This window comes from Bacteroides bouchesdurhonensis, assembly GCF_900155865.1.
In the GTDB taxonomy this organism is placed as follows: Bacteria; Bacteroidota; Bacteroidia; order Bacteroidales; family Bacteroidaceae; genus Bacteroides; species Bacteroides bouchesdurhonensis.
Window position 1 is genome coordinate 4505450 of the sequence record NZ_LT707006.1, and the last position, 461373, is coordinate 4966822.

Here is a 461373-nt window from a genome sequence, read left to right on the forward strand (position 1 = left end):
CGTACATAATCCCATCGACCCACGTACGTGATCCTTTGGGTTCACGTACATCATCCGAATGGCTCACGTACGTGAAACGAGAACGTGCACCTTACAAAAAACATTAGTCGAGCCTTGTCAGTGCATTAAGGTTACTAGTATTTGTTCTACTACACGTAGTATCAGTTGAATAACAATTCTATTAACTAACAAAAAAAACAAGTAATGCAATGGCAGCAGATTATGATTTTCGAAGAAAACCAAATGAGAATGGAGACGGGGAAATCCAACCTTTATATCCCCGAATTGTATCGAAAGGGACGGTAGACAGCAAACAATTGTTTCGTGAGATAGCAGAAGCTTCTTCTTTTACGGAAGGGGATTTGGCTGGTATCATGGTATCTCTCCAAGAGAAAGTTTCTTATTATCTGAGTGAAGGTTATCACGTTAAACTGGGAGAATTCGGATATTTCTCGGTAAGCCTGAAAGCACGTCCGGTAATGGATAAAAAAGAGATTCGCTCAGTATCCATTTCTTTCGATAATGTGAATTTCAGAGCTACAAAATGGTTTCGCAGACGTAGTTCAGGAACGGTATCCCGTTCCAAGTCCGGTTTCCAACAATCGTCGAATATACCGGAAGAAACAAGGCACTCCCGGTTACAAGCGTTTTTAACCAAGAATCATTTCATCACCCGCAGAGAATATACTCAAATAACGGGTTTATTGAAAGGGAAAGCATTGCGGGAACTCAATAATCTAGTGGATAAAGGGATTCTTACCACTCGGGGGACCGGCAATAGAATTGTCTACCTAATGGCTGACAATCAAATATTTAAATAACCAAATTGCTAAATAGTAGTGACAATAGAAATTCTATAAATGTCTATTGTCACTCTATTGTCACCGTTCTATTGTCACCAATTTACCGTTGATTATCTGAGACTTAATTCCCAAAAGTGACGAATGACAATAAATAGTAGCATAATATTCCTTAGAGATACAGCAGATCATACATGAATCTAGTCACACCTAACTATTACACAAAGAACATTATGTTAGTATTAGTTTCTTTTTAATTGATAAGAGTTTCCAAAGCTTAGTTTCATCTTCATTTTCATCTCCTTAGACATTCCCTATCCTTCCTATAGCAATAACTTCCTTTATCCTTCCTTACCTATTATTGCTTACTAAGAATCATTAACAGTTATAAACTGGTTAGTTAAACGATGTCAATATACTAACTTTATTATTGTTTTATAGAATATAGTTAGTATATTTGTATCGTTAAACACTTCCTTATTATAAATAGAGGAAATAATATTTGCTAAATGCAAACATTTATATAGTTTTTGCGGCTAATTTTACTAACATTTAATTCATATTTCACAGAAAGGAGACATCATTATGAACATCCTATACAATATTTTTCATAAAGCAAGCAGAGGATCGAGCATTGAAGCCCTTTTGTGAAACTAAAAAGTAATATACCAATGAACAAATTAAATCTCGATATAACATCGGATGTTTCCGCTCTGAGAGACAATGCAGAACGGCTACAATCAACCAACCATTCCGGCAAGACTGGACCTGAGGTGCCGCAAGTTCAAGATATGTCGGTAAACGGGAAAGCTCCACTGCATACCGGCGAGTTTTCCAATGGACGCGAACCTTACCCGCACCCTTGTCATTCGCCGCCGCAGGCAATGGGGCATTCCAATGGCTAGCAATTATCAGCTAACTTATTAATAATCAATCTGATCGTAGTAAACACCCTTACTATGAAGGGGAATCGTACGCCCTATCTGGAGGCTCGGAACATATCCGTGTCCGAAGTGAAAGAGCAAATCCAGAGCAAATTCAGAGTTGATCGACGACCGGTTGAACATTAATAGTAAACCAACTGACAGTGATTGAAAGCCACTTTCAGGAGCATTATAAACCGATTCAAACTATTTAAAGACCCGGAAAGGAGGTGGGAAAATGATGGCAATGAAGAAACCAGCCTGGGATATCATCCTCAAAGCGATTATCGCCGTGGCTTCAGCAGTGCTCGGCGCACTGGGAGGCAATGCAATGAACCTGTAGAATTTGTAGGCAGCTTTCGTCAATGAATGCTCCAAACAGGTTCGGTACACAAACACCGGTACAATCCCCTGTGGATAAGAGCCTGGTTCTGCCAGGGGGATTGTTTACCTGAATTTTATTTATAAATAAACTACTTAATCCATTTAAATCAAGATAATAATGACTATTTTTAATACAATCCATTCTAAAAGCAGAATAAAGCGGATAAGCGGAAAGTTATCCCGAGTTCTTTTGCTGGCCTGTTTCCCGCTATTAGGACTACACGCGCAACAACCCCATGAGATCAGCCTGGACGTTCCCCGCATCGTCCCCGTATCGCCGGAGGCGGCAGCGATGGAGAAATACCGGTCGTACCCGGTAGACTATTGTACGGGAATCCCCAATATAACAATCCCCCTGTATGAAATCGTAGCGGGAGACATCACCCTTCCGATCTCCCTGTCCTACCATGCCTCGGGGCTGAAACCGAAAGAACGCAGCGGGCTTGCCGGCACCGGTTGGACACTGAACCTGGAACCATCCATCATGCGGGAGGTCAAAGGCATCGTGGACAGCGACACGTACGGCTGGTTCAACACCCGCAACAGCCCGGTCCCGACAGACAAGGTGGAGCGGTTGAGGTATTATAACGCCCAGGTGGACAACCAATATGACACGCAACCGGACAAGTTTGTCTACAAGCTTCCCCATGGTGGCGGAAGCGGGTATTTCCTGGAGCCGTTCAGCCCCATGCGTTGTATCCCCCTGACCAATGATGACGTCCGCTACCACGGAACACGCATGGATATCACAGACGGCAACGGCGTGAAATACGAGTTTGACGGCGTGAACGAGAAAGCGGACGATATGATCACCCGCTGGATGTGCACGGCTATCCGTTCTCCGCGTCAAACTGGTCATCCGGTCACCTTTGAATATACCACGGCCCGAACGCGGCTGCATGCGGGCGCATATTTTAACATGGACAGCCGGATCGTCATTAATGACATCCAGAATGGTTCCCCCAAGATCGTATTCTCCAAGATGGTGCCCGGAAAGCCCAACGGACACTACCGCATCGACGCTGAGGGCTACACTTCGCCTTATAACGCCAAGCTCACTCCCCTTTCGGAGGCGCAGGCAGGCGTGCATTATCCTACGAGCGGTTCTTTCCTGGGCGGGCGTGGCGAGGAGGCGCGTCTGGGCAAGATCAATTATTTCGGCAATGCCCTTACTGTCTCTTATAAGACGGTAGGCTCCGATGTGACCGCTACGGACGTTTACGACCGTATGGATGTGACCGATGCCCGGGGTGAAACGGTCCGTTCCATCGAGTTCTTTATCAGCCTTTACAACAGTTCCACTTCCTTGACCAAACTCGACTCGGTGCGTGTCTCGGCTCCCGGGGTGGAGACAAAGGTGTATGCGTTCCATTATAATAATATTTATAGTGTCCCTTCCATCTATACCGTGGCGGTAGACCATTGGGGGTTCTGCAACGGTGCCAACACCACCACCGAAGACGAAAGGAATATTCCCAGTTTCCGCAGAAAAGTGTATGTGCCCAACGGAATAGGCAAAACACTGGAAACCATTCTTGAGCATTCGGGCAGGAACCGGGAAGCGGATGCCGGGTGGGCTGCAGCCGGTATTCTCAGCCGTATCACCGACCCGCAAGGGATACAGACGACTTTCGAGTATGAAGGGAATTACGGCGGGGTCCGCGACCCCAGCCGCTCGGCCGATTACCGTAATTATCTCCATCCGGTCGGCGGGCTGCGTGTAAAGAGCATTGTTACCAGGGATCCGCATACCGGCCGCCGTACGGTTAAATCGTACCGGTATGGGCTGACCCAGGTGAATAATGCCGGTTATGAACCGGTCTGGGGTGGCGGTGCCATCAAGCATATTGTCAGCGAGCGGGATTATTGCTCGGGCATGGGTAATTTTGTAGAAGGTTCCATTAGCAACTTTACCTGGTTTGAATACCTGACTACGTATCGTTCCATGCCCCACTCCAACATTACGTTCAATAACGGAAGTGCCGTGATGTATAATATTGTCAGTGAAGAAATCAGCGGGGACGGAATGGAATCCATTCATACGGATTACTATTACAATGTGAAGCTGCACAATTACGAGGGAGTGCTGAGTTGGTATGACGGACAGACCGATATGGTTAAGCAGTTTCTGGAAAGCAAGCCGGAGAAAGAACTGCGCAAACTGTTCCGTCCTTTCCCCGCCCATCCGCAAGACCCCTCGGATGATCTGGCGAGACACCCTTCGGACAGTTATCAGATTTACGGGCGTTTGATCCGTAAGAATTGTTTCAAGAAGGATGAATTGGTTTCACGTACGGATTATGAAAATACCAGGGTCTCTTCCAACGGGAGCGTTTTTGTCGATCTTCCGGTACGGCTGATTTCGATTGGTGCCGACAGTTATAGCAAATACATGAATGCAAGCACGCTCAGCGGCAAGGAGTTTTTTGTCTCCGGCAATTATTATACGCCTGGTGATGAGAATGCAAAGGTGCAGACTGAGTTTTTCCTGGATGTGACCAACTACTGTGTGCTCAGCAAGGAAAAAACAACCGAATATTATTCGGCCAACGGACGTCGTGACAGCCTTGTGACGACGAAAGACTATTCGTACAACATCAATTTCTCTAATCCGGGAGCTTCGTTGGAGCCCAAGAAGGTGGAGGTGGCCAACAGTAACAGTACCGCCGTTACCGATGAGTATGAGTTCTTGGATGGTTTTCCTGCTGTCCTTTCGTACCACAAGCATAGCGAAGGCGGGCATTCACGTGAAAATCGCATTTTGTTCAAGGATGGCACCTGCTTCCCGGAACGTATCCGCAGCAAGACGGACCAGACGTCCGACTTCCGCGATGAAGTGGTCTATACGGCTTATGACGGCCATCATAATGTGGCGGAAATTAAAGGCAAGGATGGCACTCCCGTCACTTTCCTGTGGGGGTATCTCAACCGTTTCCCGATAGCTAAGATTGAGAATGCTACCCGTAATGAGGTGTTGGGCGGAATGGGCTACTCGGCGACAGATACGAATGTGTTGGATGCCTGGTCGGGCTTTGCGGGACCCTCGGATGATATCCTGAATAAGATCGGGTCCCTGCGCGAGGCACTGCCGGGTGCCAGGGTGACGCTCTACGATTACGACCCGGTGAAGGGGCTTACCGGAGTGACGGACCCGAACGGTGTGGTGACCCGTTTTGAGTATGACCATTATAACCGATTAACGGACAGTTATTACGTGGATCCCGATTTGCAGAAGGTGATGTTGCAACAGTATATCTACCGTTTGGGGAAATAACACAAGAAATGAAATACAATAACAGAATTAAAAAAAAAGAAGAAACGTATGAAAAAATATATTTGCATCTTATTGTTTGGCCTGTTCTCGGCGGTGATGTCCGGGCAACCGGCTTACCAGCACCGTATGGACACAGCCATTGACATCGGCACGCATGACAGCCCTTTTACATTTACCGACAGCCGGTATACGGGGGATTTCGGGGATGATTTTTACTGGGATGTGGATTATCCTCCTTACCTTGGCGTCAAGGAGGTCTTTTACCGGATTACGCTGACTAATTCAATGACCGTAAGGTTTAAGATAACCCGTCCTGACCGTTGCTGGACCAATGTCGCATTGTTGGATGACGCCGGTAAGAGGTGGGAATACAAGTTACACTCCAATATTGCTTTCGGATTGACTCCGGGTGTCTATTACTTTGTAGTGGAGGGGCAGCAGTCGGGTAACCTGAATGACCCTGTACCTGATGTGACGATTGACGTGCAGGTGGAGGGAAGCGGGCGTACCACGGGAGAGGATTTCCTGTGCCCCTTTGAGCTGGGGAGTTTTAGCGATAACTTCAACCTGGCTCCCGGTGTGGAGGATTTCGACCAGTTTAGAAATGACTACCGCTCGGCCAAGGATATGAGGGTGGATGAATACACGCACGATGTTGTTTACCGTTTCACGCTGGATAATCCGATGAAGGTGAGTTTAAGGCAGGGAGGTGTCCGGGATGAATATGATTATTCGCAGTCCAGCCTGATGAATGCCGCCGGGGATACTATCTGTGTATCCAATAGCGGGGACAGCAATGCCCGGCAGGTGGAGCTTTCTGCGGGGGAGTATTATATCTACGGATGGGGAAGGAGCTTTCGAAGTTCCGGGTTCAGCTTCAACCTTAGCGGCACTCTCCCTCCTGTGGGCAGTGACTTCTCCTATCCGGTAGAGGTGGGCAGCCGTTTTTCCGACTTTACCTATACCGATACGCGGAGCACTTCCAACTTCTCGGGTAGCAAACAGCCGGAAAAGGCGGGCAAGGAGGTGTACTACCGTTTTACCATTACCCAGCCGATGGGGATAGGTATAACTACCTGCGGTTCTGCGGTAGCGGACACGTACCTGAAGGTGTTCTCTTCCGACAGGCAACGGGTGTTGTACTTCAATGATGACTATTCGGGCAGTGGCGCTTGCAGCAATACGAAAAGTGCTTGTATCCATATTCCATTGCTCATGCCGGGAACATATTATGTGGTTACGGATGGGGCAAGTAATGGGAGCCTTACTACTGCCCTTACGGGGACGGTGGTTAATACTCCGGGGGATTCTTTTGAGATGGCCATTGATCTGGGACCGCATAACAAGGGCTTTTCTTTCTCCGATATCCGTAATACGGCTTCGGGGTATACGAACCGGTATCAGGGGAAGACGGCCAATGACGTGTATTATAAGTTCACGATGGAGAAGGTGCTGGCTGTTACGATAGACCATGCTGGGTCTTCGCTTGCGGATACGTATATGAGCCTGCTGGATAAGGACGGGAAGCTGCTGCGTAACAGTGGCAACACGAAGGGGCATGCGCAGTTGGAGTTACAGGAGCTGGCGGTGGGTACTTACTATGTGGTATCGGAGGGTATCAGCCTTAACGGTTCCATCACCACCAATATCCGAATCCGTGGTGCCGGTGGGGATATTGTGACGACAAAGGGGCAGCCCCATGTCATTAGCCTGACGCCTTTGAAGAAGGCTTCCTCCACTTCTTCTTTAAAAGAGGATGAGCAGCTTCTTGAGATACAGTATTTCGACCATTTGGGCCAGGCGACGGAGAGGATTCTGCGGGGGATTACTCCGGGGGGTAATAATCTGATCACGTTACAGGAGTATGACGGTATGGGGCGTGAGCTTCGGCAGTGGCTGCCTGCGCCGGTTGCAGATGATCTTGGGGCTTATGTCCATCCGTCGGTGGTGAAACGGGCTGCCCAGGCTACTGAACTTTACGGGAATGACGGGCGTCCTTACAGTGAGACGTCGTATGACGGGTCGGAGCTTGGCAGGGTTGTCAGGCAGGCCGGTGTGGGTAATGACTGGCATGCTGCCGGGAAGGCTGTCACGACGGATTATGTGACGAATGCGGGTGATGTTGCTCAACTGTCAGTGCGTATGTACGGGTATTCGGGGAATGGCCTGAAGAGTACGGGGTATTATGCCGATGGTTCACTTTACGGTGTCAAGGTTACGGAGGAGGATGGTAATGTCAGTTACGAGTTTAAGGATAAGCTGGGCCGGGTGGTACTGAGCCGTCAGATGGACGGGAGCCTGGCGCATGATACTTATTATGTGTATGATGATTATGGTAATGTACGTTTTGTGTTGCCTCCGCTTGCGGCGGACAATCTGAACAGTGCCGCTTCCTGGACAGAGAGTAATGAGATACTTAAGAAGTATGTGTATGTTTACCGTTATGACAAGCTGAACCGTTGTATCTATAAGAAGCTACCGGGTTGTGAACCGGTGTATACGGTTTATGACGCTGCGGACCGACCTATCTTTACCCAGGATGGGGAGCAGCGCACTAAAGGGGAATGGTCGTTCAGTATACCGGACGCTTTTAACCGTATTGTGCTGACGGGAACCTGTAAGAACAATCCCGATTATACGGCTGACCCGTTGAGGGATATTGTGGTGAAAGGTACTTGGGAACAGGCAGCAGGTGCGGTGAAAGGTTACAGTATTTCGGGTATCACCCTGAATGCTCCTACGGTTCTCTCTGCTGTTTATTACGACAGTTATGATTTTCTGGGTAAAAGTAACAGTATTCCCAATGATGCTACTACTTCTTATACGGAGGTTCCGGGTTACGGGAAACGTTACAAGGGTGGCTGCCGGGGGCAGCAGACGGGATCATATGTAGCTAAGCTCTCGAAGACAGGTGCGGTTACGGGGTATCTTTATTCTGTGATGTATTATGATGAACGTTACCGGATGGTTCAGCAGAGGGGTAACAATGGGTTGGGTGGAACGGACCTGACCTGCACCCTATACAGTTTTACCGGCAAACCGGCACAGGTCAAACAAGTACGCACTGTCCCTGGAAAAGAAACGGTTACGGAAACAAGAACCCATACGTATGACCATGCGGACCGTTTGCTCAGGACGACTTATCAGTTGAATGACGATGCTCCGGTTACGCTGGTGGATCATGTGTATGATGAGGTGGGTCGTCTGAAGTCTGACCGCAGGAATGGGAACGGTAAGCTGAGGAGTGATTACACGTATAATGTCCGTTCGTGGACGAAGAGTGTCAGTGGACCGTTGTTCAGCCAGACGCTCAATTATCAGGAGAAGATGACCGGGAATACTCCTTGTTACAATGGTAACATCAGCAGCATGTCCTGGAAGGCGGGAACTGAAACTGCAGACAGGGGGTATCGTTTTACGTATGACGGTCTTTCCAGGTTGAAGGATGCGAATTACGGGGAAGGTAATAATCTTACGATTAATCCGAACCGTTTTAATGAACAGATAACCGGTTATGACAAGATGGGTAATATCCTGAAATTGAAACGTTACGGACAGATTTCTGCAACGGCTTACGGATTGGTTGATGACTTGGCTTTGACTTATAGTGGTAATCAGTTGCTGGCTGTGAAGGACAACGTAACGAATTCAGTTTACGGTAATGGTACGGAGTTTAAAGACGGAGCTAATCAGACAACAGAGTATACTTACGATAAAAATGGCAATCTGATTAAAGATTTAAACAAGAATATTAGTAGTATTGGATATAATTGTTTAAATTTGCCTGATCAGGTGATCTTTGGTAATGGTAATAGTGTTGAGTATGAGTACACCACCGACGGAGTAAAGTCGCGTACTGTACATAAGACGGGTTCTACTACCTTGACTACGGATTACTGTGGGAATGCGGTCTATGAGAATGGTGTGCTGAAGATGCTGCTCAATGAAGCGGGGTATGTGAGTTTTCCGGATAGGAAGTTTCATTTTTATCTGAAAGATCATCAGGGAAATATTCGTGTAGTGGCGGATAAGGATGGGATTGTGGAGGAAACTAACAGTTACTATCCGTTTGGTGGTATGTTTACTTCTACAGTGAATGTTCAGCCTTATAAGTATAATGGTAAGGAGTTGGATCAGAAGAATGGACTCAATTGGTATGATTATGGATTTAATTAACATTTACGCAGCAATTGCTGCAAATTTCACTCCCTCTTCCCATAGTCTTCGATTTATTTCCTCGTTAGGATTAATCCCTAACACGGAAATAAATCGTTGCATAAGAAAAAGATTGTGGCACAGCACCTTTACAGATGCCATTGATAGAACAGTTCCCTTCTCCAAGGCTTTCACTTTTGCCAGATTTACACTGGTCAATGAAGCGTTAAAGTGGAAATGCAGTTTGTCCAAGTCGCGACTTTGGCAGTCGGTCAGCCCTGTGAATTGCTTGCTATCCCGGTAGCAAAATTCAATTTGAAAACGAGTCCTGTAATAATCCAGTATATCCATCGCTTTCATCTGCGTGTCCGTAGAGAAATATAACTTACGCACCTTCTTGTCATCACTTTCCCAAATACACAATCGAATATTTCTCCCTAAGGAACGGGAGTGGACGATTGCTGAAAGTATTCGTCCCTCTCCCTTTTCCAACTGAATAATTTCAAAACGTTCCTCTTCCAAGTGTTTCATATCAATTTTACCATCATACAATTTAGGTCGGCCCTTTTTACCCGTAGGTTGTTCCATCGTCAGATACCGGAAATAAGCGTCATCCCGAAAACGACTGATGACATGGAATCCTATATCCAGGGCACCATCCACAAAAGTGGATTTAGAGAAATAAGCATCGGCAACTACATACTTGGTCAGCTGCTGAAGAGTTCCCTTACGGGTACGAAGTACATGCAAATACCAATCTATCAATGTCCATTTAGCTTGTTCCAAGGTTTTCACAGGCGGCGTTTGAACGGCCTCCAAATGGAAGCAGGTATGAAGATCCATATCAATAATACCTATACCGGAGATTTCAAGACCATGCTTAGCCATTTTTGCACAACCGGACCAAAAACGGCCCAGATAGGGAGTGCATTTCCCTGACTTGCTGATATAACTCGGATCGAAAGCGATAGCAACACGGCTACTTATCTGAGATTCAGCCAAAGTCGCATTGAAGCAGAGCCAGTCAAACTTGCGACCAAACTGCTGACGATAGCGTTGTTCGCAAAAGCGACCATAACGACCCAGTTGAAGGAAATTAATCCTACCGGGGATAATCAGATATAAAAGTAGTACTTCAAGCATAAATTTCTCACGCCATTTGTTTATCTTTGCAGCTGACTGACTCAGCAAATTATTTATTATCTCAAGATATTGGTCAAGTTCGTTCAGATTCATTTTTTTCAGGATGTAGGAACCCTTAATATAATGAATTGGTAGGACTTGACCTACTTTTTAGTTGTTAATTCAAAACTTAACGAACTATTGTTACCCTGATATAGGTTGTTTAATTATAGATAATTTATATCAGGGTAATTTCTATCATCATGAAAAATGAATCGCTACAGAAAGAAAACTACGCTAGACGAGTTCATAACATCCATAAAAAGAACACAATATTAGTATATAATTTGAAGAAAATAGATCTTGCATATGAATTAAGAATAGGAATATTGCAATCATAAACGTTAAACACTCTATTTTTAATGTGAATTATTACTAATATAGTTTTATATCTATATTTATAGTTATATATTTGCCTCATCACAATCAGGTTGTATCCCAAAGACTTGAGCGAAGAGATATGCAATTAAAAAAAGTAGAAATGAACGAACAGAAAGAATTAACAAAAGCTGAGCTTCAAATTATGCAGGTACTTTGGCAAAAAGGGAGTGCTTTTGTAAATGAAATCTTGCAAGATTTGGAGGAACCTCGTCCTGCGTATAATACGGTTTCAACCGTGCTTCGTGTACTACAAAACAAAGGTTTTGTAGCATATAATAGTTATGGAAAGACTTATCAGTATTATCCATTAGTGACAAAAGAGAGTTACACCAATCGATTCATGGATCGTGTGGTTGATAACTTTTTTAGTGGTTCAGTCAAAGCAATGGTTTCTTTTTTTACAAAGAAAGAGAAAATGTCAGTACAAGAGATTGACGAACTCATTAAGTTGCTGGAAGAAAACAAAAAGAATTAAAAAGTATGATTGAATTTGACTGGAGCGGATGGACGATCCTTCGTTTTGTTGGAGCCTCGTTTATTTTGTGGTTATGTTATTATTTACTGTATGATCGTAAAGCAGCTTTCAATCAATGCCGCAAGTTTTTACTATTTTCGGTATTGCTAGCTATTGTGGTAGCAGTGGTACGCATTCCTGTTTATCCAAAGGAAGTAACACCAATAAATGATCAGCAGTCAATATTACACGAGACACAGGCTAACGAGATTTCGGAAACGAAAATTGAAGTACCTGGGATACAATCTGATATACCGGAGACGGTAGTATCAGAAGGTGGTAATGAGCCGATGACACCGGTAGAAGAACCTCCTTTTTATGCTTCATGGGATTATGTGCAAATAGCCTGGTCAATTTATGGGATTGGTGTACTTATACTGTTGTTATATTTATCAACAGAGGTCATACGCATTAAACGTTTACAACGTTGGGGAAGCTGTACGACGGATACTGATGGAATTCATATTGTACGTAACAATAATGTCTCCTCTCCTTTTTCTTTCTATCGAACAATTTTTATTCATCGAAAACTAGAAGGAGAAGTGTTACAAGTGGTACTACTTCATGAAAAAGCACACATCTTTTTCCATCATTATCGGGATACTTTTTTCATTGAATGTATGTCCGTCTTATTCTGGTTCAATCCTTTTATCTGGTTGATTAAACGTGAATTGCGTGCACTACACGAGTTTCAGGTAGACAATAGATTGCTTTCCAGTAAGATTGAATTATTTAATTATCAACGCATTTTATTCGAAGAGCTAATGGGATACAGCCCGAAAATTGCGAATGGTTTTCATAATTCATTAATTAAAAAAAGATTTATCATGATGAAATATCAATATAAGGAACGTTTCTCCGGATTACGTAAAATAGCCTTATTTCCATTGTGTATCGGTTTGTTGGCATTGTTTTCTTTTACAGAAAGACCGACTAGTAGCAATCTGACAGCAGATGATATGACAGTATCGATTGTGCCGAAAGAGACTTCGAATATGAAATCTGAAATAATACCCACTCCTGAAAATAGTGTTAAGGAAGAAGAATTGATAACAGATAGTTTTTCACAATCGATATTAGAACCATTTGTTGCCAATGAAAGTACAAAGTCGGATGAAACACAGAAGACAGATTCTAACAAATCGGAAACAGAGCCGATAGATATTACTTTTGAAAAAGCCATTCGCGCCAATATAGAAAGGCCAAAAACAGAGCCCCAAAGTATTACTTGGGAAAAAGCTATTCACACCAAGGAAAAAGAATCCGAACCAGAGCCACAATCTGACAATATCAATAATGAGATCGGAGTAGATTTGCGCAGTGACCAATTGGTGGTTTCACGCCTTTCCAGAAGAAATCAAGGAGAATCATTCGTACGTTTTATAGAATGTACTCCCCAAGATACTCGTGTGACAATAGCCCTCCCTGTCCTCTACAACAGGCATTGGATACAATTTGAAAAAGGGTTGTCTATTGTAGATGAAAACACACAAGACATCTATCGTATACGCTCACTAACTCGTGGAATGCAGCTTAACCAGACTTATTGGATTGAGGGACAAAGAGATAGATTAGTAGAATTTACAATGGTTTTTCCCCCCTTAGGTAAGAAAGTAAAGAAGATAAGTATCCGAGATTGTTTTCCTGAAGAGAATGGAATAACACCCCCTAACGGCGCGGGATGGAACCTGAATAATTTATGGGTAAATGAATTTGCTCCCACTGTCGCCCGTTTAGCTGAATACGACAAAGAAGGACGCCCGCTACGTTCGGACCAGGTAGAAGAAGTCAATATTCCTGTCAGTCAATTGACTATTGCTCCTACAAATAGTGGTTCAACTGAGATATATAAAATTGAAACCACGAATGATCATACGGAAGTGACACTAAGCATTCCTATATATTTTGATCGCCATTGGATATGTATAGGTAGAGATTTGGGCATAGTAGACGAGGCAACAGGCGAAGTATATCAACTGGAAGGAATAGCTAAAGGACTTGAAGCAAATAAACTGTTATGGATAGAAGGATGTGCAGGACATTCCATTCTAGTGACATTGCTATTCCCTAAATTAGATAAGAAAGTGAAAAAGATAAGTTTATATGATGTTTATCCCGATGCAGGCTGTATTTCTCCTACCAATGGTTCCCCATGGAATTGGAGAAGAATAAAAATCAAAGATTATCAACGAGAACAAAAGGGTCGTATTATATTGTAGCATACCTTTAAATGAAGATTCACGCAAACTTACGCAATGATTAAATCAAATCTGCATAAATTTGCGTGAACCGTATTTATCAACTACTTTTCACAACCACCAAAGGACTGATCTACCAACAAGTGGCTGATTTACCAACAAGAGTCTATGGTATTCGAATCCAAAGCGTTAGAATTCTCTGCTATAAACATTTTTAGTTGTTCGCTAATCTGTGACATTCCTTTTATTGTAGGATGTCCGTTCTTCTTATCAATGTTTTGCAGTTCAACACATGCGATACCGTAATGCTGACAGATATTTTTAACAGAATCATTGATTTCTTTCTTCAAATCTGTATTCAGAATAAAGTAGATCTCAACATTCTGATAATTATGAATCACATGATCGAGCATATAAGCCATTGCCGGACGGAATTTAAATAAATCATCTTTAGTCCATCCACCATACTTAAAATCCCCAAGAGGAGAATCAGCCCAACTGTCATTAGTGCCACCAAATATTAATATAATATCCGGGAATCCCAGTCCGGGCATACGAGTTATAAAAGAACGGTCGCTAAAATCAGCTTTATCATATCCAGTATTACAAATAGTCGATCCGGAAAACGAGTTATTTATGCAAAGCTGATACCCATTTTCTTCGATAAATTTATTCCACCAAGTTTGTTTCACAGAAGTTACATCCGTTTCAGGCTTTGGAGTTGTAGAATACCATGAACTATTTGTTTTCGGCTGCATAAATCCTTCAAATGTTGAATATGAATCACCCAAAATAGATACAGATTTACGACTCTGAGCCAAACCGACGTTACAAGATATTACAATCAGTATAAATAAATAATAAAACTTTCTCATATCAAATCCTATTTTAGATTTTGCTACTATCGATTTTATTTGTAAATAACAACTGCAAATATAATAATTACGCTTCTAATTTGCAATAGAATTGCCATAAAGAGAGAACTACTCATAAATTACATATCTTTGCGAACTAAATAATCTGCTCAATATAAAATTGCCAACGTATGACAAAACATCTGGTTATCCGGGGATTTCTGTATACAATATTCACAGTGAATGCAATAGCGAGTTTATATGCCCAAAATGAAGGTAAACAAAGCCTGAAATTTTCCGGCATTGACAGAACTGTGAGAGTTTCTGACCTGAGGCAAGTTCCATTCTTTCTAGCAGGCAAAAGCTTATATGAAATAGGATTTATGAATGGCTCTTTTCCTGCACAAGGTAACGAGACAGAAGAACGGGGTGTTTGGTCTCATCCTATTAAATTATTAAATGGATTTGGCTTTGTTTTATCTGAAAATAATCAATACGTCTGGGCACTTACAGATGCGACAGACTTTGAGTCTGACTTTTATAGCGCAAGATTCTCATTTTCACAACACCATCTTTCTGTTACAAGGGAGGATTTTGTAGCCGAGAATGATAAAGCACTATTTGTTAAACTGAAAATAAACAATGATTCACCTACTGACAGAACCCTAAAACTGGAATTTTCCGGTATAGTAGATATCCGACCTTCATGGAGGACTGAGACTCTTCGAAACGAAAAAGATTCTATTTATTATAAGAATGGACAGATATATGCATTCGACTCTTCAGGACTCTTAACAATGGGAAGTCCGATAAATCCGTCAGCCTATTTTATCCGGCAAGATACAGCTGCATTGATTTACGATCTTTGTTTACCAGCCGAAAGCAGCATAGAAATTCCTTTTTTAGTAACAGGTGAATATAGTACCATATCGAAATCGGTTACAACTCTTCAAGAACGTTACAATAGACTAATAAACTGCTATAATCCAGAAAAAGAGAAAAAACAGAAGGAATATACGCATTCTATAAACGAAGGTGTTCGTTTGGACTGTTCCCGAAAAGAGATAGTGGACGCATTTTATTGTGCTAAGGCTAATATACTAATGAATATAAAAGACGAAAGACCTTTTTATCCGGATTTGTTCCTTGGAGCAGGAGTACCAGTCTATCCTCGTTTATTTGGAACAGATTTTTGTTTTTCAATAGCAGGATGTCTGTCCGGTGGATTTAAGGATATTTCCAAACGGACATTGAACAATTTACTATACTATACAGAGAAAAATTTGCGGGCTCCTCATGAAATATCGAGCGATGGAATTCTTTTAGGATGGGATCATATTCAAGTTTCTCCTCAATTAGTAAATGCGGTATGGGAATATTTCTCGTGGACACAAGACTCTACATTTTTAGCAGAAGCGTATCCTTTGTGCAAACGAATGATACAAGATATCATTAAAGATATAGATGCAGAAAAAGGCTTATATATCCCGGGACATGGGCTTATGGAAGAAGCCGAGTTTAAAAACAATTGGGTAGAATTAACTACGGCAGCATATACATTTCCCGCTCTTAATTGTATGTCCCAAATGGCGACTGTCATAGGAGAAGTAGCAGAGTCCGGATTATACTCGTCGCTTGCTTCAGCATATAAAAAACGGTTTAATGCTGATTGGTGGAATGATTCTCATGCTATATGGCCTAGTGCTTTATCCGGGAATGGAGAAAAAATATATAGCCATTTCTGGAATGTGGTATTTCCACAGAAAACTAAACTAGCTCAGGATAAAAACGGTCAAATAGCTTTTAAAAGTATTCAAAAACATTGGGTTAATGATCTTTGGGGAATGGTAGGCAAATATAATGAAGGAGCAGATCTTTCACATGATGGAGTTGGATTAGTACATAATAATATCTGCGCTACAGCTGCTTTTGAGTATGGACAAACTGATTTAGGATGGAAATTGATTCAGCTTTCAGCTCAGGCTCCGTTGTCACTTCAAGAATCTCCATTAGGATTATTTCCAGAATGCCAACCTCATGGTTGCTCCAATATTTCTCAATTATGGTCGTATGCTACATTTATTGAAAGTCTTGTCAAAGGACTGGCTGGTATTCAGCCCGGTATTCCAGGTTCTCCGATTGAAATGTATCTGCAAATTCCTGATGACTTGGATTATCTTACTATTGACGGAATTGAAATTGGAAATGATTCTTTCTCAGTAAGTTGGAAAAAGACTATAGATAAACGTCTGCTAATTCAGATAGATGGTGGCGTTACAAATAAAGTGAAAGAAGTTATAGTTAGAATTAACTCATCTCTTCCATACAAAGTATTATTAAACGGAAAGAAGAAAAAACGTTGGAAAAAAGAAGATTTTTATGGCATTGATACCGAAATGAAAGTATTATGTTTGCCATAAACAGTTATAATAGTAATTTCAAGCACTCATAAAGACTAATATTGATATATTTTTTAGGTAATATAAAAGATTAACGCGCAAAATGTTTGGAATTAATTCAAATATATACTATGTTTGTGATAATTTCAAGTAAGTTGACTTCTCTATTATTATTGTAAGTATAGAGAATAGTTACAAAATGAAACTTGATTAGGCTATTTTATATTTCAATCTAATACATACAAAAAAATGAAAAAGGAATTCTTATTTTTAGCGATGAGTGCATTTGTTGCATTCTCTTGTAGTGACGACGATGATCCAAGTTCAGTTGAAGTAACCGGTATCTCTGTTACCCCATCTACGGCAACAATCTATCAGGAGCAAACTACGCTACCAACTTTAAGTGCTGCCATTACTCCGGAAAATGCAGATGATCCAACAATCACTTGGTCATCCAATAATACAGCCTATCTGACAGTAAACAATAAAGGCGTACTGAGTTTGGTGAAGGACATAGATGCAGATGCTACAGTTACTATTACCGCTAAAGCTGCTAATGGCAAAACCGGTACTTGCACTATTCAACTTAAAGCTTGCCTTGAAGGTGGATATAAAGTAATTGATGCTACTGATGAGGTTGGATTATTGATCCTTGACCGTAACATTGGTGCTACAGAGCCATACAATAACAATTATGCTAATCCCAATGCAGCATCCATTGGTAACTTCTACCAGTTCGGAAATAATACACCAGTTGCTACAAATGGAGATGCAAGTGTTAATTCAAATTTCAACAAAACTTGGAATGCAGAGGGGGCAGACTATAAAGACTGGACCGTTGCAGAAAACACTCCTTGCCCTAAAGGTTGGAGAGTACCGACTCAAACAGAAACCAAAAAGATTGTTAATGCTTCTTATTGGGAAGATTGGCTCATTGATGAGGGTTTTATGACCGAAGAAGAAGTTGAAGCAGCACAAGCTTTTCAAGACAAAATATTAATTGCACGTGGTGGACTATGGAAATTAAATAATGGCTCAGTTGAAAAATATCTACCTAAAGCTGCTTATTTCTGGAGCTCTGAAATCAATACTAGCGAGACAGCTGAGGCGAAAGTAGCTTACGCCTATGCAGATAACAATATGGCAGTATTCGATAAAAAACAACCGGTGGTTAATGCTCTGCCTATACGTTGTGTGAAATCTAAATAAGTTGCCGCTTCTATCTAAAAGCACTACTCTACTACATCTTTTAGATATGTTTTATATAACCAACCGAATGGGGGCATTTCTTCCCTTGTTCGGTTGTTGTTTCTTTTTTATCTTTCTAAAGAATATGTTCAGCATTGAATAAAAAATATTTTATGATTCATCATCTACGGGTTATCCCCTTATTAATCATTATTTTTCTTTTATCCACTCCCAGCAGCTACGCACAAAAAACGAAGAAAGTCAATTATAAGGGACAAATATTGGATATAAGAACAAAAGAGGCATTACCTGGAGCAGTTGTCAGCTTGCCTCAATATAGCATATTCGCCACTACCGATCTCGATGGTTTCTTCCTCCTTCGTGATGTACCCGTAGGAAAGACAACTATAAATATTCGTTATGTGGGTATGCTACCTATTACGGAAGAGCTTGTTGTGGAGGACCAGCACGACAAAGTAAAAAAGTATGAGATGTACGAAGAAAACTTCTCATTGAAAGAAGTTACCGTAGTTGCTACCAATAATAAAACAGGAGCCTCTACTTCTTCCTCCATTTCACGTTCGGCTATCGATCACTTACAAGCTACTAGCCTAAGTGATATATTGGAGCTGCTACCCGGTCATCTGTCTTCCAATCCTACACTGAACTCACCGTCGCGTGCTACACTCAGACAAATCCAAAGTGATGCGTTGAATAGTATGGGTACTTCCATTGTATTTAATGGAGCTCCTATCTCAAACAACGCTAATCTCCAGATAGGAAATACTGCCAAAGAAGGTTCACTGAATACCGGCTTCGCCTCTTCTGCAGGTTCCGGACTGGATTTACGTGAGATATCAGTGGATAACATAGAATCTGTGGACGTGATCCGAGGAATTCCTTCTGTGGAATATGGAGATATGACCTCAGGAGTGATCATCATCAATCCGAAAGCCGGTGTGTATCCTTTTCAGGTTAAGATGAAAATTAATCCTACGCTGACACAAGCTTCCATTGGTAAAGGTTTCCAAATAGGCAAAAAAGGAGGTAACCTAAGTGTCGATTTCGACTATGCCAAATCATTAAGTGACGAACGCCGACCTTATCAAGGTTTTCAGCGATTCACTTCCAACATATTATATAGTAAAACCATTGGTGAAAATCTTTTTACCACTACCGGATTTGGCTTCTATTCTGATTTGGATGCAACCAAACTAGACCCTTCGGATGCTCAATATCAACGTGAACGTCGTGCCGAGAACCTGGGCTTCAAGTTTAATACTAATATCGTCTGGAATCAGACCGGCGACTTCTTTAAATTCATCAAATTGAATGTATCTGTCAACTATGCCCGACAGAAAGGTTACAATCAAGAAATTAAAGGGAATTTCGGTTATATGGTAACGTCAGCTATGCAAGACGGTACTATAACTTCCAACCGAAAAGAAGATATTTTTGACTCAACGGGGCAGCAAATCACCAATGCCAGCAAGCTGGACCCTACAGCACTAACTAATATATTACCCTATGAGTTCTTAACCAAAATGAGCACTTATGGCAATCCGCTAAATGTTTTCACAAAATTATCCGCCAACTTCTTTAAAGAAATAAGTGGTGTTAAGAACCGCATTGTTGCAGGTATCGACTGGAAAACGGATGTCAATTTTGGTAAAGGTAAAGTATTCGACCCTCTGATGCCTCCGTCAAGTGGATTAAGGATGAGACCTTACAGTGATATCCCAGCATTAAACCAACTATCAGCTTATGCGGAAGATAACATAACTACAGAAATTGCGAACCGTGAATTCATGTTGCAACTAGGTGTAAGAGCAGATGCGATTCAACCAGGGCGTAAAGAAAACCGTACTGTCATCTCTCCCCGATTCAACATTTCATATGAAGTAATTCCAAAAATTATGACTTTGAAAGGTGGTTGGGGTATTACAGCCAAAGCTCCTCCTTTGATGTTTCTATATCCGGACAAAGCCTACTTCGATTACGTGAATTACGATAATTTAGGTGCAACCGGAGTGATGGATGATCAGAAACTTAGCATCATAACGACTAAAGTGTATGATACAGTCAGTCAGAAACTAAAGATAGCAAAGAATACAAAAAGTGAAATCGGAGCAGATTTCCGGTTCGGACAGACTAGCCTTTCAGTTACCGGTTATAATGAGATACTGAAAAACGGATATACCTTTGGACGGAACTTTGATACCTTCCATCAATTTGAATTAGTAAAATATAAAACACTGAACAACCGTCCGGGAACCTATCCAGAACTAGCTGTCGATAAGACCTCTAATGTCATTCTAGGATATAACACTCCGATGAATGACAAGGTAAATAAGAATCAGGGAATCGAGTTTGATTTCAGTTCCGGACAGATAGCTCCTATTCGTACCCAGTTTGTGTTTAACGGAGCCTGGATGCGTAGCCGTAGCTATTCCACCGCCTATTCTTTCTATCAAAAGAATCCGGATTCGGACGGAAATTATAAGGATATAGGTATTTACGAAGCCGGTGATGGTACTGAATACAAACGCTTCTCTACCAATCTGCGCATTATTCACAACATACCTAAAATCAGTTTCCTGATATCCTTGTCCATACAAACTATCTGGCACGATTCGCAAAGCTATTTAGGAATAGAGAACAAGACACCTATCGGATATATATCAGCAAAAGATCTTTCGATGCATATGCTTCAACCGGGTGATGCAATCAATCCGGATTGGCAGAAACAGATTTTGGAAAATCGTGAGATAGTTGATAGATATTCACCCCTATGGCTTTTCAATTTACGCCTGACTAAAGAGTTGAAACGTTTTGGAGGGTTTGCATTTTTCGTCAATAACCTATTTATGTATACTCCTTTGGAAGAAAGTAAACGATCTCCGGGTACCTATAAAACCCGTAATCCGGAACAATTCTTCGGTGCGGAAGTTTGGTTGAAATTTTAATCATATAATGCTAATTAATAGATGTCAAATATGAAAGAATATATAAACAGGATTCTCCTTCTCTGTCTGGCAACAATAGTATGTACTGCTTGCAAGGAAGATACAGCAGGCGAATCTCCTTATGTGAAGACTTTTGAGATTCATTTATCTTATGGCATTTTCGGTACAGAGACTCCTTATTCACAACCTCTTGTCATAACATTAACCAATAATAGCGAACAGATCAGTTACACCAAACAAACCGATAAATGGGGGAAACTGACATTAGAAAAGCTATTACCCGGAGAATATACAATCAACGCAACCGGTGCTTTATCTGCAGATGAGGTAGCACAAATAACCGGTGAGGAAGATGCGAAAGCGGCTAATCTGGTAGCTTTCTTATCGAACGTGAATCTCAGAATAAATGAAGAGCCTAAACTCAATGACCTGAAGTTAGTCTCTTCTCTGTCAAGTACATTGATATTTAAAGAATTGTATTATAGCGGTTCACGTACCCCATCGTCAGGAACTTACCGAAATGATGGTTTTTACTCTGTCTATAATAATTCTACCCAGCCGGTACTTCTGAACAATCTTTATATTGGTAATGTGGAGCACTATGGATCCATGAACTCTCCGGGGCCATTATGGCCTAATGAAGAACAAGGAAATTATAAAAATGTATATATCCGTACACTTTGGAAAGTCGTAGCAGGTGATGAAGCTGTAATGCTAAATGGTGGTGAAAGTATTGTCATTGCAGTGATGGCTGCACCTCACAATAAAGACGGGCAATTCAATCTGAATTCTCCTGTAGATTTATCTAAAGCTGACTATGAAGCTTATAGCAATGATCCTGCCAATAACTATACCGACTATGATGCACCCAATATGCGTCTGGTATTCTGGCCGGACTATGGTTATCTATGGCGTATCAGCGTATTTGGTCAAGGTATGGTACTCATTTCTGCTTCTACTGAAGAAGTAGAAAGTTTTGAGACGGTAACCTTACCGGAAACTTTCCAGGATCCTTTTGAGGATGAAGAATACTGGTTATGCAAAAAAGTTCCATTGAAGTATGTAATTGATGCGGTAGACTTGATTCAAAATGCTACATCAACGAATACCAAACGTTTTCCACCGGCATTAGACAGCGGATTTGCTACTACGGATGGTATTTATATGGGACGCAGTGTAATCAGAAAAGTAAAGAGTACAGAGAATGGAGTCACCATCTATCAGGATACTAATAATTCAACAGATGATTTTGAAATCAATGAAGTTCCTTTATCCAAATAAATGTGCTATGAAGAAAATAAAATATAATCTATTAATAGGTCTACTGTTGCTGGAAAGTTCTATTGGTCTTTCGGCACAAACGGAAGACAATAATGAGGGAAGTGTAGCTCAATTGGACTTATACCGACAAGAAGCGTTTACTTTCGACCGTTCAGATGCTTCAGCTTTAGCATTGGGACAATGGAAAAGTTATTCCAACATCTATGTGGGTATCAATTACAAAGACGGGACTTTTCATCGTCCGCAGCAATCCTCCTCGGCTAGCGATTACCTGTTCTCTGCTGAAGGAGCACTTAAAATGGGGGAATACAGAATAGCCGGTGGGTTCTCTCTTGAACAAAGTTATAACAAGAATGTCCGGTTCAATTCCATTATCGATCCTTATAGAGGTACTCCTTATATATTAGCTGACAGTACAGGTGGAAACTGGCAAAAACAATCCTATGCACTATGGGCAAAAGGAGCTTCGCCATTCTTTCATAATCTTGTTTCTGTAGGACTGGATTTACAATTGAACGTAGATCGCGGGTCAAAAAAGATCGACCCAAGACCTCAATCCAATGTAAATAGCATTTCAGTGGCTCCCTCTGTCACATTGAAACAGAATGATTTCTCTTTGGGGGCTTATATACGTTACCGCAGATTCCGGGAGAATTCAAACTTAATACTGTACGACACCAACGAACCTCAGAAAATCTACATGTTGAAAGGAATGGGACAATATGTATATGACATATTCAGCAATAATGAACGCGAGCGTCAGTATCAAGGTGACGGACTGGGATATGGTTTGACCTTCGGGGTGAATAATGAACATATCTCTATGGATGTTTATGCAGATTATGCCAACTACACGGAAGATGCAATGGATATAGAAAGCAATAAGCCACGTAAACGAGGATGTCTTTATGAAACACACTATACAGGTGGGACACATATAAATATCTACAGTGAAAGGGCCAAACATTTAATTACGGCGTCCTATTTTTGGCAAGAAAGATCGGGACGTGAAATCATCCAGATATTTAATTCTTCTCCTACAGTAAATGCCTGGCAGACAGACTCCGAAGCTCCGCGTCGTTCAGTTAATAAGCAAACAGTTGCCAAAGGTTCTTATTCATTATTCTTATTGGGTAATAATCGACAGAAAGAGAAAGATGATTATCTATGGAAGTTTGATTTGGAAGCAAGATATGAAACTTATTCAGATACCTATAAAGTGATGGATTCCTATTTGGAATATGCCGCTTGTCATGTAGAAGCCGGGGCAACACGCAATATTGCCTTGAAAGGGAATAATTCACTTCTTATACATGTGAATGGCGGTTACCATTCACCTTCGGACAAATCTTTCAGCTATACAGAACGGGAAACCGATGATCCGACCATTGCCCAAGGACTGATATATCCGGATCGGGATATCTTGTGGAGTAGTTATTATACAGTAGGTGGAGATGTAACATTCAGCCATCAGCTTACCAAGTCCGGTACACTTTACCTGAGGGCAGGATATCAATCATTACAAGCTCAACACAATTTACAAAGGAATACCGTATGGGCACGTTTTGGCTATATTTTCTAAATACAACAAGAGTTATGAACATAAAAATACCAATGCTTTTATTAGGGTTAATGTTGATTTATCCAGCATTCGTCACCGGACAAGAAAGTAAAACTTTTCTTTATCGCCCGTCACAAAAACTGCCTATAGACGAGAAAGTAAAAGTAGGCAAGCTAGATAATGGAATGACTTATTATATTCGTCACAATGCAGTGCCAGCCCAAAAAGCAGAATTGAGGTTAGTATTTAATGCCGGCTCTATCCTTGAAACGGATGAAGAGCAAGGACTTAGTCACTTTCTGGAACATATGTCGTTTACCGGAACGAGTTCTTTTCCGGGCACTGAACTGGTAAATAAACTGGAAGGAATCGGTGTACATTTGGGACGTGAACTCAATGCAGCTACTTTTTTTGAAGAAACAATATATTACTTGCCAATCCCAGTAGAACATATTGACTTAGGACTTCATATCTTGCAAGAATGGGCTATGAATCTGGCTTTGACAGAGAAAGCGATTGATCGCGAACGTGGAGTCATCATTGAAGAGCTACGTTTAGGAAAAGGAGCACCTACCCGTATAAGAGAGCAATATCTGCCCATTCTGTTTAAAGGCTCGGATTACCCCAAACGTTTACCAATAGGTAAAGAAGAGGTCATTGCAAATTTCCCCTATGATGTGCTTCGAAACTTTTATAAGAAATGGCACAGACCAGATCTGACTGCTATTATTGTAGTTGGGGACATTGATCCCGAAGCAATAGAAAAATCTATCAAAGAGAAATTTGCAGCCTATGCCATGCCCTCAAAGGTAGAAAAACGCACACATCATTATGTGCCTGACCACAAAGACTTGCGTGTAGCAGTTGCCACTGATAAAGAGACAAGTGGATGTTCTGTAGAAATTTCCTACAAACATAAGCCGGAGCAGATAGTAACACAGAAGGATTATCTAAAAAATATTTGTCACAGTTTATACTCTTCAATGGTGGATGCTCGTCTATCCGAAGCCACAGAACAAGGTACGGTTCCTTTTTCAGAAGCAGAAATAGGATACTCCAATTACTTTAGAGATGTAGATACTTACTCATGTTACGCCCGTTGCGCACCGGATAAAGTAACTGCAACACTTACAGCTCTGGCAGATGAGAACGAACGAATCAAACGATATGGATTTAGTGCTACAGAATTAGAGAGAGCTAAAAAGAAGCTGTTGGCAAAATATTACAGATGGTATGAGGAACGTGATAAAACAGCCTCTGACCTATATGCGGATGAGTGTCAAGTAAATTACCTGACTGGAAATCCGATGCCGGGAATTAGTTTTGAATATCATTTCTTATTAAACATACTTCCTACAGTAAGCGTAGATATGATAAATGAATTAGCTACGAAGTATATGACTAAGAAAAATAGAACGATCATCATTACCGGTCCGCAGGACAGAAGCTACTATCCTACCGATGATGAGCTACGAGCTATCCTGGAGGAAGCCCCGCGTAGAGACATCAAGCCTTATGATGAAGGGGAAATAGTGAATGAATTAATGAACTTCACTCCTGAAGCAGGAACAATCGCATCAGAAAAATATTTTTCCGATACCAATATAACGGAATGGACTTTGTCGAATGGTGTAAAGGTGGTGATTAAACCAACTGATTTTAAGAATAATCAAATTCTTTTCCGCGCCACATCTGATGGAGGATATAGTATGTTTGACGCAGACGATGACATGTCCGCCCTATATGCTACACGCATACAAGATGAAAGTGGAGTGAATGGCATCAATAACATTCAACTAAGAAGGTTAATGGTCGGCAAAGATATTTCGATCACTCAATCACTAGTTCTTTATAATGAGTCAATGTCCGGCAAATTTGGTTCTCAAGACATGAAAGAGTTCTTTCAATTGGTGTATTTATACCATACAGCTCCATATTTTGATAAAGCGGCCTTTGAACGCGTGATGCAAAAAGAACGTGCAGAATATGCTCATTTACTGGATAGCCCCGATCAATTCTTCGGATATGAGATAGACAAAATCATGAGTAACGGAAATAGCCGACATCTTCTTTGGCCTACTCCCGACAGACTAGATGAAGCAAATTTTGAAAAAGCTGTGGAAATATATAAAAATCGATTTGGCAATGCAGCAGGCTTCACTTATGTATTTGTAGGAAATGTTGATTTAGAAACATTGAAACCTTTTGTGTTAACTTACCTAGGAGGACTTCCTACGAATGCTTCAACCAAACGTTCGTTTGTAGAACAGAATTTTATTACCCCTACTGGTCCGAAAGAATATGTATTCCATAAAGGGAAAGATAATAAAGTAAATGTCAATCTCCGATTCTCAAAGAAAGTACCCTGGGATAAGGATACAGAGTTTTGCTACAATGCTTTTATAGATATACTCAACAGCCGTTTATACGAAAGTATGCGCATTGAGATGAGTGGTGTTTATGGTGTCCGTGTTTCAGGATCACTGAAAAAATTACATGAAGATTATGCCAAACTGAATCTTGCATTTGGTACAAATACAGAAGCTTATGAGAAATTATGCGACAGAGCAATACTTGAAATAAATAAGCTAATATCGGAGGGACCTACTCAGGAAGAAGTGGAACGTGTGAAACAGAAAAAAAGAGTAGCACTTGAGTCTGACTTGAAGTTAAACGGTATATGGTTATTGAATATATTCTATGCATACCGAAACCAAGAGAAAGTAGATTCTGAATCTAACCAAAGAGAACAGGTAGAGGCTTTGACTCCGGACAAGATTCAACGGGCCGGAGCAAAATGTATTGATACTTCTACGGTAATGAAGTTCGTGCTCTTACCCGAGAAACAATGACACAAAGCAAACACTCTACATAAACAAGAAGGAGAAGGTATCGAAGTCAGATATTACTATCATATTACTGTACCATCATTCGCTACCAACGACCTATCTTGATTTATACAAATATATCAACTATTTAAACAGAATTAAAAAAATCACACACTTATGAAACTACAGCCGGGTAGTCTCCTACAAGGAGGCAAATATAAGATTGAAAAGGTGTTGGGCCAAGGTGGCTTTGGTATTACTTATTTTGGAGTTCAGGTAGGCTTGAATCGTCGAGTAGCTATCAAGGAATTTTTTATAAAAGAATATTGTAATCGAGACACAAATACCTTACATATTAGTATTGGTTCGGAAGGCGGCCGCGAACTAGTGGAACGTTTTCGTCGAAAGTTCTTGAAAGAAGCAGAGATGATTGCTCATTTGAAAAATTCTCACATCATCAGTATTTACGACATATTTGAAGAAAATAATACAGCATATTATGTGATGGAATATATTGATGGAGGTTCTCTGAAAGATCGAGTAGAGAATAAAGGTGTATTGTCCGAAGCAGAAGCACTGTTTTATATCCGCCAGATAGCGGATGCTTTAAATTATATCCATCAGAATAAGATTCTCCATCTGGACGTGAAGCCCGCCAATGTGTTGCTAGAAGACGGACAAATCGCTATTCTAATCGATTTTGGCATTTCTAAACATTACGACAAATTGGATGGTCAGACTAGTACCACTCCTGTGGGAATCAGTAAAGGGTATGCTCCGCTTGAACAGTATCAACAAGGTGGAGTGCAAAACTTTGCTCCTTATACGGACATTTATTCGTTAGGGGCTACTTTATATTATTTACTGACCGGGAAGCAACCTCCTGAAGCTAATAACGTGTTCAATAACGGTATTCCCGCACTACCTCCATCAATTTCCGTTTCCACTGTGATGGCCATAGAGAAAGCTATGCAACCTCGTTGGAAAGACCGTCCGCAAAGCATCGTAGACTTTTTGGCTTTGCTGAATTCAAACGAAACGATAGTAGAAAACAAAATGGATAATGATGATGATACATTTGTTTCGGAAACGGAAAGAAAAGATACTTTATTCAAAAAAACAGTAAAAACGACGACAAATAAGAAACAAACAAACGCCGACAGAAAAATGAATCATAAATGGATTATCGGCATTGCTGTATTAATTGTTTCAGTTATTATTGGTTTTTGGGCTTCCGGAATAGAAGAAAAGACGGATGATATACTATTAGCCGCAGAAACGGACAGTATAATAATAGCTAACGATAGCATTGTTCCTGTTGTGGAGCCAACCACAAAAGACACAACTACCTCCTTGCCTCAAAACGAGGAAGATAAAGCGGAGCTTATTAAGGCTCAAAAACTTGCGGAAGAACAGAAACAACTCGAAGAACAGAAACGCCAAGCAGAACGTCTTGCCAAGGAACAACGGATCCGGGAACAAGAACAACTTGAAAAACAACGCCAAGCAGAGGAAGCACGCCTTGCTGCGCAACGACGTGCGGAAGAGCAGAAACTCCAAGAAGAAAAAGCAAAACAAAACATAACTGGAAAAGGAACTAAAACATTCTATGATTGCCGTTATGAAGGAGACTTAGTAGAAGGGAAACGGCATGGATCAGGTACAGCCTATTATAACAGTGGAGACGTATATGTAGGAGAATGGAAAGATGATAAGATGTGTGGACAGGGCTCATATAAAGATAAAGATGGGAATAAATATTCAGGAAGTTTTGCAAATGATATGATATATGGAAGAGGAAGATATGAATTTACTGATGGTACAATTTATACAGGAAACTTTAATAAAGGACAAATAGATGGAAAAGGAACTATGACCTTTCCTGACGGCTCAAAATACATTGGAAATTTCAATAATGGAATAAGAGAAGATACCGAAGCTACATATATTGATCCGGACGGAAATATATATACGGGAAATGTATCAAATGATGAAATGAATGGGAAAGGAACATTGACTTTTACTAATAAAAGCAAATATGTTGGAAACTTTAAGAATGGAATGATGCATGGATATGGAGTATATTATAATGCCGACGGATCAGTTGCTTACAGAGGAGAATGGGTTAATAATGAACCTGTTCAATAATAGGACATAATTTCCATTTATGTAGGAGCAAGAGGAAGGTAGTTTTTTATAGAAGAAAGATAAACACTTACATACTAGAGTATTATAATCTTTTGAAGAAGTTCGACTTACCTTCCTTTAATTGCTCCAATGCCTGTACAAGTGTAGCACGTGGGCAAGCAATATTCAATCGCATAAACCCCTCTCCTTCTTTACCGAATGTGGTTCCTGTATTCAATGCCAGATGTGCATCTTCTACAAATAGTTGGTTCAAATCATTCGGTGTTAGTCCTAATTCACGACAATCCAAGAAAATCAGATAAGAGGCCTGCGGACGAATCATTTTAATAGCAGGAATATTTTCTTTCAAGTAGCTTTCGGTGAAATCAATATTCCCTTTTATATATGCAATCACTTGATCCAGCCATTCAGTTCCATGACTATAAGCTGCTGCCACACTAAGATAAGCAAACAGATGTCCTTCATTAAATTCACTAGCCTCCATAAAGGTCCGGAAACGGTGAAGGATTTCTTCATTTTCAATAATCACATACGAACTAGCCAAACCAGGCATATTAAAGGCTTTACTTGGCGACATGAAAACAAGTGAATTCATCCGTGCCTTTTCTGAAATCAAAGCAAAAGTAAAATGCCTAAATGGCGGTAAAGTCAAGTCTGCATGAATCTCGTCAGAAATGACCAAAGTACCGCTATCATAGCAAATATCAGCAATCTGCGACAATTCTTCTTTTGTCCATACACGTCCTCCGGGATTGTGAGGATTACTCAAAATAAGTAACTTACAGCCCTGTACATCTTTCCTGAATCTATCAAAATCAATATGATACCGCCCGTCTCTTAAAATCAACGGACTATATACAACCTCACGCTCGTTCTTCTGCGACACTAGAAAGAAAGGGTGATAAACGGGAGGCATTACCATCACTTTATCTCCTTTTTCTGTGAAACATTGGATAGCAAATGCCAATCCACGAACAATGCCAGGGGTAAAGGTTAGCATTTCTTCCCGTATTGTCCATCCATGACGTTCTTTTAACCAATTAATAATAGACTCTGCCCATTCTTTACAAGCAAAAGTATAACCCAAAACTTCATGTTCCAAGCGTTTCCTCAAAGCCTCGACAACAAAAGGTGGTGTGCGAAAATCCATGTCGGCTACCCACATTGGAATCAGGTCATTGCGTCCCCAACGATCTTCTACAGCATCCCATTTTACAGAATTTGTACCCTTACGGTCTATTATTTCATCAAAATTATAGTTCATACGACGTTATACTTTTTTGTTAGATTCAACAAAAGTAACACAAATTTCTAAATTTATGGCATCTTATACTTATGATTGGCAAAAGTAAAAAACAAGTCTCATACTTTCAAGTTTATCAACAGTAAATTATGTATTAAAGGTAAGAATCTATTTTTAAAACTTTTAATTATAAGTATTTCTATCTCTAAATTATATCCGTATTCACATATAATTCTTTTCGTTTTCACATGTAGAGATGAAAAAGATACAATGTAAATACGAAAGATATTACATGTGGATACGAATATTTTTTTTAAAAAGATGATTGTTCTCCGAAGTTGAAGAACCTTATGAAACGATTCTCTTTTTAAAAGGCAAATGAAAAAGAATTGCTTTCCCACCGGGATTTAATTACCGGCAGTAAAGCAATTCTTTTAATATAAGCTTATTAAAATACAAGTATATTTATAGGAAATATTGTCCTTCTTCCTTCAGTCTCTTACGTAAGAATTTAACATCAATCGTGTGGACATCATTTTTTGTTTGTTTGATAGCATGCACAGCAGCCATTCCCGCAGCTTCACCAGTCACCAGACATGGTGGCATTACCCGTAAGCTACCAAAAGCTTCCTCGTCGGTGGATATGCAACGTCCTGCCGTCAAGACATTTTTCAAACCCTTAGGAGTCAGACAACGATAAGGTATACCATGAGATTCTCCTTTATTGTAACGTGTAGCTTTATGACCGGGTTTATGAACATCGATATAATAACTATTACGTCCAATCTCGTCCTCAAATGTCTTACGGTCCATCCAGTCTTGAACAGTAAAGATATAATCACCCTCAATTCGGCGACTATCTCTAACTCCCAACAAGGAAGCTGTTTTTACGACAAAAGAACTACCAAAAGTTTGCGGTTGAAATTCCTTCATTGCTCCCAAATATTGTCCGGCTATCTGTCTACCCTTAATCATAGCTTGGGTAGTAGCCCAAGGATCTGTCGAGTCCACATTCACAAGATGTCCCGCATTAAACTGCACGACACTCGGGCTTATCAGATTACTACACAAATGGCTATCTATCAAAGGATATTTGCCAGATGCAATAGCCGCATAGACCGGACTGTTTTTATTACTTGTATGCAGTGAGGGACCTGTCATATAACGATAGCTATCTACATTTGCCAATGAGAAACATAACGTAGAACTTTGTACATTCCCTTCATCATCTCCTCTTTTGAATGAAGCACCAGCCCAAGCCGCTAGATCTCCATCACCCGTTGCATCGATAAACACCTTTGCCTTAAAAGCAACAAGTCCGGACTTATTTGCCACAATAATGGCATCTACTTTATCATTAGCGTCCATTTCTACAGCCGCTACACGTGAGAAGAAAAGTACTTGTGCTCCTGATTCTGTAACCATCCGGTCATAAACCGTCATCAAATGTTCCGGATTTATATTGACCCAATTCAAATTTTGTTTTTTCTCATGTGGTACGCCGGCTTTTGAAGCATTAAATATCTTCTCTGCCAAACCTCTATAAATGATCTTTTCGCCATCAGAAAATGGACACCATGCGGGCACCATTCCAGCTGTTCCCATTCCGCCAAGTTGCCCCATAGCTTCAATAAGTAAGGTTTTAGCCCCTTCTCTTGCGGCCGAAATCGCTGCAGTACAACCTCCCGGTCCTCCACCAACTACAATAACATCCCATCGGTCATCTACTGCAACCTTAGCATTCTTCAAATTCATTTTGCGTTGTGGTGTTTCTTCTCCTTGTACATTGAGAGCTGGAGTAGCGAAAGCTGCCGTAATGAGTCCGGCTCTTTTTAAAAAGTCTCTTCTTGAAGTCATAACAATCTGTTTTTCATTATATTTATAGTATCTATATGTAACTTATTAATAGTGGATATACTTTAATTATAGACCGTAAGTTCTCCTTTATCTATCAAGCTGCTAATGTAATTTTTTTATTTTTAATATCAATCATATTTTTCGATACTTTTGCAATTCAGGGCAGTAAGTTCTTGTCAAAATGTTTGTTATAGCAGGTTAATGCTAATAAATAGTCTACAATGAAGCCCTAAAATCACTTTATGCACTAGGTTTATAGTGGTAAAACAATTATCTTTGCTACATGTTTATTAGGAATGTATACTCATTTCAAAAAGAATTTTATGACAAAAGCTTTATTTTTTGATATAGACGGAACGTTAGTCAGTTTTGAGACTCATCGTATCCCGACATCTACCATTAAGGCATTGGAAGAAGCCCATGCTAAAGGTAATAAGATTTTTATTGCTACCGGACGTTCCAAAGCTATCATTAATAATCTTTCCGAATTACAGGATCGTAATTTGATTGATGGATATATAACGATGAACGGTGCTTATTGCTTTGTCGGTAATGAAGTTATTTATAAAAGCATCATTCCGCATGATGAAGTAGAAGCAATGGCGACATTCTGCGAAAAGAAAGGTGTTCCCTGCATTTTTGTAGAAGAACATCATATTTCAGTCTGCCAACCTAATGAATTGGTAAAGCAAATTTTCTATGATTTCCTACATGTAAATACGATCCCGACTGTTTCTTTTGAAGAGGCAACCAGCAAAGAAATCATCCAAATGACCCCTTTTATCACTGAAGAAGAAGAGAAGGAAGTGCGTCCCTATATTCCAACTTGCGAAGTAGGGCGTTGGTATCATGCCTTTGCCGATATTACAGCCAAAGGTGTTACCAAACAAAAGGGTATTGACGAAATAATCCGCTTCTTTGGGATAAAATTGAAAGATACGATGGCTTTCGGAGACGGGGGTAACGATATCAGTATGCTACGCCATGCAGCTATCGGAGTAGCTATGGGACAAGCAAAGGAAGATGTGAAAGCCGCAGCAGATTATATCACGACTCCTGTTGATGAAGATGGAATCAGTAACGCAATGAAACATTTTGGAATTATTGATTAATCGGAGTTGTAGCACAAAAAAATGAGCATAGATACCAGTAATGCAGCTTTTCAGGATGCTCTCAACCTGATCCGATATACTCGCCAATCGGTTTTTCTTACCGGGAAAGCGGGTACCGGAAAATCAACATTCCTGCGTCATATCTGCGAACAGACCAAAAAGAAACACGTGGTTCTAGCACCGACTGGTATTGCCGCGATCAATGCCGGAGGGAGTACTATGCACAGTTTTTTCAAACTGCCATTCTATCCTTTATTACCGGATGATCCGAATTTAAGTTTGCAACGTGGACGTATCCACGAATTTTTCAAATATACCAAGCCACACCGCAAACTGTTGGAACAGATCGAACTTGTGATTATCGACGAGATTTCAATGGTACGGGCGGATATCATTGATGCGATTGATCGTATTCTACGTGTATATTCTCACAATTTACGCGAACCTTTCGGGGGAAAACAAATCTTGTTGGTAGGAGACGTATTCCAATTGGAACCTGTCGTAAAGAATGACGAACGAGAAATACTGAATCGTTCCTACCCTACTCCTTATTTTTTCTCTGCACGCGTATTCAACCAGATCGATCTTGTATCCATTGAACTTCAAAAGGTGTATCGTCAGACTGACCAAGTGTTTGTCAATGTCCTCAATCATATTCGTACTAATACTGCCGGAGCTGCCGACTTGCAACTATTAAATACTCGTTACGGAACCCGGATTGAAGAATCGGAAGCTGATATGTATATTACCCTGGCTACCCGAAGGGATACGGTCGATTCTATTAACGACAAGAAGTTAGCCGAACTTCCGGGAGAACCGATCACTTTTGAAGGAAGTATTGAAGGGGATTTTCCTGAAAGTAGTCTTCCGACCTCACAAGAACTCGTATTAAAACCCGGAGCGCAGGTCATTTTTATCAAGAATGATTTCGACCGCCGATGGGTAAATGGTACTATTGGAGTCATTGCCGGTCTTGACGAAGAAGAAGAAACGATTTATGTCATAACCGATGATGGCAAAGAATGTGATGTGAAGAGGGAGTCATGGCGAAATATTCGTTATCGTTACAACGAGAAAACCAAGGAGATAGAAGAAGAAGTATTGGGTAGTTTCACACAATACCCTATTCGTCTGGCATGGGCTATTACTGTCCATAAAAGCCAGGGATTAACTTTTAGCCGGGTAGTTATAGATTTTACAGGGGGCGTGTTTGCAGGAGGCCAAGCTTATGTAGCTCTCAGCCGTTGCACCTCGTTAGATGGTATTCAATTGAAAAAGCCCATTAATCGGGCAGATATCTTTGTCCGACCGGAAATAGTAAATTTTGCCGGACGCTTCAATGACCGACAAGCAATTGATAAAGCTTTGAAACAGGCACAAGCTGATATGCAATATGCTGCTGCCGGACATGCTTTCGATAAGGGAGACATGGAAGAATGTCTGGAACAATTCTTTCTTGCTATTCATTCGCGGTATGATATTGAGAAACCCGTTGTCCGCCGTTTGATCCGCCGTAAACTTGGTATTATCAATACCTTAAAAGAGCAAAATAAAAATCTTAAAGAACAAATGAGAAAACAACAGGAACAATTGCGTGAATATGCTCATGAATATGTATTGATGGGAAATGAATGTATCACCCAGGCACATGATGCACGAGCCGCTCTTGCCAACTACGACAAGGCTCTTAGTCTCGATCCCAATTATCTGGATGCATGGATTAGAAAAGGGATTACCCTTTTCAACCAAAAGCAATACTTCGATGCTGAAAATTGTTTTAATACGGCTGTCAGTCTGAGACCGACTGAATTTAAAGCTGTTTATAATCGGGGAAAACTCCGACTAAAACTTGACAACACAGAAGGTGCTATTGCCGATCTGGACAAAGCAACTTCACTGAAACCGGAACATGCAGGTGCTCATGAACTCTTTGGTGATGCCCTGCTGAAAGTTGGAAAAGAAGAGGAAGCTGCCTTACAATGGCGCATTGCTGAAGAAATCAGAAAGAAGAAACCATAAAATCATTTGGTTTTTACAATTGAAAACGTAACTTTGTGCAACTCTTCGTTGTTTAATAGCTGATTAGATAGATTTAATACTTGTTATATGAAGAAATTTATTTTATTGTTTCTTTCCATCTGCTGGCTGACCGCTTGTAGTGACGAAACAGATTTCAATATCTCCTCTGAAGAGGAAATTGTAATAGATAACACGACACCTGATTTTTCAGAAGATGATGTTGTGAAAGGTCTAATGAGAATCAAACTAAAAGAAGAACCGAAAGAACAGGTAACTGTCAGAAGTATCAACGGAAAGGTTTCCACAGGAATACAAGCTTTAGATGGTTCTGCTTCTATCCTTAAGGTTACCCGAATGGAACGTACTTTCCCTTACTCTGAGAAATATGAAGAACGTACACGCAGAGAAGGATTACATCTTTGGTATGACGTATGGTACTCAGAAGAAGTAGCAACGACTCGTGCTGTAAATGATATCAAAATATTGGATGGAGTAGAGATTGCTTGTCCTGTCCATAAAGTTTCAACCAGAGCTGCTGTACTTCCTTGGGATGATCCGTATATTGACAAGCAATGGAACTTCTATAATCCGGGAACTGAAGATTGGCAAGTAGCCGGTGCAGATATCCGGTTAGCAGATGTATGGGAACAATACAACGGAAATCCCAATATCATCGTAGCAGTAATAGACGAAGGTGTAGATGTTACTCACCCGGATTTATATGATAATTTATGGATAAATCCGAATGAAATCCCTGGAAATGGTATAGATGATGATGGGAATGGATATATAGATGATGTACATGGTTACAATTTTGCAGCTAATAGTCCTCATATAAGCCCATACAGTCATGCTACACATGTAGCAGGAATTATTGGTGCCGTTAACAATAACGGGGAAGGAGTATCTGGAATTGCAGGCGGAAACGGTACTCCAAACAGTGGAGTAAAAATCATGTGTTGCCAAATGCTTGATGGCTTTCGTGATTCAAAAGGTGCTTCTGCCATCAAATACGCAGCAGACAACGGAGCAATTATTTGCCAAAACAGTTGGGGATATGACAATAACAGTTCATTAGATCCTGTTGATAAAGAAGCCATTGACTATTTTATTAAATATGCCGGTTGTGATAATGATGGGAATCAATTACCTGACAGCCCTATGAAGGGAGGTATTGTTCTTTTTGCTACGAATAACAACAATAGTTCCAATCCTAAAAACGCAACTCCGGCAGACTATGAGAAAGTAATAGGAGTGGCAGCGATAGGTGCTGATTATAAAAAAGGTTCTTACTCGAATTACGGTGAGTATATAGATATCTGTGCTCCGGGCGGAGAAAACAAAAAGTTAAATCCTAACAATGTTGTACCTGATAAAGAAATATATAGTACATTCTCATATGGTGCATACGGCTATCTATATGGAGCTTCTATGGCATGTCCCCATGTTTCCGGCGTGGCTGCTCTTGTTATTGAAAAGTACGGAGTTGGGAAAAAGGGCTTTACAGCAGAACAGCTAAAAGAAATTCTGTTAAGCACTGCTTATGATGTTGATTCTTACAACCCCAATTATATCGGTCAATTAGGTAATGGATGTGTAAATGCAAAGGCAGCTCTACAAGCAGAACTTCCCAATATTGAAACTAACAGCAAAAACTTTCTTTTAAAGTCAAACCCGGTTACTAATGGAATATTATTATTTCGTGTAAATTATGAATTGGGAGGAAATGCAACTGTTACAATTTATAATAATCTGGGCAACAAAGTATTCCGTAAAAGTATTACTGCTAAACAATATATGACGACTTCGCTGGATATAAGCAAATTAGCGGGAGGATATTATACGATGGAATACGAATGTAATGGTAAAAACATTAAAGAAAGGTTCATTAAATATTAATTTAAACCGAATATATACATATGAAAAAAATAGTGCTCAGTATCCTTATCCTTACTTTCGCATGGAATGTAAAAGCACAGGATGATTTAGCTCCTATCAATACCGGAGCAGTCAACTTCCTTACTATTACCCCTGATGCACGTAGCGCAGGAATGGGAGGTGCAAGTGTTGCACTACCCGGCAACAATAATGCTGTTTTTTATAACGGAGCAACATCGGTTATCAGCCCTGAAAATGGAGGTGTCACTTATACTTTTGCACCTATCATGCGCGACTATGATTCCGGACATTCTTTAAACAGCCTTGGTGGTTTTTATAAAATCAATCAACGCAATGTCATTTTGGGTGGATTTCGTTATTACAATTATCCCTCTTTGGATGTATTTAATAGTAATAATGAAAAATACGAAAGCATAAGTCCTAAAGAATGGGTGATTGATTTGGGATATGCACGCGAAATAATTCCTAACTTAGCTGTATCGGCAACAGCCAAGCTGATCCATTCTGATATGGGTAGTTTTGGAGGTGCCAAAAGTGCAAATGCCTTTGCTGTCGATTTTGGTGCTATTTATCGAAGAAGTTTCAAACTTCTGAATGATGCAAGTTGGACAGCCGGAGTTCAATTCAGTAATCTTGGTTCAAAAGTCAAGTATCTGAATACTAAAGAAAGTCTGCCTGCTTTTGTTAAAGCCGGCGGTTCGGTCGATTTATCTTTTAATCAGATCCACCGATTGATAGTGGCTGCCGATTTAGGTTACAGAATGTTTCCTTCTGACGTACGGTCGCTCGGAGTCAGTGCAGGAGCTGAATATACTTTAGTGAAACATTTCAAATTCCGAGGAGGATATCATTATGGAGACAAAAAGAAAGGAGATGCAAGTTATGCTACAGCAGGCTTAGGAGTACATTATCTTGGGGGACAAGTAGACTTTTCATGGTTGTTTGCGGAAAAGAATATTCCTATGAGAAACTCCTACTGGTTATCTTTCGGTTACGCTTTCTAACAGAATTTATTATTTACTCAACAATAAAAAGTCGTTTTATGAAAAAAGGTTTGAAAATCGCAGCTATCACAGTAGGAGTCATTATTATACTTATGCTCCTCATCCCCTTTGCCTTCCAAGGTAAAATAGCAGGGATTGTAAAAACAGAAGGCAATAAAATGCTTAATGCACAATTTGATTTTAAAGACCTAAGTATTAGCTTATTCCGAGATTTTCCACAAGCTTCTGTCATACTAGAAGATTTCTGGTTGAAAGGAACAGGTGAATTTGCTAATGATACTCTTGTACAAGCAGGAAAAGTAACAGCTGCTATCAATCTGTTTTCTCTCTTTGGAGATAACGGATACGATATTTCAAAAATTTCTATTGAAGATACTCGTCTACATGCTATTGTTCTTCCCGACGGACGTGCCAATTGGGATATTATGAAACCCGATTCAACGGAAAACTTAAATACGTCTGAGGAAAATACAGAAGAATCCTCCCCTTTCAAAGTCAAATTACAACGTTTTGTAATCAAGGATATGGACTTGATTTATGATGACCAACAAGGCAAAATGTATGCAGATATCCGCAAGTTCAATGCTCTATGTGCCGGAGATTTAAGTAGTGACCACACCACTCTGAAGTTGGAAGCTGCCACTGAAGCACTAACTTATCAAATGAATGGCATTCCTTTTCTTGCTAATGCAAAGATTTCTACAAAAATGGACGTAGACGCCGATCTGGCCAACAATAAATATACATTAAAGGATAATACCTTCCAACTTAATGCAATTAAAGCAGGAATCGATGGATGGGTTGCTTTAGAAGACCCGGCAATCGACATGGATTTGAAACTTAATACCAATGATATAGGGTTTAAAGAGATTCTGTCACTCATTCCTGCCATCTATGCAACCGAATTTTCCAGCTTAAAGACGGATGGAACTGCCACTCTTACTGCATCAGCCAAAGGTATTTTACAAGGAGACACTGTTCCTTCATTCAATATCGATATGCAAGTCAAAAACGCCATGTTCCGTTATCCTGCTTTACCGGCAGGTGTAGACCAAATCAATATTAGTGCCAATGTACAGAATCCAGGAGGTAACATTGACCTAACTACTATCAACATCAACCCTTTCAGTTTCAACCTAGCAGGTAATCCGTTTAAACTGATAGCTGACGTAAAGACTCCGATCAGTGATCCGGACTTCAAAGCAGAAGCCAAAGGTATACTCAACTTGGGAATGATCAAACAGGTTTATCCAATGGATGACATGGCTCTGAACGGAACAATTAATGCCGATATGCAAATGTCCGGACGGCTTTCATATATAGAAAAGGAACAATATGATGATTTCAAAGCATCCGGTACGATTAATCTGACGGATATGAAACTCAAAATGAAAGATATGCCGGATGTGGAAATAAAGAAATCACTCTTTACTTTTACCCCTCAATATCTCCAACTAAGCGAAACTACCGTCAATATGGGTAAGAATGACATTACAGCCGATAGTCGTTTCGAGAACTATATAGGGTATGCATTGAAAGGTACGACTTTAAAAGGCAATCTTAATATTCATTCGAATTATTTTAATCTGAACGATTTTATGACTGCTTCGACTGATAGTACAGCCACTGCCTCAACTTCGGGTGAAGCCAGTGCAACTGATTCTATTCCAGTAACAGGTGTTTTCGAAGTTCCCAGTAATCTTGATCTTCAAATGGATGCAAACTTAAAGCAAGTATTGCTTGACAAAATGGCATTCAACAATATGAACGGCAAACTTATCATTAAGGATGGCAAAGTAGATATGAAGAATCTCTCCATGAACACAATGGGAGGCAATGCAGTTATGAATGGCTACTACTCTACTGCCAACGCGAAGAAACCGGAAGTAAAAGCTGGGTTCAAACTCACAGATATCAGTTTTTCGCAAGCATACAAAGAGCTGGATATGATACAGAAACTCGCTCCAATTTTTGAGAATCTGAAAGGTAATTTCTCCGGTGGTATCAACATACTGACAGATTTGGATGCAACTATGAGTCCGGTATTAAATACCCTACAAGGAGATGGCAGCTTATCTGTACGTGATCTTAGCCTCAGTGGAGTAAAATCCATTGACCAGATTGCCGATGCCATCAAACAACCAAGCCTTAAAGACATGAAGGTGAAAGATATGAAAATAGATTTCACGATTAAGGATGGTAGGGTCAATACCCAACCTTTCGATATTAAAATGGGAGATTATACATTGAATCTTTCCGGTAGCACCGGCCTGGATCAGACGATTGATTATACAGGTAAGATCAAACTTCCCGCTTCTGCCAATTTTGCTAAAATATCGACGGTAGATCTGAAAATCGACGGTTCATTTAGTTCTCCCAAAGTCAATGTCGATATGAAGAGTATGGCGAATCAAGCTATTGAATCTGCAGCCGAAGAAGCAATCGGTCAATTGGGTAAAAAGCTAGGTCTGGACGGTGGATCTAATGCGAATAAAGATTCTGTCAAACAAAAAGCGACAGAGAAAGCTTTAGATCTCTTGAAGAAATTGAAATAGATAAAAAGTAAACTTATGCTTTTAAAACTATATGATAAAAATAATAACCAGCAAGATTTGCAACGGGTTATTGACATCTTAAATGATGGCGGACTTATCATTTATCCTACAGATACGACGTATGCCATTGGTTGCCACGGACTGAAAGAACGTGCTATCGAACGCATCTGCCGAATCAAAGACATCGATCCACGCAAAAACAATTTATCTATCATCTGTTATGATTTAAGCAGTATCAGTGAATACGCCAAAGTGGACAATAGCGTTTTCAAACTGATGAAACATAATCTTCCCGGTCCGTTCACTTTTATTCTGAATGGAACAAACCGTCTGCCCAAAATCTTCCGTAACCGGAAAGAAGTAGGTATTCGTATGCCTAACAACCATATTATACGTGAAATAGCTCGCCTATTGGATGCTCCCATTATGACTACTACTCTCCCTTACAAGGAGCATGAGGAACTGGAATATATGACTGATCCGGAATTAATAAATGAAAAATTCGGAGATATCGTAGATCTGGTAATCGATGGAGGTATCGGAGGAATAGAACCATCAACAGTGGTAAAATGTACAGATGTTGAACCGGAAATAGTCCGGCAAGGTAAAGGCTGGTTGGAAGAAATCTAAGAGACTTGATATAAAATGGGCTACCATCACTTCAAACGTGAGGCAGCCCATTTCTTATTTCAATTAAGAATTACCGATTACTTAATTAATGATTCCGGATCCAAATGTCCGGCTTCAATATCTTTAAAATAACGGTAAGTACCCACTCGCAGTTCTTCAGTCGCAGCATCATCACAAACAATGATTCCTTTTTCATGCATCTGCAAAGCACTAATAGTCCACATTTGAGTGATTGGTCCCTCTACTGCTTGATACAATGCACGAGCCTTATTATGGCCATTAACGATAATCATCACTTCCTTAGCAGAAAGTACAGTACCTACACCCACAGTCAAAGCTGTTTTAGGAACCTTATTAATATCATTATCAAAGAAACGGGAGTTGGCAATAATCGTATCTGTAGTCAGCGTTTTCTGACGGGTACGTGAAGTTAAAGAGGATCCCGGTTCATTGAAAGCAATATGTCCGTCAGGACCGATCCCCCCCATGAAAAGGTCGATACCACCATAAGACTTAATTTTTTCTTCATAACGTGCACATTCTGCATCCAAATCAGGAGCATTACCGTTCAGAATGTTAGTATTCTCCGGTTTGATATCAATGTGGCCAAAGAAATTGTTCCACATAAATGAATAGTAACTCTCCGGATGTTCTTTCGGTAATCCTACATATTCATCCATGTTGAATGTTACAACATTCTGGAAAGAAACGATTCCTTTTTTATTCAGATCAATCAAAGCTTTATACATACCCAAAGGAGAAGATCCGGTAGGGCAACCCAATACAAATGGTTCATCAGGAGTTGGATTGGCAGATTTTATTTTAGCAGCAACATAATGTGCAGCCCACAGAGATACGGACTGATAGTCCGGCTGAATAATAAGTCTCATAAGTCGATTATTTTATAGGTTAGTCAAATATTTTTCTATCACTATTAACGGTCTTTCTTCAAACGGTCCGCCATGGCACGAGCCAGATTCTCACATTGAGTATAGGTAATGTCCTGCATTGCCTGTTTCATTTCCACCGGATTGCCTACCAACTCAAATTTACTTTTTTCTGCAAATTCAGCCATACGCTTCACAGCAGCACCTGCCCATGTGAAAGATCCAAACAATCCCAAATAACGTCCTTTAAGCTCACGCACTAAAATCTTAGATAATAGAGATTCCACCTCCGGGAAAATATGATTGCTATAAGTAGGAGAACCAATAATTAATCCCTTATACCGGAAAATATCCGCTATAATATAAGATGGGTGACTCTTAGCCACATTGTGCATGACAATATTTTTAATACCTTGTGCAGAAAGTTCTGCGGCAATTGCTTCAGCCATTTGTTCCGTGTTTCCGTACATGCTGCCATAAGCTATCACTACACCTTCGTCAGCATCATAACGACTCAAACGGTCATAAATGCCAATCACTTTCGCTATATTCTCCGTCCAGACAGGTCCGTGAGTAGAACAAATGGTAGATATAGGAAGCCCTCCCAATTTCTGCAAAGCTTTTTGAACGGGGCTACCATATTTCCCTACGATATTTGAATAATAACGAACCATCTCTCCCCAATATTTATCCAGATTCATACGGGTATCCAGGAAACCGCCATCCAGCGTACCGAAACAACCGAATCCATCACCAGAAAAAAGAACACCGTCCGTTTCATCAAATGTCATCATCGTTTCCGGCCAATGCACCATAGGGGTCATATAAAAACGAAGTTTATGACGACCTAAAGCAAGGAAATCTCCGTCTTTTACCAAATATTGTTCACCAGTCACTCCATAGAAACCTTCAATCATACCGAATGTTTGTTTATTACCTACGATAATAATATTCGGATAATGTTGCTTAATCAATCGGATAGATCCTGAATGATCCGGTTCCATATGGTTTATAATCAGATAATCGATAGGACGTTCGCCAATCACTTGTTTGATTTTACGCAGATATACCTCAAAATAACAGATATCAACTGTGTCAATCAAAGCAATCATTTCATCATCAATCAGATAAGAGTTATACGAAACTCCGTAGGGTAACGGCCACATCGATTCAAAACGATGTTTACTACGGTCATTCACTCCCACATAGTGGATATTTCCTTTAATTCTTGTTTTCTGTTCCATTCTTCAACTTTAATTAATTTCTCCTCACCACCTTATATCTTTTTTAAAGTCCGATATCTATTCAATGGTGAACTTATCATCTGCAAAAATAACTCTTTTTTCTGAATCCTTATACCTCTTCCCCTGATAAGCCCCCCTTTCTTTCATTCTTTTTTGCAAACGAGTTACAAATTCATAATTTTTTAATCCCCAATCCGGAGCAATCAACAACTCTTTAGGAGATTGAGAGATAAAACGCTCTACTACCAAATCAGGACGTAAATGTTCCACATAATCAATTACCAGATCAATATATTCATCAACTTCCATAAATAAATGAAAGTCAGATGGATTATCCATATACTCCTTCGCCATACGAGTTCCACGTATCAACTGTAGTTGATGAATTTTTAGAGTTGAGATCGGCAACTCTGAAAGGATTTCGGCCTGCATCACCATAGTATCATGAGATTCTCCGGGAAGTCCCAGAATTATATGCCCTCCGGTTAAGATGCCACAATCGGCAGTACGCCGAACTGCTTCAACTGTATCCTTATAAGTATGTCCCCTGTTAATGCGCTGCAAAGTCTCATCCAAAGTACTTTCCATTCCATATTCTACCATTAAAAAAGTATTTCGGTTCAATTCTTCCAAATAACGAAGTAAATCTTCCGGCATACAATCCGGTCGCGTACCAATAACCAGACCGACTACTCCTTCAACTTCCAAAGCCTCTTCATATTTTCTTTTTAATCCCTCCAATTCCGCATATGTATTCGTATAAGCTTGAAAATATGCCAGATATTTCATTTCCGGATATTTATGGGCAAAGAAGCACTTTCCTTCTTCCAACTGAACAGCAATTGGCTTTTCCGTCCGACAATAGTCCGGATTGAATGTCTGATTATTGCAGTAAGTACATCCTCCCCATCCTTTTGTACCATCACGATTGGGACATGTGAAACCTGCATTCAATGATATTTTTTGTACCTTATAAGAAAAATACTTTTTTAGAAAAGTGGGGAAGTCATTATATAAAAAATTCTCATTCATATACTTCTGGATTACTTCTTAGTTGAATTGACAAAGGTAGTAAAAATCAATGAATCCTAAAAGTCATCCCAAAATATATTCAATATATCAAAATATTCATAAAGTTTATAAGATATTTTAATATATGTAGCTGATTATAAAAATTATTAATTAATTTTGCCTAGATTTTAGGCAATGACGAGAGGACACTTGTGAAAGTATTGTGCAATTTATTCCCCAATTATGATTTCATCTCACCATACCCCATGCAACTCTCGTCAAGAAAATTTCCTCTTTATATCCAAAATAAGGACGTAAAGAGGATTTTTTTAAAGCTTTTTATTAAAACTCATTATGAAATATAAATAATCAACTGTCAATAAAGAGCATACACTTTATTAGATATAAAAATACAGATAAAAAACTTTTTTTACTCAATTTTCTATTTAAACTTTTAATTCCGCATTGTTTTTCTTATTTTTGCTTAAACATTAAAACAATTACTATGAAACGACTAATAATTTTGTACCTTCCACCAATTTCTGAACAGCTCGTCGCTAACCGGAAATTCTATTAGGAAAATTATTTTTTATCAGTAACATCACTCTAAAGGGATCACTAATAGTAAAATGATGGATAAGTACTCTTTTCCTGATATTTAAGGAGAATTGAATTTGTTAAACAAAGTCCAAAACTATAAAGTAATGATAAGACAGTGGATAATAGCATGCTTTGCAGTAACCTGCACATTCCAAACACAGGCGCAGAACAATGCCCCAGAACAGTATCCTTATCAGGATATCTCACTCTCAGCCGAACAACGGGCAGATGACTTACTCCAACGACTAACGTTGGAAGAAAAAGTATCTTTAATGCAAAATGCCTCACCAGCCATTCCACGTCTCGGCATTAAGCCATACGAATGGTGGAGCGAAGCTCTTCATGGCATAGCACGTGCGGGACGGGCTACTGTTTTTCCTCAATCTATCGGTATGGCCGCCTCTTTCGATGATGCTTTGCTTTATGAGGTATTCAATGCTGTATCAGATGAAGCACGTGCCAAAAATCGCAATTTCAATGAAAAAGGGCAATATGACCGTTATAAAGGTCTTACAGTATGGACTCCTAATATCAATATCTTTCGTGACCCGCGTTGGGGACGTGGACAAGAAACCTATGGAGAAGATCCTTACCTGACAGGTCGGATGGGTATGGCCGTAGTCAGAGGTTTACAAGGACCGGAAGATGCCAAATATAATAAACTTCATGCCTGCGCCAAACACTATGCCGTACATTCCGGTCCGGAATGGAATCGCCATAATTTCAATGCTGAAAATATAGATCCCAGAGATTTATGGGAAACTTATCTTCCGGCATTTAAAGATTTGGTACAAAAAGCTGGAGTAAAAGAAGTGATGTGTGCTTACAACCGTTTTGAAGGTGACCCATGTTGTGGTAGCAAACGTCTACTCACGCAGATTCTCCGTAACGAATGGGGATACAAAGGAATTGTTGTTTCCGATTGCGGAGCTATTGGAGATTTCTTCCAACCTCACCATCACAATACTCATCCGGATGCGGCCCACGCTTCTGCAGATGCAGTTCTGAGCGGTACTGATCTTGAGTGTGGAGATAACTACAAGAGTATTACAGAAGCCGCAAAGCAAGGATTAATTTCAGAAGAAAAAATCAACACTTCCGTCAGAAGATTATTAAAAGCACGTTTTGAACTGGGAGAGATGAATCCAACCCATCCTTGGGCGGAAATACCTTATTCAGTTGTTGATTGCCCTAAACATAAAGAATTGGCACTAAAAATAGCACATGAAAGTCTAGTGCTGTTACAAAACAAAAATAACCTACTCCCTTTAAACCGTCAGATGAAAGTCGCTGTGATCGGTCCAAATGCTAATGATTCTGTCATGCAATGGGGTAATTACAATGGTTTCCCGTCACATACCGTCACTTTATTGGAAGGAATCAGAGCGAAACTACCTCAGGCACAAATTATTTATGAACCTATATGTGGACTCACAGATGCTATCCATTCAAAAGATAATAATGTACAGAAATCTGTTCTGAATGAACAAGTACTTATGGACAAAGTGAAAGATGCGGACGTTATCATTTTTGCCGGAGGTATCTCGCCACAATTGGAAGGAGAAGAAATGGATGTATCAGTTACCGGATTCAAAGATGGTGACCGCACAGACATCGAATTACCGGCTATTCAACGTGAAGTTCTTTCTCTTCTAAAGAATAATGGAAAGAAAGTCGTATTCATTAATTTCTCAGGTTCGGCAATGGCAATTGTTCCCGAGAGTGAGAACTGTAACGCTATTCTGCAAGCTTGGTATCCCGGTCAAGCAGGTGGATCAGCTATTGCAGACGTACTTTTTGGAGATTACAATCCATCCGGACGTCTACCTATTACATTCTATAAAAGTTTGGAACAATTACCGGATTATGAAAACTATTCGATGAAAGGACGTACTTATCGCTACATGACTGAAGAACCGCTATTTCCTTTCGGCTATGGATTGAGTTATACACGCTTTTCTTACGGAAAGGCTAAGTTGAATCAATCAAAACTGCATAAAGGAGAAAAGGTTATTCTCACTATTCCAGTGAGGAATGTCGGACAACAGGATGGAGCAGATGTTGTACAAGTGTATATTAGTCGCCCGGACGATAAGGAAGGACCACAAAAGACTCTTCGGGCTTTCCAGAGAGTGAATATAGTTAAAGGTGAAAAACAGAATGTAAATATTGAGCTTCCTTATGATTCATTCGAATGGTTTGATTCAACGACCAATACTATGCATCCCATTGATGGAACATATAAAATATATTATGGGAGCAGTTCGAAGGCGGAAGATTTACGATCCATTAATATTCAGATTCAATAAACAGGTAGCCTAAATTCAAAAAAGAAGTGCCCAAATTAAATTCAGGCTAGTTTACCTGTTTTCGAATCAAAATAGGATTAGTAGAATCTATATTTACAGTTTAAAATAAAGAACATAGTTCAAAATAGGGAAGTAAATCGTAATTTTATTTATCTATCAAACAATGAAACAGTATGTCTACAATCCTACAAGACACCAATAAGATAAAACAAAGCTTATTGACCGAGTTGAATATATATTAACTTAATTCTGCCAATAGGAAATTAATACATAGATTATATGGAAAAAAAATTATTCTTTATCAGCATGATTATGCTATTCACCATTTCTTCATTCTTGAAAGCTCAAAAAATTGATGTTTATTCGGAAAAAGGGAAATATGGTCTTATTGTCAATCAAAAAAAGGTAACCGAACCCATTTATGACGTGATTTATAAGTTTAAAAATAATATAGCAAAAGTAGCTCAACACGGTACATGGAGAAAAACAGAAAGTGACAATAACTCTCTGATTTTTCCTTTGATTAATTTGGAACATAAAAAAGAACAATATGAGGGTGGGAAATATGGAGCAATAGATATTAATGGTAAAATTGTCATTCCTCTAGAGTATTCTTATATCGGAAATTTTGAGAACAATCGTGCCCGGGCATATAAAGACGGGAAATTAGGAATTATCAATTCTGAAGGAGAGGTTATTATTCCGATTGAATATACTAATATCGGAAACTTTGAGAATAACCGTGCTCGGGCTTATAAAGACGGGAAACTAGGAATTATCAATTCTGAAGGAGAGGTTATTATTCCGATTGAATATACTAATATCGGGAACTTTGAAAACAACCGTGCTCGGGCTTATAAAGACGGGAAACTGGGAATTATCAATTCTGAAGGAGAGGTTATTATTCCGATTGAATATACTAATATCGGGAACTTTGAAAACAACCGTGCTCGGGCATATAAAAACGGGAAATTAGGAATTATCAATTCTGAAGGAGAGGTTATTGTTCCAGTTGAATATACTAATATCGGGAACTTTGAGAATAATCGTGCTCGGGCTTATAAAGACGGGAAACTGGGAATTATCAATTCTGAAGGAAAGGTTATTATTCCGATTGAATATACTAATATCGGGAACTTTGAGAATAATCGTGCTCGGGTTTATAAAGACGGGAAACTAGGAATTATCAATTCTGAAGGAGAGGTTATTATTCCGATTGAATATACTAATATCGGGAACTTTGAAAACAACCGTGCTCGGGCATATAAAAACGGGAAATTAGGAATTATCAATTCTGAAGGAGAGGTTATTGTTCCAGTTGAATATAACTATATCGGAAAATTTCATAATGGACGTGCCAAAGCACAAAGAAATAATAAAATGGTATTTATTGATGAGAAGGGTAATGAAGTTAAATAATTCACTCAATGAATAATGATCAATGGGAGATACAGAAAATGTACTCCCATTGTAATATTATTATCAGAGTTGAAGAAAGACAAGATTAAGCGTTTACACATATGACTTAAGAAGGCAATATACCTATACTTTAATAATGTACTCGAAAAAATAAAGTTTCAAAATAGAATGAGCAATCTCTGCACTTAAAACTATAATCCCAATCGTTCTTTCAACAATCTATATCCCGAAAGACTCACCCGAAGTTTTACTCCATTTTTCAACAACAATTGATACGTCTCTTTTCCAAAAAGTTCCACTCGTGAAATCTGTGTCACATTGACAATCGTTGAACGGTGAACACGAACAAATATTTCTTGTGGCAAATGAGTCTCAAAATATTTCATCGTTTGTTCCTTCACATATTCTCCAGAAGAAGTGATCAACATTACGTAGTCTCCACAAGCTTGGATATAAATTAATTCATCAGTCGTGATCAGGTGAATACGAGAACCATCTTTGACTGTAATACGATCTATCAACTCAACTTTAGGTGGCTCAAGTTCTTCTTTCAATCGTGAAACAATAGTCTCCTTTGTCATTTCCTGATTTTGAACTTCTTCATTTGCCACTATTAAACGATACCAAAGAAGAATTGCCACCCAGGTAGGAATACCAAATAATAAACGAAAAGGGATTGTCGGTGCAAAAGGGATATAAGTAATACCTATAATACGTTCCATCACATCGCAAACCATGAAACTGCCAGCCAACCAAATCAGAATACCTGTAACTAACACAATCACCTCAGCCTGCAACACAGAAACAAATCCCACGACAAACCATGCCAGATAACCTAATGCCATCAACCAACCGATTGTTACGATACCATCTACTACTGCAGGTACATAATCGGCTCCGGCATATCCGGACATCATAACCACTTGAATAATTACAAGAATCAGTCCCAATGCCAATATAGGAATCCAGCGGTAAGGATAATCTATAATCGGATGTACTTTCATATTTTAGTCTTTAACCTCAATGCCTCCGAAAGAAAGTGTTCCCCGAATCACCAATATACATTCTTTATTTATTTTCCCGTCCTGCCAACGTTTATCATCACATCCTCCAAAGAAAGTGTTGCATTTGAATACAACCTTCCAATCAGAAGGAACATAAATTTCAACTCCTCCCCAACTACAGTCCAAGTCAATGTAAGTTTCTCCCGGTGCAAGACGCGTATGCCGTAAATCAATCGTTGTCCCCCCAAAAGAAGTATGTACTGTCGCTCCTTTGAAAAGTTCATCAAGTACAACATGACGTGCTGCCCCCCAAACATTCTCGGAACGGAGGTAACCATCAACCGATTCACTTTGCTGTTGATTCTCTGTAAAATTCATACCCGGCCTTCCCCTATGTCTCATCCATTCTCTGCGATGATGTGCCATAGGTCCATGTCCCCAAGGTCCCATGCGACGAGATTTGAAAAGAAAAAGAATACCTGCTATAATCAATGCCACAGGCCATACCATCGCCTGAGCATTTTCCGGTAGGCACGAAAGTCCTCCAAGCAGAAAGTAAACTCCTATTAGCAATAAAATTAATCCGCTAATGATATGGCGACGAAACATCGAATAAATACCCAGGATAATAAATAAGGAGTACCAGGATACAATAATATCGAATAAATCAGTAGTGATCCATCCAACATTACGAGCAAACAACAATATTCCCGAAAGAATAAAAAGGGAAGCTATCAGAATTTTACCGGAAAAGCCTGTAGCAGAAGATTTTCTTTGCATTGGTTCCATCTTTTCTATGTTTATTGATTGATGGTTCAAAGATACATCATTTCTCTATGCTTCTACAGGCTTTTCTGTTGATTTACGGTCAATAAACCGATGAATGCCGGATAAAGATCGGCAAATAAAGAATGCAACTATCTGATATAAAAGGAACTGTTATTTTTAAACGTAATATATGCAATTCCTTTTTTTATTTCTTTTATTGCTATAAAATCTGTTTTCTCATTATATTCGTTTTTTGATATAATTTCAGAAACTTCAGGAGGAAATTGCTTTTCGTCTAAACAATATACGATAGGTGTTTTCTTACTTACCCCTTTATTCTTTAACATTTCGGCAACCTTCTTGCCAACAGTCATTCCTTTCATCTCCTTTAGGGATTTAAGCTTAATCAAGATAACTCCATTTTGACCTTTCTCACCATAGAGATCCATAGCCTCTTCTCCTCTCAGGACTTTAAAATCTTTAATGTTTTCAATATTTATATAATCTATCCTGAAATCAGAGCCAACATCCACATTATCAATGATCAGCAATGCTCTTTCACCTGATCCGCCTCCTGTTCTTTCATCTTTTTTGTTCCTTTCCAGTTTCTCCAGTTTCAAACTACTTTTGAGAACGGTAAAAACAGGGACTGACATGCGTACTCTAACCTTCTTTCCTTTTTGTTCACCAGGAATCCATGCAGGCATATCCTCCACTAATTTCAATGCAGCTTCATCTATCGAAGAGTCCACTGAACGTACAATCTTAGCATTGGTTATCTTTCCTTCTTTCTCTACAATAAACTGGATAATAGGATGTTGCTGCACTCCACCTGCTATAGACGTTGCTTCTGAAACAGGAATTCTTAAATATTGCATCATTTTGGAATTTCCACCAGGGAATAAAGGCATAACTTCCGCAGAATCAAGAACCTGTTCATCCATTTTTTGAGCAAATGTACAAGTCACAGTAAACATAAAAAGCAGCAAAAACAACCACTTTGAACTATTGAAAATCTGTTTATTCATAGTCTTCCTTTTATTATTTATACAATAATACGAAAAACTTTAAAGATAACAGCATTTGCCACCAATATTTTGTTATATAATAATATCCTGTACCAAATTCATATATATTTCCATCATATTGACTTCACGCAATAATAAAGAAAAACGATTAATAATAGATGAAGAGTTTGCTACCAACTTATAGATACAATAATTATTATTGTTTGAAATCATATAAATCAATACTTGAGATTCTAGGTAGCAATACATAAAAGAAGGAACCTATTTAACATCTATTATATTCTTCATTCATCTGCTTTACGATATTGGAATTTACTGAAGATAGTGACAATAGCAATGATAATAGAGTCAATAATTTTGATCCGATTGAAAAACTCTCAGAAGTCTATGAACGTCTATTAAAAGAAAAAGATGAAAAATACGCTGCCTTAGATAAACGATTGCAAGAAATAGAGCAGCGTTTGCAGAAATAAAAGTACTCAAAAAGAAAACTGCACAGATCTCATTTTATTTAGTCACATCTTTCATATAAGTCTATCCCCCAATAAAAAGGAAATTTAATGTGAAAGATGTGACTATTTTTATCCTTCATATCATCTTTATATTTAGTCATGTAGAAAACATCTCTTAAATGTCACTTGACAACAATTAGATTTATTTCTCCAACTACCACCTCACCGTACTCATTTAACCCCTATCTTAACATTCACAGTATCTGTAGTTTTTTTAACTGAATAGGAAACAAAATCTACTTCTTTCAATGAAATAATTGCTTAATTGAATTATTTTATTCTAAAAACATTATCTTTGCTGCGTGAAGATTTTCTAATTATCCCCAAACGGGCATAAAGCGAAATGAAAAAGGGAATACCGTGTAAATCGGTAGCAGTTTCCGCTGCTGTAAGTTCTCCGTTACCTCAAACAGGTAAACAGGTTTTGACAATCTTTGCCACTGGTATAAATAAACCGGGAAGGCGTCAAAACTAGAACAAGCCAGAAGACCTATCTCCACACTTCGAACAATTTTGCACTTGCGGAAAACGAGAGCAAATTACAGAATAGGCTAACTCATTGTAAAACCTGTATTGTCATTCAATTTATCCAATCCTGAAGAGGAATAGGTAGCGTGCAGATTGTTCCGAACAACCACGTGGTAAAATTAGATCTTTACCATGTTGTAAAAGTCATAGTATTAATTATTTAATATAGATGTATGAGAAAACTATTACTTTTATTCGGAATTATGGCAATTGTGGCCTCTTGTGGCAACGACCATGACGAAAATTGGGATTCACAAATGGCTCCCAAAATTATACTCGACAACGGAACCGGCATCTACACCGTAAAAAATGGACGTGAGCTAACCATCAGTCCAAGTTATGAACATGCAAATGAAGCTCTATTCGTTTGGAGTATTGACGGCAAGATTGTTAGTCGAGAATCTCATCTGACTTATAAGGCAGAAAACACAGGGGAAGTTTTTGTTCTTTTGAGCGTATCCAACCACAATGGTACAACAGAAGAAGAACTACGTATTGATGTGGTCGATAAAGAAATTCCTACAATTTCTCTGGCAGGAGTGGAAAGCGGATATAAGATTCTAATCGGGAAAGAATTGGTTTTCAATCCGATTGTCACTCAGACATCAATTCCCACCACTTATAAATGGACTGTGAACGGAGAAGTAGTATCTACCGAAAAAGATTATACTTTTAAATCACAGGAAAAAGGTACTTTCAATCTTAAATTCGCAACTGAGAATGAAGATGGCAGTGATAATATCGAATTTACTGTTGAAAATTGTACGGCAGATGAACTTCCTTTTAGCTGGACCTTCGACCAAACTGAATATAACATGTCCATTGGACGCTCACTTCATTTAATGCCTTTAGATATCACGAACGCAATTGATGTTATTTATAAATGGACCATGGAAAGCCAAGAAGCTGCTTTGCAGGAAGGCAGTGATCCGGTTCTTATCTTTACTCCAACAAAAACGGGAACTTATAAACTTACGATCACTGCGAAAAGCCAATATATCGGGGAACTATCACAAACAATGACCATAAATGTATGTCCGGCCGAAGGAAGTTATTATCATGCGGCTAACGGATCAAGTAAAGCAGATTTTTCAAAGGTATACGAGATAGTAGTCGCACCCGGACAATTCGTCGGGCAAATTACAAGTGGTACTACTATGGAAACAGCTTGTTCGGCAGCAGAAACGACTTTAAGAAACAACGGTTATGTTTCTTTAGGAGGATTTGGTGGATATATAATTGTCGGTTTCGACCATAGTATAGATAATAAAGGTAACTACGATTTTGCAATACGGGGTAATTCTTTCTCAAATTCTTCAGAACCGGGGATTGTTTGGGTTATGCAAGACGAAAATGGGGATGGACTACCTAATGACACTTGGTATGAACTCAAAGGTTCGGAATATGGAAAAGCGGAAACAATTCAGGACTATGCTGTGACTTATTATCGTCCAAAGAGTCTTGGTATGCCTATTGCATGGAAAGATAACCAAGGAAAGAAAGGAAACCTCAATCTCAATCCTCAATATCCAACTTGGGTAACAGGAGATAGCTATACATTACGTGGAAGCTGTCTTCAAGCTCGTAATGAAGATACTTCAGGAAGCGGAACTTATTGGGAGAACCGAAATTATGACTGGGGATATGCTGATAATTACAGCAAGATTGACATGATAACTAATGACGGTAATAACTATTTCAAAATCTCAGACGCAGTCACCTACGATGGAAAACCTGCCAATCTAAAATATATCGATTTTATTAAAGTACAAGTAGGTGTTAATGCTCAAAGCGGATGGCTCGGTGAAATCTCAACCGAAGTTCTTGGATTCACTGATTATAATCTGACTAAAAAATAAACATAAGATACAGAACAATGAAAAATATATTCAAATTAGGAACTCTCCTATTCCTTTTCACCCTTTGCGGATGCGACGATGATTCGAAAGAAATTTTCGAAGGAGTTGATAATCATATCAATTCTTTCACATTAACTTCTACCGGTGGTACCAGATATGAAGCAGCAATTATTGGTAACCAAATTGTTATGACTATACCACAAAACGAATCTCTACAAGATGCCAAAGTTGAATATTCAGTTTGCGAGCAAACAGATTTATTCCCTTCACCGGCAAACATCAAAGATTGGAATAACGAACATGTATTTCGGGTTGTATCACATAATCAGACACTCAGAGATTATACATATACAGTAAAACGTAAAGACGTGAATAGCGAAGGTACCATAGAATTACTTACACAAGCAGATGTGAATGCTTTCGCCCAAACAGGTATTAATACGATCGAAGGTAGCCTCATACTCGGCTCTATTAATGGGACAACGGATGATCCTATCAAAGACCTATCGCCATTATCCGGTTTAACAAATGTTCGATATAACATTGTTATTAATAACTCATTTGCAGGTTCTTCTCTTGCCGGATTAGAAAATATTGTCTCAGCAGGAGGCCTGACGATTGGTTCGGCAACTACTCCGACCACACCTAAAGAAGGAATTGCAGTTGTTTTATCATCTCTAGAGTCTTTAGGAAAACTACAAATCAACTCATCACAGGTTACAGCACTTATCCTTCCTAAACTGAAAACTGTGGGTGATACTTATATTGATGCCAATATGCTCGCCATGGCAGATTTTTCTTCTTTGGAAACTTGTGATGAGAACTTCATTATGAAAGCCTCTTCCGGCAATACTTATCTCACCACTTTGGCTTTACCTGCATTCAATCATGTACGGTGTAATATGCAAATTGAGAAATATACAAAGATCGAAACCCTGTCATTACCTAAATTAGAAAAAGTTGGTGGAAATGTAACTCTGTCTACCTTAGGCTCCATTACAGAACTTTCACTTCCCGAATTTGCACAATGTGGAGGAAGTTTCTCTAGTGCTAATTTAAATAAAGCAACTAAAATCAGTCTTCCTAAACTAGTTTCCGTACCCACCCTTTCATTGACAGGAAATACATCTAATTCTTCTACTGAAGAAATAGAATTACCTTTATTAGAAAATGTAAGCAATGATTTAACGATCAAAATGGGAGCATTAAGTATTGAAACTCTTTCTCTTCCGGCACTAAAGAACGTAGGTGGAAAATTAGATATCGAATATTTAAAGTCCTTAACTTCTTTGGAAATCCCCTCTCTTTCATCGGTCGGTACTTCGATTTATCTATATTATCTCGTTGTATTATCAGCCCTTGATATTAACAAAGTAGAAAACCTGCCTTCATTAGAGATTGTTGCTTGCTACCAGCTTGCAGACATTAAAGCAAATGCCGAATTATCGAACGTGAAATTTAATGCAGGTTCACAAGTGGGAGCTGTTGTCCCCACATTCGTTGTTCCAACTAAAATTAACGGCAAACTAGAAGTATCCAATTACAGATATTCATCAGAAGATGACTGGGTACTGAAAAATGTCACCTATATCGGAACATTCACTTATTCGGGTAGCGGAACTGCGGGAACAGTAAATGCGCTCTTTGAAGATCTGGAGGAAATCGGGACATTTGATGTATCAAATGGTAATTACTTTAAATCAATCTCATTTCCTAAATTGAAAGAAGTCAAGGAAAAGTTCACCCTGAATTATACTCAGAACATAAACAATGGAGGGATAAACATACCAGTATTGAAAAAAATCAAAAGCTTGACTTTTAATGGTTCTTCTTATGCAAGTGGAGCTAGTTCTTTTAAACTCCGTACAAATCTGGAAGATTTCAGCAATGTGGAAGAGATAGGTGATATAACGATTAAATGGTGGGGAGCTATCAGCGATTTCTCCGGTTTGAAAAAGGCGGTTCCGTCTCTTACTTCCACCACTTGGAATGTTTTAGAAAATTTGGTTTATAACCCAACCTACCAAGATATGGTAGATGGAAAATATACAAAAGAATAAATTTCGGGATTTCTTTATTTATCCTCATTTAAGCGGAAACACTTAAATGTAAAAACGGAAGTGTTTCAATAATATATTAACTCATATTTTAAAAAGGGGTAATTTGCATAAAGCAGATACCCCTTTTCCTATTTACGACCAACAGATTGTACTCAACAGCCACTTGCCACATCCACCATAAATTAATGTTTACCATCCACTTCAATATTTCAAAAATAACTGAAATAAAGTATGATCATACAATTCATTATTTTAAGGTTTATTCATACAGATCCTCCTACTATATAAATAATACATTCCCTCAAAATCAAAGAAGTTTTTCAGTTTAACAACTGTATTTTCATTTTTCGTGCACGAAAACAATCATTTTTGTGCGCGCAAACGTCAAAATACAGTTTTTTTGATGCAACAACGTATAAATTAAGAGTTTCGTCTTGGAAGGAATCAGAAAAGGTCGTATTTTTGGCACGGTCTACAAGTAACACCCTGTAGGGGAACACAGAAATTTATCATTAAGAACAGAGAAAAAATAAAACATAATGGAAGAAGTTTTTAAATACATTATCGGTTTGGGAGCGGCAGTGATGATGCCGGTCATTTTCACAATCTTAGGAGTATGTATTCGTATTAAATTCGCTAAAGCACTTAAAAGCGGTTTATTGGTAGGAGTCGGTTTCGTTGGATTATCTGTAGTAACAGCTTTATTGACGAGTAGTCTTGGTCCTGCATTAACTAAAATGGTTGAAATATACAGGTTAGAATTAGGTATCTTCGATATGGGATGGCCTTCTGCTGCTGCCGTTGCCTACAATACTTCTGTTGGTGCACTAATCATTCCAGTCTGCTTGGGAGTTAATCTATTAATGTTACTTACTAAAACAACCCGTACTATAAATATTGACCTTTGGAACTATTGGCATTTTGCATTTATCGGTGCAATCGTTTATTTTGCTTCCGATAGTATTCTTTGGGGATTTTTCGCAGCTATCATCTGTTATATCATCACACTTGTCATGGCAGATATGACTGCACCTGCATTCCAGAAGTTTTATGATAAGATGGACGGCATCTCAATTCCACAACCTTTTTGTCAGAGCTTTGTTCCGTTTGCTATCGTCATCAATAAGTTATTAGATATGATTCCGGGATTTGACAAACTGAATATTGACTCGGAAGGAATGAAGAAAAAATTCGGTTTGATGGGCGAACCATTATTTTTGGGTATAGTAATTGGTTGCGGTATCGGTGCATTAGGATGCAGTAGCTGGGAAGAAATGGTAGACAATATTCCAAGCATATTAGGATTAGGAATCAAAATGGGTGCAGTAATGGAGCTGATCCCACGCATCACCAGTCTGTTTATTGAAGGTTTAAAACCTATTTCCGATGCTACACGTGAGTTAATCGCTAAAAAATATAAGAATAGCACTGGACTTAGTATCGGTATGAGTCCCGCATTGGTAATTGGCCATCCGGCAACTTTAGTCGTCTCTCTCTTGCTGATTCCCGTTACTATCTTCCTTGCAGTGATTCTGCCTGGCAATCGGTTCTTGCCTTTAGCATCTCTGGCAGGTATGTTCTATTTGTTTCCGATGATTCTTCCTATCACAAAAGGTAATGTAGTAAAATCATTCATTATCGGATTGGTCGCACTAATTGTCGGGCTATATTTTGTAACAGAGCTGGCAGGATATTTCACTTTAGCCGCCAAAGACGTATACGCGGCTACCGGAGATCCGACTGTGAACATTCCGGAAGGTTTCCAGGGAGGTGCTCTCGACTTTGCTTCCAGCCTCTTTTGCTGGGGCATTTTCCATCTGACTTACAGTATTAAGATCATCGGTCCGGCAATCCTTGTTGTTATTGCACTTGGAATGGCAATTTATAACCGCATCCGTATGACTAAGAAAGACGCTTTAATGAATAAAAACAACTAAATTATATAATTCATTTAAATTTCGAAATATGAAAAAATTAGCAATTGCAATGATGTTGGGTATCGCAGCTATCTCAGCTTCCGCCCAGGTAAATTACAAGATGCAAGTAGCTTGCAACCCGCAAGATGTGAAAACGTATGATACCAACCGTTTGCGTAGTAGCTTCCTGATGGAGAAAGTAATGGTTCCAAATGAAATCAACGTTACTTATTCCATGTACGACCGTTTTATCTTTGGTGGTGCAGTTCCTACAACTAAAGAGCTGATACTGGAAACAATCGATCCTTTGAAAGCTAAATATTTCCTTGAACGCCGCGAATTAGGTGTTATTAATGTAGGTGGTGAAGGTATCGTAACTGTGGACGGCAAAGAATATGTCCTGAATTTCAAAGATGCCTTATATATAGGTAGAGGCAAGCAACAAGTTACATTCAAGAGCAAAGATTCAAATAAACCTGCTAAATTCTATATCAACTCAGCTCCTGCTCATAAAGATTACAAAACTCAGTTAATTACCATCGACGGTCGTAAAGGCTCATTAAAAGCCAATTCATTTCCGGCAGGAAAAATGGAAGAAAGCAATGACCGCGTTATCAATCAGTTAATCGTCAATAATGTATTGGAAGAAGGTCCTTGCCAATTACAAATGGGATTAACAGAATTGAAACCGGGTAGTGTATGGAATACGATGCCGGCACACACACATAGCCGCCGTATTGAGGCTTATTTCTATTTCAATGTACCGGAAAACAACGCTATCTGTCATTTTATGGGAGAACCGCAGGAAGAACGGATTGTCTGGATGCAGAATGAACAAGCTATTATGTCACCGGAATGGTCGATTCACGCAGCAGCCGGAACCAGCAACTATATGTTTATCTGGGGAATGGCCGGTGAAAACCTTGACTATGGAGACATGGATAAGATCAAATATAATGAAATGCGATAATATCGTGCAAATCATATTATCACATATTAATTAACTCCCAAACTTCACTCCCTTTTCTGAGCGGAAAAAGGAGTAAAGTTTTTCGAGTTTATTAGTTTTCTTTCCCAAGAAACACAACTTATATAGATATGGTGCATAATATCATGAAATTTCTAGTAAATACAACTATATATTCATATTTTTGACCAAATATTCCATTATAAAAACAGGTGAAACACCGACCTTTGTAAACGTACTAAAAACTATTTAAATCCATTATCATGAACGCATTTCAAAAACCAAGTGAAAAGATGACAAACTACAGATGGACAATATGTGCCATGTTGTTCTTCGCCACCACAGTCAATTATCTCGATCGCCAAGTTCTATCACTTACTTGGGACGAGTTTATCAAACCCGAATTCCATTGGGACGAATCACACTATGGTGCTATCACTTCCATATTCTCTATTGTATATGCTATCTGTATGCTTTTCGCCGGTCGATTTGTAGATTGGCTGGGTACTAAGAAAGGATATCTATGGGCAATTGGAGTATGGTCCGCAGGTGCCTGTTTACACGCATTTTGCGGTGTTATAACTGAGCATTTCGTAGGTTTGCACAGTGCAGCCGAACTGATGGGAGCCACAGGAGATGTCATTGTAACAATTGCAACTATCAGTATGTATTGTTTTCTGGCAGCCCGTTGCGTATTGGCAATAGGTGAAGCCGGCAACTTCCCGGCAGCTATTAAAGTAACTGCTGAGTATTTCCCCAAAAAAGACCGTGCTTATGCAACTTCTATATTCAATGCCGGTGCTTCTATCGGTGCATTGGTAGCCCCACTTAGTATCCCTTTATTGGCAAAAGCCTGGGGATGGGAAATGGCATTTATCGTTATCGGTGCTCTTGGATTTATTTGGATGGGATTCTGGGTATTCATGTATACAGCTCCCTCCAAAAGCAAACACGTAAACAAAGCGGAGCTTGAATATATTGAGCAAGACAATGAAAAAGATGGCATTATAGTTACTACAGACGAGAAAGAAGAGAAGAAAATGGGATTCTGGCAATGCTTCACATACAGGCAAACCTGGGCTTTTGTTGTCGGCAAATTCATGACTGACGGAGTATGGTGGTTCTTCCTTTTCTGGACTCCTTCTTATCTGAACACCCAATTCGGAATTAAGACTTCCGAAGGACTGGGAATCGCGTTGATCTTTACTTTATATGCCATCACGATGTTATCCATTTATGGAGGTAAATTACCAACAATTTTCATCAATCGTACAGGCATGAATCCCTATGCCGCACGTATGAAGGCAATGCTTATTTTCGCATTCTTCCCATTGCTAGTTCTACTGGCACAGCCATTAGGAACCTTCTCTCCATGGTTCCCGGTTATCTTGATTGGTATTGGTGGTGCTGCTCATCAATCATGGTCGGCTAACATATTCTCTACAGTGGGTGATATGTTCCCCAAATCTGCTATCGCAAGTATCACAGGAATAGGTGGTATGGCAGGCGGGGTAAGTTCTATGATCCTCCAGTATTGTGCCGGAATCTTGTTTGTATTCGCAGCAGGACAAGGAGAAATGCCTGTCATCAACAAGGCTTTACTTGATAAAGATTATCAAATTACTATTGCCAAAACAGATCAAGCTGTTCTAAATGGAAAAATAGTAGCTAAAGGGCATGAGGGAGCAGAAGACATCCCGGTCGGTTGGGCCTTATATAAAGGTGAAGCTATGCCTTTACAAAAAGCAGTAGAGAAGGCTGGTCTCAGCCAGATTCCGATGATCGTAGAAACACTTGAATTACCTACAGCCGAAAAAGAAGCTGAGATGATGCTGAACAATAAGATTATCACTCAAAAAGATATTACTATTATTCAAGAACCAATGACCTTCTTAGGTTTTGTTGGTAAACCAGCCGGATACTTTATTATTTTCTGTATCTGTTCGGTTGCATACCTTCTCGGTTGGATCATGATGAAGTTATTAGTTCCAAAATATAAACCAATCGTATTAGAATAATAATCTGATAAATATTAGAAAGAGGAGAATAGTTCGAAAATGAACTTTTCTCCTCTTTTTTCTTTCTACCAATTATCCAAAAGTACTTAAAATAAAAAGCCTCTTCTCCCGAAGATGGCTTTTTGGGTTTACTTATTCTGCATGTCCATTCTGTACTCAACAAAAAACGATACATTCAGAAAATGAAGAATAGCAAACGTTAAGAAGAAAAAAAGGGAAGTCTCACGACTTCCACATTTCTTCTAACCTTAAATCTAAATCTCTATGAAAAAAACGTGTTGCAAATATAGGCGTTTGTTCAATATTTAGGTGTTAATGAATTGCATAAAGAGAGAATAAAGACTAACATCTGCAAAAATATTCCAATAGTTCAAGAACGTTTTATTAAATTTAGTAAACTTTCATAAAGAGGGTTACGTTCCAAAAGAGTGGGTACCCCCGTTATCATCATTTGTTTTCGCGCCCGCGTCAAAGCCACATTGAGTTTGCGATCAATCAAAATGCCATCTTCTTCTGTCAGGTTTGATAAGAACTTCAACTGATATGGATAGTTAATACAAAACGAATAAATAATCACATCTCTTTCACTTCCTTGAAAACGTTCTACCGTATCAATCAAAATACGATTCAGTACCGGAACATCTAATGCCTCAATATATTTTTTGATCAATGCAATCTGGCTCCGATAAGGAGTTATAATTCCTAACGTACGGGCTTCATCAAAATCATCCGTATGCTCCTTATATATCTGTGCAACCAAATCGGTAACAATACGAGCTTCCGAATGGTTAATTTTTGCAGATGTGCCGGCTTTCTCCGGTAAAGAAGGATAAAAAGCAAGCCGGCAAACTTTTTCAGAACTTTCTATTTGGTGGGGAAGCCCTACAGGAAGCAAACGGCCTCCATAAAAAGCATGGTTGGCAAACAAAGCCACATCAGGATGCATACGCCCTTGACGGCAAAGCATATCATATGAACGATGTACTGACGAATTACGTGCATTATGATAAAGACGTTCAAACAGGGAATCTTTCAAGTTGGTCAAACCTATTGCTTTCAACGTTTCATCATAAATAGCCGACTGATCGGTATTCTGTAACACAACAGCAGGCAACTGTTTATGATCTCCGATTAGAATAAATTTATCAATAGCATTCCTCCCATCCTCCCCTCGTGCACAGAGAATGCCCAGTAGCTGAGGTTCTAGTATTTGTGTGGATTCATCAATGATCGCTACTTCAAAATGTTTCAAACGGAAAAGTTCCGGCTTACCGGATATAGACGCGACCGTTCCTACAAAAATACGGCAATCCCTGATACGTTCATACACTTCCGAACGGCGAATACAAGCAGACAGTTCGTTCTCAATTAAATGCGTACGATAAGCCTCGTCACAAGATAGTTCACTTCCTACACGAATGAAATCAACTTCCGGATGAATGCTACTGATTGCTTTACAGATTTCATCCACAGCTCGATTTGTATAGGAGAGTAACAGAATTTGAGTATCCTTTTCTGCATGGAAAGTTTCAACCATCTTTTTCAGTGCACAAGAGGTTTTACCTGTTCCGGGAGGCCCAACTAAAAGAAAATAATCCCGGGCTGCTTTTGCCTTCAATGCAATGCGAGTAAAATCATTGGTTGATTGAGAAATCAAATAATCCAAAGATTCGTCAAATTCCGGTAATCGTTGTGATAACAGCAAATCACGACGACTTTGTGTTGCGGATAAATAGGTATAAAGTCCTTGATACATAAAACGGAAAGTGGTATCCATTGTATCATGTTCAATGGCATAAAGGCTATCCTCCGGAAGTACAGAAGTATTTTGTTGGGTAGCCCGAAGACGAATACCAATCTCGTGTTCTGTCAGATATTCAATATTTCCCTTGAATACCATCTTGTTAGTTACATTATCCGCCTCATTATTCCGTTCGTAGAAAATAATAGCGTCACCCTGACGAAAATTCGGTAAGAAGTCTCCTTCCACCATGGCCGACTGGGAGAGGATGAGATGAGCCTTATGTTCATTTGCTGCATGATTTTCTTTAATACGGAGATCATAAATTATTTCACCCGACTCACATTTCTCCATCCATGTAGAAAGCCATAGAGAAGCTGCCCCTGTACGTCCCTCGTAATCCACATCACCTGATTTGGACGTATAGAGTTCCTTCGTTATGAAATTATACAACGCATAAAAATAGTTTTTTTCCAATAGAGAGAGAGTTTTCAGTTTCGACTGAAAATTATCAATGGAAGGACGCAAATATGTTTCCCAAAAATGTCCGGACAGTTTGCGTTCATTCAGGTTAGAAGAATTTATCTCTGCCAGCTTTTGTGCAGTGTATTCCAAGCTATTCCGCAATTGAACACCATACTCATCGGCAACAATCTGGTTACGCAAATCAATCACTCTGCGAACCATTGCCCAGGATGGACGGGAAGGATAAAGAAGCGGATAACGGGTATATAGCAAATAGGCTCTTACCTTCCGGTGATCCATCCCCATAGAATATTGTAAAACAGCTTGATATAGCAACATTTGTACCTTATTATTCTCTTTCGGTTCTACCTTGCCACGAATGGCATATTCATCAGCTTTACCCGATTTCATTTCTATGAACGAAGACATATCCCGTTGCATATAGTCAAGACGTCCTTGCAAACCAAGCGCTTCACAGATATAAGAAGGTTCCAACACTGCATCTTTCTTTTCCAATTCATAACCCGGTGCACGAAATGTATCCTTTACCGTTTCGCGTATATGTTCAAAATGAAGTTTACAGTCATCAAAAAATTGCCGTTCTTTCTCACGATCACGTAAATCCGAGCAAGCAGCCAACTCAATAGGATAACGACGAAAAGCCTTTTGCATACAAATGCGATAGTCTATCTCCTCTTCCTGAGCATGAATCCATTCATCCAAAAAAAGATTGGCTATATTTCCTAATAATAAAGGACGAGCATTTTCAATCGGCTGCAGGCGGGATAGAAAATAGTTTGCCGGATGATGACCGTATTCGCGGAAACATTCTGCCAATGCACTAATATCAATCAAATAATCCGGTTCGAGAACAATAAATGAAGGGGTAAGTATCCCCGCTTCATCAATAGCCACATCTAATAAGTTAATTTGTGCATGTCTCCAAAGCAGTCGGCAAGTTTCCGTAAATTCTTCGTTTATCTGAGGAATATTGTAGCGAACCAGATACGGTTTTTCGGAGATTTCCTCCAATGGTGTTACATACAAATACTGTTCATCGGCATACTGAAAACAAACCCGCATCCGTTGTACCCGTTTACAAGCCGGAGGTGCTACCAGATAAGTAGCATCTACACGTGGCAACAACCGATAGAGTTCCTGGGGTATATCTTCACCGGAAAGTTTTCGAACCAGAAAAGATAATGTCTTAGCGTCTCTCAATAAATGATCGCGGACAGGTTCAATACGCCGGTTCAATATTTGATTAGAAGTTAGCCGAAAGGTATGCAAACGATTCTGCTCTGCTACAGACAGACCGAATTTAGCAGCTACGAAACTGATACGTGCCGATAGATCCGTCATTTGCAGACTTACATTTTGCATTTGCATACGACAAATTCGTTCCAGTAAGTCACGCATCTGTTTGTATCCGACCGCAAGCAGTTCATCTTCTGTCTTACACACTGCCAAAAGTAATTCGTATGATTCTCTTCCTTCCTTCTTATCCATATTGCAAAGGTAGTGGTAAAACAAGAATGCGCCAAAAGAGACAGCAAAATCTGATGTTCTCTTTTGGCGCATATAACAAGAAAAAGGTTTTCACAGCCTCTTCTTGTATTTCTTGTTATGAGGTTACTTATTCAATCTCTTCTTTCATCTCTTCCTCTGATTCATCTCCAGACTCATCTTCCTCCTCTTCCTCCTTCTTCTTATCTTTTATCATCAGAATACTCATTTCATACAACAGATAAAGTGGAATAGCTACCACACTCAATGTAAATGGATCGCCTGTCGGAGTAATGATGGCAGACGCTATCACAATGATAACAACTGCATGGCGACGATATCTTCGCAGGAACGACTTATTAACCAATCCAAGCAATGATAGCAACCATGTCACCAACGGAAGCTCAAAAGCCAATCCCATACATAGTACCAACATCATAAAGTTGTCGATATATGAATTAAGAGACAGTACATTCTCAATTTGCGAACTCAACTCATAAGTAGAAAGAAAACGAAGTGCCAATGGATAAACCATGAAATACCCCAACAGAACGCCAATAAAAAACATCACCGTTCCTAAAACCAAGGCTTTTAACACTCCTCTCCGTTCTTTGGGATAAAGGGCGGGACTGATAAAACGCCAGATCTCGAAAAAGAGATAAGGCATCGCAGTCACTACCGACATCCAAAAGGCAGTAGACATATGAATGAAAAAGGGAGCCGCCAGATTAATATTAATCATCTTTACTTCAAAATGTTGAGTAAAGAATTCATCATTCAGGTTTAAGCTCTCTCCAATGTGCCGTAATAAATCATAGAATACGAAATCATTATGGGTAGGCCCAAGTATTACATTATCGAATATATAAGGCATAGCGATAAAATAACCTACCGCTAAAACAAGCCAAAGCCCTATAACCCGAAAAAGTACCCAGCGCAATTCCTCCAAATGATCCCAAAAGGTCATTTCCGCCATTGTACTCTTCTTTACTTAGCTGAGTCTGTCTTGTCTAGTTCGTCTTTTGCTTTATTCAGTTCGTCTTTTGCGTCGTTTACACCGTCCTTGAAGCTCTTAACGCCTTTACCTAAACCGCGCATCAATTCGGGGATTTTCTTTCCGCCAAAAAGAAGAAGAATAACTAAAGCAATAATAATCCATTCGGAACCGCTAGGCAAAAAGCCTAATAATAATAAGTTTGTCATAGGTGTTATTTAATTAATTAAGAAGTTTTATTTCTCTTTGTCCGCGCAAAGATAAGTATTTAAATGGATAATGGACGATGGATAATTGATAATTTGTGTTATGAACAACCGCGTAAACGCATTATCTACCGTCCACTTTCCGTTTTCTATTCTATCTAATCTTGATAATAGACTCGTTTTACCCGGGTTGAAATACTGGTCAGCACTTCATAAGGTATGGTATCCAACTTATCTGATAATACGGTGATTGGCAGATCGTCTCCAAAGATAATAGCTTGGTCGCCTTCCCGACAATCGATATCAGTGACATCAATCATACAGACATCCATACAGATATTGCCTACATAGGGGGCTTTCTTTCCATTCACTAAACAGTAAGCATTGCCACGCCCTAAATGCCGGTTCAGTCCGTCGGCGTAACCAATAGGAATGGCCGCTATACGCGATGGGCGATTCAAATGTCCCATACGACTATAGCCTACTGTATCTTCTTCGGGCACGTCCCGTATCTGCAAAATAGTTGTTTTAAGTGTACTTACATTATATATAATAGAATTGTCTATCGGGCTCACTCCATAAAGTCCGATACCTAAGCGTACCATATCAAATTGTGCGCCCGGGAAACGCTCGATACCTGCCGTATTGCAAATATGACGTAGAATCTTATGTGAAAAAGCAGCCTGCAATTCCTGCGAACCTTTCTCAAACAGTTCAATCTGCCGACGAGTGAAAGTATCAAATTGAGGCGAATCACTCCCCACAAAATGAGAAAAGACAGAACGGGGAATAACCGCATTCTGATTCTTCAACCGACGTATTAATAACGGTATTTCATCGATTTCAAATCCTAGGCGGTGCATACCCGTATCAAGTTTCACATGAATCGGGAAATTAGTAATTCCTTCCTTTTCCGCTGCTTTGATCAGTGCATCCAACAGATGAAAGTTATATACTTCCGGCTCTAATTTATGATCGAACATCGTTTTAAATGCAGTAAGTTCAGGATCCATTATAATAATGGAAGAAGTAATTCCAGCCTTCCGGAGCTCAGATCCTTCATCCGCCACAGCTACCGCCAAATAATCGACATGATGTTCTTGCAATGTCTTTGCTATTTCATAGGATCCTGCTCCATAAGCGGAAGCTTTCACCATACAAACCACTTTAGTTTCCGGATGGCGAAGCATGGAACGATAATAATTTAAATTAGCAACCATCGCCCCAAGATTTACTTCCAGAATCGTTTCATGAACTTTCAACTCCAATTCATCCGATACCTGATCAAAATTAAAGATACGGGAACCTTTCACCAGAATTACTTCCGAATGAAGAGATTTTAAAATATCCGATCCCAGCAATGCCTTTGTATTCGGAAAGAAATAACATTCCGGCGTACCATCCAAGCGGGCGGCACAAGAAGATATCTCAGGCCCTACTCCAATCAATTTATTAATCTTACGGCTTTGCACCAATTGTGCCACACGACGATAAAGTGTTGCAGTGCTTTGCCCTGTTTCCAGGATATCCGATAAGATAAGTGTTCGCTTCAATCCTTTCTTTTCCGAACGACGTACCAGAAAATCAAGTGCAATATCTAACGAGGCTAAATCTGAATTGTAACTATCATTGATTAATACACATCCATTCTTTCCTTCTTTTACTTCCAACCGCATTGCTACCGGTTCCAAACGTGCCATACGTTCCGTAATTTGGTCGGCCGGTGTCATCAAATAAAGGCAAGCAGCCAAACAATTCAATGCATTTTCGATAGAAGCATCATCAATGAAGGGGATACAGAACGTATTATCCATATCCAGATAACGGTATGAAACAACTGTATGGTCTTCTTTCTTGATAATCCGGTTGATATATAAAGGACGTTCGATATCTTTACGGCTCCAGGCAATCTCACGTGCTGTCAGCATAGATTTTGCCACGCAATTGCTGATAAGTTCATTATCTCCATCGTAAATCACTACATCGCAATCTTTGAAGAGCGTCAGCTTTTCCATACACTTTTCCTGCAAAGAGAAAAAGTTTTCCTGATGGGCACCCCCAATATTAGTTAGAATGCCAATGGTAGGCTGTATAATCTTTTTCAAAGCTCCCATCTCTCCCATCTCAGATATTCCAGCTTCAAAGATACCTAGTTCGGCCTCATCACTCAATTGCCAGACAGACAGAGGAACACCAATTTGAGAATTATAACTACGCGGAGAACGTACAATGCAACGATCCGGACTCAGCAGTTGATGAAGCCACTCCTTTACAATCGTTTTTCCATTACTGCCTGTGATACCAATCACAGGTATTTTAAAATTTTCCCGATGTATCTCAGCTAACTTTTGCAGTGCTTTCAGAGGATTGGCTACAATTAAATAATTGACAGGGGATGATTGCATATCGTCCGGTATCCATTCTTCCTGAACTATCGTCTCATAGTCCTCTTTGGAAACTACAAAATTGCGCACTCCCCGATCATACAATTCAGGGATATAACGAGAACCATTACTGCGTTTCGTTGTTAAAGCAAAGAAGAGAGTTTCTTCGGGGAAACTCAAAGAGCGGCTATCTGTTAGCAGCCAATCAATAGTAGTTTCATGTTTTCCCACACGACGGGCACCGATATATTCGGCTATGGATTCAATCGTATACGGCATAGTTCTTTTTCTTTTTGAAAATCTAAGTACGGGTATTTTCTGTTAAGTCGTTCTATTTTTAACACTATTTGTCCTAAAAAGCGTTGATACGCTTCCGAACGCGGATGGAAAGGCTTATGTGCCAAATCCTGGCAGATGTCTTTTACAGCCATTATTATTTGTTTTGTTTCCATAGAGAAGAAAACTTCCGAGAAGCGTTCCCACAAATAACGGACTGTCAATGAAGACGGATGCAGCATATCATCAGCATAAAAACGGTAGTCACGCAGTTCGTCCAACACGATCTCGTAAGAAGGGAAGTAGAAAACATGCTCCGGGAATTGTTGCTGCAAACGTGCGATAGCTAACAATAAGGTAGCTTTGCTCAACTGGTTCGCATGCAACCCATCACGTATATGCCGGATAGGACTCACTGTAAACAGTATCTTCAAATTCGAATTACGTGCTGTCATACTGGCAATAAGTGAAACATATTCACCCACTATTTCATCTACCGAAAGTAGTCTGCGAGTAAAATAGCTTTCCGGTTGCTTATGGCAGTTAGACACGACTTTCCCTGTACCCTTCTGTTCATAAACGTAAGCAGTACCGAAAGTCAATATCAACCAATCGAGTTCGTGAATAGACTGATGGGCTTGTTGCAAACGGGCATTTATATTCCGAAGAGTCTCTTCCTGTGTAGAGGCAGAAAAAGAACCATGATGCATCGGGCTATGCCAATAGTCCTTATATACAAAAAGATCATCCTGCTGATATTCCTTCCCTTTCAATACTTCAATCAAAGCAGCCAAAACGGAAAGAGGATTATAAAGGATGCCGAAAGGATTTACATCTATCTTAAATTTGTTTTCCATCAGTTGCAAACCTATATTCTCAGCGAAACAAGATCCCATTAAGAGTATTTGTCCGGCATGAGTGACAGGAGGCATACCTGTGGGAAGTTCAACCTTCGTTTGGAAATCCATCTTATTTTTCTCTTTTAATTTCTTTATCGTAGGACAAAAGTATAATAAAGATGCGACTTTACCTACATTGGATACAACTAAAATAAGAAAAACTTATAGGCGTATTATTGATGTCATATAGAAGATTACTTGTTTATTTCCGAGAAAAAGTGTATCTTATAGGTTGCAAAGCTTTAACCGCAAGTTCCGGTTTTAAAACCGGAACCTTCGATTATGTAACCGAAGCTTGCGGTTATAAAGCCGAAGCTTACGGTTACAGTTTGGTATTCATGAAAACATAGTTTTCTATTAAGGAAGAATAAGTTTTCTATTAAGAGACAGCAAGTTTTCTATTAAGGGACAACAACACCTTTACTAATAGCCCACACACACCTCAAGCCTGAAGCAGAACCAGACAATAGAAGAATTTGTTGAAAAGTAGGCACTATCCGTTTTCTTTTTGTATTTTTGCACTAAATTTTCTCGAATCATGAAGAATGAACCTACATATAACTTGCTAAACTCTATCAACACCCCTGATGACCTACGGCAGCTGAACGTAGAGCAACTGCCGGAAGTATGTGATGAACTGAGGCAAGACATTATAAAAGAACTCTCGTGTAATCCGGGACACTTTGCCGCCAGCCTAGGGACTGTTGAGCTTACAGTTGCCTTACACTACATTTATAATACACCCTATGACCGTATTGTGTGGGATGTCGGTCATCAGGCATATGGACATAAGATTCTGACAGGAAGACGGGAAGCTTTCTTTACCAACCGTAAATTAGGAGGTATCCGCCCTTTCCCTTCACCGGAAGAAAGCGAATATGATACTTTCACTTGCGGACATGCATCCAATTCGATATCTGCTGCGTTGGGTATGGCTGTTGCTGCATCCCAAAAAGGGGAAAAGGACCGTCATGTTGTAGCAATCCTTGGTGATGGCTCCATGAGCGGCGGATTAGCCTTTGAAGGGTTGAACAATACTTCTACTACTTCAAACAACCTGCTCATTATCCTGAATGATAATGATATGGCTATCGACCGCAGCGTGGGCGGGATGAAGCAATATTTGTTCAACCTGACAACCTCGAACCGTTATAATCAATTACGTTTCAAAGCTTCCCGTTTATTGTTCAAGCTCGGTATTCTGAATGATGAACGTCGTAAAGCTCTTATCCGCTTCGGAAATAGCCTGAAATCAATGGCAGCCCAACAGCAGAATATTTTTGAGGGAATGAATATCCGTTACTTCGGTCCTATCGACGGACACGATGTGAAAAATCTGACAAGAGTATTGCGTGATATAAAAGACCTGCAAGGTCCCAAAATACTGCATCTGCATACTGTGAAAGGAAAAGGATTCGCACCGGCGGAAAAACATGCTACCGAGTGGCATGCTCCGGGTAAGTTCGATCCTGTAACGGGAGAACGTTTTATTGCCAATACAGTAGGAATTCCTCCCCTCTATCAGGATGTATTCGGTAACACATTGGTTGAACTGGCAGAAGCCAATTCCAAGATTTTCGGTGTCACTCCGGCTATGCCTTCGGGATGTTCGATGAACATTCTTATGTCTAAAATGCCCGGACGGGCTTTCGATGTTGGAATTGCCGAAGGACATGCTGTAACTTTCTCCGGAGGTATGGCAAAAGATGGTTTGCTGCCATTCTGCAACATTTATTCATCGTTCATGCAACGGGCATACGATAATATTATTCATGACGTAGCGATCCAAAATCTTTCTGTCGTATTCTGTCTGGATCGTGCCGGATTGGTTGGCGAAGATGGTCCTACACATCATGGAGCATTTGATATGGCATATCTACGTCCGATACCTAATCTGACGATCGCTTCCCCCATGGATGAACATGAACTGAGAAGATTAATGTATACCGCACAACTTCCGGATAAGGGACCGTTTGTGTTGCGCTATCCGCGTGGAAGGGGTGTATTGGTCGATTGGATGTGTCCGTTTGAAGAGATTCCGGTTGGCAAAGGAAGGAAATTGAAAGATGGTAATGATCTTGCCGTTATCAGCATCGGACCTATTGGCAATAAGGTAGCTTCGGCCATCAGTCATGCTGAAGCTGAATCCGGAAGAGATATCGCTCATTACGACCTGCGATTCCTTAAACCGCTGGATGAAGAGCTACTTCACGAAGTAGGTCGCAATTTTAGCCGCGTCATCACTGTAGAAGATGGAGTGATTCAGGGAGGTATGGGAAGTGCCGTACTTGAATTTATGTCGGATCATGGATATACTCCGGCAATCAAGCGTATCGGACTCCCAGACAGGTTTGTACAACATGGTACGGTAACGGAACTCTACCAGCTTTGTGGAATGGATGAAAATAGCATAACCAAAGAGCTATTGAATCAATGTGCTCTTTTACCTGTTACAAGCAAAATAAAAGAACTAACGAACTAGAAATGAAGATCATTATCGCAGGTGCCGGCAACGTAGGCACTCATCTGGCTAAATTGTTGTCGCGTGAGAAGCAGGATATTATCCTGATGGACGATGACGAAGAGAAACTAAGTACTATTAGTTCCAATTTCGACTTGCTAACGGTCACAGCTTCCCCTTCCTCTATCTCCGGTCTAAAAGAGGTAGGTGTGAAAGAAGCAGATCTATTTATTGCTGTTACTCCCGACGAAAGCCGGAACATGACTGCGTGTATGCTAGCCACCAACCTGGGAGCTAAAAAGACGGTTGCCCGCATTGATAACTACGAATATCTTCTACCAAAGAATAAAGAGTTCTTCAAAAAACTGGGTGTTCATTCGTTGATCTATCCGGAGATGTTGGCTGCTAAAGAAATTGTATCGTCCATGCGCATGAGCTGGGTACGTCAATGGTGGGAGTTTTGCGGGGGGGCTTTATTGCTTATCGGTACCAAGATGCGGGAAAAAGCAGAAATCCTGAATATCCCACTGCATCAATTAGGAGGACCGAATATCCCTTATCACGTTGTAGCTATCAAGCGTGGAACGGAGACAATTATCCCGCGTGGAGACGATGTGATCAAACTGCATGACATCGTATACTTTACTACTACCCGTAAATACCTCCCTTACATTCGGAAAATAGCCGGTAAAGAAGATTTTGCCGATGTGCGCAACGTTATGATAATGGGGGGAAGCCGTATCGCTGTCCGCACTGCACAATATGTACCGGACTATATGCAGGTTAAAATAGTAGATAATAATATAACCCGTTGTAACCGCCTGACGGAGATATTAGATGACAAAACAATGATCATTAATGGAGATGGGCGTGATATGGACTTACTCATTGAAGAAGGATTGAAAAATACCGAAGCTTTTGTTGCCCTTACCGGAAATTCGGAAACGAATATTCTTGCTTGTCTTGCAGCAAAACGAATGGGAGTTGAAAAGACAGTCGCCGAAGTGGAGAATATCGACTATATCAGTATGGCGGAAAGTCTTGACATCGGTACGGTTATCAATAAAAAGATGATTGCGGCTAGTCATATCTACCAGATGATGTTGGATGCAGATGTTTCCAATGTGAAATGCCTGACTTTTGCGAATGCGGATGTGGCAGAGTTTACTGTGCCGGAAGGAGCTAAAATAACAAAGCACTTGATTAAGGATCTTGGACTGCCGAAAGGTACTACTATCGGTGGTATGATACGTAACGGTGAAGGTGTGCTGGTTACCGGTGATACACTGATTCGTCCCGGTGACCACGTCGTAGTATTCTGTCTGAGTATGATGATAAAAAAGATTGAAAAGTTCTTTAATTAATAATAGGCCAATGTGCTAATATACTCAATTAATTGCGTTTTATAGGTACGACAATTAGTATATTAGCCAATATATTGGAGGATTACTTATATGATCAATTCCAAAATGATATTGCGGATTCTGGGCTTCCTGCTCTTGATAGAAACAGCCATGTTAATGTGTTGTGGAGGAGTTTCCTTATTCTATAAAGAGAATGACCTGAATAGCTTCCTTCTTTCGTCAGCCATCACTTGTTGTGTTGGAATGCTATTACTTGCTATCGGAAAGAATGCAGTAAGATCGTTAAACCGGCGCGATGGATACGTCATTGTAAGCATATCCTGGGTCGCCTTTTCAATTTTCGGGATGTTACCTTATTATATAGGTGGATACATTCCTAAAATAACAGATGCTTTCTTTGAAACGATGTCCGGTTTCAGTAGTACAGGAGCTACTATTATGGATAATATAGAATCCATGCCTCATGGAATTCTTTTCTGGAGAGCTATGACACAATGGATTGGTGGTTTAGGTATTGTATTCTTCACCATTGCCGTTCTTCCGATTTTCGGTATGGGGGGTATTCAGGTGTTTGCAGCAGAAGCTAGCGGACCTACCCATGATAAAGTTCATCCGCGTATTGGGGTCACCGCTAAATGGATCTGGGGTATTTACGCCGGTATGACGGGTACTTTAATTCTTTTGTTAGTATTTGGTGGTATGGGTATATTTGATAGTATCTGCCATGCTTTTGCAACTACCGGTACAGGAGGATTCTCTACCAAACAGGCAAGTATTGAGCATTACCAATCACCTTATATAGAATATGTAATTTCCATCTTTATGTTCCTTTCAGGAGTCAATTTCACTTTGCTTTTATTACTTGTAAATGGCAAAATTAAGAAATTCATCCATGATGCAGAACTAAAATGGTATTTCATGTCGGTGGTATTCTTTACTGCCTTTATAGCAGTCTGGCTTTATGAGACAAGCCCAATCAGTATCGAAGAGGCATTTCGGAAATCATTATTCCAAGTGATTTCACTTCACACGTCTACAGGGTTTGCTACGACAGATTATATGTTATGGCCTTCTATCTTATGGGGATGTCTTATTATTGTCATGGTGGTAGGAGCCTGTGCAGGAAGTACTACAGGAGGTATCAAATGTATCCGAATGGTGATTCTAAGCAAAATTTCCAAAAATGAATTCAAGCATATCATACATCCGAATGCTGTGCTTCCTGTTCGGGTAAATAAACAGGTGATTTCTCCATCCATACAATCTACAGTATTGGCATTCACTTTCCTCTATGTAGTGATTGTCATTATCAGTACGCTTATCATGATGGGATTAGGAGTAGGATTCCTCGAATCATTGGGTACTGTTATTTCCAGTATGGGTAACATGGGTCCGGGTCTTGGACTTTTCGGTCCTGCTTATTCGTGGAGTGCACTTCCTGATATATCCAAATGGTTACTTTCTTTCCTTATGTTACTTGGACGGTTGGAGTTATTCACTGTGTTGTTGCTTTTTAGTTCTGATTTCTGGAAAAGAAACTAACTCTCTAATTGAGTTTTTACGCTTTTCTATGATTTAATAGTTTCTACGTTATACAATAAAAAAATGGTGCCGACCACTGTCTGCACCATTTCCTGCTTTACAATCCTTTTCAAAAGAAAAGATCAAATCTTCCTTAAAACGACCTTTCTTGTAATCGGTTTATTAATCTCATATATTTTAGATACCAACACATCCATCTCTTGTTGGCGTGCATCCCGTACAGATTCGTAAATCATCTTCGAATACATATCACGACGTCCTTTCAACCACATATTCTTATCTACATTTTCGTCCATGACTTCGATCGCTTTTCTATTATTAGCAAAAAGCAATCCTTGCTGTTGGAAGAATCCAAACTGACACCATGCATATTCGCGGAAAGTTCTTTCAAGTTCCCAACGATACTCATTGAGGTGCATAATAGCCAATGCTTGTTGATATTGAGGGGTCTTTGATTCAGCCGCCAAGTTGATACCTTTCTCCAGATCAGCAGCATTCCAAATACCTATTTCTTCGTCATCAATCAACAATCTATACTGTCCTTTCAGCCCGGTTACCTTCAGGATCTCACTATTCATTTCTTCCATAAAAGGAACAACCTTGACAACATCTGCCTGGCTTTTCTTTGATCCCCATCCACGAGCAATCGTATCCAGAGGATAAGGCAAAGACTCTGCCAGATAATCAAAGCTAATATCTTTACCAATCTTCTTTATATTCGAAATGGTACAGTTCTCTGATTTAATCGCCTCTTTTTTATTAGCGTTAATTTCTACATCCGCTACATTCTTACCACTAAATCCTTGTGCTTTCAAAAATAAATAAGCCATTACCATGTGTCCATCGTTATCCGGATGAATTCTATCGTTTCCACAAAGAGTAAAAGTAGAGTCTTTTTGCTGAAACTGCTGATTTAGTGCAACCATCGGTGCATTCAAATCGGTAAATTCCCAACCATTCTTCGCAGCCGATTCTTTCTGATATTCAACGATTCTTTTAATCGTCTCATTCTTTTTCTTGAATACGGTATTATCTTTTATTTTTGCTGTTTCATCATAAGGAGAAGTTCCTAGCATTACCATACGCGTACTCGGCAGTTCTTTGAAACGTTTCTCCATTTGCTGGAAATTTTTAATACTCTCCTGATACTTCTGTTCACCAAATTCTTTGGCATTATCACCGTTGTATTCAAAATAACCGGAATCATTCATTCCAAAGGTGACCATCAACACAGTAGGGTTCATACTAAAGATATCCCCATCCAAACGTTTGTTCATGTCATAAGCCGTATCACCTCCAATACCACCATTGAACACCCGGATATGCATATCCGGAAAACGTGTCATGTAATACAACCAAATAAACGAATGATAATGTCCTCCATCCGTTATACTATTTCCTAAGAAAACAGCTCTATCTCCTTCTTTGAAGGGTTTTACAGTCTGAGCAAATGCAGAAGTCGCCAAACAAATGGACGCTACTGCCATCAATAAAATCTTTCTCATTTATTTTTTACTTGTGTTTTAAAATATTCAAATTCAGCCGGTTCATTTACATCACCTATATGTATCAATCCCGGACGTGATACTCTGTCCCAACGAACTAAATCTTGTCCTTGAAAATACGTATCCTGCACCGAAGTCCACTCTTTTCCATCTTTACTTTGGTAGAAGTTGAGAAGACTTCCTTTTTCAACTGTGATTTTCAAATAAACTTCTTTGTTGTTACAAACAGATTCGTACAGAGTAGATTCTTCATTATCTTTAATTCTTTTCAGGAAGAGTTTATTGCCGGAAACTCCCCATATAACCAAATTTTTGTCATCTCCGTACATTGTCAGCCCTTTCACACTTTTATTTGTATTCACCAACTTTGTTTCATAAGAGTAATCCGGTGTTTCTGCACGCAAACATAAAGCTGTGCCATGAAGATTTCCTTTCTTAGGGTGCCCTGCTAACAACAGCTTTCCCTTTTTGAAAGTAGTTACGACATCAGAATAAGGATAATTCCAGTTCCATTCTACTTTCAGGCTCTTTCCACCAAAGGAATCTTCAAAGTCTTCCGACTCTTTCTGGAACGTACCGGGGAATGGCACAGGTTGTTTAGCCTGTGCCACATTTCCAGTTTTGAAATGTACCCATTGGTCATCACCTACAAACATTTCCTGGAGAATCGGTTGTCTTCCGGTGTAAAATCCGTCTCCCTTTAAATAAGCATGGCATAAATAAAACATTCGTCCATCAGGAGTTGTCACAGCAGTACCATGACCACAAGATTTATAATCACCGCTTCCACCATGCAGAATAGGATTTCCTTCATATTTCTCATAAGGTCCTTTATAATTCTTGGAACGGGCTACATATACATCGTAATCACTAGACGGGCCGCAACATCCATGGGCAGCATATACGATATAGTAATACTCACCTTGTTTGAAATGATATTGTCCTTCCATTCCAATGTATTCATCATCGACTAACAGAGTAAATGGTTCACCTTCCAGCTTCAATCCATCAGCAGATAATTTACTGCCTAATATTTCGATTGGGCGTTTATCCAATCCGTATGCTTTCCAACTAATGTACAACTGTCCATTGTCGTCATATACAAAAGCATCAATAGCTTCCGTACCATATTCAATGATAGGACCATGATCAGTAAACTCATGTAAAGGAGAATCCGAAGTGGCAACCCCGATATATGAGATTCCGGTACTTTTCTGACGAGCAGTGTAATAACAATAAACCTTATTATTATGATAAAACAACTCTGGTGCCCAGAAAGAATTAACCGTCCAATCCGGCTGTTTTTTAAAAACGTGCCCTACTTGTTTCCAATTGATTAAATCCTTAGAAGTAAACATCGGATAAAAAGGAGCCCACTCCGAAGAGGTTCCGGCTGCATAATAAGTATCTTTAATCTTAATAACTGATGGATCAGGCATATCTCCCCGAATTACTGGGTTGTGGAAATAGACCTCTTGACCTACTGCATTCAGAGAACAAATCATTCCGAGAAGGAAAAAAGCTAATTTATTCATTTATTACCTCCATTGGCTTTAGTAGGATCATATACGGCTACTGCCACACGTGAATCTGCACAACCATAATACAAATACCACTTGTCTTTATAATATACCAATCCCTCAATAAATACTGTACCTGCCGGATATTGGCCACTCTTTTCAAAATCTGACTCAGGGACATAGAACGGTTTATCCAGACGATCAACCAGTTTAGTCGGATCATTTGTATCAAACAAAGCCTGTCCGGCACAATAAGAGTTGGCTGTATAAAGTGTATCACCTTCTACACCAGCTTTATTCTTTCCGTTATACATGAGAAGAATTCCCTTATCTGTCATGATTGCCGGAGGTCCGCATTCGGTTAAATCACTGTCAAATTTACCTTCACGAGTAGTCATCACTTTCAGGAAGTCTCCATTTTCGTCCAACATTGGCTCCCAATTTACCAAGTCTGTAGAAGTTGCCACATTCACGAACTTCTCTCCCCAGTACATCCAATATTTTCCATCAATCTTTGCAATGACTTGTTTGCCGTCTACCAATTTCGTTATGATAGAAGCTGATTTCGAAAATTCATCGAAGAAACGTCCGTCATAAGCTTTTGCAAAAGCAGGACCATATTTCTCCCATGTCTGCAAATCACGAGATGTAGCCACTGCCAAACGTGCCTTCTTACGATTCCATTGAGTGTAAAGCATTACATACAATCCATCTTCAGTCATTGCAACCCGAGGATCTTCGCAACCTCCGGGGCATTCTAACTCTTTCTGGCTATCATCACCCGGATAAAATACAGGAGCGGACATACGTTTGAAGTTCAATCCATCTTCCGAGTAAGCATATCCCAAGCGGGAAGTACGGCTACCAATACCTACAGCCGAATTATCTTCTGCCCGGTAAAGAACAACTACTTTACCATCATAAATCGTAGCTGCCGGATTAAAGGTGTCGCTTGCCTCCCACGCAACTGAGTCTTGTCGCATCGGACAATAGAAGAAGGTAGTAGTGTCCGGAGAAATAACCGGGTTCACTCCTGCCGGACGTTGAAAGTCGGCCCATGCCCAATCCGGAAATTCCTGAGATACTTGTTTTTTCTCACCACACGATGAAATAAAAGCTGCTGCCATCAATATACAGGCAATATTCAAAAAGTTTCTTTTCATATTTATACCATTTAGAATTAAACCTTAATTAAGGAAAAGAAGGAGGAAGAATTTTTGTTCCCCATTTTGTATCCGGTTTACTTGAAGTACCATAATCAATCGTAGCTCCATTGGAAAGCTCATCCCAATCGATCCAAGTACTATCGTATGGTTTACCATTCAGTCTCATGGAATGTATATAGATATTCTTTTCCGAACCACCTTTAATTACTATATCTCCTTTCTTCAAATGTATTTTCACTGACGAAAATATGGGTGTATTTACAGTGAAACCTCCTACACCCGGAATTTCAGGATATAATCCGATACAGGCAAATACATACCAAGCTCCCATAGTACCTAAATCGTCATTGCCCGGCAAACCGTCTATCTTACTGGAATATTGTTCATTCAATACTCGGTTGATAACTTCCTGAGCTTTATACGGACGACCAATCCAATTGTATACCCAAGGAATATGGAAACTCGGTTCATTACCAGAAGCAAACCAGGCATCATTATATCCTGCGTCCAATCGATTAAAAAATTCATCTAGACGTTTTTCGGCTTCCGCCTTACCACCAATAATGTCTACCAAACCAGCAATATTATAAGGAACCATCCAGAAATAGTTCTTATAGGTAGATTCACGAAAGTCCTCTCCTAACGATTTCCAGGAACCGTCCGGATGACGTGACTGTAACCAACCTGTCTCTGGGTTATAGAGGTTCTTCCAGGAACGGGCAAAGTGGAAATAACGCCAACTGGCAAATTCATCACCAACGGCATGTAAAGCAAATTGTCCGATTGCAAAATCTGCTGACGTATATTCTAACTGAATAGAAGCATTGTAGTAACCTTTCTCAAGATATTGTTTCAGTCCCGGACGAGTTTCCTCATTCTGTGACTTAGCTCCAGGTTCTTCCGCTCCTTTTCGCATGATCTTGAAAAGTGGCTTCGGGTCATAATTGCGGGCACCAAAGGCATAAGCATTGGATACCAAAATAGAACTAGGATCACCTTGCATAACACCTGTTTCTATATTTGCCATTACCCAGCGTGGGAAAGAACCTCCGGATTGCTCGGCAAATAACTGATGAGAAATCACGATATCGGAGGTTACTTCAGGATCCAACATTGCTAACAACTGTATCTGTGTGCGGTAAGTATCCCAATTACTAAATGAAGTATAATGTTTCGAACGGGATTTATGAACTCTGAAATCTGCACCCATATATTCTCCATTCACATCACTGCATACATTCGGATGAACAAAAGAGCGATACAGATGTGTATAGAATTGTGTAGTACGGTCCGGATTTGTACCTTCTACTTCAATCATTCCCAAATAATGATTCCACTTCGTTTCAGCCTGGTTTTGTATCTGTGCAAAATTCCATCCTGAATTTTCAGCTTTTAGATTTTCCTTTGCATTCTCAACAGAAACATACGACACACCGATTTTATATTGTATATTCTTCTTTTTATTTACATCAAATGTGAAATAAACTCCGGAATATTCTCCTTCTGCAAAAGTGGTATTTGGCTTCAGTTCATCTCTTTTCCAAATTCCGAATTCCAAAGCATCCGTATCAAATTCAGCAGCAAAATACACTTTATAAGGAGTATTAAGTCCGCAGAAATTACCTCCTTCGGCATATCCCTCACATCTATTTGGAGCAGTAATGACTATAGCAGCCTGTTCTATTGGAGTAGCTGAAATTCCTCCTCCGATAATGACAGTACCAAACTGTTGATCTTCCGGGTACTCATAATGCGCCATCCCTGTTCTTTCCGTTACCGTCAGCCGGGCTTTGATACTCTCTTGCACTGTTGCCTCATAATAACCCGCATGTCCCTTTTCTTCTGTTACATTGATCCGATAGTCCAATATATTGTTAGGAGACATCTTCAATTTTCCTTTGACAGGAAAAGTCGGAAAGTTTCCCATATGTTCGCATCCTGCACCACTTAATTGGTTAATCACAAATCCCGACCGTTTGGAAAAGTAAGACGGTGTGAATTGCACCATACCAAAAGGATAAGTCGCTCCTGGATAAAGATATCCCGAAGCTAACCCTACTCCTTTCGTACCAATCAGCGTATTTACCTGATGGGCGTAATCGGTTGCCGCAACCTGAGCTTTGGCAACCTTTCCACTCATCAAAACAGACGCAAACAATAACACACAAAAAAACTTATATTTCATTATGGATTTTCATTCATTAAACGAATTCTTATTCTTTAGACAAAGAGAAAGGAGCAGCATACTTGGAAGTACATCTTTCTTTGTTTGGTTGGCTTCCCATTTCAAATTTCAACACTCCACCATCGAAAATATCGTCATAACGAATGTAATTCTTATCCAGATCTCTTCCGTTCAAAGTGGCCGACTGTATATACAGATTCTCTTTACTATTATTATCTGCTTCAATCACAAATTTATTTCCATTCTCCATTGTAATGGTAGCTTTCTTAAATAACGGACTACCAATTACATATTCATCCGTACCCGGACAAACTGAATAAATACCTAATGAACTCAATATATACCATGAAGACATACCACCTTGGTCTTCATCACCCGGATATCCTTTTTCTGTAGAATTGTACAATCTTTCAACAATCTGACGTACCCAATATTGAGTTTTCCAAGGTTGTCCGGCATAGCAATACAAATATGGCATATGTTGAATCGGTTGGTTACCATGAGCATATTGTCCCATATTAGCTAGTTCCATTTCTTTCATTTCATGGATCACACCACCATAAGTTCCTGGTTTGATAACATTAGGAAGAGTAAACACTGAATCTATTTTAGTCGTAAACTTCTCGTCACTTCCAAACAAATCGATCAATCCTTGTACATCATGGAATACTGACCATGTATAATGCCATGCGTTACCTTCACAGAAAGGTCCGCCCCATTCTAACGGATCGAATGGTTCTTGCCATTTACCATCTACACCTTTACCGCGCATAAACCCGATAGACTTGTCGAACACATTTTTATAATTATACATTTGTCTGGAAAAGACATCCTGGTAGTGCTTATTTCCAACCATTTTAGCCAATTGGTAACCGCAGAAATCATCATAAGCATATTCCATAGTCTGCGCACTTGATCCCATAGATTCAGGATAAGGAACGTAACCTAATTCAAAATATTCTTTCCAGAAGCCACGACCGTTAGCACCTCCCCAAGGACCTTTATTCATCGCTTCGTTAGCATATGCTTTGAGTGCTTTTTCCGGATCAAAAGAACGAACGCCTTTTGCCCATGCATCAGCCAAAAGTGAGATGGAGTGATTACCTAACATACCTCCTGTTTCACCTGGAGAAGACCAGGAAGGCAACCAGCCACATTGTTCTTGTGCAGCAAGCAACGCATTCATATAACGTCCCTGCATAGTCGGATGAAGAATATTTGTCAATGGGAATTGTGAACGGAAAGTATCCCAGAATCCGTTATCAGTATACATATATCCATCATATATTTTACCATTATAGGGGCTATAGTAGTAAGGTTCTCCATTCTCCTTACGTTCATAGAACTTACGAGAGAATAGATTTGCGCGGAACAGACAAGAATAAAAAGTCCTAATTTGTTCTTCTGTACCACCTTCAACAACAATTCTGTTCAGCAACTCATTCCATGTCTTTTGACCACGTGCTTTTGTTACTTCCAGATTTTTATCTTTACCTAGCTCCTGATTTAAAGTTACCAATGCTTGTTCCGGGCTAATATAAGAAGAAGCCGCTTTGGCCTGTACTTTAGAGCCTTTTTTAAACTTAACATAAGCTCCATATCCTTTTCCTGATCCTTCATTCTTTTTCGGGAATATCTCATCCTTTTGATTTTCCCATATTCCATAGTCCTCAAAAGGTTTGTCAAATTGAACAACAAAATAGTTATGAAACGACTTTGAATCATTTACAAAACGTTGATTATTTACCCAACCTGAAATTTGTCTCTTTTCCGGATCAATCTTAATATCGCTCATATCTGTATATCCGTCAATCACCAGATATGCATCATCGGTAGAAGGATATGAGAAGCGTAAATGTACACCACGCGTAGTAGGAGCCATTTCAGTTGTAATACCATTATCAAATGTCACCTTATAATAATGAGGTTTAGCTATCTCATTATCATGACTGAATTTTGAAGCACGATTATCTTGATTAACCACCAATTCACCTACCATTGGCATAAATGAATAAACAGCATAGTCACTTACCCAAGGGCTACATTGATGTGACTGACTAAAGGCACGTATCTTATCAGAAGCATAAAGATATTTAAAACCATCCCCATTCTTACCTGTTTGTGCAGACCACATATGCATACCATAAGGCATACCTGTTGTAGGATACGTATTTCCGTAGCTCAAACCAAAATTAGAATCAGTACCTTGCAGTGTATTCACATACTGTACCAAGTCTTTTTGTTGAGCATTTATCATTGTCGAATACAAAAAGAAGATTAATAAATAAACTAGTTTCTTCATGGTTTATTAAATGTATTAATTAAATAAATGTCTATTGCTTATCAACATTAGTAATTCCTTTCCAATCATCTGTACGGAATGGAGACATTGGAAGATCTGCACCGTTATACATATTACATACAGGATAATCAGCCCAAGCATAACGCACCGCAACCGGAAAAGGTACTTCGGGTGAAGATACAACTATTGAGTTTCCTTCAATGACGGCATCTGCCCAATGGAATTTATGATCCAATCCGGCAATGGTAAATCCTTTCGGTTTCTCACCATTTTTCGTTTTCAGTCCACCGTTTACATGACTAAAGTTAATTCGGATTTTATTGCCTTCAATCTTGTAGTTTCTGTACATGGGCCCTGAATACGGTATTTTTTCTCCATAAGTCTGTGCGCGGGCTGCTAAAGCCAGTCGGCGTCCTACTTCTTGTTTGTTCTTTGGATGAATGTCAGCCTCTTCACCTATATCAATGGCTACAGCCATACCGGTATTTGCCAAATGCAGCGTCCGAGTCTGAGCCTCTCTCAATTCTGCCCAAGTAGATTCAACCGGTTCTTTTTGTTGAGCTGTAAAGCTAGCTAACTGTACCATATAGAAAGGGAAATCATATCCCCAACGGTTTCTCCAGTCTGTTATCATCAATGGCATCAACTCACGGTATTGATAAGCTTCTCCCGCATTTGATTCTCCTTGATACCAAATCGCCCCTTTGATAGCATAAGGAATTAGCGGATTAAGCATCGCATTAAACAATAGAGTCGGATAATTCGGATTCCATGACATATCAACAGGCATTGGATCAATCTCTCTCAAATCCAAAGAAACCTTATATTTCCAGTCACCTGCCATTTGTATTGATTCTGAGTCAGAAAGACGAAGCGATATACTCTCCGGATTTCCGTTGATACCACCATTACCACCAGTATCGAGCACTCGTACTGCAATCACAGCCTTTCCCCCTTTCACCAAGGATCTCGGAATTTTATAACTCCTGCCTGCCATCCATCCTTCCGTATGTCCAACTTCTACACCATTGAAATAAGTAAAATCATTATCATCAATAGTACCCACATTTAAGGTCAATTCTTTTCCCGCCCAACCAGCAGGAATATCTATAGTCTTTCTAAACCAAACAAGACCATTAAATCCCGGTAATCCATTTTCCTGCATCCAACCGGGAATCTTCATTGTCTTCCACGCGTTATCATCAAAATTAGGAGCTGCCCATATAGCCTCGCCATTGACGCACCCTTTATCAATCTTTTCAATATTCACTTTCCAAGCCTCAACATCAGCCTCATACTTCTTCTTGCGTCCTTCTTGTGTCACTGGCTGCCCTTCCAATGCTTTCAATCTTTTCTGCATACTTGGCATAGTAGCCAATGCTTCATGACTCGTCCATGTTTCTATAATTGTACCACCCCAGGAAGTGTCAATCAGCCCAATCGGCACATTACGATATTTATTCAGATCACGTCCGAAAAAATATCCGGCAGCAGAAAAATTTGCTACACTTTTCGAAGAACAAACCTGCCAACCATTTTCCGCAGCTTCAATTTTATCAATAGGTTTAGGACTTATGGCATTTTTCACCAACAAAAAACGAATATTCGGATAATTATTGGCTTCTTGTTTTTCCTGCTCATAATTATTTACCTTACCCCAACCTTCTACCTGCATCTCCATATTAGATTGTCCCGAACAAACCCACACTTCACCAATCATCACATTATTGAGTTTTACAGGCTTTCCATCAGAGATAGTCATCGTATAAGGTCCACCAGCTACCGGAGTTTCTACCTTAGTTTTCCATTTACCTTGAGCATCTGCCTGTACAGTATACTTTTTCTTGTCCCAAGAAGTAGTAATTTCCACCGTTTTATTCGGTTGAGTTTCTCCCCAAACCGGTGCTTGTGTTTTCTGCTGTAACACCATATTATCAGAAAATATGGGTAGTAGCTTTACTTGTGCTGATAACGCAGCACTCCCAAACAAAAATAGCAAAGAGATTGCGAAATTTTTATTCATACCTATGATTCTTATTTATAGTAGTCAATATTACATTTTATTATATGACGAACAAAGATACAATAACCACTAAATATATATCACAAAAAGCGAAAGAGAATAATGCTTTTCAATAAAAACATTATTCTCTTTTTACTATCAACTAATAATCTTTTTAGAATGACAATTGAACTCCTAAGTTTACAACACGTTGATTCATGTAAGCATCACCAGCAGTATTTGAACTAATTTCTGGATCTTGCTGATACTTATGGTAGCTTGTCCAAGTCACCAAGTTATAAGCACTCACGTAAAAACGAACATTATCTATGAATTTTGGCAAAACTTTCTTTGGAAGCTGATAACCTAAATCAATTGTTTTCAGACGAATATACCATGCATTGATCAACCAGAAGTCCGACATATAATTAGTAGCACTATTTATGGTACCTTCTTGCATAGTCAAACGTGGAAACTCAATAGTTTCACCAGCTTCATAACGTTCTTGTGACCAACGTTTTTGATGAATCGGCTGAAATTGGCTCTTACCGGATTCGATACCCGTTCCATTAATAGCAAAACTATAGTCAAATGAACCTTGGAATAAAACATTGAAGCTAAATCCTTTCCAATATCCGCCTATGGACCACCCCAAAGTAGTAGTTGGTAGATTTGGCTTGCCTATCGCTTGTTTGTCAAAGTCATTAATAGCACCATCACCATTCAAATCAGCATATTTCAGATCACCCGCTTGCACTGGAACACTTGGAGTTGCAGGCGCATCTGATGCACCAGAATTAATCTTTGTAATATCGTCTGGTGTATAATAGCCGATCCAGTGATATCCCATTGGCTGATTGATCGGCTTACCAGTTTCTCGCAACCATTCATACTTCTGCTGAGCCTCAGCTTTATAATCTACTTTATTTTTACTATATAAATATGTCAAGTTGGTATTAAAATCAAACTCTCCAAAACGATCTTGATAGCCAATTTGCCCGTCAAATCCCTTATTAGTAGTTCTTGCCACATTCTCAGGAGAGAAACCTATACCCAAAATATCCGGAATATCATTTCTAGTAACCAACTGATCATAACGTTTTTCCAGAAAATAATCGAAAGTAAACGAAATTCTATTAAATAGATTCATTTCAACAGCTACATCAAACTTTTTCGCTTTTTCCCATGACACATTCAAGTTAGCCAAATTACCTTCCTTAATTCCTTCATATTTTATACTATTATTTTCACCAAAATTATAGGCATCTCCCTTCTCGTATACCTGCCGATATAAATAACGACCACCTGCTGCTACATCGGACCCCACAAGACCATAAGACGCTCTAATTTTAAACAATTGCACATTCTTCTCCAACCAATCTACGTCCTTGAAGAAATTTTCTTCCGAAATGACATAACCAGCACTCACAGCCGGAAAGAACCCGAAACGGTTATCCTTTCCAAACCGGTCAGTTCCATTGTATCCTATATTAGCATCAAATAAATATTTACTTTTATACTTATAGCCCAACTTCAGGGAATATCCTTCGAAATTGTTAGGCACAGCAGCGTCCTTTTCATTAGTAGTACTCTGACGATTATAAAGAAACATACCACTTACATCGTGTATCTCATTAAAAACACGCGCGTAATCTAAAGAAGCTTGTATATTCAAATCCTTAGTTGCCGAATTGGTACCGTTCCAGGGGAAATAATGTTCATAGTCATAATATGCATTCGGATTAATATTATATAATTCCCTAGTAGAATCATAATGATAAGTCGGATATCGATTACGGTTCAATGCACGCCAATTTTCATCCATACTGGAATACGCCAAACGAAAGTTAGCAGAAAGTCCTTTTGTCAAGAAATCCATCTTCCATGTAGCACCGTACAAAATATTATTATCATTACGACGTACACGTTTATATCCTTCATTCGCCAATCGTGCATTTAAAGTAGGTTTTCTATCCTGTGTATCAAACAGATAAGCAAAAGTTCCATTCGGATTCAGTAACGGTGCCGAATAAGGATGCATTTTAGAAAAGTCATAAAGCTCACCTGTTACATTCATGTTGTATGGTTCATTAATATTCATAAAACGTGCAGATACATCCAAACGCATATTAAAATTATCTGTTACATCAAAATCTATGTTTGTACGGTAGTTGAAACGACGATAAAAGTAATTAGAATTAATCCCATCTTCGTTTTTGGCACCAAAATCTTTCACCAAACCGTTCTGAGTAAAGTATCCTGCAGAAACGAAATATCTCAGTTTTTTGGAACCACCAGAAATATCTACATTAACATTTTCTTGGAAAGCCATCTTTTTAAATATTTCATTATACCAGTTCACATCCGGATGTCCATAAGGATCAGTGTGATCTCTAAAAGCAATCATATCATCATCTGTATAAGAGAAGTCAGATAAAGTACCATCATTCTTATAAGCCTCTCTCACCAACTGTAACGATTCGTAGGAATTCAGGTATTTAGGAGTACGGACCGGAGTCTGCATACCCGATTCCAAACGCAAATTAATCTTCGGTTTTCCTTCTTGTCCACGACGTGTTTTCACAACCAATACACCATTAGCACCCTTGATTCCATAAATAGCTGTTGTAGAAGCATCCTTTAATATGGAGATACTCTCAATCTCATTTACATTGATTTGTGACAACTGTTCATAAGTATATTGCATATCGTCCACAATGATCAACGGCTTGTTACCGTCATTATTCAGTGAACTGACACCACGGATAAAAAAATCGGAAGCGTCTTTTCCCGGTTGCCCAGATCTCTGCTGGCTAATGAATCCCGGAAGTCTTCCGGTTAACGCATTTTGCAAATTACTAGTCGGTACATTACGAATTTCACGTGCCTGTATAGCACTAACAGCTCCTGTCAATGTGATACGTTTCGCTTTACCATATCCAACTACCACAACTTCGTCCAAACCAGTTTGATCGGGTGACAATTCCACACTCAATGTTTCCTGATTATTCACTTTAACAACCTGTTTTTTGAAGCCAACATAAGAAAGCTCCAACACTGCACCTTTATTCACTTGCAATTCAAATTTACCATCAAGGTCAGTAATCGTACCGGTTGATGTACCTTGCACTTTTATGTTTACTCCCGGCAATAACTCTCCATCGGTAGAGGAAACTATTCCTTTCAAAACAAACGATTGAGCAAATGCCGACGCAACAAGGCTTATAGATATTAATATAAATAATAATCTTTTCATAATATTACCAATTCGGATTTTGAACCATGTTTTCATTCTCTACTACTTCATCATACGGGATCGGATAGAAATAACGTTTCATATCAAACGTAGTTTCTAATACATCCACTTCAGTAAAGGTTGTAACCCCCGCAGAACTTTTAATTTCCAATCCCTTCAAAGGTTCCTTGAAAATTTCTTCAGCAATTCTCCATCTACGGATATCCCAATAACGCTGTTCCTCAAAAGCCATCTCAATACGGCGTTCATTTCGGATCACCTCACGCATTTTGGCTTGTGTCATATTATCCTCTAATCCATATTTCTGATTATCACCGGGTTCAATGCCCGCACGTTTTCTCAATGCAATAATTGCATTGTACACCTCTTGAGAAGGAGTAGACAGATATTCATTTTCAGCTTCAGCAAAATTTAACAATACTTCAGCATACCGATACATTATCCATAAATGCATCTTGTCACTATACTCTGATTCTGTGGCATACTTACCCATGAATTTACACATATAATAACTTGTTTTAGAATATTCAGCAGAGCCGGATGGGTTATTGGTTCCTCCCTGTGTCAGGTCAAGAGTTGTATTCAACCATGCAGAGTTATGATGTAATACAGTATAATCCAAACGAGGGTCACGATTCTCGTAAGGGTCGTTCTGATTTATAGAATATTTACTATATTCACTACTACCCGTTTTACCATCCTTACTAGGAAATTTACCATCTTTCATAGGGAAAGCATCTACAAGATTTTGTGTTGGAAGTGTACGCCCTCTACCCAAACTATTACCGGAAAATCCTAAAGGACCATTATTAGTTTCTATCGATTTGTTATTTCCACCGGGACGATAAAAAATAACTTCCGGATTCTTATCCTTATTATAGAAACCTAGAAATACATCCCGAAAATCCCCTGTTGATTCCGTCAAACCATAACTTCCGTTTCCTTCCGGACCATATTCATCGATAAACTCTTTAGCTGCCTTAGCTGCATCATTCCAACGTTCTTTATCATAAGAAGCATATCCAATTAATTCATTACCAGGTTCAATGGGATTTTCATTAAATAAAGGGCTTGCTGCATACAAAAGTACTCTAGCCTTCATTGCTATACATGCCTCACGCGTAGGAGTATGAGCATATAGATCGAAATCCGGCATCGGATTCGTACGTAAATCATCTTTAATAGCATCCAGCTCATCAACAATATAATCGATGCAGTCCGCAAATGAATTCCGGGGAATCTCCATGTCATCACCCAAAAGATGTACCTCATCACCCATCAAAGGCACGCCACCATAACGTTTTACTAATTCAAAATAGAAACAAGCTCTTAAAAAACGTGCCTCTGCCTTCATAGTAGCGTTTAAAGGCTTGGTCTCTCCTTTTGAATTTTGATAAGTTAACATAAAAGGAACAACATCAATATTATTGACGAAGATATTCGCTTTACGTATTCCATTGTAATACTCACTCCATCTCATATCCGAACCGATACGAGTACTCGCAGAATATCGTCCCATTACCAATTTATATACATCCGGATCTGCAGCATTAATAGAAATCGCATCATCAGAAGCAGCATCCAAGTAATCACTTCCCACCCGATTGTGACCATTCTCTAATCCTGCATAGATGTTATTCAAAAATGCGACAGCATTTCTACCGAGAGAGTCTGTTTTGGAAAATACCATATCAAGTGATATAAACTCTACCGGTCTTACTTCATAACTATCGGAACAAGATACTGCGGTAAACAGTAATCCCGCTCCAATCAGTGCTAAATATTTATTTCGTATCATAGACATAGTACATTAGAATTTAATATTAATACCTGTGCTAATGCAACGTTGCAAGGGGTAATTTGAAAAACTTACCTCCGGATCAATCAGATCACATCCGGATACTGTAAGTAGATTCTGCCCGGTTACAAAGACTTTTACTCGTACTCCACCCAAATAGTTACGACAGAATGAATCAGGCAGATTATATCCCAAATTGATATTTTTCAAACGAAGGAAATTTCCGGAGCGTAACCAGAAAGAGGATCCCCAGCCATTACCACGGTTATAATTACTACCTCCGGCAGATAATCTTGGGAAAGTAGCAGTTTCAGCAGTTTCCGGCGTCCAACGCCCTAACATATTTTCATATGCCTGCCCATACATCTGTCCTTCTGTTTGGAAACCTTCTAATAATTTCCAATCACTCATCAATATATCCCGATTGTAAACTCCTTGCCATAACATCGAGAACTCCAGTCCACGCCATTCAAATCCAAGATCAATACCGAAATAAGAAAGTGGTTTTTCACCACCGATGACTGTTTTATCAAATTCATTGATCACCTTATCACCATTCATATCTTTATACTTGATATCACCCGGTTGAATATTATTAAATCCTTCGATCACCGGACTGCTTTTAATCTCTTCCTGAGAAGTGAAGAAGCCTTCAGCTACCAATCCAAAAATGGCTCCAACCGGTCTACCTGTCGCACGAAGATAATCATGAGGTACTTTTTGTTCATCCTTGAACAATAACTTACTTTGTTCACAGCTCCAATTACCTGTGACATAATAATTGAAACTGCCCACATGGTCCTGATAAGTTAAAGATAATTCTCCACCGAACCAGCGTGCTTTACCAATATTTTCATCCGGATAACTCTGCCCGATTAAATCAATACTCTTACCACGCTTTTGTATCAGATCATAATAATTATCATTAAAATAATCAGCCGTGATTCTTAATTTGTTATTAAACAATGCCATATCAATGCCAACATTCAACTTATGAGCTTTTTCCCATGTTATGAAAGGATTAGCCAATGGGGTTTTTTCTGCATATCCAGAACCTGAAAATTTTGTACCCGCACCATATCCATCACTCTCTGAGTAAGTCTGATAATAATTGTAATAACCGGCGTTATCCATTCCATTACCAGTTTTACCATATACACCACGTATCTTCAATTGATTCAGCCAGTCAAGATCTTCCATGAAATTTTCTTTACTAATATCCCATCCCAAACCGAAAGCATAGAAAGTCCCCCATCTTCTACCCGGGGCATAACGATTATAGAAACTCTCACTCATAGCTGCCTGTGCGAAATATTTGCCGGCATAATCGTAAGAAGCATCCAAGATAACGTTAGACGGATATTCAGGAAGGTCCCAGTTAGTAAGAACATTTTTAGTATCTCCCATCAAAGTGGCTTTTACTCCATGTTTACCGAAACGACGTTCATAATCGATTGCAAACTGACCATACATTTGTTGATAGTTAGACACGGCACTAAAAGAATTTGTTTGCGGGTCTGGTTTCCCATAACGAGTATAAACTTCATTGCCTGTATCATCTATTTTATAACTAAACACTTCTGATTGCATGGTACGTTTGATTGTAGAACGGTTCTGAGAAGTTACACTACCCACTATACGAGCAGACAGGCCCTCTACTAATTTACTGAAGTCATAACGCAAATTTATGCTACCCAATACATCTCTAGCCCCATCTGTAATGTAACCGGAATTAATCACTTGTGATAACAGATTATTAGTATATGACTGGTTTCCTCCCCATGTTCCATCCGGATTTCTCACAGGGTATGCATTATTTGAAGTCGAATAAATAGAGTTCAGAATATCTCCATAACCGTTGCCTTTACCACCAGGTTGGGTCCCTTCTTCCACACGTCCCATCAATGTTACTTTAGCCGTAAAATCATCAGTTATATTAATATTCACTTTAGAATTAATCATGTAACGATCAAATGTCAGATTCGTATCGTGAACGTTACCACTGGAATTTTTGAATAATCCATTCTCACCTACATACCCCACACTAATAAAATATTGCGCGTATTTGTTACCTCCGGTGGCATTTAAATTATATGACTGAATCGTCGAATTGTTATTCATCAATTCATCATACCAATTCACATCAGGATGTGTATAGGGACTGGAATGATCACGAAACTTAGTAAAATCATCGTACGAATAGAAAGGATTTTTACCATCATTCAATAAAGCTTCATTCAGCAGATAAGCATATTGTGAAGAAGATAATGGTTTAGGGGTCTTCACCGAACTTTGTACACCAAAACGTCCGGTAAAGGATAACTGAAATCCTTGCTTGATCGGATCTTTGGTTGTGACCACTAATGCCCCACGAGAACTATGCATTCCTAAAAACATAGATGACAAAGCATCCTTTTGTAAAGATACCGATTCGATAGCTTCAGGATCAATAGAATAAAAATCCCTCTGCACACCGTCAACTACTACTATTGGAGAAAAATGACGTGATTTAATGTCGAACTCTGTATTATCAGCATAAGCTCCTTTACCTATGACATCTGTTACCGGAACACCACCAAACATACCTGAAGAAGAATTAGCAGTAATCTGATGCTGTCGTGCTCCACGAGTCTGAATGATATTCAAACCCGGCAAACGTCCTTGCAATGAAGGAATAATAGTGGTGGAAAGCGATGAAGTCAACTGATCTGTATAAACAGTAGCAGCCGAGCCTAAATAACTAGCTTTATTCTTCGTATCATACGGTCCGCTGATAGTCTCTGGAAATTTAACAAATGCTTCCGACACCGTTACTTTAAATATACGTTCCGACTTTCTTAATTTATTGACTTTAACCTCTTTATATAAAAGTCCGGGATGAGAAAAACGAAGCACATCTCCCTTTTTATACTGAAATTCAAATGTTCCATCTGCACCAGTAACAGCTTTATAATCGGAGTTTTTCATGGTGATTACGACGTCCGATACTGGATTACCATATTGGTCGATTACCTTACCGATAATATTATCAGTCGTTCCTTCGGTTCCTTGAGCCATTGCATTCAAATGTCCCAAGCCCAGCAACATCCACATTACAACCAATGCGAAGCAGTACCGACTCTTTATTGTATTCAATATATTACGCATATAATTTATTTTTAGATTAATTATTATTCACATTGAAGCTCAAATTCAAAAGGCTCTTTCGATCCTTCCTCTACTTCTTCACCACTATTGTCCCTATCATCTTCCGTCTTAGAGATGTATACCGTTCCGTCTTCATTTGTGAAAAAATACTCTATACGGGTAATCGTCTCACCTTCCGGAATATTAAAGAAACCTCCAGGCCAAATTGTCAGACTGTGTCTCGGGAGTTTCTTATCCTTTTTCATCAAAGTCTTTTCACTCTTTTCATCAATTTTATATTTATTCCCTTCTATAGTATAAGCAGTAGCTTCCCAATATACTTTATCAAATTTCTTTAAATCGTTCTCATAAATATCACCTTGGAAAGTAAATGTCACAAAGTCATCTTGCAAAGAATTTATAGGTTCAATCTGGAAATAGTGTACCGAACAAAAATCAGTCACTGCTCCTTTACCCCCTACTACTTCGAAACATTCTGCATCAGCTATGGCAAAACGTTCTTTATCTGAACCAAGACCATTAGTAGAATGATTAATAAAGAAAGCCGGTTTGAATCTTAAATTACTGGTTCCCGCATTACATTTAAAAGTTACTACAAAGTTTATCGTCCCACTTACATCAGCATAAGGTTCAGACTTAAACGCTATCCATTCCATATCGTTCAATACATTGTATCTGACACCATATACTTTCTTTAATGCAGCTGTCCAAGTCATTCCTGGATAACTTGCAGGTGATTCGTTATTCGGAATAACAGTCATCGGATGTTCTATCTCCGGCTCATATTTGTCTTCCGTATAAGTCACTACTGCATTTCGACTTGCATTCCAGCTTCTGGGCACTAATACAGCTACAATGAACGCTTCATTAGTTCCATTCATACCTTCAAGATAACCATCAAACTTAAAAGTTGCCACTTCACCAGCCTTGACGTAAGCTACCATTTCCCCTTCTTCGTTCTCTTGTTCAATATAAATATTATTAATCACAAAAGCACATCCGAGCAGAATCAGAGGTAACACTAATAGTGCTAATAATCCTAATTTGTGTTTTCTTGTACTATTATATTTCATAGTTTTTTTTTTAATCATTAATCTACCTTCTCAAATGAATAAACATAAGAGTTATTCATGCATCCCGGACTAATTGTAAGGGTTATATGACGTTTCCCCTCTATAATCGGATAAGTTATCTCCGTTTTTATTCCTTCTGTAGCTCCATCTTCTTGAAAGGTTAAGAAGAAAGGAAACATCACATCATCTACCTGCCATGTACCTTTTTTCTTAACGATAAACGGTAGATAATTTTCCAGCTCATACGAATTGTCATCTTTCAAAATCAATCGGAATTGTTTAAAATCCATCGCATCCGATATATCGGTCCCGTTACGTGTAACAGTGCTTAATTGCCATGTTCCATCCACTTGTTTCGGTACTTCCACAAAAGGTCCGGAAGTAATCTCGTCTTTAAAGGTATCGCAAGCACTCATAAAACCTATTAAAACGAAAAGTAAAGCCGCAGTTTGTATTTTCAATTTCATACTTTTTTCTTTTTAATGAAACAACCGTTATTATTCGTAATATGGATTTTGCAACAACTTTGGTGATTTCACCGTCTCTTTATAAGGTATCGGATAGAAATACATTGCCTTACGGAATACATGTTGTCGCGCGTCAATCACTCTTAAAGATAGATCTCCATCCTCTTTTCTGGTAACCTCAAGACCATGCATCATCCGATTATCCGTATTTTCAGCGATCATCCAGCGACGTACATCGAAGAAACGATGTCCCTCAAATGCCAGATCCAATCGACGTTCCAAACGAATAGCCTCGGCCATTTCTTCCGGCGTCATATTATCTTTGATGCCATACGCATTTGGTCCATCCTCTCCCCCTTCACCAGGTTGTATGCCAGCACACTTGCGTATCTCCCGCAATACAATATACGGACTGATTTTCCCACGTTCTCCAAAGTCATCAACATGATTTGGACCGTAATATTCATTAACCGCCTCTGCGTAATTCAATAAAATCTCAGTATAACGGATCAATGGACGAGCTTGTGAACAAGAACCCGCTACCATATGGTTGGCATGTGAAGGGAAAGTTTGAAATTTACGTGTATAATATCCGGTCGGAGTTCCACGATAAATAGCATCTTGCTGTGTTCCTACAGAAATATTGATTTCAGTATCTTGCTGATTACTCTTCATAGAACATCCATGATAAGCTACAATAAATGTAAAACGAGGATCTCTATTTTCTGCAGGTTTTGTAGGAATATAATTAGAAGTATATTCACCATTTACCACTGTCGGTGTACCATCTGCCATCGGATATAATTCGGCTAAATCATGATATATATATCCTCCGGTTCCACTTCCTCCGGTACTAGGTGGAGCAAATGCTACCTGAGTTGCTATACCACCATCAGCTTTTTTTTCAAAAATAGTACCACTATAAACATCAGCTCCTACTTTATCATAAAAATCAGAAGGCAACAATGCTGCATAATATCCCCATCCAGGATAATCATTTCCATTTTCATCCTTATCTCGGATATACAACTTATATCTACCTGACTTAATAACATCGAGTGCAGCATCAACTGCCAATTTCCAACGTTCCTGATCAGCTTCAGGATATCCTACCAACTCTTTTGGGTAGTCAGCAGGAGCAAAATCACTACCATTAAACAATTTGCTGGCAGCATACAAACGTACGCGTGAAATCAAGGCTTTGCAAGCACCCGAAGTGATACGCCCAAATTTATTACCACTTCTTGTAGGAGGCAGATCCTCAGCAGCTTTGTTAGCCTCATCCACAATATACTCTACACAATCAGCATACGAGTTACGTTCTTTCTGTGCTTCTGCTACTGACTCATAGATATCGTCATATACCAAAGGTACACCTCCATAGTGTCTCAGCAACATTGCATAATACCATGCCCGTAAAAAACGAGCTTCAGCCTTATACTCCGTTTTAGCACTCTCATACATGCGGCAGCCATCCACATATTTAAAAAACACATTTACTCGGCGAATATTCTGATAAGCTTTTCGCCATACATCATCTTCGGCAACCGTTACCGGATTTACCGACCCCGTAGCAAACATGATATCCGTCGCAAGTCCGGTATTAGCCTTGTAAGCTGCTTCATCACTACTAGTCTGTAATCCTCCGTGACCACTATAACGATCATACTTAACATCATATCCAATATCTACATAAATTTGATTTAGGAATTGAGAGGTATAAGTACTATCGGCAAAAACTGTCGCCTGGTCCAAGTTTGTGGTCTCTGTCTCGCCAAGAAAATCATCCGCGCAAGAGGAGTACATCCACACACTTACAATAGATAAGAAAAAATAAAATAAGCCTTTCATATACAATAGAAATAGCGGTTAATAAAATGTTTATAAACTCTTAAATCGGTAAAATTCATTATTATTAGTTATTTTTATAACGAGCCTACAGTTTGCGTATTTGTTCTAAGAACGATTATAAAATATTATACCACTAAAAATATTTAATTATTTTTTTGAATATCACTCCTTATTTAAAAATTGTCTTTTGAAATACTCGCAAAAAACTATATACCTATACTCAAGAAGAAGGTCACCTCTTCCTAGCTTAAAGAGATGACCTTCGAAACAAACATTACCGAATAAGTTGATTAATAACCACTATTCTTACTCGTCATATAAACTTTCCCAATTGAAAACACGATAGTAATAAGGACGATAAAAATCGGCACTACCAGGAAAATTGAAATTATCCCCTGAATTAACCATTCATAACAAGAACTATTTATTTAGAAAGATAGTCATGATCATAATACTATTGGAAAAACAGTATAATATGCCCCCCAAAAAAGTGATTCTGCCCCCTTGTGCTAAAATAAACATACCCCTTGATACCAACATAAAAATGTCCCTGCCAAACACGAGCAACAGCATTATATCCTTGACCCAATAAAACTCTCTTCTTATTTAACTCGTGTGTGTTCTCTAAATTAATAGTCCGTTAAAAATAACAATAGTTCGTTCAACTTATGATTAACCTTTATACCTCAATCGCTACAAATTCAATACCCTTTTCCCCGTTTTTTGATTTATTTCCGAATCCGATTGAACCCCTGACACAGAAATGAATCGTTGCATAAAGAAAATATGGCAGCATTGTCTGCCTCCTCCTAACAAAAAACATCATTTTCTCTATCAACCTATCACCAACCTTCGGAAACTCCTTGTTGATCGTGCTTTGGAGTGGTGATAGGTTGTTATTTTATCTATCACCTCATCTATCACCTATCACCAATCACTTTTGCCGATATACTCTTCGTTTTAAGGAGGACAGATAACTTTTAAGCTCCTTATTAATAGTAAACATCCGTTTCATTAATAACAAACTTCCTGTTCCTTAATACCTAACTTCTTTTCCTCTGATAGATAAATTACTCTTTATTGGGACTAAACTATAAACAAAAGTTGCATTTTTATAAATGAAGCTTACGTTTATATAAATGAAACTTGCGTTTTTATAAATGGAACTTGCATTTATAGATTTTGATTAATATAGAATAACTTTACCATTAAATGACAGAAAGTTTATCCTAGGAACAGAAGAACTAATCTATTAATGCTTCTGTTCGTCACTTATAATATAGTGAGACTATGGATATGGGAAATTGAGTTTGGAAGCGAATCAAAAACTGTATACATATTCCAGATTCAGCTCTCAAAGAACGGATTTTAAGAACCCAATTAAAGAACCGATTCAAAGAACAAGATCATGATAACTCTTACCTTAATATTTATGAGACTTCGGTTTATCGTGTTCTTAAACCAATATTAGAGAAATTGTATTTCCACTAAAGAACTACAAGAAGAAAAAAACAAGAAAAAAGTTCAGCATTAGATTAGCTATATATTAAATTAAAAATTATTTTTGCAACGTTTTTTTAATTTTATTCTAATATTATGTACAAGATTTTTCATGGTTTCCATCTAGTAGAAGCTTATCAGGACTTAAAGAAAGCTAAACGATTAGCAAAAAATCAGACAGTAGCCCGATGTGTAAAGTTAACCATAGCTATTACCCTTTCCCTTATTTTATGGTTACTCCCTATTAATACATTGGGGATAGAAGGCTTGACTGTTATAGAACAAAGACTTATTTCAATTTTTATTTTTGCTACTCTCATGTGGGTATTCGAGGCTGTCCCAGCATGGACAACTTCCGTACTAATAGTCGTATTACTATTGCTTACCGTTTCCGATAGTAGTTTATGGTTCTTAACCCAGAACATTCCTGCAGAAGAATTGGGACAAACTGTGAAATATAAATCTATTATGCACTGTTTTGCCGATCCTATCATCATGCTGTTTATAGGTGGATTCATTCTTGCTATCGCAGCAACCAAAAGTGGATTGGACGTATTGTTGGCACGAGTCATGTTGAGACCCTTTGGAACACAATCACGATATGTACTATTGGGATTCATCCTCGTTACAGCTGTATTCTCGATGTTTCTTAGTAATACTGCTACAGCTGCCATGATGCTTACTTTTTTGACTCCCGTATTAAAAGCACTTCCGGCAGATGGAAAGGGAAAAATAGGATTGGCTATGGCCATTCCTGTAGCTGCCAATGTAGGCGGTATGGGAACCCCTATCGGCACACCACCTAATGCCATTGCTTTAAAATACTTGAATGATCCGGAAGGATTAAACTTAAATATCGGTTTTGGAGAGTGGATGAGTTTTATGTTGCCTTATACTCTAATAGTATTATTTATCGCTTGGTTTATACTCTTACGACTGTTCCCATTCAAACAAAAGAGCATCGAACTGCAAATTGAAGGTGAAGCAAAGAAAGACTGGCGTTCCATTGTTGTTTATATCACCTTTGCTATAACGGTTCTATTGTGGATGTTCGACAAGTTTACAGGAGTAAACTCCAATGTAGTAGCGATGATTCCGGTAGCTGTATTTTGTATAACAGGTGTTATTACCAAACGTGATTTGGAAGAGATCAGCTGGAGTGTACTTTGGATGGTAGCTGGTGGCTTTGCATTGGGCGTAGCTTTGCAAGAGACTGGACTGGCTAAGCATATGATTGAAGCTATTCCATTCAGTACATGGCCTCCTGTACTAATGATTGTCGGTTCCGGACTGATCTGCTACGCCATGGCAAACTTTATTTCCCACACTGCTACTGCAGCTTTACTTGTTCCTATTCTCGCTATTGCCGGAATCAGTATGCGTGAAAACCTGTCATCATTAGGGGGCGTAGAGACTTTATTAATTGGAGTGGCAATCGGATCATCACTAGCAATGATATTACCAATTAGTACGCCACCTAATGCTCTAGCACATGCCACAGGAATGATCAAACAAAAAGATATGGAAAAAGTAGGTATAATCATGGGAATAATCGGACTGATATTAGGATATACCATGTTAATTATACTTGGTTCCAACAAATTACTATAAATAACTTCCTATCATATAACAGGCTCTGTGAGAAATAAACATTCTTACAGAGCCTGTTAAAGTAAAGGTATCAACCTTTTGTAATCAATTAGGGATATTCGTAAAATAATAAAATTTAAGGCAACTAATTCATTGCGAGTTAGTTGCCTTTTTTGTATCTTTAAGCATTCCCCCCAAAAAACGGTTTGACGGCCAAAACGGGGGTAATCTAAACTAAAAAGACATGGTAAAGATACAAAAAATATCCGAAATCGAACCTTGTTTAGGTTTTACCGAGTTCGATATGCTAAAAAAATATCGTCAAAGTTTTGCAACGAGCGAATTAGGTCGCCTCCATGCTCTGTTTCCTTTCTCGGAACTGGCCCGGCAAATGCATTTGAAGTCCTCTGCTTTGGGTCGTAAAAGTTATTTTTCTCCCGAAGGTAAAATAGCCTTGATGGTCCTGAAGTCCTATACCAACTTTTCCGATGCACAACTGATTGAGCATTTAAACGGTAATATTCATTACCAGTTATTTTGTGGTGTTCAGATTGATCCTCTTCATCCACTGACCAATCCTAAAATCGTCAGTGCGATTCGTCAGGAAGTAGCGGACCGCCTTGATATTGAGTCCCTCCAGCTTATTCTGGCTGAGCATTGGAAACCTTATCTTGAGAACCTTCATGTCTGTATGACCGATGCCACCTGTTATGAAAGTCATTTGCGCTTTCCTACTGATGTCAAACTCTTATGGGAAGGTATTGTATGGCTTCATCGCCATCTGTGCAAACATTGCCGTACATTGCACATACAACGTCCCCGTAACAAGTATCTTGATGTAAGCCGTGCCTACCTTGCTTACAGTAAACTGCGTAAACGCAGGAAATCACAGACCCGTATGATTAAACGCAGGCTACTTCAGTTATTGGAAAAGCTACTGGACCAGCTGGAGCAGCTTCATTCATCCTACAGGCACAGGCTTACACTATCCTCTGATTACCAAAGGCGTTTCTCGGTCATACAGACGGTCCTTGAGCAAGGGAAGAATTTATTTGCAGGCAAAAAAGTGTCCAACCGTATCGTGAGTATCGACCGGCATTACCTTCGCCCCATTGTCAGGGGCAAGGAAACCAAATCCGTTGAGTTCGGAGCCAAGGTCAACAATATACAGATAGATGGAATCTCCTTCATAGAACATATCTCCTTTAAGGCTTTTAACGAAGGAGTACGTTTGAAAGACTGTATTCATTTGCAACAACAACTGACCAAGGTCAGGGTTAAGGCGCTTGCAGCGGATTCAATCTATGCTAATAATGCCAACCGGAAATTTTGTACTAAATATCATATAAGTACTTCCTTTAAGCGTAAGGGAAGAGCTGCCAAAGATGAGCCACTTCGGAAAATCTTACGGTCGGAACTCAGCCGTGAAAGGGCTACCCGCCTGGAAGGAAGTTTTGGAACGCAGAAACAACATTACTCACTGGCCAGAATAAAAGCCAGAAACAGGAAAACGGAAATACTTTGGATTTTCTTTGGAATACATACGGCCAATGCGGTATCTATGATAGAAAAGGTCGAAAAGAAAAAAAGAACGGCTGCATAATCAGACTAAAAGAAGAAGAAGAAAAGAGGAGAGGTTTTTAACTTCCCCTAAAAAGACATATACATAATGTACCGTTGGGAAGAAAGAATAAGAATATGTAAATAATATTCTATTAAAAAGATACAAGACTTGAGACTTTACACAAAAAAATTAAGAGAAAAGCTCACGTAAAGTAAAACTGTTCTCTTAATTTATAAGAAAGAGGGACATTTACTGAATATCCCCAATTAACAACCAACAAGGGTGTTCCCGTTCAGATACTTCTTTTGAAAAGCTACTATGAGAGATCAAATACAATATTAAATTTCCCACCTTCAACCATAAATGTTTTATTTTTCACATTCACTTTTCTCCCGTCTATCCTACAAGAAACGGCACTATCAGGCATACAAACCGTAGCTGTAGTCCCAGGAGGAATGGTAAGACGAAGATTTAATTGGTTACCTTGTAGTTTCCAATCGACAGCAATAGTACCATAAGGAGATTCTTTGATAACCTTTGCCCAAGTCAGCCCAGTTGGTATTTGAGGATCGATATAGAAGTGACGATAACCAGGCTTAGTCTCATCCGGGCGGATTCCTCCTACAGCTTGATAAAACCAAGTACCGATGCCATTGTAACAGTTATGTATCCGGCTACGTTCACCACTCCAGTATTCCCAAGTAGTGGTAGCCCCCTTATCTATCATATAGAGATAGCCGGGATAATCCCGTTTTTTCATCATTTGATAAAAAAAGTCAGCTTCTTTATTCCGGATCGCCCATTCCGTCAAGATAGGGACTCCAACTAGACCGACAGCAATATGCCCATTATGTTTCTGTTCTGTAGCAGCTATCATATTCTTTTTTACCTGAGTGTATAAAGAATCGGGCACAACACCTACCAACATCGGATAACACATATCCAATTGTGAACCGGTGGCATAAATGCCTTCATCCGCACGATAGAAGGTTTGGTGTATAAGCTGATTAAGTCTCTCCTTGCGATTGGCAAATTCTTGAGCTTCTTCCGCTTTTCCCAATGTTAAAGCTATCTTATTCATTGTGTCCAAGCATTCGCTAATAAAACAGTTACTCACCAAATCTACGGAAGATTGTGCACCGGCATCCACTCCTGCCGGAGCCAACCAGTCGCCAAGATACCAGTTTCGATATTGTGTATCCGGCCAACGTTTCAACAAACCGCCTACAGTATACTTGTCCACATACTTAAACCATTCTTTCATTTGAGAATAATATTTCTCAATCAATCTCGGGTCATTATAATTGATATAAGTTCTCCATGGAGCCCGCACTATAAATCCACACCAATAAGGACCACCACCATCAGCACCGTGATTAGGTCCCACATGAGGCAGACTTCCCCCTTCTTGCATAGAATCTCCCCATCCCTGCAACCAGTTTACAAAAGTTGGCGCTACATCATACATTGTTTGCAGGCTCATCGTAGAAGAGTTTCCATCTCCGCCATATCCTGCACGTTCCAAATGTGGACAGTCCACCATATATCCGCTGAATGTCAAACATTTCATCGTATACTGAATCATATCGTGAATGGCATTCAAATCAGCGTCAGAACATTCAAAAGTAGCAGTTTGCGGATAATCCCCATAGATCTGCAAAGACTTTATCCACCCGATTTCAGGCTTCACTGGAAGGTTGGAGATACGTATATACCGAAATGCGTGATGATTGAAACGATTTCTGAAGCATTCTTCTTGACGACCGCCGGAAATATAGATATCGCTCTCGCCTTGTTTATCAAATTCTCCTTCTTTGTTCAGATTATCACTGTATTCCATACAGACTTCATGTCCTGAAGGTAACACAGGCATCTTCATCTCAAACCATCCGGTCTGATTTTCTCCCATATCCACCAACCAAGTACCCTCGCCTAACTGTTTTATAGAGACAGGTTGTAATACCCGGTGAATCTTATTAGCCTCACACATCTGAGGAGAAACAAGATGGTCAGGAACATCCACGATTACCACAGGAGCCCATTTTCTTTGATCAAGAGACTGGGATGAAAGGTCTACCGGCAAAATTCTCCCATCTACTTTTTCACCCCCAAACTGAAGCGCACACCAGTTACCCGTATCCGAATAGCCACTCTCACACCCGTTCCACGAACGATCCGTTTGAGTCAGCACTTTCCATCTACCATTTCTCAAGACATCCAGTTCCGCTTTCACCAGCGGTCCGTCATAAGCTGCGCCATAAGTAGTTTTCTTATACCATCCTTGGCCAAGCCAAATCAATAGATCATTTGCCCCTTCTTTCAGATAAGAAGTAATATCATAGGTAAGAATAAGTGAACGTTTCCCCAATTGCGATACAGCAGGAACAAGCACATTCTCACTTACTTTCCTTCCATTAACATAGATTTCATGATAACCCAATGAATTCACGTGCAGGAATGCAGTATCCGCTTGATTCATTCTCACTTTCTTACGAAGTAAAGGAGCGCAGACCTGTCCTCCCTCTGGAGACGATCCGATATAGTCACCATGAAATTGACTTTTATCCAGAAGACCGACAGAAAAACGCGCTACGGAACTCCACGCAGAAACTTTCTTCTTCTTCTGGTCCCAGACACGTACTCTCCAATAGCATAATGAACGGGAAGTCAAAGGTGAGCCGCGGTAAGGTACCATTACTGAAGCGTCAGACTTCAATTTCCCCGATTTCCATAAATCCGCTTCATCCCGAATGATTAAAAGACTGTCTGTCGCTACCTGAATTTCATAATAGGCTTGCCCTCCTTTCCATCCGTCACCTTTCAGTTTCCAACTAAAATGAGGGGTAGTATTGTCAATTCCCAAAGGATTTATCAAGTTCTCGCACTTTAATTCGTCCAAAGTAAAGGAACCACTTGTACCTTTACCTTTTCCATATATTACTGCCGAGATATTACAAAAGCAGTATATAAATCCTATGCCTAACAAAATTCTTATGTCCTTCATAATAAAGATCTTTACGAATGTCTCAAATGTGAGCCTTTACAGGCAATCTGGCATTTATAATCGTTTACATTTCATTCAACTTTATCAGTTTCACCTTATGAGTAGCCGGCTTATTTATTTTATAAATTTTATCAACGATTGTGTCCATATACTTCGTCCACACTTCTCGTACTTCTGGGTACATAGCCTTAGTAAACCAACCATAGCTAGCCCTGAGAAAACCATCTTTCGGCAGATACTCTCTGAGTTTATCAATCGCTTCCTGATTATCAGAGAATAATAAGCCTTCTTTTTTCAGGAATGAATATTCAGTCCACAGATATTCCCTAAACCGCTTTTCCACTTCAAAGCGTTCTTCATTCAGATACATGATTTTCATCGCTTGCTGATATTGCGGGGTAATCGGATAATCAGCCAAATTAATCCCGTTCTCCAATTGCCCGGATGAAATATCATCAATGAATTGTCCGTCTATAGTCAATCGATACAGTCCCTTCTCCAAATTGGTTACTTGAAAACGTTCCTGATTAAATTCTTTCATAAACGGAACTAACGCCATCGCATCACGTTGTGACTTTATATTTCCCCAACCTTGCCTTGGAATAGAATCCAACGGATAAGGAAGCGCGTAAGCCAAATAATTAAAGCTCACATCATTTCCGTCTTTCTTCAATTTTGAAATCTTACAATTCTTTTGAGATATCACCTTTGAGTACTCTGCGTCAATAGAAACATCGGCAACTTCCTTTCCTGCCAATCCTTGTGCTTTCAAAAATAAATAAGCCATTACCATTTGGCCGTCATTATCAGGATGAATCCTATCTACCCTACAAAAAGTAAAGGTAGAATCTTTTCTCTGTTCTTCCAAATTTATTTTTCTCATCGGTTCGTTGAAATCGACAAAGCCCCAGTTATTTTTTTTCGCCGAGGAGCGTTGAACGTCGATTATCTTCAAGATAGCCTGATTCTTGTTAGGCAGATTGAAAAAATTCAATTTAGTTGTTTCATCATAAGGCGAGCCACCTATCAACACTTTGGTAACTTTCTCCTCCGCCAGCAAACGCTTCTCTATTTCCCGATAACTCTCCAATGACTTTTCTACCTGCTGTTCGGATAATTCTTTCGCATTGTCTTTCCAGTATATATCATAGCCGGTATCGTTCATACCGAAAGTAAGGGTCACATAAGTGGGTTTCCTGTTAAAGACATCATAATCTAAACGGTCTTTAATGTCCCATGCACTTTCTCCACCGATTCCCGCATTTATAACAGTAATCGGTTTGCTCGGGAAACGTGTCATATAATACAGCCAGATGAAAGAATGGTAATGTCCGCCATGAGTAATGCTGTTTCCTACAAATACTACCCGTTCTCCTTTTTTAAATGGAGGAAGGGATGATTGTGCTTGTAAACTTCCATAGCTAATACAAACTAGTAACAATAGAAGAAATACCTTAATATTTATTTTATAGTTCATTGCTATATAAACTTTATATGACACATCCGAAACATAATCCATGAATTAAAAAACTTTACTTAAAATAAGAATGCATCATCATTAATTGCTAATACGCCAAAAGTCCCTGTTTTCCGAAATGTCATTCTCCCCCGATATTATTTTTAATATTGTATAAACGATCTCGATACAAATTCCATTACTTCCGGCAGTTCCATCCTCCAATAACTCCAAGAATGTCCACCGTCTTTCACCCGATATTCGTGACCGATCTGATTCTGTCTCAATTGAATGTGTAAAAGGCTATTATCTATTGTCAAAAAATCATCATCTCCACAGCTGATGTACCAACGCACCCATTTAATAGCGTTCACCTTATCTTCTGAAGATTTCAGGATATCTTCTATGCTAAACTGTTTAAAATAGGATTCCGCCTTTTCCGCTGGGACTTTTGACATATCCGACATACTCCTCATCTGCTCAATAATCCATTTACCGGAAACGGCACTAAGAGGAGCAGCCGCAGCAAACATTTCCGGATAGTGGAGCGCGTAAAACAATGTTCCTCCTCCTCCCATTGAAAGTCCGGCTACTGCACGATAACGCTTTTCAGCACGTACTCTGTATGTTTTTTCGATATGAGGAATCAATTCTTTAAAAAAGAAATCTTCATAATTATAACTTCCATCCGGGAGGTTAAAATATCCTTTATGTACCGAGTCAGCATCAGGCATCACAATGATCATTGGGGTTGCCTTTCCTTCGGCTATTGCTTTATCGGCAATGCGTTGCACTTGCCCAAATTGTACCCAGCCGGTATGATTGTCCCCATGTCCATGTAAAAGATATAACACTGGATAACTACAATCATTTTCATTATAACCGGCCGGCAAATAAACAGAATAATGGCGTTCCATCCCCAATATCTTACTTTTTACTGTATGAGTTTCATATACTCTGCTACCTTGAGCATATACTGTAGTAGCAATACTAATAAACGCTAGTGCAAATAGTAAAATCTTTTTCATTGTTTTTATTATAATTTAGTTTGCAGAATATCACAATACCACTTGATTAAAGAACAATTCAATCCTATCAAACTACAAAATTAAATTATTATTTTATTTTCTAAATAATACAATACCTTCATTTTAAATTTCTGTGAGTAGATTTTATATAAAAATCCGGAGACATAATGACTAATTATCAAATTACTATCTCCAGATTTTCAAATATAAGAAAAAATATATTTTCTCTTGTTGCTAGTATCTCATCATATATCTAATTTATTCTGCTCCGTTTTTCCATACTGCTTCACCAGCACGCTTACGCCCCCTTTCAGCATATCAGGGTCGGCTTCTACACTGATCACTTTCTCCTCGCCCGGCATCAAAGTTACATAGTTATCGGACATAATTAGCGGTAGCACACGCTCCTGAGTTGCTTTATTGATCAGTCTCACACGATTGGCAAAAGCTACAGTGTCTGAGTTATTCTTCAGTTCGATCTTCATCTTTCCATTAGACATTGACTTATCTACCAACCTACATGACAGTTGTGCTTCCGGCAACGTATTCAACAAAGTGTAATTGAGATCATCCCCTCCATTTCTCCAATAGAAGTTTTCTGATAGTAAATTACCCCCTACATCCATCAATTCTAATTTTATAAAATGAAGCGGGGTCAGCCCATCCATCTTTTTGGTCTTCTCATCATATATCTCAAATTCAAACAATGAATATCCGAACTGTGTAGCACGTTTAATGCCTGCCAGCTTCACATAACGTGCAGTAACAGGTTCTAATTCTATTTCCTCTGTACCTCCTTTTCCCTCTTTATTCGTATAAACCGTTTTCCATTCTTTTGTATCGTTTGATACTTGCAAATCATACTCTTTGGCAAAGGCAGCTTCCCATTTCAAGACAACATTATCGATCTTTTCCTCTTTACCAAGATCAATATAAATCCACTGATGATCACTATATTCACTTTCCCAACGACTTCCGGTCCCTCCATCGGCAACCATTGAAGCACTTTTGGAAGCACCTGTTGTCGAAGAAGCCACTACATTTTTTCCAAAAGCCAGATTAAACGGGTTAAAGTTCAATGTAAAAGCTTCTGCAATATTACTGGCAGCTACGTCAATCTGTTTCGTTTGTCCATATGCCGGGATTTCTTTTCCATTCAGATCGTAAATTGTAGCTTTAGCAACTGCACCTTTAAGGTCTTCAGCAGTAGTATTTACTGCTTTTATACTATTGTTGGAAGCATTCCACTGAATATGCAAATGTTCACAGGCTTTCTTCGCTCCCCAATAAGCACCTGTAGGATCATAATAATAGTCATAAGTCTGCCATACAAACGAAGGATAGGCCGGATGACTCATCCAGATCAAAATACCTGCGGCATCATTCCACATCTTATCGTTCCATGCTTCATACATGCCTTTCATAACTTCCATATTCAACAACTGAGCCTTTTCGCAAAACTCTTCCAGACCGGACGACTCTCCGTATTGGGTATTCACAGAATTCTTATAATTGATCGGATTAGCATTTGAAGCCTCTTTCCCGAAAAAATGCTTGTTCCAGACATTATCATCATCGTTCTTCAATTGATCGTCAGTAGGCAAAGGCCACCATGATTCTTGCGGAATAAACAACTTCACACTTTCGAAAGTCGGAAAAGTAGCTGTACCTATCTCCGTACGCATGCCATATCCATGGTCAATACCGTAAGGATAGGCCGGTGTATTAAACGCCAGATTACTGCCTGAAGTTTCAAAATGATGTCTTGGAGGTTGATTTCCCCACCAACCGCTTCCGGACAAACCATCCTGATTAGAGCAGGACTTATACATACGATCGTTATTATCTTCTTTGGCAACAACTTCACGAAGATAATTGTCCAGTTCCGGTTTAGGATGCGTTTCATTCGCCCCACACCAGATTGCAATGGAAGGATGGTTTCTAAGGCGTTTGACTTTATCAAGAGCATTCGCCTTAAAAGCTTCCGGCTCGGCTACATCATTATAGGCAACGTACAACCAGAAATCATTCCATACCATAATACCATACTGATCACAATAATCATAAAATGCATCGTCCGTCACACATCCTGTCCACAGACGAATCATATTATAATTCATTTCTTTGTGAAGCCTGATTTTCGTCTCATACTCTTTACCCTGACAACGAAGCAAGTATTCACTCATCCCCCAGTTTCCTCCTTTTACAAATACTTTCTGTCCATTGACAAAAAATGTCAGAACAGGATAACCGACTAGATTATCGACCATCTTATACTCATATTTCTTGATACCAAATGAGACTTCTTTTTCATCCGATACCTCACCGTCTACGGAACAAGTCAGTTTACAAGTATACAGATTTGGTTCACCGTAACCATTCGGCCACCATAGTTTCGGATTATCAATAACCAGCTGTGTAAATTCGTCCTTATTGATAGAAACTTTAGAAGTAGCTTCCCCCTCTATCTGAAAATCTTTAGAGAAAGATATATCTCCCGGCTGGATAACTCCGGAAACTACTACCCTCTTTGGAGAAGAAGAAGTGTTTTTGATATCTGTTGAAATAGAGATTTCCGCTTTTTGCAGGGTTGGCAAATCCGAACGCACCCAAGGATCCTCCATTATTACATCTCCCGTAATGGTAAGATACGTATTACCTGTAATACCTGCCAAACGTCCCGGAATATAAGGTATCCAATCCCAACCGGCACCCGCCAGATAACTGGGGCTACATGCCACTCCATACGGGTCTGTGGCTTTCCTTGTCTTTTTCTGGTCAGGATCAGTAATCAAAACGGCAACCGCATTCTTACCTGATTTCTTGATCAGATCGGTCACATCAAATTTTGAACGTATCATGTGACCACTTACATCCTTGGTAGAAGTCTTCGTACCGGATATTTTCTCCCCATTAAAATAGAAATCTGCATAACGGTTCGTATTGTCGAAATGAAGCCAGACACGTCTGCCTTTTGAGTACGAAGCCGGAAGTTCAAATTCGGTCCGATACCAGAAAGAACGATTATAATAGGTCTCATCTACTCTATAGATATTATCGGAGTAATCCGGATCAGGAACAATTCCCGCTTCAACGTAAGCGGTAAATACAGCTCCCGGAACTATACCTTTAACAGATTCGGTCATTTCATAGCCAGGTGTAGATATCTGCTCTCCGGTAGCATTTCCCAAATCTGCCTGTGGTTTCACCTGCCAAACGATTTGAGGGTTTGAACTATTTAATGACATCGTTGAGGTTTGTTTCACACATCCCGAATGGGTAAAAACAACTACCCCCAACAATAAAAGAAGCCTAGACTTATTTATCATGTTGGTAAAAATTTAAATTACTACTTGTTATGCTAATTATTGGGCAATCAAATTCCCCAATTCATATTAGGTTGGTCGCCCATATATAATTCCAGAGTTCCTCCGGATACAATATCTGTGAAATCCAGATAACATTTATTATATTCTTTACCGTTTAACAGAGCTTTTTGTATATAAATATTATTTGCACTATTATTATGAGCAATGACTGTAAATGTCTTTCCAGAATAATAATTAGGATCAAGCCGAAACTCTATCTTACTGAACACCGGGCTCGTAATTTCCATCCGCGTATTACCCGGACAGGAAGGATGAATGCCGGAAGCCGCCAAAATATACCAAGCAGACATCTGACCAACATCTTCATTGCCTACAATACCTTCTACCTTATTGGCATAAGCCTTCTCACAAGTATAACGAGTCCACTTTTGTGTATACCAAGGTACATCAAGCTGATTGAAAAGGAAAGGAACAAAATGTACCGGTTCATTCGCATGGTTAAAATATTCGTTCCATAGCATATTGGAAGGAGTTTTATTGAAGAAATTGGTCAGATCGGCAATTACTTTATCTCTTCCTCCCATCAATTCTACCATTCCCGGAACATCATGCGGAACAAACCAACCTTGCTGATATGCATTCGCCTCCATACAACCGTACCATTCTTTAGTACGTGCATCTTCTGACCACGCTACCCATGTACCGTCCGCATTGCGTGGACGGAACCATTCTTTTTCTTTATCAAATACATTATGATAAGCTTGTCCTTTTTCATAGAAGCTTTTAGCATCTTCTTCTTTGCCCAAAGCTTTTGCCAGTTGAGCAACACACCAATCTGTATAAGCATATTCCAAAGTATGTGAAATACTTAATGGTTCAGGAGAGTAACCTAACGTGTCATTTCCAAATTTATGTGAGGTATTGACTGCATACTGATAAGCTTTTTCTACATCATAAGTTCGGATTCCTTTCAAATAAGCGTCCGCTAATACAGATAATGCAGGATTTCCCAACATACACCCGGAATAGGAATTCAGAAATTCCCAGCGTTCATAATATTCACGTCCACTCTGAGCAGCCATCGTTATCAATGAGTTCAGTTCGTCACTCACTAAACGCGGATTGACAATGGTCTGTAAGGGGAACTGACTCCGGAATACATCCCAGCCGCTAAATATAGTACGCTTAATAAATTTACCATCACTCTCATGCACTTTCTTATCTCCTCCTACATATCGCCCATCTACATCTGTATAAATACGAGGATCAATCATGGTATGATATAAGGCTGTATAAAAAACTGTTTTCTCATCTTCTGTCCCTCCGGATATCCGTATCCGGCTAAGCTCCTTATTCCACAAAGCATTTGCCTCCTGCTGCACTTGCTCAAAACTTTTAGAAGCAATTTCCTGCTTAAAGTTATTGGCAGCACCTTCCATATCAACAAAGGAAATCCCTACTTTTAATTCTACATCATCCCCTTCTTTAGTGGGAAATTCTGTAAAAAAGCCAAGATGCTTACCTGCCAATTCCTTTTTATCACGAATCACAGGAGCTTCGGATACGCGAGTGAGATAAGGAACACTGACTACTTCGTCGCGTTTACGTACCCAATCATCGGGGATATCAGCACTCCAAAATCCATAATTGTTTAAAGGTTTATTGAATTGGGCATAAAAGTAAACCGTATAATCTGCTTTTCCTTCCCCATTTCCCCAGCCACCACCATCAGGTGTACACTTCATCCAGCCTTGAATGGTATATTCATCTATTACTTTAATATATTGAGAAGTAGATGTCCCGCCTACCCTACGTGCCAGATCGACCTGAACACGTGATTGTTCATTGGATGGGAAAGTAAACCGCAGAATTCCGCAATGCGGAGTGGCACTACTTTCCACTTTTATATTATAGTCAGTCAGCTTGACAGAATAATATCCAGCTTTAGCAATCTCTGTTACTTTATCGTAAGAAGAGCGATATCCTTGGATGCTATTATCTTCTTTACCTGCTATCTTGTGTAAGTCACCGGTTGTTGGCATCACAAGAAAATTACCTAAATCACCAAACCAACCCACTCCACTCATCTGGGTAAAGGCAAATCCTTCAATCGTTTTATGTTCATCACTATATCCAGATCCGTTATCACCACCAGTTATTGTGTTGGGACTCACCTGCACCATCCCATAAGGAGTGGTAGCTCCCGGAAAAGTCTTGCCTAATCCATGATAAACACCCGCAGCTCCAACACTAGTACTGGCACCAATAAATGGATTTACATAGTCAGTAGGAGTAAAATCAGCATTCACTTTATTAACAGACGAACATGACATCATCCCTAGAAAAGTGCAAGCGACCAGAAGATTTGTAGTAATTTTACACATACACACAGTTACGATTTTCTATATTTAAATATTCAATTAATGTTCAAAAAGAAAGTCTTAACACCAAAACGGGGCATTGAAACATTGATTCCGGATTTCCCATTGCGTGTACTTATCTTCTTTTTTTCAATACACTTCCCATTCAAATCAACTTCTTCTACATCGGATAATGGCATAGTGAAAGTAACCTTCTGAGGAGTATTATCACCTTCCGCATTAAATAAACGTACCATAACCTTTCCATCCTGTAAGTTAACAGCACTTAACTGATAACCGGTATTCTGTAAGTCAATGAAAGATTTTGATTCCAAATCTACGGAAGAATGAAAAGAAGATAGTAACGGCTCATTCCAACAATCGCTATTTGTAGAAATAGAAGCTTCATCCCATTTTCCACGGTGAGGGATGATAGCATATTTCATCTTCATAGGACCTGTAATTTTATAGTCAGGTCCCCAAAGTCCTCCACCAGAATATTGAGCTGTCAATCCTAACGGATAATCTTCTCCATGAGAATATGAAGTAGTATGATCTGACAATAATGCCAGCGCATAGTCACCTTTCCGCTCTGCCAAATCTACCCAATTAAGAATGACATTATGTTTGATCTGATCCCAAGTATTAAAGAAGGTATTATCCAACTTACTCTCACAAACATCAAACGGAGCATTCTTATAAATACGAGGAGAACGAAGATCTACCGGAAATAAAACGCTCAGTTTAAACCGATCATCACAATAAGCTCTGCGGTTATCACGCCAATTCTTTTCTTCGTACTCTCCAATGCCTACATTATTTTTCCAGTTAACAGTAAGATCAAAGTCGATTCGTTTTTGTCCACTAACAAGAGTTATGACTTGTGTAAACGGATGCGTAGCTATTTCACCCTCCACTTGTATCCTGGTTTCGTACTCATTATTACTCATTATAGTCATCCGGACAGGAGCTTCCGTAGAAGAATGAAATTTACCTTCTTCATAAAAATACCCTCTCATTTCTCCTAATGAATATTCGCCATTATTTCTAGCGAATTCTTTATTGCCCTCTTTTTTAGCAATCAGACTTTTTATAATTCCTCCCTTCGATAAATCAAAAACGATTTTATACATATCATTTTCGAATACATATTCCCGTCCGCTTACCTTTTTATGTTCTTTATCTCCTGAAAACGCCTTTTTACTTGATTTAGTCTTACGGACAAGGTATGTAGAGTAACCGAAGGGAGGAACATCTGCCATAAATAACAATCTCACTTTACCGTCTTCTCTTTCTAAGGAATAAGCTATCGATTGCTTTTTCCAATTACAAACTTCCAAATCTGAACCTATATAATCACTAGGTAAGATGACACTTACCATTTCTCTTCTTTTCGTGCCAAGAGTGTTATAAACGCGTATATATCTTTCACTGAGAGCCATATTGGTGTTATAAGCTTGCCCCTCTTCATAACTCTGCATAGCGGCATCTGTTATTTCATCTGCAATTTTATTGGTACAACCAGTCCAATGTTTAATTGCATCTGCCCATGTTCCGCTTTTGTCCAATCGATTATACGGCACAATCCATGAATCATGATGTTGTGACAGCATTAAAGTACGCCATGCTTCATCCAGTTCCGCTTGCTTATAACTATATTCATTTTCCCAATGAGCCATCGCGGACATTTTTTCAGCCATCACAATTTTGTTCTCTGATGTACGAACCTCTTGAGCGATTTTTTGTAGTACCTGACTTCCCCACATCAAATTTACATGCATATCTTCTTGCGAAAAATACCAGTTATCATCAGTCTTGCCAATGGAGATATTCTCAATATAATCTCTCCATCTCACATATATAGAATTGTTTTTTGTGTTGTCGCCACTCCCCAACCATGGACCATTTTTCCAACCGGCATCTTGATAGCACATACCTACCGGATGTTTGATTCCTGCATTTCTACATTCTTGCAAATATGCTGTTTCATTGCACCAAGCAGTCGTCTGCCAAGTAGAGTTCTTTTCCAGTTGCTCACAGGCATAACGAGGAACGGTCAGTATGGAAGTTCCATCCTGACCTACCCAATTCACAAGTTCTCCTCCATAGGCACCAGTGTACCCTCCCCAACAAGTATTCGGACACTTTAATACTGCATACTTAAAACCAAACTGCGTAAGAATCTGAGGTAAACAGCTTGTAAAACAAGGTTCTTCCACCGAATAAGTGATAAAATCTACTTCTGGAAAATGTTTATTTATCTTGTTAATACCATATTGAAACTGTCGTATAATACTTTCCCCTGATATATTGTAACAATAAGGCTGTGCATAAGTGGGATTAGTGAACTCTATTTGTTCACCTGTAACCATTCCTTTTAAACGAGCGTATGCTTCAGGAGTCCTCACCCGCACAGTATCCCAGGTTTCAGGTTCTATTTCTAAGCCAATCCTCCATTCCGGATGACAGGATAACTGATCAACTATGAACTGAGTCTTCCATTCTACCGGATAATGACCATAAATACCGCCATGATATCCATCCACAAAATAAACTTGTTGTGAATGCACACATGTACAAATAAAACTTATTAATAATATGATATATATCTTATTCATAGTATTTTAATCAGCCTATGTATTTTTACGCTCCCCTAGGTTACGCATAAATTCCGTTAATTTTCGCTGAGCTAGTTCCTTGTCACCCTCTAAAAGTATCCAATCTAAAAGCGATACCATATTCTGATTTTTAAGAAACTCTTCTCGCAATTCTTCCTTTTTATTTATCTCTGATAACATTTCTTGCCTCTCTTCAGAAGTAAGCTCATCCGTAAAATATTTAGTTAGATCAATTCCCATTCTCTTATCTTTTTATCAAAGAACGATTATCAAGGGAAATACCCCTAAAAACATCTAATAATTTTCCAAAAATCTTATGCAGCAAGACATATACTCAATTTTCCTCTTAACTTTTTCAGTGCAATACTCATTTGACATTCAACCGTATTTACCGATATCCCCAGACGTTCGGAGATTTCCTTATATTTTAGACCATCCATACGACTTAATATAAATATATCGCGACATCGTTTCGGCAAACTATTTATTGCCTTACGAATCAAAGCTTCCGTCTCATTCCCTTCAGATATATTATATATATCAAAACGATCTAAAGATTGCAATTTCAAACTAAGTTCTATTTCAAAAGAAGACTGTACATGTTCTATATACTTCTGTTCAAAAGCTTTGTGCTTCAGGTAATCTAAACATCTGTTTCTTACAAGTCGGAAAAGATAAGCACCCATGTTTTCAATATAGTCTATTGAATCTCGTTTCTCCCACATGTCAGTAAAGACATCTTGAGTTATATTTTCAGCATCTTCTTCCAAGATCACATATTCTCTTGCCAACCGAACCAGTTTAGAATAATAAGTAATATACAATTCTGAAAATTCCATATTTGTTTTTCATTTAGATTAAGTACTCAATTATTAAAAATCTTATACTGCAAATATAGAAATGGAAAATGTATATTTCTTATGTGTGGTAGGCTTTAAAGTAGATGATTTTAAAACCAAAAACCACACAAACACCTATAATCCAACAAATTAACAACCTACCCTTAAAATAGTTTGGTAAACCAAATAGAATTATTTTTGAGACAAAGAACCAAGTTTTTTGACCTCTTCTTCGAAATGATTCCCTTCAAGAATAGACATTCTCTTCACTTTACTTTTATAATTATATATCGTCTGAACAGAATAATGCAAAAAGACAGCAATCTGTCCAACATCTACAATTCCTAAACGCATCAAAGCAAATATACGCAATTCAGTATTCAAACGTTCTTTTTCCGGTTGATATTGTTCCTCCGGTTTCAAGAGTGCATTGAACTCTTCTACAAAATTCGGATATAACTTCAGAAATGCCTTATCAAAATTAAGATATAACTCTTCCAGCTCTTTTTCAAAAGGACGGGAAGATGTTTTATGCAATTCGTCAATCTGCCCTGCTTTTATTTTCCGATTAACATTCCTCCTATATTCATCAAGCTTATTTATATAGACAGCACATTGATTCATAAAGTATCCAATATACTTTTCTTTAATCAGATTAGCCTCATCAAGGTTTTTATTCAATGCTACCAATTCTTCATTCATTACCTTGAGATTCTTTCTAGCTCTTGAAACTGCCTTTGTCTGTTTATACGTAAAATATAGAGTAATGGCAAGGGCTATCGCAAACAAACTGACCAACAATATATAAAAACGAAGATTCTGTTTCTGTTGTTCCAACCGATATAGATAAGTATTTTCTATAATAGGATGAATACGGGCAATCACAGTGTTTTTAAAACGGGAATTATAGAAAATAGCATCATCCAACGCTACTTTTATATAATTATAAGCCCTATTTATATCCCCCTTATGGTAAAGTTTTACCGCCAAACTCAACAATGCTTCATTCTCTTTTACAGCCAGCTTCGTATCTGTTATCGCCGCCAAAATCAAATATTTCTCTTCAACATCAAGATTGCCAACCAATCGGTTAGCTCTCGAAAGTCCCATAGACATCATCGCATATCCATGAGTTTCCGGTTTCTCTTTACTATATATTTTAGTTAATATTGGAATAGCCTCTCTTACACGACCACTCTCCTGAAGTTTAATAGCTTTTTCCTTTAAATACTCATCAGATTTTTCCGGTAAAATGCTCATCACTGTATCACGATACGCTTCCTTCTTCACTATATATTCACTTGAAAACCTTTCATCATCAGTATATTTAATCAGATTTTCATAATATCGAATATTATTCCAGCAATATATAGCTTTCAAATAATCAGGCAAACTACGACATTGAATGGATTTATAAATATCATTAGCCTGGACAAATAGTCCGGACAAAGAATAAACAAAAGCTAATTGAAGTCTACTTTCCAACAAATGCTCTTTATCATTAAGACTTTTAGCTATTTCTATATTTTCTTGTATATATTGTTCTGCAGAATCACAAACAAAAGTACCATATTGCTGAATAATCTCAGCATTCAAACGAAACAAATCCTCCAAAGTCTTTTGCTGCACTTTCTTCAATTTCAAGTCTTTTATGACAGCTTTTTTCTTATCTGTATATACCTGACGTTCAGATATTACTTTGTCTAAAACAGTCAATAATGAATCATTCTCATTACCAGCATAGAGGCGGAAAAAAGAAGTTGTTAAAAACATTACAAACCAAAGTGTGCGTTTCATATCTTATAATCTTAATCTTGCAAAAAAATATATTTTTTACGGGTATTCCATCAAAAAGTGCATAAATCATTACTATTATTACATTTTTTAACTATACATAAAGATAACATAGTACAATAAAAATAGATGTTTGCAATAACTTTCATATGGAGGAAAGAAGATTTCATCACGAGCCACGTTAAAAAATGCTTTTTTGTAATATCGAGTTTGCAAAAAGTATGAATATTAATTCTATATTTGCGGTCATTAAAAGAGAAAGATGAAACAAAGTTTAAAATATGGATTACTCTTGGCATTAGCTTTGCTAATTCACTCTGTCACCAATGAGACAGTGGAAAATATTTGCAAAGCTTCCTACCCGACTTATAGTCAGGAGCAGTGTTCTTTGTCTCAAGAGTCACCTGTACATAATGCACTTGAAAGGCTTTATCATTTTTACTCTACTCAATCTTGCGATATGAGTCATGTGGATGTGGTGCATATTCCGGCAGATAAAAGTATGTTATTACCCATCGCTTATCTCCGCGAACATAAAAAGAGAATAACTCCATCCTATTCTCATTTACCCCACGTTCCAAATTATTTCTATGATCCTATAACCCATTATATTTATGGTCTGAGGAAAATTGTTATTTAACGAACAATTCAATACTAATTCGATTTAACGTTCAGTTTACTTCTTAATCCGGTGGGAATAAGGAGTTTATTGCTTATCTCTTATATAATATTCAATCTAAATAGCTATTGAAATTATGAATTTTACATTGTTAGTTGTTGTTTTACTGACGGCACTTGCTTTTGTTGGTGTAGTTATAGCTCTTTCACGAGCTATCTCACCCCGTTCGTATAACATACAAAAGTTTGAAGCTTATGAATGTGGTATACCAACACGTGGTAAGTCATGGATGCAATTTCGTGTAGGTTACTACCTCTTTGCCATCCTGTTCCTAATGTTCGACGTTGAAACAGCCTTCTTGTTTCCATGGGCAGTAGTCATGCGAGATTTGGGACCACAAGGACTTGTCAGTATTCTTTTCTTCTTTATTATTTTAGTTCTGGGACTTGCTTATGCCTGGAGGAAAGGAGCTTTGGAATGGAAATAACTAAAAAACCAAAAATAAAATCAATTCCTTATGAGGAGTTTATTGACAATGAATCATTGGAAAAATTGGTTCAAGAACTCAATGCAGGAGGAACTAACGTTGCTCTCGGAGTTTTGGATGATTTTATCAACTGGGGACGCAGTAATTCACTGTGGCCACTTACATTTGCCACGAGTTGTTGTGGTATCGAATTTATGGCATTGGGTGCCGCTCGTTACGATATGGCCCGCTTCGGGTTTGAAGTAGCACGTGCCAGTCCACGACAGGCAGATATGATCATGGTTTGCGGAACGATCACCAATAAAATGGCTCCGGTACTGAAACGTTTGTACGATCAGATGCCTGACCCGAAATACGTGATTGCTGTAGGAGGCTGTGCCGTAAGTGGAGGACCTTTCAAGAAATCTTATCATGTAGTAAATGGGATAGATAAAATTCTACCTGTGGACGTATTCATACCAGGATGTCCGCCACGTCCTGAAGCTTTCTACTATGGAATGATGCAGCTACAACGTAAAGTGAAGATAGAGAAATTCTTTGGCGGAACAAACAGAAAAGAAAAGAAACCGGATTACTTAAAAAATGAAGAGTAAGAAATGAAGAATGATGGATGAATTGCGATTTCTAAAACTGTATAGAAGTTCTTCATTCTTAATTCTACATTCTTAATTAAATAGATTTATGCAAGAAATACAATTTATAAAACCAGCAGCACTACACGATGAAATGCTGCGCTTGCGGAAAGAAAAGCAGATGGACTTCCTCGAAAGTCTTACCGGTATGGATTGGGGAATAGCAGACGAAAAAGACACACCGGAAACTTTTCGTGGTCTAGGAGTAGTCTATCATCTCGAATCGACTTCAACCGGCGAACGGATTTCTATTAAAACAGCAACTCTAAACCGAGAAACGCCAGAAATTCCATCGGTCAGCGATATCTGGAAAATAGCTGATTTTTATGAGCGTGAAGTATTTGACTATTATGGAATCGCCTTCATCGGTCATCCTGATATGCGTCGTCTATATCTACGTAACGATTGGGTAGGTTATCCAATGCGTAAAGACAATGACCCGGAAAAAGATAATCCACTCCGTATGGATAATGAAGAGACTTATGATACTACCCAGGAAATAAAACTCAATCCGGATGGTAGTATCAAAAATAAAGAAACAGTATTGTTCGGAGATGAAGAATATGTCGTTAATATTGGGCCTCAGCACCCTGCGACTCATGGTGTGATGCGTTTCCGGGTTTCTTTGGAAGGTGAAATTATTCGCAAAATTGATGCAAACTGTGGTTACATCCACCGGGGCATTGAAAAGATGAATGAAAGTCTTACATATCCGCAAACACTGGCATTAACCGATCGTCTGGATTATTTAGGAGCTCATCAAAATCGCCATGCGCTTTGTATGTGTATCGAGAAAGCAATGGGTATTGAAGTAAGTGAACGTGTACAATACATCCGTACTATTATGGATGAGTTACAACGTATCGATTCTCATTTATTGTTCTACTCCTGTCTGGCTATGGACCTGGGAGCATTGACAGCCTTTTTCTATGGCTTCCGTGATCGTGAAAAGATTCTGGATATCTTCGAAGAGACTACAGGAGGACGACTCATTCAGAATTATAATACTATCGGTGGTGTACAAGCAGATATTCATCCCAACTTTGTAAAGCGGATAAAAGAATTTATTCCTTATCTAAGAGGAATCATCCATGAATACCATGATATTTTCACAGGAAATGTGATTGCACAAAGCCGTCTGAAAGGAGTTGGTGTATTGAGTCGTGAAGATGCCATTTCATTCGGCTGTACCGGAGGTACAGGTCGTGCTTCAGGATGGGCTTGCGATGTACGTAAACGAATCCCGTATGGAGTATATGATAAAGTAGATTTCAAAGAAATCATTTATACTGAAGGAGACTCATTTGCCCGTTACCTGGTACGTATGGATGAAATCATGGAAAGTTTGAACATCATTGAACAACTGATTGATAATATTCCAGAAGGAGCTTATCAAGAAAAGATGAAACCTATTATTCGTGTTCCTGAAGGTAGCTATTATGCAGCTGTAGAAGGAAGTCGTGGAGAATTCGGTGTATTTCTTGAAAGTCATGGAAATAAGATGCCTTACCGTCTACATTACCGTTCCACCGGATTACCACTAGTTGCAGCTATCGACACGATCTGTCGAGGAGCCAAGATCGCTGACCTCATTGCTATTGGAGGAACAATTGACTATGTAGTCCCGGATATTGACAGATGATAATAAACAAAATTCTTAATTTAAGAAATATGTTCGACTTTAGTATAGTAACAAACTGGATACACGAGCTACTCACTTCCGTTATGCCGGAAGGATTGGCTGTTTTTATAGAATGCGTAGTCATCGGCGTATGTATCATTGTGATGTATGCCATCCTCGCTATTATATTGATTTACATGGAACGCAAAGTCTGCGGTTTCTTCCAATGTCGTCTCGGTCCGAACCGTGTCGGTAAATGGGGATCTATCCAAGTACTATGTGACGTTCTGAAAATGCTAACCAAAGAAATCTTCACTCCGAAGGATGCCGATCGCTTCCTTTATAATCTTGCTCCATTCATGGTTATCATTGCCTCCTTCCTGACTTTCGCTTGTCTTCCTTTTAATAAAGGAGCGGAAATATTGAATTTTAATGTGGGAGTATTTTTCCTGTTGGCAGCCTCCAGTATTGGAGTAGTAGGTATTTTGCTAGCCGGCTGGGGCAGTAACAACAAGTTCTCTCTTATCGGAGCCATGCGAAGTGGTGCACAAATCATCAGCTATGAGCTTTCTGTTGGAATGAGTATCATGACAATGGTTGTATTAATGGGAACCATGCAATTCTCCGAAATTGTAGAGAATCAAGCAGATGGTTGGTTCATATTTAAAGGACATATTCCTGCCATCATAGCTTTCATCATTTATCTCATTGCAGGAAATGCGGAATGTAATCGTGGACCGTTCGACCTTCCCGAAGCTGAAAGTGAATTGACGGCGGGATATCATACAGAATATTCCGGTATGCATTTCGGTTTCTTCTATCTTGCCGAGTATTTGAACCTCTTTATAGTTGCCGGTGTGGCAACCACTATTTTTCTTGGGGGATGGATGCCTTTACACATTGTCGGTTTAGATGGATTTAATGCAATAATGGATTATATTCCCGGTTTTATCTGGTTCTTCGGTAAAGCATTCTTTGTTGTATTCCTTTTAATGTGGATCAAGTGGACCTTCCCACGTTTGCGTATCGACCAGATTTTGAATCTGGAATGGAAATATTTGGTTCCCATTTCTATGGTAAACCTATTATTAATGGCATGCTGTGTAGCCTTCGGCTTTCATTTCTAAATGACAAGATGTTATACAGAATCCCCATTCGGAATAATTAATGTAAAACGAGAATTATGGAATATAAAGATCAAAAATATACGTACTTAGGAGGTCTAATGCATGGCATTCATACCCTAGCGACGGGTATGAAGACCAGTATTAAAGTTTACTTCCGTAAAAAAGTAACCGAGCAATATCCCGAGAACCGGAAAGAGCTGAAAATGTTCGACCGTTTTCGTGGTACACTGAACATGCCCCACAATGAAAACAACGAGCATCACTGTATTGCCTGCGGATTATGCCAATCAGCATGTCCAAACGACACTATCAAGATAACAAGTGAAATGATAGAAACGGAAGATGGCAAAAAAAAGAAAATCCTGTCGAAATATGAATACGACTTGGGATCATGTATCTTTTGCCAACTGTGTGTCAATGCCTGTCCACACGACGCTATCACATTCGACCAGAACTTCGAACACGCAGTGTTCGACCGGACAAAACTTGTCCTGCAACTCAACCATAAAGGTAGTAAAGTTATAGAAAAGAAAAAAGAAGTTTAGATATGGGATCAACACTTGAAATAGTAGTATTCTACTTTTTGGCAGTATTTATTATTGCAATGTCCATTATGACAGTGACTACCCAACGTATCGTACGCTCGGCTACCTACCTGCTTTTTACCCTCTTCGGAACAGCAGGAATCTATTTTCTGCTAGGTTACACATTCCTGGGATCTGTTCAGATCATGGTTTACGCCGGTGGTATTGTCGTACTTTATGTATTCTCCATCTTATTAACCAGTGGAGAAGGTGATCGTACAGAGAAAATCAAACGAAGCCGATTTCTGGCAGGACTCTTTACAATGATTGCCGGTGCAGCTATTATTTTGTTTATCACTCTGAAGCACAAATTCCTGCAAACGAATAATTTAGCTCCGCAAGAGATAAATATTCATGCCATCGGTAATGCTTTGTTAAGTAGTGACAAATATGGCTATATATTACCTTTTGAGGCTATCAGTATTTTGTTGCTGGCTTGTATCATCGGAGGTATCATGATTGCACGTAAAAGATAAAACAAGTATTAACTATCAAATAGTAAATTTGAATATGATACACATGGAATATTATCTGGTAGTATCAACTATCATGATGTTTGCAGGAATCTATGGATTCTTTACTCGCCGGAACACACTGGCTATCCTGATTTCTGTCGAGTTAATGCTGAACGCAACAGATATCAATTTTGCTGTGTTCAATCGCTTTCTTTTTCCCGGTGGAACAGAAGGCTATTTCTTTGCATTATTCTCCATTGCCATTTCAGCCGCAGAGACTGCTATCGCAATTGCAATCATGATTAATATTTACCGGAACCTGCGAAGCATCCAAGTACGCAACCTGGATGACTTGAAATGGTAAGGATGAACTCATTAACAATAATAATACTAAGTAATTAAAATAATTTGTATGGAACTAACAATTCTAATACTCCTTCTTCCCTTTCTCTCCTTCCTATTAGTAGGAATCGGAGGTAAATGGATGTCTCACCGGACAGCAGGCATTATAGGTACGCTGGTATTGGGAGCAGTAACTGTACTATCGTACGTCACAGCTTTTCAATATTTCTCCGCACCACGTCTGGAAGATGGAACGTTCGCCACTTTAATACCTTACAATTTTACGTGGCTTCCTTTCACTGAGACTTTACATTTTGATTTGGGCATTTTGCTCGATCCTATATCTGTAATGATGCTGATTGTCATCTCCACCGTATCGCTGATGGTACACATTTACTCTTTCGGCTATATGAAAGGAGAGACCGGATTCCAACGCTATTACGCTTTCCTGTCTTTGTTCACCATGTCAATGCTTGGACTAGTGGTGGCAACCAATATTTTCCAGATGTATTTGTTCTGGGAATTGGTAGGGGTCAGCTCATATTTATTAATCGGTTTCTATTACACCAAACCAGCAGCTATTTCCGCTTCCAAAAAGGCCTTTATCGTAACGCGGTTTGCCGATCTAGGGTTCCTCATCGGTATTCTGATTTACGGATACTATGGAGGTACATTCGGTTTCACTCCGGACACGGTATCAATCATTAGCGGTGGGGCTTCTATGTTGCCTTTGGCATTAGGATTAATGTTTGTAGGTGGTGCGGGAAAAAGTGCAATGTTCCCATTACACATCTGGTTGCCGGATGCAATGGAAGGTCCAACCCCTGTGAGTGCATTGATCCATGCAGCAACAATGGTTGTAGCGGGCGTCTATCTGGTAGCACGTATGTTTCCACTGTTCATTGCTTATGCACCCGACACATTGCACATGGTTGCCTGGGTAGGAGCTTTCACTGCTTTCTATGCAGCAAGTGTAGCTTGCGTACAATCAGACATTAAACGTGTACTTGCCTTTTCTACCATCTCACAAATCGGTTTCATGATGGTAGCATTGGGAGTTTGTACTTCTATGGACCCGCATCACGGAGGATTGGGATACATGGCTTCCATGTTCCATTTGTTTACACACGCCATGTTTAAAGCATTGCTCTTTTTGGGTGCAGGTAGCATTATTCATGCAGTACATTCTAATGAGATGTCTGCTATGGGAGGACTTCGTAAATATATGCCAATCACTCATTGGACATTCCTGATTGCCTGCCTTGCTATTGCCGGCATTCCTCCTTTCTCCGGCTTCTTTTCTAAAGACGAAATCTTAGCCGCCTGTTTTCAATATCATCCTGTGATGGGTTGGGTGATGACTGTTATTGCAGCAATGACAGCTTTTTATATGTTCCGCTTGTATTATGGTATTTTCTGGGGCAAAGAAAACAAAGAAGCACATGCTGCACATACTCCCCACGAAAGTCCATTAGCTATGACTTTCCCACTCATGTTCCTGGCAGTTGTCACTTGTGGGGCAGGCTTCATTCCTTTCGGGCATTTTATCAGTTCGAATGGTGAATCTTACTCCATACATCTGGACCCATCTGTTGCCATTACCAGTGTAGTCATTGCAATCATTTCCATTGCCATAGCCACCTGGATGTATAAGAATGCCAAACAACCGGTTGCAGATACGTTGGCACGCCATTTCAAGAAATTACACAAAGCTGCTTATAACCGTTTTTACATAGACGCTATATACCAGTTTGTCACTCATAAGATCATTTTCCGCTGCATTTCTACTCCTATCGCATGGTGGGATCGTCATGTAGTAGATGGATTCTTTGATTTCCTGGCATGGGCAACTAATACAACAAGCGACGAGATCCGTGGTTTACAGAGTGGTCAGGTACAACAATATGCTTATGTGTTCCTTTGTGGAGCATTGGCACTAATCCTGATACTGGTTCTCTAATCCATAATTAATAATCTATAATTCATAATTATACAAATGAATTTCTTATCAATCTTCGTACTTATTCCTTTATTGATGCTAGCCGGACTATGGGCTGCACGAGGAATTAAAACGATTCGGGGAGTCATGGTCACCGGAGCCTCAGCACTCCTGATTGCTTCTGTGGTACTAACCTTCCTGTATCTGGGAGAACGTAGTGCCGGAAACACGTCAGAGATGTTATTCCGTGCTGACACTGTCTGGTATGCACCCCTTCACATTGCCTACTCTGTGGGGGTCGATGGGATCTCAGTAGCTATGCTATTATTATCTGCTGTGATTGTTTTCACTGGTACATTTGCTTCCTGGCGTTTGCAACCTCTGACTAAAGAATATTTCCTGTGGTTCACACTCTTATCCATGGGAGTTTTCGGATTCTTCATATCCATTGACTTATTCACAATGTTTATGTTTTACGAAATAGCACTTATTCCTATGTACCTTTTAATCGGTGTGTGGGGATCAGGTCGCAAAGAGTATGCTGCCATGAAACTGACGTTGATGTTAATGGGTGGCTCAGCCTTCTTGTTAATTGGTATCCTCGGTATCTATTTTGGTTCAGGGGCAACCACTATGAATATATTGGAAATAGCACAATTGCATAACATACCTTTTGCTCAACAATGTATCTGGTTCCCTCTTACTTTCCTTGGTTTTGGAGTATTGGGAGCACTTTTTCCATTCCATACATGGAGCCCCGACGGTCATGCTTCCGCACCGACTGCGGTATCCATGTTGCATGCGGGAGTATTGATGAAATTAGGAGGTTACGGATGTTTCCGTATTGCTATGTATCTGATGCCGGAAGCAGCTAACGAACTTTCCTGGATCTTCCTTATATTAACAGGTATCTCTGTTGTATATGGTGCATTCTCGGCTTGCGTTCAGACAGACTTGAAATACATCAATGCTTATTCATCCGTATCACACTGCGGTCTAGTACTTTTTGCTATTTTGATGTTGAACCAAACAGCAGCAACCGGAGCTATTCTTCAAATGCTTTCCCATGGTTTGATGACGGCCTTGTTCTTCGCCCTTATCGGTATGATTTACGGACGTACCCATACACGTGATGTCCGGGAACTTTCGGGATTGATGAAAATCATGCCATTCCTTAGTGTATGTTACGTAATTGCAGGTCTTGCCAATCTAGGTTTACCGGGATTAAGCGGATTTATTGCAGAAATGACCATCTTCGTCGGTTCCTTCCAGAATCCGGATATATTCCACCGCACTCTGACTATTATCGCTTGTTCGTCCATCGTCATAACAGCAGTTTATATCCTCCGCCTGGTTGGTAAGATTTTATATGGTACCTGTACAAACAAACACCATCTTGAACTAACAGATGCAACATGGGACGAGCGTGTTGCTGTTATCTGCCTGATTGTTTGTGTAGCCGGATTAGGTATGGCTCCTTTCTGGGTTAGCCATATGATTGGTGAAAGTGTATTACCTGTTATTTCTCAACTGGTACCTTAATTCATAATTCTTAATTCATAAATCAGACAAAATGGATTATTCACAATTTCTACATATGCGAGAAGAGTTGTCACTCATAGCCGTATTACTTATTTTATTTCTGGCTGACCTCTTCATGAGTCCGGACGCACATAAAAAAGACGGTAAAGCACAATTAAATACGATGCTCCCTGTTATATTGATGGCTATTCACACGGTTATCAACTTTGTTCCGGGCACTACTGCCGATATCTTCGGTGGTATGTATCATTATGTTCCAATGCACACAGTCATCAAATCAATTCTGAATGTTGGTACACTGATTGTATTTCTGATGGCACACGAATGGATGAAGCGTGAGGATACTTCTTTCAAACAAGGTGAGTTTTATGTACTTACACTTTCTACCCTGTTTGGTATGTATCTCATGATCTCTGCCGGACACTTCCTGATGTTCTTCATCGGATTAGAGACAGCTTCTATCCCTATGGCCGCGTTGATCGCCTTTGACAAATACCGCCACAACTCAGCAGAAGCCGGAGCTAAGTATATTCTAACTGCTCTTTTCTCTAGTGCTCTGCTACTATTTGGTCTTTCTATGATCTACGGTTCGGCAGGAACACTTTATTTTGATGATCTCCCTGCTCATATCAACGGCAATGCACTGCAAATAATGGCTTTTGTTTTCTTCTTCACCGGTATGGCATTCAAACTCTCATTGGTTCCATTCCATCTTTGGACAGCTGATGTATACGAAGGAGCACCAAGTACCGTAACCGCTTACTTAAGCGTTATTTCAAAAGGATCAGCTGCATTTGTATTACTGACTGTCCTTATCAAAGTATTTGCTCCAATGATTAATGACTGGCAGGAAGTACTTTATTGGGTCATCATTGCAACCATAACCATTGCTAACATTTTCGCTGTTCGCCAGCAGAATCTGAAACGCTTGATGGCTTTCTCCAGTATATCACAAGCTGGATATATCATGTTAGATGTGATTGGGGGTACGGCACAAGGAATGACTGCTTTAGTTTATTATGTATTAGTTTATGCTGCTGCCAACCTTGGTGTATTTGCAGTAATTACTATTATAGCATTACGCAGCGAAAAGTTCACACTGGAGGATTACCAAGGATTATACAAAACAAACCCAAAGATTGCTTTCCTGATGACTATATCTCTGTTTTCTTTAGCTGGTATTCCGCCATTTGCAGGATTCTTTTCTAAATTCTTCATATTTATGGCTGCTTTCGATGCAGGATTCCATCTGCTAGTATTCATAGCACTAATTAATACAGTCATTTCATTATACTATTACTTATTAATCATTAAAGCAATGTATATTACTCCTTCCGATAATCCTATTCCCACTTTCCATAGTGACCGTTGCACTAAATGGGGATTAGCCCTTTGCACTTTAGGTATCATTGGTTTGGGCATTGCAAGTATTGTATACCAATCAATTGATAAACTATCGTTCGGAATATGATAATAGCCATCATTTCTTAAAAAAACGGGCCCGGTTAATCCAACCAAGCCCGTTTTTTTATAAGAAGTATCAAATAATTCTATTCCATTTCTGAATCTGCCGGATAAGGATGAGTAAACCAGAAACGAGAACCTTTACCTAGTTCGGAATCTACCCCAATTCGCCCACCCAATTGTTCCACGATACTCTGACAGATAGAAAGTCCAAGCCCAGTACCATGCACAAAAGAATCAAGTTTCACAAAACGTTCGAAGACAGCCCTTAGATGTTCTTTATCAATACCTACTCCTGTATCTTGCACATAGAATTCTAGTTCGTCTCCTTTCAATTCATAACCGACACAAATACTTCCCTTTGAAGTAAATTTTATGGCATTATTAACAAAGTTAGAAATTACTTGGTGTAAGCGGTTTCGGTCACTAGTTATATGATAATGGGGAAGATTCGAATCAAAAATCAGTTTTACACCCTCTTTGACTTTCATTTGCATGGAAAGCACAATGTCTTCGCACATCATATTCACGTCCACGTCACCATTGGTAAACTCAAAAGTACCTGCCTCAATCTTCGACAGATCTAGTATGTCAGTAATTAGCTGTAGAAGCAAATCATTATTTTCACGTACTATCTTTACATACTCTTTTCTTTCATCCAAATCCTCCGCATCAACCAACAAATCGGAGAAACCGACAATGGCATTCAAAGGAGTACGGATCTCATGGCTCATATTAGCAAGGAAAGCACTCTTAAGACGATCCATCGTTTCAGCTTTATCACGTGCCTGAATGAGCTCCTTTTCCGTTTCCTTCAACTCTGTAATATCATAGTTGATACCTATAATCTCTATTTCATTCTCTTCTGGTTTATAAGTAGTCACCACCACATGCATCCTCACCCAATTCCATTGATCTCTCGTACCGGGACGACGAACCCGCATTTCCGCTTTAAAATTCTTTGCTGTTCCTTTTTTAACATCCTCATAAAAGCTAAGAATACACTTCCGGTCTTCCGGATGCATCTTGCTATATACACCCACGACATCACTTAAAGGTATCTCTTCATCTTCCCCCATATTCTTATACCACTGCTTGATGGCATAACCTTTCCGGTCAATAAGATTCAATTTGGCATAGCCTACCTTAGCATAATCCGAAATCAACAAAAAGAAATTCTCAAAATCACGAATACGCTTCATCGCATCCATGCGTTCTGTATTATCAATACTAATCAGAATATATCCGTTAAAGTTCCCTTCACTATCATATATCTTACTAACTTTCGTATATAAATCTATGACATTAAAGCGTTTTGTATGATAATAATCGCCAACTTGATCGAAAGAGTAGTTCAAACGAAACTCTACCAAATCTTCATTTCTCACTCGTTCACGAATATCCTGAGGGACATTGGGATTATTAAAAAAGTTCACGCCCAAAGCATCTGACTTTTCATTTAGCCCAAATATTTCCAAATCTTTATTATTCATGTCGAGCAAGACTCCATCTTTGTCATAAATTTCCACACCCGCCGGAATGTTGGCAAAAATATTCTTGAAAAGTTTCTCACTACGGTCTAATGCCCGGTTAGCTTTCACAGCCTCTGTAGAATCAAGAAATAGTCCTACCACCTCGTCTTTTTCAGGGGAATAAACTATCCAATGCGTATAAATTCCGGTTCTCGGAAAGTATTCATCAAATTCATTAAACGTTTTTAATTCCAGAATCTTCAATAAGTCCGCCAATTTACGACTATGCTGAGTATGTATCTCTGAAGCTCTTAATCCTATATATTTCTCACTGGGAATACCAAATATTCTAGAACTGATTTCATTAGCATCCGTTACCCGGTAGTCACACGGGACATCATTTTCGTCACAGACAATAGATAGCCTTACATATCCCATCGGCATATATGAGAACAAATTACGCAAAAAAGATTGTTCACGCGTAATATTATCTTTTGCTTTACGCAATTCCATACAGATACTGACGATATTAGCCAAGGATGCGAACCATTGATAATCTTCATTGCTCCATTCTCTGTAAGAGCCCACTAAATCTATTCCCATAAATCCCCAAACATGATCACCTGCTATTAAAGGAGTAACCATCAATGAACAAATATCCTGTTTCGAAAGAATATTATATTCATCTGCAGCCTCTTCCGGCAATTGACGTAAAGAGTCTAAGATAATCGGTTTATAGGATAACATTTGTTTTGTCCACCATCTAGCTTTACTACAAGGAATTGATTTTAAATAATCTTTTTCCTCAGTTATACCTTTTGATACAACTTCATATGTACAACTATGACAACTATACTTTTCATTATATTCAAATATATATACACGTCCACCTTCATAAAGCTCCAACACATCCTTTAGAATCTCCATTACACATTCTTCAGTTTCTTCATCTTGAAGAAATCGCAACAAAGACCGAGAAATAGAATTCTGCTGCCGTATCAAATTATTAACACGAAGTAACGCTTTTTTATTATCTATATTTTCCGGTGATTCTACCCGTTGAATCACCCCAAAAGATTTATCTCCTCCGTCTGCACCAGTACCTTTCTCACGTTCTGCCAGACGCGTGTGCAACCAAACTTCACCATATTTAGAATAAATGGGAAATGTTTGCTCATAGAAATTCTTATGAATAGACTTATTCGCTTGAAATTCACGAACTACTTGTTCACGGTAATCCTCACGAATCATTTTCTGGAAATCCTGAAAAGAGATAGTATCTCCATCTAAATCCAAAAGATCACAGAGAAAATCAGAACACAAATAATGCCCTGCTGCAAAATCTGCTTCCCACCATCCAATCTGGGCCAAGGAAGACATTTTGCGATATCGTTCATAGTTTGTTTGCATGCCTTTATTTAATTAACCAGAAACTTAGCAAATGTACATAAAATATTTCGATCGTAATGCTATTCTTTTAGAAAACAAAGGTTTCTCTTTTTTTAATAAAAAATGGCAGAAGCTATATAAACGACTTCTGCCATTCCATTCTAGACTATTCCTATAGCCTGATATATTCCTAATGATTTTAAGATCAATGAACTAAAATTGGAAAAGTATAGTTTGTCCAGTCAAACACAGAAATAGCGGCACCCGTACAAGAATTATTTGCAGCTACATTAGCAGTTCCATTAAGTACTTTATCGTGAACCGTAAAAGTTGAAGCAAGAGTATAAGTGATAGATGATGTCACATTTCCATCCCCTTTACTATCGGTCATATCAATCAAATCTTGTGTTCCTCCTGTACCGGCAATCAATACATTTGAAATAGTAGCTTTTGCACCACGCCGAATTTTGATAACATCTACCATACGATCTACTTTATTTTGCGTATCAGCAGCATTATTTACGATTGTCATATTCTCAACTATAAAATTCGCTTGTCTCAAATGGTCTTCTCCATCACCATCCAGGTTACCATCAGCTTCAATTCCACGCGGATCATCTTCCGTACTGGTATACCGGTTCTCCCAAATTCCATAACAATTGCTCAACTTACCACTATATCCTTGTGTAAAGTCAAACATATCATCATCAGGATTCACAGCTAAGAGGTTAGTGATATCTACTGTACCACCGAAAAATTCGACAGCATCATCCGCACTTTCCAGAATATAAATATTATCAATCTTTGTTCCGTTACCGACACCATTCAAGGTCAGTCCATTATGCTCGATATTCTCAGTAGAACGTGCACCGGCATAGCAAATCTTCACATAGGTCAATGAACCGGAATTGTCATTGGTAATACTACCACCATACTGATAGTCATTATTAATCTCAGTTAATCCCAAGTCACTTGCATTCTGGCTGATACCGGAAATCGGTGCTTTACCATTAATAATTACTCCTCCCCAATAACCGGAAGATGGCTGAACAGCATCTGCGGTAAAAGTGATTGGCTTTTCCTTTGTACCATTTGCGTAGATTCTACCACCTTGTGTAACCAATAGATAATTGCCAAAACCTTGTTTGGCTTTAATTGTCGTACCTGCCGGAATGGTTAATACTCCTCCATCTGCAATAATCAAAGATCCGTCTAGATAATACTCTTTCGCCTCCAAGATTTCATTCTCTGTCAATGTTCCTCTTAATGTATTACCATTGACAACAATTGAAGTTTCCGGTTTATCACCATTGTTATCATCACTCCCACAAGAAGTCAATACTAATGTCGTTGCTGCAACAGCAACTACCATAAAATTTAAAAACAGTCTTTTCATTTCCTTTAATATTAGTTATTATTGATACTGCTTAGAAGATATACGAAACTCCTAAGCTAATATTTATTCCTTTTTTGTAGTTACCTAATACAACCTTATCTCCGCCTTCATTTGCCTTACGAACTAATTTATGAGCAGGATTCAATAAGTTTCGGGCTTTTAGATTAAGTGAGACATGTTTATTCAGTCTTGCCTGCGATACAAAATCAAGTGTAACTAAGCTATTCTCCATAATATCCTGAAAACCTTGAGTACCTATAGTATATACTTTCTCGCCAATATAATTTAGGATCAATGTATTTACAAGACTAAAATCACCCTTTGCATAATTATAAGATAAATCGAAATTAGCAATCCAAGGAGCAGCACCTTCTAACTGAGAACCAGTTGTAACTGTTGCCAAAGGCATTTTAGCATTCGTATATATATAGGAAGTATTTAGTCCAAGAGAAAGGCGATTTGCTCCATCACCATTCACCCCAATCGAATGCGTAAAGATATTCTTACGTACCTCTATTTCTGCTCCTGCTACAGTTGCGTGATCTGCAATATTTTCATACGAAAGGTATCCACCGGCACTTGCCACCTCAATTCTGGAAATAGGATTCTTAATGTATTTATAAAAAGCAGTTAATGAAATTAGTTCCGTCGGTGTAGGATTAAAATCCCATTTCAAATCTACATTGTAATTATCCGAAGGCTTTAGTTTCGTATTTCCCTGACTACTAAAATTAACTCCTACATAACGATAAGGTGAAATTTCTTTAGATTGTGGTAAAGTATATGTCTTACTTGCTCCCAGACGCAAAGAGTTCTTTGCATTCAGGTTATATTTCAAATTCAAGCTTGGTAGGAAGTAGTTCTTCTCAATCTTATTGGAACCTTTCGAACCACCTTTATTCACATCATAATCTACCTGTATATCAATATTATCATATTTCACTCCTACATTAGCAATCCAACGAGAAGAAAATTGATAAGTAAACTCTGTATATAGTGAATGAATATACTTCTTCACATCATATATATCAATATTCTTCTGTAATCCAAACCTTCCATTCAAAAGATTCTCCTGTGTATAATAATCATCCAATACTATTTCTGTCAACGAGCTGAAATGACCAGAGGAATATGTTGGCATATTATATTCTGTCGATTCAAAATTATCATCTACTATTCGCCCAATATATCCTAAACGGATACTAGAGATTTCTTCAATATTATCTCTCAAACGATATACAAAACCTGTTTTTATATTTAGATCCCCTTCATTCAAGGAAGAAAAATATCGTTGTTGTGAATTTCCACGAAGTAATGAGTAACCATCTGACGACTTAGTTATATTGTTGATTCGACGATCTGGTTCATTGCCGTTTACGAGGTTATAAGAAATGCCTGCATCAAGACTTAATTCTTTTGTCACCCCCCAGTTAGTCATCAATTGATTGACAAGTAACCAATTATCATTTGTTTGTTGGCGACGGGTAAAGCCGACATTACCTTGATCATCGTCAAATATCGAGTTTTTACCGTCATAATCACCAACGGATTGCGTATTAGCATGTATCATCATAAAATTATAACCCAAATGATGACGATTTCGTATATCATAATCCACATTAGCTAATGCTAACTGATTAATATTTTCAACATACTTTTTACCAACCATATCTTTATAAATAGTACCGCTAGTGGTCGTATTACGTATACTTTCTTCTTTAAACTGGTAATCAATGGTATGTCCGGCAGTCACAAAAAAGGAAAGAGGGTTCTTATCTTTTCCTATATAAAAACGTTTTCCACCTGAAACACTATAACTTCGGTTTATCTGAAGGTTTTGTTTTGAAGGATCCAGCTTGTTCTTAAACTCCCAACTAGTTTCATTAGCTGGCTGTTTATCGTCAGCTAATCCCATAAAATTAACTCCATTGAGTTTAAGAAAATCGGCTGATACTGTTTGTGTATTTATACCGCCTGAAATACCTACACCTATATTCTTATTACCAATCAATTCTTTGGATACGATATCAATGGTTGCTCCACTGACATCACTGCTGCCTCCAGCACTAAAAACTTTATTGACACCTACAGACTGAATGATATCCGTACCAAAGAAATCAAGAGAAATGTTCTTATATTCGGGGTCTTCGGATGGGACTGCAAATCCATTGAAAGTAGTCGAATTATAACGATCACCCAACCCACGCACGAAAACATTCTTCACTCCTTCTTGTTTGGATATTCCCGAAACTTTTGTTACGGCTCCTTCCGCATCTGAAACTCCTTTACGTGAAAGTTCTTTTACTCCGACAGACTGTACGGCAATAACAGCTTTTTGTTGTTCAAGTAACAACATATTTTCATTTTCACGATTTTTTTTAGCAACGACCACAACATCAGAGAGTTCAAGTGCATCTGTTTCCAATTCTAAATTCAGGATTACTAATTTCCCATTCTCCACATGTACCTTGCGACATATTTCAGTTTTGTATCCCACATATTTGATTTCAACATCATACATACCTTCCAGAACTCCCATTCCATTCAGTTCAAAATTACCTTCTAGGTCGGTAACTGTACCTGCATGAGTACCTACTAAGCGTATGGTCGCTCCAATCAGAGGCTCTTTAGAAAGTTTGTCTTTTACGACACCTTTAATTTTGATATTTGCAGCCAAAGCAGGAAGTGCACATAATATGCAAAAGAAGGCTACAACGGAAAGTCTAATAAGAAATAGTTTTTTCATCGAACTTTGCTATACGTTTTAATTACGGCAGCAAAGATATAGGGGCAGCATTACAAAAATAATACAAACCAAATACAATAAATTGAAATAGCAGTTTCAAGTCTGTTGCATATTTGCAATAAGACCAAAAACTGCTATTATATTATACATTAACTATAATACGAATATAAAATTGAAGTTTCTTTATTTCTAATTCTTTACTCTTAATTCCCGTAAATCTTCTCCGGAAGGATTCTGGAAGACGCGTAATCCAAATTCCGGAATAATAGCCAATACATGATCGAACACATCAGCTTGTACTTCCTCATAAGGAACCCAGTCTTTAATGGCAGAAAAGAAATAAAGTTCCAACGGAATTCCAGTTTCAGTGGGTTGCAATTGACGAACCATGCAAGTCAGTTCCTGATTAATAGTAGGCAAACTTTTCAGATAACTATTCAAGTAAGCACGAAATACGCCCAGATTTGTTTGACGACGGCCATTTACCAATATAGAATTATCGATGTGATGTTCCTTATTATATAGCTCAACCACTTTTTCTGTTTTGTCAATATAATCTTTCAATAGTTGAATTTTCCGATATTTAGCCAACATCTCCGGCGTACAAAAGCGTACACTACTCATATCTATATTAATAGATCGTTTCACACGTCGTCCACCGGATTCACGCATTCCTTGCCAGTTTTGGAAAGAATCACTCACTAACAAATAAGGAGGAATTGTTGTAATGGTATTATCCCAGTTGCGGACTTTCACAGTATTCAATGTGACCTCAATCACCGTACCATCCGCACCATATTTCGGCATAGAAATCCAATCTCCTACCTTCAGCATATTGTTGGCAGAAAGTTGGATACCTGAAACAAATCCCAAAATCGTATCTCTAAAGACTAACATCAGGATAGCAGCAGATGCTCCCAGACCAGTCAGTAGCACTGTCGGACTTTTATTAATAAGCGTGCTTACAATAACAATCCCCCCAATAAAAAAGATAGTTACCTGAGCCGTCTGTAATAATCCCTTCAAAGGTCGGTCCTTAAACTGTTCTCGTTCACTATATACATGATAAACAGCTGACAGAAAGACACTAATGAAACGAAGAAAAACGGCTATGATATAGATCAGACAAATACGCCTCATAAAATCTAGCACTCCTGATTCTGCATGTTCGGGGAATGCTAAAGGAATTGCTAAATAAATGAATATTGGTGCCACCATACGGCTGATATGTATCATTACCTTATGGTCAAAGACAACATCATCCCAAGTTGCCTTAGTTCGTTGCACCAACTTGGCCACTGCTCGCAAAATGATATGACGGCAAATCACGTTAGCCAATAGAGCTACGCTGATAATAAGCAATAATACAATCCAATTATCCACTTTATTCGCCCAATTGACATCTACTCCCATAGATACCAGACTATGATTCACTTCCTGCATCACTGCATTGGTGGTCTCCTGCACTCCTCCGGCCTTTGTAACTACAGTCAATGTATCTACTATCACTTCTTTCATATATTACTGACACCTTCTTTTGATAAATAATCCTGAATATCCTGCCTCAACCATTTATAATGGAGAAGTCTCTTATATGCAACGTTCTTTTTCAACATGATCTCTACGCTGATCTGACTGTTCTGATAACAGGTCAGTTCATTTCTGAATTGTTCATTATGCTCTGCCAAACGTTTGATTTCCTGTTCCCGTTCCCGGCGTAACACAGTGCAAACAGGAATCAACAATTTCATTACCACATTGTCCATCACATGATGTCCTTGCATATATAAATAGGTTGTTTCCGGAAGTAGTCCTAAATCTTTCAGTTCAGTCCGCAACCCGTTCACATCATTGATATAATAAGGAAAACGTTTTTTCAACTCAAAAAGTTTCTGATCTACCCTACGTTGCAAGGCATCCAAGCTATGTTCAGGATGCTTAAGGCTAATTTCATGCAAAGCTGTACAAGAGTGAAAGTCATACATTGGAAATGTATACGTATCCCGCTGACGGTAGAACCATACATTCCACAAGAAAAGCGGATACACTATTTCGGAATAACGTTTCAGATAAGCATTAAAATCCAAAATAAACCGATCGTTCAATGTTGATTGTACACATACTTCATGGAGACTTTCTGCAAAGCAATGATAGTTCTCAATAGCATATGTATATGTTTGAAAAATATATTTGTTCCGATTGATTTTGCGAGAGATGTTGGTTGCTCCTTGCAACAAGAAATCATAATCACTATCTACACAGGCAATCAGACTTTTTCCCAGTTCTGCTGTGTTCAGCGTATTCATAAGCACCATTTTCTTACCTTTTGCCAATGAGGTCGCTGATGGTAGCATTACCTGAAAATAATGTTCGTCATCTTCAAACTCCTCCAAAAGAGTACGCCAGAAAGCAATATCATCATAACTTTCGACATAGGCAATAATACGGCGGCGAGCCTTTTTCGAATAAAGTTTGTGTGCGGCACTGAAATAAGAAGAAGTCAGAGAATCTACAAGCCGGGCAGGACGTGCCGGTTTGTTTCCCTCCGTTCTCACTCCTTCTTTCCGGAAAGGAGGCGATGCGGAATCATATTTACGGTTCGTGTTACTTTTTACAGTCTTGTCATTCATAATCTATACGTGTTCTATTCAGAAAAGATTATTTTATCCCTTTTCCTTATGTGAAGGTGACATCGGAGCTGACAGTTCAGCGATGTCACTTACTTCCGTTACAGCATCCAACCATCCTTCCATCACAACGGCAGGTGAATGGGTTGTCAGAATAATCTGCACATTAGGATTCAGTTCACGAATCATTGAAATTAATTTTTGTTGCCACTCAATATGTAACGAGGCTTCCGGTTCATCCATAAACAATACACAGTGACTACCATTTTGCACAAGTACTGTCAATAAGATCACCAACATCTGCTTTTCTCCAGAAGAGAGTTTATAAGGAAATAATAATTCTCCATCCTGATAAAAAGCAATATCATTCCGTTTACGATCTATCTTTTTACGGGTGTAACTGAAAAGATCATCAATCATATCCTGGAAACGGCGTTTTGCAACAGATAAAGTGGCTGCCTTCCGGCGTTGTTCTTCATTTTCACTGGAGAGGAGTTCAATCATTTTATTACCTATATTGACTTGGTAATCAAGATAACGACGCTGTAATAAATAAAGTTGCCAATCCAATTCGGATTTCACATTCTTATCTGCCATCCGTGCAGTAAAATCTCCCATTATGAGCGGGCGGTCGTAACTGCGGATTACATCATAAGGGATATATGTTGCTTCAGGATTATCAAAAAACAGATGTACTCCGTTCTTTCCGTCACTTTTTATCTCTCCGGAAAGCTGATCCAGATAATCTACTGAACGATTGAGAATCGTCGTCTTCCCTACTCCGTTGATACCGGAGAGGATGTTCACATCGGGTCGCAGATCCCAGGCTATATCAAATCTATCCCAAAGACCTTGTATTTCTATACGACGGATATAATTGGCTTGTTGTTCCATAATATTCCACTTTAATCAAGGCAAATATAAACAAATCAAACGATAAATTGGTTACCTTTGTAATAGTTTTCAATAAAGGTAACAATTAGAAGTCATGATCAATAGCAAGAACCTGCAAGGACACCTTTTCGCACTCACGGCAAACGTTATGTGGGGATTGATGTCTCCTATTGGTAAATCAGCTCTTCAGGAGTTTTCGCCCATTTCTGTAACTACTTTCCGCATGGTTGGTGCAGCAGTTGCATTCTGGATACTTTCTATATTTTGTAAGCAAGAACACGTGAGCCATCGTGACATGCTGAAAATATTCTTTGCTTCTTTATTCGCTTTGGTGTTCAATCAGGGAGTATTTATTTTCGGGCTTTCGCTAACATCACCTATCGACGCTTCTATTGTTACTACTACTTTGCCAATCGTTACTATGATTGTAGCTGCTATTTATCTAAAAGAACCGATCACCAATAAGAAAGTTCTGGGAATTTTCGTGGGAGCAATGGGAGCACTTATTCTTATAATGAGCAGTCAGGCTGCAAGTAATGGTGGAGGAAGTATTATTGGTGATTTACTTTGCTTGGTTGCACAGATCAGTTTCTCTATTTATCTGACTGTATTTAAAGGATTGAGTCAGCAGTATTCGGCTGTGACAATTAACAAATGGATGTTCATCTATGCTTCTATATGTTACATTCCTTTTTCATATTATGATATTTCTACGATCCAATGGACTACTATTTCTACTATTGCCATCCTGCAAGTGCTCTATGTGGTATTGGGGGGTAGTTTCCTTGCTTATCTCTGCATTATGACTGCTCAAAAGTTACTTCGTCCTACAGTAGTGAGTATGTATAATTATATGCAACCGATTGTGGCCACTATCGCTGCAATTATTATGGGAATTGGAAGTTTCGGATGGCAGAAAGGGATTGCAATAGCACTTGTGTTCTTAGGAGTATATATTGTAACACAGAGCAAGTCAAGGGCAGATTTCGAAAAAGCAGGAAAAGAATTGTAAAGTTTACAATTCTCAGCTCTCTCTATAAGTTTTTTCCATAAAAAATCCGTCACCATCACTAATTCGATCTTAACTATCTAAATATTAATGATTAGCAACGTGACGGAAAGTGTGACGGAAAAAATATCCATCACACTCTGTATTGTCAATCTATATAGCTAAAATCTGTTTCATAGAGTGAAACTATTCGTTTCTCGGTGTGAAACTTTTAGTTTCATATAGTGAAACAAAGTGTTCTAAATAGAGAAACCAATGGTTTCAAACGCATGAAACACTTTTTTATTCTTTATCTTTGGTTATACTATCAATACGATACTCTTGTCCTTTCTTAATCACTTTAATTTTTAAGGTTTTATTCTCCGCAAAACTTACTTGATAGGTATCTTCATTTATTGGAGTAATCTTAATAGAAGGACGTGACAAATTATCAAAATCGAAATCAAGAATCAATAAATCATATCCATGCCCATTATCTTCCAGAAACTCTTTCTTCTCAACCTCATCAAACTGTTTCAAAGCATTTGGTGTAAGGTATTCAGTACGTAAAGATGCAAGTTGGCTTGCCAATCCCTCCGGCATACTACAATATTTCAATGTGTAGGCATCATAAAAAGTTTTCAGGAATGAGAGAGGCTCAGATGTATTAATTGCCGGTATCACCGGATTGTCACATAACAAACTGTCTCCATAAAGACTACCATTCCATATCGGAGTGATATAATCAATCATATATTGTCCATCAATTTTAGCCACTCTCAAAGGAATATTTTGCGTGCTTTCAAATTCACTGCCTTTCCCCCACGTATAGCTAACCATATACCAATTACCATTCAAATGTTTTACGGTTAACGTCTCAAGGACATCGTCACTAACATCTTGCGCACGTATAATTGGATCACAACCTGTTGCTGTCCTTACCCTATCAAGTTTCTCAATAAGTCCTTTGGTCAATTTAATATTAACTGATTCCAATGATCTGGAAGGATGTTCAGCCAGACACACCTTGTAAAATTCCTTAATTAAATTAATTGCATCCTTTTCAACAATAGTATCTGTCGGCACCATGCTTATCCACACTGTATCTTCCTGATTATCCGCAGATCTCGTAGATATATTCTTTTTCTGATTACCACAAGAAAAGAAAAGAATGGTACATAGTACTAATGCCAGATTGACAAATTTTAATTTCATAATCATAGTATTAAGAGTTAATGATTACTTTCTCTGAAAATATCTCGATCGCTTTTTATTTCTTCAATTCTGCGAAATATGTATCCAACAAACTTTTAGCTGCTACAAATGAAGTCAAACTACCGCCTAGCACTTGTTGTTCTCTTTCCTGAAGCATCGTTTCAATCTTCGAATTATGATAGAAACTGTCACGTAGTTGTTCATTGATGCTTTCATACATCCAATACTTGCTCTGTTCATTACGGCGATATTCAAAATAACCATTGTCTTTTACAAAGGCGATGTATTGATCAATCATGTCCCAGATTTCCTTTATACCTATATTATAGAATCCAGAATAAGTCATTACTTGTGGAGTCCATCCGGAATCAGGAGCAGGGAAAAGATGTAAGGCATTACGGAATTGAGTGGCAGCCAATTTTGCCCTTTCAAGGTTATCACCATCCGCCTTATTAATGACAATACCATCCGCCATCTCCATTATACCGCGTTTGATACCTTGTAGTTCATCTCCTGTACCAGCCAACTGGATCAACAAAAAGAAATCCACCATTGAGTGAACAGCTGTTTCACTTTGTCCCACTCCAACTGTTTCTACGAAAATCTTATCAAATCCGGCAGCTTCGCAAAGAATAATCGTCTCACGAGTTTTACGTGCAACTCCTCCCAAAGAACCAGCCGACGGACTAGGACGAATAAAAGATTTAGGATGCACAGAAAGTTGTTCCATACGAGTCTTATCTCCCAGAATACTACCTTTACTACGCTCACTACTCGGGTCGATAGCCAAAACAGCTAGCTTTCCTCCTTTTTCTAATACATGTAGTCCGAATACATCAATCGAAGTACTTTTACCTGCTCCAGGAACTCCACTGATACCTATACGAATAGAATTTCCAGAATAAGGTAAACACTTTTCAATTACTTCCTGTGCAACCGCCTGATGTTCAGGCTTCACACTTTCTACCAATGTCACAGCCTGACTCAGAATAGTGACATCGCCTTTTACGATTCCTTCTACAAACTCTGCTACCGAAAGCTGGCGTTTTTTCGGTTTACGTTTCAAATAGGGATTCACAGATGAAGGTTGCTCGATACCTTTATTGACAACCAATCCTTTATATTCTTCACTATTTTCCGGATGTTCCATAGCAGTGATTATTAACGTTTGATATTTATTTCAACTTTCGGGCGTAATGGATCATTTGTTATCATCAGGATACGCAAATGATGCTTCTTATTACCCACATCCCGTTTATGAATGGTTACTTTCAACTTGGTTGTCGCCCCCGGTTGAATAACCGTCTTTTTCAGGCTTACTCCTACAGAAGAATTGAATACTTGCAATTTGCTGATGACTAACGGAGTTTTTCCGGTATTAGTGATTACAATATTGCGACTTACCTTCTTCTTTTTTAATAACGCTTCACTGAGATCAATGTTCGTCTCAGAAAGATGAATAACAGGAGCATTTAATGAATCCTGAGCAGTCATATTAGAAAAGTTAGGGAGTAAAACTGCTGAAACAGGAATTTCATTGTCTTCACTGACTTTATCACCCGCAAAACGAGAAAGATATACAGAAGATTGTGTGAGCCCAAAGTCTTGCAGAAGCTCTGTATCCAGTGTTAATTTAATTACACCTTTCTTACCCTTCAATAAGACGTTAGGTTCCTTCTCCATTTTCAGATAAGGTGGTAAGTGCATTAATATCGGCTCATAAGGACGATCCGATAAATTAACAACTCCTATGGTGAGTGTCGGTTTTTCTCCACGATATAAATCTGAGAAAGCTATTTCATCTTTATCAATGCGAATATCCCCGATCTTAAAAGGATGAGTCTTAGTAAAGTCTTTTACTTCTTTTACTACTTCACCTGCAAATTTCAAATAGACCAGATGAGGTTCGGCATTACTATAAATTCCTACCGACTTTTCAAAATGTCCCAATGCCTTTGCATCAAAAGAAGCTTTTACTGTTCCTTTTGCTCCGGGTGCAATGGGTTCTTTTGTCCAATCGGCAACCGAACAAGCGCAAGAGGTAGTGACATTAGTCAATACCAAAGGCTCATTGCCTGTATTAGTGATGATATATTCTACTGTTACCGGACTCTTCCATTCAATCTGTCCAAAGTTATGAATCTCTTTATTAGAAGAGATACGGGGTTGGGCGATAGCCGCCAATGCAATAGTAAACAGAGAAAATATAGATAGTAAACGACGTTTCATATAATACTTTTTATTTTGATGCACAAATGTAGGGGTTTTAGATGAGATAATGAACGGATTGAAAGGAATATTAACGAGATCATTTGTCCCTTTCAAAGGAGATAATAGGCACATTCTATTCTTGTTTTCCCATAAAACATAAATAAACACAGATATCTGCAAAGTTTTTTGCAGATATCTGTGTTTATTTATGCTTCATCTTTCAAAAAGAATTATCTCAAATCGTTTGTTGTTCTTTAGGATAATTTTATTCCACAGTCACCTGCATCGAAACAGAATGTGAAGCATACTCCGGTGCATACGCACATTGCAAAGTAGCCAATCCTGTTTCATACGTTCCTTCACGACTCACACGGTAACTGTATTCCAAAGTATAACTTCCTTTTACTAAACGATCAAAGAAAAAGTTGGTGGAAGCATCTTTGATATCGATATAGTAACCAAGTCCGTTATTCCAATGATAGCCGGAGAGATTACCAATAGGTTCGAAGCAGACACCACGTTGATCTTTCAACTGTACAAAATCCATCGGGCGGTCTACACGAATACTCAGACGCGAAACAACCTTGTCGCCTACCCGAAGAACTGTCTTTTCAGTGATAGGTTCCAATTGAACCGTATTAGTTGCCGCCATACGTTCCACATACAACTGTTTCTTTACTTTTAGTTCTTTGCCTTGTTGTTTCACGTCACGAATCGGGGAATCATATTCAGCATAAACTGCTCCCCAAGCTATTCCCGGATCTTTCTTCTGCACTTCAATAGTACGTGAATCAAGTATATTCTGCTGAGTAAATGTACGTTTGATATACCCTAATTCCGGAATAGTAGTCTTGTCTGGAGAGGTAGTTTGTAATGTTTCATCAGCTATTGAGATTCGTACATTCTCTTGATGATCGAGAAGATTTGTACCTTTCATCAACAAAGCATAAATGGCGTCCACACTGGCTAAAGGAGAGTGCCACTGTTGGGTTTGTTTTTGTTTCAACAACCAAAGTTTCATGTCTTCCACGATTGCATCATTACCACCAACCAAACTTAACGCTTCCATTACTGTTACATGTGTACGAAGTTTCATGCCGCTCCAAGTATATGGATTGTTGTTAAAGTCAAAGAACATACCTAGTTCGTCTGTCTTCGTCAGATGTTCTTTCAGAGAAGCAATAAACTTTTGCGCTTCTTTTATCTTTCCGGCTTTAGCCAATACAATGGCGGCAAAAGCTTTCGCATCCTCAGAAGAAGAGGAAAGCAGTTCGCTGACTTTGGACAAGTAATAAGTATAAGCCTCTTGGTTGGCAGCAGGAACTTTCTCTCCTGATATAGCAATCAGATATAAATAGTTTAAAATACTTCCTGAAATACCAGTAGATTTCTTTCCCTTTTTCCGGACTTCAAGAGTCTCTCTGTATTCCTTCAAAGCGGATCTATGGAGATAGTTAAAAGCAGCTTCCTGCATCGCCGAAACCTCATCGGTCGGTGTTTCATGGGTCAGCATAATCAATCGGGCATTCATTCCTACAATAAAGGCAGTAACGTAGGGGCTGCTGTCCATTCCCATATACCATGACCAGCCACCGTCAGAATTCTGTAAGCCTTTTAACATCATCAGAGCAGAAGAATTTTTATTATGTATAGTATTCAAATCGAATAAAGTCATAATCCGTTCTTTCTGCTGTGTTTCCGTTTGAGATTCGAGTACCCAAGGCGATTCGGAAAGAATAATATTCTTAATCTCCTGATTCTTTTGCAGGTTACTTACAAAAGTATCCTTCGTTCCACCTTGCAGTTTCCAACTGTCAAATACACTCTTTATACGGGGCTGATTGTTTATGATGTAAGTGGCCAATGTATTTGCATAATAAGCAGTAGCCCAAGAAAATGCATCAGCATTGGTTGGAAGTGCCAGTGAAGGCAATGCCTGGACAGCATACCAAGATGGATTGCCGGCAAACTCAACGGTTAGTTTACGACTAGTAGCTGTTGTGCTGTGACGATTAAACAGAGTATCAAGTGAGAAAGTGCGTGTCTCTTCTCCACGAATTGGCATCGGAAGAGTTTCAATCAGATGTTCTTTATTACTTAATACCGCAAGTAAGTGCTGTTCACCGTCGCTAAATATTTCGCTATCGGCTACCAAGCGGCAACCTAAAATCTCATATTCATCAGTGACAGTAAACAGGAAGTTCACACCGATTGTTTTACCAGCTTCTACAGCAAAGTCCTGTTTTTGTGTACTGATCACTTTATCCGTCATCGGATCAAAAAGAATCATACATGCAGTTCCCGATTGTATTTTGCCTGTCATATTGGAAATGGAAGCAGCAATAGAAGTCTTGTCTCCCACACGTACAAAACGAGGAAGATTCGGAGTTAACATAAACTCCTTGCTTGTGGTAGCTTCACCGTCCAACGTACCCAGCATCATGTTTTTCGTATGTGAATACCCACGAAAGTTCCAACGTGTCAGGTTTTCGGGCACAGTGAAAGAGAAAGAGACTTCTCCTTGTTTGTTGGTACGAAGTTGCGGATAGAAGAACGCTGTTTCGAGAAGATTGGTTCGGACACCGGCAGCTACTGCAAGATATGGTTTCTCCGGCAATATTACATTACCAGTAAGGGTATTCGAATTCGCTGGTGTCCGCGCGTTAAGTTGTTTGAACAGATTTTCAGTGCTTATCTTTTTTCCGGCAATTCCTATGACCTTTTCATTTGTTGTAAAACCCTCTTCCAATTTTATATCATTATCTGGTGATGATTGCTTTGCAAACCTATCATACTCCAATGAAGGGGTCTTCAGATAGTCAATATTCCAATAATTAAACTCGTATCTCAGGATTCCATTAGTAGTCCAACGAATGATTGGAAGCATTCTCCGTCTTTGGGGCAAAAAATACATAGGTGGGTCAAGATATAACTTATCCAATGATGCGTCGTACATCATTGCTAACATTTCCGCATCGGCAGCCTGCCCTTGCGGGGCCTTAATCGTCAATTTCCATTCTTCTTTCTGACCGGGATACAACTTATTACGAAATACCTCCCATTTCATTGACAACTTATCTTCAGGAACTCGTTTTTCCAGACGTAATTCATCCTGATACCACTTACCATTCTTTGCCATACAGAGATTAACAGTTATGCCATCTCCATAAGTTTCCCGATAAGGATATTCAAAACGGACAATCGAATCGGATAAGATCAAGACTTTACTCTCTACCAACTCTGTCTGATTGAATACATTCACCATTACATACGCATCTTTCTCTGAAGTACCGTAATAGAATACGGCCGGATGTGTTGCATCAAACTGAAGATTATCTTTATAGAACCAGACCGGAGTTTCAACAGGCGGACGTGTCTCGTTGATAGAAAAGAGAGCAACATCGGTAAGAGCTTCCACTTCTTTATCTTGATTATCTTTAACCGACATCTTTAGCATATACACACCCGAAGGTATATTTTTCCAATCAAACTTCATGTCTTTATTAGCAATAAATGTACCGGTAACAGTTGGCACTTCTTCCAGTTCTTTCATCTGTTTATCTTTGGCACGGAACAAACGATAAGTACCTTCCATCTCCATCGGTTGCATATTCAGATTCTGTACTTTGAACATTACCGATGCAGAATCTTCCTTATTTATCTTCCTTTCACAAACCACTTGTAAATTCAGTGAATGTTTACCGGCAGTGACAACATCGCCAGACGTTTGTGTTTCACCCGCAGCATTTGTAACAGTAGCCTGTATTTGATAGTGATAGTATATCTTATCATCATTCATATAACGTGGATCCTCTTCCAGATATACCGGTATTGAAAATTCCCCTTTACCATCTACCGTTACCTCACCGGAAGAAATATGAACTTCCTCCATATTATGCCTATATCTATAAGTTAAACGTTTTATCGTATATTTAGCAGAAAGATTCTGCAACAGCACACCGTTATAAGATTGCACTTTGCCTTTTACCTGTACTTCGTCTCCCAATTGATAACTCCCCTGTTGTTTTTCAAAAGTAATATCAAAAGTAGGGCGTTTATAATCTTCCACCAGGATACTGCATGCTCCATACGGAGTTTCCAGCTTGAACTTACCATTGAGGCAAATAGAAGGTAAAGTAAAGTCTGTTGTAAATGAACCGAAATCATTGGTACGCAACGTTTTATTTCCTACTTCCTGCTTATTTGCATCCATCAAAGCAAGTGTATATTCTTCATCCGGAATCACATAAGTCGAATCTTTCTCCATCTTATAGGCTATTCCTTTCACATATACAGTTTGTCCGGGGCGATATAAGGCTTTGTCCGTCAGTAATATTACTCTCTCTAACACCCTATTATCATCAAAACGTCCGACTCCTCCTCTATTATAGAATTGTTTCAACATAGCCGTATCGTCATCTTTCGTAGCCACCAAATATTGGTAACTAAACCGGTGAATGTCAATTCTTCCATCTTCTCCTGTGTCGGTAAACTGTTTGAATCCATTGTCTTCATAGAAGGTAACCCGTGTATTCGGAATAGGATGTCCTGTTTGCGCATCTAATGTGAAAATGGCTAATTGGTCCTGTGGCAAAGGACAAGTCAGTACCTTAATACGAGTCACAGCAAATTCTTTCTCGATAACCTCCTTTTCAGTTGGATTATCAGGTACGACACGCATGACATATGCTCCTAGCTCTTGCGGGGCATTGAATGTAAAAACAGTATCTTGCAATTGATATTCTTCCGAACGAGTCAATGAATAATGTTGCTCCGATATCAGGTTCTTTGACTGATAAAGTTGAATAGTAAATCCGTCCAGATTTTTGTGATTTGCTTTAAAATCAATCTTCTCGCCCGGATATGCAGTAGAAGATATATCTACTGATAAAGAAGTACATAAAATATTCTTCCGAATATTCTTCAAGATATTAATCCTGTAATAGTCGGGATATAGACGAATGGCCTCATCACATAGTTGCAATGCTGTCACCCACTGTTCTCTCCCAAAAGCATAATATGCTTTTGCCCGGTACACTTCAGCACATACTTCCAAAGATTTATAGTTAGCAATCAATTCATTCAAGCCAGCTATATAGAAGTTCTTGGGTAAGCCAATCCCTGCTTGTTTCCCTTTTACAGGTGACGGTTTTTCAACATATCTCGTAATATTCAGCCATCTGAGGTAATCTAAAGAAGCCAATAGAATTCCTTCCTTATCTTCTTTCTTCCGATAAGCGGAAATCATATTTTTATAAAGTGTAGCAATTTCCTGCTTCACATCTTTACTCTGGCTCAACTCCAATTCATCTATTTCCGTTAAAGCTTCAATGCTACGGGAAGCCAGCAGATGATACATATCATGATGGTAATACTCACTTGCTTCGCCCAATTCGACAAACGGTATATAGGTACGAGAAGAAGTTTTCAGTAACAGCACGGAATCTTTCACAGCTTCGCGGGCGTGCATCCCAATCTTCTCTATAAACATATTGCCAGTCCATTCTTTTATATCACCAGGGATTTTACCTGCTATTTCCTTCTGACGCCGAAGTGCCCATCTATTTTGCTGAGCATAGTCCGCATAAATTCCGGCAATCAACGAATGTAAAATAGCACGGTCCATAGACACTTTTGTTTGTTGCACCCATTGCTCCAACCCTTGCAGATTAATATAAAAACTATCGGGAGCAATCGTTTCACGATATTTCATCCGCCACATATAAGCTTTCAGCATTTGAGGAGAGTCCTTTTTCTTCTCTGCTTTCCGGTAGATTTTATCCGTTAGGTCTACCAAGGTTCGGGGCAAGTTGTTCTTTTCCGCTTGCTCTACTTGTTTCCACAATTCGTCAAAAGATTGTGCTTGCATCCCCGGAATACTTACCAGACACAACAGCATGAATACTCCAACCAACTTTATGTTCATCACTTCTTCTATTTAAGTTCAACAATCACTTTCTCATATATTACAAATAAAACAAAAAATATCAAAATGGCAATACTATTCAGTCTAAAAGATTGATTAAATATTATCCTCTCCGGATATAATAAGTCCTAACTTTTATCAGGTTACTATTTACTCGAAGCTACTTTCACTGTTGTCGAAGCGGAATGTGATGCATATTCCGGTGCATATGCACACTGCATAGTAGCCAAACCTGTTTCATAGGTTCCTTCACGAGAGACATAATAACGATACTCCAACATATAGGTTCCTTTACCCAGATGATCGAAGAAGAAGTTGGTAGAAGCATCTTTAACATCGACATAATAACCAAACCCACTATTCCAACGATAGCCGGAAATATTAGCAATCGGTTCGAAGCAAGCACCACGCTGATCTTTCAACTGTACAAAATCTATCGGACGGTCTATACGAATACTCAGACGCGAAACAACCTTATCGCCTACCCTAAGAACTGTCTCCTCAGTGATAGGCTGTAACTGAGCTACATTATTGACCATACGTTCCACATACAATAGTTTCTGTACATTCAATGCTCCCCCCTGCTGTTTTACATCACGAACCGGTGATTCATATTCAGCATAAACGGCTCCCCAAGCTATACCCGGATTTTTCTTTTCTACTTTAATGGAACGAGCATCAACTACATCCTTCTGAGTAAACGAACGTTTCATATATCCCAATCCGGGAACAGTCGTTTTACTCGGAGAGGTTGTTTCCAAAGTTTCGTTAGCTATTGTAACTCGTACATCTCCTTGATTATCGAGAAGATTACTTCCTCTCATCAATAAAGCATAAATAGCATCGGCACTGGCTAAAGGAGAATTCCATTGCTGGGTTTGTTTTTGTTTCAACAGCCAGAATTTCATCTCTTCCACGATTGCATCGTTACCACCAACAAGTTCCAATGCTTCCATCACATCGATATGTGCCTGCAATTTCATGCTACCCCAAGTGTAAGGATTCTCATGGAAAGCAAAGAACATTCCCTGTTCATCTGTCTTGGTCAGATGTTCTTTTAGAGAAGCTATAAATTTTTGAGCTTCTTCCGCTCGGGCGGCTTTGGTCAATATGATGGCAGCAATAGCCTTAGCATCCATAGAAGAAGATGAAAGCATTTCACCGACCTTAGACATATAATAATCATAAGCGGCCTTATTGTCAGCAGGAACTTCTTCTCCCGTAATAGCAATCAAATACAAATAGTCTAAGATACTTCCTGAAACACCTGTAGATTTCATTTCCTCTTTTTGAGCCTTGAGATGTTGCTTATACTCTTCCAAAATAGACTGATGGAGATAATTGAAAGCAGTCCGTTGCATTTTCAAAGCAATACCGGCAGGTTTCTCGCCAGTCAACATAGCTAAACGAGCATTCAATCCTAATATAAAGGTAGTAACGAAACGACTAGCACTCATTCCCTTATACCATGGCCAAGCACCATTGGAGTCTTGCAATTTCTGTAACCTTGTCAAAGCAGCAGAGTTATTACTAAGAATATTATTTAAATCGAACAAAGTCGCTATCCGCTCTTTTTGTTGTTCTTCTGTCTGAGCTTCGAGTACCCAGGGAGATTCAGAAAGAAGAATGTTTTTCACTTCCTGATTCTTTTGCAAGTTACTTAAGAAGGTTTCTTTGGTCCCTCTCTGCTGTTTCCAACTATCAAATACTGCTTTTATGCGAGGCTGGTTCTTCATGATGTATGCAGCCAATGTATTCGCATAGTATGCAATAGACCAAGAAATAGCATTATCATCCGTTGGAAGTGCCAGTGACGGTAATGCTTGAACTGCATACCAAGACGGATTACCGGTAAATTCAATCGTCAATCTTCGATCGGTAACTGTTTCACTTTGATGGTTAAATAAACTATCCAGTGAGAAAGTACGTGTTTCTTCACCACGAACGGGCATTGGAAGAGTCTCAACCAAATGTTCTCTGTCGGTTAATATCGGAAGCAACTGTTGTTCGCCATCGCTGAATGTTCCGCTATCGGCCACTATACGACAACCTATTACTTCATACTCATCACTTACAGTAAACAAGAAATTTACACCAATTGTCTTTCCTGCCTCTATAGCAAAGTCCTGTTTCTGAGTATTTATCACTTTATCTGTCACCGGATCAAAAAGAATCATACTTACAGTTCCCGATTGCTTCTTACCTGTCATGTTAGAGAGAGAAGCAGCGATGGAAGTCTTGTCTCCCACACGTACAAAACGAGGAAGATTAGGAATCAGCATAAACTCTTTGCTCGTAGTAGCTTCTCCATCCAGTGTACCCAACATCATATTCTTAGTATGAGAATAACCCCGGAAATTCCAACGCGTCAAGCTTTCGGGCATTGTGAATGAGAAAGAAACTTCTCCCCGTTCGTTAGTACGAAGCTGTGGATAGAAGAATGCTGTTTCGGAAAGGTTGGTACGAACACCGGTCGTGGGTTCAATATATGTTTCTATCATTCCCGGGGAAACGTCAAGGGCATCACTTAAAGCTAATGATTTGAGTTGAGCAACATTTACACTTGTTACCGCCCCGGTTACAGTTATTTTCTTCCGTGCTGCAGTTCCTCTAATTTTAAATTCTGTCGAGGCTCCTTCAAATAATTCCTCCACAGGAGCAGATGGTTGGACCATAAAATAATCATATTTCAACTTAGGAGTCGTGAAAAAACGATTAGACCAATAATTAAATCTGTTATTCAGAATTTCCCCTCCTCTCCAGTTGATAGATGGAATCCTCCGCATATAAGGCAAAATATACATAGGTTGATTGCTCCATATCTTATCCAAAGAGGCGTCGTACATGGTTGCCAACATCTCAGCATCAGCAGGTTGTCCTTGCGGAGTCTTAATCGTCAATTTCCACTCTTCTTTCTGACCGGGACACAATTTATCACGAAATACGTCCCATTTCATTGACAACTTCTTCTGAGGTATCCGCTTCTCCAGCCGCACTTGTTCCTGATATATTTTCCCATCCTTTACCATACAGATATTTACAGTAATACCCTCTCCATAACTCTTTTGATAAGGATATTCGAAACGAGCAATCGAATCGGACAAATTCAGAATTCGGCTCTCTAATGACTCTGTTTGGTTGAATACATTCACCATAACATGAGCATTTTTTTCCGATGTACCGAAATAGAATACTGCCGGATGCATTGTATCAAACTCAACATTGCTCTTGTAGAACCAAGAAGAAGTCTCAATAGGCGGCCGTCTATCATCCGTAGAAAAGAGAATAACACCTGTATCTGCGGTTACTTCTTTATCTTGACTATCTTTACCCGACATTTTCAACACATACGATCCCGAAGGGAGATTTCTCCAATCAAATTTCATGGCTCGATTGGAAATAAATGTTCCAGTAACAGCCGGCACTTCATCCAACTCTTTCATTAATTTATCTTTAGTTCGGAACAAACGATAGGTACCTTCCATCTCTATTGGCTGCATATTCAGATTTTGTACCCTGAACATTACCTCCACAGAATCGTCCTTACAGATTCGATCTTCACATACTGCCTGTAAGTTCAGTGAACGATTTCCGGCAGCTATAATATGAGTAGACATTTGTGTTTCACCCGCAGTATTTGTAACAGTAGTCTCTATTTTATAGTGATAATATCTTTTATCATCATTTTCATAACGTTTATTCTCTTCCAAACGTACCGGTATAGTAAATTCTCCCTTATCATTTGCTACTACTTCACCGGAAGCTATCGGTACAATGTCCGTAAAACGCCAAAGATTATAATCCAACCGCGTTACTTTATATTTAACAGGAAGATCCTGCAACAGAATACCGCTAAAAGCTTGTACCTTTCCTTTCACCAACACCTCATCTCCCAATTGATAACTTCCTTGTTGTTTTTCAAAAGTAATATCAAATGTAGGACGTTTATAATCCTCTACCTGAATATCTACATTTCCATTAGGCACTTTTAGTATGAACCTGCCATTCAAACAAACAGAAGGTAGTGTAAAAGAGGTAGTAAACGAGCCAAACTCATTGGTACGTAGTGTTTTCTTCCCCACTTCCTGAGCATTTGCACCGGTTAAAGTAATTGTATATTCTTTATTCGGAATCACATGAGCCGAATCCAACACCTGTTTATAAGCTATTCCTTTCACATATACCGTTTGTCCGGGACGATACAAAGCTCTGTCTGTTAGTAGAATCACATTTTCTTTTGCTTCTTCATCAGTAAAACGACCGATTCCTCCTGCGGGAATAAACTGCCTCGGCATAGCTTTATCATCACCTTTCACAGCTATCAGTTCCCTATAGGCAGACCTCCAAGGGATTACAAGTTTTCCATCTTCCCCAGTGTTGAAAGTCTGTACCTGATTATTACTTGAAAAAAATGCAACTCGTGCATTCGAAATAGGATGTCCTGTTTGAGCATCCAAGGTCAGAACTCCTAATTGGTGTTGCGGCAAAGGACAAGTCAGCACTTTGAAACGAGTTACAGCAAACTCCTTTTCTCTGATTTTTTCTATAGAATCATTAGGAACGATTCGCATGATATATGCCCCTACTTTTTCCGGAGCATTATAGGTAAGAACAGTATCTTTCGACTCATATTCTTTTGAACGGATCAATGAACAGTGTTGTTCCGACACCAAATTCTTTGACTGATAAAGTTGAATAGTAAATCCATCCAAATTATTGTGATTTACTCTTATCTCCATCTTTTCACTAGGAAATGCAGAACGACCAATGTCCACTGTTAATGTGGGGGTTAGAATATTTCTCCGAATATTCTTTAAAACATTGATTCTAAAATAATCGGGATACAGGCGAATAGCATCATCACAAATTTGTAAGGCTGCAACTCGTTGCCCATTCGAAAGAGCATGCTCAGCTTTTGCCCGATACACTTCTGCACATATTTCCAAAGATTTATATTTTTCCAACAGTTTATCCAACTCTGTTACATAAAAATTCTGAGGGAGACTGATCAACGAATCCTTGTCAGACTTTATTTCATCCTGCCACTTTAAACAATTTAAAGAAGCTAATACATAACCTTCCTTATCATCTTTCCTTTGATAAGTAGAAAGCATATTATTATAAAGTTCAGCAATATCCGGCTTTACATTTCTACTTCGATCGAAATTGGAATCATTCATTTTCCTTAAGGCTTCAATACTACGGGAAACCAGTAAATGATACATATCATGATGATAATACTCACTCGTTTCGCCCAATTCTACAAAAGGAAGATACGTACGGGAAGATGTTTTTAGTAATAATACAGAATCAGCCACCGCTTCACAGGCATGCATCCGAACTTTATCTACAAATATATTTTCTGTCCATTCCTGAATATCATCAGGAACTTCCTCTAGAATTTCACTGCGTTTCCAAAGTGCCCAACTGTTTTTAACTGCATAGTTTGCATAAATTTCGGCAAGCAATGAATGTAAGATGGCACGGTCTATAGCTACCTCTGTTTGTTTCACCCATTGTTCCAATCCCTTCAGGTTTACATAAAAACTATCTGGAGTTATTGTTTCGCGATACTTCATCCGCCACATATAAGCTTTCAGCATTTGGGGAGAGTTCTTTTCCTTCACTCCTTTCCGGTAGATCTCGTCTGTTAGCTTTACCACAGTTTCAGGCAAACTGTTCTTTTCGGCTTGATCCACCTGTTTCCATAATTTATTGAAAGATTGCGCTTGTATACCCAGAATACTTGCCAGACATAACAGCATGATTACACCCATCTGTTTTATATTCATAACTTCTTCATTTTTAATCCAATAATCACTTTACTACAAATAATTATATTCAAAGACTTATACTTTTCAGTCTAAATCATAAATAGTGTGTTATCCTCCCTGAATCTCATAATTCTGTCCATCATTATGAGATTCGCATTTCCTCAAAAAGGCAATTAACATAGACTGTAAATCTATAATTGCTTTGGATGATCTTATTTTCATGGCTTCTATATCTATTTTATTAATATCACTTTTCTATTAGTGTTATTATATAGATGCAGAATTCACACTAATTCCATAAACAGTTTCTACTTTTTTTATTTTTTATTTTGCTAAGCTCCCTTCTATAAACGAAAGTTCTCAAGTCAGCAGTAAAATAATGCGTTTATATTTGCCGTTATGGTTCATCCAAACTAAAGAAGTTACGATGTATTTCAGTCGCCCTATTATTAAAAACAGCAATTCCAAATGTTAAAATCATACAGTTTGAATAGAATTTGCAGTATTTCATTACGCCTTACTTTGTCAAAGAGGAAGATACTTCCACTATTGTCGAAGCAGAACGAGATACATATTCCGGTGCATAAGCACACTGTATGATAGCTAAACCCGTTTCATATATACCTTCACGACTCACACGATAACTATGCTCGAGTACATAAACTCCTTTTACTAAATGATCGAAGAAGAAGTTGGTGGAAGCGTCTTTGATATCAATATAATAACCAAATCCATTACTCCAATTATAGCAGGAAATATTGTCAATCGGTTCAAAACATGCACCACGCTGATCTTTCAACTGAATAAAATCCATCGAACGACTAACATGAATACTCAAACGAGAAACGACTCTGTCACCCACTTGAAGAATCGTATTCTTAGTGATTAGCTGTAACTGAGTCGTATCATTTACGATACGCTCTACATACAGCTGTTTACGTACATTTAATTCTCCACCTTGTTGTTTTACATCACGAATAGGTGATTCATATTCGGCGTAAACAGCTCCCCAGGCTATACCTGCGTTTTTCTTTTCCACCTTAATGTTACGAGCATCAACTACATTCTTTTGAGTAAACGAATGCTTGATATATCCTAGTCCTGGAACAGTGGTCTTATTGGGAAAATTTGTTTCCAAAACTTTATTAGCTATTGTAATCCGCGTATCTCCCTGATTATCGAGTAAATTAGTCCCCTTCATCAGCAAAGCATAAACAGCGTCAGCACTTGCTATTGAAGAATCCCATTGCCGAATTTGTTTCTGTTTCAACAGCCAGAGTTTCATTTCTTCCACAATTGCATCGTTACCACCAGCCAATGACAAGGCTTCCATTACATCAACATGTGCCTGAACTTTCACACTACTCCAAGCATACGAACTTTCATTGAAAGCAAAGAACATACCCTGTTCATCCGTTCTTGTGAGATGTTCTTTCAGTGAAGCAATAAACTCCTGCGCTTCCTTCATTCTTCCTTCCTTAATCAATATGATTGCGGCAATAGCTTTAGTATCCATCGAAGAAGATGAAAGCAGTTCACCTACTCGTGACAAATAATGAGCATACGCTGCTCTATTGGCAACTGGAACTTCCTCTCCTGAGATAGCGATCAGATACAGATAATCCAGAATATCTCTTGAAAGACCTGTATACTTCACTCCGTTTTTCCAATTCTTAAGAAGGCTTTTATATTCTTCCAGAACAGATTGATGGAGATAGTGGAAAGCTCTTTGTTGCATTTGCAATGCAGTATCAGGCAGTTTCTCACCAGTCAGCATAGCCAGACGAGAATTTAATTTTATTATATAAGTAGAGATATAACGACTACCTTCCATACCCTTATACCACGACCAATAGCCATATTTTTGCAAACCCTTTAATCTCGACAAAGCTACACTATTATTACTACGAATATTATTCAAATCAAACAAAGTAGCTATCCGTTCTTTCTGTTGCTCTTCCGTTTGAGCTTCGAACATCCAGGGAGATTCAGAGAGAAGAATGTTTTTTACCTCCTGATTCTTTTGCAAGTTACTCAGGAAGGTTTCTTTAGTTCCACCTTGCAGTTTCCAACTATCGAATATAGCCTTTATACGTGGCTGACTATTCACAATATAGGCAGCCAATGTATTCGAGTAGTAAGCAGTAGCCCAGGAAATAGCGTTATCATCTGTAGGAAGTGCCAGTGAAGGTAATGCTTGAACAGCATACCAAGACGGATTACCTGTAAATTCAATCGTTAGTCTACGATCAGTAGCTGAGGCACAATGATGATTAAACAGACTATCAAGTGAGAAAGTACGTGTTTCTTCTCCACGAATAGGCATTGGAAGAGCCTCAACCAAATGTTCTTTATTGCTTAATACCGGAAGTAATTGTTGTTCGCCATCACTAAAGGTTCCACTATCAGCTATCATTCGACACCCTAAGACTTCGTACTTATCACTTACATTAAATAAGAAGTTCACACCGACTATCTTTCCTGCTTCTATAGTAAACTTCTGCTTCTGCGTATATATTACCTTATCCGTCATCGGATCAAAAAGAATCATGCTTACTGTTCCCGATTGAACCTTACCCGTCATATTAGAGATAGAAGCAGCAATGGAAGTCCTGTCTCCCACACGTACAAAACGCGGGAGATTCGGAATCAGCATAAACTCTTTACTCGTTGTAGCCACACTATCCAATGTGCCCAGTATCATCTCTTTGGTATGAGAATAACCCCGGAAATTCCAACGCGTCAAGCTTTCAGGCATTGTGAATGAGAAAGAAACTTCTCCCCGTTCGTTGGTACGAAGCTGTGGATAGAAAAATGCGGTTTCGGAAAGGTTGGTACGAATATTTGCTGTTGTTTCAGGTAGCATTCCTGCCTCCTCTACGGAAACATTACTATCATTCTTTGATTGTGCCGACATGAGCTTAGCAATATCTATGGTTGATGTCGCCCCTGTCATAGATATCATCTTCCGTTTTTCATAGGGTGCATAATTTATCTCATATATCATACATTCTTCAAAAGGTTCCTCCAAAGAATAAGATGACGACTGGTCTGCAAAATGATCATAAGCTATCGCCGGAACTTTAAGATAATTAGTTTTTCCTATATACTGAAACAAATTATCCTGAAAAGCATAGTGATCCCAATAAGCACTTGGTAAATTCCTTCCATAATACAAACCAAAGTTCATTCCCCTACTCCATATTTTATCTAACGAAGCATCATACATAGTTGCTAACATTTCTGCATTAGCAGCTTTACCCTGTGGAGTTTTGACTGTTAATTTCCATTCTTCTTTTTGTCCGGGACACAACCTATCACGAAATACATCCCATTTCATTGTCAGCTTTTCATTTGGTTTTCGCTTTACTAGTTTTACACTTCCTTGATGTACTTTTCCATCCTCCACCACACAAAGATTTACAACAATACCATCGCCATAATTTGACTGATAAGGATACTCAAAACGGACTATAGAATCAGATAAATTTAACTTCCTACTCTCCAGCAATCCCGTATTAGCGAACACATCCATTAGTACATAAGCATCTCTATTCGACGAACCTACATAGAATACAGCCGGATGTGTTTCATCAAACTTCGTTTCATGTTCATAAATCCATATCGGAATTTGAATCGGCGGATGTTTATCATCTTTAGAGAAAAGAACCGTATTCGCTTCAGCAGTCATTTCTTTACCTCGATTGTCTATGACAGACATTTTCAACTTATAGGCCCCAGAAGGAACGTTTTTCCAGTCTACCATCATTTCTCTGTTGGAAATGAATGTTCCTGTTATTACCGGAGTTTGCTCTAATTCATTTTTAAATTGATCCTTTACGCGATATAAACGATAGGTTCCCTCGACTTCTATTAACTGTCCATTCAAATTTTGTGTTTCAAGCACGAGTTTCACCGAATCATCCTTACAGTTCTTTTCAGCCAAAGCAACTTCTAGATTCATCGAACGACTTCCTGCTGACACTGTATAGGTAGCCGTTTGAGTCTCACCGGCTGCATTACTAACTTTTACTTTTATATCATAGCAATAGTATACCTTTTCATCTTTCTCATAATATTTGTTCCCGTCCAATCGTACCGGAATACTAAATCTACCATTCTTGTCTGTAATCACTTCACCGAAAACTATATTTCTATGATCGACAACTGTCCAAGTCTCATAAGTTGAATAACTTATACTATAGGAAACAGTAGCATTCCGTAACAAAACGCCATTATAAGTTTGTACTTTTCCTTGTACTTGAACTTCATCTCCTAATCGATAGCTATTTGGCTGCTTTTCAAAAGTAATGTCAAATGTAGGACGTTTATATTCTTCCACCCGAATGATTCGGCTTCCTGCCGGTGTAACTAACTTGAAATCACCATTCCGACAAACAGAAGGAATTATAAATTCTGTAGTAAATGAACCAAACTCATTGGTTTGCAGTATCTTCTTCCCCACTTCCTGATGATTGGCATCCTTTAAAGATACTGTATATTCTTTATTCGGAACCACATGAGCCGAATCCATCTTTTGGTTGTAAACAATTCCTTTCACATATACAGTTTGCCCGGGACGATATAAGGAACGATCAGTCAGTAATACGATATTTTCTCTTATTTTATTATCTGTATTACTCCCAAAACCTCTACCCTTGTAAATTTCTTGTTTAGGCATAGCCATATCATCGTCTTTGGTTGCTATCAGATACTTATATTCTGATTTCCAAGGAAACACGACCTCTCCTTGCAACCCGGTAGTGAATTGCTGCAAAGTTTTATCATCTTTGTCATAAAGCGTAATGCACGCATTGGGAATAGGTTGCCCCGTCTTTATATCAAGTACCACAACCTCCAATTGTTTTTCCGATATACTACGAGTCAATACCTTAAGCCTTGTCACTATCAATTCTTTCTCAACGTCTTCCACTTCAGAGTTGTCAGGAACAATACACATCCTGTACTTACCCACTTGTTCAGGAACCTTGAGTGTAAAAACAGTATCTTGGGAAAGATAATTTTCCGGACGAACGACTGAATAATGTTGCTCCGACATCAACTTCTCTGCCAGATAAAGCCGGACAGTAAAGCCATCTATATTTTTATGAGAAGCCCTGATTTTTGTCTCTCCTCCCGGAAAAGCAGCCTGTAATGCCCACACTGCCAAAGAAGGAAGTAGAATCGATTTACGAAGATTCTTCAAGTCATTCACTCTACGATATTTGGGATACAGCTGAATGGCTTCATCGCAAAGTTGCATAGCCATTGCCAATTGATTCTTTTCTATTAAATATTCGACTTCTGTCACATATATTTCGGCACAAACATCGAATGATTTATAATCCTCAATCAGTTTATTTAGTTTTGCAAGATATGGGTGCTGAACCAACCCTGCCAGTCCCTCCTTCTCATTGATAGTCAGAGAATCAATTCCATATTCATTCATGGGACGTTGGCGTTTCAAATAACTTAAGTAGGTTAATATATAACCTTCTTTATCATCCTCTCTTTGATAAACAGAAAACATGTTTTCATAAAGCCTCAGAATATTCAGTTTTATCTTTTCTTCCTCTCTAGAAAATCTCATGATTTTACTTAAAGCATCAATACTACGAAAGGCCAACAGGTGATACATATTATGATGATAATATTCACTTGTCTCACCTAATTCTACAAAAGGAGTATAACCGTAGGAAGGAGTTTTCAGCAACAATACCGAATCCTCCATCGACTTGCGAGTATGTAATTTGACGCTTTCTATGAACATTCTTTCTGTCCATTCGCGCATATCTGCCGGAACTTCTCCAACAATATCTTCCCGATCACGAAGTTGTCTCTGATTTTTTTCTACATAATCCGCATAGATTCCTGCAATCAAAGAATGTAAAATGGCGCGGTCCATGGGTATATCTGTCTGTTGAGCCCACTGCTCCAGACCTTGCAAACCAACATAAAAGCTATCAGGAACAATTATATCACGATATTTCATCCGCCACATATAGGCTTTTAGCATTTGCGGAGAATTCTTTTCTTTCTCTCCCTTCCGATAGATTACATCCGTCAGCTTTACCACAGTTTCGGGCAAACTTTTCTCTTCTGCTTGCTCCACCTGTTTCCACAATTTTTTGTAAGTCTGTGCTTGTACGCATGGGATACTTATCAGACATAGCAGTATTCCCATGCCAATCTGTCTTAGCTTCATAAATTGTGTTTTCATTGTTTTAATAAATGTCTTACTCTAGATTAACAAAGAAAAGAAATTAAATTCAGAAAATTAAGCTTTTTAGTTAAAATAATCATTGAAGTGAGAATCTCCTAGAGTTTATTTTGATTCTTCACTATGTTTAATAGGTTGTTGGTTGTCACATATTAAGAGAAAAGTTATTCTTGCCCTATTATAAACTTCCTTTTGATTAAGAGTAAACTTTCTTTTGATTAAGAGAAATCTATAATTGCAAGTTCTGTTTTTACAAATGCAACTTGCGTTTGTGTAAATGCAAGTTGCGTTTGTAAAAACAAAACTTGCGTTTATAGTTTGATTCCGATCTAAAGAAAGATTAGTATTAGAGAACAGGAAGTTTATCACTAATAGACAGTAACTTGTTTATTAATGAACATTCTTTAAAGATATAGTCATTATAGTGACAAGAGACTACACATACTATGATATATAAAAAGTGAGGATAACACTCATAAGCATTATCCTCACTTAAATAGTTTATTAATTCACTTTACAGGTTTGAAAACCTATAGCAACTCTATTTCTCAGCAGAAGAAGACACTACCACCTCCGTTGAAGCCGAATGTGAAGCATACTCCGGTGCATAAGCGCATTGTATGGTAGCCAAGCCTGTTTCATAAGTACCTTCGCGAGTGACATAATAGCTATACTCCAATACATAAGCTCCTTTTCCCAAATGATCGAAAAAGAAATTGGTAGAAGCATCTTTGATATCGACATAATAACCGATACTATTATCCCAGCGATAACCGGAAATATTGCCAACCGGTTCGAAACATGCACCACGTTGATCTTTCAACTGTACGAAGTCCATCGGACGATCAACACGAATACTCAAACGGGAAACCACTTTATCGCCTACCTGAAGGTTGGTCTTTTCTGTGACAGGCTGTAGCTGGGGTACATTATTTACGATACGCTCTACATATAATCGTTTCTCTACATTCAACGCTCCGCCCTGCTGCTTCACGTCACGAATCGGTGATTCATACTCGGCATAAGCTGCTCCCCATGCAATACCCTGATCTCGCTTTTGTACCTTAATAGTACGGGCATTGACCACGTTCTTTTGAGTAAACGAACGCTTAATGTATCCCAATCCAGGAACAGTTGTTTTACTCGGAGAAATAGTTTCCAACACTTCGTTAGCTATTGTTATCCGGACATCGCCCTGATTATCGAGAAGGTTCATTCCTTTCATCAGCAATGCATAAATCGCATCCACACTGGCTACGGGAGATTTCCATTGTTGAGTTTGCTTCTGTGCCAGTAACCAAAGTTTCATTTCTTCTACAATTGCTTCATTACCTCCAATGAGTTCCAGTGCCTCCATCACATCCACATGAGTTTGAATCTTCATGCTACCCCAATCAAACGGATTTTCATTGAAAGCAAAAGACATACCTTGTCCATCTGTCTTTGTCAAATGCTCTTTCAAGGAAGCAATGAACTCTTGTGCTTCTTTCTTACGTCCTGCCTTATCAAGCACGACAGCTGCAAGAGCTTTCATCTTCATTGAAGAAGATGGGAGCAATCCCCCCACTCTGGACAGGAAATAATCATAAGCAGCCTTGTTGGCGTCAGGAACTTTTTCGCCTGAAATCGCAATCAGATACAGATAGTCCAACATATTACCTGGAAGGCCTGTCATTTTCATCCCTGCTTTCTGCGCTTCGAGAGTAGCTTGGTATTCTTCTAAAGCTAATTTATGAAGATAGATGAAAGCATCTTGCTGCATCGCTAAAGCTAATTCGGTCGGTTTATCTCCTGTTAGCATAAACAAGCGGGCATATAATTCCATGATATAGGTAGTGACATACAAACTTCCGTTCATGCCTTTATACCACGACCATGCTCCATCACCGTTTTGCAAATTTTGCAACCTCCTCAAAGCAGCAGAGTTATTGCTGAGAATATTATTCAGATCGAACAGGGTAGCGATACGTTCTTTCTGTTGTTCTTCCGTTTGCGCTTCAAGTATCCAAGGTGATTCGGAAAGAAGGATATTCTTCACTTCCTGGTTCTTTTGCAGATTACTAAGGAACGTTTCTTTCGTCCCCCCCTGCAATTTCCAGCTATCGAATACAGCTTTGATACGAGGCTGACTATTCATGATGTAAGCAGCCAATGTATTTGCATAGTATGCATTCGCCCAGGAAATAGCATTATCATTGGTCGGAAGACTCAATGAAGGTAATGCCTGAATAGCATACCAAGACGGATTACCTGTAAATTCAATCGTCAGCTTACGGTCTGTAGCCGTTGCACTATGGTGATTGAAAAGACTATCGAGTGAGAAAGTACGAGTCTCTTCTCCGCGTATAGGCATAGGAAGAGTTTCAATCAAATGTTCTTTATTACTAAGTACGGGAATCAATTGCTGTTCACCATCACTAAACGTTCCGGTATCAGCTATCATGCGGCAACCTAAGATACTATATTGATCGTCTACAGTGAACTGGAAGTTTACACCGATTGTCGCTCCCGCCTCGACTTTAAATTCCTGTTTCTGGGTACTTACTATCTTATCCGTCATCGGATCAAAGAGAATCATGCTGACCGTTCCCGATTGCACCTTTCCTGTCATATTAGAAATAGAAGCAGCAACAGAAGTTTGATCTCCTACACGCACAAAACGCGGAAGATTGGGAACAAGCATAAATTCTTTGCTGGTTACAGTTTCTCCATCCAATGTCCCCAACATCATATTCTTTGTATGAGAATATCCGCGGAAGTTCCAACGAGTCAGACTCTCGGGCATCGTAAATGAGAAAGAAACTTCTCCTTGCTCATTGGTACGGAGTTGAGGATAGAAGAAGGCTGTTTCGGCAAGGTTGGTACGGATATCATCAGTTACCGGAGAGATGGTTTCTCCCTCTGCCTGCAATATTCCTGGAACATTTCCTGCGAGATCATCCTTTAAACTGCTGCTTCGAGTAGTTACAACCGATTCTTCGAGCACTGATCCTGTCATTTTCTTTGAAAATTTAGCTCTGTTCTGTTGTGATGGAGATGCGATTCCTCTTATCCAGAATTCCCCAACACCTTGCCCCGGCGCCGCTGGAATTGATGAGGATGGTACTATCACAAAATGATCATATTCGAATGAAGGTACTTTGAACAGTTTTTTATCCCACTCATATTCAAACCAAATAGAGGAAGTAAAATTATCCATCCAACTTATATATGGAAGATTCCGGTAATGGAACACATTGAACGTTTGCCCTTGTTTCCATATCTTGTCCAAAGAAGCGTCATACATTGTGGCAAGCATTTCTGCATCCGCACCTTTTCCTTGAGGATTCTTAATTGTCAGTTTCCATTCCTCTTTCTGCCCGGGACGTAACTTATCACGGAATACCTCCCATTTCATATCCAGTTTTTCATCCAATGAACGTTTCGACAACCCAACTCTTTCCTGATAGACTTGTCCATCCCTTACCATATATATATTTACAGCAATTCCATCACCATAACTTGCCTGATAAGGAAACTCAAATCGAGCAATGGAATCAGACAAATGCAACACCTTGCTTTCCAGCAATGCCTCGTTGCTGAATACATCCACCATCACACAAACATCTTTCTCTGATGTACCGAAATAGAATACAGCCGGATGGGTAGCGTCAAACTCAGTGTTAGTCTTAAAATACCAGTCCGGAGTCTGAATAGGCGGCCGTTTATCATGGACAGAATAAAGAATAGTACTAGTTTCCGCACTTCCTTTTCTACCCAGACTGTCTTCTGCCGATATCTTCAACACATAGGGTCCGGAAGGAATATCCTCCCAATCGAGGAATATTTCTTTATTAGAAGCAGCGGCTCCGGTGATAACCGGGGTATCTTCTAATTGCTTCATCGACTTATCTTTGGCACGATACAAACGATAGGTAACTTTTACATCAGCAAGCTGACCTTGGTTAGAAGCATAAAAATTGAGTTTGATTGGATCATCCTTACATGTTTTCGGCATTAAATATGTTCTCAAATACAAGAAAGTATCTCCTGCAGAAATGACCTTCGTAGATGTCTGTGTCTCACCTGCGGCATTTGTAACGGTTACTTCTATCAAATAACTAAAGTAATTTCCCTTACCATTATTGTATAGCGTATCACCTTCCAATTGTACCGGTATTGTAAATACTCCATCAGCACCTGTTGTCACTTCACCGGATGCTATCTGGTCATTCATTCTTAACTGCCAGAAACTGTAAGCTGAACGTTTGATGGTATATTTCACCGGAAGATCTCGTAAAAGGACACCACTATAAGATTGAACCTTCCCTTTTATCTCTGCTTTGTTTCCCAATTGATAATCTCCTTCCTGTTTCTCAAAAGTAATATCAAATGTCGGACGCTTATACTCTTCCACACGAATACTGGTTTCTCCGACTGGAGTTATTAGTCGGAAGTATCCATTCAAGCAAGCCAAAGGCAAGGTAAAGCTTGTTGTGAACGAACCGAACTCATTGGTACGCAAAGTCCGCTTACCCACTTCCTGGTTATTGTTATCTTGCAAAGAGACTGTATATTCTTTATCAGAAAGTACATGAGCAGTACCTAATTTAGATGCATACGCAATGCCTTTCACATAGACAGTTTGCCCGGGACGATATAGAGAACGATCGGTTAATAGAATAACCTTCTCCATCGTATCATTCATAACAGGAGATCTGAGAAATCCGTTTCTGATATTTTTCTTCTCCATAAAAGTATCATCCCCTTTAGTAGCTTTCAGATAGCTATACTCAGACTTCCAGGGGAATATAACTTTCCCTTCTTCATTTGTCGTAAACACCTGCAAAGCTACATCTTTATTACTGTAAAGAGTAACCTGCGCATTTGAAATAGGGTGTCCTGTTTGTGCATCCAACGTTATGACTTCGTATTGTTCTTTGGGTAATTCACTAGTCAAAACATAAAAATGAGTAACATTAAACTCTTTCTCAATTTCTTTTTTAGCACGAACATCGGGAACAACACGCATTACATACTTCCCTACTCCAGGAGCTTTGAAAGTGAAAGTTGTATCCTGCGACTGATAATTCTCTGGGCGTATCACTGAATAATGTTGTTCGGATACGAACTTCTTTTCCCGATAAATACGAATAGTAAAACCATCCAGGTTTTTATGCGAAACTTTGATCTTCATCTCTTGATTCGGGAAAGCAGTCTCCACTGTACTGACAGATAAGAAAGGAGCCAGAATTTCTTCCCGCAGATTCTTCAATGCATTGATTCTACGATAATCAGGATACAAGCGGATAGCTTCTTCACAGGTCTGCAATGCCGCAAGTGGTTGTTGCCTTTCAAGGATTAAATTAGCTTTTGCCAACAACACTTCGGCACAAATATCCAATGTTTTATAATCAGTGACCAAATTATTTAATTCTATAATATATGGATCTTCTGCCAGAACATAAGGAGCCGCTTTATCCATCAAAGGCTGGAATGAATAATTAGATTCGTATTTCCATTTCAGAAAGTTCAAAGAGGTCAGCACATACCCCTCCTTATCCCCCTTCTCCCGATAGGCAGAAAGCATATTATCATAAAGTCCGGAAATATGTTTTTTTACATTTTTCTGCTTATCCAGATACTGCACTCTCAACAAAGCTTCAATGCTACGGGAAGCCAACAAATGATACATATCATGATGATAATATTCACTCGTTTCGCCCAATTCTATAAAAGGGATGTAGGTACGTGAGGAGGTTTTAAGCAATAATACCGAATCGGACATTGCTTTCCGGATATGAGTTTGTATTGTATCAACAAATATATTCGCTGTCCAATTAAGCATATCGGCAGGAACCACTCCTACAATATCTGTTTGCTGTCGAAGGGACCATTGATTTCTTGCTGCATAATCCGCATAAATTCCGGCAAGTAGTGAATGTAGAATAGCACGATCCATGGGTTTATCTGTATGTTTTACCCATTCTTCAAGCCCTTTAAGACTAATATAAAAACTATCTGGAGTAATTCTCTCCCGGTACTTCATGCGCCACATATAGGCTTTCAGCATTTGTGGAGAGTTCTTCTCCATTTCACCTTTCCGATAGATTTTATCTGTCAGCTTTATCACAGTCTCCGGCAGGCTTTTCTTCTCAGCCTGTTCCACTTGCTTCCACAATTTGTCGAAAGTCTGCGCATGTATGCCTGAAATATATCCCAAACATAGCAACATGATCATACCAATCCGGCCTATTCTCATAATCTTTTCCTTTTTAATTCAATAGATAACCAACCTATAAATAAACAAAGTAAGGAAATAAAGTTTAATGTTTTATACTTTTTATCCTAAAAAATGAGGATAACGTCCGCAAAACGTATCCTCACTCAAAGATTACTTAGTGCACCTTATCTCACTTTTCAATTATATATCCCCATTGAAATAATTCATTACGACCAATTTCGGTGATGATTTTTATAAATAAAGAACTCATTTTCTCTGCCATAATCTTTAAACCTTATAAAATTACTAATTCCTAAAAAGCAAAAGACTGAATCTCTGAACAAGAAAGTCTTGAAAATAACTTATCCCCTAAAAATTACATCATCAACACGAGAAGCAGAGCCTTTGTTTATACCTTGAACATCAAAATGAGACATGTTTATATTTTATAGCACATTTCTTGATTTGTATCAACCGGATTAGTAATCAAGAGGTTGAATTGAATTACAACAAAGCTGATAATAGTACATATACGATAAAAGACGCAGAAAGTATATTATCTGCGCCTTTTTATCTTCTATACCTATTTATATAAATAGGATAATATAATAAAGAATTATTTGATCGGTGTCTGCTCCAAAGTAGCTACAAGAAAATCATAGAACTTTTGCACAGTCGGAATATAAGCTCTCTCGTCCGGTGAGTGCGGTGATCGCAAGGTAGGTCCAAAAGAAATCATATCCAATCCCGGAATAATAGCACCAATGATGCCACATTCCAAGCCGGCATGGATTACTTTCACAGCAGGCTCTACACCAAACTGTTGCTTATAAGAAGTTTTCATGGCATGAAGTATCGGTGAATTAATATCTGGTTGCCAACCGGAATATCCTCCCGTCATTTCAACCTTCATTCCTGCCATAGAAAAACAAGATTCGAGACTTGTAGTCAAATACTCTTTCATACTATCACTGGAACTACGGGCAAGAATCTTAATCTCAGCCTTCCCTCCACCAATGGTAATAATAGCCAGATTGGAAGAAGTTTCCACTGTGTCAGGCACGGTTGGAATCATACGTGTTACCCCATTCTGACAAGCAAAAATAGCGTCAATCAGATTATCCTGGATTTCTTCAGGTACTTCACCACCGGGAAGCTCTACCCGTTCAGCCTTAAAGCTGATAGGTGTTTCAATTGCAGAATATTCTTCATTGAAAAGATCCTCACAATATTTCACCAAGCCAAGAAGTTCTTCTTCATTCTCTGCGGGAATTGTAATAACTGCATGCGCTTCACGAGGAATGGCATTGCGCATATTACCGCCTTCCCAACTTGCCAGACGGGCTTCATAAGAAGCCACGGCTTCACGTAAGAAACGAACCAGTAGTTTGTTTGCATTCGCACGACCTTGATTAATTTCCAATCCGGAATGTCCGCCACGCAAGCCTTTCAAGGTTACTTGTATAGCAATATCTCCTTCTTCAGGAGCTACTTCTTTATATTCTAAAGCAGCAGTAACATCCATGCCGCCTGCACAACCAATATACAATTCTCCCTCATCTTCAGAATCAAGATTCAATAGAATTTCTCCGTTCAATGTTCCCGGCTTCAATCCGAAAGCACCGTACATACCAGTTTCTTCATCTTTGGTAATCAAAGCTTCCAACGGACCATGTTTCAAATCGTTCGATTCCAATACAGCCATAATAGCTGCTACCCCAAGTCCGTCGTCAGCACCCAAAGTCGTGCCTTTCGCTTTCACCCAGTCACCGTCAATATAAGTTTCAATAGGATCTTTTTCAAAGTCGTGTATTGTATCATTATTCTTTTGTGGAACCATATCCATATGCGCCTGTAGAATCACACCCTTCCGGTTTTCCATTCCCGGAGTTGCCGGTTTACGAATGATTACGTTTCCAGCTTCATCTACAAAGGATTCTAATCCCAAACCTTTCCCAAAGTTGATTAAAAATTCAGTGATCTTTTCCATGTGTCCCGATGGACGGGGAATCTGAGTCAATGAATAAAAATGCTTCCACACATTCTGCGGAGCTAAAGAAAGAATTGTACTCATAACAAATAATTTATTAAGTGATTACTTTCGCAGTCTATTGGTAAGCGGTAAGGCTACCAAACCATATATGCCCAACAAAACTACTAAAAAGGTTTGAATCCCGTGCACAATCAGGGCAAATATTCCCGCATCTGTTACATTTACTCCATAAAGCATCATCATCGAAATGATAGCAAAATGCCATGGTCCTGCCCCGTTAGGAGTAGGAACAATTACAGCAAACGTACCACCGACAAACATGACCAAGGCCGCCATGATCCCCAAATGAGCAGTAAATGAGAAACAGTAGAATGTGAAGTAGAAATGAAGAAAGTAGCACACCCAAATGGCTAATGTATAAAATATAAAAAGAGGAATATTACGCACTCCTTTTAAAGACATCACACCTTCCCAAATATTCAGAACAAAACCTTTTACCCGTTCATAAAAAAAGAGAGTTTTTCGTAACGCATAAAAAAGCACTGCCACCCCAATAAAACAAAAGAGAACAATATAGAACCATACAGAAGTGAGAAGATGAAGTAAAGAAGGGATCTTTGTTCCTGTATCATGTAGAAATGTAACAAATATAGGCATTTGCAACAAAACAGTAATTCCCGTAATCAAAAGAATTGTCAGAGTATCGACAAGTCTTTCCGTAACAACTGTACCCAATGATTTAGCAAAGGAAACATTATCATACTTTGCCAATACCCCGCAACGACTCACTTCTCCTATTCGAGGAATGACCAGACTAGCCGCATAGGATATAAAAACAGCATTTACACAATCACTCTTTTTAGGAAAAGCATCCAAAGGCTCCAAAGTCTGTCTCCATCGCCAACCCCGAAATATCTGTGCAAATACACCAAACACTAAGGAAAAGAGCATCCACCACCAGTCCGTTCCATGCAACAAGACCTCTTTAGCCTCTGCAAAATCAAAGTCTCGATAGACCCAATATAGAATAAAGCCACCTAAAACAATAGGCAATACTAGTTCCAGTGTCTTTTTTAATAGTTTCTTCATCCTTAATTCTTTATTCTTCATTTAAAAGAATTACCTTTGTCAGCTGCAAAAGTAATTATTTAGTTGGTAAATGAAATTAGTAAAGCCTAAAAAGTTTCTCGGACAGCACTTTCTAAAGGATCTGAAAGTTGCCCAGGATATTGCCGATACGGTTGATACTTTCCCCGAATTACCGATTCTGGAAGTAGGACCGGGTATGGGAGTATTGACACAGTTTCTGGTGAAGAAAGACCGTCCACTAAAAGTAGTGGAAGTAGACTATGAATCGGTGGCTTACCTTCGTGAGGCTTATCCGTCATTAGAAGATCATATCATTGAAGACGATTTCCTAAAAATGAATTTGCATCGACTGTTTGATGGGCAGCCTTTTGTGCTGACAGGTAATTACCCTTACAACATTTCCAGCCAGATATTTTTTAAGATGCTGGACAACAAAGATATCATTCCCTGTTGTACAGGAATGATTCAAAAAGAAGTAGCAGAACGAATTGCTGCGGGACCGGGCAGTAAAACATACGGTATCCTAAGCGTATTGATACAGGCTTGGTATAAAGTAGAATATTTATTTACTGTAAGTGAACATGTATTCAATCCACCTCCTAAGGTGAAAAGTGCAGTCATCCGCATGACTCGCAACGAAACAAAAGAGTTGGGATGCAATGAGAAACTATTCAAGCAAGTAGTGAAAACAACTTTCAATCAGCGACGTAAGACATTACGTAATTCCATCAAACCGATTCTTGGCAAAGATTGTCCTTTGACGGAAGATGTAGTATTCAACAAACGTCCTGAACAACTATCAGTAGAAGAATTCATCAAGCTGACCAATCGGGTGGAAGCTGCTTTAATAGCATCAAACACTCCGGAGGCAAATTCTTAATTCTCCATTTTTAATTCTTGATTGATATGAATGAGGAATATATAGATAATGTAAAACATCTTATTGAGCAAAAGGACGCCGACAAGGTAAAAGAACTCTTAATCGATCTTCACCCTGCCGACATCGCTGAATTATGTAACGACCTGAATCCGGAAGAGGCGCGATTTATTTATCGTTTATTAGATAATGAAACCGCTGCCGATGTACTTGTTGAAATGGATGAGGATGTTCGTAAAGAGTTCCTCGAAATTCTTCCTTCCGAAACGATCGCCAAACGATTCGTAGACTATATGGATACGGATGATGCCGTAGACCTGATGCGCGAACTTGATGAAGACAAGCAGGAAGAAGTACTTTCACACATCGAAGACATTGAACAGGCTGGGGACATTGTCGATCTTCTGAAATACGATGAAAATACAGCCGGTGGTTTGATGGGTACGGAAATGGTGCTGGTCAATGAGAACTGGAGTATGCCCGAATGTCTGAAAGAGATGCGACAACAGGCAGAAGAACTGGACGAAATATATTATGTATATGTTATTGATGATGATGAACGGCTGAGAGGTATTTTCCCGCTAAAAAAAATGATCACTTCTCCTTCTGTATCAAAAGTAAAACACGTGATGCAGAAAGACCCTATATCAGTACATGTGGATACTCCCATTGATGAAGTGGTACAAGCTATTGAAAAGTATGACTTGGTAGCTATTCCCGTCATTGATAGTATAGGCCGTCTGGTTGGACAAATTACGGTTGATGATGTCATGGATGAAGTTCGTGAACAATCGGAACGTGATTACCAATTAGCATCCGGTCTTTCACAGGACGTAGAAACAGATGATAATGTACTTCGCCAGACAACGGCACGTCTGCCATGGTTACTAATCGGTATGCTGGGTGGCATCGGTAACTCTATGATATTGGGAAACTTCGATTCCACATTTGCAGCACATCCGGAAATGGCATTATATATTCCACTTATTGGTGGTACGGGAGGAAATGTGGGTACCCAATCTTCCGCTATCATCGTACAAGGTTTGGCTAACAGTTCTCTGGATGCTAAAAATACATTCAAACAAATTACTAAGGAATCAGTGGTAGCACTTATCAATGCAACCATCATTTCCCTATTGGTATATACTTATAATTTTATCCGTTTCGGAGCAACAGCCACAGTCACCTATTCTGTATCAATCAGTTTATTTGCTGTAGTAATGTTTGCTTCAATTTTTGGAACTTTGGTCCCAATGACGCTTGAGAAATTCAAAATAGATCCGGCCATTGCGACAGGACCGTTTATAGCCATCACAAATGACATCATCGGAATGATGCTTTACATGGGAATTACGGTTTTATTATCATAAAAACAAGATAAATAAAAAAAAACAAGCAAAATAGTATGAAGTAATCGTTTTATTTCATTAATTTGTGACCCAAAACTAATATACAATGATGGACGCTCATGACACTAATCTACCTTTGAATCAAGGGGAATTAGAAGAAGAAAAGAAAACAGTCGAGGTTTCTGAAGAAATTACGGAAACTCCGGTTGAGGATTTTACTACCGAAACTCAACCTGAAACAACATCGAAATTCTCCACCAAGGAAGAGATATTGAAACGGTTGAAAGAGCTTGCTCAGAATGCAGACATTGCCAATAAGCAAGAAATCGATAATCTGAAACAATCATTCTACAAGTTACATAATGCCGAATTGGAAGCTGCCAGAAAACAGTTTGTTGATAATGGCGGTACTCTAGAAGATTTCGTTCCTCAAGAAGACCCGGAAGAAAATGAATTCAAGCGACTGATGGGAGTTATCAAGGAGAAACGAAGCATGCAAGCTGCTGAACTGGAACGTCAGAAAGAAGAGAATCTGCAGGTTAAGCTTTCTATTATTGAAGAGCTGAAAGAATTGGTAGAATCAGGAGATGATGCCAATAAGTCATACACAGAATTCAAAAAGCTGCAACAGCAATGGAACGAGACCAAACTGGTGCCACAAGGAAAAGTTAATGAATTATGGAAGAATTACCAGTTATATGTAGAGAAGTTCTACGACCTACTGAAACTGAATAACGAATTCCGTGAATATGATTTCAAGAAGAATCTGGAAATCAAAACTCATCTTTGCGAAGCAGCTGAAAAGTTAGCCGATGAAGAAGATGTAATTTCTGCTTTCCACCAACTTCAGAAGTTGCACCAAGAATTCCGTGATACGGGTCCTGTAGCCAAAGAACTGAGAGACGAAATCTGGAACCGATTCAAAGCTGCCTCTACAGCCGTAAATCGCCGTCATCAACAACATTTCGAGTCATTGAAAGAAGCTGAGCAACATAATCTGGATCAAAAGACTGTAATCTGTGAGATTGTTGAAGCAATCGAATACGATGAACTGAAAACATTCTCCGCTTGGGAAAACAAGACTCAGGAGGTAATCGCTTTACAAAACAAATGGAAAACCATCGGTTTTGCACCGCAAAAGATGAATGTGAAGATCTTCGAACGTTTCCGCCATGCTTGCGACGACTTCTTCAAAAAGAAAGGAGATTTTTTCAAGAGCTTGAAAGAAGGCATGAACGAGAATCTTGAAAAGAAGAAAGCACTTTGTGAAAAAGCTGAAGCTTTGAAAGATAGTACCAATTGGAAAGATACAGCAGATGCTTTGACCAAACTTCAGAAAGAATGGAAGACCATCGGACCGGTAGCCAAGAAATATTCGGATGCTATTTGGAAGCGTTTTATCTCTGCTTGTGACTATTTCTTTGAACAAAAGAATAAAGCTACTTCTTCACAACGTACCGTCGAAATAGAGAACATGGAAAAAAAGAAAGCACTAATTGAAAAGCTTTCTTCCATTGACGAAAATATGGAGATGAACGAAGCCAGCACTTTAGTACGTGAACTGATGAAAGAATGGAATACGATCGGACATGTTCCATTCAAAGAAAAAGATAAGTTGTACAAGCAATATCATGGATTGATTGACCAACTATTCGATCGCTTCAATATCAGTGCATCAAACAAGAAGTTAAGCAATTTCCGTTCAAATATTAATAATATCCAAGAAAATGGTCCACAATCTCTCTATAGAGAACGTGAAAGACTTACACGTACTTATGAGAACATGAAAAATGAGCTCCAAACTTATGAGAATAACTTGGGATTCTTAACTTCTACTTCAAAGAAAGGTAGTAGCTTATTAACAGAGCTCAACCGTAAAGTAGATAAGTTAAAAGCTGACTTAGAACTGGTTTTGCAAAAGATTAAAGTTATTGACGAGTCACTAAAAGAGTGATTATAATCCTTTTATAAGATAAAAATAAAAACACTGACAGGTTTGATTGCCCCAAAAACAATCAAACCTGTTTTATTTATCTCCCATATCAAAGAATAATATTAAAAAATTGATTTGAAGTTTACTGTATTCATTAAAAACAACTTGAAAAGATATCTCCTCCTAACGACTAAGATTTCTTATTATACACCAGCAACTCTATCTTATAAGATTCAAGACCAAAGCGTGAAGTGAGGTAGAGAAAATAAAAACCTACTAAAAGACTTTTAGCAGGTTTCAATTTTAAAATATATTTTATCTGTTGGGCTACCAAGATTCGAACTTGGAATGACAGGACCAGAATCTGTAGTGTTACCATTACACCATAGCCCAATATTTCTATTTTTCGGGTGCAAAGATACAAAGTTTTCGTGAACTTCAAACAATTCCAATATTTTTTTTGCAAAAAAACTTCAAATTATCATTCTAAACAGAAGATACTACACTAAAAAACACAAAAATTATGTCATAACTTTCTTGTATCCAATAAATCAGCGTATATTTGTCAAAGATATCACGTTTATAAACTGAAACAAAGGGGAAGCCTATGTTGTTATAAACCCAAAGAGAACATGAATTATTAATTTCAATTTAAGAATGAACGAGACAAAGATATTAATTGAAAAAATAAAAGAGGGAATTCAAGAAAAGAAAGGTAAAAATATTATTATTGCCGATTTAACTAATATAGAAGATACTATCTGTAAATACTTCGTTATTTGTCAGGGAAACTCCCCAAGCCAAGTAACTGCCATCGTAGATTCAGTTAAAGAATTTGCACATAAAGGTGCAAACAGCAAACCTTATGCTGTTGATGGTCTACGTAATGCAGAATGGGTGGCTATGGATTATGCAGATGTATTAGTACATGTATTTCTACCCGAGACCAGAGCTTTTTACAATCTTGAACATCTCTGGGCTGATGCCAAACTTACCCAAATTCCCGATCTTGACTAATTTACAATTATGGATAATAACAACGCTAATAATAACAAACCTAATAATAAGGTTAATATGCCCAAGTTCAATTTGAACTGGATGTATATGTTTATTGCTCTTATGCTTCTTGGACTCTATTGGAGTAGTAACTATCAAAGTAATGGTAGCAAAGCCGTTCCCTATAGCGAGTTTGAAAAGTATGTAAGAAGTGGATATATTGGAAAAGTCATAGGTAATGATGACAGGACGATCGAAGCTTATATTAAATCCGATGCAGTAGGTGCTGTATTCGGAGCAGACTCCAGCAAAATTGGAAAAAATCCAATAATAACCACTAATGGTCCGTCCAACGATGAGTTAAATCAGTTTCTAAAAAAAGAACAAGAGGCTGGAAACTTTGACGGAACATTCGATTATCCGACAAAATCAGATCTGTTTCCTACTATTTTGACCAGTATACTGCCACTTGTATTATTAGTCGCTTTGTGGATATTCTTCATGCGTCGTATGAGTGGTGCTGGTAGTGGTGGTGCCGGTGGTGTATTCAATGTAGGGAAATCAAAAGCACAGCTCTTTGAAAAAGGAAGTTCCATAAAGATTACATTCAAAGATGTAGCAGGTCTAGCAGAAGCCAAACAAGAAGTTGAGGAAATAGTTGAATTCTTGAAAGAGCCTCAGAAATATACAGATTTGGGAGGTAAAATTCCTAAAGGTGCTTTACTTGTAGGCCCTCCGGGAACAGGTAAGACATTGCTTGCCAAGGCTGTTGCCGGTGAGGCAAATGTACCTTTCTTTTCCCTTGCAGGTTCCGATTTTGTAGAAATGTTTGTAGGTGTAGGTGCTTCTCGTGTACGTGACCTTTTCAAACAGGCAAAAGAAAAGGCTCCTTGTATTGTCTTTATTGATGAGATCGATGCAGTTGGACGTGCTCGTGGTAAAAACCCTGCTATGGGAGGGAATGATGAACGCGAGAACACGTTGAATCAACTTCTGACAGAGATGGACGGTTTCGGCTCTAACAGTGGTGTGATCATTCTGGCCGCTACCAATCGTGTAGATGTACTGGATAAAGCATTACTCCGTGCCGGACGTTTCGACCGCCAGATACATGTGGACTTGCCAGACTTGAATGAACGAAAAGAAGTCTTCGGTGTACATTTGCGTCCTATCAAAATAGACGATACTGTTGATGTTGATTTACTGGCACGTCAAACTCCGGGGTTCTCCGGTGCAGATATTGCAAATGTTTGCAATGAAGCCGCATTGATCGCTGCCCGTCATGGTAAGAAATTCGTAGGAAAACAAGACTTCTTGGATGCCGTAGACCGTATCATCGGTGGTTTGGAAAAGAAAACCAAGATTACTACCGAAGCAGAGCGTCGTTCCATTGCTTTGCATGAAGCGGGTCACGCATCTATTTCGTGGTTACTAGAATACGCCAACCCATTGATAAAAGTCACCATTGTTCCTCGTGGACGTGCATTAGGTGCCGCTTGGTATTTACCGGAGGAACGCCAGATCACAACTAAAGAACAAATGTTGGACGAAATGTGTGCAACCTTAGGAGGTCGTGCTGCCGAAGATTTATTTATCGGCCGTATTTCCACAGGTGCTATGAATGACCTGGAAAGGGTGACTAAACAGGCATATGGTATGATTGCTTATCTGGGAATGAGTGAGAAGTTGCCTAATTTGTGTTATTACAATAACGACGAATATTCTTTTAACCGCCCTTATAGCGAAAAAACAGCAGAGTTAATTGACGAAGAGGTTAAAAAGATGGTTAATGAGCAATATGAACGTGCTAAAAAAATTCTATCGGAACACAAAGAAGGTCATAACGAATTAGCTCAGCTGTTAATTGACAAAGAAGTGATTTTCGCTGAAGATGTTGAACGCATCTTTGGTAAACGTCCATGGGCTTCCCGCTCTGAAGAAATTATGGCAGCTAAAGAAAGCCAGGCAGCAGCCGAAGCTGAAAGAAAGCTAGCCAAAGAAGTGGAGAAAGAAGAAAAAGGAATAAAAGAAGAAGAAGCTGAAAATACTGCAGAAGAAAAAAAGGCTGAATCTAATAATTAATAACACGAAAGACATTGAATAGTAATTTTATAAAACGAGCCATTACCGGAATTCTTTTTGTAGCTATTCTGGTAGGATGTATCCTTTCGGGAACATTAAGTTTTGGGATTTTATTTGTTATGATCAGTTCATTGACTATTTTTGAATATGGACAACTGATAAACAACCGTGCAGAAGGAGCCAATGTTAATAAGTTCATCATCATGTTAGGAGGAACTTATCTTTTTCTTGCAATCATGTCATTCTGTATCGATGCAGCCGATTCAAAGATCTTCATTCCATATATAGTACTACTACTCTACCTGATGATTAGTGAGCTATATCTGAAAAAGGAAAATCCATTACTTAACTGGGCATATTCTATGCTTAGCCAGCTATACATCGGTTTGCCTTTTGCCCTACTGAACGTTTTGGCATTCCACACAGATCCTGAATATAGCAGTGTAAGTTACAACCCGATATTGCCATTATCGGTTTTTATTTTTCTTTGGTTGAGTGATACCGGAGCTTACTGTATCGGTTCATTAATCGGGAAACATCGACTTTTTGAACGTATTTCACCGAAAAAATCATGGGAAGGTTCAATAGGAGGTGGAGTAGTTGCTATTGGAGCCTCTTTTATACTTGCACACTACTTTCCATTTTTATCTATGTGGGAATGGGCAGGTTTGGCATTGACTGTTGTTATATTTGGAACTTGGGGAGACTTAACTGAATCGTTACTGAAACGTCAGCTTCATGTAAAAGATTCCGGTACAATTCTTCCCGGTCATGGAGGGTTGCTTGATCGTTTTGACAGTTCTTTAATGGCAATTCCCGCAGCGGTCGTTTATCTATATTTGCTAACTTTGCTTTAATTTATTCGAGATAAGACCACAAAAGAAAAGACCGGAAGTTATTCCAATCAGAAAACTCCCGGTCTTTTACACACTAACACATCAAAACATCACTATTGTAACATAGAAGAAACAGTATGTACTTCTTTCGATTTATCGGGCACGCCTACTGGATGTTCAAAGTCAAGAACTACCATTACACCTTCTCCATTCTCCTTTGAATTTATCTTAACCTTAAAACCTTTCATTTCAGGTTCCGCATTTTCGTCCTCTTCAGTAGGATAAAACTCTTCCAGATTATAAGACACTCGTCCCCAGCCCCAATCATTTGTCACATCATCATAAGTGTTATAACGTAGTTCCAAATGCACGTAGCCATCTTCATCCACACTTTGAGTTTCGGGTGCTTCTATCTTATTCTGAACTAAACTAATACGATGTTTTTTAGAAAAAGGCACATTCTGACTGAAAATAATATTCAGGAACTTTCCTCCAAGCCACATATCTCCTTGATAAATCAAAATAGGATCATTACCGAATTCTTCCTCATTCTCTGCGGTCATCTCCTCCACTTCTTTAGTCAGCACTTCATTAATGCCTTTCATCTGTACTTGTACTCCGTCCTTAGTGTCAGCTAAAGGATTAAAAATTGCAACTACACGTTTTCCATCCACTGGCCGATACCAAGGAATTGCAGAGGTAACCGGATCAATAATTCCCCAACGGTCACCTTCTAAATAAAAACCGCCACCGCCTGTGGCATGAACTGTTGCCCAATCCCAACTAAAATCACCGATAGAATAATAATCATCATCATCACACGATTGCAGCATAGGCACTAATGCCAGCAGCAACAAGCCTAAAATCCAATTAAATTTTTTCATATTAGTTCTTTTCTTAGTTAATCTTTTGTTTTATAAATAAAAAAGCCGGGCAATTACTGCACCGGCTTTACGTTTATTCAGAAAAAGAAAGTTATTTTTTCAAAATCTTCAGCATTTCATGCGCTGCTTGTTTAGGAGCTCCTGCAGGACCTAGCCGTTCTGCCACGTATGTATATCCCGCAAGCATAGTTCTCCTATATTCTGAATCTTCAAGAATGTTCTTTAATTCCTGCTGCATATTTCCAACTGTCATCGTATCAGCCACCAACTCTTTCACAACCTCTCGGTCTGCAATCAAATTGACTAATGAAATATATTTCACTTTCAATATATGACGACGTAGGAATGAGATTACCTTTCCTATAGGGGTGTGATAACAAACCACTTGAGGAACACGAAACAATGCAGTTTCAAGTGTTGCGGTTCCGGAAGTAACTAATGCAACTTCCGCATGCTGTAAAAGACGATAGGTTTGTTCAAAAACAATCTTTACTTTCGCTTGTCCTATATATTGTTTATAATATTCCGGTGAAATACTTGGTGCACCCGCCAAAACAATCTGATAATTTGGGAAAGCAGAAACAGCTTTCAACATATCCGGTAAGTTATCCTTAATTTCCTGCTTTCTGCTGCCTGCCAACAAAGCAATAATAGGTTTATCCTCCAAGTTATTATCGGTAATAAACTCCTGAAAGTTTTTAGGATTAGCTTCCTGATATGCAGTCACCTCATCCATTGTAGGATTTCCTACATAATGAATTGGGTATTGGTGTTTATCCTCAAAAAACTCCACTTCAAAGGGAAGTATGGAAAAGAGTTCATCCACATCTCTCTTAATATTCTTAATACGGTATTCCTTCCAAGCCCAGATTTTCGGAGAAATAAAATAATAAACCGGAATCCGTGTTTGCGCATGAACGAACTTGGCAATATTGAGATTAAATCCCGGATAGTCTACCAATATCACTACATCCGGATTCCAAGCCACAATATCCTCCTTACAACGTTTCATATTTGCAAAAATAGTACGCAAATGAAGTAACACTGGAATAAATCCCATGTATGCCAATTCTTTATAGTGCTTCACCATAGTCCCTCCGACAGCAGCCATCAGGTCTCCTCCGAAAAAACGAAAGTCAACCTGCGGATCTTCTGTTTTCAAAGCAGACATCAAATGCGAAGCATGTAAGTCACCAGAAGCTTCACCAACAATCAGATAATATTTCATGGAACAATTAATTAATAAATTGAAGAACGAACAGTGAAAAACAAACAATGACGAATGAAGAATTGACTATACAGTAGACAATGCAGCCCATTCTTCATTCATTTTTTGTTATTCTTCATTTTCCTCTATCCATTGATTTAGCTCATCGATAAAATCATAAGCAGTTAAATCAACCTTAGTTGGAGTAATAGCAACATATCCGTTCGCCAATGCCCAGTGATCATTTTTCTCATTTTCCGGTTCATGATCGACAAATTCACCTGTCAACCAAAAATAATTTCGATCGTTTTGACGTGGACACACCTCCCACTCATTCGTCCAACATCCTTTTGCTTGTTCGCATACCTTTATACCTTTGATATCAGGAGTATCCGGGAAATTTACATTCAGACAAGTCAAAGGAGGCAAACCTTTTTCCAATACCATTGCTGCTATTTTACGTATATATGGACCGGCCGCTTCAAAATCAGCACCCATATCGTGATTACATAAAGAGAAGCCTATAGATGGAACACCCTTCAGGCAACCTTCAATCACAACTCCCATCGTACCGGAATAATGCACATTTGTAGCAGAATTATCGCCATGATTAATACCGCCAACCACTAAATCAGGCTTACGGTCAAGCACCGTATTCCATGCAAGTTTAATGCAATCGGTCGGTGTTCCTGAACATTTATATACTGTCACTCCTACCTCCTGCTTAACCAATTTATAATGCACAGGCTGTGTCACAGTTAATGCACTGGCACTACCGGAACGTGGAGCATCAGGTGCCATTACTACAATTTCTCCCAATGTTCGAAGAAACTTAACCAATTCACTAATACCCTTAGCCATGATACCATCATCATTCGACACAAGTATCAGCGGTCGTTTATTTTCCATACTTTCAATCCTTTCCTTTTAAATATCTGCACAAAAGTAACAAAAAGTAGACGGAATACCAACCAGGCAGTTATCAATAATCACGGCTTTTTCATTTAAGAAATATTGTTCATCGCTTGTTGTTGTAATAAAAATCCTTATATTCGTGCGCAGCGATGCTGAAGCACCGCCTTAGGTGTTTCTTCTTATCGTTCATTTTTATTTTTTTATAGGCGGAATTCAATAGTGGTATGATGTTTCTATTGTCTTCCGCCTTTGTTTTTGCGACAGCAAAAATACGATTTATTTCCCTGATATACAACTTTTTACGCATAATACTACTAAAGAAGAAACACCTTGACTGTCTTCGTGGCAGCATCCTGACTCATTTGAGAAAATTTGTATCCTCAGTCCCTGAATACCGCAGAACAAGCAGGGGAAACTTCAAGCACAAACTTGAAGACATACTCATGCTTGTCATATTGGGGAGACTCAGCAAGTGTATTACCAGGGCTGAAATACTTCAATTTGGCAAACATCACTTAAAACGCCTGCAGGGGAAAGGGCTATTCCCGTATGGGCTACCCTCAGCAGCTACGCTTTGCCGTGTGTTTCAAAGCATAGACGATGAAAAGATGGCTGAGCGCATGTCTGCTTTTGCAGATGTTTTCCGCAAGGAAATATCCACTACGGCAACTGATATCATTTGTATTGATGGCAAGGCCATGCGGGGTACCTTGTACGACAACGGACGTAACCCTGATATCGTCTCTGCCTACTCACTTGGTTCGGGCCTTACTTTGGCTACTGATATTTGCAAGGAGAAAAGTAATGAAATCAAATCCGTGCCCCGGTTATTGGACAAACTAGACGTGTCAGGATGTGTAGTCACAGCAGACGCCATGTCATTCCAAAAGGTAATAATAGACAAGATTAGAGATAAAGGAGCAGACTTCGTGATCGAACTCAAGGCGAATCAAAGATCTTTGCGCTATGGACTTGAAGATTCTATAAAGACCGCCACCCCGACTGATGTCTACAAGGAAGGTCCATACTTGGAACACGGCAGGATTGAGTCAAGGATATGCCGTATATACCGTGGGGAAGAACTTATTGTGGACAGGGAAAAATGGAATGGCAATTTGACAGTTATAGAAATAGTCACATCTACCGAAAAAAAGTCCGATGGCAGGAGTACATCTGAACAGCGACTCTACATTTCAAGCCTGGATAGCAGTGCAGAGCGGCTTAGTCAGATAACCAAACAGCATTGGGCTATTGAAAGCATGCACTGGGATCTTGACCGCAATCTCCGGCAGGACAGCATAAAGCGTAAGGCTGAACGGGCGGCCAGGAATCTGGACACAATTCAAAGGATGGTGTTGGCATTGATTGCCGTTTGGAAGAACAGAAGGAAAAAAATATCAGATAAGCAAAAGGGTACAGCTGAGATAATAAGGGAACTATCGGTAAGCTTCACTAACGTGTTGCATTTTTTGGCTCAAAAATGAGAAAAATTCAGATTTGACATATTCGTAACGCATTGATTACCAACAACGGGATACCCGCCCATGCCGCACTGGCATGGGTAGGGGGATTGTACCCCTAAATCAAAACTTAAATGAAAAAGCCGTGATCAATAATTAGTTCAACCCCGGCAAACAGTTTTGAGAGATTCCGAAAGACTGTTTACTCATCTGTTGAACATATACGGCAAAAAGCTATTCCATAAGGTGAAACGAAGTGTTCCACTATATAAAACACCTTGTTCTACTATATAAAACACTTTGTTCTGCTATATGAAACACTTTGTTATATATAGGAGAACAAAGTGTTTCACCTAAGAGAAACTAATGGTTTACACATGGATATAATACGGCGGATTAAATTATCGACCTCAATTAGTACACCTAAAATAGTCAATTAATGGTGATAGGTGATAGAGAAGGTGATAGGTTAAAAAACAACCTATCACCCTCTCAAGCATCGATGAATAAAGGGTTACAGAAGATTGGTGATAGGTTGATAGAGAAAATGATGTTTTTTGTATAGTAGACCAAACAACTACCCGACACATTACCACCCGTTTACAAATCTTAATCTTCTGCAAGCGACTAAAAAAAGAAATAGATTTCCAATATAAATATGTATATTTGCAAGCTCAGAAAAGATAATCTGATGATAAAACAGCCTAAGTTCGTAATTGCCTTGCACGACAGTTATTAACAAAACAGGTGACTTATCAACAGAAATTGCAAAGTTTCTATTTTTTCGTAGGCGCTCTAAGGATTTATCACTTATTTCGCTGCCAATAAATTTAGAGAATATGGGAAAAATTATTGCTTTGGCCAATCAAAAAGGTGGTGTAGGTAAAACAACGACTACGATCAATCTCGCAGCGTCACTTGCCACACTCGAAAAAAAAGTACTCGTGGTAGATGCCGATCCGCAAGCAAATGCCTCTTCCGGCTTGGGAGTAGACATCAAGCAATCGGAATGCACTATCTATGAGTGCATTATAGACAGAGCCAATGTACAAGAAGCCATCCTCGACACGGAAATAGATTCTTTAAAAGTCATCTCTTCACACATCAATCTTGTAGGAGCCGAGATTGAAATGCTGAACCTTCCCAATCGCGAAAAGATACTAAAGGAAGTACTTACGCCCTTAAAGAAGGAATATGACTATATCTTGATAGATTGTTCACCGTCGTTAGGACTGATTACGATCAATGCATTGACTGCTGCCGATTCGGTAATCATCCCCGTGCAAGCTGAATATTTTGCCCTTGAAGGAATCAGTAAGTTACTGAATACAATCAAAATCATTAAGTCAAAATTGAACCCAGCTTTAGAAATCGAAGGATTCTTGCTTACCATGTACGATTCTCGTTTACGGCAAGCCAATCAGATTTACGACGAAGTCAAGCGACATTTTCAGGAACTAGTGTTCAACACTGTTATTCAACGAAATGTCAAACTGAGTGAGGCACCTAGCTACGGTATTCCGACTATCCTTTATGATGCGGATTCCACCGGTGCAAAGAACCACCTTGCCCTCGCAAAAGAGATTATTAACAGAAATAAATAACGAAGAAGATATGGCAACACAAAAAAGAAATGCATTAGGACGTGGACTCGACGCCTTGCTCTCAATGGATGATGTGAAAACCGAAGGTTCTTCTTCCATTAATGAAATAGAATTGGCTAAGATTTCTGTCAATCCAAACCAACCACGCCGTGAATTTGATCCGACGGCATTACAGGAATTGGCGGATTCAATTGCAGAAATCGGTATTATCCAACCAATCACTCTACGCAAACTCTCGGATGATGAATACCAGATCATCGCCGGAGAGCGTCGTTACCGTGCTTCACAAAAAGCAGGAATGAAAACAATCCCTGCCTACATCCGCACAGCCGACGACGAAAACATGATGGAAATGGCGCTGATTGAAAACATCCAGCGTGAAGACCTGAATGCGGTGGAGATAGCACTCGCCTATCAACATCTGCTCGACCAGTATGAATTAACTCAGGAACGCTTGAGCGAGCGTATCGGTAAAAACCGAACGACTATTGCCAACTACCTGCGTTTACTGAAACTGCCGGCCCCGATACAGATGGCTCTGCAAAACAAGCAGATTGATATGGGGCATGCCCGTGCACTGATTTCATTAGGCGACCCTAAATTGCAAGTAAAAATATTCGAAGAGATACAAGAACATGGATACTCCGTTCGCAAAGTGGAAGAGATAGTTAAATCACTTAGTGAAGGAGAAATCGTGAAAAGCGGTACACGGAAGATCACTCCCAAACGTGCCAAACTTCCGGAAGAGTTTAATTTATTAAAGCAACAGCTATCCGGTTTCTTCAACACCAAGGTACAACTCACTTGCTCCGAAAAAGGTAAAGGAAAGATCAGCATTCCTTTCGGAAATGAGGAGGAATTGGAACGTATCATGGAAATCTTCGATACGCTAAAAAAGTAAATGACTAGAAAAAGTAAAAGATATCAGCTACTTATCATTACCCTGCTTCTCTGTTTTATACAGGTGGCAGGGATTGATGTGTATGCACAGGAGCCTGTAACACCAGTACAGAAAGATAGTACAATTCTACAACGGCAGCCTCCGAAAGCACGTGCACGAAGACATCATGCCCCTGCTCAAGAACAAGATTCATTGAAGAAAGACTCTATAAAATTACTAAAACCGGAACGATTGCAATCGGTAGATAGTCTGTCTGCTGCAAAAATACAAGTAGCTGATAGTCTGAAAGCCTCCAATCAAATAGAGTTGAAAAAGAAAGGACAACCAGAAGCAATTGTTATCAACCAAGACAGTCTTCCACGAGTGCAGGATCTTAACAAAAAAATATTCGTACCGAATCCAACCAGAGCCACTTGGCTCGCTGTAGTTTTTCCCGGAGGAGGACAGATATACAATCGAAAATATTGGAAACTACCTATCATTTACGGAGGATTTGCCGGTTGCGCCTATGCACTAAGTTGGAATGGGAAAATGTATAAAGACTATTCCCAGGCTTATCTGGACATAATGGACAGCAATCCGAATACTAAAAGTTATGAAGATTTGTTGCCTCCTAATGCCAATTATAGTGAAGAGCAATTGAAAAATACTATTAAAAATAGAAAGGATATGTTCCGAAGATACCGGGACCTTAGTATATTTGCATTTATCGGAGTATATATCATTTCCATTATCGACGCTTATGTAGATGCGGAATTGTCCAACTTCGATATTACCCCCGACCTGAGCATGCGAGTAGAACCGGCAATTATTAATAACCAATTTAACTCCAACAAAAAGTCAGTCGGTCTACAATGCGTATTACGATTTTAAAAAAGCACAACTAAGATTGAAGTTATTATTAAACATGAAGAAATTAGTAAACTATTGCCCGATTATTTTCTTTTTTGTACTAGCAATCCCGCAAGCTAGAGCCCAAAGTGTAGATGTAGTCATCCATGAAAATGGAACCGAACGCAAAGAGAGTATTGATTTGCCGATGAGTATGACATATCCGCTAGACAGCTTACTGAATGACTGGAAAGCAAAAAATTATGTTGATTTAGGCAAAGACTGCAGTACAGCGGAAGTAAATCCCCTATTCAGCGATTCTGTCTATATCGACCGCCTCTCACGTATCCCGGCTATTATGGAAATGCCTTATAATGAGATTGTGCGTAAGTTTATTGATATGTATGCCGGGCGTTTGCGCAACCAAGTTTCTTTCATGTTGAGTGCCTGCAACTTCTATATGCCGATTTTTGAGGAAGCATTGGATGCTTATGGACTTCCATTGGAATTAAAATATCTGCCTATTATAGAATCAGCTTTGAACCCATCTGCCATATCACGTGCAGGTGCCTCAGGATTATGGCAATTTATGATTGGAACCGGGAAAATCTATGGTTTAGAATCTAACAGCTTAGTGGACGAACGTCGTGACCCTATTAAAGCTACATGGGCTGCCGCACGTTACTTGAAAGAGATGTATACAATTTATGGTGACTGGAATCTGGTCATCGCTGCCTACAATTGTGGTCCTGGCACTATTAACAAAGCGATCCGTCGCGCAGGAGGTGAAACCGATTATTGGAAAATTTATAATTTCTTGCCCAAAGAAACCAAAGGGTATGTACCTGCCTTCATTGCTGCCAATTATGTGATGACCTATTACTGCGATCATAACATTTGTCCGATGGAAACAAATATTCCGACAAGCACAGACACAGTACAGGTAAATAAGAACCTGCACTTCGATCAGATTTCAGAAATATGCAACGTTCCTTTAGACGAGATAAAGAGTTTAAACCCGCAATATAAGAAACAGATCATACCAGGAGAAAGTAAACCGTACACCTTGCGACTTCCGATCAACGCAATCAGTACTTTCATAGATAAACAAGATACTATCTATGCACATCGTGCCGACGAATTATTCCGTAACAGAAAGACAGTTGCAGTAAATGAACCTACTCCTACTACAAGAAAACAGACTACAGCTGTCATAGGCAAAGGTAAGCTAACCTATTATAGTATCAAAAATGGAGACACATTATCCTCTATTGCTGAAAAACTGAATGTCCGGGTGAAAGATATACAAAGGTGGAATGGAATGTCCAATACCAAAATATCTGCGGGAAAACGATTGAAAATATACAAATAAACAGCTTCTTGCTTGCTTCGTTCGGAAAATTGTTTATTTTTGCAAAATTAAGCAAGTGAAAGGATAACAAATATGGATAATCTGAGTCCCAAAGAAATAGCAGATGAGGAGATGATCAATCAAGCATTCCAAGAATTACTGAATGATTATCTTGCTACCAAACATCGCAAACGAGTTGAAATCATAACCAAAGCTTTCAACTTCGCCAATCAGGCACATAAAGGAATTAAACGCCGTTCCGGTGAGCCCTATATCATGCACCCTATCGCAGTTGCCAAGATTGTATGCAACGAAATCGGATTGGGTTCTACTTCTATTTGTGCAGCTTTGTTGCATGATGTAGTTGAAGATACTGACTATACAGTTGAAGATATAGAAAATATCTTTGGTCCTAAAATAGCCCAGATTGTAGATGGGCTGACTAAAATTTCCGGTGGTATCTTTGGAGATCGTGCCTCAGCTCAAGCAGAGAACTTTAAAAAGTTACTGCTCACCATGTCTAATGATATCCGCGTTATTCTGATTAAAATAGCTGACCGTTTACACAATATGCGGACTCTTGGCTCCATGTTGCCAAACAAACAGTTTAAGATAGCCGGTGAGACTCTTTATATTTATGCACCGTTAGCAAATCGTCTGGGACTCTATAAGATTAAAACGGAACTGGAAAATCTCAGCTTCAAGTACGAACATCCTGAAGAATACGTCGAAATAGAGGAAAAGCTGAATGCTACAGCAGCCGAACGTGATAAAGTATTCAATGATTTCACCGCTCCTATCCGCACTCAACTGGATAAAATGGGACTGAAATATCGGATTCTGGCAAGAGTAAAGTCAATCTATTCCATCTGGAACAAAATGCAAACCAAGCATGTTCCTTTCGAAGAAATCTACGATTTGCTGGCTGTCCGCATTATTTTCGAACCGCGTAATCAGGAAGAAGAACTTAATGATTGTTTCGATATTTACGTATCTATTTCCAAGATATACAAGCCTCATCCCGACCGACTTCGTGACTGGGTAAGCCACCCGAAAGCGAACGGATATCAAGCATTGCACGTCACCCTGATGGGAAATAACGGTCAATGGATTGAAGTCCAGATTCGTAGCGAGCGTATGAATGACGTCGCCGAACAGGGCTTTGCCGCTCATTGGAAGTACAAAGAAGGAGGAGGTAGCGAAGACGAAGGAGAATTGGAAAAATGGCTGAAAACAATCAAAGAAATACTGGATGACCCGCAGCCGGATGCAATAGACTTTCTGGATACCATCAAGCTAAATCTGTTTGCTTCTGAGATTTTTGTGTTCACGCCTAAAGGAGAACTAAAGACGATGCCTCAAAACTCAACAGCACTCGACTTTGCCTTCTCATTACACACTGATATAGGTAGCCACTGTATCGGTGCTAAGGTTAATCACAAACTTGTTCCATTAAGCCACAAGCTACAAAGCGGTGACCAAGTTGAAATTTTAACTTCAAAATCACAACGTGTACAACCTCAGTGGGAAGTATTTGCAACCACTGCTCGCGCCCGTGCCAAGATCGCTGCTATTCTTCGTAAAGAACGTAAAGCTAACCAAAAGATCGGTGAAGAGTTACTGAGTGAATTCCTAAAAAAAGAAGAAGTTCGTCCAGATGAAGTAGTCATCGAAAAGCTACGTAAACTCCATAATTCAAAAAATGAAGAAGAGTTTTTAGCAGCTATCGGTAGTAAAGCCATTGTATTGGGTGATGCTGACAGAAATGAGCTCAAAGAAAAACAAACCAGTAATTGGAAAAAATATCTAACTTTCTCTTTTGGGAATAACACCAAAGAAAAACAGGAAGAGAAGGAACCTCAGGAAAAAGAAACGATCAATCCAAAGCAAATACTCAAACTTACGGAAGAAAGTTTGCAAAAGAAATATATCATGGCAGAATGTTGTCATCCTATTCCCGGTGACGACGTTTTAGGGTACATCGATGAAAATAATCGAATCATTATTCACAAACGACAATGTCCTGTGGCCGCTAAGCTGAAAAGCAGCTATGGAAACCGCATTTTAGCAACCGAATGGGATACGCATAAAGAACTTTCTTTCCTTGTATATGTATATATAAAAGGTATAGACAGTATGGGATTACTGAATGAAGTAACACAAGTTATCTCTAGACAATTGAATGTAAATATCCGTAAGCTGGCAATTGAAACCAATGACGGAATCTTTGAAGGTAAAATACAACTATGGGTACATGATGCCGAAGATGTAAGGGCTATCTGTAATAATTTGAAAAAGATTCAGAATATCAAACAGGTTACCCGCGTAGAAGAATAGAGAAGCATCACACACAATCAAATGATGAAAAAGCAAATGGAAAACAAAACATCTAACAGTACCTTAGTATATAACGGAGGAAAACAGTTAAACAACCTCTTTTTAGAGAATAGAGATTCTAATAACAAATTCAAATCAATATAAAAAAGAGTTCCAAAGCTTTCCTCCCTAACCTCGCCCGTCCAACTCTCTTTTAATGGCTAGCAGTTCTTCTTTGATTTCCTTTAGCCGACTGACGATTTCATAGTTACGTATAGTCGTTTCCTTATTATCTTTCAATCGTTGACGAGCCCCAGGAAGGGTCATGCCTTTCTCCTTTACCAAATGGTAAATCAGTCCTATGGTTTCTACGTCCTCCTTGCGATATTGACGTACTCCTCTTCCACTAGTCCTAGGAGAAATCTGTGGAAATTCTTTTTCCCAAAACCGAAGTAAAGAAGGATTGACACCAAACATATCAGCCACTTCCGCAATCGAATAATATAATTTTAATTCTTTATCAGTATGAAGCATGAAACTCGTTGTTTAAAGTCTTAATCGAATACTTTACCATGGTTTGCTGCTAATTGAATCATCCTTTCATAGTCTTCAGCACTTAAATCCATGAAGTAATAATTAATTGGATTAACAATCTGCCCTTTCACATGGACTTCATAATGCAAATGAGGTCCCGTACTTTTTCCCGTACTTCCCACTTTTCCAATTACTTCACCACGCACTACCTTCTTTCCAACTTTCGTATTGAATCCTTGCAAATGAGCATAACGGGTCAAATAACCAAAGCCATGATCAATTTCAATCGTATTTCCGTATCCGGTTTCCCATCCAACTTTCACCACTGTACCATCACCAGTTGCATACACATCAGTTCCGGGATGCGCAGAGAAATCCATCCCGGCATGGAATTTAGTCGTACCATAAATAGGATCGATACGCGTACCATATCCGGATGCAGTCTGACGAAGATCTTTATTGGAAATAGGCTGAATAGCCGGAATACATTTCAACATTTCATCATGGTTCTTACACATATCCACCACATCATCAAAAGATTTGGACTGGATATAAAGTTGTTTGGAAAGTACGTCTAACTTCTGAGTTGTATTCACCACCAACTTTGAATTCACCATATCCATCAATTCCTCATAACGGTTCGTTCCTCCGTAACCTGCCTGACGAATAGCCGGAGAGATAGGATCAGCTTGCAGAATTACCCGATACAGATTATCATCACGTTGCTGGATATCTTGAAGAACCCCCATCGCATCGTCCAAACGACGAGAGAGGACATTATATTGTGCCTGCAAACGGCTATTTTCAATTCTAAGTTCCTTCTCAGACGGAGAACCAAATACCAGAAGCAACACGAGGAAGCACCCCGCCCCCAACCCCATACCGACAAAAAGTCGCCGCAAAATACTAAGCGCACGTTGTCGTACGGTAGGGTAAATTCGGTCATACGTCTGCGTCTGTGGATTATATATGTAGTATACTTTACGCATCTTTTTGGAAATATTTCGCTCGTTAATACGGCAAAAATAATAAAAACGAGCTATCTTTGCACTGTTTTTTGAGAATATTAACCTCAACAATAGATATATAGAAGTATGTTGACTGCAAAAGAGATCAGAGATTCATTCAAGAATTTCTTTGAGTCGAAAGGACATCACATTGTTCCCTCGGCTCCGATGGTGATAAAAGACGACCCTACCCTGATGTTCACCAATGCGGGTATGAACCAGTTTAAAGATATTATTTTGGGCAATCGCCCGGCAAAATACCACAGAGTCGCAGACTCTCAGAAATGTTTGCGTGTAAGCGGAAAGCATAATGATCTTGAAGAAGTAGGACACGATACCTATCATCATACCATGTTTGAGATGTTAGGCAACTGGTCGTTCGGCGATTATTTCAAACAAGAAGCCATTAGCTGGGCTTGGGAATATCTGGTAGAAGTATTAAAACTGAATCCGGAGCACTTGTATGCCACTGTATTCGAAGGCAGCCCTGAAGAGGGATTGAGCCGCGATGATGAAGCTGCTTCTTATTGGGAACAATTCTTACCTAAAGACCATATTATTAATGGTAACAAACACGATAATTTCTGGGAAATGGGTGATACAGGACCTTGCGGGCCTTGTTCTGAAATCCATATCGACCTTCGCCCGGCTGAAGAACGTGCTAAAATCTCCGGTCGTGATCTGGTAAATCAGGATCATCCTCAAGTTATTGAAATATGGAATCTTGTATTCATGCAATATAACCGCAAGGCTGATAGCAGCCTTGAACCGCTTCCGGCAAAAGTAATCGACACCGGTATGGGATTCGAACGTCTTTGTATGGCCTTGCAAGGCAAAACATCCAATTACGATACAGACGTATTCCAACCGATTATCAAGGTGATCGCTGCTATGGCAGGTACCGAATATGGAAAAGATAAGCAAAATGACATCGCCATGCGTGTAATTGCTGACCACATCCGTACAATTGCATTCTCCATTACTGACGGTCAGTTGCCTTCAAATGCAAAAGCAGGTTATGTTATCCGACGCATACTTCGTCGTGCCGTTCGTTACGGATATACTTTCCTCGGTCAGAAACAAGCATTTATGTATAAGTTGTTACCTGTATTGATTGAAAATATGGGAGAAGCATATCCTGAACTGATTGCACAGAAAGATTTGATCGAGAAAGTTATAAAAGAAGAAGAAGAAGCATTTCTCCGTACTTTGGAAACAGGTATCCGCCTGTTGGATAAAACAATGGAAGAAACAAAGGCTGCCGGAAAGAGTGAAATCAGCGGAAAAGATGCCTTTACTTTATATGACACTTTCGGTTTCCCTCTCGATCTTACCGAATTGATTCTCCGTGAGAATGGAATGACAGTCAATATCAAAGAGTTTGATGCTGAAATGCAACAGCAAAAACAGCGTGCTCGTAATGCTGCTGCTATTGAAACCGGCGACTGGATCACTTTGAAAGAAGGTACAACCGAATTTGTAGGCTACGACTATACTGAATATGAAGCTTCCATTCTTCGTTACCGCCAGATCAAACAGAAAAATCAAACTTTATATCAAATTGTACTTGATTACACTCCATTCTATGCAGAAAGTGGTGGTCAGGTAGGTGATACCGGTGTATTGGTTAGCGAGTTTGAAACCATTGAAGTGATCGATACCAAAAAAGAAAATAACCTTCCGATACATATCACCAAGAAGTTGCCCGAACATCCGGAAGCTCCGATGATGGCGTGCGTAGATACTGACAAGCGTGCAGCTTGTGCAGCCAACCACTCAGCAACTCACTTGCTGGATGAAGCACTTCGCGAAGTTTTGGGTGAACATGTAGAACAAAAAGGTTCATTGGTTACTCCGGACTCTTTACGTTTTGACTTCTCTCATTTCCAGAAAGTGACCGATGAAGAAATACGTAAGGTAGAACACTTGGTGAATGCCAAGATTCGTGCGAACATTCCATTGAAAGAATACCGCAATATTCCTATTGAGGAAGCCAAAGAACTGGGGGCAATTGCACTCTTTGGTGAAAAATACGGAGATAAAGTACGTGTGATCCAGTTCGGTTCTTCTATCGAGTTCTGTGGAGGTACACACGTTGCCGCAACCGGAAATATTGGTATGGTGAAAATCATCTCTGAAAGTTCTGTTGCAGCCGGTGTGCGCCGCATTGAAGCTTATACTGGTGCTCGCGTAGAAGAAATGTTGGATACAATCCAAGATACACTCAGTGACTTAAAAGCACTCTTCAATAATGCTCCGGACCTCGGTATTGCCATCCGCAAATACATTGAAGAAAATGCAGGTTTGAAAAAGCAGGTAGATGACTTCATGAAAGAGAAAGAGTCTGCACTAAAAGAAAGATTGCTGAAAAATATTCAGGAAATCAATGGAGTAAAAGTTGTGAAATTCTGTGCACCGCTACCTGCTGAAGTGGTGAAAAACATAGCTTTCCAACTTCGTGGTGAAATTACTGAAAACTTATTCTTTGTTGCGGGAACCATAGATAATGGTAAACCAATGCTGACAGTCATGATAAGCGACAACCTGGTTGCAAACGGATTGAAAGCCGGCAATCTGGTGAAGGAAGCAGCTAAACTGATTCAAGGCGGTGGCGGCGGACAACCTCACTTTGCAACTGCCGGAGGGAAAAATACAGATGGAATGAATGCAGCCGTCGAAAAAGTATTAGAACTTGCTGGAATTTAATAAATAAAAGATTCTTTATTTTTTAATCCTACACTATAAAAGAGATTAGTTTCCAATGAAAAAAGAGACTTATCTCTTTTTTTAGTTTATTTTTTCTACCTTTGTAAACAGATTAATTATTTTCTTTATCCTTCAAATAACAAAATAAGTAATCACTAATACCACAAAAACAATGAAAACGCCGATTCATCTATACCTGTTTTTAGCTTGTATATTTGCAGCCTGCAATGTAACAGAAGAAAAACAAGAAATAGATCATTCATCGTACGTAAATCCATTTATCGGAACCGATTTTACTGGAAACACATATCCCGGTGCCCAAGCCCCCTTTGGCATGGTGCAACTCAGTCCGGATAACGGATTACCCGGTTGGGATCGTATTTCCGGTTATTTCTATCCGGACAGTACCATTGCCGGATTCAGCCATACGCACCTTTCAGGAACAGGTGCAGGAGATTTATATGATATATCTTTCATGCCTGTTACATTGCCATATAATGAGGCAGAAGCTCCGCTTGGCATATACTCTAGATTCTCTCACGAAGATGAAAGTGCATCTGCCGGTTATTACCAAGTACGTTTAAAAGACTATAACATAAATGTAGAACTGACAGCAACAGAACGTTGTGGTATTCAACGGTATACATTTCCCAAAGCGGAGGCAGCTATCTTCCTAAACCTGAAGAAAGCAATGAACTGGGATTTTACCAATGACTCTTATATTGAAGTGATAGATTCTGTAACCATTCAAGGCTACCGCTTCTCAGACGGATGGGCACGTGACCAGCATATTTACTTCCGTACCCGTTTCTCCAAACCTTTTGAAAAAGTAGAATTAGATACTACAGCAATTATAAAAGACAATAAACGTATTGGAACTGCTACTATTGCCCGCTTCGATTTCAACACTCAGGAAGGTGAACAAATCCTGGTGAATACAGCGATCTCCGGTGTCAGTATGGAAGGTGCAGCCAAAAACCTAGAAACAGAAGTCCCTGAAAATAATTTCGACAAATATTTAGCAGAAGTTAAAGCAAATTGGAATCGTCAGCTCGGCAAAATAGAAGTAAAAGGAAACAATGAAAATGATAAAGTGAACTTTTATACCGCTTTATATCATTCCATGATTGCTCCTACTATTTATAGCGATGTGGACGGAGCTTATTATGGTCCGGACAAAAAAATACATCAAACCGACGGGTGGGTAAACTACAGTACTTTTTCACTGTGGGATACTTTCCGCGCTGCTCATCCGCTATTCACTTACACTGAACCGGAGCGCGTCAACGATATGGTGAAATCATTCATGGCCTTCCACGAACAAAACGGTCGCCTGCCAGTATGGAATTTCTATGGTAGCGAAACAGATATGATGATTGGTTATCATGCCGTTCCCGTTATTGTGGACGCATACTTGAAAGGCATCGGAGATTTTGACGCAGAAAAGGCCCTCGCTGCTTGCGTAGCAACTGCAAATATCGATGGATACCGTGATATCGGAGCCTATAAAAAATACGGCTATATACCTTATAACGTAAGAGCCCATGAGAGTTCTGATAATTGGTCGTTATCCAGAACATTGGAATACGCATTCGATGATTATTGCATTGCCGTAATGGCAGAGAAGATGGGCAATAAAGAGATTGCAGACGAGTTCTACAAACGATCACAGAACTATAAGAATGTATACAATCCGTCGACCTCCTTTATGCAACCCCGCGATGACAAAGGCAACTTTATCAAGGACTTCAAAGCTGATGATTATACTCCACACATCTGTGAAAGTAATGGCTGGCAATATTTCTGGTCCGTACAACATGATATAGACGGGCTTATAGACCTTGTTGGAGGCAAAAACCGATTTGCACAAAAGCTTGATAGTATGTTTACTTATCATCCTTCGTCAAATGATGAACTACCAATATTCAGCACGGGTATGATCGGACAATACGCACATGGCAATGAACCAAGCCATCATGTCATTTACTTGTTTAATGCTGTTGGGCATGAGAATCGTACTCAGGAATATATAGCCAAAGTGATGAATGAACTCTATCTCAATACACCAGCCGGACTTTGTGGTAATGAAGACTGTGGACAAATGTCAGCATGGTTTGTATTCAGTGCGATGGGATTCTATCCTGTTAATCCGGTGAGTGGGAAATATGAAATAGGCACTCCCCTCTTTCCAGAAATGAAATTACATCTGGCTAATGGCAAGACTTTCACTGTAGTTGCTCCAAACGTAAGTAAGAAGAATATCTATATTCGTTCAATCAAAATAGACGGACACCCCTACGACAAAACGTATCTTACACATGAACAAATCATGAACGGGGCTACCGTAGAATTTGAGATGGGCGATACTCCTAAAGCAATTGGAGTCATTTTTGAAGAAAAAGAATGAATGAAAACTTCGAATTAACCTACAAAGCACTATTCCGCAGGTACTATACAAGTCTGATCTTCTATGCTACCCGTCTGGTAGGAGATGAAGAGGCAGAGGATGTGGTACAGGATGTGTTTGTAGAACTCTGGAAAAGAAAAGACAGCATAGAGATAGGCGATCAGATTCAAGCCTTTCTCTATCGGGCTGTTTATACCCGTTGCTTGAATGTATTGAAACATCGAAACATTGAGGAAGGATATTGTGCTGCCATGGAAGAGATTAACCAAAAGCGGGCGGAGTTCTACCAACCGGATAATAACGAGGTTATTAGAAGAATTGAAGACCGGGAACTACGAAAAGAAATATACGATGCCATTAACGAGTTGCCGGACAAATGCAAAGAGGTGTTTAAACTCAGCTATCTGCACGACATAAAAAATAAAGAGATAGCTGATATTCTCGGAGTTTCACTCCGAACAGTGGAAGCACATATGTATAAAGCACTTAAATATCTAAGAAAACGCCTCGATCACCTTTGGATAGTATTTTTCTTATTTTTATGGAAATAAGATAAGTGTTTTTACGAACTAGGTTGTTTTTATAATAAGAAGGAAAAGAAAATGAGAAATCTGAGCGAAGACATACTGAAGAAATATTTGATGGGAGAATGTTCCGAAGAAGAACTGACCGAGGTTAGCACCTGGGTTAAGGAATCAGACGAAAACGCCCGTCAGTTGTTTCGCATGGAGGAAATTTATCACTTAGGTAAAGTGAACTCCTATGCGGACGAGCTACGGATGGACCTTGCTGAAAAGAGACTTTACAAGAGAATTAAAGAAGAAAGCAATAAACAACTTAAAACACTACGTATGTATCAGTGGATGAAATATACTGCCATCATTACCGTAGTATTGTTGTTGGGAGGAGGAGCCGGATACTGGTTTTATCAAAACGAAACAGACATGCTGGTAGCTACCGCCAATAAAGGAACTGTTGAAGAAGTCACTCTACCTGACGGGACTAAAGTCTGGTTAAACAATTCTGCTACTTTGAAATATCCACGCAAGTTTTCTGACACAGAACGGAATGTTTATCTGGAAGGAGAAGCCTATTTTAAAGTAACCAGAAATCCACAACAGCCATTCATTGTAGAAAGTGACGCAATGAGAGTACGAGTGTTGGGTACGGTTTTCAACTTCAAATGTGACAAAAACAGTCAGGTTGCCGAAGCAACTCTGATCGAAGGAGAAATTGAAGTAAAAGGCAAACAGAATGAAGGGCAAATTATTCTTGCTCCGGGACAACGTGCCGAATTGAATAGAGGTTCAGGCAGACTGATTGTCAAACAGGTGGAAGCTAAATTGGATGCTGTTTGGCACGATGATTTAATTCCATTTGAACAAGCGGACATCTTCACCATAACAAAAGCTCTGGAACGTTTCTATGATGTAAAGATCATCCTGTCACCGGATATCCGTTCTGACAAGACCTATTCGGGGGTATTGAAAAAGAAGTCAAACATAGAGTCAGTATTGCAATCGTTGCAAAACGCGATACCAATCAACTATAAAATCGTCGGAAGTAATATTTTTATTTCTTCAGACAATAAATAAGCAACCAAATTTTAAAAACATATACCATGAACGTAAAAACACTCTTTATAGGATGTTTAGGGGGATTGTTATCTCTAAATTCCTGTAGCGAAACGACAGAAACTGCCGATTATAGTGCTTATGTAAACCCTTTTATTGGGACTGGTGGACATGGACATACCTTTCCGGGAGCTGTTGTTCCACACGGTATGATCCAGCCAAGCCCTGACACACGTATTGACGGTTGGGACGCTTGTTCCGGATATTACTATGCCGATTCAACAATCAATGGCTTTTCACACACACATATCAGTGGTACAGGATGTTGCGATTATGGAGATGTACTGCTTATGCCTACTGTTGGCAAACAGCAATATAAGACTACCGATCCTGAAAGCCAACGTCTGGCTTATGCTTCCTCTTTTTCTCATCAAAATGAGACAGCAGAGCCCGGGTATTATTCAGTCTTTCTGGATACTTATCAAGTAAAAGCAGAACTTACCTCTACTAAACGCGGAGCCCTTCATCGTTATACTTTTCCGGAAAGCAAAGAAGCCGGATTCATTTTAGATCTCGATTATAGTCTACAACGACAGATTAATTCCGAAATGGAGATTGAAGTCATCAGTGAAACAGAAATATGCGGGCATAAAAAAACAATGTATTGGGCTTTTGACCAATCTATTAATTTCTATGCCAAGTTCTCAAAACCTTTCACTTACACTTTAATTACAGACTCCGTTACAATGGATAACGGAAAACGTCTGCCTACCAGCAAAGTGTTATTACACTTCGAAACAACTAACCATGAAGAGATATTGGTAAAAGTCGGAGTTTCTGCAGTAGATATAGATGGCGCGCGCAAGAATGTGGAAAGCGAAATAACAGACTGGGACTTTGATAAAGTACGCCAAAATGCGCGGAATGCCTGGAACAAATATTTGTCAAAAATAGACATTACAACTCAAGACAAAAACGATAAAACAATTTTTTATACTGCCTTATACCATAGTGCCATTAGCCCTAATCTGTTTACAGATGCTGACGGACGTTACTTAGGTATGGATCTGCAAGTTCATCAGGGAGATACAATCAATCCGATTTACACCGTATTCTCTTTATGGGATACTTTTCGTGCATTGCATCCATTGATGACAATTATCGATCCTGATCTGAATACTCAGTTTATCAACTCATTAATTAAGAAACATCAGGAAGGCGGAATTTTTCCGATGTGGGATTTAGCTTCTAATTATACCGGCACCATGATTGGTTATCATGCCGTCCCTGTCATTGTAGATGCTTATATGAAAGGATACCGGGATTTCGATGTCAAAGAAGCCTATAATGCTTGTTTGCGTGCCGCCGAATATGACACGGCCGGAATCAAATGTCCACCATTAGTACTCCCCCATCTAATGCCTAAAGCTAAGTTTTACAAAAACTCTATCGGTTATGTACCATGTGACCGCGAGAATGAATCTGTTGCCAAAGCCTTAGAGTATGCTTATGATGATTGGTGTATTTCTGCATTTGCGAACGCTATGGGCGATTTTGAAAATAAATCCAAATATGAACGTTTTGCAAAAGCATATGAATTCTATTTTGACAAATCGACCCGGTTCATGCGCGGACTCGATTCCGAAGGAGAATGGCGTACTCCATTCAATCCTCGTTCTTCCACCCATCGTAATGATGATTACTGTGAAGGCACGGCCTGGCAATGGACATGGTTTGTTCCTCATGATGTTGAAGGGTTAGTTAATCTGATGGGAGGAGAAGAAGCTTTTGTTAGTAAATTGGATTCCTTGTTTACTGTCGATTCGGCACTAGAAGGAGAGATGACTTCTTCTGATATCAGCGGACTGATCGGACAATACGCGCATGGCAACGAACCAAGCCATCATGTGATCCATCTTTATAATTACGTAAACCGGCCTTGGAGAACCCAGGAATTAGTAGATAGCGTTTATCGTAGCCAATATGCAAACAGTATTGATGGATTGTCCGGAAACGAAGATTGTGGACAAATGTCTGCCTGGTATGTTCTCAATTCAATGGGATTTTATCAGCCATGTCCTGGCAAACCTATTTACTCAATTGGGCGTCCTGCTTTCGATAAAGTGGTGATTCGCTTGCCAGAAAGAAAAACTTTCACTATAATTGCAAAAAATAATACGAAAACAAATAAATACATTAAAAGCGTTACTCTAAATGGACAGCCACTTACTACTCCGTTCTTTGAGCATACGGATATTGCAAACGGAGGAATAATGGAAATCACAATGAGTGACAAACCGACAAAATGGGGAAAAAACAACTAACTACCAATAAATATAACATGAAAAAATTTTTATTATCAGTCTATGTATTTAGCATAGCACTCTTCTCGCATGCCGATGACTGGACACAGTACGTCAATCCATTGATGGGTACACAGTCTACTTTCGAGTTATCAACAGGTAACACCTATCCCGCCATTGCCCGCCCTTGGGGAATGAATTTCTGGACTCCCCAAACCGGAAAGATGGGTGACGGATGGCAATATGTCTATACAGCCAATAAAATTCGTGGATTCAAACAAACTCACCAACCTAGTCCATGGATTAACGACTACGGCCAGTTCTCTATCATGCCTGTAGTAGGCAAGCCTGAGTTTAACGAAGAAAAACGTGCAAGTTGGTTTTCTCACAAAGGTGAAGAAGCTACTCCCTATTATTATAAGGTATATCTTGCAGAACACGACGTCGTAACAGAAATGGCACCTACAGATCGTGCGGCTATCTTCCGTTTTACCTTTCCTGACAGCAAAGATTCATATGTTGTAATCGATGCTTTCAACAAAGGATCTTACATCAAGGTAATTCCCGAAGAAAATAAGGTTATAGGTTATACCACCCGTAATAGTGGAGGTGTGCCCGAAAACTTCAAGAATTACTTTATCATCGAGTTTGATAAGCCTTTCACTTACAAAGCGACTGTTAATAACGGAGCAGTGCAAGAGAATGTTGCAGAACAGACTACAGACCATGCAGGTGCTATCATCGGTTTCCAGACTCACAAAGGTGAACAGGTGAATGCCCGCGTAGCTTCTTCTTTCATCAGTTTTGAGCAAGCAGCTCTTAACATGAAGGAACTTGGAAACGACCAATTGGAGCAAGTGGCAGAAAAAGGAAAAGAAGCTTGGAATCAAGTATTAGGCAAAATTGAAGTAGAAGGTGGAAATCTCGATCAATATCGTACATTCTATTCTTGCTTATATCGTTCTCTGCTCTTCCCACGTAAATTCTATGAATTTGATGCTGCCGGCAAACCGGTTCATTACAGTCCATACAATGGTAAGGTTTTACCAGGATATATGTTCACTGATACAGGTTTCTGGGACACATTCCGTTGCTTATTCCCATTGTTAAACCTGATGTACCCTTCTATGAACAAAGAAATGCAGGAAGGACTGATCAACACTTACAAAGAAAGCGGCTTCTTCCCGGAATGGGCAAGTCCGGGACATCGTGGCTGTATGATCGGAAACAACTCAGCTTCTGTATTGGTAGATGCTTATATGAAAGGAGTCAAAGTGGATGATGCCCAGACACTATATGAAGGACTAGTTCACGGAGCAGAAAATGTTCATCCGCATGTATCATCTACAGGTCGTTTGGGACATGAGTATTATAATAAATTGGGTTACGTTCCTTATGATGTGAAGATCAATGAAAATACTGCACGTACATTGGAATATGCTTACGATGACTGGTGTATCTACAAAATGGCTAAAGAACTAAAACGTCCGAAGAAGGAAATCGAACTCTTTGCTAAACGTGCCATGAATTATAAGAATGTATATGATAAAGAATCCAAATTGATGCGTGGACGCAATAAAGACGGACAGTTCCAGTCTCCATTCTCTCCATTAAAATGGGGGGATGCCTTTACAGAAGGTAATAGCTGGCACTATTCTTGGTCTGTATTCCACGATCCTCAAGGACTGATCGACTTAATGGGTGGAAAACAAGATTTCGTTCAGATGCTGGATTCTGTATTCTCCGTTCCTCCTATTTTCGATGAGAGTTATTATGGTGGTGTTATCCATGAGATTCGTGAAATGACCGTAATGAATATGGGTAACTATGCACATGGTAACCAACCTATCCAGCATATGATCTATATGTACAATTATGCAGGTGAACCTTGGAAAGCTCAATATTGGTTACGCCAAGTTATGAATCGGATGTACACTCCGGGACCGGACGGTTACTGTGGCGACGAAGATAATGGACAAACTTCTGCTTGGTATGTATTCTCTGCATTAGGTTTCTATCCAGTATGCCCGGGAAGTAATGAGTACGTTACAGGAGCTCCGCTCTTTAAGAAAGCTACTCTTCACTTCGAAAACGGTAATAACCTAGTGATCGATGCACCTAATAATGATAAGAAAAATCTCTATATCGAATCTTTAGACTTCAACGGTACTAATTATACTAAGAATTATTTCCGTCATGAAGATCTATTAAAAGGAGGACTAATGAAAGTTCAAATGGGTGATCAGCCAAACCGTAACCGAGGAACAAAAGACGATGATGCTCCTTATTCATTCTCTAAAGAATTGAAGAAGTAAGTTTTTGTCCATCTATAATAAAAGAGTGCCCAAAGCCTCTATTCAAGATTTCCCCTTGCTACTTTGTAACAAGGGGAAATTTCATTATCTATATCAGCATAGCGATTCAATATCCAGTTATTGTTCAACTAGGACAGAAACCGGTCCCATCAACCCGCTTTCCTTTAATGCAGCATTTTTATCAGGCCATCTTAACACCCAAGTCTTTCTTTCATTTTCAGGTTGGGCAGCATCAAAAACAAGACGGTTAAACCATGTACTCGTCACTTTTACAGTTAGTTGATTTTTTCCTGATCGAAGAGCCTTCGTGATATCAGCTTGATAAGGCGATGTCCAAAGAATCCGTATAGGATTATCATTGAGAACCACCTCAGCAATCATATCCACTTTTCCTAAATCAAGAATATAGTTTGCATCACGACTTTTATCTACCTCAAAAGTTGTACTATAATCTACAGTTCCCGAGAAAGCCTTAGCTTCAGCCGAAAGATCTAAATCTTTCCAAGCCTTCAAATCAGTCAGTTGAAGTGTTTCCGGTGCTCCCCATCCAGCAGGGAATTCTACTTTCCAAGTATTAGTGAACGGAATGGTTGCTATCACTTTCTTTTCCTTTGCTACTATTTCTGTAACCGGTCTGTCTTTACGAAAAACAACAAAGCATGAACCTGCCTGAGGTAAATCCACTGTTACCATAGTCCGGTCTCCTTTTGTCTCATAAACAGCCGGTGTCACATCACCAGTCAAAGGATCCCATATCTCAACATTGCCTTTATTCCGAAAATCCAACTGTCCAGCAAATTCCTTGCCTTGAGGAGCTGCCACATAATACCAATCAGCTTGATCAACATTCCTATGTGACCACAATACATCCCGACCTTTTACATCCGGTTCCATATTCAACTTCGTTAAAGCCTCATCCAAAGTCATTCCACTTATCATCCGGCCTTTTCCAATTGGTCGAATACCTTGCCGGGCATTATTACCCCAAATCTTTTTAACCATCTTATTAAAATGCTTCTGAGCTGCCTTTCCACCGGAAAGGGTAGCTAAACCAACCGGTGCTTCTCCAATAACAGTCGCTCCCGCTTGAATAAGCGTATATAACTTATCCAACGTTTCCACACACATACGTGGAGCTTCCGGTAGCCAAAGCACACGATAACGAAGTCCTTCAGGAGTAATCACATCACCATTATCAACAGCCAAACGATTCAACAAAACATCCTGATTACAATAATCATACTTAAATCCTATGGGGAAAGGTGCATTTTGATCCGGTTTGTGATTGATTTCATCACCTAAATACCAAAGGACATCCGATACCGGCTTTCCTCTCTCCATCAAATAACTGCAACGAGCCAAATAGGTAGTAAACTCAGGCATATATTTCCACCATGTTTGCCCACGCAAGAAAGGAGTACCGATACCAGCACCCGAGAAAGAAGTTCCCGGTGCAAGAGAAGCAACATTCGGATTATGAGTATATGTATGGAAAACCAAATGAGTGACTCCTTCTATACAATTTATATTAGCGACCTCTTTCAGCATCTGCCAATGTTCATCCCAAGTATGGGAGAATGAAGTAAAAGCTTCTGCTGCAATACGTGGTTTGCCATAAATACGGGCAGCTGAAGTAGTCGGCTTTATCGGTTTAAAATTGAGTGAACCGACAAAATTATCCATTAAAGGTTGCCAGAACTCGCACATCGGTACATCAGCAAATTTATAATATTCCAGAATGTCCGCCGGAAAGACATCACCGGCTGCCGTTTCATAAGTAATAGAAAGATGGTTCTGCTTTGCCAATTTTGCCATATTACCATAGAAATTATGGACAAAGAGTTTATTCAGTACTCTACGCCAATCACACAAAAAACGAAATGTACTCTCCTGATCATCTACCACATAACCGAAAAGTGCCGGTAACCATTTCTGCAATGAATATCCCATCATTTGCTCAAATTCCTTATCCAATCCGGTTGTCCAAGTTTGGGTCCGACATTCCCAACTGTCCATCAGCATTCCTTTTAACAACCCGTTCGACAACGGACCATTCTCTCCGGACAAACGTCCGATATAACCGGCAAAATGAGTATTCGAGCCTTCTGTCGAGAGCTTATTGCACTCCCAACCTGTTCCTTCAGGAGGTGCAGGAGAATTACGTTGTCCAGTATTAACATGTCCGACACGCAATACTGTCCATTCACCCTTGGGAGCTTTCCACCTCAAATTTCCCTTTTCGTCCATTAAAGTCGTAATGTCAATGACCTCAGTTGAATTCACAAAGGTTTCTACCGCAGTTTGTTTACCATCTCCGCTTCTTTCAATGCTTCTTAGAGTCCAACCAGCTTCCGACTCCCAGCTATTTTTCCGGGAAGCAGAAAACAGACGTAGCGATCTCAGTGCTATATCATGTTGATTAACAATAGAAATCCGATATTTCTTCGCACCTTTTGTTTCAGAACAAGCCAGTGATATAGGATAATTATCCTGCCAGTTGCTTTGAGGTAAATCTGTATTCAGTACTTCCTGAATAGTTCCGTCAGATAAATAAGCCTCCAGTTTTACCTGAATACCCGGTACGAAACACCAAGGATGATTGGCTTCATTGATGGAAGGAAACTCCAAAGTCCGGACAACGGTTTCACTTGGGAATTCGACTTCTATCCAATAAGGATTATCAGCAGATGTGGAAGTTAGGCGCATCGCATCTTTTGCCTTACCCAAGAAATAATCATTCCACATTTCTTGCTTATTACTTTTAAAAGAAGAAGGATTCAGCGGTTCACCAGTATCATCTTTTGGAGTTGGGAATGCAATTACCATTAAATCATTATAGTTTCTCCACTCTTCATCACTTGGTTGAGGGATAGGAAGATTTCTTGTAATTTCCGTGCCATTTCCCAAAACATCCGTCCTGCTCCATGCCAAATGGCGCATAGCATTAGAAGGCTTGATCCATGGTCCCCCGGACATTGCCCATCCGGGACAATTCTGCATGGTAAATCGCAAACCCAGTCGTTGGCACTCTTCGCCCGTATGTTTTACCATTCCATCCCATAAAGGACTAAGACACGTTATTTGTGGTTCCACTCCCGGCCATGGACCGCCAAATTGTCCATGAAACAAATGCACTCCGGAAAATCCGGCACCGGCGATCGCTTCCAAATCTTTTGTAATCCCTTCGATCGATACATTACCTCCTATATAGTGGAACCAGGTCTCCGGGTAGAAAACCTTATCCGGAGATTTGAACTTATTTATATCCGAATCATTAAAAGGTGAATAAAGTTCTTCCACAGATGGAGTGACAGCAACTTGTGCTTTAATAGGAATAGATGTACCAATTAAGAACCCGATGATGGAAACCAATAAAAGTGTATTTCTCATAATAATATATTTTTAGAATGAAGTAACATTTGGATAATACAAGAGCTATGTAGAACCTCATGTATAAAACAATTGCACAATATTCGTCAATTTAATTCACATTTGCAAAAGAATTATTGATAATTTAGCCAACCTACAGACAATCTATCCCAATATAATAAAATCAGATAGATATGTTTTCGCAATTGGTTGATAGTATTATGAAATAATCCAGCCACAAAGAAGTTAAACAAAATATTATTTTGTCATTTAATTCATAACGGTTCCGAGATGACAGAAATACGATTGGAGAAAACTAATTTGATCCAGTATTTGCTCTCACGCTCTCACTTTTCGTTTGTATCTCCCTATTTATAGACATTTCAGGAGTGAGAGCAACTATCAGAGATGAGTGAGAGCAGCCGTTTGCCCTCACTTTGAATTCGATTTCCCATATCCATAGTCTCACTATATTATAAGTGACGAACAGAAGCATTAATAGATTAGTTCTTCTGCTCCTAGGATAAACTTTCTGTCATTTAATGGTAAAGTTGTTCTTTATTCATCAAAATCTATAAATGCAAGTTCCGTTTATAAAAACGCAAGTTTCATTTATAAAAACGCAAGCTTCATTTATAAAAATGCAACTTTTGTTTATAGTTTAGTCCCAATAAAGAGTAATTTATCTATCAGAGGAAAAGAAGTTAGGTATTAAGGAACAGGAAGTTTGTTATTAATGAAACGGATGTTTACTATTAATAAGGAGCTCAAAAGTTATCTGTCATCTCAAAACGAAGAGTATATCGGCAAAAGTGATGGGTGATAGGTGATAGATGAGGTGATAGATAAAATAACAACCTATCACCACTCCAAAGCGCGATCAACAAGGAGTTTCCGAAGGTTGGTGATAGGTTGATAGAGAAAATGATGTTTTTTGTTAGGAGGAGGCAGACTATGCTGCCATATTTTCTTTATGCAACGATTTATTTCTGTGTCAGGGGTTCAGTCGGATTCGGGAATAAATCAAAAAACGGGGAAAAGGGTATTGAATTTGTAGCGATTGAGGTATAAAGGTTAATCATAAGTTGAACGAACTATTGTTATACAACCGACTATGCAATACCTTTTCAAAGATTTCTTTAAAAAAAAGAAGATTTAGGCTAAGTGTTTATTAAAATATCGTTGTTTTATTATCAAACGGCGGAAAAAAGCGGATCCCGCCCTGCATTAAGCGATAAATAATTAACTAATGTATAACCATTAATTTTAGTTTATGAAAAGCAATCGTTCACGACGAGTGTCGAATCTATTTCGGACTTTATTGATTTTATTGTTTGTGATCATCCCATCTCAATGGGCTTTTGCACAACTGACATTATCAACGTCACGCACAAATTTGGGAACTGTGATCAAACAAATTCAATCCCAATCCAAGTACCAGTTTTTTTATAACGACAAACTATCTACGGTCAGTGTAAATGCATTGAATGTAAAGGACGCTTCTTTGGAAAGCGTATTAAGTACTCTTTTGAAAGGAACAAATATTTCTTTCAAAGTAGAAGACAACATCATCTACTTGTCTGAAAAGAATGCACCTCAGGCCAGCCAGCAACAGGTAGGTCAGGAACGCACCATTAAAGGACAGGTTATTGATACTAAAGGAGAGCCATTAATCGGTGTAAGTATTTTGCTTAAAGGGACCAGTCATGGTACTATCACTGATATAGATGGTAACTATTCGTTAAAAGTCAACGGAGCTAATCCTATATTAGTATTCTCTTATATAGGGTATAAAACATTAGAAGTTCCTGCCAAAGAAAGCAATATCAATATTACTTTATCTGATGATACACAAGTTATTGACGAGGTAGTCGTTACCGCTTTGGGTATCAAACGCGAGAAGAAAATGCTGGGATATGCTGTACAGGAAATCAAAAGTGAGCAATTGAACAAGACGGGTGACCCTTCTGTAACCAGTGCACTGCAAGGTAAAGTAGCCGGTTTGCAAATGAATTCATCGGGAACAGGTTTAGGAGGTTCTACTAAAATCACCATTCGTGGTAACTCATCATTATCAGACAATAACCAACCATTGTGGATTGTGGACGGTGTCCCTTTCAGCGACAACAACAATTCGGATGCATCTTACTACGGTGGTGTAGACCGCGGAGGTTCTGCTGTCGATATCAACCCGGAAGACATCGAATCTATTTCTGTATTGAAAGGTCCGAATGCTGCCGCCCTATACGGTTCACGTGCCGGTAATGGTGTAATCCTGGTTACAACAAAGAAAGGTAGTAAAAAGGATGGATTCGGAGTACAATATAACGGTAACTTTACCTGGAGTCAAGTAGCCGGAACTCTTGAAATGCAGGATAGATATGGTCAAGGTCATATCGTCACACAAGATGATGATAAGAATCCACTTTCTCAGTTCTATGCAACTTATGATCCGAAAGATTCCTCCAGTTGGGGACCTGTATTGGACGGCAGTATGCAAAAAGCATGGAATGGAGATACGTATGCTTACTCAAAATATGGAAACAAACTGGAAGACTATTTCAATGTAGGTTTCGCACAGAATCATAATGTAGCTGTAAGCAATGTGACTGAAAAATCGCACTTCCGCGCTTCTTTCGGTAGCTCTAGCAACAAGGGAGTATTTCCTAATGAGAAACTGAACAGGATCAACCTTGACTTGAATGCCGGAATGGAAATGAACAAATATTTCTCGATGGACGGAAAAATATCTCTATCACGTACCAAAGCAGAAGATCGTCCTTATTTCGGAACTTATGGAGCTATTGCTCAGTTGATGGGTATTCCTAATAATATTCGTCTGGATGACCTGAAACAATATTCTAATGCAAGTAATGCACATGTAAACTGGACAGGACCTACCGCCGGCATACGTAATCCTTACTATGTACTGAACCAACGTCACAACTCAGACGAACGTTGGAGAGCTTTCGGTTACTACGGTGCTAAAATCAACTTTACAGATTGGTTACACCTTTCTGCAAAATATGCATTCGACTACTATCGTACACGTATCCAAGATACAAATGCAGGAGATGGCATTAACGGTGAAAGTAGCATGAAAGATATTACAGACGACTCATTTGACCGTTCTGAAGATAACTTCTTCGAATCAAATGCGGAATTTGTATTGCTCGGAGACAAACAGCTGACTGAAAACTTCCGTTTAGGATTTTCTGTAGGTGCTAACTTTATGTATCAAAAGAATGAATCGTTAAACGCTGGCGTACGTAATATGCTTGATAAAGGACAATGGATATTCAATGCAGCTAATATGTTGAATACAGCAGGTGAATCAGGATTTGAAAGAGCTACTAACTCTGTATTCGGTTCTGTACAGTTGGCATGGAAAGAATATTTGTCATTGGATTTGACTGCCCGTAATGACTGGTCGTCTACCCTTCCACAACAAAACAACTCCTTCTTCTACCCATCTGCCAACCTTAGCTTTGTGATTTCAGACTTTGTCCGTTCATTGGATAAGCCATTACCTAGCTGGATAACCTTTGCTAAGGTTCGTCTTTCAGCAGCACAAGTTGGTAAAGACACATCTCCTTATCAATTGTATAACACTTACGCATTCAAATTTGAAAAAGGTGAATTGATACCAAGTAAATCAAATGTGAAAATGAACGACCAGTTGAAACCGGAAATCGCAACTTCTTATGAAGCAGGTTTGGATATGAAGTTCCTTAACAACCGTCTGGGATTTGACTTTACCTATTACACCAGCCGCACCAAGAACCAGATCATGAAAGTTCCTGCAGCAGCTCCTTGGAGTGGTGGCAAATGGGTTAATGCCGGTTTGATTACCAACAAAGGATTTGAAATGATGATTTATTCAACTCCGATTCAGACAAAAGATTTCTCATTTGATTTGAATGTCAATCTTGCCAAGAATGTTTCTAACGTAAAAGAACTGGCTGAGGGAGTAGATTATCTCTACTTCAACGGTGACTCTAACTTCCCAGTAAATGTAGGTACACGTCCAGGTCATAAATTAGGAGAAATCTACGCTAAGACCCTGTACAAACGTGATGATAAAGGTAATATCCTTATCAATAAGGAAAACGGTCTGCCAATGACCACAACCGATGCAAACGAACGTCTGGCTAATCCGATCGGAAATATACAACCGAACTTGTTAATGTCTGTAGCTCCGGCATTTACTTATAAAGGATTCACCCTTTCTGCTATGTTCGACATGAAGTTTGGTGGCGATATCATTTCCATCTCAGAAATGAATGCTACCGGAAGTGGTCTTGCAAAACGTACAATGAATCGTGGTGAAAACGACAACTACATGATGGTATTCCCGGGTGTATATGAAGATGGTACTCCGAATACAACGAAAATCTCTGCATCTAACTATTATGGAGCCTTGATAGCAGAAGATTTCATTTATGATGCATCTTTCATCAAATTGAAAGAGTTGTCACTCGGTTATTCATTCCCTAAGAGTATGTTGAAGAAGACTCCTATTCAGTCATTAAATCTTTCATTCGTTGCCCGTAACCTGGCATACTTAATGAAGCATACCCCGGGTACAAGTCCTGAAGGTGGATATGATACAACAATGTTCTCTCAAGCGATTGACTTCATGGCTGTACCTTATACCCGTACTTTCGGATTCTCAGTAAACTTTAGTTTCTAACCATCAAATAATGATAGATATATGAAATTCAAATTATATAAACCGCTTGCTCTGTGTGCCCTGTTAATGGGATTGACAGCATGCCATGATTTTGAAGAATTGAATACCAATCCTTATGCACCGGTATATAATCCGGAAGTGATAGGAGCCACTCCCGATGGCATTGATATTGACTACGAACTGTCCGAAAGCGCACTACAAAGCCTTCAAGGTACCGAAAGTGCTATTGGCTCTGTATTTGCCAACTTTACTTATGAAGGGGTGTACAATGACTATCAAATAACAACTAATCTTACTCATGATTTTTATGCCGCTTACTTCGCAAATAATGTTAGTGATTTCGTTACAGATTCTCCGACCTATCGTTACAGAGATGATTGGTCTAAAAAACGTTGGGAACACTTCTATGATAACCGTACAGTAGAAGAATACAGTCAGTTGATCAAGACCTTCTGGTTCTGCGGTAAAGATCGTTATCACAACGCATTTTATATTACCCGTATCTACTATGCATTCCTTCTTTCTATGTTAACAGATACGTATGGTGCAGTGCCTGTAGAATATTACGTGAAAGGTGCAATGCCAACAGACGAGAAAGTGAAGTATATGGATCAGAAGGATGTATACGACACTATTTTCAAATTACTTGATCAGGCTATTACAAAGTTACACAATACTCCGGCAACTTCACAATATAGCTTAGGTGAAAATGATAAATGTTATGCGGGTGATAAAGAGAAATGGTTGCGTTTTGCTAATACGTTACGTTTGCGTCTGGCTCTCCGTATTTCTAATGTAGCTCCGGAAGTTGCTCAAGAACAGGGTAAGAAAGCACTAGAGGATCCTTCCGGTCTTATGCAAAATGACGATGACAATATGAAACAAACACCTAAATATTCATATATAACAGGTGGTAATGAAAACATCTACACATTGTTATACAACTGGAGTGCTAATGTTGTATTGTCTAAGGAAATGGAAATTGCCTACAAGGAGCAATCAAGTATCTTGGACCCTCGGTGCGAAATCTTATGGTGGAGACCTACGGCACTTGATGACTTAAATCAAGACGAACCCAAAGAATCGGATAAAGACTTTAATGGTTGTGAAAATGGAGAAACAGCGTTAGGTAGAAGTTATACTACTATTTACTCACCAAGCCGCGTATTTATCAAACAAGACCAACGGAAGTTGGATCGTAAGCATTGGTGGTGTTACGGACGCGAAATCACATGGTTAGGATACTCGGAAAGTTTGTTCCTGCGTGCTGAAGCCGCTCTACGTAAATGGAGTGCAGAAGATCCTAAAGATTTGTATAAAAAGGGAATAGAAGCTTCATTCAGTTATTACCAGATCGGAGCAGACAAAGAAGGACAAGATAAGATTGAAGCATATATGAACAATCTGAAAGGTCTGGAAGCTTTCAACGGTACTGACAGAGAAGCACAACTTGAGCAAATTATTACCCAGAAATGGATCGCTGTTTACCCGAATGGAAATGAGGGTTGGGCTGAATTCCGTCGTACAGATTATCCAAGATTTATGAAAACTCCTAAGAATGGAAACAATTCGGGTGGAGAAGTGCCTAACGGCAAGTTCATCAAACGCTTGAGATATCCGGACAGCGAGTCTTCCAACCCCAACCGTCCCAAAGACGTAGATACACAGGGAACACGTCTGTGGTGGGATATTGCCGACACTAATAATGGCGCAGGAATATACCAGACGCCCAACAACTTCCAATAATATTGAATAATAAGAAAGCGGCTTAAAAGAATTAAGCCGCTTTCTTATTATTCATATATTTATCAGTGATATTTCTATCAGGATTTCATCAATTAGTGTGCTTGAAAACGTTCATAGGATTATTTTACTCTATCTGTTCCTTGGGATAATTTACTAAATACAAGGTCTTCGTAGCTCTTGTAAACGCTGTATACAACCAACGGAAATAATCAGGAGTCAGATACTCATCCGTCATATATCCCTGATCTAAAAATACATTCTGCCATTGTCCACCCTGGGCTTTATGGCAAGTTACCGCATACGCATATTTCACTTGCAAAGCATTATAATGCGGATCAGCCTTCATCTTTTTCATCCGTTCTTGTTTTAAAGAAATATCTGCATAATCTTCAAGTATCGCATAGAACAAACGGTCATTTTCTGTCTTTGGCAAGGCAGGTGTATCCGAGTGCAACGTATCCAATAACAGGTTAGCATCTAACTCAAAATCATTTTGATCCGGAAATTTCAGAGTAACTTCAGCAAAACGGAAACCATATAACTCACGCGTTCGGCGAACACGCCGTACAACCGCAAGTTCCCCATTTGCTAAAAAATCCATCTCTTTATACTGCTCTGTCCAATAATAATTATTCTTTGCCACCATCAGCAAATCCCCTGTATTCAATTCATCTTCCCTCCAAAGAATTTGGGCACGAATACCATTATTATATAAGTTCGCACGTTTATTAGAACGACAAATTACAATCGTTTCATCCATACCGTCACGCTCGTAACACTTCGTCAATTCATCAATTAACTCGGTCCCGGGTAATAGCTTTATATCCGGAAAACCATTCACCTTTATTTTAGGCAAAGAGTAGCATTTATCTTCCATAATCAATTGGCGCAATTGAGTTGCGTTCCAAAGAATTCCTGACTCTTGTACCTGACGAACCACTTGTGTCAGATTTACCTCACGCACTTCCAAACCATATCCTTTTAAGGCATCTGCAAAAAGTGCGGGACTCAATTCCTCACCTACCGGTGGTAGCTGTGCAGTATCTCCCATCAGTAACAATCGACAACCTTCACCTGAATACACAAACTGTATCAAATCATCCAATAACCTGCCTGTACCAAACATACTACCCGATAAACCTTCATTGGAAATCATGGAAGCTTCATCTACGATAAAAAGAGTATTTGTAGCCAAATTATCATTTATTGAGAAATTAGTCATCTCATTCGAAAAAGAACGCTGACGATATATTTTCTTATGAATTGTGAATGCCGAATGACCTGCGTACGCTGAAAAAACTTTAGCAGCACGTCCCGTTGGAGCCAGCAATACCGACTTCTGGCCTAACTTGTCCAGTGTTTTGACCAATGCCCCCACCAAAGATGTTTTACCAGTCCCTGCATACCCACGAAGAATGAAAACCTCCTCATTTATTGTGGAAAGCAAAAACTCTGAAAGAGATTTTACCGCTATTTCCTGCTCAAAAGTTGGTTGATAAGAAAAATTTTCCTTAATTTGCCTTTCTAAATAGTTATTTATCATTTTTGTACGAGAAAAAAGTTCCCGGAACTATCGTATTTAAATTAATTTATTCTATTTTTGCGATGCGAATATAACAACTAAAAAACATATTTTATCATGAAAACTGTATTTAATATTGTGTTAGGGCTTTGCGTGATTGCATTGATCTATATCTGCTACAACAGCATTATGGGTCCTATCAATTTTGAAAATGCCCAAAAAGTAAGAGAAGAAGCTGTTAAAGCTCGCCTAATTAACATCCGCAAGGCGCAACAAGAATACAAAAGTGTACACCGCGGACGCTATGCCGATAAATTCGACGTATTGATTGACTTCGTCAAAACACAGAAATTACCATTCGTTAGAAAAGAAGGAGAATTGACAGACAAACAATTGGAAGACGGAATGACTGAAAAGAAAGCTATGGAAATTATTACCAGAGCTAACAAGACAGGTCGTTTTGACGAAGTAAAAAAATGGGGATTGGAAAATTTCAAACGTGATACTATGTGGGTAGCTATGTTGGATACTATCTATCCTAAAGGTTTTAACGCTGATTCTATGAGATTTGTTCCTTATGGCAATGGAGCTGAATTTGAACTTATCGTAAGAAATGACACTACTCAATCAGGTGCCGCTGTTTGCTTGTACGAGGTTAAAACTCCATATGAAGTTTATCTTAACGGACTTGACAAACAGGAAATTATCAATCTGAAAGACTTGGATAACCAAACCGGTAGATATTCAGGTTTGATGGTTGGGTCTATAGATATGCCAAACAATGGTGCTGGAAACTGGGAATAATGATTGATTTGACTAAATCAAAACAATATACTTTATCCATCCGTCTTAGTACGGATGGATTTTCTTTTTCTATCTATAATCCGATCAACGAAGATTCATTATCACTAATTGAAAAAGAGGTAGATACATCTATATCTCTCACAGCCAATCTGAAAAACATCTTTCACGAATCGGACTTTTTATGTTGCTCATATAAAAGAATAAATATAATAATGGCAAGCAAACGTTTCACAATAGTGCCATTAGATTTCTTTGATGAAGAGCAATGTGAACTTTTATTTTATCACAATCATTCCAAAAGGGAAAATGAAGCTATTATCTACAATATCCTGAGAAAGAATAATTTAGTTATCATTTTCGGAATTGACAAAAGCACATATGCTTTTTTAAACGAACAATATCCGGAAGCACGTTTCTATTCCCAAGCTACCCCGCTCATAGAATATTTATCCATTAAAAGCAGACTAGGAAACAGTAAAAAGATGTATGCCTCTTTCCGCAAAGATGCTATTGATATTTATTGCTTCGAAAGAGGACATTTATTGTTAGCAAACTCTTTTAACTGCATGCATACGGAAGATCGTATCTACTATTTATTATATACCTGGAAACAAATGGAGTTCAATCAGGAACGGGATGAATTACATCTAACAGGAATATTATCCGATAAAAGAAACCTAATGAACGAATTAAAAAAATTTATTCTACAGGTATTTGTTATGAACCCGGCTTCTAACATTGACATTCAAGCTTTATTATCATGCGAGTAATCAGCGGAATTTATAAACGAAGAAGATTTGATGTGCCACGAACTTTCAAGGCACGTCCTACTACAGATTTTGCTAAAGAAAATCTGTTTAATGTACTCAACAATTATATTGATTTCGAAGATGGAGTAACAGCCCTTGATCTGTTTGCAGGTACTGGTAGTATCAGTATAGAGTTGGTATCCAGAGGTTGTGATCGTGTCATCAGCATAGAAAAAGACCCGGCACACTATTCATTCATTTGTAAAATAATGAATGAAGTACAAACAGATAAATGTCTGCCTGTTCGTGGAGATGTATTTAAGTTTGTCAATAACAGTCGTGAGAAGTTCGATTTCATTTTTGCGGATCCTCCCTATGCCTTAAAAGATTTAGCCTCCATACCCGAACTAATATTCCAAAATGAATTGCTCAAAGAAGGCGGCCTATTCGTTCTGGAACATGGCAAAGAAAACAATTTTGAAGATCATCCACATTTCATAGAAAGAAGAATCTACGGTAGCGTAAATTTTTCTTTATTCCGATAATGCATATTTTATCCTACTAAAGCAGCGGAGCCAATAAACGGACAACAGACTCTGCTGCCTTTTGTCTCCAAGAACGCTTTACCCAATTCTTTAAAAAGATTTGCGTGCTTTCCCGCTGGTCCTGAAGAAATATTTCCTTCATCTCAAGTGCGGTATTCATATCATACATGAAAGCATTCACTTCAAAATTATGTTCGAAGCTACGAAAATCAATATTGGTAGAACCTACCGTAGAGAGCATATCATCCGAAACCATCAATTTGGAATGTAAGAAACCCTTTCGATAAAAATAAACTTTAACTCCTGCCTGTAACACATCTGCTAAATATGAATGTGATCCCAGATGAGTAATCCGGTTATCTGCACGTTCCGGTAACATCAAACGAACATCCACTCCAGCCAATGCCGCTGCTTGCATTGCAGCTAAGATCTGTTCTGTTGGCAAAAAATAAGGAGTCTGTATATAGAAATACTTTTTAGCTCCGGAAATAGCCATAGTCAGTCCTTGCATTATTTCTTTCCACGGCCCGATAGGTTCACTTGTAACAGTTTGTACTAACGTATTCCCGCAAGCTTCTATCTTTGGGAAATAACGGGAAGCAGTAATCAACGTACGGTCTACAAAATACCAATCGAGCAAAAATGCGGTCTGCAGTCCATGTACTGCCTTCCCTTCTAATAGAATATGAGTATCACGCCAGATTCCCCAAGAGAAGCCACGCATATAGCGTTCCGCCAGATTCATTCCTCCTACAAATCCTACCCGCCCGTCAATAACAACTATCTTTCTATGGTTCCGATAATTAACCCTACTGGTAAATAAGGGAAAGCGCACTTTTAAGAAACTTCTGACTTCAATCCCTGCATTACGCATTTCCTCAAAAAAGCGATTAGGTACATGCCAGCAACCAACATCGTCATAAATTACTCGTATCTCGACCCCCTGTACTGCTTTCTCTATAAGCACATCCCTGACTAAACGCCCTATAGCATCATCCTCAAAGATGTAATATTCCATATGGATATGCTGCTTTGCCTTATGGAGTTCACGTAACAATGACTGCAGTTTGGTATACCCCTCCGTATAAACGGCAACCCGATTTCCTTCGAATGGAAAAGCTTGATTGGTCTGTTGAAAAAGCTGAATAAGACGGATATATTCATTAGGTATATCAGAACAATCCTGAGCCAGATATTCTGCCATCGGTTTCTTTAAAAGCCGATTATAGCTCTTTTGGCCAATAATACGTTCCCGACGCTGGCTTCTACCAAAGAAAATATAGAAAACGAGCCCTACAACAGGAAGAAAAAGTAGTATAAGTATCCATGCCATAGTCTTTACCGGATTCCGGTTGTCAAGAATGATAATGACAATCGTACCGATAATGGCTCCGAAATAGACAATATCGAAAGCCACTGTTGCTATCTGGCTTACTATATAATTCCAATCAATCATAAAAATCTCCTTTCTATACGGATACTAAACAACAAATATAGAAGAATTTATCGGATAAACAAAAAAGTCCCGATGACAACTCATATCATCATCGGGACTTACTGACTATTTGATCTATAAAATCACAATTTCTTAGTAACGCATGGGTCGCATTCCTCCGCCAAAGCCATGTCCACCACCTCTATTACCATCAAAGCCACGTCTTTCACCTCTATTATTATGTGCCATCTTTCCTCCTAATGTATTAAAACGATAGACAAAATGTACCATGAAGTAACTGCCCAAAGTATTGTATTCCGTATCACTCATCATTGTTTCACTAATAGAACGTGACAAACTACTTTGTTGTTTCAAGATATCATATATTTTAAAGCGAAGAGTTGCTGCATTATTCTTTAAAAAGCTCTTTGAAATTTGTGCATTCCACATCACCTCATTATTATTTAATCCACCGGTATATCCATCTTTGAATCGACAATTTATATCTGTAGAAATAGCAATCTGCCATGGCAAATTGACATTCGTACTTCCTCCAACATAATAGTCAAACGTTTCGCGGTTACTATTTTCTTGCTTACTATTTCTAACCAGATTATAATTTACTGAACCATTTATTGATACGTCAAATACTTCACTTCGATAACTGCCGACAAGCCGTTCTCTTAAGTTCAAACTATGGGTTGTACTCAATTCCTGATCGGATGTTTTCACATCTCCCACACTTGTATAACTTACAGCATCGCTATACCCCGCAACTGAAGTAGACAAAATCGTAAACTTCTGATTCTTCAAAGGAGTATTAAAATTAAAGAATCCTTGAGTCCGCCAATTACCGTTTACATTTTCTTTCTTATAAATACGGGCACCAGTCTGAGGATCATATGTCATCTTATTAGCAACTGAATTCAAGGTATTCGAATAGCTCACATCCATCGTATAGCTACGCATAGATTCCGGAATGAACCGTCTGTAGTTTAAATTAAAGTTACTATTGAAAGAAGGTTTCAAATTGGGATTACCATATCTAAGATTCATAGGATCGGTAATATCAATCACATCTTGCAAATCTTCGATATTCGGAGTACTACTTCTTCCATTATAGCGAAACATCAACACGTGTTGTTTAGTAAACATATACCGGAACATCATTGAAGGTGACCAATTCAACACATTTTGTTCAGGAAGATTCTTTTTGTAATTTGGTCCAATCGTTGTTTTACTTAAAGAAGATTGTGGAGTAAGCCCTACACCTACATCATAAAACATCTTTGCATGCACACCACGAATGGAGAGACTAGCTGTATGAGTATCATAGAAGTTCTCAACTCGTGTACTCAAATCATTATCATATCCGCGTTCCAAATATTCGGGATAAGGATATTTGTTAATACTATCATATACTAATGATTGTGATAACTGCTTACGGTGAGCAAACTCGTAACGTAATTGGAGAAAATGATTCTTGAAAACAGGCTCTGTATAAGATGCAGATACACTCCAGTTACGGCTATCACTATTCCGGTCGGTATAACGAGCAATATCCGAGATACTATCCAATTCAAAAAATTGAGTCTGTGAATCGGAATAACCGTCCGATTCGCTATCACTATACCCGAAACGTGCACCCAAAGACAAATTTCTACCTTTATTGTTCAAACGGCGAAATGCCATCAAACTTCCATTAAAAGACCAATTATGCCCATCCGAAGAAGAAACCGATTCCCTCTCATTGACAGGATTATGAGAATTATTATCCGTTCGCGACCAAGAGCTACTGCTTGTTTCTGTTTGCGAATAGCTACCATTTGGACGGAAAATAATAGTAGTCAATGTATCCGGCCGCCATTCCATACGAAAATCAACCCGGAGATCATGTCTGTCACGATTCGATAAGTTTTTACTCTGTCCAAATGAAGACGTTTCTCCTAAGAAGGTTTCAGAAGAACTCGTACGACGTGCATCATTATTAGAATGTCCATACTGCACATTTCCTCCTACCTGCATTTTAGTCGTTTCTTTGGCATAAGTAACACCAAGCAATTGAGAAGTCGTAATACCAGAACCGGCATTACCACCACCAAGTCCCTGACCGGCATCTCCAAACTCTGAAAATCCTTGATTATTTGTATTATTAGCAGAAGCTATAACGGAAATATTCGAATCATCCTTAAAACGACTGACCATCCCCCCTCCTTCATAACGATCTTTGTTACCATAACCGGCAATCAGGTTACTAATTATACCATTTTTCATTCCCTTCTTAACAGTAAGGTCTAAAACTGATTCTTCGTTTCCATCGTCAATACCAGTAATACGTGCCATATCACTTTTTTTATCATATGACTTGACTTTATCAACGATATTTGCAGGCAGGTTCTTCATTGAGACTTTCGGGTCGTCGGAGAAAAACTCTTTCCCATCCACCATAATTCTCTTGACTTCTTTGCCATTGATAGTGATTTTTCCATCATCACTCACTTCGGCTCCAGGAATCTTCTTCACCAGTTCTTCCAACATCGCTCCTTCCGGAACAGGATAAGCCGCAGCAGAATATTCCGTTGTATCCCCCTTTACTATAACAGGCGGGACCTCCGCTGTAACCACTGCTTCCTTTAACATCACAGCATCTGGCTCCAAAGAAATATTTCCTACTTGTTTATCAGGTACGTTATCAGTCAATTGTATAGGAAGGAATTTAGTACGAAAACCTATAAAAGAAACTTTTAATAAATACTTTCCTGCTTTCACTTTAGGAAGAGTAAACCATCCTTTATCGCTACTTGCTACACCGGCAGCATAAGTACTATCCGGCAGACTCAACAACTGAACCGTAGCCTGTGCTGCCGGCTCATCTGAATCAGATTCCATGACACGTCCCGAAACAGAGATCAACTTATTTTGGGCATAAACAGAGAGGGTGCACAGTAACATTAGCACCATAAAAGCTGAAACTTTCTTCATTTACCTTATTTACGATTTAGTAGTAATACACAATGTCTTTTTGACAAATTGAACCGTAAAAGGTTTAATTCAAATAAAAGCTATCTCTTGAATAATCGATCAACTACCGCTTTTTTTAGACCAAACTCCAAACAAAGCACATTAAATATCAAAAAAGTTAGAAAAGAAGAAGTATCTACATTGATAACATCTTTTTGGAGAACACGCCATAACATACTTCCAAAAACAAAAAGAAATGTTAGAAAGATAGCATTACGAACTGCCGCATTACGAATCTGTTCAGTTTCACGACTCTCATTTTTATTCAATGCAAATATTATCATCAGGCATCCTGCCATCATCAGTAACTTTGTACATTCCTTATAAAACAAGAGATTCTGGTCATTGACCATTCCATTCATATATAATACAGGAAGTATAAATAAAGAGATTATAAGAACAAGGTATCCCAAGGGACGACTGAATACAGGTAGTAATGCTTTCATAAATTCTATGTTTTAATGAGACAAAAGTAAGTAAAAAAAATATTTTATATACATTTGCAGCAAGAAAAAGCTAAAGAATCATGAGTAAACAAGAAGTTATTCTCTGCGAAAGCCTGGCAACAAGTCTCGATCGTGCCATTAAAAAATGTCCGCACGACAAGTTATTCATTCTCACAGACGAGCATACACAACGTTTATGTCTCCCTGCTCTAAAAGAAGTATCTTATCTTAAAGATGCGATTGAAATCTGTATCGGTCCCGAGGATGTACATAAAACGTTAGACACATTAGCTTCCGTATGGATGACACTAAGTGAAAAGGGAGCTACCCGCCATTCATTACTTATCAATTTGGGAGGGGGAATGGTAACAGACTTGGGAGGCTTCGCAGCTGCTACATTCAAACGTGGAATTTCTTATATAAATATTCCCACTACATTGTTAGCCATGGTAGATGCTTCCGTAGGAGGTAAAACAGGCATAAACTTCAACGGACTGAAAAATGAAATCGGTTCATTTGCTCCGGCAGATTGTGTTTTGATTGAAACAGAATTCTTAAGAAGTCTCGATGTATACAATTTTTTCTCCGGATATGCTGAAATGCTGAAACATGGATTGATCAGCAATAAAGCTCATTGGGCTGAATTATTAAATTTTGATACCTCTACTATTGACTATTCTTATCTAAAACAATTAGTCGGTCAATCCGTACAGGTTAAAGAAGACATCGTGAGACAAGATCCTCTTGAACATGGCATACGTAAAGCTTTGAATCTGGGACATACCGTAGGACATGCTTTCGAGAGTTTAGCTTTAGCAGAAAACCGTCCGGTCTTGCATGGTTATGCTGTAGCATGGGGAATTGTCTGTGAATTATATCTTTCGCATCTTAAAGTTGAATTCCCTAAAGACAAGATGAGGCAGACAATTCAATTCATCAAAGAAAACTATGGAGCGTTCACATTCGACTGCAAGCAATATGAACAACTGTATGCACTTATGACACATGATAAGAAGAATACTTCAGACACTATCAATTTCACTTTGCTGAAAGACATCGGAGATATCTGTATAAACCAAACAACAGATAAAGATACGATTTTCGAAATGTTGGATTTCTATCGTGAATGTATGGGAATCTGAATAAATATATCCCGACCAATAAAGAACAAAGGAGCAGATTTTGCATTATGCCTTACTGCTCCTTTGATTTATATCTACTCTTATGTACTCTTAAACGAGTTTATAATATAAGAATTTATTTCGTTATTTGAAAACCTCTCCCGTTCCATCCAAACTTGCTATCCGATATTGTGACAATGACATTCCCGTATGTTTTCTAAAGAAACGTCCCAAAGACGATTGATTAGCAAAATTTGTTTTAAGAGCTATTTCCTGAACATTCAAACTAGTATTCTTCAGTAAAGCTTTTATTTCTAATATGATATATTCTACAATCCAATCTTTAGCAGACTTTCCACTAGTCTCTTTTATAACCATCGACAAATATTTAGAGGTAATACACAATTTATCAGCATAAAAAGCTACATCTTTATTCTCCCTGAAATGCTCCATGATAAGTGCAAAAAACTTATTTGCTAATTCTTCTTTTCGAGTCTCTTGTTTATTTCCCCAAAACAAAGTTGCCTCTTTTTGAAAAGCATTATATAATTCCAAATACAAATACCTTAATAAATGAGTAATCAATTCACGCCTATATAAATCACTTGAGGTTATCTTCTCTTTTACCAATCCAAAAAAATTAAATAGACGCTGAATGTCAGTTTCAGATTGATGATAAACAAAATGACTTCTCATGTAAAAAAAGAAATGAGGAGAAAATAAAGGCATACCAGATAAGGCATCACTATGTAAAGAAAGTGAGACAACCAATGTAATAGTTTGAAAATCGGCACTTACTTCATTTAATGACACATATTGTCCGGGAAATAAAATCATTAACTCTTTAGGCATTATCCAATGCATGCTATCATGCACATGAATTTGCGCTTTTCCCTTAAAACAATATACAATCATAGCAGATTGTATACTTGATGGATAAGGAGTTAAAGGAAGATATTTCAAATTTTCGTAATATCTCAGATCATCACCCAAGGTATAGGTTTCTAATGTTTCACCTTTTTTACTATACAGCATTTATCGAATTCAATAAAACTTTGTACAAAAATATAATATACCAATTTAGCTTATACCATATATGGAAATATGGTATTAAATTAAAGAAATTAAGTCCCTGCTATTTACATTATTTCATAAACAAAAGCTTCACGAGTTAGTTTAATAAAAAGCTTATTATTTAGATTTATTACAAATAATACAGTAGCATATTTCAATAAAATAAAATAAAGGCAAAGTTTATAGATACCTGTTTCTCGTGCAAAAAGCCCCATTAATTTTCTTTCTAGAGTAGTTTTCTGACCTTCGTGTCAAAAATGTAATCAAAAAAATCATTATTCTTACATACAAAGACCTAAAGATCCGCTATTTTTGCAAACAGCATATTAAAAACTGATATGCTGAAACTTGAATTATGATACGAACAATAATTATTAAATGATTATTTAAGCAAACACATAATAATAATTGAAATGAAAAAATTCTTTTTATGCACCGCGTTAGCACTTTCCGTACTGCAATTTGCATCTGCTCAAAAGCAAGATACATGTAAGCCAGTAAATCTTATTTGTGACCATCTGGTAAAACCTTTGGGAATAGACAATCCCAGTCCCAGATTATCATGGATGCTGGACGATTCACGAAAAGGAGCACGACAAACTGCTTATCAAATAGTGGTAGGATGTGATTCTTTGGAAGTTGTTAATGGAAAGGGGAAAGTATGGGATACGGGAAAGAAAAACTCGGATGATATCCTGATTAATTATTCGGGACAAGCACTTCAACCTTTTACTAAGTATTATTGGAAGGTGAATGTTTGGGACAAAGACGGTGTAAATTCCTCATCGGATGTTAGTTGTTTCGAAACAGGAATGATGGGGATGAAAAACTGGCAAGGTGCATGGATTGGGGATAACAAGGACATTGACTACAAACCGGCTCCCTATTTCCGTAAAACATTTGAAGCAAAGAAAAAGATCAAATCAGCCAGAGCGTATATTGCTGTGGCAGGATTGTACGAATTATATCTGAATGGGAACAAGATAGGCAATCATCGCTTAGATCCTTTATATACCCGCTTCGATAGAAGAAACTTCTATGTAACGTATGATGTAACCGGTCAATTGCAACAAGGTAAAAATGCGATAGGAGTTTTGCTGGGGAATGGTTGGTACAATCATCAGTCCATGGCAGTATGGGATTTCCACCGTGCCCCATGGCGTAACCGCCCTACTTTTTGCATGGACTTACGAATTACTTATGAAGATGGTACTGTAGAAGTTATTCCTACAGAAAGAGACTGGAAAACATCATCGGGTGCTTTGATCTTCAATAGTATTTATACGGCTGAGCATTACGATGCTCGTTTGGAACAAAAAGATTGGAGTACAGCAAATTTCGATGATTCAAAATGGCATGGTGTAGGCTATAGAGGAGTACCTTCTCAAAATGTAGTCTCCCAACAAGTACAGCCCATTCGTGCTGTAGAGACAATCCCGGTAAAAACTCTCAAGAAGTTTAATGATTCTACGTATGTATTCGACTTTGCCAGAAATATGGCAGGAGTTACTCGTATAAAAGTATCTGGAGAAGAAGGCACAATTGTGAGAATTAAACATGGAGAACGTATATATGATAACGGCCGAGTGAATACATCCAATATTGATGTGTACCATCGTCCCGTAGATGATTCGGACCCATTCCAAACGGATATTCTCATCTTGAGTGGAAAAGGGGAAGATGAGTTTATGGCTAGATTCAATTACAAAGGTTTTAGATACGTCGAAGTGACAAGTAACAAACCGATCACATTAAACGAAAACAGCCTGACCGCGTATTTTACTCATAGCGATGTCCCTCAAAAAGGAAAAATCAACACTTCAAACACGCTTATCAACCGTTTATGGTGGGCGACTAATAATGCTTATTTATCCAATCTGATGGGATATCCAACCGATTGTCCTCAACGAGAAAAGAATGGATGGACCGGTGACGGACATTTTGCCATTGAAACGGCATTGTATAATTATGATGGTATTACCGTTTATGAGAAATGGTTGGCAGATCATCGGGATGAGCAGCAGCCTAATGGTGTATTACCCGATATTATACCAACCGGAGGTTGGGGATATGGAACGGACAACGGATTGGACTGGACCAGTACAATTGCAATCATTCCATGGAATATCTACATGTTTTATGGTGACAGTAAATTATTAGCAGACTGTTATGAGAACATCAAACGGTATGTGAACTACGTTGATCGTACAAGTCCGAACGGATTAACTTCATGGGGTAGAGGTGACTGGGTGCCTGTAAAATCAGGTTCCTCAAAAGAATTGACTTCATCTGTCTACTTTTATGTTGATACTAAGATTCTTGCCAATGCTGCCAAACTATTTAATAAGCAAGAAGACTATACATATTATACTGCACTAGCTGAAAAAATTAAAAATGCAATCAATGCTAAATTTCTGAATCAAGATACAGGTATATATGCCAGCGGTGTTCAAACGGAATTAAGTGTACCTCTGATGTGGGGAATTGTTCCTGAAGATGTGAAGAAGAAAGTAGTTAAGAATCTAGCGAAGAAAGTAGAAGAAGCAGGTTTCCATCTGGATGTAGGCGTATTGGGAGCAAAAGCTATTCTGAATGCATTAAGTGAAAATGGAGAAGCGGAAACTGCTTATAAAGTGGCCGCACAAGATACATACCCATCATGGGGTTGTTGGATAGCTAACGGAGCTACCACGTTGCTTGAAAACTGGGATTTAAAAGCTACACGAGACATTTCGGATAATCACATGATGTTTGGTGAAATCGGTGGATGGTTTTATAAAGGCTTAGGAGGTATTTTCCCTGATCCACAGCAACCCGGATTCAAACATATTCTTCTTCGTCCTAATTTCCCGACTGGGTTAAATCAGTTTGAAGCAAAACACCAGTCACCTTATGGTGAGATTTGTTCGAAATGGGAACGTAAGAAAAATATCATCCTTTATACAATTAAGGTGCCGGCTAACAGTAGTGCTACTCTTTATTTACCAGATAATATAAAAGGGGAAGAACGTACAATAGAATTGGTAGCTGGAGAATACAATTTTAAGTTCAAATTAAAATAATTACAACCTAGAGGGCACTTAAACATTATTTAAGTTGCCCTCTTTATAAACACGCCACGCTTTATCCAGACTTGATATCTTTTATAATGCAAACCACTATTTCTACAAGAAAAGATATCAATTAAAAATCTGAATATTAATTATTTATTTAACGCAAAGTGAAAGAACTTTCAAAAGAAAAAGGAAGTATCTCGTGTGAAGCTTCTTGCCAATACATCAAACAAATACGTGAAACAGTAACGTCTAAACTAGGTATATCCACCGATCATATGACGTGTACTACGACCGAACAGATTCATTTTATTTTAAAAGTCACACACATCATTAAGCAAAACCTGAATAAAGAAGATTTAAGTTCTACATTCAATGCCGGTCAAATGGCTATGAGTCCCCGACAATTTTATCGTAAATTCAAAGAGAGATCTGAAATTTCGCCAAGTGATCTTATCAGAAGTTACCAAATAGAAAAAGCAACAAGTTTGCTATTAACTACCGATACCTCAATACAGGATATCATCGCAGACGTCGGTATTTCAAGTCGTGCCTATTTCTATAAAGAATTTACGCGAAAATTTGATATGACTCCTAAAGATTATCGTGAATTGAATAAAAAGAAGTAAAACTCTATTGTACTCTATCTGTCCTAAACAAGTTATCATCTAACAATCAACTAATTACATTGTACTCAATTGCGACATGATTGTACTTTAGCAAGATATTTATGAATTATCTGAATTTTGGCACAACAGAGTATTCCTTACTACTTTCTATTTACTAACTTTGTGTCATCAATATAATTTGTAAACGCAAATTTAATAAAGACAATATGAAGAAGATTAAAAATGTATTATTCCTATTACTACTCTTAGTTTCGGTAAATACCATAGCTCGAAGTAGCCTTTCTCAAGACAGTCCCAGAATTGTCAATATCATTAATTTCATTCGCCAAGTAGAACCTAGAGATAAGAATATCACCGAAGATGTATTGTATGAAACAGTACACGAACAAGTGAAGTTACTTACTAAATACAATCTACAAGGAACCTTTCTCTTGCAATATGACGCTTTGATCAATCCGCGCTATCAAACACTACTTAAAAAAGAAATAGAACGTGGTTCCGAAATCGGCGGATGGTGGGAAATCACACAACCGCATGTAGAAGCTGCCGGATTAACATGGAGAGGACGTTATGCCTGGGATTGGCATGCTGATGTTGGATTTGCTACCGGATATACTCCTGAAGAAAGAGAAAAATTAGTAGATGTCTACATGGAAAAGTTCAAATCTATATTTGGTAAATACCCAGCCTCCATAGGTTCTTGGTTTATCGACGCACATTCATTAGGATATATGTATGATAAGTATGGTATCAAAGCTTCATGTAACTGCAAAGACCAATATGGAACTGATGGCTATACACTATGGGGAGGATACTGGAATCAGGCATATTACCCCAGTAGACTCAATGGATATATGCCAGCGCAAACAGCCAAAGGACAAATACCGGTACCTGTGTTCCGTATGTTAGGAAGTGATCCTATTTATCAATATGACACAGGTATAGGACATTCAATACAAGGAGTAATCACTCTAGAGCCTGTATATGGAGATGCAGGAGGAAGCGAAAAATGGGTAAGACGTTTCTTCAAATCCATCTTTGAAGACCCATGTCTCGGATTCAATTATACGCAAGCAGGACAAGAAAACTCTTTCACCTGGAACAGCATGGGTAAAGGGCTTGAAATGCAAATTCCGATTCTTGCATCCCTGCAAAAGCAAGGTAAAATTAGAATAGAAACATTGGAAACTTCAGGCGAATGGTTTAAAAAGAAGTATCCATTGAATCCGCCAACATCCGTCACAACCCTCACAGATACTTACGACAATGGACAGAAAACAGTATGGTTTAACAGTCGTTTTTATCGGGCGAATCTTCTATGGGAAAACAACACAATTCGTTTCAGAGACATTCAACTATTTGATGAAAACCTAGAATCTGATTATTTGAAACAACCGGGGACTTCAAATCAATGTGTTTATATGACTTGTCCTATCATTGACGGTTTCCTGTGGAGTGCCCCCAAAGATTTAGCCGGTATCCGGATATATACAATGGACGCTAATAATCATCCTAAAGAAGTGATCATGGAGAAGATGTTAGTTAAAGTATTAGGGGAAAAGGCAACAGAAATAATTTGTAAATCCGCTTCCGGCAAAGAGTATACTTTTACTATGAATGAAAAACTAATTGAGATCAAGAGTAATAATGGGAATCAATGGGTAATGAGGTTGAATGTAGCTAAAAATAAAACGTTTCCGCTGAATCTTTCAAATAAACGGATGCTGAAGGGGCAAATGAAAAATATTAATTACGGAATCATTTGTAGAAAAGGTATCATGGAAAAAGAGGGAAATGGGATTTTATTCATTCCCGAGAAGAACAAAATTACAATAGATTGCTCAAATCGAGAGATTTGAATTTAAAACAACAACACAAATGCAAAGATAGCATTCTATGACAAAGGAATGCCAATTATGAAGTGCTTTATAAAGAATAATATGAGCTCAGTATCAATATGAAACATAATAAAAACAAATACATATAAACTTGTACTTTATTTCAAAAAGGAAATATTCAGATCTTACCACAGATGACACATAGTTACTAGACATTTACATAAATATACTCAATAGGAGATTCAATATTTCACTTATAATTCAGTGAAATCTGTGGTATTTCTGTTTACTTATCTCTATAAACTCATTATTCCTTTTCTATATTTTCCGGTAACCTCTACATCTCCCTAAATTTAGCCGGTAACATACCTTCTCTCTTCCGAAAAAAGTAGAAAACTGTCCTACTGTCTCAAATCCAAGCCGATAAGCGATTGAAGCAATTGTTGAAGAGGGATCTCTTCACTATTACAATAATGAATTTGGTGAGTATAATACTAAATTATAAATAGACGATAAAGCTATTAAATCATCCAAGCTACACACAAAAACCAAAAGAATTATTTGCTAATTAAAAATTAATCTGTACTTTTGCATCCGCAATTCGGGGTGTAGCTCAGCCCGGTTAGAGTACGCGTCTGGGGGGCGTGTGGTCGGAAGTTCGAATCTTCTCACCCCGACAGCTGAGAGTTAATGAGTTAGACCTTTGGTCTAACTCATTTTTTTACTATATAAGTATGCCCCTCATTCTTGTTAAGCAGTTACCTTTACAAAAGGAGAGGAAACTCTTTTGAAGTATCCCACCTTTTTTAGCAACAAAAAAGATGAAAGAAAATCCGAAACACATTCGTATCAGTGAATACAATTATCCTTTGCCGGATGAACGCATTGCAAAATTTCCATTACCCGTTCGTGACCAATCCAAATTATTGGTATATCGTCATGGAGAAGTAAGTGAAGATACATTTACTTCTTTGCCGGATTTTTTACCACCAGGGAGTCTGATGATCTTTAATAATACCAAAGTTATACAGGCTCGACTCCATTTCCGAAAAGAAACCGGAGCACTCATTGAGGTCTTTTGCCTGGAACCCATTGAACCGAATGACTATGTATTAAACTTTCAGCAAACAGAGCATGCTGCCTGGCTATGTATGATCGGTAATTTAAAGAAATGGAAAGACGGAGCACTGAAACGTGAAATGACTGTGAAAGGCTTCCCTATCACCTTAATTGCTACAAGAGGAGAATGTAGAGGAACTAGTCATTGGATAGATTTCTCATGGGACAATCCGGAGGTAACTTTTGCAGACATCCTCGAAGTATTTGGCGAACTACCTATCCCTCCTTATTTGAACCGGGACACACAAGAAAGTGATAAAGAAACCTATCAAACTGTTTATTCTAAGATAAAAGGTTCAGTAGCCGCACCAACAGCAGGATTACATTTTACTCCCCATGTATTGAATGCACTTAAGGAGAAAGGAATAGAACTTGAAGAATTGACGCTTCACGTAGGCGCAGGAACATTCAAACCTGTAAAGAGTGAAGAAATAGAAGGGCATGAAATGCATACGGAATATATTTCCGTCAATCGGGATACCATCAAGAAACTAATAGAACATAACGCTTGTGCTATTGCTGTCGGAACAACTTCTGTGCGTACTCTGGAAAGTTTATACCATATCGGAGTTACACTGGCAGACAATCCGGATGCAACGGAAGAAGAACTGCACGTCAAACAATGGCAACCCTATGAGAAATATAACGAAATCCCCGCGGTAGTTGCTTTACAAAAGATATTAGGCTATCTCGACCGTCACGGAATGGAAGCGTTGCACTCCAGTACACAGATCATCATCGCACCGGGATACAATTATAAAATAGTAAAAGCAATGGTTACCAACTTCCATCAGCCACAGAGCACATTATTGCTACTTGTTTCCGCATTTGTGAAAGGGGACTGGCGGACAATTTATGATTATGCCCTAAACCATGACTTCCGTTTCCTGAGTTACGGTGATTCGTCTCTATTAATTCCTTAAAAAGAAATAGTATGCCAAACGATAATAACCAAGAAATGTTTCCTATCGTTGATGAACAGGGAAATATCACCGGAGCTGCTACACGTGGAGAATGCCATAACGGCAGCAAAATATTACATCCGGTAGTCCATCTTCATGTGTTCAACTCTCAAGGAGATTTATACCTTCAAAAGAGGCCCGAATGGAAAGATATCCAACCCGGAAAATGGGACACAGCGGTAGGCGGACATATAGATTTAGGTGAGAGCGTGGAAATTGCTCTTAAACGCGAAGTCCGCGAAGAGTTGGGCATCACAGACTTTATTCCTGAATCACTTACCAGTTATGTTTTCGAATCCGACCGTGAAAAAGAACTGGTCTTTGTTCATAAGACGGTTTACGATGGAGAAATACATCCCAGCGACGAGTTGGACGGAGGACGTTTCTGGAATATTGAAGAAATAAAAGAAAACCTTGGAAAGGGGATTTTCACTCCCAACTTTGAAGGAGAACTGCAAAGGGTATCACTTATTCCTTCTCTATCCAAGTAACAATCTTTTCCGAGAACGGACTCTCTTTGGGAGCAACAAAACCTACCCAGTTTCCGTTCTCATCAATCATAAACTTTTGGAAGTTCCATTGTACAGGAGCATCTTCTTTACCATTTAGTTCTTTTTTCGTCAACCATTGGTAAAGTGGAGCCATATCTTTGCCTTTTACCGAGATCTTAGCCATCATCGGAAAAGTAACATTATAGTTCAGAGAACAGAACTTAGCAATCTCTTCATTGCTTCCGGGTTCCTGCCATAAAAAGTTATTTGCCGGAAAACCGATGATTACAAAATCCTGATCTTTATACTTCTCATACAACTTCTGCAATTCAGCGTATTGCGGAGTCAATCCACATTTGGAAGCAACATTTACCACCAAGACTTTTTTTCCTTTCAGTGAAGAAAGAGGAAATTCTTTCCCATCAATCGTTGCCACTGTAAAATCGTAGAACGATTTATTTTGAGCTTCTAAAGAAATAGTAGAAATCATAGTTATCATCATTAAAATGAACGTTTTCATATCAAATGCAATTTAGTTTCTTTTCGATTAGGCACAAGCTATAAATTAGCTATTATTATACAAGATCCTGTTTCTGCCATTCAGACGACCGGAGGGAAAAAGGATCTCTTCTCACAAGTATACTGAAAGAGAAAATCCTTCGTCATGCTCCTGATAACAGACTGATGATTCTTTTCAAAAAACAATAGATTCTAATTATGAACAAGCACTTATAAAACGAAGGAAGAGAAAGATTTGTTTAATAAGGAAGACAATATAATGCTGCTGAGACTTTAATTATTAAACGGAAACAATGTAGACTAGTATATGCCTGCTTCTCATCTATTAATAGAAAAGTTATTCTCTATTAGAGGCAAAGTTGTCTTTACCCAATAGAAAAGTTCCTTTCTATTTAAATCAAACTATAAATGCAAGTTTTGTTTATGTAAATGCAAGTTGCATTTATATAAACGAAACTTGCGTTTATACAAACAGAACTTCCATTTATAGTTATCTGTTAGATAAAAACAAGTTTGCTATTAGATAAAAGAAAGTTTACTCCCTATAGAGAATAACTTTTCTATTAATACTTATTGAGTCTTCAACCTATCATTCCGTCACTTCACACCGTAATACTTCCGCTTCACTTGTTTTTGATACGCGCGAGTGCAGTTAGTCCGTAGTTTTGTACCATGAAACAATAACACATAGAGAATCATGTTTAAAGCTATTGTACGTTTTTCTATTAAAAAGAAACTATTTGTGGGACTCACCACACTCTTCCTGTTTATCGGAGGGATCTATGCCATGATGACACTGCCGATTGATGCAGTACCGGACATCACGAACAATCAGGTACAGATTGTAACAGTATCTCCTACCCTTGCACCTCAGGAAGTAGAACAACTTATCACCATGCCTATCGAAATAGCGATGAGCAATATTATGAATGTGGAAGACATTCGTTCAGTCAGCCGTTTTGGCCTGTCGGTAGTAACAGTAGTTTTTAAAGAGAGCGTGCCGACTCTCGATGCCCGACAACTAATCAATGAACAAATACAAACCGTAGCCGGTGAGATTCCTACAGAATTGGGAACACCCGAGATGATGCCAATTACTACCGGATTGGGAGAAATTTACCAATACATACTGAAAGTCGCTCCGGGATATGAAGACAAATACGATGCAATGGAACTGCGTACCATCCAAGATTGGATGGTGAAACGGCAATTATCCGGTATACCGGGTATTGTAGAAATCAATAGTTTCGGTGGTTACCTGAAACAATATGAAGTAGCCGTAGATCCCGATGCATTATTTTCGTTGAATATTACTATCGGTGAAGTATTCGAAGCCCTCAGAAGCAACAATCAAAATACAGGAGGCAGCTATATAGAGAAAGTCAAAAGTGCCTATTACATCCGTTCGGAAGGAATGATCACTCGTCCAAAAGATATTGAGCAGATTGTAGTAGCCAACCGTAACGGGATTCCTATTCATATCAGCGATGTAGGAACCGTTCGCTTTGGTGCTCCCAAACGTTTCGGTGCGATGACAAAGGATGGAGAAGGAGAATGTGTAGGTGGTATTGCCATGATGCTAAAAGGAGCTAATGCCAATGTTGTGACTCGCGAACTAGAAAAGCGAGTAGAGAAATTACAACATCTGTTACCTGAAGGAGTCAGTATTGAGCCCTATCTGAATCGCTCGGAACTAGTAAACCGGAACATATCGACAGTAGTCAATAACCTGATTGAGGGAGCAATTATCGTATTCCTCGTATTAATTCTCTTCCTCGGTAACATTCGTGCAGGATTGATTGTAGCTTCCGTCATCCCGCTGGCAATGCTCTTTGCTTTTATCATGATGCGTATCTTTAACGTCACAGCCAACTTGATGAGTTTAGGAGCTATCGATTTCGGTATTGTGGTAGATGGCTCGATTGTCATACTGGAAGGAATTCTCGCCCATATTTACGGAAAGCAATTTCGTGGACGAACTTTATCAAAAGAAGAAATGGATGCGGAAGTGGAAAAAGGAGCTTCCGGTGTTGTCCGTTCCGCCACTTTTGCAGTACTGATTATCTTAATCGTATTCTTTCCTATCCTGACGCTTGCCGGAATTGAAGGAAAGTACTTCACTCCAATGGCTAAGACACTGGTATTTTGTATCATCGGTGCATTGATTCTTTCATTGACATATGTTCCTATGATGGCATCACTTTTCCTGAAACACACTATTGTAGTGAAACCTACGCTTGCGGACCGTTTCTTTGAGAAGTTGAACAAAGTTTATCAACGGACACTAAAATTCTGCCTTCAGTTTAAATGGCATACAACGGCCGCTGCCTTTGCCGTTCTCATAGCTTCACTTTTCCTTTTCACACGTCTAGGAGCTGAATTTATACCGACTCTCGACGAAGGAGACTTTGCCATGCAAATGACACTTCCAGCCGGAAGTTCACTCTCGGAAAGTATTGAAATATCTAATCTGGCTGAAAAGACATTGATGGATAAGTTTCCTGAAATCAAACATGTAGTAGCCAAAATCGGTACAGCAGAAGTTCCAACTGATCCGATGGCAGTAGAAGATGCGGATGTGATGATTGTAATGAAACCTTTCAAGGAATGGACAAGTGCCAAAGATCGCGCCGAAATGGTCGAGAAAATGAAAGAGGCCCTTGAACCACTGGCAGACCGGGCAGAATTTAATTTCAGCCAACCTATCCAATTACGTTTTAATGAGTTGATGACAGGAGCTAAAGCTGACATCGCCGTAAAACTGTATGGAGAAGACACACACGAACTGTACGAAAGAGCCAAAGAAGCAGCCACCTTTGTAGAAAACATTCCGGGAGCCTCAGACGTTATTGTGGAACAGACAATGGGGTTGCCTCAACTTGTTGTAAAATATAATCGTGGAAAGATAGCCCGTTATGGCATTAACATAGAAGAACTGAATACGATTATCCGGACTGCTTATGCTGGAGAATCAAGCGGGGTAATCTTTGAAAACGAAAGAAGGTTTGATCTGGTTGTCCGTCTCGATCAAGAAAAGGTGGCAGACCTCAACCTCGACAAATTGTTTGTACGTACTTCAGAAGGAATACAAATTCCGGTCAGCGAAGTGGCAAGCATCGATTTAGTCAATGGTCCGCTACAAATTAACCGTGACGCCACCAAACGGCGTATTGTTATCGGAGTGAATGTACGTAATGCGGATATTCAACAAGTAGTAGCTAACATCCAAACAACATTGGATAAGAATATAAAACTGAAACCGGGGTATTACTTCGAATATGGCGGGCAGTTCGAGAACCTGCAAAATGCAATCAATACGCTGATGGTAGTGATTCCGGTAGCGTTAATGCTTATTTTGCTAGTCTTGTTCCTTGCGTTCAAAAATATCACTTACACGTTGATGGTCTTCTCCACAGTACCATTGTCTCTTATCGGTGGTATTTTAGCTTTGTGGCTTCGCAGCCTTCCGTTTAGTATCTCCGCCGGAGTAGGATTCATCGCATTATTCGGGGTGGCAGTATTAAACGGTATCCTAATGGTAAATCATTTTAATGAACTTCGTAAACAAAATAAATACCCTATGACAACCAGTCGTATTATTTCTTTGGGAACGCCTCATTTATTGCGCCCTGTATTCCTGACCGGATTAGTTGCTTCATTGGGATTTGTACCAATGGCAATCGCAACTTCTGCAGGTGCTGAAGTGCAGCGTCCGTTGGCAACAGTAGTGATCGGAGGACTGATTATCTCTACTATGCTAACTCTGATCATCATTCCTGTGTTCTACAAGATAGTCAATTCATGTGCAACGTGGAGACGTCCGGGAAGTAAGTTCCACTTACCGTTTTTCACAATACTATTGCCAGTGTTTCTGTTCATCCCCACTTGTGTGACTGCCCAACAGCCTCAAACTGTCAGTCTGGAACAAGCTATTGCAATAGCAAAACAGAATCATCCTCGCCTGAAAATAGCGGCCAATGCTGTACAACAAGCTAAAACTACTCGCGGTGAGATCATAGAAGCCACTCCCACTTCATTCAGCTATTCGTGGGGACAACTGAACGGAGATAACAAAAATGATAAAGAACTGGCTTTTGAACAAAGTCTGGGTTCCTTACTCACTCCCTTCTACAAGAATGCTTTGGTCAATTGTCAGATAAAAACAAGCACTTACTATCGCCAAATGGTAGAGAAAGAAGTGGTTGCAGAAGTCAAGCGTGCCTGGGCTTACTATCAGTATGCTACGAACCTCAGCTCCATGTATCGCGACCAAGACCAATTGGCAGAAAAACTAAGGCATATCGGTGAGCTTCGTTATCAACAGGGCGAAATCACCTTACTTGAAAAGAATATGATGACCACCTTGGCAGCCGACTTACATAACCGTATGTTTCAGGCACAGGAAGAAGAAAAAATAGCCTTAACACGTTTCCAATGGAGTTGTTATTCAGACACTCTCATTGTTCCTGTCGATTCTACTTTATCTTTATTATACACGCCACTTTCAACCGGAATTGTATCCGAAGCTCATACCCACTATTTCCAAAGTCAAGCAGACGAAGCAAAAGCAATGTTGAATGTAGAACGTAGCCACTTCTTTCCTGAAATCAGCGTGGGATATACACGCCAAAATATTCTTCCCTTGAAGAATTTGAATGCCTGGATGATAGGTGTATCCTTTCCGGTTTATTTTCTTCCACAGAGAAGCAAAGTGAAACAAGCCAAACTTGCCGCTACTTCTGCCCAGCTCCAAGCGGATGCAAATCTTCGGGAGTTGAATAATAAAGTCACCGAACTGGAAGCTAATCTCAGAAAGTATAACGAGAGCCTTCATTTTTATACCTCTTCAGCACTGAAAGAAGCAGAAGAGTTGATTAAAGCTGCTAATTTGCAATTGCAGCACAGCGAGACAGGTGTAGCCGAATATATACAGTCTATTACCACTGCACGGGATATCCGACGTGGATATATTGAAACTGTTTATCAATATAACATCGCTGCTTTGGAATACGAGTTATTTAAATAGACAGATCATTGATAATTCAACAAAACGTCCTGTCACAAATAAATTAGAAACAGATTGTAAATAAAAAGAATATGAAAAAGATAGTTTACCCCTTCCTATTACTTGCTCTGGTAGCTTGCAAAGGAAACCAGCAACCGGCTGATACAGATGAGACAACCCCTGTTGTAACAGCCAAAGTGGACAGTACAGCACAACCAGAAGTAGATGCAATAACATCTGCTACTTCAAAACCGAATCAAGTTTCTTTCAATGGTCGAATTGTTCTGCCTCCCCAACGGCAAGCAACGATTGCTCTAACTATGGGTGGAGTGATTAAAAGCACTTCTCTATTACCGGGGCAACGCGTAAATCCTAATACAGTGATAGCCACTTTGGAGAATCCGGAATTCATCACGCTCCAACAGACTTATCTGGACAGTCACGCACAAACCGAATATCTTCAGGCGGAATACGAACGGCAAAAAACTCTTTCTGCCGAACAAGCAGCCTCTCAAAAGAAATTCCAGCAGAGCAAAGCCGATTATCTTTCGATGAAAAGCCGTCAGGATGCAGCAGCAGCACAACTTCTGCTCCTAGGTGTACATCCAGAGACTCTCATCCAGAATGGTATCCAGCCTTTACTGGAGGTGAAATCTCCTATCAGTGGTTATGCAACAAACGTCGATATGAATATCGGTAAATATGTGAATCCCGGAGAGGCTCTCTGTGAAATAATTGATAAAACAGTCCCCATGCTCTGCCTGACTACTTATGAAAAAGACCTTGCAGATATGCAAATCGGAAGTCCCGTACAGTTTCGCGTCAATGGAATGGGAAAGCAAGTCTTTTATGGCACAGTCGTTTCTATTGGACAAAAGGTAGACGAAGTAAACCGTTCGCTTGAAGTATATGCTACTATCAAAGAGGCAGATCCGCAATTTCGTCCGGGAATGTACGTAACAGCACATATCCAAAAACAACCAGACGCAACTAAATAATTTGTAATTAACAACTATCTTTGCAGTATGATAGTAAAGACCATAAGAAAAGATAAGTATCTGCTCTCTACAGTCATCATTTCCATGGTGGTGGCTGTACTTATTCATTTTCCGGAATTAGTCTCTCTCTTCGACCGGTTCGAGAGTCACTCTCTTTTTCCGGGAATGAGATTTATGGATGTAGCCAATGAAGTTTGGTTCACTTTTCTTTCTCTGTTGCTTCTCTTTGCCATTAATACACGATTATTTCATTTCAACCAAGCGTCTATCAAGATCACAGGAACTAAGATTCTTCTTTCTTTCATCCTTACATGGATATTAAATAATCTGTTGGGACAGTTTTTTGTATTCCTGCACAATACTTTAGATATCCCGGCAATCGATGCAATGGTACATCATTACTTACATCCTTTACGCGACTTTATCATTTCCTGCCTTGTTACCAGTAGTTGTTACATCATATATCTTATTCGTCGCCAACAACAAGTATCGGTAGAAAATGAACAATTACAAGCCGAAAATATTCGTAACCAATATGAGGTACTGAAGAATCAACTTAATCCACATATGTTGTTCAACTCTCTGAACACTTTACAATCATTGGTCCGTGAAAATCAAAATAAAGCACAAGATTACATTCAGGAATTGTCCCGGGTATTACGGTATACACTACAAAGCAACGATTCACAAAGTGTCAGTCTTCGGGAGGAAATGGATTTTGCTTCTGCCTATATCTTCTTATTGAAAATGAGATTTGAAAACAATCTGCAATTCGATATACAGATAAATAAATCTTTCGAGACTTACCATCTCCCTCCTATGGCAATACAAGTATTGATTGAAAATGCTGTTAAACACAATGAGATCAGTAATCGCAAACCACTGACCATACATATTTCTACGGATACAGAAGGATTCTTAGCGGTCAGCAATACTATTCAGCCCAAATGGACTGCTACTCCGGGTACCGGAATTGGCCTGGTAAACCTAGCAAAACGATACCGCCTGTTATTCAAACAAGATATTCAAATCACAGAAGATAAAGAATTTACTGTACGCATTCCTCTTATTTACCAGAATCTATAATATTTATTTGTGAGAAGCTATGAAAACTGTTATTATTGAAGATGAAAAGGCAGCTGTACGTAACCTTACTTCGCTACTTAACGAAATAAAACCGAATGCAGAAGTGATCACAGTATTAGATAGCATTGAGGGCACTATCGAATGGTTTAATAGCCACTCGATGCCTGAACTGGTATTTATGGATATTCATCTGGCAGACGGTTCTGCCTTTGAGATATTTGAACATATCCATATCTCTTGCCCAATCATATTCACTACCGCTTATGATGAGTATGCTTTACGTGCATTCAAAGTAAACAGTATCGACTATTTACTCAAACCAATTGGCAAAGAAGATATCGAACATGCTTTTGAAAAACTGGAGAGTTTACAGGAATCTCCTGTAAACAATGAACATGACCAACAAGTACAAGACAATGAGCTATTACAATTAATTCACTCCCTTAAAAAGCAAGAGAACTATAAGACACACTTCCTCATTCCTCTGAAAGGAGATAAATTATTGCCTATTTCTGTAGACATGATACAATTGTTCTACATCAAAGATTGTCAGGTAAAAGCCGTATTAGCAGATGGAACGGAACACTATTTTCCTCAGACATTGGATGAACTTACCGATTGCTTAAATCCTAACCTCTTTTTTAGAGCTAACCGCCAATACTTAATTTCAAAAGAAGCAATTAAAGATATTGACCTTTGGTTCAACAGTCGGTTATCTATCAATCTTAGATATTCGGGAATAACAGAAAAAATATTAGTCAGCAAAGCAAGAGTTTCAGAATTCAAGGAGTGGTTCTCAGGAAAATAAGCACCACCCCTTAAATATATCAATTAACGAGATTTCTTGAGAGGACTAGCTTTTACTCCTTCGAAAGTCATCTTTATAGGTTTTATATAGCCATCCTTATCAAAATATAAACGATCGATACATGTCACACGACTATTAGCAGCTGTTTCTCCTAACGGACGACGATGATAAATAATGTACCATTCATCTTTACCTCGACCTTTTATCAAAGAATGATGACCAGCTCCGACTGCAACTGAAAGATCCTGTTCCAAAATCTTCCCAATTCTTTTAAATGGTCCAAAAGGAGAATCAGCAATAGCATATGCCACACAATAATCGGGACCACCCCATCCGCCTTCAGACCACATGAAATAATATTTTCCTTTTCGTTTCAACATAAACGGACCTTCCACATAATTTTCGGGAGTTACTTCCTTATACATAGTCCCATCTTCAAAAGGAACTATACTCAATAAATCCGGAGCCATCTTTACCATATTGCAATGTCTCCATCCCCCATAATACATATAATACTGACCGTCATCATCTTTAAATACATACTGGTCGATAGGCTGTGCCCCATTAATAATTTTATCAATTAAAGGTTTACCTAAAGCATCTTTAAAAGGTCCTTCCGGTTTGTCTGCTACTGCAACACCAATACCTCCCAGTTCATTATTGTTCTGGATGTCATTAGCACCAAAGAACAAATAGTATTTCCCATTTTCCTGAACGACTGCCGGTGCCCATAATGCACGTCGTAGCCAACTAATATTCTTTTTTTCAATTACTCTGGGGTGCTTTTTCCAATTTACCAGATCAGTGGATGAGAAAGCATCCATAAATATCTGATCATCATAAGGAGCAGAATATGTCGGATAAACCCAATATTCCTTATTAAACACAACTCCCTCCGGATCAGCATACCATCCTTGGAAAATGGGATTACCACTTGTTTCCTTTGGAGTAGAAGCTTTCTGAGCACAAAGAGAAGTAGAACAGCCTAATACTATAGAAAGAAAAATGTTTCTATACTTCATATCACAAAAAATTTAAATTAATATATAACTAACTTTTATCTAAAAAACTATTTATCAGCTGCCGGTATCGTTGAATAAGTAACACTTCCAATCCGACCATTAGTCATGGTTTCCGCCTGAATAACCAAAGGAGTGGAATACTGATTATTATAACATTCGATTACAGCCTTTCCTTCTGCATCTGTCTGTACAGCAGGATTCCAGTAAAGAGTACGTCTCTTATCGACCCTGTCCATGTACAACTGTTTTTGCGGATAAGAAGGAGAATAACATTCCAATACAGGTGTGTAACCTTGTATGACTGTCTTACGGGTTCCCCAAGCTGCTGTCTCATTCTTATTCATAATATCATGGTGAGGAAGAGGTATCAGATATACAAATATAAACTCATCTAAATTTGTCATATCTAATTTTTTATTATTATTCAAAGTATTACTATTACTTGTAGTACTTGTACTACTATTATTTGTAGAACTAAGATCGTCCGGATCTGTTCTATTCATATCATCTGTCATACTGCGATCATCAGAAGTACTAAGATCCAACACATCATTTACACCAGATAGGCTGGAATTGTTAAGTATCTCATCACGAATAGCCTGATTTCCTTTACATATAATCATTGAAGCCAATCCGTCAATCTCAGTCAACATCATCTTTTCTTCCACACGAGACAAAATTTTACCATCGAAAATAAACTTCATTGGCTTCAACCGATAAGTGTATGAATCATCTCTTTTATCCCAAAGAAATTGCGGGCTCTGTATTTCCAAGAATTCAGGAATCGAATTAACAAATTTTCCTTGGTCACGCAACAAATCAACAATCTGACGTACATCATAGTAAGCGTCTATACTCTTTTCACTGATTTTCGTATCCATGTAACCTTTGCGTTTTTTACTTTTGACAACAACTTCATCCAACAAGAAGTCACTTTCTACTCTACGAAGTGAATCCAGATAAAGAGAATCGAAATCATCCACTACTTGTCTCCATTGATCCAGATCTTTCCATTCCGGATGAGATTCCAAATAATCAAGAGGGCGCACTTTAGGAGAGAAATTACGATCAATCATAATAAAAGCATCTTTATTACGATTCTTATTCAATCTACGTGTCTGGAATAGTGCTTCCTCACTTCCTTCAAAATCCTCCATAGGAATAGAAAAGCGTCCATTCTCATCTGTTACAGTTTGCCCGGTAATAATACCGTCCTCCTTTTTAATCATTACACTAAGACCGATATTTTTCAATTCATTCTTTAGAATAGTAGATTTTACTTGACCATTCAGAACCAACTGTGATTCCGGTCTTTGTAGTGGTGTGTATGGAGTAACTCCGATTATTTGTTCCATATCGTATTTACGCCATCCATGTACTAACATCAAGATATCCAGTTCTTGCAGCTTTTTAGTATCCATGTCAACTAAGTAATAACCTGGTTGATGAATATAACCTTTCAAATCGGAGGTAAATAAAAGATCGGTAAATAGATTATTATCATACTCCAAATAATCAGAACGCAATGCATCTCGTACACTTACAGACAAATTACCTGCTACAGGATTCCCTGACGAATCTTTTAGCTGCAACTCACAACGAATAGGTGCATATGGTTCATAGACCCTTTTCAATCCGGAAGCTGATATACGTAAAGGTGCTTTAGGAAAACAAAAAGTAAAACGCTCACATACTGTATGTCCTGCACGATTGATAAGACTAATCTGAATAACACCTGAAGGTAAGTCACGAGAGCGCATCGTCATGTATTGAGGTGCATCTGCTTGACAATAAATTGTTTTATAAGCATAAGGTCTACCAGCATGACTAATAAAAATAGCCAGAGAATCTTGGGCTGTTTTTGCATTACAGGATACATTTACAGAAAGAACACCTGATGCATTGTCCACCTTCATCACATAGCCTGATGGAAGTGCTTTCGGAAGTTCAAACTTATATTCATTTCCTTTAAAGTTTACTTTAGCAATAGCCGGTGAAGATGTGGGAGTATAATTAAAATGTCCCATACCGTCGTGCATCGTTTCTAATTTTGCGAGTTCTTTTCCATCGGCAGAATAAAGTGCTCCAGATAATTGAATGTCGCCATCCCGATTACTTTCTGCTTTAAAAGCGACACGTGACTCTAATCCTTCGACTAACTGCCCGCCCTCGGGAAAAAATCCTATATCTAATTTCTTTTTAGTTATCTCCGGACGTTGATCCATAGAGGTACTTAAATCATAATTAGTGATATTACGTTCCGACTGATTCCCTCTTGCTAATTGGTATATTGGGAAAGTACGTGAGAAATATTGTGGTTCGCTAAATCCTAGCATCCAACGAGTATAAGCCCGCACCTCATAGTAACCGGACAGCAACGACTTAGGAAGAGCTATCTGTCCGTTTCCTTGTCCTTGAGAGAGTTTTATAATTTGCTTGTCTCTGATATGACCAGCCTGGTCTATTAGTTCCACATACAATGGCCGACTTATCTCACTAAATGTTGGCTGTTCTGCAAGAGTCACATAAGCCTTAAACCAAATAGTGTCACCTATATAGTAACTAGTATTATCAAAATGCAGATAGGCTTTTTCACGTGGATAGTTTGAAGCAAAAGTTTGTGCTTGTTTCATGTACTGTTCAAATATACCACCTTGAGCCGGAAGCTCTTGCCCAACTACAACTGTAGCTAGCAGATTGCAAACTACAAGAATTAAGAATAGTCTTTTGTTTTTCATCTCTACAAGATTTTGTGGTTCAAATATAACTATTTTTTAATAGCAATGAAAAAATACACAAACAAATGATAGCAAGAAGGAGCAAATTGAGACGATTTTATCCTTTTCTGAAGCATTTGATATTATAATTGTCTCCTTTCATAAATTTTGTTCTAACTCTGTTACCATAATAAAACAGCAACCAAACACTATTTTAAATATCCTTTCTCCAGTGCTTCTTCTTTCACATCCTTCAAATAGAGGTTCCATAATTGTTCTGCCTCATACTGTTCTCCAAGAATTTGGTGAATAGCTTTATCAAACGACCAATGATCTATTTCTTTTATAGTACGATGGAACTTACGAACGAAATCCCCATCAAAATTACGTAACCACATTAAGAAACAAGCAGAAACACGATAAGGAGTCAGCCATTTCTTCTCACTTTTTTCGCCTTGCAAACCAGCACCAATTCGTTCCTTATCTCCAAATCCTTTTGCTATAAAACGTACTGCATCTGCCATACCTTCTAGACCAACAAAATAATGGTCCGCATTTTCCGTCTTTTTATAATTGGGGTAATGTTGATAAGCATGTGTCAATTCATGAAGGAAAATACCAATCTGCTCGTTTTTTAAAACATTAAAATTACTTCTTTTATAATAATTTTCAAGATAAGGAGCATTCAACTTCATACGTGCTTTCCCCTGATGATGGCTTAGATATGCAGGAGTAGCCCCATCAAACCCTTCCTTCTCTTTTACCATAGCTCCAACCATATTAGTCAGTTGCTTGATATTAATAATGTCGTCGCCCGGAGCATAAAGTACATTGACTACTCTTAATATCACACGTTTGTAGAATGAATCGAAATTTCCAACCAACTCATTTACATTTTCAGCCTTGTGCTCTGTTGCTACCACCATCGGGTCATTCTCCGGTTTATCAAGGAGTATTTTTGCATACAGCTGTACAATAGATGATTGACGCATCGAATCATCTATGCATACATTTATATTCTCGGGCAACGAAAAGGATTTCCACTTGTCTTCTAAACTTATTTCTCGGGCATTCACAGCAAAAGAAGAAGTATAAAAAGTGTCTATACATTGCTCGGGTATATAAGCCAATCGTACCATAACATCCTGAGAAGTGGTAACGACTGTATTTCGTTGTCCTCTGAGTAACAAATGTTTTTGTTGGTTACGCAAGTTAGAATAACTAATCTCTGCACCAATATATTTTCCTAATTGCTCATTATTCTCCGTTTTGTCTTTCCATATAATGGTAAGTTCGTCTATTTCGGGGTCAAGATAAGCATCTGACGGTTGTTGAGGAGATAATTTTTCTTGGTACTTATTCCCATACACCTGAACAACACTTTTATAAGGAATAAAAAAACTTTTCTTATCCTGTTGTTTCAACACTACTTTATAAGACTTCTCTTTTAAGTTTTCTACCCGAAACGTTTGATCTCCTTTTAAATTGAATTTATACTTCCGAGATCCCACTTTCAATGAATAAGCATTTTCTATCGTTCCGTCACCTTCTTGCTTCACTACAACACTGTTTCTTCCACCAAAAACATTCACCTTAAAGTCTTTAGAGAAAGCGGGTAATGAAAGCAAGAAAGCTATGAGTAAAATCATTAGCTTTCTTACCATAATTATCTTTATTATTTTATCTATTCATCCCTACAGTCTCCTATGCCTCCACAATCAATAGATTATGAGCTAAATGAGAAGAGATATATGGGTTTAACTTCCGAATATATCCTGCTTTTTTCAGGGATTAACAATACGCAAATCAATTTTATTTTATCTGTTGATATTTCATCGTTTTTCCGGGTAATGAAAGTGATGGAGGCACTGCCTCATCGGATATAGCCCGTTTATAATTCGGTTTAGCACTCATCACAAATCGAAGTTTTACACCATCACGAACATCATCGTATGTCAGATAAGACTTATCATATTTCTTATCATTCACATATAACTCTTTCACATATACATTCTTTGGTGACCAATTGTCCGCCTTCATCTCAATCATTTTACCATTACTCATACGAATAGTAATTGCTTTAGCACAAGGAGAACCAATATTATAAACATTGCTCGAAGGAGCAATCGGATAGAAACCGATACAATTAAACATATACCATGCAGACATCTGCCCACAATCATCATTGCCACTCAACGCATCCGGTGTGTTACCATAGAAGCGATCTACGATTGTACGAACCCACTTTTGGCATTTCCACGGTTCTTTCAGATAATTATATAAATAAGCTACATGATGACAAGGCTCATTGCCATGCCAATAAGCACCAATACGTCCTTGAATATCATGTGCTCCGGGAATATCATCCGGAAGTTCCACCGTAAAAAGATCGTCAAGGCGTTTACGGAACAGTTCTTTTCCAGCTTCGTTTATATATCCTTGAACATCCTGCGGAACATACCAAGTATACTGCAACGTGAAACCTTCTGTTATATCTCCCCAACCATTTACAGAACCAGGTCCTTGATAAGCTACAGGAGTAAACGGAGTACGCCAATCACCTTTACTATCCCGTCCACGCATATATTTCGTTTCCGGATCAATCAAAGTTTGATAAGAAAGTGCACGATTCAGGAAATAACGATAATCGTCTTCTTTTCCTAATTTCTTAGCAGCCTGCGCAATACAATAATCATCGTAAGCGTATTCCAATGTTTTAGATACCGACTCAGCTTCTTTGTCAAAAGGTACATACCCCATCGAACTATATTCCGGCAAACAATCATAATGTGGATTCGTTGCCGTAGTCTTCATTGCCTCATAGGCACGTTCGTAATCAAATCCCTTAACACCTTTTACTATCATATCCGCCAATACAGACACAGCATGATAGCCAATCATACACCAAGTCTCATTTCCATAAAATGACCAGATAGGCAACATTTTTTCTACACTCTTATCGTAGTGAGCCAACATAGAATTGGCAATATTCGCATTTACATCTTGCTGAACCAAGTTGAACCAAGGATGCAAGGCACGATAAGTATCCCATAAAGAAAATACAGTATAGTTCGTAAAGCCTTCCGCTTTTTCAATATTCTTATCCAGCCCCCGGAAACTACCGTCGGAATCCTGAAATATGAAAGGATGCAAAGCTGCATGGTAAGCCGAAGTATAGAATGTTTCTTTCGTTTTCCGATCAGCTTCCAGTGTATATTTATTCAATTCTTTCTCCCAAAGCTCCTCTCCTTTTGCTTTCAATTCATCAAATGTCATACCATCCAACTCCTTCATATTCTGCATAGCCCCATCTGTACTAACAGCAGAAATAGACGTTTTTACAGTAACAATCTCTCCTTGTTCTGTGTTGAAAGAAAGACAAGCCATCAAATTCTTACCCCAAGCTTCGTTACAACTACGAAAGCGGGAAGTATTGTAAATCACAGGCTTCTTATCCTGCATAAACCGAAGTCCGTCGAGTTTCTTTGAAAAAACAGCCGTAAAATAGACATGACGTTCCGGTCCCCATCCTTTCACCAGTTTATAACCCGTAATTGTAGAATCGTTAATCATTCGTAGATTTGACCACTCACAAGATTGCCATAAAGTATGATTCATGTCAATCATAATAAATGCCTTGTCTGATTTAGGAAAGGTAAAGCGAAAAATTCCACTACGCAAACCTGAGGTCATCTCAGCCTTCACATTATAATCTGTCAGTTTTACGGCATAATAATTGGGAGTTGCCCATTCCTGTTCATGTGAATAACGTGAACGATATCCTTTATCAGGTTCCTCATGGGTACCCGGTTCCAATTTCATTTCTCCTGTTCCCGGTATAAACAAGAAATCTCCCAAATCCGGAATCCCTGTGCCACTTAAGTGTGTCAAGCTAAATCCCATGATCGTTGGATGGTTGTATTTATATCCGGATGCTGCGTCATAGAACTTAGCATCTGTATCCGGACTTATCTGGATTCCTCCAAAAGGAATCTGAGCTCCCGGATAAACATTTCCATATCCATCCGTTCCCACAAATGGATTCACGTACTCAATCATTTTTTCGGTTTGAGCCATGCCTGGCAAAGTTGCCAGACATGACAAAACCAAAAACAACTTCTTTCCAGTCATTCTCATCGCGATTTATTTTATGCTTGTGTATCTCCTACTGCTACCTGATATTCGTGCCATAAGTCATCTATGTTATACTCCTTACCTAACACATGCTTAATAGCTCCGTCGAATGACCAAGGTACAACTTCCAATGTACTACGATTAAACTTCCGTAAGAATTCCGGATCTTTATTGTCACGCAACCATACGAAGAAATAACCTGCGGTACGATAACCGTCCATATAATTCCCTCCTTTCGGACGAGCTCCCGGTCCAAATCCTCCGTTTGCTACACGTACAGCATCCGCCATCCCCTCAATAAATGCCCAGAACACACGACTATTACCATAATTTCCAATACCTTGAGGTTCCAACTGATAAGCATGAGTCAATTCATGCAGAAGTACTCCGCGAGTCTCAAAGAAAAGTTTTGCCGTATCATTTGCCGCAAATGACTTTTCAATATGACGTGTACTATAGAAAATAGAAATATTTCCATGATTACCACCTTTAGCAGAAACTCCATCAATATCTTCTAATGTATAATGAATCTTATATACCGGTACAATACTATCTTTGGGAGAATTATAAAGTGTGGCCAATACGGTACGTGCCTGTTCTTTAATATATGATTCAGCATCCGGAATAATCCGATGATAAATATCGGAACCTTTTGAATTCGGAGCCTTATCCTGAAACAATACGGTTCCGACATTATATTTTTCCCATAAAACCTCTGCCCCATCTTGCTGTCCTTTTTTACTTGTCGAACAAGCTCCTATTCCTACCAACAGGAATAATCCATAAAATAAATATTTCTTTTTCATATCAAGTGTTTTTATAATTTAGTTTACCCCATTTGTTAATGAATATGGTTTATCTTCTGCTGCAAGTCCACGACGTTTATTCGGAGAAGAACTCATCTTAAATTCCCAAATACCTCCCTTTAAGATGTCTTCATGAGTAACATACATTTTATCATAAGCTACACCATTTATCTTTAGAGAATGAACATAGCGTTTTTTATCACTAACCCCGGGTGCTTTAATCTCCAGCGTTTTTCCATTCGGAAGCTTCAGTTTCAAGTATGGTAAATAAGGAGCTCCTAATACATATTGGTCAGTTCCGGGACAAACAGGATAAAATCCCATTACAGTAAACAAATACCATGCCGACATCTGTCCGCAATCATCGTTTCCTCCCAGACCGTTAATATCGTTTCGGTACATACGATTCAAAATATCACGTAGCCAGAATTGAGTTTTCCATGGCTGAGACGTCCAGGCATATAAATATGGAACATGATGACTTGGTTCATTACCATGAACATAACCACCTACCAGACAATCTAAAGTAATATCTTCATTATCTGCATAATATTTCTCAGGCAAATGCATAGAGAACAGCTCGTCCAATTTCTCTACAAATTTCTTTTCTCCTCCCATTAAATCCATCATACCAAATACATCATGAGGTACATGAAATGAGAAATTCCAGGAATTACCTTCAATAAAACCTTCACCATAAGTTTGCAATACATCAAAATCTTTTTTAAAGGTACCATCACTATAACGCGGACGCGCAAAACCAATTGTCGTATCATAAATATTCCGATAATTCAAAGCACGTTTTCGATAGTCCTCTGCTACTTCCTTATTACCAGCTTTTAAAGCTGCCTGATAAATGGTCCAGTCATCATAAGCATATTCCAATGTGGAAGATGCTGCTGTTCCGCTTTTATCCAAAGGAATATATCCCAACTTCATATAGTCTGCAACTCCTTCATAATAAGGAACGGTCGAGGTACTTACCATTGCAGCTAAAGCCTCATCGGTATTTGTAAATACACCTTTTGTAATAGCATCCGACAATACAGATACAGCATGATATCCACTCATACACCAATTCTCATTCCCCATATGACTCCATACAGGAAGCATTCCATGAACACTCTGCTGTTGATGTTTGATCATTGATTCCACCATATCTGCATTACGGTCCGGTTTAATCAAATTCAAGAATGGATGTTGGGCACGATAAGTATCCCATAAAGAGAAAATTGTATAATTAGTAAAATCTTTTGCCTGATGAATATTATGGTCTAATCCACGATATGAACCATCTACATCCATATAAACTGACGGATTGATCATCGTATGGTAAAGTGAAGTATAAAACATTGCCTTTTGATCCTGTGTTCCTTCTATCTCATAATGATCCAACTCATCATTCCAACTTTTGCGGGCAGCTTCTGCCAACTGTTCAAAACTTCGTCCTTCAGCTTCCGCACGGAGATTCTTGATTGCCCCCTCTGTACTTACCGCAGAAAGTGCCACTTTTACGACTAACTCAGGTTGTTGTTCTGTATCAAAGTTGAAATAAGCAACAATCTTGCGTCCCGTAATCTCCGGAAAATTCTTTTCCAGTTTAAAGCGACGCCAAAAACCATTGTATAATACCTTTGCTTTATCTTTATATCCGTAATCTTTTATCGGTTGAGACAAGGAAATAGCAAAATAGGTATAATTGGTACGTGCCCAACCATTCGTAATACGATAACCGGTCAGCAATGTATCATTTTCTACCCGTAGATTAGCCCACAGCACTTTACCATCATAATTATAAATGCCATGTGCAAGATCCAATACTAAATGACCGTTTTTATCTTTAGGGAAAGTATATTTATGTACTCCTACCCGTTGTGTGGCGGTTAGTTGTGCCTTAATACCATAATCGTCCAACATAACCTCGTAATACCCGGGAGTTGCCTTTTCAGTAGCATGGTCAAAACGTGAACGATACCCCTCATCCGGATTTTCTGCCCGCCCGGGATTCAACTTCAATTCACCCACAGCAGGCATTAAAAGAATATCTCCCAAATCCGAATGTCCTGTTCCGCTCAAATGCGTATGACTGAAACCGACAATTGTTTTATCACGATACTGATAACCTGCACAATATTCATAAGCATTTTTTTGATAAGCCCCATTCACATTATGAGGAATTGTATCTGTGTCCGGACTTAACTGTATCAGACCAAAAGGAGTACAAGAACCGGGAAACGTATGTCCCATCCCATTCGTCCCAATGATAGGATTAACATAATCTACAGGTTGTTGTGCGAATGTAGAGGAAATCCCCAATAGTAGAGTCGCAGTGAAAGAGAATAGTTTATTTTTATTCATGTTCACGAATTAAGATATTAAAAAGTTATCAGATTTATATATTCACCAGCAAATTTAAGCTCTTCTCTAGCAATCCTGATCCTCCAGAGTGACAAATTCCTGTCAATTCGGATTTGTCCATTTAGAGCACATACAGATCAAATAGAGCACAAGCTATAATATTGAAAATCAGCCAATATTAATTTACGATGTACAATTAGAGCACAAACATAAATACAAATTAATAATAAACAGTATAGTCATCTTCTTTTTATTTTGTGTGTTGTTCCCGGTAATCTTTGGGTGTCATACCAAAACGACGGGTAAATTCTTTATAAAAATAAGAACGGCTAGCTATACCGACATCAGTAATCACATCTTGGATAGACATATCATTATTCAGCAACAAGCGTGCAGCTTTCTCCATCCGATAACTCTTTATCAAATCACCTGGAGCTACATTTGAAATTTCTTTGAACTTCCGATAAAATTGGCGGGGACTCATCGCCATACGATCAGCAATCAGCGTTGAACCCAATTCTTCCTGATTCAGATTCTGCTCAATCACTTGTAACATTTTACGGATAAAATCAGCTTGTTCCGGCGTGTTACAAACAATCTGTCCGGCGAGATCACCCAAATCCTCCATATAAATCTGCTTCACTTGATACTTACCATATATTGCATTATGAACAACTTCCCGCAAGAACAAAATATCATAAGGAAGTACAATATAAGAGTCTGACCATAAAATTAATTCGCGCTGAATAGACGAACTAACCTTCCAAGTCAGCATAGGGATAAATGCGGTTTTCGAAAGTAATGAACGATTCTTACTAATATAATCCATAAAAACACTTTCGGCATTCGCATACATCGTCATATCAACCAGGAACAGAGAGGGAGCCGAACGATGTATTTCTTCAAATGCAAGCTGCACACTCTTCACCTGCATTACAGCATATTCATCAGCCAGAAAGTTACCAATCAGCCAAGCCATTTCATCTCTATCTTCCAATAAAAGAACCGTTTTCTTTTTCTTCCCTCCGACTTCCGTCAAGATTGCCGGTTCAAAGGTTATCGTCAATTGTTTCTTATCGCCCTTATCAGTATAATGAAGTTTTGCATCAATCCGTTCTAAAGCAGACTGCACAAAACACAATAACAACTGAACACTAAACGCATGATCCGAGCTCCTTACAACATCGGAAGCAGTTTTGCCGGAAAGATGTTCAAACAACATTTTCGCCGTATCGTCTGTAGACAAGAAAAGCAACAGCATCTCCCCGTTTTCTTCCTTTACATCTACTGTAACACCCAATATGCCTTTTGTTTCGGCTACCCAGAGATAACAATAATAAAGAATACTATGTAATGCATTCTTATAAATGGGGAAAGTAAAATCCTTCGGTATGACTGATTTCACAATAGAACTATCAATCCCTTGCTCTTTCAATGTATGCAACACAGCTAACGAAACTTCCTGTATACACATACGAGCTGCTACAATAAAACGATCCGGAAAGAATTGCTTAAGTTCTCTTCGATTCAGGTTATCCGGACTAAGTAAAGCTGCCATTACAGTTTCACGAATTAACTCGACCGTCTCAATACGTTGTTCATAAGATATGTTTTCTGCACGCAACTGGTCACAGAAATTATATATAAAAGTAAAACGATCAAGCACGTCCCGATTACAAGAATCGACACCTGCACTTTCCTGACGATTTTCTATCCCGCGCAAACGCTTCATCATACGTTCCTGAAGCAAATTTTTACGAAGTAAATAAACCAGATATCCTAATAGCATGATTAGTAATAAGCCATAAATGATATAGGCTGGCAGCGAACGATACCAAGGAGAAAGAACATGGACAGGAATGGAGAAGCACCGATACTCCGTATCGAACACATCATTTTTATATCGGACTTTAAATAAGTAGTCTCCTCCCGGCACACCTGTATAAGAAGCTTCATTCATACTACTGAAAGAAGTCCAATCCTTATCATATCCCTCTAACATATACGAATACTCAATATCATTCCCCGAAAGGAAATCCGGTACTACAAAAGAAAGAGTAAAAGAGACGCCTGCTCCCTCAAATTGCAAAGCTTTATCACCATTTACATAATAATCTTTCAAATTTACCTGTGAACGTCCGATACTCAATTTACGTAATAAAATATCCGGGTGATATTCAGGGACCACTGCAACCACCTTATCTAAAAACAACAATCCGTCAATTCCTCCGAAAAAAAGATGTCCAGTATAAGGACAGCGATAATAAGCATCATCACTGAACTCCCCAATCTGTACACCTGCGCTATAATAATAAGCATGAGATGAATCGTTTTTCGGATTATATTTAATTAATCCCCGATTTGTACCTAGCCACAGAAATCCATTTTCATCTTCCAATACCCCATGAATCATATCATTTAACAGTCCTTGCTCTCGTCCGATATAGCTGGCATTGATTTTCTTTCCCTGAAAGGATATACAAACCAATCCGGAAGTGGTCCCAACATACATGCAACCATCTTTAGCACGATGTAAGCTCAATATATCGTCTACCGACTTATGAAGCATCTCTTTCAAAGAAATCAACTGGTATTCTTCTGTCTTTTTATCAAACTTCACTAATCCTTTTTCGCGACTTCCTAACCATAAAATAGAATCTCCCTCAGCTAACATCGGATAAAACATAGCTACTTCCCGCTGTTCACTGAAGAAATGATAACGCTTCTGACTCTTAACTTTTATAGTTCCTCCACTTTTATCAAGTATAATCTTACGAAAACCAACTCCGGCTGTCACCACATAAAGTACACTATCATTCTCTTCATAAATATCATGTATTTCAATAGCCGGATCTTCCGAATCATCTTCTACCTGATGTAGCACACCGCCTTGAAATGAATAATAAAACAGTCCTGGATTTCCCGATCCAATCCAAAAGCCATCCATGTATCGGCTCTGTTTCAACTTATAAACATGAAACTCTTTATCCCATTTAATATAGGACGAAATATTTTGTTTTCCCGTTGGAGCATAGACTACTGTTTTTGCAGGATCCATTCCATCGCTATAATGGGGAATATGCAACAAGCCGTCTCCTTTTGTTCCAAACCATAATCCTCCATATTTATCCGTCATTACAGAACGTACCTGCCTACTCAAATTAGGAGATAAATGACTAAGCATTAAGTTTGTTGCGATAGAATATTTCTTTGAATACATAATAGCCCCTTGTCCGTCCGACGCAATCCAAAGAATCCCCTGACGAACATCCCGATAAATATCGTATATACGTATATTACGATCTACAATTTCCGCTTCATACTTTTCAGAGGCACTTAATCGTACCAATCCATTCGTTCTGAAACCAATAATGATATCCTCATAAAAAGGGACAATCCCCCTGATATCTCCATACTTCTCCATCAACGAAGAAATATTACGAATATAAATTTTAGATTTACGCGAAATATCATATACAAATAAATCCCGATCCCTATCAATAAAAACAAAAATACCATTCTGATAAAACACATCATCAATAGGTTTTGCATGGAAATCGGTCAGTGTAGTAGTCACTTTGCCAGTGAGCGTATCTTGTTCAAAACTATCTAGTGAAAATTGTTGTAGACTACCCGTATTGGATGGAAAAAACCATAGCACCCCATCATCGGCAACAAACGAGCGACGTTCTACGACTTCCATTTCGGTAGGTAGTTCTTTAAGATGAACAAACTTTCTATGATGAGTATTGTAATAATAGATTCCATCATGACTCACGACCCAAGTATTCCCTTTAGCATTGGAATACAGATAATAATCCCCGGAAAAATCGTAAGAACCGACTATCTCTCGTGCATTCTGCGAAAAACGGTTTACCCCAAGATGTGTAGTTATCCACAAGCAACTACTATCTGCCTGTTGAATGGAATGGATTACATTATTACTCAACGTTTGATCAGCAGAAAAGTCAGACCGGAATACTTCCATCCCTTTGCTATCATAACAATTCACACCATCATAAGTACCAAACCACATTAACCCCGCTTTATCCTGAAAAAGGCAAAGTACTGCACTATTAGATAACCCTTGCTGATAATCCACTTTTGAGAAAAAATAGGAATCTTTCTCATTACCGGCCAAGCATCCTAAAGAGAATAAAAGTGTAAATATGTTCAGTATTAAGCGTGTTTTCATCACAAACTATTAAAATTAGCTCACAAATAGAGGGACTATTTTTAAATATCAAAGGCAAATATAGCAATTTAAAACAATTAGCTAAGACAGTTTTAAACCATATTTCCTTTTTGGTCCTATTTATAGAAATAGGACATCCTTCAAGAACAAAAAAATAATGCTGCTATCTAGTGGCAGATAGCAGCATTATCTTTTATTTATTGTATTACAATTGGCTTTTATTTCGCCAGCTCATTAATCACATTCATTATCTGCTGACCGATCTCATCTGCTGCTTCCATGGTAGAGGCCTCACTATATACGCGAATAATCGGTTCAGTATTACTTTTACGCAAATGTACCCATTTATCAGCAAAATCAATCTTCACACCATCAATATCATTGATTTCTTCATTCTTATAGATCTCTTTCACTTTAGCAAGAATAGCATCTACATCAATTTCAGGTGTAAGATCTACACGATTTTTAGCAATAAAATAAGGAGGATAAGTCGCACGAAGCTCACTTACCTTTTTACCTTCATGTGCAAGATGACTGAGGAACAGAGCAATACCTACCAAAGCGTCACGTCCGTAATGACTTGCCGGATAAATAACGCCGCCATTACCTTCTCCACCAATGACCGCATTGGTTTCTTTCATCTTTGTCACTACATTGACCTCTCCAACGGCAGAAGCAGCATATTCCATACCATATTTGCGAGTTACATCACGCAAAGCACGCGTAGAGCTCAAGTTAGAAACAGTATTACCCGGAGTATGTTTCAATATATAGTCAGCTACAGTAACTAATGTATACTCTTCACCATACATTGCACCATTTTCACAAATCATAGCTAAACGGTCTACATCAGGATCTACTACAAAAGCAACATCAGCTTTACCAGCTTTCATTAAATTCATAATGTCACTCAGATTCTTTTCCAGCGGTTCCGGATTATGTTGAAAATTTCCAGTTGGCTCACAGTAGAGTTTCTCTATATGCTTCACACCTAAACGTTCAAGAAGTTCAGGGAGAATGATACCCCCTACGGAGTTCACACAATCAATAGCTACACGGAAATTTGCCTTTTTAATAGCCTCTACGTCTACCAAATCAAGAGCCAAAACACTATCAATATGTTTTTGGTTATAGGTAAGATCTTTCCGATAGGAACCCAGATGATCTACATCTGCATAATTGAACTCTTCCGCTTCAGCAATACGAAGTACTTCGTTGCCTTCTGCTGCATTCAAAAATTCACCATGTTCATTAAGCAACTTCAGTGCATTCCACTGCTTAGGATTATGAGAAGCTGTCAGAATGATACCACCACAAGCACCTTCCATCGTAACAGCCAATTCAGTAGTCGGAGTAGAAGCCAGATCGATGTCTACAACATCCCATCCCATTCCCATCAATGTACCAACTACTACGTTTTTCACCATTTCGCCAGAAATACGGGCATCACGTCCCACAACAATCTTGTTACTTTTCACTTTACAAGTTTTGCGAATCAAAGTAGCATATGCCGAAGTGAATTTTACAATGTCAAGTGGATTCAGTCCCTCTCCTGCTCCTCCGCCAATAGTGCCACGGATTCCAGAGATAGATTTAATTAGAGTCATAAGTATTAACTAAAAATATTATTTATGTTAGTGTTCTAATTCAGTGCTTTACTGAATGACCAAATATCGTAGTGATAAGGAATTACATAATTCGAACTTTGCAATGCAGCATGTCCCATCTTAGAAGGTACAATTAAACGGACATGAGCGTTATTACGAACAAAAGGCAATGCCAACAGCCAACCAGCAGGTACTGTATAATCCCTCAATTGGTCTTTAACCATAAGCATCCATGAATAATCCATTTCTACAACAGTACCATAAGCATAAGAACCCTGAACATTATAACGAAACACCAAAGGAGATGAATAAATAAGAGGATTCTCGTACCCCGGATAAAAAACGTTCAAAGATTGAATGGAGTCACTCTTTAGATTTCTTTCTATATAACGAACACAAATTTCATCATTTGTAGCAAAAGTATCCATCTTATTTTCTTCGGAACCTCTATCTACTATTTGCATATACACCCCATCAGAAAGAGCTACATATTCATTCCTATCCAAATTTGTGACTGTATCATTCCTTTCAAATTCATCCTGCGAAATAATGTGGATTCCATTATCCCTAATAAACCTACTCACCTCTCTTTTTTCATCCTCCAACTGCTCAGCATAAGTTTTAGAATTATCACATGCCTGAAAAAGACCACCGGCAGCCATCAAAGAGAGAAATAAATATACAAGTTTCTTCATTATCTGTTATTTAGCTATATTTGGTACAAATGTATCTCAAATCAAGGAATAAAACATAAGGAGAAGGTTAAAAGTTTGTAACTTTTAACCTTCTCCTTACACATTTAACCATGTTATTATAATCCATATCAATCTCATCGCTAGAAAAAGCCTCTTACTTTATAAGTAAAAACATAACGATAATAATATCTTTACCTGATCATCTATTCTACTATATATTTAAAAACCACCCCGACTCTTAACATAAAGAATCAGGGCAGCTTTTAGGAAAATATTCTTATTTCTTAGCCTTTGGCTACAAGCAAAGGCTTATACTTTTCAAGTGCCTTTTCGAAAACAGCCTTTGCTTCCGCCATTGTTCCAAAGAATTCACCTCCGGATGCATTCAAATGTCCACCTCCATTAAAGAATTCAGCAGCCACTTGATTACAAGGGAAAGTTCCTACGGAACGAAGAGATATTTTTATCATCGGCTTCTCGGTATCTTCACGCAAAAAGCAAGAGAAACATATATTTTTAATAGATAAGGGAATATTCACAAAGCCCTCGCTATCCCCTTTGATATAATCAAATCTCCCCTGCTCCTCTTTCGTAAGAGAAATGAGTGCAGCGTTATAATCAGAATATACAACCATGTTCGATAAGACATAGCCCATCAGACGCAAACGACTCTCAGAATAGGTATTGTAAACCTTGCGATAAATGTCATCTTTATCAATACCTTTGGAAAGGAGTTCACTGACAATGAAATAGATTTCGCGATTGTTGGAGTTATAAGTAAACCCACCTGTATCCGTCATCATACCGGTATAAATACATTCGGCTCCTTCCTTGGATATGTCACTGAAATAACCCATTCGGCAAATCAAACGAAATACTAATTCGGAAGTAGAAGAAATGGTAGGATAAGACATCGTAATCTTACAAAAATCTTCCGGATAAAGATGATGATCAATCAAGACTTTACGTGCCGGAGATGCAGCAACTGCACCTGCCATATCCTCAATACGTTTTAGAGCATTGAAATCAAGACAACAAATAACATCTGCTTCGGCTATCAATTTATCGGCAAAATCTTTATAACGGTCATATAAAAGGATATCCTTACTACCTGGCATCCATCTCAGAAAATCAGGAAACGCATTGGGAACAATGACATTTACATTTTTTTCCTGTGAATCCAGAAAGTGATAAAGTCCCAATGATGAACCGATAGCGTCGCCATCCGGAGAAACATGGGACACAATTACTATTTTGTCGGCTCGTTCAAACCACTTTGTAAAATGATCAATCTTAGCCTGTTCAATTACTTTAGTCAGCATACTATAATTACTTTTTTGAGTTGCAAATGTACGACAAATCTTTGTACTTAGAGCAAAAAGCGAATAGAACCTTCTTCAGATAATGAGATAAAACGGAAACCTAATTGCCGACATTCCTTTTCTAGAAGCAGCTTTCGTGATTCTGAGAAAGAAGCATCCAAAACGATACATGACGGAGAAAATATCCGGGTTAGCTCTTCCATATGTCCTTCATAACCTTTACACAAATACAGATAATGAATAGATAACGGAGAAACAACAGATTTGTTTTGCCAACGATTGTCTGTGATCATACCCACACGACAGCCATGATAAGATAATATCTGCTGGTGACGAGAGAAACCGGCAGACTGAAAATCCGTTTTAACTTCAACAGGAGGTAAAAGTTGAATCTGTTTCCAATAGTTCGCTGCGACACGCTGTAAACGTCTCTTATCCGATTGCTGATCTCCGTAACTAAGCCATGAATGCCCATCATTTTCTATGCAATGCACCACTGGACACCCACGAACATTATAGAAGACAAGACTACGTCGAGGATGATTCGACCAATTCATAATAGAATGTCCCGTTCCCAACATCAACAAAAAGGATAAACACACCCATAAGTTTCGAAGCCGACGCTTCATCAGGTAATACAATACCAACAATAGGAATATATAAAAGCCTGCAACTTCCCATTGATAAAGCCAAATATTATCTATGGAAGAGAAAGGTAATTGCTCTACCCAATGAACAAAATTATTAAGAGACTTAATAAGCAGCCTGCATCCTTCAGCTATCACAGATTGAAACCAGCAAAAAGGAGTCAGGCAAAGCATCAAAACAGCCATATATAATATAATGGTTACTAAAGGAATCACTACCAGATTAGTCAATAAGAAATGAGTGGAAAAACGGGAAAAGTAAAACATAACAAGGGGAGCCGTACCCAATTGTGCGGCTATAGATACTGTCATCAGTCCCCAAACATGTTTTCCCAACCAGCCTTTTACAGGAAATAACCGATAAATCGGTTTCTGAATTAGTAAAATAGATGCCACCGCAAGAAACGAAAGTTGAAAACCTACATCAAACAGCCAGACCGGTTTACATAATAACATAAGCCATGCAACCGCAGCTAAAGTATTTAGTGAGATAGCCTTACGACTGAATACTTCTGCCACTGCTAACACAGAAAACATACTGGCTGAACGGATAACTGACGGCGACAATCCTGTGAAAAATGCAAAGGACCATAATAATAGAAGGAGAAGAAGAGCGCGCAAATATTTTCCCGCATTACCTCCCCTCACATCCAACAATTTCAAAATATAAGAAAACAAAACATATAAAAGCCCTATATGCAAACCGGATAATGCCAAAACATGACTTGCACCAGAAACAGAATAACTTTCACGGATAGATTCACTTAGCTCAGTCTTATCCCCGACAGTCAATGCTGAAAGTACCGCTAATTCATCTCCATCAAACCCTAGTTTCCGATATAAAGCCAGCAACCTCTCCCGATAAGAGTTAGCTGTCAACCGAAGGGAAGAAACTGGAACAGAAGGTAACTTCGTCCATTTCCCGGAAGCAACATATCCAGTTCCGGCAATCCCTTTATACATCAGATAGCGGCTATAGTCAAATTCTCCAAAGTTTTTCCCGTTCACAGGAGGAGAAATTTGCGAAGAAACGAATAGTTCATCTCCATCTTGTAACCGCATTACTGACGAATCTTGTTCCAGATAAAGAATAGCCTTCCGCTCCACCGGACAAATATTAGCCGAATCATGATACTCTTCCAGAAATACACGACAAAGGTAGGACCGCTCCTTTAACTCCGGTGTATCTGTCAATCGTACCCGATAAACCGTCTCTTGATCTTTAAAGTCATAAACAGACTGTTGCAACTGCCCTGTTATTCCTATCCACCCTCCCATAAAACAAAGAGCAGAAACCGAGATGCCAAAACACCAACGCAAGGAATGACGTCGTAAAAAATAAAAAGCAAAGGACAAACCGGCAAAAAGACAAAAAAGAAGGATACTTCCAGACAGTTCAGATGTATTGTCAAAGAACATATCCCCACAAAAAACGCCTGTTATCCATGGGATAATCAAGCGTATATATGGATACTGATGTAAATAGTAGTTATCCAAAAAATAAATTAGATTTCGTGCAACTTCCGTATCATCTGTTCCGGATCGGGTGCTCCGAACACCGCATTACCGGCTACTAATACATCCGCTCCTGCCTCCACTAACCGAGCTCCTGTCTCTAAGTTCACTCCTCCGTCCACTTCAATCAAAGCTTTCGAACCTGTACGTTCAATCAAAGACTTCAACTCACGAACTTTCTCAACAGAGTGTTCTATAAACTTCTGTCCACCGAATCCAGGATTCACACTCATGATAAGAACCATATAAACATCCTGTATAATATCTTGCAATAAAGCTACCGGAGTTGCCGGATTAATAGTTACAGCCGGCTGCATCCCCGCTTCCCTGATCTGCTGAATTACCCTGTGCAAATGAGGGCAAGCTTCATAATGAACATTCATCGTATGAGCACCCAATGCTTTAACTTCCGGTATAAACTTTTCCGGATTAACAATCATTAAATGCACATCCAAAGGCTTATCCGTTAATTTAGTTACATATTTCAATACCGGAAAGCCGAACGAAATATTAGGAACAAACACTCCGTCCATAATATCAATATGCACCCACTCCGCTTCACTGCGATTTATCATTTCAATATCTCTCGCCAAATATCCAAAATCAGCCGAAAGAATGGAAGGAGCAATCATTGGTTTCATCATTTATCTATTTTAGTTCATAAAAGGTTAGTTCATTCGAAATTCATCTGTAAGATGGAATCCACGAAGAAGTTCGTCCGTTTGAAGACGTTTCTTGCTAGGAAGCTGCAAAGATAATATGGAAACAAATCCGTCAGGAACGGCAACTTTGATATATTTCTTCCCATCCGTAACAATAGTGCCTGGAGTAAGATCATGTGTTTCATTTATTTTCTCACTTTCAAACACTTTCATTACTACTGCTTCCCCTTCAGAGTCTATCAATTCAGTCCATGCGGCAGGATAAGGAGATAATCCGCGAATAAAATCGTATATTTTCTTCACCGGCTGATTCCAATCAATGCGGCAAGTCTCTTTAAAGATCTTCGGAGCCGGACGAAGTTCACCCACTACAGTCATTTCTTCCTGAGGGATAGATTTCACTGTACCATTTAAAATATCATCAACCGTTTCAACAACCAACTTTCCTCCCAACATCATCAATTTATCATGCACCACTTCTACATTATCTGTATCTGCAATTGGCACTCGTACCTGCTGAATTACTTCACCAGTATCTATTTCATGTTTTAAGAAAAAAGTAGTAATCCCTGTCTCCGTATCCCCATTGATTACCGCCCAATTGATAGGAGCCGCACCACGATATTGAGGAAGCAGAGAAGCATGAAGATTAAATGTCCCCAATCGAGGCATGTTCCATACCACTTCCGGCAACATTCGAAAAGCAACCACAATCTGTAAGTCTGCCTTCCAAGCACGAAGAGCCTCTACAAAAGCCTCATCCTTTAGCTTTTCAGGTTGCAGCAAAGGTAAATTCCGCTCCAACGCATATTGTTTAACCGGAGAATACTGCATTTTATGTCCGCGTCCTGCCGGTTTATCAGGCATCGTTATCACACCTACTACGTTATAACCACCTTCTACCAACTGCCTCAAGGCCTCCACCGCAAAATCGGGTGTGCCCATATATACGATTCTCAAATCTTCTTTCTTCATTTCTTCTAGTCTTCTGAAAAATGTACCAACACTTGTCGGTATGAATTAAATATTTTCGACTTAGAGACAAAACCTTCATAACGGCCTTCTTCATCTACCACAGGTAAATTCCATGCTTTTGTATCATCAAATGTTTGCATCACTTGCTCCATTCCATCCGTATCGAAGATCTTTGCCGGAGCAGACGTCATCAATTTATTAACGGTAAAGCGATGATAAAGTTCTTGACGAAACATGATATTGCGAATGTCATCCAACAACACTAAGCCCAATAACTCACCTGTCTTTTTATCCGTCACCGGAAAAACATTTCGGTGCGAAGCAGCAATTGCTTTTACAAGTTCACCCAAATCCATTTCCGGGTGGACTACTACAAAATCTTTCTCTACCACATTCTCCATCTTCATCAAAGTCAATACAGCTTTATCTTTATGGTGAGTAAGTAATTGCCCTTTCTTGGCAAGACGCATGGAATAAATACTATGTGGCTCAAATACAATAATCGTCAAGTATGAACTTACCGAGACAATCATCAAAGGAAGAAACAAATCATATCCTCCTGTCAGTTCTGCAATCAAGAATACACCGGTCAGAGGAGCGTGCATGACACCGCTCATCACTCCTGCCATTCCCATTAAAGCAAAATTCTTTTCAGGCAGAAAAGAAGAGAAATTAAGCTCATTACTGAAATGAGAAAAGACAAATCCTGCAATACATCCCAGATAAAGTGAAGGTGCAAAAATACCACCACATCCACCTCCGCCATTCGTTGCACTGGAAGCAAACACTTTAAACAAGATAATCAGTAAAAGATACACCAACAGCAAGTTACCATATCCATAGAACATGGAATTATTCATGACCGTATCCCATTCAAGTGTCGATGTTCCATTCAACAAAAGTTCAATCGTATCGTAACCTTCACCATAAAGAGGAGGGAAAAGGAAAATCAATACGCTCAACATCACCCCACCGAAAGCCAGTTTCTTATATGGATTCTTGAGCTTTCCGAAAACTCCTTCTACGGAATTCATTGCACGAGTAAAGTAAAGCGAAACAAGGCCACAAAAAATACCTAATAAAATAACGTAAGGAATACGCTCCAACTCGAATGCCTGATCCAGATGGAACTTAAACATAGCCTCCGTTCCGGTAATGATGTAAGATACTGTTGCTGCCGTTACTGCTGAAATCAACAAAGGAAGTAAAGAGGACATTGTCAAGTCGATCATCAAGACTTCCAACGTAAACACCAAACCGGCAATCGGAGCTTTAAAGATTCCGGCAATGGCACCTGCCGCACCGCAACCGACCAGTAACATCAGGGTACGATGTTCCATCTTGAACACACTTCCCAGATTAGAACCAATTGCCGAACCAGTTAATACAATAGGAGCCTCCGCCCCAACCGATCCACCGAATCCGATGGTTATAGCACTGGCAATAGTAGACGACCAGATGTTATGTCTTTTAATACGTCCTTGTCTGCGGGAAATAGCATACAGAATCTTAGTGACTCCATGACTTATATCATCTTTTACTATGTTCCGCACGAACAAACCCGCAAAAAAGATTCCGATTACCGGATAGACCAAATAAAGGTAGTTAGCTTCTGTCGCATTAAAGTTTTCTGTAAGAAAATTCTGAATTTCATGAATCAGGAATTTCAATATCAAGGCTGCCATCGCCGTAAAGATACCAACAAGAAAACTTAGAATCAAGATGAATTGTTTCTCCTTAATATTATTTTCCCGCCATTTAATACAGCACTGTAACAAACTCTGTTTTTCTTTCTTCATCTATTCACGAATTATCTTAATCACTCCGCCTTTATCCAACTTAATAATGCTAGAAGGTTTTGGCCGGCTCATATCATCTTGACGATAACCTACTATAAAATCTACAGCAGATTTGATTTCATCGCTAATCTCACTAAAATTAGCCGCACCCGGTTGCCCGCTAACATTGGCTGATGTGGAAACAATCGCCTTACGGAACTGTTGGCAAAGGCGTTTGGAGAACTCTTCATTGGTCACCCGGATACCAACACTGCCGTCCTCAGCCAGCAGATTGGGAGCCAAGTTACGCGCACCTGAATAAATAATGGTAAGTGGTTTTTCAGCAACATCAATTAAATCCCACGCCACATCCGGAACATCCTGTACATAAAAATCTACTTTCACAGAAGTGTCCACCAGCACCAACATTGCTTTACTGTCGGCACGTTTTTTTATCTCATATACCCGGCGTACAGCCTCTTCATTAGTAGCGTCGCAGCCTATGCCCCAAACGGTATCGGTGGGATAAAGGATAACTCCACCTTCACTCATCACCTGACAGGCTTTTTTAATATCTTCTATCATTTCTTGATAAATTTCTGTTGAGAATAACACGCAAAAGTACTATTTTTGCTCCGAATTCAAAAAGATTAAGTGAAAACTATGGAAGAAATTGTATTTCACCACTCATTGCCGATCCAATTACGTTTTAATGACGTAGACAAATTCGGTCACGTCAACAACACCGTTTATTTCTCTTTCTACGATTTGGGAAAGACTGAATATTTTGCTTATGTATGTCCAGGAGTAGACTGGGAAAAAATGGGAATTGTCGTTGTACATATTGAGGCAAACTTCGTCAAGCAGATTTTCGGTTCGGACCATATTGCAGTACAAACAGCCGTTTCGGAAATCGGGACTAAAAGTTTTCATTTGGTTCAACGGGTCATTGACACAGAAACTTTTGAGATAAAATGTGTCTGTAAATCTGTGATGGTTACCTACGATCTGGAAAAACACGAATCCATGCCACTTACCCAAGAATGGATCGAGGCTATCTGCAGGTATGAAGGACGAGATTTACGGAAAAAGACAGGAAAATGATCAAAAAAAGAGCTGCAATGGCAAATATTCTTTTTAAAAAGCAATGTAATTTTACTAAAGATATCATATATTTGTTGATTAAACAATCCTTTAATAAACAAAGCTATGAGAAAGATATCAATCCTCACCGCCATTCTTCTTATATCATGTTTTTCGGTAGTTTATTCTCAAACTAATAATTATACCGAAGCTGAATTAGGACAAAAATGCGACTCTATCATCCAAGAAGGGAATCTCCTATATCGATATGAAAAAGCCACCTGGTTATTTTCGGATATGTATATCAATAAACCGGAGATAATGGAAACTGCTGCTACTTATTTAACTTATGAGCAAGGAGATTCCATCAAATGTATCCTAATCGACAAAGAGGGAAAATGTAATTTCGAAGTATCCTTTCTTGAGACATCAACTCCTTGTCTAGTACGCCACTTATATCGAGATCTATCCGATTATGAAAACAACCTACTCAATACCAGAACAAAAATTCTGAAAAATATAATCGAGAATAAATATGAGGTAGGTACAATTAAGGGGTATAGCCTGAACTGGATATTACTCCCCTTTGAAAAAGGGTACAAGCTTTATGCGATAAATGGAACCCAGAAAGCAGAAGAGGTCCCTATTGGAAATGACTATCTGTTCATCACCAATAAAGAAGGAGAGATACAATCCTGGAAGAAATTTCATTCGAGCCTTATCCCCATTGACAAAGGAAAACCTGGTGGAATACATATCCATTCTCACCTGAAGCAAGAACCATTTATCTCTGCAACAGACATTTGCACGTTCAAGTTATACCAAAATCAAGTTGGACTCACCAGTTTTGGAGTATATTCACCGACCCTTAGTACTTATTTTATCTATCAACTTGAAACAAACTCTATTACAATTTCAAGGGATCTCGACGATATATAGGAAAACATGGATAGTCTTTCCCCAATAATCTAGTTTAAGCCTATTCTACCTTCCTTTCTTAGAGATTATAACATTACTTTTTATTGTCATTTGTCACTTTTTTAAGTTAAAGATCTTATTATCAGTGCTGAAACAGTGACAATAGACAAGTGACAATAGAGTGACGATAGAAATTTAAACATTCTTATTGTCACTTCTCCCTGAGTCGCTTCATCACCTAAACATCTGATTAGCATCGATTAATAATACAATTTGATTAGCAATTCCCGGAGTGTTAAGAATTCCTTTACCCACTGTATTATTGAGTTTTCCACTCCATTCTCATTGGATTTTCTCACGAAATCATAATCCACAGCTATTACATTACTTGTTTTTATTAATAGTTAGGATAGTTATTCAACCAATACGGCATATTCTTAAAACAAATACTACTAACTTTAACATACAGACAAGGCTCGATTACTGTTTTTTGCAAGGTACACATCCTCGTTTCACGTACGTGAACCATTCGGATGATGTACATGAACCCAATGGATCACGTACGTGGAGTCATGGGATCATGTACATAAAACGATATTTATCATCTAAAAAAAACATTAACTAAAGCTTTAAAACAACTAAACTAACGGTTTATTTCCTCTTATATAAGAGGTGAAAAGCATCATTCAACAACAACATCTCATTCAAAACCTTATTCATATACATAAAGAAAATTAGCTACCCGCCGTTCTCCCTTGTGATCGTACCTTTTATTATCACATGGATAATTAACAATACCATTTTCTGATACTCCTGACAACCATAAAGTGGTAGATCCTCCACCGTCCAAGTTAATTGCATCTTTACCTCCTAATACTTTAAGTAAATGAGCCAACTCAGGAATATTTATCCCATCTGCAAGACCTTTAGAACGTCCATCTACTGTAACAAATAAGATTTTCCCCTTTTGGGTAATGCAGACAGCACTGCGAGGATGCTTTGTCTGAATGAACTCAGAACCACACATACTCCAATCATAATAAGTCCCGCCCTTCAGCATCAAAGGTCCGGAAGCCAAAATCATTCCTTTTTTCCCTTTATACGTTTTCTCGACATCTCTGTTCCAAGGAATTAATTTCAGTTTACCCTTCTTGATATAAACTGCTCCTGTTACCCGAGTTTTAAACTCACTCAAAGCAGTCGTGTCCACCAACTGTTCGTCCATTTTCAAGAAACAAATCGAATTACCCTCTTTCATATTGAAATAAGAGCCATTAATTGCTGCAATTGCTCGATAATTTGGAGCACTATAGCTGATTTTATCCATTTTTTCATTTACAGCTACCCCTACTTTCTTTTGTGTTGCCGGATCAATTTCAATGATATTGATGGATTGAACACCTTGATAAAGAGAAGGGATGACAACCTGTTTATGAACAATACCTTTTTGTGTTTCCACCACCTGCCAGGGGGCGGTGACAATAGCAATAGAATCCACTTTGGTCTGAGCACCACCCACACCAACTAAAAAGACAAGCAAAATAAAGAAAGTAAAATAACGCTTCATGTTCATTGGAAAAATTATTGTTATGTATTTCACTCAAGAAGAGTAGACACAAAGATAAGTTCTATCCACATATCCAGCAAGTATTTGCCAGCAGAAAAAAAAGTTCTATTCTTTAAAATAAATCTTAACTTTCAAATCTCCCCGAAATATTTTCGTCACATCTTACTATAAGCTTCCGCTTTTTTTCGTACTTTTACCCCTTGTTGGAAAGAAGTGCCTTTCCGACCTCTGAGAAAAGAAAAAGAAAAAACAATATATAAAATGAATCACAAATGGAATTATCAACCCATTACACCCGAGCAGGCAGAGAGAAGCCAGACATTGACCCAAGAATTAGGGATTAGCCCGATACTTGGACAATTATTGGTGCAGCGGGGAATAACAAAGGCTTCAGAAGCCAAAAAGTTTTTCCGCCCGCAATTGCCCGATCTGTATGATCCGTTCCTGATGAAGGATATGGACATTGCAGTGGAGCGTCTGAACAGGGCGATGGGAAAGAAAGAACGTATTCTGATTTATGGGGATTATGATGTAGACGGTACTACAGCTGTGGCATTGGTCTACAAGTTTATACAACAGTTCTACTCGAACATTGACTATTATATACCTGATCGTTATAACGAAGGATATGGTATTTCTCAAAAAGGTATAGACTATGCCGCAGAAACCGGTGTAGGTTTGATTATTGTACTCGACTGCGGAATTAAAGCAGTGGAAGAAATTTCGTATGCCAAAGAAAAAGGCATTGACTTCATCATCTGCGACCATCATGTTCCGGATGATGTTTTACCTCCTGCGGTAGCTATCCTGAATGCGAAACGTTTGGACAATACGTATCCATATACACACCTTTCCGGCTGTGGCGTCGGTTTCAAATTCATGCAAGCATTCGCTATCAATAACGGCATTGAATTTCACCACTTGATTCCATTACTTGATTTAGTGGCAGTCAGTATCGCTTCAGATATCGTACCGATTATGGGTGAAAACCGGATCTTGGCTTTTCATGGTTTAAAGCAGCTAAACAGTAATCCCAGTGTCGGGATGAAAGCGATTATCGATGTTTGCGGACTTTCCGAGCGTGAAATCACCGTCAGCGATATCGTATTCAAAATAGGCCCGCGCATCAATGCCTCAGGAAGAATTCAAAATGGAAAAGAAGCAGTAGACCTGCTGACAGAAAAGGATTTCTCCACTGCTCTGGAGAAAGCAGGACAGATCAACCAATACAATGAAACCCGAAAAGACTTGGATAAAAGTATGACAGAAGAGGCAAATCAGATTGTAGCTCATCTGGAAGGTTTGGCTGATCGGCGATCCATCGTTCTTTTCAATGAAGAATGGCATAAAGGAGTGATCGGTATCGTTGCCTCCCGTCTGACAGAGATCTATTATCGCCCGGCAGTTGTACTGACACGTACGGATGACATGGCAACAGGTTCGGCTCGTTCCGTATCTGGTTTTGATGTTTATAAGGCTATCGAGTATTGTCGTGACCTATTAGAAAACTTTGGAGGACATACTTACGCAGCCGGATTATCTATGAAGGTGGAAAATGTGGAAGCATTTACACAACGCTTTGAAGAGTTCGTCTCAAAAAACATTTTGCCCGAACAAACTAGTGCGGTAATAGATATTGATGCTGAAATTGACTTTAAGGACATTACTCCCAAGTTCTTTAATGATCTGAAGAAGTTCAATCCTTTCGGTCCGGATAATACTAAACCTGTATTCTGTACTCATCATGTATATGATTATGGAACCAGCAAAGTAGTTGGACGGGATCAGGAGCACATCAAACTGGAATTGGTAGACAACAAATCGAATAACGTAATGAATGGCATCGCTTTCGGTCAAAGCTCACACGTTCGTTATATCAAAACGAAACGCTCATTTGATATCTGTTATTCCATTGAAGAAAATACACATAAGCGTGGTGAAGTGCAACTTCAAATTGAGGATATAAAGCCGATTGAATAAGTATCAGGAGATATTAAAACAATATTGGGGATATGACTCCTTCCGCGATTTGCAGGAGGAGATCATCACCAGTATCGGCGAAAGGAAGGATACGTTAGGATTGATGCCTACAGGAGGCGGAAAATCCATCACATTTCAAGTACCTGCTCTCGCACAGGAAGGGATTTGTATTGTTATTACTCCCCTCATAGCCCTTATGAAAGACCAGGTACAGAATCTTCGGAAACGAGGAATCAAAGCATTGGCTATCTATTCAGGGATGTCCAGGCAGGAAATTCTTACTGCTCTGGAAAACTGTATCTTTGGTAATTATAAATTCTTATATATATCACCGGAACGTCTGGATACCGAAATATTCCGTATCAAACTACGTTCGATGAAAGTCTCAATGATCACAGTGGACGAAAGCCACTGCATTTCACAATGGGGATACGATTTCCGTCCGGCTTATCTTAAAATAGCTGAGATACGGGATTTACTACCTGGTGTCCCGGTACTGGCTTTAACGGCTACGGCAACTCCGGAAGTAGTGAAAGATATCCAGTCCAGGTTAAAATTTCGGGAAGAAAACGTTTTCCGAATGAGTTTCGAACGAAAGAATCTGGCCTATATTGTTCGCAAAACTGATAATAAAACAGGAGAATTACTACATATTTTACATCGAATAGAGGGTAGTGCTATTATTTATGTACGTAACAGACGACGCACCAAAGAAATAACCGAACTGCTGATGAATGAAGATATTACAGCAGATTTTTACCATGCCGGACTGGATAATGCTGTAAAAGATATCAGGCAGAAACGTTGGCAAAACGGGGAAGTACGCGTCATGGTAGCTACCAACGCTTTCGGTATGGGTATCGATAAACCAGATGTACGGATCGTCATCCACCTCGACCTTCCCGACTCTCCGGAAGCTTATTTCCAAGAGGCCGGACGTGCAGGGAGAGACGGGGAAAAAGCCTATGCCGTTATCCTGTATGCAAAATCCGATAAGACGACCCTTCACAAGCGGATCGCCGATACTTTCCCCGAAAAAGAATATATTCTAAATGTTTACGAACATCTGCAATATTATTACCAGATGGCAATGGGTGATGGCTTTCAATGTGTTCGTGAGTTTAATCTGGAAGAGTTTTGCCGAAAGTTCAAATACTTCCCTGTCCCGGTAGACAGTGCTTTAAAAATACTGACGCAAGCAGGTTATCTGGAATATACGGATGAACAAGATAACTCCTCGCGTATCTTTTTTACCATTCGGCGGGATGAACTTTATAAGTTGCACGAAATGGGCAAAGAAGCTGAAGCATTGATACAAGCCATCCTCCGTTCTTACACAGGAGTATTCACCGACTATGCTTATATCAGTGAAGAATCACTTGCCGTACGTACAGGACTAACGCGCCAACAAATCTATGCTATTTTAGTGACATTAACTAAACGTCGTATCGTAGATTACATCCCTCATAAAAAGACACCTTATATTATATATACGCGCGAACGAATGGAACTACATAATGTCCACATTCCCACTTCCGTCTATGAAGACCGCAAAGTACGATATGAAGCACGTATTAAGGCAATGGAAGAATATGTCACAACAGAGAATATCTGTCGAAGCCGGATGCTACTTCGATACTTTGGTGAGAAGAATGAACATAACTGCAAACAATGTGATGTTTGTCTTAGTCATCATGCAGATAATCATTTGTCCGAAACTTCTTTCGAAGAACTAAAAAAACAGATTCTCTTTATACTCAACAAAAAGAAACTTACTCCTGCGGATATCGCTAACCAAGTGGAAGCAGAAAAAGAAGATATAGGAGAAGCCATTCAGTATTTATTAGAAGAAGGAGTATTGAAGATAGAGGATGGAATGATCTATATTTCAAAATAAGTTATTACATTTGCACATAAACTCAAAAATAACAGAATCATGCCGAACTTTTTTAAATCATTCTTCTCAGGGAAGAGTGAAACATCAGAAAGTGAAAAACAAAAAAACAACCAAAAGAATTTCGAGATATTCAAATATGACGGCCTGCGTGCACAGCGTATGGGTCGTCCGGATTATGCTGTGAAATGTTTCACCGAGGCTCTTGCCATCGAAGAGGATTTCGAAACAATGGGCTATCTTAGCCAGCTTTACATACAGATGGGAGAAACAGAGAAAGCACGAACACTTCTGGAAAAGATGGCTGTCATAGAACCGGATATGACCAACACCTTCCTGAACTTGGCTAACGTATGTTACGTTCAGGAAGATTACAAAGCAATGGAAGAGGCTGCCAATAAAGCAATCGCAATCGAAGAAGGGAATGCTGTTGCTCACTTCCTCTTAGGCAAAGCCTGCAAAGGACTAAATGATGATCTTATGACGATCGCACATCTGACTAAAGCTATCTCACTGAAAGAGGATTTCATCGAAGCTCGTCTAATGCGTGCCCAAGTATTAGTAAAGATGCACCAATACAAAGAAGCAATGGAAGATATTGATGCCGTACTGGCACAAGATCAGGAAGAAGAAACTGCCATACTTCTGCGTGGAAAAGTGGAAGAATCTAATCAGCAAGAAGAGAAAGCAGAAGCAGACTATAAACTGGTGACAGAAATAAATCCGTTCAACGAACAAGCTTATCTCTATCTCGGACAACTTTTCATTAACCAGAAAAAATTATCGGAAGCGATTAGCCTGTTCGACGAAGCAATCGAACTGACTCCTAATTTTGCAGAAGCTTATAAAGAGCGCGGACGTGCCAAACTTCTCAACGGGGATAAAGACGGTTCTGTGGAAGATATGAAGAAATCACTGGAGTTAAATCCAAAGGATGGCTCAAGTCTTAACGGGGAGTTTAAGAATTTGGGGACCAAACCGGAAACACTGCCTGGAATTTTCTAAAACAGCTGGAAAGATGTAATTATGAGCGAAATATTTCTGTAACATAGAATGATACTTTCATCTATTTTAGATGAAAAACTAAAAAAAATATCGTTTTTTATTTGCATCTAACAGAAAAGTATTACTTTTGCCCCATGAATTAAAAAATTAAAGCTAAAAAATCAAGATTCGAATGAAATCATTTACTTATGCATATTACTTCTTTTTTTACTTTTACTTTAGCAACAAAGTGGAGCGGGAGTTTGTATGTATCAAGTGACAGTGATGCTTAAGGACTGAATGAAGAAAGCAATCATATGAATCCCGCTCCGACATGGACGCGGGATTTTTTTATTTATAGAAATTTAGAACAATGAAAAAGATAGCAATTCAAGGAACAATCGGCTCGTATCACGACATCGCCGCACACAAGTATTTCGAAGGAGAAGAAATAGAGTTAATCTGTTGTGCCAACTTCGAGGATGTGTTTACATCGATCCGGAAAGACAGTCAAGTCATCGGGATGCTTGCCATTGAAAATACAATTGCAGGTAGTTTGTTACACAACAATGAGCTATTGAGACAAAGCGGCACACAAATTATTGGAGAATACAAACTGCGCATTTCTCACAGTTTTGTCTGTCTCCCGGATGAAGACTGGAAGGATTTGAACGAGGTGAACTCCCACCCTATCGCATTAATGCAATGCCGCGAGTTTCTGAATCAACATCCACAACTGAAAGTCGTAGAAGGGGAAGACACAGCACGCAGCGCAGAAATTATTAAAAAAGAGAACTTGAAAGGACATGCGGCCATCTGTTCCAAAACAGCAGCAGAGTGCTATGGAATGAAAGTTTTACAGGAAGGTATCGAAACCAATAAACACAACTTCACCCGTTTTTTAGTAGTGGCCGATCCTTGGCAGGTTGATGAACTTCGCCAACATCATACCAATGCTATCAATAAAGCAAGTATGGTATTCACACTGCCACATACAGAAGGAAGCCTTTCACAAGTGTTATCAATTTTATCGTTCTATAATATCAATCTGACTAAGATACAATCGTTGCCGATCATCGGGCGTGAATGGGAATACCAATTTTATGTAGATGTGGCTTTCAACGATTATCTGAGATATAAACAATCTATTACGGCAATCACTCCATTAACCAAAGAACTTAAATTATTAGGCGAATATGCAGAAGGAAAATCAAACATATAAGATATCTCCAGCCGATAGGCTGAGTAGTGTCAGTGAATACTACTTCTCCAAAAAACTAAAAGAAGTAGCTCAAATGAATGCTGAGGGCAAAGATGTTATTAGTCTGGGAATCGGAAGTCCTGATATGCCGCCTTCGGAAAAGACGATCGAAACATTGTGCAACAATGCACACGACCCTAATGGACATGGTTACCAGCCGTATGTAGGTATTCCTGAACTTCGTAAAGCTTTTGCCAATTGGTATCAACGCTGGTATGGAGTAGAACTAGACCCAAATACTGAAATACAACCGCTTATCGGTTCAAAAGAGGGTATCCTTCATGTCACGCTCGCTTTCGTTAATCCGGGAGAACAAGTTCTGGTCCCCAATCCAGGATATCCGACTTATACTTCTCTGAGTAAAATACTTGGTGCAGAGGTGATTAATTACGATTTGAAAGAAGAGGATGGCTGGATGCCGGATTTTGAAGCATTGGAAAAGATGAATCTAAGCCGGGTTAAATTAATGTGGACCAACTACCCCAATATGCCAACAGGTGCCAATGCAACGCCGGAACTGTACGAACGTTTGGTAGACTTTGCACGTCGCAAGAATATCGTGATTGTCAATGACAATCCATATAGCTTTATCCTGAACGAAAAGCCAATTAGTATTCTCAGTGTACCGGGAGCTAAAGAGTGTTGCATCGAGTTCAACTCCATGAGTAAAAGCCATAATATGCCGGGATGGCGTATCGGAATGATAGCCTCGAATGCAGACTTTATCCAATGGATCTTGAAAGTGAAAAGCAATATTGACAGCGGAATGTTTCGTGCCATGCAACTGGCAGCAGCCACCGCTTTAGAAGCAGAGAAGAGTTGGTACGAAGGTAACAACCAGAATTACCGGAATCGTCGTCATCTGGCAGGTGAAATTATGAATACACTGGGCTGCACGTACGATGAAAAACAGGTAGGTATGTTTCTTTGGGGAAAAATTCCTGCTTCCTGCAAGGATGTGGAGGAACTGACGGAAAGAGTACTCCATGAAGCAAGAGTGTTTATTACACCTGGATTTATCTTCGGAAGTAATGGAGCCAGATATATCCGTATCTCTCTTTGCTGTAAAGACGGCAAACTGGCAGAAGCATTGGAGAGAATAAAGAAACTTTCCTAATCGTCTAAAGAGAGAAACAAAAGGAATAGGACAAATCTCCTGATAAAAACTGAATATTAGAATAAAATAAAAATAAAGAAAGAATATGGAACTCGAATCAATTTTATTACCGAACATTGAAGCGAAAAGACCGATTGTCATCGCCGGTCCATGTAGCGCAGAGACTGAAGAACAAGTTATGGATACAGCCAAACAACTGGCTGCTAAAGGACTTAAAATATTTCGTGCCGGAATCTGGAAGCCACGTACCAAACCGGGAGGCTTCGAAGGTATCGGAGTAGAAGCCCTTCCCTGGTTGAAAGAAGTGAAAAAAGAAACAGGTATGTATGTTTCTACCGAAGTAGCTACCGCAAAGCATGTTTATGAATGTCTGAAAGCGGGTATTGATATTCTTTGGATAGGTGCACGTACTACTGCCAATCCCTTCGCCGTACAAGAAATTGCGGATGCTTTGAAAGGGGTAGATATTCCTGTACTTGTGAAGAACCCGGTAAATCCGGATCTTGAATTATGGATCGGTGCTTTGGAACGCATCCATAACGCTGGTTTGAAACGTCTTGGAGCTATCCATCGCGGTTTCAGCAGCTACGATAAGAAAATTTATCGCAATCTTCCTCAATGGCATATTCCAATCGAACTACGCCGTCGTATTCCTAACTTACCTATTTTCTGCGATCCTAGCCATATTGGAGGTAAACGAGAATTGGTAGCTCCTCTTTGCCAGCAAGCAATGGATTTAAATTTCGACGGCCTGATTGTAGAAAGCCATTGCAACCCGGATTGTGCATGGAGTGATGCTTCTCAACAGGTTACTCCGGATGTACTGGATTACATCCTCAACTTATTAGTGATCCGTACCGAAACTCAAACAACAGAGAACCTATCCGAATTGCGCAAACAAATTGATGAATGTGACGATAACATCATCCAGGAATTATCGAAAAGAATGCGTGTAGCACGCGAAATCGGTACTTATAAAAAAGAACATGGAATCACTGTTCTCCAAGCAGGACGTTATAACGAAATTTTGGAAAAGCGTGGTGCACAAGGTGAGCATTGCGGTATGGATGGAGAATTCATGAAAAAGATATTCGAAGCCATCCACGAAGAATCTGTTCGCCAACAGATGGAAATCATTAATAAGTAATAGGAGAATTACTACGTAATAAACTGATAAATAAAGATATGAGAATATTAATCCTTGGAGCCGGAAAAATGGGTTCCTTCTTTACCGATATATTAAGTTTCCAGCACGAGACGGCCGTGTTTGACGTCAATCCGCACCAATTGCGTTTTGTCTATAACACCTATCGTTTCACTACACTAGAAGAGATTAAAGAATTTGAACCGGAATTAGTTATCAATGCTGCTACTGTGAAGTATACTCTTGATGCCTTCCGTACCGTATTACCTGTGTTACCCAAGGACTGTATTATCAGTGATATCGCCTCGGTAAAAACCGGACTGAAGAAATTCTATGAAGAAAGTGGTTTCCGTTATGTCTCTTCTCACCCGATGTTTGGTCCTACTTTTGCCAGCCTCAGCAATCTGAGCAGCGAAAATGCAATTATCATCAGCGAAGGTGACCACTTGGGAAAGGTATTCTTCAAAGACCTTTACCAGACATTACGCCTGAATATCTTTGAGTATACATTTGACGAGCATGATGAGACAGTGGCTTACTCATTGTCTATTCCATTTGTATCGACTTTTGTGTTTGCAGCAGTAATGAAACATCAGGAAGCACCCGGTACTACCTTCAAAAAACATATGGCTATCGCCAAAGGACTTTTGAACGAAGATGACTACCTGCTTCAGGAGATTTTATTCAATCCCCGTACCCCGTCACAAGTAGCCAATATCAGGACAGAGCTAAAAAATCTGCTTGAAATCATCGAAAACAAAGATGCGGAAGGAATGAAGAAGTATCTGACGAAGATTCGGGAGAAAATTAAATAATCCTTTAGCCTGTATAGGCTATATTTAACGATCCTCTGCTAAAAATCTTTTTTGCAGAGGATTTTTTTATGCGTAACTTTGTATCCGCAAAAACGGATCCACAGGAGATAAGAATAATGATTGATCAAGCAACAATAGACCGTATATTAGATGCATCACAGATAATAGATGTTGTATCAGACTTTGTCACTCTGCGTAAACGTGGAGTGAATTATGTCGGTTTATGTCCGTTCCATAATGATAAAACACCTTCTTTTTATGTTTCTCCTGCCAAAGGACTTTGTAAATGCTTCGCTTGTGGAAAAGGGGGAAATGCTGTACATTTCATAATGGAGCATGAGCAGATGTCTTATCCGGAAGCTCTGAAATACCTTGCCAAGAAGTACAATATTGAAATTAAAGAACGGGAGTTAAGTGATGAAGAGAAACTGGTCCAAAGTGAACGTGAGAGTCTTTTCATCGTCAATAACTATGCACGGGACTACTTTCAGAATATTTTAAAAAACCATGTAGACGGTCGCAGCATCGGTATGGCATACTTCCGTAACCGTGGTTTTCGAGATGACATTATTGAGAAATTCCAATTAGGATATTGTACCGACAGTCATGACGCTTTTGCACAAGAAGCTCTACAAAAGGGATATAAAAAAGAATATCTTGTTAAGACCGGACTTTGCTACGAAACAGACGACCATCGATTACGCGACCGTTTCTGGGGACGGGTTATTTTTCCTGTTCATACACTATCAGGCAAAGTTGTTGCTTTCGGCGGACGTGTACTTGCCAATGCAACAAAGGGAGTCAAAGTAAAATATGTCAATTCTCCCGAATCTGAGATTTATCATAAGAGCAATGAATTATATGGTATTTACTTCGCGAAACAAGCGATCGTAAAACAAGATCGTTGCTTTCTGGTTGAAGGCTATACGGATGTTATTTCCATGCACCAATCGGGTATAGAGAATGTAGTTGCTTCCTCTGGAACGGCCTTGACGCCGGGACAGATCCGTATGATCCATCGTTTCACTAATAATATCACTGTTCTTTATGACGGTGACATGGCGGGTATCAAAGCTTCTATCCGAGGAATCGATATGCTACTTGAAGAAGGAATGAATATCAAGGTATGTTTGCTTCCTGACGGTGATGACCCGGACTCTTTTGCCCGTAAACATAACTCCACTGAATTCCAAGCCTTCATCAAAGAGCATGAAAGTGATTTTATCCGCTTCAAGACAAACTTATTGTTAGAAGACGCCGGCAAAGATCCGATCAAGCGTGCAGAACTGATAGGCAATCTGGTACAAAGTATTTCCGTTATTCCAGAGGCTATTATACGGGATGTTTATATCAAAGAATGTGCCCAGTTACTGCATGTAGAAGATAAACTACTTGTATCCGAGGTAGCTAAAAGACGAGAAGCACAAGCGGAAAAACGAGTGGAACAAACTGAACGGGAACGTAGAATTAACGAAAGAGCAGCCAATATGCCTCAGGCTGTACCTGGAGAAAATATTCCAACGCCTGACGGAGATGTTCCAGTACCACCCGAAGCAGGTGCTGGATATTCGGAAGTTCCACCTGCTTTTCAGGAGGATAGCTATACTTCCTTTATTCCTCAGGAAGGAAAAGAAGGACAAGAGTTCTACAAATTTGAACGTTTGATTTTACAAGCGGTAGTCCGTTATGGCGAAAAAATCATGTGCAAACTGACTGATGAAGAAGGAAATGAGGCTCCTGTAACTGTCATAGAATACGTTATCAATGATTTAAAAGAAGATGATCTTGCTTTTCATAACCCGTTACATCGCCAGATTCTGTCGGAAGCAGCAACGCATATTCATGACTCAGGATTTGTGGCAGAACGCTATTTCTTGGCGCATCCAGATCCGACTATCAGCAGACTAAGTGTCGATTTGATTAATGTACGTTATCAACTCAGTAAATATCACTCGAAATCACAGAAGATTGTGACGGATGAGGAACGTCTTTATGAATTAGTTCCCATGCTAATGATAAACTTCAAATATGCAATTGTAACAGAAGAATTAAAACACATGCTTTATGCATTGCAAGATCCATCTCTCGCTAATGACAATGAAAAGTGTAACTCACTGATGCAACGTTACAATGAATTAAGAGGAGTACAAAGTATTATGGCTAAACGTTTGGGGGATCGCGTAGTTCTGCGATAATCCCCTTGTTTCAAAGCAGAAAACCGTTACGAGTATCCGTGCTGAATCAGATTCATAAACTCCTCACGAGTTTTAGCTTGATTGAATGCACCTGTAAAGTCGGAGGTGGTAGTTATGGAATTTTGTTTTTCCACCCCACGCATTTGCATACACATATGTTTCGCCTCCACTACAACCATTACTCCCAATGGATTAAGTGTTTCCTGAATACACTCCTTGATTTGCAGTGTCATACGTTCCTGCACTTGGAGACGGTGAGAAAATATATCGACTACCCGAGCAATCTTACTCAGTCCGGTAATATATCCGTTGGGAATGTATGCCACATGTGCCTTTCCATAAAACGGTAACATATGATGTTCGCAAAGAGAGAAGAAATCAATGTCTTTCACAATCACCATCTGGCTGTATTCTTCTTTAAACTTAGCCGAGCGGAGCACTTCATGAGGATCCATATGGTAGCCCTTTGTCAAACTCAGCATTGCTTTAGCCACACGCTCCGGAGTTTTCAATAAACCTTCCCGTTCTGCATCTTCTCCCAAAAGGGTGATGATACTACGATAATGACTTTTCAACTCCTCCAGATTCGGAGAGTCTATTTCTTCTTTTTCTAACATAATCAGATTATAAAGGAATATTAATTTGGTCTTTAACAATAGAGACTTCTTTAAATACACCGGTTGCTTTCATCTTACGCATCATGGCATCCGCTTCTTCAATGCTTCGGAAATCCCCCACACGACAAAGCCAGCGAGGAGAATTGAACGAAGTATATACTGTCAGTTCCGGAAAATACTCTTTAATACGCAAGCCTATTTTATGAGCCTCATTTTTGGCTTCATTGGTGTTATTGCCGGCATATGCCTGAACTCTGAATCCGGAAGTTTTCAATACTTTCTGCTCACCCGTTCCCATACGTTCCACACCGATCAACGCTTCTATTGCAGGATCCTGATGAATGGTCACCTTTCCCTGTCCCGGTACGTTACGTTCCAGACTCTTTACGATATTCTGTGCTTGCGCACCGACGCCCGTAAAAACAAACAATAGGATAAATAAAGATAGCTTTTTCATTCAGTGATTTTTTACATAGACACGGATTTCACAGATTAACTCTTACTTATAGAGTTAGGTATCTCCATGTAATCCGCGTCTAAAAGATTTTAATTATGCATTAAACGCATCAATGATACCTTTGAAGTCAGCAACTTTCAAAGCAGCTCCACCAATCAAACCACCATCTACGTCAGGGTTAGCAAACAATTCTTTTGCGTTAGAAGCCTTGCAGCTACCACCGTAAAGAATAGAAGTATTGTCCGCAATTTCTTTACCGTATTTATTTGCTACCAATGAACGGATGAAAGCATGGATTTCCTGAGCTTGTTCTGCTGAAGCAGTTTTGCCAGTACCAATAGCCCAAACCGGTTCATAAGCTAAAATGATCTTAGAGAAATCTTCAGCAGACAAAGAGAATACAGATGCCAATTGAGCTGCTACTACTTCATTTTGCTTGTTAGCTTCGCGTTCTTCCAAAACTTCACCGATACAGAAGATCGGAGTCAGACCGTTAGCCAGAGCCAATTTAACTTTCTCTTCAAGGATAGCAACAGTTTCACCGTAATAAGCACGACGTTCAGAGTGACCCAAGATTACATATTTGGCACCTGTAGAAGCTACCATAGCAGCAGAAACTTCGCCAGTGTAAGCACCTGATTCTTTATCAGCACAGTTTTCAGCACCTACGCCAATCTTAGCAGCATCTACCAATGGAGTAACAGAAGCCAGGTGGATGAACGGAGTACAGATAATTACATCACAGTTAGGCTTTTCATTAGCCAATGTTTCGTTCAGTTCTTTTGCCAAAGCAATACCTTCTTGAAGGGTTTTGTTCATTTTCCAGTTTCCTGCAACAATGTTCTTTCTCATTTTTGTCTTTTTATTTAAAGGGTTAATAAATTACTATCTATTTATAAATCTTCAAGCAGATAACTTAGAATGAAGATTTCTCTCCGTTATCCTCTCTTGTTTCCTCTTTCTTTTCATTCATATTATTTTGTCGTTTCTTAGTAGCTCTGCGTTCCCGGCGACGAACGATTAAGATATCTACTCCTAACACCAACAACAATGGTATTACAAACCATAAAACGACAAATCCAATCGTATGAGTATCACTCTCCACCTTCACTTGACCCAGTGGCAGATTTTCCAGCTTATCAGTCAGCACATACTCATCCGGGATATCTTCATCGCTCCACTTATTCAGGATGGTTCCATTCTTTATTAACATCAATCCCGGATTAGAACGTATCATCGTTTTCAGTGTAATATCATCCATCTGGCAAAAAGGATATTCAGCTCCTGTCTTATCTTTCCACAATTCAATTTGTTCTTCCGGTGAAGAAGTCAGGCAATAAAATTTATAACCATGTTCTACAGAATAATCAAAAACTTCATTAATCAGATCGATATTACTATCGTCAGCGTCTTCAATACGATGAGCCACTAACAGGAAGGTATATCCCATATCAGTCAGTACATCATCTGTTATATCATCTCCCGTATTCAGTTCCATCATCGAGAAATCGTGAATAGGAGGTTCGTATCCTTTTTCTTTAAGGACCGTACGGGTATCTATAAATTTCCATGTGCTATCCGGATAGTTCTCTAACGTAAACTCTTTCTTTCTTCCATCTTTCTCTAAAGTGAATATACTTTCATACACACTGGATTTAGCTCCTTCCGGAATAGTCATGCCTTCCGGGATATTCTTTCCAATCTTGTAAGGGCGGAAATCTAAAACCGGCAAACGGTCTAAGCAATAAAACGATAATGTAAATACAAAAAACAAAGTATATAGAGATACCAACCACTCCATTTTCTGACTTACAAACCGGATCAGCAGCTTTCTTTCTTTAAATACGATGACTGCTGCGATCAACAATATCACATTCTTTCCGAAAGTCTCCCAATTGGTCAATACCCATGCATCACCAAAACAGCCACAATCAGAAACCGGATTAAAAAGTGCAAGATATAAAGTCAACGGAGTCATGAAAATCATCAGGATCAATGCTAAAGTAGAAGCTACTGATCTTCTGACACCGAAAAACAAGAAAATACCGACAGAGAACTCAATCGCAGATAGAATAATCCCCCCTAACAACGGGAAAAAGGAAGGAAACCAGGATGCCATCCCGAACGCTGAAAGATAATCCTGTATCTTATACTGCGAGCCTAGCGGGTCTACAGACTTCGCAAACCCGGAAAAGATAAATGCTGCTGCCAACAAAAAACGGCAAACATTCGCTCCTATCTGCTGAATGATATGTATATGCTTATCCTTCAAATTCTATTTTGATCAGTCCGAAAACAGAGTAATTAATCATATCCATGTAATTGGCATCGATACCTTCCGACACTAAAGTGTTTCCTGACAAGCTCTCAATCTGTTTGGTACGATAGATTTTCATCAGGATCAGGTCTGTGTAAGAACTAACACGCATACTTCTCCAAGCTTCATCATAATCATGATTCTTGGCAAGCATTAATTCCAAAGCTTCTTTAGCATATTTATCATACAATGCCAATGCTTCCTCATTGCTTATATCCGCAGATTCAGCATATCCCAATTCTAATTGAATCAATCCTATTAGACCATAATTAACAATAGCAATGAATTCAGAACGAATCCCTTCATCTATCAAGGTCACTCCTTTTATTTCAATGCTACGTATCCGGTTAGCTTTAATAAAAATCTGGTCAGTTACCGAAGCCGGACGCAAGATGCGCCATGCAGGCCCATAATCATGCAGCTTCTTGGAAAATAAGTCACGGCACAAAGCGATGACATGTTCAAATTGTTGCTTGGTATCTTTCATTTTCTTCCAAATAGTGTGCAAAGGTAACAATAATTAAGTAAAAACAGAAAGAGGGCACTCTAAATTATATTAAAGTGCCCTCTGCAAAAGATTATATTGTATTACTTTTTACGAACAACGCAAAACTTGATTCAATCGCAAAGTACTCTTAGTTGTAATACGATTCAATTCACAGAGTTTCGTAATAGAAACTCCCGTTAACTTAGAAATACGTGACAAAGAATCACCCTTCTTCACTTTATAGTAACGAACCGTTCCATCGGCTATTTCCGCATCATGAGAACCGGCACGAGTCGAATTCTTACGTTGATTCTTACGGAATGTGTATGTATCAGCTACGATATCTTGTTTGGGGAAATCAAACATATAAACCGGATTGATTGCAATCCCCAAGAAACGAGTTTCAAAATGAAGATGTGAACCTGTAGAACGTCCGGTGTTACCACCCAAACCAATCACTTCACCAGCTTTTACCAATTGATTTTCTTCTACGAGTTGTTTAGACAAGTGGCCATATACAGTTTCCAAACCATTATCATGACGGATCACTACATATTTACCATATCCTTTGCGTTCATATTTTACGATACGTACCTTACCATCAAAAGCAGCTACAATAGTATCACCGATATTCACCTTCAAGTCCAAACCATTATGCATTCTTCTCCAACGCGGACCAAAAGGTGAAGTTATCTTTGTGCTCGGGGTCGGCATATGGAAACCTGTCAAGTCAATAGTATAAGAATCAGGAATAATAACATCTTTTCCGTATGCATGTACATATTGGTTATTCCAAGTTGGATATAGACTAAGGGCAGGGTACTCGGACTGCTCAATACGAATTTGCTTTTGCAATGCCAAAGAGTCTACTGTTTTTAATTTTTTATCTATTGGTGCCTGGCGGGCAATCAGGTCTTGAGAAAAAGAGCTCAAACTGACCATAGCCGCTACTGCGACCAATCCTGCTTTAATAATACAATTAAAATTCATTCGTTCTCGTCAATTATTCAATCAATATTCGTCATTTGCATATAAGTAGTCAAATGTAACCTGCTTATAATCGAATATTTCTTCCGGTTTAAAAAATCTGGTTAATTCAGCGGCTGCCGTCTCCGGGGAATCAGAAGTATGAACGATATTTTCTTGAAAACTCATACTATAATCTCCACGAATGGTTCCTGGTGCAGCCAAACGTCCATTAGTTGGTCCCGCCAACGTACGGACTGTTTGAATAGCATCCACACCTTCAAAGCAACAAACAATAACAGGAGCTGCCATTATCGAGTCCTTCACCCGTTGAAAGAAGGGTTTACTGCTCAAGTGGGAATAATGTTCACTTAACAAGTCGTCGGTCAATTGCATCATCTTCATTCCAGCCAATCGTAATCCTTTACGTTCAAAGCGATGAGTGATCTCACCAACCAATCCCCGTTGAAGGGTACAAGGCTTTAAAATGACCAATGTTTTTTCAAGCATAATATGCAATATTCAGACGGTTAAACAATACATTTTCTAAAAATTCTCCCAAAGATAGCATTTTCTAATGAAACAGCAAGGTAATTATTAACTATTTTTCAGATAGACCGGACTAAAGAAAGACAGAAAACGAGCTGTAAATGCCTATGAATAGGAGAAATAAAGAAAAACATGTTTTGCAACATATTTACGTAAATAAACTGTATGTTTAACCGTTTTCAACTAATCGCAGCCCAATTAACGTTCGACTTCCGAAGTGCCTTCAACTGACGCCATAAGATTTCATTTTCCGGGTTCTCTCCCATAGGATCATGCTCCACAATATCTTCAGCTATCGAACGGACATATTGTAACAATTGTCCGTCACGGGCAATATCCGCAATCTTCAAATCAAAAGCGATGCCACTCTGTTGCGTACCTTCCAAATCACCGGGACCACGCAACTTCAAATCGGCTTCCGCAATTTCAAATCCATCATTGGTACGTACCATAATCTCAAGCCGCTTTCGGGTATCTTCCGTCAGTTTATAGGTAGTAACCAAAATACAATACGACTGATCGGCACCACGCCCCACTCTACCCCGCAACTGATGCAATTGTGAGAGACCGAAACGTTCGGCATTTTCTATAATCATCACAGAAGCATTAGGTACATTTACGCCCACTTCTATCACAGTAGTAGCCACCATAATCTGTGCCTGTCCCGAAACAAAAAGCTGCATTTGCTTGTCTTTCTCAGCCGACTTCATTTTACCATGTACTTTGCAAACTTTACATTCGGGAAATTCTTCAAGAATATGTTGATATCCCTCTTCCAGATTCTTCAAATCAATCTTCTCACTTTCCTTTATCAGAGGATAGACGATATAGACCTGGCGTCCTTCTTCAATTTGTTTGTGCACTGAACGATATAGACTTTCACGACGATTATCAAATTGATGAATCGTAGCGATTGGCTTTCGTCCCGGTGGGAGTTCATCAATAATAGAAACATCCAAGTCGCCATATAAAGTCATCGCCAACGTACGGGGAATTGGGGTTGCAGTCATCACAAGCACATGAGGTGGCTGAACATTCTTACTCCAAAGACGGGCCCGTTGTGCCACACCAAAGCGATGTTGCTCATCAATCACCACAAATCCCAAAGAAGAGAAGTTTACCGTATCCTCAATAACAGCATGTGTACCTATTAATATATGCACATCTCCTGTTAATAGACCGGACAGAATAGCTTCCCTTTTTTTCCCTTTGATGGAACCTGTCAAAAGTTCCACACGAATGTCCATTCCAAAGAGTAACTCTTTGATGGTTTCGTAATGTTGATTTGCTAAAATCTCGGTAGGAGCCATCATGCAAGCTTGAAAACCATTGTCCAACGCCAACAACATACTCATCAACGCGACCAAAGTCTTTCCACTACCTACGTCTCCTTGTAGAAGACGGTTCATCTGCTTTCCACTTCCGACATCGTTTCTTATTTCTTTCAGCACTCTCTTCTGAGCACCCGTCAGTTGGAAAGGGAGATTCTGTGTATAAAAGGTATTAAATATATCGCCCACCTTTTCGAAGACATATCCCCGATAACGCCTTTGCCTGTCTTTGGCATACCGGAGAATATTTAATTGCACATAGAACAGCTCTTCAAATTTAAGACGATATTGGGCTCTGCGCAACACATCAGGATTTGCGGGAAAATGAATATTCCGAAGGGCTTCCGTCAAAGACATCAAATGATGGTCGGCGAGCAGTTTAGGAGAAAGTGTTTCCGGCAGAGGTTCCTGTATTTGTTGGATAACCGTTGTCATCATCTTCTCAATAGCATGAGAATTGAGAAAACAACGCTTCATCTTCTCCGTTGTATTATAATAAGGTTGCAGTCCCACGGAAGAAAGTTTTAATTCATCCGTTTTATCGATATCAGGATGTGCCACATTGATCCGTCCATTAAAAACAGTTGGCCTGCCAAATATGATATATTCTTCGTGAAGCTTGTATTTCTCCAATATATATTTAATTCCCTGAAACCACACCAAGTCCACTACGCCTGTACCATCAGAGAAATGAGCTGTCAGACGGCGTTGCCGTCCTTCACCTGCTGTTTCGAAGCCGAGAATTTTCCCTTTCAATTGGATATACGGCATATTACCATCTATTTCGTGAATGTAATAGATGCGGCTCCGGTCTACATATTTATAGGGGAAATAATAAATCAAATCATGCAAAGAGTAGATTCCTAACTCCTTATTTAATACAGTTGCCTTTTGAGGACCTACACCGGAGATATATTTTATGTCACGTGTAACTAAATCGAACATTTACAAGAGAGCACTCCCTATTTTCATATCGAAAGGAGTAGTTATTTTTATATTTTCACGATTACCGGGTGCAAGATAAACAGAAACACCCATAGCTTCTACTACAGAAGCATCATCGGTAAAAAACGGAGTATATTCCTGCGCATAAGCCTGTTTAAGAAGTTCCACATCAAAGACCTGAGGAGTTTGTACGAGTTTATAGTCATTACGACTGACTGTCTCACTTCCTGCATCAGTCAGATGCCGCAAAGTCTCGACAACATCAATCACCGGAATTACAGCTTTGTATTGCTTTGCCAGAATATAACAATTACGAATCACTTCAACTGCCACGAATGGACGAACTCCATCATGTACGCCGACCAATCCGGGACCTTTTACTTGTGCCAATCCGTTTTTCACTGAATGGAAACGAGTTTCACCACCATCGGCAACAACATGCTCCACAGTAAAACAATACTTTTCACAGAGTTGCCTCCAAAACTCCTGTTGTGCAAGTGGAAGTACCAGGATAATCTGAAGATTCGCATCAAATTCCCGAAAGACTTCCAAGGTACGCATCAATACAGGTTTGTTGCCGATGGGAAGAAATTGTTTAGGTAAATCACTTCCCATCCGCAACCCCTTGCCACCGGCAACAATAATCACATATCGATTCATAAGCAGTTCAGCGTTTAACGCACATTGCCTCTACCAATTCGTCCACTTTTTCTTTACCGACCAACAAATCAACAATAGTCAAAGCAAATTCCATTGCAGCTCCCGGCCCCATACCTGTGATAATATTTCCATCACGAACCACTGGTTGATTAACACACTCGGCTCCATCCAAGTATTGTTCGAAGCTTGGATAACAAGTAACTTTCTTACCTTTCAACAAGCCCAACTTACCTAATACCATCGGAGCGGCACAAATTGCAGCGATTGGTTTATTCTTGGCTGCAAAGTCCAAGATCAATCTGCGTAATCCTTCATGTTTATCAAGAGTAGCTGCCCCCGGCATTCCACCCGGCAACAGCAACAAATCGGCATCAAAGAAGTCACAATTATCAAAGTTAATGTCACAAAGCAAAGATACATCATGTGCACCTACTACAATTTCATCCGGAGTAACAGATACGATTTCTACGTTCAACCCGGCACGTCTCAGTGTATCAACGGCAGTAAAGGCTTCTATTTCTTCAAAACCATCTGCAAAAAAAGCATATACAGTTCCCATAATCTTAATATTTTGATCAGTGATACTATTTCAAATTAAAATAATAAGTAATCGTTCCACTCTGGTTGTTTACTCCATCTACCGAGTTGAAACGAGCCTTCTTTGCGGCATCCTCCGCTGATTTACGCAAAACGGCATTCACCGTATTTGTTTGAGGGTTTATGCTGGTAGCAATAACCAAACCTGCAGGATTCACCGTAATATTTACAACCACACGCCCCTCTTCTTGTACATTATAAGCAGGCTTCGGCAAACCACCTTCACCTAAAGAACGTCCACCGAGGTTAAATGTTCCGTAACCGGCAACTCCGGTCTTCGCTCCTGTAGAAGAATTTCCGTCCTTACTACCTTCCACTCCGGTTCCGGATTCAGAAGTTCCTTTATTTCCTCCCATCTGAGCCCCTTTACCAAAAGCATTTGCAACTTTTTTCTTTGCAGCTTCTTCGGCTGCTTTCCGCTCACGTTCTGCCTTTTCTTCTGCCAGACGTTTCGCTTCTGCCGCTTTCTCTGCTTCTGTCTTCTCCGGTTTCTTTACTGGTTCCTTTGGTTTAGTCACTTCTTTCGGCTTCACGGTTTCTTTCTTTGGTTCCGTCTTTGGTTTAATAGCCACTGTTTCTTCTTCCGTTTGTGTCAGTAGTTCCTGTTCAGAAGGAACTTCCGGCGGAGTTGGTTCGGGTTCGGCAACAGCCGGTTCTTCCGGCAATATATCCACATCCACCAATGAAGGATCCTCAAAGCCTCGTGCAGTATCTACATTTCCCATCATGACAGGTATTCCACCAGCATCTTCATCCGGCTGGGGAACCGTAAAGCTCACCAGAATCAAAAGAGCAATCACTGCCACGTGCACCAACAGTGCACCCAACGCTCCGATATATTCACCCTTTTTTCTTCTGTCCATCATTCTTATTTATTTTCCGGCGGGCGGGTAGCCAGCACCATTTTAAAATGATTCTCATTCGCAATATTCAGTATCTTCACCACTTCGCGATAAGGTACTGTTTCATCCGCATACAATGCAACATACATTTCAGGTTCCTTCTCCGAACATGATTTCAGGAACGGAGTCAGTTCGTCCAAAGTTAGTGTTTTCTCCTTTTCATTACCGAAAGCAGCGTAGAACTTAAGGTTTTTATCAATGATCACTCTCGTCAGCGGTTTGGCCGAGGTTTGTTGTTTTCCTTGAGGTAACAACACCTTTATTGCATTGGGCGATACCACTGTAGAAGTAATCATAAAGAAGATCAATAACAGGAAAATGACGTCCGTCATGGATGCCATACTAAAATTGGGCGATATTTTATTTCTTCTCTTTAATCCCATAGTTATTTCGTTGGCTCATTCAACAAGTCCATAAACTCCATTGTACGAGATTCCATCTTGTTTACGACGCGGTCTACCAACATCACCAGATAGTTATAAGCAAACATGGCAATGATACCTACAATCAAACCACCGACTGTGGTAATCATAGCTTCGTAGATACCACCGGAAAGCAGTGTAATGTCAATGTTGCCGCTTCCTGCATTGGCCATCTCGTAGAAAGCACGCACCATACCGGTCACCGTACCCAAGAATCCGAGCATCGGAGCACCACCGGAAATGGTTGCCATTACAGTCAGTCCTTTTTCAAGCTTGGCAACTTCGATATTACCAACATTTTCAATAGCAGCCTGTACGTCATTAATCGGACGGCCCAAACGGCTGATACCCTTTTCAATCATACGAGCCGAGGGGGTATTCATGGTACGGCAATAATTAATAGCCGCTTTTATCTCACCACTATGAATATAATCTTTGATACGGTCCATAAACATCGGATCTTCTTTTCCAGCCTTACGAATCATGTAATTACGTTCGAACAGAATATAGAAGCATACCACCGAAAGTACTCCCAGTACAATCATAATCCAGCCACCCTTGATAGCCATATCAAGCATGTTCATTTCCGGAGCACTGACCGGAGTTAACACAGGATTGGCTGTCGCGAGCGAATCAGCCATACTCATAGCCCCTTGGGCCAATAACATCAATCCATTCATTAGCGTAGACAGTTTTTATATTCCTGAATGGTACGTTCCAATCCCAGATACAACGCATCACTGATTAATGCATGTCCGATGGAAACTTCATCCAACCAAGAAATGTTTTTATAGAAATAATTTAAGTTCACAAGACTCAAGTCGTGTCCGGCATTCAAGCCTAATCCCAACTTACGGGCAGTTTTTGCCGCTTCTATAAAAGGAGCGATAGCCGCTTCAGGATCTTTAGGGTAATCCGTAGCATAAGGTTCAGTATAGAGTTCTACACGGTCTGCTCCTGCTTTTGCAGCATATTCCACCATTTCCGGATCGGCAGCAACAAACACAGAAGTACGGATACCGGCACTATTGAATTGGTCGAGCACTTCCCTCAAGAATTCCAGATTCACTTTCGTATCCCACCCGGAGTTGGATGTGATTTGAGAAGGAGAATCGGGAACCAAAGTAACCTGATGCGGTTTTACCTTCAATACCAGATCTATAAATTCAGGAGCCGGATAACCTTCGATATTAAATTCTGTCCTCAACAATGGACGCAAATCATATACATCTGCCCGGCGGATATGACGTTCGTCAGGACGGGGATGAACGGTAATACCGTCGGCACCAAAAGTTTCACAATCAAGAGCTACCTTTACCACATTGGGGACATCCCCTCCACGCGCATTTCTCAATGTAGCGATCTTGTTTATGTTCACACTTAATTTAGTCATAGTTTTATGCAATATTTGCCGCAAAAATACAAATATTATTATTAGTTGCCTAATAATACGAAACGCATTCTTAGTTCTTTTTTGGTTATTTAAAGTAGAATTCCAAGAAAAAATGCCAAATTTGCAATCGAAACTAATGATATAACTTATGAGATTTGCCATTTTCGGAAATACTTTTCAGGCTAAGAAGTCTTCTCATGCCGCTAATCTGTTCCAACTCCTGCAAAAGCATGGAGCAGAGATTTATGTGTGCAGAGAATTTTATCAATTTCTGACTTCAGACTTGAAGATGCAGATTCATGCAGACCGCTTGTTTGATGGCAATGATTTTACGGCTGATATGGTAATCAGTATCGGTGGTGACGGTACTTTCCTGAAAGCGGCTAGTCGTGTAGGCAGAAGGGGTATCCCTATCCTTGGAATTAATACGGGACGTTTAGGATTTCTGGCCGATATCTCACCGGAGGAAATGGAAGAGACATTCGAAGAGATTTATTCCGGAAGATATAGTGTGGAAGAAAGGGGGGTATTACAACTTATTTGTAATGACAAACGCTTGCAGAGTTACCCATACGCACTTAATGAGATTGCTGTTCTGAAACGGGATAGTTCTTCGATGATCAGTATTCGTACAGCTATCAATGGAGCTTATTTGAATACGTATCAAGCTGACGGCCTGGTAATAGCTACCCCTACCGGTTCTACTGCATATTCTCTCAGTGTAGGCGGTCCTATTATTGTCCCCCATTGCAATGCGATTGCTATTACTCCTGTAGCACCTCACAGCCTCAACGTCCGTCCTATCGTCATTCGTGACGATTGGGAAATAACTCTTGATGTAGAGAGTCGTAGCCATAATTTTCTCGTAGCTATTGACGGACGAAGCGAGAGTTGCAAGGAAACGACTCAACTCAAAATCCGTAAAGCGGACTACAACATCAAAGTAATAAAACGCTTCAATCACATATTCTTCGATACACTTCGCAGCAAAATGATGTGGGGAGCGGATGGTAGGAGCAACAACTAAGGCTCTGAGAATCTTTGTTAGAACAACTGATTCCCTTTCATATTAAACAAAGGAATCACATCCTAGAAAAAAAAATCATTTTTCTCTATCAACCTATCACCAATCTTCTGTGTCCCCTTATTCATCGTACTTTCAAGAGGTGATAGGTTGATTTCCAACCTATCACCACATCTATCACCTATCACCCATTAACACTCACTACTTCTATTCCAGAGTATTAATAGATAAGTTCCTCTTTATTAATACTAAAGTTCTTTTCCTTTAATAGTAAAGTTTCTCTCTATTTGATTCAATCTATAAACAGAACTTGCAATTATACAAACGCAAGTTCCGTTTATATAATTGCAAGTTTCATTTATACAATCAAAACTTGCAATTATAGATTTATATTAGGTACAAACAAGTTTGGTATTGGATTAGAACAAGTTTGGTATTAAGAGACAGGAACTTATCTATTAATACTCTAGGAAGAAAGAAGTAATAGTTATAAGAACCACTTTGTAACTATAGTCCGAAAAGCATTAATCAAACTATATAATTGCAGAAAAGCCTTATATTGTTTATGAGCAATACAAGGCTTTTCTGCAATTATATAGTCTACCCGAAAGGATTACCTTTTGAGTCCCATAGATTCCAACTATTATTTCAACGTGAAACTCTGAGAACCAATCAGATTACCACCTTCAAAAATATCCACCCGATAGTTACCGGCATACAAGAACTCTTCTACATCCCAGAACACATTTACATTCTGCTCTTCTCCATTATATTCGATATACTTCTTAATCGAATAAACCAATGTACGGTTTTCATAAGGAAATGTATTCGATGCACTTTTTGTCAATACATCATTATCCGGTTTCGTGATACGTATATAGATGGTACGTTCGCCATTCTCAGCAGTAATATTCTTTACGACTGTAAAGCTGATAGCCAGCTTCACTATATCTTTCACCTTCTTAGCTTCCTTACCTCGTTTATTACGCGGTTCAATCCGAATATTGGTAACATCCAGTTGAGCAGCCAGAGTCACTTTCTTATCCAAATTCTTCTTTTCCTCAGAAAGAGCATTGACCTGCCGTGAGGCCTGATTATATTTCTTAGTAACATCAGCGATCTGCTGTTGCTGCATAGTAGTCAGTTTATTCAATGAGTCAATCTGGGCAATATAATTAAACAAGATAGCACGCAACGTTGCCACTTCCTTTTTCAAACGGCGGATTTCAGTAGCATTCGAACTTTTCACTGTACGTAGTTCTTCCAGTAACCGCTGGCTTTTCAATTGCTCTTGTTCCAACAATTGAGCCAATGAATCATTAGTAACGGTGATCTTCAACTCGTCGTATTTTTGCACAAAACCAGCATATTCGTTTTCCAGATCTTCCTTATCCAGATTAAACTCTTCCACCAACTCCCGGTTAGCTTTCTTTTCGGTAATCAATAAATAAGTAATGCCGATAAAAGCAATTATCAGAACAGCTACAGCTGTAATTAGAAGGCTTTTTTTATTCATAGTTTCTGTATGCTAATTAATAACGGCTGCAAAAGTAATCATTTCATAACAGAGTAACACAGAATGAGGTGTTTTCTTTAACGAAAATTATTACGGAAAAATTTCTTTAATCAGGATTATCGTTGTAATTTTGTCGCGCAAAATAGATAAAACTAATTATCAACTTTTTAAATAAATAGTATTATGTCAAAAGTAACCGTAGTAGGCGCAGGTAACGTAGGTGCTACATGTGCAAATGTACTTGCTTTCAATGAAGTAGCAGACGAAGTAGTAATGCTGGACGTTAAAGAAGGCGTATCAGAAGGTAAAGCAATGGATATGATGCAGACAGCTCAACTGTTGGGCTTCGACACTACTGTAGTAGGATGCACAAACGACTATGCTCAAACTGCTAACTCTGACGTTGTTGTAATTACTTCAGGTATTCCTCGTAAACCGGGTATGACTCGTGAAGAACTGATCGGTGTAAACGCTGGTATCGTTAAATCGGTAGCAGAAAACATCTTGAAATATTCTCCTAACGCAATCCTTGTTGTTATCTCTAACCCGATGGATACAATGACTTACCTGTCATTGAAATCTCTGGGATTACCGAAGAATCGTATCATCGGTATGGGAGGGGCTCTGGATAGTTCCCGTTTCAAATATTTCTTGTCTCAGGCTTTGGGATGCAACGCTAACGAAGTAGAAGGTATGGTAATCGGCGGTCACGGCGATACCACAATGATCCCTTTGACTCGTTTCGCTACTTACAAAGGTATGCCTGTAACTAACTTCATCTCTGAAGAAAAACTGAACGAAGTTGCTGCTTCTACTATGGTAGGTGGTGCTACTCTGACTAAGTTATTGGGTACTTCTGCATGGTATGCACCGGGTGCAGCAGGAGCATTCGTCGTTGAATCTATCTTACACGACCAAAAGAAGATGATCCCTTGTTCAGTATATCTGGAAGGTGAATACGGTGAATCAGATCTTTGTATTGGCGTACCTGTAATCCTTGGTAAGAACGGTATCGAAAAGATCGTTGAACTGAACCTGAATGAAGACGAAAAAGCTAAGTTTGCTGCCAGTGCTGCTGCTGTTCACAAAACAAACGCTGATTTAAAGACTGTAGGTGCTCTTTAATTGAGCCCTTCATTTTTTATTGATAAATTACAAGGCTATTCTTCCATTGAGAAGAATAGCCTTTTTTTATTTTCTTCTCCGCCACTTCCTCTCCACAAATATGCATTTAAAAAAACTAAATTCTTTGCATTACTCAAGAAAAGCATCTATTTTTGCATCGTTGCTTATGCAATTATTGTCTATTTAAGAAGCAAACAAAGTAATCTGATAAAAGATGCTAGACACAATGAAGAAAGTACTGACTCTGACAATTCTATGTAGCTTGACTCTAGTGGGCAAAGCGCAAGGCGTTCTTAGCCTAGATAGTTGTCGTGCATTGGCTCTTGCCAATAACAAGGATTTACTGATTAGCAATGAAAAAATAAATGCAGCACACTATCAACGCAAAGCTGCATTTACCAATTACCTTCCGAGTATTTCGGCTACGGGAGCTTACATGAGAAATCAAAAAGAGTTCTCACTGCTGAACGATGACCAAAAGGCTGCACTCTCAGGACTGGGAACGAATCTGGCAGGCCCCATCGGAGAGGTGGCAACAAAAATCGTAACAGCATACCCCGATCTGGCTCCACTCGTTTCTTCACTAAGTGGGAAACTGGGTGCAGTTCTGCCCGAACTCGACAAAGCAGGAAGTTCGATTGTAGATGCTTTCCGTACCGATACAAGAAACGTATACGCAGGAGCTATTACTCTCACCCAACCTTTATATATGGGTGGAAAGATTCGTGCTTACAACAAAATCACTAAATATGCTGAAGAACTGGCACAACAGCAACACCAATCAGGCAAACAAGAGGTGATTATGAGTACCGATCAGGCTTATTGGCAAGTTATCTCGCTCGTCAATAAGAAAAAACTGGCGGAAGGATATCTGAAACTTCTTCAACAACTCGACAGCGATGTGGAAAAGATGATTAACGAAGGAGTAGCAACCAAAGCCGACGGACTATCTGTACGTGTAAAAGTCAATGAAGCAGAAATGACCTTAACCAAAGTAGAGGACGGACTAAGTCTTGCCCGAATGTTGTTATGCCAACTATGTGGTATCGATCTAAGCTCTCCGATCACATTGGCGGATGAAAACATGAATGACATTCCTTTGATAACTCCAGATACTCATTTCGACATGAACACCGCTTATGCTAACCGGCCGGAAATACGCAGCCTTGAACTTGCTACACAGATTTATGGACAGAAAGTGAATGTGACACGCGCCGAATATCTTCCTTCCATCGCATTAATGGGAAATTATATAGCTACCAATCCTTCTGTATTCAACAGTTTTGAAAACAAATTCAAAGGAATGTGGAATGTGGGGGTGATGGTACAAGTTCCTATCTGGAATTGGGGACAAGGTTTCTATAAAACAAAAGCAGCCAAAGCGGAAGCTCGCATTGCACAGTATCAGTTGCAAGATGCAAAAGAAAAGATTGAATTGCAAGTCAATCAGGCAGCTTTCAAAGTAAATGAGGCGAATAAGAAGCTAACAATGGCTTCCAAGAACATGGAAAAGGCAGATGAAAATCTTCGTTATGCTGTGCTGGGATTCAAAGAGGGAGTGATTGCTACAAGCAATGTTCTCGAAGCACAAACGGCTTGGTTGTCTGCCCAGTCGGAGAAAATCGATTCACAAATAGATGTGAAACTTACCCAAATCTATCTGGAGAAGTCTTTGGGAACTTTAAGATGAATGAAATGAAGAACGAGGACATTCTTCATACAAAAACAATTTAGTAATTTAAAAATCAATATGATATGACCTCTACAAAATCACAAAACAGTAATATGCTACTTGCATTCCTCACTTTATTGGGAGTGATCGCAATTGTTGCAGTCGTTGGTTTCTTTATGCTTCGCAAAGGCCCCGAAATCATTCAGGGACAGGCTGAGGTAACGGAATATCGTGTTTCAAGCAAAGTTCCGGGACGCATCTTGGAATTTCGCGTGAAAGAAGGACAAAAGGTCAGTGCAGGAGATACTCTAGCTATTTTGGAAGCACCGGATGTAATGGCTAAGATGGAACAGGCACGTGCTGCCGAAGCAGCAGCTCAGGCACAAAATGAAAAAGCAATCAAAGGAGCACGTCAGGAACAGATTCAGGCAGCTTACGAAATGTGGCAAAAAGCACAAGCGGGAGTTACCATTGCAGAGAAATCTTATAAAAGAGTTAAGAATCTATTTGAACAAGGGGTAATGCCCGCCCAAAAACTGGATGAAGTAACTGCACAACGTGACGCGGCTATCGCTACAGAAAAAGCAGCCAAAGCACAATATACGATGGCAAAAAACGGAGCGGAACGTGAGGATAAAATGGCAGCGGAAGCTTTAGTAAATCGTGCCAAAGGGGCTGTTGCAGAAGTGGAATCATATATCAAAGAGACTTATCTAATAGCTCCGGCAGCCGGGGAAGTCTCTGAAATTTTCCCAAAGGTTGGAGAACTAGTCGGAACAGGAGCACCCATTATGAATATTGCAGAACTTGACGACATGTGGGTCTCATTCAATGTACGCGAGGATTTACTCAAAAACCTGACTATGGGAACCGAATTCGAAGCGATTGTTCCTGCATTAGATAACAAAACGATCAAACTGAAAGTATATTACTTGAAAGATCTAGGTACTTATGCTGCCTGGAAAGCAACTAAAACAACCGGTCAGTTTGACCTGAAGACATTCGAAGTAAAGGCTAACACTCTGGAGACTGTAGAAAATCTCCGCCCGGGTATGTCGGTCATTATCGATAAATAATCATGAAAGAGAAAGAAAAGAAATATATAGCTTTATGGCAGGTCATGCAACGAGAGTGTCGCCGATTGGTATCGCGACCACTCTATCTGTTTTGCATGGTGATCGCTCCCCTATTCTGCTATATCTTCTTCACTACCCTTATGGGTTCGGGACTTCCTCAAAACTTGCCTGCCGGAGTTGTGGATATGGATGACTCTTCCACTTCTCGCAATATTGTTCGTAATTTGGACGCTTTCTCTCAAACGGGGGTGGTAGCCCACTACAGCAATGTAACCGATGCCCGGATTGCTCTGCAAGAAGGGAAAATCTATGGATTTTTCTACATTCCGAAGGGTCTTTCTATCGAAGCACAAAGTCAAAAGCAACCGACCCTCTCTTTTTATACCAACTATTCATATCTGATAGCAGGCTCCTTGCTTTTCAGAGATATGAAAATGATGGGAGAACTAACTTCCGGAGCGGCTGCACGAACTGTTTTGTATGCCAAAGGTGCAACAGAGAGCCAGGCAATGGCTTATTTACAACCGATTGTGATCGACACGCACCCATTAAATAATCCCTGGCTAAATTATTCGGTATATCTTTGCAACACCATTATACCGGGGGTACTCATGTTACTCATATTCATGGTAACCGTTTATGCAATTGGCGTAGAGATTAAGGACCGCACTGCCCGCGAATGGCTTCGCATGAGTAATAATTCAATTTACATTGCATTGGCCGGTAAGTTATTACCTCATACGGTAGTCTTCTTTATCATGGGAATATTCTATAATGTATACCTATATGGTTTCTTACATTTTCCCTGTAATAGCGGTATTCTTCCAATGATCTTTGCCACTCTTTGTCTGGTACTGGCTTCCCAATGTTGTGGCATTGTCATGATAGGAACACTACCTACCTTACGACTGGGGCTGAGCTTTGCTTCATTATGGGGAGTCATCTCTTTCTCCATCTCCGGATTTTCGTTTCCGGTCATGGCGATGCATCCGGTTCTTCAGGCACTGAGTAACTTATTCCCACTACGTCATTACTTCCTGATTTATGTCGATCAGGCATTAAACGGATATAGCATGGCCTATTCATGGCCCAACTATATGGCATTGCTAATATTTATGATGCTTCCTTTCTTTGTGGTTCACCGACTGAAAGAAGCATTGATTTACTATAAATATATACCCTAAATGAAAGATATAAAATTAAAAGATAAGATAGCCCAAGGCATCAATGACCTGTTTTATATCTGGAAACATGAGTTTCAGACGACTTTCCGCGACCAGGGAGTATTGATATTCTTCCTCCTAGTCCCACTGGGTTATCCACTGATTTATAGCTTCATTTATGACAATGAAGTGGTTCGTGAAGTTCCAGCGGTTGTAGTAGACGATTCACATTCTTCTTTAAGTCGTGAATATCTCCGCAAAGTAGACGCTACACCAGATATACAAATTGTTTCATACTGTGCGGACATGGAAGAAGCTAAGCAAATGCTGAAGAACAGACATGCGTATGGAATCATTTATATACCTTCTGATTTCAGTGATAACATTGCCAAAGGCGAACAAACTCAAGTCAGTATTTACTGTGACATGAGTGGGCTATTATACTATAAATCGATGCTACTCGCCAATACAGCCGTTTCACTGGATATGAACAAAGATATCAAAATAACCCGAAGTGGAAATACTACAGAACGGCAAGACGAGATTACAGCCTACCCGATTGAATACGAAGAAATCTCTATATTCAATCCGACTACCGGCTTTGCTGCTTTCCTAATCCCTGCGGTACTAGTTTTGATTATTCAGCAAACGTTATTGTTAGGTATCGGGCTCGCTGCCGGAACTGCCCGTGAACATAACCGCTTTAAAGACCTTGTTCCTATCAACCGGCATTACAACGGAACATTACGAATTGTACTAGGAAAAGGACTCAGTTATTTCATGGTTTATATACTGGTGTCATTCTATGTTCTTTTCGTTGTCCCTCGTTTGTTCAGCCTCAACCAAATAGGACAACCAGAATCTTTGGTGTTGTTTGTGGCACCCTATTTAGCGGCTTGTATTTTCTTTGCAATGACAGCGTCCATCGCTATCCGCAACCGGGAAACCTGTATGTTGATATTTGTATTCACATCAGTACCTTTATTATTTATTTCCGGAATTTCATGGCCTGGAGCAGCCATCCCTCCTTTTTGGAAATATGTTTCTTACCTGTTTCCATCAACATTCGGAATCAATGGTTTTGTAAAGATCAACAATATGGGAGCAACTCTTAGTGAAGTTGCTTTTGAATATAAAGCTTTGTGGATACAAGCCGGAATTTACTTTATAACCACCTGTTTGGTATATCGCCGACAAATCATGATGAGCCGGAAACATGCAATTGAGAAATATAGAGAATTGAAAGAGAAAAGTAGCATGAAGGAAGAATGATTTTCTCCATCCTCAGCTTTAGAAAACTACTGTTTACAAGACTTACAACCTACAGACGTGCTAATATCTATTAGAAAATAAAAATCCCTTGCTCGATTGAACAAGGGATTTATTATAAATACAGTACAATATAATAAGTATACTATCTATTAGAACTTATAACCTACACCAATAGTAAAGTTCATATTTTTTGCAGAACCATCAGCATCACCAAGCTTGGTCAACCCAAATTCACCAGTCAAATCAAAGAAAATCCGACCAATTTCATAAGCAACACCTACACCCAATCCACAATCAAATCTCTTTGCACCATTATCACCGAAGAAATCAGTCTTATTATCTCCTGCTTTATATTTACCGGCAATACCACAAGCAAAATACGGACCGGCTTTAACTACCACATTCTGATTATCAACAACTGCAAATCTAGCTGCAGCAAATACTGGCAATTCCAGATACATAGGAGTAGCTTTTACACCACTAAATTTAGCTCCTTTAGTAGTAAACATTAAAGAAGGCTGGATAGACCACATTTCTGTGAATTGATATTCCATACCAACACCAGCCTGGAAACCTACTTTCATATCCCAACCATCGGAAGTAAAGTTACTCATGTTCATACCAATTTTGGCATTCCAAGAAGTCTGTGAATAAGAAACGATAGAAATCAATGCAAATAGCACGAAAATCAAACCTTTTTTCATATCTTTCAGTTTTTCTTGCTTCCCTCTTCCCCTTGGTCAGCATTATTTAGAGTTCAAAGTGCAGGGAAGAATTTCATAACTTTTCAAGTAATGAAACGCACCCATATTAGTTTTGTGACTGCAAAGGTATTTGATTTATTTTATATAAAAAAGACTTATATAGCAGTTTTTCCTGTGAATATAACTCATCAGCTTCTTACCCAACCATATTTGCCAATGATAATTACACAACTTCCCAGAATCAATCATATACTCCCCCCAAAACAATCATACATTTTCCACACATTTACAATATTTAACCTGCTATCTATTGTTTAATTACGAAAGATTCGTAGATTTGCGAAAGATTCGTAATTAAACAAATATCTTTATGGAAAAATTAAGCATACAAGAAGAAGAGGTAATGATCTACATTTGGGAGTTGCAGAATTGTTTTGTGAAAGATATCGTAGCTAAGTTTCCACAGCCGGCACCTCCTTATACAACAGTAGCATCCATTGTGAAAAACCTGGAACGGAAAGGATATGTAAAACCCAAACGTGTAGGTAACACTTATGAATATACTCCCACGATTCATGAAAATGAGTATAAACGTCATTTTATGAGCGGGGTAGTGCGCAACTACTTTGAAAACTCTTATAAGGAAATGGTATCCTTCTTTGCAAAAGACAATAAAATTTCTGCCAATGACCTGAAAGAAATCATTGACCTGATAGAAAAAGGAAAAGAAGAAAATAAATAATATATATATTGCCATGACTCCGGAACTCGCCTATTTTCTGAAGATTAACGTAGCAATCGCATTGTTCTACGCATTTTATCGGTTGTTCTTTTATAAAGACACCTTCTTCCAGTGGAGACGGACGGCCCTGCTTTGTTTCTTTGTAATTTCTATCTTTTATCCTCTACTGAATATCCAAGAATGGATAAAGGCTAATGAACCTATGGTAGCAATGGCGGATCTTTATGCAACGATCATATTGCCAGAACAGACAATAGTAGTGTCACCAGAAACAAATTTCAATTGGCAAGAGCTACTCACTTTAATTCTGGAATACGTTTATTGGGGAGTTCTATTGCTTCTTTTAGTACGTTTTTTTATTCAATTAGGTTGTATTATACGATTACATATTCAATGCCCTAAAAGTAATATACAAGGAACGAATATCCATCTTTTAAAGAAGGAAAGTGGACCTTTTTCTTTTTTCAATTGGATATTTATATACCCACTTACTCATACGGAATCGGAAATTAGTGAAATAATTACTCACGAAAAGACTCATGCCCGCCAATATCACTCAGTAGATGTACTTATCAGCGAAATAATGTGTATCGCCTGTTGGTTTAATCCCTTTATTTGGCTAATGAAACGCGAAGTCAGAAGCAATCTGGAATATATGGCAGACCATCAAGTATTAAAAACCGGACATGACAGTAAATCATACCAGTACCATTTATTGGGGCTGACTCACCACAAGGCTGCAGCAAATTTATCTAATAGTTTCAATGTTTTACCACTCAAAAATCGAATTAAAATGATGAATAAAAGAAGAACGAAAGGAATAGGAAGAACAAAATATCTAATGTTTCTTCCATTAGCAATACTGCTGATGATTGTCAGCAATATCGAGATGGTGGCACGCACTACCACAAAATTTGCAAAAGAAATGATGGATGAAGTATTTGTGCAATCTACTCCTTCTCCTGCAGAAGTAACGATTCCACAAATACAAGTATCTGAAACTCCCCAAATTGTGAAATCACAACAACAAGTAACTCAACAGCCGGAAGTGACTGCTACTAAAGATACCATTCCGGAAGATGTTCTTTTTGAAGTTGTAGAACAGATGCCCGAATTCCCTGGAGGACTAGAAGCACTTCAGCTGTTTCTGAGAAATAATATAAGATATCCGGAAATAGCTCATGAAAAAGGAACGCAAGGACGGGTAATCGTACAATTCGTTATTAGAAAAGATGGTAGCATATCAGACATAAAAACGATAAACAGTGTAGATCCTTATCTCGACAAAGAAGCCGAAAGAGTCATTTCATGTATGCCGAAGTGGATCCCCGGCAAGCAACGTGGCAAGGCGGTCAGTGTAAAATTTACAATTCCTATTATGTTCCGGTTGAACGGTCCGAAAAAGCCAGAAATAAAATTGAGTGCAATAACCGGACGAGTAGAGAAGCCTCTACCACTGGAAGAAGTGAAAAAGACCGTTCTGTCAGAAGTAGTAGTTACGGGCTATGCCCCTAGTAAAACATCCGAAGAAGAAGCTGTCGCTGATACAATAGAAAAGATGCCCAAATTCCCGGGAGGAGAAGAAGCATTAATGCGATTCATAGCCCAAAACATCAAATATCCGACAATCGCGCAGGAAAATAAAGAACAAGGTAAAGTGATCTTAAGGATGATCGTCGGAAAGGATGGCAAAATATCAAATATAAAGATACAACAGAGCGTATCTCCTTATTTAGATGCAGAAGCTATCCGCGTAATAAGTGAAATGCCGGAATGGGAACCAGGAGAAAACAAAGGGAAACCTGTCAATGTAGAATTTACATTACCTATTACATTCCGCTTACAATAGGTTATAGATAAAATACAGAACATCCTTCCAAAGAAGGATTAAAAAGAAGTTATCTCAATTTTGATATAACTTCTTTTTCTATTATAATTAGGGAAAAAACAAATATTTATTTATATTTGTTGCACACCAAATATAATGTTCATGAAAAAATTCACGTGGATTATAAGTTTTCTGTTTTGTACTATCTGCATAGTGCAAGTAGAAGCAAAAGATAGAGTCATTAAATGTCCTCCTTTTACAGCTTGGAGTTCCACTACCATTGAGATTGAGAAGATCGTCATTAATGACACAGCTACTACATTACATATCAAAGCATTCTATGAACCTAAAAATTGGATAAAAGTTGCAACAGGAAGTTTCCTTAAAGACAATAATGGAACAATATACCCAATACGTAAAGGAGTTGGCATCACATTAGACCAAGAATTTTGGATGCCGGAATCTGGTGAGGCTGAATTTCAGCTCATTTTCCCCCCACTTCCTCCAAACATTACTAGGGTTGATTTTATTGAAGGAAATGATGAAAGAGCATTTAAAATCTGGGGAATTCAGTTAAACAAGAAAGCATTTGAAAAGGAACAATTACCACAAGAGGTGGTTGTGCACAAGATGAATAAGAAAGCAGCTTTACCCATCCCAGAACTATCTTATGGAAATGCTGTATTGAAAGGAAGAATTCTGGATTATCAAAAAGATATGCCAAAGGAATGCAGAATTCATGTGTTCAATCCTGCTTTCAGAGAGGACAACACAAGCTTCCTTAAGATCAATGAAGACGGGACCTTTCAAACAGAAATAGGAATTCCGACAGTTACGAATGTTGTACTAACTTTTTCTTGTGGCAATGTGGTATGTCTTGTAGCTCCACATGAAGAAACATATATTGCAATAAATCCTAAAGAGCTTTGCCGTCAGCAATCACGCCTACAAAGGAAAGCAAAAAGTTACGGAGCCACTGCCTATTTTAAAGGTTATCTCGCTAGTTTGCAACAAGAGTTTTTAACAGTAGATTTAGATATGACACTAGGAAATCACGATTACATGGATTACCTTAAGGCTATTGCCGGAAAAAGTGCAGAGGAATATAAAAATTATATTCTGAGATCTATTCCAACGATCCGAAAAAAGATTGCACAGTCTAAATATAGTGAAGCTTGCAAAGAACTATTAAACATTAAATTAGATATTATAGCAGTATCCTGCATTGCCACTACAATCAGAGATTTAGAATATGCATATATAAAAATCAATAAGCTGGATAGAGAAAAAACTGCCGAATATTTCAAAAACAATCCGATCAATACTCCGAAAGAGTATTATAATGTATTGAAAGAATTCTCATCCATCAACACTACTAAAGCTTTATATAATGATAGGTATGCATCAATGGTGAATTTTTTAAATATTATCCCCGACAAGGAAAATGTACTCAAAGAAGCATTAGGCACAGATAAAGGTGCTTTATTCGACTATATTGAGGTCCAGAAGATTTATTCAGCTTTGAAAGATTTTACACCTTTGACAGCAGAACAGGAAGTTCGATTAAAAAAACTTTCCTCACCTGCTTATACCGAACTGCTTGCTCAAATAAACAAAAAACTGATAGCATCCATCGAATTAAATAAAAAGAAGAGTGGATTCACAGTTAATGAAGCTGGAGAAGTAATCAATGAAGAGTTATTTCCCTCCATCATTTCAAAATACCGGGGACATGTATTAATGGTAGATTTTTGGGCAACCTGGTGCGGTCCATGTCTTAAAGCACAAAAGGCATTGACACCTATGAAAGAAGATTTGAAAGATAAAGATATTATCTATTTATACATTACAGGGGAAACTTCTCCCAAAGAAACCTGGGATAAAATGATACCCGATATTCACGGAGAACATTTTAGACTAAAAGATAATCAATGGGATTATCTGATAGAAAATTTAAAAATTCGAGGAGTACCAACACACTTAATCATCGATCGGGAAGGAAATATATCCTACAGGGAAACCGGATTATCAAAGGCAGAAGTTATCAAAGAACAATTAATGAAAGCTTTAGAGAAATAGAAACTAATATTATATTATCCATAACAATAAAACTACAACCAAATAAGTAAAAGACAAAACCTCATCAAAGTAAGGATAAAACATCCAATACCCACCAGAAGTTATGAAGTTTGGATATTTATCAAAATGAATATTCCAATACTTTTTCGCCCTTAATAAAACAAAATCGCCCATTGAGCATTTTCACGCATCAACGGGCGATTTATTATTCAGAATGATTCTCTAGAAAGCTATATGATAAAATAATTATTTCTGCATTTCTACTATCTGAGTCGGTGCCATTTCTACATTCCGACGGTCTACTTGTCTAACAACACTTGCAGCCAATGACAAGAAAGCGCGACCCGTCACTGTATTCTCGTCCAATGCAACCGGTGTACCGTTATCACCACTTTCACAGATGCTTTGCACAATAGGAATCTGCCCCAGCAAAGGCACATGCATTTCTTCCGCCAGCTTCTTAACTCCCTCCTTACCAAAGAGATAATATTTATTTTCCGGAAGTTCAGCAGGTGTAAACCAAGCCATATTTTCCACTAGACCAAGAATAGGCACATTCACCTTTTCATTTGTAAACATATTAATTCCTTTACGAGCATCAGCTAAAGCAACCGCTTGCGGAGTACTAACAACGATTGCACCTGTCATTGCCAACGTCTGAACAACAGTCAGGTGGATATCACTAGTTCCGGGAGGAAGGTCTATCAGGAAATAATCTAAATCTCCCCATACCGCATCGCCAATTAATTGTTTCAAAGCATTACTTGCCATACCTCCACGCCAGAGAGTAGCCTGATCAGGATCGACAAAGAAACCGATAGACAAAAGCTTTACTCCGTATTTCTCAACTGGAATAATCATATCACGACCATCCACACGCTCTGCATATGGACGAGCATCTTCCACCTGAAACATTTTTGGCATAGAAGGGCCAAAGATATCTGCATCAAGCAACCCCACTTTATAGCCTAGTTTAGCCAATGCAACAGCAAGATTAGCTGATACGGTAGACTTACCAACTCCACCTTTACCAGAAGAAATACCAATAATATTCTTTACTTGCGGAAGTAACTTACCAACTTCCGGACGGGCTGCCTGTTTACTTTCAGTTGCTATTGTTACCTGCACATCCGGAGATACGTAAGTATGAATAGCTGTTTCAGCAGCTTTCAGCATTGATTTCATGAAAGGATCAGTCGGCTTCTCAAAAATTAAAGAGAAACTAACTGACATGCCATCTATGCGAAGATTGTCTGCAACCATCTCCGCTTCTACCAGATTCTTTCCCGTACCGGGATAACGCACTGTTGCCAGTGCATCTAATATTAATTTAGGATAGAGTGTCATAATCTATATTTTTTAATTTATCTACTCACAAAAGTACCTAGCCATATTGTAGTACAATCGGTAACTAATCAGACGGGGTATCATTTAGAAGTCTGCAACCCACTCCGCTTACTACGGTTATAACTACGATACGAATCAAGCTCTATTTCTACATCCGGTTCCTCTAGCCGGCCGTCTTGGGGAAGTCGAAACTTGATATATTTGATGCTTAAACCACGATCAAGCCATTGTTGTTCATAATATGTCTTAATCCCCAAAATATCATCAACCAAATCTGAATGATACAAGTCTTCTGTTATAAAATCAACCGGAAGTTGATTCGTCTCAATCATATACCTAGTATAAGTAAACATAAAGTTACTATCTGTCTTGAGATGAATGATTCCATTCGGTTGCAGAAATTTGCGATACCGCTCCATGAAATAAGTAGAAGTCAGTCTTTTAGTCGCTTTCTTCATTTGAGGATCAGAGAAGGTAAGCCAAATTTCACTCACTTCACCTTCAGCAAAGAAACGTTCGATGATCTCAATATTAGTACGCAAGAAAGCTACATTCTTCATACCCGACTGCAAAGCCTCTGTTGCTCCGGTCCACATACGGGCACCTTTGATATCAACAGCAATGAAGTTTTTCTCCGGAAACATTTTGCCTAATCCGACGGTATATTCACCCCGTCCACAACCAAGCTCAAGCACTATCGGATGATCATTCTTAAAAAACTCCTGATGCCATTTCCCTTTCATGTCAAAAGGCACATTATCTACTGCTGAATAGGGATATTCAAACACGTGTGGATAACTTGCCATATCGGCAAACTTCTCTAATTTATTCTTTCCCATATCATTTCACTGATTAGAGTACAAAGTTACTTACTTTTGACGTAAACGGCAAAAACTATCCTGTATTTGTTAAAAGTAACAAGTGAAAGGGAGATCAGATTCCAATGTAGATATTACGAACCCAAATCAATAATTCAAGAAAGAGAAAGGGGATAAGAATATACTTATTATGCAACAACTTATCAACATATATATAAAGACGGTACAATCGGTTACCACTTGAAAAGGCATCTGTAAAAAGTAGAACAGTCATAACCAACAGAGCCAGCAATACCAAAAAACTATTAGGATTCATTTGTAATGCGTCCAATGGTTGGGCATGAAGCAACATCACAATACCACGAGTTGTACCACATGCAGGACAAGGCAAATGAAAAAAAGATTTCGAGAGACAGGGAGTAAAACCTCCCTGTCCTGCAAAATATAAGTGATAATATAATCCAATATATGCGCACAAACAAAGCAAAGTGCACAATTTATAAAATCCTTTTGGGGACATCTATTTACAGAAATACCTGCAATTTCTTTAGATTTTCCTCACGTGTAGCTTTACTGATCAAGAACCAGTCAATAATAGCCCAGACTCCCAAACCGCCACAAGTGAGCAATTTGCCAACTCCCAATCCAATATTACCAATATAGAAACGGTCGATACCATATGCTCCTAGGAAGATAGAAAGCACCAAAGCTACGGTAGTACTTTTAAACTGCAAGGCTGATATTACAGGCCACTTTGCATCATCCATTTCCAATAATTTTTCTCTAATAATCATATTCTGCTCTTCAGGAAAGTTCTTTCCATTAGTAAGCATAAACATATCAACTTTTTGTGTGTCCATAACATTAAATATAAAATTAATTACTCTACAATAGTCACCCAACCATGTGTATCCGGTTCATCACCATATTGAATACCACGCAGTTTATTATACAACTTCGTACAAATCGGCCCCGGTTTTCCATCTTTAGAGATAACGTATGATTTACCGTTTTCCAAATCATCAATACGTTCAATTGGGCTGATCACCGCAGCCGTACCACAAGCACCTGCTTCTTCAAAAGTTGCAAGTTCTTCTTCAGGCACAGGACGGCACTCTACTTTCAATCCCATATCTTCTGCCAATTGCATCAAACTCTTATTTGTGATAGACGGCAGAATGGAAGTTGATTTCGGAGTGATGTATGTATTGTCTTTGATTCCGAAGAAATTGGCAGCACCACACTCATCAATGTATTTCTTCTCTTTTGCATCCAGATAGAATTCACAGGAATATCCCAACTCATGTGCTTTCTTATTTGCACGCAGACTAGCAGCATAATTTCCGCCTACCTTATAAATCCCTGTGCCCAGAGGTGCCGAACGGTCGAACTCACGAATAATGACATACGGATTAGTAGAGAAGCCACCTTTGAAGTACGGACCTACCGGAGTTACAAATACTACAAACATATATTCATTAGCCGGATGTACTCCTACCTGAGCACTTGTTCCAATCAATAACGGACGAATATATAAAGAAGCACCTGTTTCATAAGGAGGAATAAAACGCTCATTCAACTTCACTACTTTCAAAATAGCTTCCTTGAAACGTTCAGTCGGTAATTCAGCCATCATGATCCCTTGACAAGTAGATTGCAAACGTGCTGCATTTTCTTCCAAACGGAAAATACGTACTTTACCATCTTTACCGCGGAATGCCTTTAATCCTTCAAATGCCTCCTGACCATAGTGCAAACAAGTAGCTGCCATGTGCAAATTAAGGTATTCTTCACTACTAACCTCCAATTCTCCCCACGCACCATTACGGAAATTAATTCTCACGTTGTAATCTGTCTTCATGTATCCAAACGACAGATTCGCCCAGTCTATTTCTTTCATTTCGTTATGTATTAGTTTATTTTCTTGTCCATTGATTCGCAAAAATAGCTTTTATTCTTCAGATTGCCCCTTTTCTTGCAATAATTTTTCCACTTCTCGATCTGCTTTCGTTAGTTTTTCGGTACAAAAGGCAATAATTTCATTTGCTTCCTTGATTTTTTCGCTCAAAATGTCGATATCCAATTCATTGTTGTCAATCTGGCGAACGATCTTTTCAAGACGTTCTATCGCACGGGAATATGTTTCTTTTTTTGCTGCCACGATGATATGTTATTTATGGTTGAAAATGAATATTTTATAAGTTATTAGAAGTAACTACTCAACAACGGAATGAACTTCACCTTTCGACAAACGGGTTACGAGTTCATCACCCGTTTTTAATGAAAAGGCATCCGTCACCGCTTTCCCATCTTTCAGAGTGATGCTATACCCACGTTTCAAAAGTTTGTCCGGCGAAGCATCCATTATACGTTGTTGCAATAACTCCAGCCGATGACGATGACGGGAAAGTAAAGCAAGAGTCATTTGAGTCAAATCCTTTCGGGCCGTTAATAAAGAGAAACGTGCCTCCGAAAGTTTTCGGTGAACAAGTACAGGAATACGGGTTTGAATAGTAACAAGCCTTCTCTGTTCCTGTTCTAGCAATGCATAGGCTCCTTGTTGAATACGAGTTGACAAATCTTCCAAATGTTCCGCTACCTCTGTCACTTGATGAATCAGAAGTTCAGCAGCTGCCGTAGGCGTTTTTACACGCGTATGAGCTACAGAATCGAGTACTGTATCGTCCCGCTCGTGCCCGATACCTGTAATAATCGGCAATGGAAACTGTGCACAGGCCGCTGCCAATAGATAAGTATCAAAGCCGGAAAGATCAGAAGTAGCCCCACCTCCACGTATGATAACGACAACATCAAAGTCGTCAATACGTGCATTAATGCGATCTAAGGCGTCCAATACCGATTCTTCTACTTGATTTCCTTGCATCAGAGCAGGGAAAAGTTCTGTATAGAAAAAGAATCCGCAGGGATTATGCTTCAACTGATGACAAAAGTCACCATATCCTGCTGCTGTAGCGGAAGAGACTACCGCAATACGTTGAGGAAGAAGCGGCATCTCCAATTCCTTGTTCAATGTTAATACCCCTTCCTCTTCCAGTTGCAACAGTATTTCACGACGACGACGTGCCATATCGCCTAACGTATAGGTAGGATCAATATCCAACACTGTCAGACTGTATCCATACAACTCATGAAACTGAACGGTCACTTTCACCAATACTTTGATACCGGAAACAAACAATTGTCCGGTAGCCTGCTCAAAATATGGTTTGAGCAGACGATAAATGTTATTCCAGATCATCCCACGTGCCTTAGCCACAAGATTATTGCTACGCGGATCTTTTTGTACAAACTCCAGATAGCAATGTCCGGTCGTATTGGAACGGACATCACTCAACTCAGCCTGTATCCAATACTCATCAGGAAGACATTGTTCCAGGCTCCGCCGCACCAATGCATTCAGTTCCAGAAGAGAAAGAGAATCCATACGCGTGCCTTTTATCGTTTTTTCTTTATCGTCGATTGGTATGCCTTCCACAAATCAGGAATCCCATACCCATAGATATTATCCGGAAAATCCGCCCGATCCCCTGAATGACGTACCAGTTCGATAATTTCTTTTGCTGTCAACTTCGGACAAGCCTGCCAAAGACAAGCCACCATACCACACATGATCGGAGAAGAGAAAGATGTTCCGTTTGCATGACGAAGATTACCGTCTGTACCCATCACATCAGCCCAAAGCCCAACTGCTACAACATCCGGTTTAACCCGGCCATCCGCAGTATTTCCGATAGAAGAGAATGGAGCCAACAAGCCTTTTTTATCAATTGCACCGACTGTAATTACATTTTCTGCATCTCCCGGAGGAGTTGTTTTTTTCCAGGAATCCATTCCTGAATTGCCGGCACTGCAAACCACCACCATTCCCTTGTCTGCTGCCATTCCTGCTTCACGAGACATCAATGCATAATGTCCGTTCAGATCACGATATCTATAATTCTTCGTCGGATCATCAAATGTATAATAACCAAGAGAAGTATTCACAATGTCTACTCCTACACTATCTGCAAATTCGATAGCCGCTGCCCAATAGTCTTGTTCAACCAGATTCTCTGAGTATTCATCTTCACTACGTAACAACCAGTAAGAAGCTTCAGGAGCAGTACCTATCATCACATTCGGCTGATTCATAGCCATACATGAAAGTACGCACATTCCATGACTACTCTCCGCATAAATATCTGCCTCCGGATTCACAAAATCGCGTGTACCAAGAATACGGATATTATTCATTGCTTCAATCTTATCCGCATTGTGGAACCCTGCATCAATCACAGCAATTGTCATTCCCTGTCCTTTAAAACCGGCTTCATGCAAACGGTTGGCATTACTCATCTGAATCTGAGTAATAGCCGGTCCATACAAACTATCTGTACGCAATGGCTTATTAATCAAAGAGTCTCTTCTCTGGGATTTTTTTGCTTGGCCCTTCCAAACTCTCTCTGTAGAACGTACAAAAGGAAGTTTAGCTATTTCACCGATCAATGTGCTATCATTACATGAAACAGTTACAAAGTTATCCCACTTTCCAGTCACTAGTATATGAACCCCTTTCTCACGGATAGCATCTATATACTTCTTACAAACCGGCAAATCGGTAACATTCACAGATAATCCTTGTTTCTTTCTCCGTTCAATGGATTTCTTGGATAGAAACATCTCGGGTTTCTTTACAGAATAGGTCGTTGCCTTTTTATCCTTCAAACTAATACGATACTTTAAAGTATCAGTAGAAGTAAACTGAGCAGACGCACCTAAGACTATATTCAAAGCGAACGCCAATAATACAAACTTCTTCATAAGTTATCTTTATTTTAAGCTATTAAAAATTTCCATTTTCTAAAATTACCAGCCCAATGCCACGTTGAGAAGCAATAAATGCACCACCTAGCACGCGCTTTCCATCATAAAATACAGCAGATTGCCCAGGTGCAATAGCAGAAGCTGCCTCCAAGAAATGCACCAATAAATGTCCATCTTCCAAGCGTTTCACCCGACAAGACAATGGACGACTCCGATAACGAATCCTTACTGTCAGGTTCTCACATTGGAACAATTCTTGCTCGTCAATAATCTTATCTCGTTCCAACAACATATACTCAGCCTTTAGCTGCTCGGCATCTCCAAGCATTACCGTATTTTTTTGCGGATTGATTTTCAATACATAAGCAGGTTTACCCAAGGCAATCTCTAATCCTTTCCGTTGTCCAATGGTATAATAAGGGGCTCCTTTATGTTGTCCTAATTTGACTCCTTCAGAGCTAACAAACCATCCGGGACCGACTTCACGATCCAACTCAGGACATTGCTCACGGAGAAAATGCCGATAGTCTCCTTTTATAAAACAAACTTCCATACTCTCCCCTTCTTTTGACTTGGCTTCATATCCCTTCCCAGCTAGATACTCACGAACCTTTATCTTTGTATAATTCCCCAATGGGAATATACAGCGTTTCAACACTTCCTGGCTCAATTGCCAAAGAAAATAGGACTGGTCTTTCTTTTCATCATCTCCGGCAACAATGTAAATATGTCCGTCACATTCTTTCAATCGGGAATAATGACCGGTAGCCACCCAAGCACAATCCAACTTATCCGCCCATTCTGTCAATACACGAAATTTAAACAACGGATTGCACATCACACAAGGGTTAGGTGTCCTTCCTTCCTTATATTCGTCAATGAAATTCTTTACTATTGTCTCTTTAAAAGGAATACGTTCATCAGCTACATAATGTTCAATCCCCATTCGTTCGGCCAGCTCCCTGGCATCCTGTGGTTCGTCACCCCATACACGCATGGTGACTCCCACAATCTCGTATCCCTGTTCTTGCAACATCAGACAAGTAGCAGTACTGTCTATACCGCCACTCATACCGACCAATACTCTCTTATTTCGTTCTTTCATCCGAATTTTCTACTGATTATATGGATACAAATGTACAAGTTTATAAGGAGAAAATAAATTAATTCTTTCACTTCCTTCTTTTACTGTTTAAAGAATTTGCTTTTCCTATAATACAAGTGTATCTTTGTAGTAGAAACTATTGTTCCCAGACGTACATCCGGGGATATCTTTTTATGTAGTATACAAAGAAAAGAGTAGTAAGTAATAACCATTAATGTCGATTCCGTATCAAGTACGTAAGAAAGTGAATTTCCTAAAAGGAGAAAAAGAAGAGTTATGGTACGCTGTACCCAAATAGTTACAAAAGAAAGGAAGTAAAACAGAAAAGAATATTGCACGAATGATTGCCCAACGGATAGAATTACACCGTGTATCGCGCATGTATTTCGTTGCCGACCGCAAAGTAAACAAACGTTTGAAAGAAGAGACTTGCCACCGAATTCCTTTTAAATATCATCTTCCGGAAAATGTACTGACGAAAGAAATGGAAATCTGCGATATAGAAGATGAAAAGTCTGAAACGAAAGTGGAAGACTAAATAATTGATGCAAAAACTAAAAACGCTACAAAGTGATGACTATCCTGCTATAATAAGAATATGCAGAGAAGATAACGCATCCGAAACAAATGAATAAAAGGAAATAAGTTTATAAAATATTATTAATTGAGCTTATCTAAGCTGCAAAAAGGCTTGCTTTTTTAATATAATATTCATATATTTGAGATATACTTAAAAAGTAAACACAATTATGGCTAATCCAAAATTACCGGGTATTCCCGCAAGTGAACAGGCCTTATTGTATGCCAAGCTCAATGAATACAATCGAGGAAGAACTTCTTTCAAGGAAGCGGGGGTTTATTTGGTAGTATTGCCTAAACCGGGAAAATCCAATTACTCGCTGTGGCACTATTCCCCCTTGCTTGAAAAACAATCTATCATTTATATACATGATTTGTCACCAGATATCAATGAATCATTGAGAATGGCTAGCACCATGCTTTATTACTCACAGCGTTGTCTTATCCTCGTAGAATATAATGAAAAGAGAATGCAGAGTAATGGTGACGATCTTATCTCTTTCGGAAAATACCGCGGGCATTTTCTGCATGAAATTTTAAAAATAGATCCACCATATCTCAGCTGGATTGCCTATAAATTTACTCCTAAAACTCCCAAGCAAGAACGGTTCGTGAAAATAGCTCAAGTCTATCATTCTATACATTTGGACTTTATGTTACGTAAAGTCAAAGAAACGCGGCGTGAAAGCCGTTATCTAGGTGAACCTGGTGAAAAACTGACAGACTTGAGTTTGAAAGTGATGAGAGTAAGACTAGAGGACAACCCATATAAAACAAGATTGAATGGCAACATTCCACAATTCTATGTCAAACAGATTTTGACTTTGAACGACGCCAGTGGTAATTCTGTGATTATGACGATTTCATCGAAAAATCCCAGTTCTGTATCATGTACCCTGTCTGGATTAGAGCATGAATACGAACCGGGACAAATTGTGTATGTAACATCTGCGCGAATTTCACACATATATGAAAGTCATGGGGTTAAATATACACGCCTCAGCCATGTCAAGCTGGCTAATTTCAACGCTTTGTCCAATCATCCTTGACGAAACTTGCAGGATAAGAGATCCTATCCACTACTCCATCTTTCTGACGAATCCAGGAAGTAAAAGTACGTGTACCTTCATTTAACTCTATGACGCGGGCTCCATTCGGCAAATGATTATATTCCGTATTCCCACCGGTAAAACGCCCGTAAGCCAATAATATATCTTTCCACATCACTGCGTAATCGTTATCATGATCGTGACCAACGAAAACACCCATCACATCTCCTGCTTCTTTCATTGCCGCAAACATTCCTGTATTCAACTTAGGAGCACAAGCCTCTTCCATTCGGGTGCCACGAAGGATGGCGTTCTCATTAGATGCTGCTTCATTATATTCCGGCAAGGGTATATGGAAAAAAGCTAGTGCAGGTAATGGTTTCCCGGCATTTTGTGCAGTATAAGCTGCACTTTGCTCACGATACCAAGCTATCTGGTCAAAAGTCAGCCAGGCATAACCTTTTACATCCTTCAACGGGGAATAAGAATGAGAATCCATGCAATAAAGGATTGCTGCATCCTTTTTCGCATCCGAAGATGCTTTCACTGTTAAGACATAGTCCGGAGAAAGAACGTCTCCCCTGTCAGGTAATATATTACTAGGGACTTTCCGAATAACATCGTATAATTGCTCACGAGTCATTTTCTGTTCATTATCATGATTACCGAAAGTGACAACAAAAGGAATTTTACGTTTACTCACCGGTTCAAGCACCTGCAATAGTCCTGAATCTGCCGGAGCTGAGTAGACTACGTCTCCGGTAAAAACTACCAAATCCGGACGTTCAGCGTCAAGCACTTCATTAATACGTTCCAATGCGATGTCAGAAGCGTGATTCTTGTATTTGAAATGAACATCAGTAAACTGCACTATCTTAAATTTACCTTCTTTATTAAATTTCAATTCAACCTTCTGAGCCCAACAGAAAGTTCCCATCAAAAGAGAAATTAATAACAGAAATATTTTTAAAGGTCGGTTCATAATCATTTATTATTTAGAGAATGATCTTTTTCAATGAATGGAATTATTCTTTTTCTATCAATACGGTAGTATATGCTGAAATACCCTCTTCGCGCCCTGTAAAACCTAATTTTTCTGTAGTAGTTGCTTTGATGGATATATCATCAATATCTATACCCATGACAGAAGCCAATGTTTCTTGCATCAAAGGGATATGCGCTTTCAATTTCGGCTGTTCTGCACAGATGGTTGCGTCTATATTTCCCACACGATATCCTTTCGCCGCAAGAAACTCCACCGTTTTCTTCAGTAAAATCTTACTATCAATATTCTTAAATTCTCCGGCTGTATCCGGGAAATGATAACCGATATCCCGCATATTCGCAGCTCCCAATAAGGCATCACAAATAGCATGGATCAACACATCAGCGTCCGAATGCCCCAACAACCCTTTTGTATGTTGCAAAAGAATGCCCCCCAACCATAATTCTCGTCCTTCAACTAACTGGTGAACATCAAAGCCAAAACCAACTCTTATTTTCATCTTTATTATTTACGATACAGATTTTATTTATTATATTTATAATCTCGCTTTTATCTTCATAGCTATTAACCAAGCGATAGGGCAAACAAGTAGTTTTGCCTCCACTAGAATGTACACATCTTATTGTCCTGGCTCCTGCATGTTACATCTTGCTCAAATACATTTATTTCTGAAAATCCAGTAGCATCCTCTTCGGGATTACAAGCCTTTTCCTGGATATCATGTTTCCTTGCCCAGATGATATAGAGCTATAAACGGAAGAGTTTAACGAACATAAAAATCAAGCAATTTTTCCTCTTCAAGATACCCTTGTAAATGTTGCCCAATACTCACAGGTCCTACTCCTACAGGAGTTCCTGTAAATAGCAGATCACCTATTTTCAGTGTCACGAACTGGCTGACGTAAGCAATTATATCATTAATTCTGAACAACATATCTGCGGTACAACCATGTTGTACTTCCTTTCCGTCAATAGCCAAGGAGAAGTTCAAATTTTGAATATCCTTATAATGGTCTACCGGAACAAAATCTCCAATAGCAGCCGATGAATCAAATCCTTTGCAAAGCTCCCAAGGTCCTCCCTGTTCACGAAATTTCCGCTGGAGATCACGAGCAGTAAAGTCAATGCCAATAGTAACAGCATCATAATAACGATCCGCAAAACGAGAAGCTATATTTTTACCCAAGCGATTGATCCGAACCACTAATTCCGTTTCATAATGTATCTCATTAGAAAAATCAGGAATGAAAAACGGTTTACCATCTTTCAGAATGGCTGAATCCGGCTTCATAAAAATTACAGGTTCCGTATTTACTTGTGTATGCCCCAATTCCTTATTATGTTGGGCATAGTTCATTCCTACTGCGATAATCTTCATTATTTGATCTCGTTAAAATTCAATCGGTTAAACATAACAGCTAAATGGGCATACAAAGAGGTATTCTGCACCACAATAGTCTCAGGAACACGAATACGAAACGGAGTAAAATTCCATACTGCCTTAATACCACCGTCCACCATCTTATCTGTAATTTCCTGAGCTATATTAATAGGAACTGTAAGCACGCCAATATTAACATCATATTCTTTCATCTTTGCTTCAAAATCATCAGAATGAAATATAGGAATGCCATTCAGATCCTTTCCTACTAAGTCGGGATTTACATCAAAAGCAGCTACTATTTCCAGTCCGAAATGATGTAAACCCGAATCACGAAGCAATGCTGCTCCCAAACTACCAACACCAAACAAAAAAGCTTTGTGCATATCAGTAAACCCAAGAAAACTCTCCAATACTTCAATTAAGGCATCTACATTATATCCCACCCTTGTACGACCTGAGATGTCTACATAAGATAAGTCCTTGGCGATCTGAGATGCGTCAATATTTATTTCTTTAGATATTTGAGTGGAAGAAACATACTGCTCTCCTCTTTCCTTCATTAGTTTTATATTCGACAGATACCAGGGAAGTCTCCGTAAGGTAGGCTCCGGCACTTTATCCGCCTCTTTTCGTACAGAAGTGCTCATACTGCTTACAAAATTTGGTATTTTGCAAAAGTACACTATTTTTTGAGACTGACAATCCAAGACTGTAAAACCTTAATAGAGATTAAACAAAACAAGGAAAACTGACACAAATTTTGCGTATTTCGGTAAGTTTAATACTTTTGAAAAAGAAATTAAAACAACAGGTATGAAAGACAATGATTGGAAAGATAGATTGAATGTGGTATATTCTACCAACCCAAACTTCAGTTACGAAATGGACGATGACGAGGAACAAGTTACTCTTGATAAAACCAAACAAAATCTTCGAGTTTCCATTGATAAAAAGAACAGGGGTGGAAAAGTGGTAACATTAATTACTGGTTTTGTCGGCACAGAGAATGACTTGAAGAAACTTGGTAAGTTACTAAAAAGTAAATGCGGTGTCGGTGGTTCAGCGAAAGATAGCGAGATCATTGTGCAGGGGGATTTCAAAACTAAAATCATAGAACTGCTGATTAAAGAAGGCTACATTAAAACCAAAGGTGTCGGGGGATAAAACTTGCTAAAATAAAAAAGGTCATTTCTATATAAAACTGAAATCACATTAACTAGACATTTTAAGAAGGATCAACTTCGTATCTTTATTTAGTTTGACCTGTAAACTATGCGTGTAGGGGATTAAAATTGGGAGCTTTATAAAGCTATAGCCGTATACTTACCCTTGTCGAATCTCCGTATAGTTTTCTATATTTCATAGTTCATGAAACTTCAGAGACTATTTTGGGGAAACTAACAATCTAATCTTATTTATCAAGATCCAATTAAACGAAGAAGATAAAATAAAGCCGCCCCATTTAATGAGACGGCTTTTTCTTTATAATGTGACGTTCGAGAATTATTCAGCTCTCAAAGTGAAACGTTTGAATGCAGTAACAGTCAGATCTTTATCTTGAGATTTCAAGAAATCAGCAACTGTCATCTTAGCATCCTGAATATATTCTTGTTTCAGCAAGCAAACTTCTTTATAGAACTTACCGATACGGCCCATAGCGATCTTTTCGATCATGTTCTCAGGTTTACCTTCCTGACGTGCTTTATCAGCAGCAATTTCTTTTTCTTTTTCCAATACATCAGCAGGAACATCTTTCTCGTCGATAGCAATCGGATTCATAGCAGCGATCTGCATAGCAACTTCGTGACCTACTGTCGGATCAGCCTCCTTATTCAATGCAACCATTGTGCAAAGGAAGTTCTTACCTTGATGGTTGTAAACAGAAATAGCAGTACCTTCTACTGTAGCATATCCGTCCAATTCCATTTTCTCACCAGTGATACCACTTCTGTCTGTTACAGCATCAGCAATAGTACCTGTACCCATCGGAAGAGCTTTCACTTCATCCAAAGACTTACATTTGTTAGCAATAGCAGCATCCAAAATATCTTGAGTCAGCTTAATGAAATCTTCGTTCTTAGCAACAAAGTCAGTTTCGCATTTCAAAGCGATCATAGCTCCAAAGCCGTTTTCAGCCTTAACGAGTACACAACCTTCAGAAGCCTCGCGATCAGAACGTTTCGCAGCAACAGCCTGTCCTTTTTCACGAATAATCTTCATTGCGCCGTCGAAGTCACCGTTTGCTTCAGTCAATGCATTTTTGCAATCCATCATACCAGCTCCGGTCATTTTACGCAGCTTGGTAATATCAGCCATAGTTACAGCCATAGTATTTCCTATATTTAAATGAATAATAATTTTCAAAAACAAAAAATGTGCCAATCTGCCAATCAAAATGCAAGTATGTCAATACACTCTTGCACATTAGCAAATTGGCACATTATTATATTAAGCCTCTTCGTCTTCCTTGATGAAAGCAGCAGCTTTAGCTGCGTTAATAGCTTCTTCGTCAGATTTGTCGAGTCTTGCTTTGGTTGATTTCTTCTTGCCTTTGTTAGCAGGAGCTTCACCCGCAGCTTCCATATCGATCTTTTCAGCTTTTCTTTCTTCCAAGCCTTCTTGCATTGCAGCACAGCATGCATCCAAGATAACTTCTACTGATTTAGTAGCATCATCATTAGCCGGAATTATGAAGTCTACGTTAGTTGGATCTGAGTTAGTATCAACGATACCAAATACAGGAATACCCAAACGGTTAGCTTCGCGAACAGCGATATTTTCTTTCATTACATCGATAACGAACAATGCAGACGGCAGACGAGTCAGGTCAGCAATAGAACCTAAAGTCTTGTCCAATTTTGCACGTTGGCGAGAGATCTGAAGAACTTCTCTCTTAGAAAGATTTGAATAAGTACCATCGTTAGTCAGTTTATCGATAGTAGCCATTTTCTTCACAGCCTTACGGATAGTCGGGAAGTTAGTAAGCATACCACCCGGCCAACGCTCGATTACATAAGGCATATTAACAGATTGAGCTTTTTCAGCCACAACTTGTTTAGCTTGTTTTTTAGTAGCAACAAAAAGAACTTTCTTGCCAGATTTGGCAATCTGTTTCAAAGCTTCAGCAGCTTCATCTACTTTTGCAACTGTTTTGTGGAGGTCAATGATGTGAATACCATTGCGTTCCATGAAAATATAAGGGGCCATTGCAGGATTCCACTTTCTTTTTAGGTGTCCGAAGTGGCAACCAGCCTCCAATAAAGTATCAAAATTTGTTCTTGACATCTTGTTTTTCTTTAAATCGTTTACTTTCTTTTTTGTTTTTTCTAAACCAACCGCCGGGTAGTCTGATGAGTCCCGGTAGTTTAGATACTAAACGTACTTCTCTCCAGAGATTCCTCCAGCAGATATTAACGTTTACTGAACTGGAATCTTCTACGAGCTTTCGGTTGTCCCGGTTTCTTACGTTCAACAGAACGAGGATCACGAGTCATGAAGCCTTCAGCACGAAGAGCTGCTTTATCTTCAGCGTTCATCTTAACCAGTGCACGAGCAATTGCCAAACGCAAAGCCTGAGACTGACCAGTGAAACCACCACCACACAAGTTTACTTTGATGTCATACTTCTCAGCAGCATCCAACTTGTTCAATGGTTGTTTTACAACATACTGAAGTATAGTTGATGGAAAGTACTCTGCAAGGTCTCTCTTGTTAATAGTAATCTTTCCTGTACCTTCGCTTACGAATATGCGTGCAATTGCACGTTTACGTCTGCCTAATGCATTTACTACTTCCATTATATCTTATTTATATGAATTAATATCAATCATTTTTGGGTTTTGAGCATCATGTTTGTGTTCGCTACCAGCGTAAACATACAAGTTACCCAGCAATTTAGCTCCCAAAATATTCTTAGGAAGCATACCCTTCACTACTTTTTTCAGCAATCTTTCTTCACCGTTCGGTTTAGCAATTAAACGAGCAGGAGTCATTTCTCTCTGACCACCAGGATAACCTGTGTAAGACAAATAAACTCTGTCATTCCATTTATTGCCACTCAATTTTACTTTGTCTGCATTGATGATGATAACGTTATCACCGCAGTCTACGTGAGGAGTAAAGTTCGGTTTGTACTTTCCTCTCAACAATTTTGCAACTTTCGCTCCCAGACGACCTAAAGTTTGGTCTGTAGCATCAACGATAACCCATTCTTTGGTTACAGTTGCCTTGTTTGCAGAAATGGTCTTGTAACTTAAAGTATCCACTCTTAATTTTGTTTTTTAAATGTTACTACTAAAATTGTTCTTCACCACTTATTAGCCTCCCCGGACAAAGGATAACTAACTCGCTATGAATTAATCTCTTATCATTTTGAGATAATAATCGGCTTGCAAAAGTACGGCTTTTCTTTGAAATGGCAAACTATTTCTATCTTTTTTTGGTTATATTCAATTGAAAGACAAGACAGAGAAACATCGCAAGACTAATTCTGGCTAGATGAAAATCAATAAGAAAGAAAAATTCTCAAAGCTCAAAGTCTGATTTATCTACTGATATTTTAACCCCTTACTTTACCATTTCGGATGTAGAGAAGTATAAAGCAAGGGGATATCTTGAAGAAAATTCAATTAACGGATTACCCAACTTAGAATTCTCATGTCGGAAATAGCCTTATCTCTTTAATTAAACTTTTTCAGTCCACTGTATCGATTTAACGCTTCTAAATAATAATAGTCAGCATAGTTTAGCGGTACATCTATATCACTTTTGCCCGGATAGTTACCAACCGAATGCTTCAAAATAAATCCTTTATTCTCATTTTCCTTCGCTAAATAATCTGACGAAGAAAGTTGTTTCAAAATATTTTCTGCATATTTTATATAGCTATCACCTAGTTTATGATCATCCACATATCCGCCTAATTCAAGTAATGCCGAAGCCGTAATAGCAGCTGCCGATGCATCCCGCGGTGCATTTGGAATATCGGGTGCATTATAATCCCAATAAGGAATATAGTCCTTTTTCGAAGGACGATTCTTCATGATAAAATGAGCGATTTTACGTGCAGCGTCCAAATAAGCCGGATTCTTTGTAAAACGATAACACATTGTATATCCATAAAGTCCCCAAGATTGCCCACGTGCCCAAGCTGAAGTATCTGAGTATCCTTGAAAAGTTCCCTTAGATTCTACTTTACCATCCGGAACAGAATAGCTGACTACATGATAAGATGACATATTCTCACGAAAATGATTTTTTAGAGTTTTATCTGCATGAGCAACGGCTACATCTCGAAACTTTGAATTACCAGTCTGCTCAGACGCCCAGAAAAGAAGTTCAAGATTCATCATATTATCAATGATAACAGGATAAGTCCATTTACCAAAATCCCAAGAACGAATCAATCCTACCTGCGGATTAAAGCGTTTACAAAGACTTTTGGAAGTATTAATCAGAATTTCTTTATCCTTCTGTTCCGGTTTCAAACGAAGGGCATGTCCATAACTGCAATACATCATAAACCCAACATCATGATTTCCTGTATAATACTGAATTTCCTCTAGTCGGTTAGTATATTTCCGAGCTTCTTTTGCCAGGTCTTCGTCACCTGTCATTTCATAAGCTAACCACAATGAACCGGGATAAAAACCACTTGTCCAATCTTGCGCTTTCCCCATTGCATAACTTCCGTCCGCTTTGAGAGTGCGTGGGAAATAAGCTTTGTTCTGTACATCTTTCAATTGTTCCGCCATGTATAGCAGCTGATGGTTAGAAGTCTTCACTGCATTCTTAAACCATTTTGGTGTACCTGCCCAAGAAGTACTACAAATAGCAAAAAAGCCCATAGCGCAAATGGCAATACAAAGTGTTCGTCTCATTTTCATTTTAATAATGTTAGTGTTACATTAATAATAGTCCATTATTCACTCTACTGATACACAGAATAATGATTCGTCAAAAATATAAAAAAATTACGTACTTCTACTCTATAAAAGAAAGAAATACGCAATTTTCTTATACAATATGACAAATTTACTTATCTCACAATATCCTCAGGAAATTTATCCGGCATCCCAACCCTTTTCCATGTTTCATTATACCATGTATTTAACTCGTTCCCATTCAAATCTTTTTGAATAAAAAATTTCAAATACAAGTAATCATTATCCTTAATTTCGAATTCCAGTATATTATCCTTATTATCCAACATCGGAAGATGAATATTCTTCTCAATGCTCTCTTTATAGGAATTATTCGTTAGTTGTTTCCACGTGCCATATCCGGTAATGATTGCATCAGAACCAGGAATAAGAGTGAAATTCACGATTCGACCGTCATCACTCAATACTTTAAAAGTATTACTAGGTTTCAAATAACCTGCAACGTCAGGACTCTCCGACACATAATGGCATAATTGCCATATTCCCTTCAACTCGGCGGGTTTAAACTTTGTTTTCTTTTGGGCCATCGCACCAGTTACTGCCATTAACATTATAGCTAAAACAGTAAAGAAGTAGAGCTTTTTCATAATAGTATGATTTTAATTAATACCCTTCAATACTTATGTCCAAATATAAAGATTTATTTTGAAAGAACAATTATTAGGAGCATAAAAAAACTCGCATAATCAAAAGATTATGCGAGTTTTACATAAATATACTAAAATATTAGAATTCAGCATTTCTCGGTGTACGTGGGAATGGTATCACGTCACGAATATTCGACATACCTGTCACAAACAAAAGCAATCGTTCGAAACCAAGTCCAAAGCCTGAGTGTGGACAAGTACCAAACTTACGGGTATCCAAATACCACCACATATCCTTCATTGGTATATGTAGCTCTTCAATACGGGCAACCAACTTGTTATAGTCTGATTCACGTTCAGAGCCACCAATAATTTCACCAATTTTCGGGAATAGAACATCCATTGCACGTACCGTCTTATTGTCATCATTCATCTTCATGTAGAAGGCTTTAATTTCCTTCGGATAATCAGTCAGAATGACTGGACGTTTGAAGTGTTCTTCTACCAAATAACGCTCATGTTCAGAAGCCAAATCCACTCCCCAGTAAACAGGGAATTCAAATTTGCGTCCTTTTATTACAGCCTCTTCCAGAATCTTAATACCATCTGTATAAGGCAAACGTACAAAGTCATCTTTCAAAACACCCTGCAGACGTCCTATTAATTCCTTATCGAACATATCGTTCAGGAATTTCACATCATCCGCACAGTTATCCAATGCCCATCTCACACAATATTTAATAAACTCTTCTGCCAAGTCCATATTGTCAAGAATATCATTGAAAGCTACTTCCGGCTCAATCATCCAGAACTCAGCCAAGTGGCGTGGAGTATTAGAATTCTCAGCGCGGAAAGTCGGACCAAATGTATAGATAGATCCCAAAGCTGTAGCAGCTAATTCACCTTCCAACTGACCAGAAACAGTCAGACTAGCCTGTTTTCCAAAAAAATCGTCATCATAGATGATAGAACCGGCTTCATTTTTTTTCAGATCATAAAGGTTCATTGTAGTTACCTGAAACATTTGTCCGGCACCTTCACAATCGGAAGCTGTAATAAGCGGAGTATGGAAATAAAAAAATCCCTTATCATGGAAAAACTTGTGAATAGCAATTGCCATATTGTGACGAATACGGAACACTGCACCAAAAGTATTGGTGCGCGGACGCAAATGAGCGATCTCGCGCAAAAATTCCATGGAGTGACCTTTTTTTTGCAATGGATAGGTATTATCGCAGACACCTAGAACTTCGATTTCACGAGCTTGTATTTCCACTTTCTGACCAGAACCCACAGATTCCACCATTACCCCATTCACACTCAGACAAGCACCGGTAGTAATCAACTTCAACATATCTTCGTCGAAATTAGCCAAGTCTACCACAACCTGCACATTATTTATTGTAGAACCGTCATTCAGTGCGATAAAGTTTACTTGTTTGCTACCTCTACGGGTGCGAACCCATCCTTTCACATTGACCACAGCGCCAAAATCTTCACGCTTAAACAGATCAACAATTTTTGTTCTACCAATCTTTTCCATAAAATTAATTTAATACAATATTATAAATTACTCAAACGCTCCCATACGGAGATAGTTTACTTCTACCTCTGTCAGGTAACGCCAGTCTCCGCGGCGCAAACCTTTCTTAGTAAGTCCGGCAAAGAATACCCGGTCGAGTTTTATTACTTTATATCCCAGTGATTCGAATATACGGCGAACGATACGGTTCTTACCTGAGTGAATTTCGATACCAACTTGGTTTTTCTTAAATTCATCTGTATAGCTGATTTCATCTGCATGAATTTCACCATCTTCCAATTGAATTCCCGCTGCAATCTGTTCCATATCCGCTTTCGTCAGATTCTTATCCAAATGAACATGATAAATCTTCTTCTTCAGAAATTTCGGATGCGTCAACTTAGAAGCCAAATCCCCGTCATTCGTCAGTAACAATACTCCTGTCGTATTACGGTCAAGACGGCCCACCGGATAGATACGTTCCGCACAAGCACCTTTTACCAAATCCATCACAGTACGACGTTCCTGAGGATCATCAGAAGTTGTTACCGTATCTTTCGGTTTATTCAGCAATACATATACTTTACGTTCAATGCTAACTGTTTCATCATGAAACTTCACAACATCTGCACGTTTAATCTTTGTTCCTAATTCTGTAACTACTTCACCGTTTACAGAAACCACTCCGGCAGTAATAAACTCATCAGCCTCACGACGAGAACAAACACCTGCATTCGCCAAAAATTTATTCAAACGAATTGGTTCGTTCGGATCAATAAATTGTTCTTTATACTCAATTTGTTTCTTTCTGCTATATTTAGCATTTGGATCATAGTCATTAGTACGTGGACGCGGACGGTAACCACCTTGTCGGTCATTATTAAAACGTGGACGATAGCCGCCTTCACCATTATTATTGAAGCGAGGACGATAAGGACGATCACCGTATGAGCGGTCACCTCCCTCACGATTGTAAGGACGCTGAGGACGGTCGCTACCTTCACCATTATTGAAACGAGGACGATAAGGACGATCACCATATGAGCGGTCGCCTCCCTCACGATTGTAAGGACGCTGCGGGCGTTCACCACCTTCACCATTATTATTAAAGCGTGGGCGATAAGGACGTTCACCACCTTCACGATTATAAGAAGGACGCTGTGGACGATCACCATAAGGACGGTCAGTGTAAGGACGCTGCGGGCGTTCACTACCTTCACCATTGTTATTAAAGCGTGGACGATAAGGACGATCACCACCTTCACGATTGTAAGAAGGACGTTGAGGACGGTCACCATAAGAACGCTGCGGGCGTTCACCACCTTCATTGTTAGCATTAAAGCGTGGACGATAAGGTCGATCACCACCTTCACGATTGTAAGAAGGACGATAAGGACGCTCTCCACCTTCTCTGTTGTAAGACCTGTTACCATCACGGCCGGCACCTGTATTCTCTTCATTAAAAGAATTTTCGCGCCATTCTTCGTTTTCTGTGCTCATTGTTTATTCGAATAAAATTAGACTTTGGCCTCACGGCCTGATTTAAAAACACGTTTATTGTATAGTAAACAATTAAAGTCCCGTATAAGTATGCGGAGTAATTGCTCTTAACTCTTTTTTAATATCTTCGTTTACATTTAAACCTTCAATAAACTCTTTAATAGAACTTTCAGTAATTGCCTGATTCGTTCTTGTCAATGCCTTCAAAGCTTCATACGGATGAGGATAAGCTTCGCGACGTAAAATGGTTTGTATAGCCTCAGCCACTACGCTCCAACAATTGTCCAAATCACGATATATAGCAGGTTCATTGAGCAACAGTTTACGAAGTCCTTTTAAGGAACTCTGAATAGCAATAACGATATGGCCAAAAGGTGTACCTACATTACGTAGCACAGTAGAATCCGTCAAGTCGCGTTGTAAACGTGACACCGGAAGCTTCACCGCTAAATGTTCCAAAATCGCGGTTGCAATCCCCAGATTACCTTCTGCATTTTCAAAATCAATAGGATTTACCTTATGCGGCATAGCACTTGACCCCACCTCTCCGGCTTTGATCTTCTGCTTAAAATATTCCATTGAAATATACTGCCAGAAGTCACGATTCATATCCACCATCACAGTATTGATACGCTTCATTGCGTCAAATATTGCAGAAAGGTTATCATAATTAGAAATCTGTGTAGTGTATTCTTCACGCTCCAAACCTAGTTTTTCAGCAACGAAACGATTACCAAATTCTTTCCAGTCATATTGAGGATAAGCTACATGGTGAGCATTATAGTTGCCAGTTGCACCACCAAATTTTGCAGTAATCGGACAAGCCTTCAAGGTTGCCAACTGACGTTCCAAGCGATAAACAAAAACCATAACTTCCTTGCCCAGACGAGTCGGAGAAGCCGGCTGTCCATGAGTCTTAGCAAGCATAGGAATATTTGCCCACTCTGTTGCATAATTCTTCAACTGTGCAATCAGTTCTTCCACCAATGGATAGTATATCTCCTCCAAAGCCTCCTTAATAGAAAGAGGAACAGATGTATTATTAATATCCTGAGAAGTTAATCCGAAGTGGATGAATTCCTTGTAATCATCCATTCCCCCCAGTTTATCAAACTCTTCTTTTAGGAAGTATTCTACTGCCTTTACATCGTGGTTAGTCACACTTTCGATATCTTTAATACGTTGTGCGTCAACTTCTGAGAAATTACGATAAATATTCCTCAAGGTTTCAAAAACACTTTTATCAATTCCTTTCAGCTGAGGTAACGGGAGCTCACATAAAGTAATAAAATACTCCACTTCTACCTGTACACGATATTTAATCAGTGCGAATTCTGAGAAATAAGCTGCTAAAGCTTTAGTTTTGCCTCTATATCGACCATCAATTGGAGATATGGCCGTTAATACATCAAGTTCCATAAGTTTTTAGATAAATATCAGACTGCAAAATTAACTCTTTTTCCTGATTAACAAGCTAAAACGATGGGTAAAGTTTCTATAAAAGTGACTAAAAAACAATGAACAGCAGTATTTGCTGCTCATCACCATCTATACTTTCACTCATCAGAACCGGAGCCTTCACTGTCTTTACTTCTGTTTTTGGCTTCTCATTCAATTGCTAAAAAACAACAATTTTATTTTCACCTTTTCTCTTCAAGGTAAAAGACAACTTCATTCACGCTTTCCTTCACATCAACAAGGTCAAAGTAATCCAAAGTGCCTTCAGGAAGAAGAAGGCGATAACCGTTTAATTCCATAATCAATTAATTGGGAGGCAAAGATAACGATTTATAAATTTAACCCCTCAGGTTTTTACGTTGACCCCGTTTTACGTTGACCCTTGATCCCAAACGCAAAGATAAATAAAAAAGAGTTCCGTAACAGGATTACGAAACTCTTTTCCAGTGTGGGCGTTGACGGATTCGAACCGCCGACCCTCTGCTTGTAAGGCAGATGCTCTGAACCAGCTGAGCTAAACGCCCTTGTTAATGAGCCGGAAGTGCTTGTGTTTTATGTGGGCGTTGACGGATTCGAACCGCCGACCCTCTGCTTGTAAGGCAGATGCTCTGAACCAGCTGAGCTAAACGCCCTTACACTTCCGTTTCAAAAGCGATGCAAAGGTACGGCTTTTTTCGAAACCTGCAAATATTTGCTGGATTATTTTTCAAGAACTTTTCTGTCAGAAAAAGGAACTCATTGATTATCAATAAATAATAAATAAAGTTTTTTTCTTGCAACATTTACCTCCCTTTAACCGTCTTATAAACAGAATTAAGAAAAAGACAATCGCGACTCTTTCTCTCCATTAAATAATAAAACATGAAACGATTTATTAATATCACAGCATTTCTATGCCTGTGCACACTACTTATTGCGCAAAATTTACAGTTAAAGGGAAGAATTGTTTCGGAGAAAAAGCCCGTAGAATTTGCGAATGTCATTTTACAGACTAAAGATTCTATTTTTATTTCTGGAGGTATTACTGACCAACAGGGACAGTTTAATATAAGTAACTCATCTAAAGGAGATTATTTATTGCAAATTTCGGGATTAGGTTATCAAACACAGCAAATAAATGTAGAGAATCTCACTAAAACACTTGATTTAGGTATTATTTCGATCGATTCCGCAACCATTACATTGCAGGAAATCATCATTACAGCCACTCCTGTTCATCAATCACCCTGATCGAAAATCACTCTCACTTACGGAGAGAATTATCACGCTTTGGGAATTACTTATCGCTATAAGCAATTCAATGTCGGATTAATGGGGCTAAATCCATTTAGCAATAATTATAAAGTAGGAACAGAAAATTTTAGTTCTATAGCTTCTTCAAGAAACTGGGGCTATTTCAAAGAAAGCTCCGGTTTCTTTGCATTCAAATTTGCATGGAATCTGAACTTTGGACGGAAATATGAATCAGCCCAAAGGAGGATTCACAACGAAGACAACAGTGCAGGCACACTAAAATCCGGGAAATAAATTTCCCGGATACTCAGATCTCATCTTTCTTACGGATAATGTGAGCAGGATTTCCCACCGCAACACTGTCATCAGGAATATCTTTTGTGATAACACTCCCCGCTCCAATTACGCAACGGCTTCCAATCGTCACCCCAGGACATATAATCGCTCCGCCACCTATCCAACAGTCCTCACCTATTGTTACCGGATAAGCATATTCTTTCGAGCCACGACGTTCCAGATAATCCATCGGATGATGAGGAGTATAGATCTGCACACAAGGTCCGACTAATGTATGGGCACCTATCGTAATATATCCACCATCCAAAAATGTACAATTAGCATTCACAAATACGTGCTCACCCAACTGAATTCCATCTCCGTGGTCACAATGAAAAGGCGGACAAACAATCGAGGTCTGTGGAATCCCGGGAATCAGTTCCTCCAATAACTCTCTATATTCCTCATCATATGTACACAATCCTCTCATTTGAGCTAATAACTTTTTAGCTCGTTTAAAACTTGCCTGCAACTCGGGTACCGACATATCAGCCAACTGGCAGTTACGCATTTTTTCTACTTCTGTCATTTTCTCACCCTTCTTTACCATTAATAAACATATAGCTTTTCTCATTCGAGAGAGATTCATCAAATTCGAACCCTTCCCACGAGAAACTTTTTAATTCTTCCGGGTCCTCTATCCTGTTTTTTAAAATGAAGCGCGTCATTTCCCCGCGAGACATTTTAGTATATACAACAATTGTAGCCGGCTTCCCGTTCTTCCATACATGAAACTCGGGAGTTACCACCCGAACCTCTTTTTCTATCCGTCTCCAATCGAATAATCCCTTCATCTCGTCACTAGCCAAATTACAAAGTATTCCCCCAGTCTTCTTTATGTCATCTATAAACACATCTGTCAACCGAGATCGCCAATAAGCAAAAATATTTTGAGTGCCCAATTCGGGTAACACAGCGTCTCCCTCCAACCTGTATGGATGAATCATATCCAATGGACGCAACAGTCCATAACAAAAAGATGTCAGCCGCAAATGTTCTTGCGCATAAAAAAATTCCTCCACCGAAAAGTCTTGCAGATTCAAACGCTTAAACACAATTCCTTTATAAGCCAAAAGAGCAGGCAATTCTGAAGTTCCCTCTGCGTGAAAAGCCTGATATCGTTTATAGTTCTCGACAGCTATCTTCGAATTCACCCGCAAAAGTCTTTCCAAGTCTTCCACAGAGAACTGCGACATCTGAAGAGCTATCTCAGAAGCCTCCTGCCGAAAACGTGGCGTTGTTCCAAATGGGGTGGTTATCTTAGACAAACCACTCATTGTTTTAGCACAAGATAATAATACAATCATCTGATCTATCTATTTTTATCATTTAAGAAACAAATATAAATTATTTTATTGTATCTTTGTTCGTATCTGATAAAAAAAGAGAGTTCAACATCATCTTATAAACAAGATTATGATAGCACAAAAAGCAAACATTGAGAGCAACAGCGATCTACAAACAAAAAAAACAGTGTTAGATTATGGCACTATTTTCAACAAAGCTCCGATAGGGCTAGAATATTACGATAAAAACGGAATTCTGGTTGATATAAACGAAACAGCCCTACAAATCTATGGATGTGCCGATAAAGAACATCTATTAAAAAGCCGTATCTGTCTGTACGATAATCCTAACTACAAATCACAAATAAAAAATGAAGCTGACAGATACCGTACCTGTACTTGCAACTTCAATTATGACCTCGATTTGCTTAAAAAGGAAAACTATTACCCCGATGGTAAACGTTCCGGAAAAGTCAGAATACAAAATAAGATCACACCTATAATAAATGAAAAAGGGGAGATTGAAGGAACTATTGTCTCAACTCTAGAGGTTACCGAAGACCTTAATCTAAGATACGAACAACTTTATCGTGAAAAAGAGATTATCACGGAAGCACTTCCCATCGGACTAGCCATATACGATAAAGATGGTTACCAGCAATTTATCAATCCGGCATTAGCTTCTATTTTTGGAGTAGAAGATGTTGAAGCTCATTTAGCTAAACATATTAATTTGTTCGAAGACCCAATAATCTCCGAACATTTAAAGGAAAAAATCCGAAATAACGATATCACAGAAGCAAGTATTGAATACAGTCTTCAAACTGTTTCCCAAACTAATTATTTCAACACTGGATTACCAGAAACTACAATCTACCTAAACTGCAAGACTAGAAAAATAAAAGATAAATCCGGCAAGGTTCAAGCTATTATGTTGCTCATATCCGACGCAACAAACTATGAAAGAAAAAATCAGGAACTTCAAGAAGCTTACCAGAATTTGAGTTTAGCCTTGGATGCGGGAGATATGGCTGCTTGGATGTTTGACATTCACAAGAAAATGTATTATACCATTCTGGGCAATACACTTGCCGGTACTGGTATTTCCCAAGAAGACAACTTGAAAATATTACATCCTGACGACCAACAAATGCAACAAGACTTATTTTCCTCTATAGTCCGTGGAGAAAAAGAAAAAGGAATAGCTGTATTTCGTTACTTGTCAGAAGATGGTAAATACCGCTATTATGAAAGCCAGATCATTCCGAAAAAAAAGAATGGAAAAATAACACATCTTACCGGTACACAAAAAGATGTTACAGAGTGGTATAAGTTAACAGAAAAACTTAAAAGAATCAATCAGCAAAATACACTGATCTTGAATAATATCAATTCCGGATTAGTCTATATATCTGCAGACTACAAGGTTATCTGGGAAAATGTATCTTTCATTTTCCCAGAACAGTCTAACGGGAAACGATACTATGAAGCGGGAAAGCTATGTTATAAAAGTGCTAAAGACTCAGATTCTCCCTGTCAAGGATGCGCTATGATGAGAGCTATGGAATCTAAAAATGTAGAACACTCTGAATATTCTATTCTTGGTAAAACATTAGAAATTTATGCTAATCCTATTCTGAACGAACAAAACGAAGTAGAAGGAGTCATACTACGAATTGATGATATTACTCAACGCAAACAGATTCAGAATGAATTGGAAGCAACAAGAAACGAAGCACTTGCTTCTAATGAGCAATTAAAACTGGCAAGAGACAAAGCTGAACAATCGGATAAATTAAAATCAGCCTTCCTAGCCAACATGAGCCATGAAATCCGTACCCCTCTCAATGCCATTGTCGGTTTCTCCGAACTCCTTCATAACACTGTCGATAAGGAAGAAAGTGCTGAATACTGGAAGATCATCTCCACTAATAACAATTTACTTTTAACGCTAATAGGTGACATTCTCGATCTCTCCAAAATAGAAGCAGGTTATGTTGATTTGGCAAACAGAGAGTTTGACATCACTCAGCTTTTTGAAGAGATGGCAACTCTTTATAAGCAAAAGATGAATGACAAAGTCACCTTCCGCTGCAATACTCCATATCAAAGCTACATTGTTAATTTGGATAAAAACCGTTTGACTCAAATCCTCACTAACTTTGTCAATAATGCAATCAAATTCACCCGCGAAGGTTCTATTGAAATAGGATATGCTATTTGCAATGATCTTTTAAGAATATATTGTTCGGATACAGGCATCGGCATCTCGGAAGAAAATACCGCCAAAGTATTCGGGCGCTTTGAGAAATTAAACGATTTTGCGCAAGGTACCGGGTTGGGACTCTCGATTTGCAAAGCAATAGTAGATGCACAAGGAGGTACAATCGGAGTTAATTCGAAGCCAAACGAAGGTTCCACATTCTGGGCAGAGTTACCACTGAATAAAAATTGAGACTATCCGAAAAGTCTGTAAACCTGATCGTTTTGTCATTCAGCACATTGTTCTCCTCCCGATAACGGGGAGTTTCAACTACACTCAGGATGACAAAAGATAGTATACAGTAACTTTCCGGACAGCCTCGGTCCACATATCCTCAGATAACAGACTTTATTTATATTCTTGCCAGCTCTTTATCTGAATATCGCTCAACTTCAATTCACAAAATGCTTCGATAAAAGCACTTGCCAAACGAGCATTGGTAATCAAAGGAATGTTATGATCGATTGCGCCACGACGGATACGATAACCATTCGTCAATTCGCGCTTACTGTGATTTTTGGGAATATTGACTATCAAGTCGAACTTATGATCTGCAATCATCTTCATTACATTATCTTCAGCACCCATTTTCTCATCCGGCCAATAAACCGGAGTAGTCTCAACGCCATGAGCATTCAAGAATGCGGCAGTCCCGGAAGTTGCATAAATCTGATAACCTTTCGCAAACAACATACGGCTTGCATCCAATAAATCAACTTTCGATTTCATTGCACCCGAAGAGAACATGACTGCTTTTTCAGGAATCTTAAATCCGGTAGCAATCATTGAATTAAGCAAAGCTTCAGAAAAGTCATCACCAATACAACCAACCTCTCCTGTAGATGACATATCTACGCCTAATACGGGGTCAGCCTTGTGCAAACGTGAGAAAGAGAATTGAGAAGCTTTTACACCGATCCAGTCAATATCAAAAGCTGATTTATCAGGACGAGTATAAGGTGCATCCAACATGATACGGGTAGCTGTTTCGATAAAGTTACGTTTCAGTACTTTAGATACAAACGGGAAGCTACGAGAAGCACGCAAGTTACATTCAATAACCTTTACTTCGTTATTACGAGCCAAGAACTGAATATTGAACGGACCGGAAATATTTAACTCTTTTGCAATCTGACGGCTGATCTTCTTGATACGACGTGCAGTTGCAAAGTAAATCTTCTGAGCCGGGAATACTAATGTTGCATCACCAGAGTGTACTCCGGCAAATTCGACATGTTCAGAGATCGCATATTCTACCACTTCACCGTTTTGAGCGACAGCATCAAATTCAATTTCTTTTGTATTTTCAAGGAACTGAGAAACAACAACCGGATATTCTTTAGAAACTTCAGCAGCCATCTTCAGGAAGTTTTCCAATTCTTCATCATCGTAGCAAACATTCATTGCAGCTCCCGAAAGAACATAAGAAGGACGAACCAATACCGGATAGCCAACTTTATCAACGAAGCCTTTCACGTCTTGAAGGCTGGTCAATTCCTGCCAAGCCGGCTGGTCGATACCAAGTTGGTCAAGCATAGCAGAGAACTTGTTACGGTTTTCTGCACGATCGATAGATACCGGAGAAGTTCCTAATACCGGAACAGACTGGCGATAAAGTTTCATTGCCAAGTTGTTGGGGATCTGTCCACCTACAGATACGATCACACCGCGCGGTTGTTCCAAATCGATCACGTCGAGCACACGTTCGAATGAAAGTTCGTCAAAGTACAGACGGTCACACATATCATAGTCAGTAGATACTGTTTCAGGATTGTAGTTGATCATGATAGACTTATAGCCCAATTTGCGAGCAGTCTGTACAGCATTCACAGAACACCAGTCAAATTCTACCGAGCTACCAATACGATAAGCACCTGAACCTAAAACAACTACTGATTTTTCATTTTTGTAATAATTCACATCATAACCTTCTACTGCATAAGTCATATACAGATAGTTAGTCAGTTCCGGATGTTCGGAAGCAACCGTATTGATGCGTTTCACAGCCGGAAGAATGCCTAATGCTTTACGATGTGCACGCACTGCCAGGTTTTCTTTTTCCATATTACCTACCGGATTCAATACGAAACGTGCAATCTGGAAATCAGAGAAACCTAAAACCTTAGCTTCGCGCATCACATCAGCCGGAATATCTTCTACCTTATTATAAGTAGAAAGCTTTGCTTTGTAATCAACAATATTTTTCAGTTTGCCAAGGAACCAAGGATCGATCTTTGTCAGTTCGTGGATACGTTCGATAGTATATCCTTCTTCCAAAGCCTGTGCGATAGCAAAAACACGCAAGTCTGTCGGACGAGAAAGTTCGCGATCAAGATCATCAAAATGCAAATCGTCGTTACCAACGAAGCCATGCATTCCCTGACCGATCATACGAAGTCCCTTCTGGATAATTTCTTCAAAAGAATGTCCAATAGACATAATCTCACCTACCGACTTCATACTTGAACCGATTTCACGAGATACACCGGCAAACTTCGTCAAGTCCCAACGAGGAATCTTACAGATATAGTAATCAAGCTGCGGAGCCACATAAGCTGAGTTTGGAGTACCCATTTCACCGATCTGATCAAGAGTATAACCTAAAGCAACCTTTGCAGCAACAAATGCCAAGGGATATCCGGTAGCTTTAGAAGCCAAAGCAGAAGAACGGCTCAAACGGGCATTTACTTCGATCACACGATAATCATCTGTCTCAGAATTGAATGCGTACTGGATGTTACATTCACCGACAATACCTAAGTGACGAATACATTTGGTAGAAAGTTCCTTAAGCAAAGCCAATTCCTTATCGTCCAACGAACAAGTAGGAGCTACAACGATTGACTCACCTGTATGTATACCCAGCGGGTCAAAGTTTTCCATGCTGGCTACAGTGAAGCAATGATCGTTAGCATCACGAATCACTTCAAATTCGATTTCTTTCCAACCTTTCAAAGATTCTTCTACCAGGATCTGCTTAGAGAAAGTAAACGAACTTTCAGCCAATTTCAAGAATTCCTCTTCGTTAGCACAGATACCGCTACCAAGACCTCCCAATGCATAAGCCGAACGTACCATGACAGGATAACCAATTCTGCGAGCAGCAGCAATAGCATCTTCCATGTTTTCTACAGCCTGGCTCACCGGAGTCTTCATATCAATCTCGTTCAGTTTCTTAACGAACAAATCACGGTCTTCAGTATACATGATTGCTTCCACTGAAGTTCCCAATACTTTCACACCGTAGTTATCAAGGATACCTTGCGTGTACAATTCCGCACCACAGTTCAAAGCAGTTTGTCCACCAAAAGCCAGCAAAATGCCGTCCGGACGTTCTTTCTTGATAATCTCCTCTACAAAATAAGTAGTAACGGGAAGGAAATACACTTTATCAGCAATTCCTTCGGAAGTCTGAATAGTTGCGATGTTCGGGTTTACCAGTACCGAGCTGATACCTTCTTCTTTCAAAGCTTTCAGTGCTTGTGAGCCTGAGTAATCGAATTCTCCGGCTTGTCCGATCTTGAGTGCTCCAGAACCCAAAACGAGGACTTTCTTGATTTCCTTTTCCATTTCTTTTGTTGTTATAATAAGTTGTTATTTCTAAGTTCGTTCATAAAAAAAATGCGTTACCCTCAAAAAAGGATTAACGCATTACCAAAGAACTAAAATATCGTTTTTGGGATAAAGAGAAGAAGCTGACCGATTCCGGATGAAATGCATCCGAATGGAGATAATACTTACTTCTAATTTCCTGTTGATTCATTTTGTCTTCAAAATTTGTGCAAAGTAACGACATATTTTGGACATAGCAAAAAGAAATATTTATTTTTTTATAAAATCTTTCTATGAATGGATTGTTAGACTTTTAATTCATGTAGAACATGATACGATCTATTTCCAATCTCATGAATGGTCAAGCAATTATGTCATTTCTACAAATGTTTAGCTTCTCCATACTCCTCTATGTATAGCAAATTTTCATTATTTTATCTTCTTGCATGGGAATCTAAAAATTATCACGTACATTTGGAAATTGAAACGATCTTAGATCAAATATTAACCCAATCTTATTCTAAAACCATGAAAGTAGTAATAACTAAAGCAACTACAGGACTACTCGCGACATGCGCGATTACATTGGTTTTGTTTAGCTCTTGCGAAACAAAACAGAACGTACTAACCCCCGAAGAAATAGCCGATGGCTGGCAACTTCTTTTCGACGGGAAGACTCTCAACGGCTGGAAAGATTACAATGGAACAACACTGACTCAACCTTGGCACGTAGTGGATGGATGCATTCAAGCGAAAGGTGACGGTAGTGATGCCAGCGGATATATCGTAACAGATAAACAATATGAGAATTTTGAACTTTCCTGGGATTGGAAACTTTCAAAAGGTGGAAACAGTGGAATGTTATATCATGTAGTAGAACGTCCGCAATTTGCCGTACCCTATGTTACAGGTCCAGAGTATCAACTGATCGACGAACCAAACTTCCCGGAGCCACTCGAAGAATGGCAAAAGTTAGGTGTAGACTATGCAATGCATTTGCCTGACCAATCCAAAATGAAAGTCAATCCGCAAGGAGAATGGAACAATTCAAAAATCGTATTCGACAACGGTCATGTGGAACATTGGCTAAACGGAGAAAAGATATTGGAATTTGAAGCTTGGACAGACGATTGGTATGCAAAGAAAAATAGTGGGAAATGGGCTAACGCTCCAGAATATGGTTTGGCTAAAAAAGGGGTACTTTGCTTACAAGACCATGGTTATCCCGCCTCTTTCCGCAATCTCAAGATCAAAGAACTTCCCCGGAAATCGAAAGAAGTTGATTTATTCAACGGTACTGATCTGAAAGGTTGGGAAGCATACGGAACAGAACTTTGGTATGTAAAAGATGGTTTGTTGGTTTGCGAAAGCGGTCCGGACAAACAATACGGATACCTGGCTACACGTGATTACTATGATGATTTTGATTTGACAGTGGAATTCAAACAGGAAGCAGATGGTAACTCAGGTGTATTTATCCGGTCTTTCATTGAAGAAGGCGTGAAAGTAAACGGATGGCAGGTTGAAGTAGCTCCGAAAGGTCATGATACAGGGGGGATTTATGAGTCGTATGGACGCGGTTGGCTAGTACAAATTCCGGATGAAAAGGAAAATATTCTGAAAGAAGATGACTGGAATACTATGCGTATTAAAGTACAAGGCAACAATGTACAAACTTGGTTAAATGGTCAGGAGATGGTCAATATCGACGACGAAAAGATTGGTGCCGGACAAGGGCGTATCGCTTTACAGATACATGATGGTGGTGGTATCAAGGTTCTTTGGAGAAATCTAAAATTAAAAACTTTATAAAAAACACCCTTCCTCCTTGCTCTGTTGAAACAGGCAAGGAAGAGAATGAAATAGCTCTTGAACGGGACATCTCAGTTCAAGAGCTATTTTTTTATTCGAGACTAATCTATTTACCCTTTTTACACAAGAGTTCAAAGAGTCTTTTCCAAAACATTTATGATACCAAACAAGTACTTTGAACATATTACTGCTATATGACTATATCTTATTTACTTTAAATTATCGAATTTAATAGTCTCCCAAGAAACAAACAGCACATCACAATCTATGAAAAAAGCTGTAATAACAGTATTCAAACCGTTTATTTAGTTATTCTACACGCTGCATTAATGTCTTTTTCCACCGTTAATAGATCGTTTCACGTACATGGACCCATCGGTTCACGTACGTGATCTATTCGGTTCATGTACGTAGTCCAAACGTTTCACGTACATGAAACAAAAGTATATACCCAACAAAATATACTAATAAAACCTTGTCTACATATTAAGTCTACTTACGTTTCTACTATTACACGCGATATTTTGAGGTAAAACCCATCAAATCACCAACAAACAAGTGACATCATAAGAGTAAAATTGGGTTTTCAACGAGAACCAAACGTGGTAATTCGCGTCAGAATACAAATTAATGGTAGATAATGTCATTTTTAACATTTGGATACACAGTTACTTATTACGATTTTATTCACTGTAAATCAATGTCTTAAATAAGACATAGAAAATAAAAGAGTGATAATAGTTTGCTTAAATAGTCCTATTATCACCTTATTATCACCGACTATTATCACCACTAAACATCATATTATAAGGATCTTATCTTTAAAAAGTGACAAATGACAATAGAAAGTACGATTAAAAACTCATAGAAAGAAAACCTAAGTTCAAATTGTAATTAAGTACCCAATAATACAAGAAAATTATATTCTTTATTCATTCATCTAAAATTATCTCTATTATTTACAATGATTAATCACTAAAAAAGAATACTTTTGTTACCACAATACATATTAAATCATGATGAAACACTTACTTAGTATATCTTTATTCACTACTTTCCTATTATTAGGTTGTTGTCATATCAATCCAGTAAATGCTCAAATCACGGCAGATGAGTTCAAAAATCCTCCTATCAATTATCGTCCTGTACCTCTTTGGTTCTGGAATAACAGTACTATTGAAGAAAATGAACTGCAAATACAATTTCAGCAGATGATAACAAAAGACGGATATGGAGGTTGTGCGATTCTTCCGTTTGGAAACGGATTCCAACCTCAATATCTTTCGGATGAATATTTCACACTTTACGGAAAAGCGATAAAAGAAGCTGAGAAAGTAAAGGCACAGTTATCTCTTTATGATGAATACGGCTTTCCCAGTGGAAGCATGGGAGCAATTAATGGAGACGACACTCCACGTTTTATGAATAAATATCCGGAGGCTACCATCAAAAGACTGGATAAAGTAGAATACTCCGTATCTCCAGGAGAGCGTTTCAGTCAGCAGATTCCACAAGGCAAGTTAATGGCAGTAATGGCAATGGATACTGTCACCTTCAAACGAATATCGCTAAGAAAGCAAATTCAAAATGGAAAAGTAAATTGGACTGTTCCGCAAGGAGCATGGAAAGTGTTCTTTTTTGTCTGTGTAAAAGACGGTGATCCTAATGTGGATTACTTATCGCCGGAGGCCGTAAAATTGTTCATAAATGAGACACATGAAATTTATTATAAACATTTTCCTGATGCTTTTGGCAAAACCATCACAACTACCTTCTTTGACGAACCTACCATGTACAGGGCAGGAGGAAGAATATGGACGAATGACTATAACGACAAATTTATCAAACGCTATGGGTTCTCACCTGAATTGTTATATCCGGCACTGTGGTACAATATAGGTGAAGAGACTGCTGCTGCACGTAATTACTTATTCGGATTTCGTTCACAACTATATGCGGAAGGTTTTATGAAAACTATCCAAGAGTGGTCTGAAGAGCATGGTATCCAATCTACGGGACATCAAGATCAGGAAGAGATTCTTAATCCTGTAAGTGTCTCAGGAGATTTGATGTTGTGTGGTAAATATATGGGTATCCCGGGGATAGATAAAATAGGAGGTGGGCGACCTACGGAACAATTCTATAAAGTAGTGTCTTCCTCAGCTCAGAACTGGGATAAAGCATTCGTCATGTCCGAAACGTATGGGGCGATGGGTAATATATCTGTAGAAACACTCTACCGGATTGCAATGGAGCAGTATACAAAAGGAATCAATCACTTGATCCCTCATGCTGTATGGTATAATGATCAGTCTGTGACGTTCTTACCCGAACTGTCTTATCGTAATCCTCTTTATAACAAAGAACTACCGACTTTCAATCAGTTTCTCTCACGTTTAAATTATGTTTTGGCCAGATCCGGCAGGCATATAGCTGATATTGCAATGATCTACCCGATTGAATCTTTGCGATCAGAACACTATCTGGATGGTGCTAAAGGACATTATGAAGGAGGAGTAGAAATACCGAATGTAGATTATACACATATATCTACCATATTGACAGATAGTTTAGGTAAAGATTTCACCTATTTGCATCCGGAAGTTATCAACAACAAATGCCGGATAAAAGACAGTAAGTTAGTTCTCAATAATAAAATCAATAACGAAAAATATAGCATACTGATTGTCCCCAGCATGAAAACAATATCAGTAGCCAATTTAAAGATAATAGAAAAGTTTTATAATGCCGGTGGATGCATATTATTTACAACTCAACTACCGGAACAATCCGTAGAGTTCGGTCAAAACGAGAGAGTTAAAAATACAATTAACCGCATATTACATACCCCCAAAGGAAGAGGGAAAGTTTTTTTTATCCAAAGCCCTTCATCGGAAACCGTAAAAAGAATACTGGATTTATGCAATGTTACTTTCGACGTAGACTTCGTAAACCAGCAACCATTGAACTATATACATAAAATTTATGACAACCGTTCAGTATATTACTTTGCCAATTTAAGTAAATCTCCACGTAATTCGGAAATAGTACTTAAAGGTAAAATACATCCGGTCCTATTCAATCCACACACAGGGGAGACGAGTGAAATACCTTTCACTCACCAGACAAAAAATAAAACGGAAGTTACTGTATTGACATTATCACTGGATGGAAACTCGTCTGCATTCCTGATAGAACAATGAAGAAACAGAAAACTCATCTATCAATCGTTTTTCAACTGAATATTCATTTTGATGCAAACAAAAAATAAACAACAAAATGCGTAATAGTGCCAACTAAGAAAACTCATTTTATTTGTATCTTTTGTGGTTTCTAACTATCTTTGCGTCTCCATATTAAATATATAGCAATGAGCAAAGAAAAGATTATATTGACGGGTGACCGTCCTACCGGAAGACTCCACATAGGACATTATGTTGGTTCACTGAAACGCAGAGTTGAACTACAAGATGCAGGCGATTACAGCAAAATGTTTGTATTCATCGCCGATGCACAAGCATTGACCGACAATATAGACAATCCCGAAAAGGTGCGCCAGAATGTGATTGAAGTCGCTCTTGACTATCTTGCTTGCGGACTGGACCCTACTAAAGCTACTATCTTTATACAATCTCAAATACCGGAACTGTGTGAACTCAGTTTCTACTTTATGGACCTCGTTACTGTATCACGCTTACAACGTAACCCGACTGTAAAGACCGAGATTCAGATGCGTAACTTCGAGACTAGTATACCGGTAGGTTTCTTCACTTACCCTATCAGTCAGGCGGCTGATATCACAGCTTTTCGTGCAACAACTGTTCCTGTAGGCGAAGATCAGGAACCAATGCTTGAACAGGCTCGTGAGATTGTGCGTCGTTTCAATTATATTTATGGCGAAACTCTTGTAGAACCGGAAATTCTATTGCCGGACAATGCAGCTTGTCTACGTCTGCCGGGAACTGATGGTAAAGCGAAAATGAGCAAATCTTTAGGTAACTGCATCTATCTGTCGGAAAGTGCAGATGAGATCCAAAAGAAAATCATGAGTATGTATACCGATCCGGGACACCTCCGCGTACAGGACCCGGGAAAGATTGAAGGTAATACAGTATTTACTTACTTAGACGCTTTCTGCCGTCCGGAACATTTTGAACTTTATCTGCCGGATTATCCGAATTTGGCTGAACTGAAGGCTCATTACCAACGTGGTGGACTAGGTGATGTGAAAGTAAAACGTTTCCTGAATGCTATTATGCAGGAAATACTTGAACCGATTCGTAATCGCCGCAAAGAGTTCAGTAAAGATATTCCAGCTGTTTATGAAATGTTGAAGAATGGTTGTGATGTAGCAAGAGCTGCCGCTGCAGATACGTTATCGGATGTAAAGAAAGCAATGAAGATTAATTATTTTGACGATGCGGAATTGATTGCAGAACAAGTAAAACGTTTCGCTGGTCAGGAATAAAAAGTTTGTAAAGAGTAAACAAAATAAGAAAGGGTATACTTTCATTAAAACTGCCCCTAAAAGTCAGAATCAACTTTGGGGCAGTTTACTTTTAAGGAACATCTTCATCATTCTTAAAAAGCACATCTTTTAATTTCTGGTAAAGGAAGGATAGTACCAACAATATTAGTCCGAGAATAATAAATACTATAATCTTACCTATTGTAGGCATTGCCCACAAATCAATAAAGACAAGTTTAAATAAGACTATTCCAAAAGTAGCAAGACTTATCATTCGCAATACTTTTTGGTGGAAACGCATACCAAGTCCCATCTGAACAAATCCGGCAATACTTAAAGATAATGAGAATCCGGCACTAAATTCTTCAATTTCGATTTGCCAAAGGAAGAAACGTACAATTGTCACCCAGAGAAGTGTAGCAAGTATATTTAAATAGATCGTAAAGCCAACCTTTAACTCAGCGACAGTTACATAATAATGTCGTGCAACATAACTAAGGTTAGCAATGACAAATGACACTGTACACCATCGCAACAAAGAAGGGCATAAAGTCATATTCTGCCACTGTTCGCACCAAATATTTAGTATATATACAAATACGTTTATTCCTATAGCCGATATATAAAGAAACATATTCCTTTTCATAGGGAATCGTTTTCTGAAAGCATAACAAAGGAGTCCAATTGCTACTGAAGTAAACAGTAACATAGCACCGCTTCTCGTGGTTCCATCAAAATACAAGTAAAACTCTTCCATGAAGGTATAGTATAGAATGGCTACGGACAAAAGAAACATCATAGCATTCCAGGGAGTATAGTTTAAAAGACGGGCTGTAGAGAAAAAGTCCCGATATTGCTCCATTAACAATGCAAACGTACCCATTGCCAATCCAACAAATATAGATGTAGCGAAAGTACTATTCAAGAAAATTATTCCGATGGGATCATCTATCGGCACTTTAAATACATCCACTAAAAAAGAGATCAGAGTAAGGCATACGAGTATAAAAGTTCCACGCTCATATACCCTGATTTTCGATTTGGCGTACAACCAAAGTAACAGTACCATTTCGGAAGCCCAACATAGCGTGATAAGGTTTCCATCTAACTGAAGGGGCACAGTAATAGATACAAAGGTCAGAACAAGTCCCAACATGGTATAAAAAAGGTATCGAGAATCTTTTTTACTTTTCCACAACCAAATAACTAAAACCAAATTGACGATAGCAATAAATAAGCTTAGCAGGCCTTCTGACTTGAAAGGCAGTTCCATATGCTGCAAAAGCAAAATTCCTAAAAGTAGATAAACGAAATTATTCGTTATAACAGCAAATACCAAAACCTTACTCATCTTCTTGGTTTTCACTTGAAGTATTGACAGGATGGGTAATAGAAATATAAAATAGAATAGGGTGGCAAACAGAAACAAATGCCCGGATACTACAGTAGAATTATAATCATAACCTGTCAAAAGGTATATTCCCATCACCAAATAGGTAAAGACAAAGGAGACGACCGGAAGTTCCCCCCATTTTTTATATACGGAAAGCCAGAACATTCCTAAATTCAGAATACTCAAATACGTAAACAACACCATATAACTTCCTTCCCCGCTACTTACGATAAAAGGTGCTAAGAAGCCTCCGACAAGTGAAATGATAGCCAATTCACGCCGGTCGTATATGGTGGACAGAACAGACATAAAAACTGTAACTCCAACTAAAATAATAAATGCTAACGTCTGAGAGAAAAGGTGGTAATAATGGAACGCAATAGCTACTGTAAGATAGAAGACTGCGAATGCACCTCCTGCAAGCAACGAACTAAATGTACGGTATTTCTTTTGTAAACGTGCGGCGACTACTAACAATGCAGCACCTGTTAAGAAACCGAGAATAGTACGGAAAATCTCATTTATCCAATCTTTATCAATCGCATACTTCACAAAAAAGCCAACACCTATCACAAAGATAAGTATACCTATTTTTCCAAAAAGATTCTCGCCAATAAACTTCTCATAATTGACATTCTTACGTTTGGGAGCAATTGGCAAGACTTCTTCCACAATCTTACGCTTGACATCTTCCTGAACCACTTCCCGTTCTTCTTCAACCAATTCTTCGATTAATATTTCTTCTCTTAACGGCTCTTCCACTGCTAATAGCTCTTCTTGCATTTCAGGGAGAATCGGTACATTTTCTACTGCCTCCATTGAAGAATGCTCCTGCACTTTTTCTTCCTTAACGGTTACCTTCTGCTGAGTTTTAAGATATGTATCCATGCGTTTCTTAATCTCATCCAGTTCTTTTTCTACTTTCCCAAAACGGTTATCAAGCTTACGCAATATAACAATAAACAAAATTATAGCAAGTAGTGGGCATATTGAACCAAAATCTTCCATAGTATCTTATATTTGAGTTAGATAAAACAAATATAAAAATATTAAATGAAAAAGTATTATGTCAGGACTACAATCTAAAATAAAGACCTAAATTAGCCAACAACTATATACCATAGATATATAAATAAATAGCCCCATTTGCAATTTAACGCAAACGGGGCCAATTTAACGACTACAATATTTTAATTAATTCAATATCAATTGCTAGATTCTACCAATACTACACGATTCAAAATCGGCTGACCAAACTTATCAACACCACCACCGGCAGCGATAGACAATCTATCGGCAGAAATACCATATTTTTTAACTAACAGATCTTTAACAGCTTGCGCACGTTCCAAGCTCAATTTTTGATTGATAGATGGGGTACCTGTAGCAGAGTCCGCATATCCATTAATCGTATATTTAGTATTCGGGAATTCTTTCATCTTGCTAACAAGGTATGACAAGTTCATTTCTTCTTGTGGAGACAACTTGTATGAACCGATCTTAAAGAATACAGTACGAGGAGCAATATTGGCATCAGTTACAACAACCTCTTCAGTTTCTTCTACTTCAACCGGTTGCTGTGCATTAGCCAACTGCTGTTGCAAATCCATGTTAGCAGCTGCCATTGCATTCATCTGATTACGCATTTGCTGCAGTTCGATCTCAGAAATAATCTGAGGAACAGGACGTTGGAATCCACGGTTCGGGAAATAATAAGTTAAACCAAGAGTAGCACCAAGCATGCCATCATAATCACGTTTACCTCCACGTTCACCATCAAACTTACCTTCCATACCTGTAGCACTTAATTCCAGATTCAAATCAAGAGCATTTGACAAACGGAAGCGGTTGATGATACCAGCATTGAAAGTAGCAGCATGTACATGAGGCCTTGAGTATGAATGGGTAAAACCAGCACCAATATAAGGTATGATTTCATATACACGATTAGGATTGTAACCACCGAACAAAGCATTCAGATTAAATAAGATATCACCATGCAAATTCATGTAGTCCCATCTTTGTTTATACGATCCGTCCTCTCTTGGACCACCGACTACATATTCTGCAGTCTCACTGGTAGTGAATCCTTTTGCCTGCAATCCACTGTATTGCATACGTAGTCCCAAGCCTGGAGTAAACCATTTACCAAGTGAAACATTCAATGTAGGAGCAACACGGTCCCTGAACTTACCAATATGATCATCATTACCAAACAGAACCTGGGCACCACCTCCCACAGAAAAGAACCAGTTACTCCAGAACGGGTTCGTTAATACTTGATATTTATCTTGTACCTGAATTACTTCGTATTCAGTTACGGTCATAGTCTGCTGCGCAGAAGCGACAGACGCAACGCCGGCAAAAGCCAGCAACATCAGAATCTTTTTCATATACCTTAATAGTTAAGTGGTTATTATATTCTTTTCTTTGTTGAACTATTTAAATAACACGAACAGAACTAAAAGGTTTTAAGAAAAGATGATTTTATTTGTTTTATTTGAATAATCTTTCAATATCTTCCTCCTTAATGGTTGTCAAAACAGTTTTCCCATCCGGAGTATAATTCGGTGAAGGACAGGCGAAAAGGCTGTCTACCAGGCTTATCATTTCATCATTACTCAGCACTTGGCCATAAACAATGGCGGCAGCACGAGCTAATGTTAAAGCTAAAATGTTTTGGATTTCCTCTTTGACATCACTCCCTTTTTCCATAGCTGTATGTAGCATATTACGTACCAATTCTACCGGATTTAACCCTTCAACTCCCGCAGGAATGCCATTAATTGCATAACTTCCCCCTCCTAAATTGCTCAAATCGAACCCTACAGCCGATAAGTCATCCATGATACTTTGTAAGACAGCAGACTCCGAAGCAGGCAATTGCAAGATCTCAGGAAAAAGCACTCCTTGAGAAACTCCTAGCTTTTGACGGATCTGTACCAAATAACGATCAAATAGTACACGAATATGTGCCCGATGTTGATCAATCAACATCAATCCCGATTTCACTGAAGTCAGAATAAACCGTCCTTTGAACTGCAAATGTAGATTTCCTTTCTCTATCACAGGCTCATCAGCGTACAATGCGGATGATACAACAGATACAGTTGAAGCGGTATTTTCTTCAGCATTCATTAAGGTTTCTGTAGAAGATGGTTCATCCCAATCCATTTCTGGTTCCAGCTGAGATTCATTCATCTTGCTAGCCTTTGTCAAACCGCTATACAATCCTTCCCACTCTACCTTTGGACGATTATATGATCCGCCATTACTACTTCCAATAGAAGTTTTGAATGGATTGTAATTTGAATCATAATGTACTTTGGGAGGTACAGGAGGTAAATTTTGTTCAAATGCGGGAATTTCAGGCATATCTTCCGTATCAAAATCAATAGAAGGAATAGCACTGAACTTTCCTAATGACTCTTTAACTGCCGCCGAAAGAATTTGCCAAATGGCCTGTTCATTCTCAAACTTAATTTCGGTCTTAGTCGGATGGATATTCACATCAATATTAGCCGGGTCTACTTCAAAGTATATAAAATAAGAAACTTGTTCACCGGCTGGAATCAATTGTTCATAAGCCTCCATCACCGCCTTGTGAAAGTAAGGGTGACGCATATAACGTCCATTGACAAAGAAATATTGATGTGCCCCTTTCTTACGGGCTGTTTCTGGTTTAGCAACATACCCTGTTATCTTTGCCATGGTAGTATTCACCTCTACATTTAGCAATTGCTGATTAAGCTTTTTGCCAAAAATAGCCATAATACGTTGCCGTAAAGGAGATACAGGCAAATTAAATAATTCTGAATCATTACTATATAATGAGAAAGCAACTTCAGGATGTACCAAAGCGATTCGCTCAAACTCCGCCAGAATATTACTTAGCTCTGTAGAATTAGCTTTTAGGAATTTACGCCGCGCAGGAATATTAAAAAAGAGGTTTTTTATTGAGAAGTTACTTCCTTTGGAGCAGGAAATGGCTTCCTGACTCTCAACTTTAGAGCCAGCAATAACCAGTTTAGTACCCAACTCTTCCGATTCAAGACGTGTTTTCAATTCAATTTGAGCCACAGCTGCAATAGATGCCAATGCCTCCCCACGAAATCCCATTGTACGCAAGGTAAATAAATCAGATGCCTCCCGTATTTTAGAGGTTGCATGACGTTCAAAAGCAAGTCGTGCATCAGTTTCTGACATCCCTTTCCCGTCATCAACAATCTGAATTGAAGTCTTACCTGCATCCATTACCAACACATGTATATTTTGCGCATCTGCATCAATTGCATTTTCTACTAACTCCTTGATAACAGATGCCGGACGCTGTATCACTTCACCTGCAGCAATCTGATTAGCCACTGAATCAGGCAATAAATGTATTATATCGCTCATACTTATTATTTAATAGGTATATAGTAAAAATGAAGAATGTCGTATAACCATAATGTAAACCTCAATTCTTCATTTTTAATTCTTCATATTAAAACGACCAACTTCCCGTATGTAAATAATGCCACACAAACAATAGGAAAGCTATAATTAGCAATATGATCCCAAAAGAAACCGGCTTGCGTCCACTAGCTTTTTTTCGTCTCAGGTGCGTAGTTCCCTCTACAAACTTCCCACGAATGTCTTCTGGATTAAACTCTTTTTCAGGAAGCATTCCCAAATCACGTTTTGCCTTTTCTTCCATCTTGGCAAGTTTCTCTTTCCGCTCATCAACATAGATATATTGATGATTAAACCTACGAGGTTTTCTCATTGAATTGAAAAACATTCCCATATTACTTCATATTAATTAAGTTTCGTTTATCAGTTTTCGGTCTCCTGTCAATAGTCGGTTTCAAGGACTTTCCTGCTTTCTTACTTCTCCAATTGAATATATCTTCTTTACTCAACGGGCGAATATAATCGAACCAAGCAAATGTGGGCAGACGTAACTTATCAGGTGGTATCTGATCCATTGGATACATAGTTCCATTCGACTTACCATCAAATTTACCTTTCTCCATCTTCCTTTCTTTCAAAAAGAGATGAAGCAAACTTCCTTCCGAAGTGTTAAATCCAGTCATTGTGCTATCTTTCTCTTCCGGATAGAAAGCTGTTTGAACATTACCAATCACTTCAATATGACGCATATCCCCATCAATAAAATATGCCTTCATTTCTTTCCCAGCTACTTGATTATAATGAATAGAGTCTTTCATTTCTACTGTCAATGTCTGATTGATAATATGCACCCAATTAATGGTACTATCATTCATATAAATTTTAATCTCCTCACCAAGCAATTGTTGTCCCTCATTCCAAAGAATCGGATCACGATACATGGTCAAACACGAATCTTTCGAATTATATACCAATGAGTCACAAACACCTTGCACATCTATACGATACATACGCACTTTATGATAGGCTTTCATTAATCGATATAAGGAATCCGTATTCAAATTGTAAGATACGACCTGCAATGTATCTCCATGCAGAAACAAACTATCCCCCTGAGAATAGTCGATTGCAACAGCACGTTTAGTAGCAAAAGCTGAATCAGTCAGTTCATTATAGAAACAATAATCTCCTGTCAGTATATTCTTATTAATACTGTCGGTCATCCGAACGTTATCAAATGCTTCACCGTAACCTGCTTTTCTATCATAAAACAGACTGTCACCAATTAATTTCTTACCTTGATTCGTCAATATGGAACGGTCCAGTAACTCAGCCTGTTCACTCAATGTGTTATAGAAGCCTCGTTCTGAGTAAATATGATTATTATCACTTACAATATTAGACGGACCAAGTATATTTGCCACTTTGGAAAAAGTATTGTACCGTAACGTATCAGATGTCAATACAAATTTAGGATTCACCAATTTTACGTCATGGTTGAATACCGATTGCTTGGTAGCCGGACTATATTCTCCCCAATCCGAGGTCAGCACATTTTCTTCATCCATCAATGTTCCACCTTCAAAGTAATATCCAAGATCGTAAAGACGATCATAGTTCAAACTGTCAGTCAGCAGAGTTGTATTTCGATTCATCATCTTCACATTCTCACGAAGCTGGGCTATTTGCGTTTGTCCGTCATAAAAAAGATAATCTCCATCAATAAATAAAGTATCACCTTGTCGCATCTTCACATTGCCAAATGCTTCAAAAGAATTAGTCTTTTCATAAAGTAATGCACTGTCACAATCCATATACATACTGTCGTGACGAAACTTCACATGACCAATCAAGATCTGTACATCCGGATGAATCAGCTTGTCAGCCTGTGCTTCATCACTATGTAACAAATAGACTTTTGTTTTCTTTTTCTGCTTTTGCTGATCCGCTGTTTGGGTTACTTTAGACGTATCTTTATCCACCTTCATTGTAGGATCTACAGAATTTAATCTCGGTTCAGTAGGTCTCACCTGAGCCACGAGGCATACACCAAACAGGCATAGAAAGCCTATAAGAAGCCATCTATGCCTGTTTGATTGTTGTTTTTTCTTATTTTGTTTCAGCATATAAAATCAAGCTGTTTAACATCAATCCTTCTTAATCCAACCCGGATATTTGAAGTCACACTTCTGCCAGTTTTCGTTGATACGTACATAAGTATGTTTTTGTTTCTCCAGAATCCACTTATGTAATAGCTCATCCCGACGTTTTGCCATCACAATGTCTTTCAAATCCTGATAGTCTTCTGCAATAGTTGCTTTATGCCCATTGATCTTAGCTTTCAGTTTTACAATGGCACAAACTTCCCGGCCATCTTTCTCATTGATCATAGGAAATGCTCTGGAAACTTCACCGACATTCATTTTATCCACTACTTTAGCCACGTCCTGAGGAAGATCCTGCATTTCGAATTTAGAAGTAGTCACACCAGTATTCTCATTGATATTAACCATAATTCCATGATTGTTACGCGTATCTTTATCATGCGAGATAACAGCTGCTGCGTCATCAAAAGAGAATTTATTACTACGAATTTGATCAGCTACTGAGTCCAGGCGTGCACAAGCTGCTGCCAACTCCTCGTCTGACACTTTCGGTTTCAATAAGATATGACGAGTTTTAATACGGTCACCACGTTTTTCAATCAACTGAATGATGTGATAACCAAACTCTGTCTCTACAATCTTGGAGACTTTCTTTGGGTCCTGCAAACTAAATGCCACATTCGCATAAGCCGGATCCAACATGCCACGCCCCATAAAGTCCATCTCACCTCCCCTATATGCAGTTGCTCTATCTTCAGAATACAGGCGAGCTAAAGTAGAAAAATCAATATCTCCTTTTGTAACACGGTCCGTATACTCACGTAACGTTTTCTTTACCTCCTCTATTTCAGATATAGGAATTTTAGGCTGAAGAGTAATAATTTGCACCTCTACCTGAGTTGGAATATAAGGAATACTATCCTGAGGGAGATCTTTGAAGTAACGACGTACTTCCGAAGGAGTTACTTTGATTTCCCCAACCAACTTCTGCTGCATCTTTTGTACAGTTATTCCATCTCGTGCATTATCACGCAACGCTTCACGGATCTGAGTTGATGTCTTATTGAAATACTCTTCCATCTTCTCTCTGGAACCAATTTCCTGAATATACATATTTGTCAGCATATCTACCCGTTGGATAATTTCTGACTCAGCAACATCAATACTATCCAACTTTGCCTGATGTAAGAATAATTTCTGCACAGCAATTTCTTCAGGAATTATACAATAAGGATCACCATCGAATCTGCGTTGTTTATACAGAGCCTCTAAACGGGCCTCTTCTACATCTGATTTCAAAATAGCCTCATCACCAACTACCCAAACCACTTCATCAATCACATTGTCTTGTGCATACGTTTCCACATTAGCAATCATTGCCAAGACAAGGATAACAACAAATCTAAAGTTTATAAACTTCTTCATTCTTTGTATTTAATAATTATATATAATCTTCTTTTTATCTACTGCACGTTGATACAGATCACTCTTTACTTGCTCCATAAAGTTCACACTTCTCTGATTGACCAATAAATCCTTTACTTCCGAGCGAGCAAACTCAAACGGTTTCTCATCCCCTACTCCACGATAATCAGTCACATTCAGAAAATAGTAAAATGCTGTATCTTTAAGTTCTACCTGACGATGCTTGTTCACATATTCTTCCGGTGATTCTATATCGAGCGGAATCATATCCAATATATCGGTTACAGGCACCCATTCATCATAGAAATACTTATACTTTACTGCATTCTGAAAACTATACTTCTCCAGATTGTCTATCATATCCTGCTGTACCGACTTATACCAACGACGCACATTGTTTAATTGCGGAGCAGTCAGCGGAACTTTGATAAATAAACCTTTGATCAACGGATACTCTAATTTGAACAAGTCCTTATTCTCTTGATAATAAGCAGAAACCTCTTGTTCCGGAATATCATTAGTCAGCCTCTGATTGATTAGCTCTTGTTGATAAGTATGCATAATCAAAGCTTTCCGATAATTTTCTACTAACTTATCTACTTCTACATTATCTGGAATATTATTCTCAGCTTTTTCATATAGCAAAATATCTTCTACCCAACTACGAATATAATGCTCAACAAAAAGAGTACTGTCATCTTTTGATAATCCAACCGGAAGTACAGACATCAAATCTTCTCTATATAAAAAGTTACCATCCACCTCTACTAAAGGTGTCTTGCCTTTATGGTCATGTATTTCTTTACACGCTCCACAACAATAAAGAGTAACCAGTAAGAGGATGATTATTCGCATTGCCAATTAAAATCTACTTATTTGAGGTACGAAGATAGTGAATAATCGGCTACATCAGTTATTATTAACGGTTTTTAAAACCTCTTGGTTAATTTCAACCTTACCAGAAGCCAACAATTCCTGCTCCCAGTATGCATAAAGATGGTTTCTATAATCCTTTCTCACCCGTTCTATAACTTCCCTATAATCATCCGGTCCCTTCCTTTTTTCACCTACAGCGACAGTAAAAGGATAATACACCATAGGTTCAGTTTTACCTTTCTTAAAAACCAATTTATCTATGTATTTATTATCCCCATCGGCAAAAATTCCCCGTTCAACTTTTATCTTTTCGTCACCAGATGTATTAAAAGTTTTCCGCAATATATCAACCCACTCTTTTTCCGGTACTTTCTTTAAAAGCTTTTTAGCCTGTTTGGCTATTTTTTTATCAGCACAATGTAGAATAATTCCTTTATATCTTGGACTTTTCCAGCGATAATCCTCTTGATGAAACTTAAAATATGTAGCCAAACCTGCTCGATCATTTACTGATGGCAAATCAATTTGCTGACGTGTCACTTCCGCGACCAAATAATCTTCACCATACTCTTGCACAGCACGCCGAACTTCCGGATGTTTACTCTCCAACTGCTCACTTTCATAATCAAGTAATGACTTCGTTATAAATCCATCTAACTGGCACTTTACCGACAAAGGATGAGAAACAGCAAACCGTTTAAACATTGTGCCCGTATACTCCTGTCCATCAATAGTAAACAAAGTTTGTGTTGTTACTCCTCGCTCTAACAGTTCTTCTATACCCGACTGATTTACAGCATATTGAAATTCTTTTTTTAACCGTTCAGCCACAGTTTCTGTCACTTTATTCAAAACCTGTATATTATTTAATCGCTTTGCAAGTATCCCTGAAACATATTCGTAAACCGGCACTTCTTTTTTATCAATTACTTTTAGAATATGTAATCCTTCCGGAGTAAAAAAAGGTTGTGAGACCTCACCTTTTGACAAAGAGAATGCTACTTTTTCCAACTCAGAGGTTGTTTGTAAAGTCTCTATCCATTGACAACATTTATCATCCGAATATTTTTCCACCAAAGAATTAAAATCCATATCAGGCCGGCTTTCTATCACTCTATACAAGGAGTCCATACGGTTTTGTTCCTCCTGAAGCCGTCCGACAGTTATTGTTTGGGGAAGAGATTTAAATAGTTGCATCACTTGGATCTGTCCATTTCCATGGGTTGATTGAATTTTCTGATAAAATATTCGAAAACAGCTATCCAATACTAATGTATCTACAAGATAAGGCTTCCGTAATTTCTCCAGATACCCTTTTTGCCGGTCACGGAAACTCAAAGTAGTATCAATCCCCACAGCTCTAGCAGCATCAACCTTCAACTTATGTAAAATGAAAAGTTTTGTATATTCTAGAGGAGAAAGTTTTGTTTCCGAATCTGCCAAATTACGCTGATAAGCATATTCAAACTCAGAGCGAAGTATTTCTTTTCCATTAATTCGCATCAACACTGGATCTTCCTGGGCAAAAGCCAAGACTCCCCAAAAACAAATCACTCCTAAAAGCAAACTCCTTTTCATATCATATTCTTCACTTTTCAAACTATAAACACATTGAGAATGATAAAAAACACAAACGGTGAATGGCAAGCACTATGTAGAAAAACATAGCTGTTCACCGTCCACCGTTTATCATCTACAGTTCTTATATTTTATTCCGGACGACTGTAATTAGGCGATTCACTAGTAATCGTAACATCGTGCGGATGACTTTCCATTACCCCTGCATTGGTAATACGTGTAAACTTCGCATCATGTAGTTTCTCAATGCTAGCGGCACCGCAATATCCCATACCTGCACGTAAACCACCTGTCAGTTGATATACTACTTCATAAAGAGTGCCTTTATAAGGAACTCGTGCAGCGATACCTTCCGGAACCAACTTCTTCACATCAGCTGTTCCACTCTGGAAATAACGATCCTTTGAACCATTTTCCATTGCTTCCAGAGATCCCATACCACGATATGACTTGAATTTACGTCCATTGAAAATAATAGTATCGCCTGGAGACTCTTCTGTTCCTGCAACCAATGAGCCGATCATTACGCAATATCCACCGGCCGCCAATGCTTTTACAACATCACCAGAATAGCGTAACCCACCATCAGCTATCAAAGGAATACCAGTACCTTTTAATGCTTTAGCCACATCATATACCGCAGAAAGCTGAGGGACACCAACACCAGCAACAACACGGGTAGTACAGATAGAACCTGGACCAATACCCACCTTCACAGCATCGGCACCAGCTTCTGCCAATGCTTTTGCAGCTGCACCAGTAGCAATATTACCTACTACTATATCAATATTCGGAAAACGTTTTTTTGCTTCTTTCAACTTCTCGATCACAAACATTGAATGTCCATGAGCAGTATCAATAACGATAGCATCCGCTCCAGCAGCAACCAAAGCTTCCATACGATCCAAAGTATCAGCTGTTACACCAACACCTGCTGCTACACGCAAACGACCTTTGGAGTCTTTACATGCCATCGGTTTATCTTTTGCTTTTGTTATATCTTTATAAGTAACAAGACCGATCAATTTTCCATCTTTACCAACAATCGGCAACTTCTCAATCTTGTGTTCCTGCAAAATCTGTGCAGCAGATTCAAGATCTGTAGATTGATTAGTTGTTACCAATCTTTCTTTCGGAGTCATAACGTGATCAATATGTTTCGCCATATCCTTCTCAAAGCGCAAGTCTCTGTTTGTAACAATACCAACCAGATAACCTTCATCATCTACCACAGGAATACCACCGATTTTATATTCAGCCATTATGTTCAATGCATCAAGAACAGTAGAACCTCTCTTGATCGTCACAGGGTCATAAATCATACCATTTTCGGCACGTTTTACAATAGCAACTTGTCTTGCCTGCTCTTCAATAGACATGTTTTTGTGAATCACACCTATACCACCTTCACGAGCAATAGCAATAGCCATTTTCGCTTCGGTAACCGTATCCATAGCTGCAGTCACAAAAGGAATTTTTAACTCAATGTTTTTTGAAAACTTTGTCGAGAGATCGACAGTACGCGGTAAAACTTCAGAATAAGCAGGGATCAACAATACATCATCGTAAGTCAATCCATCCATTACAATCTTATCAGCAATAAATGACATAGGGATATGCGTTTAAAATTTATTGCGTGCAAATATACGTTTTTTATTCATAACCACATACCTGCACGCTTATTTTTTTCGCTTTTTTAATTTGCCATTTCAGAGATAAACTTGATACGAACCAAACGAACCTCTTCTTCAGTAAATTCATCTCCTAGTTCGTCAAGTGCATCATCTATCTTATCTGTGGTCGATTCCTTAAAATAATCATAGATATCAAGTAAATGGTCTTCATCCATAATCTCTTCTAAGAAATAATCGATATTCAATTTTGTTCCGGAGTAAACGATTGCTTCAACTTCATCCAGCAAATCACCAAACTCAATACCTTTAGAAAGAGCAATATCATCTAAAGCCACCTTTCGGTCAATGGCCTGAATTATTGAAACTTTCATTTTGGATTTATTAGCAACAGTTCGCACGCGCAAATCTTCCGGACGTTCAATTTCATTTTCCTCACAGTGACGTTTGATCAATTTACAGAATTCCTCACCATAACGTTTTGCTTTTCCAGCACCTACACCCGGAATATTTTGCAACTCATCCAATGTGACAGGATAGATAGTCGCCATCGCTTCTAAAGATGGATCCTGGAAAATAACATAAGGAGGAACTTCCAATTTCTTAGAAAGCTTCTTTCGCAAGTCCTTCAACATCGAGTAAAGAGCAGGGTCTACTGCGCAAGAACCACCTCCACGTGCCGGAACCTCTTCCTCTGTCTCTTCAAAATCATTATCCTCAGTAATCTTAAACGATTTTGGTTTTTTCAAGAATTTATGTCCTTCTTCCGTTACCTTCAGGAGACCATAATTCTCCACATCTTTACTTAAGTAACCAGCAATTAGTGCCTGACGAATCACCGCATTCCACGTTTTATCTTCTTCACCCATTCCCGATCCAAATACTTCAAGATCTTCGTGTAAGTGAGCTTGTATTTCTGACGTTTCTTTACCTTGTAATATGTCTATTATATAATCTGCCTTAAAATTTTCTTTCACCGCGATAATCGCTTCAATCACGGTACACAATAATTCTTGAGCCTCCACTTGTTTTTTAGGATTTAAACAGTTGTCACAATTTCCACAATTTTCTTCCGTATACTCTTCACCAAAATAGTGCAATAATGTCTTACGACGACATACGGAAGATTCGGCATAAGCAGCAGTCTCTAACAAAAGCTGTTTGCCTATTTCCTGCTCAGCTACAGGTTTTCCTTGCATGAACTTTTCCAATTTCTGCAAGTCTTTATTTGTATAAAAAGTTATACACTGACCTTCACCGCCATCTCTACCGGCACGACCAGTCTCTTGATAGTATCCTTCCAGACTTTTCGGTATATCATAATGAATCACAAATCTAACATCCGGTTTGTCAATACCCATTCCGAATGCAATAGTCGCTACAATTACATCTACCTTTTCCATCAGGAAGTCGTCCTGATTCTTCGTTCTAGTCACTGAATCCATTCCGGCATGATAGGGTCTAGCATTAATACCATTTGCCTGAAGAATTTCAGCCAATTCCTCAACCTTCTTCCGGCTCAGACAATAAATAATACCCGATTTCTCCGAATTGTTCTTGATAAATTTGATAATATCTCTATCAATATTACTAGTCTTTGCACGTACCTCATAATAAAGGTTCGGACGGTTGAACGATGATTTGAATACCTGGGCATCTATCATACCCAGATTCTTCTGAATATCGTGTTGTACCTTTGGTGTCGCAGTTGCTGTCAATGCTATCAATGGAGCTTTACCAATCTCATTTATGATAGGACGTATCCTCCGGTATTCCGGACGAAAATCATGCCCCCACTCAGAAATACAGTGAGCTTCGTCTACAGCATAAAACGAGATCTTTACCGAACGTAGAAATTCCACGTTTTCTTCCTTCGTCAAAGACTCGGGTGCTACATATAGCAATTTTGTCTTTCCGGCAAGAATGTCAGAACGAACCTGGTCTATCGCACCTTTATTTAATGAAGAGTTTATAAAATGGGCAATACCGTCCTCTTCACTGAAGTTACGCATCGCATCCACTTGATTCTTCATCAGCGCAATCAACGGAGAAATCACAATCGCCGTACCTTCCATCAAAAGTGAAGGTAACTGATAGCATAGAGATTTCCCACCACCGGTAGGCATCAGCACAAAGGTATCTCCACCATCGAGCAAATTATGAATAATCGCTTCCTGATTTCCTTTGAATTTATCAAATCCGAAATACTTTTTCAGTTCATCTGTTAAATTAATCTTCCCTGCCATCTTTTACTTTAGGTTGTTTTATTCAGTTCATGGTTTAACTTAAAAAAGCACTCTTTATATGAGAGCCTTAACAAAGTTATAAACAACTTCTTAATTACCAAGCAAAATACGACTAATATTTTCAAGAAAAAACAGAAAAAAACGTTTTTACTTGCCTTTACCTTTTGATACTAAGCAGTTTGCAGTCTTGCCATATTCGCTTTATCCAGTTGATATTTTGCATAATCCAGTGTCACTTTATACTTTTTCTTGCTTTCTGACGGTATTTCAAACATGACATCCATCATGATTGTCTCCACTATAGAACGCAGTCCGCGAGCACCAAGTTTATATTCCACTGCTTTATCTACAATATATTCAAATACAGATTCTTCAAATGTCAGTTTAATGCCATCCATTTCGAATAGTTTGATATACTGTTTGACTATAGAATTTTTCGGTTCGGTAAGAATAGCACGAAGTGCATTACGATCTAAAGGATTCAAATAAGTCAGTACCGGAAGACGTCCGATAATCTCGGGTATCAAACCGAATGACTTCAAATCTTGAGGAGCAATATACTGCATCATATTATTCTTGTCGATCACTGCTGTTTTCTGAGAAGCGGTGTAACCTACGACATGAGTATTCAGCCGCTGTGCTATTTTCTTCTCGATACCATCAAAAGCGCCTCCACAAATAAAAAGAATATTCTTAGTATTCACTGGAATCATTTTCTGGTCAGGATGTTTACGTCCCCCCTGAGGAGGAACGTTCACAACTGAACCTTCTAACAATTTTAGTAAACCCTGCTGTACCCCTTCCCCGCTGACATCACGAGTGATAGAAGGATTATCCCCTTTACGAGCAATCTTATCTATTTCATCAATAAACACGATGCCTTGCTCTGCCTCGGGAACATTATAATCTGCCACTTGAAGCAAACGAGTCAGAATACTTTCAATATCTTCTCCCACATAACCGGCTTCTGTTAAAACAGTTGCATCCACAATCGTAAACGGGACATGGAGTAGCTTGGCAATCGTGCGTGCCAGTAACGTTTTTCCAGTTCCGGTACTCCCCACCATAATGATGTTTGATTTTTCAATTTCCACATCATCGCCATTATCTTTTTGCAGAAGACGTTTATAATGGTTGTACACTGATACAGACAGGAAGCGTTTTGCATCATCCTGTCCTATTACATACTGATCAAGGAATTCTTTAATTTCTACCGGTTTAGGCAACTCCTTTAAATTAAGTTTAGTAGCTTCGGCTCCTTTTTTGCTTCCTCCTAACGCTTCTTGAGTAATCTCATAAGCTTGAATAGCACAACTATCGCAGATATAACCGTTCATTCCTGTAATGAGGAATCCAACCTCATTCTCCGAACGCCCGCAGAAGCTACATCTTTTCTTTGTCTTTGAATCAGCCATTTTTATTTTTTAGTCAACACTTCATCAATCATACCGTATTCTTTTGCTTCCTGAGCAGTCATCCAATAGTCGCGGTCTGAATCAGCCCACACTTTGTCGAAGTCAGTATGCGAATGTTCGGCAATGATTGTATAAAGTTCTTTCTTCAATTTTTGAATTTCACGAGCTGTAATTTCAATATCCGAAGCCTGTCCTTGAGCACCTCCCATCGGTTGGTGAATCATCACACGCGAATGCGGCAACGCAGAACGTTTGCCTTCCGCACCGGAAACCAATAAAACAGCAGCCATTGAAGCAGCCATACCAGTACAAATGGTAGCCACATCACTTGAAATAAATTGCATGGTATCATAGATACCTAATCCTGCATATACACTTCCACCCGGAGAATTGATATAGATAGAAATGTCCTTGCCCTGATCAACAGAATCCAGATAAAGCAACTGAGCCTGAAGCGTATTAGCAGTATAATCGTCGATCTGTGTACCCAAGAAAATGATACGATCCATCATCAATCGTGAAAAAACATCCAACTGAGTTACGTTTAACTGTCTTTCTTCCAAAATATAGGGATTCAAATACCCGGCTTGCGACTTAATCACATCATCCAGTACCATACCATTCATACCTAAATGTTTGGTAGCGTATTTTCTAAAATCATCCATGTTATTGTTCCTTTCTATTATTTTTTAAATAAATGTAGGTGCAAAGAAACGAAAAAGAACACAGAGATACAAAAAAACACAGAGTTATAATTCTATAAAAACTCTGTGTTTCTGTGACTTTATATTCTGTTCTATCAAACGATTATTCAAACATCTTATTGAATTCTTCCATAGAAACAACCTTGTTCTCTAATGTTACCTTAGCCTTTAATGCTTCAGCCAATTTTACTTCCACTACGCGGCTTACCAGATTATTAATTGTTTCTTTCTTCTTCAACATTTCCTGTGCATAGTTATCAAGCACATCATCCGGAATAGACAACATACCATATTGAGCGAACTGAGCCTTAGTAGTTTCTTTTGCCAACTTCAGAACATCTTCTTGTTCTACCTTAATATTGTTTGATTCTACCAACTGTTCTTTGATCAGATGCCAAGTCAGTTCTTCGATGCTCTTATCGTAGTTCTCAGCAACGTATTCTTCACCTTTTTCTTCATTGTTTAGCAACATGATACGTTTCAGCAATGCATCCGGGAATTCCAGCTTACCAACCTTTTCCATCAACACTTTACGAATATCGATCAAGAATTTATAGTCGCTGTCAGCAACAAATCTTGCAGCAATATCTTCTTTAATCTTAGCACGGAATTCTTCTTCTGTCTTCACAACACCTTCACCGAAAGCTTGGTCGAATACTTCCTGGTTCAAATCACCCGGTACAAAACGAGTTATTTCTTCGATTTGGAAGCTAAAATTAGACTTCACATCTTTGGCAATTGCCTTGTCGATCTTCAACAAAGAAGCAAGTTCTACTTCGTGACCATCATAAGCAACGTTCGGATTGAATACCAAAACATCATTTACTTTAGCATTAGCAAAGATAGCTTTCTGTTCGTCGTTCTTCATGTATGAAGGCATAAAAACAGCACCTTCAACCTGAATACCGCTTTCTTTTGTATTGCCTTCATCGTCCAATTGTGCCAACAAACCTTTTAGCATGTCGTTATCTTCGTAAACATCTACCTTATCATATTTACCAGTACGTTGAGTGTACATCTTCACTTGGTTTTCAACCATTTCGTCAGACACTTCAATTGTATAGTAATCTACTTTATCTTTAGTATCCACTTCAGCTTTGAATTCAGGAGCCAATGCAATATCGAATACAAAATCAAATTCTTCCATTGTATCGAAGTCAATAGCCTGTTGCTTCTCTTCGTTAGGCAATGGTTCACCCAACATATTTACCTTATTTTCTTTAATATAGTTGTAAACAGCTTCTTGCAAAGTCTTATTCACTTCTTCTGCAATCACTGATTTACCGTACATTTTCTTAATTAGACTCAACGGAACCATTCCCTGACGGAATCCTGGTATCTGCGCCTTCTGACGAAGTGACTTCAACGACTTGTCTACCTTCCCTTGATAGTCAGCTTTCTCAAGCTTTACAGTAAGCTGTGCGCTTACTTTGTCAATGTTTTGTAATGAAACGTTCATTCTGACAATTATTTATTTGATTTATACTTTGTTCTATATCCTCAAAGAGGGTGCAAAATTAGTGCTAATCTTTTAAATTTCAAAAGACATTGCGGATTTATTTCTAATCTCATCCTGAATATCAATGTAACAAATCCATGACAAGTAGCCCTTATTTGAGCTCATCGTACTCTTTTTTTCTCATTTTCTGCAAATTAAAGGGAAAAAAGATGGTCAATCCAAAAATTATTCTTTTCTTTGTCCCGGATTGATGGAGCATTAGTTTTTAGATTTCTATCACAAGGTTTTACTGCTGTTACAAAAACGCATTTGTAAACTCTCTGTTATTTTAATCCTATATTAGTAACCATCTATCCAGAGAGTTTTATTCATTTATTTATTTTTTTATCATTTTCATTATGAACATTTATGTTGGAAACCTTAACTACCGTGTTAAGGAACAAGATCTGCAACAAGTGATGGAAGATTACGGAGCAGTATCATCAGTTAAAGTAGTTATGGACCGTGAAACCGGTAAATCTAAAGGATTCGCTTTCATCGAGATGGAAGATGACGCTGCCGCAGCTAAAGCAATTGCAGAATTAAACGGTGCTGAATACATGGGACGTACCATGGTAGTTAAAGAAGCTAGACCTAGAGCCTAATTCCCGACGCTAACATAGTTAATAAAAAACTTCTGCCACTTGTGACAGAAGTTTTTCTTTTTATATCATTCCTTATATTAGCCCTCCAAACTTTGCACTTCCACCTCCTTGACTTTACGAAGCAGATCAGAAGCAAAAATAAAGTTATTCAACCTTTTATTTGTCGAAGTGAATATATCATCTTTGGTTCCTTCCCACTCCTTATGACCCTCATAAATATAAATTACCTTTTCACCAATCCCCATAACAGAGTTCATATCATGAGTATTAATAATGGTTGTCATATTATATTCTTGAGTAATATCATGAATCAGATCATCAATTACTAAGGATGTTTTCGGGTCCAATCCTGAGTTCGGTTCATCACAGAACAAATATTGAGGATTTAAAGCAATAGCACGAGCAATAGCCACACGTTTCTGCATACCTCCACTTATCTCGCCGGGATATTTATCTTTCGCTTCTGTCAGATTCACACGCTCCAAACAAAACATTGCCCGCTTTGTTCGTTCACGAAGCGTATCGTTACTAAACATATTCAACGGAAACATCACATTATCCAGTACCGACATAGAGTCGAAAAGTGCTGCACTTTGGAAAATCATTCCCATCTCCTTGCGAAGCATCTTTTTCTCCTTTTTACCCATCAATACAAGATTACGACCGTCATACAAGACTTCTCCTTTCTCAGGAACCAGCAAACCAACGATACATTTCATCAGTACTGTTTTACCTGATCCACTCTGACCAATAATCAAGTTTGTCTTGCCATTTTCAAAAGTCGCATTGATATCGTTCAATACGGTCTTGCCATCAAATGATTTATAAAGTCCTTTTATATCAATCATCCCATTAAAAGTTTAGTTAATACCAAATCTGCAAACAGAATTAAAACACTACTGCACACTACGGCATCTGTAGAAGCCTTTCCCACTGCAATTGAGCCACCTTCTACCGTATATCCGAAGAAAGCCGAAACACTAGCAATAATGAAGGCAAAGAAAAGGGATTTGATAATACCTGCCCAGATAAACCATTCGACAAACATATACTGCAATCCATATTCCAGATCGACAGCATTCATCACACCAGCAAACCAACAGGTACAAAAAGCCCCAATGATTCCGGCAAAAATACTAAATGTCACTAAGATTGGAATGACAGTTACCATTGCCGTTATTTTAGGCAAGATCAGGTAATTAGCAGAATTAACACCCATAATTTCAAGCGCATCAATCTGTTGTGTTACCCGCATCGTTCCTAGTTCCGAAGCAATGTTCGAGCCGACTTTTCCTGCCAGAATAAGGCACATAATTGAGGAAGAGAACTCCAACAACATGATCTCACGTGTGACATATCCCACTGTCCAGCGAGGCATCCAAGGACTTTCAATATTCAATTTAATCTGAATGGTAATAACCGCGCCGATAAAAAATGAAATTAACAGCACGATACCGATGGAGTTCACACCTAGTTGCTCCAACTCGTTAAGGTATTGTCGGAAAAACATACGCATACGTTCTGGACGGGAAAAAGTCCGCCCCATCAGCATGATATATCGTCCGACGGTTCTCAATGCTTTTATCATAACTCACACTATTTGTCTGCAAATGTACACTATTTCAGCTTATTTTTACTACATTTGCCACAAAATAACTTGAATATGGAAGAAAGCAAGATGGTGCTTCGTACGGAAGACCTGGTGAAAAAGTACGGTAAACGAACCGTTGTTAGCCACGTATCCATCAATGTGAAGCAAGGTGAAATTGTAGGTTTGTTGGGACCTAATGGTGCCGGTAAAACAACTTCATTCTATATGACCGTAGGATTGATTACTCCTAACGAAGGACGTATTTTTCTTGATGACCTGGAAATAACCAAGTTTCCCGTTTATAAACGTGCACAAACAGGTATTGGTTACTTGGCACAGGAGGCCTCTGTATTCCGTCAGATGAGCGTAGAAGATAATATCGCTGCTGTGTTGGAAATGACCAATAAACCTAAAGAATATCAAAAGGAGAAACTTGAAAGTTTAATAGCAGAATTCCGTCTACAAAAAGTACGTAAGAATAAAGGTAACCAACTATCCGGTGGTGAACGCCGCCGAACGGAAATTGCTCGTTGTTTGGCTATTGACCCCAAATTTATCATGCTGGACGAACCATTCGCAGGAGTCGATCCAATCGCGGTAGAAGATATTCAGCAAATTGTATGGAAACTAAAAGATAAAAATATCGGTATTCTGATTACGGACCATAATGTTCAAGAGACATTAAGTATTACCGATCGTGCCTATTTATTGTTTGAAGGAAAAATTCTATTCCAAGGTACACCAGAAGAACTTGCAGAGAACAAAATTGTGCGTGAGAAATACTTAAGTAATAGTTTTGTGCTGCGTCGTAAAGATTTCCAGCTAGATAAGGATTAAAGGTTTATCAGAAACTAACTCTGTATTTTCAAAGAAATAAAATAAAAATGCCCGGGACATCAGTTCTCGGGCATTTTAGTTGAAATATGTTTTTTATAATTATTTCTGTCGAATATAAATATTAATCGGTGTACCTGTCAGGTTCCACTTTTCACGCATCTTATTTTCAAGGAAACGTTTATATGGTTCCTTTACGTATTGAGGCAAATTAGCAAAATAAACAAATGAAGGTACTTGAGTATTTGGCAACTGCGTGACATATTTAATCTTAATATACTTTCCTTTATTCGAGGGAGGAGGATAAGCCTCGATCAATGGAAGCATCTCTTCATTCAAACGGGCGGTAGGTATCTTAGTAGTACGATTCTCAAATACAGTACGAGCTTCTTCAAGCACCTTCAGAATACGTTGTTTCGTTAATGCCGAAGCAAAGATGATCGGAAAATCCACAAAAGGAGCAAAACGCGAGCGCACCGCTTCTTCAAACGTCTTCATCACTTTCACTGTCTTATCTTCCACTAAATCCCATTTGTTGATAACAACCACCAAACCCTTCTGGTTTTTCTGGATTAATGAAAATATATTCAGATCTTGGCTTTCAATACCTCTCGTAGCATCCAACATTAGAATACAAACATCTGCACCTTCAATGGCACGTATCGAACGGATAACTGAATAATACTCTAGATCTTCATTTACCTTATTCTTTTTACGAATACCAGCAGTATCTACCAAATAGAAATCGAAACCGAACTTATTATAACGGGTATAAATAGAGTCACGAGTAGTTCCAGCTATTTCTGTCACAATATTACGGTCTTCACCGATAAACGCGTTTACAATAGAAGACTTACCTGCGTTTGGACGACCAACTACGGCAAAACGAGGAATATCATCATCTAATATTTCTGAAGTATCTTTCTTAAACTTACTGATAACCAAATCCAACAAATCACCCGTGCCGCTTCCCGTAATAGCGGAAATACAATTCGGATCCCCCAATCCTAATTTATAAAACTCAGGAGCATTATAGTGTAATTCGTTATTATCTGTTTTATTAGCGACTACAATCACCGGACTATTCGCACGACGTAAGATAGATGCTACTTGCAAATCTAAATCAGTTACTCCATTTGTTACATCTACAACAAACAGAATGACATCTGCTTCATCTACAGCCAATAACACCTGTTTACGAATTTCTTCTTCAAAAACATCATCGGAGTTTACTACCCATCCTCCAGTGTCTACCACTGAGAACTCCCGACCTAGCCATTCCGACTTACCATATTGTCTATCGCGAGTTGTACCCGCTTCCTCATTCACAATAGCCTGACGGGTTTTCGTCAGACGGTTAAATAAGGTAGACTTGCCCACATTCGGACGTCCTACAATTGCAACTAAATTTCCCATAGTTCAATACCTTGTTTTTTACGACTATCACAGTCGCATGAATACTTTTAATCTAACTGATAACCAAAATTACGCAGTTCTTTATCCGAACTACGCCAATCCTTATCAACTTTCACATACGTCTCAAGGAAAATTGTTTTTCCAAAGAAACGTTCCAGTTCCCGACGCGCTTCGGTAGCGACCTTCTTCAGTGCCTTTCCTTGCTTGCCGATAATAATACCTTTCTGCGACTCACGCTCCACATAGATCACTGCCTGAATATGGATTTTCTTCGCTTCTTCTTTAAATTGTTCCACGACCACTTCCACCGAATAAGGGATTTCTTTATCGTAGTATAACAATATCTTTTCCCGAATAATTTCATTCACAAAGAAACGAGCAGGTTTATCCGTCCACTGGTCCTTTCCAAAATAAGGTGGAGAGTCTGGCAGCAATTCCTTGATCCGCTTCATCACATAGTCTATATTAAACTTTGATGCGGCAGAAATCGGAATAATCTCAGCCTGTGGCAGCAATTCCTTCCAAGCTTCTACCAATTTAACCAGCTTTTCCTGATCTGTAAGATCTATTTTATTGATAAGCAATAGAACAGGCACTGTCATTTGGCGCACCTTATCCATAAACTCATTATTCTTATCAGGTGTCTCCACCACATCAGTGACATAAAGCAAAATATCCGCATCAGTCAATGCTGAAGTAGAAAAATTCAGCATCGACTCCTGCAATTTATAATTAGGTTTCAATACTCCCGGAGTATCAGAAAAAACAATCTGCATCTCATCCGTATTATAGATACCCATAATTCGATGACGGGTAGTCTGAGCTTTGAATGTGGCTATTGATATACGTTCACCCACCAAAGCATTCATCAATGTCGACTTTCCGACATTTGGATTTCCTACTATATTTACAAAACCTGCTTTATGCATTTCTTTATATATATTGGTTAAGACAAAAAAACGCATCGAATCGAAATAGGATGCGTTTTATAAGTTATAATTCAGTAACTAATGTTACGATTCCTTTTTTCCATCATAACCCCATTTTACATAAACCGCACCCCATGTAAATCCGGCACCGAATGCTGTAAATATGATGTTATCACCTTTCTTTAGTTTATCCTCAAAATCCCAGATACATAATGGAAGCGTACCTGCACTTGTATTACCGTAATGCTCGATATTCACCAATACCTTCTCCATTGGAACTTCCAAACGATGAGCCACAGCTTCGATGATACGGACATTTGCCTGATGAGGAACAATCCAGTCGATAGTATCCCTTGTCAAACCATTCTTTTCTGCAATGGCAGCCGACACATCTGACATACTGGATACAGCATATTTAAATACTGTTCTTCCTTCTTGATGCAGATAATGCATTTTATTGTCTACTGTGAAATAAGACGGCGGACAAACCGAACCTCCAGCTTTCATGTGAAGGAAAGGTAAACCTTTACCATCTGTTCTCAAAATAGAATCCATAATACCATAATCTTCTGTTGTCGGCTCTACCATAAAAGCAGCAGCACCGTCACCGAAGATAGGGCAAGTTGCACGATCTGTATAATTAACCATTGACGACATCTTATCGGCACCGACAATGATAATCTTCTTATATCTTCCCGAACGAATAAAATTAGCAGCAGTCTCCATCAGATACAAAAAACCGCTACACGCAGCCTGCAAATCGAAAGCAAAAGCATTTTTCAGCCCGAGTTTATCACAAAGAATAGAAGCAGTAGAAGGGAAGTGATAGTCAGGAGTAGTAGTAGCAACAACAACTAAATCAATATCATCAGGATTAGCACCAGTCTTTTTCATCAACTGTTTAGCAGCTTTACGCGCCATATAAGAACTACCTAATCCTTCCTCATTCAGAATATGTCTTTCTTTTACCCCAATACGAGTCATAATCCATTCATCGTTGGTATCCACCATCTTTGATATCTCGTCATTAGTCAAGATATAATCAGGTACGTATCCTCCGACTCCTGTGATTACTGCATTTATTTTTTCCATCAAACCTATTTTAAATTAGCAATACTATAATACCTAAAGCAGCCGGAGAGCTCTGCCCCCTGGCTGTCTTGAGTATAACTGTATTGATTATACAGCTGCTTCTTTTACGATAGCTAACTTACCTCTGTAGTATCCGCAAGCACCACATACAGTGTGATAAACATGCCATTCACCGCAATTTGGGCATATAGCCAATGTAGGAGCTACTGCCTTATCATGAGTTCTTCTCTTCGCAGTTCTTGTTTTTGATTGTCTTCTCTTAGGATGTGCCATTTTCTTAAAACTTTAATTATTATCTAATATTTTTTTTAATTCATTCCAGCGAGGATCAACTTGTTCCTCCACTTCTTCCTCTATCACGATTTCATCCCCTCCAGTGTCGAAAACTTCATCGCTATCTTCATCAGCACTTGTTTTTATGTGCTTACTCAACTTGCTTGTCATAGCCTTGTTACATTTACCGGGAGCATGTACGTGCTTCATCGGAATTGAGAGTGCAACAAACTCATACATGAACCATGCAACATTAATCTCTCCTTCTTCTTCCGGGATCACAATCAGGTTATCACCTTCTTCTGCATATTCACGTCCAAACTTCACCATCAGTTTATCAGAAGAACTGATTGGTAGTTCCATTTCATCCAGACACCGGTCGCATGGTACCCATACAATTCCATCTGTTTGGAAACTCAATTCGAAAGCACGAGAGGTTCTCTTTACAGTTAATGTAACATTAACTTTTCCTTTCTGAACTTCAGGACCATCAATGTGAGCGAAATAAAGGTTATCCAATACAAACTCATACTTAGCAGAGTCTGCTTGCATGCCTTTCAAATCAATTTTGTATTTATCAAACTTTCCCAAAGCTTCTCTCTTTTTTAAAATCGTTAGATTACAATTCGGGCGACAAAGATACAAATAAATATCCTCATAACATACAAATTATCAGTAAATCTTCACTTTTTTAATAGGTATCACTAGGATTATGTTCCCTTCATCGAAGCATCTAAAAACAGAAAGCCCCTTGAGTGGTTAAACTCAAGGGGCTTCTTCCAAAACGGCGGTTACCTACTCTCCCACTGTTACGCAGTACCATCGGCGTGACGAGGCTTAACTTCTCTGTTCGGAATGGGAAGAGGTGGAACCCTCGTGCTATAACCACCTGAATGAATTCAATAAGGTTATGACATGATGAAAAGTAAAAATCAAGCAAACATTATTCCGCTAAACGTATATACCAACCGGCAATGGAAAGAAAGTACACGGGCAATTAGTAATGCTCGGCTAAGATGTTACCACCTGTACACCTGCATCCTATCAACGTCATCGTCTTTGACGACCCTAAGAAATCTAATCTTGTGGCTGGCTTCGTACTTAGATGCTTTCAGCACTTATCCAATCCCGACTTAGATACCCGGCAATGCACCTGGCGGCACAACCGGTAAACCAGAGGTCAGTCCAACACGGTCCTCTCGTACTAGTGTCAGAGCCACGCAAATTTCATACGCCCACGATAGATAGAGACCGAACTGTCTCACGACGTTCTGAACCCAGCTCGCGTGCCACTTTAATGGGCGAACAGCCCAACCCTTGGGACCTTCTCCAGCCCCAGGATGTGACGAGCCGACATCGAGGTGCCAAACCCCTCCGTCGATATGAGCTCTTGGGAGGGATCAGCCTGTTATCCCCGGAGTACCTTTTATCCTTTGAGCGATGTCCCTTCCATACGGAAACACCGGATCACTATGCTCTAGTTTCCTACCTGATCGACTTGTTAGTCTCCCAGTCAAGCGCCCTTATGCCATTACACTCTGCGGACGGTTACCAATCGTCCTGAGGGCACCTTTAGAAGCCTCCGTTACGCTTTTGGAGGCGACCACCCCAGTCAAACTACCCACCAAACAGTGTCCTCGAATACACGAGTTAGAACTCAAATAACCAAAGGGCCGTATTTCAACAGCGACTCCGCACAAACTGGCGTCTGCGCTTCAATGTCTCCGGCCTATCCTACACATCAATTACCCAAATTCAATGTTAAGCTATAGTAAAGGTTCACGGGGTCTTTTCGTCCCATCGCGGGTAATCGGCATCTTCACCGATACTACAATTTCACTGAGCTCACGGTTGAGACAGTGTCCAGATCATTACACCATTCGTGCAGGTCGGAACTTACCCGACAAGGAATTTCGCTACCTTAGGACCGTTATAGTTACGGCCGCCGTTTACTGGGGCTTCAATTCAAACCTTCTCTTGCGATAAGCTCTCCTCTTAACCTTCCAGCACCGGGCAGGTGTCAGGCTGTATACGGAATCTTTCGATTTGGCACAGCCCTGTGTTTTTGTTAAACAGTTGCCTGGACCTATTCTCTGCGCCCAGCCTCGCAGCTGGGACCCTTTATCCCGAAGTTACAGGGTCAATTTGCCTAGTTCCTTAACCGTGAATCACTCAAGCGCCTTAGTATATTCAACCCGACTACGTGTGTCCGTTTGCGGTACGGGTACCTCAAGGATGAAGTTTAGCGGATTTTCTTGGGAGTATGATTACACGCGCTATTGGATTGTTCCGAAGAACGCTCCATACTATCAGGTTCGACTCTTGTCCCGGATTTGCCTGGGACAATCAACATCTACACCCTTCAACGGACTATTCCGTCAGTCCGCGGCGTTGTCACGCCTCCGTCTCCACGTCACTCCTTAAGGTAGTACAGGAATATTAACCTGTTCTGCCATCGGCATCACCGTTCGGCTGAGCCTTAGGACCCGACTAACCCTGATCCGATTAGCGTTGATCAGGAAACCTTAGTCTTTCGGCGAGGGGGTTTCTCACCCCCTTTATCGTTACTTATACCTACATTTGCTTTTCCACACGCTCCAGCAAAGCTCACGCTTCACCTTCGACGCCGAGTGGAATGCTCCCCTACCGATCATTGCTGATCCCATAGCTTCGGTAAAACACTTGATGCCCGATTATTATCCACGCCAAACTCCTCGACTAGTGAGCTGTTACGCACTCTTTAAATGAATGGCTGCTTCCAAGCCAACATCCTAGCTGTCTTAGCAATCTGACTTCGTTAGTTCAACTTAGTGTTTATTTGGGGACCTTAGCTGATGGTCTGGATTCTTCTCCTTTAGGACATGGACCTTAGCACCCATGCCCTCACTCCTGTGATGGGACTAATGCGCATTCGGAGTTTGTCAAGACTTGATAGGCGGTGAAGCCCTCGCATCTTATCAGTCGCTCTACCTCACATTAGTAACTCACAAGGCTGCACCTAAATGCATTTCGGGGAGTACGAGCTATCTCCAAGTTTGATTAGCCTTTCACCCCCACCCTCAACTCATCCAGAAGCTTTTCAACGCTTATTGGTTCGGTCCTCCAGCTAGTGTTACCTAGCCTTCAACCTGGTCAAGGGTAGATCACTTGGTTTCGCGTCTACTCCTTCCGACTGGACGCCCTGTTAAGACTCGCTTTCGCTTCGGCTGCGCATCTCAAGATGCTTAACCTTGCCGGAAAAAGTAACTCGTAGGTTCATTATGCAAAAGGCACGCCGTCACTTCTTAAAAAGCTCCGACCGCTTGTAGGCGCATGGTTTCAGGGACTATTTCACTCTTCTGTTCGAAGTGCTTTTCACCTTTCCTTCACAGTACTGGTTCGCTATCGGTCTCTCGGGAGTATTTAGCCTTACCGGATGGTCCCGGCGGATTCACGCAAGATTTCTCGTGTCCCGCGCTACTCAGGATACCACTACGCTTAATTTGACTTCGTATACAGGACTATCACCGTCTATGGTCCCGCTTTCCAGAGGGTTCTACTCGTCAAATGTCTTGCGACATCGTGGTCCTACAACCCCACACATGCCGTAACATGGGTGGTTTGGGCTATTCCCCGTTCGCTCGCCACTACTAGGGGAATCATTATTATTTTCTGTTCCTGCAGGTACTAAGATGTTTCAGTTCCCTGCGTTAGCTTCCATCTAGGATGGATGACATTCCTTCAGAATGCCGGGTTGTCCCATTCGGAAATCTCTGGATCAAAGGTTATTTGCACCTACCCAGAGCTTATCGCAGCTTATCACGTCCTTCATCGCCTCCGAGAGCCAAGGCATCCGCCATGCGCCCTTATTTACTTTCTTTCAAACTGACCTTTAAGTATCAGGTATCAAGTATAGGGTATTACCCCGGAATACTCAATATCGCGGTACTTAAAACGTGCGGTTCGATATATACTTTTAGCTCTTTACTAAATTTTACTTTTTGTTTCATCATGTCAAAGATCGTTTCTCTGTTTCAGAGATCGTGGAGAATAACGGATTCGAACCGTTGACCCTCTGCGTGCAAGGCAGATGCTCTAGCCAGCTGAGCTAATCCCCCCATTTATCCGGTAATAGTACTTTGGGATATTTTTTATTTGTACCTGGATTTACCATCATAAGGCTGGAAACGAAAGGTTTCATACGGTTGAAACGATTGGTTTAGCGGGGTGAAACGAAAGGTTTCACTATATGAAACAAATGGTTTCAAGCCTAGAAACTAAAGGTTTCAAGTGATGAAACTATGAGTATCACCGCATGAAACCATCAATATATATATATGACAAAAATAGAATGTATAGGAGATTTCATTCAATATTATGAATATATCCGGCACTAAAAACAATATTTTATAATATTTAGAGCTTTAGCCTCTCGTGCTTGAAAAATAAAATCAATAGAAGAATGCCTTATAGACATAGAAGAAGGAGATTAAAAAAGTCTACCGACCACTAGCAGTAATCATTGATTATCAATAAAACACATGAAATAAAAGTAAAAGATAATGATGATAAAGGAAGGGGATAATAAGGCTACGAAAAGTGACAATAAAACGTATGAGTTTCTTATTGTCACCACTCTATTATCACAAAGACTACATTAATTATCAATGTATTATCTCATAAAAGTGATAAGTGACAATAAAACGAGCAAAAAAACATTGAGTGCTGAATTCAAGTTTTAATTGCAGAATTAGAATAAATAATTGATTCCGTAAATTTGTTTAGCACTTCTTATGAAACAACAAGTTCCATTTTATTTTTAGCGTATCAAATATAGAACGTTTTCGTTCATTCTGAATCAATTTCAGTGCAGTACTAAGCAAACAACGCGCACAAATATCGTCTTTAGTCCCCATTGAGCCACATTCTATGTCGTCAAATAAAGAGACCCAATTCTCTTTCAAGAACATAATTTTGTCACTTGATCTCTCCAAATCAACCTTCATACGGCAAGAATAAACGCGATTTTCCATCATTTAAAATTTTAATTGCCGTTCCGCGCTCCCCTAGGAAAAGGGCGCAGGAACTATTACTATTATTCCACTATAGGTTCTGGTAAAACCCGCATACGGATAATGAGCAATAGCTCCACGCCCAGAGGATATATAACCTAAGTTATAATCGAACTGAACATGGAGATTTCTCATTTACTATCTGCGTATGCACAAATTTACCAGATTTATAGTGGCAGATAATAACTAGACATCTCCTAGCCTACGAAATATATTTCTTAATGAAATACAATACAAAAGTAAACAATTTCCTTGATCAATATTCCTATCCTTTCATTTTTTTATATCAAAAATTAGAGTATACAACTAACCTCAATCACTTCACATATTATTTCTGTTAAATCTTCCACGAATCGCAAACAAAAGCATATTCTATCTGTTAGCAGAACAACTTAAACATATAACTTAAACATTAAATTATGGCTAGAGAAAGTGTAAAAATCTTACAGGGAAAATTAGACGTCGAAAGTTTGATTTCGCAATTAAATGCAGCATTAGCTGAAGAATGGTTAGCATACTATCAATATTGGGTAGGTGCACTGGTAGTAGAAGGAACCATGCGCGCTGATGTGCAAGGAGAATTCGAAGAACATGCAGAAGAAGAACGTCGTCACGCTCAACTGCTTGCCAACCGAATTATCGAATTGGAAGGTGTCCCCGTACTGGACCCTAAAAAATGGTTTGAACTGGCTAGATGCAAATATGATGCTCCTAATGAGTTCGATTCGGTTAGCTTGTTAAAAGACAATGTAGCTTCTGAACGTTGTGCAATTCTACGCTATCAGGAAATTGCCAACTTCACTAATGGCAAAGATTTTACAACCTGTGACATTGCAAAACATATTCTTGCAGAAGAAGAGGAACATGAGCAGGACTTACAGGATTATTTGACAGATATTGCCAGAATGAAGAAGTCCTTCCTTGATCAATAAGTTCTATTTTAACCTGAGTTCACGCCCAAAAGTTTCCATGTATTAAAATCTCATAGAAACCTTATGTAAACTCAGGTTAAGTCTATGCAACAGAATATTATTCAAGTAATTAGATATTGGAATTCATCCGGAATGCTTTAATATCTTTAGAGTATAAAATCAATTATCTTTTACTATAAATAAAACGATATCGGAAACGCCCGTTAGGAGCCGAATCACCATCACTCATACAAGTCTGAATATCTCCATCGGCAACAGCATTATCTATCCATTTAAAATCAATGGAAAAGTTAGTAGTATCTACGATTGAAAGACTTCTTATTGGAATAGATAATTCCATTTCATTATTCTTAATACGGTAAGCAACCGATTTCACTTTATCCCAGCTCCATCCACCTAAACATTTTTCTAATATTGTTTTATCACTCCCCACACCTGTTCTGTTCACTACAAATTGGAAGCCTTCCCACGAAGGAGCATTATTTCCTCGTATCTGAATAAACAGTTGCATCCAGTTCGAATCATTGCAAGATGTGATAGGTTCAGCAGTTTTCACATAAAAGAATAAGTTTGTACCGTCAGTTGCCACTTTTGATAGAATGATATCATTCCTTCCCGTTGTATTAACGAGTGTCCCCATACGTCCCCAGCCAAAATGATTACGATGTTTAGTATCTCCCTGATCGTCAGCATATACAGTATTCACTTTTTGCCAATCCATCATATTCCCGTCAATCTTAATCTTGTGTTTTTTTTCCGTTATGGGCTGTCTATGAACTCCTTTAAACTTCCGGATATAATCTACAAGCAAATAATAATAGTTATCCCCGAAATCCCCCTTGACAGGTTCAATATCTCTACTAAATTCATGATTGTATTGATCTACAAAATAGGAATCTCCTTTCTGAACATTCCGATCAGGCATCGAAACTTCATTATTTCTCGACGCAATCTGACGTTGGGCAGTCCACTCATTCCACCCTGTAAAAAACATAAATGAAGGATCCAATTCCATCGCCCGATTAAACTGGCTTTGAAAGTAAATGCCTTTACCTGAAGAAAAGATCTTAGGTTCGGTATTAGTTTTTACATCAAAACTACGCCCGATATTTGATATAGGATGAGTAGCAGCAGCCACTGATACAAATTCATTCTTTCCTTCATGGATACCGGCTTGTTGCGGATACAATCCTGCCCACGGCCATTTGTCTACTCCATCTCCAAACCAAGTATCCACTTCCTTATTATTCCATAAATACCAAGAACGACGTATGGTAAACATATCTTTGCAAGCAACAGGAACTACACTCGGATCTACCAAAATCAAAGGTTTATCCAACCATCGAAACCACAAATCTTGATATAATTTCTTTGCATATATCTCCGAATACAGAGTATTAAATGTATTGGATGGTGAAGAACTCACGATAAAAGCAAACTGAGGAGTCGAACTTCCTTCATGCCGCATTTGAGTATAAATATCCAGGATTTTTTTCACAACAGGAATATATGTATATGCATTGGTTACATCAAAAACAACCACATCCACACCTGCATCCGATAACATTTGAGCATGTTTGCGTATCACCCACTCATCATTCGATACATAGTATCCAAGATAAGGTTCCCCCCAATGATGCATGGCATGTGCTGGCCCCCATTGAGGGTTTACCGAGTCCTTTGCTAATATTTTCGACAGATCATAAGGGCTTTTTACATCTGAAGCAACGGGTACTTGGACATCATTATAATTGGCAGGTTTATCATATCCATGGCAACCATGCCAAATAAAATAGAAAATACCCACAAACTTATTACTTCGTTCTGTTTTATCCGGATAAATTGCAGTTTCAGGATCTATCTTATTACCCTGTCCGTCTATTGCACACCATGAAGAGGGATCAACTGTAACTACATTGTTTTCTTTTTCCATTTTATTTTGTGCTTCCGCAACAGAAGCAAAGAAAAGCAGTAAACACACACAAATTATTTCAGAAAAAAACGGTCTGTCCATACAGCAAATTATTTATTATTTTACTTTAGTATTTATTCATCCGACTTTTTAAATTCCACAAGGATCTGTCAGCTAATGGCAGAACTGTGTAAACACATTGGGACAAAATGCCCGGTATGTTATAATAATCATAGTATATTTTCAATGATTGACCCATTAACTTATCATTATCAAAGATTACTTGTGTTTGGAAAACATGCCATAAATATACAACCAAATATCATATAAATCAGAATATTTCACCTATTTTCTATCCATTCATCACCAAACAAGCAACCATTCGCCAATTTAATAACATTGATACCAAACTATTTTAGAAAAAAACAAGAGAGAAATCTTTCTTTTTTCGTATTTTTGTCCCAATATGCACGTTTAATATAAATAAACAACGAACATTTACAAAAAAGAATGAGAGTAATTGACTTAATACATAGCAACGAAAAAACAGCTTTTTCTTTCGAAATTCTTCCTCCACTGAAAGGAACCGGAATCGAAAAGCTGTATCAAACAATCGACACTCTTCGAGAATTTGATCCGAAATATATCAATATCACCACCCATCGCAGCGAATACGTATACAAAGATTTAGGTAACGGGCTTTTCCAACGAAACCGTTTGAGAAGACGCCCGGGAACAGTTGCTGTAGCGGCTGCCATTCAGAATAAATATAATATTACGGTAGTTCCTCATCTTTTATGTAGTGGTTTCACTCGCGAAGAGACTGAATATGTATTGCTGGACTTACAGTTTCTGAACATTACAGATCTGCTTGTCCTGCGTGGTGACAAAGCGAAACATGAATCTGTATTTACCCCTGAGGGTGACGGATACCATCATGCAATCGAATTACAAGAACAAATTAATAATTTCAATAAAGGTATTTTTGTTGATGGATCAGAGATGAAAGTTACCAATTCTCCTTTCTCTTATGGAGTAGCTTGTTACCCAGAGAAGCATGAAGAGGCACCTAATGTAGAATCCGACCTCTATTGGCTGAAAAAGAAAGTGGAAGCTGGGGCTGAATATGCTGTGACACAACTGTTTTATGATAACAAGAAATACTTTGAGTTTGTAGGACAAGCGAAAGCGGCAGGTATCAATGTACCTATTATTCCCGGAATCAAGCCTTTCAAAAAGCTGTCTCAACTGAGTATGGTGCCCAAAACATTCAAAGTAGACTTGCCGGAAGAATTGGTAAAAGAGATTCTGAAATGCAAAAATGATGTGGAAGCCGAACAAGTGGGCATTGAATGGTGTGTAGCACAATGCAAGGAGTTGATGGCTCATGGGGTTCCAAGTATTCATTTCTACTCTATCGGAGCAGTAGACAGTATTAAAGAAGTAGCAAAAGCCATTTATTGATATGTTTTTTAGAGACGTAATCGGACAAGAAGAAATTAAGCAACGACTTATTCTGGAAGTGAATGAAGGACGGATTCCACATGCCCAGCTCATTTGTGGACCGGAAGGAGTCGGGAAAATGCCACTAGCTATTGCCTATGCACGCTATATCAGTTGTACCAACCGTGGAGAAACTGATGCTTGTGGCACATGTCCGTCCTGCGTAAAATTTAATAAACTCGTTCATCCGGATGTACATTTTGTCTTTCCTATCGTCAAGAGTGCGAAAGGGAAACGGGAAGTATGCGATGATTATATTGCGGACTGGCGTCCCTTTGTTCTGAATAATCCTTATTTCAACCTGAACCATTGGTTAAACGAAATGGATGCGGAGAACTCTCAGGCATTGATATATGCGAAAGAGAGCGACGAGATCATGAAGAAACTCAGTTTGAAGTCTAGCGAAGGAGGTTTCAAGATAACGATTGTCTGGTTACCGGAAAAGATGCATCCGGTATGTGCCAATAAGCTACTGAAACTACTCGAAGAGCCGCCGGAGAAAACTATCTTTCTGCTTGTATCGGAAGCACCGGAGATGATTCTTCCTACCATTTTAAGCCGTACGCAACGGATGAATGTACGGAGAATAGATGAAAACAACATTGACCGGGTACTTCAAACCAAGTATGGTATTCAACCTGCCGATAGTCTTTCCATTGCCCATCTGGCAAACGGAAACTTTATCAAAGCACTTGAAACGATTCATCTGAATGAAGAAAACCAATTGTTCTTCGATTTATTCGTCAGCCTGATGCGATTGTCCTACCAACGAAAAATCAGAGAGATGAAAATGTGGAGCGAACAGGTAGCTGTCATGGGGCGAGAACGCCAAAAGAACTTTTTGGGGTATTGCCAGCGCATGATCCGGGAAAACTTTATCTACAACTTGCATCAACGCGATCTGATTTATATGACGATCAACGAACAGAATTTCGCATCCCGCTTTGCTCCCTTTGTCAATGAACGCAATGTTATGGGAATCATGGACGAACTAAGCGAAGCGCAACTACATATTGAACAGAATGTAAATGCTAAGATGGTATTTTTCGATTTCTCACTGAAAATGATTGTACTGTTGAAGCAATAAATTAATATATAAAACTATGGAATATAAACTTCATAATGGGAGCGGCGGTCTTTGCTGCAAAGGATGCTCCCGACAAGATAATAAATTGAACACCTATGATTGGCTGGCAGACATACCGGGCAATGCAGAGGAATGTGATATGGTTGAGGTACAATTCAAAAATACCCGGAAAGGGTATTACCGCAACAGTAATAAGATCAAACTTGAAAAAGGGGATGTAGTGGCTGTGGAAGCTGCACCGGGACACGATATTGGTGTGGTAACACTGACTGGAAGATTGGTTCCTCTGCAAATGAAGAAGGCTAATTTCAAGGCAGATACCGAAATCAAAAGAATCTACCGGAAAGCAAAACCGGTGGACATGGAAAAATTCAATGAAGCTAAGGCTAAAGAGCACGCCACAATGATTCGTGCTCGTCAGATTGCTTTGAGTCTGAATCTGAATATGAAGATCGGTGACGTGGAATATCAGGGAGACGGTAATAAAGCTATCTTCTACTATATTGCCGACGAACGTGTAGATTTCCGCCAACTGATAAAAGTACTTGCTGAAGCATTCCGTGTCCGCATTGAAATGAAGCAGATTGGTGCTCGCCAAGAAGCCGGGCGTATCGGGGGAATCGGTCCTTGTGGTCGTGAACTTTGCTGCGCGACATGGATGACAAGCTTTGTTTCCGTTTCAACGAGTGCTGCCCGTTATCAGGATATCTCTTTGAACCCTCAAAAGCTTGCCGGACAATGTGCCAAACTGAAATGTTGCCTGAATTACGAGGTAGATTGTTATGTAGAAGCCCAAAAACGACTTCCTTCCAAAGAAATCGAACTGGAAACTAAGGATGGTACTTTCTATTTCTTCAAAGCGGATATTCTGAATAATCAAATTTCTTATTCAACCGACAAGAATTTCCCGGCTAACCTGGTTACTATCAGTGGAAAACGTGCTTTCGAAGTGATCGCAATGAATAAGAAAGGCATGAAACCGGATAGTTTGTTGGAAGCTGAAAACAAACAAGAACCGAAAAAACCAATAGACTTGCTGGAACAGGAAAGTTTAACTCGCTTTGACCGTAGCAAAAACAAAGACGGAAACAATAACGGTAACCGGAATAAAAAGAAGAAAAAAGGAAATAATAATAACCGCCCACAGCAACAAGCTGAAAATGGAAATCGCTCACAACAGGAAATAGGAGATGGAAATCCGCAGAGTGTGGAAAATGAGAACATAAACAAGGGTGACAGAGAAAATCGCCCCAAGAATAACAACCGAAATAGGGGACAGAATCAAGGACGAAATAATGAAAACAAACGTCCTGAGAAGGGAACGAATCCTGAAAGACAACAAAATTCGAATTCCGAACGCCAACCTAATCAGGAACGTAGACAGCAACGCCCTCAAGCACAAGACCGTCAACCTAATCAGGAACGTTCTCCCAAACCGGAAAGAAACAAAAATCAAGAGAAACCACAAAATAATGAAAAGCCTGTTCAGGAATAGTTTATTTTGTTTATTCAGTGCTTGCCTGACAGCAGCGTGCAATGAGAATACAGTGTATCACTCTTATCAAGCCCTTCCCGATGAGGGATGGACAAAGAGTGATACACTCTCTTTTCAGATTCCTATTACTGATTCCATTCCACCTACATTCAGATTGTTTACAGAGGTTCGTAACAAGAGTAATTATCCCTATCACAATCTCTATTTATTCATTAGCCAGAATTTACAGGATTCCACTGTATTTCTTACAGATACAATAACTATTAACTTAGCAGATTCCACAGGGAAATGGCTAGGAAATGGTTGGGGGAGCATTTACCAATCGGCTGTATTCTTTAAGTCTGTTCGTCCGTTATATCCCGGAAATTATACATTCAGAATTATAAGCGGAATGAAGGACGAGAAACTAAACGGTCTCAATGATATTGGTATCCGTATTGAAAAGAAATATGATTAAAGTCTTCTGCCTCGTCCGGAATCAATCCTTAGAAAGATAAATAGTAATATTGTAAAGCCCCACAAAGAAGAACCTCCATAACTAAAAAACGGCAACGGAATACCAATTACCGGAGTTAATCCCAACACCATTCCGACATTTATAAACAGGTGGAAAAGGAAAATACTGACTACCGAATATCCATACACACGCCCGAAGGTCGAAGGTTGCCGCTCTGCCAAAGCGATCAGCCGGAGAATCAACACAAGAAAAGCTACCAAGACAGCTGCTGCCCCCACAAAACCTTGCTCCTCTCCTACTGTACAGAAAATAAAATCAGTATCTTGTTCCGGAACATACTTCAATTTAGTCTGTGTTCCATTCAAAAAACCTTTTCCCGTCAAACCACCGGAGCCAATAGCAATCTTAGATTGGTTTACATTATAACCTGCACCCATTAAATCCTCTTCCAAGCCTAATACTACTTTTATTCGGACCTGCTGATGAGGTTTCAATACATTGTCGAATACATAACTACTGGAATATAAAAAGCCAATAGAACCTATTGCAAAGAGAGCTATCAAAAAGTAAGAACGCTGCCGTTCATCCAGTGCCAGATAAAATAAATAACCTATCGTCAGGACACACAATCCCCATTGCACCCAAACCAGACTGAAATGTATCCAATATTCAGATATAAGATAGGCAATAAGCAAAATTAGTAGACTTCCTACGATTATGTTTCGTGTAGGTTCCCACTTTTTACGATATACCCAAACCATCCCGCCAGCAAATAACAAAACCAACAGTAATACTATGAATTCTCCTAAAGGAGTGGGCGTATCAGCTATATATATTTCATCATAACGAATTCCAACTACGAAATATACAACTGCACATACTCCGGCAAATAATACAACTCCGGGCATTCCTTCACGATACAAAACCAAGAAGAAAGCCAAATACACCAATGCCGAGCCAGTTTCCTTTTGTCCAATAATTAACAACATCGGAAGAAGTATAATTAATCCCAGGACCAAAGCACATTTCTCTTTCTTTATATTGAACGAATAAGAATTCATATACTTGGCAAGTGCTAACGCCGTAGCAAACTTGGCAAACTCCGCCGGTTGCAGACTGACAGGCCCCATTACTAACCAAGAGCGGGAACCTTTTGTATCCGGTGCTATAAAAATGGTGACGATAAGTAACAAGATGAGTCCTATATATATAATGTAGGCGAACATATCATACATCCGGTCTTCCAGCATCAACAACACAAAGCCGAGTCCGAACGAACAGATGATCCAAACAAACTGCTTGCCGGCGCGAGTAGAAAAGTCCAAGAAATCGCGATCGCCATAATCATAGCTAGCCCCGCAGACACTAAACCACCCTGCAACAATCAGAATCAAATAAATACAAATCGTTGTCCAATCCAGTGTTTTCCACAAACTATCGTTCCTCGTTACCATATAATATGACTTTGTTACTGAATTCTTCTGCTACTATTTCATTTTTAGGAGAAAGCTTTCCTTTTAGATACTGCTCCATCATCAATGCACCGATAGGTACACCATAATCACCTCCCCATCCTCCGTTCTCGACATAAACTAGAATTGCAATTTTAGGGTTATTCATCGGTGCAAATCCCAAAAACGCAGAGTGGTCATGCCCCTTATTTTGGGCTGTTCCAGTTTTTCCACAAGCTTCCAAATCAGGAATCATCGATGTCAGTAACCTGCAAGTTCCTCCGGTAGCTGCCGCCCGCATTCCTTCCACCACTGATTCATAATGGCGTTTCTCAATGGTAGGATAAAGTGGGAAACGATAAGCACTATCCAATTGATTATCTTGTATCTCTTTTACAATATGCGGAGTAATAAAATGTCCACGATTAGCAATAGTAGCTCCAAGATTCGCTATCTGAAGAGGAGTAGCCACGATTTCACCTTGTCCGATAGAAATACTGATCACAGTAAGTCCATTCCAATGTCCTCGGTAAGCCTTATCATAAAACTGAGCATTCGGTATTAATCCTCTTTTCTCTCCCGGCATATCGACACCCAACCGATAACCAAATCCTTGCGATACCATATGATCTTTCCATACAGTAATAGCATTTTGAGGAGAACCATATTTCCGGTCACCAAACATGCGAAACAATCCCCAACAAAAATAAGCATTACAAGATGTAGCAATAGACGGAACCAACGGCAATGGAGAACCATGTGTATGACAACCAACTTTCAATCGACCATAATGAAAACCACCAGAACAAGGAATAGCAGGGCTATCTTTAGTTACAATTCCTTCTTGTAAGAATGTCAATGCTTGTGCTGTTTTAAAAGTAGATCCCGGAGGATATGTTCCTGAAATTGCACGATTCAAAAGAGGTTTCATTTTATCACGTTGCAACATCAGATGATTCTTTCCACGTTGGCGGCCAATCATCAAATGAGGATCATAATTAGGAGAAGTTACCATGCAAAGAATTTCTCCTGTTTCGGGTTCAATAGCAACAATACTACCAATCTTATTTTTTAATAACCGCTCACCCAACATTTGCAGATCAATATCCAAACCCAAAGTCAGATTCTTTCCTGGAACAGAAGGACGATCAAACTGTCCATCCATATAGTGTCCCTGTATGCGCCCATGAGCGTCCCGGAGCAGAACTTCAATTCCCTTTTCGCCACGCAAATATTTCTCATACGATTTTTCAACTCCGGACGTACCTACATAGTCACCACGAATATAGTAACCTTCTTCATCAGCCTCAAGCATTTTCGCTGAGATTTCCCCAATATCTCCCAAAGCATGTGCAGCAGCATTATACGAATATTGGCGAATAGTACGACGCTGCACATAAAAGCCACGAAATTTAAACAACTTTTCTTGAAATACACCGCATTCTTCCGCCGAAAGCTGGGACATAAATACTTGATTAGTATACTTCGAATATCCCGGATTGCGGCGGCGATCTTTCATATCTGCCATGATTTTCAGGAACTGTTCTTTAGTGATTCCTAATGACTGACATAAATCAAGTGTATCCAGATTTTCTACTTCTTTGGGGATAATAGTAATATCGTAGGCTGGTTGGTTAAATACCAATAGCTTACCGTTACGATCATAAATTGCTCCGCGTGAAGGATATTGAATTTTATTCAGAAAAGCATTGCTATCAGCATTCTTTTTATAATCATCAGTAGTGATCTGCAATACGAAAAGACGTATCAAATAAATTAAAACGATTGAGACGGCAACTCCTCCGATCACAAACTTTCGTTTCTCTAAAATATAATCTTTTGCCATTTCTATCTCCTAATGCCTTCAATAGCTATAATGCAGGTTACAGTCAAAAAGGTGCACGAAACCACCCGTAATAACAACAGCAGTATGCTGGAAAACGAGAAGAACTCAATGGTGAGTAATGTCAGACTATGTATAAAGACACTTGCAGTCGTATATTTCAAAAAGGGAGCTATCCCCATTGTCTTAAAAGAAGGAATGATACTATCCAGAGTATCACGTGGTGTAAAAAGGCGCAACAACGAAGGTCGAAGAAAAGCTAGAAAAACAGTTGCTGCTGCATTCATTCCAGGAGTATCAGCAAAAATATCAATAGTAAGCCCGAAAAAGAAAGCCCACAACATCAGTTCATTCCTGGAAGTACCGGAACTAAACTTCAGAATAAAGTAAATATAGAGAAAGGGAGTAGCATATCCGGCAATATGGACATTATTCAGGATTAATACTTGAAGCAATACCAATCCGATAAACCATCCTATTCTATGTATAAAAGTAATTATCATTGTTTAGCAGCCTTGTTTTCAAGTTCCTGTTGTTCCAGTTGTCCCTTCCTTTCGATAACCCGTACATCACTTAATTTACCGAAATCTGTAGCCAATTTAATTTTCAACAAATAAGATAAGCCATCATTAGAGTCGGACATATCATCTACCGTTCCTACCATGATACCTTCAGGAAAGACAGTCGAAAAACCACTTGTCACTACAGTATCCCCCAAATTAAATTCAGCATGGCGAGGCAGATCCTTCAGATAAGCATATTGCGAATCTCCATGTTCCCATTTCAAATAACCAAAATAATCGCTGCCAACAATCTTACAACTGATATTGGATTTACTGTTTAATATCGAAATTACAACCGAGTAAGACGGAGAAGTCTCATATACGATTCCTACAATTCCATTTCCATCCACTACGCCCATCTCTGAACGAATACCAGCCAAAGAACCTTTATCAAGAGTAATATAATTATCTGCCAGATTCAGACTATTCTTGATAACATGCGCCTTAAACAGTTGATAATCTGTTTGAGGTATTTCTTTGATACTATTGATAGTGATAGAATCGAGTTGCCGTTCTTTCAATGCCTTCTCCAAATTGTTAATTTGTTGTTCGAGCAACATATTCCGGTCTAACAAATCTTCATTAACTGATTTTAGGTGAAAATAAGAGGAAATTCCTCCGGAAACTTCATAAACAGCCCCCACAACCACATTGGCAGAGGTAAAGAAAGCACTCTGCTGATAATGATTGAACCGAAATAACAAAACAAAACTGGCTACCTCTAAAACAATGAAGAGGAACCAGTAATTGTATTTCAAAAGGAAGTTGATTAAATTCCGCATCTCCTGCCTATCTCATTAAGAATGAGAAACGGTCTACATTCTTTAATGCCACACCTGTACCTTTAGCTACTGCGTGCAAAGGATCTTCTGCAATATGGAAAGGTATATTTATCTTATCCGTCAGACGTTTGTCCAGACCACGAAGCAACGCACCACCACCAGCAAGATAAATACCATTGTGTACGATATCAGCGTACAATTCGGGCGGTGTATTTTCTAATGCGCTCAAGATAGCTGTCTCAATCTTGGAAATTGATTTTTCCAAACAGTGAGCTACTTCCTGATAGCATACAGGAACTTCCATCGGAAGTGCAGTAATACGGTTCGGACCATGAACGATATAATCTTCCGGAGAATCCTCACCCAGCTCAGTCAAAGCAGCACCTACATTGATCTTGATACGCTCGGCCATACGTTCGCTGACTTTCACATTATGCTGACGGCTCATGTATTCCTGAATATCAGCAGTCAAATCATCACCAGCAATACGGATAGAGTTATTGGAAACGATACCTCCCAGAGAGATAACAGCAATTTCCGTAGAACCACCACCTATATCAACAATCATGTTTCCTTCCGGAGCTTCCACATCAATACCAATACCAATTGCTGCTGCCATTGGTTCGAATATCAGATAAACATCACGTCCACCAGCATGTTCGGCAGAGTCGCGTACAGCACGAAGTTCAACTTCCGTACTTCCCGACGGCACACCGATCACCATACGTAAAGAAGGTGAAAACAAATGATTACGAGTATTTACTTGTTTAATCAGACCGCGCATCATTTGCTCGCAAGCATAGAAGTCGGCAATCACTCCATCTCTCAATGGACGAATAGTACGAATGTTTTCGTGGGTCTTTTCATGCATCAACTTTGCCTTTTCTCCCACGGCAATCATCTTATCCGTACGACGATCCAAGGCTACAACCGAAGGCTCATCCACCACAATCTTACCGTTTGTGATGATGATGGTGTTGGCTGTTCCCAAGTCCATCGCTATTTCTTGTGTAAAAGAGAATAATCCCATACTTTTTAAATGAGGAATTAAGAATGAAGAATTAAGAATGAGAATACTACCGGACGGCAATTCTTCATTATTAGTTCTTCATTCTTCATTAATAATTAGTGTTTAAAATGACGGATACCAGTAGTCACCATTGCCATTCCATGTTCATTGCAATAAGCGAAAGACAGGTCGTCTTTTACAGAGCCACCCGGTTGGATAACTGCTGTAATACCTTCTTTATCCGCAATTTCCACACAGTCAGGGAACGGGAAGAAGGCATCGGAAGCCATCACTGCACCATTCAGGTCGAAACCGAATGATTTAGCTTTTTCGATTGCTTGTTTCAAAGCGTCTACACGTGATGTCTGACCAACACCACTTGCCAACAATTGCTTGTTTTTTGCCAATACAATGGCGTTTGACTTACTATTCTTCACAATCTTATTGGCAAACAGCATATCTTCTACTTCTTCCGGAGTAGGTGCTTTATCTGTTACAGTCTTCAGATCGGCTACCGTTTCAATATTTGTATCTTTATCCTGAACCAGCACCCCGTTCAACAAAGCGCGGAACTGTTTTTTCGGCAATTTAGCTTCTTTACGAACCAAGATAATACGGTTCTTTTTTTGTCCCAGAATTTCAAGCGCATCCACATCATAATCCGGTGCAATGATTACTTCAAAGAAAATCTTGTTAATTTCTTCTGCAGCGGCTTTATCTATCACGCCATTCGTAATCAGAACCCCTCCGAAAGCAGAAACCGGATCACCGGCCAATGCATCTTCCCAAGCTTCTAAAACAGTCGGACGAGAAGCTAGCCCACAAGCATTATTATGCTTCAGAATAGCGAAAGTAAGATCATCGAACTCATCAATCAGATCAACGGCAGCATTGATGTCAAGCAGATTATTATATGAAATTTCTTTTCCATGAATCTGGTCGAACATAGCTTCCAGATTTCCATAGAAATAACCTTTCTGATGTGGGTTTTCACCGTAACGAAGTTGCTTTTGATTGTTCACTGAGCAACGGAAAGCAGAACCTTCACCTGCATCAAAATAGTTAAAAATAGCTGAATCGTAGTGAGAAGAAACAGCAAAAGCCTCTTTTGCCATCCAACGGCGTTCTTCAAGTGTTGAAGTAGCACCATGTTCCATCAGCATATCCAGCAACGGTTTATATTGAGCTTGAGATGCTACGATTATTACATCGTTGTAATTCTTAGCTGCGGCACGAATCAAAGAGATTCCGCCTATATCGATTTTTTCAATAATATCTGCTTCAGATGCACCGGAAGCTACTGTAGCTTCGAACGGGTATAAATCAACAATTACCAAATCTATTTCAGGAATTTCATATTTTTCGATCTGTTGTATATCTTGCTCCAAACCACGACGGCAAAGAATACCTCCGAAAATCTTCGGATGCAATGTCTTTACGCGACCACCCAAAATAGAAGGATATGTGGTCAAATCTTCCACTGCTTTGCAAGGATATCCCAATGATTCAATAAACTGGCGAGTTCCACCTGTAGACAGAAACTCTACTCCCTCTTCATGAAGTTTGGTAATAATTTCATCCAAACCTTCTTTGTGGTATACAGATACCAATGCGGTTTTTATTCTTTTAGACTCTGACATTGAATTGCTTATTAAGTATTTGACGCGCAAAGTTACGAAATATTGTTTATCGTACGTAATAAATAAGGTGGGAATTAATAAAAAAAAGCGTTAGCTCTTCCCAAGAAAATGCCAACGCTTCTTTACGTTTACTATCTAATTAATAAAATATTACCAAATAGTCACCCGTTTATCTTTCGGTACAAACATTGAATCCTGTTCTGTGATATTGAATGCTTCATACCATTTACCAATATGAGGCAGTGCTCCGTCTACACGCCATTTACCCAATGAGTGAGGATCAAGTTTCGTTAAGCGAAGGATTTCCTCAGGACGGATATTTCCCGCCCATACATTAGCATAAGCCAGGAAGAAACGTTGTTCAGGAGTAAATCCATCCACAACTTCCAGCGGAGTTTGTTTCATAGCCTTCTTGAAGGCTTGGAAAGAGACTTGCAGACCTCCATGATCAGCAATATTCTCACCCAAAGTCAAACGACCGTTTGCATGTACACCCGGAGCGACTTCAATACTATCAAAGAAGTTTACCATTACTTGCGCACGTTCATCGAACTTTTTAGCATCTTCTTCCGTCCACCAGTCTTTCAGATTTCCTTCTTTGTCATATTGACGTCCCTGATCGTCAAAGCCATGGGTCATTTCATGACCTATGACTACTCCGATAGCTCCATAATTGGCAGCATCGTCAGCATTCATATCAAAGAAAGGAGGTTGCAGGATAGCTGCCGGAAAACAGATTTCATTAGTGGTTGAATTATAATAAGCATTAACAGTTTGAGGAGTCATCAACCATTCATCCTTATCTACCGGCTTTCCGGCTTTAGCAATCATTTCGTTGAAATCCCACAGGTTGGCACGTTCGATGTTCGTCCAATAAGAATCATCTTTTATCTCCAGCGCAGAGTAATCCTTCCATTTGTCTGGATAACCGATCTTTACATGGAAAGCAGCCAATTTATCCAATGCTTTCTCTTTGGTTGGTTCGCTCATCCATTCCAATTCCTTGATGCGTTCACCCAAAGAGGTCTGTAAGTTCTTAACTAGTGTCACCATACGCTCTTTGGCAGCAGCAGGAAAATATTTCTCCACGTACATTTGTCCGACAACCTCACCTAGAGAACCATCTACCGTACTTACCGCACGCTTCCAACGAGGCTGCATTTCTTGTTTGCCAGACATTGTTTTACCATAGAATTCAAAGTTCTGAACTACAAAATCATCACTCAAATAACCGGCGGCAGCGTCTATCAGATTCCATTTCAGATATAATTTCTGATCTTCAAGAGGTACGGTATCGATAATAGCGGTTACTTCTTTCATTGCATCAGGCTGACAAACATTTACTTCTTTAAGATCTTTCAGTCCGGAAGTTGTAAAATAAACATCCCAATTAAAAGTCGGAAAATCCTTTTTTAACTTTTCGATTTCCATCTTATTATAGTTGGCATGGGGATCACGCAACTCAACCTGAGAGCGGGAAGCCTGTGCAAGGCGTGTTTCAATATTCATAACAGCAGTCACAGCTTTCTTTGCAGTAGCCTCATCATAACCTGCTAATTGGAACATTTTGGCAACATGTTCCTGATATTTATCACGAATCTTTTGGGTCTGTTCGTCATTTTCCAGATAATAGTCACGTTGTCCCATTCCTAAACCTCCCTGATAAGTCTGAACAATATTCATGGAACTATTCATTTCGTCCGCACCCACATAAAGCATGAAATAAGGACGGATACCTTTCTTCTGGATTTCAGCAAGATATACATATATCTTCTTTACCATTAAGACCATCGATTTCAATCAACTCTTCTTTGATAGGAGCAAAACCATCCTGATTCAGTTTTACGCTATCCATTGCAATGTTATAAAGGTCACCCACTTTCTGAGCTGCACTACCCGGGACATTATCTTTCTTTGCAGCAAGCTCAGCAATCAATCCTTTCAACTGTTCCCGATTATTCTCGTTCAGCATATCAAAAGAGCCAAAACGTGAATACTCGTCAGTTAATGGATGAGCTTGTATCCAGCCTCCACAGGCATATTGATAAAAACTAGTACCCGGCAAAGCCGTAGTATCCAGATTTGCAAGGTCGATGCCAGATGCAAGCACCGCTCCTTTCTTACTATTGCATCCAGTTGTCATAAGGCATACTGCAAGAATTGGTAAATACTTGGTTATTTTCATTGTGAATAATTTATTTATATTCGATTCTCATTTATTGTTTATCAGCTTATCGTCACATTAGCCTTTTGCTTCTTCCAATTCCATCGAGACACGTTCCCATTCTTCGACAATATCATCCAATTGCCGTTTCATTTTTTGATGTCGTTCATAGAGCTGCATATCTGAAGAACCTTCAGGAGTAGCCATTTTTTCTTCCAGGATGGCAATCGCAGCTTCCGACTCTTCAATAGAAGATTCACATTCAGCGACTTGACGTTCAAGCTTTTTAATTCTCTTATTAAGTTCCTTTTGAGCTTCATAGGATAGTTTGTTCTCAGAAGGCTGAGTTGTTTCCAATTCCGTTTCTTTGGACGATGTCGTTGGAGAAGAAGAAAGAGATGCCCCTTTTTGAAGTTCATTCAGGCTATCAATCTTTTTCTTCTGAAGAAATTCGTAGATACCTCCCAAATGTTCACGTACTATACCACCACCAAATTCATAAACCTTAGTCGCAAGCCCATCCAAGAAATCACGATCGTGGCTGACAACAATCACTGTTCCGTCAAAGTCGCGAATGGCCTCTTTCAATACGTCTTTCGAACGCATATCAAGATGATTGGTCGGCTCATCCAGAATCAGTAGATTCACAGGTTCGAGCAACAATTTAATCATAGCCAAACGAGTACGTTCACCTCCGGAAAGCACTTTCACCTTTTTATCGGAAGCTTCGCCTCCAAACATGAATGCCCCTAAGATATCACGTATTTTTAGACGGATGTCGCCTGTGGCAACATTATCAATCGTATCAAAGACAGTCAGATTTTCATCCAACATTTGTGCTTGATTTTGTGCAAAGTAGCCGATTTGTACATTATGACCAATTGTCAGCTTTCCATCAAAATCAATTTCATTCATAATACACTTCACCAACGTAGATTTACCTTCACCATTCTTACCGACAAACGCTATTTTCTCTCCACGATTGATTCGAAAATTTACATTTTGGAAAACGACATGCTCTCCATAAGCTTTTCGGACATCTTCACATATTATAGGATAACTTCCACTACGGCTAGCAGGGGGAAATTTCAAACGCAATGAAGAGTTATCTTCTTCATCAACCTCAATACGATCTATCTTCTCCAACTGTTTGATACGGCTCTGCACTTGCACCGCTTTTGTTGCTTTATATCGAAAACGTTCAATAAAGGCTTCCGTATCTTCGATCTGCTTTTGTTGGTTTTCATAAGCACGAAGTTGCTGCTCGCGACGTTCCTTTCTCAACACAACAAACTCATCATATTTCACTTTGTAGTCATAAATCTGCCCACAGGTGATTTCAATGGTACGAGTAGTTACATTATTCAGAAAAGCACGGTCATGGCTGACCAATACAACAGCATTGGCACGAGTTGCAAGAAAATTCTCCAGCCATTGGATACTTTCGATATCAAGATGGTTAGTAGGCTCGTCAAGCAGAAGTACATCGGGGCGGCGTAAAAGTAGTTTTGCCAATTCTATACGCATTCTCCATCCGCCGGAAAACTCAGCAGTCGGACGTTGGAAGTCTTCCCTACTGAATCCTAGCCCAAGCAGCGTCCGTTCTATCTCTGCCTGATAATTTGTGCCTCCCATCATCAGGAAACGGTCGTTTTCATGAGTGAAACGTTCTATTAACTGGTGGTAATCCTCTGAGTCATAATCAGTCCGCTCGGCTAATTCCTGATTCATTTGTTCCAGTCGCGCCTGAAGTTTAAATATATCCTCAAAAGCTTGTTCTGCTTCTCCTATTACCGTACGGTTATCAGAGAGAATCATAACTTGTGGCAAATACCCTATTGTTACTTCTTTGGGAACAGCTACCGTCCCATGTGTCGGCATTTGCAGACCTGCTAAAATTTTCAGCATAGTCGATTTACCTGCACCATTCTTACCGACTAACGCAATACGATCTTTTTTATTAATAACATAGCTAACGTCTTCGAATAACGGCGTTGCATTAAATTCTACTGATAATCCTTCTACTGAAATCACTTCTGTCTCTGATTAATAAGATTTTGGACTGCAAAGATAACGCATCCCTGTGGAAAAAGCACCTAATAGATGAAAAAGAAAGTTGTTGGTAAATAAAAAAAGAGTTTATTCATCGTCATATAACCTCTCTTTTACATTAACCTGTAACTTATAAAATCATTTTTAGTATCTAAAAGTTGTTTGAATCATAAAAAACAACTATGTTTACAACTGAATATTACAGACTTGATATCAGTTGCAAAAGGATGAAAGTACTGCAATAACAACTTTTCCAACAGCATTCTATACTTCATTTGTATAATTTCATCTCCTTTCGACAAAAAACTAATTAAATGTTAGTAAATTGTCTAATAAAACAATGTATATGTTTGTATCTATCAAATTTTCTTTGTTTCTTTGCATTAAAAGAAGTGTTTGTTATATGCAAATGCGCTAACTAATCATATAACCTCATTAAACAATTGTAAGTATGGAAGGCTGGGAAAGAGTAAAATACATTATGGAAACCGAAGGACACAACAAGAATTCCTTCAGTACCGCTATCGGCATGAGTAGCAATGTGACTATCACTCGTTTAGTCAATGAAAAAAGAAGTCCTTCAAGGGCTACTTGCCAAAAAATAATCGACAAGTTTCCGCAATATAGTTATGACTGGTTATTAACCGGATCAGGAGATATGTATGCAAAGAAAGAGCCAGAGAACGCTAACTCTACTATTTCAACCGAAGAAGGAAATAAAAATCCCAATCTCTATGTTTCCCCCAATGCCCATCGCTTGGATACAACAGGATTCATGAACGTGCCGTTGGTACACGTCCGCGCCCAATGTGGATATTTAAACGGATACAACGATGAGGGGTATATGGAAAGCCTCCCTAATTTGCCAGTCATTGTAGACCGGACTTATCATGGAAAGTATATGCTTTTTGAAGCAGAAGGAGATAGCATGGATAACGGTACCAAAGAATCCATCTGCGATGGAGATATTGTATTAGCGAGAGAAATCCAACGGGATTTATGGAGATACAGACTTCATATCAACGACTGGTATTTCATCATCGTCCACCGGACGGAAGGTATTGCAATCAAACAGATTATAGACCATGATGTGGAGCATGGTATTATCACTTGTCATTCACTCAATGATATGTTCAGAGATTACAAAATCTATCTTGACGAAGTAGAGGAGCTATACAACCTGATCAAAATCGTGGACAGAAGCGCACGATTATAACCCTTAAAAGCGATCCCTTGTCACACCCCGTCAGCTGACAATAGCCAGCACGGGGCAGGCAGGTGTTGTTCTTTAGATATCAACTATTTCCAAACACTTTTCTTCTCAATTAGAGTACTCTGGATTAGTATTAATATACAAAATACAAGTTAGGGAGACAAAGAAATAAAAATAGCGTAGAAATGCTTAGTATTCGCACTATCTACGCTATATATCTAAATTAGCAAGAATCCCATAACCTTACCGGTTGAATTCTCAGCTAGTAATAAACTGTTAAAACAATTTAGCAGGATATTCTCCAGCATCCACCAATGCCTGAATCTTATCAACTACGCTCTGGCGGTCTTCCGGATAAGTTACACCAAACCATTTGCTAGTAGTATCCAGTACTTCTACGGTTGCAGTTCCATCATTAATCAACTTATCCACCATCAATGGAATGAAGAATTCACTCTTCAAGTTCTCCATATTTTTCGGATCACTCAGGAAAGCCTTGAAAAATTCTTCACTATATGGGAAATAATCAGGAGTAAATCCCCAGAAATTCATACTTACCGGAGTCGTATCAGGAGTAGCAACCCACTCACCATTATCATCGATATACTTCACTTCACCGTCGATACGTTGAATCTTAGTACGTTCTACTACGGAAGTCAGCAAGTTGTTAGAATCTGTACCGCAAATTCCACGAGATACAGTACCACTTTCACTCAATGTGTTTCCCACACGGAAACCTACCATCGAATAAACATTCTTTGAACCTTCCGGAAGGGCTGAAAGAAACTTACCCATTACCTGGAAAGAATCGCGTCCGTAGAAGTCATCACAGTTAATCACAGCAAACGGCTCTTTAATCACATCGGCACCCATCATTACAGCATGATTTGTACCCCAAGGTTTTGTGCGATCTGCCGGACAAGTAAAGCCTTCAGGAAGATCATTAATAGACTGGAACACCAGTTCACATGGGATATGACCTTCGTATTTGGAAATAATTTTATCACGGAAGTCTTTTTCAAAATCTTTGCGGATCACAAATACAAGTTTGCCAAATCCGGCGTTGATGGCGTCATAAATAGAATAATCCATAATAGTCTCGCCATTAGGACCTAGTCCGTCCAATTGCTTCAAGCCACCATAACGGCTACCCATACCGGCTGCCAATAAGAATAAAGTTGGTTTCATAATTTGTGTAATATTAAAAGGTTAGTGATGTCATCGGCATCAATTTCTGCTGCAAATGTACAAAAAATGTTCTTTCTTTTGTCTTGAAACAAAAGAAAGAACCAAAGAAAAATTCAAGACTTACTTTTTTCTCCTACTCACTCCCTTCACTACGCTAAAGGGCAGAAACTCGCTACGCTCAAACAGTCTGCCCTTTTTAACGCTTCGTTACGGTCCCTAGCTTAACGGAGAAAAAAGTAGGTCGGAGACCATGCGGCATATAAGGCTATGCAGATAAAAAAAGAGGAAGGGGGAGAAGAGTATGCGAAAGAGGGAAAAGATATACAAAATGGAAAAGAATATAAATGACATATTATGCAGAATGTAAAAAACATGCCAAAAGCATCTATAAAGCGAACATGCCGAAAGGTTCTCCGGCCTCGTTTTTCCGGCGTCAAGCGCAGGTATTTCATCGGGCGTTTAAGAAGGGCAGACTGTTTGAGCGTAGCGAGTTTCTGCCCTTTAGCCCGAGGGAATACCGGAGTAGCCGGAAAAACGCAGCCTTGAATTTTCTTTGGTTCTTTCTTTGTTTCAAGACAAAGAAAGAACATTAAAATGGGTAACCGATGGCAAAATGTATTCCCAAGTTTTTCATGAAAGCTCCTGTGACATTGTAATAACCCTTTCTATCAGTTTCATAAGGAAGATGCAAAGGGATACCGAAATCGAGACGGAACACAAGAATATCCATATCATAACGAATACCGACTCCCGTACCTAATGCAATTTGTTTGGGGAAGGTTTTCAGGCGAAGTTGAGAATCTGCACGATCTTCGTCTTTACGAAGCAACCATACATTTCCCGCATCCAGAAAAGTAGCTCCCCAAAGACTCCTAAAGATACGAAAACGATATTCGATATTGGCTTCGAAACGGAATGTACCTGTTTGATCCAAATAGGAGTATTGGCTTTCTGCCGGATGATAGCCACCCGGTCCGATACTACGTACCGTAAACGCACGAATACTATTGGCACCTCCCACATAAAATTGCTCGCTATATGGAGCTACCAAGGAATTGCCATAGGTAAAGATGGCGCCCAAAGCCAGACGGCTGGCTATTTTATTATTTTTATCCATATTCCAAAGATGGCGTATCTCGGAGTTCAGCTTCACAAACTGTGCAAAAGGGGCACCCAACAGACTCTTACCATGTTCATCAAAAGGCTTGCCCAAGGCACGATAAATTACAGAAGTCAGGTTTCCGGCAGAAGTAACGGTAGACTGCCACCAAATAGGATTCTTCACCCAACGCAACGAAGAATTGTCATAGGTATACGTATACTCCATTGCAGGGATAAACTGATTCTGCAAACTAACATACAATGCAGGATTAGCAGTAGCAATCTGACGAAATTCATCAGATTGATGTTGCAGGACATTAAACGTTAATTTGAAAGGAGTAATACTATGTCGACTAGTTCGTGAGGGTTGGAAGTCATATGTAGCATTTCCTCCAAACGATAACAGTTTATAATATTTAGCACGATTCAACTGATCAATATACAAGCGAAAGGTAGTGGTTGCCGGAAAGTCAAATTCACGTTTGCCCAAGTGTGGGAAAAGTACTCTTGGGAAAGTTAATGACGTAGAGACTCCCATTTCCCAACTATTCATCAAAGAATTTTTCTCGCCTCCTCCGGTCTGCCATTCATAAGAACCTTTAAGTTTTACGTTCCAGCTTTCTCCACCTCCAAACACATTGTTACGAGTAACACCAAAAGAAGCACCAGGTCCTGTCTGATCATTGCTCTTAGTTACTACATTCAATTCAAGTTCTGCATCCAAAGGTTTGGCAAAGGTAGCTTGCATCGTTACATCCAATGTATCACAAACAGCTATTGTATCCCGAGGTGCATACTGCAAATCAAAATAACTAAATATACCTAACTGGCTTATTTTCTGCTGAATCTGCTCCTGACGATACTGACTGTAAAGACGGGTGCTATTAGCAGTCCGCATTCGTTCATTCCGTACAAATGCCTGATAATTCAACCAACGATAAAGCATATTAGGACGTACATGCAATTTATCATAAAAATGGATATTCAAATTCTCGTACTGTAAACTATCATTAGGTTCCTCCCCATTCTTTCCGAACAGATACACCGAACCATTTCCCACATAATATGGTCGTTGAGCAGCAGCCGGTAATCCGGGAATTGGAATCAATCGAAGACTCACATTTCCTCCTGGGACAAGGGTGGTATCCGCCTGATATGTCATATAATCGGGACGGAAATAAAAATAGCCCCGGTTACGCAACAAACTACTGATACGGGTACGCTCATTATCCAAGTCTACTACATTAAATTGCTCACCCGGTGTCAGATAGGATGCACGTCGCCCCTTCTCCATGATCTGCATGGTCTGAGGAGTGAAACGCTGATAATAAACCGTATCTATAAAATAAGGATTCTTCATGTCCACTGTATACAAGATATCAGCTTTCAAACTGTCCTTCTTATCTACTATTATCTTATAAGATACTGTCCCATTGAAATACCCATAATCATGAAGCAAATTAGTAGCTGCCTTCATGCGCACTTCAGGATTGACCGCAGAGATAAATACGGGAGGATTAGCTGCAAAACGGTTAAACATCCATCGACCGAATCCCTTTTTATACTTCACAAAATCGTTGTACATCCATACTTTAAAAGGAAATGGGAAAAACCCCAATATTTTGGTACTAGGAGCTTTATCAAGAGCAGCCGATACCTCGGTAATAGCCGCGTCACCTACAGGTGTTTTCGATTCGTTCAACACAACAGTCTTTTGCCCTGTATACAGTACTTCACCTTCCGGGAGATTTTTCGTCAATGAACAAGCCGTCAGAATACAAATGCCGATCAAGCTACAAATCCATATTGTAATATAGTTATGTTTCATTCTTACTTCTTTTTCTTAAAGATAAACAATTCACCCAGTTTGTCTAATTTCTTACGCAAAATTAAACCGACTCCGGTTTCAGTTATTTCTCCTTCCAATACACTTTCGTAATTCTTATCATAGAACAAACGGACATAACGGGTTCCCGTACGGTCAAGACGATACTCAAGAGAAATATTGTCGATAAAGGATTCTGCATCATTGGTTGCATTCTCACCCGTAGACACTTTACCGCCAATAACAATTTGGAAACGATTATTGAAGAAACGTTGAGAATAACGGAAGCTGTAATCCGTCCGCTTTCCTCCTGTATCCGTAGCATTATTATCTTCAATACCTACAGACACACTTGCATTTTTCAAATTACCCATCAATGCATTAATCTGACTACTAAGTACCGAGTTTAAGGCAGATCCCATGTTCAAACTCCCCAGTCCTCCTCCACCGCCACCAATTGGCCCGGTGCCGAGATATGTCTTGGCAACCATAATGTAGAGTGCCTGTTTTCCCCGTTCTTCTGCCCCCATAGCGGTCAGTTCATTTTGTATCGTTGCATCTTCAGGAGCAGATACGTCGAAAGCAAAGGAAAGGTTATCCAACCGGTTCTTGACAATAATAGATACGTCGAAGTTCACCATTCGCGTTCCACCATTTTCACCCTCAGAAACAGAAGCTCGGATCCGATCGGTTGCTTTAAAATTCAACAGTGGATCCATTGGATTTCCTGTCCATTCTACATAACTACCATTTTCAATCGCAAATTCTTTAGCAGCAATCACAGGTAAAGCATATTTCATCAAACCACCAGTCAGTGTATATCGTCCGGTCAGCGTCATATCGCCTTGTGGCGTATATTTCAAAGAAAGGTCACCTCCACCTTCAAGTTCGATACGGTCATCACTACTTGCATCCAAATCGACTTTCAAACGGACAGACGGATCGATGTATACCATCATGATCATATCCAAACCTCCTAAAGATACGGTTGGTACCTCCTGTTGAACCACCTTAGTGGTATCATTAAATGAAGTAAAGGTCACTAAACTTCCCAAGCGGTCCTGTACTGTCAATGGAGAATCTGTCAGTACATACGATACATCAGTACTACCCAATAAGTTTATATTTCCACGCATATTCAAACCATCCAATGGACCTTTCACCGTTGCTTTGATATCTGCTAATACCTTTCCATAAACCAGACTTTCGCGAGTCCGCTTTGCATTTAACAGCATATAATTTTGTGCCAACATATCCAAATTTGCCATTGGACGGCTCATATCACGAAAATCCACATAACCGTTAATGGTAAAGGGATTCTTTCCGGTAGTATAAATAGCAAACTTATCAAACACCAAACGATTATTCTTCAACTCTACAGGACGATTGTCAAACAAGAAATTAGCACCATATTGGCGGGAAAGAACAGTCACACTGTCCAATATTAGCTCTCCATTTATCAAAGGTTGTTGTGTACTTCCCGTTATATGCAAGTCTCCATCCATATCTCCTGTCAGCATTGCCATCTGATTCGGAATAAAGACGTTTGCAACACGTAAAGGAAAATGCTCTAATGTAGTGTTTATCTCAAGGCTATCTTTACCGGTGGAGGTAGGTATTAATTTCCCATCTGCCACCATTACTTCTATTTCTTCATGATTCAGATAAGCGTTTATATATTGTTTACCCTTTTCACCCGGTAACCAAGTCGCACCCAAGGTTATATCACCGATCCGTTGCCGCTCATAAGTAAGTTCATCAATATCGACCTCGGCAGATAGCTGTAGATCCTTCTCCGTTTGTATATAATGGGCCTCGGCGGTGAACAGTCCGGTGATTTCCGGGAAATATGGTAATACACTACTAATCTCTTCCAAACGTATCTTTCGAGCCTCGATATCGAGATTCTGTAAGGAGACGGTATCCCCCTGTACAGAATGAACTCGAAACCCCATTCCTTCATTATCCAGCATATCTACATTAGCATACACACGCATGTTTTTATGTAAATAAATCCAATTATGGTTTTCATTAAAATGGAACTTACGGAATGCTATAATGGGTTCTTTGGGAATTAATGTAAAAGCAATACCATCTCCTTTACCATTTCCACCGACTAAAGGACGGGCATTCACTCCTAATAAAACACCAGTTTCTCCCCGCACATTTTTATACTCAACCATTAATTCAGCATCTTTATCATGTATCTCTCCGATCAATGAAGAAGAGAAAGAAAATTGCGGATTTTTCGGTCCGTTAATAACGCCTCCATGAAACTTCATCATGGTGGTGTCTTGCGCTACGGTAAAAAAGATAGTATCCAATTGTAAAGTATCCACTTTCAAAGCATGAACAGCAGCTTTACCGTTGATTCCCCAATCAGGTGCCGAACCGAATTTCAAAGAAGCGTCATGATATGAAATATTTCGTGTTGCCAGGAAATATGCCAACGGGTTTTCCTTCCCGGCAGAAAAAGAAAATATAGCTGATGGCAAAGCTTCGCGCAGCTCTGCATGATTCAACGACTTCTCATCAATCTGTTTCATTAGTATATTGACAAAATGGGTAGACTGACGAATCAAAGGATAAACTCCGGCACGTGCACTTAAATTAAGTTTCATATCACCTGCTATCAGATGAGTATATACCCGATCTTTACGCGCTTCCGCAGTAAAGTTAAATGCAAGAGGACGTTTCAATGGCTTCAGGGCAATTCCTAACTCATGCAAATCCAATTGAGTAACGTCCATTGTTACTTTTCCGTCGGGATAGTTATGTGCCAAATGATATTCCGCATCAGCCGTCATCTTCAACAAAGCGTTGTCACTTACCAGATGGGCAGTAGCTAAAGCACTTTTAATGTCCCCTGTCAAATGAATGCCGGAAATATGATATTGGGCATACTGAAAATGATCAACAGTAAGATCTAAATTTGCTCGTGAACGATAAGACATGACGTCTACCCCCCGTCCACTTGCTTTTGCGGAAAGTGAAAGTTCGTACAAAGAATCCTTTGGCAAGAAATGATGTAATTGTAGATCAGTTACTTTCAGATCTGCTGTATATACTTCGCTTGATGTATTCAAAGCCGCATTCGCATCGATCGTACCTCCTTTATTCTTCAACTTTAATTTGGCCTTGTATTGTGGTCCTTTTATTTCTACTTTAGTCGATAAATTCATACTATCGGGAATCACTAACGTACCGTTGGGAGCAGTACCCGTCAAAGCAGTCAGAAAGTTCAGATTACCTGTCTTCATTTCCAAACCTATTGTTCCTGAACGAGTCAGACTATCCGCCAAATTTTCCATGAATCCTCCACCTTTAGCAGAAAAAGCTCCTGGTAGATCAACCGTAAAACCGGAAATTTGCATTTGCTTCAAATTTCCTTCCGTACCTGCACGAATAACAAGAGGACGGAAAGGATAAGCTTTTTTAAAGCTATCCGGCAATCCTCCTGCAAACAACAACACATCTTCTTTACCGATAAAAGCATTGAAACGGGCAGTTAATCGTCCGGTAGTTGGAATATTGATAAGTTCCCAATAAGTTTGTGCCGTCAAATTCATTTCAGAATGAGGTGTCTTTAAAATCAGATTGGGAACACGAATAATAGAATCATTAGAAAATAAATGCCCGGTTAGTGAAGTAATACTCAAACCTGAGCGTTCATTCATCGTAACTTCACGAATGATCGCATTCATATCTCGCCCCTGATAAAGTAAAGAATCCAATCCAATCTGAATATCTCGGACCGCAATATGAGAAGCATCGAAACCTTTCGCCGGCTCAGCATTTCCTGTATCATAACTGGCGGAAGCACCCGATAGGAGAAATTGTTTCAAACCATAAGACTGATTCTTCAAGTCTGCACGACCTTCATTGATCGTGGCTTCTCCAATATGAGCAGCCATCTTCATCGAGTCAGTAGGAAGTTCCATACTGAACGATATATTATTTAATTTCAATTGGTGAAGGTCTATTTTCCAATTTATCGGTGATGTGGCAGTAGTATCTTTAGGCGTCGTTGTAGTATCATTCATTAACAATTGTACATGGGTATCAGAAAGTTCTGCCCGATTGACAACAGCTACTTGATTAGGCAGATCAACCCCATGGCTTTCCAATAGAAATTGTCCTAGAACACCTTGAATTTTCATACCCTCTATTAAATTAGCAGAATTAACGACTACATTCTTCAAGGTAATATCGTCCACTTCTACTTTTCCTTTAAAAAGAGGTATTGCCTGTACATGTACATTCAGGCTTTCCAATGACAATAAGGTATCCGGTTGCTGAATAACTTCTACCCCGCGCACTAATAAATTAAGTGGAAAACGTAAATCAATCCGCTGAATTTGAATATCCATGCCAGTTGCTTTTGAAGCATATGCTGTAACCTCCCGACGTAAAAGATTCTGTACGGGAGGAATATAGAGCAATACCATCAGTATCGCAAAGAGTAATACCGGGGTAAGCAGTATCCAGCTCACCCACCTTATCCATTTTCGTTTCATACAGGATGTGTCAGTGTATAAAGATGATACAAAGTAAACAATTAAATTTGAAAAAAGGTTTGGGTACAAGGCAAAACTTTTTTATCAACTCGAATCACGTTTCCTGTAATTTTGCGCCGAATGGATTACTGTCTGAATTAAGCCCAACACTTCTTTTGTCGTTATCTGTATTTCTTGAGTAAACTCCTCACTACGACACCCTTCCAGCCAACTTAACTTTGGGACTATTTCAACGGCACCAATTAAAGTAAAAAGAGGAAGGAGTTTATGAGCCATAGCTGCTATTCCATCTACTTGTTTATTATCCAAAGCGTGTTGCATCCGGGCTGCATTCTTTATAGTTTCTTCAATGAAACTCTTTATAATATTTTGGGCTGCTTCCGGATCATCTTCGGAAAAGGTAGTCAAGGCTGAAAAATTCAACGAAGATGTTTCAGACAAATTACAAGAGGTCGTTTGGGGGAACTGAGTTTTTATTTCATCAGTCAGAAGTTTCTCTTTATCCAATGCTACCTGTCCACCATATACTACAGAAAGCAATTCTTTGATAGTAAAAGGTTTGTGTAAACAACCGGCAAATCCATGTTCATGCAAAGCCTCCTCATCCATTTCGCTTCGCGCAGTAACAGCTATAATCGGAATCGTTCGTGCTTGGAGAATATTGGATGCACGCAATAGTTTCACCAAGTCAAATCCATTAATAGCGGGCATTTGTATATCGGTCAGTAATACATCAAATTCAGAAGATCGAAGCTGTTCTATCAGTTCTTCTAATTGCTCACAACAAACCGTTTCAATCTGCGACTGTGCCAACATGGCAGCAGTCAGACTTAATTGTATTTTATCATCATCGATAAGAAGAATCCGCAAAGCCTTTTCAGAATTAGCAGTCTCGAGATTTACAGATTTCTCTTCTACTGCCTCCGAAGATTTATTTTCCATCACTGATCTGCCCACAGGAAAGAGTGGCAAGATTACCGTGAAACAGCTTCCTTCTCCCAACGTACTCTTAACATCAATCTCACCTTCAAGAAGAGTAACCAGTTTTTTCACGATAGACAGACCAAGTCCAAAACCTTCTTCTCCTTGTGCGCCGGGAAGCCGTGTGAACTCCTGAAATATCCGTTCCCGATCTCCGGGAGCCATTCCTTTTCCGGTATCTGTAATAGCAATTGTCAATCTGGATGAACGATAGGAAGCGTCCAGTGTGATTACTCCTTTTTGAGTAAATTTTACGGCATTCGACAAAAGATTATTCACGATCTGACGCATCCGTAAAGGATCACTGATATATTTATCCGATAATTCTGGAGCTATATTACATTTCAAAGCCAACCCCTTTGCTGCTGTTAGCGGTTCAAAGCTGACACGTATTTCTTCAAACATTTGAGCCGGATTGAAAACAATACGATTGACTTCCGCTTTGTTCAGATCAAGTCGATGAAAGTCCAGCAGATCGCTAACCAACTTCAACAAATGCTCTGATGAACTTTTCATGTTTTCCAAATAGAAACGTTGTCTTTCATCTTCTGTTAGATGGGAAAGTAATTCAGTATAGCCCATAATGGAACCTAATGGCGCTTTGAAGTCGTGAGTTATGGCAAGCATTAGCTTCTCACGCGCAACAAGTAGGTCTTCCGCTCGTCTATTTGCCTCCTCCAATTGTTGCCGATAACGATTACTACGAGTGATATCCCGACCAATCAACACCAGAAAAAAGCCGGACAGTAACACTGCACCAATAGCAATTCCCGCAATGATACGTGCAGAACGCATTCTCACTGCTTGCTGTAATTCTGCATCCTGTTGGGCACGAATAGACATTTCTTCCTCATAATCTTTGATGAGACTATCCATTCTTGCCGTCAGTTGATTATTCATCCGTTGGTATTTCGTACTGGTGCGCCGAATACTCTTTTTCTGTTGTAAACGTTTCTCTTCATTCGCCATGCGAATTTTCTGTTGAAGAGAATCGGTTGTTGAAGCAGCAGGTTCCAAGATTGTATCTGTCGCAACTTCCAAAGAAGTATTCACTAATACGGCACTATCTTGTTTAGAAGGTACAAACGCTTCGGCTAAACGCTTAAAAAATCCTTTCTTCTTCGGAGTGGTCAATAAAGAGTCACGTTTTGTAATCACCCGGTGCTGCACACGCTGTACGGTTATCAATGAATCCTGCTGTTCCGAAATAATTTCTTCAATTTCTGAAGTAGAAAGTAAGTTGTCATTTGCTTCACTCAATACCCGTAACATTTGAAGCGTATTCTGGTCCTTCTCATGAAGAAGCGACATCAAACTATCTGTCCGTAGATTTTGCTGATTATCGGCTGCCGACAACTTTTCCATCTCATGATGTACAAATATCAATGAGAAAAGAAGAATCGCCAACAATAAAGTATATCCAATGGTGATTTTCAGTTTAGTAAAGCGAAAAGAAGACATAGATTATGAATATTATGAATTTGCCGTCAAAGTTTTCGTCTTCTGACGGAAACGTAACCATAACATAAGACCTGCACTAGTCAGCCCAAAAGGAAACGCCATCCAGACACCTACAATTCCCCAGTCCATAATAAAGCCACAGAAATAGCCAACAGGAAGAGAAATCAGAAAATAAGCGACAAAGGCGATGAACATCATCGGTTTCACATCAGAAATCCCCCGCAAAGCATTAGCAAATGATATTTGCAAACCGTCACCGAATTGGTATACCAGGAATGGAATAATCAGAGATGTCACCATAGCTGCAACTTCCGGACTATCTGTAAACCAACTACCCAAGTGATTACGACATAAAAAGACTATTAACGAAAGTACAAGGCCTAAAGCCATCATCACATGGAAACCGGCATAGGCTGAACGACGTACATTAAGAATATCATTTTGCCCTTTAAAATTACTAACACGAACAGCCACAGCAGCCCCCATTCCATAGTACATCATGAAAGTAAACTGAGAAATTGCCAACATAACCTGATGAGAGGCTAAAGCTATAGTGCCCAACCATCCAATCATTATCGCACTCAAACTGAAAGAAGCTGTCTCCATTCCCATTTGCAAGGCAATGGGCCAACCCAAACCATTCAGACGGCCAAATATCGCACGTGACCATCCCAAACGGTAAAAACCTATTTTATAACGAAGAAAACGGCGACTGCGTAAAAAGACTAAAACAAAAATAACGACCATCATAATACGGGAAAACAAAGTACTAACACCTGCCCCCAATAATCCCAACTCAGGGAAACCTAGTTTGCCATAAATCAGAATATAATTACCGATGATATTCAATACATTTCCACCCAGCAATATCCACATGGCCGTTTGTGTATCAGTTATACCATCGGTAAATTGCTTGAATCCATTGAAAAGCATAACGAAAATCAATGAAGCAAGCAAAACAAGATAATAAGGTCTTATTAAGGGGATCAGTTCTTCCGGCTGTCCAAGATTCTCCAGATTGAAATAAAGGACACACATACATATTGTAAGCAAAACAGCTATCAATAAATTCGCCAATAAACTACAACGTAGTGCTTGACCGGCAGGAGCAAACTGATGGGTACCATACAACCCTCCTACAATAGGTGTTAATCCGTACGAAAATCCTGTGCTAAAAATAATAACCAGATTGAATACATTATTAACAAAAGAAGCTGCTCCCAGTTCTATCGTGCTATGATGTCCGATCATTAAAGTATCGGCAAAACCTAGTACTATAACCCCAATTTGCCCGATCACAATCGGCAAACCCAGATAAATTAATGCTTTATAGTGTTCTTTGTATATCTTATAGGACATTGCTTTCAAACACCTTGTTTTTTATAATACAATATAACCCCATTCTCTTTTCGAAAAGCTGTTTGGGCTACATCTTGCAACTGCTTTGCAGTTACTCTACGATAACAATCCACCTCAGATTCCAAATCTTCCGCCTTTCCAAGCAGTTCGAACCAAGCTAGATTAGTCGCTACATTCAAATAATTGATATTTCCGAATATCTGAGTCGATTCAAACTTATTTTTTACTTTTTCCAGTTCCTGTGCATCCACTGTTTCCTGCTGTAAAAATTCTAACTCTTCCCGTACAGCAGCTTCAGCTTGTTCCAAAGATACACCGGTTGACGGTTTCCCACAAATATGGAATAAACCTGCATCTACACTACCGGCAATATATGCATCAATACTAGAGAATAGTTGTTTCTCTTGTACAAGACGCTGATTGAATCGGCTGGAACGTCCGTTACTTAATATATCTGATAAAATATCGAATGCGTAATAATCAGAAGAATGATGATCGCACATGTGATACGCCATAAATAAAGAATCAAGCGGCACATTGCGTTCCACCGTCAATCGGCGTTCTTCTGTTTGTACTGATTCCTGTGGCAGATTTCTTACTGGTACTTCCCTACGAGGAATAGGTCCAAACCACTTTTCCGTGAATGCCACCGCCTCTTCAAAAGAAATATTTCCTGTAACAGCCAGTATTGCATTATTCGGAGCATAGAAGCGGAAGAAGAAATCTTTCACTTCTTCCAAAGTCGCATTAGCAATATGGGATAAATCTTTTCCAATGGTCGGCCATTGATAGGGATGTGTCCGATAAGCCAAGGGACGCAAAAGATGTCCCACATCTCCATAAGGTTGATTCAAACAACGTTGCTTGAACTCTTCCATTACCACGCCCCGCTGTACTTCCAGACTCCGTTCACTGAAATCAAGACTCAGCATACGATCGGATTCCAGCCAAAAACCGGTTTCCACATTTTGCCGGGGTACAGTGAGGTAGTAATTGGTAATGTCATTGTTTGTCCAGGCATTATTCTCACCACCCGCCAATTGAAGCGGCATATCATAATCGGGGATGTTCACCGAGCCGCCAAACATCAGATGTTCAAACAGATGGGCAAAACCGGTATGTTCGGGATGTTCGTCGCGAGCTCCCACATTATATAATATATTAAGGGCTACCATCTGCGTACTTTCGTCCTGCGAATGTACCAGACGTAACCCATTGTCAAGAATATGCCTGTTTATTTTCATTTATTCTACTTCTACTTTTACAATTTTCACATCTTCTTCAGGACGGTCACTACGATCCGTTTTCACCTGCTGAATCTTGTCTACGATATCCATTCCTTCTACCACTTCACCGAACACAGTATATTCACCATCCAAGTGCGGAGTTCCTCCTACTGTAGTATAAGCTTCTACCTGTTCGGGAGTAAAACGGAATTCAGGTTGTTTGGCTGCCTCTTCCTCTGCTTGGGCAATCAATTTATCCTGTAACTCAAGAAGACCTTTTTCATCATTGTCTTTCCGCATCTTATAGATATCTTTCATATGTTTCTGAGCCAGATTATTAAAAATAAGAGTGACCTTATTTTCATTCATCCCCCGTTCCATATTTATCAGGGCAGAGTCGTTGTAAACTTTACCTGTTACTATATAAAACTGACAACCGGATGACTCTTTCTTCGGATTCACATTATCTCCCTGACGGGCAGCAGACAAAGCACCTCTCCTATGGAAATATTTCGGATACACAAATTCTGCCGGAATAGTATACCCTACATCACCAGAGCCCAACATTTTTCCTTTCGGAGCATTCTTTGATTCCGGATCACCGGCCTGTATCATAAACTCCTTAATCACACGATGAAACAATGTTCCGTCATACACTCCTTCTTTTGCCAATTTGATAAAGTTATCCCGATGTTTCGGTGTCTCATTATACAACTTAACTTTGATATCACCCAAAGTTGTTTCAATCTTTACCAATGTTTCCTTATCCATATTATCTCCTTTTTTGTTACCTGTTTTACAAGCCATGAGCCCGAAAAAAGATATGGTTAATAGTATTAATGCAATCTTTTTCATAACACTTTTATTTAATTTAAGTTTGCAAATATACTACTTTCACTTAAATCCTCTTACCTTTGTGCCTTAATAAAAGAGGAAAAACCTGATATGATGAAATCTATATTAATCGTCGAAGATGATATCACTTTTGGGATGATGCTGAAAACCTGGTTAGGTAAAAAAGGATTTGAAGTATCTTCGGTAAGTAATATTGCCCGTGCGCGCAAGCATATCGAAAGCCAGGAAACAGACCTGATTTTATCAGATTTACGTCTACCTGACCAAGATGGTATCGATCTTTTGAAATGGATGAACGGACAGGATAAAAATATTCCTCTTATCATTATGACAGGTTATGCTGACATCCAATCAGCTGTTCAAGCAATGAAACTGGGTGCAAGGGATTATATCGCAAAACCTGTGAATCCGGAAGAACTACTGAAAAAAATATCGGAAGCATTGCAAGAAGAACAAACTCCTGCCATTCCCGTTACCGGTAAATCTTCATCTAAAAAAGCTGCCACTAAAGAAACAACAGAATCGCATCGGGCATATCTGGAAGGAGAAAGTGAAGCAGCCAAACAGCTATATAATTATGTTGGTTTAGTAGCTCCCACTAATATGTCTGTACTTATCAACGGTTCGAGTGGAACCGGAAAAGAATATGTAGCTCACCGCATTCACCAGCTTAGCAAACGGAATGATAAACCATTTATCGCAGTAGATTGTGGTTCTATTCCTAAAGAACTGGCAGCTTCCGAATTCTTTGGTCATGTGAAAGGTTCTTTCACCGGAGCTTTGAATGATAAAGTCGGTGCTTTTGTCGCTGCAAATGGGGGTACGATCTTTTTGGATGAAATAGGAAATCTCAGTTATGAGGTACAAATACAACTTCTCCGGGCTTTACAAGAACGGAAAATACGTCCTGTCGGTTCTACTCAGGAAATAACGGTAGATATTCGTCTTGTATCCGCAACCAACGAGAATCTGGAACAAGCTATCGAGAAAGGTACCTTTAGGGAAGATCTTTATCACCGAATCAATGAGTTTACCTTACGAATGCCGGATCTGAAAGATCGTAACGAAGATATCTTACTGTTTGCCAACTTCTTCCTCGATCAAGCTAACAAAGAATTGGATAAACATTTAATCGGTTTTGATTCCAAAGCATCCAGATTACTAATGGATTACCATTGGCCTGGTAACCTGCGCCAAATGAAGAACATTGTAAAACGTGCTACTTTATTAGCTCAGGGCAGTTTCATCACCCCTGCCGAATTGGGAACAGAACTATTAGAGACTACTGTGGCTAATACCACAAGTATGGCTTTAAGAAATGAAGAATCTGAAAAAGAACATATATTGGAAGCATTACGACAAACGGGAAACAACAAGAGTAAAGCTGCCCAATTACTAAACATAGATCGAAAAACATTGTATAATAAATTAAAGCTTTACAATATCGACCTATAGCAAGAGATATTTCTCATAACCTTAAAAATACCCCCAATGAACAAAAAAACACTATTTCCTCTTGCATTTATACCATTACTATCCACTAATTTGCAAGCACAAAAAGATTTGCAAATAGAACGTACGAATAAACGTCCCAATATTATCCTTTTCATGGTAGATGATATGGGTTGGCAAGATACATCACTTCCTTTCTGGACTGAAAAGACAAACTATAATAAATTGTACGAGACACCTAATATGGAACGTCTTGCCCAACAAGGAATGATGTTTACGCAAGCATATGCCAGCAGTATTAGTTCTCCTTCAAGATGTAGTCTTATCACCGGAACGAATGCTGCACGCCACCGGGTTACTAATTGGACACTCCAAAAAGACCGAATGACAGACCGCAAAGACAGCCTATTGGAAGTACCTGATTGGAATTATAATGGTGTCAGCCAAGTACCCGGCACTAATAACACCTTTGTCGGGACCTCTTTTGTGCAATTACTAAAAAACAGCGGTTACCACACCATTCATTGCGGTAAAGCACATTTCGGTGCTATTGACACTCCGGGAGAAGATCCGCATCATTGGGGATTTGAAGTAAATATTTCCGGCCACGCAGCAGGAGGACTCGCCAGCTATCTCGGAGAGGAAAATTATGGTCATACCAAAGACGGAAAACCAGTTTCACTCATGGCAGTTCCCGGGCTCGAAAAATATTGGGGAACAGATACTTTTGTTACCGAAGCACTGACTCTGGAAGCTATTAAAGCCTTAGATAAAGCAAAAAAATACCATCAACCGTTTTATCTTTATATGTCGCATTATGCCATCCATGTCCCACTGGATAAAGATATGCGTTTTTATGAAAAATATAAGAAGAAAGGAATGACCGACCATGAAGCAGCCTATGCCACCTTAATTGAAGGAATGGATAAAAGTCTGGGAGACTTAATGGATTGGCTGATAGAAAATGGGGAAGCGGATAATACTATCATCATTTTTATGAGTGATAATGGTGGTCTTGCCGCTGAATCAGCTTGGCGTGACGGCAAATTACATACTCAGAATTATCCTTTAAACAGTGGTAAAGGCTCGACTTATGAGGGGGGAATTCGTGAACCAATGATTGTCAGCTGGCCGGGTGTAGTAGCTCCCAACACCCGATGTAACAATTATCTTTTAATAGAAGATTTTTATCCAACAATACTTGAAATGGCTGGTATAAAAAAATATCAAACTATACAACCTATAGACGGAGTTAGCTTCATCCCCCTATTAAAACAAACCGGTAATCCTTCTAAAGGACGCAGCCTTTTCTGGAATATGCCTAATAACTGGGGAAATGACGGACCGGGAATCAACTTTAATTGTGCAGTTCGCAACGGTGACTGGAAACTGATTTATTATTACGCTACCGGGAAAAAGGAACTATTCAACATTTCCAATGATATCAGTGAAAATAATGATCTCAGCTCTCTGCATCCGGATATTGTAAAACGGCTCTCCAAAGAATTAGGGAGTTATCTGAGAAAGGTTGATGGACAACGCCCTACCTTCAAAGCAACTGGTAAACCTTGCCCTTGGCCGGATGAAATAAATTAGCTTTATCAAAATACATACAAACAGACAGGGAGTGTGGAATAATTCCACACTCCCTGTCTACATTTTCCACACATTCCTCAGACTTTCTCACAACTAGTCACTTCTCCATTTCATTCATATCACTATATATCAGCCTATTACCCTCTCTCTCTTCTTTTTGGCACGTGCTTTGAAATATATTTGAACGTAAGCGTAAAACGAAACAACCGATTCCTTAACACTTATAGAAGAGAATTGAAAACATATGTCTAATAATCTTTAAAGCAAACGATTATGAAGAAATTAGTATTAGTAGTAGCGATGTTTATGTTTGTTTGTGGTGGTTCATTCCTTGTAAAGGCCCAGAGTAACTCTGAAAAAGCTGTGACAGCCCCTACAGAAGTGAAAGCAATTGTTGTTGTTAATGACACAGTAGTCACAGACACTGTTGCCAAAGACAGCACAACAGCTGAGCCTGTCAAGGAATAACCTCACCCCAAACTCGCAGGAACAAAGTTTGCCGAAGAATAGTAAGCACACTACAAAAAGCCATCCCTACTTCAGTCTATTCCGGGGATGGCTTTTTTATTCAAGAATTATCGATTTTCTCTTTCCAATACAGCCAACCGAGCATACAATTCAACCAATGCTCCTTGCATCAATATTTGCCAGCTATTCATCGAAGTCCCTCCTCGCAGATCATCATCATTCAAAAGATTATTACTTTGATGACAACTACTACTCCAAGCATGAAGCAATGATTTCTCTATATCATCAATATACTTACGATCGTTATCAATAGAATAGAGCTCGAAGAATCCACGGCACATAATTGTATTGAACCAAGCATGTCCAGGAGAAAGAATATTAAAACTTAGATTTAACTCTTTCGAACGATAAGGCATAAACCACTTTTTATGGCAACTTTTAGCTATGGCATAAGCCTCATCCAGATATTTCTGCTCACCGGTAATCTTATACAATAGACAAGCTGCCTGCAAAGGTTGTCCTGAATTATAGGAATATTTATTCTTCTCAATATCACCGGGTAAATTTGGATTTTCAGTATTCGGACGTACATTATCGAAGAAGAGATGATCAGACTTATCCTGTAAGACATTAATCACATAATCATAATATTTGATAGCCCAATCTAAATACTCCTGTTCATGAGTTGCCAGATACATCTTGCAACCTAATACCGCTGCCGGTCCAGTGGAACAAGAATGTTTACTTGTGCTAGGTTCGTTTAATTCTTTCCAATGAATACCTCCCCCGCAAGTCTCGTCCCAACCATGATCTTTCAGGTAATTCCATACCACTTTAGCCTGAGTTAGGTATCGCACTTCATTGGTTTCTATGTACCAATCAATCATATCGAGACCAATCCAAACATTATCATCATAGAAACGATCATTTCCTGGAGCCGGATAAACAGAATAAGCTAAAATATTATGATCCATCTGACAGAAATATTGTATTCCCGTGAACATCTTTTCATCCATTGACTTATATTCATTCTCAATCTCACTTCCCTTGGTAGCTTCGCGCATCGCAACGAATGCAGAAAGACCTGAACCTTGTCCCCACACCAAAGCATCACCATCCCAATAAGCACCACCATTGTAAGGATAATCACCTCTCCAGCAACTTCTTGAACTTTTACCAAAATACAATGCAATGACGGAAGTCATATAAGAATGTGCACGATCTAACATAGCAGGTAACTTTATCCCCGGTTCCTCTTCATTTTTATGGTAAGGAGCCATTGTACGACTTTTAGCTACAGAACGTTTACCCGCTTTATTAATAGCTACTATAGCAACATCATAAGTTGCAAAATAAGGTACTTTCAACAAATACTCATCCTTTTTCCCACTCTGTGCCGGCAATAAAACATGTCCCGGAGTAAAAGCACGGTCCGAAACATTTACTGCTACTTCTTTATAAGAAATCTCTACCATATCCAGATCTTGGTTATTCGAATTCGTCCATTTCACAAGAAGTTCGTTCTCATTACTAGTAGACTCTACGCTAAACGAAGCTACCGGAGATATGTTGCCACTTACCGGATCGGTTATCTCAACATCTTTCTTGTTTTCATCACCACAAGACGGAAAAACATTCAGAGTGAAAAGGCTTATAATAAATAGTTTATATATTGTTTTCATACTTCTTTCATTTAAAGTTTACTTAAAAGGCACTACAACAGGAACTTCTTCGAACTTATCCATGGGGAATTCTATGTTATTAAAACTATCATATCTACATACGTGCATCAATAACTCATGATCGGAGTTAGTTCCATCTTCAATAAAAGCAACAGGTGCACCGGCTGAGAAGTCCCAACGTCCTAACAATCCCTCCGGATTTTCTTCCACAAAACTCCAAGCATTAGCTTTTAGCTGCTCTCCCGTTCGACAAACCGACCAAATTCGTGCTTCAAGTATAGCACCACCCAAGAACCGTACATTATCAAAAGCCCTTCCTATGGATATTTTACCACCATCACCACCTGTACAAAGATCTATTTCAGAGAAATTCAGACTATTCTCTTTTATTTCCCCCCAATCCACTTTATTGCCATTAATATAAAGCTTGTACTTGTTTTGTGGATCATTCTGTTCCACATCACAATCTACTACTAATGCAAGGTGCATCCATTCTCCAAGTTTAATTACGTCATGTCTGGTCCTCAACTTCAGTTTGTCTCCCGTTCCAACCAAATCAATCACTCTCCATTGGTTCCCCCCTTCTACTCCTGGATCACCATCATCACCACCACGAAGAATAAAATACCCTTCCTTCCCCATGAAAGTCTGTAACCAATACGTATTATCAATGCGGCAGGTTAATTCCCAAGTCATCTTTTTTAATTTGAAGTTATTGTTTTTTGCTTTCAATGCATCTGCTCCAGTACCAGACATCTCAGCAAAGTGAGTCCAAACGGCATAATCTCTACCTAGATTCATGGCATAACGTTTATCCGGTGCAATCTTTACACGGATAGATTGTGATACCTGTTTTTTAGCATCAGTCAAAGTAAATGACGTTTCTCCAGCCTTTTTCCCGTATACCGTAACCTTATTACCATAAATTTCCAAACGGATAATTTTTGTATCCCCTGCGTCCAAGACCTTATATTCCCCATTACCACTTGTAATTTCCACCTGTTTCTTTCCTTGATTCGCCTTCATTAGTATAACATCTTCATCAGCGTCTGTTAGAATCGGTTTCGGAGCAATTACCTCTAGAGTAACAAAAGCCTCTTTGCCCTTTCTATCAAGAACCTTAATCTCCGCGCTACCTTGTCCTATACCTTTTACAATAAACTTTTCAGTATCCTCAAGCTGATCTTTACCCAAAATTTCAATGCATTGGTTCTCATCCTCTATTTCTAATGAATATCCTCCGTTTCCTGTACATATTTCGACCACCGCTTCATCCTCACCTTCTACATTTGAATAGAGTGTATACGAAGTCTCTTTGAGTTTCAAGTCAAACTCTGCAGCTGTATTTACCTGAATCTTAACACGCTGATAGTACTTATCTTTCAGATATACTACACCCTGAGCATTATTTTCTCCAGGTACAGCTGTCAGTTTTATCTTATTACCGTCGATTTTAGCGGTAACAACTTCTTCATTCGCAGAAGTCACAGTATATTCTCCATTACCAGATACAATATTAACCACTCGGGTTTCTCCCTGCACAATGTTCATTTCATTGGCATCGACTTTCAGCTCAACCATATCGGTAGGTGTTCCATTGGCTTGGTCATCGTCATCATCGCTACATGCACAAAGACAAAGCAGCGGGACGATCATTAAGTACTTTGTAAATTTCATAATCCATTAAATTTAATTCAAACAAAATAAAAAGATAAAAACTCTTTTGATTAAAGAAATGCAGACAGAGGATTGTAGCATTGATTCATCGTTTTAAGATAAAATTTAAATATATTTTTCATTCTATTAATTCATCGATAAAATTAAGATATTAGTCAACCTTTCAGCACAAAGAGCCCCTATTTCAGGACACCAGGCACGCATATTTACCATTTTGGCACAATTACATTCTATAAACATCAATTATCGTTCTACTTCTCCCAAATGTTTTTCCCGGAATTCTCTTGGTGTACATTCATACTTATCACGAAATAATTTAAAGAAGGTTACCTTATTCGAGAAACCAGATTCAAATACAACTTCATCAATTGTCTTTTTAGTCGTCAGTAATAAGTCTTTGGCTATATGCAAACGACATTCCCTGATTAAGCTTGTCGGACTATCTTCGCCCATTTCTTCCATCTTACGATATAGGCTACGAGAGCTAATAGCTAACTTATCTGCAATAAAACGCGACGTAAGTTCTTTGTTCGTAATATTATCATTTATAATCTTTAGCACAGATTGAAGGAATTTCTTTGAATCCTTATGAGTTAATTTTCCATCAGACTTCTCAAAAGAACTGATTGGAGAACTAAAATAATTCTTCAATACCTCTTTACGTTCCATCACTTGCCCTACAGAGATACGTAAATATTCTGCATTAAAAGGTTTCGTGATATACATTTCTGCTCCGGCAGAAAGAGCTTCCATCTGTTGTTCCATTTCATGCCGCCCGGAGACTACGATAATAGGAATATGCGACGTTTCTTTCGTTGATTTTATTTTTTTAATAAGTTCAACGCCACTGACTTCCTGCATCATAATATCACAAATTATTACATTCGGATACACCTCATTCATCACTTGCTCTAAGTGTGAAGCGTCTTGCAGAGTCAATACATTAAAATCACTAGAAAAGATTTCACCAATAAACCATAGCATTTCCAGTTCATCGTCAATTACCAATAAGGTAGGACGCATCTTATCAAACTCATAAACAGGTAACTTTAGCCTTGGCTGTGTATCTATTTTAGGAATATATTCAGAAGCTATCCGCTTAGAAGTATTCACTTCTGTTGTCAAATCCAATTGCGGTAAAGTTAAGGTAAACAAAACCCATCCATCCGAAGTGTTCTCTACTTTCAGAGTGCCATCCAAGAGTTTAGCCATATTATAAGAGATAGCAAGACCGAGTCCATTCCTGGAGAAATTCTTATCATCTTGATTCTCAAAACTATCCAATATAGCGTAACGATTAAAGATATATTGATAATCTTCCTCTTTAATATAACTCCCTTCATTGGCAACTCGAAAAAGTAAATGATTATTTTCTGTCACATCCAATTCTAATTTGATTCCCATTCCGTCCGGAGTATATTTAAAAGCATTGGAAATCAGGTTAATTACTATAGTATTCAGAAAACCTTTATCAGAATTCCAGATTACCTGCTCCGGGATCTTACTTAAAAAAGAGAGATTTCTTGATTTAGCCATTTCAACGAAAGTCTTAGCTATACCTTTTATAATAGAAGAAACATTCAATGATTCAATACGTACTTCCCTGTTACCAGTTTCAATGCGGCGGAATTCGATAAGTTCATGTATAAGGTTATTCAGTCGTTCAGCATTTGTTTGAATCATTGTCACATAATCTACTACAAACTTACTAAGTCCTTTAGAAGAAAGAATCCGTCCGCAGGGACCATAAATCAATGTTAGCGGAGTACAGAATTCATGAGCTATATTCGTAAAGAAACGTAGTTTAGATTCAAAAACATTTTTCTGATGACGCTTTTCAATTTCATTCAGTAGTTCCCGCTTCCTCCGTTGAGAACGAACGATGATAGAGTGTATCAATAATGCAGTAATAGAAAACAGACATATCGCATAGATCAGATAAGCCCACCAGGAGGCATACCAAGGATCAGCGATGCGAATCACTAAAGAGTAGACTTTACTTTCCTTGTCGAATACACTATTATAGTATTTTACTAATAAAGTATATTCACCGGGAGCCATGTTCGTAAAAGAGACGGCACTTTCTTTACCATTATTAATCCATTGATCACTTAGTCCTTTCAACTTATAGAAATAAACACAATTATTTCCATTCAAGTAATCGACGGAAGTAAAAGATACTGCAAAGAAATTCTGATCGTATTTCAAATTCAATATTTCGTTTTCTTTCTTCTTAGTGATAAACTCACCTAAGTTATATTGCTCTCCAAAAATAGAAAGTTTATCAAAATAGATTGGAGGCATATAAAGTTGTTCAGGGAGTCCATCCGCCTGAATCGTCACAAAACCGTTGATACCGCCAAAAAACAGAGTTCCTGTTTGCGGATCCCTAAAAGCAGCCCCATCGCTGAATTCAACCACCTTTAGTCCGTCTCCGAAACCATATGAACGGAACACATTTCGTTTTGAATCAAAATTAATCAATCCCAGATTGGTACCCATCCAGAAATCATCAGGTGCATTTTTCAGTATAGCATGAATGGTATTATTCAAGAAGCCATTTTTGACATTAAAAAGCTGGTATGAAGTTTCTGAAGTATATTTGATTAACCCGGAACTTGTACCAAACAAATAATTATTACTACTGTCTTTGCTGATAGCAAGAATATTATTTAATGTCATATTCTCATATTTATGAGTTGAAATCGGTTCCAAGCCATTGGTTATTTCATTGAAACTAAACACTCCATATCCTTTATTACCAAACAATAAGTTGCGATCACTCTCCGAATAAATAGTGAAGAAGTGGTTGGAGCTAAATTCTCCTTCATTGATCACATAACGCTGTACATCTTCAAGAACCGGATTATCCAGTGTCCCGGCAACACGTGCTCTGATTACTCCCATTCCGACACTTGCCATCCAAAGTTCCGATTCTGTGGTTTCATAAATATCATGTATATACTTAATATTCTCATTACCAATTAAAATTGGGACTTTCTTCATGCGTTTTTCTCGATAAGAGTAATAGTTCAGGCCTTCCTCATCACCTATCCATAACACGTTCCGATGGCTTTTCGCAAAACAGTAGACAGCATTACTACCTAATGCACTATTCGCAGTAGTCACCGTTTCCATCCGGCAATCGGAAATATTTTTATTCACTTCGTAGTCATAAATCTTAAGAATACCATTTCCTTTAGTACCCACCCAGAAAGTTTTCTCCGCATCCAGATACAATGCTCGTACCGGACGTCCAATCTTTGCCGTATAATTATTTAAGACAATTGACTTAATAGAATAAAAAGGATTAGAATAAAGGTAGACTCCCTGACCGTCTGTACCAATCCATACAACATCTTGAAAACGGTCTTTTGCCAAACAGAAGACTCCGCTATTAATAGGCAATTGTTGAATCTGATATTCATTACTATCCTTCTGCTTCTCCAACATCAGGACACCATCCATTATAAAACCTACAAAATAGTTATTATGATACTTAATAATGGAGGAGATTTTGCCACGTGTCTGTATCTCCTTGCCTAGATTTGCAATCCATTCATTCTTCTTGGCCGGAATATGATAAACATAGAAGTTGTACTCTTTATCAACATAGAAAAGAGACTCTTCATCGTTGAAACAATAAAGCAATGATGTCTGATAATCCAAACCGCTTTTCTGGGGAATTAAAGTTATATCTCCTGTTGAATTCTCTAGTTGTACATCGTAACAACGGTTATACCCTTTCATTACGACCCACATACGATTGTCTATATCAAAAAAGAAAGTGATAATGTCTGAGACAGGAATTCCCGCAATATTGATTTTCTTAAAGCCCCCCTCCTTTTTATGGTAATAATAAACACTGTTGCTATCCTGAATAATGTATAAGGTACCGTTATTATCCTTATTCATAAAAAACAGTTTCCGAAATTCATTATAGCGAGTAATTGTATTTGTCTTGTGATCCAGCCGGTTCAATCCATAATAAGTCTGGATCCAATAAATATCCTCGCCAGTATAAACGATTTTGTCAATCAGATTACCGGATAAATACTCCCCCTTGTCATGGGGCTTAAATTCTTCGATTTCTTGTCCGTCATATATATTCAAACCGTCACAAGTACCGATCCACATTAGTCCGCGTTCATCCTGGCATAAGGAAGTTATAGCACTGTTGGACATATATTCCTTATCAGCAATCTGCTTCAGGTTATAGGCATAAGCTGTATTCGACAACAGACTTACCATAAAAAACAAAAGTAAAACAGAGTGTTTCTTCATAGTGTCTCATTCATAGAATTGCTCCATGGCAAAGGTAAAGAAAAAATCTTCCAAACCACTATTATTGGCAAGATATAAGTAAAAAACAGTGCCAGAATAGTTAATAATAGTGCCAAGAGGCGATTTGCATTCTCTATTCTTAATGCCAGCTTCTGTATTCTCCCTATTTTCGTCTTAGAAACTATTATAATATATAATTTTATTGATTCATGATGACACATTTATCACTTAAGCACTTGCTAATTTTAGGAAGTGCCGTGTTCTGTAGTCTGCAAGCTTCTGCCGTCAAAAATCCGGTAGACTATGCAAGTACCTTGGTAGGTACACAATCTAAGTTCGAACTTTCTACGGGAAATACATATCCCGCCACGGCACTACCATGGGGAATGAACTTCTGGACACCGCAAACCGGTAAGATGGGAGACGGTTGGGCATACACTTACAATGCCGACAAAATCCGGGGATTCAAACAGACCCACCAGCCAAGCCCATGGATGAATGACTACGGCCAGTTTTCCATTATGCCGATTGTAGGAGAGGCAGTATTTGACCAAGACAAACGTGCCAGCTGGTTTTCTCACAAAGCGGAAATAGCTAAACCTTATTATTATAAGGTATATCTTGCCGATCATGACATTACTACTGAATTAGTGCCAACTGAACGTGCCGCTATGTTCCGTTTCACATTTCCGGAAACAAATCACTCATACGTTGTTATCGATGCTTTCGATAAAGGTTCCTATGTAAAGGTTATGCCCGAAAAGAACCAGATTATTGGTTATACAACCAGAAACAGTGGTGGTGTGCCCGAAAACTTCAAGAATTACTTCGTAATTGAATTCGACAAACCGTTCACATTCACTTCTGCCGTTAAAGACAACGAGATTCTTACCAACGAAAAAGAAGTACAGTGTAATCACGCCGGAGCTATTATCGGATTCGCAACTAAAAAGGGAGAAATAGTTCATGCACGCGTTGCTTCCTCTTTCATCAGCCCCGAACAGGCAGAATTAAATCTCAAAGAATTGGGTAATAACAGTTTTGACCAATTGGTTGCCGAAGGAAGAAACATCTGGAACCGCGAAATGAGCAAATTAGAAGTAGAAGATGACAACATCGACAATCTGCGTACTTTCTATTCTTGCTTGTATCGTTCCATGCTTTTCCCACGTAGTTTCTATGAAATAGATGCTAAAGGAGAAGTAGTACATTACAGTCCTTACAATGGCAAGGTATTGCCGGGATATATGTTTACAGATACAGGATTCTGGGATACTTTCCGTTGTTTATTCCCCTTCCTGAACCTGATGTATCCGTCTATGAATCAGAAGATGCAAGAAGGATTGGTAAATGCTTACAAAGAAAGCGGCTTCCTGCCGGAATGGGCAAGTCCGGGGCATAGAGACTGTATGGTTGGAAACAACTCAGCTTCTGTAGTAGCCGATGCTTATATCAAAGGTTTGCGCGGATATGATATTGAGACTCTTTGGGAAGCCTTGAAACATGACGCCAATGCACATCTTCCGAAAACAGCTTCCGGACGCGTAGCTTATGAGGCTTACAATAAATATGGATATGTACCCACCAATATCGGAGTAGGTCAGAACGTTGCCCGTACATTGGAGTATGCTTATAATGACTGGACGATCTATACATTAGGTAAAAAGCTAGGTAAACCGGCAAGTGAAATTGACATTTACAAGCAACGTGCTTTGAACTACCAGAATGTATACAATCCGGAACGCAAACTCATGGTAGGTAAGGATGACAAAGGCGTATTCAATCCTAAATTCAATGCTGTGGACTGGAGCGGCGAGTTCTGCGAAGGCAACAGTTGGCATTGGAGTTTCTGTGTTTTCCATGATCCACAAGGATTAATCAATTTGATGGGAGGCAAGAAAGAGTTCAATATGATGATGGATTCTGTATTCGTAATCCCAAGTAATTTAGGAATGAAGAGTCGTGGTGTAATTCACGAAATGCGTGAGATGCAGGTGATGAATATGGGACAATATGCTCATGGTAACCAGCCTATCCAGCACATGGTTTATCTTTATAATTATTCCGGTGAACCTTGGAAAGCTCAACAAAGAACTCGTGAAATCATGAACAAGCTTTATACAGCTGCTCCTGACGGTTATTGTGGTGACGAAGATAACGGACAGACTTCTGCCTGGTATGTATTCTCTGCACTCGGTTTCTACCCCGTTTGTCCGGGAACAGACCAATATGTGTTGGGAACTCCACTTTTCAAGTCAGTAAAACTACATCTGGAAAATGGAAAGACTGTTACAATCAATGCCAACAACAATAGTATGGATAACTTCTATGTCAAGGATATGAAAGTAAACGGAAAGATGTATAGCCACAACTATCTGACACACGATCAGCTGATGAAAGGTGCAAATATACAATATCAAATGAGTCCTGTTCCTAACAAACAACGTGGAACAAATGAAAAAGATGCTCCTTATTCTCTCTCATTTGAATAAAAAGTTGTAATTTTGACACCCGACAATTGATCTATCTACTTTGATAAACTAAAAAACATGAAATTAAAAAACCTTTTACTAGTCGCCTTAGTCGCTATAGTCTTTTGTAATTGCCAAAGCTATCAGCCTACCCGTTTCACTGTTGCTTCTTATAATCTGAGAAATGCCAACAAGTCTGATTCTGCTAAAGGAAATGGTTGGGGACAACGTTATCCTGTAGTCGCTAAAATGGTACAATACCACGATTTCGATATCTTCGGCACGCAGGAATGTTTTCTTCATCAATTACAAGACTTGAAAGCAGCTCTTCCCGGCTATGATTATATTGGAGTAGGACGTGACGATGGAAAGGAAAAAGGCGAACACTCCGCTATTTTCTACCGCACCGACAAATTTGATGTGATAGAAAAAGGAGACTTCTGGTTGTCGGAGACACCGGATGTGCCTAGTAAAGGTTGGGATGCTGTATTACCCCGCGTTTGCAGCTGGGGACACTTTAAGTGCAAAGATACCGGATTCGAGTTCCTGTTCTTCAATCTGCATATGGACCATATCGGCAAGAAAGCGCGGGTTGAAAGTGCTTTCCTTGTCCAGAAGAAGATGCAGGAACTGGGAGCCAATCTTCCGGCAATCCTTACAGGTGATTTCAATGTGGATCAGACTCACCAATCCTATCATGCATTTGTTGAAAAGGGCGTACTTTGCGATTCCTATGAGAAATGCGATTTCCGTTATGCAACGAATGGAACATTCAACAGTTTCAACCCGAACAACTTTACTGAAAGTCGTATCGATCATGTGTTCGTTTCACCGGTTTTCCATGTCAAGAGATATGGTGTGCTGACTGATACTTACCGTAGTAAAGGCAATGGAAATAAAGCAGATGCAAAAGACTGTCCGGAAGAGATTACAATCAAGTCGTACCAAGCACGTACTCCTTCTGATCATTTCCCGGTAAAAGTAGAATTGGAGTTTGACAAACGCCATCAAAAGTAATTTTAGATCTGACTATTCAAGCTTAGGTCTTCCCAATAAAAAAAACATCATTTTCTCTATCAACCTATCACCAACCTTCTGTATCCGCTTATTCATAGTAGTTTCAGAAGGTGATAGGTTAGTTTATAACCTATCACCCCATCTATCACCTATCACCCTAGAAACGACCAAAGAGACAATAAGAAAGAATCACCTGACAGACTAGTTGCAACAACGTATAAAATGAAAGGTTCTTCCTATGCAAACAAAGTATTCCAAGCTCTGAAACAAAGTGTTCTCCTATTTGAAACAAAGTGTTCCATAGCTTGAAACAAGATGTTTCATATAGGGGAACAAAGTGTTTCATATAGGGAAACAATGTGTTTCATACGATTGAAACACTTTGTTCAAGCAGCTGGAACAGCATTTATATCCGGTTCTTGATTTGAAACAAAGTGTTCATAAAACAAACTAATGTGTGCAAGATGTTTCATCTTGCACACATCTGCAACATATATCTTGCACACCACTTTCTTTCTGTTAATCAGCCAATTGGAGGCTTTGGAGTGCAAGGTGTAAGATAATTGCCATTAATAAACTCTATTGTAGAGTATAGCCATAGCTAACAAACGATATTTTTCTTAACTTCTGTTTCCCTTACCTTCTTATCGAAAGCCCATTCATAGAGACTAAAGTAGTATTCTTTTCTGCCAGAAAAGTAACATTTCATGCCACTTTTGTAAAAAGCTACGATTCAGGCTATTATACCAATTAATTCTGTTACCTTTGTTGCTATTATTAACATTCAAACATAATAATACCACTAAAACATGATGAATAAAAAAGTAGCTTTTCTGGCTCTTGCTATGGCTATTAGCGGAGGCAGTTTTGCGCAAAACAGTGCAAAGAGCGAAAAAGCAAAAGCTTACCTTGTTGCTGACGCTCATCTGGATACTCAATGGAACTGGGATATTCAGACTACAATCAACGAGTATGTATGGAACACTATCAGCCGGAACCTATTTCTGCTGAAAAAGTATCCGGATTACATATTCAATTTTGAAGGAGGTGTGAAATACGCCTGGATGAAAGAATATTATCCGGAGCAATATGAAGAGATGAAGAAATTCATCAATGAAGGACGTTGGCATATTGCCGGTAGTAGCTGGGAAGCCAGTGACGCACTAGTTCCTTCCGTTGAATCGGCTATCCGCAACATTATGCTCGGACAGACATACTACCGTCAAGAATTCGGTAAAGAAGGGACAGACATCTTCCTGCCGGACTGCTTTGGTTTTGGATGGACACTTCCTACCATTGCTTCACATTGCGGATTAATCGGTTTTTCTTCTCAAAAATTGGATTGGCGTAATCATCCTTTCTATGGAAAAAGCAAACACCCTTTCACCATTGGACTTTGGAAAGGAATAGATGGAAACCAAGTGATGTTGGCACACGGTTACGATTACAATCACCGTTGGAAAGACGAAGATCTCTCTGAAAGTAAAGAGTTGAAAAATCTAGTAAAACGCACACCACTCAACACCGTATACCGTTATTATGGTGCGGGAGACACAGGAGGTTCACCTACGCTGGAAAGTGTACGTGCTATGGAAAAAGGTGTTCATGGAAACGGACCGATAGAAATCATCAGTGCTACCAGCGACCAGCTCTACAAAGACTACCTGCCTTATGACAAACATTCTGAACTTCCGGTATTTGACGGAGAACTGTTGATGGACGTTCATGGTACGGGCTGTTACACTTCACAAGCTGCCATGAAACTGTACAATCGCCAAAACGAACAGTTGGGTGATGCAGCCGAAAGAGCTGCTGTTGCCGCTGAATGGCTGGGTGCAGCAGACTATCCCGGACAGGCATTATCAGAATCATGGAAACGATTCATCTTCCACCAATTCCACGATGACTTGACAGGAACCAGTATTCCCCGTGCATACGAATTCTCATGGAACGATGAGTTGATCTCATTAAAAGAGTTTGCTGGTGCACTTACTTCTTCAGTAAATGCCATTGCCAAACAAATGGACACACGCGCAAAGGGTACAGCCGTTATTCTTTATAATGCAAATGCTTTCCCCGTATCCGACTTGGCAGAAATCATCCTTGAAATGCCGAAAGCTCCGAAAGGTTTTACCGTCTATAATGCACAAGGCAAAAAAGTTCCTTCTCAACTGATTGGTTACCAAAACGGAAAAGCTCATCTGTTAGTAGCAGCCAATATTCCTGCCAACGGATATTCCGTATATGATGTACGTACAGGAGGAGCTGATAAAACAATCACGCCATCTGCATCCAACACATTGGAGAATTCAGTCTATAAACTTACGTTAGACAAAAACGGAGACATTACTTCTCTGATTGATAAGCGCGCTAACAAAGAAATGGTTAAAGATGGAAAAGTAATCCGTCTGGCACTCTTCACAGAAAACAAGTCATACTCATGGCCTGCATGGGAAGTATTGAAAGAGACGACAGATCGTGACCCGATTTCTATCACAGATGACGTAAAAGTGACATTGGTAGAGAATGGCGCGCTCCGTAAAGCTCTTTGCATAGAGAAGAAACACGGTAAATCACTATTCAAGCAATACATCCGCCTTTATGAAGGTGACCGTGCCGACCGAATCGACTTCTATAATGAGATCAACTGGAACTCACCAAACGCATTGCTCAAGGCTGAATTTCCTTTAAACATCGAGAATGAAAAAGCAACCTACGATTTAGGAATTGGTAGCATTGAACGCGGAAATAACACTAAAATCGCTTACGAAGTATACGCTCAACAATGGGCCGACTTGACTGACAAGGACAACAGCTATGGTGTATCTGTAATGAACGACAGCAAATACGGCTGGGATAAACCGAACAATCACACCATCCGTTTGACTCTTCTTCATACTCCCGAAACAAAAGGAAATTATGCTTATCAAGACCAACAGGATTTTGGATTCCATACATTTACTTACAGCATTGTAGGTCACAACGGAGCTCTTAACAAACCGGCAACTGCTATCAAAGCTGAAATCTTGAACCAGCCGATCAAAGCATTCAACAGTCCGAAACATGCCGGAAAATTGGGCAAAGAATTTGCTTTTGTACGTTCAGACAATGACCAGGTAGTAATCAAGGCATTGAAAAAGGCAGAAGTTTCTGATGAATATGTAGTACGCGTATACGAAACAGGTGGTAAAGAAGCTCAAAAGGCTGCTATTACCTTTGCCGGTGAAATAGAAAATGCCGTATTAGCAGACGGAACAGAGAAAACAATTGGAACTGCCGACTTTAACAAGAATCAATTGAACGTATCTATCAAACCATACAACATTCAAACATTCAAAGTGAAACTGAAGAAGAAAGATATTGTTGTTCCGGCTATGAAATATGAATATTTACCACTAGACTATGATCGTAAATGTTTCAGTTGGAATGAATTCCGTCATGAAGGTAACTTCGAATCAGGTTACAGCTATGCAGCAGAACTCCTTCCCGACTCTATCTTGACTGCTAATGGTATTTCTTTCCGTTTAGGAGAAAAAGAAGTTGCTAACGGTGTAACTTGTAAAGGTAACGTAATCCAACTGCCCGCAGGAAATACTTATAATCGTATTTATTTCTTAGCTGCTTCTACAAGTACTGACGCTACCGCAACGTTCAACATAGGTAATGCGGCACAAGAAATAACCGTACCTTCTTATACCGGTTTCATCGGTCAATGGGGACACTTGGGACATACAGAAGGCTTCTTAAAAGATGCAGAAATCGCTTATGTCGGCACACACCGTCATTCATCACAGAAAGACGAAGCATATGAATTCACTTATATGTTTAAATTCGGCATGGATATTCCTAAAGGTGCTACTACAATCACTTTGCCTGACAATCCTAATATTGTAGTATTTGCAATGACTTTGGTCAATGAAGAATATCCTTCTGTAACTCCTGCTTCCGAATTGTTCCGTACAGCCCTGCAAGCAACCGAAACTGCTAATACATCAGCTAAGGTTAATCTGTTGAAAGAGGCTAAACTCATTAAATGCTCAGGTGAAGTTAATAAAGAGGAACAGGCTCAATTCGCTATTGATGGGGATTTGGAAACAAAATGGTGCGACACAAGCAAAGCTCCTAACTTCATCGACTTCGATTTCGGAAAGGAACAGGAAATTCGTGGTTGGAAATTGGTGAACGCCGGAAGTGAAGGTAGTTCATTCATCACTAGTGATTGCTTCCTACAAGGTAGAAACAACCCGAATGAAGAATGGAAAACAATCGACGCATTGATTGACAATCACAAAAACACAGTGATACGCCAATTCAAGCCGGCTTCATACCGCTATGTCAGATTGTTGGTTACACAATCCACACAAGATAACGGACTGAACGCTGCCAGAATTTATGAATTGGAAGTTTACTAAATCGTAAAAAAATAGCAAATACATTTAGTAACTTTATCTTTGATGCCGAGGAATTAATCCGTATACGAAGGACTTTGTATACAGATTAATTCCTGATATGACCCTCGCAAGTTAGACAAAAAACTTTCGGGGGTCATATCAATTAAAAAGATTAATTTCATGCAATCATCACTTTACAGATTCTGTATTTAAGATAAAAAATAGCTTTCTAGAATTTTGGTTAGCCTTATAAATATTAAAGAAATGAAGATATACACATATATATTTATACTTTTATTATTTATATCATGTAGTGTCAAGAAAGATGTTCGAATGGTTGATATAAATAGTGTGCAATTAGAACATAGAACATTTGATGAATTTTGTATTGATTCATCAAAAATCCTTTATCCAACGGATATTCATAGTTTTAATAACCATATACTTTTAATAGAGCCAATGACTAGTCCTACCATCTCTTTTTGGTCATTGGATAGTTTGAAATATGAGTTTTCATCAGGCTATAAAGGAGGAGGTCCTAATGAATTGATTAATCCCAGAGGTGATTATTTTGCATCGTCAGATTCTAGCTTTTATTTATTGGACTCTAATGTCGAGAGAGAAATAATGGTAAAAGATAGTTCTATTCTAATTTTATTAAATAAACCCATAATTATTCCCGATGCAATAAACCAACTGGTACATTTAGAGAACGGTAGTTATATAATGAGTGGCTTAACTACAGGAGAAGGAAAAGAACATTTATTATACAAGGATGGAGAATATACAGATTTTGGAGAGTATATAACAGACGGTTATTTGGATGGAACAGAACTAGCAATTTTTAATTATAAATTCACAGCAGGGCTACAAGAGAAAGAAGTGATTTTAGACTTTTACCAATATCGTAATTTAATTCGACAATATAATATTTATGGGGAATTACTTCAAGAAATATGTCTGGGGGGTATTGAAGATAAAGGAAATGTATTTGATAAAATTAATGACGGTAGTATTCAACCATATAGAGGAAAGGTTTTTGCTACTAATGATAAAGTGTATTCATTATATTATGAACATATTACAAATACTCAGTTGTATAATGAAGGAAACAAAATAATTCCGGAGTTGCAAATCTGGAGTTGGGAAGGAGATTTACTTAGAAGAATTTGTTTTAATAGACCATTCCGTAAATTTACTGTTATCAATAATAAACTGTATGCATTAAGTGTTGACGAACCATATTCTTTTTATGTCTATGAAATCACGAAGTAGGAAATACTTAACATACACTATAGTAGGGGTATTTATGTCCTTTGCCATATACTTTTGTTCAAAGAAATATAGAGTGGGCAAAACTGTGTTTAGTTGATACAGGTGAATGCACCACATGTTCTATGCAGGTAAGAAAAATTTTAAAAAGTACCTCGACACATTAAAAAAAACATATATTTGTTCCATCTTTAGAACAAATGAAATGAATGCCATGAAGAATGTATATTTTCTCCTTATTCATGCAGCAATACTATTTGGTAATCTATCTGCAAATGCCCAAAATAAAATTATCAATCAGCCATCCAGCAAATTAGCAAAAAGTGACTTGACACTTAAGACAATAATACAAACAGATACAGCTACAATTCTCTGCTTTAGAGTAGAGTGTGTATACCGTCCTTGGTCATTACACTCGACCGTACATCTAAAAGCTAAGAATAAAGATTACGCTTATCGTTACGGAAAATTGGTAACTAAAAAAGATAATCAGTTTATCGATTCTCCTTTTACTCCGGACAGTACAAATACATCATCCCATACACAGATAGGTGACAGGCATTTTTTCGATCTAGACTCCCTGGTACTTTGTTTTGATAGAATACCTTCCGATACCCAAACCTTTGATTTTCTGGAAGGAGATAACCGCAATTCATGGAAAATATTCGGAATTAAGATGGACGGAAAGCCATATCCTTCTTCTTTACCCAAAATAAAAATGAAGGATACAGGTCTTCCTGCATACACCATTAAAACAGGTAAGGCTATATTAAAAGGAAAAATATATGATTATGACCATGCATTTATGAAGAACCAAACCAGCTATTTTGCCAACGAATACAATTTGATAGGAAACGGATTTGACATCAACATGCAATGTGACTCGTTAGGGAATTTTTCTTATGAAACAGATCTGCTTCATCCTATCCCCCTTACTCTTTTATTACCAGGAGGAAATCTCAAAGCTATCTTAGTACCCGGTGAAGAAATAGCATTAGACATTGATGTGGCAACTAGAACAGCAAATGCACCCTATGAATGGTCTGAGAAGAAACCCAAACTAAACAAAGCTATCCAATTCAGAGGCAAGTATGGACCAATGAATGAAGCATTAAATAACATGCCATACAATGGATATACCATTGATTTCCTTAAAGAATTAGTAACTATTTCATTTGATGAGTATGTACAACGTATCTGGAGTGACTATCAAAAGACTATTCAAGAAATCTCGGAGAATAAAGAGTATAACACACAACAACGTGAATTTCTGAAACTCAAAGCTCAATCTACTTATTTATATAAACGAATCAGCTATGTAGAAAATGTTAAAAACGGATTGTATTATAGTAGTATGAAAAACGATTCCTCAGCATTAAATAAATACAACACACAGTTCACTTTAACAGATCCTCATGCGAAGGAGCTAAATCTATTTGATAATCTGAATGCTTTATATGTTGTCTATGATTACAAACCGATGAAATACTTGAAAGCGAATGGACTGGAACAAAGCGAAATCTATCATTGGATGGCAGACCTGAAAAAAGCAAAAGAAATAGCAGGACAAATAAACATGATGAAAGTAGTGAAAGACTCCACTATATGGGATAGTATAGCCCCACAATATGTATCAACACTTCAACGACATAATGAATTAGTGATTAATAAGATTGCCGAAGCTCAAAGCCACAAACTAAAAGGAACAATAAAAAAAGTGCCTGATGTTTCCGGCAAAGAATTGATTCAAGCCATTGTCAATTCATACAAAGGAAAAGTAGTCATGATAGACTGTTGGGCAACATGGTGCGGTCCATGCAAAACCGGTATTGCTAAAATGGAACCCGTAAAAGAAGAACTTGAAGGAAAAGACGTTGTTTTTGTATATCTGACCAATGAAACCTCGGATGTAGAAACATGGACAAAAGAAGTAGAAAAGCTGAAAGGAGAACATTATCGTATCTCAGCTTCAAAGTGGAACCAGCTACCGGACATCTCGGCTATCCCTCATTATATCATTTATGACCGGCAAGGTAATAAAGTCATGGAACAAGTTGGCTGGAAGAATTCATTGGTAGACGAATTTAAAGAAACCATATTAAAAGCATTGGATAAGAAAGAATAGCACGATCAAAAAAAGAAATCATTCGAAATTAAATACGAAACAAAAGCTCACATAAACAAACATTTTGCATTATACACATAGCAAAATCATTCATATTACAAACTTTATACGAAAAAAGTTCATTTTTCATGCGGATAAATATGCACTAAAAGAAATAAATCACTATTTTTATCGTAAATTTTATGCTTAGTTCTAATTTACTTTAAAAACACATATTTAGCCATGGAACAAAAAAAATCGAACAGACTTCATTCGTTAGATGCACTGAGAGGATTTGATATGTTTTTCATTATGGGAGGTGCCGGACTCCTGAGCGGTCTATCGCAGATATGGAGTAATCCTGTGACAGACTGGATCGCCATTCAAATGCAACACGCTGAATGGGATGGATTTCAACATCATGATATCATTTTCCCATTGTTTCTTTTCATTGCCGGAATCTCTTTTCCCTTCTCATTAGCTAATAAACTGGCTAAGAACGAAACTAAATTCCAAATCCAGAAAGATATATTCCGTCGTGGAATTATCCTTTTTCTACTAGGAATACTTTATAATAACGGGCTCAACTTCGATTTCCCTCATATGAGATATATGAGCGTACTTGGACGTATCGGTCTGGCATGGATGTTCGGAGCATTGATCTACACAAACTTTAAGCAACGGGCACGCCTTATTTGGATAGCAACTATATTAGTGGGATATTATCTCTTACTTGCTTTCGTCCCAGCTCCCGATGCTCCCGCCGGAGCCAGCAATTTCAGTCCACAAGGGAACTTTGCAGGATGGATCGACCGTATACTGTTGTTCGGAACTTGGGCGGGCAAATATCAGGACCCCGAAGGAATCCTAAGCACTATTCCAGCTATTGCAACCGCTTTATTGGGAATGCAAGCAGGACGATTCATAAAATGGGAAACAGACAAAGTTACTCCTGCAAAGAAAGCTTTGTACTTGCTGTTGATCGGTATTGCATTGGTAATCGTTGGACAGTTGTGGGGCGAGTTAATGCCTATCAACAAGAAACTGTGGTCTAGTTCATTTGTATGTTTTGTAGGAGGTCTTGGGTTTATCCATATAGCCCTATTCTATTATGTGATTGATGTCTTGAACTTCAAGAAATGGTCTTTCTTCTTCACAGTTATCGGAATGAATTCCATCACAATTTATCTGGCACAACGGATCATTGGATTTACAAAAGCTTCTGAATTTTTCAGTAAAGGATTCATTGCAATTGTTCCAGATTATCTGACCGGTTTTGTTAGCAGTATTTTCTATATCGGAGTATGTTGGTATTTTCTCTATTTCCTCTATAAGCACAAGATATTCCTAAAGGTGTAGTCTATAATTAAAATATTCGTACAACAATAGAATTAATTATAATAGTGAGGTGAGAATATTCAGCAACCCCTAAAATAAAAATCGCCGTTACTGCATATGGTAATAACGGCGATTTTATGAACTCAAGTATTTTAGAAATCCTTTGTGATTATCAATCCAACATTTGTTGAATTACCAACTATCTATCGAACTTACATTCGTTCAAAACGATAGGCCGGCTTGTCGGAGCCTTACCAAAGTTCTTATTGGGCTTTTTACCCATCACAAATTTCAGGGTACTTCCATTGATAATGTCATCATATGTGATATAACTCTTATCGTAAGGCTTGCCATTCAAATAAACTTTTTGAATGTAAATATTCTCCTTACTGTTATTCGGAGCTTCTACAGTAAATACTTTTCCACCACGTACTTTCACTTCCATTTTCTTAAAACGAGGACTTCCGAAAGCAAACACACCATCCGACGGATTTACCTGATAGAATCCCATAGCCGAAAGAAGATACCATGCAGACATCTGACCACAATCTTCATTACCGATGATACCGTCCGGTTTATCCGTATAAAAGTCATTCATAATGAAACGAACTTTCTCTGCAGTCTTCCATTGCTCACCGGCATACGTATACAAATAAGCAATATGGTGACTCGGTTCATTGCCATGTGCATACTGTCCGATCAATCCGGTAATATCACTGGAAGCACCTTCACCCATACTATCAGTATTCTTAAAGAAACTATCGAGTTTATCTGTGAACTGTTTGTCACCACCAAACAGAGCAATCAGCCCATACGGATCTTGAGGCACAAAGAAAGTATATTGCCACCCATTACCCTCACAGAAATCACCGACTCCATGAATAGAACGTGCCGGATCATAAGGAGTCCGCCATGAACCGTCTTCCATCTTCGGACGAATATGGTGAATAGAAGGGTCAAAATAGTGCTTATAATAAAGAGCACGTTTCGAGAATGTTTCATAGTCGGCAGTCTTTTCCATCTTTTTAGCCATTGCAGCAATTCCCCAATCATCCACAGCATATTCCATAGCGATGGAAGTAGCTTCATGAACTTTATCAGCAGGGATATATTCACGTGCCACTACAAAAGGAATTCCATTCTGTTTTTCATAAGTAGCCGTCGCTTTCATGGCCTGAAGAGCATCTTCAGCATTGAATCCTGTAAATCCTTTCAAGTAAGCATCAGCAATCACCGGAACAGAACTATAGCCGGGCATCTGATTCGTTTCTCCACTCATCAAAGGCCAGATAGGAAGTTTATCCTGTTGGCGGTAAATAGAAAGCATTGAATTGACCACATCATCTACTCGTTCGGCTTGAGTAATAGTCATCAACGGATTCAGAGCACGATAAGTATCCCACAGAGAAAGAGTTGTATAGTTTGCTTTCTTCGAGTCTGTGTAAATCATATCATTCATTCCCCGATACTCACCATTAACATCGCAAAAAAGTGTAGGAGCGATCATCGTATGATAATGTGCTGTATAGAATACACGTTTGGCAGCTTCATCTTCCGATTCGACAATCATTTTCTGTAATTGCTCGTTCCAACGGTCAGCACTCATTTTCACAATCTTGTCAAAGTCCCAATGAGAAAGTTCCTCTTGCAGGTTCATTGCCGCATTGTCGCAACTTACCGAAGATATGGCAACTTTAATCTTTACTTCCTTTACATTACCAAAGGTCAGTACGCTTTTCACAGACTCCACTTTCAACTGATCCCAAGGCTTCGGAGTATTGTCATCATAAGCAGTAAAGTTCTCTATCTTTTTATCACTCTTCAAGACAAAATAGACCTTCCGACTTGGGCTCCAGCCTCTTACATAACGATAACCTTCTACTGTATAGTCATCCACCTTACGGATATAGCTATCATATGCATTAGTACCATTACCTTCACGCAGGTCGATCAGAATAGAAGCCGGTTTCCCTTCGGGATAAGTGTAACGATGGAAACCTACCCGATCTGTTGCTGTTAATTCCGCTTTAATATTATATCTATCTAAAACAAGTGAATAATACTCAGGGCGTGTCACTTCATTAGCATGAGAATATTTGGAAGCATATCCATCCCGTATATCATCTTGATTCCCTCTGGGTGTACGGATTTCATTCAAAGGCATAATCAAAATATCCCCTAAGTCGGTACATCCTGTACCACTCAAATGAGTATGTGAAAAACCAATGACAATACTATCGGAATGGTGATAAGCAGAACACCAGTCCCAACCTTTATGGATATTGCTCGGACCGAGTTGCACCATTCCGTAAGGTACACTTGTACCAACAAATACGTGTCCATGATAACCGGAGCCAATAGTCGGATCCACATACTGCAACAATCCTTCGCTCTTTGAATAATCTTTTTGGGCAATTCCGTTGGCCGACATTACCAGCAAACAAGAAGTTGCCATTAATAGTTTAAACGTGTTCATTTGTATTTTGTTATAAATTATTCATTTTCCATTTGATAGAACGGATTACATTTCAAAAGAAGGTGGCAACGCATCATCTCCGGCAGCCCATGCCTTATTAGGACGTCTACCCATAACAAATTCCAATACCCCGCCCTTCATCAGATCTTGATGGCTAAACCAGGATTTATTCCATGTTTTTCCATTTAATTTGGCCGATTGAATATACTTGTTTTCCGGTGCATAGTTCTTGCAAACCACTTTGAATGTTTTCCCATTACTCAATTGAATGGTTTGTTCTTCAAACACCGGACTTCCAATTACATACATAGGTAAACCGGGAGTTACCGGATAGAATCCCATCATTGAGAACACAACGAATGAAGTCAATCCACCCCCATCTTCATCTCCGGGAATACCCATCAGGTCATTACGGAACCACTGTGTCAGCAAGTTACGGATACGTTTCTGCGTACGCCAAGGTTCTCCTGCGTAATTATACAGATAAGGGATATGCATGGAAGGTTCATTTCCCATCGAAAACTGACCTACATTACCCGTATGATCGGGAAATTGAGAATAGAAATCGTAACGCGCTTTTCCTAAAGAAGTGTCATACATCCGTTCCAACTCTTCTACAAAACGAGCTTTGCCCCCCATCAAATTTACCAGATCGTTCACATTATGAGGAACATCCCAACGATATACCCAAGCATTGTTCTCATCATAAGATTCACGTCCGCCCATCCCGCTGGAAAAACGATAATCAAATGGTTGAATGAAATTGCCAAATGAATCTTTCGGATGGAAGAAACCGGTTTCCTTGTTGAATACAGTCTGATAATTCAAACTTCTTTTCAGGAAATGATCTGCATCTTTCTTGTCACCCAGTAGTTTGGCAATATTTCCCAAACACCATTCGTCATAAACGGTTCCCAGAGTAACTGCAATCGGTTGGCGTTTTTCCCAAGAATGAACTTCGGGAACTGTCTCCTTCTCGCCTACTGCAAGCGCAGGAAAATAACCATGATCTTTATAGAACTGATCCAATACTCCGGCCGGCTTGGACGACCAAGGCGAGAGTGTTTTCTCTGTAATAGCAGCCTTACAAACTTTATAAGCCTTCTCCAAATCGAATGAACGCATACCCTTGTTATAAGCATCAAGTACAGTAGCTACACCATGATTACAGTTCATACGACGGCTATCTCCATTAATTTCAGGAAAAGTAGGCATCCAGTTAGGTTGCAACTGATAAGCCATACGGATAAATGAATTGACCATATCACTTTCTTTCTCGGCCTCAATGATCAGACGCAATGGATGAGTTGCACGATAAGTATCCCAAATCCAATCATCCACATAGAAAGGAGTACCCTTGTCATCGTGTATTTTTCCATCATAAGCACTAAAATATTTGCCATCCTCAGAAATACAGATCATACGTTCATAAGTACGATACAATGACGTGTAGAACACAGTTTTCTCATTATCCGTACCTCCGTTCACCTGAATCTTCCCCAAAGTTTCATTCCATATCTTACGTCCGGTATCGGCTACAGATTGTAGATTGTAGTCTTTAATTTCACGATGAAGATTCTTTTCGGCTTGCTCAGCAGAAATAAAAGATACTCCATAACGAAGATTCACAGAAGAGGTTCCTTTCGGATATTCCATTATATAGAAAGCATTATTTCCCTTAGTGGTCTTATCGTTAGTATGGATAGACGCTCCTTGGTGAGTACCTATTTTAAGCGGAACTTTATCTGTTTCAACATATATATAGACTTGTGTCCGGTTACCTAATTTCTGATAACCGCTAATCGACTTGCCATCCGTCTTTAATTCTCCATCGCCTGTATTGAAGATAAGATAGGCAGGCTTATCTGTTTGAGAAAAGCCAATCTGATAAATACCCGATTGATGTGAAGGAGCATACTGAACGTATATCCCGTTATCATCCAGATCTACACTGTAATAATAAGGTTTGATAACTTCATTATCGTATCCGTAACGTATGGTACTTTTAGCTTCAGACAATTCTCCCTGATAAGGACTCAGATTAAATGCGGAACTTCCTCGGTGACTAGTTACAATAAGTGGTAAACCATGAATTGTATTTCCTGTGAAGTTCTCACGTTCAGGATATACCCGCAACATACTGTTAGGTAAATGAACAGTAGGATAAGTCGGCACGAGCAAGTGACTGATATTTCCGATATACGGATTAACATAATCTACCGGAGCTTTTTCCGGTGAACGATAAACTTTAGCTGTTAGAAATTGAAAAGGGATCAGACATCCCAACAATAAGTACAAAATTTGCTTCATGGTATGATCTACTTGATTAATTAAAGTTTTCATGATGCAAATATAATCGCTATTCCCGAATAAATAGGCTGTCGCTAGAATTTACTAAAGATATGGCAAAGAATTTAACTCTTTTGGCAAAAGAAAAAAGGATTTGTACTGATTAAAGCAGTTCAAATCCTTTCCATAAATTTCCTTCGGGAAGAGGAGCTTCGAGTTCTATCTGTTCCTTGGAAACAGGATGTATAAACTTCACTCTTCGAGCATGTAAACAAATACTTCCATCCGGGTTAGATCGTGGAGATCCATATTTCAAATCTCCCTTGATAGGACATCCCATTTTTGCCAACTGGCAACGAATCTGATGATGCCGTCCCGTCTTCAAATCAACTTCCAGCAAATAATAGTTTTCCGAATGTCCGATCAACCGGTAATGTAGAATCGCTTTTTTACTATTCGGCACCTCTTTATCATAAGCATAACTCTTATTTTGCTTTTCGTTACGCACCAGAAAATGAATCAACTCACCTTCCGGTTCTCTCGGAGGATTCTTTACTACTGCCCAATAAGTCTTTTTCACTTCACTTGTCCGGAACATTTCATTCAACCGGGTAAGTGCCTTACCAGTCTTTGCAAAAATAATAAGACCGCTTACGGGGCGGTCCAGTCGGTGCGTTACACCGAGAAAGACATTTCCGGGTTTCTGATACTTCTCTTTCAAGTACTGCTTTACAGTTTCCGAAAGAGGGGTATCTCCCGTTTTATCTCCCTGGACAATCTCGGAAGCGGTCTTATTGACTACAATGATATGGTTGTCTTCGTATACAACAGTCATTCTGCCTGATTACATATTCATACCACCATCTACCTGAATCACCTGACCCGATACGTAAGAAGACATATCTGATGCCAAGAAGGTAGCGATGTTTGCCACATCTTCAGGAGTACCACCACGACGCAAAGGAATTTTCTTTGCCCATTCTGCTCTTACTTCTTCAGAAAGAGAAGCAGTCATATCTGTCAGGATGAATCCCGGTGCAATAGCGTTAGCACGAATACCACGAGAGCCCAATTCCTGAGCAATAGACTTAGCTAATGCAATCATACCAGCCTTAGAAGCAGCATAGTTAGCTTGACCTGCATTACCGTGAACACCTACAACAGATGCCATGTTAATAACACTACCCGCTTTTTGACGCATCATGATTGGTGTACAAGCATGGATAAAGTTGAATGCTGACTTCAAGTTTACATTGATCACCATATCCCACTGTTGTTCACTCATACGCATCATCAAACCGTCACGAGTAATACCTGCATTATTTACCAAAATATCGATACGACCGAAATCTTTATGAATTTCTTCCACAACCTTTGCAGTATCTTCGAAGTTGGCAGCATTAGAAGCATAACCTTTGGCTTTTACACCAAATGCTTCAAGTTCCTTAACTGTTTTATCTGCATTTTCATCAATTACCAGGTCAGTAAATGCAATGTTTGCTCCTTCAGCAGCAAACTTCAAAGCGATAGCTTTACCAATACCACGAGCAGCACCAGTTACAATAGCTGTTTTTCCGTCTAATAATCCCATACTAAAAGTTATTTAATTAAATTTTTGTTCTATGCAATGCGCCAAACACTATGTTAGACACATATCTATTTCTAGTTTCGTCATCCAAATGAGCACCTATCTGCCCACGGATATAAGGTACTTCAATCCCTTTCACACAATAATGCACCAACTCAGCCGTCATCTCTACATCATCAATCTGAAATACTCCTTTCGATTGTCCTTCCAACAGCACTGCTTTGAAAAGCTGAATTTCTTTTGCATCGAATTTTTTCCGGACTTTCTCGACCCGCCATATATCACGAAAGAAGTTTGCACGTAATGTACCGTTTCGATAAACGACTTCTTTCACTGCATCCAACCGGGTATAGATCATTTCCAACATCTTCTCATCCGGAGATATATCTTTTTCAGCCACCCGCTTCATCATATCCGACAACATATCCAATTCTGTTTCCGCAACAGCCAAATAGATTTCATCCTTACTTTTAAAATAGGTATAAAGTGTTCGTCTACCTTTTTTAGAAGCAAGAGCGATATCATTCATTGTAGTATTCTCAACACCCATTTTTGCAAAAAGCTGACGGGCTACATCTACTAACTTGGCTTTTGTCTTGGATACGGTCATAAATTACAAATTGCACATTGCTGAATATTTTGAGCAAAAGTAACTCTTTTCTTTAGACCATACAAGAAAACGGATAAAATATTAACATTTGTATATTAATAGGCACTAAAAAAGTTTAGGTATTACTTAACTCATTATCAGCTATATATAAATTGAAACATTACTTTATTGAAAAATAATCTGCAAATAATTTGTTTATTCCAAAGAAAGCCGTACCTTTGCACCCGTTAAACATCGCGGAGTGGAGCAGTTGGTAGCTCGTTGGGCTCATAACCCAAAGGTCATTCGTTCGAGTCGGATCTCCGCAACTTTTAAAAGAATCGCTTTTCAAGCGGTTCTTTTTTTATGCTACTCCTTTCTTTTTGCTTATAATTATCAAGCATTTCATTCCTATATCTAGAGATTTTATTCACAAGCCTTTTCTTAGTTATCAACCAAAACACGTCTAAGTTATTAACAGGCTAATTATCTTATTACCAACGAAATACCACTATTTTCTTCTAGTTTTAAACATATAAATCGTTTTTGTTAAACAGACTCTTATCAGAACCTAACAAAAGTTCCCAATGAACTTGTTAAGAACTGATACACAATTTAGATTCAATAGATAGATTATCAGTATTCATGCAAAACGAACTTCCAGTTATCTAAAATCAACCTCCGCAAGTGTCCTTTCGATGTGCCAAAAGAAAACTATTGATATGTTTGACAGGTAATAATACTTTTACTCCTCCCGACCGAAAGAACGATATTCCAACGGAGTCAGCCCCGTACGCTTCTTGAAAAAAGAAAAGAAATATTCAGTAGACTGAAAACCTAAAAAGAAAGAAATCTCTTTCACCGATTGGGAGGTTCCCACCAACAGTTGCTTAGCCTTACGTAGCTTCAACTCCTGAAAATATTTAGCAGGTGCATAACCGGTATATTCTTTAAACACTCGCCGGAACCATGAATAACTAATATTCAGCCTCATCGCCAACTCCTCAGGATCCACATTTCCTGAAACATTCTCATTCATTATTATCTTAGCTTGTTCTATTTTCTGATCGACATCACCCATTTCATAGACTTTGTTTTTAGAAACAGAAAGAACTAATCCCATCATATGAAGCACAATACCGGAAAGATACTGTTGTGCTGAGATTTTATCCGCCTCAGCTACTTCGAGAGCACGAACGAACAAAGACACCAATTCTTCATTAATTCCTATTTCCAATATCTGTTGTTCTTGTGATAAGAAAGCATCATTGACAATTGTATCTATGACAGGTCCTTCAAAACCGACATAATACTCCGTCCATCCGGTCTGCCGAAGCGGACGATACGTATGCCATTGTCCCGGAAATAAAACAATCAGCCTGCCTTTACAAACTTGCTTTTCAGAAGTTGAGTCGGAAGTAAACAAACCACGACCTTTGGTTATATAGACCAGTTGATACTCCCGTAATACCCGCCCTTTTTCTGTATTAAAAAAGTAACCGGAAGGATGATCTTTTAGAGGATAAGGGGAGCCAGGAGGAATCGACTGATAGCCAACAGTATTTACCCACAAACCGAATTTGCGATCCATATCATTCACTATCAAATATTTGAGTTCCAGTCCTAAACCATTATCTTCAGTCATACAAGCGTGTTTTCATGTAATTGAATAGATACAAAAGTAGAAATTATTTTCAGAAAACACACACCAGACAATAAAAAAACATTCGGAAAGTCTGCTTCGACATATCCGAATGTTTTAAAGAACAAGTCCAAAAGATTATTCACATTCAATATTCCTTCAGATAATTCCATCTGAAAGAACATCTTATTTATTGTTCAGAGGCAAACGTATATTTTCCAGAGCCCAACTCAACAACCAGTTTACCGTCACATTCCTTAACGGAATGAATACCCGCCGGATCGTGAGGCACTTTCACATTAAACTTCAAAGGCAATTTAATGGTGGCGGTCGTATTGACCGGAATCGTAATATTCCATTCTAGTTTATCACCATTACGTTTCCAGAAGCTTTCTATTTTACCATAAGGTGAAACATGAGAAGCAGTTACATACGTTAATTTCTCAGGGAATACAGGTTCCATCAAAATCTTTTTAAATCCAACTGAAGACGGATCATTCTTAATACCCGCCAAATCCTCATAGAACCATATCAACAGATCCCCTAAAAGCATTACATGGTTTCTTGAGTTCATAGCCGGATTAGCAGTATCACCATTCCACAATTCCCAGATTGTAGTAGCACCATTCTTAATCATATATCCCCAGGAAGGATAAGTATCATTAGTCACAATCTTATATGCAAGTTCCAACCCACCATATTCGGTAAGTCCACGCATCAGATGTTGGATTCCTAATACTCCGACGCTTACATGTCCTTTGCAATCATTCTCCGTCTTTTCAACAACATTAGAGAACACCTTTTCTTCATAGCCCTCAGGAACCAAGCCAAGTCTGAGAGACAACAAGTTGGCTGTCACCGTATTATTATCATACTGCGCAGTTTCCTGGTTAAAGAATTTATTGTTATATGCCTCTTTTATTTTCAGAGCTAGATTTGCATACTCTTTGGCATCTTCCGGCACACCATTCATCTGTGCAAACTTCTCCATCAACTGCAAGATACTATAGAAAACAGTTGTACTCAACACCTCTCCATTTGTCTTCCGTGCAGGATCTTCCGAGTGGATCAAATCCGGTGATTCGGGAGGCATACACCAGTCACCATAAGTGTCTTTCACCAAAATATAATCTTTCATGTGATTATCAACCATATATTGAACCCATCGTTTCATAGACGGATAACGATGTTTGATCGAATAATCATCCCCATACTGTTGATAAAGCATATCAGCTACATAGAAATATGCAGCAGGCCAAGTCACATCATCATTGTAGATAGTCCAATAACGGGGAGATACGTCAGAGATACTTCCATTTTCACTCATGGACTCTTCAATATCAATCAGCCATTTCTTATACATCAAAGCATTGCCCAAAACAAAACTTTCCCCATAGGCTCCGGTAGTACGATCACCCAACCATCCAAGACGTTCGTCACGTTGTGGACAATCAGTCGGCATCCCCCGATAGTTTCCGCGGATTCCCCAATAAGCATTCTTATGAAGTTTATTAATCAATTCCTCAGAAGTCTCAAAAGTACCAGTCGTCGCCATTTCATCATAAACAACCTTACCCACAAAATCGGAAACCGAAGGCTCGTAATCCAAACCGGATATTTCTATAAACTGGAAACCATGATAAACAAACGTGGGTTCCCAAACAAACTCACCATCCCTTGCCGGAGTATAGACATCCGTCACAAGTGCGCTACGCAGATTATCCAGATACAATTCTGTTCCATTATCTTTCAGTACCTCAGCAAAACGCATCGTAATCGGCTTATCTTTTTTACCGGTTAATTTTACTTGCTGCAATCCGACCATATTTTGTCCCATGTCGACAATGTATCTTCCCTCTCCTACTGATTTGATTGATACCGGTCTTATTTCCTCCATTACTTTCAGACTCGGAGAAATCTGAGCAACCAACTTACCTTTCGGTGACTCCATCAAATCGACTTTCGTCCATGCGGAATCATCATATCCATTTTCCGTCCACTTACCCAATTCGAGACGAGCATCATATTTCTCACCATCAAATTCATTATTTTCGGTGATAGGACCTTTACTAGTCGCTTTCCAAGATTCATCACTGATAATAGATACTGTTTCACCATTATCATATTCCACATTCAATTGTGCGATGAGACGAGGTAAACCAAAACCAAGCATTGAATGTGCGCGCATAGAAAGATAACGACCGTTGCCCAAAGCTACTCCTACCGTATTAGTTCCATTCTTGACCATAGAAGTAACATCATAAGTCAGATAAGGAACAGAAACATCATACCATGTAGGAAGCGGACCGAATACATCGTTTCCAATCCTTTCACCATTCATATAACATACAGAAGAGCCTATCCCCGAAATATAAAGCACTGCACGTTTCGGCTTAGATTGCAAATCGAATTCTTTTCGCAAATAACGAGCCGGCAAAATCGACCTGTCACCATCCAGTTTCAGATTTACACTATCATTCAATCCGATCCATCGAGCCTTCCAGTCCGAATCGTTCAACAAAGCCATCGACCAACTCTGAATGCAACTTTCAGCCTTGTTACCGGTATTTGACCACACTGTGACACGCCAATAATATTTCTTATTGGACTCAAGAGGTGCTCCTGCATATTCCACCATTGACGATTGATCAGAAACTACATGTCCGGTGTTCCAAACTAAATTAGTACTATCTTTCAAATCTTTCTCTGAGGTTGCAACTTCAATCTGATACGCTGTCTGCATCACATCTTGTTTATCACTTGCCAACAACCACGAAAAACGGGGATGAAGCGTAGAAACTCCCTCCGGATTTTTCTGCATTTCAACTGTAAGCCCAGAAATTTCTAAAGGGCCACCATTTTGCATTTTACAACCTACAAATAACAGAACCAACAGAAAAGTTAGAATTGTGTTCTTCATCATTATTCTTTATATCCTCCGGCAAAGCCAAACCAGCGTATATTTAGCTCTACCGAAAAGTATATTATTAAATATATAATATAAAATAGTAAGCACGCTGAACTTACCAATCAATTCGTTTAATATCAAAAAGCCTTCCGATACAGCACTTCAATCTCTTCCACAGATGTAGGACGCGGATTACCACCTGTACAAACATCATTGAAAGCAGCAACCGCCAATGCCGGAATATCTTCTTCTTTCACATTAATCTCATGCAATTTCTGCGGAATGCCAATACTAAGAGATAATGCTTTCACTGCATCCACAGCAGCTTTCACCCCTTCAGTTTCTGTCATTCCCTCCGTATTTACTCCCATTGCCTTAGCAATATTGATATACTTCGGAGCAGCCGGAGACTCAGCATTATACTCCATCACATAAGGCAATAGCAAAGCGTTAGCCACACCATGCGGAGTATCATAAAAAGCGCCCAACGGATGAGCCATTGAGTGTACGATTCCCAAGCCTACATTAGAAAATCCCATACCGGCAATATATTGAGCCTGAGACATTGCTTCACGGGCAGCCACATCTTTACCATTATCTACAGCTGCTTTCAGATTCTGAGCAATCATTTCAATAGCTTTCAGCTCAAACATATCACTCATTGCCCAAGCACCCGGAGTGATATAACTCTCAATGGCATGAGTCAAAGCATCCATTCCTGTTGCAGCCGTCAAACCTTTTGGCATAGAATACATCAATTCGGGATCTACAATAGCCACAGCAGGAATATCGTTCGGATCCACACAAACCATCTTTTTACGAGCATCTTCATCAATAATCACATAATTGATAGTCACTTCGGCAGCAGTTCCCGCCGTTGTAGGTAATGCAAAAGTAGGTACCGCTTTATTTTTAGTATCAGCTACCCCTTCCAGCGATTTTACGTCTGCAAAATCCGGATTATTAACTACAATACCAATACCTTTTGCTGTATCTATGGAAGAACCTCCCCCCAACGCAACGATAAAGTCAGCACCAGAAGCCTGGTAAGCTTTCACTCCATTCTGAACATTGGCAATAGTAGGATTAGCTTTTACATCGCTATAGAGTTCATAAGGAATATGATTATCATCAAAAACCTTTATAATTTCAGCAGCAACACCAAACTTAATTAGGTCTTTATCAGTTACAAAAAATGCTTTTTTAAAGCCACGTCGAGCAGCTTCAACAGCAATCACACTTCTACATCCCGCACCGAAATAAGAAGTTTCATTTAAAATAATCCGATTCATAGTTTGTTGTATTTTTAAAAGAGCGTCTATTCTTTAGAACTATTATTTAGGCAATTTGAAGGCAACACTCATCTCCTTCATCTGCTCCTGACTCATTCCATCCGGTTCGAAGCCCATATTTTTGGCAGCAATATAAATCAACGCTGATTTATTTAACACATCAATCTGGTCAAAAGCTTGCATTACATCGCAATCCACAGCAAACACACCATGTTTTTCCCACATCACCACATCATAATCCTGCAATTCTTTAATCGTAGCTTCCGCCAATTCTACCGAACTTGGTAATTTATAAGGAATAATACCCAAACCACGAGGACAGAATGCCTTCGTTTCGGGAATCATACTCCACAATAAATTAGTAGCTACATCTTTCTCCAGAAATTTCCGGCAATGCGTCATTGCAATCAACTCAATTGGATGAGTATGTACCGACGCTTTATAAGGAGAGTTTTTACTCAATAAATCATTGTGCACACTCAAATGAGAAGGTAATTCCGAAGTGGGGACAACCGGTTCGTCCGCAATAATAACATAACTGGCACAGTCATCCAGGATTCGGATCACCGAACCGTTCTCCATCGGCCAGCGAGCCAAGTCACGCATACGTTTATTCGTTCCCTTACAATAGAAATAACATCCTTTGAGATAAGGCAATGTCACTCCGATAGCTTTCACTTCACTAATCGGTTTCATCTCACGAATTTCATCATCTACAAACTCTGTGATATTAACAGTGATATTACCGCCATTACGTTCAGCCCATCCTTTTTGCCACAAGTATCCGGCCACCTCAGCTACCTTATTTACTTCTTTAGCTAATGCCGGGCGATTCTCTAAAATTGACTTCATTATATATTTATTTTTAATTAGGTGCGGATTACACAATCATCTGTGCAATCCGTACCCCAAATTTTAAAACAAATTCGGAAAGATCAGAGAAAAGATCAGCACTACTAATCCACAAACCAAAACTACAATTGTCTTAGCAGACACTCCCTTCCACTCTTTCAAGATCATTCCCCAAACGTTGCTAAAAGTTACGTTCAATGCCATCAGAATACACCATGAAAATGCTAATAACACAGGACTTCCTGTCAGGAAACTCTTACCCATTTCCAATCCGAAAAACTGCATATACCACAAAACTCCCGCCAAAGCACAGAACACCAGATTGTTTCCCCATACCTTTCCTTTAGCATAATCCCCCATGGATTTATTGGAAATATTTTGCTGTAAACAGTAAGCTGCATTCGTCAAAAATCCCCCAAAAGTGACTAAGAAGATAACAGGAAGTCCTGCATAAAGCCCATCTACTCCACCTGCTAAAGCAGCCTCCTTAATAGGTATTCCTGCATCTAACCCTAAAGCAAAACATGCACTCATTACACCGGCCAGCAAGGCCACCAACAATCCTTTTGTCAAAGCAAAGTCCTTAACTGCAGCACGTTTTTCTTCTTCACTCATATTCTGTGAACGCAGACCACCTGCATAACCGATAATAGCGATACCTGCCAACGTAATACAAACTCCCAAAAGCAATATCAGTCCATTACCCTCGAATAAATTCGTTCCGGCAAAAATAGCAGGAAAAAGCGTTCCAAATCCGGCACAAGTGCCCAAAGCGATACTTTGTCCCAACGCAACACCCAGATATCTCATAGAAAGTCCGAAAGTCAATCCCCCCACTCCCCACAATATACCATAGACAATACTCATTCCAGCACCTCCTGCGCTCCACAAATCAAGTAAACTACTTCCTTGCGGAATACCCATCAATGATCCGAGGAACGGAAATACTAACCAGGCAAACACGCCTTGAACCAACCAGAAACTTTCCCAGTTCCACCCCTTCACCTTTTTAATAGGTACATAGGAACTGGACTGGCAAAAGCTACCGATAGCTATAATGATCAAACCAATTAAAATATCCATCACTTATCGTTTAGAGGTTACGTCAGCTTCATATTTTTGAATCTCAGCAATGAAATCTTCGCCCACTGGAACATTATTCTTCAAGCAGAACATATCCCATACAGCATTCCAAGGCAACGATTTAGATTCTTCGAGCAGAGCCAGACGTTCGAACAACTGGTCATTTGCTTCGTATTCGCGCAGTTTTGCCAATGGTTCAAGCAATGCTTGCATCAGGCATTTTTGAGTTGCACGACTACCAATAACATAAGCACCAATACGGTTAATGCTTGCATCGAAATAATCAAGACCAATATGCACTTTATTAAGAGCGTCGCAACGTACGATTTCTTTGCATAAATCTAAAGTATCATCATTCATGATAGTTACATGGTCGCTATCCCAACGAACCGGGCGACTCACGTGCAACATAATTTCCGGAATAAACAACAGCAAAGAAGAAATCTTATCCGCTACACTTTCCGTCGGATGGAAGTGACCAGTATCCAGTGTCACAATCTTATTGCGAGTTGCACCATAACCAATGTAGAAGTCATTCGAACCTACTGTATAACTTTCCAAACCGATGCCAAACACTTTAGATTCGATGCAGTCTCTCATATTATTATATTCCGTAGCAAAGATCCGATCCAGGGAATCCTTCAACAAAGCACGATATTTCATACGGTTTACCGTAATATCTTTGCTACCATCATGTATCCACAAATTCATGATACAAGGATCTCCCTGACGCTTACCCATTTCCTCAGCAATAGCACGACAACGTTTTGTATGTTCAATCCAAAAGTCACGAATACTCTTGTCGGGATTTGACAAAGACAGATTACCAGACTTCGGATGAGAGAAAGAAGTAGAGTTGAAATCCAACTTCATATTATGTTCCGCCGCCCACTGTATCCAGCTCTCAAAATGCTCCGGTGTCACCTGGTCACGATCCACAAACTGTCCGCCGAAGTCTCCATAAATCTCATGCAAATTCAGTCGATGAGTACCCGGAATATAAGAAGCCGCTTTTAAAATATCTTGTCTGAGTTCTTCAATATTGCGGGCTTTTCCCGGATAATTACCGGTTGCCTGAATACCACCGGTCAATTCTCCGGCTGATTCAAATCCGGTTACATCGTCAGCCTGCCAACAGTGCAATGACAATGAAATCTTCTGCAAATCTTCCAACGCTTTATTTACATCTACACCTATAGCTGCATAACGTTCTACAGCAATTTCATACGCTTTCTGAATCAGTTCTTCTTTTTTCATGATATTCTTATTCTTTAATAGTTAATATATTCTGTCGTTTATTTAATTGGGACGAATACAATTTTTAAATTGAACATAAGCCGCATCCCACGCTTCTGTATCTCTTGGTTGATAAGTCTTCAACGGAATAGAACGATGGATCAATTGGCGCATTCCCGCCACATCCGTTGCTTCTCCGGCAGCCATTGCCTGGATCATCACATTACCAATGGCGGTAGCTTCGGACGGACCGGCTACGACCGGTATATCAATCGCATTTGCCGTAAACTGATTTAGCAAATCATTTCGACTTCCCCCTCCAATCACGTGCAATGTTTCAATCGGATGTGGAGACAATGCACGCAAGTTTTCCAGCACCTGTCTATAGCGCAAAGCAAGACTTTCGAAAATACAACGTACCATTTGTCCACGTCGCTCAGGGACAGGTTGCCCGGTAGTACGGCAATATTCCATAATAGCCTGTTCCATATTGACAGGATTTGCAAAGCAATCATCATCCGGATTGATCAGGCTACGAAACGATTCGCTAGCTTCAGCCTCACTAATCAATTCAGAATAACTTGTTTCTCCCCAGTTCAAACGGCAACGTTCAAGCAGCCACATTCCACAAATATTTTTAAGCAGACGGATCGTTCCTTCCACTCCTCCTTCATTCGTAAAGTTTAAAGCCTCTGTTTCAGCATTAATCACAGGAGCATCCGTTTCAACTCCCATCAACGACCAAGTACCACTACTCAGATAAGCAAAGTTACGATCGAGTGCCGGAACAGCAGCCACTGCGGAACCTGTGTCATGCCCAGCGACAGCAATTACAGGAATTGCGCCCAATCCGGTTAATTTTTGTACTTCCTCTGTCAATACCCCCACTTTCTCACCCGGAAAAACAAAACGCCCGAAGTTCTCTTCCTTCAATCCTACTGCTTCCAGCAGTTCCGGTTCCAGACGACGGGTATACGCATTCACCAATTGTGCGGTTGAAGCAATAGTATATTCTGCCACCATCTCACCGGTCAACATATAACTCAACGCATCCGGCATAAAGAGGATTTTATCCGCTGCTTCTAATGCACTATCCTGATTACGTCTTAACGTATCCAATTGGAAGATCGAATTAAAGTTCATTATTTGTATACCCGTTTTTGCATACACTTCACTACGAGAGATACGGGCAAAAAGAGTTTCCGGTGCACCTACCGTATGTGGATCACGATAAGCATAAGGCTGCCGAAGCAGGTTTCCATCCTTTCCGATACAAACGAAATCTACCCCCCATGTATCTATTCCGATAGAAGCAATAGATTCTCCACTATGTGCTACCAGCTTCAATCCATCGATAATATGGCGATATAATGCATAAATATCCCAATAGAAATGTCCTCCCATTTCTATCAAATGGTTGGAGAAACGATTGATTTCTTTCAGTTCTAATCCGTTCTCTGTAAAAGTTCCTAAGATGGTTCGACCACTTGTCGCCCCCAAATCGACTGCAAAAAAGTTTTGTTTCATGGTATTTTGTCTCAATATTAAGGTACTCATTTCCCGATGTTACAAAAATAGGTGTTGTCCCGCTTTTAACCCTTATGTTTTTTGATCGAAAGCGTACACTTTTTGACACGAATACCTTTCTTTATTCTGCTACTAGTGAATCTTTATTTCACTACTAACGAAGATTGCTCAACACCCGGGTGTTGGCATGTACAAGACCCGGGTGTTGAGCATACTGACACCCGGGTCTCATACTGTTCGACACCCGGGTGTCGAACAACCCCCATTAGTACACAAGAAAAAACTGGTTAGGTATCGAGATAAAATTCCCTTTAAAACAAAGAAAGTTGGGCATTTATTCACTTTTCTCTCACTTTTATGCAAAAATTCTCAGTTTTATGCATCTTTTCTCCAAAATATTGCATACTTTTGCGCCATTCTTAGAATAATTATACAATGAAGAAGAAAGCAAATCGGTTAGACGCCATCAAAATGATTATCTCAAGCAAAGAGCTGGGTTCTCAGGAAGAACTGTTGCAAGAGCTGAACCGTGAGGGCTTCGAGCTGACTCAGGCCACCCTCTCCCGTGACTTAAAACAACTGAAAGTAGCAAAAGCTGCCAGCATGAACGGCAAATACGTTTATGTATTGCCTAACAACATCATGTATAAGCGTTCCACCGACCAAAGTGCCGGTGAAATGTTACGTAACAACGGATTTATCTCTTTAGCTTTTTCCGGCAACATAGCCGTGATACGTACCCGCCCCGGCTATGCAAGCAGCATGGCTTACGACATCGACAACCATGAATTCAATGAGATCATGGGAACTATTGCCGGTGACGACACCATCATGCTGGTATTGCACGAAGGAGTTTCAGCAAATAAAGTGCGCCAGCTTTTGTCACTCATTATTCCAAATATCGAATAACTATACATATTTATATATTAGATAAAGAAATGGATACTCAACAAATAGATGTTATGGTAGCCGACGCATCACATGAGGTATACGTTGACACTATTTTGGATACAATCAGAAAAGCTGCAGCAGTTCGTGGAACCGGTATCGCAGAGCGTACCCACGAATATGTCGCAACAAAAATGAAGGAAGGGAAAGCAATTATTGCATTATGTGGCGATACATTTGCAGGATTCACCTACATTGAATCATGGGGCAACAAACAATATGTAGCTACATCCGGTCTGATTGTCCATCCTGATTTTCGTGGATTAGGATTGGCCAAACGCATCAAACAAGCTTCATTTCAGCTGGCACGTCTCCGGTGGCCAAAGGCTAAAATCTTCAGTCTGACTTCTGGAGCAGCAGTCATGAAAATGAATACAGAGCTAGGATATGTCCCTGTCACCTTCAACGAACTGACAGATGATGACTCCTTCTGGAAGGGATGTGAAGGATGTATCAATCATGATATATTGGTAGCTAAGAATCGGAAATTTTGCATTTGTACAGCCATGTTGTACGATCCTACAGATCCGAAGAACAAGAAAAAAGAACAAGAAAGAAATAATATTTAATAGATACAGCACTATGGAAGAGAAAAAGAAAAAAGTAGTGGTGGCTTTCAGTGGCGGTCTGGACACATCGTTCACCGTTATGTACCTCGCTAAAGAAAAAGGCTACGAAGTTTACGCTGCTTGTGCCAATACAGGCGGTTTTAGTGAAGAACAACTGAGAACTAACGAAGAAAATGCCTATAAATTAGGAGCAGTAAAATACGTTACATTGGATGTTACTCAGGAGTACTACGAAAAAAGTCTGAAATATATGGTTTTCGGAAATGTGCTGCGTAATGGTACGTACCCTATTTCCGTTAGTTCGGAACGTATCTTCCAAGGTCTTGCTATTGCCCGTTATGCCAACGAAATTGGCGCAGATGCAGTAGCACATGGTTCTACCGGAGCAGGTAACGACCAGATTCGCTTCGATATGACTTTCCTTGTATTAGCTCCTAATGTAGAGATCATCACATTAACCCGTGATATGGCACTGAGCCGTCAAGAAGAAATAGATTATCTGAATAAAAACGGTTTCAGCGCAGACTTCACCAAACTAAAATATTCTTACAACGTAGGTTTATGGGGTACTTCTATCTGTGGAGGTGAGATTCTCGACTCAGCACAGGGATTGCCGGAAAGTGCCTATCTAAAGCATGTAGAAAAAGAAGGTAGCGAACAGCTTCGACTTACTTTTGAGAAAGGTGAACTGAAAGCAGTCAATGACGAGAAATTCGATGATCCAATTAAAGCAATTCAGAAAGTCGAAGAAATTGGTGCCGCTTACGGTATCGGACGTGACATGCACGTAGGCGATACAATCATCGGTATCAAAGGGCGCGTTGGTTTCGAAGCAGCTGCTCCGATGTTAATTATCGGCGCACACCGTTTCCTCGAAAAATATACGTTGAGCAAATGGCAACAATATTGGAAAGATCAGGTAGCCAACTGGTATGGAATGTTTTTACACGAAAGTCAATATCTAGAACCAGTAATGCGTGATATTGAAGCGATGTTGCAGGAAAGCCAACGTAACGTGAACGGAACTGCGATTCTCGAACTTCGCCCATTATCTTTCTCTACCGTAGGTGTAGAATCGAAAGACGACCTTGTGAAAACGAAATTCGGAGAATATGGTGAAATGCAGAAAGGTTGGACAGCGGAAGACGCCAAAGGCTTTATTAAGGTAACGTCTACTCCGCTACGTGTATACTACAATAACCATAAAGACGAAGAAATATGATTAGAGCAGGAATCATTGGTGGCGCAGGATATACAGCAGGCGAATTAATTCGTCTGCTACTCAACCATCCGGAAACCGAAATCGTATTTGTTAACAGCAGCAGTAATGCCGGCAACAGGATTACCGATGTACACGAAGGACTTTACGGAGAAACAGACTTGAGGTTTACCGACCAATTGCCATTGGACGAAATTGACGTTCTTTTCTTCTGTACGGCTCACGGAGATACAAAGAAATTTATAGAAAGCCATAATATACCGGAAGATTTGAGAATCATCGACCTCTCTATGGACTACCGTATCAAGAGCGACGATCATGATTTTATTTATGGCCTGCCGGAACTGAACCGGCGTGCTACTTGCACTGCAAAGCATGTAGCTAATCCAGGGTGTTTTGCAACTTGTATTCAGTTAGGACTTCTTCCGCTTGCCAAAAACCTGATGCTGACAGACGATATAATGGTAAACGCCATTACCGGAAGTACAGGTGCCGGCGTAAAACCGGGTGCTACCAGTCATTTCAGTTGGAGAAACAACAATATCAGTGTTTACAAGGCTTTCGAGCATCAACACGTACCGGAAATCAAGCAATCTTTGAAACAATTGCAAACCAGCTTTGATTCGGAAATTGATTTTATCCCTTACCGAGGCGACTTTCCACGTGGTATATTTGCGACACTTGTAGTTAAAACGAAAGTATCTCTCGAAGAGATCGTTCGAATGTACCAAGAGTACTACGAGAAAGATTCATTTGTACACATTGTCGATAAAAATATTGACCTGAAACAAGTGGTAAATACAAACAAGTGTCTGATACATCTGGAAAAACACGATGATAAACTGTTAGTTATCTCATGTATCGACAATTTATTAAAAGGTGCAAGCGGTCAGGCTGTTCATAATATGAACCTAATGTTTAATCTGGAAGAAACCGTAGGATTACGTTTGAAGCCGTCCGCTTTCTAAAACAAAAGAAATATGAAACTATTTGATGTATATCCTTTATACAATATCAATATTGTCAAAGGAAAAGGCTGCAAGGTCTGGGATGAAAACGGAACAGAATATCTGGACCTTTACGGAGGCCATGCCGTAATCTCTGTCGGACACGCCCATCCGCACTATGTGGAGATGATAAGTAATCAAGTTGCAGCACTTGGTTTCTACTCAAATTCAGTGATCAATAAGCTTCAGCAGCAGGTAGCCGAACGACTTGGCAAACTTTCCGGCTATGAAGATTATAGCCTCTTCCTGATTAACAGTGGTGCCGAAGCAAACGAGAATGCTTTGAAACTTGCTTCCTTCCACAACGGACGTACCAAGATTCTTTCATTCAACAAAGCCTTCCACGGACGTACCTCATTGGCGGTAGAAGCAACAAATAATCCTTCTATCATTGCTCCAATCAACAACAATGGCCACGTAACCTACCTCCCATTGAATGACATCGAAGCGATGAAACAGGAATTGGCAAAAGGAGATGTTTGTGCCGTTATTATTGAAGGAATACAAGGAGTCGGAGGAATCAAGATACCGACTACTGAATTTATGCAAGAACTCCGTAAAGCTTGTACCGCAACAGGTACTATTTTGATTCTGGACGAAATCCAAAGCGGATACGGACGAAGCGGAAAGTTCTTTGCGCATCAATATACGGGTATTCAACCTGACATTATCACTGTAGCCAAAGGAATAGGTAACGGTTTTCCAATGGCAGGAGTATTAATCAGCCCCATGTTTACACCTATCTACGGACAACTAGGAACTACATTCGGTGGTAACCACCTTGCATGTGCTGCTGCTTTGGCCGTAATGGACATTATAGAAAAAGAAAACCTGATTGAAAATGCAGCTAAAGTCGGTCACTATTTGCTGGAAGAGTTGAAGAAATTCCCTCAAATCAAAGAAGTACGTGGACGTGGATTAATGATTGGACTTGAGTTTGATGAACCAATCAAAGAACTACGCAGCCGGCTCATCTATGACGAGCACATATTTACCGGAGCTAGTGGAACAAATGTGCTTCGCTTACTTCCCCCTCTTTGTCTCAGCATGGAGGAAGCAGACAAGTTTCTTGTCCGCCTCAACAAAGTACTCTGATCTTTACATTTGATTAATAAATAGCAAACGATAAAAGCAGCCTAAACCAGAAAATCATTTCTTAACAGGTTGCTTTTGTTTTTTCACTATTTACCGTTACCTTTGTCAGTAACAAATCATAAAAATACAAATGCATATGAGAATAGCAATTATCGGTGCAGGAAACATGGGCGGTTCTATCGCCCGTGGTCTGGCCAAAGGGAGTTTAATAGACGATGCAAACATAATCGTTTCCAACCCCAGTGCCGGCAAACTAGAACAACTGAAAAAAGAATTCCCGGCAATCACCACTACACATAACAATGTGGAAGCAATCACCGGAGCAGATATAATTATTTTAGCTATCAAACCTTGGCTTATCAATTCAGTGGTAAGCGAATTAAAAGTCAAAAGTAAACAAATACTCATATCCGTAGCTGCCGGCATCAGTTTTGAAGAATTATCCCACTACGTTGTATCACCGGAAATGCCGATGTTTCGTGTTATCCCGAATACAGCCATCAGCGAACTAGAAAGCATGACACTAATCGCTGCACGCAATACAAGCGATGAACAAAATCAATTCATCCTTCAACTGTTCAACGAGATGGGAATGTCAATGCTTATTCCTGAAGATAAAATGGCTGCTGCCACCTCATTAGCTTCTTGCGGAATCGCATATGTATTAAAATATATTCAAGCTGCCATGCAAGCAGGCATTGAAATGGGGCTTCGTCCCAAAGATGCTATGGAAATGGTAGCCCAATCCGTAAAAGGGGCTGCAGCATTGATCCTAAATAACGATACACATCCAAGCGTAGAAATAGATAAAGTGACCACTCCAGGAGGAATCACGATTAAAGGAATCAATGAATTGGAACATAGTGGTTTCACTTCTGCAATTATCAAAGCAATGCTGGCATCCAAATAATCAAACAAAAATAAAATCACTAATCACTCAATTATATGAATGACCAAATTAAACAGATAGCAGAACGTCTCCGCGGATTACGTGATGTTTTGGAACTTACATCCGAAGATATAGCCCGCGACTGTGACATCTCTGCCGAAGAATACCGATTGGCAGAAACTGGAGATTATGATATCTCCGTAAGTATGTTACAAAAAATTGCCCGTACCTACAATGTTGCACTCGATGCGCTGATGTTCGGCGAAGAGCCGAAAATGAGCAGTTACTTCGTTACCCGTGCAGGTAAAGGAATAAGTATCGAACGAACCAAAGCCTACAAGTATCAGTCACTGGCTTCCGGTTTTATGAACCGTGTTGCCGACCCGTTTATCGTAACAGTTGAACCGAAAGGAGATGATACTCCTATTCATTACAACAGTCACAGCGGGCAGGAATTTAATCTTGTAGTCGAAGGGCGTATGCTTATCAGTATTGAGGGCAAAGAAATTATTCTAAATCAAGGTGACAGTATTTATTTCAATTCAAAACTTCCACATGGCATGAAAGCGCTCGACGGCAAAACGGTACGTTTTCTCGCAGTAATTATGTAATTTATTATGGTAGAAAGATTTTTATCACAGACCACTTTTACATCTCAAGAGGATTTTATCAAGAATCTGAAAATAAACGTCCCGGAGAATTTCAACTTCGGTTATGACGTAGTAGATGCTTGGGCTGCCGAACAACCCGACAAGAATGCTTTACTTTGGACAAACGACCAAGGTGAATGCCACCAATATTCGTTTGCCGACATGAAACGTTATACGGACATGACAGCCTCTTACTTTCAAAGTTTAGGTATCGGTCGTGGAGACATGGTTATGTTGATTCTGAAACGTCGCTTTGAATTCTGGTTCAGTATCATTGCACTTCACAAACTAGGTGCGACTGTGATTCCGGCAACACATTTGCTGACGAAAAAAGATATCGTATATCGCTGTAATGCCGCTGATATCAAAATGATTGTAGCCGCAGGAGAAAATGTTATCCTGCAACATATCAAAGATGCTCTACCTACTTGTCCAAGTGTAGAACAGTTAGTTAGTGTCGGTCCGGAAGTTCCGGAAGGTTTTCAAAACTTTCATAAAGGTATAGAAAATGCCGCTCCCTTTACTCGTCCTAAACATGCAAATACAAATGATGATATTTCATTGATGTATTTTACATCCGGTACCACCGGTGAGCCCAAAATGGTAGCACACGATTTTACTTATCCGTTAGGACACATCGTCACTGGTAGCTTTTGGCACAATTTGGATGAGAATAGTCTTCATCTTACTATTGCCGACACAGGATGGGGAAAAGCTGTATGGGGAAAACTCTATGGACAATGGATTGCAGGAGCTAATATCTTCGTTTACGACCATGAGAAATTCACCCCAGGAGATATCTTACAGAAAATACATGATTATCATGTGACCTCTCTTTGTGCGCCTCCTACCATTTTCCGTTTTTTAATTCATGAAGATCTGACAAAATATGACTTGTCTTCTCTCAAATATTGTACTATTGCAGGCGAAGCTTTGAACCCTGCAGTATTTGAGACTTTCAAGAAATTGACAGGTATCAAACTTATGGAAGGCTTTGGGCAAACGGAAACAACATTAACTGTTGCCACCATGCCTTGGATGGAACCGAAACCGGGAAGTATGGGATTGCCTAATCCACAATACGACGTAGACTTGATCGACTACGAGGGTCGTTCTGTTGAAGCTGGTGAACAGGGACAGATTGTTATCCGTACCAACAATGGAAAACCTCTAGGACTTTTCAAAGAGTATTATCGGGATGCTGAACGTACTCACGAAGCGTGGCACGACGGCATCTATTATACAGGAGACGTTGCCTGGAAAGATGAGGACGGTTACCTTTGGTTCGTAGGACGTGCAGACGATGTTATCAAAAGTTCAGGCTATCGTATTGGCCCATTCGAAGTTGAAAGTGCTCTAATGACCCACCCTGCTGTTGTGGAATGCGCTATCACCGGAGTACCTGATGAAATTCGGGGACAAGTAGTAAAAGCAACTATTGTCCTATCTAAGGACTACAAAGCGCGTGCAAGTGAAGAACTGGTCAAAGAATTACAAAACCATGTAAAGAAAACAACTGCTCCCTATAAATATCCCCGTGTCATCGAATTTGTAGATGAACTCCCGAAAACAATCAGTGGTAAGATTCGCAGGGTAGAAATCCGCAAGAATGATGAGAAATAGATAAAAAATAACCTATTCATCGATAAATCCTCCTTAATACGACTTTATTAACCGATTAAGGAGGATTCTTTTTTACCAATACAACAATTGTCTCAACTATAACAATTATCGGTCACTATTCATATTTGACTTAAAAGTGTTCTTAATTGAAGTATTATTGCTCTTTTTAGTCAATTTCCTCTTTTATATTTGCAACAGTAAAAACCAAAACACAAAAAAGAGATGATTACGAGTAGAAAGATTTCCCAAGTAAATGTTTTCACTGGCAGTCCATGGGAAGTAGCTAGTGTAAAAAGGCTTTTGAATGCAGCCTACATTGAAGCTTCAATGAAAGATAAAGGTTTGAACAGCATCCAAATTATGGTCCCATGTGAATGCTATACAGCTGCTATGCGTATTATCAGCAGTAGAATTTCGTTAGTTTTAACGAAGTAGATAGAAAAATAAGAGCCAATTACAATGTGAGACGGATAAAAAATAAATAGTCATACTCACAATCTATTTAAATCGACATTAATTATAATATTTAAACCGTCTATTAAACTATTCTCATAGCAAGATTAATGTATTGTCGCAACAATAACTAATCGTTTTACGCATAGATCCCATAGGTCCACATACATGATCCCAATGGTTGTCGTACGTAGAGCGGATGCTTCATATACGTGAACAAGAAGACACCACTAATCTAAAGATTAAGTAAGCCATATCTTCATGTTAAATCTATTAGTCTTTATTCTAATAACCAAGGTATACATCTATAAATAAGAAAGCATATTAGCCACGAATCATCACAATACATACAAAAAATAACGATAAAACATTTCATTTCAAAAAAGAAACTTAACTTTGCATCCTAGTTTTATCATAAAGGACTGAATTAGTAACTAAAAAAGACCAAATCAAATGAAATTTAAAACTTTGGCAGTTTATTACTTCTTATTTGCAAGCTGTGTATCCTCTTGTATACAAGAGGAAGCCCTCAACTCTGAAGCCGCTATCGATGCCTGTTCAGGCAGTAATGTACAATTAGCAAACATTGATACCAATTCCAAAACAATCAATGTATATGTACACAAAAATGTTGATCTGTCTAAACAAGAATTAAAATTCACAGTACCTGAAGGAGCTACTATCAAAGCAAATAACAAAATCACAGGGGATACAGAATCAAGCTACAATTTCTCAGAGGAGCCACATTCCCGCCAGTTTACCGTTACATCAGAAGATGGGCAATGGAAAGCAGTTTATACTGTAAATGTAGTATCTACGGAATTACCAACCTCCTTCCATTTTGAAGGATTGTTGTCATCCAATCCTTATGATATTTTCTATGAATTCCAACCGGGAACTTCTCAGAATACATCAAAAGTAGTGCAATGGACAAGCGGTAACAAAGGATACGAATTGACAAGTATGGCTAAAACCAATACAGATTATCCTACAGTACAATCAACAAATGGTTATCAGGGTAAAGGAGCCAAATTAGAAACACGAAATACCGGAAGCTTCGGCGCGATAGTAAAAATGTATATTGCAGCAGGTAATCTTTTCATCGGTTCGTTCGATGTAGGAAATGCCTTAAAAGATCCTAGAAAAGCTACAAAGTTCGGTTTTCTATTTGATAAACGCCCAACATCACTCAAAGGATTTTACAAATACAAAGCAGGGGATATTTATACAGCAAAAGGGGAAGTGCAATCTGATAAGAAAGATAAATTTGACATTTACGCTGTTATGTACGAAACTGACAATAATTCGGATATGCTAGATGGAGACAACGTCTTTACCTCAAATAAAGTAGTATTGCTAGCACGTATTGATTCAGAAAGTGCTGTTGAAACTGATGATTGGAAAGAATTCAATTTGCAATTTAAACCTGTTAATGGAAAAGAAATTGACGACCAAAAGCTACAACAAGGTAAATACAAATTAGGTATTGTATTCTCTTCCAGCGTTGATGGTGCCTATTTTGAAGGTGCTGTTGGAAGTACGTTATATATCGATGAAGTAGAACTTATTTGCGAAGAATAAAAAATAGTACAATGAAAAAATATAGATTAATCAGTATTATAACTATACTGCTATTTGCCGGTACACTTGCAATA

302 protein-coding genes, 6 tRNA genes, 2 rRNA genes, 5 pseudogenes and 1 riboswitch (1 of these 316 running past the window's edge) are annotated in these 461373 nt (G+C 39.2%); of the genes and pseudogenes, 135 read left to right on the plus strand and 180 right to left on the minus strand.

Features of this window, described 5'->3' with window-relative positions; all coding sequences use genetic code 11:
- The first annotated feature begins 209 nt into the window (after nt 1-209).
- The 5 genes from CZ225_RS19775 (at nt 210) to CZ225_RS19790 (ending at nt 9557) form a co-directional block, all read left to right on the plus strand.
- Nucleotides 210-821 carry an HU family DNA-binding protein gene (locus CZ225_RS19775; protein ID WP_077155165.1) on the plus strand — a complete coding sequence of 204 codons (612 nt, stop codon included), beginning with the start codon at nt 210-212 and terminating at the stop codon, nt 819-821.
- Between the two features lie 650 nt (nt 822-1471).
- Nucleotides 1472-1705: a hypothetical protein gene (locus tag CZ225_RS19780; protein WP_077153068.1), complete on the plus strand. Its 234-nt coding sequence runs from the start codon at nt 1472-1474 to the stop codon at nt 1703-1705.
- Between the two features lie 265 nt (nt 1706-1970).
- Nucleotides 1971-2066 carry a smalltalk protein gene (locus CZ225_RS23770; RefSeq protein WP_159441799.1) on the plus strand — a complete coding sequence of 32 codons (96 nt, stop codon included), beginning with the start codon at nt 1971-1973 and terminating at the stop codon, nt 2064-2066.
- Nucleotides 2067-3191: 1125 nt separating this feature from the next.
- Complete coding sequence (locus tag CZ225_RS19785) at nt 3192-5381, plus strand: RHS repeat domain-containing protein (RefSeq protein WP_159441792.1); 2190 nt, start codon at nt 3192-3194, stop codon at nt 5379-5381.
- Between the two features lie 48 nt (nt 5382-5429).
- The gene (locus tag CZ225_RS19790; RefSeq protein WP_077155167.1) at nt 5430-9557 is read left to right on the plus strand and encodes a DUF6443 domain-containing protein; all 4128 of its coding nucleotides are present in this window, start codon (nt 5430-5432) and stop codon (nt 9555-9557) included.
- A 3-nt stretch (nt 9558-9560) separates the two neighbouring features.
- On the opposite strand, the gene CZ225_RS19795 is transcribed toward CZ225_RS19790, so the two are convergent.
- Nucleotides 9561-10772 (minus strand): transposase, encoded by a 1212-nt coding sequence (locus tag CZ225_RS19795; RefSeq protein ID WP_077152843.1) that lies wholly within the window; start codon nt 10770-10772, stop codon nt 9561-9563.
- Between the two features lie 427 nt (nt 10773-11199).
- Here CZ225_RS19795 and CZ225_RS19800 point away from each other — a divergent pair, with 427 nt between their 5' ends.
- Together CZ225_RS19800 and CZ225_RS19805 are read left to right on the plus strand one after the other, a co-directional pair.
- Nucleotides 11200-11574: a BlaI/MecI/CopY family transcriptional regulator gene (locus CZ225_RS19800; RefSeq protein WP_077155901.1), complete on the plus strand. Its 375-nt coding sequence runs from the start codon at nt 11200-11202 to the stop codon at nt 11572-11574.
- Nucleotides 11575-11579: 5 nt separating this feature from the next.
- Nucleotides 11580-13832, plus strand: a complete 2253-nt coding sequence (locus CZ225_RS19805) for a M56 family metallopeptidase (RefSeq protein WP_077155168.1) — start codon at nt 11580-11582, stop codon at nt 13830-13832.
- 131 nt (nt 13833-13963) lie between these two features.
- On the opposite strand, the gene CZ225_RS19810 is transcribed toward CZ225_RS19805, so the two are convergent.
- Nucleotides 13964-14686 (minus strand): SGNH/GDSL hydrolase family protein, encoded by a 723-nt coding sequence (locus CZ225_RS19810; RefSeq protein WP_077155169.1) that lies wholly within the window; start codon nt 14684-14686, stop codon nt 13964-13966.
- Between the two features lie 170 nt (nt 14687-14856).
- Here CZ225_RS19810 and CZ225_RS19815 point away from each other — a divergent pair, with 170 nt between their 5' ends.
- From CZ225_RS19815 to CZ225_RS19845, 7 genes are all read left to right on the plus strand, one after another.
- Nucleotides 14857-17085 carry an alpha-L-rhamnosidase-related protein gene (locus tag CZ225_RS19815; RefSeq protein WP_077155170.1) on the plus strand — a complete coding sequence of 743 codons (2229 nt, stop codon included), beginning with the start codon at nt 14857-14859 and terminating at the stop codon, nt 17083-17085.
- Nucleotides 17086-17313: 228 nt separating this feature from the next.
- A complete protein-coding gene (locus CZ225_RS19820; RefSeq protein WP_083714679.1) occupies nt 17314-18273 on the plus strand; it encodes an Ig-like domain-containing protein in 960 nt (319 codons plus the stop codon).
- Nucleotides 18274-18425: 152 nt separating this feature from the next.
- Nucleotides 18426-21218 carry a TonB-dependent receptor gene (locus CZ225_RS19825; RefSeq protein WP_077155172.1) on the plus strand — a complete coding sequence of 931 codons (2793 nt, stop codon included), beginning with the start codon at nt 18426-18428 and terminating at the stop codon, nt 21216-21218.
- 30 nt (nt 21219-21248) lie between these two features.
- Nucleotides 21249-22499, plus strand: coding sequence for a DUF4876 domain-containing protein (locus CZ225_RS19830; protein ID WP_077155173.1), 1251 nt, complete (start codon nt 21249-21251; stop codon nt 22497-22499).
- Nucleotides 22500-22506: 7 nt separating this feature from the next.
- Nucleotides 22507-24081: a DUF6850 family outer membrane beta-barrel protein gene (locus CZ225_RS19835; RefSeq protein WP_129585837.1), complete on the plus strand. Its 1575-nt coding sequence runs from the start codon at nt 22507-22509 to the stop codon at nt 24079-24081.
- A 14-nt stretch (nt 24082-24095) separates the two neighbouring features.
- A complete protein-coding gene (locus CZ225_RS19840; RefSeq protein ID WP_159441793.1) occupies nt 24096-26912 on the plus strand; it encodes a M16 family metallopeptidase in 2817 nt (938 codons plus the stop codon).
- A gap of 153 nt (nt 26913-27065) precedes the next feature.
- Nucleotides 27066-29036 (plus strand): protein kinase domain-containing protein, encoded by a 1971-nt coding sequence (locus CZ225_RS19845; protein WP_077155176.1) that lies wholly within the window; start codon nt 27066-27068, stop codon nt 29034-29036.
- 82 nt (nt 29037-29118) lie between these two features.
- Here the strand turns inward: CZ225_RS19845 and CZ225_RS19850 are convergent, their stop codons facing one another.
- A complete protein-coding gene (locus tag CZ225_RS19850; RefSeq protein WP_077155177.1) occupies nt 29119-30300 on the minus strand; it encodes a MalY/PatB family protein in 1182 nt (393 codons plus the stop codon).
- A 444-nt stretch (nt 30301-30744) separates the two neighbouring features.
- Nucleotides 30745-32136 carry an FAD-dependent oxidoreductase gene (locus CZ225_RS19855; RefSeq protein ID WP_077155178.1) on the minus strand — a complete coding sequence of 464 codons (1392 nt, stop codon included), beginning with the start codon at nt 32134-32136 and terminating at the stop codon, nt 30745-30747.
- A gap of 323 nt (nt 32137-32459) precedes the next feature.
- Here CZ225_RS19855 and CZ225_RS19860 point away from each other — a divergent pair, with 323 nt between their 5' ends.
- From CZ225_RS19860 to CZ225_RS19885, 6 genes are all read left to right on the plus strand, one after another.
- Nucleotides 32460-33248 (plus strand): Cof-type HAD-IIB family hydrolase, encoded by a 789-nt coding sequence (locus CZ225_RS19860; protein ID WP_077155902.1) that lies wholly within the window; start codon nt 32460-32462, stop codon nt 33246-33248.
- Nucleotides 33249-33269: 21 nt separating this feature from the next.
- The gene (locus CZ225_RS19865; RefSeq protein ID WP_077155179.1) at nt 33270-35267 is read left to right on the plus strand and encodes a tetratricopeptide repeat protein; all 1998 of its coding nucleotides are present in this window, start codon (nt 33270-33272) and stop codon (nt 35265-35267) included.
- 87 nt (nt 35268-35354) lie between these two features.
- The gene (locus CZ225_RS19870) at nt 35355-37166 is read left to right on the plus strand and encodes a S8 family serine peptidase (protein ID WP_077155180.1); all 1812 of its coding nucleotides are present in this window, start codon (nt 35355-35357) and stop codon (nt 37164-37166) included.
- A 20-nt stretch (nt 37167-37186) separates the two neighbouring features.
- Nucleotides 37187-38170, plus strand: coding sequence for a PorV/PorQ family protein (locus tag CZ225_RS19875; protein WP_077155181.1), 984 nt, complete (start codon nt 37187-37189; stop codon nt 38168-38170).
- Between the two features lie 38 nt (nt 38171-38208).
- Nucleotides 38209-40725, plus strand: a complete 2517-nt coding sequence (locus tag CZ225_RS19880; RefSeq protein ID WP_077155182.1) for an AsmA family protein — start codon at nt 38209-38211, stop codon at nt 40723-40725.
- A 15-nt stretch (nt 40726-40740) separates the two neighbouring features.
- Complete coding sequence (locus CZ225_RS19885) at nt 40741-41355, plus strand: L-threonylcarbamoyladenylate synthase (RefSeq protein ID WP_077155183.1); 615 nt, start codon at nt 40741-40743, stop codon at nt 41353-41355.
- A gap of 77 nt (nt 41356-41432) precedes the next feature.
- Here the strand turns inward: CZ225_RS19885 and nagB are convergent, their stop codons facing one another.
- The 3 genes from nagB to CZ225_RS19900 are packed head-to-tail and all read right to left on the minus strand — an operon-like array spanning nt 41433 to nt 44518.
- Nucleotides 41433-42245 (minus strand): glucosamine-6-phosphate deaminase, encoded by an 813-nt coding sequence (gene nagB, locus CZ225_RS19890; protein ID WP_077155184.1) that lies wholly within the window; start codon nt 42243-42245, stop codon nt 41433-41435.
- A 44-nt stretch (nt 42246-42289) separates the two neighbouring features.
- Entirely contained in the window at nt 42290-43486 is a 1197-nt protein-coding gene (locus CZ225_RS19895; RefSeq protein WP_077155185.1) for an FprA family A-type flavoprotein, read from the minus strand.
- A gap of 57 nt (nt 43487-43543) precedes the next feature.
- Nucleotides 43544-44518 carry a tRNA modification radical SAM protein MnmL/YtqA gene (locus CZ225_RS19900; protein ID WP_077155186.1) on the minus strand — a complete coding sequence of 325 codons (975 nt, stop codon included), beginning with the start codon at nt 44516-44518 and terminating at the stop codon, nt 43544-43546.
- A 683-nt stretch (nt 44519-45201) separates the two neighbouring features.
- Between CZ225_RS19900 and CZ225_RS19905 the strand changes: the two genes are divergently transcribed.
- On the plus strand, nt 45202-47406 hold the full coding sequence (locus tag CZ225_RS19905; protein WP_077155187.1) for a glycoside hydrolase family 3 C-terminal domain-containing protein: 2205 nt from the start codon (nt 45202-45204) through the stop codon (nt 47404-47406).
- A gap of 279 nt (nt 47407-47685) precedes the next feature.
- Nucleotides 47686-48825, plus strand: coding sequence for a WG repeat-containing protein (locus CZ225_RS19910; protein WP_083714682.1), 1140 nt, complete (start codon nt 47686-47688; stop codon nt 48823-48825).
- A gap of 191 nt (nt 48826-49016) precedes the next feature.
- Here CZ225_RS19910 and CZ225_RS19915 read toward each other — a convergent pair whose 3' ends face one another.
- The 3 genes from CZ225_RS19915 to CZ225_RS19925 form a co-directional block, all read right to left on the minus strand.
- The gene (locus CZ225_RS19915; RefSeq protein ID WP_077155189.1) at nt 49017-49829 is read right to left on the minus strand and encodes a LytTR family DNA-binding domain-containing protein; all 813 of its coding nucleotides are present in this window, start codon (nt 49827-49829) and stop codon (nt 49017-49019) included.
- Nucleotides 49830-49832: 3 nt separating this feature from the next.
- Complete coding sequence (locus CZ225_RS19920) at nt 49833-50618, minus strand: LiaF transmembrane domain-containing protein (RefSeq protein WP_077155190.1); 786 nt, start codon at nt 50616-50618, stop codon at nt 49833-49835.
- Between the two features lie 128 nt (nt 50619-50746).
- Nucleotides 50747-51625: an energy transducer TonB gene (locus CZ225_RS19925; RefSeq protein ID WP_077155191.1), complete on the minus strand. Its 879-nt coding sequence runs from the start codon at nt 51623-51625 to the stop codon at nt 50747-50749.
- Between the two features lie 326 nt (nt 51626-51951).
- On the opposite strand from CZ225_RS19925, the pseudogene CZ225_RS19930 reads away from it, so the two are divergent.
- From CZ225_RS19930 to CZ225_RS19955, 6 genes and pseudogenes are all read left to right on the plus strand, one after another.
- Nucleotides 51952-52098 (plus strand): annotated as a pseudogene (locus tag CZ225_RS19930) (helix-turn-helix domain-containing protein); the annotation flags it as partial.
- A 328-nt stretch (nt 52099-52426) separates the two neighbouring features.
- Nucleotides 52427-52649: riboswitch (cobalamin riboswitch) on the plus strand.
- Between the two features lie 189 nt (nt 52650-52838).
- A complete protein-coding gene (locus tag CZ225_RS19935) occupies nt 52839-54524 on the plus strand; it encodes a PKD-like domain-containing protein (protein WP_077155192.1) in 1686 nt (561 codons plus the stop codon).
- Nucleotides 54525-54541: 17 nt separating this feature from the next.
- Nucleotides 54542-56584, plus strand: coding sequence for a hypothetical protein (locus CZ225_RS19940; protein ID WP_077155193.1), 2043 nt, complete (start codon nt 54542-54544; stop codon nt 56582-56584).
- A gap of 539 nt (nt 56585-57123) precedes the next feature.
- Nucleotides 57124-58521: a PTS galactitol transporter subunit IIC gene (locus CZ225_RS19945; RefSeq protein ID WP_077155194.1), complete on the plus strand. Its 1398-nt coding sequence runs from the start codon at nt 57124-57126 to the stop codon at nt 58519-58521.
- 28 nt (nt 58522-58549) lie between these two features.
- Nucleotides 58550-59470, plus strand: a complete 921-nt coding sequence (gene kduI / locus CZ225_RS19950; protein WP_077155195.1) for a 5-dehydro-4-deoxy-D-glucuronate isomerase — start codon at nt 58550-58552, stop codon at nt 59468-59470.
- A gap of 260 nt (nt 59471-59730) precedes the next feature.
- The gene (locus CZ225_RS19955; protein ID WP_234983083.1) at nt 59731-61485 is read left to right on the plus strand and encodes an MFS transporter; all 1755 of its coding nucleotides are present in this window, start codon (nt 59731-59733) and stop codon (nt 61483-61485) included.
- Between the two features lie 370 nt (nt 61486-61855).
- Here the strand turns inward: CZ225_RS19955 and CZ225_RS19960 are convergent, their stop codons facing one another.
- The 5 genes from CZ225_RS19960 to CZ225_RS19980 form a co-directional block, all read right to left on the minus strand.
- Entirely contained in the window at nt 61856-65200 is a 3345-nt protein-coding gene (locus CZ225_RS19960; RefSeq protein WP_077155903.1) for an AAA domain-containing protein, read from the minus strand.
- Between the two features lie 127 nt (nt 65201-65327).
- The gene (gene tatC / locus CZ225_RS19965; RefSeq protein WP_077155196.1) at nt 65328-66173 is read right to left on the minus strand and encodes a twin-arginine translocase subunit TatC; all 846 of its coding nucleotides are present in this window, start codon (nt 66171-66173) and stop codon (nt 65328-65330) included.
- Nucleotides 66174-66184: 11 nt separating this feature from the next.
- A complete protein-coding gene (locus CZ225_RS19970) occupies nt 66185-66400 on the minus strand; it encodes a Sec-independent protein translocase subunit TatA/TatB (RefSeq protein WP_025074964.1) in 216 nt (71 codons plus the stop codon).
- A gap of 155 nt (nt 66401-66555) precedes the next feature.
- On the minus strand, nt 66556-69060 hold the full coding sequence (locus CZ225_RS19975) for a bifunctional UDP-N-acetylmuramoyl-tripeptide:D-alanyl-D-alanine ligase/alanine racemase (protein ID WP_077155197.1): 2505 nt from the start codon (nt 69058-69060) through the stop codon (nt 66556-66558).
- A complete protein-coding gene (locus CZ225_RS19980) occupies nt 69036-70025 on the minus strand; it encodes a GSCFA domain-containing protein (protein WP_077155198.1) in 990 nt (329 codons plus the stop codon). Before CZ225_RS19980 ends, CZ225_RS19975 begins: the two co-directional genes overlap by 25 nt.
- 469 nt (nt 70026-70494) lie before the next feature.
- On the opposite strand from CZ225_RS19980, the gene dxs reads away from it, so the two are divergent.
- The 3 genes from dxs to CZ225_RS19995 all read left to right on the plus strand — a co-directional run bounded on the left by dxs (nt 70495) and on the right by CZ225_RS19995 (nt 75323).
- Nucleotides 70495-72438, plus strand: coding sequence for a 1-deoxy-D-xylulose-5-phosphate synthase (gene dxs, locus CZ225_RS19985; RefSeq protein WP_077155904.1), 1944 nt, complete (start codon nt 70495-70497; stop codon nt 72436-72438).
- 2 nt (nt 72439-72440) lie between these two features.
- Nucleotides 72441-73781 carry a Trk system potassium transporter TrkA gene (gene trkA, locus CZ225_RS19990; RefSeq protein ID WP_025074961.1) on the plus strand — a complete coding sequence of 447 codons (1341 nt, stop codon included), beginning with the start codon at nt 72441-72443 and terminating at the stop codon, nt 73779-73781.
- Between the two features lie 90 nt (nt 73782-73871).
- On the plus strand, nt 73872-75323 hold the full coding sequence (locus CZ225_RS19995) for a TrkH family potassium uptake protein (protein WP_129585838.1): 1452 nt from the start codon (nt 73872-73874) through the stop codon (nt 75321-75323).
- A 122-nt stretch (nt 75324-75445) separates the two neighbouring features.
- On the opposite strand, the gene CZ225_RS20000 is transcribed toward CZ225_RS19995, so the two are convergent.
- The 13 genes and pseudogenes from CZ225_RS20000 to CZ225_RS20060 all read right to left on the minus strand — a co-directional run.
- Nucleotides 75446-76828 (minus strand): SGNH/GDSL hydrolase family protein, encoded by a 1383-nt coding sequence (locus CZ225_RS20000; RefSeq protein ID WP_077155199.1) that lies wholly within the window; start codon nt 76826-76828, stop codon nt 75446-75448.
- The gene (locus tag CZ225_RS20005; RefSeq protein ID WP_077155200.1) at nt 76825-78363 is read right to left on the minus strand and encodes a family 43 glycosylhydrolase; all 1539 of its coding nucleotides are present in this window, start codon (nt 78361-78363) and stop codon (nt 76825-76827) included. The genes CZ225_RS20000 and CZ225_RS20005 overlap by 4 nt, the downstream gene beginning before the upstream one ends.
- Complete coding sequence (locus tag CZ225_RS20010; RefSeq protein WP_077155201.1) at nt 78360-79511, minus strand: glycoside hydrolase family 130 protein; 1152 nt, start codon at nt 79509-79511, stop codon at nt 78360-78362. The genes CZ225_RS20005 and CZ225_RS20010 overlap by 4 nt, the downstream gene beginning before the upstream one ends.
- Nucleotides 79512-79539: 28 nt before the next feature.
- The gene (locus CZ225_RS20015; RefSeq protein ID WP_077155202.1) at nt 79540-81699 is read right to left on the minus strand and encodes a GH92 family glycosyl hydrolase; all 2160 of its coding nucleotides are present in this window, start codon (nt 81697-81699) and stop codon (nt 79540-79542) included.
- A 28-nt stretch (nt 81700-81727) separates the two neighbouring features.
- Nucleotides 81728-84001 (minus strand): GH92 family glycosyl hydrolase, encoded by a 2274-nt coding sequence (locus CZ225_RS20020; protein WP_077155203.1) that lies wholly within the window; start codon nt 83999-84001, stop codon nt 81728-81730.
- 31 nt (nt 84002-84032) lie between these two features.
- Complete coding sequence (locus tag CZ225_RS20025) at nt 84033-86024, minus strand: sialate O-acetylesterase (protein ID WP_077155204.1); 1992 nt, start codon at nt 86022-86024, stop codon at nt 84033-84035.
- A 154-nt stretch (nt 86025-86178) separates the two neighbouring features.
- Nucleotides 86179-89259: a SusC/RagA family TonB-linked outer membrane protein gene (locus CZ225_RS20030; protein ID WP_077155906.1), complete on the minus strand. Its 3081-nt coding sequence runs from the start codon at nt 89257-89259 to the stop codon at nt 86179-86181.
- Between the two features lie 4 nt (nt 89260-89263).
- Nucleotides 89264-91057: a RagB/SusD family nutrient uptake outer membrane protein gene (locus CZ225_RS20035; protein ID WP_077155205.1), complete on the minus strand. Its 1794-nt coding sequence runs from the start codon at nt 91055-91057 to the stop codon at nt 89264-89266.
- Between the two features lie 12 nt (nt 91058-91069).
- Nucleotides 91070-94204, minus strand: coding sequence for a SusC/RagA family TonB-linked outer membrane protein (locus CZ225_RS20040; protein WP_077155206.1), 3135 nt, complete (start codon nt 94202-94204; stop codon nt 91070-91072).
- Between the two features lie 23 nt (nt 94205-94227).
- Nucleotides 94228-95277: a DUF4961 domain-containing protein gene (locus tag CZ225_RS20045; protein WP_077155907.1), complete on the minus strand. Its 1050-nt coding sequence runs from the start codon at nt 95275-95277 to the stop codon at nt 94228-94230.
- Between the two features lie 17 nt (nt 95278-95294).
- Complete coding sequence (locus CZ225_RS20050) at nt 95295-95744, minus strand: DUF5004 domain-containing protein (protein WP_077155207.1); 450 nt, start codon at nt 95742-95744, stop codon at nt 95295-95297.
- Nucleotides 95745-95774: 30 nt separating this feature from the next.
- Nucleotides 95775-97595 (minus strand): RagB/SusD family nutrient uptake outer membrane protein, encoded by a 1821-nt coding sequence (locus CZ225_RS20055; RefSeq protein WP_077155208.1) that lies wholly within the window; start codon nt 97593-97595, stop codon nt 95775-95777.
- Nucleotides 97596-97901: 306 nt separating this feature from the next.
- Nucleotides 97902-97997: pseudogene (locus CZ225_RS20060) on the minus strand (DUF5005 domain-containing protein); the annotation flags it as partial.
- A gap of 1194 nt (nt 97998-99191) precedes the next feature.
- Here CZ225_RS20060 and CZ225_RS20065 point away from each other — a divergent pair.
- Together CZ225_RS20065 and CZ225_RS20070 are read left to right on the plus strand one after the other, a co-directional pair.
- Nucleotides 99192-100706 (plus strand): SLC13 family permease, encoded by a 1515-nt coding sequence (locus CZ225_RS20065; RefSeq protein WP_077155209.1) that lies wholly within the window; start codon nt 99192-99194, stop codon nt 100704-100706.
- Nucleotides 100707-100929: 223 nt separating this feature from the next.
- Nucleotides 100930-102288, plus strand: coding sequence for a transposase (locus CZ225_RS20070; protein WP_077155210.1), 1359 nt, complete (start codon nt 100930-100932; stop codon nt 102286-102288).
- Between the two features lie 277 nt (nt 102289-102565).
- Here CZ225_RS20070 and CZ225_RS20075 read toward each other — a convergent pair whose 3' ends face one another.
- The 9 genes from CZ225_RS20075 to CZ225_RS20115 all read right to left on the minus strand — a co-directional run bounded on the left by CZ225_RS20075 (nt 102566) and on the right by CZ225_RS20115 (nt 118680).
- Entirely contained in the window at nt 102566-105253 is a 2688-nt protein-coding gene (locus tag CZ225_RS20075) for a family 78 glycoside hydrolase catalytic domain (protein WP_077155211.1), read from the minus strand.
- Nucleotides 105254-105317: 64 nt separating this feature from the next.
- Entirely contained in the window at nt 105318-106730 is a 1413-nt protein-coding gene (locus CZ225_RS20080) for an SGNH/GDSL hydrolase family protein (protein ID WP_077155908.1), read from the minus strand.
- A gap of 143 nt (nt 106731-106873) precedes the next feature.
- On the minus strand, nt 106874-107737 hold the full coding sequence (locus tag CZ225_RS20085; RefSeq protein WP_077155212.1) for an alpha/beta hydrolase: 864 nt from the start codon (nt 107735-107737) through the stop codon (nt 106874-106876).
- 245 nt (nt 107738-107982) lie between these two features.
- Entirely contained in the window at nt 107983-110985 is a 3003-nt protein-coding gene (locus tag CZ225_RS20090) for a discoidin domain-containing protein (RefSeq protein ID WP_394334035.1), read from the minus strand.
- A 128-nt stretch (nt 110986-111113) separates the two neighbouring features.
- Complete coding sequence (locus CZ225_RS20095) at nt 111114-113450, minus strand: GH92 family glycosyl hydrolase (RefSeq protein ID WP_077155214.1); 2337 nt, start codon at nt 113448-113450, stop codon at nt 111114-111116.
- A 32-nt stretch (nt 113451-113482) separates the two neighbouring features.
- Nucleotides 113483-116044 carry a glycoside hydrolase family 38 N-terminal domain-containing protein gene (locus CZ225_RS20100; protein WP_077155215.1) on the minus strand — a complete coding sequence of 854 codons (2562 nt, stop codon included), beginning with the start codon at nt 116042-116044 and terminating at the stop codon, nt 113483-113485.
- A 15-nt stretch (nt 116045-116059) separates the two neighbouring features.
- A complete protein-coding gene (locus CZ225_RS20105) occupies nt 116060-116284 on the minus strand; it encodes a hypothetical protein (protein ID WP_077155216.1) in 225 nt (74 codons plus the stop codon).
- Between the two features lie 74 nt (nt 116285-116358).
- Nucleotides 116359-116883: an RNA polymerase sigma-70 factor gene (locus CZ225_RS20110; protein WP_077155217.1), complete on the minus strand. Its 525-nt coding sequence runs from the start codon at nt 116881-116883 to the stop codon at nt 116359-116361.
- Nucleotides 116884-117075: 192 nt separating this feature from the next.
- A complete protein-coding gene (locus tag CZ225_RS20115) occupies nt 117076-118680 on the minus strand; it encodes a DUF6377 domain-containing protein (RefSeq protein ID WP_077155218.1) in 1605 nt (534 codons plus the stop codon).
- Between the two features lie 259 nt (nt 118681-118939).
- Between CZ225_RS20115 and CZ225_RS20120 the strand changes: the two genes are divergently transcribed.
- From CZ225_RS20120 to CZ225_RS20170, 11 genes are all read left to right on the plus strand, one after another.
- Entirely contained in the window at nt 118940-119317 is a 378-nt protein-coding gene (locus CZ225_RS20120) for a hypothetical protein (protein WP_077155219.1), read from the plus strand.
- Between the two features lie 115 nt (nt 119318-119432).
- The gene (locus CZ225_RS20125; RefSeq protein WP_077155220.1) at nt 119433-119783 is read left to right on the plus strand and encodes an NADH-quinone oxidoreductase subunit A; all 351 of its coding nucleotides are present in this window, start codon (nt 119433-119435) and stop codon (nt 119781-119783) included.
- Nucleotides 119774-120376, plus strand: a complete 603-nt coding sequence (locus CZ225_RS20130) for an NADH-quinone oxidoreductase subunit B (protein ID WP_077155221.1) — start codon at nt 119774-119776, stop codon at nt 120374-120376. The genes CZ225_RS20125 and CZ225_RS20130 overlap by 10 nt, the downstream gene beginning before the upstream one ends.
- A gap of 88 nt (nt 120377-120464) precedes the next feature.
- Nucleotides 120465-122057 (plus strand): NADH-quinone oxidoreductase subunit D, encoded by a 1593-nt coding sequence (locus tag CZ225_RS20135; protein ID WP_077155222.1) that lies wholly within the window; start codon nt 120465-120467, stop codon nt 122055-122057.
- Nucleotides 122058-122086: 29 nt separating this feature from the next.
- The gene (gene nuoH / locus CZ225_RS20140) at nt 122087-123163 is read left to right on the plus strand and encodes an NADH-quinone oxidoreductase subunit NuoH (protein WP_025074752.1); all 1077 of its coding nucleotides are present in this window, start codon (nt 122087-122089) and stop codon (nt 123161-123163) included.
- A gap of 56 nt (nt 123164-123219) precedes the next feature.
- Nucleotides 123220-123708: a 4Fe-4S binding protein gene (locus CZ225_RS20145; RefSeq protein WP_077155223.1), complete on the plus strand. Its 489-nt coding sequence runs from the start codon at nt 123220-123222 to the stop codon at nt 123706-123708.
- 2 nt (nt 123709-123710) lie between these two features.
- Entirely contained in the window at nt 123711-124223 is a 513-nt protein-coding gene (locus CZ225_RS20150; protein WP_077155224.1) for an NADH-quinone oxidoreductase subunit J family protein, read from the plus strand.
- 34 nt (nt 124224-124257) lie between these two features.
- Nucleotides 124258-124566 carry an NADH-quinone oxidoreductase subunit NuoK gene (gene nuoK, locus CZ225_RS20155; RefSeq protein ID WP_025074755.1) on the plus strand — a complete coding sequence of 103 codons (309 nt, stop codon included), beginning with the start codon at nt 124258-124260 and terminating at the stop codon, nt 124564-124566.
- 48 nt (nt 124567-124614) lie between these two features.
- Nucleotides 124615-126504 carry an NADH-quinone oxidoreductase subunit L gene (gene nuoL / locus CZ225_RS20160; protein WP_077155225.1) on the plus strand — a complete coding sequence of 630 codons (1890 nt, stop codon included), beginning with the start codon at nt 124615-124617 and terminating at the stop codon, nt 126502-126504.
- A gap of 36 nt (nt 126505-126540) precedes the next feature.
- Nucleotides 126541-128025, plus strand: a complete 1485-nt coding sequence (locus CZ225_RS20165; protein WP_077155226.1) for a complex I subunit 4 family protein — start codon at nt 126541-126543, stop codon at nt 128023-128025.
- A gap of 31 nt (nt 128026-128056) precedes the next feature.
- Nucleotides 128057-129496, plus strand: a complete 1440-nt coding sequence (locus tag CZ225_RS20170) for an NADH-quinone oxidoreductase subunit N (protein ID WP_077155227.1) — start codon at nt 128057-128059, stop codon at nt 129494-129496.
- Nucleotides 129497-129575: 79 nt separating this feature from the next.
- On the opposite strand, the gene CZ225_RS20175 is transcribed toward CZ225_RS20170, so the two are convergent.
- The 6 genes from CZ225_RS20175 to CZ225_RS20200 all read right to left on the minus strand — a co-directional run bounded on the left by CZ225_RS20175 (nt 129576) and on the right by CZ225_RS20200 (nt 140013).
- On the minus strand, nt 129576-132371 hold the full coding sequence (locus CZ225_RS20175) for a sensor histidine kinase (protein ID WP_077155228.1): 2796 nt from the start codon (nt 132369-132371) through the stop codon (nt 129576-129578).
- A 184-nt stretch (nt 132372-132555) separates the two neighbouring features.
- Nucleotides 132556-133746: a hypothetical protein gene (locus CZ225_RS20180; RefSeq protein ID WP_077155229.1), complete on the minus strand. Its 1191-nt coding sequence runs from the start codon at nt 133744-133746 to the stop codon at nt 132556-132558.
- 31 nt (nt 133747-133777) lie between these two features.
- Complete coding sequence (locus CZ225_RS20185; RefSeq protein WP_077155230.1) at nt 133778-136492, minus strand: TonB-dependent receptor; 2715 nt, start codon at nt 136490-136492, stop codon at nt 133778-133780.
- Nucleotides 136493-136681: 189 nt separating this feature from the next.
- On the minus strand, nt 136682-138010 hold the full coding sequence (locus CZ225_RS20190; protein WP_083714683.1) for a mechanosensitive ion channel family protein: 1329 nt from the start codon (nt 138008-138010) through the stop codon (nt 136682-136684).
- A complete protein-coding gene (locus CZ225_RS20195) occupies nt 138007-139122 on the minus strand; it encodes a DUF4435 domain-containing protein (RefSeq protein ID WP_083714684.1) in 1116 nt (371 codons plus the stop codon). The genes CZ225_RS20190 and CZ225_RS20195 overlap by 4 nt, the downstream gene beginning before the upstream one ends.
- Before the next feature lie 33 nt (nt 139123-139155).
- Nucleotides 139156-140013: an AAA family ATPase gene (locus tag CZ225_RS20200; RefSeq protein WP_077155231.1), complete on the minus strand. Its 858-nt coding sequence runs from the start codon at nt 140011-140013 to the stop codon at nt 139156-139158.
- Between the two features lie 94 nt (nt 140014-140107).
- On the opposite strand from CZ225_RS20200, the gene CZ225_RS20205 reads away from it, so the two are divergent.
- On the plus strand, nt 140108-141025 hold the full coding sequence (locus CZ225_RS20205; RefSeq protein ID WP_077155232.1) for a DMT family transporter: 918 nt from the start codon (nt 140108-140110) through the stop codon (nt 141023-141025).
- A 279-nt stretch (nt 141026-141304) separates the two neighbouring features.
- Here CZ225_RS20205 and CZ225_RS23965 read toward each other — a convergent pair whose 3' ends face one another.
- The 9 genes from CZ225_RS23965 to CZ225_RS20250 all read right to left on the minus strand — a co-directional run bounded on the left by CZ225_RS23965 (nt 141305) and on the right by CZ225_RS20250 (nt 171631).
- Nucleotides 141305-142216 carry a hypothetical protein gene (locus tag CZ225_RS23965; RefSeq protein WP_200800557.1) on the minus strand — a complete coding sequence of 304 codons (912 nt, stop codon included), beginning with the start codon at nt 142214-142216 and terminating at the stop codon, nt 141305-141307.
- Nucleotides 142217-142271: 55 nt separating this feature from the next.
- Nucleotides 142272-143366, minus strand: coding sequence for a methylmalonyl Co-A mutase-associated GTPase MeaB (gene meaB, locus CZ225_RS20215; RefSeq protein WP_077155234.1), 1095 nt, complete (start codon nt 143364-143366; stop codon nt 142272-142274).
- A gap of 11 nt (nt 143367-143377) precedes the next feature.
- The gene (locus CZ225_RS20220; protein ID WP_077155911.1) at nt 143378-144445 is read right to left on the minus strand and encodes a DUF1573 domain-containing protein; all 1068 of its coding nucleotides are present in this window, start codon (nt 144443-144445) and stop codon (nt 143378-143380) included.
- Between the two features lie 247 nt (nt 144446-144692).
- Nucleotides 144693-150353: an alpha-2-macroglobulin family protein gene (locus CZ225_RS20225; protein ID WP_077155235.1), complete on the minus strand. Its 5661-nt coding sequence runs from the start codon at nt 150351-150353 to the stop codon at nt 144693-144695.
- Between the two features lie 146 nt (nt 150354-150499).
- The gene (locus CZ225_RS20230) at nt 150500-156145 is read right to left on the minus strand and encodes an alpha-2-macroglobulin family protein (RefSeq protein ID WP_077155236.1); all 5646 of its coding nucleotides are present in this window, start codon (nt 156143-156145) and stop codon (nt 150500-150502) included.
- 499 nt (nt 156146-156644) lie between these two features.
- The gene (locus CZ225_RS20235; RefSeq protein WP_077155912.1) at nt 156645-162332 is read right to left on the minus strand and encodes an alpha-2-macroglobulin family protein; all 5688 of its coding nucleotides are present in this window, start codon (nt 162330-162332) and stop codon (nt 156645-156647) included.
- 556 nt (nt 162333-162888) lie between these two features.
- Nucleotides 162889-168588, minus strand: a complete 5700-nt coding sequence (locus tag CZ225_RS20240) for an alpha-2-macroglobulin family protein (RefSeq protein ID WP_077155237.1) — start codon at nt 168586-168588, stop codon at nt 162889-162891.
- Nucleotides 168589-169165: 577 nt separating this feature from the next.
- Complete coding sequence (locus CZ225_RS20245) at nt 169166-170623, minus strand: aminoacyl-histidine dipeptidase (RefSeq protein WP_077155238.1); 1458 nt, start codon at nt 170621-170623, stop codon at nt 169166-169168.
- 21 nt (nt 170624-170644) lie between these two features.
- Nucleotides 170645-171631, minus strand: a complete 987-nt coding sequence (locus CZ225_RS20250) for a lysylphosphatidylglycerol synthase transmembrane domain-containing protein (RefSeq protein ID WP_077155239.1) — start codon at nt 171629-171631, stop codon at nt 170645-170647.
- Nucleotides 171632-171701: 70 nt separating this feature from the next.
- Between CZ225_RS20250 and rsmA the strand changes: the two genes are divergently transcribed.
- From rsmA to CZ225_RS20265, 3 genes are all read left to right on the plus strand, one after another.
- Nucleotides 171702-172511 carry a 16S rRNA (adenine(1518)-N(6)/adenine(1519)-N(6))-dimethyltransferase RsmA gene (rsmA, locus tag CZ225_RS20255; RefSeq protein ID WP_077155240.1) on the plus strand — a complete coding sequence of 270 codons (810 nt, stop codon included), beginning with the start codon at nt 171702-171704 and terminating at the stop codon, nt 172509-172511.
- A 26-nt stretch (nt 172512-172537) separates the two neighbouring features.
- Nucleotides 172538-173878: a magnesium transporter gene (gene mgtE, locus CZ225_RS20260; protein ID WP_025074771.1), complete on the plus strand. Its 1341-nt coding sequence runs from the start codon at nt 172538-172540 to the stop codon at nt 173876-173878.
- An 85-nt stretch (nt 173879-173963) separates the two neighbouring features.
- The gene (locus tag CZ225_RS20265) at nt 173964-175811 is read left to right on the plus strand and encodes a DUF349 domain-containing protein (RefSeq protein ID WP_077155241.1); all 1848 of its coding nucleotides are present in this window, start codon (nt 173964-173966) and stop codon (nt 175809-175811) included.
- 301 nt (nt 175812-176112) lie between these two features.
- Here CZ225_RS20265 and CZ225_RS20270 read toward each other — a convergent pair.
- Nucleotides 176113-176183, minus strand: a tRNA-Gln gene (locus CZ225_RS20270).
- A gap of 264 nt (nt 176184-176447) precedes the next feature.
- Here CZ225_RS20270 and rsfS point away from each other — a divergent pair.
- From rsfS to CZ225_RS20285, 3 genes are read left to right on the plus strand one after another with little or no spacing between them, the layout of a single operon-like run.
- Nucleotides 176448-176807, plus strand: a complete 360-nt coding sequence (gene rsfS, locus CZ225_RS20275) for a ribosome silencing factor (protein ID WP_077155242.1) — start codon at nt 176448-176450, stop codon at nt 176805-176807.
- Between the two features lie 9 nt (nt 176808-176816).
- Nucleotides 176817-178868 (plus strand): ATP-dependent zinc metalloprotease FtsH, encoded by a 2052-nt coding sequence (gene ftsH, locus CZ225_RS20280; protein WP_234983084.1) that lies wholly within the window; start codon nt 176817-176819, stop codon nt 178866-178868.
- A 14-nt stretch (nt 178869-178882) separates the two neighbouring features.
- Nucleotides 178883-179725, plus strand: a complete 843-nt coding sequence (locus CZ225_RS20285; protein WP_077155243.1) for a phosphatidate cytidylyltransferase — start codon at nt 178883-178885, stop codon at nt 179723-179725.
- 92 nt (nt 179726-179817) lie between these two features.
- On the opposite strand, the gene CZ225_RS20290 is transcribed toward CZ225_RS20285, so the two are convergent.
- The 3 genes from CZ225_RS20290 to surE form a co-directional block, all read right to left on the minus strand.
- On the minus strand, nt 179818-180588 hold the full coding sequence (locus tag CZ225_RS20290) for a NigD1/NigD2 family lipoprotein (RefSeq protein WP_077155244.1): 771 nt from the start codon (nt 180586-180588) through the stop codon (nt 179818-179820).
- A 91-nt stretch (nt 180589-180679) separates the two neighbouring features.
- A complete protein-coding gene (gene lpxB, locus CZ225_RS20295) occupies nt 180680-181816 on the minus strand; it encodes a lipid-A-disaccharide synthase (protein ID WP_077155245.1) in 1137 nt (378 codons plus the stop codon).
- 108 nt (nt 181817-181924) lie between these two features.
- Nucleotides 181925-182704 (minus strand): 5'/3'-nucleotidase SurE, encoded by a 780-nt coding sequence (gene surE, locus CZ225_RS20300; protein WP_077155246.1) that lies wholly within the window; start codon nt 182702-182704, stop codon nt 181925-181927.
- 230 nt (nt 182705-182934) lie between these two features.
- Here surE and CZ225_RS20305 point away from each other — a divergent pair, with 230 nt between their 5' ends.
- From CZ225_RS20305 to CZ225_RS20330, 6 genes are all read left to right on the plus strand, one after another.
- A complete protein-coding gene (locus tag CZ225_RS20305; protein WP_234982984.1) occupies nt 182935-184194 on the plus strand; it encodes an ISAs1 family transposase in 1260 nt (419 codons plus the stop codon).
- A gap of 815 nt (nt 184195-185009) precedes the next feature.
- Nucleotides 185010-185774, plus strand: a complete 765-nt coding sequence (locus tag CZ225_RS20310) for a ParA family protein (protein WP_025074777.1) — start codon at nt 185010-185012, stop codon at nt 185772-185774.
- A gap of 10 nt (nt 185775-185784) precedes the next feature.
- Nucleotides 185785-186675, plus strand: coding sequence for a ParB/RepB/Spo0J family partition protein (locus CZ225_RS20315; protein WP_025074778.1), 891 nt, complete (start codon nt 185785-185787; stop codon nt 186673-186675).
- Nucleotides 186676-187548 carry a DUF5683 domain-containing protein gene (locus tag CZ225_RS20320; protein WP_077155247.1) on the plus strand — a complete coding sequence of 291 codons (873 nt, stop codon included), beginning with the start codon at nt 186676-186678 and terminating at the stop codon, nt 187546-187548.
- A gap of 34 nt (nt 187549-187582) precedes the next feature.
- Entirely contained in the window at nt 187583-188878 is a 1296-nt protein-coding gene (locus tag CZ225_RS20325; RefSeq protein ID WP_077155248.1) for a lytic transglycosylase domain-containing protein, read from the plus strand.
- Between the two features lie 72 nt (nt 188879-188950).
- Nucleotides 188951-191194 (plus strand): RelA/SpoT family protein, encoded by a 2244-nt coding sequence (locus CZ225_RS20330; protein ID WP_077155249.1) that lies wholly within the window; start codon nt 188951-188953, stop codon nt 191192-191194.
- A 168-nt stretch (nt 191195-191362) separates the two neighbouring features.
- Here the strand turns inward: CZ225_RS20330 and CZ225_RS20335 are convergent, their stop codons facing one another.
- Nucleotides 191363-191707: a MerR family transcriptional regulator gene (locus tag CZ225_RS20335; protein WP_077155250.1), complete on the minus strand. Its 345-nt coding sequence runs from the start codon at nt 191705-191707 to the stop codon at nt 191363-191365.
- 20 nt (nt 191708-191727) lie between these two features.
- Nucleotides 191728-192696, minus strand: a complete 969-nt coding sequence (locus tag CZ225_RS20340; protein ID WP_077155251.1) for a M23 family metallopeptidase — start codon at nt 192694-192696, stop codon at nt 191728-191730.
- A gap of 105 nt (nt 192697-192801) precedes the next feature.
- Between CZ225_RS20340 and alaS the strand changes: the two genes are divergently transcribed.
- The 6 genes from alaS to CZ225_RS20370 all read left to right on the plus strand — a co-directional run bounded on the left by alaS (nt 192802) and on the right by CZ225_RS20370 (nt 204019).
- Nucleotides 192802-195420 carry an alanine--tRNA ligase gene (gene alaS, locus CZ225_RS20345; protein ID WP_077155252.1) on the plus strand — a complete coding sequence of 873 codons (2619 nt, stop codon included), beginning with the start codon at nt 192802-192804 and terminating at the stop codon, nt 195418-195420.
- A 172-nt stretch (nt 195421-195592) separates the two neighbouring features.
- On the plus strand, nt 195593-197827 hold the full coding sequence (locus CZ225_RS20350; RefSeq protein WP_077155253.1) for a GH92 family glycosyl hydrolase: 2235 nt from the start codon (nt 195593-195595) through the stop codon (nt 197825-197827).
- Nucleotides 197824-198378 (plus strand): RNA polymerase sigma-70 factor, encoded by a 555-nt coding sequence (locus CZ225_RS20355; protein WP_077155254.1) that lies wholly within the window; start codon nt 197824-197826, stop codon nt 198376-198378. Before CZ225_RS20350 ends, CZ225_RS20355 begins: the two co-directional genes overlap by 4 nt.
- Nucleotides 198379-198429: 51 nt before the next feature.
- On the plus strand, nt 198430-199422 hold the full coding sequence (locus CZ225_RS20360) for a FecR family protein (RefSeq protein ID WP_077155255.1): 993 nt from the start codon (nt 198430-198432) through the stop codon (nt 199420-199422).
- A gap of 26 nt (nt 199423-199448) precedes the next feature.
- The gene (locus CZ225_RS20365) at nt 199449-201725 is read left to right on the plus strand and encodes a GH92 family glycosyl hydrolase (RefSeq protein ID WP_077155256.1); all 2277 of its coding nucleotides are present in this window, start codon (nt 199449-199451) and stop codon (nt 201723-201725) included.
- A gap of 17 nt (nt 201726-201742) precedes the next feature.
- Nucleotides 201743-204019, plus strand: a complete 2277-nt coding sequence (locus tag CZ225_RS20370) for a GH92 family glycosyl hydrolase (protein ID WP_077155913.1) — start codon at nt 201743-201745, stop codon at nt 204017-204019.
- A 117-nt stretch (nt 204020-204136) separates the two neighbouring features.
- Here CZ225_RS20370 and CZ225_RS20375 read toward each other — a convergent pair whose 3' ends face one another.
- Nucleotides 204137-207409: a glycosyl hydrolase gene (locus tag CZ225_RS20375; RefSeq protein ID WP_077155257.1), complete on the minus strand. Its 3273-nt coding sequence runs from the start codon at nt 207407-207409 to the stop codon at nt 204137-204139.
- Between the two features lie 1252 nt (nt 207410-208661).
- On the opposite strand from CZ225_RS20375, the gene CZ225_RS20385 reads away from it, so the two are divergent.
- Entirely contained in the window at nt 208662-212081 is a 3420-nt protein-coding gene (locus tag CZ225_RS20385) for a SusC/RagA family TonB-linked outer membrane protein (RefSeq protein ID WP_077155258.1), read from the plus strand.
- 21 nt (nt 212082-212102) lie between these two features.
- Nucleotides 212103-213827 (plus strand): SusD/RagB family nutrient-binding outer membrane lipoprotein, encoded by a 1725-nt coding sequence (locus tag CZ225_RS20390; protein WP_077155259.1) that lies wholly within the window; start codon nt 212103-212105, stop codon nt 213825-213827.
- Between the two features lie 124 nt (nt 213828-213951).
- On the opposite strand, the gene CZ225_RS20395 is transcribed toward CZ225_RS20390, so the two are convergent.
- Nucleotides 213952-215370: an ATP-dependent DNA helicase gene (locus CZ225_RS20395; RefSeq protein WP_077155260.1), complete on the minus strand. Its 1419-nt coding sequence runs from the start codon at nt 215368-215370 to the stop codon at nt 213952-213954.
- Between the two features lie 96 nt (nt 215371-215466).
- Here CZ225_RS20395 and CZ225_RS20400 point away from each other — a divergent pair, with 96 nt between their 5' ends.
- The 3 genes from CZ225_RS20400 to CZ225_RS20410 are packed head-to-tail and all read left to right on the plus strand — an operon-like array spanning nt 215467 to nt 217447.
- Nucleotides 215467-216153 carry a hypothetical protein gene (locus tag CZ225_RS20400; protein WP_077155261.1) on the plus strand — a complete coding sequence of 229 codons (687 nt, stop codon included), beginning with the start codon at nt 215467-215469 and terminating at the stop codon, nt 216151-216153.
- Complete coding sequence (locus CZ225_RS20405; protein WP_077155262.1) at nt 216153-216923, plus strand: DUF3822 family protein; 771 nt, start codon at nt 216153-216155, stop codon at nt 216921-216923. The genes CZ225_RS20400 and CZ225_RS20405 overlap by 1 nt, the downstream gene beginning before the upstream one ends.
- A complete protein-coding gene (locus CZ225_RS20410) occupies nt 216914-217447 on the plus strand; it encodes an RsmD family RNA methyltransferase (protein ID WP_077155263.1) in 534 nt (177 codons plus the stop codon). Before CZ225_RS20405 ends, CZ225_RS20410 begins: the two co-directional genes overlap by 10 nt.
- A gap of 16 nt (nt 217448-217463) precedes the next feature.
- Here CZ225_RS20410 and cls read toward each other — a convergent pair whose 3' ends face one another.
- The 3 genes from cls to CZ225_RS20425 form a co-directional block, all read right to left on the minus strand.
- Nucleotides 217464-218903: a cardiolipin synthase gene (gene cls / locus CZ225_RS20415; RefSeq protein ID WP_077155264.1), complete on the minus strand. Its 1440-nt coding sequence runs from the start codon at nt 218901-218903 to the stop codon at nt 217464-217466.
- Between the two features lie 132 nt (nt 218904-219035).
- A complete protein-coding gene (locus CZ225_RS20420; protein WP_077155265.1) occupies nt 219036-221864 on the minus strand; it encodes a TonB-dependent receptor in 2829 nt (942 codons plus the stop codon).
- A gap of 80 nt (nt 221865-221944) precedes the next feature.
- Nucleotides 221945-222349, minus strand: coding sequence for a hypothetical protein (locus tag CZ225_RS20425; RefSeq protein WP_077155266.1), 405 nt, complete (start codon nt 222347-222349; stop codon nt 221945-221947).
- A gap of 80 nt (nt 222350-222429) precedes the next feature.
- Between CZ225_RS20425 and aroB the strand changes: the two genes are divergently transcribed.
- Nucleotides 222430-223491, plus strand: coding sequence for a 3-dehydroquinate synthase (aroB, locus tag CZ225_RS20430; RefSeq protein WP_077155267.1), 1062 nt, complete (start codon nt 222430-222432; stop codon nt 223489-223491).
- Nucleotides 223492-223614: 123 nt separating this feature from the next.
- Here aroB and CZ225_RS20435 read toward each other — a convergent pair whose 3' ends face one another.
- Nucleotides 223615-224505 (minus strand): helix-turn-helix domain-containing protein, encoded by an 891-nt coding sequence (locus tag CZ225_RS20435; protein WP_077155268.1) that lies wholly within the window; start codon nt 224503-224505, stop codon nt 223615-223617.
- 452 nt (nt 224506-224957) lie between these two features.
- Between CZ225_RS20435 and CZ225_RS20440 the strand changes: the two genes are divergently transcribed.
- From CZ225_RS20440 to CZ225_RS20465, 6 genes and pseudogenes are all read left to right on the plus strand, one after another.
- Nucleotides 224958-227606: a glycoside hydrolase family 78 protein gene (locus CZ225_RS20440; protein ID WP_077155269.1), complete on the plus strand. Its 2649-nt coding sequence runs from the start codon at nt 224958-224960 to the stop codon at nt 227604-227606.
- A gap of 272 nt (nt 227607-227878) precedes the next feature.
- Nucleotides 227879-228226 (plus strand): annotated as a pseudogene (locus tag CZ225_RS20445) (helix-turn-helix transcriptional regulator); the annotation flags it as partial.
- A gap of 206 nt (nt 228227-228432) precedes the next feature.
- Nucleotides 228433-230085 carry a hypothetical protein gene (locus CZ225_RS20450; RefSeq protein ID WP_077155271.1) on the plus strand — a complete coding sequence of 551 codons (1653 nt, stop codon included), beginning with the start codon at nt 228433-228435 and terminating at the stop codon, nt 230083-230085.
- A 581-nt stretch (nt 230086-230666) separates the two neighbouring features.
- Nucleotides 230667-230741: transfer RNA gene (locus CZ225_RS20455), tRNA-Pro, on the plus strand.
- 144 nt (nt 230742-230885) lie between these two features.
- The gene (locus CZ225_RS20460) at nt 230886-232106 is read left to right on the plus strand and encodes an S-adenosylmethionine:tRNA ribosyltransferase-isomerase (protein ID WP_077155272.1); all 1221 of its coding nucleotides are present in this window, start codon (nt 230886-230888) and stop codon (nt 232104-232106) included.
- An 11-nt stretch (nt 232107-232117) separates the two neighbouring features.
- Entirely contained in the window at nt 232118-232636 is a 519-nt protein-coding gene (locus CZ225_RS20465) for an NUDIX hydrolase (protein WP_077155273.1), read from the plus strand.
- On the opposite strand, the gene CZ225_RS20470 is transcribed toward CZ225_RS20465, so the two are convergent.
- Nucleotides 232614-233156, minus strand: coding sequence for a glutathione peroxidase (locus CZ225_RS20470; RefSeq protein WP_077155274.1), 543 nt, complete (start codon nt 233154-233156; stop codon nt 232614-232616). The genes CZ225_RS20465 and CZ225_RS20470 overlap by 23 nt on opposite strands.
- Before the next feature lie 696 nt (nt 233157-233852).
- On the opposite strand from CZ225_RS20470, the gene CZ225_RS20475 reads away from it, so the two are divergent.
- From CZ225_RS20475 to CZ225_RS20490, 4 genes are all read left to right on the plus strand, one after another.
- Nucleotides 233853-238181: a CusA/CzcA family heavy metal efflux RND transporter gene (locus CZ225_RS20475; RefSeq protein ID WP_077155275.1), complete on the plus strand. Its 4329-nt coding sequence runs from the start codon at nt 233853-233855 to the stop codon at nt 238179-238181.
- Nucleotides 238182-238252: 71 nt separating this feature from the next.
- Entirely contained in the window at nt 238253-239158 is a 906-nt protein-coding gene (locus CZ225_RS20480; RefSeq protein ID WP_077155276.1) for an efflux RND transporter periplasmic adaptor subunit, read from the plus strand.
- 27 nt (nt 239159-239185) lie between these two features.
- On the plus strand, nt 239186-240244 hold the full coding sequence (locus CZ225_RS20485; RefSeq protein ID WP_077155277.1) for a sensor histidine kinase: 1059 nt from the start codon (nt 239186-239188) through the stop codon (nt 240242-240244).
- Nucleotides 240245-240263: 19 nt separating this feature from the next.
- The gene (locus CZ225_RS20490) at nt 240264-241052 is read left to right on the plus strand and encodes a LytR/AlgR family response regulator transcription factor (protein WP_077155278.1); all 789 of its coding nucleotides are present in this window, start codon (nt 240264-240266) and stop codon (nt 241050-241052) included.
- A gap of 23 nt (nt 241053-241075) precedes the next feature.
- Here the strand turns inward: CZ225_RS20490 and CZ225_RS20495 are convergent, their stop codons facing one another.
- From CZ225_RS20495 to CZ225_RS20565, 15 genes are all read right to left on the minus strand, one after another.
- Complete coding sequence (locus CZ225_RS20495; RefSeq protein WP_077155279.1) at nt 241076-242074, minus strand: glycoside hydrolase family 43 protein; 999 nt, start codon at nt 242072-242074, stop codon at nt 241076-241078.
- A gap of 47 nt (nt 242075-242121) precedes the next feature.
- The gene (locus CZ225_RS20500; RefSeq protein ID WP_077155280.1) at nt 242122-244812 is read right to left on the minus strand and encodes a hypothetical protein; all 2691 of its coding nucleotides are present in this window, start codon (nt 244810-244812) and stop codon (nt 242122-242124) included.
- Between the two features lie 188 nt (nt 244813-245000).
- Nucleotides 245001-246455 carry a basic secretory protein-like protein gene (locus tag CZ225_RS20505; protein ID WP_083714685.1) on the minus strand — a complete coding sequence of 485 codons (1455 nt, stop codon included), beginning with the start codon at nt 246453-246455 and terminating at the stop codon, nt 245001-245003.
- Between the two features lie 148 nt (nt 246456-246603).
- On the minus strand, nt 246604-248922 hold the full coding sequence (locus CZ225_RS20510; RefSeq protein ID WP_077155282.1) for a GH92 family glycosyl hydrolase: 2319 nt from the start codon (nt 248920-248922) through the stop codon (nt 246604-246606).
- 17 nt (nt 248923-248939) lie between these two features.
- Nucleotides 248940-249731: a basic secretory protein-like protein gene (locus tag CZ225_RS20515; protein ID WP_077155283.1), complete on the minus strand. Its 792-nt coding sequence runs from the start codon at nt 249729-249731 to the stop codon at nt 248940-248942.
- Between the two features lie 18 nt (nt 249732-249749).
- Nucleotides 249750-252089: a GH92 family glycosyl hydrolase gene (locus CZ225_RS20520; protein ID WP_083714686.1), complete on the minus strand. Its 2340-nt coding sequence runs from the start codon at nt 252087-252089 to the stop codon at nt 249750-249752.
- A gap of 250 nt (nt 252090-252339) precedes the next feature.
- On the minus strand, nt 252340-256284 hold the full coding sequence (locus CZ225_RS20525) for a helix-turn-helix domain-containing protein (RefSeq protein WP_077155285.1): 3945 nt from the start codon (nt 256282-256284) through the stop codon (nt 252340-252342).
- 218 nt (nt 256285-256502) lie between these two features.
- Entirely contained in the window at nt 256503-257891 is a 1389-nt protein-coding gene (glmM, locus tag CZ225_RS20530) for a phosphoglucosamine mutase (protein WP_077155286.1), read from the minus strand.
- Between the two features lie 35 nt (nt 257892-257926).
- Nucleotides 257927-258586 (minus strand): BamK family beta-barrel-assembly machinery protein, encoded by a 660-nt coding sequence (locus CZ225_RS20535; protein WP_077155287.1) that lies wholly within the window; start codon nt 258584-258586, stop codon nt 257927-257929.
- A 284-nt stretch (nt 258587-258870) separates the two neighbouring features.
- Nucleotides 258871-259908 (minus strand): DHH family phosphoesterase, encoded by a 1038-nt coding sequence (locus CZ225_RS20540; RefSeq protein ID WP_077155288.1) that lies wholly within the window; start codon nt 259906-259908, stop codon nt 258871-258873.
- A 47-nt stretch (nt 259909-259955) separates the two neighbouring features.
- Nucleotides 259956-262052 (minus strand): ComEC/Rec2 family competence protein, encoded by a 2097-nt coding sequence (locus CZ225_RS20545; RefSeq protein WP_077155289.1) that lies wholly within the window; start codon nt 262050-262052, stop codon nt 259956-259958.
- Nucleotides 262053-262060: 8 nt separating this feature from the next.
- On the minus strand, nt 262061-262711 hold the full coding sequence (gene rpe / locus CZ225_RS20550) for a ribulose-phosphate 3-epimerase (protein ID WP_077155290.1): 651 nt from the start codon (nt 262709-262711) through the stop codon (nt 262061-262063).
- A gap of 27 nt (nt 262712-262738) precedes the next feature.
- Entirely contained in the window at nt 262739-263707 is a 969-nt protein-coding gene (gene fmt / locus CZ225_RS20555; RefSeq protein WP_077155291.1) for a methionyl-tRNA formyltransferase, read from the minus strand.
- A 5-nt stretch (nt 263708-263712) separates the two neighbouring features.
- The gene (locus tag CZ225_RS20560) at nt 263713-265506 is read right to left on the minus strand and encodes a chloride channel protein (protein ID WP_077155292.1); all 1794 of its coding nucleotides are present in this window, start codon (nt 265504-265506) and stop codon (nt 263713-263715) included.
- Complete coding sequence (locus CZ225_RS20565; RefSeq protein ID WP_077155915.1) at nt 265507-266070, minus strand: L-threonylcarbamoyladenylate synthase; 564 nt, start codon at nt 266068-266070, stop codon at nt 265507-265509.
- Nucleotides 266071-266148: 78 nt separating this feature from the next.
- Between CZ225_RS20565 and CZ225_RS20570 the strand changes: the two genes are divergently transcribed.
- Nucleotides 266149-266589, plus strand: coding sequence for an acyl-CoA thioesterase (locus tag CZ225_RS20570; protein WP_077155293.1), 441 nt, complete (start codon nt 266149-266151; stop codon nt 266587-266589).
- Nucleotides 266590-266694: 105 nt separating this feature from the next.
- Entirely contained in the window at nt 266695-267507 is an 813-nt protein-coding gene (locus tag CZ225_RS20575; protein ID WP_077155294.1) for a hypothetical protein, read from the plus strand.
- A gap of 691 nt (nt 267508-268198) precedes the next feature.
- Here CZ225_RS20575 and CZ225_RS20580 read toward each other — a convergent pair.
- Complete coding sequence (locus CZ225_RS20580) at nt 268199-269053, minus strand: phosphodiester glycosidase family protein (protein ID WP_077155916.1); 855 nt, start codon at nt 269051-269053, stop codon at nt 268199-268201.
- A 261-nt stretch (nt 269054-269314) separates the two neighbouring features.
- Between CZ225_RS20580 and recJ the strand changes: the two genes are divergently transcribed.
- The 8 genes from recJ (at nt 269315) to dnaG (ending at nt 280443) form a co-directional block, all read left to right on the plus strand.
- A complete protein-coding gene (recJ, locus tag CZ225_RS20585) occupies nt 269315-271033 on the plus strand; it encodes a single-stranded-DNA-specific exonuclease RecJ (RefSeq protein ID WP_077155295.1) in 1719 nt (572 codons plus the stop codon).
- Nucleotides 271026-272930, plus strand: a complete 1905-nt coding sequence (locus CZ225_RS20590) for a RecQ family ATP-dependent DNA helicase (protein WP_077155296.1) — start codon at nt 271026-271028, stop codon at nt 272928-272930. The genes recJ and CZ225_RS20590 overlap by 8 nt, the downstream gene beginning before the upstream one ends.
- A gap of 39 nt (nt 272931-272969) precedes the next feature.
- Nucleotides 272970-273932: a tetratricopeptide repeat protein gene (locus CZ225_RS20595; protein WP_077155297.1), complete on the plus strand. Its 963-nt coding sequence runs from the start codon at nt 272970-272972 to the stop codon at nt 273930-273932.
- 352 nt (nt 273933-274284) lie between these two features.
- The gene (locus tag CZ225_RS20600) at nt 274285-275133 is read left to right on the plus strand and encodes a prephenate dehydratase (protein WP_077155298.1); all 849 of its coding nucleotides are present in this window, start codon (nt 274285-274287) and stop codon (nt 275131-275133) included.
- On the plus strand, nt 275108-276289 hold the full coding sequence (locus CZ225_RS20605) for a pyridoxal phosphate-dependent aminotransferase (RefSeq protein ID WP_077155299.1): 1182 nt from the start codon (nt 275108-275110) through the stop codon (nt 276287-276289). Before CZ225_RS20600 ends, CZ225_RS20605 begins: the two co-directional genes overlap by 26 nt.
- An 85-nt stretch (nt 276290-276374) precedes the next feature.
- Nucleotides 276375-277436 (plus strand): bifunctional 3-deoxy-7-phosphoheptulonate synthase/chorismate mutase type II, encoded by a 1062-nt coding sequence (locus tag CZ225_RS20610; protein WP_077155300.1) that lies wholly within the window; start codon nt 276375-276377, stop codon nt 277434-277436.
- 38 nt (nt 277437-277474) lie between these two features.
- On the plus strand, nt 277475-278248 hold the full coding sequence (locus CZ225_RS20615; RefSeq protein WP_077155301.1) for a prephenate dehydrogenase: 774 nt from the start codon (nt 277475-277477) through the stop codon (nt 278246-278248).
- A gap of 116 nt (nt 278249-278364) precedes the next feature.
- The gene (gene dnaG / locus CZ225_RS20620) at nt 278365-280443 is read left to right on the plus strand and encodes a DNA primase (protein ID WP_077155917.1); all 2079 of its coding nucleotides are present in this window, start codon (nt 278365-278367) and stop codon (nt 280441-280443) included.
- A gap of 26 nt (nt 280444-280469) precedes the next feature.
- Here the strand turns inward: dnaG and folE are convergent, their stop codons facing one another.
- The 14 genes from folE to CZ225_RS20690 all read right to left on the minus strand — a co-directional run bounded on the left by folE (nt 280470) and on the right by CZ225_RS20690 (nt 292086).
- On the minus strand, nt 280470-281060 hold the full coding sequence (gene folE / locus CZ225_RS20625) for a GTP cyclohydrolase I FolE (protein ID WP_077155302.1): 591 nt from the start codon (nt 281058-281060) through the stop codon (nt 280470-280472).
- A gap of 7 nt (nt 281061-281067) precedes the next feature.
- A complete protein-coding gene (locus tag CZ225_RS20630) occupies nt 281068-281517 on the minus strand; it encodes an SPOR domain-containing protein (protein WP_077155303.1) in 450 nt (149 codons plus the stop codon).
- A 93-nt stretch (nt 281518-281610) separates the two neighbouring features.
- Nucleotides 281611-282369, minus strand: coding sequence for a triose-phosphate isomerase (tpiA, locus tag CZ225_RS20635; protein ID WP_077155304.1), 759 nt, complete (start codon nt 282367-282369; stop codon nt 281611-281613).
- Nucleotides 282370-282433: 64 nt separating this feature from the next.
- Nucleotides 282434-283789 (minus strand): BT_3928 family protein, encoded by a 1356-nt coding sequence (locus tag CZ225_RS20640; protein WP_077155305.1) that lies wholly within the window; start codon nt 283787-283789, stop codon nt 282434-282436.
- Nucleotides 283779-284321 carry a DUF1599 domain-containing protein gene (locus tag CZ225_RS20645; RefSeq protein WP_025075716.1) on the minus strand — a complete coding sequence of 181 codons (543 nt, stop codon included), beginning with the start codon at nt 284319-284321 and terminating at the stop codon, nt 283779-283781. The genes CZ225_RS20640 and CZ225_RS20645 overlap by 11 nt, the downstream gene beginning before the upstream one ends.
- A gap of 108 nt (nt 284322-284429) precedes the next feature.
- Nucleotides 284430-285311, minus strand: coding sequence for a peptidoglycan DD-metalloendopeptidase family protein (locus tag CZ225_RS20650; protein ID WP_077155306.1), 882 nt, complete (start codon nt 285309-285311; stop codon nt 284430-284432).
- Nucleotides 285312-285332: 21 nt separating this feature from the next.
- Nucleotides 285333-285797 carry a nucleoside-diphosphate kinase gene (gene ndk, locus CZ225_RS20655; RefSeq protein ID WP_077155307.1) on the minus strand — a complete coding sequence of 155 codons (465 nt, stop codon included), beginning with the start codon at nt 285795-285797 and terminating at the stop codon, nt 285333-285335.
- A 218-nt stretch (nt 285798-286015) separates the two neighbouring features.
- The gene (recG, locus tag CZ225_RS20660) at nt 286016-288112 is read right to left on the minus strand and encodes an ATP-dependent DNA helicase RecG (protein ID WP_077155308.1); all 2097 of its coding nucleotides are present in this window, start codon (nt 288110-288112) and stop codon (nt 286016-286018) included.
- Nucleotides 288113-288772, minus strand: a complete 660-nt coding sequence (locus CZ225_RS20665) for a 2-C-methyl-D-erythritol 4-phosphate cytidylyltransferase (protein ID WP_077155309.1) — start codon at nt 288770-288772, stop codon at nt 288113-288115.
- A 7-nt stretch (nt 288773-288779) separates the two neighbouring features.
- Complete coding sequence (locus CZ225_RS20670) at nt 288780-289331, minus strand: DJ-1 family glyoxalase III (RefSeq protein WP_077155310.1); 552 nt, start codon at nt 289329-289331, stop codon at nt 288780-288782.
- A gap of 25 nt (nt 289332-289356) precedes the next feature.
- Nucleotides 289357-290232 carry an energy transducer TonB family protein gene (locus tag CZ225_RS20675; protein WP_077155918.1) on the minus strand — a complete coding sequence of 292 codons (876 nt, stop codon included), beginning with the start codon at nt 290230-290232 and terminating at the stop codon, nt 289357-289359.
- Between the two features lie 5 nt (nt 290233-290237).
- Nucleotides 290238-290654 carry an ExbD/TolR family protein gene (locus CZ225_RS20680; protein ID WP_077155311.1) on the minus strand — a complete coding sequence of 139 codons (417 nt, stop codon included), beginning with the start codon at nt 290652-290654 and terminating at the stop codon, nt 290238-290240.
- A gap of 2 nt (nt 290655-290656) precedes the next feature.
- The gene (locus tag CZ225_RS20685) at nt 290657-291373 is read right to left on the minus strand and encodes a MotA/TolQ/ExbB proton channel family protein (protein ID WP_025075723.1); all 717 of its coding nucleotides are present in this window, start codon (nt 291371-291373) and stop codon (nt 290657-290659) included.
- On the minus strand, nt 291373-292086 hold the full coding sequence (locus CZ225_RS20690; RefSeq protein WP_077155919.1) for a pyridoxine 5'-phosphate synthase: 714 nt from the start codon (nt 292084-292086) through the stop codon (nt 291373-291375). Before CZ225_RS20690 ends, CZ225_RS20685 begins: the two co-directional genes overlap by 1 nt.
- A 148-nt stretch (nt 292087-292234) precedes the next feature.
- Between CZ225_RS20690 and CZ225_RS20695 the strand changes: the two genes are divergently transcribed.
- Nucleotides 292235-293113 carry an NAD kinase gene (locus CZ225_RS20695; RefSeq protein WP_077155312.1) on the plus strand — a complete coding sequence of 293 codons (879 nt, stop codon included), beginning with the start codon at nt 292235-292237 and terminating at the stop codon, nt 293111-293113.
- Nucleotides 293114-293753: 640 nt separating this feature from the next.
- Here CZ225_RS20695 and CZ225_RS20700 read toward each other — a convergent pair.
- Entirely contained in the window at nt 293754-294626 is an 873-nt protein-coding gene (locus CZ225_RS20700) for a hypothetical protein (RefSeq protein ID WP_077155313.1), read from the minus strand.
- 183 nt (nt 294627-294809) lie between these two features.
- Between CZ225_RS20700 and mdh the strand changes: the two genes are divergently transcribed.
- The 5 genes from mdh to CZ225_RS20730 all read left to right on the plus strand — a co-directional run bounded on the left by mdh (nt 294810) and on the right by CZ225_RS20730 (nt 300934).
- Nucleotides 294810-295751, plus strand: coding sequence for a malate dehydrogenase (mdh, locus tag CZ225_RS20705; protein ID WP_077155314.1), 942 nt, complete (start codon nt 294810-294812; stop codon nt 295749-295751).
- A 226-nt stretch (nt 295752-295977) separates the two neighbouring features.
- Nucleotides 295978-297441, plus strand: a complete 1464-nt coding sequence (locus CZ225_RS20715) for a TolC family protein (protein ID WP_077155316.1) — start codon at nt 295978-295980, stop codon at nt 297439-297441.
- Between the two features lie 65 nt (nt 297442-297506).
- A complete protein-coding gene (locus tag CZ225_RS20720) occupies nt 297507-298499 on the plus strand; it encodes an HlyD family secretion protein (RefSeq protein WP_077155317.1) in 993 nt (330 codons plus the stop codon).
- A gap of 2 nt (nt 298500-298501) precedes the next feature.
- Nucleotides 298502-299683 (plus strand): ABC transporter permease, encoded by a 1182-nt coding sequence (locus CZ225_RS20725; RefSeq protein WP_077155318.1) that lies wholly within the window; start codon nt 298502-298504, stop codon nt 299681-299683.
- On the plus strand, nt 299684-300934 hold the full coding sequence (locus CZ225_RS20730; protein ID WP_077155319.1) for an ABC transporter permease: 1251 nt from the start codon (nt 299684-299686) through the stop codon (nt 300932-300934).
- A gap of 149 nt (nt 300935-301083) precedes the next feature.
- Here the strand turns inward: CZ225_RS20730 and CZ225_RS20735 are convergent, their stop codons facing one another.
- Nucleotides 301084-301638, minus strand: a complete 555-nt coding sequence (locus tag CZ225_RS20735; protein WP_077155320.1) for a porin family protein — start codon at nt 301636-301638, stop codon at nt 301084-301086.
- A 370-nt stretch (nt 301639-302008) separates the two neighbouring features.
- On the opposite strand from CZ225_RS20735, the gene CZ225_RS20740 reads away from it, so the two are divergent.
- From CZ225_RS20740 to CZ225_RS20750, 3 genes are all read left to right on the plus strand, one after another.
- Nucleotides 302009-302380, plus strand: a complete 372-nt coding sequence (locus tag CZ225_RS20740) for a BlaI/MecI/CopY family transcriptional regulator (protein WP_077155321.1) — start codon at nt 302009-302011, stop codon at nt 302378-302380.
- 13 nt (nt 302381-302393) lie between these two features.
- Nucleotides 302394-304229 carry a M56 family metallopeptidase gene (locus CZ225_RS20745; protein ID WP_077155322.1) on the plus strand — a complete coding sequence of 612 codons (1836 nt, stop codon included), beginning with the start codon at nt 302394-302396 and terminating at the stop codon, nt 304227-304229.
- A 141-nt stretch (nt 304230-304370) separates the two neighbouring features.
- The gene (locus tag CZ225_RS20750; protein ID WP_077155920.1) at nt 304371-306287 is read left to right on the plus strand and encodes a TlpA family protein disulfide reductase; all 1917 of its coding nucleotides are present in this window, start codon (nt 304371-304373) and stop codon (nt 306285-306287) included.
- Nucleotides 306288-306533: 246 nt separating this feature from the next.
- Here the strand turns inward: CZ225_RS20750 and CZ225_RS20755 are convergent, their stop codons facing one another.
- The 9 genes from CZ225_RS20755 to mnmA all read right to left on the minus strand — a co-directional run bounded on the left by CZ225_RS20755 (nt 306534) and on the right by mnmA (nt 314381).
- On the minus strand, nt 306534-307634 hold the full coding sequence (locus tag CZ225_RS20755) for an Mrp/NBP35 family ATP-binding protein (protein ID WP_077155323.1): 1101 nt from the start codon (nt 307632-307634) through the stop codon (nt 306534-306536).
- An 80-nt stretch (nt 307635-307714) separates the two neighbouring features.
- Complete coding sequence (gene trmB / locus CZ225_RS20760; protein ID WP_077155324.1) at nt 307715-308473, minus strand: tRNA (guanosine(46)-N7)-methyltransferase TrmB; 759 nt, start codon at nt 308471-308473, stop codon at nt 307715-307717.
- 94 nt (nt 308474-308567) lie between these two features.
- On the minus strand, nt 308568-308972 hold the full coding sequence (locus CZ225_RS20765; RefSeq protein ID WP_077155325.1) for a DUF2752 domain-containing protein: 405 nt from the start codon (nt 308970-308972) through the stop codon (nt 308568-308570).
- A gap of 4 nt (nt 308973-308976) precedes the next feature.
- Nucleotides 308977-309312, minus strand: a complete 336-nt coding sequence (locus tag CZ225_RS20770; RefSeq protein ID WP_077155326.1) for a TM2 domain-containing protein — start codon at nt 309310-309312, stop codon at nt 308977-308979.
- Nucleotides 309313-309332: 20 nt separating this feature from the next.
- A complete protein-coding gene (locus tag CZ225_RS20775; protein ID WP_262352008.1) occupies nt 309333-310364 on the minus strand; it encodes a branched-chain amino acid aminotransferase in 1032 nt (343 codons plus the stop codon).
- 39 nt (nt 310365-310403) lie between these two features.
- On the minus strand, nt 310404-310613 hold the full coding sequence (gene xseB, locus CZ225_RS20780) for an exodeoxyribonuclease VII small subunit (protein WP_077155328.1): 210 nt from the start codon (nt 310611-310613) through the stop codon (nt 310404-310406).
- A 54-nt stretch (nt 310614-310667) separates the two neighbouring features.
- Complete coding sequence (gene xseA, locus CZ225_RS20785) at nt 310668-311897, minus strand: exodeoxyribonuclease VII large subunit (RefSeq protein ID WP_077155329.1); 1230 nt, start codon at nt 311895-311897, stop codon at nt 310668-310670.
- A gap of 11 nt (nt 311898-311908) precedes the next feature.
- A complete protein-coding gene (locus CZ225_RS20790) occupies nt 311909-313273 on the minus strand; it encodes a S8 family peptidase (RefSeq protein WP_077155330.1) in 1365 nt (454 codons plus the stop codon).
- Nucleotides 313274-313295: 22 nt separating this feature from the next.
- Nucleotides 313296-314381: a tRNA 2-thiouridine(34) synthase MnmA gene (gene mnmA / locus CZ225_RS20795; protein WP_077155331.1), complete on the minus strand. Its 1086-nt coding sequence runs from the start codon at nt 314379-314381 to the stop codon at nt 313296-313298.
- A gap of 340 nt (nt 314382-314721) precedes the next feature.
- Here mnmA and CZ225_RS23970 point away from each other — a divergent pair, with 340 nt between their 5' ends.
- Together CZ225_RS23970 and CZ225_RS20805 are read left to right on the plus strand one after the other, a co-directional pair.
- Nucleotides 314722-314919 (plus strand): hypothetical protein, encoded by a 198-nt coding sequence (locus CZ225_RS23970; RefSeq protein ID WP_077155332.1) that lies wholly within the window; start codon nt 314722-314724, stop codon nt 314917-314919.
- A gap of 211 nt (nt 314920-315130) precedes the next feature.
- The gene (locus CZ225_RS20805) at nt 315131-316009 is read left to right on the plus strand and encodes an exodeoxyribonuclease X C-terminal domain-containing protein (RefSeq protein WP_077155333.1); all 879 of its coding nucleotides are present in this window, start codon (nt 315131-315133) and stop codon (nt 316007-316009) included.
- Here the strand turns inward: CZ225_RS20805 and CZ225_RS20810 are convergent.
- The 4 genes from CZ225_RS20810 to CZ225_RS20825 form a co-directional block, all read right to left on the minus strand.
- Nucleotides 315984-316991 (minus strand): metallophosphoesterase family protein, encoded by a 1008-nt coding sequence (locus tag CZ225_RS20810; protein ID WP_077155921.1) that lies wholly within the window; start codon nt 316989-316991, stop codon nt 315984-315986. The genes CZ225_RS20805 and CZ225_RS20810 overlap by 26 nt on opposite strands.
- Before the next feature lie 43 nt (nt 316992-317034).
- Nucleotides 317035-317514 carry a 2-C-methyl-D-erythritol 2,4-cyclodiphosphate synthase gene (gene ispF / locus CZ225_RS20815; RefSeq protein ID WP_077155334.1) on the minus strand — a complete coding sequence of 160 codons (480 nt, stop codon included), beginning with the start codon at nt 317512-317514 and terminating at the stop codon, nt 317035-317037.
- A 264-nt stretch (nt 317515-317778) separates the two neighbouring features.
- Entirely contained in the window at nt 317779-318393 is a 615-nt protein-coding gene (locus tag CZ225_RS20820) for a fumarylacetoacetate hydrolase family protein (protein WP_077155335.1), read from the minus strand.
- Entirely contained in the window at nt 318393-319046 is a 654-nt protein-coding gene (locus CZ225_RS20825; RefSeq protein WP_077155336.1) for a redox-sensing transcriptional repressor Rex, read from the minus strand. The genes CZ225_RS20820 and CZ225_RS20825 overlap by 1 nt, the downstream gene beginning before the upstream one ends.
- A 166-nt stretch (nt 319047-319212) precedes the next feature.
- On the opposite strand from CZ225_RS20825, the gene CZ225_RS20830 reads away from it, so the two are divergent.
- Nucleotides 319213-319563 (plus strand): translation initiation factor, encoded by a 351-nt coding sequence (locus tag CZ225_RS20830; protein WP_077155337.1) that lies wholly within the window; start codon nt 319213-319215, stop codon nt 319561-319563.
- Between the two features lie 339 nt (nt 319564-319902).
- On the opposite strand, the gene tsf is transcribed toward CZ225_RS20830, so the two are convergent.
- From tsf to CZ225_RS20890, 12 genes and pseudogenes are all read right to left on the minus strand, one after another.
- Entirely contained in the window at nt 319903-320727 is an 825-nt protein-coding gene (gene tsf, locus CZ225_RS20835) for a translation elongation factor Ts (protein WP_077155338.1), read from the minus strand.
- Nucleotides 320728-320847: 120 nt separating this feature from the next.
- Complete coding sequence (gene rpsB / locus CZ225_RS20840; protein ID WP_077155339.1) at nt 320848-321684, minus strand: 30S ribosomal protein S2; 837 nt, start codon at nt 321682-321684, stop codon at nt 320848-320850.
- 125 nt (nt 321685-321809) lie between these two features.
- Nucleotides 321810-322196: a 30S ribosomal protein S9 gene (rpsI, locus tag CZ225_RS20845; RefSeq protein WP_077155340.1), complete on the minus strand. Its 387-nt coding sequence runs from the start codon at nt 322194-322196 to the stop codon at nt 321810-321812.
- Nucleotides 322197-322202: 6 nt separating this feature from the next.
- Nucleotides 322203-322664, minus strand: coding sequence for a 50S ribosomal protein L13 (gene rplM, locus CZ225_RS20850; protein WP_025075940.1), 462 nt, complete (start codon nt 322662-322664; stop codon nt 322203-322205).
- Nucleotides 322665-323078: 414 nt separating this feature from the next.
- Complete coding sequence (locus CZ225_RS20860; protein WP_394334036.1) at nt 323079-324245, minus strand: glycoside hydrolase family 88 protein; 1167 nt, start codon at nt 324243-324245, stop codon at nt 323079-323081.
- A 191-nt stretch (nt 324246-324436) separates the two neighbouring features.
- On the minus strand, nt 324437-324928 hold the full coding sequence (locus CZ225_RS20865) for a DUF4488 domain-containing protein (protein WP_077155342.1): 492 nt from the start codon (nt 324926-324928) through the stop codon (nt 324437-324439).
- A 139-nt stretch (nt 324929-325067) separates the two neighbouring features.
- Entirely contained in the window at nt 325068-326471 is a 1404-nt protein-coding gene (gene asnS / locus CZ225_RS20870) for an asparagine--tRNA ligase (RefSeq protein WP_077155343.1), read from the minus strand.
- 27 nt (nt 326472-326498) lie between these two features.
- Entirely contained in the window at nt 326499-327950 is a 1452-nt protein-coding gene (locus tag CZ225_RS20875; RefSeq protein ID WP_077155344.1) for a pseudouridine synthase, read from the minus strand.
- 72 nt (nt 327951-328022) lie between these two features.
- Entirely contained in the window at nt 328023-329369 is a 1347-nt protein-coding gene (purB, locus tag CZ225_RS20880; protein ID WP_077155345.1) for an adenylosuccinate lyase, read from the minus strand.
- A 227-nt stretch (nt 329370-329596) separates the two neighbouring features.
- Nucleotides 329597-329707: pseudogene (locus tag CZ225_RS24975) on the minus strand (ISAon1 family transposase N-terminal region protein); the annotation flags it as partial.
- 150 nt (nt 329708-329857) lie between these two features.
- A tRNA-Val gene (locus CZ225_RS20885) sits at nt 329858-329932 on the minus strand.
- 33 nt (nt 329933-329965) lie between these two features.
- A tRNA-Val gene (locus tag CZ225_RS20890) sits at nt 329966-330040 on the minus strand.
- A gap of 229 nt (nt 330041-330269) precedes the next feature.
- Between CZ225_RS20890 and CZ225_RS20895 the strand changes: the two genes are divergently transcribed.
- A complete protein-coding gene (locus CZ225_RS20895) occupies nt 330270-330638 on the plus strand; it encodes a carboxypeptidase-like regulatory domain-containing protein (protein ID WP_077155346.1) in 369 nt (122 codons plus the stop codon).
- A 310-nt stretch (nt 330639-330948) separates the two neighbouring features.
- Here CZ225_RS20895 and CZ225_RS20905 read toward each other — a convergent pair whose 3' ends face one another.
- Nucleotides 330949-331506: a sugar O-acetyltransferase gene (locus CZ225_RS20905; protein ID WP_077155922.1), complete on the minus strand. Its 558-nt coding sequence runs from the start codon at nt 331504-331506 to the stop codon at nt 330949-330951.
- A gap of 4 nt (nt 331507-331510) precedes the next feature.
- Nucleotides 331511-332284, minus strand: a complete 774-nt coding sequence (yaaA, locus tag CZ225_RS20910; protein WP_077155348.1) for a peroxide stress protein YaaA — start codon at nt 332282-332284, stop codon at nt 331511-331513.
- Nucleotides 332285-332393: 109 nt separating this feature from the next.
- Between yaaA and CZ225_RS20915 the strand changes: the two genes are divergently transcribed.
- The gene (locus tag CZ225_RS20915; protein ID WP_077155349.1) at nt 332394-334718 is read left to right on the plus strand and encodes a PAS domain-containing hybrid sensor histidine kinase/response regulator; all 2325 of its coding nucleotides are present in this window, start codon (nt 332394-332396) and stop codon (nt 334716-334718) included.
- Between the two features lie 156 nt (nt 334719-334874).
- On the opposite strand, the gene carB is transcribed toward CZ225_RS20915, so the two are convergent.
- Nucleotides 334875-338096, minus strand: a complete 3222-nt coding sequence (carB, locus tag CZ225_RS20920; protein WP_077155350.1) for a carbamoyl-phosphate synthase (glutamine-hydrolyzing) large subunit — start codon at nt 338094-338096, stop codon at nt 334875-334877.
- 510 nt (nt 338097-338606) lie between these two features.
- Here carB and CZ225_RS20930 point away from each other — a divergent pair.
- The 3 genes from CZ225_RS20930 (at nt 338607) to trpS (ending at nt 344358) form a co-directional block, all read left to right on the plus strand.
- Entirely contained in the window at nt 338607-339890 is a 1284-nt protein-coding gene (locus tag CZ225_RS20930) for a 3-keto-disaccharide hydrolase (RefSeq protein ID WP_077155351.1), read from the plus strand.
- A gap of 1016 nt (nt 339891-340906) precedes the next feature.
- Nucleotides 340907-343093: a glycosyl hydrolase gene (locus CZ225_RS20935; protein ID WP_077155352.1), complete on the plus strand. Its 2187-nt coding sequence runs from the start codon at nt 340907-340909 to the stop codon at nt 343091-343093.
- A 167-nt stretch (nt 343094-343260) separates the two neighbouring features.
- Nucleotides 343261-344358: a tryptophan--tRNA ligase gene (gene trpS / locus CZ225_RS20940; protein WP_077155353.1), complete on the plus strand. Its 1098-nt coding sequence runs from the start codon at nt 343261-343263 to the stop codon at nt 344356-344358.
- 91 nt (nt 344359-344449) lie between these two features.
- On the opposite strand, the gene CZ225_RS20945 is transcribed toward trpS, so the two are convergent.
- From CZ225_RS20945 to tig, 13 genes are all read right to left on the minus strand, one after another.
- Nucleotides 344450-346759, minus strand: a complete 2310-nt coding sequence (locus CZ225_RS20945; protein ID WP_077155354.1) for a DUF2339 domain-containing protein — start codon at nt 346757-346759, stop codon at nt 344450-344452.
- Between the two features lie 197 nt (nt 346760-346956).
- A complete protein-coding gene (locus tag CZ225_RS20950; RefSeq protein ID WP_077155355.1) occupies nt 346957-348144 on the minus strand; it encodes an OmpA family protein in 1188 nt (395 codons plus the stop codon).
- A 103-nt stretch (nt 348145-348247) separates the two neighbouring features.
- Complete coding sequence (gene mutL, locus CZ225_RS20955) at nt 348248-350149, minus strand: DNA mismatch repair endonuclease MutL (protein ID WP_077155356.1); 1902 nt, start codon at nt 350147-350149, stop codon at nt 348248-348250.
- An 88-nt stretch (nt 350150-350237) separates the two neighbouring features.
- Nucleotides 350238-350540, minus strand: a complete 303-nt coding sequence (locus CZ225_RS20960; RefSeq protein ID WP_077155357.1) for a hypothetical protein — start codon at nt 350538-350540, stop codon at nt 350238-350240.
- A 1-nt stretch (nt 350541) separates the two neighbouring features.
- A complete protein-coding gene (locus tag CZ225_RS20965) occupies nt 350542-352272 on the minus strand; it encodes an OstA-like protein (protein WP_077155358.1) in 1731 nt (576 codons plus the stop codon).
- Between the two features lie 21 nt (nt 352273-352293).
- Nucleotides 352294-353676, minus strand: a complete 1383-nt coding sequence (locus tag CZ225_RS20970) for a peptidylprolyl isomerase (RefSeq protein ID WP_077155359.1) — start codon at nt 353674-353676, stop codon at nt 352294-352296.
- A gap of 9 nt (nt 353677-353685) precedes the next feature.
- Nucleotides 353686-354531, minus strand: coding sequence for a peptidylprolyl isomerase (locus tag CZ225_RS20975; RefSeq protein WP_077155360.1), 846 nt, complete (start codon nt 354529-354531; stop codon nt 353686-353688).
- A gap of 54 nt (nt 354532-354585) precedes the next feature.
- Entirely contained in the window at nt 354586-356130 is a 1545-nt protein-coding gene (locus tag CZ225_RS20980) for a peptidylprolyl isomerase (protein WP_077155361.1), read from the minus strand.
- 131 nt (nt 356131-356261) lie between these two features.
- Entirely contained in the window at nt 356262-357740 is a 1479-nt protein-coding gene (guaB, locus tag CZ225_RS20985; RefSeq protein ID WP_077155362.1) for an IMP dehydrogenase, read from the minus strand.
- Between the two features lie 86 nt (nt 357741-357826).
- Nucleotides 357827-360007, minus strand: coding sequence for a DNA helicase RecQ (gene recQ / locus CZ225_RS20990; protein WP_077155363.1), 2181 nt, complete (start codon nt 360005-360007; stop codon nt 357827-357829).
- A gap of 170 nt (nt 360008-360177) precedes the next feature.
- Nucleotides 360178-361422, minus strand: coding sequence for an ATP-dependent Clp protease ATP-binding subunit ClpX (gene clpX / locus CZ225_RS20995; RefSeq protein WP_077155364.1), 1245 nt, complete (start codon nt 361420-361422; stop codon nt 360178-360180).
- A 2-nt stretch (nt 361423-361424) separates the two neighbouring features.
- Nucleotides 361425-362087, minus strand: a complete 663-nt coding sequence (gene clpP, locus CZ225_RS21000; protein WP_077155365.1) for an ATP-dependent Clp endopeptidase proteolytic subunit ClpP — start codon at nt 362085-362087, stop codon at nt 361425-361427.
- Nucleotides 362088-362229: 142 nt separating this feature from the next.
- Nucleotides 362230-363585: a trigger factor gene (gene tig, locus CZ225_RS21005; RefSeq protein WP_077155366.1), complete on the minus strand. Its 1356-nt coding sequence runs from the start codon at nt 363583-363585 to the stop codon at nt 362230-362232.
- Between the two features lie 398 nt (nt 363586-363983).
- Here tig and CZ225_RS21010 point away from each other — a divergent pair, with 398 nt between their 5' ends.
- Nucleotides 363984-364229 carry an RNA recognition motif domain-containing protein gene (locus CZ225_RS21010; RefSeq protein ID WP_025076175.1) on the plus strand — a complete coding sequence of 82 codons (246 nt, stop codon included), beginning with the start codon at nt 363984-363986 and terminating at the stop codon, nt 364227-364229.
- A 77-nt stretch (nt 364230-364306) separates the two neighbouring features.
- On the opposite strand, the gene CZ225_RS21015 is transcribed toward CZ225_RS21010, so the two are convergent.
- Together CZ225_RS21015 and CZ225_RS21020 are read right to left on the minus strand one after the other, a co-directional pair.
- Complete coding sequence (locus tag CZ225_RS21015) at nt 364307-365077, minus strand: ABC transporter ATP-binding protein (RefSeq protein WP_077155367.1); 771 nt, start codon at nt 365075-365077, stop codon at nt 364307-364309.
- A complete protein-coding gene (locus CZ225_RS21020) occupies nt 365074-365817 on the minus strand; it encodes an MlaE family ABC transporter permease (RefSeq protein ID WP_077155368.1) in 744 nt (247 codons plus the stop codon). The genes CZ225_RS21015 and CZ225_RS21020 overlap by 4 nt, the downstream gene beginning before the upstream one ends.
- Before the next feature lie 75 nt (nt 365818-365892).
- Here CZ225_RS21020 and lptB point away from each other — a divergent pair, with 75 nt between their 5' ends.
- Entirely contained in the window at nt 365893-366657 is a 765-nt protein-coding gene (lptB, locus tag CZ225_RS21025) for an LPS export ABC transporter ATP-binding protein (protein WP_025076178.1), read from the plus strand.
- Nucleotides 366658-366756: 99 nt separating this feature from the next.
- Here the strand turns inward: lptB and der are convergent, their stop codons facing one another.
- The 9 genes from der to CZ225_RS21070 form a co-directional block, all read right to left on the minus strand.
- Nucleotides 366757-368070 (minus strand): ribosome biogenesis GTPase Der, encoded by a 1314-nt coding sequence (der, locus tag CZ225_RS21030; RefSeq protein ID WP_077155369.1) that lies wholly within the window; start codon nt 368068-368070, stop codon nt 366757-366759.
- Nucleotides 368071-368117: 47 nt separating this feature from the next.
- The gene (gene era, locus CZ225_RS21035) at nt 368118-368999 is read right to left on the minus strand and encodes a GTPase Era (protein ID WP_077155924.1); all 882 of its coding nucleotides are present in this window, start codon (nt 368997-368999) and stop codon (nt 368118-368120) included.
- Nucleotides 369000-369083: 84 nt separating this feature from the next.
- Nucleotides 369084-370091 carry a beta-ketoacyl-ACP synthase III gene (locus tag CZ225_RS21040; protein ID WP_077155370.1) on the minus strand — a complete coding sequence of 336 codons (1008 nt, stop codon included), beginning with the start codon at nt 370089-370091 and terminating at the stop codon, nt 369084-369086.
- A gap of 87 nt (nt 370092-370178) precedes the next feature.
- The gene (rpmF, locus tag CZ225_RS21045; protein ID WP_077155371.1) at nt 370179-370364 is read right to left on the minus strand and encodes a 50S ribosomal protein L32; all 186 of its coding nucleotides are present in this window, start codon (nt 370362-370364) and stop codon (nt 370179-370181) included.
- 12 nt (nt 370365-370376) lie between these two features.
- A complete protein-coding gene (locus tag CZ225_RS21050) occupies nt 370377-370955 on the minus strand; it encodes a YceD family protein (protein WP_077155372.1) in 579 nt (192 codons plus the stop codon).
- Nucleotides 370956-371146: 191 nt separating this feature from the next.
- Nucleotides 371147-371257, minus strand: a 5S ribosomal RNA gene (gene rrf, locus CZ225_RS21055).
- A gap of 84 nt (nt 371258-371341) precedes the next feature.
- A 23S ribosomal RNA gene (locus CZ225_RS21060) occupies nt 371342-374223 on the minus strand.
- 164 nt (nt 374224-374387) lie between these two features.
- A tRNA-Ala gene (locus CZ225_RS21065) sits at nt 374388-374461 on the minus strand.
- 663 nt (nt 374462-375124) lie between these two features.
- Nucleotides 375125-375379, minus strand: coding sequence for a hypothetical protein (locus CZ225_RS21070; RefSeq protein WP_129585841.1), 255 nt, complete (start codon nt 375377-375379; stop codon nt 375125-375127).
- A 455-nt stretch (nt 375380-375834) separates the two neighbouring features.
- On the opposite strand from CZ225_RS21070, the gene CZ225_RS21075 reads away from it, so the two are divergent.
- A complete protein-coding gene (locus CZ225_RS21075; protein ID WP_077155374.1) occupies nt 375835-376347 on the plus strand; it encodes a ferritin-like domain-containing protein in 513 nt (170 codons plus the stop codon).
- Between the two features lie 163 nt (nt 376348-376510).
- Here CZ225_RS21075 and CZ225_RS21080 read toward each other — a convergent pair whose 3' ends face one another.
- Nucleotides 376511-378361, minus strand: a complete 1851-nt coding sequence (locus tag CZ225_RS21080) for a glycoside hydrolase family 71/99 protein (RefSeq protein WP_077155375.1) — start codon at nt 378359-378361, stop codon at nt 376511-376513.
- Between the two features lie 408 nt (nt 378362-378769).
- Here CZ225_RS21080 and metF point away from each other — a divergent pair, with 408 nt between their 5' ends.
- The 4 genes from metF to gldH are packed head-to-tail and all read left to right on the plus strand — an operon-like array spanning nt 378770 to nt 382801.
- Nucleotides 378770-379723 carry a methylenetetrahydrofolate reductase [NAD(P)H] gene (gene metF, locus CZ225_RS21085; protein ID WP_077155376.1) on the plus strand — a complete coding sequence of 318 codons (954 nt, stop codon included), beginning with the start codon at nt 378770-378772 and terminating at the stop codon, nt 379721-379723.
- Between the two features lies 1 nt (nt 379724).
- Nucleotides 379725-380849, plus strand: coding sequence for a DNA polymerase III subunit (locus CZ225_RS21090; RefSeq protein ID WP_077155377.1), 1125 nt, complete (start codon nt 379725-379727; stop codon nt 380847-380849).
- A 16-nt stretch (nt 380850-380865) separates the two neighbouring features.
- Nucleotides 380866-382344, plus strand: coding sequence for a PSP1 domain-containing protein (gene ricT / locus CZ225_RS21095; RefSeq protein WP_077155378.1), 1479 nt, complete (start codon nt 380866-380868; stop codon nt 382342-382344).
- Nucleotides 382322-382801, plus strand: a complete 480-nt coding sequence (gldH, locus tag CZ225_RS21100) for a gliding motility lipoprotein GldH (protein ID WP_077155379.1) — start codon at nt 382322-382324, stop codon at nt 382799-382801. The genes ricT and gldH overlap by 23 nt, the downstream gene beginning before the upstream one ends.
- Here gldH and rodA read toward each other — a convergent pair.
- The 8 genes and pseudogenes from rodA to CZ225_RS21140 all read right to left on the minus strand — a co-directional run bounded on the left by rodA (nt 382798) and on the right by CZ225_RS21140 (nt 394287).
- Nucleotides 382798-384255 carry a rod shape-determining protein RodA gene (gene rodA, locus CZ225_RS21105; protein ID WP_077155380.1) on the minus strand — a complete coding sequence of 486 codons (1458 nt, stop codon included), beginning with the start codon at nt 384253-384255 and terminating at the stop codon, nt 382798-382800. The genes gldH and rodA overlap by 4 nt on opposite strands.
- Nucleotides 384236-386098, minus strand: coding sequence for a penicillin-binding protein 2 (gene mrdA / locus CZ225_RS21110; RefSeq protein WP_077155381.1), 1863 nt, complete (start codon nt 386096-386098; stop codon nt 384236-384238). The genes rodA and mrdA overlap by 20 nt, the downstream gene beginning before the upstream one ends.
- A gap of 2 nt (nt 386099-386100) precedes the next feature.
- Complete coding sequence (gene mreD / locus CZ225_RS21115) at nt 386101-386598, minus strand: rod shape-determining protein MreD (RefSeq protein ID WP_077155382.1); 498 nt, start codon at nt 386596-386598, stop codon at nt 386101-386103.
- Nucleotides 386595-387440, minus strand: coding sequence for a rod shape-determining protein MreC (mreC, locus tag CZ225_RS21120; protein WP_077155383.1), 846 nt, complete (start codon nt 387438-387440; stop codon nt 386595-386597). Before mreC ends, mreD begins: the two co-directional genes overlap by 4 nt.
- Before the next feature lie 7 nt (nt 387441-387447).
- Nucleotides 387448-388470, minus strand: a complete 1023-nt coding sequence (locus CZ225_RS21125; RefSeq protein ID WP_025075355.1) for a rod shape-determining protein — start codon at nt 388468-388470, stop codon at nt 387448-387450.
- Nucleotides 388471-388565: 95 nt separating this feature from the next.
- Complete coding sequence (gene purH / locus CZ225_RS21130; RefSeq protein ID WP_077155384.1) at nt 388566-390089, minus strand: bifunctional phosphoribosylaminoimidazolecarboxamide formyltransferase/IMP cyclohydrolase; 1524 nt, start codon at nt 390087-390089, stop codon at nt 388566-388568.
- Nucleotides 390090-390239: 150 nt separating this feature from the next.
- Nucleotides 390240-392274 (minus strand): annotated as a pseudogene (locus tag CZ225_RS21135) (M13 family metallopeptidase).
- 57 nt (nt 392275-392331) lie between these two features.
- On the minus strand, nt 392332-394287 hold the full coding sequence (locus tag CZ225_RS21140; protein WP_077155385.1) for an ABC-F family ATP-binding cassette domain-containing protein: 1956 nt from the start codon (nt 394285-394287) through the stop codon (nt 392332-392334).
- A gap of 469 nt (nt 394288-394756) precedes the next feature.
- Between CZ225_RS21140 and CZ225_RS21145 the strand changes: the two genes are divergently transcribed.
- The gene (locus CZ225_RS21145) at nt 394757-395521 is read left to right on the plus strand and encodes a LexA family transcriptional regulator (protein WP_077155386.1); all 765 of its coding nucleotides are present in this window, start codon (nt 394757-394759) and stop codon (nt 395519-395521) included.
- Between the two features lie 273 nt (nt 395522-395794).
- On the opposite strand, the gene CZ225_RS21150 is transcribed toward CZ225_RS21145, so the two are convergent.
- The 7 genes from CZ225_RS21150 to CZ225_RS21180 all read right to left on the minus strand — a co-directional run bounded on the left by CZ225_RS21150 (nt 395795) and on the right by CZ225_RS21180 (nt 410031).
- On the minus strand, nt 395795-396706 hold the full coding sequence (locus CZ225_RS21150; protein WP_077155387.1) for a nucleotidyltransferase family protein: 912 nt from the start codon (nt 396704-396706) through the stop codon (nt 395795-395797).
- A gap of 589 nt (nt 396707-397295) precedes the next feature.
- A complete protein-coding gene (gene tamL / locus CZ225_RS21155; RefSeq protein ID WP_077155388.1) occupies nt 397296-399635 on the minus strand; it encodes a translocation and assembly module lipoprotein TamL in 2340 nt (779 codons plus the stop codon).
- 2 nt (nt 399636-399637) lie between these two features.
- Complete coding sequence (locus CZ225_RS21160) at nt 399638-404149, minus strand: translocation/assembly module TamB domain-containing protein (protein ID WP_077155389.1); 4512 nt, start codon at nt 404147-404149, stop codon at nt 399638-399640.
- Between the two features lie 84 nt (nt 404150-404233).
- Nucleotides 404234-406591, minus strand: coding sequence for an ATP-binding response regulator (locus tag CZ225_RS21165; protein ID WP_077155390.1), 2358 nt, complete (start codon nt 406589-406591; stop codon nt 404234-404236).
- 12 nt (nt 406592-406603) lie between these two features.
- Entirely contained in the window at nt 406604-407950 is a 1347-nt protein-coding gene (locus CZ225_RS21170) for an MATE family efflux transporter (protein WP_077155925.1), read from the minus strand.
- Nucleotides 407951-407955: 5 nt separating this feature from the next.
- Nucleotides 407956-409194 (minus strand): M16 family metallopeptidase, encoded by a 1239-nt coding sequence (locus tag CZ225_RS21175; protein WP_077155391.1) that lies wholly within the window; start codon nt 409192-409194, stop codon nt 407956-407958.
- On the minus strand, nt 409195-410031 hold the full coding sequence (locus tag CZ225_RS21180; RefSeq protein ID WP_077155392.1) for a peptidylprolyl isomerase: 837 nt from the start codon (nt 410029-410031) through the stop codon (nt 409195-409197).
- 90 nt (nt 410032-410121) lie between these two features.
- Between CZ225_RS21180 and CZ225_RS21185 the strand changes: the two genes are divergently transcribed.
- The 3 genes from CZ225_RS21185 (at nt 410122) to CZ225_RS21195 (ending at nt 413547) form a co-directional block, all read left to right on the plus strand.
- Nucleotides 410122-411486, plus strand: a complete 1365-nt coding sequence (locus tag CZ225_RS21185; RefSeq protein ID WP_077155393.1) for a sigma-54-dependent transcriptional regulator — start codon at nt 410122-410124, stop codon at nt 411484-411486.
- A gap of 36 nt (nt 411487-411522) precedes the next feature.
- Nucleotides 411523-413079, plus strand: coding sequence for a sulfatase (locus CZ225_RS21190; protein ID WP_077155394.1), 1557 nt, complete (start codon nt 411523-411525; stop codon nt 413077-413079).
- Between the two features lie 273 nt (nt 413080-413352).
- Nucleotides 413353-413547 (plus strand): hypothetical protein, encoded by a 195-nt coding sequence (locus CZ225_RS21195; protein WP_025075364.1) that lies wholly within the window; start codon nt 413353-413355, stop codon nt 413545-413547.
- Between the two features lie 107 nt (nt 413548-413654).
- On the opposite strand, the gene CZ225_RS21200 is transcribed toward CZ225_RS21195, so the two are convergent.
- The 3 genes from CZ225_RS21200 to CZ225_RS21210 form a co-directional block, all read right to left on the minus strand.
- Nucleotides 413655-415229, minus strand: coding sequence for a glycoside hydrolase family 76 protein (locus tag CZ225_RS21200; protein WP_077155395.1), 1575 nt, complete (start codon nt 415227-415229; stop codon nt 413655-413657).
- 18 nt (nt 415230-415247) lie between these two features.
- The gene (locus CZ225_RS21205; protein WP_077155396.1) at nt 415248-416906 is read right to left on the minus strand and encodes a LamG-like jellyroll fold domain-containing protein; all 1659 of its coding nucleotides are present in this window, start codon (nt 416904-416906) and stop codon (nt 415248-415250) included.
- Nucleotides 416907-417149: 243 nt separating this feature from the next.
- A complete protein-coding gene (locus tag CZ225_RS21210) occupies nt 417150-421190 on the minus strand; it encodes a hybrid sensor histidine kinase/response regulator transcription factor (protein WP_077155397.1) in 4041 nt (1346 codons plus the stop codon).
- Between the two features lie 209 nt (nt 421191-421399).
- On the opposite strand from CZ225_RS21210, the gene CZ225_RS21220 reads away from it, so the two are divergent.
- The 6 genes from CZ225_RS21220 to CZ225_RS21245 all read left to right on the plus strand — a co-directional run bounded on the left by CZ225_RS21220 (nt 421400) and on the right by CZ225_RS21245 (nt 433804).
- Nucleotides 421400-423682: a GH92 family glycosyl hydrolase gene (locus CZ225_RS21220; protein ID WP_077155399.1), complete on the plus strand. Its 2283-nt coding sequence runs from the start codon at nt 421400-421402 to the stop codon at nt 423680-423682.
- 57 nt (nt 423683-423739) lie between these two features.
- Nucleotides 423740-424678 (plus strand): endonuclease/exonuclease/phosphatase family protein, encoded by a 939-nt coding sequence (locus CZ225_RS21225; protein WP_077155400.1) that lies wholly within the window; start codon nt 423740-423742, stop codon nt 424676-424678.
- A gap of 812 nt (nt 424679-425490) precedes the next feature.
- Nucleotides 425491-429090 carry a glycoside hydrolase family 38 N-terminal domain-containing protein gene (locus CZ225_RS21230; protein WP_077155926.1) on the plus strand — a complete coding sequence of 1200 codons (3600 nt, stop codon included), beginning with the start codon at nt 425491-425493 and terminating at the stop codon, nt 429088-429090.
- A 312-nt stretch (nt 429091-429402) separates the two neighbouring features.
- Complete coding sequence (locus tag CZ225_RS21235; RefSeq protein WP_159441794.1) at nt 429403-430344, plus strand: BF3164 family lipoprotein; 942 nt, start codon at nt 429403-429405, stop codon at nt 430342-430344.
- Nucleotides 430345-430555: 211 nt separating this feature from the next.
- Complete coding sequence (locus tag CZ225_RS21240) at nt 430556-432466, plus strand: TlpA family protein disulfide reductase (RefSeq protein ID WP_159441795.1); 1911 nt, start codon at nt 430556-430558, stop codon at nt 432464-432466.
- A gap of 222 nt (nt 432467-432688) precedes the next feature.
- Entirely contained in the window at nt 432689-433804 is a 1116-nt protein-coding gene (locus CZ225_RS21245; RefSeq protein WP_077155402.1) for an acyltransferase family protein, read from the plus strand.
- A gap of 178 nt (nt 433805-433982) precedes the next feature.
- Here the strand turns inward: CZ225_RS21245 and CZ225_RS21250 are convergent, their stop codons facing one another.
- The 5 genes from CZ225_RS21250 to CZ225_RS21270 form a co-directional block, all read right to left on the minus strand.
- Nucleotides 433983-436259 carry a GH92 family glycosyl hydrolase gene (locus CZ225_RS21250; protein ID WP_077155403.1) on the minus strand — a complete coding sequence of 759 codons (2277 nt, stop codon included), beginning with the start codon at nt 436257-436259 and terminating at the stop codon, nt 433983-433985.
- A 45-nt stretch (nt 436260-436304) separates the two neighbouring features.
- The gene (locus tag CZ225_RS21255; RefSeq protein ID WP_077155928.1) at nt 436305-438569 is read right to left on the minus strand and encodes a GH92 family glycosyl hydrolase; all 2265 of its coding nucleotides are present in this window, start codon (nt 438567-438569) and stop codon (nt 436305-436307) included.
- A 142-nt stretch (nt 438570-438711) separates the two neighbouring features.
- On the minus strand, nt 438712-439383 hold the full coding sequence (locus tag CZ225_RS21260) for an RluA family pseudouridine synthase (RefSeq protein ID WP_025075373.1): 672 nt from the start codon (nt 439381-439383) through the stop codon (nt 438712-438714).
- Between the two features lie 9 nt (nt 439384-439392).
- Nucleotides 439393-440139, minus strand: a complete 747-nt coding sequence (fabG, locus tag CZ225_RS21265; RefSeq protein ID WP_025075374.1) for a 3-oxoacyl-[acyl-carrier-protein] reductase — start codon at nt 440137-440139, stop codon at nt 439393-439395.
- A gap of 16 nt (nt 440140-440155) precedes the next feature.
- Nucleotides 440156-440746 (minus strand): TetR/AcrR family transcriptional regulator, encoded by a 591-nt coding sequence (locus CZ225_RS21270; protein ID WP_077155404.1) that lies wholly within the window; start codon nt 440744-440746, stop codon nt 440156-440158.
- A 235-nt stretch (nt 440747-440981) separates the two neighbouring features.
- Here CZ225_RS21270 and CZ225_RS21275 point away from each other — a divergent pair.
- Nucleotides 440982-441054, plus strand: a tRNA-Met gene (locus CZ225_RS21275).
- A 416-nt stretch (nt 441055-441470) separates the two neighbouring features.
- Here CZ225_RS21275 and CZ225_RS21280 read toward each other — a convergent pair.
- The 7 genes from CZ225_RS21280 to rhaB form a co-directional block, all read right to left on the minus strand.
- Nucleotides 441471-442370: an AraC family transcriptional regulator gene (locus CZ225_RS21280; RefSeq protein WP_077155405.1), complete on the minus strand. Its 900-nt coding sequence runs from the start codon at nt 442368-442370 to the stop codon at nt 441471-441473.
- A gap of 187 nt (nt 442371-442557) precedes the next feature.
- The gene (locus CZ225_RS21290; protein WP_077155407.1) at nt 442558-445287 is read right to left on the minus strand and encodes a family 78 glycoside hydrolase catalytic domain; all 2730 of its coding nucleotides are present in this window, start codon (nt 445285-445287) and stop codon (nt 442558-442560) included.
- 125 nt (nt 445288-445412) lie between these two features.
- Entirely contained in the window at nt 445413-446567 is a 1155-nt protein-coding gene (gene fucO / locus CZ225_RS21295) for a lactaldehyde reductase (protein WP_077155408.1), read from the minus strand.
- 42 nt (nt 446568-446609) lie between these two features.
- The gene (gene rhaD / locus CZ225_RS21300; RefSeq protein WP_077155409.1) at nt 446610-447419 is read right to left on the minus strand and encodes a rhamnulose-1-phosphate aldolase; all 810 of its coding nucleotides are present in this window, start codon (nt 447417-447419) and stop codon (nt 446610-446612) included.
- 63 nt (nt 447420-447482) lie between these two features.
- Nucleotides 447483-448502, minus strand: a complete 1020-nt coding sequence (gene rhaT, locus CZ225_RS21305) for an L-rhamnose/proton symporter RhaT (protein WP_077155410.1) — start codon at nt 448500-448502, stop codon at nt 447483-447485.
- Nucleotides 448503-448505: 3 nt separating this feature from the next.
- A complete protein-coding gene (locus CZ225_RS21310; protein ID WP_077155411.1) occupies nt 448506-449759 on the minus strand; it encodes an L-rhamnose isomerase in 1254 nt (417 codons plus the stop codon).
- Nucleotides 449760-449801: 42 nt separating this feature from the next.
- Nucleotides 449802-451265 (minus strand): rhamnulokinase, encoded by a 1464-nt coding sequence (rhaB, locus tag CZ225_RS21315; RefSeq protein ID WP_077155929.1) that lies wholly within the window; start codon nt 451263-451265, stop codon nt 449802-449804.
- A gap of 435 nt (nt 451266-451700) precedes the next feature.
- Here rhaB and CZ225_RS21320 point away from each other — a divergent pair, with 435 nt between their 5' ends.
- From CZ225_RS21320 to CZ225_RS21370, 11 genes are all read left to right on the plus strand, one after another.
- The gene (locus CZ225_RS21320) at nt 451701-452174 is read left to right on the plus strand and encodes an arginine repressor (protein ID WP_077155412.1); all 474 of its coding nucleotides are present in this window, start codon (nt 451701-451703) and stop codon (nt 452172-452174) included.
- Nucleotides 452175-452203: 29 nt separating this feature from the next.
- Entirely contained in the window at nt 452204-452782 is a 579-nt protein-coding gene (locus tag CZ225_RS21325) for a GNAT family N-acetyltransferase (protein WP_077155413.1), read from the plus strand.
- Nucleotides 452783-452795: 13 nt separating this feature from the next.
- On the plus strand, nt 452796-454004 hold the full coding sequence (locus tag CZ225_RS21330) for an argininosuccinate synthase (protein WP_077155414.1): 1209 nt from the start codon (nt 452796-452798) through the stop codon (nt 454002-454004).
- Nucleotides 454001-454969: an N-acetyl-gamma-glutamyl-phosphate reductase gene (gene argC / locus CZ225_RS21335; protein ID WP_077155415.1), complete on the plus strand. Its 969-nt coding sequence runs from the start codon at nt 454001-454003 to the stop codon at nt 454967-454969. Before CZ225_RS21330 ends, argC begins: the two co-directional genes overlap by 4 nt.
- 12 nt (nt 454970-454981) lie before the next feature.
- A complete protein-coding gene (locus CZ225_RS21340; protein WP_077155416.1) occupies nt 454982-456103 on the plus strand; it encodes an aspartate aminotransferase family protein in 1122 nt (373 codons plus the stop codon).
- A gap of 136 nt (nt 456104-456239) precedes the next feature.
- The gene (gene proC / locus CZ225_RS21345; RefSeq protein ID WP_077155417.1) at nt 456240-457013 is read left to right on the plus strand and encodes a pyrroline-5-carboxylate reductase; all 774 of its coding nucleotides are present in this window, start codon (nt 456240-456242) and stop codon (nt 457011-457013) included.
- A gap of 35 nt (nt 457014-457048) precedes the next feature.
- Nucleotides 457049-457603: a helix-turn-helix domain-containing protein gene (locus CZ225_RS21350; RefSeq protein WP_077155418.1), complete on the plus strand. Its 555-nt coding sequence runs from the start codon at nt 457049-457051 to the stop codon at nt 457601-457603.
- Nucleotides 457604-457609: 6 nt separating this feature from the next.
- Nucleotides 457610-459265, plus strand: coding sequence for an AMP-binding protein (locus tag CZ225_RS21355; protein WP_077155419.1), 1656 nt, complete (start codon nt 457610-457612; stop codon nt 459263-459265).
- Between the two features lie 222 nt (nt 459266-459487).
- Complete coding sequence (locus CZ225_RS21360) at nt 459488-459700, plus strand: DUF2007-related protein (RefSeq protein ID WP_077155420.1); 213 nt, start codon at nt 459488-459490, stop codon at nt 459698-459700.
- A gap of 471 nt (nt 459701-460171) precedes the next feature.
- Nucleotides 460172-461299 carry a PCMD domain-containing protein gene (locus CZ225_RS21365; protein WP_077155421.1) on the plus strand — a complete coding sequence of 376 codons (1128 nt, stop codon included), beginning with the start codon at nt 460172-460174 and terminating at the stop codon, nt 461297-461299.
- An 11-nt stretch (nt 461300-461310) separates the two neighbouring features.
- A protein-coding gene (locus CZ225_RS21370; RefSeq protein ID WP_077155422.1) for a porin family protein crosses the window boundary here: on the plus strand, nt 461311-461373 show its start. 726 nt of this gene lie beyond the right edge of the window; 63 of the gene's 789 nt are visible here — the first part of the coding sequence; its start codon is at nt 461311-461313; its stop codon lies off the right edge, out of view.

Excerpts from the sequence above, each read along its gene's own strand:
- CZ225_RS21170 (WP_077155925.1), bottom strand. The coding sequence starts at position 407,950 with ATGTCCTATAAGATATACAAAGAACACTATAAAGCATTAATTTATCTG.
- CZ225_RS19835 (WP_129585837.1), top strand. The coding sequence starts at position 22,507 with ATGAAGAAAATAAAATATAATCTATTAATAGGTCTACTGTTGCTGGAA.
- CZ225_RS20000 (WP_077155199.1), bottom strand. The coding sequence starts at position 76,828 with ATGAGAAAGATTTTATTGATGGCAGTAGCGTCCATTTGTTTGGCGACT.
- CZ225_RS21245 (WP_077155402.1), top strand. The coding sequence starts at position 432,689 with ATGGAACAAAAAAAATCGAACAGACTTCATTCGTTAGATGCACTGAGA.
- CZ225_RS20725 (WP_077155318.1), top strand. The coding sequence starts at position 298,502 with ATGAAAGAGAAAGAAAAGAAATATATAGCTTTATGGCAGGTCATGCAA.
- CZ225_RS19855 (WP_077155178.1), bottom strand. The coding sequence starts at position 32,136 with ATGACTTCAAGAAGAGACTTTTTAAAAAGAGCCGGACTCATTACGGCA.
- CZ225_RS20015 (WP_077155202.1), bottom strand. The coding sequence starts at position 81,699 with ATGAAATATAAGTTTTTTTGTGTGTTATTGTTTGCGTCTGTTTTGATG.
- CZ225_RS20790 (WP_077155330.1), bottom strand. The coding sequence starts at position 313,273 with ATGAAGAAGTTTGTATTATTGGCGTTCGCTTTGAATATAGTCTTAGGT.
- trpS (WP_077155353.1), top strand. The coding sequence starts at position 343,261 with ATGAGCAAAGAAAAGATTATATTGACGGGTGACCGTCCTACCGGAAGA.
- CZ225_RS19815 (WP_077155170.1), top strand. The coding sequence starts at position 14,857 with ATGACAAAACATCTGGTTATCCGGGGATTTCTGTATACAATATTCACA.
- CZ225_RS20195 (WP_083714684.1), bottom strand. The coding sequence starts at position 139,122 with ATGAATGACAAGACTGTAAAAAGTAACACGAACCGTAAATATGATTCC.
- CZ225_RS20460 (WP_077155272.1), top strand. The coding sequence starts at position 230,886 with ATGAAAGAAAATCCGAAACACATTCGTATCAGTGAATACAATTATCCT.
- CZ225_RS20315 (WP_025074778.1), top strand. The coding sequence starts at position 185,785 with ATGGCAACACAAAAAAGAAATGCATTAGGACGTGGACTCGACGCCTTG.
- CZ225_RS20615 (WP_077155301.1), top strand. The coding sequence starts at position 277,475 with ATGAGAATATTAATCCTTGGAGCCGGAAAAATGGGTTCCTTCTTTACC.
- tpiA (WP_077155304.1), bottom strand. The coding sequence starts at position 282,369 with ATGAGAAAGAACATTGTTGCAGGAAACTGGAAAATGAACAAAACCCTT.
- CZ225_RS21240 (WP_159441795.1), top strand. The coding sequence starts at position 430,556 with ATGAAGAATGTATATTTTCTCCTTATTCATGCAGCAATACTATTTGGT.
- CZ225_RS20175 (WP_077155228.1), bottom strand. The coding sequence starts at position 132,371 with ATGCAAACAAACTATGAACGATATCGCAAAATGTCTTCCTTGGCCCAG.
- CZ225_RS20055 (WP_077155208.1), bottom strand. The coding sequence starts at position 97,595 with ATGAAAGGCTTATTTTATTTTTTCTTATCTATTGTAAGTGTGTGGATG.
- alaS (WP_077155252.1), top strand. The coding sequence starts at position 192,802 with ATGTTGACTGCAAAAGAGATCAGAGATTCATTCAAGAATTTCTTTGAG.
- CZ225_RS20145 (WP_077155223.1), top strand. The coding sequence starts at position 123,220 with ATGGAATATAAAGATCAAAAATATACGTACTTAGGAGGTCTAATGCAT.
- CZ225_RS20975 (WP_077155360.1), bottom strand. The coding sequence starts at position 354,531 with ATGCGAATAATCATCCTCTTACTGGTTACTCTTTATTGTTGTGGAGCG.
- CZ225_RS21360 (WP_077155420.1), top strand. The coding sequence starts at position 459,488 with ATGATTACGAGTAGAAAGATTTCCCAAGTAAATGTTTTCACTGGCAGT.
- fabG (WP_025075374.1), bottom strand. The coding sequence starts at position 440,139 with ATGGGATTATTAGACGGAAAAACAGCTATTGTAACTGGTGCTGCTCGT.
- CZ225_RS19845 (WP_077155176.1), top strand. The coding sequence starts at position 27,066 with ATGAAACTACAGCCGGGTAGTCTCCTACAAGGAGGCAAATATAAGATT.
- CZ225_RS20515 (WP_077155283.1), bottom strand. The coding sequence starts at position 249,731 with ATGAAAAAGAAATATTTATTTTATGGATTATTCCTGTTGGTAGGAATA.
- CZ225_RS20290 (WP_077155244.1), bottom strand. The coding sequence starts at position 180,588 with ATGAAAAAATTTAATTGGATTTTAGGCTTGTTGCTGCTGGCATTAGTG.
- rhaD (WP_077155409.1), bottom strand. The coding sequence starts at position 447,419 with ATGAAGTCAATTTTAGAGAATCGCCCGGCATTAGCTAAAGAAGTAAAT.
- CZ225_RS20905 (WP_077155922.1), bottom strand. The coding sequence starts at position 331,506 with ATGACAGAAGTAGAAAAAATGCGTAACTGCCAGTTGGCTGATATGTCG.
- CZ225_RS19805 (WP_077155168.1), top strand. The coding sequence starts at position 11,580 with ATGATTGAATTTGACTGGAGCGGATGGACGATCCTTCGTTTTGTTGGA.
- lptB (WP_025076178.1), top strand. The coding sequence starts at position 365,893 with ATGGAAGAAAGCAAGATGGTGCTTCGTACGGAAGACCTGGTGAAAAAG.
- CZ225_RS19940 (WP_077155193.1), top strand. The coding sequence starts at position 54,542 with ATGAAAAATATATTCAAATTAGGAACTCTCCTATTCCTTTTCACCCTT.
- CZ225_RS20805 (WP_077155333.1), top strand. The coding sequence starts at position 315,131 with ATGGCTAATCCAAAATTACCGGGTATTCCCGCAAGTGAACAGGCCTTA.
- CZ225_RS20770 (WP_077155326.1), bottom strand. The coding sequence starts at position 309,312 with ATGGACACACAAAAAGTTGATATGTTTATGCTTACTAATGGAAAGAAC.
- CZ225_RS20170 (WP_077155227.1), top strand. The coding sequence starts at position 128,057 with ATGGATTATTCACAATTTCTACATATGCGAGAAGAGTTGTCACTCATA.
- CZ225_RS20410 (WP_077155263.1), top strand. The coding sequence starts at position 216,914 with ATGCGAGTAATCAGCGGAATTTATAAACGAAGAAGATTTGATGTGCCA.
- CZ225_RS19825 (WP_077155172.1), top strand. The coding sequence starts at position 18,426 with ATGATTCATCATCTACGGGTTATCCCCTTATTAATCATTATTTTTCTT.
- CZ225_RS19830 (WP_077155173.1), top strand. The coding sequence starts at position 21,249 with ATGAAAGAATATATAAACAGGATTCTCCTTCTCTGTCTGGCAACAATA.
- CZ225_RS20020 (WP_077155203.1), bottom strand. The coding sequence starts at position 84,001 with ATGAAGAAACTAGTTTATTTATTAATCTTCTTTTTGTATTCGACAATG.
- fmt (WP_077155291.1), bottom strand. The coding sequence starts at position 263,707 with ATGAAGAAAGAAGATTTGAGAATCGTATATATGGGCACACCCGATTTT.
- CZ225_RS20765 (WP_077155325.1), bottom strand. The coding sequence starts at position 308,972 with ATGTCCCCAAAAGGATTTTATAAATTGTGCACTTTGCTTTGTTTGTGC.
- CZ225_RS21145 (WP_077155386.1), top strand. The coding sequence starts at position 394,757 with ATGGAAGGCTGGGAAAGAGTAAAATACATTATGGAAACCGAAGGACAC.
- CZ225_RS21230 (WP_077155926.1), top strand. The coding sequence starts at position 425,491 with ATGAATAAAAAAGTAGCTTTTCTGGCTCTTGCTATGGCTATTAGCGGA.
- CZ225_RS20730 (WP_077155319.1), top strand. The coding sequence starts at position 299,684 with ATGAAAGATATAAAATTAAAAGATAAGATAGCCCAAGGCATCAATGAC.
- CZ225_RS20675 (WP_077155918.1), bottom strand. The coding sequence starts at position 290,232 with ATGGACAGAAGAAAAAAGGGTGAATATATCGGAGCGTTGGGTGCACTG.
- CZ225_RS21255 (WP_077155928.1), bottom strand. The coding sequence starts at position 438,569 with ATGAAGCAAATTTTGTACTTATTGTTGGGATGTCTGATCCCTTTTCAA.
- rpsI (WP_077155340.1), bottom strand. The coding sequence starts at position 322,196 with ATGGAAGTAGTAAATGCATTAGGCAGACGTAAACGTGCAATTGCACGC.
- CZ225_RS21205 (WP_077155396.1), bottom strand. The coding sequence starts at position 416,906 with ATGAAATTTACAAAGTACTTAATGATCGTCCCGCTGCTTTGTCTTTGT.
- CZ225_RS20575 (WP_077155294.1), top strand. The coding sequence starts at position 266,695 with ATGAGAAAGATATCAATCCTCACCGCCATTCTTCTTATATCATGTTTT.
- CZ225_RS20180 (WP_077155229.1), bottom strand. The coding sequence starts at position 133,746 with ATGAAAAGACTGTTTTTAAATTTTATGGTAGTTGCTGTTGCAGCAACG.
- rpsB (WP_077155339.1), bottom strand. The coding sequence starts at position 321,684 with ATGTCAAGAACAAATTTTGATACTTTATTGGAGGCTGGTTGCCACTTC.
- guaB (WP_077155362.1), bottom strand. The coding sequence starts at position 357,740 with ATGTCATTTATTGCTGATAAGATTGTAATGGATGGATTGACTTACGAT.
- CZ225_RS20135 (WP_077155222.1), top strand. The coding sequence starts at position 120,465 with ATGCAAGAAATACAATTTATAAAACCAGCAGCACTACACGATGAAATG.
- tatC (WP_077155196.1), bottom strand. The coding sequence starts at position 66,173 with ATGGCGGAAATGACCTTTTGGGATCATTTGGAGGAATTGCGCTGGGTA.
- rsmA (WP_077155240.1), top strand. The coding sequence starts at position 171,702 with ATGAAATTAGTAAAGCCTAAAAAGTTTCTCGGACAGCACTTTCTAAAG.
- CZ225_RS21190 (WP_077155394.1), top strand. The coding sequence starts at position 411,523 with ATGAACAAAAAAACACTATTTCCTCTTGCATTTATACCATTACTATCC.
- rpmF (WP_077155371.1), bottom strand. The coding sequence starts at position 370,364 with ATGGCACATCCTAAGAGAAGACAATCAAAAACAAGAACTGCGAAGAGA.
- CZ225_RS20680 (WP_077155311.1), bottom strand. The coding sequence starts at position 290,654 with ATGGGATTAAAGAGAAGAAATAAAATATCGCCCAATTTTAGTATGGCA.
- CZ225_RS20365 (WP_077155256.1), top strand. The coding sequence starts at position 199,449 with ATGAACGTAAAAACACTCTTTATAGGATGTTTAGGGGGATTGTTATCT.
- CZ225_RS20030 (WP_077155906.1), bottom strand. The coding sequence starts at position 89,259 with ATGAAAAGATTATTATTTATATTAATATCTATAAGCCTTGTTGCGTCG.
- CZ225_RS21310 (WP_077155411.1), bottom strand. The coding sequence starts at position 449,759 with ATGAAAAAAGAAGAACTGATTCAGAAAGCGTATGAAATTGCTGTAGAA.
- CZ225_RS19875 (WP_077155181.1), top strand. The coding sequence starts at position 37,187 with ATGAAAAAAATAGTGCTCAGTATCCTTATCCTTACTTTCGCATGGAAT.
- CZ225_RS20450 (WP_077155271.1), top strand. The coding sequence starts at position 228,433 with ATGAAGAAGATTAAAAATGTATTATTCCTATTACTACTCTTAGTTTCG.
- CZ225_RS20580 (WP_077155916.1), bottom strand. The coding sequence starts at position 269,053 with ATGAAGCGTTATTTTACTTTCTTTATTTTGCTTGTCTTTTTAGTTGGT.
- CZ225_RS21150 (WP_077155387.1), bottom strand. The coding sequence starts at position 396,706 with ATGAAACCAACTTTATTCTTATTGGCAGCCGGTATGGGTAGCCGTTAT.
- CZ225_RS20405 (WP_077155262.1), top strand. The coding sequence starts at position 216,153 with ATGATTGATTTGACTAAATCAAAACAATATACTTTATCCATCCGTCTT.
- CZ225_RS19775 (WP_077155165.1), top strand. The coding sequence starts at position 210 with ATGGCAGCAGATTATGATTTTCGAAGAAAACCAAATGAGAATGGAGAC.
- CZ225_RS19795 (WP_077152843.1), bottom strand. The coding sequence starts at position 10,772 with ATGAATCTGAACGAACTTGACCAATATCTTGAGATAATAAATAATTTG.
- CZ225_RS19885 (WP_077155183.1), top strand. The coding sequence starts at position 40,741 with ATGCTTTTAAAACTATATGATAAAAATAATAACCAGCAAGATTTGCAA.
- CZ225_RS20425 (WP_077155266.1), bottom strand. The coding sequence starts at position 222,349 with ATGAAAGCATTACTACCTGTATTCAGTCGTCCCTTGGGATACCTTGTT.
- CZ225_RS20525 (WP_077155285.1), bottom strand. The coding sequence starts at position 256,284 with ATGAAAACACGCTTAATACTGAACATATTTACACTTTTATTCTCTTTA.
- CZ225_RS20875 (WP_077155344.1), bottom strand. The coding sequence starts at position 327,950 with ATGAGCACAGAAAACGAAGAATGGCGCGAAAATTCTTTTAATGAAGAG.
- CZ225_RS20520 (WP_083714686.1), bottom strand. The coding sequence starts at position 252,089 with ATGAATAAAAATAAACTATTCTCTTTCACTGCGACTCTACTATTGGGG.
- CZ225_RS20930 (WP_077155351.1), top strand. The coding sequence starts at position 338,607 with ATGAAAGTAGTAATAACTAAAGCAACTACAGGACTACTCGCGACATGC.
- CZ225_RS20495 (WP_077155279.1), bottom strand. The coding sequence starts at position 242,074 with ATGAAGTATAGAAACATTTTTCTTTCTATAGTATTAGGCTGTTCTACT.
- fucO (WP_077155408.1), bottom strand. The coding sequence starts at position 446,567 with ATGAATCGGATTATTTTAAATGAAACTTCTTATTTCGGTGCGGGATGT.
- CZ225_RS20185 (WP_077155230.1), bottom strand. The coding sequence starts at position 136,492 with ATGAAAAAACTATTTCTTATTAGACTTTCCGTTGTAGCCTTCTTTTGC.
- CZ225_RS19905 (WP_077155187.1), top strand. The coding sequence starts at position 45,202 with ATGATAAGACAGTGGATAATAGCATGCTTTGCAGTAACCTGCACATTC.
- CZ225_RS19820 (WP_083714679.1), top strand. The coding sequence starts at position 17,314 with ATGAAAAAGGAATTCTTATTTTTAGCGATGAGTGCATTTGTTGCATTC.
- ftsH (WP_234983084.1), top strand. The coding sequence starts at position 176,817 with ATGGATAATAACAACGCTAATAATAACAAACCTAATAATAAGGTTAAT.
- CZ225_RS19900 (WP_077155186.1), bottom strand. The coding sequence starts at position 44,518 with ATGAATGAGAATTTTTTATATAATGACTTCCCCACTTTTCTAAAAAAG.
- CZ225_RS20120 (WP_077155219.1), top strand. The coding sequence starts at position 118,940 with ATGAAACAAAGTTTAAAATATGGATTACTCTTGGCATTAGCTTTGCTA.
- CZ225_RS20570 (WP_077155293.1), top strand. The coding sequence starts at position 266,149 with ATGGAAGAAATTGTATTTCACCACTCATTGCCGATCCAATTACGTTTT.
- CZ225_RS21175 (WP_077155391.1), bottom strand. The coding sequence starts at position 409,194 with ATGAAAATAAACAGGCATATTCTTGACAATGGGTTACGTCTGGTACAT.
- mreC (WP_077155383.1), bottom strand. The coding sequence starts at position 387,440 with ATGCGGAATTTAATCAACTTCCTTTTGAAATACAATTACTGGTTCCTC.
- CZ225_RS21330 (WP_077155414.1), top strand. The coding sequence starts at position 452,796 with ATGGAAGAGAAAAAGAAAAAAGTAGTGGTGGCTTTCAGTGGCGGTCTG.
- CZ225_RS20470 (WP_077155274.1), bottom strand. The coding sequence starts at position 233,156 with ATGAAAACGTTCATTTTAATGATGATAACTATGATTTCTACTATTTCT.
- CZ225_RS20980 (WP_077155361.1), bottom strand. The coding sequence starts at position 356,130 with ATGAAAAGGAGTTTGCTTTTAGGAGTGATTTGTTTTTGGGGAGTCTTG.
- CZ225_RS21195 (WP_025075364.1), top strand. The coding sequence starts at position 413,353 with ATGAAGAAATTAGTATTAGTAGTAGCGATGTTTATGTTTGTTTGTGGT.
- dxs (WP_077155904.1), top strand. The coding sequence starts at position 70,495 with ATGAAGAATGAACCTACATATAACTTGCTAAACTCTATCAACACCCCT.
- CZ225_RS21090 (WP_077155377.1), top strand. The coding sequence starts at position 379,725 with ATGTTTTTTAGAGACGTAATCGGACAAGAAGAAATTAAGCAACGACTT.
- CZ225_RS19995 (WP_129585838.1), top strand. The coding sequence starts at position 73,872 with ATGATCAATTCCAAAATGATATTGCGGATTCTGGGCTTCCTGCTCTTG.
- CZ225_RS20375 (WP_077155257.1), bottom strand. The coding sequence starts at position 207,409 with ATGAGAAATACACTTTTATTGGTTTCCATCATCGGGTTCTTAATTGGT.
- CZ225_RS20960 (WP_077155357.1), bottom strand. The coding sequence starts at position 350,540 with ATGGGAATGTTTTTCAATTCAATGAGAAAACCTCGTAGGTTTAATCAT.
- CZ225_RS20490 (WP_077155278.1), top strand. The coding sequence starts at position 240,264 with ATGAAAACTGTTATTATTGAAGATGAAAAGGCAGCTGTACGTAACCTT.
- CZ225_RS20200 (WP_077155231.1), bottom strand. The coding sequence starts at position 140,013 with ATGGAACAACAAGCCAATTATATCCGTCGTATAGAAATACAAGGTCTT.
- CZ225_RS19910 (WP_083714682.1), top strand. The coding sequence starts at position 47,686 with ATGGAAAAAAAATTATTCTTTATCAGCATGATTATGCTATTCACCATT.
- CZ225_RS20010 (WP_077155201.1), bottom strand. The coding sequence starts at position 79,511 with ATGAAAAGAAACTTTTTGAATATTGCCTGTATATTGATGGCAGCAGCT.
- CZ225_RS19810 (WP_077155169.1), bottom strand. The coding sequence starts at position 14,686 with ATGAGAAAGTTTTATTATTTATTTATACTGATTGTAATATCTTGTAAC.
- CZ225_RS20605 (WP_077155299.1), top strand. The coding sequence starts at position 275,108 with ATGCAGAAGGAAAATCAAACATATAAGATATCTCCAGCCGATAGGCTG.
- CZ225_RS20340 (WP_077155251.1), bottom strand. The coding sequence starts at position 192,696 with ATGCGTAAAGTATACTACATATATAATCCACAGACGCAGACGTATGAC.
- CZ225_RS21165 (WP_077155390.1), bottom strand. The coding sequence starts at position 406,591 with ATGTCTTCTTTTCGCTTTACTAAACTGAAAATCACCATTGGATATACT.
- CZ225_RS20970 (WP_077155359.1), bottom strand. The coding sequence starts at position 353,676 with ATGAAGAAGTTTATAAACTTTAGATTTGTTGTTATCCTTGTCTTGGCA.
- CZ225_RS20080 (WP_077155908.1), bottom strand. The coding sequence starts at position 106,730 with ATGAACTATAAAATAAATATTAAGGTATTTCTTCTATTGTTACTAGTT.
- era (WP_077155924.1), bottom strand. The coding sequence starts at position 368,999 with ATGCATAAAGCAGGTTTTGTAAATATAGTAGGAAATCCAAATGTCGGA.
- purH (WP_077155384.1), bottom strand. The coding sequence starts at position 390,089 with ATGTCAGAGTCTAAAAGAATAAAAACCGCATTGGTATCTGTATACCAC.
- CZ225_RS21280 (WP_077155405.1), bottom strand. The coding sequence starts at position 442,370 with ATGACTGAAGATAATGGTTTAGGACTGGAACTCAAATATTTGATAGTG.
- CZ225_RS20650 (WP_077155306.1), bottom strand. The coding sequence starts at position 285,311 with ATGAATTTTAATTGTATTATTAAAGCAGGATTGGTCGCAGTAGCGGCT.
- gldH (WP_077155379.1), top strand. The coding sequence starts at position 382,322 with ATGAAAAGCCTGTTCAGGAATAGTTTATTTTGTTTATTCAGTGCTTGC.
- trmB (WP_077155324.1), bottom strand. The coding sequence starts at position 308,473 with ATGGGAAAGAATAAATTAGAGAAGTTTGCCGATATGGCAAGTTATCCA.
- CZ225_RS20205 (WP_077155232.1), top strand. The coding sequence starts at position 140,108 with ATGATCAATAGCAAGAACCTGCAAGGACACCTTTTCGCACTCACGGCA.
- rsfS (WP_077155242.1), top strand. The coding sequence starts at position 176,448 with ATGAACGAGACAAAGATATTAATTGAAAAAATAAAAGAGGGAATTCAA.
- CZ225_RS21200 (WP_077155395.1), bottom strand. The coding sequence starts at position 415,229 with ATGAAAACAATATATAAACTATTTATTATAAGCCTTTTCACTCTGAAT.
- CZ225_RS20335 (WP_077155250.1), bottom strand. The coding sequence starts at position 191,707 with ATGCTTCATACTGATAAAGAATTAAAATTATATTATTCGATTGCGGAA.
- CZ225_RS20820 (WP_077155335.1), bottom strand. The coding sequence starts at position 318,393 with ATGAAGATTATCGCAGTAGGAATGAACTATGCCCAACATAATAAGGAA.
- CZ225_RS21340 (WP_077155416.1), top strand. The coding sequence starts at position 454,982 with ATGAAACTATTTGATGTATATCCTTTATACAATATCAATATTGTCAAA.
- proC (WP_077155417.1), top strand. The coding sequence starts at position 456,240 with ATGAGAATAGCAATTATCGGTGCAGGAAACATGGGCGGTTCTATCGCC.
- CZ225_RS20480 (WP_077155276.1), top strand. The coding sequence starts at position 238,253 with ATGAAAAAGATAGTTTACCCCTTCCTATTACTTGCTCTGGTAGCTTGC.
- CZ225_RS19970 (WP_025074964.1), bottom strand. The coding sequence starts at position 66,400 with ATGACAAACTTATTATTATTAGGCTTTTTGCCTAGCGGTTCCGAATGG.
- CZ225_RS20740 (WP_077155321.1), top strand. The coding sequence starts at position 302,009 with ATGGAAAAATTAAGCATACAAGAAGAAGAGGTAATGATCTACATTTGG.
- CZ225_RS20330 (WP_077155249.1), top strand. The coding sequence starts at position 188,951 with ATGGATAATCTGAGTCCCAAAGAAATAGCAGATGAGGAGATGATCAAT.
- CZ225_RS21260 (WP_025075373.1), bottom strand. The coding sequence starts at position 439,383 with ATGACTGTTGTATACGAAGACAACCATATCATTGTAGTCAATAAGACC.
- CZ225_RS20050 (WP_077155207.1), bottom strand. The coding sequence starts at position 95,744 with ATGAAATTGAAAATACAAACTGCGGCTTTACTTTTCGTTTTAATAGGT.
- CZ225_RS20240 (WP_077155237.1), bottom strand. The coding sequence starts at position 168,588 with ATGAGAATAGGCCGGATTGGTATGATCATGTTGCTATGTTTGGGATAT.
- CZ225_RS20025 (WP_077155204.1), bottom strand. The coding sequence starts at position 86,024 with ATGAATAAAAATTTCGCAATCTCTTTGCTATTTTTGTTTGGGAGTGCT.
- CZ225_RS20350 (WP_077155253.1), top strand. The coding sequence starts at position 195,593 with ATGAAAACGCCGATTCATCTATACCTGTTTTTAGCTTGTATATTTGCA.
- CZ225_RS20040 (WP_077155206.1), bottom strand. The coding sequence starts at position 94,204 with ATGCGTAATATATTGAATACAATAAAGAGTCGGTACTGCTTCGCATTG.
- mdh (WP_077155314.1), top strand. The coding sequence starts at position 294,810 with ATGTCAAAAGTAACCGTAGTAGGCGCAGGTAACGTAGGTGCTACATGT.
- CZ225_RS21080 (WP_077155375.1), bottom strand. The coding sequence starts at position 378,361 with ATGGACAGACCGTTTTTTTCTGAAATAATTTGTGTGTGTTTACTGCTT.
- CZ225_RS20150 (WP_077155224.1), top strand. The coding sequence starts at position 123,711 with ATGGGATCAACACTTGAAATAGTAGTATTCTACTTTTTGGCAGTATTT.
- CZ225_RS19800 (WP_077155901.1), top strand. The coding sequence starts at position 11,200 with ATGAACGAACAGAAAGAATTAACAAAAGCTGAGCTTCAAATTATGCAG.
- kduI (WP_077155195.1), top strand. The coding sequence starts at position 58,550 with ATGAAAAAATTAGCAATTGCAATGATGTTGGGTATCGCAGCTATCTCA.
- CZ225_RS20305 (WP_234982984.1), top strand. The coding sequence starts at position 182,935 with ATGATGTTTCTATTGTCTTCCGCCTTTGTTTTTGCGACAGCAAAAATA.
- CZ225_RS19935 (WP_077155192.1), top strand. The coding sequence starts at position 52,839 with ATGAGAAAACTATTACTTTTATTCGGAATTATGGCAATTGTGGCCTCT.
- CZ225_RS20560 (WP_077155292.1), bottom strand. The coding sequence starts at position 265,506 with ATGAAGAAAGAAAAACAGAGTTTGTTACAGTGCTGTATTAAATGGCGG.
- CZ225_RS20895 (WP_077155346.1), top strand. The coding sequence starts at position 330,270 with ATGAAACGATTTATTAATATCACAGCATTTCTATGCCTGTGCACACTA.
- recJ (WP_077155295.1), top strand. The coding sequence starts at position 269,315 with ATGAATCACAAATGGAATTATCAACCCATTACACCCGAGCAGGCAGAG.
- glmM (WP_077155286.1), bottom strand. The coding sequence starts at position 257,891 with ATGACTCTAATTAAATCTATCTCTGGAATCCGTGGCACTATTGGCGGA.
- CZ225_RS21365 (WP_077155421.1), top strand. The coding sequence starts at position 460,172 with ATGAAATTTAAAACTTTGGCAGTTTATTACTTCTTATTTGCAAGCTGT.
- clpX (WP_077155364.1), bottom strand. The coding sequence starts at position 361,422 with ATGGCTGATTCAAAGACAAAGAAAAGATGTAGCTTCTGCGGGCGTTCG.
- CZ225_RS20440 (WP_077155269.1), top strand. The coding sequence starts at position 224,958 with ATGAAAAAATTCTTTTTATGCACCGCGTTAGCACTTTCCGTACTGCAA.
- CZ225_RS21210 (WP_077155397.1), bottom strand. The coding sequence starts at position 421,190 with ATGAAGAAACACTCTGTTTTACTTTTGTTTTTTATGGTAAGTCTGTTG.
- CZ225_RS20385 (WP_077155258.1), top strand. The coding sequence starts at position 208,662 with ATGAAAAGCAATCGTTCACGACGAGTGTCGAATCTATTTCGGACTTTA.
- carB (WP_077155350.1), bottom strand. The coding sequence starts at position 338,096 with ATGGAAAAGGAAATCAAGAAAGTCCTCGTTTTGGGTTCTGGAGCACTC.
- cls (WP_077155264.1), bottom strand. The coding sequence starts at position 218,903 with ATGATTGATTGGAATTATATAGTAAGCCAGATAGCAACAGTGGCTTTC.
- CZ225_RS20075 (WP_077155211.1), bottom strand. The coding sequence starts at position 105,253 with ATGAAGGACATAAGAATTTTGTTAGGCATAGGATTTATATACTGCTTT.
- CZ225_RS21160 (WP_077155389.1), bottom strand. The coding sequence starts at position 404,149 with ATGAAACGAAAATGGATAAGGTGGGTGAGCTGGATACTGCTTACCCCG.
- CZ225_RS19915 (WP_077155189.1), bottom strand. The coding sequence starts at position 49,829 with ATGAAAGTACATCCGATTATAGATTATCCTTACCGCTGGATTCCTATA.
- CZ225_RS20935 (WP_077155352.1), top strand. The coding sequence starts at position 340,907 with ATGATGAAACACTTACTTAGTATATCTTTATTCACTACTTTCCTATTA.
- CZ225_RS20755 (WP_077155323.1), bottom strand. The coding sequence starts at position 307,634 with ATGACACTCTATCCTAAATTAATATTAGATGCACTGGCAACAGTGCGT.
- CZ225_RS21225 (WP_077155400.1), top strand. The coding sequence starts at position 423,740 with ATGAAATTAAAAAACCTTTTACTAGTCGCCTTAGTCGCTATAGTCTTT.
- CZ225_RS20035 (WP_077155205.1), bottom strand. The coding sequence starts at position 91,057 with ATGATACGAAATAAATATTTAGCACTGATTGGAGCGGGATTACTGTTT.
- mreD (WP_077155382.1), bottom strand. The coding sequence starts at position 386,598 with ATGATAATTACTTTTATACATAGAATAGGATGGTTTATCGGATTGGTA.
- CZ225_RS20500 (WP_077155280.1), bottom strand. The coding sequence starts at position 244,812 with ATGAAAAACAAAAGACTATTCTTAATTCTTGTAGTTTGCAATCTGCTA.
- CZ225_RS20475 (WP_077155275.1), top strand. The coding sequence starts at position 233,853 with ATGTTTAAAGCTATTGTACGTTTTTCTATTAAAAAGAAACTATTTGTG.
- folE (WP_077155302.1), bottom strand. The coding sequence starts at position 281,060 with ATGTTAGAAAAAGAAGAAATAGACTCTCCGAATCTGGAGGAGTTGAAA.
- dnaG (WP_077155917.1), top strand. The coding sequence starts at position 278,365 with ATGATTGATCAAGCAACAATAGACCGTATATTAGATGCATCACAGATA.
- tamL (WP_077155388.1), bottom strand. The coding sequence starts at position 399,635 with ATGAAACATAACTATATTACAATATGGATTTGTAGCTTGATCGGCATT.
- CZ225_RS20695 (WP_077155312.1), top strand. The coding sequence starts at position 292,235 with ATGAGATTTGCCATTTTCGGAAATACTTTTCAGGCTAAGAAGTCTTCT.
- CZ225_RS20325 (WP_077155248.1), top strand. The coding sequence starts at position 187,583 with ATGAAGAAATTAGTAAACTATTGCCCGATTATTTTCTTTTTTGTACTA.
- CZ225_RS20860 (WP_394334036.1), bottom strand. The coding sequence starts at position 324,245 with ATGGGCTTTTTTGCTATTTGTAGTACTTCTTGGGCAGGTACACCAAAA.
- CZ225_RS20715 (WP_077155316.1), top strand. The coding sequence starts at position 295,978 with ATGAAGAAAGTACTGACTCTGACAATTCTATGTAGCTTGACTCTAGTG.
- tig (WP_077155366.1), bottom strand. The coding sequence starts at position 363,585 with ATGAACGTTTCATTACAAAACATTGACAAAGTAAGCGCACAGCTTACT.
- CZ225_RS20630 (WP_077155303.1), bottom strand. The coding sequence starts at position 281,517 with ATGAAAAAGCTATCTTTATTTATCCTATTGTTTGTTTTTACGGGCGTC.
- CZ225_RS19945 (WP_077155194.1), top strand. The coding sequence starts at position 57,124 with ATGGAAGAAGTTTTTAAATACATTATCGGTTTGGGAGCGGCAGTGATG.
- CZ225_RS19980 (WP_077155198.1), bottom strand. The coding sequence starts at position 70,025 with ATGGATTTCCAAACGAAGGTTGAACTTCCCACAGGTATGCCTCCTGTC.
- recG (WP_077155308.1), bottom strand. The coding sequence starts at position 288,112 with ATGTTCGATTTAGTTACACGTGACATAAAATATATCTCCGGTGTAGGT.
- CZ225_RS20665 (WP_077155309.1), bottom strand. The coding sequence starts at position 288,772 with ATGAATCGATATGTGATTATTGTTGCCGGTGGCAAGGGGTTGCGGATG.
- CZ225_RS20225 (WP_077155235.1), bottom strand. The coding sequence starts at position 150,353 with ATGAACATAAAGTTGGTTGGAGTATTCATGCTGTTGTGTCTGGTAAGT.
- CZ225_RS20825 (WP_077155336.1), bottom strand. The coding sequence starts at position 319,046 with ATGAGCACTTCTGTACGAAAAGAGGCGGATAAAGTGCCGGAGCCTACC.
- CZ225_RS21250 (WP_077155403.1), bottom strand. The coding sequence starts at position 436,259 with ATGAACACGTTTAAACTATTAATGGCAACTTCTTGTTTGCTGGTAATG.
- trkA (WP_025074961.1), top strand. The coding sequence starts at position 72,441 with ATGAAGATCATTATCGCAGGTGCCGGCAACGTAGGCACTCATCTGGCT.
- CZ225_RS20510 (WP_077155282.1), bottom strand. The coding sequence starts at position 248,922 with ATGACTGGAAAGAAGTTGTTTTTGGTTTTGTCATGTCTGGCAACTTTG.
- CZ225_RS19790 (WP_077155167.1), top strand. The coding sequence starts at position 5,430 with ATGAAAAAATATATTTGCATCTTATTGTTTGGCCTGTTCTCGGCGGTG.
- CZ225_RS21125 (WP_025075355.1), bottom strand. The coding sequence starts at position 388,470 with ATGGGATTATTCTCTTTTACACAAGAAATAGCGATGGACTTGGGAACA.
- CZ225_RS19870 (WP_077155180.1), top strand. The coding sequence starts at position 35,355 with ATGAAGAAATTTATTTTATTGTTTCTTTCCATCTGCTGGCTGACCGCT.
- purB (WP_077155345.1), bottom strand. The coding sequence starts at position 329,369 with ATGGAACTTGATGTATTAACGGCCATATCTCCAATTGATGGTCGATAT.
- CZ225_RS20485 (WP_077155277.1), top strand. The coding sequence starts at position 239,186 with ATGATAGTAAAGACCATAAGAAAAGATAAGTATCTGCTCTCTACAGTC.
- metF (WP_077155376.1), top strand. The coding sequence starts at position 378,770 with ATGAGAGTAATTGACTTAATACATAGCAACGAAAAAACAGCTTTTTCT.
- CZ225_RS20830 (WP_077155337.1), top strand. The coding sequence starts at position 319,213 with ATGAAAGACAATGATTGGAAAGATAGATTGAATGTGGTATATTCTACC.
- CZ225_RS21350 (WP_077155418.1), top strand. The coding sequence starts at position 457,049 with ATGAATGACCAAATTAAACAGATAGCAGAACGTCTCCGCGGATTACGT.
- CZ225_RS19860 (WP_077155902.1), top strand. The coding sequence starts at position 32,460 with ATGACAAAAGCTTTATTTTTTGATATAGACGGAACGTTAGTCAGTTTT.
- ispF (WP_077155334.1), bottom strand. The coding sequence starts at position 317,514 with ATGAAAATAAGAGTTGGTTTTGGCTTTGATGTTCACCAGTTAGTTGAA.
- nuoL (WP_077155225.1), top strand. The coding sequence starts at position 124,615 with ATGGAACTAACAATTCTAATACTCCTTCTTCCCTTTCTCTCCTTCCTA.
- CZ225_RS20965 (WP_077155358.1), bottom strand. The coding sequence starts at position 352,272 with ATGCTGAAACAAAATAAGAAAAAACAACAATCAAACAGGCATAGATGG.
- CZ225_RS20125 (WP_077155220.1), top strand. The coding sequence starts at position 119,433 with ATGAATTTTACATTGTTAGTTGTTGTTTTACTGACGGCACTTGCTTTT.
- CZ225_RS21290 (WP_077155407.1), bottom strand. The coding sequence starts at position 445,287 with ATGAAGAACACAATTCTAACTTTTCTGTTGGTTCTGTTATTTGTAGGT.
- CZ225_RS20950 (WP_077155355.1), bottom strand. The coding sequence starts at position 348,144 with ATGAAAAAGATTCTGATGTTGCTGGCTTTTGCCGGCGTTGCGTCTGTC.
- CZ225_RS20070 (WP_077155210.1), top strand. The coding sequence starts at position 100,930 with ATGGTAAAGATACAAAAAATATCCGAAATCGAACCTTGTTTAGGTTTT.
- nuoK (WP_025074755.1), top strand. The coding sequence starts at position 124,258 with ATGATACACATGGAATATTATCTGGTAGTATCAACTATCATGATGTTT.
- CZ225_RS19880 (WP_077155182.1), top strand. The coding sequence starts at position 38,209 with ATGAAAAAAGGTTTGAAAATCGCAGCTATCACAGTAGGAGTCATTATT.
- CZ225_RS19850 (WP_077155177.1), bottom strand. The coding sequence starts at position 30,300 with ATGAACTATAATTTTGATGAAATAATAGACCGTAAGGGTACAAATTCT.
- CZ225_RS20400 (WP_077155261.1), top strand. The coding sequence starts at position 215,467 with ATGAAAACTGTATTTAATATTGTGTTAGGGCTTTGCGTGATTGCATTG.
- CZ225_RS20310 (WP_025074777.1), top strand. The coding sequence starts at position 185,010 with ATGGGAAAAATTATTGCTTTGGCCAATCAAAAAGGTGGTGTAGGTAAA.
- CZ225_RS20005 (WP_077155200.1), bottom strand. The coding sequence starts at position 78,363 with ATGAATAAATTAGCTTTTTTCCTTCTCGGAATGATTTGTTCTCTGAAT.
- CZ225_RS19975 (WP_077155197.1), bottom strand. The coding sequence starts at position 69,060 with ATGCCGTATACGATTGAATCCATAGCCGAATATATCGGTGCCCGTCGT.
- CZ225_RS20115 (WP_077155218.1), bottom strand. The coding sequence starts at position 118,680 with ATGAAACGCACACTTTGGTTTGTAATGTTTTTAACAACTTCTTTTTTC.
- CZ225_RS20915 (WP_077155349.1), top strand. The coding sequence starts at position 332,394 with ATGATAGCACAAAAAGCAAACATTGAGAGCAACAGCGATCTACAAACA.
- CZ225_RS20220 (WP_077155911.1), bottom strand. The coding sequence starts at position 144,445 with ATGAAACGTCGTTTACTATCTATATTTTCTCTGTTTACTATTGCATTG.
- mgtE (WP_025074771.1), top strand. The coding sequence starts at position 172,538 with ATGAATGAGGAATATATAGATAATGTAAAACATCTTATTGAGCAAAAG.
- CZ225_RS20190 (WP_083714683.1), bottom strand. The coding sequence starts at position 138,010 with ATGAAAGAAGTGATAGTAGATACATTGACTGTAGTTACAAAGGCCGGA.
- aroB (WP_077155267.1), top strand. The coding sequence starts at position 222,430 with ATGAGTAAACAAGAAGTTATTCTCTGCGAAAGCCTGGCAACAAGTCTC.
- asnS (WP_077155343.1), bottom strand. The coding sequence starts at position 326,471 with ATGGAAAAGATTGGTAGAACAAAAATTGTTGATCTGTTTAAGCGTGAA.
- CZ225_RS21020 (WP_077155368.1), bottom strand. The coding sequence starts at position 365,817 with ATGATAAAAGCATTGAGAACCGTCGGACGATATATCATGCTGATGGGG.
- CZ225_RS21010 (WP_025076175.1), top strand. The coding sequence starts at position 363,984 with ATGAACATTTATGTTGGAAACCTTAACTACCGTGTTAAGGAACAAGAT.
- recQ (WP_077155363.1), bottom strand. The coding sequence starts at position 360,007 with ATGGCAGGGAAGATTAATTTAACAGATGAACTGAAAAAGTATTTCGGA.
- CZ225_RS23970 (WP_077155332.1), top strand. The coding sequence starts at position 314,722 with ATGATTGCCCAACGGATAGAATTACACCGTGTATCGCGCATGTATTTC.
- CZ225_RS20465 (WP_077155273.1), top strand. The coding sequence starts at position 232,118 with ATGCCAAACGATAATAACCAAGAAATGTTTCCTATCGTTGATGAACAG.
- CZ225_RS20235 (WP_077155912.1), bottom strand. The coding sequence starts at position 162,332 with ATGAAGCTAAGACAGATTGGCATGGGAATACTGCTATGTCTGATAAGT.
- CZ225_RS20540 (WP_077155288.1), bottom strand. The coding sequence starts at position 259,908 with ATGCTGACTAAAGTAATTGAACAGGCTAAGATTGATCATTTTACAAAG.
- CZ225_RS20810 (WP_077155921.1), bottom strand. The coding sequence starts at position 316,991 with ATGAACCGACCTTTAAAAATATTTCTGTTATTAATTTCTCTTTTGATG.
- CZ225_RS20720 (WP_077155317.1), top strand. The coding sequence starts at position 297,507 with ATGACCTCTACAAAATCACAAAACAGTAATATGCTACTTGCATTCCTC.
- CZ225_RS20535 (WP_077155287.1), bottom strand. The coding sequence starts at position 258,586 with ATGAAGAAACTTGTATATTTATTTCTCTCTTTGATGGCTGCCGGTGGT.
- CZ225_RS20945 (WP_077155354.1), bottom strand. The coding sequence starts at position 346,759 with ATGGAAGATTTTGGTTCAATATGCCCACTACTTGCTATAATTTTGTTT.
- CZ225_RS20355 (WP_077155254.1), top strand. The coding sequence starts at position 197,824 with ATGAATGAAAACTTCGAATTAACCTACAAAGCACTATTCCGCAGGTAC.
- CZ225_RS20595 (WP_077155297.1), top strand. The coding sequence starts at position 272,970 with ATGCCGAACTTTTTTAAATCATTCTTCTCAGGGAAGAGTGAAACATCA.
- CZ225_RS20395 (WP_077155260.1), bottom strand. The coding sequence starts at position 215,370 with ATGATAAATAACTATTTAGAAAGGCAAATTAAGGAAAATTTTTCTTAT.
- CZ225_RS19955 (WP_234983083.1), top strand. The coding sequence starts at position 59,731 with ATGAACGCATTTCAAAAACCAAGTGAAAAGATGACAAACTACAGATGG.
- CZ225_RS20645 (WP_025075716.1), bottom strand. The coding sequence starts at position 284,321 with ATGAAAGATACCAAGCAACAATTTGAACATGTCATCGCTTTGTGCCGT.
- CZ225_RS20600 (WP_077155298.1), top strand. The coding sequence starts at position 274,285 with ATGAAAAAGATAGCAATTCAAGGAACAATCGGCTCGTATCACGACATC.
- CZ225_RS21070 (WP_129585841.1), bottom strand. The coding sequence starts at position 375,379 with ATGATGGAAAATCGCGTTTATTCTTGCCGTATGAAGGTTGATTTGGAG.
- rhaB (WP_077155929.1), bottom strand. The coding sequence starts at position 451,265 with ATGAAACAAAACTTTTTTGCAGTCGATTTGGGGGCGACAAGTGGTCGA.
- mutL (WP_077155356.1), bottom strand. The coding sequence starts at position 350,149 with ATGAGCGATATAATACATTTATTGCCTGATTCAGTGGCTAATCAGATT.
- CZ225_RS20245 (WP_077155238.1), bottom strand. The coding sequence starts at position 170,623 with ATGAGTACAATTCTTTCTTTAGCTCCGCAGAATGTGTGGAAGCATTTT.
- mnmA (WP_077155331.1), bottom strand. The coding sequence starts at position 314,381 with ATGAAAGAACGAAATAAGAGAGTATTGGTCGGTATGAGTGGCGGTATA.
- CZ225_RS20700 (WP_077155313.1), bottom strand. The coding sequence starts at position 294,626 with ATGAATAAAAAAAGCCTTCTAATTACAGCTGTAGCTGTTCTGATAATT.
- CZ225_RS21220 (WP_077155399.1), top strand. The coding sequence starts at position 421,400 with ATGATGACACATTTATCACTTAAGCACTTGCTAATTTTAGGAAGTGCC.
- yaaA (WP_077155348.1), bottom strand. The coding sequence starts at position 332,284 with ATGATTGTATTATTATCTTGTGCTAAAACAATGAGTGGTTTGTCTAAG.
- CZ225_RS20610 (WP_077155300.1), top strand. The coding sequence starts at position 276,375 with ATGGAACTCGAATCAATTTTATTACCGAACATTGAAGCGAAAAGACCG.
- CZ225_RS23770 (WP_159441799.1), top strand. The coding sequence starts at position 1,971 with ATGAAGAAACCAGCCTGGGATATCATCCTCAAAGCGATTATCGCCGTG.
- CZ225_RS21355 (WP_077155419.1), top strand. The coding sequence starts at position 457,610 with ATGGTAGAAAGATTTTTATCACAGACCACTTTTACATCTCAAGAGGAT.
- CZ225_RS20085 (WP_077155212.1), bottom strand. The coding sequence starts at position 107,737 with ATGAAAAAGATTTTACTATTTGCACTAGCGTTTATTAGTATTGCTACT.
- CZ225_RS20230 (WP_077155236.1), bottom strand. The coding sequence starts at position 156,145 with ATGAATATAAAACAGATGGGTGTAATCATGCTGTTATGTCTGGCAAGT.
- lpxB (WP_077155245.1), bottom strand. The coding sequence starts at position 181,816 with ATGAAATATTATCTGATTGTTGGTGAAGCTTCTGGTGACTTACATGCT.
- argC (WP_077155415.1), top strand. The coding sequence starts at position 454,001 with ATGATTAGAGCAGGAATCATTGGTGGCGCAGGATATACAGCAGGCGAA.
- CZ225_RS20045 (WP_077155907.1), bottom strand. The coding sequence starts at position 95,277 with ATGAAATATAATAGTACAAGAAAACACAAATTAGGATTATTAGCACTA.
- CZ225_RS20360 (WP_077155255.1), top strand. The coding sequence starts at position 198,430 with ATGAGAAATCTGAGCGAAGACATACTGAAGAAATATTTGATGGGAGAA.
- CZ225_RS20370 (WP_077155913.1), top strand. The coding sequence starts at position 201,743 with ATGAAAAAATTTTTATTATCAGTCTATGTATTTAGCATAGCACTCTTC.
- CZ225_RS20735 (WP_077155320.1), bottom strand. The coding sequence starts at position 301,638 with ATGAAAAAAGGTTTGATTTTCGTGCTATTTGCATTGATTTCTATCGTT.
- CZ225_RS20865 (WP_077155342.1), bottom strand. The coding sequence starts at position 324,928 with ATGAAAAAGCTCTACTTCTTTACTGTTTTAGCTATAATGTTAATGGCA.
- CZ225_RS19920 (WP_077155190.1), bottom strand. The coding sequence starts at position 50,618 with ATGGAACCAATGCAAAGAAAATCTTCTGCTACAGGCTTTTCCGGTAAA.
- surE (WP_077155246.1), bottom strand. The coding sequence starts at position 182,704 with ATGGAAAATAAACGACCGCTGATACTTGTGTCGAATGATGATGGTATC.
- rpe (WP_077155290.1), bottom strand. The coding sequence starts at position 262,711 with ATGAAACCAATGATTGCTCCTTCCATTCTTTCGGCTGATTTTGGATAT.
- nagB (WP_077155184.1), bottom strand. The coding sequence starts at position 42,245 with ATGAGACTTATTATTCAGCCGGACTATCAGTCCGTATCTCTGTGGGCT.
- CZ225_RS20090 (WP_394334035.1), bottom strand. The coding sequence starts at position 110,985 with ATGTCATTAAATAGTTCAAACCCTCAAATCGTTTGGCAGGTGAAACCA.
- CZ225_RS21015 (WP_077155367.1), bottom strand. The coding sequence starts at position 365,077 with ATGATTGATATAAAAGGACTTTATAAATCATTTGATGGCAAGACCGTA.
- rodA (WP_077155380.1), bottom strand. The coding sequence starts at position 384,255 with ATGGTAACGAGGAACGATAGTTTGTGGAAAACACTGGATTGGACAACG.
- CZ225_RS20095 (WP_077155214.1), bottom strand. The coding sequence starts at position 113,450 with ATGTGTAAAATTACTACAAATCTTCTGGTCGCTTGCACTTTTCTAGGG.
- CZ225_RS20165 (WP_077155226.1), top strand. The coding sequence starts at position 126,541 with ATGAATTTCTTATCAATCTTCGTACTTATTCCTTTATTGATGCTAGCC.
- ricT (WP_077155378.1), top strand. The coding sequence starts at position 380,866 with ATGGAATATAAACTTCATAATGGGAGCGGCGGTCTTTGCTGCAAAGGA.
- CZ225_RS23965 (WP_200800557.1), bottom strand. The coding sequence starts at position 142,216 with ATGAAATTAAAATTTGTCAATCTGGCATTAGTACTATGTACCATTCTT.
- CZ225_RS20100 (WP_077155215.1), bottom strand. The coding sequence starts at position 116,044 with ATGAATAAGATATATATCATATTATTAATAAGTTTTATTTGTACATGT.
- CZ225_RS21235 (WP_159441794.1), top strand. The coding sequence starts at position 429,403 with ATGGTTGATATAAATAGTGTGCAATTAGAACATAGAACATTTGATGAA.
- CZ225_RS20435 (WP_077155268.1), bottom strand. The coding sequence starts at position 224,505 with ATGCTGTATAGTAAAAAAGGTGAAACATTAGAAACCTATACCTTGGGT.
- xseA (WP_077155329.1), bottom strand. The coding sequence starts at position 311,897 with ATGGATTCTCTTTCTCTTCTGGAACTGAATGCATTGGTGCGGCGGAGC.
- CZ225_RS19840 (WP_159441793.1), top strand. The coding sequence starts at position 24,096 with ATGAACATAAAAATACCAATGCTTTTATTAGGGTTAATGTTGATTTAT.
- CZ225_RS20390 (WP_077155259.1), top strand. The coding sequence starts at position 212,103 with ATGAAATTCAAATTATATAAACCGCTTGCTCTGTGTGCCCTGTTAATG.
- der (WP_077155369.1), bottom strand. The coding sequence starts at position 368,070 with ATGGGAAATTTAGTTGCAATTGTAGGACGTCCGAATGTGGGCAAGTCT.
- CZ225_RS20690 (WP_077155919.1), bottom strand. The coding sequence starts at position 292,086 with ATGACTAAATTAAGTGTGAACATAAACAAGATCGCTACATTGAGAAAT.
- clpP (WP_077155365.1), bottom strand. The coding sequence starts at position 362,087 with ATGGATGATTTTAGAAAATACGCTACCAAACATTTAGGTATGAATGGT.
- CZ225_RS21075 (WP_077155374.1), top strand. The coding sequence starts at position 375,835 with ATGGCTAGAGAAAGTGTAAAAATCTTACAGGGAAAATTAGACGTCGAA.
- CZ225_RS21185 (WP_077155393.1), top strand. The coding sequence starts at position 410,122 with ATGATGAAATCTATATTAATCGTCGAAGATGATATCACTTTTGGGATG.
- CZ225_RS20110 (WP_077155217.1), bottom strand. The coding sequence starts at position 116,883 with ATGGAATTTTCAGAATTGTATATTACTTATTATTCTAAACTGGTTCGG.
- CZ225_RS21320 (WP_077155412.1), top strand. The coding sequence starts at position 451,701 with ATGAAGAAGAAAGCAAATCGGTTAGACGCCATCAAAATGATTATCTCA.
- CZ225_RS21325 (WP_077155413.1), top strand. The coding sequence starts at position 452,204 with ATGGATACTCAACAAATAGATGTTATGGTAGCCGACGCATCACATGAG.
- CZ225_RS21180 (WP_077155392.1), bottom strand. The coding sequence starts at position 410,031 with ATGAAAAAGATTGCATTAATACTATTAACCATATCTTTTTTCGGGCTC.
- CZ225_RS19865 (WP_077155179.1), top strand. The coding sequence starts at position 33,270 with ATGAGCATAGATACCAGTAATGCAGCTTTTCAGGATGCTCTCAACCTG.
- CZ225_RS20745 (WP_077155322.1), top strand. The coding sequence starts at position 302,394 with ATGACTCCGGAACTCGCCTATTTTCTGAAGATTAACGTAGCAATCGCA.
- nuoH (WP_025074752.1), top strand. The coding sequence starts at position 122,087 with ATGTTCGACTTTAGTATAGTAACAAACTGGATACACGAGCTACTCACT.
- CZ225_RS20420 (WP_077155265.1), bottom strand. The coding sequence starts at position 221,864 with ATGAAGAAAGTTTCAGCTTTTATGGTGCTAATGTTACTGTGCACCCTC.
- CZ225_RS19780 (WP_077153068.1), top strand. The coding sequence starts at position 1,472 with ATGAACAAATTAAATCTCGATATAACATCGGATGTTTCCGCTCTGAGA.
- mrdA (WP_077155381.1), bottom strand. The coding sequence starts at position 386,098 with ATGGCAAAAGATTATATTTTAGAGAAACGAAAGTTTGTGATCGGAGGA.
- CZ225_RS21270 (WP_077155404.1), bottom strand. The coding sequence starts at position 440,746 with ATGACCGTATCCAAGACAAAAGCCAAGTTAGTAGATGTAGCCCGTCAG.
- meaB (WP_077155234.1), bottom strand. The coding sequence starts at position 143,366 with ATGGAACATCCGGAAAATAGTGAAGAATATAAAGGATTGGTTGTCAAT.
- CZ225_RS20250 (WP_077155239.1), bottom strand. The coding sequence starts at position 171,631 with ATGAAGAAACTATTAAAAAAGACACTGGAACTAGTATTGCCTATTGTT.
- CZ225_RS21040 (WP_077155370.1), bottom strand. The coding sequence starts at position 370,091 with ATGGAAAAAATAAATGCAGTAATCACAGGAGTCGGAGGATACGTACCT.
- CZ225_RS20065 (WP_077155209.1), top strand. The coding sequence starts at position 99,192 with ATGTACAAGATTTTTCATGGTTTCCATCTAGTAGAAGCTTATCAGGAC.
- tsf (WP_077155338.1), bottom strand. The coding sequence starts at position 320,727 with ATGGCTGTAACTATGGCTGATATTACCAAGCTGCGTAAAATGACCGGA.
- CZ225_RS20105 (WP_077155216.1), bottom strand. The coding sequence starts at position 116,284 with ATGGGAATTGATCTAACTAAATATTTTACGGATGAGCTTACTTCTGAA.
- CZ225_RS20505 (WP_083714685.1), bottom strand. The coding sequence starts at position 246,455 with ATGGTAAGAAAGCTAATGATTTTACTCATAGCTTTCTTGCTTTCATTA.
- CZ225_RS20670 (WP_077155310.1), bottom strand. The coding sequence starts at position 289,331 with ATGGGAACTGTATATGCTTTTTTTGCAGATGGTTTTGAAGAAATAGAA.
- ndk (WP_077155307.1), bottom strand. The coding sequence starts at position 285,797 with ATGCTTGAAAAAACATTGGTCATTTTAAAGCCTTGTACCCTTCAACGG.
- CZ225_RS19925 (WP_077155191.1), bottom strand. The coding sequence starts at position 51,625 with ATGAATAAACAGATTTTCAATAGTTCAAAGTGGTTGTTTTTGCTGCTT.
- CZ225_RS20685 (WP_025075723.1), bottom strand. The coding sequence starts at position 291,373 with ATGAATGGATTGATGTTATTGGCCCAAGGGGCTATGAGTATGGCTGAT.
- CZ225_RS20320 (WP_077155247.1), top strand. The coding sequence starts at position 186,676 with ATGACTAGAAAAAGTAAAAGATATCAGCTACTTATCATTACCCTGCTT.
- CZ225_RS20565 (WP_077155915.1), bottom strand. The coding sequence starts at position 266,070 with ATGATAGAAGATATTAAAAAAGCCTGTCAGGTGATGAGTGAAGGTGGA.
- CZ225_RS20130 (WP_077155221.1), top strand. The coding sequence starts at position 119,774 with ATGGAAATAACTAAAAAACCAAAAATAAAATCAATTCCTTATGAGGAG.
- rhaT (WP_077155410.1), bottom strand. The coding sequence starts at position 448,502 with ATGGATATTTTAATTGGTTTGATCATTATAGCTATCGGTAGCTTTTGC.
- CZ225_RS19960 (WP_077155903.1), bottom strand. The coding sequence starts at position 65,200 with ATGGATAAGAAGGAAGGAAGAGAATCATACGAATTACTTTTGGCAGTG.
- CZ225_RS19895 (WP_077155185.1), bottom strand. The coding sequence starts at position 43,486 with ATGGAACAGAAAACAAGAATTAAAGGAAATATCCACTATGTGGGAGTG.
- CZ225_RS20750 (WP_077155920.1), top strand. The coding sequence starts at position 304,371 with ATGAAAAAATTCACGTGGATTATAAGTTTTCTGTTTTGTACTATCTGC.
- CZ225_RS20265 (WP_077155241.1), top strand. The coding sequence starts at position 173,964 with ATGATGGACGCTCATGACACTAATCTACCTTTGAATCAAGGGGAATTA.